Below are 439,546 nucleotides of genomic sequence, written 5' to 3'. Positions count from 1 at the left end.
CTCAACATGCCGACAGCCTTGTTCCCCTCCACGACCGGCATATGGCGTATGTTGTGCTCGATCATCTTCTGGGCGGCCATCAAGATAGGCTCGTTGGGAGCCGCCTTGATGAGCTCCTTCTGAGCCAGCTTGGCCAACGGGGTGTCTAAGCTGATGCCCTCGGCCACCACCCTTACGAGATCCCTTTCGGTGAATATCCCCACAGGGGTCCCCACGTCGTCAACGACGAGCACAGCGCCGATGTTGTAGGCGTACATTTTCGAGACGGCGCACCTCACGGTGTCCCTCGTGGTGCAGAACACAACGCGGTCGTTCATGACGTTCTTGACCTCCATAGAGGAGCGTATAATTCCCCATAATAAGTTTTATCATTATTGTTGAGTATACCGAAAAGGATAGAAAATTCTACTTTACGTAAACTCATGCGCGTCGCCTTTGTGGACCTCGAGAGGAAGTCTGTGGAGTTGAGGGAGGTCGAGGCCCAAGGCCCCGTGAGCCTCGGCGTTAAGGTCCACGAGGAGGTCGAGAGCTGGCGCCTCGAGCCGCTCTCGCCCCAATCGCCTTTGGTAATAGGCATGGGGAGGTTCGTCGGAGGCCGCCTCATCGGCGTTCATAGAATAGTAGCGGTTTTCAGAAGCCCGATGACCAGAGGCCTACACTCCAGCGCGTTGGGGGGAGCCGCCTACAAGATGATGGGGGCCGGCATAGACGCCTATGTCATCACCGGAAAAGCCCCCGAGCCGGTCGCGATACTGGCGTCGCAAAAAGGCGTCGAGATAGAGCCCGTGAAGCTCGTCTACGAGTACCAAGGCCTAAAGGGCGTCTACGCGTTTACCAAATACCTCTACGACCTCTACAAGGATTTCTTCGTCGAGAACAACGCGCGGGCCGTCGTGGTGGGGCCCGCGGCTTGGCGCACCTATAACGGAGCTCTGGCATCTATCGACGTAACGCCTAAGGGCGAGTTTGCCAAAGGCGCCGAGGACTTCGCGGCGAGGGGCGGGCCGGGCACCGCCGCCGCCCAAGGCCACAACTTAGCTGCAATAATAGCCGGCGGCAAGGCCAAAGCTAGATACAAGGAGGTGATGGATATACATAGAATAGATGAAATAGCAAAGGTCAAGCTAAAGAAAGGTTATCTTGACGCGCTCCAGGAAAAGACCGTCAAGTATAGGTTCGACCCGAGCCTCGGCACCGGCGGCACTTTCGGCGTGAACTACGTCCACTATAGGGACTTAGTCCCCCTCTTCGGTTATAAATCGATATATATGGACAGAGAGGAGAGGATCAGGCACGTGGATGCGTTGTTAAGGCTCTTCTGGAAGCCCTTCAACGAGCTCGTCTTCGAGAAGGCCAGATCTTGGTACAACTGCGGCGAGCCATGCCCCGTGACTTGTAAGAAGGTCTGGCAAGGCAAAAAGGTCGACTACGAGCCGTTCCACGCCATGGGCCCCTTCATAGGCGTGTACACCTTCGAGGACTCGGTCAAGCTAGTGGACGAGATAGACGCCTACGGCCTAGACGCTATAGAGGCCGGGCACGTGACGGCTTGGCTCTTCGACGCAGTCCATCATGGCTTGTTGACGCCGAGCGAGGTCGGCATAAGCGAGGTCCCGGCCTTCGACCCCTTGAAGTTCCAGCCAGAGGCGGACTCGAAGAGGAACGCAAAGCTGGCCCACGAGCTTCTGAAGGCCTACGCGGAGGGCGGCGGCGAGGCCGTAGAGCTGGTGTCTAAACTAGGCATTAGAAAAGCGGCCAAGGTCCTCGAGGAGAAATACGCTGATCGCGTGGCCAAGGTCGGAGTAAGGTTCAGAGACCTCGTGGTCTTCGTGGCCTACGGCGAGGAGGGCTACATGACCCCCAACTTCTACTGGGCGCCCGGCATGGTGGCCCCCATGTACGTCCAGGGGAAGTATTGGACTAACTACAACCCGACGTTCATGCCGCCTGAGGAGTTCGCCAAGACCGCCTACGATAGGGCGGTGATGGAGGCCTTGGTGGAGGACGCCGGCATCTGTAGATTCCATAGAGGGTGGGCCGAGCCGATACTAGAGGAGCTCTTCAAGTTGACCGGCTCCGTCTTGGACAAGGGCGTGTACAAGAAATTCGCCGAGTATTCCATAAAGGCGGGCGCCGATCCTAGGCCTTGGGAGAGCAAAAGAGCTATGGACATGGTGTCGACCATGGCGAGGGAGCTGGGCGCTAAGGATTGGCGGTTCGACTCCTACGACGCTTACTTGGAGTGGTGGCGCCGTTATAAAGAGGCGTTAGATAAACTAATAAATATCACCACATACTGAGCTATACCTAAGTGGTATTAGGAACATTTATAAAAAATCAGTTGTATTATCCCCATGAAGTACGTATACTCGAACTACACCTCGTCGGGCGTCGCGTTGGGCGGAATAGGGGCGGGCTCCGTCGAGATCAGGGCCGATGGGCTCCTCCACGACTGGCTTGTATTCAACAACGGCGTCTGGACCACCTTAGAGCGGTACCGTAACTACTACCCGCTAGACGAGAAGGGCTTTCTTTTAGCCGTCAGAGTGAAAGACGGCGAGCGGGTGCTAGTGCGCCAGCTCCAATCGGCCGGCTACATGCTGGGGGGCGATCCCTACAAGGCGCCGTGGTTGAAGCCGGTTAAACAGATAGAGTTCCGCGGAGAGCCTCCCCTCGCTAGGCTGAAGTACATAGACGATATGCCGGTGGAGGTCGAGGCCGAGTTCTTGTCGCCTTTCATCCCCGGGGACCTCAAGAACTCCTCATTGCCGGCTATCGTGATAAGGATAAGAGTAAGGAACAAAACGGACAGAGCGCTCGAGGCGTCGGTCTGGGCCTCGCTCCGATCGCCCTTCGAGAAGGCGGCGGTGAAGGCCGCCGGAAATGTTGCTGTTATCAAGGGAGTTGGGATCGCGCCGGATAGCCCGTTATACAAAGGCTCCATGGCCTTGGCCTTTGTGGGCAATGGAGCGCGCGCCGTGGTGGTCAAGGCGCCCAGCTACGCCGAATATGGATTCCAGAGGTACGACGGCGCTGTGGATATGCTGAACGCTTGGATACAGTTCAGGAGGGAGGGAAGGATCGAGGGCTCGGCCGCCGCCGAGGGGCCCGGGCTTTGGGTCGTGGCCACTGCGCCCATGACGTTGAGGCCCGGCGAGGCGAAAGAGGCGATCTTCGTGTTGGCTTGGCATTTCCCGAACCACTTGGACCAGTTCGGGGAGAGGCTCGGCCACTACTACGAGAACTTCTTCGACGACGCGGAGGCCGTGGCCCAATACGTCTTAAAGAACCTCGACTACCTATACGGCGAGACTGTGAAGTTCCACGACGCCATATACGGCGTCGAGGGGCTAGAGGAGTGGATCGCCGACCTAGTCGCGTCTCAGCTGACCACGTTGATCAAGGCATCTTGGCTGACAAAGGACGGCAGGTTCGCCCTATGGGAGGGGCTCGGCGATAAGTACTACGGAGGGCCGGAGAGGAACGCCTTCAACACGACCGACGTAATCGCATACGCTATGCCTATGCTGATATCGCTCTTCCCTGAGCTCGCGGCGAAGTACTTAATACAACACGCCGCGTTCGCCTTGAGGAGGGGCTCTCCGGATTGGGCGTTATACGCGCTGGCGATACCCGAGAATAGGCAAGAGTTCGAGAAGGCCTTGGCCCGCGACCCCTCGTTGTCCTTGGACTGGCCTAGGCTAATCGCCAAGGTGGCCGAAATAGTTGATAAAACCGGGAAGGACCCGGCGGGCCGGATAGCCCACTTCATGGACAAATCCATCAAGGGCGTAGACGCGTACCACATGGTCGACTTAATGCCCAAATACGTCTTGATGGCCTACACGGCGGCTAAATGGACGGGCAACAAGGCGTTGCTCCAGAACTTGTGGGAAGTCATGGAGGGCGCCGTAGAGAGCGTCGTGAGGACCCAGAGCGTAGACGGCTTGCCCTACCACAACACTCCGGCCGGCTTTGAGTGGATGAGGGCGGCCAAGGCGCTCTTCGAGGGGGCCTCCGGCCAAGCAGCAAGCGTCGCATTACAGCTGATAAGCCAAAGGCCTCTCCCCACCGGATTCCAGACGTTCGACACCTGGGCCTTCTACGGCGTCTCCTCGTACGTCGCCTTCTTGTGGGCCGCCGCCTTGAAAGCGATGGCCGAAGGCGCCGCCAGGCTGGGCGTAGATAGAGGGAAGTACGAGTCGCTCCTGAGAAGGGCCTCGGAGGGGCTGGAGAGGCTCTGGAACGGCGAGTATTTCGACTTGTGGTGGGATCCTATCACGGACGAGAGAGATAGGGCATCGATGGCGGCTCAGTTGTTCGGGCAACTGCTAGCCCACGTGGCCGGCCTGGGCTACTTAGTCGATAGGTCGAGGGTGGTCTCTGCGCTAAGGGCCGTGGCCAAGTACAACTTAGCGCCAGACGAGGGGCTCATCAACGGCGTATATCCCGACGGCGGGAGGCCCTCCTTCGTCGGCCCGACGACTTATAAGAACTTCACAAAGGGCCCCTATCTGCCGACCTGGCAGATGGACACTCCCTGGACCGGCGTGGAGTTCGCGGTGGCCGGCCACATGTTGTACGAAGGGCTCGTCGAGGAGGCCATCGCCGTGTTGAGATCTATCCACGAGCGCTACGAGCGCGTCGGGCATTACTGGAACCACGTGGAGTGGGGCGCGCACTACATGCGCCCGCTCTCTTCGTGGTTGATAGTGATGGGGGCCTTAGGCTTAAGATACGATGGTTTCGACAAGAGGCTAACGCTGAAGCCTGCGGTGACGCCGCTTAAATGGATATTCGCCGTCAACGGCAACTGGGGCGTTCTCGAGTGGAGCAACGGGAGGATGGCCGTCAAGATACTACACGGCTCCCTCGAGCTGAAGGCGCTGGAGCTACCGATGAGGCCCAAGGCGGTGAGGATTAACGGAACCGCCTTGCAGTTCTCCGGCGATACGTTAGTCGAGCTGGAGCGGGCTATCTCGCTTAGCGTAGGGGACGTCCTAGAAGTCGAATTCTAATACTGTCGATTTTAATTTCGCTATATGATATATTCGTAAAGGATAGTTAAATATTTATTACGATGACATCGTGATGACGTGATCGAGATAAGGTTCCACGGCCGCGGCGGCCAGGGCATGGTGACCGCCTCTCAAGTCCTGGCGACCGCCGCGATAATAGAGGGCAAATACGCGCAAGCGTTTCCGGAGTTCGGGCCTGAGAGGAGAGGCGCTCCCGTCAAGGCGTATTTGCGCATAGATGACAAGCCGATATACAAACGCGAGCCGATTCTAGAGCCCGACGTAGTAGTCGTGGGGGATCAGTCCCTTTTCCTCTCCGAGAATCCGCTAGATGGGCTTAAGCCGGGAGGCGTCTTGGTGGTCAACGGCGTGTACAAGGCGCCGGTCAAGACCTATTACGTCGACGCGACGTCGTTGGCCTTAAAGGTGTTGGGCAAGGCGATAGTCAACACTGCCATGATCGGGGCCGTGGTCAAGGCTACGGGAGTAGTCAGCTTGGAGTCAGCGTTGGCCGCCTTGGGCAAATACTTTACGGGAAAGGTCTACGAGCTAAACGCGCAGTTAGTTAAAATAGCGTTCGACCAGACGAGGGAGCTATGAGCTTGCCGAGAGTTCACGAGATACCGATAGGCGGCATCATAATAGAGCCCGGCTCGTCCCGTAAGAACCAGACGGGGGGTTGGCGTAGCCTTAAGCCGGTGCTCCACGACGATAGGTGTATTAGGTGCAGGATATGTTGGATGTATTGCCCTGAGGGTACTATAAAGGAGATAAAAGGCGAATTCTTAGTGAAAGGAAGAAGATATCAATATAAATATGAGATAGATTACACGTATTGTAAAGGCTGCGGCATCTGTGCCCACGAATGTCCCACCAAGGCTATCGAGATGGTGCCGGAGGCATGACGGTCGCAGTGCAGAGGCGCAAAACGGTGTTGGCCCTCACGAGCAATTACGCAGCGGCGTACGCCGTTAAGGCGGCCGATGTCGACGTCGTCGCGGTGTACCCCATCACGCCGCAGACCACCATAGTGGAGAAAATCGCCGAGTTCGTAGACGACGGGGAGCTCAACGCGGAGTTGATACACGCTGAGTCGGAGCATTCGGCCATGTCGGCCGTCGTCGGCGCGGCCGCCGCGGGGGCTAGAGTGTTCACCGCCACGTCGAGCCAAGGGCTGGAGCTGATGCACGAGGTGTTGCACATAGCCTCGGGCCTCAGGTTGCCCGTCGTAATGGCCGTGCCGGCGCGCGCCCTCTCAGCCCCCATAAGCATTCACGGCGATTATAGCGACGTGATGAACACCAGGGATACAGGATGGATAACCTATATAGCGTCCTCCGCCCAAGAAGTATACGACACCATAATACAAGCGTATAAAGTCGCCGAGACTGTCCTGTTGCCCGTCATGGTGGCCTACGACGGCTTCCTCATGAGCCACACAACGGAGCCTGTGGAGCTCAACGACGAGGAGGAGGTGAGGAAGTTCTTGCCCAGAAAGGACAGGCCCAACGTGCTTAGGCCGGAGAAGCCCATCACCATGGGCGCCTTCGCCATGCCCGATTACTATTACGAGATAAAGTACCAGGTACAAGAGGCCCTTTTGGAGTCACTCAAGGTTATAGAGGAAGTGGATCGGGAATACGGCAAGACTTTCGGCAGAAGCTACGGCGTGTTGCAGACGTATAAAACCGACGACGCGGACTACGTCATAGTGGGCTACGGAGGCGCCGCGTTCGGCAACGCGCGCGAGGCCGTGGACGCGGCCAGGGAGAAGGGCATAAAAGCCGGCGCCGTGAGGCTGAGGGTGTTCAGGCCGTTCCCTGCCGATTTGATAGCCAAGGTGTTAGCCGGCGTGAAGGCCTTCGCCGTTGTCGACAGGGCCATAACCTTCGGGGGACCTGCCGGAGGGCCCGTCTTCACCGAAGTGGCCGCGGCCTTGTGGATGAGGGGGATCGACACGCCGGGCCTCTCCGTCGTGCACGGCATTGGCCAACGCTCGATGTACGTGGAGGATTTCGTGAAGATATTCGAAATGCTCGCGAACGGGGAAAAGAATAAAGTAGTGTACATGGGATTGAGGCTATGAAGGTGTTCTTCAAGGCCGTCTGGGATCTGCCAACTGAGGAGCTCTTCGCCTCGGGCCACCGCGCGTGCGCCGGCTGCGGCCCGGCGATAGCCATGCGTTGGCTGACCAAAGTAGCGGGCCCGAACACAATAGTGGTCAACGCGACCGGCTGCATGGAGGTCACCACGACGCAGTACCCCGAGACCGCGTGGATGGTGCCGTATTTACACGTGGCTTTCGAGAACGCGGCAGCGGCGGCCTCCGGGATAGAAGCCGCTATAAAGATCCTGGAGAGGAAGGGCTTGCGGAAATCGGGGAGGACCAACGTCATGGTGATCGCTGGCGACGGCGGGACGTACGATATAGGCCTCCAAGCCCTCAGCGGGATGCTCGAGAGGGGACACCACGTCACTTACGTCCTCTACGACAACGAGGCCTACATGAATACTGGGATTCAGCGCTCAGGCTCCACGCCGAAATACGCTTGGACGACCACTACGCCGGTCGGCAAGGCTATCAGAGGTAAGATCCAGCGCAAGAAGGACATCATGGGCATCGTCGTGGCGCATCGCCCGCCGTACGCCGCGACTGCGTCTATCTCGAACATAATGGACCTCTCCAACAAGCTGAAGACCGCACTTGAATACTCCGAGGAGGGCCCGACGTTTCTGCACGTCCTCGCCCCTTGTCCGCCTGGATGGCGCTATCCAGAGGAGAGGACCGTCGAGGTGGCCAGGCTGGCCGTGGAGACCGGCTATTTCCCGTTATGGGAGTACGATCACGAGAAGGTAAGGCTCAACCCGCCGACGTCCACTATAGCGGCCGACCCCAAGCGGAGGAAACCGCTCAAGGAGTTCTTGAAGTTGCAAGGCCGTTTCGCGCACTTGACCGACGCCGAGATAGAGGAATTGGAAAGGGACGTCGTGGCGAACCTCGAGTACTTGGCCAAGCTGGCCTCCTTATAATGCGCAATTAGTATTTTAACCACATCTTTCATGGGTTGGACTTTTGAGAAGCTCAACGAGTGCATAGAAAGGCGATACGTGTCGGGGGAGCGGCTGACCTTGGCCCAGTTCAAGATAAAGGCGGGCTGCACGGTGCCCGTGCACAGCCACGAGAACGAACAAATCAGCCTTATCCTAGAGGGCAAGGCGTTGTTCACAATAGGGGGCGTTCAACGCGAGATCTCGGCGGGCGAGGTCGTCCACATACCGCCCGGCGTGCCCCACGAGGTCAAGGCCTTGACCGATATAGTCGTCGTGGACGTCTTCGCGCCTAGGCGGGAGGACTGGGAACGCGGCAAGGATCACTATCTCCGGGGATAAAAAGGTTTTATTCAGAAAAAATATCACTAGGCTAATATATAGGTTGTACTGGTAGAAGGTGTACATAGGTCTTATTAAATTAAGGCATCGGGGTTCTATGCGCTTAAAATTCCTGCCCATAGCGTTGATCGGCTTGGCGGCGCTCGCCCTAGCGGCTCCAATAAACGTAGTCTTCCCCTACAACGCACAAGTACAGTACTTGGCCTACAAGACCGTAGTCCTCACCGTGCAGCTAGGCCCCGGCGGTACTTACACCATATCGCCGCCTGCCGTAACCCCCGGCTCGGGCTTCGTCTACAGCGGCATGGCGTTAAAGTTCATGGGAGTTTATCCAAGTATACAAGTAGCCGCCAACGGCTTCTTCAGCAAATCCTATAACGCCGAGGGCTTCCTCCAGGCCGTGTACGTGGGCCCCGACGCCAGCAAGGTCTTGTTAATAAACACGGCGAATACCAACGTCCAAGTCCAAGTCGAGGTCACTTACCAATTCGTCCAGGACCAATACGTGCCGCTAGCTAACGGGACGGTCTTGACCGTCAAACTCCCCAACGCCAACTTGCCCCAAGGCTTCAGCGAGAGCGCCACGGTTAGGCTAGACCCCTACGCGCCCTACGTGATAGCCTCCGTGGAGCTGCCCGACGGCTCCCCCGCCTCTGCCTATAGGGTCGAGCCGAAGGTAGTGGAGCTGACGCAACCCGGCGTCTACAAGGTGGTAATCGCGAGGGGCCAACCGCTACCGCCTGCGTTGTTGGTCAAGAGCTTGTCCCAGCAGACGGCCACCGTGGCCCCCAACTCGCAGTTGACTGTGACCGGGTCCCAAATAGGCGTGCCCCAGGGCTGGCAGCTATTGGGCTATATCGTGTTCGCCTACACCGGCGACGTGGTCTTGACAGGCCAGCCGTCGCAAGGCCAGATAAGCATATCGGGCGGCTTAGTGGATATCGTCGACAACAACACGTTGAGCTTCATAATACGCTCCGTGAGCTACCTAATACCGCCTTTGTGGCAAGCCAAGCTCAGCTACACCATAGCCATAGTATACGGCGATAGCTTCACGATAAGCTCGACCATGAACTCGCCGGTCAACGTGATCTACATACCCGTGGTGTATAAGCCTGCGCAAGTCACTTGGCTACCCGACCGCGCCCTAGTCAACGTGACGCAAGCGGACTTACAAGACGGCGTGTGGACCGCCATAGTGCTCCAGCTCCCGTCTTTGGCTAAGGTGGTCTCCATAAGGACGCCCAGCAACGCGGTGATAACCAACGCAACCGACGTCCAGCTGGTGTGGGGCGGCGGCGTCAGGATGGCGTCTATAAGCCCCGACGGCCACGAGGCCTACATAGTAGTGCAGGAGGGCAACACCGCCGAGCCAGGCGTATATACCTTCATGATAGACTGGAGGCCTTTGTCTATAACCGTGGTTAACAAATTCGGCGGGACTGTCAGCGATATAAGCGCCGTCGCTGTACAAGGCTACAACGTGGCCGTCGCCGGCGGCGTCGTGAACGTGTACGTGTACAAGCCGGAGCCCGTTGAGGTCCAGATCTCCTACAAGGGCGTTCCTGCGGCCGACGTCGTCGTACAATCGTTGGACTCCGGCCAACACGTCGTGCAGCTGGGCATATATAACGTCAGGGTGTTCGTGGTCGGCGCGTTGAACCAGCCCATAGCCAACGCGGAGGTGACCATAAACGGGTTCCCCGCCAGCGGTATTACCGATAACAGCGGCTCGGTGTTATTCGCAGGAGTGCTCGAGGGCAACTACACAGTCGCCGTCAACGTAGGTAGCCGTGTCCACGTGACGACGAGCCTTACCGTGTCAGGCCCCAGCCAGACCGTGACGTTGGTCGTCAAGACGCCCATAGTGGCAGTGATAAACGGCGTTCCGATAACCGTGACGGACGCCGCTGCCGCCGCCGGAGGAGTCTCCGCGGCGGGCCTCGCGCTCGCGTTGAGGAGGATGCTAGGAAAATCAAGCGAAGATGAGGCCATAGCAGAAGTAGAACACGTCTAGATTTTTTAGATAAAACTTCTTAATTTTAATATAGTTTTTAATACAGTTCCACAGGCGTGCCCGGCACTATGGGTTTGTCGTCTACGATAGGGTATGGAGGCAGTACGTATTCGGCTAAGCCCACAAGCCCCGGCCGCGAGAACACGACCACTTCGCAGTCGAGCGGATCCAACTCCACCTCGACGCTTCCGGACGTCCTGCCGCCCTCTTTGGCGAAGACCTCGTAGTAGACGTCCACGGGGGCGCGGAAAGGCAGGACGTGAGGCGTTATGCTATCGGCCATGGTCCTATCCGATATGTTGCAGAGCGCCACCACGGCTTTGCCCCTGACGGTCGAGGCGAGCTTCAGAAGCTTGCGGCCTTTATATGGACTCTCGAAGAGCGTATCGCGGGTCGGAACGGCGGGGAAGTCCACCTTCACGACCTCGCCGTTGGGCAACACGGCCATCTTCAAGAGGTCTACGTTCGCCCTCTCGGGATCCCTATCCGTTATGTAGAGCGGCCCTCCGCTGAAGACCCTCAATACGAGATGGAGCTTGGCGTAGGGGTCATAGCTGGAGAACATGTCGAAGTCGGGCCACGCGAGCTCGGAGAAGAAGAGGGAGTTGTAGGCGTTCGAGAGGGCGTGGAGCCTCGCCCCCTCTCTCCAATAGGGCAAATAGTCGTTCGAGGTCCTCATGATGTTGCTCGAGAAGTAGTTGCTGTAGTTCTCCGGGTTCATGGACATGCAGTTCATTACGTCAAGCCCTGCCTCCTCGGCGGCTAGCTGTAGCGCGGTCTGCAAAACGCTGGCGGCCCTCCCCGCCTTCTCGCCGGCATAGCGGGCCACTAGCCGGGAAGAGCATTGGTTATCCACCTTGACGAAGTCGAAGCCCTTGAGCGCGTTGTAGAGCCCTCTGTAGAGGTGTAAAGCATCAGGGAAGGCCGGCGGCGGGGCCTTGGCGGACCCGTAAGGGATGCCCAGACGGCCTAGCTCCTCGTCCACAAAGTCGTCGAAGCCGCCCCAGTGGACGTTGAGCGTATGCCACAGCCCGATCCACTTAACCCCGAGGGATCTCAACGCGTCGACGACTTCTCTAAAACCTCCCGGGAACTTCGCCTCGTCGGGCGATAACGATGTGATGACTCTGTCCATGCAACACGGCTGTCGAACGCGTCGCTCCTTCTGCCATCCGTCGTCTATCAAGACCCAAGATATCGGGAGGCCCCTCTCCTTGAGCCTCTTCACGACGCCCAGAACCCCTTTAGCCGAGACCTCTGCCAGAAATGCGTTCCAGCTACACCAGCCCAAGTAGTCGAGGAACCGGGGCCTCTTCTTATCCCGCCTCAGCTTCAAGTTCGCGCGCGAGGCGAGAGCGGACCAAGCTCTTCTGAGCGCCTCATAGGGATCGGCGGAGAGGCCGTAGGCCATCACCCAAGAGCGCGATATCCTCCTCGACTCGATCCCCATATAGGCCTTAAGCGTCCAGCCCTCCCACAAATAACCGCTGAGGTCTTGGGAGGAGGCGGACAGAAGGGCCAAATAATCGCCGTTTTTTAACTCGGCTAATAACGCTATCGTGAACGGGAGGAGCTCGGGAAAATCATCGCCGAAATACGGCGTAGCCCAAGGTTGTATCCACCACTCAGCCACGTCGAGGCTCGCCGACGGCCTCCTCGGATAATTCGAGGGGAGCCCGGCGCAGTCCTCCGGCTTGCCCTTGCCTATGTACGCCTCGTTGCAAGACCAAGCTGCGTCGTATATCGGGGCGTTGGTGACCGCCACGAAGGCGGTCGGCTGCACGTCCAGCAATATCTCGACGGGCCACTCGGCGAACTCCACGTCGGCGCGTCCCTCGATCCCGACGACGCCAGACGAGGCGTCCCCTTCGACGAGCACTTTGAGGACGCCCTTGCCGCAGAGGTCGTGCTCGCCGCCTGTCCCCGACGGAGCACACGCCCCCTCCTTTAGGTAGACCCGTAGGCCGCCTAACACTAAAGGACGAAATAATTTGGTAATATCGGTTATCTCATGCTGCCGAGGGAGAAAAGCGTTTTGGGGATACTCACCTTCGCGTTGGCCTTGGCGATGGCGGGGGCCGCCCCGGCGATAGAGCCCGTAGGCGCCGCGCTCGCCGTGATGGCGTACGCGTTGCACATAACCACTTTCGACGCGATATTCAACTCCATTATGAGGCCTAGGCCTAGGACGTGGGGGCTCATCGCCGCGAACTTGCTTCCCTATTTTGGAGCGATCGCCCTAGGTCTCTGGAACCCAATAGCCTTCGCCATAGCCGCTACGATGTTCTTGACGTACACGGCACTTGCCCTAAGAGGGCTCGCGAGATCTGTGCCGGGCGTGGTCGCGGGCACCGCTATGTTGTCCTCCATATTCCTGTTGGCCAAGGCCATGGCGAGTTCTTCTATCTCGCCCTACGACTACGCCGTTTACGCCCTCTTCGTGGGCTACCACGTCGCGACGGCCTACTACGTCGAGTCGAGGTTGGCGTTTCGGAAGACGTCGCCCTTGACCCCCTTCATACCGTGGACCCCAGCCGTGGCCATCGCCGTGTTCGTAAGGCCTCTGCTCGCCGTAGCCGCGGTGGAGCCGACTGTTAAGTTCGCCGTAAACGTCGTTAAGAACGTGAAGTACAAGACGGCGCGGGAGATATCCAAGATGGGCTGGCGCGAGCTGGCCAGATCGGCCCTTCTGACCGCCATACTCATCGCGCTCTACTACATCTAGGCGTAGCAGCGATGCGAGCAACGTGGCGAAAACCGCGAGGCACGGCGGGCAATACATTTAAATATAGCACGATACTTCGACAAGCCGCCGTAGTCTAGCGGCCAGGATGGCGGGCTGTCTGCGGGCCAGGCCCATTGGCCCCGTTGACCCGGGAGGGCTGAAGCCCTCGGGACTTCACGGCGCGGCCGGCCCAAAAATCCCGGCGGCGGCCCCATTCTGACATCGTAAACCCCCTCGCCGGGAGTTCCGGAGAGGTGGGGATCGTCGAGAGCCGGCGTTGCGGCTCCCTAAATTTTATTAATTCCTCACATCTAGGCCCCTATGAAGTACCGGCTGATGGACGTCTTGGCGTGCCCATACGATAAGACCTTCCCCCTTCGGCTAATAGTCATAAAGAGGACCGAGCATCCCGAAAGGCAGTACACTTGGCCCCGGAAGCCCTTCTGCGAGGAGTATTGTTCGTACCGAGACTTGAAGATAAAGGAACACCCCAAGCCCGACGCATTGCCGTGCGAGGAGTGCCATCGCTGGGAGATAGAGACGGGCGTCATTTACTGCCCCTCTTGCGGCAGATGGTACCCCATTATGGAGGAGATACCGCGCATGTTGCCCGACGAGCTCAGAAACGAGAAAAACGACGTGGAGTTCCTCAAATCGATAAAAGACGATCTCGAGAGGACGGCTCCAGATTTGGCGAAGAAGATACTCTACGAGGGAAAGCCCTTTAAGCTAAAAACCTAGACTTGACGCCATCTGGCTACCTTGGCCAGAAGCGCGAAGGCCCCTATCGTGTAGAGGGCCAACGACGCCCAGGCGGCGGCCAGCACGTCGTAGCCGTAGTTCACTATTCCGAGCGCTGACTGGCCGATTATGCCAGCGGCACCCGTGGGGAGGATCGCTCCTAGGTACTGGCTGGGCAACACAGTGGCGGGCCAATAGACCGGCGCCATGGCCGAGAGGACCGCGGTGAGGATCGTCGGCACGGCCCAAGCGTATCTCATTTGGCTTATCAACGTCGAGGCCGCGAAGCCTATCCCCGCCATGGATATCCACAACATTAATAGGGCAATCGCCAACGCGATGGCGCCCCGAGCCGTGAAGGCCCCGAGCACGGCCAAATAAGCCACGTAGAAGACCAAGGCGGGCGCGGCGAATATGAACGAGCTCAAGGCCAGCCCGAGCGCGTAGGCCACCGGGCTGACGGGCGCCGCCACCAGCATTTGTTGGAACTTGATCTCGAGCCGGTAGAACGCCGCATCGCCTATGAGGGATATCCCGTTGGAGGCTATGGTCCAGATCAGCCCGCCCAGGAGCCCCCAGGTGAGGCCCCTCTGCCCTGCATATATCGCCAGCACTATGAGGAAGCTCAGCGGAGTGACGGAGTTGGCCACGAGCCATACCCAGCTGCGCACCAACGGGACCCAGCCGTTGAGCCAGCCTATGACCAAGATGTCCCTCAAGAGCTTCTTCATGTCTCCGATATAGCCCCTATCTTGAACAACACGTAGTCCTCGAGGGACTTCTGCCTCACGCTCACCTTGGCGCCGGCCCTTATCAAAGAGCCGGCGAGCTCTTCGGGCTTGTCGACGAAGTATATAGCCCTCTCGCCGATAATCATGTGGGGCTTCTCGACGTCAGTTACGCCGTATGCCTCGACCACATACTTGCCCGGGACTTTGTCCATCAAGGCCTCGGGCGGTCCCACGTCTACTACTTTGCCTCTGTTTATCAAGACCACGTAATCGCTGAGCATTTGCGCCTCCTCGACGTAATGCGTCGTGAGGAGCACCGTCACTCCTCTCCTCCTCATGGACGTTATTGTATTCCAGACTATCCTCCTAGATATCACATCTAGACCCGTCGTGGGCTCGTCGAGGAAGACCACGTCGACGTCGGCCGCCAATACGGCGGCGAGTAGTACTCGCCTCTTGGTCCCGCCCGACAACGTCTGTATCTCCTTGTCCCTCACCTCGACGAGTTGGAGCTCCCTCAACGCCTCTTCGGCCTTTCGCCGAGCCTCCCGCCGCGGATAGCCCCTCAAGAGCAAGTAGGCGTAGACGAACTCGTACGGCGTCAGGAACCCTATCGGGGCCCCCTCTTGGGGGACGGCGGCTATCCTCCTCCTTATTTTCTCCGGCTCCTTAACCACGTCGTGTCCCGCCACGTAGGCCTTCCCCTTCGTGGGCAAAAGCTCGGTTATCAATATCCGCACCAACGTAGTCTTGCCGGCGCCGTTGGGGCCCAAAACCGAGACAACGCGCCCGGACTCCACGGCGAAGGTTACGTCGTTTAGTGCCCAAAACTCCCCGAACCTCTTGCCGAGGTCCTCCACGACGATCATGCGAGGCGTCTCGTCACGGCTCTAAATGTATATCGCCGGCTGGCCCCCCAGCTCCGCGACGACCTCTACCTCCACGCCTCTATAGGCCGATTTGGCGACGACCTTTACATATATAGGCGCCACGGCCGCCCTTATCTTCTCGGCTATATCCACGGCGATTTCCTCGTGGAGGATCTCAACGCCTTTGTAGCTCGTCAAGATCTTCTCGAACTCCTCTATCAAGAGCGCTTGTTCTCTAGGGACGTACTCCACCTCCACGACATACTCGTCGACTGTCTTGCTGATGGGGCATACGGCCTCGGCCCTGCCTCTCAACTTGATCCTGGCAGGCCTCTTAGAGAGCTTGACGGGCACGGAGCAAGTTCACCGCCTCCTCATAAAGCTTCTTGAAGGCTTGGGAGCGAGGCGGCGATCTGCTCTTGGCCACCACCCACGCGTTCACCAGAGCTCTGTACTCGAAGCTTGCCTTGAGGCGTTTCAAGAAATCGGGAAAGCCGTGAATGGCGGGGAACCCGGAGGCCTTCAAGAAATCGTAGAGCTCTGCGAGCTCCTCGTCCTTGGCCTTCCTCTTGCCGAACGCGATGTCGCGGTCGGTCACGTGCCTTTCGCCTCCGCCCGGCAATAACACCTTCCCGTACGCCGCCTTGAGGCGCCACGTGGCGCTGTCCGTCGAATCAACGCCGAGGGCCTCCAGGGCGGCCGACACCGAGGGGCTGCCCAGGCCCAGCGCATGTATCCTGCCGCCGAACTCACGCCTGGCGAGCGCTATCAGCTTGAGCGCAATGTAGCGGGACTTCTTGGGCGCCCCTCTGGTTATTAAAATATACGGCACGGCCCCGCCTATAGCCAGCTCCTCGACCCCGTCGTACCGCCTTAGCCATTTCAAGAAGAGCTCCTCGTCGGGATAGACGTGGACTACCGGCACAACTCTAAGGCCTGGCAACTCCGACTTCAAGCGAAGCCAGTTCTTGTAGGTCGCCTCGGCTTTCTTGTCCGCCACATCGGGCGAGTCCGTAGGGCTCGGCGGCACGTCCAACGAGAGGCAGACGTCGCATCCTATCTCCTTATAGCGCTTGGCGAGTGCGTTGATCGGCACAGAGATGCCCCGCTTCAATATCTGGTAGCCGCCCGAGTCGACCCATAGTTCTCCCTCGAACGCGAGTAGCTCCCTGGCCCTCCCGTCTGCTTCCAGCGCATTGACCATGACCGCCTCGACTGGAAAATATAGCCAGGGCTTAGGCTCCGTCCTGACCGGCGTCCCCAAGACGATCTTCACGGCTAAATTAACTGTAGGGTTTTTATAGTAGAGTTTTCTAAAAGTTTTAGTCAACTTAGCCTTGAGCCGGCGATGGGGGATGCCTCTAGGCTGCGTACACGGCCTCCTCCACGACGTATTTCCTCTGGGCCAAGTCCATGAGCCTCGTGGTGAAAAACACGGCGAATAAGACCACGATTATGCCGAACAAGAAAGAGGCCCAAGCGGCTAAAGCCACGTCGCCTTGCGCCGTCGCCGTGGTTATGAGCCTCATCAAGCCCGTATTGACCTCCAGATCTCGTCCGTCGAAGATACCTGGCCAATACTCGCCGATGGCGAGTCCGCCCCACGCGCTGTTCACGGTCGAGGATATGCCGGCTATGAGGTAGGGCAGAGTGCCGGGGATCATTATCGATTTCAGCCTATCCCAATAAGATAAGTTCAAGTTGTCCACAAGCTCCCATACCTCATGGGGCATGGCCTTGAGGCCCATCCAGAAGCTATAGAAGACGTAATAGAAAGTCGATATGAAGCCGAGGACGATTACGTAGACCTCGTTGGCGTAGTAGCCCAAGGCGCCGTACATGGCTGTATACGTAGCGGCGAACACTAGCGGGAAGTAGATCGGCGCGGGGTACGCCGCGAAGATCTGTATTAAAGGCACCGCCACGCGCTCCGCCCTTCTGTGCGTGACGAGGTAATAGCCCAGCGACACGGCCAAGGCGAGGGAGAGGGCCGTTATTGTGAACACTCTGGCGTAATCGACGACTAGGCCTATCAACACTGAGGGCGTATTCGAGAACAAGTACGCCCACGTCGTAAACGGCGTGGACGCAATCGTCTCGGCCACGCCGTAGGCCAACCCGCCCAACACTGCGATGCCCGCCGCGATGCCCACTGCCTTGAATAATCTGTCGTGCTTCTTCTCCTCCTCGTACCAGACTATTGGGCGCGTTGTTCTTCTCTGTAAAACCGCGGTCATCCTGGCTATTCTGGCGAGAGGGCCTCCCACGCCCCTCGCTAGGGGCATGAACCTAATGCGTCTAGCCGGCAACGGGCTGTCTATGGCGTATTTGCCCGCCACATAATCAGCGAATTCCCTGAAGCCGTATATCGCCGCGCCTACGGCCAGCCCTAGGATTGCTAACGCGAACGTGTATTTGTAGAAGAACTCGGGGTTGTTCCATTGGGCTTGCTCCGTGAGCTCCGCTATTATTGAGCCTATGCCGAAGACGTGGTAGTTCGAAGACCCCACCGAGAAGACCTCGCTAACCGTTATGTAGAAGAACCCGTCGGAAAAACTCGGCATGAGGTTGGCGGCAATTCGCGGCAACGAATACGGTATGTAAAGGTGCCTCATCTTGCCGAGGAAGCCCAGCCTGACGTTCTCGGCCACCTCGAGCATCTCCCTTGGGACTGTCCTAAACGCTTGATATATGCCGATCCAGATGTTCCACACAACCGCCGTGAAGACTAGGAAGTCCGCCGCCAGCTCGACGCCCAGAGGGCCGCCTATCCTCGAGATGAAGATTATCAAGACCGCCGGGAAGAAGCTGAAGACCGGGACCGACTCGAAGACGCTTATGAGCGATGTGTAGATGTTCTCGAAGGCCTTGCTCTTGATCGCGATGTATCCTAAAATCCAGCCTGAGAGAATAGACAGACCGATGAGCGCGAGGACCCTAGCCGTGGAGACCGCCGTCGCTAAAACGATCTCGGCGTAGCCTATCATGCCTCCTCGGGGCTCTTCGTCAAGCTCGCGTACAGGATATCCACGTACTTAGTCACGGCTGGGTCCTTTAAGCTCCTCGGGCGTTTTAAGTCTATCTCGACCACGTCGACGACACGGGCCGGCCGCCCGTTGAGGACGTAGACGACGTCGGACAGCTCGACGACTTCGTAGAGGTTGTGGGATACCAACACGACCCCCTTGAGGGTCGTGGACTCGTTGAAGAGCACGTTGTAGAGCTCGCGCCGCAAGTTCTCGGCGGTCAGCTCGTCCAGATGGCTGAAGGGCTCGTCCATGAGCAACACGGAGGGCCTCGCTGCGAGGGCCCTAGCTATCGCCACCCTCTGCCTCATGCCCCCCGACATCTCCTTGGGGTAGAAGCTCTCGAAGCCCTTAAGGCCCACCAGCTCCAAGTACCTCTTAGCCTCCTCCTCTGCCTCCTTCCGGTCCAGCTTCATGTATTGTAGGCCCAACATCACGTTCTCGAGCGCCGTCATCCAAGGGAAGGTGACTATGGATTGGTGGATCAGCATTATCTGGGGAGTCGGCCGCAAGACGGGCTTGCCGAACAAAAGCACGACGCCCGTCTGCGGCTTTAAGAAGCCGCCTAAAATCCTGAGGAGGGTGGACTTCCCGATACCAGAGGGGCCGACCACGGCGACTATCTGCTCCTCGTCGACCACTACGTTTATGCCCTCGAATACTTTGGAGTTGCCGTAGCCGTAGCTGAGGTCTCGGCCCTCAAGCACTTTCCCCTCGCATGGCGCCGCCTTCCTTATTGTATAAATAACTTCCTCGTCTGGCCCCCTCGTCGCGGAACAATTTTTATAAACTCCGTGCTTCGCGGGGCCATGGCTCAAGAGGTCAAGTTTTCGCCATATGAAGACGCCGTGGCGGCCATAGTCGTCCAGATATTGGGCAGGACGGGAGTCGCCGGCGAGGTTACGCAAGTTAAGGTGAGGATACTGGAGGGCAGAGACAAGGGCAGAGTGTTGACCCGCAACGTCAAGGGCCCTGTGAGGCTCGGCGATATAGTAATGCTCAGAGAGACCGAGAGAGAAGCCCGCAGAATTGCGGCGAGATGAGGACCTACAAGTGCGCCTTCTGCGGGGCCACTATATTGCCCGGCTACGGCATAACATACGTCAAGGCTGACGGGACGGTGCTACGCTATTGTAGCCACAAGTGTTTCGTGAGCGCAGTGAAATACAAGAGGGATCCCAGAAGGCTGGCTTGGGTCAGGAAAGCCAAGCGAAAAGCCCAATAACTCCTTGGGCGTAGATAACGACTTATTTCCTCGCAGGGGCTATAGGGCCTAGGCCGTATTTGCTTCTGATCTCGTTTATCTTCGCTACGAGGCCCTCCAGCTCGGCCGCCGCTTGGCCTGGATCTATCACGACGGCGGCCGCGGCCGACACGTTTATCCCGGCCGCCTTGCCGAGCTTCTCCTTCGAGGGGACGTAGATGTACGGCACTTTCTTCTCCTCGCAGAGTATCGGCAGATGCGCCACGACTTCGGGCGGATCCACGTCTTCGGCTATCAGCACCAGCTTCGCCAAGCCTCTCTCGACCGCCTTGGTCACCTCGTTAGTGCCCTTCTTGATCTTGCCGGTCTGCCGCGCCGTGTTCAATATATCGTAGGCCTTCTCGGCGAGCTCGGCGGGCACCTCGAATCTGACGTAGAACGGCTTACCCTGCACCGAGTTCGCGTAAAAGGTCTTGGGGTCCACGGTAGTTGCCATGCCCCCACGCATCCAGATGGTATATAAATTTTGGCGCCACCGGGCGCCGAGAAAGGTTATTAATAACGGCTCAAGCCAGCGAGTGGACCCCTTGGAGCCTGCGCTCAATGAGTTCGAGGGTCTGTTGAGGAGGCTTTCGTCGTCTTTGGGACTTCCCGGAATGCCCGAGGTGGACTTCCCGTCCAGATTCGCCTTCGTGTCCGCGCGTTTGCACAAGTTCAAGGTGGAGCCGACGAGGGTGTCCGAGCTGTTGAGGGGGGAGTATAAGTATTTGCGCAACGTGAGGCTCGAGGGGCTCTACGTAAACGCCGACGTGGACCCAGCGCTTTTGGCCGAGGAGCTCTTCAAGGCCGTGGCCGCCATGGGCGATAGGTACGGCTACTCGAGCCGTTGCGCGGGCGGGAGATACCTCGTCGAGCACACATCGGCGAATCCCTTGCACCCGCTACATGTGGGGCACGGCAGAAACGCCGTGTTGGGCGACGCCTTGGTGAGGCTCTTGCGCTTCTGCGGAGGCGAGGTCGAGGCGCACTTCTACGTGGACGACTGCGGTTCCCAGGTCATGTACGCGGCCTTGGGGTATGAGGCAGCCCGCGGCGAGGTGGATGGGCTAATCAAGAGGGGCGTCAAGCCTGATCTGGCCGTGGGTTACGTCTACTCGGTCACCAACGCCGTGGCGGAGATAAACAGATTAAAGAGGCTCTCCGAGGGGCAACCCGACGATAAGAAAAGGGAGATCTTGGCCGAGATCGACGAATGGCTCGGCGTTATTAAACGCCACATGGACCTAGAGCCCGATCTAGTCAAGGCCTTGGTCGAGAGGCTAGGACAACGGGACTTAGCCGCCGAGGCCGCAGAGCTTAACAGACTCTACGAAAAAGGCGATGAGGGCGCTAAGCGCAAGGTCAGAGAAGTCGTCGAGCTCGTCTTGAGGGGGCAGAGAGAGACTTTAGCGCGGCTGGGCATAACCATCGACAGTTGGGATTACGAGAGCGAGCTCGCCGTGTGGAACAACGCGGCGGTCCAACTAGTCGAGGAGCTCAAGAGGAGATGGCCCGCGTACGTGGAATATAAGGAGGGCGCCGTCGTTTTCAGAGCAGATAAGTTCGTGGAGGACTTCAAGCTAAGAGAGGAGCTGGACCTCCCCAAGTTCGTGCCTCCAGTGACCCTCACGCGCTCCGACGGCACTACCCTCTACGTCACCAGGGACGTGGCCTACGCCTTGTGGCAAGCCCGTAGAGGCGTAGACAAGGTGATCAGAGTGGTCTCCTCGGAGCAGACCCACGAGCAAGCCCACGTCAAGATAATACTCTACGCGCTCGGCTTCCGCGAGGAGGCCAAGAGGGTAGTTCACTACAGCTACGAGATGGTGAACATGCCCGGCACGAAGATGTCGGCCAGAAGAGGCCAATACGTGGCCCTCGACGAGATCTTGGACGAAGCGGCCGAGAGGTCGACGGAGATGGTCAAGGAGAAGGACAGAGAGGTGGCGTCGGCTATAGGCGAGAGGGTCGGCGTAGGCGCCGTCAGGTTCTTCTACCTCTCGGCCTCTCCGCGTAAGCCCATCGACTTCAAGTGGGACGTCGTGCTCAACATGAGGAGCAACTCAGGTCCCTTTTTGCAATACACCTACGTCAGGGCCCACTCGATACTGGAGAGGGCGGGGTCGGCCCCTGCAGTGCCGGCGAGGATCCCCGACGTCGTGCAACCGGAGGAGGGCGAGTTAATAGTCAAGCTGGCCATGTGGCCATGGACCGTGGCCTCGGCCGCGCGCGATCTCAGACCAGACTATATATCCGAGTACTTGAACTCGTTGGCGATCCTCTTCAACAGCTATTACGAGAAGTACCCAGTGGTGAAGTCCGAGGAGCCTGTGCGGAGCTTCAGGCTCGCCCTCGTCAACGCGGTCAAGGCGGTCATGAAAAACGGGCTGGGTATTCTGGGCGTCCCGGTATTACAGAGGATGTGAGCGCAATAATTGGGCGATTTTCTCCACACACACGGCGAGATCTCTGGCCAAGAACTCCCTCCCGGCCTCGGTCAACGTGCTATATATCTCGTCGTTAGATAGGGCGTACGCCGAGGCGAGGAACTTCAATATTACATATTCCTTGGATGCCTCGGCCAGCTTAGACGCTTTGTCCCAAGCGTCCCCCCAGCTGGACGCGCTCAGCACCTTGAGGCAGAACTCGGCTAGTCCCTTATAATCGCCCCTCTCCGCCAACCTAAAAGCCTCCTCGTGCATTAAACTTCTTTTACTTCTTCATCAATTAGTATATTCTCTTCTTTAAAGCCCATATCTATTAACATTTTCTTTATTTTCTGTCTATGATCACCTTGTATTTCTATCCAGCTGTCTCTAATAGTCCCGCCCGCCGCTAGCTTCTTCTTGAGCTCCCTCGCGAGGTCCTTTATGCCCAACTGCTTAGCGTCGTCGGAGTTTCCGAAGTCCACTATGGTGACCAAATGGCTCTTTCTTCTCTCGAGCCTTATCCTTATGAGGGCTTTCTCCTTAGTTATTGACTGGATAATTTCGTTCTCCTCGCCGCCGCCTAATAATTGGCTGACGATATCCTCGGCGTCTTTCTGGGAGAACTCTACGCCCATCCCATATGCTTTTGGGCTATCCCCTTTTAAAGATTTCGGCCGGCTATCTGCAACTCGACGTTGTCGACCTCGACTTTCAAGGTCGAGAGGACGTTCAGAGTAGACGGGAGCACCGCCAAGGCCTTCACCTCGACGGTCTTGTCCACGCAGGAGATGACGTCGGAGTCCGAGAGCGTGAGCTCGACTGGCTTGATTCTCATGTGTTGAGGCAACTTCACGCCGTAAGGCGTCGAGTACGGGCGCCTTATACAACCGAACATCCGCCTCCTCTGCGCCAACACGTAGCCGAAGCCCGCCTCCCAGTCTGTCAAGACCACGTAGACCTCGCCCAGCCCCGACCAACTCGCCTTGACGCCCTTGAGCGTATAGGCCGTTCCCGCCATCAGAGTCGCCGAGAAGGGACGCCAGATCGCCCAGGGGGCGTTCTGGAGGGGCACCTCGTATACGTTGCCCTTCTTGATCGCGCCGTACCTCTTGACGAGCTCGTTCGGCGTTGCGGCGAGGAGCTCGGCGATATCCACGCATCTTAAAGCCGTTTATAAAAATAAGCGCGCGAAATTTAATAACGGCCGCGTTCTTGCCGACATGAAGGTCGTGAAGTTGACGTCGGCGCCGACATCGCCTAAGGACTTAGGCTTCGAGGAGCCCCCTTCCATAGCCGTGATCGGAGGAAGCGGCTTATACGACCCCGGCATTTTCGAGTCGCCGGTGGAAGTGCAGATACACACGCCGTACGGCCTACCCAGCGATAACGTAATAGTGGGCCGCGTCTCGGGGCGCGTCGTGGCGTTTCTGCCGAGGCACGGGAGGGGGCACAAATATCCTCCCCACAAGATACCCTACCGCGCCAACATCTACGCGCTCCACATGCTCGGCGTAAGGCACGTTATAGCAGTAAGCGCCGTGGGCTCGTTGAGGCAGGACTATGCGCCGGGCGATTTCGTCGTGCCGGACCAGTTCGTGGACATGACCAAGGGCAGGGAGTACACGTTCTACGATGGGCCGAGGACTTGCCACGTCCAAATAGGGCTGGAGCCCTTCACAGAAGAGCTACGCAGAGCGCTCATAGACGTCGCGTCCAAGTACAACAAGACGCACCCGGCCGGTTGTTATGTGTGCATAGAGGGGCCCAGGTTCAGCACAAAGGCGGAGTCCCGCATTTGGCGCGACGTCTACGGATGCGACATAATAGGCATGACGTTAGTCCCCGAGGTCAACTTGGCCAGAGAGCTCGGCATGTGCTACGCCTTGTTAGCCCTCGTGACGGATTACGACATATGGGTCCCGCACCAGCCCGTCACCGCCGAGGCCGTCGAGAAGATGATGACCGAGAAGATGGAGCTTGTTCGCAAGGTGGTGGCCGAGGTCGTGCCTAAAATACCCTCTGAGATACCCAAGTGTAGCGAGTTGTTGAAACAAGCTTGTATATAGCCGGCAAGCCGCCGTTTATTTCTACCCTCGTGCGCCTCATGTTGGCCCCCGCGATCTGGATCAGCCCAGCTCTCGGCGTTGAGGACGACGTGGATGGAGGGATGCGCTTTGGGCTCCTAGAACAGCCTTCTGAACTTCTGTAAGTTGTTCGGCAACAACATCTCGGCCATCTCCTTCGGGGCCTTCCTTATCAACATCATGAGCGCTGCGTCCACTAGCTCGGGGCTCACCCTCACGTAGCGGTCCACCTCGTCCAGTATCTGTGGATAGCCCGTGATCGTCGAGGAGGTCGCGGCCAAGAACGAGATAGTCTCCTCGACGCTTGGCCCTTTATCCAACACCTCAACCCTCACCGCGATCCGCGCGCCTTGCGGCATATAATATGCTATGGTCACGTCGCCGAGGAGCCTCAGATGGGGGTACTTATCCGAGGACAACACCGCGGAGAAGTTCCTGCCGAATTCCCTTATCCTCTCGCACAGCCTCGCCGCCTTGGCGACGCTCGGCGCGCGTCCCCCCTTGGCGCATTCGAGGACCTCGTCCTTTAGACGGCCGCCTTCACATTCGGCGTAGTGTATCTCGGCCCAGCGCGGGAGCACGTCCTTTAGCTTGCCGAGGACTGCGTACTCGCCCGGCTTGAGCGCCAAGGACGCGGCGGCTCTGTCGTTGACGGGCAGACAGCCCTCGTACAACACCGAGAGGTAGCGGGACCTCACCCTCTTGGCGAGCCCCACTAGGGTAACGCCGGCGGCCTCCGCGGCCGCCAGCATCGAGTCGACGACCTTGTTGACCTCTTCGTACTTGCCGCCGAAGGCCGCCAAGTTGTACGGCAAGGGGTGCACGGCCAATTCGCCGTCCAGGACCAACACGTCGAAGTCCTTCTCGCCCTTTGCCTTCTTCCTCAAGAGCCGAGCCGCCAGCCGTCGTTCCAACAAGGCGGCGAAGCGCGAGACGTCTTGCTCGTCCTTGTCCTCGAAATACAAGGCGCCGGCTAGGTGCTTGTCTACGCCTTGCCTAGATCTGCCCACGTAGCCGTAGGCCACTACCGTGAAGACGCCTCCTATAAGCTCCAGAGGAGGGCTTCCGTATGAGGAGTCGATCGCGTAAACGTAGTGCTCCTCCTCGGGCCTCCGCAAGGGCCTCACGTCGGCCCTCTCCCTAATCGCGGCTATCCTCTTCGCGAGCTCGCTGAGCCGGGCGAGCCTCTCTGCGTTCTTCTCCACGTCGAACTTCACAGCGTTGAGGAGGTCCGGCTCCAGCCAATACTCTATGTCCTCCACGCAGGTCGCGTTGCCTGAATAAATAACGATCTCTGGCCTCGTTCCTTAATGTTTAAATATGGGATAATTCTCCCTACTATGAGCTCGAAAGTCTGGATGACCGTAATAGTGGTCGTGGCCATAATAGCGGGGCTAGCCGGGTATTACGCCAGAGGGCCGGCGCAACCCTATACGGCGACCTCGACCGTGTTGTTGACCACTACCGTCACGCAGATAGCCACGCAGACGACCACCCAGACTGTGACCGTCACGACGACTACTTCTTACTACCCCATCGCTGTCAAGGACGCCTTGAACAAGACGATAACCTTCGCGAGCGAGCCGGCCACTATCGTGTCGCTGGCGCCGAGCATAACTCAGATGTTGATCGCCCTAGGCCTCTGTAATAGGATCGTGGGCTTGGACCAGTACAGCTATCGGCTACTACAAGAGCTGAACTTGACGTCGTGTCTGCCCGCCAACGCCCAAGTGGTCAAGATTAACGTAATGAACCCCACGGGCTTCAACGGCGATGCAATAATCTTGTTACGGCCCGACCTAGTGTTGGCCGACAGTGGCTTCGAGGCGTTGTGGGCTAACAACATCCAGAGGCTCGGCGTAACCGTCTTTTTCCTAAACGGCACTCGCGCCACGACGTACGCCGATATAGAAAGAGACGTGATAGCCCTCGGGAGGATTTTCGATAGAGTCCAGAAGGCGCAACAAGTGGTGGGCTGGGCGGAGCAAGAACTGAGGAAGTACGGAGCGCTTGTCAACGCCACAGTCACCTACATAGTCTGGGTGAACCCCGACGGCTCCTTCTACGCGGCGGGCAACAACACCTTCATAGCGGCTGAGATAAGGGCGGCGGGTGGGGCTAACGCGATAAACAAAGGCGGGTGGGGGCCCTTCGAGCCCTCCCTCCTCATAGCCTCGAGTCCCGACGTGATCGTGCTAAACGATATGGGCGTTAACTGCACATACGCCTTGCAGATCTTGAATAACATACCCGGCATAACTAGCGTAGCAGCGTATAAGAACAACAGAATCTACGTGGTCACGGGCCTAGCCGCCGACGCCGTGGAGCAACCGTCATTGTTGGCCGTCTACGGCGCCGCCGTGTTCCACATGGCCATGACCGGGAGCGCGCCTAAGTGCATAGACACCGGGTGGTTCGTGAAACAATTCGGGCCGAGGCCTATAGGATGAGGCCCAAGACCCTAATCCTCATATCGTTTTTGTCCACGCCGCCTCTGATAGTCCTCTTCTTGTCGACTGGGGCGGTCTTCGTCGCCCCTGATAAGTTCCTAGCCGGTGGGCCCTACTCGATCATAGTCTGGGAGATCAGGATGCCGGCCGCGGCGGCCGCAGCGTTAATAGGCTCCGTATTGGCGGTGTCGGGCGCCGTGATGCAAATCTTGTACAGAAACCCCCTCCTCGACCCCTATATAGCAGGCACTGCCTCGGGCGCCGCCTTCGGCGCCTTGTTGGCCTATCTGCTCGCGGTGGCGGACGCGGGGAGGGCCTACTTGCTCCTCTACCAAGTCCCCTTGGCGTTTCTCTTCGCCGTGGTGGCCAGCGTCGTCACCTTGGCGGTGGGCCGAGGCAATATATACGCAACAGTGATAGCTGGGGTAGCCATCTCGTATCTATTCTCGGCCGCGACCACTATAGGGCTGTCCTACCTCTCGTCTAGGGCGCCGCAAGTGCCGCCGCTTGTCTTTTGGCTTTTCGGCTACATAGACTACGTCCCCTATTACGTCGACGTCGTGTTGGCCGCCGCGGCCGCCGCGTTGACGGCCGCCGCGATCAAGGAGGCGAGGCGGATGGACCTAATAGCCATAAGCGACGAGATGGCCAAGGCCAGGAGGATACGGCCCGACGGCTATAGGCTGGCGTGGATCTCCGCGATATCGCTGTCGACGGCCTTGGTGGTATCCCAAGTCGGCGTGATAGGCTTCGTGGGCCTCATGGTGCCCCACGTGGCCAGGCTCGCGTTGAGGAACGGGTCTGCCACAGTCGTGGTCCCGGCCAGCGCAGCGCTGGGGGCCCCTGTTCTGTTAGCCTCCGACGCAGTAGCGCGCGGCCTCCTGGGCTTCTCGACGCCGGTCACCGCCATCACGTCGATATTCTCGGTGCCGGTGATAATACTAGTCTTGAGACATGCAAGTAAGGGGATTGAGCGTTAAGCTGGGCGGCTCTTACGTGTTGAGGGGTGTCTCGTTCGATATAGTCGAAGGGCTGAACTTGGTCTTGGGCCCCAACGGCGCCGGCAAGACCACCTTGTTGAGGGCGATCGCTGGGATATACAAACCGGCTGAGGGGCGCGTGGACGTCAAGGGCGATGTGGGCTATATGCCGGCCGAGTTCGCAGACGTGTACATGCCCGTGATCGACGTGTTGTTGGCGGGCGGCGGCAGATCTATTGGGAGATACCTCGCGTGGCTCAAGGCGGTGGGCCTAGAGGGTTTCGAGGAGAGGATATTCTCCGAGCTCAGCACGGGCCAGAAGCGGCTGGTCCTATTGGCAAAGGCGTTAGCCGAGGGCGAGGTCGTTTTGCTCGACGAGCCCACGGCCAACTTGGACCCGGCCCACAAGGCCTTGATCATGGGCGTCTTGCGGAGGGCTAAGAAGATCAAAACCCTCGTGGTGGCAACGCACGATCTAGACCTAGTCAACATAGCCGACAACCTGATATTGTTGAAGGACAAATCGGCGATCCAGATGAGGCCCGACGAGCTGAACGAGGAGGTCTTGTCCGCGGTCTACGGCGTTCCCATACTTGCGGTCGAGGCGGATGGGCGCAAGCTGTTCTTGCCGAGGTACGACGTTGACGGGCTGGCGGCGCGGCGGTCGTGGATCTCAAGCCGCGAGGACGCCTCTGGCGTTGCGCCGACTCGACGGGGCCGGCCCGTTGCCGAATAAAAATATTAACCTAAAGGTATGCACATGAACCGCTTGTTCGTCATAGGGCTGGCGTTGGTGTTCGCGGGGTTCTTCATAATGGCCGTCGTCCCGTTGCTCCAAGTACAAAACGCCCAGGTGGCGACGGCTGGGTGCGTGTTCCTGTTCTTCGTGCCTATCTGTTTCGGCGTCGGCCAGCCCCAGCTGATGGGGGTTGCTGTGTTGGCAACCGCCGTGATACTCGCCGTGTTGTTCTTGTTAGCGGTGTTGTTGTTCTTGCGGAGGCCTATGCAAATTTAACTAGGAGGAACGGCATGAGGAACAACAGCACCGCCAAGATTGTCAAGGCCAAGGCCAAGATCAAGACGACCTTCGCGACGCGTTGACTCGTGCCGAAGACTATGGGCACTGGGCCTATTATGACGACGCCGCCCGCCTCGGCCTTCCCGCGCTCCTCCTCCCTTGAGGCCTTGCTCGCCTCGAGTAAGATCGCCAAGAACATGAGGAACACGCCGAGCAGGAAAAGGGCCATCCCCGCCGCGAGCCACTCGATCATGTGGGGCGTCGGCTCCACTCAATAAAAACCTTTTCGCCGCGTGGGGCCATGGCGTGGGCCGGGGACTTGAGAGGGCTCGTCGAGGCGATAAACAAGAGGATCTCGGAGATAGGGATACTCTCCTTCATCGGCTATAGGCTCGTGGAGCTCGGCGAGGGGTACGCCAGAGCAGTTTTCGAACACGACAAAAGGCTCGAGAGGACGGGCGGCATCGTGCACGGAGGTGTCATAATGACCGCGCTCGACACGACCATGGGCTTCGCGGCCATGGCTGCTGCTAGAGGCGAGAACAACGTGACGCTCGAGCTGAAGGTGAACTTCTTAGAGCCCCTGGACGGCGGTATGTACGAGGTCTCGGCCAAAGTCTTGAGGAGGGGTTTACACACAGTGGTGGTGGACGGCGAGTTGAGGAAGAGGGGGAACGTCTTGGCGGCGAAGGCGCTCGGCACGTACTTCATCCTCAGGACTTGAGTTTACACGAACATTACGTGTGCCCTTTTAGTTATGCTTCTAAATAAGTCTATATTCTTACTTTATATCGATATTCATATTTTTATATTTTTAAAAATTAAGTTATTTTTATTAAATTTGTTAATATATTCTAATAGAAAATTTTTAATCCCATATATTCATCTGACCATGAGCCAAGGGGGCTTAGCATCGCTCATATCGCCTAAATCTGTTGCGTTGGTCGGCGCGTCGCCGAAACAAGCATCAGTCGGCTATGTCTTGTTCGAGAACCTCGCCACTAGGTTCAAGGGCACGGCCTACTTCGTGAACCCCAAGTACGACGTCGTGGAAGCGTGGGGCAAACAGTTCAAGTTCTACAAGTCCTTGTCTGAGATCCCAGACCAGATAGACGCAGTCGTCATAGCTGTGCCGGCGCAGGTCGTGCCGCAAGTGCTCGAAGAGGCCGGCAAAAAGGGCGTGAAGGCCGCCGTGATCATAAGTAGCGGCTTCGCCGAGGTAGGCAACGTGGAGCTGGAGAACGAGATAAGGGCGATAAGCAAGATGTACGGCATACGGGTGCTCGGCCCGAACTGCCTCGGCGTCTACAACGCCTTCGACGGGTTCGACACCGTGTTCTTGCCTGCGGAGAGGGCCGGCAGGCCTCCTGCAGGTCCCTTGGCCTTGATAAGCCAAAGCGGAGCCGTCGCGGCGTCTATAATGGACTGGGCCGCGAGGAGGAACATAGGCCTTTCTATAATGGTCAATTACGGTAACAAGGCCGACGTGGACGACGTGGAGCTCCTAAAGTATTTCGAGCAAGACGAGAGGATAAAGGTCATAACGATATACATAGAGGGGTTCAAATACCCCGGCGAGGCCAAGAGGTTCCTCGAGGCGGCCAGAGAGGTGGTCAAGAAAAAGCCGATAATAGCCTATAAGGCGGGCAGATCAGCCGCGGCGCAGAGGGCGGTTAAGTCCCACACAGCGGCGTTGGCGGGGAGCTACGAGATGTACAAGGGACTGTTCCGACAAGCCGGTATTATCGAGGCTGCCAACTTAAGGGACATGTTCGATATGGCGAAGGCGCTCGCCACGCAGCCGCTTCCCAAGGGCAAGCGAGTCTTAGTGCTCACGGACTCTGGCGGCATGGGCATACAAGCCGTGGACTCTCTCGAGGCCTTGGGGTTGGAGGTGCCCGAGATACCCGAGTCCATCAGGCGCGAGTTGAGGAAAGAGCTACTGCCCTATGCGGCGGTCAACAACCCCGTCGACGTCACCGGGTCAGCCACAGACCAGCACTACAAGGTCGCATTGGAGGCCTTGTTGCCCACTGCCTTCTTCGACATGGCGTTGGTGGTCACGCTAATGCAAGTGCCCGGCTTGACCCAAAACTTGGCCGAGTACGTGATCGACGCCAAGCGGTTCGGCAAGCCCATCGTCGTGGTGAATTTCGGCGGAAGCGAAATAGTCCAGGAGTTCACGAGGACTCTCGAAGACGCCGAGATCCCGACCTACTCCACGCCTGATAGGGCGGCGAAGGCCCTCTGGGCGCTCTATGAATACGCAAAAATACGCAGAATTGTGAGGACATGAACGTAATCGAAAGAGCGAGGTCCGAGGGCAGGAACAAGCTGTACGAGCACGAGGCGTTTGAGCTCTTGGCGCGTTACTCCATCCCGGTTCCCGACTACGGCATAGCCAAAGACGAGGACGAGGCGGTCTCCTTGGCCGAGAAGATCGGCTATCCAGTGGCCGTCAAGGTAGTATCGAGAGAGATAGTGCACAAGACGGACGTGGGCGGCGTCGTCTTGGGCGTGTCGAACAAGGAGGCATTGCTCGAGGCGTGTAGGAAGATCAAGGCGAACGTGAAGGCGAGGGCGCCCTACGCCGAAGTGGAGGGGTGTCTGATACAGAAGATGGTGCCGCCGGGCGTGGAGCTCATAATAGGCGCCGTGTACGACGAGATATTCGGACACGTAGTGGCTTTCGGCCTAGGCGGCGTGTTGACCGAATTATACAGGGACATCTCCATGAGGCTCGTGCCCGTAGAAGAGGAGGACGCTTGGGAGATGATAAAAGAGGTCAAGGCCTATAGGTTGCTCACGGGCTATCGCGGCATGCCGCCCAGGGATCTACACGCCATAGTGGATATCGTAGTCAAGTTCTCGCGGCTCCTCGCCGAGAACCCTGCCATAAAGGAGGCGGACCTAAACCCTGTGATAGCTCTGGAGGAGGGGAGGGGCGCGTACGTCGTCGACGCGAGGTTCTTGTTGGACAACAAGGCACTTTAAATTTTTATAACCATACCGATATATCGGGACCATGAAGCGCGGCGTCGCCTTCTCGATAATACTGCTCTCGAGCTTGATGGTGGCGATAGACTCCACCATAGTCGTGTTGGCGTTGCCGACTATAATGGCCGACCTTAAAGCGCCTTTGGACCTAGTCGTCTGGTCCATAATATCGTATATACTGGTCGTCACCGTGTTGTCGACGCAGATGGGCAGACTGGGCGATCTGAGGGGAAAGCCCTTGGTGTTCAACATGGGCATGTTGATATTCGGCATAGGCAGCGCCTTGGTGGGCGCCTCTGTCAACGTCGCCGAGCTCATAGCGTTCAGGATCGTGCAGGCGGCCGGCGGCGCCATGATGATGGCCACGTCCATGGCCCTCGTATCGGACTACTTCCCGCCGGAGCGTAGGGGCTGGGCCTTCGGCTGGACCTCGGCGGTGTGGAACCTAGGCGCTGTGGCGGGCATATTAGCCGGCGGCCTTATAACTACGTATTTGGGGTGGCGTTGGAATTTCTACATCAACGTCCCCATAGCCGCCGTCGGGTTCGCCCTTGGGCGCCGGTACTTGGAGGACTTAGGCGAGAGAACGCCGAGAGGCTTCGACGTTATCGGATCTCTTTTGTTGGGCGCATCGCTGGCGCTCTACTCGTTGGCGGGTCTGGACTTCGCGGCCTCGGGCCTCACAAATTCGATATTTGTCGAGGCCATCGCGGCGACTCTACTGCTCGCGATATTCGCGTTCATAGAGGCCAAGGCCGACGAGCCGATAATCCCGCCGGGGCTCGTGAAGACTAAGATGTTCACGCTCTCGGCTCTGTCGTTGATGTTGCAGACCACGGCCAACTACGCCACGTTGTTCCTCCTAACCATGTACCTTCAAGGCGTCCGGGGCCTCGACCCGTTCTCGGCCTCCCTATGGCTCATACCCGGCTACCTCCTGGGCAGCCTGATGGCGTCCATAGGCGGAAGGCTCGCCGATAAGAGCGATCCCAGGGCAATCGCCTCCGTAGGTCTCAGCACACAGATAGCGGCGTATCTCTTATTCAGATCCATCCTGGGCGTGAACACGCCCCTTTATTTAGTAACCGCTGTGGCAGCCCTTAACGGCATCGGCGCGGCGCTCTTCTTCTCCTCAAACGGCAAGCTGATTATGTGGGACGTGCCGAGGCGTTGGTACGGCGCCGCGTCGGGCACCGCTAGGACGCTTGGCAATATAGGCATGGTGCTGAGCTTCTCCATAGCCATAGCCGCGTCCTCGGCGGCGATCCCGCGCTACGTGGCCTTCCAGATCTTCGCCGGTCTGACCTCGTTGGACCCCCAGTACATGGAGCCGTTCGTGGCCAGCCTGCGCGCCGCGTTCACGGCGTCGGCCCTTATCATGGCCGCCGCGGCCGCGTTGTCATGGTCTCGTCTGAGACACCGATCGTAAGGACCGGAAGAGGGTATCTGGACATCGCCTTGAGGATCTTGGCTGAAAGCTACGGGAGAGGCTTGGAGTACGCCAGAGCTGTGGTCGAGGACGGCCTAGGCGACGTGGCCGTGGCGTTCATCGGCGACGCGCCCGCCGGCGCCGAGGTTTTCTATTCGGTTAAACTCGCCGCCAAGTTATGCGTCCACTACTACGTGGGCGTCCTCGAGCAGTACAGGAAGAGGGGCCTAGGAAAGGCCCTCGTCAGTGCTGTCGAGGGCTTTTGCCGCGCAGAGGCGTATGCGGCCACGACGACTGAGGACAACAACGCGGCTAGGGCCTTGTTCTCCTCGTTGGGTTATAAGGAGTACAAGTGGGAGGAGTTGGACAGAAGAACCAGGGACTTGTTGTTGAAGGCCACGTGCGGCTACGACGACGATATAGTGTTCGTGAAGGGGCTTCCGCCGAGGGAGCTCGCGAGGGCTCCTGGCGATGCGGAGCGGTTCGGCCGCAAGGAGTGCTATTTAGTCTGGCTACGCTTGAGGCGAGGTTTTTAATAGCGCCATATTATAGGCCATGGCCGAGGACAAAACCGCCTTGGCCGCACTCGTGCTAGCCGCCGTGGCGGTCGCCGCGGTGTTGATTATAATAGCTATGCAACAACGCCCCGTCGCTCCGCCCTTCCCGGCGCCGCAGAAGAAGTACATAGTTATAATACCCATGACTAGCCCGCTCACAAATTGTTGGGTGGAGCCCTTGCTCCCCAAGATCTTGGGCCTCAACTCGAGCGATGTCGCGGGCGTGATACTCTACGTGGACTCGCCGGGAGGCACCCTAGACGCCACCGAGGCCCTCTACGGCGCTCTCAAGAGGCTCGGCAAGCCCATATACGCTGTCGTGACTGGGCTTGACGCCTCGGGCGCTTTCTACGTCTCGATGGCCGCCAACGAGATCTACGCCTCGCCGGGATCGTTGGTCGGCAACATAGGCGCGTGGACCGTAATAGACCCGCGCGTCTTCTGGACCCCGATACCTCTAGAGGTCTTCCCATCGGGCTACGATAAGCTGTTCGGCATGTCCCTCTTCGGGTACTATAGGGCGATAGACCAAGCCGCGGCCAGCTTCCTCTCAGTGGTGCTCGAGAGCAGACGGGGCAAGCTAAAGGCTCCGGCCGATCTGCTCGCGACGGGCAGGTTGTTCACGGCCGAGGAGGCCCTTGAGCTGGGCTTAATAGACAAAATAGGAGGCCTCTCGGAGGCCGTGGCGGATATGGCCAGGTCGTTGGGCTTGACCTCGTACTCCGTGGTTTCTATATACTCTTACTACGGCATATCCCCGCCCAACTGTAGCGGTATCGCCGTGGCTCAAGCCAAGGTGCCGTTGAGCGTATTGCTGAACTCTACCCTTAACCCCATATTCTATATATATCCCGGCGCTGTTCAGATAGACATAAACGCTAGTGTAAATAAATATAAAGTGCCTCAGGTGAAGCCGACGGGCAGATACGTCGTCATGGACTTAAGCCACGGCAACTTGATCCCCGGCGTCTTCGTGCAAGACCTCGCGTCGAGGTTGGCGTTGAGGAACTGCAGCATAGCCTTCGCGACCACCAGCGACGAGCTCAAAACGCTTCTGCACAACGCGACGGGATTAATCATAGCGGAGCCCGCGGAGCCCTATTCCTCTTCTTCCGTCGACGCTATTAAGTCGTTCTTGTCCTCGGGCGGTCGGCTGCTTGTCTTCTACGACCCGAGGATCGCCAACTCCATATTCATCACATCGACGCCGCCATCGCCTATATATTTAGACGGCTTGTTGACAGCCTTCGGCATGTCGATCATGAACGGCTACCTCTACAACGCAAGCTCGGGCCTCGCCTCCACGACGAGCAACTGGCAATTTGTGACGTCCGCCTACGCCAACTCGACGGAGCTCGGCGATGGGAGATACGTCTTCTTCACGCCGGCGGCTATATCCGGATCCGGCGTCGGTATCTACGTAGACGTCGAGCTCCTCGGCTACGGCTCCGGCAGATACGCGGTGGTGCTCCAGAGGGGGAACGTGACCGTCGTCGGGACCATCACGTCGTTTCTGCCGTACTTCGTCGAGCTCGGCGACAACAAGGCCCTATTAGGTGACCTCGTCAAGTGGGTATGCCCGTAGGCTTTTTAGCGTATATAGTTCGATAATACGCCCCCGCCTTGACGATAAAGTTTATATAGGCCGGTATTCGTCCGGGTATGCCTTCGGGGACAATAAAGCCGTCTTGAGGTGCGTCGTCTGCGGGGCCGTCTACAGCCCCGACTATAAGCTCTTCAGATGCCCCAAATGCGGAGGCCTTCTCGATGTCGTCGTCGAGGACAAGTACTGGGCGCCGAAGGGCTCGGGCATTTGGCGTTACGCGACGATGTTGCCTCTCAAATCCGGCGTGACTATAGGCGAGGGCAGAACTCCTCTTATCGAGTCGAGGCTCAAGAAAGGCCTTTTCGTCAAGTTCGATGGGGCTAACCCCACGGGGAGCTTCAAGGACAGAGGCATGGCCTTGGGCGTGACCGTGGCCAAAGAGGCCAACGCCGACAAGGTCGTCGTGGCCTCCACCGGGAACACCGCGGCCTCGGCCGCCGCCTATGCGGCTCGCGCAGGGCTGAAGGCCTACGTGGTGTTGCCCAAGGGCTATGTGGCTAGGGGGAAGCTGGTACAAGCCGCGCTCCACGGCGCAATCATAATCGCCGTTGACGGCTACTTCGACAAGGCCCTCGAGCTAGTGTTAGAGCACGGGACCAAACACGCCTATCCTCTCAACAGCTTCAATCCCTGGCGCCTCGAGGGCCAGAAGACAGTCGCCTTCGAGATATACGAAGAGCTAGGATGTCCCGACAACGTGGTGGTCCCCGTGGGGAACGCCGGGAATATATACGCCATTTGGAAGGGGTTCAAGGAGCTGGGCGAGTTGGGCTTATGCCCCAAGTTGCCGAGGATGATAGGCGTACAGGCCGCAGGCGCTGCTCCCCTAGCCCGGGCTTGGCGCGAGGGGCTCAACTCGCCGCTCTTCGTGGACGCGCCCAACACCATAGCGTCAGCTATAAGGATAGGCCGGCCCGTCAACTGGGTTAAGGCTTTTATAGCCGTAAGGGAGTCTGGCGGGATGTTCGTGGAGGTCGACGACGGGGAGATCTTGCGGGCGCAAACCGCCTTGGCCAGAGCCGATGGGCTGGGGGCGGAGCCTGCGGGGGCCGCGTCGGTGGCCGGCGCCTTGGCCTTGGACCTCCCGGGCATCACCGTGGCCGTCGTGACGGGCCATGCGCTCAAGGACCCCGACATCGTCGAGGTGAAGACGATCTCCATCTCTTCACAAGAAGAGCTCGTCGCTCTATTAGGGCGATGAGGGCCGTCGTAAAGATAGGGGGTTCCCTCCTCAGAGGCGCCCAGCACTTCGTCGAGGCCGCTAAGTTCTTGTCCACTTTCGAGTCCCCCGTGGTCGTCGTGTCTGCAGTGAAGGGGGTCACTGATATGTTGATAGAGCTCTACAAGACGAGGAGCGAGGGCCTCTACGAGACCATAAAGGACATACACGTCGAGATAGCTAAGAGGCTCGGGGTCTCGGGCGTAGACCCGCTCTTGAAGGAGCTCAAGGCGGCCTTGGACTTGCCGGAGGGCCCCGACGTCTTGGACTACTTCATGTCGTTCGGCGAGCGCCTCTCGGCCACTATAATGAACGGGCTACTTAGGAGAATGGGGCTGGACAGCAAGCTGTTCGTGGCGCCGATAATAACCGACGATAATTTCGGCAACGCCAACCCGCTCGACGACAAGAGCTTGGCGGCCGAGATAGATTACCACGAGGGGATAGCCGTGGTGACGGGCTTCATAGGGCGGACTAAGGACGGCAGGTTCACCACGGTGGGCAGAGGCGGCAGCGACTACACCGCGACATTCCTCGCGAGGCTCCTCGGCTACCGCCGGGTCGTCCTAGTCACCGACGCGCCGGGCGTCATGACCGCCGACCCTCAAGAGGTGCCCGAGGCCAAGATCTTGCCTATGATGTCAGTCGAGGAGGCCATGGAGGCGGCGAGGCTGGGCGCCAAGAGGATGCACCCGCGCACCTTCGAGCCGGTGACCGGCGGCATGTACGTCGAGGTCCGCAACTACTGGAGCCGCGGCACGGTCATAGGCAACTTCTACGCCCCGCCGCCGTATAAGGTAGTCTTGAAATATGGCGAGGGCTCTTGCGTGGTCGGGCTCGAGGCTGAGGAGATCGTGAAGCTAGGCGGGGAATATGTGGGCAGATTCTCGGCGTTTGTCCCCATGCCCCCCAAGTGGGCCCACGACCTCTTCGTGAAGCCCTACTTCGAGAAGTTGTTATGGACAAACTAAAGGTATACGTAATAGGCGCCACGGGCCTCGTCGGGCAGCGCTACGTGCAGCTGTTGGCGGAGCATCCGTGGTTCGACCTAGTGGGCGTGGCGGCCTCCGAGAGGAGCGCCGGAAAGAAATATGGCGAGATAGGCTGGGTGTTAGAAGCGCCGATGCCGGAGAAGGTCGCGGAGCTCAAGATCGATAAGCTGGACGTGGACGCGGTGCCCAAGGTCGATCTGGTCTTCTCGGCGCTTCCGTCAGAGGTCGCCGCGAGGGTTGAGCCCGAGCTAGCTAAAAGGGGCTACGTAGTCGTGAGCAATTCGAGCAACATGAGGCTCGAGCCTGACGTGCCCCTCCTCATACCCGAGGTGAACCCGGAGGACCTCTCGTTAATAAAGGAGCAGAGGATTAAGCGCGGTTGGAGCGGCGCTGTGTTGAAAAAGCCCAACTGCAGCACCACAATCCTCGACCTCCCGCTCAAGCCCGTCTTGGACGAGTTCGGGATATCGAGAATCCACGTGGTGACGATGCAGGCGGTGACGGGCGCCGGCTATTCGGGAGTGCCCTCTGTGGCGATAATAGATAACTTGATACCATATATCAAGGGAGAGGAGGAGAAGATAATAAACGAGACCAAGAAGATATTCAAAAAAGATTTAGAGGTCTACGCCACGACTACCAGAGTGCCCGTGCTCGACGGACATACGGAGGTCGTGTACGTGGACACCGTCAAGGACTTCGACGTGGAGGCCGTGGTGGAGTTGATGGCCAAATTCAAAGGCTTGCCGCAAGAGCTAGGGCTCCCCACGGCGCCGCCTCAACCGATCGTGCCGAGAGCTGGGCCCGAGAGGCCGCAGCCGAGGCTCGACAGAATGGCGGGGAGGGGGATGTCGGTGGTGGTCGGGCGCGTGAGGAGGCTGGGGCCCAAGAAGTTGGCCTTCGTGGTGCTGGGCCACAACACCATCAGGGGCGCGGCCGGCAACGCGATATTAGCAGCCGAGTTGTTAGTGAAGATGGGTTATTGACGCTCTAGCCACCTATACGACCTCGAGAAGGCCGCCGATCCTATTATCGTAGTTAATAAAGCCATGAGCACCAACGCCGTAAACTGCTCTACGTCTAGTATGCCCATGTTGAGCCCAAGAGCCGCTATGGCTAACCCGGTCTCCCCCCTCGGCGTCATTCCCACGGATATAGCCAAAGCAGCCCTAATGTCTTTGACGTAGAGATACGCGAAGGGGAAGACGCCGGCGATCTTGAAGAAAAAGGCTATAGCGGTGAGGACGAGGCCCATGATGAACCCGCCAACGCCTGCGCCGAAGACATCGCTCTTAGCGCCCACCACGACGAAGAACACAGGCCCGAACACCTCTAGAAGCGCGTCGGTCAACCTCTTTATATTCTCTCTGCTCATGCCCTCGGCCACGGCCACGCCGGCGATGAAGGCGGCTATTATGGGCGAGAAGCCCAGCGTTATCATAACCGTCGTGAGGCCGAAGATCACCAATAGGGAGAACTCGTAGGAGTACTCGTCCTTAACCCTCTTGCCCACCAGCTTCAACGAGGCCAAGGACGTGGCGAAGACGGCTGCCCAAGCCGCCGTGTAGATCGCCGCCATCCCGATCGCCTCCGACGTAGATATATGGCCCGTCGCCACGACGACGTTGATTATAGACAACATCACGAAGGTGATCACGTCGTCTATAGCAGCGGCCACGGAGAGGTAGCCGGCGCCCCTCCCCTTCACTCCCACCTCGAGCAGTATAGCCGAGGCGGCGGCTAAGCTAGTAGCGGCTAAGCCGGCTCCTATATAGAGAGCGCTGTCGCGGCCTAACGCGGCGCTATACGCGAAATACCCTGCTAGAAAGGGCAATAGAGCCCCTAGGGCGGCGCCCGCAAAGCCCAACAAGCCGGCCGACTTGAGCGGCGCGAGCCCCTCCTCCAAGCCCGCGGCGAAGATTATCAAGATCACCGAGAACTCGGCCAAGAACTCCATATAGTCGTTTATCTGAAATATCGGGACGTGCAAAATCCCGTTCAACAAACCGCCTAGGGATGTCGGCGATAGGATCACCCCCGCCAAGATGTCGCCCACCAGCCCGGGCATTTTGGCCTTCCTCAGAAGATATCTGAGAACCGCCGCGAGGAACAACAACAAGGAGAGGTACAACAGCGTCGAGTATATCGCGTTCATTTACGTGTACGAAGGGCCTTCATGACGTCGTTGAGCAAAGCCAAGCTAGTCTCGAGCCTGCCCGCGCCCTTGCCGTAGACTCTGACTTGGTTGACCTCCGTAGTTATCTCAACTGCGTTGGTCGTATAACGGGCCAACAAGAGGGGGTCGTCGGGCTCTAGCCTAATCGGGGCGACGCGGGCAGTCAATCCCGGCTCGAACTCGGCCACGTATCTAGTGAACGGGCCGAGGTAGCGCAGGGGCTCCCGCCTCACTTGGCCTAAGGCCAGCTTGGCCCCCAACGTGTTGGCCAATATGACCAGCTTCGCCGCGGCGTCGACGCCCTCTAGGTCTATAGCCGGGTCGGGCTCGACGTAGCCCTTGGCCTTGGCCTCCTCGAGTGCTTCCTCGAGCCTCAGCCCGTCCACGTCAACCCTCGTCAATATGTAGTTAGTGGTGCCGTTCAGGACGCCGCGTATGCGGAGCAGCCTCTGGCCTCTGAGGCCCTGGGCTAGGTCCACCACGGGCGTCCCGGCCATGACGGTCGCCTTATAGAAGACCGGCTTCCCCTCGAACTCGGGGAAGTACAAGGCCAACGGAGCCTTATTTGCGGTGACCACCGACAAGCCCGATTTGAGGGCTAGGCGATACGCCGAGGCGGCTGGCTCGCCGTTGGAGTAGTTGGGGGGGCTCACGTCGACTAACACCTCGGCGCATCTGAAGGCCTCCTCCAGCGAGGCCCGGACGCCCACATTGGACGCGGAAACGCCTCCTCTGGGAGTCCTCAAAAGCGCCTCGATCTCGTCCCTCTCGAAGCCGCCGCACTTCATGACGCCGCCTTTGCTGTCGAAAACAGCCGATATCCTCAAGTCGGTCCTGGAGTATAAGACTTCGGCGAAGGTCCTCCCGACTCCGCCGAAGCCGTAAAGCGCCAGCACAAGCCGTCGCTCATCCCTCTTTTAAGCTTTGATCTTGCCCGCGCGCACTAGGGACAGAGCCGTCGCGGCTAACGAAACTGCTGAGAATAACTCCATCGAGGACCTCACGACCGAGAGGACGTCGTGGGCGGACATCTGGATATACGCGGTCGCGGCCATGCTCAAGGACTGGCCCACTAGCCTCGCCACTGCTACTATGGCCGAGGCCATGCCGTGGTGTCTGGGCTCCACCGAGTTTAATATAATGTTGGTATTAGGCGATATGAAGAGGGCGAAGCCGAGCCCTAAAAGAGCCAGCTCCAACTCCAGCGTAGGCAAGGGCGTATTGGCCCCTATGGACCTCATCAGAAGTAGGGCGGCGGCCACAAGGCCCATCCCTATCGACGAGATTACGCCCGGCTCCACGAAGTCTGACAGAAAGCCCGATAAGGGCGCGAAGATCGCCATAAACACCGGTTGCGGGAGCAACAAAAGGCCGGTGTAGGCCGGAGTGATGGCCCTCAGTTGTTGGAGATATAGGCTGAGCACATAGACCACGGCGAAGGTGGCCATGTAGCTGAGCGCGGCCGCCGCGACCGCTGTCGTGAATCGAGCTCTTCTAAATACCGAGAGGTCGAGGAGGGCGGCATCCGCTTTGCGCTCGTAAAGGGCAAATAGAGCCAACAAGACAACGCCTATCGCCGCGGCGTACGGGCTATACGTGATCCCCCACACAAACAACACGAGCGATGACGTGAGCAACAACGCTCCCAAGACATCGTATTTGCCCTCGCCGATTTTGCCCGCCTTTATGTCCCTCGAGAGCGCGAGCGATATGGAGCCCAGCAAGATGTTGACCAAGAATATGTACCGCCAATTGAGTTGCGCCAAGGCCCCGCCTATGACAGGGCCGCTGGAGAGGCCTGCGTACACGGCCAAGACGTTGAGACCCACGGCCTTGCCGCGCTCGCCCGGCTTGTACATAGACGCAAGTATGGCGTAGTTCGTGCCGAATATCATAGAGGCGCCCACTCCCATGGCCACGGCGGAGGCCATGAGCAACGCGGGCGTCCACGAGGCGAGGGCAACGGCTGAGGAGACTGTTATTACTAATAAGCCCAGTTTATACACGCGCGAACGCCCCAAGAGGTCGCCGATTCTCCCCATGGGTATTGCGAGGGCGCCGGCCGAAAGAGCCAACGCCATTTGGAGGAGGGCCACGAAGCCCTTCCCGGCCCCCATGGACGCGTATATAGCCGGGGCGACCACGTTTATGGCGTTGCCTATATACGGCATCACGAAGCTGCTCACCGCTATAGAGGCGAGGCCGGCGGCGCGGCTCATAAGAATTAGCAAATTTATTATAGTTTATGAAATCGCTTTGGCTCAAAATGGCCGTAGCCGGCGCATTGGCCGTGCTGGCCGAGTTCGCGGTCGTCTACTTCTTGTTTTCATTGTTCTCGTTGCCCCTATGGATACTCGCCGTGGGCCTCCCGCTCTTTTGGTTGTTCCAATGGCTCCTAGCGCCGACGCTGATAGGCAGGGGGGCGCGCGAGGTCACTAACGACCCGGCCTATTCTTGGTTGAGCGATATAGTCCGCGAAATAGCGGAGAGATCCGGCGTCAGGCCGCCCAAGGTCTACATCACAGAGGATCCGTTCCCCAACGCGTTCGCCTTCGGCAACCTCGTGCAAGGGAGGGGCGTGGCCGTGACGAGGCCGTTGTTGGAGATACTGAACGAGAAGGAGCTATACGCGGTCTTGGCCCACGAGGTGGGGCACGTGAAGCACTTCGACATGGAGGTCGTCCTAGCGCTGGGGCTGATACCGTCGGCGTTGGGCTCTATAGGCGGGTTCTTGATGTACTCCGGACAAGCCTTGTTGTTCGCCGCGCTGGATGAGGCCGTGTTGCTCGGCTTGATCATGCTCGCGATAGGCTTCCTTCTCGTGGCCGCCACATTCTTCATACAGATTTTCGTCCTCTGGTTCAACAGGCTGAGGGAGACATACGCCGACCTGCACGCCGCGCGCCTCCTAGGCCCCGCCGCGGCGGACTTAGCTAGGGCTTTGGCGAAAATACAGATCTACATGAGCAACGTGAGGGTGGACCCCTTTAGGGGGATCGTCTTGACGGTGCCTCCTATGAGGATTAGGGAGAGCGATCCGGACGAGCTCTTGCAGAAGTGGTCGAGGGAGGGGGCTTCCGCGCTGGCGGACCTCTTGTCGACACATCCGCATCCCGCCAAGAGGGTGAGGAACATCTTGGCGTGGTCTAGCGCCGGGCCGCGCTGATATTAACCGAAGCTGATTTATGTTGATGTAAACCCTCCCTCGTGGAGATGAGGGTGAACCTCCTCGCCGCTCTGGGGCCCGATATAGGCCTCCTCGGCGAGATCGCCGCCATGCGCGTCCTGCCGGGCTCGGCCAGAGGCGAGGCCGTCGCCATGCTCCTCGAGGGGCTTTTGACCTATGACAAGTTGCCCGATATCGAGATGAGGAACTTAGGGCGTATGTGGAGGGGCTACGTGTCGGCCTTCATCGAGGGGAGGTGGCCCCTTCATAAGGGCTGGTTCGTCCCGTCCATAGGCCCCGACGGCTATAGGCTCTTCTTGGACCCGCCAAAAGGCCTCGTCAAATACGTGGGCAAAGACGACGGCCGTTTCCTCGCCGTGTTGAGGACAGGCCTCGGCGAGTTGGCCAGCTACGTCAAACACGGAGTAAAGCCGGAGCACGTGGTCGGAGCCGACTTCGCCGAGGAGGAGCGCCGAGCAGCGCTCAAGCTCTACGAGCGGGCCAAGGATCTGCCCGAGGAGGAGCAAATAGAGGTCGTCGAGACGTTAAAACGCGTCGATTTGATCTACGAAAAGGGCGGGGAGTTATACCACGTGGAGGTCAAGACGGGGTTCAAGTTCAAGCCCTCTAAGATCAGGAGGAAACAGATGGTGTTGGAGGCTAGACAAAAAGTGCTCGGGGCGTTGGGCTTAAAGCCGGCGCTGGTGTATGTGACCCCGGGCGATAACTGGGAGGTCGAGGTGAGGCTACTTATTTAATCATTTACTCTTGAATTTCTTCAAACGCAAGTTCTTGCTCCCGCAACGTCTACACTTAACGGCCTCGGGCGGGTTCCTCGCGCCGCAGTTCCTGCAGATCTTGTAGTTGAACCTGTGCTCGAGGACTATCCTCAGCTTCTCGGGATCTAGAGTGACGGGCATGCCCTCTGCCCGGCACCGGTTTTTAAGCTTTACAAGGCCGTTGGCGGCTCTACAACGGCGCGGCGAGGCTCGAGGCGCTCGCCTAGGCGATCTAGACGGCCGCCTCTCAAGACGGCTCCACGTCTATGGCCTTGACGGGACAAGTCGTCATGCCGCGGATCGCCTCGGGCACGAGCTCGTCGGGCACCTCCCCCACGTAAGGGGAGCCTTTCCGGTACTTGGGGTCGAGCTCGGCTTTCCCCTCGGCCCCCTCGACGAAAACGCGGGGGGCCAACACGTAGCAGAGCCCGCAAGAGAAACACTCCTCGGCCTTGATCGCGACCTTCGCCGTCATCTCCTTACGTAGAACTTAGGCGGATCTATCCTCTCGCTACGGCACCTCGGGCACTTAGACGGCTTCTTGAGCTTCTCCCTATCTCTGAACTCGTAGCCGCAGTCTCTGCAACGCGCCGGCGTCATCTCGAGCCTTAGCCCCTGCCTCTTGAGGGTCTTCGCCACATGCTCTAACTCGTCGTAGATCTCGGAGGGCTTGAGGTCCAAGCCGGCCAAATCCCTTATCTGGTACACGTCCAAAGGCCTCTCGGCGGATAGGAGAACTCTTATTATCCGCTCTCTGTCGGTCAGGAACTCGCTCATTTAGTTGCGACGGCGCTCTGGAGCCAGAGGAGCTTGTACTTGCCGGCGCTTTTCAACACGGCGAACGTGAAGATGTGCTTATCGGCGCTTCCGCCGTAGCTGGCCTCCACCCTCAAGAAACGCGCCTTGTCGGGCGACTCGGCGGGGTCCACGTTGGCGTCTAGGTACAACACGTCCTTGGCCTCGAAGCCCGCGGCCGCTAGCCTGTTCTTGGCGCACTCGGCGAGCTGGTCGGGGGCGTCAACCACGCACGGGTTTTTGTCGAACTCCTCCTTGGCCCTCCCGTGAAGGAGGGAGATCTCGGCGGACATGTCGAGATCTACTGTGCGGTATTTAAATAATGACGATCTTGCGATCTAAGTGATGTCGCTTGCAAGGGCTGACGCGTGAGGAGACCGGGCTCTCTGAGCTTTTATAAATGGGCGCGTTAAGGGACATGTGTCTTAGCTTGACCATACCCAGCGGCGGCCTGAACACAGCGGCCGTGGCGTTGATCTTAAACGGGAGGAAGTTCCTAGTGGTCAAGAGGGCGGAGAGGCCGGGGGATCCTTGGTCGGGACAAGTGGGCTTCCCGGGCGGCCATTGGGAGGCGGGCGAGGACCTAATGGGCACGGTCAAGAGGGAGGTGAGGGAGGAGGTGGGGCTAGAGCTCGATGCGGCGAGTTTCAGAGGAGTGATGGATCCCGACTCGCCGATGAACGCGCCGAGCCTTCGCGTCTACCCCTTCGTCTTCGACGTACCGCAGATCGCCGAGTTGAGGCTGAGCGATGAGCTGGCGGGGTACAAGTGGATCTCCAAGGACGATTTAATCGAGGTCGAGTGGCGAGGGAGGCCGGCCTTCAAAGTCGACGATTGGATCATCTGGGGTCTGACCTACCGTTTTATAAAACGCGCTATTTCTTGCGGTATTATATATTAACCGCGCGGTTCTCCTCGTGGAGGCCATAACCTCGACGGAGATGTACGTAGCGGACAGAAACGCCGAGTGGCTAGGGGTGACCCGGCTCGTGCTCATGGAGAACGCGGGAGCCTCCGTGGCCAGAGCCGCGTTGTCCAAATTCCCCGAGGCCAAACGCATTTTGGTGGTGGCCGGCACCGGCGATAATGGCGGCGACGGCATGGTGGCGGCTAGACACCTCCACGGCGCTGGGAAGGAGGTGAGGGTGATCGTCTTGGGCGAGCCGAGGGAGGAGTTGGCGAGGGTGAACCTCGAGGCGTTGCGGAGGACCATGGTGGAGATAGCCGTGGCGAACACGCCTGAGGAGCTCCTTGCATTGCAGGGCTGGTTCACGTGGGCCGATTTGATAATCGACGCGGTTCTGGGGACCGGCATAAGGGGAAAGCTGAGGGAGCCCCATTCGACTGCGATAGACCTCATGAACTTGTCGCCGGCTCCCAAGATAGCAGTGGACGTGCCCTCGGGCCTCGACCCCGACACCGGCGAGGTGAGGGACAAGGCGGTGAGGGCCGCGGTGACCGTGACGTTCCACAAAGCCAAGGTCGGCCTCTTGGCCGAACAAGCGAGGATATACGTGGGGGAGCTAATCGTCGAGAAGATCGGCATACCGCCCGAGGCCGAGCTGTACGTGGGGCCTGGGGACTTCCGCCTTTTGAGATTCGCGAGGAGGGCCGACTCGAAAAAGGGCGATCACGGACGCGTGCTCGTGGTGGGCGGATCCGCCGAGTATTCGGGAGCGCCCATATACGTGGCGCTGGCGGCTTTGAGGGTCGGCGTAGACTTAGTGGTGCTCGCGGAGCCCGAGCCCGCGGCCGCCGCCGCCAAGGCCTATTCCCCCGATCTGATCGCGGTGCCGCTCCCCGGCGATAGGCTCAAGCCGATTCACGTAGACAAGGTGCTCTCGTTAGCCCAGAAAGCCGACGTAGTCGCCATAGGGCCGGGGCTAGGGACAGAGCAAGAGACCCAAGAGGCCGTCAAGGAGATCTTCCGCAAGCTGTCGGGCAAGCCCTTAATCGTCGACGCAGACGCCATCAAGGCGTTGCCCGGCGCCAGAGCCTCAGGCTCCGTGGTCTTCACGCCCCACGCCGGCGAGTTCAAGGCGTTGACGGGCCTCGATCCCCCGCGGGATCTCAAAGAGCGCATCCGCGCCGTAAGGGAACAAGCCGGCAAGTTGGGCGCCGTGGTGCTCCTCAAGGGGCGATTCGACGTCATAAGCGACGGCAAGAGGGTCAAGGTGAACATCACGGGCACTCCCGCAATGACTGTCGGCGGGACCGGCGACGTCTTGACGGGGCTCGTGGCTGGGCTCGCCACTAAGACCAACGACATGTTCGTCGCGGCGTCCGTGGCGGCGTTCGTCAACGGCCTCGCGGGGGAGGAGGCCGCCAAGGAGCTCGGCTTCCACATAGCCGCTTCTGATTTAATAAAGTATATACCAGTTATAATTAAAAGGTTTGCTGATGAAATCATCAAAGGCTAATCAAGGTTAATTTTTTATAGAGCATCGATCTCAACGCCATGCGTTTTTCTAAGGCTCTCGCCGAGGCGCGGCCATGAGGCCCAAGGAGGAGAGGCTCGACAACGGGGTAGTGTTGGTGGTGGACCCCTATCCGTCAGCGCTGGCCTCAGTGGTCGTGGGAATAGGCGTTGGCTCTCTCTTCGAGCCCGAGGATGAAGCCGGTTATTCCCACTTGTTGGAACACATGCTCTTCTATGTGCCCGGCCTCGACGTCGATAAGGCCGTGGAGCTCCTAGGAGGTGAATCCAACGCGTTCACCCACCGCTCGATGGTGGTCCTCACGTTTCAGTCCTTGGCCGAGGGGGCGCGCGGCTTAGTGGAAATAGCGGCTAAGATCGTCGCCAACGACGAGTACGAGGAGGCGCGTTTCGAGAAGGAGAAGGGAGTGGTGTTGTCTGAGATTAGGATGAGCGAGGAGAACCCCAGCGAGAGGATCGGCGATTTGGGCATGTCCTCATTGTTCGGCGACAGCGCTTGGGGTAGACCCATAAGCGGCTCGCCTGAGGTCATCTCCGCGGCTACGTTGAAGGAATTGATGGAATTTAAGGAGACGTGGGTGGCCCCCGATAATTTAGTAGTGGCGCTGGCGGGAGGCGTCGGCGAGGATGCCGTGAAGAAGGCCGAGGAGGAGTTCTCGCGCCTCGAGGGCTCTGCGCCCCGTAAGGCGGTGCCAGAGATGGGGCGCGGGCCGCTTCTGCTCAAGGAGGCCAGGAAGGAGATAGACGGAGTCTACTACAGCTACGCGGTGAGGGTAAGGCTCGACGACGCCTACTTCCGACTGAACGCCGCGGCCTTCCACTTGGCCTCTGGCACCAAGTCCTTGTTGTTCGAGGAGCTACGCAACAGAGGACTGGCGTACTCCTACTACGTCGATTTCGACTGCGCTGGCCGCGACGGCTTCCTCCAAGTAGTGGTCGAGTCGGCGCACGATCTAGAGGCCGCGCGGGCCGTGGTGAGGGACCTCTTGAGGAAGCCTTGGACTCCGCCTCCTCATAGGCTCAAGTACTTCTCCTATGAGTGGAGGAAGGGGATGGAGGCGCCGCTTAATAGGGCGTACGCATACGTGGAGGCGTTGATGAGGGGGCTAGATCCCTCCTCTATAAAGGACAAGATGGAGGCGGCAGTCGCCGAGGGCCTATCGGCCTTGGCCAACGCCGTGGAGTACGACGCGGAGGCCTACTTGACGCCTGAGTGACGACGCCTCGAGCTTATATATAGACACAACGTATTGGTCGTGTCCTGCGAGGAGGAGCCCATTGGCGCGCATCACTCGCTGATAGGCCCTAGGCTGGTCATAAAGGCCAGCACGGCGAGGAGGCTCATCGAGGCCCACTACGGCGTGTACGGCCACGCCACGGTGGAGCTGTGTAAATGGACCAAGGACGCCTTGGAGGGGAGCGGCTCTTGCTACAAGGTCAAGTTCTACAACGCGCCCGCCGGCGGGTCCCACAGATGCGTTGAGATGAGCCCCGTGGGGATGATCTGCAGCAACCGTTGCGTCTACTGTTGGCGCCCGACACAGGAGTACGACTCGATCGCGGTTGAGGAGTGGTGGACTATGGAACCGGAGGAGATCGTCAAGGGAGTATTGGAGGAGAGGAGGAGGCTCCTCTCGGGCTATTGGGGGCACGAAGGCGCCAAGGAGAGGGTCAAGGAGGCCTTGGCGCCCACGCATTGGGCCATATCGCTATCGGGCGAGCCCACTTTGTACCCCAAACTGCCCCAGTTAATTAAGTTGATAAAATCCCTGCCGCACACAAAGTCGGTCTTCTTGGTGACCAACGGCCAACATCCCGAGATGTTGGAGAGGCTGATCAAGGAGGACGCGTTGCCCACCCAGCTCTACTTGTCCATGAACGCGCCCAACAAGGAGTTGTACTACCTCATAAACGTCCCCGTGATGAACAAGGAGGACGCTTGGGAGAGGTGGTTGAGGAGCCTCGACCTCCTCGCCTCTATGCCCACGAGGACCGTCGTCCGCATAACCCTCATAAGGAGCATGAACTACGACGAGAGGTATATACCGCTGTTCGCCCAGCTAGTCAAGAGGGGCAATCCCCACTTCGTTGAGGTCAAGAGCTATATGCACTTGGGCTATTCGACCCGCCGTTTGAGGAGGGAGGACATGTTGACGCATCAAGAAGTCGTGGGATGGGCAAAGAAGCTCGAGGAGGAGCTCGACCGCATCGGCGCCAAGTTCGCTTACATGGACGACGACGAGAGGAGCAGGATAGCCGTGTTGCAGAACATGGACAGATACGTGGACCGTTGGATCGTGCCGCCGGGGAGCGCCTAGCTGTTAGCGGATTTCAAGTATTTGGCGATGCCCCTGGCGGCCAAGACGCCGGTCGCCGCAGCGACGTTTATACCCCTCGAGAGCCCGGCGCCGTCGCCCGCCACGAAGAGGCCCGGCACAGTGGTCATCAAGTTCTCGTCCACGGCAGGCCTCGCCGAGTAGAACTTTATCTCGGGCGCGTATATCAACGTCTGGGGGCTCGCCACGCCGGGCGCCAGCTCATCCAGCTTCTTGAGCCCTTCTATTATGTCCTCGACCACGCGGTGGGGCAACGCCAAGGATATATCGCCCGGCGTGACGTCCTTGAGCGTGGGCGAAATGCTGGATCTCCTGATGCGCTCCCACGTCGACCTCTGCCCCCTCTCGAGGTCGTAGAGGCGTTGGATCAGAGGCTTGCCGCCCCCCAGCTTTGTGGCCAAACGGGCTATGGACTTGCCGTACTCGATGGCGTCCTCCATGGGGTTCGTGAGGCGCAACGTCACGAGGAACGCGAAGTTGGTGTTCTCGCTCTTCTTCTCGAGATACGTCTCCCCGTTAACCCCTATAGTCCCGTCGGAGTAGACCTCCTTGACCACGAACCCGCGCGGATTCGTGCAGAAGGTCCTCACCTTATCGTCGTATTTCGACGTGTAGAAGATCACCTTCGGGTCGTGCACTGCGTCGGTCAAGGGCTTCATGACTTGATAGGGCACCTCGACCCTCACGCCTATATCTATCGGCCCGAACTCCAGCCTCGCGCCGAGCCTCCTCAACGTCGAGACCAACCACTCGGCTCCTCCCCTGCCGGGCGCTAAGAGGACTGCAGGGGCCTCGAAGACGCCTCTGTTGGTCTTGACCACAAAGCCCTTGGAGCTCCTCTCCACAGAGAGCGCCCAAGTCGACGTGTAGAGCCTCACGCCGCGCTCTTCCAAGTACTGGGCCATGGCCTCCACCACTTTGCGGGAGCCGTCGGTGCCCATGTGCCTTTGCCTTATGGGGATTATCCTGGCGTTCACTCTAGCGGCTAGGGCCGAGAGCTTGTTTATGGCATCCATGTTGGGCTCGTAAATGTTATCGGGCGCTCCGAATTTGACAAATATAGAGTCAACGTAGTTTATCAGCTCCGTCGCCTTATCCCAATCGCCGAGCAGCTCGTGTAGGTCCCCGCCCACGTCCGGCCTGAGGTTTATGAGCCCAGAGCTGAGAGTTCCGGCGCCGCCGACGCCGTACATGATATGGCACGGGATGCAGAATGTGCATTTCTCCATGGGGGTCTGGAGGGGGCAAATCCTCTGGGACGCCCGTAACCCGCCGTCGATGAGAGCGATGCGGAAGCCGCCCATCTCGGCCAGCTCGTAAGCGGCGAACATGCCCGCGGGCCCCGCGCCCACTATAACGACGTCGAACTCGCCGACGTGGGCGTCCAAGGCCTTGAGCCGAGAGAGGTACTGCCCTATCACCGATCCCTCCATGATGTTTTTTAAAAATTTGCCGCAGTAAGTCGTCCAAGACAGCCGGCGCCCCAGAGTACCGAGGACGGAGCGCTCGGCGCGCGGATAAGTTTTTAAACATATGCTTAAATTTTAATGCAGATGGCTGTTAGAAGTTCTGCATTTGTTTAAACAAGCGCGGAGATCGAGGGACGACGAGGTCGGCCCTGCTAGAGGATATATAAGCCGAGCTTCTCGATCCTTCCGGTCCTCGGATCCACCACGTAGCCTAATCTCTCGAGCGCTTGGATGCCTATCAACACGTCGAGGGGGAGGCCCTCTAGTATCTCCACGAAGGCCTCCGTCTCCTCGCCGTTTATCTTAACCACAGCCACGGCGACTTCGACCTTGACAGTTCTGCCGTCAGCTAACGTCCTCTCCTTGATCCTAAAGGGCTTCAGACCCGCCTCGGCCGCAACTGACTTGTTGACGACTATCTCCCCGTTGAAGCCCGTGTCCACGAGCCCCTTATATTTCCTCCCTCCTATCTCCACCTCAACGAACGTGAAGCCCATGTATAGTCAGCTGTTATATTTCTTTGAAGCGCGCGGCCCACGCCGTAGTAGGGGTGGCGGCCGGCAATAAGCTTAAAAATTATGAAATATGGCTGAAACAGCCGGGGTGGCCGAGCGGCCCAAGGCGCGGGACTCGAGGCCTAGAGGCAGGACATCCCGTCCCCGCGAGGGGGCGTGGGTTCAAATCCCACCCCCGGCGTCTATTCTTCTAGTTGTGGCCATGCGATGACATAATTTAATAAGGACGGTGTAGCGATATGGTCCTCGCGTATCTCGTCGCGGCCGGCATGTCCAAGATAGGAAGGCGCGAGGAGACGTCGCGGGAGCTAGTCGTCGAGGCCTTCAAGGAGGTCCTAGACGTCGTCAGCCCCGACGTGATCGAGGCCGTGTACGTGGGGGTCCAGTCCGAGGTCTACGAACACCAGATAATGTACGGCGCGCTCGTGGCCGAGGCCCTAGGTCTGCTGCCTAGAGAGGCCTACAGAGTGGAGGCGTGCGCCGCCGCGGGGGCGTTGGCCCTCCACAACGCCGTGATGGCAGTGAAGTCGGGCCTCGTGGACGTGGCCTTGGCCGTGGGCGTCGAGAAAATGACCGCGAAGTCCACCGAGGAGGTGACAGACGCCTTGATGTCCGCTAGCGATCTCGTGGACCAGCTCAGCGGCGTGACCATCCCGGCCCACTACGCCATGGTGGCCAGGCGCTATATGTACCAATACGGCGCGACCGAGGAGGACCTCTGCGAGGTGGCCGTCAAAAACCACAGACACGCCTTGGAGAACCCGAAGGCCCATTTCAGGAAGGCGATAACTGTGGAGGAGTGCCTCAAGAGCAAGCCTGTAGCGACTCCTCTTAAGCTCTACGACTCGGCCCCCATCAGCGACGGCGCCGCCGTCGCCGTGGTCGCCTCAGAGAGGGCCGCGCGGAGGCTCGTCGACGCGCCGGTCAAGATATTAGCCTCCGCCGTAGCCACCGACACGTTAAGCGTATCGCAGAGGGACGACATGACGTGGCCTGCGGCCGTCTGGGAGGCGGCCCAGAAGGCCTATAAGCAAGCCGGCGTGGAGCCCTCGCGAATCCAAGTTGCCGAGGTGCACGACGCGTTCACCATAAACGAGATCCTCATGTACGAGGCGTTGGGCTTCGCCAAAAGGGGGGAGGGGTATAAACTCATAAGGGAGGGCCAGACCTACTTAGGGGGGAAGATACCGGTGAACCCCTCGGGCGGCTTAAAGGCGCGGGGCCACCCGATAGGCGCCACGGGGCTCGCCCAGATATACGAGCTCTATCTACAACTCACGGGGAGGGCGGGCAGGAGGGGGACCAACGCCGAGGTCGGAATAGCGGTAAACGAAGGCGGCGTCAACTCGACAGTCGTCGTGCACGTATTGGCGGTATGACCGTTGCCTTGTTCAAGGCCCTATCGGAGGGGAGGCTGGTGGGCTCCCGCTGCCCGCGTTGCGGGCTCCACTACTTCCCGCCTCTGCCCATGTGCCCGAAGTGCAAAGGCGATGTCGAGATCGTCGAAGTGCCCAAGAGGGGCGTCGTCTTGACCTACAGCGAGGTCCACGTCTCCAACGGCCTATACGAGCCGCCCTACTACGTCGCCGTAGCGCAATTCGGCAACTTCCGCGTGCCCGGACGCGTCGAGGGGAGAGTCGACGTGGGGGACGAAGTGGAGTGGGAGATAGCGGAGATAAAAAGGCCGCCGGGCCGGTGGTATGTATTCAAGAAGGCCTTACAGTAGCCTAATCTTTATTAGACATCGTAATCTATAGCCTATGGAGTTCTCAATATCTGGCGAGGACAAGATGTTCTTGGAGTCCGTGAAGGCCTTCGCCGAGAGGGAGATAGCGCCTAGGTGGGTGGACATAGACGAGAGGAGGTGGCCCATTGAGGAAGTCGCGGCTAAGCTCGGCGAGGCGGGCTTGCTCGGCATACCCCTAAGCGCTAAGTACGGGGGCCAAGAGGGGACTTTCCTACAAGCAGCACTGGCCGTGGAGGAGCTGGCCTACGCGGACCCCTCCTTGGCGACGCCCGTGTATGTGCTCTTGGAGACGGCGTGGCCTTTCGTGGTCCAGAGGTACGCCAAGGACGAGGCGAAGGAGGAGGTCCTCCCCGAGGTGGCCAAGGGGAGGGCCTTTATCGGCATAGGCTCCACGGAGCCGCAGGGCGGCAGCGACGTGGCGTCGTTCCAGACCAAGGCTGTCAGAGAGGGCTCGGTGTGGAGGCTATACGGCGAGAAGAACATGGTGACGGGCGTCACCACCGCGTTGGGCTTGCCCTACGGGGGCGGCGTCGTGGCCATAACGAGGACCGGCCGCCTGGAGGACAAACACAAGGGCATAACGGTGTTCCTCGCTCTCTTGAAGCGCAAGGGCAAGCGGATCGAGGGCTTCGAGCATAAGGACTGGGAGGAGATCGGCCGGCACGGCCTCCCCACGGGCTATTTGAGGTTCGAGGGCCTCCCGGTGGAGGACGCGTTCATGTTGGGCGAGTTGAACGGCGGCTTCAAGATAGCCATGGAGGGCTTCGACTTGGCCCGTACCGTGATAGGCGCGGCCTCAGTGGGGGCGACCAGGTGGTTGCTCGATAAGGGGCTCGAGTGGATAAGGCAGAGGTCCGTCTTCGGCAAGCCCATCGCGTCCTATCAAGCCGTGTCGTTCAAGTTCGCGGAGCTCTACGCCCGCCTCGAGGCGGCTAGACTCGCCGTGTACAAGGCCGCTTGGATCGCCGATAGGTTCTATAAGGGCGATGTCGCGTTCACCATCCGCGACGTGGCCACGGCGGGGGCCATCGCCAAGTACTTAGCCGTTAGTCTAGCCGTGGAGACCGCGCTCGAGGTCATGAAGTGGTTCGGAGGGGCCTCGTACTTCAAGGAGACCAACGTGGCGAGGGTACTCCTCGGCGCTCTCTCCTATTACGTGGGGGCCGAGGGGGCCGAGAACATAATGAAGTTGATAATTGCGAGAAACGTGGTGGGGAAAGAATATGTCTAACTATCCCCAGCTCTCCGAGGAGCACGCGCTCGTGAGGAAGACCGCTAGGGAGTTCGCCGAGAGGAGAGTCGCCCCAGTTGCCAGGAGAATAGACGAGGGCGAGTACCCCCGCGAGTTGTTGCGGGAGATGGGGGATCTGGGGCTCCTCGCCCCGCACATCCCGCAGGAATTCGGTGGCGCGGGGCTCGATTTCAGGAGCCTCGTGGTGGCGGTCGAGGAGATCGCCAAGGTCAGCCCGGCCTTGGCCACCATAGCCGAGGTGCAGGGGTCCATGATAGCTTGGAACCTCTACCACTACGCCACTGAACAGATCAGGGATAAGTGGCTGGAGGACGTGGCCAGGGGGAGGAAGATCGTGGCCTTTGCCTTATCTGAGCCTTGTTGCGGCTCGGACGCGGCGGCCATCCAGACTAAGGCCGAGCGGGTGGGGGGAGAGTGGGCCATCAACGGCGTTAAGTTGTGGATAACCTCGGGCCTATACGCAGACGCCTACTTGGTGGCCGCCAGGACGGGGCCGCCCGAGCTGAGGCATAAATCCATAAGCCTCTTCCTCGTGGAGAGGTCTTCGTGTATAGAAACATCGCCCGTCAAGGTGATGGGCGTGCACGGGACGGGCACGGCCGAGGTCAAGCTCAACAATTGCAGAGTCGGCGATGAGGCCCTCGTCGGCAAGCTCAACGAGGGCTTCCAAGTGGTCTTGGACGACCTAAACAACGGGAGGACTTGTGTGGGCGCCATAGGGCTCGGCATCGCCGAGGCCGCCTTCGAGGAGGCCTATTTCTACACCAAGAAGAGGACCGCGTTCGGGAGGCCTCTCGCGGACTTCCAGATAGTACAACACTATCTAGCAGACATATACGCCCGGGCCGAGGCCGTGAAACACGTCGTCTACACCGCCGCGCTCTACAGAGACTTGAAGGATTCGGCATTCCCCATGTACGCGCAACTGGCCAAGGTGTTGGCGTCTCGCTTAGCCGTCGACGCCACGAGGACCGCGATGCAGGTCATGGGGGGTTTCGGCTACTCCACCGACTCGAGAGTGGAGATGCTCTACCGCGACGCGAAGGCCACTGAGATATATGAGGGCGCCAACGAGGTCATAATGAACACGATATACAAGTTCTTGGAGAAGTTCCTTTAAATCGCCGTCTCTTTGTTTACATGTCTAAAAAAAGAGAGGACTGGCTAGACGCCCTCGAGATCGGCCCGTCCACTAGGAGGAAGCTCGAGGAGCTCGGCGTCATATCGCCGGAGCATCTGCTCGAGTTCACAGTCGACGAGCTCGTGGACGCAGGGATCGAGCCGTCGACTGCCGAAAGGATACTGGCCAAAGCCAGGGAGCTCCTCGGCAGAAGGCCCAAGGCGGTCAAGGCCTCTGAGCTCCTCAAAGCGCAGTACAAGGTCGTCAAGACCGGGGTTGCCGAGTTCGACGAGAAGACCCCTTGGGGCGGCTTGCGGGAGGCTTTCATCTACGAATTCGCGGGGGAGTTCGGCGCCGGAAAGTCCATGTTCGCCCACCAAGTGTCCGTGAAGTCCATCGTCGAGGGGTTCGGCGACGCGGTTTATATAGACACTGAAGGCACCTTCAACGCCGGCTTGGTCGAGAGGATCGCCAGGAGGTTCGGCGGCGATCCAGCGCACGTCCTAGACCGAGTGTCCGTCTACGTGCCCGACAACGTCTCGGCCCTAGAGGCCTTTGTTAAGTACGAGTTGCCAAAACACTTGAAAGAAGGAGCTAGGACTATTGTCGTCGACACAATAACGGCCCTTTATAGGGCCGAGTTCGTCGGCAGGGAGAGCTTGGCGGAGAGGCAACAACGCCTCCATTATCTGATCGATTGGTTCAGGCGCCATGCCAGGGTCTTCAACGCGCTTGTCCTCTTCACGAACCAAGTGATGGACGTGCCCGAGGCGTTCCTCTCCGGCTTGAAGAGGCCGGCGGGCGGCAACGTGTTAGCCCACGCGGTTAACGCCAGGTTCATGATGACGAGGCCCTCGAAACAGAAGGAGGAAGGCCATATGTGGCCCCTCGATGTGCCGGGCATGGCGCCCGACGTGAGGATACAGTATAGACTGTCAGACGACGGCGTGTATTAGAGGCGCGTCGCCGATGAGGGGGGGCACGCGTTTTCCCCCTCCTCGCGCCCGGCGTCGGCCGTTTCGCTTCGCCGTCGGCTTTCATGGAGCGGCAGTAGTCGTCGAGTGGGGAGCTCGCGTACGAGACAGAGCGCCGGGCCTCGTCGATGGGCGAGAGCACGGCGGACATCGCCGTCGTGGAGCCCTATGTCGAGACCGGAGTCGACTCGCTCCGCGTGGCTTTCGGCATGGCCCATGTTGCGTGTTGCCGGCGTGATGAAAAACTTTTATGTCGGCCGCCCGCCGAGGCCATGAACTGGGCGTTGTACGGCATCGTGCTGGGCCTCGTGCAAGGCGTGAGCGAGTGGTTGCCCATAAGCAGCAAGACGCAGATAATGTTCGTCTCGACCTACCTCTTCGGCCTCACCTTCGGCGCGGCCTACGCCTTCGGCTTATTCCTCGAGTTCGCCACTCTGGCCGCTGCAGTGATATATTTCAGAAGGGAGGTGTGGGGCGTATTGAAGGCCCTCGCGTTAAAGGGGACTGAGGAGGATAGGCTGTTGCTCAAGTTTTTGTTGGTGGTGACACTCGTCACCGCGATCGTGGCAGTTCCCATATACCTCTACTTCAGCTCGATATCAGGCCCCGTCGTGGGCGTCCCCATGATCGCGCTGGGCCTCGTCCTCGTGGCGGACGGCCTCTTGATAAAGGCGGCGAGGGGGAAATACGCGCCTCATAAGGATCTCTCATCGCTCAGCTTAAGGGATTTGGTAATAATAGGGATCGCGCAAGGCCTCGCCGCGCTGCCCGGCGTGAGCAGATCGGGGATCACGGTATCGGCTATGTTGTTGTTGGGCGTGAGGCCTAAGGACGCCTTTAGGCTGTCGTTCCTCGCCTTGATACCCGCGGCGTTGGGGGCGTCTGCGCTTTCGTTGCTCGCCTCGCGCCATGAGATCGAGGCGGCGCTCTCGCTACTATCGGCGAGCGGCATAGCAGCCGCGGTCGTCGTCGCGACCGTCGTGAGTCTGTTCACGATAAACGCCTTATTGAGGCTGGCCTCCGGCAAGGCCGTCGTGCCCTTGGTGGTGGGCCTAGGGGCCTTGGCCGTGTTGGGCGGAATCGTCGGGGTCTTGACTGGCTACGGCTGAATCGCCCTTACGGCGAGGACCGCCCTCAAGTACTCGGCGTGGCTCCAGGCGAGCGGTTGCACCGATAGGGGGCTGCCGTCGAACGGGTTTATCTGCTCGGGCAGTAAATACGTGGGGCCGGCCCTCTCCTCGGCCCATTTGATCAACTCCTCGGCCCGCGAAGTTTGGCCCAACGCGGCGTAGTATTCGGCCAGCCACATAGTGGTGATAATCCAGGGGTTGCCCGGTATCCCCGAATAATCGCCGGAGACCCTCTGATAATAATCGCTCTCATACCTGGCAAGTCCCCCTACGCCTTTAACCCAGAGTTTCTCCTCGACGCTCCTAACCGTGGACACAACGCGCGGGTCGTCGGGCTCGAACACGCCGAACAGAGGCAAGGCCAAGAGGCTCGCGTCGACAGTCTCGTCCACCTCGACCACCTTCCCGTCGTCTATCCTAACCGTCCTCACGAAACGGCCAAGCCGTTCGTCGAACATGTGCTCGGCCACAGCCTTCTTGACCTCTTGAGCCGCCGCCCTCCAACGAGCGGCGTCTTCCTCCTCGCCGAGGGTCTCCGCGAAGCGCGCCGCGGCGTTCAGCCCGGCGTATACCGCGGCGGCAGTGAACGCGTGGACTCCGAGCCTCTCCTCCCAGAGGTCGAAGCTCTCGAGCGGCAAGCCGAGCTTCTCGTCCCTGAAGTTGGCCATGAAGTTGGCCATTCGCCTGACGGCGGGATAGGCCTTTTTCAACAAGTCGTAATCCTTAGCCAGCTCCACGTGGCGCCATAGGGCATACACGAAGAGCGCGGTCTCGTCCTCTTGTATGTTCAAGGATTTCCTGCTCCTCGCGGTCCAGGGATGCCACGTAGAGCCCAGAGTTCCGTCCGGATGGTACTTCTGGAAGAAACAACAACCTTCGTCGAGCAACGACAAGGCGAACTCGTAGAACTTCTTGGTGAACGAGGCGTAGCCGTATTCGTCCAACGCCATGGCCACATATGCCGCGTCCCTAGGCCAGACGTATGCGTACGTGTCTAGGTTGAACTTGAGTATATCTGTGTCCAACGAGGCCACCACGGCGCCGTTATCGCCCATATGGGCCATGAGGACCGCTATGGACTGCCCCACAAGCTTCGGATACCGGCCGACGAGGGCCTTCCAGTAGCCCGCGTTCCTCCTCTCGTAATACCCCGGCCTAGCCTTAAGCTCCGCGTGGATCCGCGCCAGCTCCCTCTCGTTCTTGCCCGCGATTATCCAGTAGTAAAAGCTCGGATACGCCACTGATATGGCAGAGTCCACGGAGCCTTGCGCTATGGGGTTCTTCCCCAAGACGCCGTCTTCGCAATCCTTCAGCACCACGCCCATGTCCCTCCTCCCTATGTTGTACTCGTAGAGCTGATGGCTCGCGCCCGCGAGGAACCAGAACCTCTCCTTGTAGTGTATCACAGCGTCTAGATCGGGGTTGTAGTACGCGGTATCCCCTTGCGGCGCTTCCATTATCCTGAAGTCTTGATAGAAGATGACCCTCACGAGGCCCGGCCCTCTTACGTCCACCTTGATCACGTACGCGTCGTGGTGGAACTCCACGAAGCTGGACATCTGTATCTCGAGGCCGTCCCATTTAGCCCACAACCTCGCCGTGAGTCCGTCCATCTCTATCCGCTTCTCCATGGACTCGAGCCAAGCGAACTTCCCGTCGCGCCAAACGCCGATCTTGAACCTCCCCCCGAAGCCGTGGTTGTAGCGGCCTACGTAGGGGTAGTAGAGGTCGGCCACGTAGAAGTTGTTGTCCAGCGTGACGGCCAATCTGCCGTTGCTCAAGACAGCGCTCCTCATAACGAGGACAAGAGCCTCTCTGCGTCCCGCACGTCGGGTATAGCCTCGTTGTCGCCCCTCACCGTCACCACTAACGCGGCCGCCGCCGTCGCTAAGTCCAAGGCGCGCCTCGGCTCGACGCCTGAGAGGTAGAGGGCGACGAAGACGCCGGCCATGGCGTCCCCGGCGCCTGTTGTGTCCTCAACGGGGACGGGGTAAGAGGGCTTGAAATACTTCTCGCCGTCGTGGAAGACGTAAGCCCCCTTTGCCCCCTCCTTGTACAAGAGGACCTCCACGCCCAGCTCTCTGTATTTCTTGTACGCCTCGTCGGGGTCGACGACGCCGAGCACGATGCGCGTGTCGTCCGGGTCCGTGATCAACACCCTCACGCCCATGCGCAAAGCCCTCAGCACGGCCTCTCTGGCATCCTCGAGCCGCCGCCATAGAGCCGGCCGTATGTTAGTATCGAGGGTCCTGGCCTTGGCCAACTCGAACGCCCTATAAACCGCAGCCCTAGCCGATTCGCTTATCGCGAGCGTTATCCCCGTCGAGTGGACCGCGTCGGCGGTCTTCACGTACTCCTCGTCCACGTCGTCTGGGGAGAGCTTGCTCCCGGCGCTGCCCTTTCGATAATACACGAGCACGGACCTCCCCGGCACGGGGTAATGCCTCTGGACGAAGTAAACGCCAGTGGGCGCCTCCTTATCGACCCTTACGCGTGATACGTCTACTCCTCTGCCCCTCAAGTACTCCAAGATGTTCCTCCCGAATTCGTCGTCCCCGACCCTAGCTATTAGGCCGCAATAGGCCCCCGCCATGATCGCCGCTATGCAGAAATTAGCCTCGGAGCCAGCTACGTGTTTCTCGAAATAATTAACGTACCTAAGAGGGCCAGGCGTAACGGCGTTGAGCTGTATTAAAGGCTCGCCCAATGCAACAAGGCGGGTCATAGCCTAAGCGCCTCCCTTATCCTCGACACGGCGGCGGCGAGCTTGGCCTTGTCCTCGCCCTCGAGCGGGTATATGGGCGGCCTCGGCTCGCCCACGTCGTAGCCCTGGAACGCCTTGATTAGCTCGTACACCGCAGAGGAATAGCCCAGAGGCCTCGCCGCGTCCAAGATCTCGTTTATGGCGAACTGGAGGCGTTTGGCCCTCTCTAGATCCCCGGCCCTCACGGCCTCTCTGATCCCGACGAGGACCTCCGGCACGTAGTTGGCCGATGAGGCCACGACTCCGTCGAGCCCCACCGCGAAGGAGGCCAACACCAATGAGTCGGAACCGTTGTAGGCCTTGATGTCCGGCATAAAGCGCTTGTAGGCCAAGGTGTGGGCTATGTCCTCGTTGGTGTCCTTGACGCCTTTGAGACAGCCTATCTCCTTGGCCATCCTCGCGTCGACGTCTCTGCCGGTCGCGGCCGGGTAGTTGTAGAGATATACTGGGAGGCTCGTCGCGGAGCATATGTCCTTGAAGTACTTCGCGATCTGCCGCTCTGACAGCCGCGGGAAGTAATAGGGCGGGACCGAGGCCACGGCCTCAACGTCGAACCTCTCGGCGTGTTTGACGAGGGCCAACACGTCGTCTAGGTTGAGAGCCCCTACTTGGAATATGATCCTCTTAGCCGCCGAGGCGGCTGCCTCCAACAAGGCCCTGCGCTCCTCGACGCTCAAAGCGGGCCCGAGCCCTGTGGTCCCCGCCACGAACACGGCGTCGACGCCCTTCTTGGCGATGTTCCTTATGTGAGCTACGAAGGCCTCTAGATCGAGCTTGCCGGATTTGAATGGGGTCACTACCGGCGCTATTATGTCCACGTAGTGTTGGTGGCGATTTTTAAAAACATTTTCAGTACTCAACATGGCGAAGATAGCTGAGATAGAGCCCATAGTCCTCTACGAGGGGGAGGCGGACGCGCGCTGGTCCTCTTACTCGATACTCGTGAGGGTGGTCACGTCGGACGGCAGAGTGGCCTATGGGGAGGCCGTCCCCACGTTGAGGGTCCTCCCCGTGGTCTCGGCGGTGAGGCAAGTGGCGAAGGCCTTCGTGGGGAGGGACGCGCACGAGATAACCGCCGCTTTCTACGAGTGGTACAGACAAGACTTCTTCCTCTCGCGCTCCTTCGAGGGCGCCACGGCCCTCAGCGCTATAGACATGGCGCTCTGGGACCTAAAGGCCAGAGAGTTCGGCGCCCCCCTCCACGAGCTACTGGGAGGCGCCTTAAGGGGCCGAGTCCCCGTCTACGCCAACGGCTGGTACGGCGGATGTAAGGACCCGTCGTGTTTCGCCGAGAGGGCCAAAGAAGTGGTCAAGAGGGGCTACTCGGCGCTTAAGTTCGACCCGTTCGGAGACGCCTTCAACTACATAACGGCTAGGGGGCTGAAAAAGGCGGAGGATATAGTGAGGGCCGTCCGCGAGGCCGTCGGAGATGAGGTGGATATACTCATCGAGCACCACGGGCGTTTCGACGCCAACGCGGCCATAGAGATAGCCAAGAGGCTCGAGCCCTACAGCCCCTACTTCATGGAGGAGCCTGTACACCACGAGGACTTGGAGGCGTATAGGAAGTACAAGGCGTCTACCTCTTTGAGGGTCGCCATGGGCGAGAGGCTCATAAGCGCCAAGGAGGCGCTCCAGTACTTGGCGGAGGGGTTAGTGGACGTGATACAGCCCGATGCTTGTAACATAGGCGGCGTCACGGGAAGCCTCAAGGTCGCGACGCTCGCCGAGGCGTTCAGCGTCGAGGTCTCGTACCACAACGCGTACGGCCCCGTCCAGTTCGCGCTCGAGGTACAGCTATCCGCCGTGACGCCCACGCTTTATAGGCTAGAGTCCTTCTACGACTACTGGCCCCAGTGGAAGAGGGACCTCATAGGGGATCCCTTCGAGGTCGTCGACAGCGCCGTGGAGGTCCCCAAAAGGCCCGGCATCGGCGTAGAGGTGAACGAGAAGATGGTGGAGAGATACAAGGCGGAGCCCGCCGAGATACAGCCCACAGAGGAGCCCGTGTGGGTGGTCAAGGGGACTTGGTGAGTCAGCCTGGTTTAGGACGCGTCACCAGTCGGCGCCGCTTCTTTCATCACGTCCTTATAAAAGGTTTTATAGAATGGATATAGTGGTTTCGATGGTTAAGTACCTCAAAGGCGAGCTCATCACCGTGATCGAGGCCTACGATAGGGCGGGTCAACAAGTGGGCGTGATGTTGATAGGGGCCGAGGAGTGGGGGGATAGGGCCCTTCCTATAATAATAGGTAGCTCCGAGATGATCTCGATAAAGAAAGGGCTCGGCGAGATAGACTTCCCCCGCCCCCTCAGCCACGACTTGTTCATGGAGATACTGGAGTCCTTGGGCGCGGCGGTGGACAGGATAACCATCGACGCTATGATAAACGGGACGTACACCGCCACTGTGTACATCAAGGACAGCTCAGGCAAAATACACTCCTTCGACGCCCGCCCCAGCGACGCCGTCGCGCTAGCCGTTAGGGCCGGAGCCCCCATATACGTCGCCGAGACGTTATCGACTTACGCAGAGGATGTATCGCAGTATATACGCCCGCCCAGCGGCAAGATAGAGGATTGATACTTAATAATCCGCGAATTCTCTGAATCGTGGACGATATAGACAAGAAATTATTGGAATTGCTCCAGATAGACGGCAAGAAGACGTTACAAGAACTCGCCGAAGCCGTGAACCGCCCTAAGACCACCATCGCCTCGAGGATAAAGAGGCTCGAGGACAAGGGCTATATAATGGGCTACAAGGCCGTCGTGAACCCCTTCTTGCTCGGCTATCAAGTGTTGGCTTTCGTCATGGCCAGCGTGAGGAGGGGCGAGACGAGGGGCGAGAAGCCGCTCCAGGAGCAGTTAGCCGAGAAGATCTTGGCGGACTGCTCTGGCAAGAGCGATTTGCCCTTCGTGGAAGAAGCTTACATCATCACGGGGCCCTATGACCTCCTCCTGAAAGTCTGGGCCCGCGATATAAAACAGCTCTCTACCTTCTTGGTGTCGTATTTGGCCTCGATCCCCGACATACAACGCACCGAGACGTTGATGGTGCTCGAGATAGTCGACGATTGGCGCCGCCGCTATATGCCGGTTATCGCCACTTCTTGACGGGAAAATTTATAACGGGTCCCGAACCCCCTCTCGTGTCAAGGCGGAGGAAGATGTACTATTACGAGGAGACCCCTCTAGCCGCGATGGGCCGAACGCCCGCCGAGGCTAGAGTTTATAGTTACGTGGAGTGCTCGACGGTCGAGAAATCGCCGACCGCCCTCACCGTCATGTGCAAGCCAAACACGCTCATTAAGGTCTACAAACAAGAGGGCGAGGGCGTCGAGTACATCGTCGAGTTCACGGATACCGATACGGGCCTCACGGAGAAGTACAGAGTCGACCTCTCGACCGCCGTCGTTATAAGGAGGTATCTCGAGTCCCGTTCAAAGTAATGTATATAAACTATTGACAGATATATTGATATGGAGGCATTAGTATTCATAACAGTAGACGTAGGCGCCGAGGATACAGTCATGGAGCAACTAGCCAAAGTGCCCGAGGTATCGGCTGTGTTCTTCGTCTACGGCCCCTACGACTTAGTGGTCAAGCTAACCGCAGAGGACGCGGAGAGGCTGAGGGCGATAATAAGGGATAAGATAAGGAAGATATCGGGCGTCCGCTCGACCACTACGCTGATAGTGGCCAAGACCCTTCAACGGGCGGGTCCGCCCTATTAATGTGTAGATTTTATATATATTCAGGAGTTCCCAAGGCAGACCTCTACAGGGCCTTAAGGCTGGCAGCTGAGAGAGATCCCTATGCGCCTCGGGGTTTCCGGCACGGGGACGGTTGGGGATACGCCGTTTATTTAATGAACGGATCCGTGGCCTACTACAGATCTGGGTCTGCCATATGGAGAGACCCGCACGTGCCTCCGCTGGGCGTCGCCGGCCTCTCCCACGCCCGCGCCGCTTCCCCGGGCGAGCCGGTAGGCGTCCTCTACTCGCACCCCTTTCAAGCATATACCCTCGACGGGAGGATCTTGTACGTGGCCCATAACGGATCGGTGGACAAGCACAAGATAGGGCGCCTGCTCGGCGTGGACCCATCCCGTTTTTCGGACAGCTGGGTCTTGGCGATGTTCCTCGCCTCGCGTTGGGACGATCCGGAGGGCGCGTTGGCGGAGGCCGTCCAGTACGTCAAGACGGCGTTGAACTTGGCCGTGATGGAGTTGCCGGGGCCGAGGCTATACGCCTATAACTACTTCAAGCTGTCGGAAGAAATGAGGGGGCGCGAGGAGTACTATAAGCTGTACAGAGTAGCGGGCGAGGGCTGGGAGGCCGTGGTCTCCTCGTCGCTCGTTAGGCATCTGGAAGGGCGTGTAGAGCCTCTGGAGCCGGGGAGGCTATACGCCTTGCCTGCCCACGGCCTCTAACGCCTTGGCCGATTCGAGCTCGTCCTCTAAATACCACTCGAGCACTGCGTCTTTCCTCTCCGCTATTTTCATCGCAACGGCGAAGGCCTTATCCCATTTTTTGTACTCGCCCAAGAGCGTCCAACCTTGGGCGAGGAGCGCGAGGTCCTCCTCCCTCTTAGTTATCAGAATCCTCTTCCCGTCGCTTAAGAGGCGGAACATGTATACGTGCATCTACTTCTTTATAAGGCGGAGAATTACGCAAGAGAGTTTAACTCTAAGTACGCAGAAAGTTTTTAGGAAGTCAGTGATGAGGCGCGTGAGGCGGCGTGGATGGCCGGGACTCGATCGCTGACCTACAGAAGATGGCCGAGAGAAAGGCCACCTTGGCGGCGTCCGCCAAGAACGGGATAATCCATAAGCCGACCAATATCAAGGGGATCGTGTAAGCGAAAACAGCCGCCGACGCCAGAAACAACGCAGATAAGGCCGGCGCCTCCTCCCTCAGCTTCCTGTACACGAAATAGCCCATGACGGGCTCGCCCAAATACGATACGGAGATCGCGATGGCGCCGACGAATAGGCGGAGCGCGAGCGCGACGACGCCCGCCGCGGCGAGGCCTATCACGGGCGGCCCGAGCAACTTGAAGGCCTTACTCCCTAACGCCTTGTCGAAATTACGATATACGTAAATAGCTATTAACACCAACACGGCCATTACGGCCAAGTTGACAGGGGCGAAGAGGCCGAGGTAATACGCGGAAGGGACCACGACGAGTATCAAGACGCCTGCGACTATGCTGCCTACCACGCCCCTTTTGATATATTCATCCATGCCATGCCCGTGTTGGGTATTAATAACTCGAGAAAGGCGCACAACATAGAGGCCCAGCCCAGGCGTCGGAAACGCGTCGGCCGCGTTGACCGACGTCGCTGTATAGGCCACGAGCCCTACGACCGAACAAGCGCAGACCAATGCTCATCCCGGCTTGCGCCCTAGCGATGCCGAGCTGCGGCGGCTCGCCGCACGTCTGCCGTCGGGCTAGCCGCTGGGCCGTGACGGGGACGTTATGGTGCAGAATTAGCACTATTCGCCACTTGGAAAAAACTAAGCCCCTACATCGTTGTGGAGGCTATAGAGGTCCCCGGCTGTCCGAACGGCGGCTTGTTCGTTGCCTCCTATTTAATGGAGAAGAGGCCCAAGTCGGCGAAGTTCCTAGTCCCCGACGCCGAGTGCGTCGCTGTTTTGAGGCTGATACTCCCCCATCTAGGCTATGCCAGCAAGGCGGCTAGATCGGACAAAGGCTGGATCGTGGAGGTGAATATGGTCTAGGCTTTTCTCCGCGCACCTCTCGCAACTCTTGCCTTCAGTGGAGGGCGCCGGGCTGCGGCGTAAGAGCCCGTCGGGAGTTAGAACTCGGCCACGACCTCGCCCGTATCGGGCAACTTCTTATAGCCGGGCGGCAGATCGCCCGCCGCCTTCAACGCGTCTATCAGCGGCCTCGCCCTCTCTAACGCCTCTTTTCTGATCAGGAGGTCGTAGACCTCCCAGCCGACCGATATGAAGTCGAGCCCGTACAGCTCGGCGGCGTATCTTATCGCGAGGCCCACGTCCGCTCTGCCCTGGGCCACAGCCGCCGCGACGGCCGTGTGGGTCCTCACCTCGTAGGTATATCCTCTTATGGACTTGACAAGCTCCTCGAGCGGCACGCCCTTGGCTTGGGCTATTCCGCTCAGCTGTATGTCGAGGAGAGTCCTCGTGCCGGTCCCCTTGGGCCTATTAACCATGACCACGTCTCGCCTCAAGAGGTCCTCGAACCCCTTTATCCCCTTGGGGTTTCCCTTTGCCACTACGAGTCCTTGCTCCCTCGCAAAGCCTCTGACCAACACGGCGCCCTTCACGCCCAGTTTTCTAATGACGGGGACGTTGTATTCGCCTGTCTCGGCGTCCAACATATGGGTCCCGGCCAGATCGGCCTCCCCCCTCTTGACAGCCAATATGCCGCCCATGGAGCCGACGTAGACCGCCTTGACGTCGAACTGCGCAAGTATCCTGTCGAGGAGTATGTCGTTGCTGCCTATGAAGTACAAGGAGGCGGGGCGGTACCGCTCGAAGAGCCTCACCTCCACCTCCTCCCCCTCGTCGAGGTACTCGACGTCTTCGGGTATCACGATATAGCCGTCGGCCCTTGCGAGGACCGATATAGCCCCCGACTCCGCATTTAGAGGATATGCCGCGAGGCCCTTGCCGGTGTTTATCAACACCACTGGGTAAAGGGAGCGGCGCCCCTTCGCGCCCTCGGTCCTTATGGACAACCTAGCCTTGTAGGTCACGGGCGGCTCAGGCCTCAGACATTGCATGGCCAATATAGCCGGCCTAACAACTGCGTGGAATATCATCAAGGCGCTCGAGGGATAGCCGGGGAGCCCCACGACGAGCTTCCCACCTACATCTGCGGCGACAGTCGGCTTGCCGGGCCTGACCTTTATCCCGTGGAAAAGCGTGGTCCCCAGCTCGCCCAGTACTCTGTACGTCAAGTCGGCCATGCCGGCGGACGTGCCGCCCGATATGAGGACCAAGTCCGCCTTCGCGAGCGCCTCCTCCAAGGCCCTCCTATACGCCGAGAGATCGTCCGGCACTCTGCCGAGTATCAACGGGATCCCGCCCGCCTCCATCACGGCGGCCGCTATGGAGAAGGTGTTCACGTCGTACAGCTTGCCGGGCCTCAACGGCGCGCCGGGCTCCTCGAGCTCGTTGCCCGTGGATATGATGGCCACCTTCGGCTTCTTGTAGACCTTGACCCTTCTGAGGCCGGCTGCCGCCAAGACGCCTATCTCCCTCTGCGTTAGCCTCGTGCACCGCCTCAACAAGAGCTCGCCGGCCGAGAAGTCGGAGCCCGCCGGCATTATGTTCTCGCCTGGGTATGCGGATCTGTAAATAGTCACAACGCCGTCCTTCTCAGAGGTGTACTCGACCATCACGACCGAGTCTGCCCCTCGAGGCACCGGGGCGCCCGTGGCCACCTCAGCGGCCTCCCCCCTCGAGAGCTCGAAGCCAGGGAAATCGCCCGCCTCTACTCTGCCCCTTAAACGGAGCGAGACCGGCGCCAGCTCGTTGGCTCCGGCCACGTCGGCCGACAAGACCGCATAGCCGTCGACGGTGCTCCTGTCAAACGGCGGGACGTCCACGGGCGAATATACGTCCTCGGCGAGGACTCGGCCGTACGCCTCCTCCAAGGACGCCTCCTCGACGCCCAGAGGCCTCGCCCTTCGTAGAAGCTCCTCGACGGCCTCGTCAAGGGTTATGAGCTCGTGGAATATGACCCGCTTCTCCACGGCGTTTTCCAATCCCATATTTTAGGCTAACTCGGAAGGCGCGGGGTTGGCTAAAAATTTAAAATATATATTCTTGTCATGGGACAACTCGAAAGGAGGGCCAGAAAGCCGTTTGTGTTCAAATCGGCTTATTACATCTCGCTGTACACCAAGAAAAGGGCGCGCAACTTGAAGGAACTAGTCCAAGGAATAAAGGAGGCGGATCCAGGCGCGTTGTTCCACCACGTCTTCCACACGGTCTTCGCCAAGCACCTCATGCGCCCCTACTTCTCCAACGACTTCGCCGTGTGGGTCGCCGAGGAGCTAAACGACGAGGACTTGGCCATAGAGCTTTCGAGCATATCGGGCGCCGAGCCCGCCACGATAGAGGATATAAGGAGGGAATTGCTCTCCATACTGGAGCCCAGAGCCGACGAGAGGCCAGCGAGAAGGGAGTTCGTGTTCGTCAGCATGGTCCCCGTGCCCTACGACGTTGGCCTCAAGGCGGAGACCCTAGCGGAGTTCCTCGACGCCGTGGGCGCCGCCCCCGCCGACTCGGTGGCCTACCACTTCGTGACCAGGAGGGTCCTCGACGGAATCGGCAGAAACGAGTTCTCTAAATGGCTGGAGGAGGAGTTCGGCCTAATCGAGGCGGCGGAGGCCCTCTCGAGGATAGACCCGTTGGTATTCAATAACGAGCACGAGTTAAAGGCCGAGATAGTAAGAGTGCTCGAGGAAGAGTTGCTATGATAGAGCGCTACGTGGAGTTCGTAGGGGAGCACGAGCTGAACGCCGTATTCAAATACGCCGAGAAGCTCAAGGACTTGTCTATACTGCACGTGAACTCCACGGCCGCGGGGGGCGGCGTGGCGGAGATCCTCCACAGGCTCGTCCCGCTCATGAGGGAGTTGGGCCTCAACGCGGAGTGGAAGGTGATAAGGGGGGACACGGAGTTCTTCACTGTCACGAAGACGTTCCACAACGCGCTCCAGACGGGCAAGGGCGAGGTGCCCGACGAGTACTTCAGGATATACGAGAAGTGGCAAGAGATCAACGCGGGGGAGGTGCCCTTGGATTACGACGTGGTGTTCATACACGACCCGCAGCCGGCCGGTCTCATAAAGTACAAGAAGAGGGGCACGTGGATATGGCGTTGTCATATAGACATCAGCAATCCGCATCCCAAGGTCTGGGGCTTTTTGAAGCGCTACGTGTCGCAATACGATGGCATGATAGTATCGATACCGGAATTCGCCAGGGACGACCTAGACATGCCGCAGATGGCCATACCGCCGTCGATCGACCCGCTCAGCCCCAAGAACATCCCATTGCCCGAGACCACGGTGCATAGGATCGTGACCCGCTTCGGGGTGGATCTAGACAGGCCCATTGTCCTACAAGTCTCCAGATTCGATAGGGCGAAGGACCCCGTAGGCGTCATAGAGGCGTATCGCTTGGCTAAACGCCACGTGCCGAGCCTCCAGTTGGTCTACTTGGGGAGCCCCGCGACGGACGACCCCGAGGGCGAGGTCGTCTACCAAGAAACAGTGAAGGCGGCCGGAGACGACAAGGACATACACTTGCTCATGCTCCCGCCGAATAGCCACGTGGAGGTCAACGCCTTCCAGAGGGCCGCCACTGTGGTGATGCAGAAATCCATAAAAGAGGGCTTCGGCCTCACGGTGAGCGAGGCGCTCTGGAAGAGGAGGCCCGTCATAGGAGGGAACACAGGCGGTATAAGGATACAGGTGATCAACGGCGTCACGGGCTTCTTGGTGGACAGCCCCAAGGCCGCGGCCCACTACTTGGTCTACTTGTTGAGGAACAAGAAGGCCAGGGAGGAGATGGGCGAGGCCGGCCGCGAGCACGTGAGGCGCAACTTCCTCATAATCCAAGAGCTGAGGCGCTACCTCATGGCTATTCTATTCTTGACGAAGCGCTATGCCAGTTAGCCGCGTTTAAGCGCTCCCTGGCCTCTTTCGTGAAGACCTCTTGCGCTGCGGCGATGGGGATTAAGGCCAAGAGGAACATGGCGGTCGCTATGTCGAAGTTTATCGAATAGGCCGTGGAGGAGGGCACCGTGAAGAACGCAGTGTAGGCTCCGATAGAGTATAACGCAGTTGTGGAGAACGTGGTCAACACGGTCCCCGCAACCGCGGGAGCTATGGCCGATCCTAAGTTCCTGAAGACCGTGTTCAAGCCGGCCGCCGCGCCTAGCCTATACCTGGGCACTGAGAACATTAACAGGTTTATGAGCGATACGTTGAGGAGCGCTAAGCCCAAGAAGCCCATGGACATGTAGCCTATGAGCCTCCAAACGCCGGAGTAGGCGTAGGCCGACGCCAGCTGGAACGCCAGCACGGCCAACACCGCGCCTACTACTGACATCTTCTTCGCGCCGACTCTCCACAAAAGCCTGCCCGCGATGGGGGCCCCGATCACTTGGACTATCGCAGTGGGGGTTATGTAGAGGCCCGACTCCAATATGGAGAGCCCGTAGCCGTAGGGGGGCGGCATCTCGAAGAGGTAGGAGAGGTTCTGGCTGCTCATCTGGAAGGCGTAGGCCACCATGAGGATGGCGACTGTAGCCGCTACGACGTTCTTGTTCAAGATATCCCTGGGTATGAACGGCTCGCTCGTCGTGATTTCCTGCACTGTAAAGGCGAAGGCGGAGGCCGCGGCCAACGCGAAGAGCGCGAGGGTTTGGCCCGACGTCCAGCCCCAGTTTGGGGCCTCCGAGATCCCGATGAGGAACGAGGACGTGGCGAGGGCGAAAAGGCCTATTCCTAAGTAGTCGACGCGCCTCGGCGTCCTGTATCTGCTTTCCCTTATGAAAACAGCTATGAGGACAGTCAACATGACTGCGAGGGGGGTCACGGTGTGGTACGTGGTACGCCAGCCGAAGTACTGGCTGATGTACGCGCCGAGAGGCATCGCAACGATGATGCCGACGCCGAACATGGCGCTGACTAGGCCTTGAGCTGTAGGGACCATCTCCGGCGGGAACTCCTCCCTTATCAGCGAGAACGCGAGGGGGAACATGGCCATGCCGAGGCCTTGGAGGGCTCGGGCCAACAAGAGCAATGGAAAAGTCGGCGCATATCCGGTGAACGTGACCGCGATGGAATAAATGGAAAGCACTAACACCAAAATCTTCTTCTTGCCGTACATATCGCCAAGGCTCCCGAAGAGCGCTGCGCTGATAGTGCCCACTATTAGGTATATCGTGAGGATCCAAGAGGCCTCGGCCGGCGTGATGTTGAACTCCTCTTGTATTTTCGGCAACGACGGCATGAGCATGGCCTCTGTGTACATCACCACTAACGCGACTGAGCCGAGCAGGGGGGCGGCCCTCCACGCGTACCTGATGTCGTACGCCTCGGATCTACTCGATATATCGAAAGCCATGAAGCCCGAAATAAGTCCACGTAATAAAGCTTCCGCCGCGTCTGCACTTATATATAGAGAGTCTAGAAAATATCATGGACCCGGAGATCGCGAAGATCTTGGCTGGTGTTGGCTCCATACTCGCCGCAGCGGGGCCCTTAATGCATGGCGTAGTCGGCATCGTCGGCGTTGTGTTACTCTTGGTAGGCCTTATATCGCTCGCCGATTATTACGGCGACCAGTCCATGAGGAACGACGCCGTTTATTGGTTCATATATGCCGTAATAGCAGTTATCGTATTGGCTATCGGCGCCTCTGTTGGGGTGTTTTCGCTAGGCGTGCTCATGTCCGGGCACCTCTTGGCGAGCTTGTTGACGTTGGCTGGCGTTATTGTCGTCGTAGTAATAGCGTGGATATTCTACCTCTTATCGGCTAAGAGGTTCAGAGGCGCCATGTCGGCAATGGCCAAGAAGAGCAACGAGGGCCTCTTCGAAACTGCCGGCACGCTTTACTATTGGGGCGCTGTATTGACAATAATCATCGTTGGGCTAGTCTTGCTGTTCATAGCCTATATCCTCGCCGGCGTTGCCTTCCTTATCATGAAGACGCCAACAAAGGCCTAATGAAAATAGAACAAGTTTTATAATAAACTACTTAATTTTGATTAATTATATATCAATTTTCCTAATACAACAGTTATTTTATTTAGGTATATGTAAAGTGGCATAACGAATAAATAATTCATTAAAAATAAAATTTCCATGGCTCGCGGGATATCGCGTACAACTACAATAACGATCGCCGTTGTCGTGGTGGTGATCGTCGCCATCCTCGTCGCGTATTACGCCTCGCGGCCGCCCGCCCCCGCTCCGCCGACCACCTCCTCGCAAACGCCCTCGGCAACCTCCTCGGCTACTTCCGCTACGACGGCTCCGACCACGACCTCCACGACCACGGCTCAACAAGTACTCGTGGTCTACGGCCCTTGGGGCACTAACACGCCGGAGGGGAAGATATTCCAGCAGTTGATCTCCAAGTTCGAAACAGAGTACAACGTGAAGATACAATACGTCGGCACCACGGACTACACCACCATCGCGCAACAAATAACCAGCGGCACCCCTCCGTTTGACGTAGTGATATTCGCGCCGGTAGGCTTGGCCAGACAACTCGCCGAGGGAGGCTACCTCACCGACTTAACGCCCTATCTACAACAGAGCGGCCTCCTAAACCAGCTCATACCGTACTATCTCCAGCCCGTCAACGTCAGCGGCCACATATACGGAGTTCCCGTCGACGCTTGGAGCAAGCCCGGCATATATGCATACGTGCCCACTATGCAGAAATACGGCATACCTATGCCCACCGAGGTGAGCCAGAGGTGGGACTGGGGCCAGTTCTTGAGCTATATAGATAAGCTCAAGAACAGTGGCGTTGTGCCCATCGGCACTGGGGCTGCCGACCAGTGGCCTCTGGTAATAATATTCGAGCCCATTGTCTTCTCGCTGGGAGGCAAAGACTTGTACTACGCCATCATGTGCCACAAGATCAGCTACACGTCGCCCATAGTACAGCAAGCCTTTGAGTTCTACTTATCCCTAGTGGCGTCGGGCGCCTTCGGGCCCACGTCCTTCGCGGCCAGCCAGCACTTCGTCGATGTGTACGCGTTGATGAAGAACGGGACCGTGGCCATGTACTTCATGGGCGATTGGACTCCGTTCTTCAACAACAACTACACTGCGTTTATGCCCATCATGGCGCCGTCCATCAACCCGCAGTTGGCTAATCAGTACTTCGTGGTGACCGGCGGCGACTGGGCCCTAGTGCCCAAGAACGTGCCTCACAACAAGGACTTGGCGATACAGTTCGCCTTGTGGCTAGCCTCTAAGGAGTTCCAAGAGGAGGTCCTAAAATCCGGCTGGAGGGCCGCGTCGCCCAATAAGGCCGCCATGGAGGACGCCCTTTCCGGCAAGATATCGGTGCCGCCGGCCAGCAAGGTCGTCATGTCTTGGCTAGTCCAGTTCAGCGAGAACTTGTTGCCTGACATAGCCGACAACATGCCGCCTCAGTTCGAGCAACAAGTATTCTGGCCGACCCTCGCCAAGATGCTGTCAGACCCCAAGAACTGGCTGACCTACTTGGAGCAGATGGAGGAGTTGGCCAATAGGCTATATAACCAGACTAATTGGGACGCCACATATCCCTTATGCCAAGGCGTGACGTACACAGGTTCCTCCGTCTACACAGGCCCAATGTACAACATCACCTCGATATTGACGGCCGCCGGCATACCCATCCCCGAGTGGCAGAAATAGCGATGGCCAATAGGTTTCTGTACTTCCTCGTTTTTTCTCTCGCCGGCCTCATCTTCCTTTCAGTCTACATAATATATCCCCTGATTCTCGACGTAGTGTCGAGCTTCACCAACTGGGGCCCCGTCGCGAATTGGTTTACGCAATCGTTTAAGTTCGTCGGCCTTCAGAACTACGCCTATTTGTTCACCGATCCCCTCTTCCTCGAGTCCTTTTACACCAACCTCATTTGGCTCGCAATCAACGTCCCCGTCTCCATGTTCCTCGGAATGCTCTTTGCCTTGTTAATGACCAACGAGCACACAAGGGGCGCGCGCGCTTTCAGGACTTTGATCTTCGCCGCGATGGCGATACCTCCAACGGTGGCCGCGTTCATGTTCGGCTATATGTTGTTCGCGGCCAACACGGGCTTCATAAACGCCGTATTCTTCGACAATAGGCTAAATGTCTTCGGCCTCTATTGGCCCGGCCTCCTTATGATGATTCTGGTAACTATTTGGAGCTCAACGCCTTTGGCCACGATAATTTACATGGCCGGCATTTCGACAATACCGAGGAGCATCCTCGAGGCGGCTTGGATAGACGGGGCGCCGCTCCTCACTAGGTTCACGAAGATATACTTGCCGTTGTTAAGGCCAGCGCATGTGGTCTCCTTTGTCTTGTTGTCGATACTAACCCTAAAGGTATTCGACGTAGTGTACACGCTTAGGGCTCCCGGCGGGAGCTCGGTTATGTTGTACTACATGTACCAGAACTATTCCTACGGCGCTTGGGGCTACGCAAACTCGGTAATAGCGGTTATATCGGCTATAGTAATCGCCATGGCGATACCCATCGTGTTGATGATGTTCAGGAGGAGATGAAGGTCCAGACGGTGATATATACGCTACTCGCCGCGCTGGTGGCCATAGCGTGGATCTTCCCGTTGATAGCTACGATATTCGCCTCGGTAACCCCCTACGAGACGGCCGTGCTCTACGGCTGGTGGGGATTTAGGGCGTTCACCGACAAAAATTACATCGAGCTCATCGAGGGGCACATATACCGCTACGTGTTGAACAGCTTAGCCATAGCGGCCTCGGCGACAGCCCTCCCGATAGTCTTAGGCATGGCGCTCGCCTTCTCCATCAGAAGGCGCCACATACCCGGCGGCGATATATGGGCTCCGATATTGTACCTCCTCCAGATCTTGCCCCAACAAGCCGTGACGACTCCCATCTTAGGCCTCTACAACATGGCCCAGTGGATAATGCAGTCGTACTTGGGCGTCGTGTTGGTCCACACAGCCTTCGCGCTGCCTTGGGTGACCTTCTTCTTCTATAACTTCCTCGCCTCTTTGCCCAAGGAGCTCGTCGAAGCAGCCGAGATAGACGGGGCCTCCGATTTCAGGCTCTTTGCAAACGTCGTGTTGCCGGTGATGACCACCGCCATTATCAGCGTCGCCGCGATACAATTCGTCTTCGTCTACAACGACTTGTACTTCGGGCTTGTCTTCATAAGGAATCAGTCGTTCTTTCCCGTCACGGTGTTCATAGCCAACTCGGTCTCCGCATATTTCGTCAACGTCTCCTTGATGGCCGCCGCGGCCGCCGTCGCCGTGTTGCCCCCAATTATAATATTCTTGGCGTTGCAGAAGTACTACGTGACGGGGATATTGGGCGGCTTCATGAAGGGCTGACGAGCGTTACCTATCGGCCTCGGGCGGGAAGTATCCAAACGACATATAGATAGCGGGCAAGTCCGCCAGCCTGTAGCCCTTCATGGCCTCCACCATGGGCTTCAGATTACGCCAACTGGGCGTCACGAACCTTACGCGTCTGAGATACGGCGAGCTCGTCGCCGAGATGAAGACGTAGGAGGCCCCCCTCGTCATCTCTACTAGTCCGTGGTATTCGCCGGGCTCCGGCCTCAACTGGGTCAAAACGCCGAAAATCCCGGCCACGTCGCCTCTCCTGAAATGGGGCGAGAGCGCCACCAACGCCTCGTCGATTATGTCGCCGTCGGGCAAGGCCTTGAGCGCCTCCTCGATGTACTCTAAGGAGGCCCATATCTCCGCCAACCTCACCGAGGCGCGCGCAGCGGCGTCGCCCGCCTTCTCGACGATGATTCTCGGCTTGATCGCCTCGTAGTAGTCGTAGGGCGAGGCCGTCCTCACGTCATAGTCTATGCCGGAGGCCCTGGCCGGCGGCCCCACGGCGCCTAGCTCCGTGGCCTTCTTCGCGTCCAACACGCCCACGCCCTCCAGCCTCATCTTGACCAAGGAGTTCTTGAGGAAAAGGGCCTCGAAGTCCTTGAGAGACGACTTGAGCTTCGCCAACAGCCTTTCAATTGCCTGCCTCCCGTCCGTCGTGAGATCCCGCCTTACTCCTCCGGGAATCGGGTAAGCCGACGTTGTCCTCGCGCCCGTTATCTTGGCTTGGACTTCGGCTATCATGTCGCCCATGCCGAAGCCCCACATAAAGGCAGTTGAATGGCCTATGAATATGCCGTGTAGCGCCAGGTCATATAAGTGGGTCCTTATTCTGCCCAGCTCGGCCATTATGGACCTCAACGCCTTGGCCCTAGGCGGAGGCTGAAGGCCTAACGCCTTCTCCACGGCGTGTATATACGCCAACATGGCATGCGTGCTGTCCATTATGGCGACTTTTTCCAGTAGGGGCGGGACCGTCCAGAAGGGCCTCCGCTCGGCCAACTTTTCAACTCCTCTGTGGACAAAGCCGGGGTCCGGCCTCACGTCCACTATTATATCCCCGTCGAGAACTACGAAGAGCCTCATATGGCCCGACCCTGGATGTTGGGGCCCCACGACGAGCACTAGCCCTTTCTCCCCAGGCGCTAGCTCCTCCTCCCTCTCCACGAAGAACGTGAAGCCGGGCCTCTTGTCAAATGGCCACTCCTTCGTCATAGTTTCTCTATCTTCCTCTGGGCCTCCTCTATCGCCTTGAGCAACGCCTCGGGCGTCGGCGGGCAGCCCGAGATATAAACATCGACTGGGACCACGTTGGCCGCCGGGACCATGTGGTAAGAGCCGTAGAAGACGCCTCCCTTTATGGCGCAGGCGCCCATGGCTATTACGAATTTAGGCTCGGGCATCTGATCGTAGACCCATTTCACGAACTTCGCCATCTTCATGGTTATAGTCCCCTCTATTATGAGGATATTGCTGTGCCTCGCTGACGGCATAGGCAATACGCCCCAACGCTCTGCGTCGTAGGCTGGGCCGAATACGTGACCCACCTCGACGCCGCAACAAGCCGTCACGAGGTGCGGCGGCCATAAGCTCCACTTAGTGCCCCACCTAGCGGCGAGCCTTATTAGGTCTTTGACGATCCTAACGACCATAGCCCTTGGCAGCTACGTAGGCCGTCGCGGTCGTAGCCGCAATCGCTATCAACGCCGCCAACAACACGCCTGCGTCCATGAGGTAGTACGCTATGGACATCCCGACTATGGACTCGGCCGCTACGGCCAAGTAGACGTAGTTTATGTACTGCATGGCCATCCTCCTCCTCGTCCTTCCGTACGGGGGGTTGCCGGCCTCGAACCTCACCTCCTTGGCCTCCGTCCGCCTCCTAGGCGCCAACAACATAGGCGCTATCAACAAAGCCGCCAGCGCGGCTGTCAAGACCAGGAGGTATATCAGCCAAGCCATATCCTCCACGCCGCCGACACGGCCACCGATGCGGCCGACGTGACCAAGAGGCTCCCCCAGCCGATGCCCAACGCTTGGTCTATGCGCAATCTCGGATAGATAGCTCTAAGGATCAGCCAAGCCGCGGTGAGCAACATGGCCTTCGCCAACATCGCCGCAACGCCGAGGATCCCCCCATCGAAGGGCGACCATCCGCCTAGGAACAACAAAGCGCCTAGCAGCGAGAGAGAGTAGAGCTCGACGTAGTTGGCGCCGAAAGACGCGAGGAGCAACGTGGAGCCGTACTCGGTATACGGCCCGAAGACTATCTCGGTGTCGGCGTCGGGTATCTCGAAGGGGAACCTGCTAGTGGCCATAGCCGCCGAGATGAAGTAGGCGAAGAAGGCCAACGGGTTGGCCAAGATGCCCGGGATCTTCTGCGCCTCTACTGCTTGTACCGGGTCGGGGCCGTAGAGCACCATCATGGCCAAAATCGAGAGCGCCAACGGCACCTCGTAGGCGGCCTCTATCAATATCTCCCTAAGAGCGCCTATGTACGTGAACTTGTCCGCCTCGACCCACGCCATGGCCACTATGACCGGCGTGGCCAACAGGATGATGACCAAGATATAGGCCAAGCCGTAGTGGCTTCTGTAGATCACGAGGTCCGGGGCGCCTGGTATGAACATCACGGGCAAGGCGGCTACAAAGAAAGCCGCTAAGGGCAACGCCGCGAATAACACCTTGTTCGTATACGACGGGATCACCAACTCGCTGAAGACCAGCTTCAAAGCGTCGGCGACGACTTGGAGCAAGCCGCCCAGCCTTCTGGATACGAAGAGCGGCCCGTAGCGCCACTGCACCTTCGCAGCCAGCTTCCTCTCGAGCCAAACCGCCACTAGCAAGTACGCGAACAAGGCAGTTATGCCGGGATATAGGAGGGCCGCGACCGGCTCGTTCATAACAACGACTTCTTGGGCCTTCCGTCTACGGCGACGAGGTCGCCCTCGGCGTATTTGGCGAAGGTGTTTAGGTCGCTCCAGATGACCTCGTGATGATGCGTGTGCCTCAAGCTGCCCGTCGGGCAGGCGTCCACGCAATATCCGCAGAAAATACATCGGCCGTAGTCTATGCCGGGATAGCGCTTCCCGTCAGGGCCCACGCTGAATTTAATGGCTTTGGCCGGACAGACTGCCTCGCAGAGGCCGCAACTAATGCACTTCTCCTTGTCGTTGACTATATAGCCGCGGAGCTTATCGCCGTAGTCTCTGGCCTCTCTCGGGTAGTCGACTGTTATGGGCCCCTTCAACGCGTTCTTGATCGCCACCGCGAAGTAGCGCACGTGCTCGATCAACATTTCGCCTCGGGGTCGAGAGGCCCTATGAACTCCCCTCCGGCCATTTCGTTGAGCCTCTTCACGTCTTCGTCTATTACTTTTTGCAGAAACGCTATCTCCTCCTTGCCGAGATGCCTAAATCTTCCTTGTAGCTTCAAGAAGCACTCCACGGGCTTCCTCTTGGGGACGGGCACGGTTATTCTGAACTTCCCGTCCTCGATCTCGTAGTTGACCCAGTAGCCGGTCTCCGTGGCCAGCTCCAGCACCTTTATTGCGTATTTGGTCTCGAAACGCCAGCCCGGCTGGCACGACTGGAGCACGTGCAAAAACGCGGGGCCGTCCACCTCGGCCGCCTTCTTGAACTTTTCGACCATGTCGGGCAAATACGCGGGATTCGCCGTGGCGGCGTAGGGTATCCCGTGCGCCGCCGCTATTAGGACCATGGGCTTTTTGTGGGTAAGATTGCCCGGTATCTTCCTCCCGGCCGGCGACGTGGTGGTCGACGAGAAGAGGGGCGTTGTGCCGGAGCGCTGAATGCCCGTGTTCATGTAGCCCTCGTTGTCGTACATGACGTAGATCGCCTTGTGCCTCCTCTCGAGCATCCCGCTGAGGGCTTGGAAGCCGATGTCGGCAGTGCCGCCGTCCCCGGCGAAGACCACGACGTTTATTTTCCTGTTCGGGTCGATGACGCCCCTCCTCTTGAGCACCTTTATGGCGGCCTCTATCCCGGAGGCCACGGAGCCGCCGTTCCCGAAAGCGACGTGTATCCAGGGGACAGCCCAGTTGGTGCGAGGGTAAGTCACGGTGGACACCTCGGCGCAACCCGTCGGGTTCACCACTATGGTGTCGGGCCCGAGCACCTTGAGCATATGCCTAGCTATAACGCCTATGGTGCAGCTGGCGCATAGGCCGTGTCCCGGCAAAAAGAGCTCTTGTTCGGGCAGATCGAAGTCGGCGTACTCGTAAGCCGCCTCGACCGCGGCGCCGGGCCTCGCGCCCGGCAGCTGTAGCCCTCTGACCTCAACCTTGACCTTCATGGCCCCCTCAGCCCTATGTTGAACGGCCTCATGGGCTCCACCTCGCCCTTGGCCACGCGCTCGGCCGCCTTCTTCAAGGCTGCTGAGTCCGTCGCCCTCATGCCTATGGTGGCGTAGGCGCTGTAGACTGGGCGCACTAGCGTCGCGGCCAGCTCCGTGGCCACGGGACCCGCCGGGCCGCCGTGGTTGAAGGCCCTGTCTATCACGAGCACTTTGTCAACGCCGTCTAGGTGCTTCTTCAAGAAGTCGGCCGGCCAAGGCCTCAACAACCTCACCTTCAACGCGCCGGCCCTCACGCCCTCGGCCCTGAGGGCGTCGACGGCCTTCTTGGCTAGGCCGTACACGGAGCCGTACGTGACTATGGCCACGTCCGCGTCCTCTAACCTATAGGCGGACCCGAGGCCGTAGCTCCTCCCGAATATCTTGCCGTACTGGGCGTCCGCCTCCAGGATTACCTTGACGGAGTCCTCGAGCGCCTTATATGCGGCATACCTTATCTCGAAGTACCACTCCGGAGTCCCCACGGCGCCTAGCGACGCGGGGTTGTCCACGTCGAGCTTCCTCCAGCTCCTAGTTATGGGGGCATATCGGATAACCTCCTCCTCGTCCTCGGGGACTTCCAGAGGCTGTAGCACATGGCTTATCCAGAAGCCGTCGTAGGCCACCGCGACTGGGAGGTGGACCGAGGGGTCCTCCCCCACTCTGAACGCTTGTATAGTTGTGTCGAAGGCCTCCTGCACGTTGGAGACCATGAAGATTATCCAGCCCAGCTCCCTCATGGACATCACATCGCTGTAATCGCCCCACACGTTGATCGGGGCCGAGTAGGCCCTAGTCGCGATGCCCATGACCACGGGCAGGCGGAGGCCCACGGCTATCGGGAGTATCTCGTACATGAAACCGAGGCCTTGGCTGCTGGTGGCCGTGAAGACCCTGGCGCCCATGGCTGAGGCCCCGACTACTGCCGAAAGGGCCGAGTGCTCGCCCTCCACGGGGATATACTCGGCGTCGAGCTCGCCGTTGTTGACGAACTCCGCCAACTTCTCGACGGCGGGAGTCTGCGGCGTTATTGGGTAGGCGGCAATGACTTCGACGCGCGCCATCTTGGCCGCTAGGGCTACTGCGTGGTTGCCGGTCAGCGCGATCCTCTTCTGCTTGGCCTTGCCGAGCTCCAGCTGGAGCGTCATAGCTCCCTCACCATCTGGATCGCTCCTGTGGGGCATACTTGGGCGCACACACCACACCCTTTACAGTATTCGTAGCTGAAGTCTATCGCCTTAACTTTGACCGTCCTCCCGCCCGGGCCCTTGGCCTCCCTCCAGACCTCCAGCACGGCGTCGTCGGGGCAGAAGAGCCAACAGCGACGGCACATGATGCACTTGGAGTGGTCTATGACGGGCTTCTCGACGCGCCACGAGCCCGTCCTGTACCTAAGACTGCTGCCCGGGTAGACCACTCCGCCCTCGGGTATCTGGTCCCACCCCACCAGCTCGTAATCCCCCGTGAGGAACGCCGAGGTGGTGGGTATCTCCGCCGAGACCTTGGCGCTGCCCATCTCGGAGGCCGGCAACACGACCGCCGTCTTGTAGGCCTCCACTGCCGCGGCGAAGTTCTGCTCCACTGCCTTGCCCAGCTGAGACGCTATGGCCTCTTTTATGGACTCGAGCCTAGGTATCCCCACGACCTTGGCGAACACCCCAACCATCGGCCCGTTGGGGACCGCCAAGCCCACGTGTTTTAAGGCGATGCCTATCCCGTCCACCACCGCTATGTTCACGTCCCTTCGGCCGATGGCCGCGGCCACGTCCTCCGGGCTCCTCCCGGAGCTGACTATCACGTAGCCTCCTGGCTTCACCGCGTCCACGACGATCCTCATGGCGTCTATCAGCTTGTCGTCGAGGAAGACGACCACGTCGGGGTTCTTTATCGGCTCAAGGGAGTCCTCGAAATAATCGGTGATAGTCAAGAAGGCCTTCACGGGCGCCCCTCTGCGCTCCGCCCCGAACTCGGGGTTCGCGAGCGCGTAGAAGCCGTCGGCTATCGACGCGTGGGCTACTATGTAGACGGCCGTGACTATCCCTTGACCGCCACGGCCTATCCACACCGACTCGATTCTCATAGCTAACCTCTTGATGTAACTAAAAAATCTTTTCTATTTATTAAGGAAGAACTTTACTATATTCTACGTTGAAAAAAGCAATTATAATGATTTTTAATGTAACGAAATAAATGGCATTAGCTGGAGCAACCACAAAGGCGCCGAGGCGCCGAAAGCCGCCGCGACTAACGCGGACGCTGGCGGTCGCGCGGCGCCGCCTGCCGCGACGGTCGCGGCCAAGCGCACGTAGTACACTATCGACCAAGCCACGTTGGCCAACAAATAGAGAGCTACTGCAGGCCCCAACGCTTGCGCGGTCAAGACGAAGAGGACGAGCTTGGGCCAAAAGCCCAGAAGCGGCGGCACTCCCACTTGGTTGAGGGCCAATACGTAGGCAGACCAACGAGGCCCCGGCGACGAGAGCTGGGAGAACAAGCCCATGGCGCCCACGGCGTCTGCGAACATCAAGAAGGGCGCGAGCGGCTTGTAGACCGCGAACGCCAGCACGGCCATCCCGGCGTGGAAGACCGAGGCGAAGCCCAAGAGCCTCCTGGGGTCCTTGCTCGTCGTCGCGCCCAAGTTGCCGGCCAACATCGTGGCGGCCGCGATGGGCACTGAAGCCTGTACTGGTATGTCCAAGGGGAGCAACATGAGGGCGAAGGCGGCGCCCAGCTTCGACAACCCCGATATCAACACGAGGCCCTCGGGCGCCGACCTCCCGAAGACGTCGGGCACCCAGTAGAAGGCGGGGAAGGCGCCAAGCTCTAGGACGACTCCCGAGAAGGCCAAGGCCGATCCTAACGGGCCGCCTATCGACAAACCGGCCACCACTAGGCTGCTGGCTATTGTCGAAATCACGAAGTACCTGAACAAGGCCTCGACGCTCCCGATATCTAAAGACGCCGCTATCAACGCCCCCGGCGCCGCGGCGGCTATGGCGAAGCCCAACGCCTGCATGTACGGCTGCGTGGATGCCATGAGCAATACGCCGTATATGGACAACGCGGACGCTAGGCCCGAGTAGTCCCTGAGATCCCCCTTGGGCACTAGGAAGGGCGCTAGGAGGTAGGGCGCGAGGAGCAAGGCCAAGAGCGGCTTGCCGGAGGAGGCCAACAAATACGCGGCGTAGGCGAAAGCGGCCGCGTCCACTAAATACGCCGCTATGCCCCTCTCCGTGATCCTCCGCGCAGCTACGTAGAGGGGGAGTTGCCACATCATAACAACATCAAGGCGACGAAGAGGGCCAAGGCCGAGGCGCCGGCCGCGTACGCGTAGACCTGCACGTCCAGCGAGGCTAAACGCGCCGAGAATCTCTTAACCGCCTCGACGAGGTCTACGTGGAACGCGTCGTCAATTACCTTGTCCAAGCCCGCAACGCCCTTGCTGAGCTTGAGCCACTCATATGGGGCCCGCAGGAGCGCTGCGTCGAGCCCGAGGTCGGCGTGGCCGACGGCGATTGCCAGCGCCGCCAGCGCCTTGCCGGCCGCCGCGAACAGCTCCGGCAAATAGAGCCGCCTCTCGAGCGCCTTCAGCCGCGGGGGTCTATACAAGGCGAGGCCCACCAACGCGGCCGACCAGAGAGGGTCCAACGTAGGGAACGGCTCGGCGAACGCCAAGGCCGCGGCGACTAGCGCAATGGCCGAGAGCGGGGTGGGGCCTCCCGTCGTCTTGCTCCCGAGGACGAGCTTGCCCACATAGCCCGCCGTCAGGGCGGAGAACACAAGCTCCCACTCCGGCAGAAGGCCCTTCGCGGCCGCGCCGGCCGGGGCGAAGCCCAAGAGCGTCGCCAACGAGAGGACCATGGCGGCCTTAGCCAACGGGGAATAGCCCTCGGGGAACCTCGTCTCCGCCTCGTGTATGGCCTCGCCGACTGCCATGAACAACGCGGCCTTAGCGAGGCCGTGCGCGACTAATAGCGACACAGCCGCCGTCGGATTGGAGATCGAGAACGCCGTGGCGAGGCCCAAATAGGAGGCCGTGGATGCGGCCAACAAGACCTTGGGCTCTCTCTGCCATAAGGCCACGACGCCTCCGTAGACGGCCGTGGTGAGGCCCATGACGAGCGCGTAAGCCCAGTAGGGGGCCAGCGCTTGGTGCAACTTGGCGAGGAGTATGGGGCCGGCCGCCACCATGGTGGCGCTGTGCAATAAGGCCGACACCGGCGTCGGCGCCGACATCGCGGTCATGAGCCAATCCGTGAACGGCGCTTGGGCCGACTTGACGAAGGCGGCTAATAATATCAAGAGGGCGGCCGCCGGCTGTAGCGCACGCCACGAGGACACGTCGGGCCCGTACTGGGCCGCCGCGATGGCCATGCCGACGGCCAAGGCCGCCGTCCCCAGCTCCACAGTCGCTATGGCCCTCAACGCAGAGTCCGAGGGCCTCCACAGCCATTTAGCGAACCTCCCCGCGCTGCCGTCGCCCACGGCGCCCAGCTCGTAGTCGTCCCTATAGGTCAATATCAAGGCCCAGCTGGCCGCGTCTAGGCCGCCCCATCCGGCCAAGATCCAGAGCCAATTATTCGACGTGAGGAATATCAACATGGAGCCGTAGAAAACGTCGAGCCACGCCCAGTACCAGCCGGCCCTCTCGGCGCCTTTCATGTACCACAAGGAGTATATCGCGGTTAAGAGGAAGACGAAGTTCAAGAGATCCAGCAGTCTGTCGCCGAATCCCGCCAAGGCCATGACGGCCAACGCCGACGCTATGGCGCCTACGCCTCTCTTGCTCCACGCGTCGACAGCAGCGGCGGCGAAGGGCAAGAAGGGCGCTAGATCCATGGCGCGAACAACAAGACGTACGGCGCGATCGAGGTCAATATCATGGGGAGGGCCATGGCGAGCGGAGGCGCGGAGTCGGCCTTGCCGGTCCTATAGAGCTTGTCGAATAGCCAGAAGTTGTAAACCGCCGTCGCGAAGAGCGCTAAGTACAGGAGCGGGGCCAGCCAAGGCGGAGAGGACAAGGCCAGATAGGCCTTACCCAACAACGTTATGCCGAAGACGCCCGCGAGGGCCACCAGCCCCAGCGCCGAGCCGACGAAGGACCACGGGTCCAGCCTCAAGAGGCCGAGCCTTCTCTCGTTCTGGGTCGTTATCCCTATCCCGGACACCATGAACATAGCGGCCTTGGCCAAGGCGTGGCCCACGAACAAGAGCGCGACGGCCTCTTTGTCGCCCAACGCGGCAGCCGCCGCGAGGAGGCCCATGTTGGCTATAGTGGAATCGGCCAACGCCCTCTTCACGTCCAACTCCCTGAAGACGAGCAGAGAGCCGTACACGGCCGTGACGGCCCCGTATACTGCGAGGTAGTTCGCAGGAAGCGGCGTGTGGGGCAGAAGCTCCAGCAACCAATACGACATAAGGCCGACGTGTACGGGCGACAACAAGGCCGAGAGAGGAGTCGGCGCCTCGGCGTGGGCGTACGGCAACCAGTAGTGCACGCCCGCTGTGCCCATCTTGACCAAGAGGCCGAATATCGCCAACGCGGCGGGGAGGAGGGGCAAGTAATACGGCGGCACGTACTTCCCGGAGAGGGCTACGCCGATTAGGAATGCTATGGAGCCTATTTGACTCCACACGAAATACATAACCCCTATCCTCGCCCTATCGCCGTAGCCGAAATAGTATATGAGCAAGAAGCTCGTTATAACGGCGAGCTCCATGGCGATGAAGACGTAGATCAAGTTGTCGAAAGCCGGTATCAGCTCCAACGATATCACGTAGAGGGCCATGGCGCCGTAGAACCACCTCCCCAGGCCTCTGTGCTCCGCGTAGTCCTTGGAGTAGACCAAAACGGCGAGGCCCAACAACGCGGTCGTGGCGATGAAGATGCCGGCGTAGCCCCCGAAATCGAGCGCGGCGGGCCCCACGTAGGGCAGAGGGCCGAGCTCTAGGCGTCTGCCCAATAGGAACAACGTCAATGCGATCGACGCGAGCGACGGGGCTAGCCCCAGCCTCAATCCGAGGACCGCCAAGAACACGGACGCGGCCAGAACGATGGCCTCAATCATGGCTCAACTTGAAGGCCGCAGCCACTAGAAGCAAAGTATCCGCAACGCCAACGGCCGAGGCGACGGCCACCATGTTGGGATCGCCCGAGGCAATCGCGGCCGCTATGGCGCCCAACACGGCCAGCTCCGCGCCTATTATAACCCTGATCCTATCCCTGGACGCCAACACCACGGACAAGCCGGCGATGAGCAGAGCGAGGAAGAAGAGGGCGGTCATGGCCTCCCCAACCTCAACGCAACTAGGAGTGAGAACAACACAAACGCTGTTATAGGCAACAATATGCCGGGGTCGACTTGTCTCGGCTGCGGCGCGCCGCCTGGCAGAAAGCCGAGCGCGGCTAGGACTAGGGGGAGGACGGCGTAGGGCCTTAGGGCCGTCCTCGCGCCGTTTTCCGAGATAGCCGCGGCGGCCACTATCACGAGAACTAGCGCCGAAGCGATATAGGCGAGCGCCACCAGCACGAAGAGGGCCGGATACCCCACGGCGGCCGCGTATCCTGCAGTCAAGAGGCCTATCGCTAATAGCGTAAAGGCCGCGAGCACGTTGTCCTTTGTAACGAGTATGGCAAAAACTCCTAGCGAGGCGAGTATTATGAACAAGAGATCCATGATCCCTCTGTTCAGCGCCTCTTTTAAACTTTTTCAATTATATATGTAAATTTCTTTAATACCTCGTAAAGAAAATTATATTTATCTAAAATGAGTATTTTTACTGCCCTCGCCTCACGGCATGGACTCTCAATATGCCGGGGGCCGTCGCCACTTCCTTGACCTCATAGCCGAGCTCTTGGAGGAGGCACTTAACGGCAGCCGCCGTCGCCTCGACGCTCTCTATGCTGTAGCCTACGCCGATTGCGTCCATGCGGAATTCGCCCCCTTCGGCCTTCACGTCGAACCTCCTAGCGGGGATTGCCCTCGTGACATACGAGGCGAGGTTCACGGCCTTCTCGAGCCCGCCGAATACGGCCTTGATATAGCCGGCTATCATCTTGCCGCCCTCACACCACGCCTTCTCGACCGCCTCGGGGCTCACCTTGTGCATCTCCACTATCATCCTATCCAGCACTCTGCCCGGTATTGGTACAATCTCGAGCTCTGTCAGCACCTTGTAGAACTGGGCTATCTCCCTGATCTGGGATACGCTGTAGCCTTGCTTGAACAGCTCGAGGCCTGTGCTCAATATTTGGTTTGCTAACGCAAACTGGGTCATGCCGGACTGTTCGGCTATATCGGCCAACATCTCAGCGACCTCCTTAGATACAGCTATATTGATTCTTTCCCTCTTTTTGTCCACAAACGATATTAGAGGAGTATATAAATACACATCGCGTAGAGTATTACACATACTATCGGCCGATCCCGCCGTAGCTATATAGCATGCCTCATTGCAATAAAATTTATATAGAAGTCCATTCGTGGGGTCATGTCGGGGATCGTGTCGAGGTCTTGGACACGACTCTGAGAGATGGGGCGCAAGGCGCCAACGTCTCGTTCACGCTCGAGGACAAGATCAAGCTCGCCTTAAAGCTCGACGAGCTCGGCGTTGATTACATAGAGGGCGGCTGGCCTTATTCCAACCCCAAGGACTACGAGTTCTTCAAGGCCATGAGAGAGTACCCACTGTCTAAGGCCAAGCTGGCCGCCTTCGGCAGCACTCGCAAGAAGGGCACGCGGCCGGAGAGGGACGAGTCGCTTAACTCCCTCATCAAGGCGGACGTCCCTGTGGCAGTCATATTCGGCAAGAGCTGGACGCTCCACGTGGAGAAGGTGTTGGAGACTACGTGGGAGGAGAACTTGTCCATGATCGCGGAGAGTGTGGAGTATCTTAGACAACACGGCCTAGAGGTGATATACGACGCAGAGCACTTCTACCAGGGCTACCAGGAGGACCCGGAAAGGGCTCTGCAGTCTATCGAGACTGCGTGGAAGGCGGGCGCCAAGACGGTGGTGCTGGCGGACACCAACGGGGGGACTCCGCCCCACGAGGTGTACAGGATCACGCAAGATGTGAAGAGGGGGTTTCCGGCCATGCCCCTCGGCGCCCATATGCACAACGACATCGGCTGCGCCGTGGCGAACACCTTAATGGCCGTGGCGGCGGGGGCGAGGCACGTCCAGGGGACGATAAACGGCGTGGGGGAGAGGACGGGCAACGCCGACTTAACGGCCGTGTTGCCCACCCTGGAGCTGAAGATGGGGCTGAGAGTGTTGAGAGACGAGCCGCCCCAGGTCAAGTTTTCTAAGCTGAGGGAGGTGTCGCGGTTTGTGTACGAGGCGCTGGGGCTTCAGCCAAACCCCTACCAGCCGTACGTGGGGGAGTTTGCCTTTGCCCACAAAGGCGGCGTCCACGCAGACGCCGTCATGAAAGTGCCCAGGGCGTATGAACACATAGACCCCAGCCTCGTGGGCAATAAGAGGGTAATTGTCGTGTCGGAGGTGGCTGGGTCCGCCAGCTTGGTGTTGAAAGCGGCGGAGGAGCTCGGGCTCTCGTTGGATAAAAGGCGCGAGGAAGTGAGAAGGGCCTTGGAGGAGATAAAGGCGCTGGAGAGGGCCGGCTACTCCTTCGACTCGGCCCCAGCCTCGGCTTTGTTGGTGCTCCTCAAACACCTCGGCCTATATAGGGATAAGTTCAAGTTGTTGGAGTGGCGAGTCGTGACCGGCCCCACATCGGCCGCCTTCGCCGTGGTTAAAGTGCTGGTGGGCGGAAGGGAGTTGTTAGAGGCCGGCGAGGGCGTCGGGCCTGTCCACGCGGTCGATGTGGCGTTGCGGCGCGCGCTCACCTCGGCCTTCCCGGAGCTACAACGAGTTTATCTAACCGACTATAGAGTCGTGCTCCCAACTATTGTCAAGAGCACTGAAAGCATCGTGCGAGTCACCGTCGAGTTCACCGACGGCGAGAGGCTATGGCGCACCGTCGGCGTGTCTAGCAACGTCGTCGAGGCGTCGATAAGGGCCATAGTCGATGCGTACGACTTCGCGCTACAGACGTGGCCGACCCTTCGGGCCCCCGGCGCGGCCAAAACTTAATATCCAACGCGCGCCTTTCCTTGTGGCATCGACGAATAGCAATTTGTTGTTAGTGACGCTCTGGGCTAAGCCAGAGGCCGTGCTGGCCTCGCTCCCCGAGGACGTCAAGAAGATGGTAGCCGCGGCGACTCCGCTCTACAGCAAAGACGGCGTTAACTACCTCTTGGCCTCGTTGGCCGAGCGGCTGCTTTCTATAGACACCGTGATAATATACGGCCCAGACCTCACGGGGTCTGGACAAGCGTTAGTGGACGCGTTGAGCGGCAAATGCGGGGAGTGGGCCAGAATCCCGTGCGAGAGGGCGGCTGAGTTGTCCCTCAAGGTAATCGACCTCAGAGGGCGCTACGGCGATCCGAGAGCCCTCGCCGAGGCGATTAGATCTAGCTATAAGCCCAGGCCTCCCCGCGCCGCCGTGCCTCTGCCCATAGCCCCGCCTAAGGAGATGCCGGGGCATCCGCGGCCGATCGGCTGGGGAATCCTCTACGACACATCGCCGTATTACCTCTGGGTTAAAATCGTCGATTATCTGTTGACGTACGGACACAAACGCAAGGGCGACTTGAGGGCCTCCGTCATCGCGCAACTGGGCCTCTGGGGCCAGAGGTCGGCGGACGTCGTCGGCGCTCCCAAGACGTGTTCGGCCGAGGCCATAAGATCGGCCTTGAGGGGAGGACGCGGCGCGGGCCACGGCCCTTGCGTCGTGTTGCAAGCGATCGAGGACGACGGCTGGGCCTACGCCGATTTGCTCGTACGCGATTGCGAGGTCATGAGAGGCCTCCGAGAGGAGCTTGCCAGCACCGCGCTTGTGTTCGCTAAGGAGGCCGAGGCGGCGGGCCTTAGGCCGGGCCTCATCTCGTATATATTGCTCGACTCCCGTCTGCCCTTGGACCTCCTCGAGGAGGCCAAGGCGCTCGTCGAAAGGGAGTGGAGGACCGCGTACGGGAGAGAGGTCTACGATCCCAGGGGGAGCTTCGTGCTCGCCGAAGGCGCCGTTTTGCACTACGCCGCGGACGGAGTCCTCCTCAGGCGTTTTGGAGCCGATAGGCGTCTCCTGCTCCGGGAGGCCGCCAAGCTGCTCCCCGACCACGCCTTCTATCTCGGCGAGGAGGCGGCGGCTATGAGGCTACTCGGCGATCGCTATAAGCAAGAGGAATGGAGAGGTTGACGGCGCACGCCCCGAGACGCGCCCTTGTGGAGGAAGCCCACGAGCGCGGGCACATAACAAGGGCCACAAGTGTCTCCGCGCAGGGAAAGTGCTAAGCGAAGAGTTAACGCCGCACTATATCGTCCATACCCCCGAGTCTCTAGGAGGTGGGGGCAATCCCCGCGGAGGGATGGGGGTAATGGACCGGAGCCCTGTCTGTGGTATACCGCTGGGCGAGGTGGGCGTGCGCGTCCATCAGCGATGAGGTCGTGAGAGTGAGGGCGCCGCGCAACGAGCCAGTAAACCGCCCGGAGGGAGCCCTTGCCCTTTAGGGCGGATGAAGTCAGAGCGGCTGGAGGTTTTTATATCCGCCGCATTCAGCCTCGTGAAGTTGAGCACAGGCACCAAGTGGGGTGCCGTGACCGGCGTCGTCTCCGGCGCCGTCTCGGATGCGTTTATATACTTGAACAAGGATTATATAGCCGAGGTCTTGAGGCAAACGCTCGCGAATTCCGGCGCCCCCTTAACGCCCAGCCAGGTAGAGCAAGTCGTTCAATTGTCCATCTCGATCTCATACGTGGCCGCGATCGTCGGCGGGGTTGTTGTTTACGTAATTATGGGCTTGATAATGGCCGTCGTTTGGGATAAGCTCAAGATGCCTTGGTTCTCCATCGGCGCTATTTTCGGACTAGCGTTGGCCGCGATATCGGCGATCTCCAGAGCCGCGGCCGTAGTCCCCGCCCCAGGAGTCGACTACGCCGCCTTTGGGATAATCGCTGAGTTCGCGTTGTCTTTGCTTTTGGCATACTTCATGGAGCGTTTCGGGAGCCAATCTCCGCGGCTTCAGACGGGCTGAGGCGCTAAGACGCTTTTAATTTGGGAATCGGCTTTTCCATGAGGACGATATCCGTCAAGTTGGCGTCTAGGTCCTATGCCGATGAGGGGATGGTCCAAATGCTGATGGCAATCCCCGGAATATACAACGCCTACATCGACGGCGATAACGTCGTGTTGGAGATAGACGAGGCGGCGATCCAGCCCGCCGAGGCTGTGAGGAGGGTCATGGACTTGGGCTACGAGCTCGTCTTGCCCCACTACGTCTTCGAGTTAGGACGCGGCGATCCTTGGAAGCTCAAGGACCTCGTCGAGGGCGACCTACCGCCGTATGTGGCGGCCGCGTCCTTCGACGTGGACGCGCGGTTGGCGTATATAGTAGTGCTCCCCGGCGTCGGCCCAGAGGAGGCCTCGGCGTATTTGAGGGAGAGAGGCCTTAAGCCGGAGTTGATAGACGCATATCTAAAACCTATTAGACTCAGCTTTGGGTAACGAAAAGCTTTATTATCGTTTAATTAAAAACATGTGGATGAGGTCAAGACCAGCATTCTGGACCTCCTCCGTAAAGAGGGCCCCCAACCCGTCCACAAGATCGCGAAGAGCCTCGGCTTGAGCTACGGAGCGGCCCAATGGCATATCTTTTACCTAGAAAGACAGGGGCTCGTCAAGACCTACAAGATCGGCAACAGGAGATACGCCGCTATAAACCTCGACGCCGACGTGCTCAACATCATAAAGGTCGAGGATATCCTCGAGGACTTAGTGTTGACCCTCATGGCGTACGGCATAAAGCCCAACATGACGGTAGCCGAGGCCGTCGAGAGGTTGGCCAAGAGGGCTCCGCATCTGGCCGAGCTCGTCAAGGAGATCGCGGAGGAGCGCTATAAGGAGAGGGAACAAAAAGACGCAAAGATTTAAACTGGGCCCGTTGCGGAGGTCGTGGAGATATCGGTCGTGGTCCACCACACCTGCGCCTCCAGCTGGAAGCTCTACAAGGACGTCAAGGCGAGGGGGCTCCCCGTCAAGTTCGTCCCGGCCTCCCTCGCCGATTTGAGGCGAGCTGTCTTGGGAATCCCCGCCGTGTTCGTCGACGGGAGGTTAGTCCTATACGATCCCGTGACCGCGGACGACCTCGAGGCATTATTGAGCGGTTCGGCCAAGGCCGAGCTGTCGGTCGAGGAGGCCGTGGAGAACTTCGTCACGGGCGTCTTGTACAACCAAGCCCTTTTATCCCTCGTCGTGTTGCACAAGTCCTTCAAGCCCATATTGGCCGATCGAGAGGTCGTCGAGGTACTCACGAGGGCTCGGGCTCGCGGATCGCCGAAGATCGCCGAGGCGGCGGCCGAGGAGATATCGAGGCGCGACGCGCGGCTCTTCGAGGAGAACAAGGAGAGGATGCTGAAGGCCTTGGCCTACGGGCTGGTCAGAGAGCTTTATTGGCTCGGCCTAAACCCGGCGTCCGTGGACGCCGAACGGGCGTCCTTATGGCTACTCGCCAAGGCCACGGTGGGGAGGTTGGGCCTCCAATACCCGAGGCCCCACGTGGACAAGGACATCGCCAACGCCCTAGCGGCTTTATTGAAGGAGCGGGGCGAGCACTACTTGGCCAAAATAGCCGAGGAGCAATCGGCGATATCCTCCGATAGCGAGTTCCTTTCGTTATTCGGCTAAACATACGCTGTTATAAAGCGGCTGTAGTTAGACGTGTTGCGTACATAATACTTAAAAGATAATTATGTATACAGCACATGCGCACGAGTCTACTTATAGGCATAATCGTAGTTATTGTGGTAATAGCCGTGGTGGCCGCTATTTTGGCCATGAGGCCTTCGGCGCCGCCTACTCCCGTCACAGTAACCTCGGTGGTTACGTCAGTCACGACAGTGAGCGGATCCGCCACAACTGTGGTCCAGACAGTCACAGTGACTGCGCCCTCGACGACCACTACGACGACTGGGCCGCTCACTATAACCTTCTACACTTGGTGGGCTGGCCTTGAGAGGTTCGCCATAGACGCTGTCATAGGGAACTTCACTAAGATCTACGGGATAAAGGTCGAAAAGACGGCGGTGCCCGGCGGCGCCGGCGTTAATGCCAAGATAGCCATACTCACGCTTATACAAGCGGGCAAACCGCCTGCCGCGTTCCAAGTCCACTGCGGCCCCGAGATGATAAGCTATATCTACGCGGCGCCTAACGGCGCTAACTCCTTTACCAACATGACGTCCGTGGCGCAACAGATAGGCTTGATCCAGCAGGCGCCAGGCGTAGCGTGGGCTTGTTCCCTCAACGGCGGCATGTACTCACTGCCCGTGGACGTCCATAGGGCGAATCTGATCATGTACAATAAACACCTCCTAGACAAGATAGGTGCCTCTGTGCCCACCACGGTGCAAGATCTCTTGGCGGTGTGCCAGAAGGCGGCGGCCGCGGGCATACCTTGCCTCGTCTTGGGAGGCGCCGACCAGTTCACCTTGTTGCAGACTTGGGAGAACTTGTTCTTGGCCGTGGGCGGGCCTTATAAGTTCATGCAGTTCTTGTATGGGACATTGCCGGCCAACGACCCGTCCATTATACAAGCCACACAACTGTACCTCAACTTGACTAAGTATCTATCGCCTGATTGGGCCGGCGTTGATTGGACCGGCGCCGTGGCCGACGTGGTGCAAGGCAAGGCCTTGGCCCACGTGGACGGCGATTGGGCCGTCGGCTTGATACATAATGTGTACCCCAACGTGACGATGTGCACTGTGGACAACATCACGCCTAATTGCGATATTATATTCGCTCCGTTCCCCGGCACGCAAGGCGTCTATAGCCTAGTGATCGACTCGGTCGCCGTGCCCGTCGGCCCCGAGCAATCTTACGGAATACTCTTCGCCAAGTTCTTCGCAGGACCGCAAGGCCAGATGATATTCAACCCCATCAAGGGCTCCATAGCCACATATAAGAACATAAGCGCGTCGATATACCCAACCGTGGTCCAACAATGGGAGGCCCAGCAATATCGCAACGCGAGATTCTACGTCTTCTCGTTGACGCACGGCGGCTTGTTCTCCGACGTGTGGCAGAACTTGCTCCAGCAGATCGTCGTATTGACTCAGACCGGTAATGTGAACTTGTGGTACTCCAGCGTGGCCAAGGCGCTTAGCACGGAGAAGCAAGAATGGAGCGGCTGGTACATGGGCTTCCCCAACAATAAGTTCTGGGGCAACGCCACCGCTACGTCCTAGGCCTCATGAAAACCTCCCTTCTTTTTTTCCTCATCCCAGCGTTACTCTTTGCCGGTATTTTGTACTACTTCGTGTTGTGGAACTTCTACATAGCGCTGACTAATTACTCAATACTACACCCAAGGCCTCAGTTCGTCGGCTTGGCGACGTTCGCCTCCCTCTTCTCGGATCCTGATTTCATCTCATCCCTCGAGAGGACCTTGTTGTGGGTAGTGATACTGGTAGCCGCCGGCAATTTATTAGCTATATTAATAGCCTCTGCTATTTACAACATAAATAGCCCGAGAATTAGGAACATCGCAACTGCGTTTTTCATATATCCATTATCGGTCTCGTTGGTGGCGTCCGGCATCATATGGCGTTGGCTCTTCGACGTGGACCGCGGCATAGACGCCGTGTTGGGGACCAAGATCTTGTGGCTACAAGGCCCCAACGCCTTCTGGAGCGCCGCGTTGGTGTCTGTTTGGGTGTACACGGGCTTGGGCGTTTTATTCTACCTCGCCATGTTCTACAACGTGGACAAGTCGCAGATAGAGAGCGCGTACGTCGACGGAGCCAATACGATCAACGTGATGTTGAGAGTAGTGATACCGCAGTCGAGACAAGCCTTGATAATAGCCACGGTCTTCTACACGTTATTCTCAATCCAGATGTTCGATCTGCCCTACACGATGCTTTTCTTGAACCCCTTCACGATGACCTTAGTGATCTATACGTACTTCAAATTCGTCACGCTTTATTTCGCCACGGCGAGCGCCACGGCCATAGTCGTATTGGCCTTGTCGGCGGCTATAGTGATACCATACTCCTTATACGGGTTCAGGAGGTGGCTCAAGCTATGAGCACCCGCGCGCTCTTCGCATACCTCATCATAATCGTCGTAGGTGTGGTCTGGGCCATCCCGCTGTACGCCATGTTGGTGGGCTCGCTCAAGAATCTCTCCGAAGTCATGTCCACGTCCGTCCTCACCCCGCCGACTGTTGTCGACACAAGCAGCTTGACCTCAGCTGCAGGGTATCTCGCCGTGCCCTTGTTCAACACGGCGATGGTGGTCATCCCCGTGGCGTTGACGGCGGCCTTCGTGGGCTCCATGGGCGCCTATGCCCTATTACGGCTAGTGGGCAGATTGAGGGACGGCCTCGTCACGACTATAGCCATAGCCACGTATCTGCCATATCAAGTCGCTCTGGTGCCGCTGGTGGATTTCATTAAATCGTTGGGGTTGTATAACACACTTCTGGGCTTAGCGCTGGCCTTCTTGGTCTTCTACATACCATTCGCTACGTTGATGATGTACATATTCATGACGGCTCTCCCCAGACAAGTCGTGGAGGCCGCGGAGATAGACGGCGCGTCTGAGTTCATTTTATTCAGACGCGTGGTGTTGCCCCTGATGGGACCCGGCTTCGTCTCCACGGCCATATTCTTGACAATACAAGGGTGGAATAACCTCTTCATACCGTTAGTGTTGACCAGGGGCTACACCAAGCACGTGATGCTCACCCTCTTCAGCTTCACGGGCCAGACGGGAAACGTCTACAACCAGATGTACGCCGCAGCGCTCATAGCGTCACTCCCGCCTCTCTTGGTCTTCGTAGCGCTCGGCAGATACTTCATAAGGGGGCTCCTCGCGCTGGGCACCGGCGGCAAAGCCTAACGCGCCTTCGGTTGGGCAGAAAATAGGCGTCGATTCGGCCGACTAGATCCCTCAACGTCTTGTTAAAGGCCTCGCCAACTCCAAGATCTTGGCGTAGTGGTCCTTAGCCTTAACCGCAGCGCTGGCCAACAACACGCCGCTTGTGCCGAGCCTCAAGGCGGCCTCGACGTCCTCGCCGGATTCTATACCAGCCCCCGTTATCACGGCGACGTCCGGGAAATGTCGTTTGACCAACTCGACGGTCTCCACGACGGCCTCAGGCTTGTACTTGGAGACCGCTCTGCCCGTCCCTATCAACTCGGGCGGCTCGACTGCCACGGCGTGAGGCCCTAGGGCGGCCGCCGCTAAGCTCGTCCTCGGGTCCGGCGCGCAGACCACTACGTCTAGGCCGATGGCCTTGGCCTTGGCCACAAGCTTGGCCAACTCGTTGAGCTTAAGAGGCGCTTCGCTGTGGTTGAGTATTAAGCCCGAGGCGCCGGCCTCCTTCACGTTGTCCACCGCCACGTGGGCCGTGTGGGCGCCCGGCGCCTCTGCGTCTGCGCCTTGAGCGTATACCGGGATTTCCACTGATTGCGCCACTAGGGCCAGCTCGAGGTGGTTCGGCGCAACTGCTATGTTGACGCCGAGCTCTTTAGCAACCCGCTCAGCAGCCTTGGCTATGTCCACCGCCTTTCGCCCAGCCGCTTCCCCATATGCCTTAAAATTTATTATTAGTATAGGCAACTTCATAGCCCTAGCCGCCATAACTAGTTTTAAACTTACTCCTTCTGGCGTACACTCAACAAGACCTCGTGCGTCCACTTATGAAAAACGCCTCGGAAGCCTAGTTAACATACTAAGTTTGTCGAGTAGTGTTACTTAGAGAAAATTTTTTAAAATAGTTCTTATAGCAAATATGGTCAAGGTCATAAAGAGGGACGGCAGAGAGGAGGAGTTCATCCCCGAGAAGATCGTGGTGAGCGTGTTGAAGACGGGTGCCCCCATCGACATCGCCAGGAAAATAGCTAGGAAAATAGAATGCGCTGTCTCAGACAGCGAGGCCGTCACCGCGAAGGACTTGGCCAAGATGATCTTGGCCGAGCTCAAGAAGGCCAACGAGGAGTGGTACCGCAGCTGGATAGTCTTTGACAGGGCCGTCAAACGGAGGCAGACCGATAAGGAGCTCCAAGTCTAGCTTTTTTCACTTCTGCAACAGCTTCTTCAAGACGTAGGGCAATATCCCGCCGTGTTTTATGTATTCCACCTCGGCCCACGTATAGACGGCGGCCTTGGCCTTTATTTCGTCGATCCTCCCGTCCTTCCTATGTATCCTCACCACGACCTCTTTGCCGGGGGCCAAATCGGCGAGGCCCACCACGTCTATGGTCTCAGAGCCGTCCAGCCCTAGGCTATCGACGGTAATGCCGGGGGGCAGTTGAATTGGGATTATGCCGACCATGGTCAAGTTCGAGCGGTGTATCCTCTCGAAGCTCTCGGCTATCACCGCCTTTATGCCGAGCAGCTTGGGGCCCTTGGCGGCCCAGTCTCTGCTGGAGCCGGCGCCGTAGGTCTTGCCGGCTAATATAACCAGCGGCACTCCTTCTTGTTTGTACTTCTCGGCGGCCTCGAACACCGTCATCTTCACGCCCTCCGGGTACTTTATGGTGTACCCGCCCTCGAGCCCTCCGCCCATCTTGTTCGTGTAGCCCTTGCTCCAGAAAGTCCCCCTGACCATGACCATCCAGTTGCCCCTCCTGGCGCCGAACGTGTTGAAGTCCTTGGGCTGGACGCCCATGGACTCCAAGAACTTCCCCGCTGGGCTGTCCTTTGGGATAGAGCCCGCCGGCGATATATGGTCCGTAGTTATGCTGTCCCCCAAGATAAGCAGAGGCCTGGCGTTTATTATATCGCCGGTGGTCGGCTTCCCCTCGAAGAGCGGCGAGGGCTGTATATAGGTGTCGTCGGGCCTCCACGGGTATAGGTCGCCTGAAGGCGCCCTCAGCTCGTTCCACTCCGGCACAAGCTCGCCTATCTTCGAGTACTTCTCGGCATATATCCTGGGCTCCATGGCCCTCGACACGACCTCGTTCACCTCCTCGGGGCTGGGCCAGATATCCCTCAAGTACACAGGCTTTCCGCCTCTCCCGTAACCGACGGGGTCCTTGGACAAGTCCTTCATGACCGAGCCGGCGAGGGCGTACGCCACCACGAGCGGCGGCGACGCGAGGTAGGCCGCCCTTATGTCGGGATGTACTCTGCCCTCGAAGTTCCTGTTGCCCGACAAGACCGCGGCCGCCATTATGTCCCCCTCCCTTATGGCCTTGGCGATGGGCTCGGGCAGAGGCCCCGAGTTGCCTATACACGTAGTGCAGCCGTAGGCCACTACGTGGAAGCCGAGCTTCTCGAGGTACTGGAGCAGCCCAGCTCTCCTCAAGATCTCCTCCACGGCGCGGGAGCCCGGGGCGAAGCTGGTCTTGACGTAGGGCGGGACCTCCAGGCCCGCCTCGACGGCCTTCTTGGCAACCAGGCCCGCCGCGACTAAGAGGTATGGATTAGAGGTGTTGGTGCAACTGGTTATCGCCGCTATTGCGACGTCGCCGTCGCCGAACTCGACTTTCCTTCCGCCGATCTCTATCTCCACGACCTTCCTCTTATCGCGCTTCTTTCTCTGCGCCAAGAACTCGACAAAGCTCTTCGGCACGTCGGAGAGCCCCCTCCTCTGCCACGGCAGAGTGGGGCCGGCCGTGGACGGCTCTACCGAGGATAGGTCGAAGTCCACCACTTGGCTGTACTCCGCGCCCTCGACACCGCCGAAGACCCCTTGCTCTTCGTAGTACTTCTTGACGAGGGCGACTAACTCCTCTGGCCTTCCAGTGGCGGCGAGGTACTCAAGCGTATTGCCGTCGACGGGGAAGAGGCCTATCGTGGACCCGTACTCGGGCGCCATGTTGGCTATCGTGGCCCTGTCGGGGACGGACAACTTGCGCACGCCCTCGCCGAAGAACTCCACGAAAGCGTCGACGACGTTTACCTTCCTCAACGCCTCGGTTATCGACAAGACTATGTCCGTGGCCGTCACGCCGGGCCTCGGCTCGCCGTAAAGCCTCACACCGACGACCCTCGGCACCTTGATAGTTATAGGCTCCCCCAACATCGCCGCCTCGGCCTCCACGCCGCCGACGCCCCAGCCCACCACGCCGAGGCCGTTTATCATAGTTGTGTGGCTGTCCATTCCTACTAGCGTCTCGAAGAAGGCCGCGTCGCCCTCAGTCCAGACCACCTTGGCCAAGTGTTCGAGGTTTACTTGGTGTATTATGCCCGTGCCGGGCGGGAATACTCTGAAGTTCTTGAAGGCGTTCTGCGCCCACTTGAGGAACACATACCTCTCCTTGTTCCTCTCGATCTCTAGGCGTATGTTCATGGAGAGAGCTTGCGGCGATGCCCAGTAGTCCACCTGCACAGAGTGGTCTATGATCAAATCAACGGGCACCCTCGGGTTTATCACCTTGGGATCCGCGCCCGACCGAGCCGCTATATCCCTCATGGTGGCCAAGTCCACTACGGCGGGCACGCCCGTGTAGTCCTGCATCACCACTCTAGTGATCTTCAACGCGACCTCGCCCTCGGGGTTCTTTGGGTTCCAACGGGCCAGCGCCTCTAGATGCTCCTCGTTTATGTCCCTACCGTCGAAGTTCCTGAGCACGTTCTCGAGGAGGACCCTTATGCTGTAGGGCAACCTCTCCACGTCGTATCCCTCGGCTTCGAGCGCTTTCAGTTTGTATATCCTATACGCGCGCGTCCCGACGACTAGCTTGGCCTCGGCCTTCGAGTACGGCATAGTCCCTACGTGCGCTCTATATTTAATTATTCTTCATGGCATTAAGCGTGGTTGGTTTAGCCATAAGCGCTTCTCGCGTCGGCAAATAGCGCCCCCTAGATTTTTAATAAACAACTAGCTACCTAGCGTCCAGCTCCTTGAGGAGCTCCTCGGGGAGCCGCCAACCGTAGGCGCCAGCGAACTCCAACACCCTCTCGGGCCTGCCGGTCCTCGGTATCGGCACAACGTTCGGCTTCTCCATGAGCCATCGCAAGGCGACTTGTGACGGCGTCTTGCCCAGTCTTTCCGCAACTCGGCGAAGCTTGTAGTTCTCGACGACGAGCCCCCTGGCGAGGGGGCTGGCCGCCACGTACAGGAGCCCCTCTTTTTGGGCGTACGGCAAGGCTTCGTATTCATCTAATCTGTTGATGTAGTTGTACACGTTCTCCACAGCGACCACGTCGTATTTCTTAGCGCACTCTCTGGCCTCTTTTATCTTCGACGCTGTGACGTTGCTCAAGCCCCAGAATCTTATAACCCCTTCATCTATCAACATCTCGAAATATCTCACCGATTTACATATATCTGGAAGAGGTCCATGGGGCATATAGATATCTATGTACGTGCCGAGCCTCCTCGCCGAGGCCCTCGCCGCGGTTATTATCCTGTCCACTTCATCAGGCCAGAACTTAGTGATCACGATTATCCTCTCTCTATCCATTTTGGCGAACGTGGACAGAGCTTTGCCCACTAGCTCCTCGGCGTGGCCCCCTCCGTAGACCTCTGAGGTGTCGATGACCCATAAGCCGTTGGCGAGCGCGTTGGCCAAGACGGCTAAATGCTGTTCGTCCTTGGACGTATCGGCCCTCCACAAATCGCCTCCCAGCCCCGACGTGCCTATCCCCAGCGCCGAGACGCAGCCGATGTTCTTGAAACACTTCTGCTCCATGGAGCTCCTATCTCGCCTATTTAAATAAACGCTTTTAAACTATATCCAGGATATCTACGATGGACTTCAGCGACCTCGTGGAGAGGATCTCGCCGTCCGTGGTCGGAGTCGTCACAAGGCAGGTGGACTTCTACACTGGCGATTTGGGCTTCGGCACCGCCTTCTCCATAGGAAACGGGATCTACGCCACGGCTCACCACGTCATAGCCTCGGCCGAGGAGATCGTCTTGGCGACTCCGGAAGGCGACAAGGCAGACGCCGTCGTGATAGCTACCGATCCTGCTGATGACTTAGCCTTGTTGTACTCCGAGCTGAGGACCCCCTCAATACCCCTCGGGAGCGCGTTGAGACTCAAGGTGGGCCAGCCTGTGTTGGCCATAGGCTACCCCTTGGCCTTGTTGGACAAGCCCACCGCGACTCTGGGGATAGTCAGCGCTGTGGGGAGGTCGCTCCGCGTAGGCGATAGGGTTTTCGAGTTCTTGATACAGACCGACGCGGCCATAAACCCCGGCAACTCGGGCGGACCCCTCGTGAACTCGTCAGGAGAGGCCGTCGGCGTCAACTCGGCCATAATAGCGGGAGCCCAAGGGATCGGCTTCGCGGTGCCCATAGATTTCGTGAGGGTAATGTTGGAGATATACCGCAAATACGGCCGCTATGCGAGGCCTACTCTGGGCGTCTATGTCGCTGCTATAAACAAAGCCATGGCCTCGTTCTACGGCCTCCCGGTTAATAAAGGCCTCTTGGTGGCCGCCGTCCAGCCCGGCTCCTACGCGGAGGAGGCGGGGGTCCGCAGAGGCGATATCATAGTCGCCGTGGACGGGAAGCCCGTCGAGAACGTGTTCCAGCTCAGGCTGGCCTTGGCCGAGGCGGTCGTGGAGGGGCGGGCGCCCAAGCTGAGGGTGATCAGGGGAGGTAGGACGTTGGAGCTGTGATCAGTACATATGCACTGAGCCGTCCTTCAACATCTTGCGGAACGCGTATTCGGTCAAGGCGAATCCCACGGCCAAATAGGCCGAGGCGACTACAGCGAGGCGCCAGAGGTCGGGCCATATGGCGCCTAGCCCGGCGCCTTGCAACAAGGCCATCCTCAAGCCGTCGAGCGCCCAAGTGAGGGATAGGCCGTAGCTCGCGTACCTCAGCCATTGCGGCAACACCGAGACGGGGAAGACGACGCCTCCGAGGAGGTTCGAGGCGACAGAGGTGAACAACGCCACGGGGTTGCCCTGTTTGACTATCAAGACTACGGCCCCCGCGATTAGGTTCAAGCCTATTATCGACGCTAGGTAGAGGCCCAGCACCACGGCCGCCGAGATCGGATCGACCGAGTACCTAACGCCGAGGCCTAGGCCTATTAACAACACAGAGATAGCGCTCAGCGAGTTTATGGCCAATCCCCACGCAGTGTTGTAGAGCATGAGGGACATCGGGCTGAGCGGGGACGCTACGAGGTACTCCAACGTGCCGATCAACTCCTCATTCCTCAACCTGCCGGCGAGCGTCACGACGGAGGCCGAGAAGTACCCCTGAAACGCCGTGCCCACGACCACGAAGGCGGTGTAGTCGTTGACCAACGCGCCTCTGCCCAATGTCAAGCCCACGAAGAAGTATATGAAGACCGGGATGGCCCAGTTCGCAACCGTCAAGGCGACTTGGGTCCTGTAGCTGGCCCATATCTTGAAGCCCCTGATTACCAAGAAGACGTAGAGCTTGTCCAGAACGCCCATCAGTCCCCCCACCTCCTCCCGAGCCTCTCGGACCTCCTCGCGTTGTCCTCGGCCACGGCCGTCAACACCTCTACGTCGAGTATCCGCGCGCCGCCCAGCTTGGCGACGTATTCGCCCAACTGCCGAACGTCTAATGTCACTAAATATCTGCCCTTGTCTATTTCGACCACCGATGCGCCGTCGCGGGGGGCGGGCCCTTCTATCAACAGCCTCACCAGCTTCAAGCTGGGCGATTCGCCGATTATCCTCTTGTTGAGGTACACTACGGAGTCCGCCAACGCTATCTCCTGGGGATCGTGCGACGCTATTAAGATAGTCTTGTCTCCCTTGAGCTTCTTGAGGTAATTCAAGGCGATCCTCTTGGCGTCGACATCCATGCCGCTGGTCGGCTCGTCCAAGAGCAAAACGTCGGGGTCGTGTATCAAGGCCCTCGCGAGCTCGAGCCTCCTCATCATGCCCGTGCTGTAGCCGGCGACTAGGTCGTGGGCCCGCTCCCTCAGCCCGAGCTCGTCTAGGAGCTGGAGGGCCCTCCTCCTCGCCTCTCTCACGGAGAGGCCGTAAAGCGCTCCGAAGAACACCAAGTTGTCCACAGCGGTGAGCCTCCAGTAGACGCCTCTGTCCATGGGCGTGGCGAAGCCGACCGACCTCTTGGCCTTCGGCGTTCGCGCCGGACTGCCGTGGACGTAGACCTCGCCCTTATCGGGCGCCAGGATCCCGGCGGCTAGCTTGAGTAGAGTGGTCTTGCCGGCTCCATTGGGGCCGACCAAGGCGATTGCCCGGCCCTCGGCCACGCGCAACGTGACGTCCTCGACGGCGACGACGCGGCCGAACCTCTTGGAGACGTCGTCGAAAAACACGGCGTCCACGTAGAAATCGATATATCGCATATTTAAATCTTAAGAGATATTAACACAAGCCCTCTGCCTCATATGGACTTCAAAGAGGCCATGCGCACGCTCTACAAGGGCTATCTCTACCAGCTAATAGTCTTGTTGGCCGTACTGGCCCTATCTTTGGGGCTGGCGATAGCGATTTTTCTATCCACGATCCCCGCGTTGCCGACGCGCCTCCCGCGTCCAGCCATCTCGGGCGCCTCAGCTCCGATGATCTTCGCCGTTGCGGGCCTCGCCTTAATCGGCTTCTTGTTGGCGGCGCTTATCCTAGTGTTCTTCCTATACATATTTAGAGGCTATCGCGCCTTGCATAGGCTCGGGGTGAAATGGGCTTGGTGGCTGGCTTGGGGGCCCATAGCGATGGCCGCGCTCGTGGCTATCTTTGCCGCCGCGTTGGCTCTGTACCGCCCGGCGCTCTTAGCGCGCATCGAGGCGTATCCAATGCGCGCGTATGAGGCGATCTTGGAAGAGCCGATGCTCCTCGGCATATTTATCGTAGTCGAGGCCATGTACTTGTTGTTAGTCGTCGCCAAGGCGTTGACCCTCAACGACCTCCGCAAACGCGCCGGAGTCGGCCTCTTCGCCGTCGCGTTGGTACTGCTAATAATCGGCTTTCTATTATCGTATTTGCCGTCGGTTTATTATGTAGGCGGCTTAGTCCTCTTCGCGGAGTATATCGCCGAGATGTTGGCTTATAGAGAGGCGGCGCGTTAGCTAGTGGCCACGGCCTCTTCGTGAAAGACTATTGAAGCAGGTGTGTTCAATAAGGCGACGTATCCGCCGAATGCTTGGACCAACGTCTTGCTCTCTTCGACGCCCCTGGGCACCACCTCGACCTTGACGCCCTTGGAGTCACCCCGCATGATGAGGTCGAGCACCTCGTCCTCGCCTAGCTCCTCGGCTACCACCACCACGTCGGCTACGCCCATCTCCATGGCCTTTACGACCTTCTCCTTGCCGTAGACCATATAGTCGCTCTTCTTCACGGCGTAATACATCACCTTGTCCATCAGCTCCTTGGCCTTGACGTATTCGCTCTCCTTGAGCTGCTCCTCGGCGTTTCTTATAGCCTCTATAACGCCGTATTCGTTGGCGCAACAAGCCGATACAACCGCGAGCACTTTGTCCTTGAGTCGGTAGTCGAGGCCGCCCTCCTCGAGGAAGTCCTCCTTGGTAGGGCCTGGCCCCGCCACGATCAAGCCCTTGAGGCCCGGCATGGAGAGGAACACCTTATTCGCCTCCTCCGCCACAAGCTTGTAAAAAGTCTCGGCCAAATGTTCGGTCTGTCGCTTGTAGCGGTTGGCCGACTGGCCGCCAGCGCTGTGCTTCCCGGGGACGAAGAACTGCACGGTCTTTATGATCTCCCATTGGCCTCCCCTCAACACGGCCAACACGGCCTCGCCCCTCTCGACGACCACTATGCCGTAGGCCGTGCTCGATTTGATCTGCTCCTCCAGTATCTCCGTGTGGAACGTCGTATCGCATATGTACTTGAAGGTGTAGATGGGCTGCGGCGGCACCACCACGTAGTAGACCCACTCGTAGTTGCCGGGGTTTATCATGTGGAACCCCGCGAAGACGGCCATGCCGTTCTCGGGCGCTTTGGCCTCGCCCTTTAAATTGTTCACGATTCGCTCTAAGGTGTCCTGGACGTGGGTACGCGTGGTCTTGTCCTTTATGTTAGACGCCGTGGACCACTCGCTGCGGAGCAAGGACAATACGTCGGGCATGGGCCTCTCACTGTTGATGTAGAGCGTGATCAACGTCGTCGCGTATCCTCTGAACTTCTTGAGTAAGTTGATAAAGGCCCTGAGCTCCACGGCCGTCTTGGCGACATAAACGCCGTTAGGAGGACGATTTATCATGGCGGTTCTACGCAAAATCCCTATAAATACTTGACGCACATAGGCTTTCTGCTACCCTGGCGGAGTTCAGAGGTCTATCCTCTTGTCGGCTACCTCCTCGAACTCGCCTAAATGGGAGGTCACCAGAATCGTCTTCACGTCCCTCGAAAGGTCTCTGACCAGCTCCACGATCCTCCGGCGGTGGATCTCGTCCAGGTGTTCGGTGGGTTCGTCCAGGATCAAAAACGGAGGCCTCCCCAAGAGGGCCTTCGCGAGCGCCACCCGCAACGCCAACGCGACTAGGTTGGCCTCCCCGATCGAGAGCGCCGTGTGTAGGAAGCGTTGGCCGTCGTCTCTGGACACAACGACGTAGTAACGCCCCTCGACTTGCGCCAGCTCGGCAGAACGGAAGGCTTCCTTGTGCCTCAGCCTTAAGAACGTCGCGTTGAGCTCGGCGTTGACGGCCTCTATTAGAATCCTCCTGGCGATGGGCTTTATCTCCTTCAGCGCTCCCCTCACGGCCTTCCCCTTCTCCTCCGCCTTTGCGTGCACCTCGAAGTCCCTCCGCGCGGCCTCCAGCTCTTCGCCGACCCTCTCGGCCTCGGCCCTAATTGCCGATAACTGCCTCGCCAACTCCTCGGCTCTAGAAGCGGCCTTCAGATAGGCCTCGGCCTTCGCCTTTAGCTCCTCGTAGGTCTTGCCCAGCTCCTCCAGCTTAGGCCTTAGGGAGGCCAACTGGGCTTCGACCTCCTTGAGCCGCGATCTGGTCTCGGAGAGCTCCCTCTCGGCCTCGGCCCTCTTGGCCTCCAACGCCTTGAGCTCCGCCTCGATCCTCCTCCGCGCGGCCGTCCGCGCCGCGAGCTCCGCCCTCCTTCTCTCGAGCGATTTCTGCTCCTCGTAAAGCCTTTTCAACTCCTCGAGCCTCCTCCTCAGCTCGTCCACGTCGAGGGATAAGTAGTCCTTGACCTTCAAGTACTCCTCCCTAGCTCTCTCGAGCCTCCTCACAGACGACTCGACCTCGAGGAGCTTGGCCTCCAGCCTTCTGAGCTCCTCCTCGAGCCTCTTGGCCTCCTCCTCGTGCTTCTTGATCGTCTGAGGGTTCAAGGGGCCTCCGCATACTGGGCACCTCCCGCCGGCAGCCCTCCCGGCTAACTTGGCCACCTCCTTGGCCAGCCCGAGCCTCGCCAAGACCTCGGCCCTCTTGGTCCTCAACTCCTCCCTCTCCTTATACGCCGCCTCCAACTCCTCCGGCTTGAAGGACTTGGCCATCTGCAGATCCGCCGAGGCCAAAATATCGGCGATTCTCTTCGCCTCGTAATAGCGCGACTCCACGGACGGGTCCGGTTGGGGGAGCGAGGCCAGCTCGGCCTCCAGCTTCTCCAGCTCCTTGAGCTCCTCGACCTTCCTCTCTATCTCTAAGTCCAGCTCGACCAACTCCTCCTCCAACTTGTCGACGAGAGTTCTAAGCGATTTGGCCTCTTGCTCCAACGCGGCGACTTTCTCCCTCAACGACGCCAGCTCCCTCTCGGCCTCCTCGTATCGACGAAAATACGGCTTGAGGGCCTCGGCGTTTCTCGACGCCTCGGCCAACTGGGTCTCCACCTCGCGCGCCCGCTTAGCTAGATCCTCCGATCTCTTGCGAAGCTCCTCCGCGCGGCCGGCCGCCCTCTCCTTGCGCCTCGACACGTCGGCTAGGAGCTCCCTCATTATCTCGTCCAAGTCGTCGAATTCGTCCAGCCTAAATAGCCTATCTATGTACTCGGGCTCTGCTAAAATGCGCCGTAGCTCTCCTTGTCTTATATAGGCGAGGTTCGCGAACTCGTCGACGCCCAGCCCCAACGCCTTCACGACAAGCGCCGTGACGTCTTGATCGCCTCTGGCCACCATCTTGCCGTCGGCCATCAAGTACGTGCCGGACGTCGACGTGCCCGAGGAGCTGAAGCGCCTGGCCACTACGTACTCGACCCCGTCGATCCCCACGAAGGACAGCTGCACGGACCCCTCGACGGCCCCCCTCCTCACTAGGTCGGCCCATCTGCTCTTAGTCTTCTGGAGCCACCTCGACCCGTATAAGGCGATCGCGATGGCCTCGAGGAGGCTGCTCTTCCCGGCGCCGTTAGGCCCATAGACGAAGTTGACCCCCTCCACGAAGTCCGCGGAGAGCTCCTCGTGTATTTTGAAGTTCCTAAGCTCTATCCGCTTCAGCATAGAGCCACTCCCTCAAAATCTTCTCGGCCATGGCCTTATCCCCATCTCTGACGTAGGCGAGGGCCTTGGCGACGGCGTCGGCGCCAGCGCCGAGCTTCTCCCTCAACAGCCTCTCCACGGCCTCGTAGGCCGAGCCGGTCCTGACGACAACTCCTCTGGGCTTCTTGGTTCTGTCCACGACGTCTACGTAAAGCGCCTTGGAGAAGAAGGCGGCGTATCTCGACGGCCTTATATCCCCCTCCGCCTCGCCGTACAGCTCCACCTTCACCACGGCCCCAGCCTCATCGAATCTCCTGGCCGCTTCATCGAACACCGCCTCGATATCCTTGAAGTCCTCGAGGAATAGTCTGAGCCTCAACATCCTCCGCCTCGGCCTCAAGAGGACCTCCTTGACCGAGGCGGCCTTGCCGGCGACGTCGACGAGGTAGATCCCCTTGGGCGCGGCCTCTTGCCTCATCTCCCACTTCCCGCCCGCTCGGTCCCAAGTCTCGAACTCCCCCGAGTCCCACAGCTCGAGCGAGCCGGCCCAAAGCGCTTGGACGGACCCGTTTGCGCCCGGAACGGCCGCTGATGCTCCGTGGTCGTGGACGTGGCCGGCCGCTATGTGCACGGCCTTGATGCCCGAGAGGGCCCTCAAGGGCATTGTGAACTCGTCGACGGCCGAGGGGTACCTCGCCTTGACCCCCTCTACTGCCTGGTGCATCGCCAAAACGGAGCCGGGCCTCGCCGAGAGCACTCTTTGTCTGAACTCATCGGCCCTGGAGCGGGGGGTGGCGCATGCGCCGTATATCCAAACGCCGCCTAGGTCGGCCTCGTCGAAGCACAAAAGCCTTATGGCCCTCACTCTGTCCAAGATGCGGAGCGGCGTTTCCTCGGGCCTCAAATAGCTGTAGTCGTGGTTGCCGCCTATTGCGTACACGGGCAATCCCGCCTCGGCCAAGACGTCGAGCGCCCTCAATAGGACCCGCGTAGAGGGCCTCCTGGTGTCCAACAAGTCGCCCGTGATCGCCACGGCGTCAGCCGATTTGGCCGACCTCAACGCATCGGCGAGTGCTTGGAAGTAGTCCTCCTCCCTCTCCTTCAAGTGGTATTGTTGCCTGCCCAAATGCGCATCCGATAAGTGGGCTATCCTCATGCGGCCCTCCTCACCTTCACCACCTCGGAGAGGGCTCTGTAGACGTGGTGGCAGCCCGCGGACCCGCACTTGCTGCACTTGGCGTAGCCCTTCTCTATAGACAATTCGACCTCGGCGCCGTCTGATAGAAGGACCCTCCACGAGCCGCCGTCCGACGTTATGGACTTAGCCGAGAGGCTCGAGGACGCCAAGGCCGTCGAGGGGGGCGGAGGGGCCTTGAAGAGCCTCCTCCAAATAGTCGTTATGTCGGCGTCGGCCTTGCGCCACGCCGCGGCGAGGGATATATCGGCGCCGCCGTATTCCAACACCCTATCCCTGAGCCTTATGACCGCCGGAAGGCGGACCACGGGGCCCAAGACCACGGCCTCGCCTTTGTCGAGGCCGGGCAAGTTCTCGAGGTATTCTTGCGCCAACTGCTCGCTGCTATCCCTCACGGCCTCTTGGTCCTTGGGGTTTACGATCCTCATTATGATCTGCGACTGCATTTGGCTCATGACGTCGGGGTCGACCCTCGAGGGGCGCTGGGAGATCACGACGAGGTAAACGCCGAACTTCCTGCCCTCCGCCGCTATGCGGGAGATGGCCTCGTAGGCCCTCGTCCTCCTGACCGATTTAGGCGGGGCGAACCTGTGCGCCTCCTCGACCACTACGACGACGGGCCTCTCCAGCTTGACGCCGGGGAGGCCCCTCACTTGTCTGACCCTGGCCTTGAAGATCCTCGACAAGATGTGCCAAGCCACGTAGTCTTGTATCTCGTCGCCGACTCCGGCCAGATTGACCACGGTCAAATCGGCCATTATTTTGGCCAAAGGCGTGGTCTTGGCCGAGAACACGCCCAGGCGGGCCAGCCTTCTCAAATACGCCGTCGCGCTGAATATCGAGTGTTTATCCCTTTTCGCGAGCTCCGCCAACTCGCCGATTTTCTCTTCGTCCTCCACGCCCCAGCCCTTCAAGAGCTTCCTCAGTTGTTGTTCCCCCCTAAGGGCGGACGCCAGTATTTCGGCCAAGCCCTTGGGCCCCACCCGCCTAGCGCCGGCCTTCTCCGCAGATTTCGCCAAGGCGTGGGCTAAGTATATCGAATAGCGAATCTTGGTGGCCTTCGGCGGCACGCCGGCCGCGTCGGCGAGGGCGTCGGGGTCCATGTCCAACACGCCTATTTTGTACATAACATCGCCTGCGTGGCGCCTCGACACCTTGACCGTCAACGCGTTCACGCCCCCCAGCCTATTGGCCGTGTCCCTGACCGCCACGTACTCCCCATGCGGGTCGAGCACGACGACTAGGGCCCCCTTCTTGAGGAGCTCCTCTATGAGCACCACGCTGAACCAAGTCTTGCCAGATCCGGTAGCCGCTATGACGGCCATATGCCTTTTTATCCCCTCAACGTCTAGGCAGAGGTCCAGAGGCCTGGCCGAGAGCCTCCCGACGCAGAGATCCCCTGAGCCGTAGAGCTCCGCGACTTCATTATCGGAGGCCAAATACACCGGCGCGCCTATCCTCGGGGGGAGCTTCGGCATGCGTATCTCGCCGTTCCAGAGATAGCCCAGTATCTTGACCTTAGCTATCTGCACCTCCAGCAAGTCGTGGGACACGCTCTCGACGACGTTGTATAGGGGGAGATCCCTCTTGAGCTGATAGGGATCCCTTATCACCTTGACTATCTGGCCCAACAACCTCACCTGCACCGCCTCCTCCTCGTCGGGAGGGACCTCGACGCTGTCCACGGCGACGTACTCGTACAGCCTCACTGGCTTTTCAGGATCCAGCGTGGCCAAGAACTCCGTGGGCGTCGCGCTGGCTATGACGTATCCTATCTTCATGGAGCGCCGGCGGCAGATTTTTGTCTAAAAACGACGATCACGTCATAATATCCATAGGGCTTAAATAGGCTCAGCTCACGCAGGAGGAGGGGGGTAGATAATAAGTTTTTGCCTACAAGCCCATGGCCATCTTGATCCTCCTCGCCATGGATACCCCGGCGCCCTTCAGCATTTGTTTTATATACACGGCGTATTCGGCGAGCTGGCTCCTCTTGAAGGAGGCCACCTCGTGGGCGTACCAGAGCCAGTAGTTGTAATGGGCCTCGTCCTTGTACTGCGCCAACAACAAGGATACCGCGTCGTCGACCGACGCTTGAGGGTAGAAGGCCTTAACTGACGCCCCGTCGAACATCCTGCTGCGGGCCAACGGCGTCTCCACGAGGAGCGGCTCTGAGGACTCTGAGGGTTTTAGATAGAACAAGATCACTTTGGGCACGGAGGAGAGGGCCTCGTGCGCCATCCTCAAATAATCCGACGTCGAGCTCTCCCCTCTAAAGGCCATTGCGTCCTCGACTCTGTCCTCGACGGCGTCCATGAGCTTGCTCACCGACGTTAGACCCTTGTAGCTCATATAAGCGTCGCATGCGCCGAGCAACATCGGGGTCGTATAGGCGCGCGCCTTCATGCCGGCGAGCACCACCGCGTCGGTCACGGACTGCTTAAACAAGGCGTCCAACGCGGGCGCCGCCTCGGGGTCGCCCTTGAGCCTCTGATATGCCGAAAAGATCGCGCGTCTGAACCTCCTCAACCACATCACCGAGTACCAGCTCAGCCCCTTATCGACTATGAAGTCGTCTATCTTGCCCCTCAAGGCCTCAAAGGCGACGTATTCCTTCAGGATCTTGAACCTCGAGTCTTTAGACACGAAGACTACTCGGACCCCCGCCTCCTCGGCCTTCTTGAGGAGCTCCGTCAACGAGAAGAGAGCCATTATCATCTCCGGGACGTAGAATATGGACTGGAACTCCCTCGTCAATATGAGATTATGTATTAACATAATGGCCTTTGCGTAGAGAGAGCCGTCCATGAGCAAGTAGTCGAAACCGCCTTCCTCTAACGCCGCAACGCCCGCTAGCGACTCGGCCAGGATGAGGTAGGCCCACGACGCGGCCGCCGAGTCCACTGTCAAGACGTCGGCTATGAACTCCCTCTTCAGAAGCCCCCCTCCGACAGCCGCGGCGCGCGCGAGGAGTATTTTGTGGCCGTTGTCGAGCTCCACTACGCCTATCCCGCCGTCCACGGCAGCGGTCGGCGCGTCCGTAGAGGCCTCGGGGGCCTCCTCGATCGGTATCATGGATAGAAGAAAACTGAAAGAGCGGCCCGACCTCTGATACTCGACGTACTTATCGATCTTCCTCCTCGCCTCCCTTATGAACAGATCGAAGAAGTGATCCACATAATAACTAAGCCGTATAAATAGGGCTTATTGCTACGCCTCGAGGAGGGCTCATAAAAAGTTTTAATCCAGCCTCCGGAATCGCGCAGAGCGCCGTATAGGGCAAAGTAAAATACGGGTGGTTGAGGGCTAATGTGGCCGAGGTGTTGGAGGCAAGGTTCCAGAGGGCCGTCTTCAAGGGATCGGAGGACGTCCTAGTAGCCGACTTCGAGGCCAGGTACGGCTCCCGCTGGGTCCAACTAATGGAGGCCTCGGAGGGGGCCGGCGAGGAGGACGTGAAGAGGGCCGAGGCCAGCTCGGGGGAGTTGGCCGCGCTTGTGTCCTCCAGGATCGACGACGAGCGGCTGGCCGCGCTGTACGCCAGATATGCGAGGAGTTTAACCGTTGAGGGGCAACTGGTGTTGGGGCTTGAGCTGTTAGGGCTCACCGACGCGTACGAGAAGCTGATAAGGTGGGGCCTCGCGATGCACTTCTCCGACGACGTGGTGGCCTCGCCGCCCTACTTGGCCGGGCTCTTAAGCCGCTATATGGCTGTCCCCGCATCGGTGGAGCTGAACGTGGCCGAGGAGCTCCGCTCTCTCGACGACCCGCGTCTGCTCGCCTTGGTGGAAGGCGAGGCGGCTGGCGATGCCGATTGGGGCCTATACGAGGAAGTCTACGGCCCGAGGCCCTCCTCGAGGCTCAAGATAGGCTCCCTCGCTATATTCGACCCCGAGCTCGGCCTAGTCGTGAACCCGGCCACCTACCCCGACTTGGTGCTCGAGGAGCTCTTGGCCTTGAAGGAGATGAGGGCCAGGAGGATGGCGTCTGCGCTGGGCCTACACGGCGAGTACGAGTTCGACTCGAGGTCCAGGTGCGGGCTGGCCTATTTGTCCATCGACGGGACGGCCGACGGGAGCGCGGAGATCTACGTGTGCCCTTGGCTGGCAGTACCCGCCTCAGTCTCGAGGAGGAGGTTCAACAAGGTCTTCGTCGTCTGGGGCCCTCCGCCCCAACAATTGAAGCGACGGCGCGATATGTTCGTCTTTCTGTACGAAGAAGGCGCTAAGGTCTTCTACCCGGATAAACAGAAGCCCGTCCACGAACACCTAGTGGACCTCCTTTACAGATCAGGCCTGGCCGTGGTCGAGGAGTGAGCGCCTCCCGCGAGGTATATCTCGAGTTGCCCTTACGATGGGCGTCGAAGCGGATCTCGTACACGCTTTTCGATCGCGGCGATTACGCAGCGCTCGACGTTTGATGAAAATTCTGCACGGCAAAGATTAAACCGGCTTCTCTTCTTCTCCACGTGCTTAAGCTCTTGCTCTTATCGGCCTTGAGCGCGACGGGTGTTGTGTACGCCATATTCTTTAAGCCGAAGGGGATTTGCCGAAGGGCGCGCCTCATGGGTTGCGAAGTAGTCCTCGTCTCGCCTTACGCGAGGCCTTTTGGAGTCCCTCTGGAGTATATAGGCGCCTTGTGGTTCGCCGGGACGGTCCCGGCGTATCTCATAGGCGCAGGCGCCGCGTGGGCGCTCTTGGGGATTATAGGAGTCGCCGTGTTGGCGGCGCTGGAGGCTAAGTTGCGGGCGTTTTGTCTATACTGTACGGTGGCCCACGCAATCGGCTTGGCCATCTCCTTTATTTTATTGTTATGAGCGCATTAAGACGTCTGCCTGTACACCGCCCAGCACGCTCGACTTGAGCGCGTCCGCTAGCCAATCAGAGCTGGGGCGTGCCCCTCCCCGGCAAGCCGCAAACGCCCCGAGGGTGAGGCCGTTGGCCGACAAAAATGAGAGGCGAAGGGGGCACTAGGGGGCCCAGACCCCCGCTTCTCTAAGCACGTCTATGAACTCCTCCAGGGTTGCGCCGGAGATCTTCTGGGCTAACCTCAAGTCGCCGGTTTCTATGAACAACAACACAGCGGCCTTCAAACTTAGGCGGAAGGGATTCTATGAATTTCCAGTCGGCCTCCTCTCTCCTAATACGCCTAGCCTCCTCCTCCCTCTCCACAAGCTCTTGTATATCCACGATAACTTAGAGGATCCGAAATAAAACTACTCGGTGGTGTGTATAGAAGCGTCCATCGCCTGCTCTATCTAGCGAGCTTCCGCCTCTGCTGATCCCCATCACGTCGAAGGGCTAGACCGCCCACGCGCCCCTCGCCCCACATCCCGATCAGCCAACGGCCTCACCTTCGGGGCATACGCGGCTTGCCGAGCTCTGCCCAGCCCCGCGCGGCGGGCGGGCGCCTTTTGGGCCCTCTCGAGCTCCTCTATTTAGCCGCGGGAGGGCTGGACAGGGCGGATCTAGATGGTTATGATGACCTTGCCCAGTCTGTCCGAGTCCTCGAGGGCTTTGAGGGCCTCCGGCGCCTCTTCCAGCCGGTATTGGCGATATATGGGGGTCTTGACGAGGCCCCTTTCTACAAGGGAAGTCAGTAGTTCGAGGTCCACGCGCCTTCCCCCGGTGCTGCCCAGCACCGAGAGCTGGGAGCCGTAGAGCTTGCGGAGGTCTAGCCTCGCCTCGCTCCCCGTCAACGCGCCGGCCGTTACATACCTCCCTCCCCTCGCCAAGATGGACAAGCTTAGCTCCCAAGTAGCGGCGCCGACGGGGTCTATCACCACGTCGAAAGGAGGCGCCCTCCTTGCCTCCTCGGGCGTCAACACCTCGTCTGCGCCCAGCTCCCTCAACTGCGTGGCGAATTTATCCGCCCTCCTCGTCACCGCGACTACGTAAGCGCCTGCGAGCTTGGCCAGCTGGACTGCGTAGACGCCCACGTTTCCCGTGGCGCCGATCACGGCCACTCTTTCGCCGAGGGCCACGCCGGCGCGTCTCACCATGTTAAAAGCAGTGAGGCCCCCCACGGGGAGGCCCACCGCTTGTTCGGGAGGGGCGGAGGTCTTCACCAAATTACGGGCTGGCACGGACGCCAGCTCGGCCCAGCCGCCGTGTGCGACCACGCCGATGATGCCGCCCGCCTCGCACAACTGGGTCTCTCCTCTTAGGCACTGCCTACACCCCCCGCAGAAGATCCTGTTGTACACCACCACGCGGTCGCCCCTCTTGAACTCGCTAGTCCCGGGGTCTAGCACCTCGCCCACGAACTCCGCGCCGGGGATGTGGGGCATGGGGGACGCTCGTACAGCCCCGCTAACGACCATTCTGTCTATGGGATTGACGCCGGCTTGGAGGACCTTTATCAAGACCTCCCCGTGCCTCCTCTCGGGGTCCGGGAACTCTCCAACTTTCAGCTCTCCAGGCGTCTCGAAATAGGCGGCCCTCATTCCTCCACGACGTAGTTCCTCAGCCTGCCCACCCTCTCCACCTCGGCCTCCACCACGTCCCCGCCCTTCAAGAACTTGCCCTTGGGGAAGCCCACGCCGGGCGGCGTGCCCGTGAAGATCAAGTCGCCTGGCTTTAGGGTTATCCCTTGCGAAGCCCAGTGTATTAGCTGTTGTACGTTGAATATCAGCTCCGACGTGTTGCCCTCTTGCTCCAACACTCCGTTCACCCAAAGCCTGAGGCTCAGCTTGTTGGGGTCCTCCACCTCGTCCCTAGTGACTATCCAAGGCCCCACCGGAGCCGCCGTGTCCATGGACTTGCCCCATATCCAGTTCTGGCCGTAGGGGTTCAACTGCTGAGGCCAGCCGGGCGGAAATTGCCAATCCCTGACCGAGATGTCGTTGCCCACTGCGTAGCCGAAGACGTAATCGAGCGCCTCCTCCGGGGAGATGTACTTGCCTGCGCGCCCCATCACGACCACTAGCTCCACCTCCCAGTCCACTTTCTGCGCCACCTTGTGCTTTATCACCTTGCCCTCGTGCCCCACCAAGGCGTTGGGAAACTTGGGGAAGAAATAGGGCCTCTCGGGCGGCTTGACGCCCGTCTCTTGGCCGTGCGCCTTGTAGTTCACGGCCACGGCGAATATCTTCTCGGGGTCCGGCACGGGAGGCTCCCAGATGAACTCGCCCGGCGCGTAGAAAGGCCCCTTGGCCTTGGCCTCCAGCCTCTTCACGATCTCTAGGCCGGGCTCCCCCACCGCAATGAGCTTGCGCATACTGTAGAGGAAGTCCGGCGCCTCGGCGGCTCCGAAAGTTCGCCTATACGCCTCCGGCAAATCGAGGATTCTCCCCTCCTTCCAGAGGCCCACCTTCACCACGCCGTCTTTCCTAAACGTGAGCAACTTCATGAAGCGGTCATAACGGCTCTTTAAATCAATAACGACGATGGTCGCGTCGTGCGTGATATGAGTCGACGAAGTTCTCCACGGCTTTAGGCAACTCGCAAGCCATGTGGCCGTACCTTCTAGAAAATTCCGATCTCTAGAACTGGGCGCCGTTGGCCGGCGGCCGCGCGTCTTCTCGAGCCATGAAAATTGTGCACTCCCCGAAGTCTTTATGTTTCGTAAACGGGATCCGTGCTGTGGAGCTCGCCAAGAGGAGGGTGTTGGATCTCCGAGGCTACGTCTGCCCGTATCCGCAACTCGCTACGCTTAAGGCTTTGAGGTCCATGGAGCCCGGCGAGGAGCTCGAGGTCGTGACGGACAATCCGCCGTCGGTGCAGAACGTGCCTGCCATAGCCAAGAAGGAGGGCCACGAGGTGGTCGGCGTGTACCAAATCGGCGAGGGCCTCTGGAAGATAGTTATCAGGAAGAGATGAACCCCACAGAGAAGTTCAAGGAGAGGGTGAGGATATATAGAGAGGCGGGCATCGCGCTCGAGTCGCTCTCGTTGGGCTGTTCCGTCAAGGTGGACCTCTACGACGTCTTGTACCCCGCCATAGAGTTGTTGAGGGACGAGATATCGCGCTTGAACTTAATCATAGCGCCCAGGGAGGACGCCGCAATAGTCAAAGGCGCTGAGGCGGAGCTGAGGCGCCTCTTCTTGGACCCAGAGGATCCCAGAGTGGACCCCGCCTTCCTCGAGTCCTATGCCCCCGATTTGGCCATAGTGTTGGTCCAGCTCTATATGGCCAAGGCCGCCACGCCGGACAAGTTCGCCGAGTACGCGGCCAAGCTCTACAAGGCCTTGGGCTCCTCAAGGCATAGGGTTTGGCTGGGCAAGGGCCACTCCATAGTCAGCACGAAGAAAGGCGCCGAGTTCTTCATGGTGGACTTCTTGAAGGTCAAGGGGGACGAGGGCTACATCTTAGCCAACAACGACACGATACAAGTGATAGACCCGTCGGAGGACTTGGACTCGCCCTTGCAAGTGGCCGTGGCCTTAAACAACGCGTTGAACGACCTATACGTCAAGGGGGTCCACAAGGATATCGCGATAGCGCCTGTCTACGACGCGCCGGAGCAGTACTTCGGCAGAATCGAGGCAACAGTCAAGGAGCACGCCTCGTCGCTCGGGAAGCTCGTCGAGGCGCCCTTGCCGCGAAGGGGGTATCTGCTCCTGGGCGCCACCGCCTACGGCCCGCTCGACAAGGAGCCCCCGACGTTCTACAACCACATAAACGAGGACTTCGTGGTGATCGTCACGAGGCCTTTCGGGGAGCTCGCGTACTTCACCACGTACGTGGCGATCCATACAGACGAGGAGCTCCTCAAGGCCTTCGAGAAGTCCGTCAAGCCCTTGGAGGAGTTCGAGAAGGAGAAGAGGGCCGTGTTGGAGCTAATGGCGCGCCCCAACGTCGAGGTCGCCCGCGTCGTATACGAACATCTGCCGGAGCTAGGCGGGAGGTTCGACCCGGAGTCCCACATAGCCGCGACGATCGACGTGTCGGGACCAGGCGTGTTCGTCTTCAAGGAAGTGGCCGAGCGCGCCGGCGTGGACGTGGAGCTCCACGACGTGCCCCTCTTGGGTCCGGCCGTCTCTAAATTCGCGGCCGAGAACTTCATCATGCCCGACGCCACGGCCGGCACCAACGGGGCCATAGCCATATTCGTCCACAAGAAGCTGGCCGACGTCTTGTTGGACGAGCTCGAGAAGGTGCCGTGGCTGAGGCCCTCGGTGATAGGGAGGGTGTTGGGCAAGGGCGAGGGACGGCTGATAGTGCCCAACTGGGCGCTTGGGTATATATCCAGCGAGAAGCTGAGGGAAAAGCTCGTAGGGTCGACGCAAGTGCTTGGCGCTCTCGCGGTCAAGAAGGCGGCCAGGGCCAGGGCTCTTATCGAGGGCGAGGTGCAAGGAGTCGGCTTTAGGCCCACGGCGAGGGCCAAGGCGAGGGCCCTCGGCCTCACGGGCTATGCGGCCAACTTGCCCGACGGGAGAGTCGAAGTCGTCGTCGAGGGCGACCGCGACAGGATAGAGAAGTTTCTACAAGAGCTGTGCGCACGCTTCAGCTGCAAGATAGCCGAGCTGACGTGGGAGGCGGCCGAGGGCGCCTTCAAGGACTTCGAGGCGAAGTAGACGCCGGCTTCTACCCTGAACCTCCCCGCGGCTCCTGAAAGACGCTTGTGTAGAGTAGCCCTCTGGCGAAACCGATTGGTGCGGGGGGTGGGATTCGAACCCACGCAGGCCTACGCCACAGGGTCTTGTGGGCCGGCTGCGCCGAAAGCCCTGCCCCTTTGACCTGGCTCGGGCACCCCCGCTCGTTTTTCCTTACTGCTGAAATTTTAAGCTTTTTCGCAACTCGAAGACGCGAGAATAGGCTACGCATAGCTCTGCCTAGAGCGTGTCACTTGAGTTATCACTAAAGCCGAGGCAGTTGAGCGAGGACGGGCGAGACAGCTATTTTAAACTCCTGCGCATTAGGGCTCAAGTATTGCGAAAGGCGCCCGCCCGCCGCGCGAGGCTGGGCGGAGCTCGGCAAGTCGCGTATGCCCCGAAGGTGAGGCCGTTGGCTGATCGGGATGTGGGGCGAGGGGGGCAACAGTGACGCACTATACCACTGTGACTGTCACAACGACGGCAAATGCGCCTACCGTAACTGTGACTAAAACCGTAACGTCGACGGCCACTACCTACACCACATACACGGCGACGACTTGGACGACGACTGCATCTACAGCGACGACAACTACCACAGCGGTGGCAGGCACCACTACCGTTACAACGACAACGACGGTCTGGTACACAGAAGTATTTCACACCACTGTGACCTTAACAGCGACGAGTTGGTCAATAGTATCTACAGTTTGCACAGTTATAACCGGCACGTGTGGCGCTTCGTATGCCAGCCCGCCGGGCGTCGGCATTTCTAAGCCAGTTGTGAAATTTGCCGCCGTCGGCGTATCTAAGCCAAGCGTTGTAGACAACGTCGTCGGCGTTTCTAAGCCAGTCTCCAAGGCCGTTGGAGGCGTTGCAGGATACGGCGTTTCTAAGCCGTCGCGTGTGGGCAAGTTGAGCTTCGCCGCCGCGCCTGCCTCCGGCGTCTGCACGGTGACTACTACTACGACGGTTACTACGCCGACCACAACTACGTCGACTGCATACACCTGGATAACTGTCACAGTCACCGGAACTGTGACGACGACAGTCACCTACGCCCCCGGCGCCACTACGGTTACAACAACTACTACGACCTGGACGACGACAATACCAACCACGACGACGGTTACTGAGACGACTGCTGTCTATACCACAGCTACCCAGACACTTTATACAACAAGTACTGTCACATCGACGGTGACAGTGACAAGTAACACTTACACCGTAATTACATATACCACTACAACTACAGTGACGAGCACAACTGTAGTCTGCACAGCAATAATAAATACATGTGGTACTACTAGTACTACTAGTTGTGCATCATGTACAACTACAACTATATGTCCAGTACCTACAACGACGTCGTCGTCAGCGGGTGCAAGTTTTGTTTCTGCAAAGCGCGGCGTCGGCGAGGTGGCGCCTGTCTTGTTGGCCGCCCCTATCATGGCGGCGGCTGTGATGCGCAGGCGTTAATACATGAGCACTTTTTAAATCGGCACAACTTTTTTCCCATGTTCGACTTGTTGGACAAGAAGGAGAAGGCCGTCCTCGTCGCGTTGATAGCCGTCGCGCTCGTCGCCGGCCTCATCGGAGGCATGTTGGCCAAGCCGACGACTACTGTCACCAAGACGGTGATCGCCACAAATACGACGACTGTGACCACGCCTAGAGGCCAGGTGTTGTGGGCCGACTTCAAGTACAACGGCACCCACTGCGTGATCACGGTGCATCTGCCCTACGCCTTGCCCTTGAAGTACGAAGTCGAAGGAGGCTGGTACGTGTACTTCGGCATTTGGTACAGCAACGGCTCGTTTAACCACCCGCCCATACTGGGCAGGACCAACGGCACTGAAATACCCTTCACATTCCGGTGCGCCCGTGAGGGGAAGTACTGGCGCCTCTACTCCATCTACGTGTATAGGCACTTCGGCAACAGGACGTACTACGAGGTGGGACTATTCGACCGGCCCCTCAACGACGTCCCCGTGGAGAAGCCGCTGAACATAACCGTATCTGTGATATACGTAATAACTACAGCCACCGGCGCGGACTTCCGCGACGCCATGAGCCGCTTAGGCTTTTCCCCTAGCCAAATAGGCGGCGTCCCGATACTAGTCTGGCCGACTCCGTAACCCCATTTTTCCCCGTTCCTTATCCCCCCATTTTTTGGGTCTCTATGCGTATGAAGTGGTGGTTCCCTGCCTTAGCAGTGGCGCTGGCCGTAGTGGCCATAACCGCCGCCGTTTTGCTGTCTCTGCCGAGGCCGAACGCCTACCTCTGCCTGGGCAACACGCCGGCCGTCTTAGACGCCGTGAGGCTGGCCGAGAGGGGCGCGTTCCAGGTCTTTCTCTACTACAAGGGGTGGGTCGTGTGTATAGCAGTCCACGTCCGGGAAGATGTCGTGATGCAGTCCGCCTACACAGTGGGCTCCCCCGGCGCGAGGGTTGTCGTGGTGTACTTCACAGACCCCACTTGTCCCTACTGCGCGCTGTTTCACGTAGACTACGGCGAGGCGCTGCGGCAATACGTGCAGAACGGCACCGTCTTGCTGGCGGTTAGGTACTTCCCCGCCCACACGGCGTCTCTCTCCGGCGAGCTTTTCAACGCCAGCGTGGCGACGTGGCTGGCGCTTAGATGCGTATACGAGAGGGAGGGCGGAGAGGCCTTCTACCGCGCCCTCGACGAAGTGTTTAAAATAGCGGCCTCCCACATTAGAGCCGGCAACGACACATACCCCTTGGCCCAGTGGGAATACGCCAAGACTCTCTGCCCAGTCAACGCCACAGACTACGTCCAAGTCGTAGCGGCGGCCCAGGAAGAGGTCTTCAAAACCGCAGAGGAGTTGGGAATACCCAGAGATGCGATAGGCACCCCCATGTTCATAATATTCCGCCGCCCATGGCCCCCAGACGTCGCCTGAAAGCAAACCATCCTGACTTTTCCTATCTTCGGCGTCTTTTCGACAATTCCTGAATTTTCAAATCCGCTGGGTTTTGCGCCATGTAGGAATTCCTGAATATCCTACCGGCGTAAATTTCGACAAGTCAGGAGAGGTCAGGAGCCGCCGAAAAAACGGCGAGGACAGGAAAGTTCAGGAGGGCGTTGAGTCCATGGCGGCTTGTGCTATCGCGGCGTGGGTCTTCGCCCCTCTCAGCTTCACCTCTCTCCCGTCGCATATCACTTCTATCTCCTCTTGCGAGGAGACGGCGTATATCTTAACCTTGGCGGGCTTGGCCCAGTCGGCTAGGGTCACAAGAATGATCAATTTAAACCCACACAATTCTAGACGCATGAGATGCGAAAGAGGCCCGCTCGCCGCGCGGGGCTGGGCAACGCCCCCCGCCCGGCAAGCCGTGAACCGCCCCGAAGGTGAGGCCGTTGGCCGATAGGAGATGTAGGGTGAGGGAGCGCGAAGACGCGGATTGCCTCAGCCGATCAATGTTTTTATAAATTCGCGCACAGCCGCACGTGGCCGTCCCCAGGGTCAGGACGTATGTGCCGGGCCTCGACGAGATACTCTACGGCGGAGTGCCCGAAAGGAGCGTCGTGCTGCTCAGCGGGGGACCCGGTACGGGGAAATCCATCTTGGGCAAACAATTCCTCTTCAACGGCCTCAAGAGGGGCGAGGCCGGCGTCTTCGTAGCCTTGGAGGAACACCCAGTGGCCGTACGCCGTAGTTTTCGCCACTTCGGCTGGGACGTCTCCCAGTACGAGCGCGAGGGCAAATTCGCCGTAGTAGACGCGTTCACCGGCGGCGTCGGGTCCGCCGCGCAGAGGGAGAAGTACGTGGTGAAGCAAGTAGACGACGTTCACGAGCTCAGCGACGTGTTGCGGCAAGCGATAAGGGATCTGGGCGCCAAGAGGGTCGTCGTGGACTCGGTCTCGACCTTATACTTAACTAAGCCCGCGATGGCCAGAGGCACGATAATGACGTTGAAGAGGGTGATAGCCGGGTTGGGATGCACGGCGTTTTTCGTCTCCCAGGTGTCCGTAGGGGAAAGGGGCTTTGGAGGCCCCGGCGTGGAACACGCCGTCGATGGGATAATAAGGCTGGACCTAGACGAAGTGGACGGGAAGCTCTACCGCTCCATAATAGTGTGGAAGATGCGCGACACGAAGCACTCCATGGTCAGACACCCCATGGAGATAAAGGACACGGGGGTCGAGATCTATTGGGACAAATACATAAGGCTGACGGGGACCTCCGTGAGGATAGACGGCTTGCCCAAGGAGGATGTCGAGGCCATGAGGAGGGCGGTCGAGGAGGCCGAAAAACAACCGAGGAGGATAGAGGTGGAGGGGGAGGAGTGATGTCGATTCCCCTAAAGCCCGTAGGCAGAGAGGAAATACGCAAGCTCGAGTCGGCCTTGCTCGTGATGTCTTTGTTGGACAAAGAGGCCTTGGAGGCCATGAGGGATCCGGCCGCCCGCTTGACCTGGGTCGACTCGCTCTACACGGCGGCCGCCGCGCTCGCTAGGGAGAGAGCCGGCGTCACCGCGTCGAGGATAGCGGAAGAGCTCGGCGTCACCGAGGCCACCGTGAGGCGCCATCTTAGAGGCGAGACCAAGGCCGGGCAACTGGTGGCCAAGGCGTATGAGAGATTGGCCAAGGAGGGCTTCAAAATCGAGCTACCGCCGGAGCTGGGAGGGCGCGACTGCTCGCAAATAGAGGAGCTGAGGGCAAAGCTGGAGAACGTCAAGAGGGCTTTAGCCGAGATATTGAGCCTGCTCCCCCGGGGCTCCGCCTAGCCGCGGGATCGGAGAGGCTACTGAAAGGGCCGTGAGGAGTCGTTGCGCTCATATATTTAGGCCATGTTTCGCACATGGATTTCGCCTCTGCGATGAGGCGTATAGAGGAGGCGCGGCCTCGCCACAGGTTGGACATAGGCGATCCCGACGTCCCTCCTCCTCCCGAGCTGGTCGAGGCGTTGAGGAGAGTCGACGACTTGCACTACGGCCCGCCCGAGGGCCTCCCCGAGTTCAGAGAAGCAATCGCCGAGATCTTCGGCGTAGAGCCCGACGAGGTGGTGGCCGTGGCGGGAGGACGCCACGGGCTCGCCGCGCTTATGTGGCATTTCCGCAAGAGGAGGCTCCTCACGCCATCGCCTTTCTATCCCGGCTATTTCGAGATAGCGAGGGTTTTCGACATAGGGCTCGAGCTGGTCGAGGCCGACGACGGCTGGTTGCCGAGCTTCTCGGAGCGGGGGGTCTACGTGGTCAACTACCCCAATAACCCCACCGGCGTCGTGTTGCCCAAGGAGAAGGTGAGGGAGCTCGTCGACGTGGCGGAGTTCGTAGTAAGCGACGAGATCTACAGGGACATAGTCTTCGGGGAGTTCACTTCGCCCTTGGAGTTATCCCCAGACGTCGCCGTCGTTTACTCTTTCTCTAAAGTCTTCTCGGCGCCGGGGTTGAGGATAGGCGCCGTGATCGCGCCGAGGGATGTGGTCAGAGAAGTGGCGCGATTCAACAAGGCCACTATAAATGTGCCGCCCACCCACGTCCAAAAGGCCGTGGCCTCGGCGATCGGCGCGCTCCCGCGCCGCAGGCGCGAGGTCTCCGAGGTGTACGGCAAGAGGGCCGAGCTAGCCGCCGGGACCTTAAGGCTTCCTTTCGTCAAGCCCTCGGGGGCCTTCTACGTGTTCCCCCGCGCGAGCCCGGACTGCTTCGAGAGGGCGTTGGCGGCCGGCGTCTCAGTCCTGCCGGGCGATCTTTACGGAAGGCCCGGACACGTGAGGATAGCCTTAGTCGAGCCCGAGGAGGAGTTGACGGAGGCCCTGGCGTTATTGAACGACGTCTGTAACAAATAAAGAGGCGGCCAATAGGCTTCATGGACCCGCGAGATCTGGCCAAGCTGGTCTTGGTCTCGAATCCGGCCTTAGCGGGGGACAAAGGCTATTTCGTGGCGACGAGGATAAACCTCAAGAGGGATAGATACGAGTCGTCCATATGGGAGATCGACGTCTCGAGCCGCGAGGCGAGGGTATTGTTGCCCGGGCCTACCGACATCGCGCCGCTCCCCAAGGGCTCTAGAATTGCGTTTCTGTCGAGGAGGGGGCTCGGCAAAAAGTCGAGGGGGATGGGCCTTTGGGTCCTCGAGAGGGGAGGCGCTCCGAGGAGGCTCGCGTACTTCCCGCTGGGCGTTCTCGACTTCGGCTGGTCCCCCGACGGGTCGAGGCTAGTCGTCGTGGCGTATAGGGGAAAGCCCGAGCCAGACGTGAAACACGTCGAGGGCCTCCCCTTGTGGGTTAACGACTTCGGGTACGCCTACAACGTGGAGTCGCACTTGTACTTGGTCGACGCCCAGAGCGGCCTCAAGGTGCAGATCACCGAGGGCTGGGCTAGGGTGAAGCACGCCTCGTGGAGTCCCGACGGGAGGTACGTGGCATATACGGTGGCCAAGGATCAGCTGAGGCCTTACCTGGTCGACTTAGTGGTCTACGACGTGAGGACCAAGGAGCACAAGACGTTGGCCAAGGGGCTCGTGTCCGACCACCACATAGCTTGGAGCCCTAAATCGGACGCTATCGCCGTGTTGGGCCACAAGATGCAACGGGGCTTCTCATCGCATAACAGAGTCTACGTCTACTGGCTAGACGGGACAGAGCGCTGTCTCACGTGCGGGTTCGACAGAAACGCTGTGAACACCCTCAACAGCGACGTAAGAGGGCCCAGCTACTCGCAAGTCGTCCAGTGGAGCGGCGATTTCATATATTTCATGGCCACGGTGGGAGGCTCCGCTGAGCTCTACAGAGTGAGCCTCGGCGGCGAGTTGGAGAGGCTAATAGGCGGCGAGGGGGTCGTCGACGAGTTCTCGGCGGAGGGGGAGAGGGTGCTCTACACATACATGACGGCCGACTCGCCGAAGGAGCTCTACATATACGAAGGCGGCAAGTCCGAGAAGTTGACGAGCTTCAATGACGCGGTCAAGGAGGCCCTAGGCTTCGCGAGGCCTGAGCGCTTCTCCTTCAAGGCCAGCGATGGCGTCGAGATAGAGGGCTGGGTCTTAAGGCCCAGGGGCCAGGGCAAGACGCCTTGGGTCCTCTACATACACGGAGGCCCCAAGACGGCCTACGGCTGGAGCTTCATGTTCGAGTTCCAGCTGCTCGCGTCTAGGGGCTACGCCGTGGTCTACACCAACCCGAGGGGGTCCGACGGGTACTCGGAAGAGTTCGCTGATATAAGGTGCAAATACGGCGAGAGGGACTACTTGGATCTCATGGAGGCCGTGGACTACGCCTTGAGCCGTTTCGACTTCCTCGACGAGAAGAGAGCCGCTGTCGCCGGCGGGTCCTACGGCGGTTTTATGACCAACTGGATAATAACCCACACGGACCGCTTCGCGGCAGCGATAACCCAGAGATCCATCTGCGATTGGATCTCCATGTTCGGCACCACGGACATAGGATGGTATTTCGTCGAGGACCAGATCTGCTGTACGCCTTGGAGGGACAGAGAGAAGTGCTTCGAGAAGAGCCCGTTGTTCTATGCTAAAAACGCCAAGACGCCGACCCTAGTGGTGCACTCCATAGAGGACTACAGGACTTGGCTAGATCAAGGCGTCGCCTTCTACACGGCTCTGAAGCTCAACGGAGTCGACGCGAGGCTTGTGTTGTTCCCCGGGGAGTCGCACGAGCTCACTAGGAAGGGCAAGCCGAGGCATAGGGTCGAGGACTTAAGGCAGAAGCTGTATTGGCTCGAGAAACACTTGGGAGGAGGCGCTAAAGCTTAAATCCAGCGCGCCACCTGGCTATATGGGGTACTAATCTGCGCCACGGTCCTAGTGGAGAGGGCCAAGGACTTGGAGAGAGCCTTGAGAGCTCCCGTGAGGTGTATTGAGGCTCGGCTGGACCCATATAGGGAGGAGCCGAGGGCTTTAGTCGAACTGCTCGGGGAGGCGACTAAGGGGAAGACGTTGATAGTGACGGTCAGGTCGGCCGCGGAGGGGGGCTTCTTCAAGGGCTCTGAGGAGGAGCGGTTGTCCCTCTACTTGAAGGCCCTCGACGCGAGCCCCCATTACGTGGACGTCGAGATGTCCTCGAGCATAGCCGAGGAGGTGTTGAAGGCCAAGGGCAAGGCCAAGGCGATCTTGAGCAGACACGACTTCGAGAAGACGCCGGAGGTCGAGACGTTGAGGGCTTGGGCCCGCGAGGCGGTCTCGAGGGGGGCCGACGTGATGAAGATAGCCACTATGGCCAAGGCTTGGGAGGACAACTTCAAGGTGCTATCGCTCTTATCGCCCGAGAGGCCCGTCGTCGCGTTCGCCATGGGCCCCCTCGGCCTTATGTCGAGGATCTTCGCCCCGTTGATGGGAGCGCCGTTTACGTACGCCGCGCTCGACGCGCCGGCCGCGCCCGGCCAGTTGAGCTATGGCGCCATGGAGGCTATATATTCTGCGCTTGGAGTATATAGCAATTTCTCGTCGCTTAGGGATATGAGGACGGCGCTGGACGCCATAGATTCCGCGCTTATGCATCTGCTCAAGCTTAGGCTCGAGGTCTGTAGAGATATCGGGAGGGTGAAGAGGTCGTTGGGGCTTTCGATCTACGACGACAGCAGGGAGGAGGAGGTCCTAAAACGCGCAGGCGATTTCAAACAGCTCTTCGACTTGATAGTCCAGATGTGCAAAGCTGTGCAGATAGTGGCCGTTTCCCCCTAGGCGGTCGTCCCATATCGCGCCTAGGGAGTCCCGCCTCGTCCACGGCCGTGGGGTCGTGGATAGCAGTCGAGCTCGACATCACGGGTCTCCCATCTAGGGAGACGCCAGGGCTCGGAGCAACGTCCCCATCGCCTTGGCGGGCTCTTATGGGTTCCAGACGGCAACAACATCGCGGTGCCGTAACACCTACTCTGTTGCGCCTCCCGACTTGAGCATTGTGGGTTATTGGGTTTTTATGCGCTGGGCGCATTTAATGCGCTCCCAGGGTTTACGTAGACCGCCAACACGCCGTATTCTTTTGCCTTATACTCAACTGCCCTCTGAACGCTGGGTTAAGTATTGGATTTGTCTCTCAAGAGGCCTCCAAGGCGTTCGCCCGTGTCCCCGGCGGCGTCACTTAAGCAACTCCTTTAACATTTCTATAAGCCTCAGCGCTCCTTCTCTATGCTTGTCGAAAGACTCTCTTCTAAGAAAGCCGTGGTAGAAATTTGCGTAGAGTTTCTCGGCTAGGCTAAACAACGTGGAGTACTCGGGGTTTCTCGTCTCCTCGACCAAGGCCTCTACGACTTCCCAAAAGTCTCTGTGCGTGTAGTGCGGTAGGCCTCTCCTCTCGGCAACGGCGCTTAACAAAATCGGCATAATCGACCCCTAGCTGACGCCCAAGAACCTCAAGACCGCCTCGCGCATCACGCCTTTGTCCGGACTCACGCCCAGCCATATCTCCTCAGCCGCAGCCCCTTGCTCCACCAATATATCAACGCCGTCGACGACCCTCACGCCCAGCTCCTCCGCCAGCTTCACCATGGCTGTCCTCGGCGGGTTGTACACGAACTCCACGTAGGCCTTGGCCTCGTCGAGCGGCGCCAAGACTGCGTCGTGTATCGGCGTGGCGTTGATCACTACGTCGGCCCTCGGGACTTCGTTGAGCCCAACGCCCGCGGCCTTCGCCCCGAACTTCGTCGAGAACTCGGAGGCGAGCGCGGCGGCCTTCTCCTTGGTCCTATTGGCTATCGTTATCTCGGCGGCCTCGGCCTTAACTGCGGCGTAAACGGCGGCCCGCGCGGCGCCGCCTGCGCCGAGGACTAACACCCTGGCGCCCTTCATGAACCTCCCCGCCAGCCTGTAGACCGCCAAGTAATCCGTGTTGTAACCCACTAACAAGTTCCGCTCCACCTTGACTGTATTAACGGCGCCTACGGCCCGGGCGTCCATAACCACGCCGTCTAGGTACTTCGTTATCTCCTCCTTGTGGGGTATAGTCACGTTGAATCCTCTGAGGTTGAACCGGGCCAGCTGGGCGAAGCAGCCGAGCTCCCCCCTCGGCACGTCGATAGCTATATATACCGCGTCGACGCCCAACGCCTTGAACGAGGCGTTGTGCATCGCCGGCGAGGCCGACTTATCCCTCACGCGTTCGCCTATCACCGCGAAGAGCTCCACGGAGTTTTCCGGAAATCTAAAATTAATAATCCCTTAACATAGCCCGTGTCCTTCTTCGGCAGAGAGCTCCGCATAGCCACGTTCGGCGAATCGCACGGTAGGGCTATAGGCGTGGTGGTGGACGGAGTGCCCGCGGGCCTCCCCCTCACCGAGGAGGACATCAGGAAGGAGCTCGATCGGCGCATGTTCTGCAATATCCCTGTGTTGAACCCGCGGTGCGAGCCCGAGGAGTTCGAGATCCTCTCGGGCATCAAAGACGGGAGAACCCAGGGGACTCCCATAGCCATAGTGATCTGGAACAAAAAGGTCATCTCGAGCTACTACGACGAGCTCTGGAAGAGGCCTAGGCCCGGCCACGCCGATCTCGCATACTACCTCAAATACGGCGATAACTACGACCACAGAGGCGGGGGCAGAGCCTCGGGCCGCACCACGGCGGCTCTCGTAGCGGCCGGGGCCGTGGCGAAGAAGCTGTTGTCTATCCTCGGCGTCGAGGTGGCCGGCCATATCGTGGAGCTCGGCGGCGTGCAAATATCCAAGGAGTACAGCTTCGAGGACATCAAGGCCTCTTGGACTAAGCCCATCCCCGTCGTGGACGACGAGGCCCTTAAGGCGATGCTCGACGAGATAGTGAAGGCCGTTAAGGAGGGCGACTCCATCGGCGGAGCGGCGGAGGTATGGGCAGTCAACGTCCCGCCGGGGCTCGGCGAGCCCGTCTTCGACAAGATAAAGGCCGATTTGGCGAAGGCCGCTATGTCCATACCGAGCTCAGTCGCCTTCGAGATAGGCGCCGGGATTAAGCTGTCGAGGATGAGGGGAAGCCAAGCGAACGACCCGATAGTGTTGAAGGGGGGTAGAGTGGGCCTCGCGACGAACAAGGCGGGAGGCCTCCTCGGCGGCATAACCGTCGGCGAGCCCGTGTGGTTCAGGACCTGGTTCAAGCCGACGCCGTCTGTGAGGAAGCCCCAGAGCACAGTGGACCTCTCCAAGATGGAGCCCTACAGCTTGGAGTTCAAGGGGAGATACGACGTGACCACTGTGCCCAAGGCGCTCGTGGCGCTGGAGGCCATGACCGCGTTGGTCTTGGCGGACCACGCCCTGAGGGCGGGGCTAATAAGGCGCGATAGGCCGCTTTCTTGATGCGTTGCGCCGAGGCTTGCGCTTGGGGAGGCGGAAGCGTGATAAACGCCATAGCGTTGGGCATAGGCGCCTCCTTCCCGATCTCGCTTAAGGTAATCGCGAAGGTCTGCGAGAGCGACGAGGATCGCGTATCCTCATACGCCGACGTGGATCTCTCCCCGATGTACAAGGCGTTGGCGTTGTTGAGGGAGAGGTTCAAGTTCGGCGAAGTGCGCGTCGAGTTCGCTGGCGATCTCCCCGCGGCCGGCGGCTTGAAGTCGAGCAGCGCGGCCATGAACTCCTTGATACTCGCGTTGAACGAGCTCTTCGGGCTTGGGCTGAGCCGTCTAGAGGCGGCTAGGTTGAACGCGCGGGTAAGCAAAGCCGTGGGCATCAGCGTCACCGGCGCCTTCGACGACGCGGTGGCCTCAGCGTTGGGCGAGTCCTGGCTCACGGACAACTCGGAGAACGCGCTCTTGAGGAGGCTGGACGTGCGGGGCCGCGCAGTCGTGTTGATACCGCGTTGGGGAAAGGGCAGAGGGAGGCTGGAGGAGATGAAGCTCGTGGCGCCAGCCGTGAGGGCCGCCGTGTTGTACGCCCTCAGAGGGGATTGGAGGACGGCCATGGCTATCAACGCGGTGGCCTACGGCTTCGCCTTGGGCTACGACCCCACGCCCACTTTAGAGGCGGCGAGGCTGGGCGCCGTCGGCGGCGTCTCTGGGACGGGGCCGTCGCACGTCTTCGTGACCGACGAGCCCGAGAGGCTGGAGGCCGCGTTGGCCCGTTTCGGCGACGTCATAAAGGCCGAAATACCCAGAGGCCCTTGCCGCGTCACCTAAGCGTTATCCTCCTCGCAACGCCTCCTATCTCGACGCGGGTCCCCAAGGCGTCTCTGGCCGCGGTCCTTCTAAGCCCGTCCACCTCCGCCTCAGAGTACTGAGCTCCGAGGACTATCAGCTCCTCCAACTCCACGAGATCCCCGGACAGCTCCACGAGGTTCCCGGCCGACCTCACCTCGAGCGCCAGAGGCCTTTCCCCTTCGCCGTGGTATATACGCCAGGAGCCCTCGCCGTACACCATGAGGAAGCCGTCGCCTAAAATCGCGGAGCCTCTTCTAATGTACATGGGCAACCCGTCGGACGATTCGATCCAAGACGGGCCGAGCTGGACCACGCCTGACCAGTAGTCCATCCACACGCCGCTGGGCAGATAGACAGACCTCTTGGGGCTAGGCGATAGGTGGGGCGCGACCAAGATATAGGGCCCCACCATGTACTCGTCGTCTATCTTGAACGCGTCCTCGTCGTCGGGGAACTCCAAAGCGAGCGGCCTCAGTATGGGACGCCCCGTGAGGTGCGATTCCCAGGCCAAGTGCCATAGATACGGCAAGAACTTGTACCTAAGCCTTATGGCCCTCACCACGGCCTCCCTATGTCTGGCCGGAAGCGCGAAGAGGTCCGTGTCGTTCCCCTCCCTCCCCTTATGCGCCCTGAAGAACGGGAAGAACGCCGATGCTTGATACCAGCGCACCACTAGCTCCGGGTCGCTGTGGCCGGCGAAGCCGCCTATATCGGCGCCGACCATGTGCACGCCGGACGCGGAGAGGCCGAGGACCGCCATGAGCGCCGCTCTGAGGCCCTCCCACGACGCCACGACGTCGCCTGTCCAGACGGCTGCGTATCGCTGTATTCCAGCATAGCCGGCGCGGGTCAAGACGAAGGGCCTCTTCCCGGCCCTCGCGATCCCCTCGTACGTCGCCATGGCCTCGAAATAGGCGTACGCGTTGTGGACTTTCTCGTGCCTAACGGCGCGGCCGTCGTCAAGCTTGTGGACGGCTCCGGCCGCCGTCCTCTTGAGCAGCTCCTCCTTCCGCAAGGGCCCGGGCTTTAGGCCGAGCGCCGCGGCCTTTCTTAGCTCGGCCCAGCCGCTCGCGAAGAGGATATCGCCGTCCATATTAGTGGGCTCGTTCATGTCGATCCAGAGGCCGTCCACGTCGTATTCCCTCACGTACTCCTCGACTAGTTTAGCCCACCACTCCCTGGCCTTCTTGTTGAGGAAGTCGGGGAGGGCGGAGAGGCCCGGCCACCCCCTCACTAGGTAGAGCTCTTTGTTCTCGGTAGTCAAGAAATAGCGAAGGCCCTCCTCGAAGACTCTGTAGCCGGGCTCGGCCTTGACGTATGGGTCCAGTATCGTGATCACCCTCACGCCCTTCTCGTGCAACTCAGCGATGAGCTCGTGGGGGTTCGGGAACTTGCGCCTATCCCACGTGAAGATCCTCCCCCCGTCCGTGTGGTCTATGTCCAAGTACACGGCCTCAAGAGGCGCCTCCTCGGCCACCTTGTCGACGACCTCCAACACTGCGTTTTGAGGCTCGTAGGAGAACCTCGATATCTGGTAGCCGAGGGCCCACTTCGGGGGCAAGAAGGGCCTCCCGGTTATCTCCGCGTAGGTCTCGAGCACCTCCATGGGCGTGGGCCCGAATATCACGTAGATCTCCGGCTTGTCCTCGACCTCTATGTTCACGGCCGAGTACTCCTTAACGCCTATGTCGAACACCGAATAGGCCGGGGAGTTGACCAAGAGGCCGAAGGCCTTGCCCCTCCTCACGAACACAGCCAACGGCACAGAGACGTAGAGCGGGTCCATGAAGGGGAGGTGCGCGTACGCGTCGAAGTTGAACATTACGGCGATCGTCCTCCTCCTGTCGACGGGCATCGCCCTCTCGCCTAGCCCCAACACGTGCTCGTCTAGAGCCAAGGGCTTCCAGATAAGGGTCTTCTCCCCCTCCACCGAGATCTTGAACACGACGTCTATTCCGCAACAACTGGCCTTGACGACATCCCCCGCCGTCTCGACTTGGGGGACGGGCTCGCCTTTCGGGAGGTCGAACTCTACGACGGGCCTTTCGTCGAGGCGTATCCTCAACGTCTTTTTGCCCAACTCGTACTGCATGCGATAAAAATAGGGCGTATTTATAGGGCATGTCCTGTCGCGTGCTACGCTGGGTCGCCGACGGCTATTTCGGCGCGGCGGCCGAGGTAGAGGTCTGCGCGGAGGCAGGCGCCGAGTACCTCGTATCGCCTCTAGGCGGAGGGCTCCCGGGCGCGTTCCCCCTCGAGCCCCGCGGCGGCGTCTCGTGCGCCACGTTGAGGCTGCCGCCTGGGCGCTACGAGCTCGGCGCATCGGCCACCGAGTGCGTCGTGGAGCCGCCCTCGGCGTTGTTCCACGCCCCTTCGCCGTATTACGTGGGAGTTTTCGGCGACGAGGTCGAGGTCAGGGCCTACGCGGCCGAGCCGCCCGAGGTGTGCGGCCGCTCGTACTGCGCGCGGGGCGAGGAGTTGATCTCGATAGGGAGGCGCGCGTTGTACAGAGCCATCGTCGACGGGCCTCCCTACGCGATCGAGTGTTGCGGCTTGAGGATCGAGGTGGACGAGGTGAGGCCCTTTAGGAGGCCTAAATGGGCGCCGCTCGTTATGTACGAGGTAATGCCCGATAGGGTCAAGAAGAGGCTCGACTGCAGAGATCTGAGGAGGGACCTCTGCGGGGGGACCCTCGATGACCTATCCGATCTGTTGGACTACGCGGCGCAGTTAGCCGACGCCATCTACCTCCATCCCATATACAGAGCGATGAGCTATCACAGATACGACGTCTTGGACCACATGTCGGTGGACGAGCTCTTGGGAGGGCTCGAGGCTTACGAGAGGCTCAGAGGACGCGCCCGCGGGAAGGGGCTGGGCGTGGTGTTAGACGTGGTGTTGCACCACGTCGGCTTGAAGTCCAAGCTGTTCAAGGAGAGGAGGGATTTATTCCGCGTGAAGGACGAGGAGGCCGCCGAGCTCGCGTTGAGAATCGCCGAGACGTTGCCGAGATCGTTCTGGCCCTTGTTCCTCAAAGGGGATCCGCCCTACGAGACCTTCATGAAGGTCTGGGCCATGCCCAAGCTCGACTACAGGAAGCGCGAGGTCCTCGAATACGCCGAATCGGTCTTGGCCTTTTGGTCTGGCAAGGCGGACGGCTTCCGGTTCGACGTAGCCCACGGCGTACCTCCAGAGGTCTGGGCCCGCCTCCTGGGCCCGTACGCTGAGACGCACTACTTGCTCGCGGAGCACACCGGCGATCCCGCGGCTTATTTGGGCGCGTTCCACGGCTTCACGGCCTACGAGCTCTACAACGCCTTGTTGGACTTCTTAGCCTTGGACAAGATAGACGCGGCCCAGTTCGCGGCACGCGTCAAGAGGTACCTCGCCAGAGTCGGCCCCAACCAGTTGAGGTATATGTACACCTTCGTCGAGAACCACGACACGGACAGGTTCTGCTCGCTCGCGGGCAAGAGGAGGGCCGTCCTCGCCTACGCGTTCATATACTCCATGCCGGGCGTCCCGGCGGTATACGCGGGGGGCGAGGCTTGCGCCAAGGGCCTCGCGGCCGACCACACCAACAGAACGCCTCTCGACGAGCTGAGGCCCGACCCGGAGCTCCTCGCGGCCCTCGAGGTCTTGTACCGATTGAGGAGGCGTTATCCCGAAATCGCCGAGGGGCCCGTGCGGGAGGTGTTCGGGGAGGGCGATAGGCTGTTGTTGAGGAACGCCTCGATAACGCTGAGGTTGGACAGGCGCGCGGAAAAAGCCGAGGTGAAGGCGCCGGATGGGTACTACTCGCTCTAGGCGCCGACCCGCTCCACTAGCTTGTTGGTGAGCCTGGCCGCGAAGCCCTCGAGGCTTTTCCTGAGCTCGAGCGCCAGCTTCTTGACCTCCTCGTCCTCTATTAAGTCCTCCACGTTCTTCACCTTGACTATCCCCTCGTTGGCGAACACCACAAGCTCGAGGAGGGCCGCGTCCGTGTTGTTCTTGTAGAGCTTGGGCCCCACGGATTTCTGGAAACAGCTCAAGTGGACTGCGCCCTTGTTGGTGAACGTGAACAACTGACCCTCCACTACGTCCTTCCCGCAGACGTAGCACGTCCAGCGCTTCATGGCGTATTCGCGTTATGCGTTTAAAAGTGAGGATCGCGACGGGCGCCTCCTCTTCTACCCTCGAGCCGCCCCGATTCGAAACCGGCCTCGCCGCTCCGGCGGCTGTTCGCCGAAAGTTCCAGCGCTCTCCGGTGGGGGGAAAATAAGCGTTGGCGATAAATTGGCTCTGCGGAGCTTCTCCATGCCCACTATCGTCATCATAGGCAGGGAGTCCCCCGCCGCCCGCCACGCGGAGGCCTTGAGGAGGGCCGGCGTCAAGGTGGCCTTGGTCCCGGGCTCCGACGTTATCGTCTACACGTACGACGAGAGGAGAGGGGGGTCGATAGAGGTGGTGGGGGAGGAGGCACTGGAGTATCTGGAGTCCTACCGCCTCAAGGCCTTGAGCTCCTCCTCGTAGGACTCGAGATTGGCCACTAAGCGGTCCAGATCGCGCTCGACTACGCCCAACGACGGGTCGAACGGCGACTCCATGCCCGGCTCCCAATCCTCCTTGGGCCAATATATGAAAACCCTCTTGTGGGCCGTGTTGAGGGCGTAATTTATCTCGGCGAACATCCCCCTGCTCAAGGACTTGCCCATGAACGGCCTATACGCAGCCACTGCGTCCGATTGTTGTATATAGCGGAAGTCCTTGTAGCGTATCATGTTGTCGAGATCGCGCAGGACCTCCTCTACTTGATCTCTAGGTATCCTTATGGGGTAGAGATCCTCCTCGTCCCTACACGCGGGCTCCACGCCGGCCGGCACGTTCCACACGTCCTCGGCTCTGACCTCCACTGCGTCGCCCTTGGAGTTGGCCAACGCTGTCCTCAAGGCCCTCTCGTCCACCATGAGGGGGTCGAAGGCCACGAAACGCCAGTGCATGCGCCTTCTGAACTCGTCTATCTCGGCCCTGGCCTCCCTCTTGTCCCTCACGGCGGTTATGGGGAAGGAGAGGTAGACTCTGAGAACCCCCCTCTCGAAGATGAGCTTGTAGAACGTCGATGCCGGGTGTTTCACGGCCACTACGTAGTTGTCCACGCCGAGCTCCCGCGATATTATGTCGGCTAGGAGTATAGTCGTGTTCCGCCAAGCCACTATGTCCTTGAGCCTGAAGTCGGCCCCGGTGCGCCTCCCTCTCTCCTCCCGCATTTGGACCCTGCGCCACATCACGTGCTCCTCCTCTATGAGGGTTATCACGATATCGGGCTTCAACTCTCTGAAGTGGGAGAGGTCGAAGGCCGGGAAGAAGCGGCTTCTGTTGAAGAAGGGCAAGTTCATGCCCACCAGCGCGTTCTCGGGGCCTTCGTCCGAGAGGCGCTTGAGCATCCTGACGAAGGCGGATCGCCACTCCTCCTCTTGCCATCTATAATCGTCGCTAGACAGAAAAGCCACCCAGTCCACCTTGGACTTCAAGAAGTCTTCCAAGAAGTACACCGCCAGGGCCCGCCTCGCCTCCCTATCCTCCGGATCCTCGGGGAGGCCCCTCGCGCGGTAGAAGTACTTGGCCACTGCCGCGATGGCCTCCCTCATGTTGACGCCCGTGGGCCCCAAGAACAAGGCCCTCACGTCGTATTGAAAACTCCGTAATATAAGTTACAGGCGCGACCGTCGGCGGGCGCGCGGCGGTTGGGCTATCTCCAGTCGGCTCGCGCACAACCGGAGCTCTACAGCGCTCTAAAATTTTTAAAACCGTATATACTTTGCCGCGGGGCCCGTAGCTCAGCCTGGTAGAGCGGCGGAGGCGAGGCCGCCGCGGCTCTTAACCCGTAGGTCGTGGGTTCGAATCCCACCGGGCCCGCCTTGTCTCCGCGCGTTGAACCCTCTCTTGCTGGGCTGCTCCACGTCCTCGTATCGGCCCTAGACACTACGAGGCCGCGTAGACCTCTCGGCGCTAGCGTCTATGTAGCCCAGAGCGTGCTTTTGCCGACGGGTATATAACAGCGGGCAACACGTCGTCGACGCGTTCGCGGAGCTCCCTAAGAGGCAACAAGGCCAACACGTCCTTGTACCTAACCCCCCTTAGCCCCCTCCCTCCCACTAGGTAGGCCTCCACCTCGGCGAAGGCGCCCCTCGCCTCCTCGAACGTCGAGGGGTTCAAGGAGTCGTCGTAGCCGTCGGTTATCACCACGAGCTTGTACTTCTTACGCAGACGCGCGGCCTCCTCCACGGCCGCCGCGACGGCCTTGGATATGCTCGTCCCGCCCGAGGGCGTCACCTTTAACAAGAGCTCTATCACGTCCTCCGACTCGGGCTTGTGGACCTCGACGTCGAATAGGCGGAGCAAAGAGCCCTTGAACTTACGCCACAGAGCTATGGCCAAGGCCGCCGCAATCGATATCCGCCTCATCCCCAGCTCCGGGACCACGTCGTACATGGAGCCGGATTTGTCGAGCAGTATGTAGAGGGGAGGCCTCTTGTTCGCTGAGTAGAGCTTGACCGCGAGCGTGGAAGTGGCCAGCTTGTAGGCGAATAGAGGGCGTGCGGCGGAGTAGAGGGCCTTGGTGGCGTTGGTGGCCCTCCTCAACGCGGAGATCGAGCCGTGCCTCACCCCTTCGATCGAAATATCGCCGACGCCGCCGCCCTCCTCCGGCTCCTCGACGCCTATTTTGGAGACTAGCTCCGCCACGTCGGCGATTACGTCAGCCAGCTTCGCCCTGGCGGGGTCGGCCGCTATGGATATGGCCAAGGAGGCCGGATCCCCCGATCTGCCGGTCCCCAACACCTCGGCCAGCCTCTTGAGCGAGGCGTACAGCTTGTCCGCGTCCGCCGGATCCCCCATGAAGCGCCGTATGTTCCTCAAAGCCTCCGACCACCTAAGCCAAAGCCCTCTCCCCAGCCAGAACCTCCCGCGCCCCGCCTCGAGGGAGTCCAGAAACGCTTGGTACGCCCTTAAGAGCCGCACTGCGGCCTCTCGGGAGGCCCTCGGGTTCAAGCGACACATGGGCCCGAGCGTCTTGTAGTAGCTCGACTCGGCGTAGGTCCTAACGAAGCGGGCCCAGACCTCGCTCGAGGCCCTTCCGCCGAAAATGGGCTTCCTGTAGTGCAAGTAGAAGGCGTCGATGGCCTCCTCCTCGCCGACGTATCTAGCCGAGGGGAGGCGCCTCAGCACATCCCTGGCCCTTAGCTTGGCGAGCGGGTCCTCGTAGTCGACGTTTAGCAGAAGGCCCACGTTAAAAAAGTGGCGCCCATTAAACGTAGTGCTCGGCAGATCCAGATATCTGTTAATAGGGTTCGTGGTCATGTGTTTCAACTCCCTATATCAGTATACTTGGAATATACTGGCCCCGCTCCTCGGCGCCGAGCTGGGCGTGGGCGCAGTGCTCGCGGCCGCTGGCTTCTCGATCTACGTAGTGGCGTCCACTTTGGCACAGCCGTTCGGAGGGGGGCTAGCCGACGTTAAGGGGCCGAGGGCCGTGGGCGTGGCCGCCGCCCTCTTGTCGGCGTTGGGCTTCTTGGGGGCCGCGCTGTCGCCTAATCTGCCCGTCCTCTACGCCTTCTGGGCCTTGGGCAGCGCGGGCGAGGGGGTCCTCTACGGGATAGCCTTCAACTTGGCCGTCAAATGGTACAGGGACAACATGGGGCTGGCCACGGGGCTCGTGTCCTTGGGCTTCGGCCTCGGCTCGGCCGTGGCCAACCCCATCATAGCGGCTGTCGGGAGCTTTAAAGCCGCCGCGTTGGCGATAGGCCTCGTCGAGGCGGCCGTCTTGCCGACGCTCATGGCCATCGTCGACTACCCCGCAGGGCTCACGGGGAGGACGCCGTTGCAGATGGCCAGAGACGCGAGGTTTTGGCTGCTCTACGCCTCCTACGCCCTCGGCTCTGTCCCCCTCTTGACGTTGGCTTCGTCTTTGTATTTATTGAGCTCGGGGCGGGAGCTCGTCGTCTTGGCCTCCGTATATCCGCTGGTAGTGGGCTTGGCGCGGCCCGCCCTGGGCGGCTTGGCCGACCGGTGGGGCGTCTTCAAGGCGCTATACGTCGCGCTAGCCGCCTCGACCCTAGGCGCCGCGCTCTTCGCTGTAGGCGCGCCGACGGCGGGCACCGTGTTGATAGGCCTTTTCGGCGGCTCGCTCATACTCCTCTACTTGAACGCCTCCAGCAAGATATTCGGCGCGAGGTACGCGACGGTCAACAACGGGATCCTCTACACGGCCAAGGCCGTGGGCGGCGTGTTGGGCAGCTTGGCGTTCAGCTACATATACGCGACGGCGGGAGGCTCGGCGGCGGTCCTCTTCGTGTTGGCCTCGTCCGCCGCCGCCATGGCGATGCTCGCCGCGGTGAGCCGCGGCCGTTAAGGGCTTGGTCGGCTCGGCGGCCTTGCGATATTATTCTTGTATAATTCTCGCACTTTTAATTCCCGCGTAATGGAAATCACATGAGCGCAGAAACGGCCAAAAAAGCGGGATCTGCGATAGCCAAGACCGTCGTCTACATAATCATCTACGTGATAGTGTCTGCGGCTGTCCATTACCTCATGAGCACGCTCTTGCCGCAATACAACATACACGCTCAAGGCTACGAGTCCTACGCGCAGATACTGTTGGCGCTGGCGTTCGGCTTCCTCATCGTGTCGGGGATAGCCGAGTTCTTCTATTGGACCTTGAGGGCCAAATACGACCACCCAACGGCGGCCTCGATAAGGAACGTCGTTAGGATACTCGGCATCGGCGCGTTGGCCGCCTCGATAGCCGGAGGAGCCGCCGGCGGCGCAGCGGGGGTGGCCCTCGGCGGCTTTATAGGCATCGTCATAGGCTTCGCGACGCAACAAGTATTGAGCCAAGCGGTGGCCGGCCTATTCCTCTTGATAATTAGGCCTTTCAAGATCGGCGATTTGGTCAACATAGCGGGCGAGGACGGCGTGGTGGAGGACGTGGCCACTTTGTTCACCACGGTGCTCAAAAACGACGGCACGAGGGTCTTGATACCGAACAGCGTTATTATAGGCAATAAGGTCTACATAAAGCCGAAGCAGTCTAGCTGATAACAGCCGCTGTCCTTGTCTGAGGACCCCCCTTTTTAGCCTCTCAGTTATAGAGCCTTATTGCAGTCGTGAGGGTGTCAGCGAGACCTTCCAGTACCACGCGCCTCTTGCCGTTACGTCCATAAGCCGGCCGTACGCTTTAGCGGCACTCGTGCAAGACGATGGGGGCTCCAGTGAGGGCGGCTCGCCTTGTCGCATACAGGCGCTTCTGGAGCGAGAACAGGATCTGCGGGACGCGAGGTCTGGGAGCACATTTTGCCCTAGACCTAACGCGCTGCTTCGGGCGCCTTACGGTTAGGGGTTTGTGTATGGCATATATAAATACTCTTCTGATTGCGGGAACGTGGAGAGCGCAATTAGGGAGGAGTTAAATACTTTTATAATAGAACCGCAGGACAGCCCTCGTCGGGGATCAGCCCCTCGTACCCCCTCAGCTGTTAAAAACCATGAGGGCCTTGGCGACGACGGCTAGCCGCCCAGCTGGTAGCAGACGTAGCCGCCGCAGTCCACTTGTCGGATGACCCCTCCTTTTTTCAGCCTCTCCAAGGCCTCTCTGAAGTACAAGAACCTCTCCTCGAGCAGCTCGTTGCCGTACCACTCGACGAACTTCTCGACGATTTTGTCGAGAGTCCAGAGCTCTTGTTTCTCCTCGCGCATCATCCGCACTATGAAGCTCGACATATCCTCCAGCGCGGTCCACGGGTATTGGTACCAGTACCAGTCCTTGATCTCGACGGCGTAGAAGTCAGGCACGTACTTCGTGGTGCTTGTTATGACTTGGAGGGCGGCCGTCTTCACGGACTTGGGCCTACAACACCTCTCCACGACCTCCTTGGCTAAAATGACGCTGTCGCCCGTGTCCACTATGTCGTCCATCACCAACACCTCCTTGCCCGATAGGTCCACGGAGAGGCCGTACTTGACGTAGGCCTTCTCGGTCACTTGCGCCGCGCTGGGCCAATGGACTACTTGGACGCTGAGCAAGTCCTGGACCCCCAGGAAATCGCAGAGGAGCCTCGCCGGCACGTACCCCCCTCTGGCCACTGCGACGACCACGTCGGGCGTCCAGCCGCTGGCCCTTATAACGTCGGCGAGTTTCCTCGACCACGCCACTACCTCCTCCCACTTGACCACCTTGACGGGCACCTTGGGCACTTATCGACCAGATATCCGGCCCTTTTATGTATTGCTCCGCATTATTTACACGGCCTCATCGCTATGAAGGAGTACAAGTCCGAGCATATCGGCTTGCCTCTGTATTCGAAATCCCACGTCCTCACGACGGCGCAGTCCAAGTCCGGGCACGAGTTGAAGTAGAGGTCCCCCACGACGCATTTAACCCCCTCGCAGAAGGCGTAATCGCCTCTTATCCTGCCGCCCGAGGCCATCACGTTGAGGTTAGCCGCCGTGAAGGGCCTACCTCCCGACGAGAAGAGGACCGCGTATCTGCCCATTATCCTCACGACTAAATACGGCAGAGCCCTCAAGACGCCGTTGTCGAGCGCCACGCCGCCCGGCATGGCGAAGGGGTCTAAGGCCGAGTAGAGGCCTAGGAGGAGGAGCCATGAGTCGCGGCTCTGGGGCAGATCCCACCTAAGCGCCGAGTAGATGCCGTACCTCATGGCCACTACGAAGCCCCTCCAGCTCCTCTCGACGAGGCCTAGGACTTCGCCGAAACGGAGAAGGCCCAACGCGGCCTTGGTCCAGACGTCCAGCTCCGAGAAGCGCGCGGGGTCGTGGGGAGCCCTCTCCCTTAAACCGCGCGATATGAAGTACTCGTCCACGAAGCTACAAGGGCCCTCGGGCCTCTCAGGCTCCTTCCTGAGATATATGCTCCAAAGAGTCCTGCTCCCCTTGATCAGCGAATAGAGGTAGTAGGCCAGACAATCGCCTTTGTTGAGCGCGTCAGTCGCGAGGAGCTCCGCGATCCTTAAAGAGTCCGAGAGCCCCGGCGCGTGCGCGGCCTTGTATACGAACCGGGGCCTCCTCCTCGCGTCCCCGCACAGCTCAACGCCGCCGACTCTCGCAGGGCATTTGACCGCGTATGACAGCTCCAACGGCCTGCCGCCGACTAGGATCTCGCCGCCCTTCACGGACACCTCGCCGGGGACGAAGGACGAGCCCAGCTTAACGCCGTCGCGTCTGAGCTCCAGCACGAGGCCGTTGCCGAGATCCGCGGAGAGCTCGTCGACGAGCACCCCAACGCCGCGGCTTAAATTAAAAGGAATATCAGCGTTCAAATCCCTCAGCATCGCTCAGCCCTCGCCTCTCTTCACCGAGCTATTTTACTAGCGGATTTTTTAGCTTAGCGGGTTGGGCTCAACGGCGCTTCTAGGAAGCTCACTCCCTACTGATTTCCTCAACTCCTCTAGGAACCTCTCGGCCTCCTCCTCCGTCATATACGCGACTCCTAGGCGCTCCGCCAAATCCCTATCGCCGACGACCACGACTATTTTCCCCTCTATTGGGGGGATCTTATCGACGGTGGCCGCCTCGACGCCGGGGATGTCGATCTCCCTAGGCCTTCTAAAAATCATCAATAACATGATAAGATTAATAGGTTTTTTAATATCTTTCGCCTCGGCCGACGGGGCGCCAGTCGGGCGCGCCTCCGCCCTAGGGGCGAAATGCTTAAAAATAAACGACAACAACTTAAAGACTGGAGAGTAGAGCGGCGGTAGTCTAGCCTGGTTTAGGATGGCGGCCTCCCAAGCCGCTGATCCCGTCAGGCCCCCGAAAGGGGGCTGGGATAGGGTTCGAATCCCGGCCGCCGCACCACCGGCTTCTTGCCGTCTAGCGCTACTGCCGATGCGAGCAATTGCGCCGCGGCCTCCGGCCTGACTCGTCCTCCCATAAAGGTGGCGGGCCCGGCGGGATTTGAACTCGCGGGCTTAGCCCTCCCGCGACCTACGGCTTAGAAGGCTCGGCGGCTTCGCCTCCGCCGCTCTATCCTGGCTGAGCTACGGGCCCTTGGTTTAAGGATTGCGAGACTTTAAAAAATTTCGGGAGAGGCCTCAAGGCGAGGGGCGGCCGACGCCGGAAACCGGCTTATAGACGGCCGCCAGCTCTTCTGCCCCGCCCTACGCTTTACGCCCTAGCCGCCGACGGCCCACGGTCGGGCGCTGTCTGCGATATGCGTTAGAGGTCCCGGGAGCCCCCTGCGCCTTCAAGTCGACCGGGCCCTTCTCGGCTTCTGGCAAATCGGCAGAGGCCCACGATCTGCGTCGAGTCGGAGGGGACGAGGGGGCGCTCCACTTGGGGAGCGGGCGCACCGAAGCGGACAACGACCCCGCCGCGCGGCGACGCCGAGGGCTCCAAGCCGTTGGACGACTTAGGGGCGGACAAAGCGGCCCTCCCGCTGAGCATTTGCTCGCGTTGGCCGAGATAGAGGAGTAGGAAGGCGATATATAAGACGGCGTATGTGGATTGCGGCAATTGCGTCAGCTCTCCGCGATCAGTCTAGAAACACGTCGTCACGCGTCTAGTCACGGCCGTTTCATCACGCGGACAGAACACGCAATGGTTTTAAAAAATAGGCGATGGTAACACGCAACGACGGCTGAGGAGTACGAGTGCTGGTACAAGCAGTTTATGGACGTCTACCGCGAAGTCTAGGGGCGGGCTTGTGGAGATTCGTCGACGTTAAATGTTAGTTCACTGCAGTGCTACGCGGCCGTGGATGGGCGTGTTATCGGGGAGCCCCCCGGCCCTTAAAGTAGGTAATAGGCGTCCAGCGTTTGCGAATACGAGCTCATCAGCAGTACGCGGGCACGTATTGCGAATACGAGGTTATCCCCGTTATGAACGGGTCGCTCGTCGTCTGCGGGACGAAGGTTCTATAGGTAGGCGTTTGTCCTGGATTGTAGTAGAGGACCCAGTAAATATCGGCGTATATGTACTCGTGGTCGAAGACGTCGAGGCGCCGATAGTGTCGAGCGCTTGTTATCAAATCAACGCCGATCTCGTTCCCCAACACTGCGATGTTCTCGTCATTAGCGCCTTGGGTTAACATCCAGTAGGAGTCGTCCGCGTAGGCCGCGCCGTGTGTTCGACCGGCGTTGGGGGCTTCCTGAGAGGGTGAGGGTCCGCGTATTGTTAACAATACGGGCTGGGTTCCTCCCCGTGTTCTTGCAATCTATGACAGTTAACGGAGACGCCGTGTACGTTATTATGAAGAGTTGCGGGATCCAGAAGGTCGCGTTGAAGGACGAGGCGCCTCCCGACGTGCTCCCCGGGCTGTAGTAGCCGGCGTAGTCTATGTGCGAGTTGGTTATGCCGGCCTTGTACGCATAGGCTTCTCAGCTGCTGCGGACGGAGGTGGCTAAAGGCGTGTGGCGTACACTGCCCCCTCGCCCTGCCCGACACTTGTCGCTCCCCGCCACGTATATCTTCTCCCCGTCGAAGGAGGGGCGGCCTCTGTAGTCGAGGGAGCCTACTTCACTCAGTGTATACTCGCCGAGGGGATTTAAGTCCCGGTCGAAGATCCACATAGTGGACTTGTTGTGTCTGCCGCCGAAGATGTACACCTTGTCTAGGCATAGGACCTTGGCGACGTGTCTCGGCCTCGCCGTCTGTGACTTGTGTTTGAGAGCTTATGCGGGGGCGGGTCAAGTAATGTGTGTCTTCGTATGGACAGTTACGCGTGCAATACCTATCCGCCGAGGGGTCGTCTTATTTAGTGGTGAGGCTTGACGATTTTAACGGGAGGCCTATAGTTATTGGGAATGACCTGTTCGTGGCGTTGGGCATATCACGCGCTTTTTCGGGTAGTATATGGAAAGTGGAGGGAGTAAAGATTATGGGGAAGGATGTCCAGACTTTTTAGTTGAATTTTCAGTAGATGAGTCAGTATTTCGTACAGTTAAAGATACAGAGACTTTATATAAGTACTTCTCAATGGCTATTGTGCTTAAGCTCCTCGAATTTGACCCCGCTAGTATAGGCGCCGAGGTCACTCTGTCGAGCGATGGCGTGGAGGCCAATAGCCAGTGGTGCAAGGCTCTGTCTATAAAACTCAAGTCTTCTAATCTAAGGACTGACCTCCTCGGCATTAAATCTGAAGATACTTTAGTGTTGGGAGAAGTGAAAAATGTGGAATACGTGCGAGATCCTACCGATTTAAAGCTGTGGAGGGTCGCTGATTACGCCCAGGCGCTGGATGGTATGCTGGAGAAAGATCCCGGGTATGTGTCGGCTCTTGTGGCGGTTTTTAACGGCGCTGGATCTGAGGGCGGGGGGTAAGCTCGGCGTTTTACGCCGCGCCGGCTCTTATCGTCCCCAAAAAGGGTGTGAGCGTTAAATTTGTCCTAGTCCTCGCTGAAAGATATAAAGATAGTCCCAACAAGGGCAAGGCAACTATATTCATAATTGATACAAATCTTAAGGAGTTGCAAAATATTAACTATGAAGACCTTGCCGATGAAGTTTACGCGCTGTACCGCTCTATTGAGGGCTACAGCCGTAGCTTCTACGGCGGTGTTTACGAGGTGGTTAACGAGGTGATGGATAAATACGCGAAGTATAGCCCGGTTGTGGGATGGATAAGGTAGTTGCATATCGGAGGGTCTGGGGGGTTTGTTGTTCCGAGCCTTGTTGTCAGCTGAGGCGTTGTGACGGGTATTCCCTAGCTGAAATTCGCGGCGCAGAGGTCTACGTCGGGCGGCATAAAGTGGGCTATGTGGCGGGCTACGTGGCGGACGCGCCTTACCCCCCGTTTAGAAACCCCGGCGGGGGTTGGAGCAGGCTTTTGACAGCAGGCCATGCCCAAACCTATCTGCTACACCCCGAAGTCGCAGGCCCCATCTCAATCCCCAAGGCCCTCCCCCCGCCGAGGTTGCTCGCCCTCTTCTACAAGCTGGACCCCGCCCTCTACGCCTCTCCTCATTGGAACAAGGTATCGATCAAGTCCACAGAGCGCCTCCCCGGCCAGGGCCGCCTAGTAGGCGAAGAGTTCCGCATAGTGGAGGTCGACAACGACTACCTCCGCCTTGTGGGTAGGGGTGGGGATGAGTACTTGGCGTGGGATTTCGTATTGGGGACTCTGGACTCTGGGGAGTGGGTGTTGTTAGGCGAAGATGGGCTTTATGTCGCGAGGAGGGAAGGCGAGAGAGTAGTGGTGAGAGAGCCGTACAGAGGCGAGATCTACTACGTTAGGGGTCCTCCCTACGCCCCCTTCTACCCAGTTGTGCCGGTTAAGTGGGTGAGGGAGAGGCTGGGGGAGGTGTGGCGCCGCGCTGGGAGGCACGAGGCGAAGGTTTATAGGCCTCCAGTAGACCTTGTGTATTTGTTGAAGTGGCCTCTTGTGGCGTATAAGTGGGAGTTTAAAATAGTTGTAAACCTACGCGAGGAGGTGTACCCAGTGTATGTACAACTATGAGATGTATACGTTTTGAATTCAGGACGGAGTCGATCTTCCTCGAGTACCCCGTGGTGGCTGTGAGGAGAGGCGTCACGAACTTCCGCCTCTTCGAGATTAGGCCTTACAAACTTTTTGGCTACATAGGCCCGCCGCGCGAGGTAGTTTTCGTGTTTGTAGATACAGAGCGGGGAATCGACGTGTTGGAGCAGGGAGTATTGTGGATTAAGTACGGCTATGTAGATGGCTACGTAGCCGACTTGCCAGCCCCGCCGCTACCCGGCGCAACAGAAGACGGAGAGGTGGTGTGGAGCAGGCTAGTGGCGAGGGGTTATCACAGAAGCGGCATTCCCTACAGCATAGTCCTCGCCCAATCTCCAGCTCTATGCGAAGAATGTTGGTCTAGGTTAGAGGAGGACTACGACCTCTCCTACCTCCGGGCGTTTATAGCTCTCCGATTTATGCAACTCCCTAGGCTTAAGGTCATCGACGCGTTCAAATTACTATCGCTCGACTCGCCGCCTCCTCCCGCCTCCTTCCCCGGCCGGGGAAGCCTCGTCGGCGAGGAGTTCCGCATAGTGGAGGTCGACAACGACTACCTCCGCCTTGTGGGCAGAGGCGGGGACGAGTACTTGGCTTGGGATTTTGTCCTCGGCACTCTCGACTCGAGCGAGTGGGTGTTGTTAGGCGAAGATGGCTTGTATACAGCTATTAGAGTGGGAGACAGGGTAGTGGTGAGAGAGCCTTACCGAGGCGAGATCTACGACGTGAGAGGACCGCCCTATGCGCCATTTTATCCAATTGTGCCAGTGAGGTGGGTGAGGGAGCGTCTTGAGGGGGTGTATGAGTGGGCGAGGCGTAGGGGGTTTGATGATGTGTTTGTAAATGAGTTCTCATTTGTAGATCCGCGCTACTTCTTGAAGTGGCCTCTTGTGCAATTTCCCTGGGAGTACGAATTCGTCTGCAATTTCGACTTCTACCCCTTCATATCAGCGAGGTTTGTAGACTGCGGCCACGTGTGTAGGTATTTGTTTGAAGATGAGTGCGAGAGGTTGTGCGGGAAAGGGGGGAAGTGCGAGTTATGCGGGAAGGGGGCGAAGTGCGGCGAGATCTACGAGAAAATCTTCTGTAGGTAGGCCTTGTACCCAGCCGCCTCTATGTAGGACTCTATTAGCTTGGCTAGGCAGTAGTTGTGCGCCTCTCTCGCCACTTCTAGTGGGGTCTTCCCCTCCTTGTTCTTGACGCCCGGGTCGGCTCCGTATTTGAGCAGGAGGAGCGCGACGCTGTGACATCCGCCACGGGCGGCGTAGTGGAGAGGCGTATTTCCATCTTCGTCTAACGCGTTTGGATCTGCTCCGCGTTTGAGTAAAGCCTCTGCGGCCTCCTCCTCGCAGAACTCTGCCGCACGGTATAGCGTCGTCTTGTAGTCTTCGTCTATTAAGTTGGGGTCTGCACCGCGTTTGGGCGGGGGTTCCACTAACCTCGCCCCGTATCTTAACAAGACTTCGGCAGTCCTCACGTCCCTAGCCCTGTGGAGGGGGGTCTCGCCACTGTCGTCCATTACGTTCGGATCGGCGCCGTGTCTGAGCAACAGCTCCGCCACGTCGGCGTGGCCTTTAATAGCGGCGTGGTGGAGGGCCGTCCGGCCGCGTCTATCTCTCGCGTTTACATCGGCGCCGTGTTTGAGCAGTAGCTCGACTATGTTGGCAAAGCCATGCCTAGCGGCTACGTGTAGCGGTGTCCAGCCGTCTCCATCTCTTAAATTGGGGTCAGCTCCGTATTTGAGTAAAAGCTCCACTACATATAGGTGGCCGCCCCCCGCCGCCAAGTGGAGCGGGGTCTTGCCTTCGCCGTCTTTTACGTTTGGATCTGCGCCATGTTTAAGTAAAAGCTCCGCCACGTTGGCGTAGCCTTTACTAGCGGCGTGGTGTAGCGGCGTATTTCCTTCGCCATCTTTTACGTTCGGATCGGCGCCGTGTTTGAGCAATACCTCGACTACTTCGAGGCAGTCGTCCCCTGCCACAAAGAATTCAATACAATAACTCCCCGCCACAGAGAGGAGGGCCGTCCTGCCTTCGCCGTCTTTTACATTTGGGTCAACTCCGTGTTTGAGCAGTAGCTCTACTACGCCGGCGTGGCCTTCATCAGCGGCGTAGTGCAGAGGCGTGTAACCACTCTTATCCTCCGCGTTCGGATCGGCGCCATGTTTGAGCAACAGCTCCGCCACGTCGGCGTGACCCTCTCTAGCGGCTATGTGCAGCGGCGTCCAGCCGTCTCTGTCTTTTACATTTGGATCTGCTCCGTATTTGAGTAAAAGCTCCACTACATCTAAGTAGCCGTTCTTCGCAACCAAGTGGAGGGGGGTCTCGCCGTGTTCGTTTCTAATATTTGGGTCGCATCCCCCTTTAAGAAGCCTCTCCACTGCCTCGACGTCGCGATTTCCAAACAAAGCCCCACAGCCCTCAGCCACGCATTAGACGGGCACAGACTTAAAAATATCGTATCGTCGACTTTGCAACAACGCGGAGCTTCCCACCGCTTGGCGCCCATACGGGAGCCGCACCTACACGAGCCCCCGTCGTGTGTCCAGCTTAACGAGGCTTCAACCTCCTCTACTCACAGCCGGCCCAGGGCGCCTATAAGGCCCCGCCTGCCAGCTCCGCGTTTGAGAATCCCTCCCAACTCCAGACGGCTGGCGGTCGACGGACTGTTTCGGCAGATTTTTAGATCTGCGCGTCGAGACGAGCGTGAAACCCCATGGTGGAGTGGGTCCAGTACATAGAACTTGCCGAGAGAGAAAGCGCGGTTAGTAGCGAGGCATTTGGTACGCGTATACGCAAAAACAAGCTTGGAACAATCGCCGAGCGCAACCTCATTGTAAGCGGCTTCATCGCCCTCCCAGACAGGGGCGGCAAAGTGTTGAGGATAAGGAAGTTGAAAAACTGGGTCCACGACTGCCTCTCATTAGGCGATTACGCCTTCGGCGCCGATTACTACAGCTACATGTACGATACCAGCGCAGGCGCCTACATCTTCGACGAGAGGCTAAACGTTGTAAAGAGGGTAGAGGGCCGAGCCTCCCTCGTATATCGCAAAGACTATCTATACTCGGCCATTGACCATGAAAAAACTTGTTAGTGAAAAACTAAGACTAGACCTAGTAAAAGAGGGGGGCTGAGCCTACGCGACTTGTTTATAAGCCCATCAGCCGACTATGACCACGCCGACGTTTACCACGTAGCCGTAAACCCCGCCACTGGGCAGATCTGGATAACAGGCCACGTCTATCAAATCTTCGAAGAGGAGTTATGGCCCCACCAACACCTCTTCTTCGTAATGCTAGACGAAGAATTAAACTTAGTAAAAACCATAAAACACGAGGGCGAGCCCTGCCCCTCGCAGTTCTGCTTCGACGAAGAGGGCAACGCCTATGTAACGTACCGCGCAGACCTGACATACAGCGGAGTCGCCAAATTCGACAAAGAAGGCCATTGGCTAAAATGGACAAAAAAAGTGGGATACGCCACCCAAATCCTATGCCTAGAGGAGATATACGTACTCGGCGTCAAACACCACAAGCACACCATGTGGGTCTTAGACCGGGACTTAAACCCCCTCGGCGAATACACGCTAAGCCTCACAGACTTCAGTTACGGATCTGAGGCGGGGATAGGCGGCGCGGGTGCGTCTACAGGCCACTTAGAAACTCCACACCTCGCCACTTCAAAATAGCCGCGGAATGCGTAGGCCGCACCCCCCTCAAAGACGGCTACTACAACCCCGCCTAGACGTCTATAGGCCAATAGAGTTAGGCGATCTGAAAGACAGAGACGATATTCGACAAAATCAAACACGTCGTCCATCACCCCATCGCCTTAGACAGATAAGCCTCGGCTATGTTTTGCAAGTCTTCGACAACACCCGCTTTTTGGACAACGCCGAAGGAGTTTACAAAACCGTCAAAGAGCTCGCCTAGACGCGTAGCATCTGTCAACTCGCCTAGAGTGAACTCCGCGCTGTAAATCACCAAACGCCCCCCGCGGAAGAACGCCGACACGAAGACCACAGGCGTACGCTCTACTACGCCTGACACCTCAGGAAACTTATAAACCGGCGGCATCATATAGGCCATCCTCCCGGGCCGAGCCATATAAGAAGATCTCCCTCGCCGAGCGAGGCCCGAGCTCAACTTCGAAAACGCCAACCTTAGCGCCGTGAGCACCTCCAGTAGCCAAAGACTTGTCAGAAACACGTAACTCCGCACTCCACTTAACAGCGACGTTACTGGGGTTATAAAACACGAACCTCCCAGCGTTAGGCCACTGTATATCGAAGACTAGAGGAACGTCAGACCTAGTGTCAAAGACGACGGAAGAGGAGTCAATATACAAGAACTTCCCCCAGGGGGTTAGAGTAGGGACGCGTGCCAATGTCGCAATGTATAAACTCCCCCAAAACACGTTGTAGCCCAGCGCCAGGGGAACCACTATAAGGAGGAACAACAAAAACCCGGGTCCCCATATACAGGGAAAAAGAACACGATTTAAACATTACGATGTCAATACACGAACCCCACGCCGCCGAGCCCTTTCGCCCGCCGTCCGCACGCTCGGGCGATTGGGAGGGGCCGGCTCCCCCCTCGGGGAGACCCTCGGGGGTTACACCGCCCCCCCATCAACCCCGTCTTCTACGGGAGCCCTCGTGCCCCGGGGTTGCCCCCAGGGCAACGGCCGCCTCGTCTCGGGGAGGGCTTCCCGCTTAGATGCTTTCAGCGGTTATCCCCTACGGCGTGGCTGCCCGGCGCTGCCCTGCCGGACAACCGGTAGACTAGAGGCCGCGGCGCCCCGTTCCTCTCGTACTGAGGGCACCTTCCCCTCAGGCGGCCAACGCCCCCGACAGGTAGAGACCGACCTGTCTCGCGACGGTCTGAACCCATCTCACGTTCCCCTTTAATGGGCGGGCAGCCCCACCCTTGGCGGCTGCTGCACCGCCAGGATGGGAAGAGACGACGTCTGGGTACCAAGCCGCGGGGTCGATGGGGACTCTCACCCGCGACGAGCCGGTTATTCCTGGGGTAACTTTTCTGTCATGCCCGGCCCCCACTGGTGGGGGCACGAGCGTTCTCTAGGCCCGGGTTTCCCCCCTGCGCCCCTTGCGTTCAAGGGCGCAGTCAGCCCGGCTTTTGCCCTTACACTCTACGGCGGAGTTCTGACCCGCCTGAGCCGAGCTTTGGGCACCCCCGATATCTTTTCAGGGGTGTGCCGCCCCAGCCGAACTGCCCGCCTGCCGCTGTCCCCGCCTTGCGGCGGGTTAGCGGAGGGGCGGGAGATGGGCAGTGTTCCAGGACCGCATCCACGGGGCCCGGAGACCCCGTTTCATTGCTCCTGCCTACGCTCTGCATCCCCCGCCCCTCCGCAACGACAGGCTGCAGTGAAGCTCCACAGGGACTTCTCGCCCCGTCGGGGGTCCCAGGACTGTGCACCTGGAGGTGGGTTCGCCGGGCCCCAGGCCGGGACAGTGGGGACCTCGTTGATCCATTCATGCACGCCGGAACTTACCCGGCAAGGCATTTGGCTACCTTAAGAGGGTCAGAGTTACCCCCGGCCTTCAGCGGCGCTTCGCCCGGTTGTACCCGGGGTTCACGTACCGCCAGTGGCCAGGATTCAGCCCCCGTACACACCCTTACGGGCTAGCGGGGACCTATGTTTTTGTTAAACAGTCAGGTCCCCCTTGTCACTGCGACCTGCGGTCCCGGGGGTGTACCCCAAGACCGCAGGCACCCCTTCTCCCGAAGTTACGGGGCCAATTTGCCGAGTTCCCTGGCCTGGGGTAGACCCGAGCCGCCTTGGGCTTCTCACCCAGGAGCACCTGCGTCGGTTCTCGGTACGGGCGCGGGGGCTCGTTCCCCGTCTCCTTTTCATGGGCCCCAGGAGTCGGGCGGACCGGGGAAACCCCCGGCTATTCCCGCCTTCGGCCGGTTCTCGCCATTACGGCACTCCCCGGCCTTCAGCGGTTAAGCGGGACGGCGGTCCCGCCCGCCCTATCCCGAGGCGTCGGAGACGGGGCCTGCGTTGCCGCAGAACCTACCCCCGCGGCACGGGAATATTAACCCGTTTCCCTTTCGGCGGGCGCCAATTAGGCCCCGCCTTAGGACCGGCTTACTCCCGGCCTATTGTAGTTGCCGGGAAAACCTGGTCCTTTCCGGCGGAGGGGCTTCTCACCCCTCTTCGCTGCTACTACCGCCGGGATCTTCGTCGGCCGCGGGTCCACCGGACCTCTCGGCCCGGCTTCTGCCCCACGGCCGCGCCCCCCTACCGCACTCCGGCCAACGGCCGGAGGCCCGGGGTCTCGGCGGCGGGCTTGAGTCCCTCTACATCTACAGGGCCCCCCGCCTCGGCGGGTCCGCTGTTACGCGTTGCTTAGCCGATGGCTGCTGTTAGGCCCACGGCCCCGCTGTCTTGGGCGGGGGACGCCCTTTCCCGTTGACACTTAGCCCGCACTTGGGGGCCTTAACCCCGGTCCCGGTTGTTCCCGTCTCGGGCCAGAGGCTTACCCCACTGGCCCCGCCTCCCCCCTTCTACGGCGCCAGCGGGTTCGGAGTTTGACCGGGGACCGGACCCTTTCGGGCCCTGCGTCCCCGATCAGTGCTCTACCCCGCCGGCTACCTCCGGGGAGGCCGGGCTGCGACCCGCTTCGGGGGGAACCAGCTATCACCGGGCTTGATTGGTCTTTTGCCCCTAGCCCCAGGTCATGGGAACGATTTGCACGTCAGAACCCTTTCGGGCCTCCACGGGGCTTTCGCCCCGCTTCGCCCTGCCCAGGGCTAGATCGCCCGGTTTCTGGTCTCACGGCCGTGGCTACGGGCCCTTTCGGACCCCGCCCCTCGCCGGCGCGTGCCGGCTACGGGCTGTCGGTTTCCCTGCGCCTACGGGGTTGAACCCCTTAGACTCGCCACGGCCGTGAACTCCCCGGCCCGTGTTTCTAGACGTAAGGGCGGACCCTGGACCCTCGCCCTCGTACTCCCCCGTCACCGGGGTTTCCTTCGGGCGAGGGCATCCTTCGAGGCCCGCCCCACTGTAGCCGCCCGGTTTCAGGCTCTTTTCACCCCCCTTCCGGGGCTCTTTTCAGCTTTCCCTCACGGTACTAGTTCGCTATCGGACTCGGGACGTGCTTAGCCTTGGCGGCCAGTGGCCGCCAGCTTCCCCCGCCAAAACCAAGGCGGGGTACTCCGGGATCCCGGGACTCCGCCACGGGCGGTTTCGCCTACGGGGCTATCACCCTCTACGGCGGGGCTTTCCAGCCCACTTCGGCTACCGCCCGCCGGCGGTACCCAGGCCCACAACACCACATCTCCCCGCGGTCGTCCCGCGGGGATTTGGTTTGGGCTCTCCCCCTTTCGGTCGCCCCTACTCAGGGGTTCCCTGTTGGTTTCTCTTCCTGCGGGTACTAAGATGTTTCCGTTCCCCGCGTTCCCGCCCCTTACGGGGCGCCGGGGCTTATTCGGCCCCGGCAGGAAGCCCCATTCGGGGATCCCGGGTTCAACGCCTGCCTGCGGCTACCCCGGGCTTATCGCAGCTTGCCACGCCCTTCCTCGGCGCCCGAGCCGAGCCATCCACCGGGCGGCTTGGCCGTGCGGACGGCGGATTGCGGGGCCGCGCGCGGAGCCCTCTAGGTTCCCGCCCCGAGGGTTAGGAGGTGATCCAGCCGCAGGTTCCCCTACGGCTACCTTGTTACGACTTCACCCCCCTCGGGGGTTCTCTGCTCGTCCCCCCACCCGGGTTGCCCCAGGCGAGGGGCCTCGCAGAGAACCCCCTCGGGTGGTGCGACGGGCGGTGTGTGCAAGGGGCAGGGACGTATTCACCGCGCGTTGGTGACACGCGGTTACTAGGGATTCCACGTTCACGAGGGCGAGTTGCAGCCCTCGATCCCTACTGGGGCGGGGTTTACGGGATTGCCTCCCCCTTTCGGGGTCGGATCCCGCTGTCCCCGCCATTGCAGCTCGCGTGCAGCCCCGGGGTTTCGGGGCATACTGACCTGCCGTGGCCCCCTCCTTCCTCCGGCTTACGCCGGCAGTCCCCCTAGTGTGCCCCCCGCCCCGAAGAGCGGGGTAGCAACTAGGGGTGGGGGTCTCGCTCGTTGCCGGACTTAACCGGACACCTCACGGCACGAGCTGACGACGGCCATGCACCTCCTCTCAGCTCGTCCGGCAAGGTCGTTAGCCTGGCCTTCATCCTGCTGTCGCCCCGGGTAAGGTTTCCGGCGTTGACTCCAATTAAGCCGCAAGCTTCACCCCTTGTGGTGCCCCCCCGCCAATTCCTTTAAGTTTCAGCCTTGCGGCCGTACTCCCCAGGCGGCGGGCTTAACGGTTTCCCTACGCCACCGGCCGGGCCCTAAGCCCGGCCGACAGCTAGCCCGCATCGTTTACGGCCGGGACTACAGGGGTATCTAATCCCCTTTGCTCCCCCGGCTTTCGCCCCTCACCGTCGGGCGCGTTCTGGCCGCCCGCTTTCGCCACTGGTGGTCCTCCGGGGATTATAGGATTTCGCCCCTACCCCCGGAGTACCGGCGGCCTCTCCCGCCCCCTAGCCCGGCAGTATCGCCCCCGGCCCCCGGGTTGAGCCCGGGGATTTCAGGAGCGACTTGCCGGGCCGGCTACGGGCGCTTTAAGCCCAGTAATCACCCTGACCACTCGCGGGGCTGGTATTACCGCGGCGGCTGACACCAGACTTACCCCCCGCTTATTCGCCCGGCTCCTTACACCGGGCAAAAGCCGGGCTCTTCGCCCGGCACTCGGGGTGGCCCCGTCGCGGTTTCCCGCATTGCGGAGTATTCGCGCCTGCTGCACCCCGTAGGGCCTGGGCCCTTGTCTCAGTGCCCATCTCGGGGCTCACGGCTCTCACCGCCCCTACCCGTCTTCGGCTTGGCGGGCCGTTACCCCGCCAACTACCTGATGGGCCGTGCCCCCACCCTCGGGCGGACCCCGGGAGATCGCCCGGGATCCCTTTGGGGGAAGGGGCCTTCCAGCGCCCTTCCCCTATGGGGGATCAGCCCCAGTTTCCCGGGGTTGTCCCCCTCCCGAGGTTAGGTTGGGCACGTGTTACTGAGCCGTGCGCCGCGCCCGGCGCCCCGGGCGCGCGACTCGCATGGCTTAGCCCCACCCCGATAGCGGTCAGGTCCGGCAGGATCAACCGGTTTCGAGAGCGGCCGCAAGGCCGCCCTCGGGGGCGGGACCACCCCGGACTCCGCGCGCGTTTCGGCGGCGTGGGGTTTTCTCCCTCGCGCCCCCGCCCGGGCTACCCCCAGGAGGGGACATCGAGGGAACATCAAGATGATTCGGCCGAGGCCCCGCCTCGGCCTCACGGATTAAGGCGCGTCCCTTATAGAATTCGTGTGAATAAAAACTTTTCGCCAGCTCTATCGGCGTCGGCCTCTTTTATACCCCGCGTCGAGTAGGTCCGTGTGTTTCGCGGTCGAGGGCAAGGCGTATGCGGGAGGCTCTATTAAATACGTAACGATACTGGTCGAGGACGGCGTTATTAAGTCCCTCAAGGACAACAAGGGCTGTCGCGTAGTTCAATTCTCTCGGAAGCACTTGATCTTGCCCGGCTTCGTGGACATACACGTCCATTTCAGGGACTGGGGCCTCTCCTACAAGGAGACCCTCAAAGGCGGCTCGGCCGCTGCCTTGGCCGGAGGAGTCGTGGGCGTCTTGGACATGCCCAACACGAGGCCCCATATAAGAACCGCCGAGCTCTACGCCAAGAGGCTGGCCGAGGGCTCCTCCTTGCCCATACACTACGGCCTCCACATGGGCGTCCCGGAGGACCTCTCGGAGCTGGACAAGGCCAAGCCCCGCTCCGTCAAGATATACCCCGAGGACGTAGCCCAGTTCGGCTGGGCCCACGTGGAGGCCCTCCTCGAGCGCTGCGCGGCCTTGGGCTGCGTCGCGGTCTTCCACTGCGAGGACCCCGCCTATATCTCGAGCTCCCGGCCGCCCGAGGCGGAGGCCCGTTGCGCCGATAGGATAGCCCTCTACGCCAAGAGGGGATTCAGAATACACGTGACCCACGTCTCGTTGCCCTACACCGTCGAGGTCTTGAGGGGCTTGGCCACGCTCGACGCGACCCCGCACCACCTCTTGCTCAGCTCGGACCGCTGCTCGGGGCCTCTCTGCAAGGTCAACCCGCCGCTACGCGGCGAGGACCAGAGGAGGCGCCTCTTGGCCCTCTTCTTGGCGGGAGCCGTCGATATATACGCCACGGACCACGCGCCCCACACCATGGAGGACAAACTGGCGGGCGCGCCGGGGATATGTAGCCTAGAGGTCGCCGCCTCGCTCCTCTTGAGGTTCTGGAAGGACGGCCTCCTCGGACTCGACGACATCTTGCGCTTGTACTCCTTCAGGCCGGCCCGCTTCGCGGGGCTCGAGGTCTCCCTGAGGCCGGGCGCCCCTGCGTCCTTCTCCGTGTTTAGGCTCGAGGAGTTCGCGATCTCCGAGCGCGACTTCAAGGGCTCTTGTCGTTTCTCCCCGCTCGAGGGCCTCAGAGCTTTCGGCAAGGCCGTCGCCGTCGCCTCCAAGGGCCGTCTACACTTGCTCGAGACCGGCGAGGTTTTGTAGGCCCGACCACTCGGCGGCTGTGGGCAGGCGGCCGAGGCCTCTCGATCCGGCGGCCGTCGCTCGTAGATTATGGAGGTCGGCCGTCGTCGGGCGCTCGCCTCCGTCCATCCGCGAAGCCCTCCCGTCGACTCTAGTAATAGGCCACCACTCTATAGAGGTTGTCCCTCTCCGCCGGCCTAAAGCCGGCGCCGCGGATCACCTCCGCCACGTCGGTTTTCCTATCTATAGGCGCCTCGGCCCTCACCCAGTCCAACACCTTCTCCTCGTAGAGAGTGCCGCCGAAGTCGTCGGCGCCGAAGTATAACGCCAATTGGGCCGTCTCGGGGCCTGTCGTGAGCCAGCCGGCTTGTATATGGGGTATCAAGCCGTCGAACACGATCCTGGCGACGGCCACCATCCTCAACAAAGTGGCGGACGTCTTGGGATAGGGTATCTTCCTCCCCAGCTCGCTCGTCCCCGGCTCGAAGTTCCACGCTATGAACGCCATGAAGCCGCCCGTCCTCGCCTGGAGCTCCGCCACCTTCCGCATGTGCTCCGCTATATCGCCGAGCGTCTCCACGTGGCCGTACATCATAGTCGCGGAGGACGGTATGCCCGCCTTGTGGGCCTCCTCCATTATTCTGAGCCAAGTATCGCTGTCTATTTTCCTCGGCGCTATCGCCCTCCTCACCTCGTCCACTAGGATCTCCCCGCCTCCTCCGGGCATGGACTCCATGCCGGCCGCCTTGAGCCTCTCCAACACCTCTCTATAGCTCATCCTCTCCCTCTTGGCCAAGTACTCCACCTCCAACGGCGACAGCGCGTGTATGGCTACGTGCGGCGCCTTGGCCTTTATGGCGCGGAACAACTCCTCGAAGTACTCGATCCCGATCTCGGGGTTCACTCCGCCTTGTATCAACACTTGCCTAATCCCGTATTTGGCGTCCACGGCGAGCACCCGCCTCACGGCCTCCTCGACCGAGTACGCGTAAGCCTCGGGGTGTCGAGGAGGGCGGTAGAAGGCGCAGAAGGAACAACCGACGACGCAGACGTTGGTGTAGTTCAACACCATGTTGGGTATGAACGTGGCCACGTCGCCGTGTAGCCTCCTCCTTATCTCGTAGGCCCTCCTCCCCAGCTCCCAGAGGTCGGCCCTCAACAACTCCTCTATCTCTCCTCTGCTGGGCACGGCCGCCTCCACGACCTCAAAGCGCCTTCTCTATTAAAATTCATATAGCTAGGCCCAAGCGCCCGCATGGAGCTGGTCTTGGCGCACTCCCCCGACGCCGACGACGCGTATATGTTCTACGGCATAGCCTCCGGCGCCGTCAAGAGCCGTTTCGTCTTCAAGGAGTTCTTGGCAGATATAGAGACCCTAAACAAGCTGGCCGTCGGCGGCGCCTCGTTGGACCTCACGGCGTTGAGCGCGGCGGCGCTCGGCTTCACCGATAGGTACTACGTCTTGAGGGTCGGCGCGTCTATGGGCGAGGGGTACGGGCCAGTCGTGGTGACCGCGCGTAGATCGGACGACGTCAAGCTCGCGGCGGTCCCCGGCAGGTACACGACGGCCTCCCTCCTCTTGAAGTTGGCGATGCCGGACGTCAAGACCGTCGAGGTGCCCTTCGATAAGATAATCGATGCGGTGTCGGCCGGCGTGGTGGACGCGGGCGTCCTCATACACGAGGGGCAGATAACCTACGGGCGCCTCGGCTTGAGGAAGGTGTTGGACTTGGGCGAGTGGTGGCTCCGCGAGAAGGGCTTGCCGGCGCCTCTCGGCGTCGACGCCGTGAGGAAGGCCTTGGGGCTGGACGTCGCCGAGGAGCTCAAGAGTTTGTTGTCCGAGTCCATAAAATACGCGGAGGCCCACAGAGAGGAGGCGTTGAGGTACGCCTCGAGGTTCTCCAGAGGGCTCCCCGTCGACGAGGTCGCGCGGTTCGTCGACATGTACGTGAACGAGTACACCAAGGACATGGGGAGGAGAGGCGAGGAGGCGATTAGGGAGTTGCTCTCCGAGGCCAAGAGGCGGGGGCTGGTCGAGCTGGGCGAGGCCGAGTTCGTCTAACGCTTGACTCAGGAAATTTTTAAAGCTACCTGTTTCAAAGGGCTATGCTGGAGCTACTCGCCGAGGCCCTCGCCGCGTTCGGCCTCACGGCGGTTATGTATAGGGCCTTGTTGAGGCTAGTGAGGGTGGACCCCACAGTGCTCGCCGTCGCCTTCTACATGGTCCTCTTGACGATTTCGCAATACGCCGCCTCGAAGATAACCGACTATCTGGGCTTCCTAGTGCCCGCCGGCACTATGACCTACGTGGCCACTATCGCCATGCTGGACATCGTAGTGCTCCGCGAGGGCTTCCACTACGCCAGGAACGTGGTCTTGGCGGGCTTCCTCTCGCAGTGGCTAATCACAGCGGTGAACTACATAGTGGTCTACCTCCCCTCGCCCGTCGCGCCCAACTCCATATACGAGGCCGTGTTCTCGACCTCGGCGAGAGTGGCCTTCGCCTCGCCCATAGCGTATCTAGCCGCCGAGACTTTAGACGCGTACATCATGTCGAGAATAGGCGGCGCGATCTGGAAGAGAGTATTCTACTCGGACCCCGCGGCCATGGCCGTCGACACCTTCGTCTTCATGCCCATAGCCTTCTGGGGCGTGTTGCCGCCGCCCGATTTCTGGAACTCAACGCTCGGGCTTTTGATAACCAAGATCTCTATGGCGCCCGTGGTCGTCGGCGTGGTGTACCTCAACAGGAAGTACTTGTTGAGGCCCGCCTACGAGCGATCATATATTCGACCTTGAGGACGCCTCTACACCTCCTGATAGACGCTATGAGTTTTTTGAGCTCCGAGGGGCCGGAGACGTCGGCCCTCGCCACGACCACGTCCGAGGACGTTGTATAAACCTCGCTGATCCCCGGCGCCTTGCTTATATATATCGGCAACTCGTCCGTACACCCCAAGTGCGATATGAGTATCAGCACTTCCATGAATTAACCATGGTATAAATATTTCACTATTCAAAAAAGTTTTTCATTTAAAAATATATATTAGTTAGAATTGATTTGTCCGTTAATCGATAGAAGCGCCTTGTATAAGCCGTAGGCGTTCGGCTGGCCCACGCCCGTGACGGGGCTCCATTTCTCCATGACGACGGTGTACAGCCCGTTCTGGCCTCCGAGAGTTGGGAAGAAGGCGCCTCGCAAGCCCTCGACGAAGGCCTCTAGCGGGAACTCCACGCCCTCTACGTACGCCTCGTTCCGGCTATAGACCCAATAAAGCGACGGCGCGAGGAGCCCTATCTTGTAGGGCAGCCCGCTCTGTATCGATGCTGTCATGCCGGCCACTAGCGGGGACGCCAAGCTCGTGCCCCCTATTAGCCCGAGGAGCCTTCCGTTTATCGCTATCAAGACGCCGGTATACGGGTCCGCGTCGGCGGATATATCGGGAACTCCTCTGTGCCCGGCCGGGTAGAAGAAGTACTTATAGCCGTAGAGCGCGCTCAAGGCGGGCTCGTAGATGACTTTACGTTGATATAATATATTGGCCATCCTCTGGCCGGGCGTCTCCTCGAACACGAAGGAATAACCGCCGCCTGTGCCCCACATATACTCGGCGTTCCAGTTCCAGGCGTGTTCTATCCTCGCGACGCCTCCGTCCGATATATACACACGGAGCGACGTGCCGCCCACGGCCGTCACCCACGGATCGCTGGCCGGGTAGACGACGCTCGGCTCTATCGGCAAGCCGTAGTACTGCCAGAACACGTTAAAGGCGCCCCAATCGCCCGACGACGCGAATACTCCTATGCCTTGCGCCGCAGCTTGCATGAACACCTCGTCGTATGCGTACAAGAGCTGGGGCGCAGGGGGCGGCGCCAAGTAGAAGTCCTCGGGGGCGCCCCAGCTCAAGCTGATGAAATCGACCATGCTGTTGTTCACTAGATACTCCACCGCTACGAAGAGGTCGTCCCCCGCGTCGGGCGCCACGGCCAACACGATCCTAGCGCCGGGGGCCATCGCGTGGGCGTATTCTATATCCAACGCCGTCTCGAAGGACCAGCCCAAGGCGTCGCCTAGGTTGTACGGCGTTATCACGGGGACGCCCACGGGATATACTACTTTCAGCTCAGCAGGCGGGAGGCCGAATCTCGCGCTGAACAAGGCCAGATCGTAGGCGGACACGTCCTGGTACTGGTATTGACGCGCCTTGGTGAAGTTCACGTCGCCGAAGGCGTCGACTATGCCTATAGTGACGCCCCTTCCGTCGAAGCCGAGGCGGAGGAGCGGCAACTCATCGTATATGAACTGAAGGCCGCGGGGCAACCATATCTCGAAGTTCTTGTACTTGATCTGCAGAGGCAGATCGCCGACGTACGTGACGTTGTCGAGAGCCGCCGTTAAGTTGTCGAGTGGGGTATAGGTATAGGCGGGCTTATAAGCAGGCGCTCGGCCTTTAAGCGCGAAGTACCCTATGGGGATACACTCACCCGCTATGATCCACTCGGCGATGTCGGCGGGGGCTTGTTGGAGGGCCGCCACGGCCTTGTCCACAGCCGACGCGTTGCCCTCGGCCACCACTACCATGGGGTATACGCCGATTACGCCCAAGCCAGCCGACGTGGCGGCCCGCTTGACGTAGTCGAATACATAAGGCGGCGGGCTGTACCATTGGGCGAACTGTTGCGGCGTTATGAACTTGTGGAACAAGGGGCTAGACGCGTTGTAGTACTGCTGATAGAGCAAATACTGCAAGCCGTTGGGCGTAGTCGTGTTGGCCAGCCAAAGCCACACAACTAAGTGAGCTGGCGAATTGGGGGGCACGCCGGGCACGGCGCTGGAGCAGTTGAAGAACAAGGGCTGGGCTGCGGCCGCAACGGCCAACAACACGACTAACGCTATCTTGTTCATACCCACATGATTAATAGTATTTTTAAATATTTCGTATTAACAATATCGATATCAACTATAATATCTCATTTAATTAAAATTAATTTTAATTAATAAGAATATTATTAATTTTTCACTATAGATTATACAAGCCATTAAACCTTAAAAAAACGACAGGTCTTCCTTAGTATGAAAAAGACAATAATCGTCGCCGCGTTGGCGGCGGCCGTGATGGTCGGATTAATGCTCTCCGCGCAGAAGGCGCCGCCCGCGTTCCCGCCGGTGAGGCCGCCTTCAGTCCACATGCAGGTGGTCCTGCCGCCGACCTGGTATTCCGGAAGCCAAGCCCCCGTCGGCGTGGCCGACTATGGCGCTTACTATTCAGGCTCCGACGAGGTCCCCTATGAGTACTCCACGACCGAGTTCGTGAGTAATTTCACCATATATTCGGCGAGCTTTACTTCGAACAGCAAGTTCTACCCCTACAGCTTTTCCATACAGCTCAACGTTGTCCTCAACTACACTAAGCCCAACGGCCAACACGCCTATTTATGGGTCCAAGACGTGGCGGTCATAAACACGGCGACTAGCCAGATGAACATAGTGGACAATATATGGAACTTGACGTCCACCAAATCGACTTTGAAGTCGTTAAGCGGCAACGGCAAGGTGTATACATATCAAGGCCAGAACTACTACGCCTACCAGTACCCGTACACTATCTCGTTCACCTACCCGCTACAAGTGTCGTTGTTCGTGACGGTCTCGGTCAACTCGCAAGGATATCCTGTTATCGACTTCTACTTCGCCTACGGCGGACGCGTCGTGAAGTACGACAGCGTAGTGGTCAAGGTGCCGGTCAAATCGGCCTCCTTCTATGTGCAGGGGTACTCCGCGTTGCCGAGCGGCCTCTACGAGGACGCCGAGTTGGTGACCGGCGGGCCGGGCGGCGGGTCCAACGCCTCGCCCATAGCTTATAACGCCTACTACACGTTGCAATACCTCAGCGGGGGCAAGCTCGTGTCGGTCCCCCACGCCTTCGACTACGGCGCCGATACCGCCGAGACTGTGACTAACATGGCGGACAACGCCTCGGGCTACGCGGCCGTCCTAGGCCCCGGCGCCGAGAGCTGGCATCCTCTCTGGTGATCAAGCGAGCAGAGCGCTCGCGAACTCGGCTATTTTCTCCCTCGTCTCTTTGTCCTCTATCTGGAGAGCAGCGGCGAGGAGTATCTGGGCCAAGAGCGCTCTCCTGTTCTCCGGCGCCACTCCGTTGACCAGCTGCGCCGTGAGGCTGCCGGCGAGCGCCACGGCCTCGTCGACCCGCAACTCCAAGCCCTCCAACATGTCCGAGACCTTGTCCTCAGTCTTGTAGAGCACGTACATGGTGGAGAGCACCAAGAAGTCCCTCTCCGCTATCTTGTTCCTCTCGGCCCACTCGGCCACCCTCCTCTCATCGCCCTCGGCCATCGCGTCTGCGAATTCGGCGAGCTCCTCTCTGGGCAGCCCGAAGAGCTTCGCCGCGTCGTCGAGAAATCTATCCCTCCACGACACGGCTAACTTTATTACCATATATTAAAGTGGTGAAGCCGCAGAGGGCCGGCGCTTCGTGGCTAATAGGCGAGGTCTCCGTGGATCTCTCCGAGGCCATCGACGTGAGGTACGTCCTCTTAACGCACCACCACCTGGGCCACGCGGCTGGCCTCTTGAAGTCGTCGCCTAAGGCCGTGGTCGCTAACCCTTTCGAGGTCGGCATGTTGGCCGACGCTGTCAGGTTCGAAAGGTACGCCTCGACCGTGTTGAGGAGGGCCAGCGCGCCCGCGCATCGCGCGCGGGCTCTGAGGATAAACGCCAGGTTCGCTAGGATGACGGCCGGTTGGGTCGATCTGGACGAGTTCTCCGCCCAAGTGCTGCCTTGCGGGTCCCACACGTGGGGGCATACTTGTTACAGAACCGAGGAGGGGATCTTCGTGGGGGATCTCGGCGGCTGGATCGTCAGCGTCGACTCGCTCCGGCGCGCTTTAGCCCTCTTGAGGTCTCTCGGGAGCACGACCGCCTACCCCGCCCACGAGCCCCCCGCGCCGGCTCGCGAGTACGCGGAGAGGCTGGAGGGCAAGCTCAAGGCGTTGCTCAAGGCGTACGTGGAGTGCGCCTCGGAGAAGACGCCCTACGGGATGGCCGCATGCGCCAGGGGCGACGGCGACGTCTTAAGGCTGGCCGAAGAGGGCATCGCCTTCGCGAAGTACTTAGCCGAAATGGGCCTCGCCAAGCTGGTCGTGAAGTCCGGCAGATATTACGTCAAGGAGGTGAAGTAGCGAGGGCGTCTTGAACAAGTGAGACGGCGCGCTCTTGTCGTCGGAGGAGCCAAAACCCGCGATGTAGCCGACGCGGGCGGCCAGCCTGGCCGCCAACTCCGCCTCCCCCAAGCGCGTAACGAAGACGAGGAGGGCCTCGCAAGGCAGGAAGTCGACGTGCCAATGCCTCCTCGAGGGCCTCCTCAAGTGCCTCAAGATCCTCTTGTGACACGAAACGCCGCAAGACCCCACGTAGGCGTATAGCCCCTCTTCTAGGCGGAAGGCGCGCGCCTTAGTCTCGACCAACGCATTGGGGCATTTAAAGACCACTAAGTAGGACATGGACCCTCCTCGCCAGCTCCGGCAAGACCTCGGCGGCTCTTCCCCTTATCTTGAAGTCCGCGATGTCGTCGAACGCCGTCCTGTCGGGGTCCACCACCGCCACGAGGGCCCCGCCCCTCTTGGCCATCGCGGGCAGAAGCGCGGCAGGATATACGGCCCCGGACGTCCCCACCACCAAAACGAAGTCGGCCGAGGAGGCCAAGGCCAAGGCCTCCTCCCAAGGCCCGCGGGGGAGCGGCTCTCCGAACCAAACGACGTCGGGCCTCATAAGCCCGCCGCACCGCGGACATCTAGGCGGTATTTCCTCCACGGGCTTCTCCACGACGACCTCGCGGCCGCACTCCACGCACCGCAAACGCCAGATATTGCCGTGTAGCTCCACGACTCGCCTAGAGCCCGCCTTTGCGTGTAGCCCGTCGACGTTCTGGGTCACCACAGCCTTGATCACGCCGAGGCGTTCGAGCTCGGCCAAGGCGTAATGGGCGGGATTCGGACGCGCCGAGTATATCAGCTCTTGCCTCCATTTATACCAGCGCCAGACCAACGCCGGGTCCTTGAGGAACGCTTCCCGCGTCGCCAGCTCCTCCGGCCTATACCGCTCCCAGAGGCCGCCGGGGCCTCTGAACGTAGGAACGCCCGAGTCCGCGGAGATCCCCGCCCCCGTGAACGCTATGGCGTTTTTGCTCTTCGCGAGAGCCCTCGCGACCTCCTCCATATAAAGACCTGCGTCCGCCTTTATTAGTGATGAGCCAGGCTTAGGTGAGAAATGAGCGCCCGGACCTACGCTGAGCCTCACGCCAGGTGGGCAAGGTTTTTAACCAAGAGATGCCGTGCCGATATGGACAAAAGGGCCGCGTCGGCCGTGGTGGCCATAACGGCCTTAGCCGCTCTCGCGCTCGCCTTAGCCTTGACGCCGTTGAAGCCGGGGCAGACCGTGCACGTGTTAGGGACGGTCCGCATAAACGCCCTGGCCGTGAGCTCCGGCGGAGGCGGCGCAGTCGTGCCCATAGAGGTCACCTTACTGACGCCGGGCAACGGGAGGGCGTACGTGGCGGGGGTGCCCGAGGCGGGCGAGGGCTTCGGGCCCTCCGCTCAAGTGGCGCTCTACGTGGCGGCCCGGCTAGCGGGGGTCCCAGTTACTAACTACACGGCGTTGGTGAGGGTGGTCGGGCTGGAGGCCAGCGTGGGCGGGCCCTCTGCCAGCGGCTACATAACCGCTGCTATGTTCGCGTTGATGAGGGGGTTGCCTCTGCGCAACGACACGGCGATGACGGGCATAATATTGCCCGACGGGACCATCGGCTGGGTCGGCGGAGTTAGCGACAAGGTAGCCGCCGCCGCTCAAAGCGGCATAAAGCGCGTGTTAGTGCCCCTCGGCGAACAAGGCGAGGCCAGCGGCGTGAAAGGCGTACAGGTGATACCCGTGGCCACGATACAAGAGGCGATTTACTACCTCACGGGATATAATATCACATCGCCCTACGGCCCCTCATATCTGAACGCCACGGTGTTCAACGAGACCGCTAAGTATCTCTACCGGCAAGTTCTATCGATATACAAGAACGCCACGGGCTCCTCGGCTAATACGTACGCCAACATGAGCCTTATATCGTCCCTCGCGAATAACGGCGAGTTCTACACCGCGGCGTCCCTCATATACGCCGCATTGTACGGCTACTACTCGGCCCAGCTATCTAGCGGCGCGTTGAGCGGAAGGACCTTGTACAACAAGGCGCTTCAGCTGGCCAAGAACTATGAGGCCGTGGTCGAGAGGATGCCCATAACGTCGAATAACTTGGGGGTAATAATAGGCATATACGAAAGGATATATCAGATATACCAGGAGGCCAACTCGACTAGCCCAGACGTGGCGCTCATGTACGCCCGCGCCATCACGTTACCGCCGTGGATAAACGCGGCTAACATGTTGGCCTACGGCCGCGCGATAAACGAGACGTCGCTACAAGACATGGCCGAGACGTATCTGGAATACGCCTATGTGATGTACTCATATGTAATTACTACATATCAAGGACAATTGCCGACTAATCTAATCAACAGTTTGCAAAACAGCTTTCAATTGGCCCAAGCGCTTTATAGAAGCGGCCACTACTTGGCGTCCTTAGCCGCTTCTCTGGACACTATATCGCTGGCCGAGAACGCCTTGGCGTCTCCAGGCGCGTCGAGCTTAACCCCCGTCGAGAGGCAAGTGGCGCTTCAGAACATGTACAGAGCTGCCGCTTGCGGATCGCCTAATATACTACCGCTGAGTTATTTACAGCTAGGCGATTACTACGCCAAGACCGGCGACGCGATCACTGCGTTGTACATGTACGAGGAGGCCTCCATGTACGCCGCGGCGATCGGGGATATACTATGTTCCGCCAACGTCACATACACGATAATACCCCCCTCGAACTCCTCGAGCGTCCTCGCGCCGCCTCCGCCCGTGACGGCGACCGCGCAGCCGACGACTTATGCCGTAAATTATGCTATAACTATAATAATTATAGTATTTGTATTATCTGTAATAATAGTTTCATTAAAAAAGAAATAATTATTACCAATATTCTATTTTTGTCGATTTAGCGACCCCAGCCCTTTTCCGACGCCTAGGCGGCGGCAGAAGCGCCAAGGCGAACGCGGCTATGGGCACGACGTACTCCCAGTATGGTGCATAGGCCAAGAGTGCTGTCGTTATCCTCTCCAATAAACCGCCGTTGACGAACATAGCCGGTATCGCTATCAAGAAGAAGCCTATTACGCCGAGCGCCGCCAACGCGCCGTCCCGCACCCTCCTCAGAGCCAGCCCCAACAACACTGCGACTGTCGTGAGGGCTAGGAGGGGTATTAACATCAAGCCGTTCTATTCTTTACTCTAAATATATATCGGTTAATTTAAGGCGAGTCAATAAATAACGTTTATAACCCCCTCGCCGATCCGGGGCCATGTGGTTGCTCCCGTTGTCCAAGGCCGACGCTGAGAGGATAATACGTAGATCCTACAACTTGGCATCTGAACACGCCAAGAAGGTGGGGGCCAAGGTGGAGCCCCTCTCGCCCAGACACCTATACGGCAACGACGCGGACAAATACGGCTACAGCTTGGCTTTGGGCAAGATAAGCCCGCCCCTCACAGAGGCCTCCGTCGTCGTGATATGGGGTATCTACAGTAGCGACGAGTACTTCGACTATATTAGATTCGTCGAGGGGGGACGAGTAGTCGAGTGGTTCGTGGAGCCTGTGGCGTACTACCCCGAGAAAACCGCCGTGTGGGCCGACGAGCCCTTAGTTCTCCACAGCGGCTTCTCCATAGAGGTCCACACCACGGCGAGCGAGCAGAGGGATAGAGTCTACGGCTGGCCGCTCGGCTACGTCGCCGCGCCTAAACAAGCGCCGGCGCCCGTGAAGCCTGCGAGGAGGCGGAAGAGGCAAGAGTCCGGAGAGGGTCAGAAGTAGTCCAACAAGCTCTTGGCGCCTCCCTTGCCCAACAGATCCCCTTCCCTGACCCCTACGACTTCGGCTATCCTCAAGGCGGCGGGCACTATCTGCTTCTCCACGTAGTAGTCCACATCTATCTCCTTCGGGTCCTCCACGAGGATATACGGCTTCGCTCTGAGGCTCAGCTTATCGCCGCCCTTGACGACTACGTAGCCTATCGCCATGCCCTTGCGGATCTTAAAGCCATGTTTTTCCAACATCTTAGCCGCGTGTACGTGAGGCGGCGTGACTTTATACTCGCTTAATTCTTTATCTAGAGTTTTCCATATTATTAAATCATCAATATTAAACTCATAATTTTTAATTTTATTAATAATTAATTTAATATAATTTATTATTTTGTTCTTCGCCTCGACGACGTTCTGAGACTTGAGCACGTGCTCTATTACGTTGAGCTGAACCTCTTTAGCGAGCTCGCACCAATCCCCTCTGACGACCTCGAAGCCCACTATGTCGATGCGCCCGTCGTCCAGAAGCCCGGCATAGCGTTTCTTTGACTCCGTGAATAATACTTTTTTATAAATTTTCTCTAACTTAATTTCTATATCAAATTTATTTTCTACATATTTTATTATTTTATCTATATCTGGAGTATATTTAACAAATAGACTATCCGTATCGCCGTATATAACCGAGGCACCTATGCTTTTAGCAAATCCTATCACATCGGTGAGTATGCTCCGCGCAAACGCCGTCACGGACTCGGCGACCTCGCGCTTGTACCACCTGGCCCCTACCCAGCCCATGTAGCCGTACATGGCGTTGGCCATCACCTTGAGGGCCTTCTGCCTCTCGTCCAATAACTTGTACCGGACATCTCTGGGGTCCAGACCCGACATGGCGTTTCTGACCTCCCTCCTCAGCTTGACCAAGGAGGATAAGACTTGCGGTATGAAGCCTGGCGGCGATTTCTTGAACCTGTGGCCGACCTCGGGCGCCTTGTAGACGCCCTCGGGCGGATCGGGCTCGCCGGGCTCTAGATAAGTATCCGGCGATAAGTTGTACTTCATCATCACGCTGGGGTACATGCTGGTGAAGTCGAGGACCGCCACGTCTTGGTATATGCCGGGCCTCGGCTCAAGCACTATAGCCCCCTTGTAGGTCTCGTAGGGCCTCTCCTCCCTGTTGGGCGCGACCTCGCCCATGCGGTACGCGTATCTCAACAGAAGCCACTCGACCCTGGCGCCTACAGACGCCGCGGCGACTTGGTCTAGCGGTATGCCCGTGACGGAGGACAGCTGTATCAGATAGGGCAGGAGCTTCTCGCCCAGCCCGAAAGTAGATACTGCGTCCTCTACGGCGTATTTTATCAACACAGGCCTCTTGGAGGGGTCGTCCCAATACTCGTATATCCTGTGGCCCGGTATCAAGGTCCTCTCGTCGCGCCTCATCACGCCGAAGTACTCCGCGGCTCTGTCCAAGGTCTTGACCTTTATCTCTTGCACCTCGTCTATTACGTTGAACAAATCGACGTTGGCCCTCCCGACCACCGACCAGTGGCCGTACACGCTCTGTTGGGGGACCCCGCCTAGCCTGTCCACGGCAAGAGATACGCCGATTCTCTTGGCCCTCTCCACTAGGTAGGGCCAGTCGAAGCCGTTCGAGTTATAGCCCAACAATACGTCCGGGTCAAAGTCGTCCACGTACTCGACGAATTGGCGGATCGCCCTTCTGTCGTCCTTGTCGTCCGCCGTTATGGCCTCGGACCTCCCCGCCGAGTCCTTAAGCGATATCACCACGACGGGATCCCTTGCGGGATCGGCGTCTCCCCGCGCGTTGTAGACCTCTATGTCGAAGGCCAACACCCTCAAGTCGGGCAACGCGCTCCTTTCGGGCAGAGGCGTCGGGCGCTTCTTGGCGACGTATCTCCTTATCTTGCCCAAACGCCCCTCCTCTTGTACCTCGACTACATGCCAAGTGGACGGCGTGACTCCTGTGTCTATCATATACCTCATGTAAAACCTTATGTCCGCCTCGAAGACCCCCCTCGCGCGCGCGAGGGCGATCTCCCTCAACTTCCTCACGTCCTCGGGCGACCTAGCGACGACTTTGAGCAACTTAATCGGCTTGCCGAAATACTTCTTCTCCACCTCCTCGAAGCCCTCCACGGGCGCCGCCTTGGCCAAGGCTTGCCTCAACTGTGGCGAGTCGCCGTCTACGTAGAAATAGGGCTTGAAGTCCCTGTCCACCACGACGACACGCTCGCCGTCCTTCGTTATCCCGAACATCCTAATCTCGGGCGCGCCGCCGACGATCGAGTACGTGATGTCTAGGAGCCAAAACTCGAGCTCCATGATTTTAACTGCGCGTTTTTATCTATGGCTTCCACCAAGTGCTTGGAGGAATTCGCCAAGTTGTTCCCCCCCGGCTCCCTAGCCCGCGGGATATTGGAGTGGCAAATCGAGGAGGGCCGAGCTGTCGACGAAAGGAGGGATAAACGTTAAATATCTGAGACATGGCGGACGCCATGTCGAGCGATACGTCTAAATGCCTCGCCACGCTTGGCGCGACGCTCCAGGACTCCATAGGCAAGCGAGTGTTGGTGAAGCTCAGAGACGGCTACGAGATAAGAGGCATCCTCAAATCGTTTGACCAACACGTCAACTTGTTGCTCGAAGACGCCGAGGAGGTCATAGACAACGTGGTGTTGAAGAGGGGCACTATGGTCGTGCGCGGCGAGAACGTCCTCTTCGTGTCGCCGACATGAAGGGCACTCCGTCGATGGGCAAACACAGCAAGGGCAAAACGCATATACGATGTCCTAGGTGCGGGCGTCATTCGTATAACGTGGCCAAGGGCTACTGCGCCCACTGCGGATGGGGGCGTTCGAGGCGGCTCCGTAGCTATAACTGGGCGAAATAGGCTAAACGGCTCTGATCCTTTCGCCGACCCTCGGTATTATCGTGGTGATCTTGTACTTCAACTCTATCGACGTGGCCAAGCTCACGATCTTCGAGGGCTCGCCGTGTATCAACACCACCTTGCGCGGCCTCGGCTCTAGAGTTTCTACGTACTTCATGAGCTCCCTCCTGTCGCTGTGGCCGGAGAAGCCCGGTATAGAGACTACGCCCATCCTCATCGATACCTTGGTCTCCCCCATGGATATGCTGCGCACTACGAAGTCCCTCTCGCCGTTGAGTATACGCCTACCCAAGGTGTTCTCGGCTTGATAGGACACGAAGACCAGCTTGTTTGCGGGATCCGGCGCCAAGTGCACAAAGTAATCGAGGATAGGCCCTCCGTTCAACATGCCGTGGGGGGCTATGATGACGCCGGGCCTCTCGTCTTGAGTTATACGCGCTATTTGGTTTATCCTATCCTCCACTCTCTTGGCCCTCTCTATTACCTCTATGCTCCCGGAGGAGGCGAACGGGTTGATCCCCTCGTATATCTCCTCGGCGACTTCTCTATTGAGGAAATGGGGGTACATCAGATATACGTTCAACGTCTCGACTATCATGCCGTCGACGTATATGGGAACTCCCTTGAGGCTGCCCTCGTTTATTTTCTTGTTCAAAATATACAAAATCTCCTGGGCCCTCCCGGTGCTGAAGGCGGGTATGAGGACTTTACCTCTATTCTCCACGGTCTCCGAGATCACCTTAACCAAAGTGTTCTCCGCCTCGATCCTCGGCGGTTGCACGTCGTCGCGTCCTCCGTAAGTGGACTCCATTATCAACATCTCAACTCTCCTGAACTTGTTCACGGCCTTGTTCAATAAGTTGGTCCTCCCGAACTTGAAATCGCCTGTGTAGAGTATATTATAACGCCCGTTGCCTATGTGTAGGTGCACCAACGCGGAGCCTATCTCGTGACCTGCGTCGTATAAGGTCAACTTCACGTCAGGCGCTATGTCGGTGACCTCCTCGTAGTCCAGCGTTATTATGCGGTACATCAACGACTCTATGTCGCCCTCGGTGTAAGGCGGGATACGCCCCTCCCTTTCCTTGAGCTCTACGTAATCCGTCAAGAGTATATATGTCAAATACTTCGTGGGATCGGTCATGTAGACAGGTCCCTTGTATCCGTACTTGTACAGATAGGGGAGGCACCCCACGTGGTCCATGTGGGCGTGGGATATGACGACGGCGTCGAGCGAATCCACGTCTATTTGTTCCAACAACGGGAACTCCTCCTCGTACTGGGAGGGCTTCAAGCCGCAGTCGAGCAAGATCTTGCTCTCGGTCGTGTCCACCAGTATGGCGCTCCGCCCCACCTCCATGGACGCGCCGAGGAACGCGATAGTTATAGGCCCCTCCTTGATGACGGGCTCGTGGTGTATCCTAGCGCCTATCTCCTTCATCATAGAGATCCTTTTGTCGGACGCCTTGTGGTACAACTCCCTTATATCTACTATGTACTTCGAGGGCAACTTCATCATGCTGGGAACGCCCATCTCCACCACGGCGCGCCAGCCGGTCGATGCGAAGATCTCCTTGGCGAGCTTCTTGAAGTCCTTTTCGGGCACAGCCTTGGAGAGGTAGACGTACACATCGCCGACGTCCTCGAAATACACCTTCTCGACGAGATCTGAGGTAAGCGATAATATCATCTTTTCGGCCTCTTTCTTGGACAACCTAACGGACGGATCGCCCCTCACTATTATCCTTTTCTTAAGCGTCTTGGCCAACTCGGCCACCTCCTCGCTGCTTAAATTAGCGGGATTTTTGACATATACACAAATAGACGGGCCTTCGACCTCCACCTTGGACACCTCGACGCTCGATAGAATCTCCCTGATCTTCGGTTCTAGAGAATACGCCACGTGCTCTGGTTGTCTAGGCCTTATATCTTATTCGGCCACGACAACCCTCTGCCTAGCCGAGAACACCCGCTTGAACCCCTCCTTAGTTATCACCACGATGTCTACGCCCTCGCCGGAGCCTGGGTCATTGCGCATGGCGGCCTTGACGGCGTTTTCGGCCAACTTGACGGCCTCGTCGACGCTCAAATCATCGCGATACCCCACCTCCAGAACGCCCATGGCATAGGGGGATCCGCTCCCCGTCGACACGTATCGCTCCTCGCTGAAGCTGCCGAGCCAGTCCAACATGAAGAGCTGGGGGCCCTCGTCGTCGAAACCGCCGAATATCGAATGCACTATGTATATCATAGGCCTTGAATAAAACAACAACAACGAGGCGTAGTTGACCAACGTCTTGACCGGGATAGGCCTTTTATGCTCCATCTTGTAATCCCTCGCTAATATCGTCAACACGTTCAATAGGCCTTGCAGATCGGCGACGCCCCCGCTCATCGTCGCGGCTACGTGTTCGTCTATTTTCCAGATCTTCTCGCCGCGTTTATGGGCTATGTAGTAGCCGGCCGTGACCCTCTTATCGGTGGCCAAGACCACTCCGTCGCGCGCTTTTATGCCCACTGTAGTGGTCATGGACCAGCCGGATGCCCTCTTTTTATCTCTTGAGCTCCACCTCCTCGGAAAAACTCACCCTCTTCAACCCCTCGAATCTGCTACCTAGATCCGATGCTATTTGCAGAAGTATATTGCCTACTTTCTCGTACAACAAAACCTCGGCGGGGAGCTTCACGTGTATCTCGGATCCGTCTTGGGCCAAGGACACGGAGATCTTGTCGAGGGGGATGCGCGGCATATACTGCTTTATGATATACGCTATCTTCTCCTCGTTCGTAGCCAGCTTCTTCACGATCCTCCCCCTCACTATCAAGGTCTTGCCGGCCAACGGGTGGTTGAAGTCCAGGGTGACCCTGCCGCCGGATATCGAGATGACCCTGGCCCGGTTGCCCTCGATCTCCACGACGTCGTCTACGCGGGGGATGACGCCGTGTCTGTGGAACTCCCTTATCGAAATGACCCGTATCTTGTTGGGATCCCTTTGGCCGTAGGCCTTCTCCGGCGGTATCTCGACCTCGACGTCCTTGCCCTCGTCGGCGTTAAGCAAAGCGGCCTCCAGTGGCTCCCAGAGCTTAGTCTCGCCGAGTATTATCAATCGAGGCTCGTAGATCTCCTCAGGCCTATACACGCCGGCCTCCTTGGCCGTGGCCTCGTTCGTCGTCTCGACGACCTTGTTGTCGTCCTTGACTATGACAGTGTAGTCGAATAGTATGTAATCCCCTTTGTTCAACGTCATGGCGACGCCACGCCGATTTCTTGCCCTTGCTGCTGGCCCGCCCTCTTGGCCTTCACGAGCCTCGTTATGTAGCCTGCCACCTTGTTCCTGACGGCCTTGCTCTGTAAATCGGCTAGCTCCGCCACGGCCCTCTTATTTTCCTCGAAGCTCTCGGTGAACCTATCGGGGTACATCTCCAACAACTTGACCGCTAGTGACTTTATGTAACGCGGCTTCACTCGACCCATTGGGGGCCACAAAATCGTGTTTTAAAAACACTTACGCCGAGATCGGCTCTTGTAGATCGCGCGGGCGGATCGCCGAGTGGGGAAAAGTTTTTATATACGCGAAATTCGTAAACGCATGAGCTCGCAAACAGCGTACTTGACACAGATAGGAGGAGTCCCTGTATTGATATTCAAGGAGGGGACCCAACGCGCTTTCGGAAAGGAGGCTATGAGGCTGAACATAATGATCGCGAGGGCTGTCGCCGAGGTGCTCCGCACGACGCTTGGCCCTAAGGGCATGGACAAAATGTTGATAGATTCGCTAGGCGATATAACGATCACCAACGACGGCGCGACTATATTAGACGAAATGGACGTCCAACACCCCATAGCCAAGCTGTTGGTGGAGATATCTAAGTCCCAAGAGGAGGAGGCCGGCGACGGCACCACGACCGCCGTGGTCTTGGCCGGCGCGTTGCTCGACGAGGCCGAGAAGCTACTCGAGAAGAACATCCACCCGACAGTGGTGGTCTCCGGCTTCAAGAAAGCGCTGGACGTGGCCGTCGAGCACTTGAGGAAGATAGCCGTGCCAGTTAACCGCACAGATGCCGATACGCTGAAGAAAATCGCGATGACGGCCATGGGCGGCAAGATCTCGGAGACCGTCAAGGACTACTTCGCGGATCTCGCAGTGAAGGCCATACTCCAGATAGCCGAACAGAGAGGCGATAGGTGGGTCGCCGATCTCGACAACGTGCAGCTCGTCAAGAAACACGGCGGCTCTCTGCTGGACACCCAGCTGGTGTACGGCATCGTGGTCGACAAGGAGGTCGTCCACCCGGCTATGCCCAAGCGCGTGGTCAATGCTAAGATAGCGTTGCTCGACGCGCCTCTGGAGGTGGAGAAGCCCGAGATAGACGCCGAAATCCGCATCAACGACCCGACGCAGATGAGGGCATTCCTTGAGGAGGAGGAGACCATACTGAAGGGCTACGTGGACAAGCTCAAGGCCGCCGGCGTCAACGTCCTCTTCACCACTAAGGGCATCGACGACATAGCCCAGTACTACTTAGCCAAGGCCGGAATACTCGCCGTGAGGCGCGTCAAGCGCTCGGACATCGAGAAGCTGGTCAGGGCCACCGGCGCTAGGCTGGTCACCAGCATCGAGGACTTAACCGAGGCCGACCTCGGCTTCGCCGGACTGGTGGAGGAGAGGCGTGTGGGCGACGAGAAGATGGTGTTCGTGGAGCAGTGTAAGAACCCGAGGGCCGTGTCGATACTGATCAGAGGCGGCTTCGAGAGGCTAGTGGACGAGGCCGAGAGGAACCTCGACGATGCGCTCTCGGTAGTCGCCGACGTCGTGGAGGAGCCGTTCATACTACCCGCTGGAGGCGCGCCTGAGATCGAGGCCGCTAGGGCCGTCAGGGCGTTCGCCACCAAGGTGGGAGGCAGGGAGCAATACGCCATAGAGGCCTTCGCCGACGCGCTGGAGGCCATACCCAAGGCCTTGGCCGAAAACGCCGGCCTCGACGCCGTCGACGTGCTCACCGAGCTGAGGCACAAACACGAGCTAGCCGACGGCTGGAAGTACGGCCTCGACGTGTACCAAGGCAAGGTAGTCGACATGGTGGCGCTCGGCTTAATAGAGCCGCTCTCGGTGAAGGTCAACGCCTTCAAGGTGGCCGTCGAGGCCGCCTCGATGATCTTGCGCATAGACGAGATCATAGCGGCCTCTAAGCTCGAGAAAGAGAAGGAGGGCAAGGGCGAGAAAAAGGAGGAGGAAGAGGGCAAGGGCGAAACTAAGTTCGATTAAATTACCTTTTTATAGGGATATCCTAATATAATAAATTATTATTACAATAAGAATCAGGTAAATAATTTTTATTATTAGATTAATTGGTACTATGAACAACATAACGGCCCCTGACGCCAACCCGGCTATCGACGAAGTCAAGATGCGCGCCTTAATGGCGCTTAACTCGTTCTTGTATAGGCCCCGCGACGCGTCGACCCTCTTACGCTCTGAGTGTTCTATATCTGACAATACCTCGGCCCTCTCCTCCAATAGTTTAATATAACCGAGGTCTTCGGGCAAGTATTCGTCAATATTCCTGGAGAGGTACTCTCTGAACTCCTTCAAACGCGACGCGTTGCTCAACAAGTTCTTAGTCTTCCTACTAAGTCTAGAAATATTTATTTTGAATAAATATAAGTATATTATATGAATTATCAAAGCAATATATATTAAATTATTTGAAAAAATAAAGGAAAGTCCTAGGAGCAATAAGCCCAGCAATAACAACGCCCCGTTGACGAGAACGAATCTTCCGTACTCTTTTTCCAATATTTTTTTAATTTTTATATTTATTAATTCATCTAACATATATATTTTCGACTTTTCTAATTATTTTATTTTTATATATTTTCTTTATTTGCACTATTACTATGTCCTCTAAAACTATCCCGAACTGCTCGAGCCTGCGCAACGCCTTCTCTGCGCTCGAGGCGTGCATGGTGGCCAGGCTCTGCAAGCCTATGCTCCTCGCCGCTGCATACGCCTGAAAGTGTTCCGGATACTGGAGCTCTCCTATTATAAATATATCTATATTTCTATTCATTGACGTAAAAATTTCTTTTAATTTATTTGTACTATTAATTTTTATTTGAGTGTAATATGGAATATCCGGAAATTCATCCGCCTCGTCTATGTAGACCCTCAAGAGTTGCGGCGGGATTTCGAGGTCCACCGCTTGCAACAACGTCGTCTTCCCGCTGCCTGGCGGGCCCGCGACTACTAGGTCCCTCCGCCCCTCGACCACTTCTCTGCGCAAGGCCTCGGCCTTTTCAGCGTCTATGAACCCCTCAGCCACCAGCTTATCCAACGTCGCAACGCCTCTGTGAATTCTTAAGTAGATATGCGGCGTAGGGACCGCGGGCGGCAGATCCACCGAGACTCTAATCTTGAGGGGGCCTAGCCGTAGCCCGTATCTGAACGACGGGTTGGAGGTCGATAACGTACGCCCCTTAGCTCTAGCTATTTGCAAAAAACGGTTGACCAGCCTCGACGAGGCCGGCGTCTTCGTTATAAATTTACCATTTTTAGTATTAATATAAATAAATTTTCCAGGTATTAATATAATATCTTCAATATTTTTATTTATTAGAAAATTATATAATTCTGAAATGTCCAGCGAATCGAGCAGATGGAAAAACGCCCTATCGTCGTCCCCGAACAAACGACGATAAAGCTCGTACCTAAGCTCTATCGTGCTCTCGACGTCCCTCGAATAGACCCTCCCGATCAACTTCGCTATTTCGTCCTTGTGTTCGTGGAGCAGATCCGCCTCGTCTATATGCCCCAGTTCGAGCAACCTTACTAGCCCGTTCAACGCAACTCCTTGCATAGCTTCCTGAGGTAGGTGGCCGTGTCCCTTATGCTCAATTTACTGACGCCCAACCTTTTAGCTATGAGATCCTTGTCGTAGGACAGCCCGTGTTTGTTCGCGACTAGGTAGAATATCGTGGCGGCGAGGACTCTCGGGTTCTTGCCCTGGATCCTCCTCTTGTTTATAAGGTCGAGGACCATGACGGCCTCCGCGAGGACGTAACTGGGCGCCTCGAGGTCTCTGTGGAGCTCTTCGATATATCCTCTTATCTTTTCTTTTAGATTTATTTTAACTTTAACGTTATTAATAGTCTCATTATTCAATTTATATAACAGTATTTTTAGAGAAGCCTTTTTTATTCGATCGTCTAACCGTATCTTCTGAAGCGGCGCGTAGAGCACGGGGCCTATCACGCTGCCGCACTCGGCGCAGACGTACTCACCGGCCGAGACAGTTATCCTGGACGAACCACAATAAGGACACTCCATGAGCTGGGTCTAGGAATAAGGAATAAACTTGCTATGTAGCTCTTTAGTAATGGACGGAGGGGGCGCCTAGGAAGTAACCTTAATGCCGATATATAGTTTATCTCCAATATTAAATGGTAAATCAATATATATTTTAAATATTAAGCCGCCAATAGATATATATGTTAAATTATTATTTTTATTATAAAGTAATCCCCACATGTATATATCATATTTATCTTTATAATCATTTTCTTTATTTCTATCTATATTAATAATTAATTTATTATTTTTGTTTAAATTTATATTTAAAAGCGTCAAGGGGAGTTCGATCTCGGCCTTTACGTCGCCCTCTAGCGTTATCCTCTTCAACGGCTCCTCGAGGTCGGCCACATCGACGACTACTTCCCTGAACAACATAAGCGGTCGAATTGCTGAAAATATAAATTTTAAATGTCTTTTATCTATTATATTTTTATTAAAATTACAATTAATATAATTAATTTTAAAATAGATATTTAATGAGATATTAAGTTAGTTATATGAATAAAAGCTTTAAAAACTAAGGATTTATAGGAGCCGTGTCGGTCCTAGCGGAGGCCAACAAGCGGTTCGTTGCCGAGATAAACAACTTAATAGGAAAGGAGGTGTTCGTTGGCCTCAGCAATGGCGACGAGTACAGAGGGGTGCTCCACGCGGTTGATAGCCAATTAAATATAATTCTTCTTAATGTAATTACAAAATCTGGTAATAAATTCTCGAAATCAATACTTTTCTCTCGATATATTATATATATAAATTCTGTCGAGAAGGGGTTCGACCTCAGGGGGTTCGCTAAATACGCCGAGAAGTACTTCCCCGGAATGGTGAAGTACGTCGAGGAGTCCAACATCGTGCTCATAGGCGATAAGGTCAGAGTCAGCGAGATAGGCATAGAGGGGTCGGGGCCGTTGGCCGAGAGGGTTAGGCAGATATACGAGGAGTTCGCGAAGAGGCAACGCGTTGAATGAGCTTCGAGATAGCCGCCAAGGACCTCCTCGGCAGAGTCGGGAGGCTGTACACTAAGTCCGGCGTTTTGGAAACCCCTACTATATTCCCAGTAGTGGATCCTAAAAAACAAGAATTATCTTTATCTATAATCTCAAATTATTTTAAAAATATTATAACAAATTCATTCTTTATTTATAGTATGTATAAAAGGCCTATCAACATCAAGGACGTATTGGGGTGGAGCGGCGTGCTCATGACCGACTCTGGAGCATACCAGCTCATGCGATACGGCGTAATAGACGTAGAGCCCGAGGAGATACTCAGATACCAGGCCCTAATAGGCAGCGATATAGGCGTAATGTTGGACCTCCCCATAGATTCCGAGGAGTCCTACTTCTCGGCGTCTTTGAAAGTCGAGGAGACCTTGAGGAGGGCGTTAGTGGCCGTCAAGATGCGCGAGGAGCTGGGCGGCATGCTCCTCGTGGGGCCCATCCAAGGCGGAACGCATAAGGACTTGTTGATCCGCTCGGCGAGGCGGATGTCGTCTATGCCCTTCGACATATTCGCCGTGGGTAGCCCCACAACTTTGTTGGAGGAGTACAGATTCGACGAGATCTTGGAGATGGTGCTCACGGTCAAGCTACACGTGAATAGGGAGGCCCCGTTGCACCTATTCGGCGCCGGCCACCCCTTGATTTTGCCCTTCGCGGTCGCAGCGGGCGTCGATCTCTTCGACAGCGCCTCTTATATCCTGTACGCCAGAGACGATAGGATAATGTTGAGGGATAGGACGATTAGATTGGACGAGGTGAAGACGGACTACTTGCCTTGTAGCACAAAGCTCTGCAACACGCCGGTTGAGGAGATAAGGGAGATGTCCAAGATGGAGAGGACTAGCCTAATCGCGGAGCACAACTTGGCGATGCTCAGAGAGGAGTTGTTGGAGATAAAACAGAGGATTTACGAGGGGACGTTGTGGGAATACTTAGAGGAGAAGGCCAGAGCTCACAGATCGCTTTATAACGCGCTACAGCTCATGAGGAGATACGTGAAACTCTTGGAGGAGTACGACCCCGTGACGCATCCGGAGCCCAGCGGCTTGTTATTCTTCGGCGATACGTCGAGTTCGAGGCCGGAGCCCTATAGGCATAGGGCGAGGCTCAAGCATTTTTATAGACCTCCCGAGAGGCCTATAGCTATTTTACTAAAAGTTGATTTTAAACCCTATAATAAATCTTGGGAATATATCTATTTAAATAAATTATTAAAAAATAATAGAAAATATGTACATATATATTTCATTGACGACATATTCGGCGTAGTGCCGGAGGAAGTGGCCGAGGTGTATCCCCTGTCCCAACACGAATCGTGGGGCGGCCTCGAGGCGGTATACGACGACGTGGCTTTTCTTCAAAAAAATTATAAATTTATTATTAGTTATAAATTTTATATGAATAGCAAAAATATTATTAATGTTAATAAATTAGAAGATATAGAGAGAATTGTAAATTATATTATATATAATAATGGGACTCCTCCCTCCTAGCTTGTTCTAATTGGCGTCTAACTTCGGCGTATTCCCTCTCGAGCGCCTCGGCGAGTTGTCTGAGGTCGGAGGTGTCCACGCGCACGCCGAAGAGCTTCCCGAAGTGTTCGAGAGCTACGCTCGCGGCTTGGGGATCCGCCGGCCTATCGGCATATGGCAGTATTACCAACGCGGGGAAGCCGCTCATCTCGAAATGGGACAAAAGGAGCCCGAGCGGGCCCACTATTTGTAGGCCTTGCTCCAGCCTCTTCCCCTCTAGCGGATATCCCAGTTTTCGATACGACGATGTGTAGGCCACTCTTAGAAGATCGCCGGGCTCTCGCCTGAATCTGCCGTCCAACCCTCCGAACAACACGGCCAACTTGAAGCCGCTCCTCACCACCCAGTTAGACAAGGCCTCGACGAAGTCGTAGACGACCTCGTCCACTAGGCCGTAGTTGTTGACGACGCCCGCCACTTTTCCGCACGAGAATATCTCCGATTGTAGCGCTAGCCTATCGCCCTCGTAAGCCACAATCGGCGGCATTTTCTTGTACTTGACATACCCCACGATCTCGCAGTATCTCGACAAGTGCTTGACCGCTATGTGGCCCACTAGCCCTACGCCGTGGAACCCCGCCACGAAGATCTCCTTAGGGAATGGCTTAATTACATTAAATATTACTTTCATATCTCTCTAGTTTTTCTATTACTTTAGTTATCTTATTTATTTCATCTATATTATTTATATAAATAAGTTGAACTTTACATATAGGACATACGCCGTTGTACGCCAGCTCCTCGTCCAACGAGTAACGCCTATAGCAGTTAGGGCAGACGTAGTAGGTGCCCTCTGTCAAGGCCCTGATTAGAAACCCCAGCTTGTTCGAGACCAGCTCTATCCTCTTCTTTATCGCGTTGGCTATCACGGCGTCGTCGACGTACCAAGAATACTCGGTGCGGTAGTCGGGCGTCGTCGACTTAATGACCCCTATCATGTTGTTCCTAGAGAGGAATTGAAGTATCCTCCTAGCCTCGGCCGTGGAGAGGTTCAACATAATGGCGATCCTGTCATCGGAGAGCTGCTCCTTTCTGGAGTACAACAGCTCAACTATCTTTTTAGCGAGCTTGCCGTACTCGGGGCTGTTGAACTCGAAGGAGACGCTCCGCTCGACCATTACGAGATACGCGTTTAGCCTCTCCTCGCTCACAAGACCCTCCTCAGCTCAGTATATAAATCAAAAGCCGCGGCCTCGAATCTCCCCACTTCGCTTATCTTCACGGGCAGATACGACTTGCCGTCCAGCACTAGCCCGCCCGCAGGCGGCCTCGCCTCGTAGATGGCGTATCCCGGAGTCTTCCAGAACAAGAGCAATTTCAACGTGTCGATCCCGAACCCCGTGACCGCCGACACGGGGACGAACAAGTCGAAATGCCTCCTAATTACGAGGGCCTTGCGCGCCACCTCTAGCATGGACACCTTGTCTACTTTGCTCAAGACGGGGAGCACGCGCTCTTTGTAGACGCCGAGCGTGGAGAGCACTTCCAGAGACGTCCGGAGCTCTCTGTCGAATTCGTCTAGCTCGTCGGACGCGTCGACGAGCAGGAGTATCAAGTCGGCGTCTGCGACTTCTTGAAGCGTCGAGTAGAACGACTCTATCAACACGGGCGGCAGATCCTCTATGAAGCCTATCGTGTCCGTCAACACCATCTCCTTGCCCCACAAGCTTATCCGCCTGGTGTACGTGTCGAGGGTCGCGAAGGGCTTGCCGTCGACGTATTTGCGCTCGGCCGTCAGCTTGTTGAACAAAGTAGTTTTGCCCACGCTCGTGTAGCCTGTCAACACCACCTCGGGGATTCCGAGGTCCTTCCGTTTCCTCATGAGCGCGGCTCTGTTCTCTCTTAGTTTGTCCAACCTCCTCTTTATCTGTGATATCCGGTTCATCATATGCCTATAGTACGCGTCCACGGCGTATTCGCCGGCTCCCATATAGCCTATCTGCTCCCCCATCTTAGCCCTCCTCAGATACTCCTTAACAGTGGGTAATCTGTACTTGAGCGAGGCCAGTTCTATCTGGAGCTTCGACTCCAAGCTGCCGGCCCTCCTCTCGAATATCCTCAAGATCAGAAGGACTCTGTCCATCACCTCGACGTTCAGCCTTCTCCTCAAGTTGTAGAACTGCAGAGGCGTCAGGCTGTGGTACGCTATAAAGACGTCGAAATCCATCTTCGTTATCTCCTCGAGCTTACCCTTTCCTAGATAAAAGCGGGAGTCCTGGTCGCTGAACTGCGTCACAAAGCCGACGGGCTCGTAGCCGGCCACCTCGGCCAACGCTTCGAACTCGGCGAGCCTCTTGCCCAACCGCTTGTCCTTAGGGCCGACATAGGCCAATAAGGCTTTATTACTCATCTCTGACCTCGGCCACGTCGCCGAGCGTGAGCTCCTTCCTGGGAGGCGCGCTCCCCGCCGCCTCGCCTTGTTGTGCGGGGACCAACAACTTCACGCCGAGGGCCCTCTCCAGCTTCCTGGCCAGTTGCACGTCCGGCACTAGCTGGCCGCTCTCCACACGCCTCAATACGCTCTCCTTGACCCCTATGTAGGACGCAAGGGCCTCTCTGCTGATGCCTAAGGACTCCCTGGCCCTTCTTATCACCTCGGCGTACTCCTCTATTACCTCATATCTATCCGCCTGCGTCCTTTGGGGCCTCTGCGCTACAGGCCGCCTAGGCGGCTCCGCCCTCCTCTGCGGTTGTTGCGACGCGGGAGCGGCCCCGTACGACGTCGCGCAGCGCTTACATACATGTAGGACGGCGTTGTCCAGCTTTATCACGTACGGTTGCCCCTCTATGGGGGCTCCGCAGATATCGCAATATTGCATTAATACCAGTTAAATACGCCATTAAAAGCATGACGCCCGAAGAGCACGCCTATGGCTTATTGACATATATTTATGGATATAAAAATATTAATATAAATAAAAATGAAATAATAGTAAAATATAATAAAGCTAATAGAATAAAATATATTTATTATAAAGGGAAAGCCATATTCGCCTTCAGGAACACGGACGGATATCTGCTGCCTCTGGCCGAGGCAGCGCATTTCTTGCGAGCCCCCTACGTAGTGGTCGACGGCGAGGCCGCCAAGTTCGCGGCCCAAGGACGCAGCGTGCCGGCTAAGTTCATCAAGGCGTGTTCCAGCGACGCGAGGGCCTACTCGGAGGTCCTCGTGGTGGACGAGGAAGGCAGACCTGTGGCGATTGGGAGGCTGGTGTATAGCCCCAGGGAGTTCACGTTGGGCAGAGGCTATGCCGTGAAGCCCAGGGCGGCGGTTCGATCGATCGACGAGGCGCAAAAGACGGCGTAATGCCACGAGGTCCGTTGCTCGAGGGCGTTCGGCCTATACCGACACCTCGTAGCCGCCGTCCCGCTACCGACCGCTATGATGACGTCCACGATGCCGCCTTTAGAACGATCAAGTGGAGCCCCGGCCGGGATTCGAACCTCCCCCGGCCTAGCGCCGACCGGGACCTCCCGCTTTATTGGGCCTTGCCCTACAAGGCGGGCGCTCTACCGGGCTAAGCCACCGGGGCTACGAGAGCCCGAACAAACGCTTTTTAATTTTACGCCGTCGGCCGCCTCAGCCCTTCACTTCGTCGAAAGATATGATGTTCATGTCCTCAGGCGCTTTGGTTATCGGACCGATCCTGGCCGCTATTATGTACTTGACGCCCCTCCTAGCGGCTAGGTCGACTATCCGCTGGGTCGCTATGCCGTCCATCAATATAGCGTGTATATTGCCCTCAGTAGACGTCAAGAAGTCGGGCAACTCCCTCACCGCGAGCCTCTTAATGGGGCTCCACTTTTCGTCGTATAGTTCCGCCTCCAAGGTGCCCAACATCTCGTCTATTTTGCCCTTGAGGAAATCGGGCAGCGCTTGAGTCGATTTCGGCACTTCAGCTTTCTGCTCCGCCTGCTGGGGTTGTTGCTGTTCCTGAGCCTTCTGTTGGGCCAAGTACTCCTCCACGGAGAGCTTGTTCCTCAACGCCCTGGCTATCTCCTTCGCGGTCAACTGCTCCACTTCTTTGCCCGGAGGGGCCCGCGCCACGTAATCGACGTGCGCTACCTTCAGCAAGTCCCTCAAGACGAGCTCGCCGCCCTTATCGCCGTCCACGAACGCCGTCACGGTCTTCTTCTTGCTGAGCTCCACTATGGTCTGCGGGATGCCTTGGCTTATGCCCTCTATAGCTATCACGTTGCGGTAACCGTGTTTGACGAGGTTGACAACGTCGGCGCGGCCCTCCACGATGATTATGTGGTCCGATTTATCCACGTCGGGCCCTGCCGGTAGTTTCTCGGGCCCGTACTCGATTATCTCTGCCTTGGCCACGTCCTCCTTCAGCTTCTCCAGGATCTCCTTCGTGTCTGGCAAGACCTCCTCCTCGAGCATTTTTATGAGCTCCTTGGCCCTCTCCACGATCCTATTGCGTTTCTCCTCTCTGAGATCCCTTATCTCCACTATTTTAACGCTCGCGGGATATGGGCCTACTCTCTCCACGCTCTCTATGAGCGCGGCGACTAACGCAGTCTCGTATCTGTCCAAGTTCGAGGGGATATTGATGCGCGCCTTTGTGCGGCCGTCTTTTTCCAATATGTCTATCTCGATCCTGCCTATACGGCCCATTATCTGCAACTCTCTGAGGTCCATGTCCTTGCCCAACAGCCCCTCGGTCTGCGAGAACAAAGCGCCTATGATATCCGATTTGTCCACAGCTCCATTCACCTCTATCTGTGCCACTATTAGGTACTTGGAGACTATGGTTAAGGCTCCCATGTGAGCCCTTAGCACGAATCCTTTAAATTGTTTGTGTTCCTATATCTAAAACCTCAATGTTTCTTTTAATTATAAATAAAAATTATAGTAATAATAATAAAAATAATTAATTTAGATTTAATATTATGGAATAAAATCTTATATATGTTCATCGGAGGACGTCTACCATGAGAGAGCTCATAGAGGCCGGCGAGGTCGTCCACAAGGCGCTAAAGCGCGCCTTGGATATAATACATCCCGATATGCCCGTCCTGGAGCTATGCGAGGAGATAGAGGGCTTTATAACTTCTCAAGGAGCAAATCCCGCCTTTCCGGTCAACATAGGCATTAACAACGTGGCGGCGCACTACACGGCTAGAAAAGGCGATGAGTTGAGAATCCCCAAGAACGCCATAGTCAAGATAGACGTAGGGGCCCACAAGGACGGATATATAGTAGACGCCGCAGTTACGGTCTCGCTGGGGAGCAACGCCTACGACGGACTAGTGAAGGCCTCCTACAACGCCCTTAAGAGGGCCTACGAGGTCGCGAGGCCCGGCATCAAGGCTTGGCAGATCGGGGAGGCAATAGAGGGGGCTATAAGGGCCTTTGGATACAGGCCTATATATAACCTGACCGGACACAGAATAGAGCGCTATAACCTACACGCAGGCGACGTGATCCCCAACTACCCGGACAAATCGGCATCGCAAGCCCTTAAGGTCGGGGACGTGTATGCGGTGGAGCCCTTCGCGACCAACGGAAGGGGCTACGTCGTAGATGGCGGGAGCATCACGATATATAGGCTGTTAAGAGCTAAGTCGAAGAGGCACCAGAAGTACGTAGAGATTATATATCGACGTTCGGGAAATCTGCCGTTCGCCCCGAGGTGGTTCCCCGAGGTGCCCGACTCGTTCTACAAGGAGGCAATGGCCGAGGGCGTCTTGTACGGCTACGAGGTGTTGGTGGAAGAGGGGGGCGGCCTTGTATCCCAGTTCGAGGACACGTTCGTGGTGGAAGAGGGGGGCGTCCGCCCTCTGGCGAAGACTCTCGAGTTGTTGTGACTATTTCTTCAAGGTCAGCCTTATCACGGAGTTCCCCAGCCTCACCGTGGCCTCCTCCCCGGCCCTCGCGACGTTTATCCTCCTCCCCTCGGGCAATAGATACGTCCCGTTGGTGCTGCCCAAATCCTCGAGGACTAGGCCCTCCGACGATACCACGACCCTCAAGTGCCTGCGGGAGACCGACGGGTCCGGGATCACGAAGTGGTTGTCGAGCGCTCGTCCGATAGTGATCACGCCCCTCGCCACGGTCAAGTCTATGGTCTTGGTCGACCCCACTAGGCCCTTCACGGAGGACTCGAGGACCTCTATGGTGATGCTTCTGTAATACGTCGGGATGGCGGGACGGCTCTCCGATATGCTAACCGTTGCGGCCGTAGGCCTATACGCTCCGCATATCCTGCAGACGTCTACGTCGTCGGTGTTCTCGGTGTTGCAGACAGGGCACCTCCACGGCATTCGCCTAGAGGGCCTCCTCGGCTATATATCTTTCGAACGTCTGCAACACGTAATCGATGGAGGGTCTGGCCTCGGGCTTCGGGGAGAGCATGGACATTATCAAGCCGGACAACCAAGCGGGGATATCGGGCCTATACCTGTCGGGAGGGGGCACCTCGTAGCCGTTGAGCACGAAGGCTTGAGGGTTGATCCCCGTTAAGCTCTCGTACATCACGCAGCCCAATGCGTAGATGTCCGAGGCCTTGGAGGCACTCTGTTCGTACAGAGTCTCCGGCGCGGCGTATGCTGGCGATAGATACGACGTAGCGACGGCCTTGCCCACCGCCAACTTCGCTATCCCGAGATCCCCTATCTTGACTATGTTTCTCCCCATATCTTTAAACATTATATTTTCTGGTTTTATATCTAAATGTATAAGATTATTTTTATGAATATCGTATATTCCTTTTATTATCTGTATAAAAATTCTATAGAATTCATTTAGTGATAGAGTCTTCTTCTCGACCAAGTACTCCCTCAAGGAGCCGCCCTCCATGTACTCCAGTATCATATACGGCGGACGTCTCATGTAATCACTTAGTGATCTGTACTCGGCCGACGGTATGGAGACCTCGTAGGCGCGCACTACGTGCTCGGACTGGATTTCCAGATATCTGTTCATCTCTTGTCCAAATATCTTTATAACATCCCAGCTGGAGGCGAGGGGGTTCCCCCTATCGTCAGCGTACCTGAGCACCTTGGCTGCGAACCTCTGTTTGCCTGAGGATACCCTCAACACGTAGCTGAATCCGCCCACCCCCACGATGTCCTCGACGTAGTACTTGCCTCCGAGCCATGAATTGAGCCAGCCCACGGGCGGTGTCGGCGATCTGAAGGCTATTCGTCTGTTGAATAAAAGAAATGTAATAAGAAATAAAAATAAATTTATAAAAATAAAAATAAAATTATAATTAATATTAAAGATTTTATTCAATATAAAATAATTAAATATATATGATAAAAATACAAGAGGTCCGTATACCTGCGCTGAAAGGTCAAATACGGCGAACATGAAGCCTTGTAGTATAGGCAATGTGAAGAGATAGGGGCCTTGGACGGCCATAGATATAAGCCCAGGCACTGCTATATCTTTAACCTTATCAATTTTATAATATCCATATTCATATAATTCAAATATAATTATACTTATAAATATAATTATCGAATCTATTAAAATATTAATTATTGTATATTTTTCAAGTATAAAAAGATCTACGTCAAAGACCATCTTAACCACTATCGCTGCGTAAAGGGATATCCGGAACAGCATGACATATCTCCCTATGATAATTCTCGTTAATATTATTGATAAAATTAATGTATAAAAAATATCATCAATAATACTATTTAGAAGATATGATTGTACGAATATTATCGATAGCAGAGCCAAGGCGGGGACGGTAAGCTTAGACGCAATTTTCCTGACTTGATAGGCCAAGGCCAACGACGATAGGAGCATTTGGCGTTTTCTTCTCCAAGGTCTTTAAAGTATACGTGTACTACACGTTTACATAAAAACTCGTATCGTCAATGTCCCTTGGTGTTAGTCGACAGATATGGAAGGCCCTTCCTGAAGCTCAGGGCGGTAGTTAACGACGTATGTAACTTCTCGTGTATTTTTTGCCATTTTGAGGGACAAGCTAGGGGCATCGGGCGTTTGTTGGACGCCTCCGATTACGGCTTCCTAGTCGACGTGTTGTCTAAGATAGGCGTAAGGGACTATAAGATAACAGGCGGCGAGCCGCTCCTCAGAAGCGATATAGTCGATATCGTGAGGAGTATGAACAGACACGACGTGGAGATCTCCATGACCACTAACGGCTTCAGGTTGGCCGAATTGGCCAAGGAGCTAGCCGACGCGGGCCTTAAGCGCGTCAACGTGTCGTTGCACTCGGCCGATCCCGAGAAGTTCTCCAAGATCACAGGAGTCCCGAGGGAGTGGTTCAAGAAGGTGATACGCGGCGCGGCGGCTGCTGTAGATGCCGGCATGAAGGTCAAGCTCAACGCGGTCCTACTAAGGGGGATAAACGACGATAGGGACTCCTTGAAGTCGTTGGTCAAGTTGGCCGCATCTCTTGGAACATCTATACAATTAATAGAGCTGATGCCCGTCGGCGCGGGGAGCAGAGCATTCAAGGATCTATACGCGCCCGCGGACGACGTCGTGTCGATCTTAGAAGCGCTGGGCGCCAAGCCGGCGTATACCAGAAAGGACCTCCACAACAGGCCCGTGTTGAGGCTGGCCGGCGTCGACGTAGAGGTGGTCAAGAACTGGAATAACCCATATTTCTGCGCCGGCTGTACTACTATGAGGTTGACCAGCGATGGGAAGCTCAAGCCTTGTCTATACAAGGAGCCTGCGGCCGATCTCTACGACGTAATCAAAAAACGCGACGCCGAGGGCGTCTACGACGCGGTGTCCCGAGTGGTCCGCATAAGAGAACCCACCTTTAAGCTCTCCTACTCCTCGCTGTAGAAGGGCAATTCTCCCTCGCCCTCCTCTTCGCTTTCGGCGGTCTTGTATTTATCCAGCGAGTTTATCACCTCTTGGAATTTGCTCTCCCAAGAGGGGATGAGCCTGTTTATCTCTGCGTTTATCTCCTCGTAATATTTCAACAAGAGCTGTCCAACCTCGGTCAACTCGGTCATGCCCCTCTCCCGCCCGCCCCTTCTAGATTGGACCAAAGGCACTTGCAATATATCTTCTAATTTCTTGAGATAGGTCCATATAAATTTATAGGAAAAACCCAATTTCCTAGCCGCAGAGGCTATCGAGCCGGTTTCGTTAATTGCTTTCAATATGTCGTATATGCCCGGCCCGATTATCTGGTTGCCGTTCCACTCGACCCAGATCCTGTATTTCACCTTGACGTCATTAGGCACAGACTAAATCGGCCATCGTTATTTAGTTTATGTGCTAATGCTTTTCTATTAGAGGCGGACAGAACACTGTGATGGTCGACATATCCGCCAAGGAGGACGTGTGGAGATACGCGGTGGCGTCTGCCGAAGCCCAAGTCGAGGACTCCAAGAGCTGTGCGGCCGCGGCCGCGATCGCCGTCAAGCGCGCGTACCAATATATACCGTTACTACACCCAGTGCCCTTATCCGCGTCGGCCTCGTGCGGAGGCTCTAGAGTCGAGGCGAGGGCCTCGACCGTGTGGAAGACGGGGGTGGAGATGGACGCGCTGTTCGGCGCATTGGTCGGGTCGATAGCCGCCGGAGCCACGTCTTTGAAGAGGTTGCGCGTTGATCTAAAGCTCAAGGGCGAAGGCCGCGAACTGGAGGAGCCCCGGGGGGCCGTCAAGGTGTCTAGACCCGATCTGGGCTACATAGTTAGATCGGTGGGCTACATACATTTACGCTCGACGGAGCCCATAAAATCAGGCCGTGTCGAAAAGGGGGATCCCATATGCGCTGCGCGCGTCGTGGCCCCCCTCAACGCTAAGAGGCTCTGCGAGTTGTTGCCCACAGAGTGCGTGAAGCTAGAGTACGTTAACAGCAACGTGGAAATCGGCGGCGACTCGGTCGGCGTGGAGGTGGTCTTGAAGGCTAGGGACATCTCGCCGAGCTTGGAGGCGTTGTTCGCGGCCGGCTCGGCGTTGTTAACCATATGGGATATGGTAAAGAAGTACGAGAAGGACGAAAAGGGGCAATACCCCTATACGTATATAGAGTTAGGGCTTTAGCACATCGCCTCTGAAAGGCGAGGGCAGAAGATCCTTCAAGTTGGCTGTGACGACCTTCCTGCCGTCGGCGGTCGCCATTATTATAACGGCGTTTGGGTTGAACTCGGCTATGACTTGCCTACAAGCTCCGCACGGCGCGATGGGCTCTTCCGACTCCGCCACGATTGCCACTGCTTGTATATCCCTATCGCCCTCGGATACCGCCTTGAAAACGGCCACCCTCTCTGCGCAAATGGTCAAGCCGAAGCTCGCGTTCTCGACGTTGGCGCCCGTGTAAATCTTGCCGTCTCTCGTCAGAACGGCGGCCCCCACGCGGAACTTGGAGTAGGGAGCATAGGCGTTTTTCAAGGCCTCCCGAGCCGCCTCGATGAGCCTCTCCATAAAAATTTAAGGGAAAAGAAGCTTTCAGTGGCCGAAGCGGTGAGGGAGGCCGTAGTGAGGACCGGATTGAGCGTAGAGGACAGAGTGCTCGCCACTATGCCCAAGGGCTTAAAGTATACGGCGGTCCAGATAAGGTCGATAATAGAGGCCTATAAGAACTCAGATATTTCAACTATTATAAATAATTTATCAAATATAAAAGATATTAATGAAATTATTAAATATATAACTATATTAGCATATTTAGTAGGATATGGAGGTGCGAGGACCGAGGAGATCCTCGAGGCGTTTTCGCGCGAATACGAAGGACTCGGCGAGATCTCGGCGGGTAGGTTGCGATCGCTTATTGAAAAAATATTTGATAAAAAACTAGATAATATAGGTAATTTTGTAAATAATATAATTAGGATACTAAATTATTTAGAATATAAAAAAGGTATATATGTATGGATAGTGAAGCAGAAAAGACTGGAGGAGTTCGAAGAAGAGGTCAGGAAATACGTGTTCCAAAATAGCGGCGGCAATTCCGTCGATCGGGGGGTGAAGCTCTTTCTACGATTATTTATAGATAAAAATAATATACCTTTAGCATATAAAATAGCTTATAATAAACAAGAAATTAAAAAATATAAAATTCATGGTGATTTTTATACAACACTAGTGACCTTACGTAGCGGCGCCTTCGAGGACGTGAAATCGCCTACTGTGGATAAACTAAAGCAGAGAATAGCCAAGACGTTGATCTGCGCCAGTCGCGGCGGACGTTGCGGGGATGTAAGAGTGCGCATAAGATCCGTCCGCGGCTTAGTCAGATCCGTTGCGCATTTGAGCGGGGACCCCATAGCTTATGAAAGAGGGGCTTACTACATAGGCAAGAACTACTGCGCGAAGCTCAAGTGCGAGGAGTGTCCTATCAGAGAGGTCTGCAAGAAATATATTTTCATAGAAGTTAAATGAATATGTTGAAGGGAAAGACAGCAATAGTCACAGCGGCCAGCAGAGGTATAGGCAAGGGCGTGGCCAAAGTTCTGGCGAGAGAGGGGGCCAATTTGGTCATAGCCTCGAGGGATTTCGAAAGGCTTTCTAAGACCGCCCTAGAAATAAAGTCTGAGACAGGCGCGGAGGTGGTGCCGGTCCAAGCAGATTTGACCAAGAGGGCCGACGTCGCCAAGATAGTGGAGACGGCCGTCAAGTCCTTCGGCAATATAGACGTGTTGGTGTACAACACAGGACCGCCGAAGCCTGGCACGTTTTTGGAACTCACCGAGGACGATTGGGACTACGCGGTTAAGTTGTTGTTAATGAGCGCCGTCTGGCTCACCAAGGACGCGTTACCCTACATGATCGCCAAGAGGAGCGGTCGTATAATCTATATAACGTCGCTTACGCTCAAGAGGCCGCTCCCGAACTTGACTTTGTCCAACGTAATACGTCTATCCATAGCGGGTCTGGTCAAGACGCTGGCGTATCAACTAGCCCCGTACAATATCCTGGTCAACGCGGTCCTTCAAGGATATGTGGAGACCGAGAGAGTGTTGGAGGTGGCGAGGGATAGGGCGATCCGCGAGGGGAAGCCGTTGGAGGACGTGCTCAAGGCCATGGCCGGCGAGATACCGCTCGGCCGTATGGCTAAGCCGGAGGAGATCGGCGAGCTAGTGGCCTTCTTGGCCTCGGATAAAGCTAGTTACATAACCGGCTCGTTGATAGGCATAGACGGCGGCTACGTCCAGTGCCTCTAGAGCCGAATGCCGAGGCCCCCTAGTAGTTTTTGCGCGAGTTCTCTGTCAGCCGTGTAGCCGTAGCGGACCTCCAAGAACTGGCTCCTGAACTCCACGACTTTCCTACGCACGTGCTCCGGCTCGTGGCCGTCCAACAACAACTCCTTGAAGAAGCCGGCTATCTCGACCATGTCGTCCTCGCGCATGCCCCATCTAGTCGCCTCTTGGACCCCTAGCCTTATACCGCTGGGCTTCACCGCGCTTTTGTCCCAGGGCAACATGTTCTTGTTGACTATAATATTAGCCCTCTCCAGCAGCTCGGAGACCCGCTCGCCCCCTCCTAGCTTCGACACGTCTACGGCCACTTGGTGCGTCCTAGTGAACCCCAAATGCTCCGCCACCACCTCGAAGCCATTGGCGTGTAGCGCCTCGGCGAGCGCCTTGGCGTTCCTGACGATCTGCTCCGCGTACTGGGCCCCGAAATGCTTCATTTCGACCAACGTCACATACGTCGAGGCATATCTATGCATGTGGTAATTCGACGTGAACACGGGGAAAACCCCTCTGGATATGGACTCGTTGACCTCGCCCTCGAGCGACGACGCTATGAGCCCTCCTTGCGGCCCCGGGAAGGTCTTGTGCGTGGACGAGGTGGTCACGTCGGCGCCCTCGTTCAAGGGGTTCGGGAACTTGCCCCCGATTATTAGGCCCAAGACGTGCGCCGAGTCGTGTACCAGATAAGAGCCCACCGAGTGCGCCACCTCGGACATCTCCTTGATCGGATGGGGGAAAAGATAAAGCGAAGCGCCCAAGACTATGATATTCGGCTTGTTCTCCTCGACTATCCTACGTGCCTTGTCCACGTCGATGTTGAAGGCGTCGGGGTCCCAAGGTAATTCCAACACCTTGAACTTAAGCGCTCTGGGGCCGCCGACTTGGTTATGGCTTATGTGGCCGCCCGCCCTAGTGGGCAACGAGGCTATGACGCCGCCCTCGGGCGCAAGGCCGTAGAACGCGGCTAAGTTCGCTATGGTGCCCGAGATGGGCCTGACGTCTACGTACTTAGCGTTAAGCACCTCGGCGAAGCCCCTGGAGAGGACCTCCTCCAGCAAGTCCACGTATTTCGTGCCTCTGTAATACCTACGGCCCACGGTCCCCTCGGCGTATCGCCCCATTATGTCGTTGAGGTACAACAGCTCCGCCAAGGGCGACATAACGTTCTCCGCTGCTATTAAGTTCACCGAGAGCCTACGCCTCCACTCGTTGTGTTCCAGGAGCAGATCGATGACTCTTGCGAGATCCTCAGGGTACTGGGCCATATGGCTAAAGTCCCACTATTTTAAGATGTTGCGCGCTACTGCTCCTCCTCGTCCTCGCCGGGCAACTTCATGAGGGAGATCCTCTTGGGCTTCTCCTCGCGCACCTCTTGTTTGAGCTTCTCGGCGTATTTGGAGGCCAAGGCGTCTACTATCGACATGATGTGCTTGCTGGTGTTGCTCTCGGCAGACAAGAACTCGTGCAACCTCCCCTCGTCTAGATGTTTAGAAAGCGCCGGGTCCATGGGTATCTGGCCGAGGAACGGCACGCCGGCCTTTTCGGCTATCCTCCTCCCGGCGCCCTCGCCGAATATGTAATACGTTTTGCCGTTATCGGGGCAGACGAAACAACACATATTCTCCACGATGCCGGCAACGGGTATCTGGACCTTGCGCGAGAAGTCTATCGCCTTGATGACTATTCTGCGCGAGATCTCGGAGGGTATCGTGACTACTATACTGCCGTCTATGCCTCCTTGAAGGCTCTGGGCTATGGTCAACGGCGCGTCGCCAGTGCCGGGCGGCAAGTCCACCATCAAGAGGTCGAGTTGCCCCCAATCGACTTGGGATATGAAGTCCCTCAAGGCTTGATTGATCAGAGGCGCCCTCCAGATGACGGCGGTGTCGTCGCCCGGCAACATGAAATCTATCGAGACGACTTTAACCCCGAAAGGCCCCGACACAGGGATTATCTTACCGGTCTTAGAGTCCACGTAAAGCGATTGGCCTGTGACGCCTAACAGCTTGGGTATAGTCGGCCCGTATATATCGCCGTCTAAGATGCCTACTTTATAGCCGCGTAGGGCGAAGCCTAAGGCAACTGCAGCGGTGACCAACGATTTGCCGACGCCGCCTTTTCCCGATATAGTGACCAGCTTCACCTTCACGCTCTTTAAATAGTCGGCGAGCGAGCCAGGAGCGGCCGCGCCGCCTCGTATATTGACCTTTATACTCATACGACACCTCTATCGAGTGTAAGTTATATCTTATCCCTCTATAACACACGACGAGCTATTTTCTCGAATTCGCGGACGATGTCGCCGCCGAAACGCGCCCATTTGTTCAAGAGGCCGCAAGCGATCACGAAGAGAGGGATCTTGTCGTATAGGCCATCGCACTCGACGTCAACGGTCAAGGCAACGTTCCCGTCGAGGCACAACGCCCTCAGCCCTAGCTCCCTCGCCAGAGGCAAATCGGCTGTTACCGGCCCGACCTCCGACTTAGCGAAATCGCCCAAGGCCGCCCTATCGTCTCCGGCTCGGCAAGGTATCGGGACGCTACAATAAGCCGCGGCACGGTCGCCCAGCCCGTAGAGGGCCACGCCGACGGGTATCCCGCCCGTTATTGGCGAGCTCTTGTCGAAATGTAGGCCGGCTACGACGAGTCCGTCCAGCGACGCAGCATAGGGGCGGTACAGCCCCAGAGGCGCCGAATAGTTCTGGTAGAGCCATTCGACTAGCTGAGCCAGCTCCTCGCACACGTATTTATTATACGCTTTTTATTTAACGCGGTGAGGTAGGCCCGTCATCGCGGAGCGATGAAGAGAAATCTGGGTTCTGAGGAAAATATAAAAAGAGGCCTATCTGCCGCTTTGATGAGCGAGGGCGGAGAGAGCTACGAATACTTAGTCCCGTTGGAGAGGTACTTGTCCTCAGGCATTAGGCTCGGCACTAAGATGTCGAATAAATACCTAGAGAGATTGGGGTTCATCTACGCCGTGAGGCCCGACGGCTTGAGGATATTCGACATAAGGAAAATCGACGAGAGGTTGAGGATAGCGGCCAGGTTCATAGCTAGGTACAGCCCGGAGAAGGTGTTGGTCCACACCACGAGGCCGTACGGCTTCAAGCCGATAGAGATGTTCTGTAAATACGTCGGCTGTAAGCACATAGCGGGGAGGTTCACGCCGGGTATATTGACGAACCCCTATCTCCCCGAGTACATGGAGATCGACCTTTTGATGGTAGTGGACCCCAAGCTGGACTCTCAAGCCGTGAGGGAGGCGGCTATAATGGGCATACCCGTCGTCGCTTTAGTCGACACAGACACGCCGCATCAGTTCATAGACCTCATGATCCCCTGCAACAACAAGGGGAGGAGGAGCCTCGCGCTCATATTCTGGATATTGGCGAGGCAAGTGCTCAGGGAGAGAGGGGAGCTGAAGCCCGATCAAGACCTCCCAGTGCCGCCCGAGGAGTTCGAGACGAAGCTCGTGGAGACTAGGTCGTAGCCGCTCCGCCTAGGCTCGCGCCGGTGAGCCCTCCTATATGTCGAGAACGTTTAAAAATAAGATAGACTACTCCAGCGGTGTTAAACGCGAAGAAAAAGCTCGAGGGGAGGCAGAGCGCGTCCTTTGAGGCGCATTTACGGGCCTCGAAAAAGGCGAATGGGGAGATATGGCGCGCGTGAGGAAGCCCGCAGTTGCCGGCCTCTTTTACGCGTCGAGCCGCGAGGAGCTCTTACGGCAGATCGAGTGGTCAATAGGCCATGAGCTCGGCCCTAAGGCCGAATCGCTAAGCCCCGAGGGGTCCCGAACGCTGGGCGCGGTGGCGCCCCACGCGGGCTACGTGTACTCCGGCCCCGTGGCTGCGTGGGCCTACGCGGCGCTTAAGGGCTACGGCAAGCCCGACACCGTGGTTATCGTGGGGCCGAACCATTACGGCATAGGAGCGCCCGTCGCCACGGTGAAGTCGGGGGTCTGGGAGACGCCGCTGGGGTCTCTCGAGATAGACGAGGAGCTTTCGGAGTTCTTGCTCTCCCAATACAAATCCTTGGAGGACGACTTCTACGCGTTCCACAAGGAGCACTCCATCGAGGTCCACTTGCCGTTTATACAGTACTTCTTCGGCGATGTCAAGATAGTGCCAATAGCCTTATGGCGCCAGACGCCGTCGACGGCCAAGGAGCTGGGGGCCGCGTTGGCGAAGGCGGTGTCCTCTTTCGAGAAGAGGATCGTGATAATAGCCAGTAGCGATTTGAACCACTACGAGCACCACGAGGTGACGACTAAGAAGGACGAAATAGCCATATCGGAGATAATAAAGGGCGATGTGGATAAGTTCTTCGAAGTCGTGTCCAAGTACGATATATCCGCGTGCGGCATAGGGCCTATAGGGGCCTTGATGAAGGCCGCGTCCGACTTGGGCTTTAGGGCTAAGTTGTTAAAACACGCGACGTCTGGAGACACTAGCGGCTATAGGGAGGAGACCGTGGGCTACGCCAGTATTCTGTTCTACTCATGATCGATAAACGGAAGAACGACCACATATTCCTCGCCTCATCGCCGGAGTCGCAAGTAGGCGATAACTGGCTGGACGAGGTAGTCTTGATCCACAAGGCGTTGCCCGAGCTGGACCTAGACGACGTGGAGACGAGGGCTGTCTTCCTCGGGCACGAGGTCTCGATGCCGTTTATAATCGGCGCCATGACGGGCGGAACCGAGCTGGCGGAGAAGATAAACGCGAGGCTCGCCAAAGCCGCCGAGGAGTTGAGAGTGCCTATGTATGTGGGCTCGCAACGCATAGGCATCGTCAAGCCCGAGGCCAGGCGTAGCTTCGAGGTGGTCAAGATAAACGCGCCCTCGGTGCCCAAGATAGCCAATCTGGGGGCCCCCCAGATATCCAGACTGCCCGACGAGCAGCTATTGCGCTGGGCCGAGGAGGCCGTGGCGATGATAGACGCGGCCGCGTTGGCCGTGCATTTGAACCCGGCGCAGGAGGTGTTCCAGCCGGAGGGCGAGCCCTATTTCAGAAACGTCTTAGCCAAGCTGAGGCTCTTGAGGAAGGAGCTTAAGGTCCCCCTTATAGTCAAGGAGGTGGGGAACGGCATATCCATGGAGGTCGCCGGGCTTTTAAACGGCGTTGCAGATATAGTCGACGTGGCCGGCGTCGGCGGCACGTCGTTTGTCGCCATAGAGGGGCTGAGGGCCAAGGAGGAGAGGCCGGAGCTGTACGAGCTCTCGGACGAGTTCAAGACATGGGGCATCCCGACAGCCGCGGCCATATGCGAGGCGAAAAGCGCCTTTAAGGGCCCCATCATAGCGTCGGGCGGTATACGAAGCGGCCTCGACGGGGCTAAGGCGTTGAGCCTAGGCGCCGATTATTTCTCGGCGTCTCAGCCGCTCTTGAAAGCAGCGTTGGAGGACAAAGCGGCGCAAGCCTTGTCGAGAATACGCCAAGAGCTGAGGATAGCCATGTTCCTAGTCGGCGCTGCGAACATCGATGGGCTCAAGAAAGCCCCGAGAGTGCTCGGGCCTAGGCTGGAGTCCTGGCTGAGACAACGCGGTATAACATGTTAGCCTTAAAAAACTTCCGCGAAGACTTCGGCATGAGTTGCCCTAAATGCGGTAGCCGGGTCATCAGGATAACTCCGGCGGGAGGGTATGTGTGTACGTCTTGCGGCTATTCTTGGCCCATACCCATGGCGGAGCTCGGCTGGGCCTATAGGATATTCCTCGTCGAGAAGCTCTACGAGCAGTTCAAGGACGTGAAGCCTCTCGATTGCGCGAAGCTGAAGGAGGAGTTGACTAAAAGAGGCGCTAGCGCCCAGGAGGCGAGCAGAATAGCCAGGAGAATAGCGAGGAGAAACATGAGGTTGACAAACGACAAGAGGGAGAAAGACGTTATCGAAAGGGCGTTGGAGAATTGCTAGATCTTCTGTTGGGCGCGAGCCCTTCTGCAACCGCGTCCAGTGCACCTAGACGCTATGAAGCCGACCTTTTGGCCGGGCGGAGCAGTCCTGGGAACAGGGGTTCCTCCCTTCGGGTGGCTGCCTCCGCCGTGCGGGTGCGCATACGGCGACATGGCCTTGCCTCTGACCATCGGCCATTTCCACGCCTTAGCCCTAGATCTGTAGTACTTGGCCCCGGCCTTCAAGAGAGGCTTCTCTATTCTGCCCCCTCCAGCGACTATCCCCACGGTCGCTCTGGCGTCCGAGCTGACGTCAACGACTCGGCCGCTGGGTAATCTTATCGAGGTCTTCCCCTCCTCGACTTTATGAGCTAACACCACGGCGTATGTGCCGCCCGATCTGGCATATTTGCCGCCGTCGCCGTACATCTTCTCGACGTTGAACACCATGGTGCCCTCGGGTATCTTGCGCAAGGGGAGCACGTTGCCGGGCTTAATTGACGCGTTCTCGCCTATCTCGATCCTCTGCCCCACGTACATGCCCTCGGCGGCGAAGTTGAAGAACTCAGTCCCGTCCGAGAGCCTTATCCTCGCAATGGGGGCGTTCAGCCCCGGCTCGTGCAACAGCTCGACGACGTAGCCGTAGCCCGAGATGCCTCGCGGATACCTCACGGCGCCGTCCCTCTTCCAGCTCGGGGATCTGAACTGGCTCCCTCCTCTGCCCCTCCTCTGCACCAGTATCCGTTTGCCCACGGCGTGCGAAGCCCCAAGTTATATAAACATTACTGGAACACCCGACGTGAACGTGCTCGAGGAACAAGTGATCAACGACCTCAAGGCGAGGGGGTTCAAGATAATCGAGAGGATAGATGAAGGGCTCTTCGTGGCCGAGAAGAACGAGCGATATCTGTTCTACGTAATGGTGGAAGGAGTGGAGAGGCCCTTGAGGCAGTTGTATAAAGTCCTAAACATGGGCGAGAGCATGTCCATGCCGGTCGTTTTAGCTCTAGTGAGCAACGACGGCGTGGTCACGTATTACTTCGCGCATAAGTTGAGATTGCCCAAGAATATCCATGCTCAAATTACTTGAAAAACTTATATCTATATCTAGAGAAAAAGGCATTAAAATAGAAATTTTATTCGATAAATGTAGAGGAAGATTGTTAATAGATAAAGAAGTAAAAGCGCTCGACGAGTACGGAAACATAGCGCCTTGGGGACGCGTTTTCCCGGGAATAGCGCTCCAGAACGTGTTGGACCAATGCCGCGTTAAGAAGGTGATCGTGTACAAGGGCTCCGAGAGGGTATTAGAAGGCGGGAACCTCGAGGCTATACTCCGTGAGCTCTCGTCACACAATAGGTATACTTAAATACTTAAAATTGATGACGGATAAGTCTTTATGTACACCAAGGTAGTGGTCACGTTAGGGCCTTCGACCGATAGGCTAGCCGACATAGCCCCGCTGTTGGGGGTCGCCGATGGCGTCAGGATAAACATGTCCCACGCGACGGAACAAGAGCTCAAGGCAAGGCTGAGAGCCGTCAGAGCCTTCGAGGGCAAGACCGGGAGGCCCATAGCAGTGATAGCGGATCTGAGAGGGCCGAGCGTGAGGACCGGCGCCATGCAGCCCTTACAGATAAACGCCGGCGATAAAGTCGTGTTTAAGCTGGCGGAGCGAGGCGACGGGTTCATACCGATACCACGTCGCGAGTTCTTCGAGGTCGTGGAGAAGGGCGACGAGGTGCTCATGCTAGACGGCAAGCTGGTGCTCAGGGTCGTCGAGGCCGCCGGGCATTCCGCCACAGCCATCGCTACGTCGTCAGGCGTTGTGACGAGCAATAAAGCCGTCGTGATCAAGGGGAAGGACTTCGACATAGCCTTGCCCGTCGAGGAGGACCTCGCCGCCTTAAAGACGCTCTCCAAATACGGGGATGACGTGGACTACGTGGCGCTCAGCTTGGTCAAGAACGGCGCAGAGGTCTCCTTGATGAGAAAGGTAATGGAGGAACACGGCCTTAGATCAGACGTGATGGTCAAAGTGGAGACCAAGGGCGCGGTGGATCGCATAGACGAGATAATGGACGCGGCGGACTACGTGGTCGTGGCGCGGGGCGACTTGGCCTTGCACTACGGCTTGGAGAACATACCGAGAGTGCAGAGGGCTCTGGTGGAGAAAGCGTTAGCCAAGGGCAAGCCCGTGGCCGTGGCTACCCAGTTGTTGGACTCCATGCAGACGAGCCCGACCCCTACCAGGGCAGAGGTTAACGACGTGTACAACGCTGCGTCGCTCGGCGTGGACTCCTTATGGCTCACTAACGAAACCGCCAGCGGTAATTACCCGATAGAAGCCGCCGTGTGGCTGAGGAGGATAATATCGCTCGCGGACCTCCAGCCCCCTCGGAGGCCCGCTCCGGCTAATGCCAGGGACAGATTCGCCGTAGCGGTCGCCGATATGGCGAAGGATTTGGGGGCCGAAATAGCCGTGTACTCTATGACGGGGACGCTCGCCAAGAGGGTGGCCAAGTTCAGGCCGCCCGTGAGGATATACGCTGGCGTCAAGGAGCCCTCGATAGCCAGAAAGTTGGCCCTCATATGGGGGATCGAGCCTTTGTTGATCCCGGCCAACGACTACGAAGAGGGGCTGGATAAGCTCGTGTCGCGTTTTCTCGACAAGATGTTAGTGGCCACCTACGGCCTCAAGGGCGGGATACATACAATAAAGGTCCGCATCGGAGAATAACCGTGGGGAAATGCACCTGAGCTGATAGGTGAGGAGCTCACGGTACGCCGACGTTTTAGCGCGGGAGGACGGCTACCTCCTCCTGTAGGTGTAGTAGGTCCTCTGCCCGAAGTCGTGTAGGTCGACGCCTATGGACGCCAACACGTTCCTGATATAATCGGCGAGCTGGTACTGCCTCTCCGCTCTGAGCCTCGACCTGGCCTCAACCAACGCCTTCACGGCCTCTTGTAGCTCCTTCGGGACATCTCGCCTCTCCAGAACTCCTATCACGTCGGCCATCTCGACATATTTGGATAATATGCCCAACGCGGTCTCTCTGGATATCTTGTCTATTTTATGCAGAACTGTTGATATTATGTAACGCGCCGCGTCGTAGAGCCTCTGGGCGGCCTCGTTGGTCGAGAAATCGTCGTTGAGGGCGTTGTAGAACTCGTCCACGTATTTTCGGAACGCCTCAGCGACAGGCTCAGAGTCCTTATCGCCGGCGTCGGACACGGCTTGGCTCAGCTCGTCGTAAGCCGTATAGAGCGTCTTCACCATGTCCTCGGCCCTGTCCAGCAACTCGAAGCTGAACTCCATGGGCTTACGGTAGTGGCTCATGGCGTAGGCGAACCTCAAGGCCTCGCCGCTGTGCTTGGAGAGCACTTCCTTGAGCGTGATGATATTGCCCAAGGATTTCGACATCTTCTCCCCCCTTATGGTCAAGTACCCTACATGTATCCAGTATTTGGCGAAGTAGTCCACGCCGAACATGGCGCGCGCTATGGCTATCTCGTTCTCGTGGTGGGGGAATATCAAGTCGGCGCCTCCGCCGTGGAAGTCGAAGGGGACTCCCAAGTGCTTGGTGGACATGACCACGCATTCGAGATGCCAACCGGGCCTGCCGGGGCACCAAGGGGAGTCCCACCAAGGCTCGCCGGGCGACCAGCTCTTCCAGAGGGCGAAGTCCAAGGGGCTCCTTTTGCCCGGCTCAGGCTCCACTCTGGCGCCTGCGATAAGCTCCTCTATCCTCTGGCCGGAGAACTCCCCGTAACGGGGGATCTTCCCCACCTCGAAGTAGACCGAGCCGTCGGGCGCCACGTAGGCGTAGCCCTTCTCGACTAACGCCTTGATCCACTCCAACATGTCTTGCACGTTCTCGGTCACTCTGGGGTTCGCGTAGGCGGGCTTGACGAAGAGCTTCCGCATCATCTCGTTGTACTCGGCTATATAGCGCTCCGGGACCTCGCGCCAGCGCCTCAAGGCCTCCGCGCCGAACTCCTCCTTTGCTCTGTTTATTATCTTGTCGTCTATATCGGTATAGTTTACCACCAGCTTGACTTGAAGGCCGAGCTTCTCCAGATATCGGCGGAACATGTCGAAGAAGACGTAGACTCTTCCGTGCCCCACGTGTACAGAATCGTACGGGGTAATGCCGCATACATAGCCAGTGGCCACTCCCGGCGTGCGGACGACGAATTGTTCCACCCTCTTGGTCGCGGTGTTGTAGATCCTCAACGGAGTGGACACCCCGACATGAGGAGCCGGTGGAGGGGTCCTAATAAATTTAAGTGGGCGACGTCTTGAAGGCATGGTCGACACAACGATAGAGGAATTGGCCGCGAGGAGGGTGTTGACGGGGAGGGGGGATCTGACAGTGGAGGTCGAGGTATATACGGCGGACGGCTTCGGGAGGGCCGCAGCGCCGGCCGGGGCGTCGAAGGGCAAACACGAGGTGGCCTTCTTGCCGGAGGGCGGCATCGACGAGGCCCTCGCTGCTTTCGAGAGGCTCGTGGCGCCCGAGCTGGTCGGCCTCGACGCGTCGGAGCAATACGCAGTTGATGGCAAATTGGAGGAGGTCGACGGGACGAGGCGTTTCGAGAGAATAGGCGGGGCGGTCGCCGTGGCCACGTCCATGGCCGCCGCGAGGGCCGCCGCCAACACTTTGGGGATACCGCTTTTCAGACATCTAGGAGGCGCGACGGCTAGGACCTTGCCGTTGCCGTTGGGCAACGCGATAGGCGGGGGGAAGCACAGCAGAGGGCTAGGCCCTGATCTTCAAGAGTTCCTCGTCATACCGCTAAACCCGCCCAACGCGGCGACGGCTGTCCTCGCGAACCTCGAGGTCCACAAGAGGGCTTTGAAGTACATAGTCAAGGTGGACCCCCACTTCACCGGCGGCAAAAACGACGAGGGGGCTTGGACTCCCAGGATATCGGCGGAGACCGCGTTGAGGATATTAAAGGAGGCGGCCCAAGAGGTGTCGAGGGAGATGGGCGTCGAGATAGGCCTAGGGGTGGACGCGGCCGCCTCGAGCCTTTGGAACGGGTCCAAGTACGTATACCAGAACGAGGGCAAGGAGAGGACGCCTAGAGAGCAGCTAGAGTACATGGCGAGGCTCTTGGACGAGTTCGGGCTAGTCTACTTGGAGGACCCGTTCCAGGAGGAGGACTTCAACAGCTTCGCGGAGCTGACGGACAGATACAAGGATAGGCTAATAGTGGGGGACGACCTCTACGTGACGAACGCCGAGAGGATAGAACAAGGCGGAAAGCTGAAGGCCACGACTGCCGTCTTAGTAAAGCCGGACCAGACCGGCACCCTCACGAGGGCCGCCGAGGCTGTGAGGACCGCGAGGAAGTACGGGATGAAGGTCGTGGCGTCCCACCGCTCAGGCGATACGGAGTACGACACGTTGGCCCACGTGGCGGTGGCATTCGGCGCCGAGGTCATCAAGACGGGCATAGTGGGAGGCGAGAGGACGGCGAAGTTGAACGAGCTGGTGAGGATAAGCGAATATCTGGGCAAGTGGGGGAGAATGGCGTCGATCTAAGCGATGAGGCCCTACTTGGTCGCGGCAGCCGTAATGGCCTTGGTGCTTTATTCTCTGGCTCCGTATATATCTAAACAGTTGGTCCCCGCGGCGAGCCAACAAACGGCCAGCGCCGCCTCGACCGCGACGATCGGCAACGCGACGACGGGCGTTATAACTCAGCAGAGCTCCACGACTATCGCGACCGCGACGAGCGCCGCGAGCAATACCGAACAAACGAGCACGACCGCGACGATCGGCACCACGACCGTCGAGCAGACCAGTCGGCCTAGGCCCGACATAGTGGTGGAGTTGGCCACGGCGATCGTGAACGCGACAAGGCTGCCGACCAACGCCACGTTGACGTTCGTCGTGATCAATAAGGGCGACGCCGAAGGCTTAGTGTATGTGAATAATACAAGGATATTCTTAAAGCCTAACGAGGAGGCGCGGCTGAACCTCACGATCATTGTTGCGCGCGCGGGGGTCAACCAAGTTTTGCTGTACATAAACGGGACGCCGAAGTTGTACCAGTTCGAGGCGCTCTATTTTACCCCATTGCTCGTAGCCGAGCCTGTGGTGGTGCGGACGTATGAACTGCCGGCCGAGATAGCCGTAAACGTCGTTATAAGGAACCTGGGGAACTACACGGGATACGTCGGAGGGGTCGAGATACCGCCGGGCGGCAACGCCACTCTCGCCGTGGTGTTGAATATAACAGCTGCTGGACAGTACGAGGTCGATGCATACGGCGTGCCCGTAGAGGTCTACGTGCAGTACTTGGCGACGGGGTACTCGGTGCGTGCGTACTCGCCCGAGGCCGAGATCGTGCCCGGCGAAGCCGTGCCGGTCGCGTTCTATTTGAAGAACACGGAGAACGCCACCGAGACGCTGGTGGTGAACGGGACGGCCTTGAGGCTCGCGCCCGGGGAGGGCGTTTGGCTCAACTACACCGTGTCGGCCTACGGCAAGAGGTCCGTGGCGCTGATAATCAACGGGACTACTTGGAGGTGGGCCCTCAACGTCAGCGTGGTGGCCCTTAAGGTGTTGCTGGAGATAGGCGGAGGGGTCTACAACCCAGCCCTCACGCGGCAGATCGTCATAGAGTCCAACACGAGCGCCGTGCCCTACACGTGGCTCATATCGACCAACGCGACCGGCCGCACCGTCGTCGTGGTCGTCGGGGGCGCCGCCTACGCCGTTCCGCCAGGAGGGGTCGTGCGAGTGAACGGCACGTTGCAAGCTAAGCTGAACGACTGGAACGCCGTGTCGGCGCAGATCAACGGGACGACCTACTCGGTACAAGTATATGTGCAACTCGAGCCTCCGACGTTGTACGTGGCCGGGATAACGGGCATGTCCTTCACAGACTCGAGGGAGTACACGCAACAAGCCAGCTGTAGCGGCACGCCCATCGGGACCATTACGTTCACGGCCATGGTCTACAGCATGAGCGGAGTCGTGAGCTACTCGGGCGGGACCATAACCTTCTCAGGCTCGATCAGCGTCTACATAGACAAGCTGGGCCAGACCGTGACGGCGAGCTATAACGGGAGCTCGACAAACGGCGTAGGGCAAGTGACAGCTTGGGTGGGCTTGCACGTCATAGTGGTCAAGTTCTCGGGCGGCGTGGTCACGTCGGTCGTAGTAGACGGCCAAGAGGTGAGTTGCGCCGCCTCGATCATACCGATACCGGCTTTCATGTACCAGAAGCCGCCCGCCGGCACTATCGACGCCGTGACTTTCGCGGAAAGGATAGCGGATTTGTTCGCCAAGGGCGCCGGCGAGTATATAACAAACGCCTATTACGACGGGCAACGCGTAGTGCTCATAGACGGCGAGGGGCACTCCATGATCTACGCCGGCAACTCGATAAACGGGCCTCTACAAGTCGTCATATACGGGCAGATATCCCGAGTATCATAATTTACAACGCGAAAAGTTTAAATATACCCTCCATCGCACGGTTATGCATAACTCCAAAACAACACTCCTACTGCTCACAATAGGCCTAATACTGGTCGGCATAGCGCACGGCCAAGCCGGAGGCGGCCCGTGGATTCCGGGCGCCACCATACCCTACAACATCACGATACAGATAAACACGGAATGCCCGCTCTGCTCACACGTCTGGAAGTACACCAACCCGCACTCCTGGGCCGCTGGGAAGCAGTTCACGTTGGTTATACGCGATCTCAACCAAACCACCAGCTTGACTAATGTTATACTGAACCAAACGGCCAACTCCACGGGCTTCGTCAAGTTCGTCGTCAAGGCCCCGGCCTCCGAGGTTAACATCTACACCACTTGGGACGTGGCGCTCCTCGTCAACTGGCACGGCTACTACTTCCTGCTATACGAGGTGCCCAACTTCAACGGCACATTCGCCGACTTGATAGGCAACCTCACCGGCCACTACTACACGATATTGGCTACCGGCAGCTATGTCAGCAACTACGCCTATCCGGGCCCGAGCGGCGGAAACGTCCAGTCCTACGTCCTCAACACCACATACGCCAACATAACTCATCTAAACGGCGCGGCAAGCTTCGCCAACTTGACCGTGCGCGTATTGCACCAGTTCTTCCTCGGCGTGGGCGAGGCCGGCCAGCCCTATAACTTGACCTTGAGGGAGCAGCTCCTCATAGGCGGCACGCCCGTCTATACGTGGACGTACAAGCCGAATTATACAATACCCAGCGGCGTTGCGTTCGGCCCCATCACGTATCTGGGCACCTACGTCACGTCCCTCGGCACAGTTAATCAGACAGTCGGCAGATACCTATCGCCGGGCAACGTCTCCTACACGTTCAATGTTATAATCTCCATCTACGATCCCAATACTAAGACATATGTGCAACAAACACTTATATCCAGCACTAATAAGATTTATGCTAAGGGTAATTACTCGATAGTAACAGTTAATTACACAAGCTACGACCCAACCACCGGCGTATACGGGTCCCCGACCTCCGTCAACGCCACGTGCCAGAGGTTGGTGATATGGCAACTGCCTCTCAGCACGTTGACCGTTGATATGCTCTTCGACATCAAGGGCAACCCAATACTCAGCCCCGAGTACTTCACGTTCAAAGTGCAGGAGAACATCGGCGGATATCCGTTGACCATATCGCAACAACAAGGCGGTTGGCAGACAGACATAACTGATTTGAGGTTCGGCTTCCTCCACACGCTCTGTGGAGGGGCCGTATCGAGCTTCTCCGACATAGTCAACTGTTTCAACACTCTGACGCGCGCTAAGTTGATAAGCGCAGTTCGTTCTATCTACGAGCACCCGACCCTGGCTTGGATAAGCGGCACCTTGACGTTGACCGATAGCAAGTACTCCATATCCTCCGCCAATCTGAGCCCCAGGCTAATCGTCGAGTACTCGTATCAAGCCACGCAGTATACGGCGCAGCCGCAGCCCACCAGCGGCTACGTGCAAGCTGTCGTGTTGCAAGCGCCTCTCAACGCCACAGCTCCTGTGAACTTTAAGGCTGACTTGACCGTCTCGATACTGCCCGTCCAAGTGCCGCTTTGGTGGCGCAACAACGTCACTCTGCCCAACGGCCAGCCGTTCAATAACCTGGCCTTGGCGCAAGGCCTCACCTTCGTGCTCAGCGGCACTACTGCGAGTTTGACCGAGACGGGCCAATACGCGGTAGTGGCTGATCCGTGGAGCAGCGGCATGGCAGGGACCAACCAGCTGAACACGTTGTATCTGTGGGCCCTCCCGCCGTTCGAGTACGTTCCCATAACGCCCGGCGTATACACAGATTTGTTGGCGCTCTTCAACGCCAGCGGCTATCTGCCTCTGCCCACCCTCAACGCGATACTGGTCTACGCAAACGGTAACTACGGCCTCAAGTACCTCAACTGGGGCCAAGCCGTAGCTTTGAGTAGTCTCTTCAGCCAGTACGGCCTCTCGGTCGGCACGCAACAGTACACCTATAGCTTCAGGGTCTATGCCGGCTCCATACTAGTGGGCACCGCCAACGTCGTGGCCGCATATCCGTTAGTCCAGCCCAACGGCACCATGGTCGAGACCACCAGAAACGTTGCCAGCACATTACAAGCCAAGTACGGCCCCAAGGCGTATCCCGACGCCTACACGGTACAAGCCGTGTACTACAACGCCACCGCCGGCGTGTACGGGCTACAAGCGCAGAAGCTAGGGTTCTACAACTTAGAACACGCAATTAACATAGCGATTAACCTCAAGACGATGAACTTCCTATTCCGCGACTTCTGCGGCAACGTACCTTCGGTGGTCAACGGCACTCTAAGCATCACGATATCTTACGCCGGCCAGAACATAACTCTATCTCAGCTACCCGTCGCTGCCGAGGTGCCCGTCACGATACCGGCAGCGGTCGACCAATGGGGCGCTCCGTTGACCAGCACCGCCACGGCCTACGTCACGCTCAACTACTTCGGCTATAAGCTGTACGGCACTACCAGCAATACCGCGATACCGACAAGCCCTGTGCCCATAAGCTTCGCCTTGGCCAACGCCCCCTACTTCAAGCCCGTGGTGTATTTGCCCATAGCGCCGCAGACATTCAGAGTCATGGCCGCCGTCTGGACCGAGGAGGACCCCGCCGGCGCTCCGGCCAAGGAGATATACCTAGGCCAGCAGTACCCGTTAGCCGGCTTCGTGTTGGTGCCCACGAGCCTCGCCCCCGGCTACGTGGGCGTTAGGATGGGCCAGTCCATAAGCAACGAGTCCGGTTACGCCTACTTCGACGAGTTGCCGCTCGGCGTGAACTTCAAGATGACTGTGCGCACTATCATACCGCAAGTTGATATGGAGTGGCAGTACACGGCTGCTCAAAACTACTACAACAACTCCTACGCCGCCTACGACGCCCGGTGGCTCGGCCTTAAGCCTTCCGACTACGTCTACACGTTGGGCACTAGGGGCGAGATAGACGCCGGCCTCGTGGCCAACAGCACCAACATGACCCTCACCACTTGGTGCGCCGGCCCGCAAGTCTTTGAGGCGCAAGTGTACAACCCGGTGTTCAGGGTGTTCGACAAGACCGGGAAATACTTGTTGAGCAGCCAGTACGTAGTGCCCGGCCCGTACCCCGGCGCGGCTAAGCCCATATTGGCCAACGTGACGTTGGTGATAGCCGACGAGAATAGCCCGTACCTCTACGCCTCGAGGTGGCAGAACTTCACCGATGGGGACTATCTAGTGCTCACAGACTTCAGACTAGTGGGCATGTCGGCCATGCAGTCCATCTGGACGAACATAGCGAGCAAGTATTTAACTATGGCGCAACGCTACGCCAAATGTACTGCTCAGCCCACCGGCAACGTCTCGGATGTGGCCAACGCGTTGGCGTACGCCGCTATGGCCAGCTGGTTGGCCAACTCGTCCAGCAATACCTACTCGGCCGTGTTCACGTTGTATTCGGCCCAGCCCAAGACCAACAAGGTATCGGTGTGCGACTTAACGCCCGCCACCGTGGGTGCCTTCGACATAGCCCATCTGTTCATCCCCGGCATGAGGCTACACGTGAGGGTCTGGTACATGGGCTACTTGGTGTACGACGGCTACGTAATGCTCAACAAGCCGACTGTCGATATCTTGACGAACGTAGTGCCCGTCAACGTCACGGCGTTCACCAAGGATCTGAGGCTGCCCGTCGACTCCTACATAGGCTTCACGCTGGCCAACGGCTACTTCGGCTTCGCCTTCAATAGCCCGTATGCGCCGAAATACTTCAACGACATCGACTACCTAGCCGGTCTGGCGAAGCCCTTCGGCTTCGGCCAGATGCCACTCGTATACATGTTGACCAACTTGACCGCGTACAACAACACTGCGCTCTACGACGACAAGGTGCGTTACAACTACACGAACAGATACGCCTACTACGGCAGCTATAAGCCGATCACGGCCGGCGCTGAGTTCATATATTTGCCGAACTTGTTCATATCCAGGAACTTCACAAAGCCGGTGTACCTCTACACAGTCGACGGCACCGGCTACGAGCACGCGGCTAGCTTCGACAGGTGGGTCTCGTCGAAGTATCCGCGACTTATAACTAGGACCTTCAACGTATTCGAGAGGAACACCTTCATACAGTTGTTGATGGACGGCATTACGTTGGGCGTGCCCGCGTTCAAGCTTGTGTCTTCAAGCCCCGTGTACGTCTACAACACCACGTTCGTGATGTCCATGTACAACAACACGGGCCGCGATCTGTTGAACTTGAGGACGTTGAGGCTGTACTTGCCGTGGGGCAACGGCACTAACGCCACTGTGATGGTCAGGGCCGTCAACGCCAGCAACCACGCCATCTACAGCGTCAACTTCACATTGTCGAGCTACGTCAACTTAACGCAGAACTTGCTCGCCTACGACATCAACTTGCGCAACATAGCCCTCAAGCTGGCGCGCGGCGACGCCAACGTGACGATCATATTCGTAGTGACGATCAACTACACCAACGGCCCCACTACTCAGCAATACTCAACGCCGTGGGGAGTCCTCACCAGCGGCCTCTACGTCAACGCCACCTACGCCAACGTTACTGTGGGCACCGCCGGCACTAACGCCACCTATGAGTTCGTCAACTTGACCTTCGCTAAATCACAGTATATGCAGTGGGGCGGCTTCGGCATGCCCGTGACCTACATAGTGCCCTCCGGCCAAGTGGCCCTATTGCCGCCCTACGCTGAGGGCACCTCGGCCTCCGGCTCGTACGTGGCGAGGATATGGGTCATAGCCGCCGGTAGCACCGAGGCGCTCTGCACCAACGCCCCCGCCGTCCTAGGCCCGTTGACCGACAACAAGGGCGCCAAAGTCACCGGCTACGACTTCTACGGTAAGAGGTACTTGGTGGTGAACTACTTGCCGCCGACTACTAAGCCCGTCATCCCCGTCTGGAACAGCACCTACCTCGATGAGTTCATTGACGGCAAAGGCAAGGTCGCAGGGCTCGGCTTCCCGATAGGCGGCACTAGCTCCTTCGCAGTGTACAACGCCACCGGTATCCCCGTTTGGAACGCCACTGCTTGGTACGCCGCTAATGGAGGAGTCTTGAAGCTCCCGACCACTGCGTTGGACTACTTGACCATCTACAACGACGCCTCGTTCCCGATACTGGTATCCGGCTTGGTCATCAAGTGCGGTAGCTCGAGCTACACGATACCCGTTTCGAGCGCTTCGTATGTGCCGATGTATAGCCAGTCCACTATACCGCTCAACGGCTACGGCTTCGGCAGATCCTACGCGATCAACGCCTCGGGCGTCTTGTCGCTCGTCGTCTACGCCCCGGCTTATAGCTACACGGTGACCGCCTACTACGGCGGCGTGGTCGACATGTTGAAGCACTTCCTGAACGACATACTCGTACAAGCTAATAGGACTCAGTCCGACATCGCCAAGGCTGAGCTGATGAAAGCCTACCAGTTGGCGCAGAAGGCGCTCAACAATTACACCTTGCTGGCCAGCTTGTTCAACTTGCAGTCGTTGTCGCCCAAGTTCTATCCCGAGAACGTGCTATACGCCAGCCACGCCGAGCGGAACGCCACCGGCTGGACCTACAAGTTCAACGTAACAAACAACACCTTCAAGAAGGTGCCCGTCGTCGAGAGCACCGCCGGGACTTGGGGCAAGTTGACGGTCAACTCGAGCGATTACGACTTCAAGTACAACTTCACCTTCCCCGAGCTGCCTCTGAAGTACGTACTTGACTGGAACGCCAGGCCGCTCGCCAACCAGACCGTCGTGTTGCTCGACAGAGCAACCCACAACGTATACGCCGTGATATTCACCGACAACAGCGGCCAGCTGTTCTACGATCTGCCCGATCTAGCCAAGCTCAATAAGAGCGACGCCGTGTACGTGAGCTGGTTCGACGGCTATCCGTTGATGGTGTTAACTAGAGATCCGGCGTATCTGATATGGGTGTACCAGCAAGACGTCGGCAACGACGTGTACCAGCTAGGCAACGCGACTACCACTACGCAGATAAGGACCTACGTCTACCCGGCCACCTTGACCGTCAACGGACCCAACGGACCGCTCGCCAACGTGCTGGTCCAGGTCTTCGACGATGCCACCAAGGGCGCTATGTTCTACTTCAACGGCACGACCAGTAGCGCCGGATCGGTGACCGTCTACGACAAGCTGGTGTCCTCGTATCCGGCAGGCTTCTTGTCCCAGCTGCCGTCCACCAACTTCGACTACAACGTCTACTACCCGTTCAGCAGTAGCACCGCCGCCGCTCCCGCCGATGGTAGCGTCGTCTGGGTGCCCGTGGCCACCGGCACGTTCTCAATACAGCGTGGCGCCACCGTGCCCAGTAGCGGCTACTCCATAACCTCCACCGTGACCTTCGCCAGCCAGTTCCAGATATCCCAGCCCGTCGGAGTCTCGGGTGCTTTCTATATGCAGACACCCAGCGGCACCGTCATCATACCCTTCAAGACCGTTACTATATCGGGCGCTAACTACATAGTTGCGTCGCAGCCCATACCCACCAGCATCAGCTATCCGCTCACGATGGAGGTTGATACAGTCTACATCAATGGAGTCCCGGTGAAGTTGACCATGCCGTTTAAGGCCAGCTTCACCACCACGACGTTGCCTAGCACTATCGACCTAGCCTCGTTGGGCCTCCTAGCGCCGGTGACCGTGCAAGCGCAAGACGGTTTCGGCAAGCTTAGGACCGACTGGCCCGTCACGATCACCTACAACAACGCCACCACAGCCTCTGGCAACGGCGTGGCGACCGCCTACTTGCCGCTCAGCAACTACGCCGGCCAGTACACCGTCACCGTGGCGACCACCGTGAAGTCGCCTAGCGGAGCCACAGTCGTCAACACCACCACGCTCTCGGTCAGCGGACCCGTCACCTACGTCATCAGCGTGCCTTCCGGCGTCATATCGGCTAGCGTTGTCGACGCCTTCGGCACGGCCTTGAGCAGCTCGTCCATACAGATCGCCAACGTGGCCACCGGCACAGGCTCCGTCACCGCCGAGGTGCTCGCCGGCACTTACTCCGTATCGGCGCAAGCCTTCGGCTATACGTGGAGCAAGACCGTCTCCGTCGCCCGCGGCCAGACCGCGTCGGTGCAGATAGTCGTGCCCACGGCCAAGATATCCGCCTCCGTGGTCGACCAAGCCAAGGGCACCACCGGCGCTTGGCCTATATCCATAATCGGGCCTAACGGCGCCGTCGTCGCCTCCGGCACCGGCACTGTCGAGGCCGTGGTGTTGGCCCAAGACAACGCGGGCAACTCGCTCCAGTACAACGTCGTGGCCAATACGCCCTACGGCGCCTACTCCACCGGCGCCTTCACGCTGACGCCGGGCCAGACCGCCGTCAAGCCCATAACGGTGCCCACCGCCATATTGCAGATCTCGGCCGTCGACGACAGCGGATATCCGATCAATAACTTAGTGTCGCAAGTGGACGTCTACTACGCCAACGGCACGTTGTACAGGAGCTTCTCATCCGCGCCTGTCGAGGTGGAAGTCCTCGGCGGACAGCAGTACACGATCAAGGTGACCGCCCAGCAGAACCACGTGGGCACCGCCACCATAACGCCCGCTGCCGGCCAGACCGTCGCCGTTAGGGTCACTGTGCCCGGCACCGCCGGCGTAACCATAGGCGGTGTCAGGATACCGATACCCGAGCTGGTGTTGTGGATAGTGTTGGTGATAGTGATAGTGATAATCGTCGCGATATTGTTGATGGAGTACAGCAACTGGAGGAGAAGGCGCTTGATGCAGATATTGGCCCCGCCGAAGTAATACAACGGCTCTTTTTAAACCCCACTCCTTTTTTCTCCATGCTTTCTCTAGAAGAGGGGACCCGCCTTATATCCCACATCCGCTCCTCAATGCAACGTAAGATAAAAGGCCTTCCCTTGAACGCCTCCGACGAGGTCCTCTCGAAGCGCAAGGTCGGGGTCTTCGTGACTGTGGAGTTCTTGGTGCGATCCAACGGATGGGAGAGGAGAGAGGTCAGAGGTTCGCTCGGCGTCGTCCAGCCCGTCAAGGACTTGGCCCACGACTCCGCCAAGATAGCCGCTAAGCTGGTCTTGAAAATACCCAGATTCTCGGAGATGGAGCTAAGGCGCTCCGTCGTCGAGGCGACCTTGGTGACCGAGCTGAGGGAGGCCTCGCTCGACTCCCTCTCCTCGCTCAAATGGGGCGTCGAGGGCGTATACGTCCCGCCGAACTTCGTGGTGCTCCCCCAGACTATGATAGAGAGGAGGCTCTTGGGCGAGGCGCTCAAGAGATATGTCATGAGCAACGCGGGCGTGCCCGAGAGGCTCTACGTCTTCTCGACGCAAGTGTTCTACGAGCTGAGGCCCGAGGGGCAAGTGATAGAGAGGGAGCTATGGCGCTCCAGGGTGATAGCCCAAGTGTTGGGCCGCGGCTGATGTTGTCGATTATGCTTAAATAGAGGCGAATAGTTGAAAACGTGTACGTGGAATTGTTCGTGATATCGGGCAAGAGCCAAGAGCTCGAGGAGTCCTTGAAGAAGGCGGTGGAGGAGATACGCTCCAAGGTCGAGCGGAGGGATAGGGTGAGGCTGGCCACCGTCAAGATAAGGCAAGACGCCGCGGAGCAAGTGGTCAAGATGCTCGACATGCCGGCGGAGAAGGTGCCGCCCCATTTCAGGTCGCTGGTGTCGATACTCAAGAGGTATAACGTAACGGCCTTCCCCGCTGTGGTCATAGACGGCCAGAAGGTCCTGGAGGGGTCGGAGGACGTGGCCAAGGCCTTGGAGGCCGTTTACCGGAGGGCCAACGAGGAGTTCGGCATAAGCCTAGGTCCCCTGGCTGCCGTCCCCACGCAACCGGTCCAACAACCTCCGATCCGACAGCCAGTCGCCCCTCCGCCGCCTCCGCCGGCCCGGCCGGAGGTCAAGCCGTTGGCCGAGGCCTTGAAGCCCGCCGAGCAGCCGCCCCCCGTCCAGCCGCCTCAGCCGCTCCCTCCGCCGCCTCCGCAACCCCCCGCGGTCCAGCCCTCGGCCTTGACGCCCCCGCCGGCGCCGCCCGTCGTCGTCCCGCCGACGCCGAGGCCTCCGGCCAAGGTCTCGGTGCGCATAGTGGTCGGCCGCCCCGACGACTGCCGCGAATGCGCCTATTTCGGCGAGACGACCTCGCGGTGTTATCTGTTCGGGCTAGCCGTCGCCAATTCGGCGAGGCCGCCTTGCAAGAATGTTGGAGGTTGAGCAGAAGTATAGAGCCGATATAGACAAGGTCAGGGACGAGCTCGTGAAGCTAGGCGCCGTCTTCGTAGAGAGGAAGGAGGAAGTGGACGTGTACTACCAACACCCTTGTCGCGACTTCGCCGAGACCGACGAGGCGTTGCGGGTCAGACGCTCGGGCTCAAGCGTCGAGGTGTCCTATAAGGGACCGCGCATGCCCTCCAGCGCGAAGACCAGGCTGGAGTTAACGGCGTTCGCCGAGGGCAACGTGGAGCCCATGCTCGAGGCTTTGGGCTTCAAGAAAGTCGCCGTCATAAAGAAGAACAGGGAGTACTACGCGTACAGCTCCTTGACCATCTCCGTGGACCGCGTCGAGGGCCTCGGGGACTTCGTGGAGATAGAGGCGGTCGCCTCCTCGGAGGCCTCGGTCAAGGAGGCCGAGGCCGAGATCGCCGCCTTGGCGGAGAGGCTGGGGCTTAGGGATAAGGTGGACGAGACCTACTTGGAGCTCTTCCTGAAGAGGTAAAGGTTTTATATTTACGCGGCCGAGACAACGTGGAGTTCTCGGAGTTGGCCAAGGCCTTGTCGGCGATAGAGTCCACGACGCAGAGGACGGCCATGGTGAGGCTCCTAGTCGGCTTGTTCAAGAAGATAGAGCCCTCTGAGATAGACAAGGCCGTCTACATAATCCTCGGCGATATAAGACCTCCGTGGGAGGGGCTAGAGCTGGGCGTCGGCGAGAAGCTATGCCTCAGAGCGATCGCGAGGGCCTCGGGCGCTAGGGCGGACGAGCTGGAGGAGTTGTACAAGAAGACGGGCGACATGGGTGAGGTCGCGAGGAGGGCCTTGTCTAGGAGACAAGCCCAGACCCTTTTGGCCTTCGCGGGGGGCAAGAGGACCGGCCTATCGATCTCGCAAGTGTACGACGCGTTGCTCAAGGTGGCCAAGGCCTCGGGGGAAGGCTCGCAGGACCTCAAGGTGTCCCTCCTCTCCTCGTTGTTCTCCCAGCTGTCCCCCGACGAGGCCAAATACGTTGCCCGTTTCGTCGTGGGGAGGCTCAGGCTGGGGGTGGCCGACATGACCATCATAGACGCGTTGGCCGAGGCCTTCGACGTGCCGGAGGACGCGTTGGAGAGGGCCTATAACATAAGGCCGGATCTAGGCGAGTTGGCGCGGCTGGTGGCCGAGAAGGGGAGGGCGGGGCTGGCCGAGGTCAAGATAACCCCGGGCGTCCCGGTGATGCCCATGTTGGCCCAACGCCTCAGCACGTCGCGGGAGATACTCGCCAAGCTCGGCGGCGCCGCGATATGCGAGTACAAATACGACGGGGAGAGGGCGCAGATACACATATCCGGGCGCAACGTGGCCATATACAGCAGAAGGCTCGAGAACATAACCCACGCCTATCCCGACGTGGTCGAGGCTGTGAGGAGGTCCGTCTCGGCCAAGGAGGCCATACTGGAGGGGGAGATCGTGGCCGTGGACCCCGAGACCGGCGATTTGTTGCCCTTCCAAGAGCTCATGCACAGGAAGAGGAAACACGACGTGGAGGCCGCGTTGAGGGAGTACCCGGTCAAGCTGAACCTCTTCGACCTCCTCTATCTGGACGGAGAGGACCTCACGGACAAGCCCTTGGTGTACAGACGCCTCAAGCTCTCCGAGATAGTCAAGGAGGACGAAGACGTCATGATAGCCAAGTGGGCGCTCTTCGACGACGAGGAGAGCGTGGACGTCTTCTTCCATGAGGCCATCTCCATGGGCATGGAGGGCCTCGTGTGCAAAAACCCCGCGTCTGTCTACGAGATGGGGGCCAGGGGCTGGAACTGGATAAAATACAAGAGGGATTACAGGAGCGAAATGACGGACACCGTGGACTTAGTCGTCGTGGGGGCGTTCTACGGCAGAGGCAAGAGGGCGGGCCTCTACGGCGCGTTCCTCACAGCGGCTTACGACCCCAAGACCGACACCTTCTACACGGTCTGCAAGGTGGGCAGCGGCTTCACCGACGCCGACCTCAAGAAGATGTACCAGACGTTGGAGCCGTACAGGATAGACCACAAACACCCCAGAGTCTCCTCGAGGATGGAGCCCGACGTGTGGTTCACCCCCGGCGTCGTGATCGAGATCATAGGCGCCGAGATAACGCTCTCACCGCTCCACACCTGTTGCCTAGGCGCCGTGAGGCCCGACGTGGGCTTGGCCATACGCTTCCCCAGATTCACCGGCCGTTATAGGACCGACAAATCGCCCGAGGAGGCGACCACTGTGGACGAGCTCTTGGAGATGTACAAGAACCAGAAGAAGATAAAGGTGGAGCAGAGCCCGGAGGCGGCCGGCGCCTAGGTCTTGAGGGCCCTCTCGAGAGTCCAGCGGAAGGCCCTTATTATGTCCCTGCGCCTGTTCTCGTCCCCGTAGTTCTTGACAACGATGGCCTTCACCACGCCCTCCTCCTCCTGGACTTCGTAGTCCAGCGCCGCGCTCTTCTTGCCTTGCCTCACGGCGTCTTGGTCCTCCTCTTTGTACCTCTCCAGCAACTTCTCTATGAAGAACCTCCTCAACAGCCCCTCGAGCCTTACTTGGACCTTGGGCTTGAGCACCACCTCGTCCTCGTAAATCTCGGCGGCGCCTAGCTCCTCCCCGTCCTTGGACTTGAGCGACTGGACCTCCAGAGGCCTCCTGGCGGACTCGCGCCTCTCCCTCTCCTCGGCAGCGGTCGTGAAGGACCTCTTGCCTATTACTTCGTCCAACACGGCCAAGATCCTCTTGTAGAGCTCTAGCTCTTTCTCAAGCTCGGCTATCTTCTCCTCGACGGATTTCCTCAACTGTAGGAGCTCCTCGACCACGGAAATTATAGAGGGGATAAAAATTAATAGCGGTTGCAGAACGGGCGAGCCAGCCCTGGCGCCGCCAGCGCCAGAGGCCGTCAATCGGGGCGAAAAATTAATAAGAATTAGATAGGCCTACGATAGGCCCCGGTAGCTCAGCCCGGTCGGAGCGCCCAGGGGCGTAGCCCCGCGTGCGCCTCGTAAGCGGGAGGTCCCGGGAGGGTTAAGCCCCGGGAGTTCGAATCCCGGCCGGGGCTCCACGTCCGCTCGCCCTTATCCTCTGCCCTCGGCGGAGTCGGCCCTCGCGATCGCGACGGCTGGGCCTAACAGGCCGGCGCCTCCGGGCAGGCTAATGTTCAATTGCCGGAGTCCTCGAAAATTTGTCGGAAAACTCGCTTGCGGAGTCGTCAATGTTCTGAGCGAATGGATTTATCCTCGGCTAGTTCTCCATGCGATGTATATGCCGAGCCTTATGTGCACGCAACACCCCGATTCGACTATCAAGATAACCGCCGAGGAGGAGGTGGAGGAGGCCGTGGCCGCCTTCGCCATATACGGCTGCGACGAGGTCATGTCCGACTTCGAGGGGAAGGGGACCCCCTATATACAGCCGAGGGATATCGTCGTGCGCGCGCTCAAGGCAGGGCTTCCCCTCGGCGAGAGGTTCTTCGTGACGCCGAGAATACCCAATCCCCTCCTCGAGGACTTCGAGAGGAGCATGTTGGCCATGGAGGCCGCCGTGTTGGCGGATTTGAGGGCGTTGAGGGAGGCCGGCGCACACGGAGTCCGCTGGGTCGTCCTCCCCATGTCGGAAAGCCCCGAGGACGTCCGGCAGATAGCGGATCTGCTGACGCGGAAGACTTCGGCGTATTCAAGCAAGGCGGAAATACAGCTAGTCCCCTTGGTAGAGGACGCCTTCAAGCACTTGCGGATCGATGAATTCGTCAAGGCCGTCGTGGGCGAATACCTCAGGAGGGGGATCTTCCTCGAAGAGGTCAGAGTCTTTCTCGGCAAATCCGACTCGGCTGCGGCCAACGGCCATATAGCCTCGGCCCTCGCCATAAGGGCGGCGTTGGCGATAATAGGCCGCCTCAACTCGGAGCTCGACCACAAGGTGGTCCCCATATTGGGCATGGGCTCGCCGCCGTTCAGAGGCGGGCTCAACAACCCCCTCTTGGCCTCCTCGGAGGCGGCGCAGTATTCGGGCTTCCGCACGGCGACTATCCAGTCGGCGGTGCGCTACGACGTGCCCTACCAACAGTACCTCTCAGTGAGGGAGGCCCTCCTCGCCTCGGCGGGGCGGCCCCCCGACACGTCGTTGGACCTCACCTGGGCGTCCTCGACAATTAGGGAAGCCGCTGAGTCCTACAAACGCCTTGCGTCTAAATACGCCGAGAGGATAACCGAAATAGCGGCGTTAATACCGTCGACTAGGGACAGGATTTCTTGGCGCGTTTACGGCAGGACCATAACGGCGAGCGGCGGAGCCGTCGTGAACGTGCCCAGAGCTATCGTCTACACGGCCGCTTGGTACGCAGTCGGCATCCCCCCGACGCTCCTCGATGCGCCGTTCTTGTTATCGCTTAGCGCCAGGGACGAGTTGGACAAATTCCTCAAGGCACTCCCGGCCTATCTGAGGGAGCTGGAGTTCGACGCGAGGTTCTACGACAAGAAGAGGGCCGAGGGCTTGCTCGGGCGCGCCCTCGTGGACGTAATCGACGAGGCCCTAGACGTCTTGGGGATCAAGGCCGAGCGCATCGAGGAGATCCCGCCGTTTATCCCATCGCCCTCCTACATATTAGCCGAGGCGCGCGCCAGGGGGTTCTTGGGCTGAACATCCTCGAACGACACGACGGCGACTCCGGCCAATATGAGAGCCATTCCGGCGATAGCGGAGGGCGAGGGCACTTGCCCGAAGACGGGCACCGCCAAGAGCGTCGCGCCCACGGGCTCGCCGAGCGCTCCCACCGCCACGGTTATGGCCCTGTACTTCCCGAGGAGGTAGTTGAATACGGAATGCCCCAACAACATCGGCACCATGGCTATCGCGGCGAAGAGCAGATATACCTTGGGGGAATAGCCGAAGAGCTCCGCCCTAGCCCCCAGCGCTGCGGCCAAGGAGAACAAGGCCGCGAAGCCGTAAGCGATGGTCGTATAGCTAAGCGTATCGGCCCTAGCTCTGACCAGCCTTCCGACAGCTAAATAGCCGGCGAAGGCGAGGGCCCCCGCGAGGGCCAACGCAGCGCCCAACAAGTTAGTCCCGCCGAGATTGGCTGCGGCGGATAACATCAAGGCGCTCCCCGCCACGGAGGACAAGACGCCGGCTATCGTCCTCTTGGAGACCTCCTCCGAGAGCCCATATCTGCTTATCGCGAGCATGAACAAGGGGTGGACGTTCACCAACGTCGTGCTGATAGCTATAGTGGTGTAGAACAAAGAGCTTATCCAAGTTATGAAATGCGCAGACAAGAAGGCGCCCGCCAAAGCGGCGGCGGGCCACCAGCCGCCAGCCCTTATCCCCTTGCCCGAGGCCATAGCGACAATGGCCGTTATGGCAGTGGCTATGGCGAGCCTCCAGAACGTTATCGCCAAGGAGTCGACCCCGGCGAGCCTTATCAAAATCGAGGCGCTGGATATGGCGGTTATCGCCACGGGCAACAGCAAGAGATCCCAGCGCCTAGCTGCGATGGCTCCGTGCATAAGGGCTAGGCCAATCGGCGAGTTCCCGACACTCTATATCTCACATACACAGCTGGCAGACCTCGGGGGCGGCCGATCGGGCGAGGGCTATCGGCGACGATTGCGTCGAACGGCGGCGCCATGATATATACTTTTTGGGCGGTATTTATACGATGAGGATAGTCATGCCGAGTGATCCGTGATCGATCCAGGGGTAGCCGAGGCCCTCAATTAATCAAATGATTAAAACATATAGGCGAATTTTCCGATTATCCTGAGATAAGTTTAAATAGATGATTATAGTCGACGCCATGAGCTTAGAGGGGTTCTTCCAGATAAGAGAACGCGGCTCCACCACTAGGAGGGAGATCGTAGCGGGCTTGACGACCTTCTTGGCCATGGCCTATATACTATTCGTAAACCCAGCTATATTGACCGGGGGGTTCAAGTTGGCGCTGAGCCACGCCACGGGCCTCTCCGTATCGCAGCTGGAGGCCTCGCCGACCTATGGGCCGTTAATAGAAAGCGTTAGGCTCGGCTTCACGATAGCCACAGCGTTGGCCGCGGGCTTCGCGACGTTGGTCATGGCGCTTTACGCCAAGTTGCCGTTCGGCCTAGCGCCGGGCATGGGCGAAAACGCCTTCATAGGTTACACGGTAATACCGGCGTTCACATCAGCCGTGCTCTCGAAACAGTTGGCCCCGATCTCCGATGCCCCTCTTCTGGCCATATACTTAGCCCTCATCTCGGTGCTCTTCAACGGGATTCTCTTCTTGATATTCTCAGTGGGCGGCATAAGGGAGTTCATAATAAACTCGGTGCCGGAGTCGATCAAGCTCGGCATCTCGATAGGCATAGGCCTATTCATATCGCTCATCGGCATGGCCGACATGGGCCTAGTCACGGCGGGTACGGGAACGCCCATTACCATAAACTGGTCCGCCTTCTCGACGCTGGGCTTGTACTTGGGCCTAGCCAGCGCCTTGATAGCGGGCGCGTTCCTCTCAAGAGGGATTCCCGGGGCGTTCCTCATAGCGATAATAGCCGCGACTGCGGCGGGCGCCGCCCTAGGCCTCGTGAGCCCGCCGCCGTCTTGGGTTCTGACAACGCCGTCGCTCACCACGTCTATACTCAACGATCTGCCCCGCTCCTTCTACGCCTATTTCGCCCTCTTCGGCTTGGGCTTCCCCATAGCCTTCTCCCTATTTCTAGTGGATTTCTTCGACGGGCTGGGCACGATAACAGGCCTCGCCATGAGGGCCGGGCTGGTCAAGGACGGCAAAATAGTGAACATAAACAAAGCCCTCATCACCGACTCGTTGGCGTCTATAATAGCGCCGTTCTTCGGCACATCCACGACAGTCATATACGTCGAGAGCGCGACTGGGATAGAACAAGGCGGCCACACTGGGCTGACCGCGTTGGTGGTGTCCTTGCTGTTCCTAGCCTCGGCGTCGCTCGCGCCCGTCTTCACGGTAGTGCCCGGCTTCGCCACGGGCGGAGTGTTGGTGTTGGTGGGCCTCTTGTTCTTGAGCTTGGCGGGTAGACTGGCGGTGATGGACGACTATACCGAGACGATACCGGCGTTCCTCACTATAATAGGAATACCGTTCACGTTTAGCATCACTGCTGGGATAGGCCTAGGCTTTATATTCTACTTGCTCATAAAACTGGCGACTGGGAGGTTCGCCGACTTGAAGCCCGGCGTGATAGCAATAGCCGCGTTGTTCGCGATATTCTTTGCCTTGTCGGCTATCGGATTTTAAAAAGGCCCCCTTTTTCGGTGATGTGGGGTGCGCGAGATAACGGGCATAATACTCGCCGGCGGCAAGGGCTCCCGGTTCCGCGACCCCAACAAATGCCTTAGGCCCGTCTGCGGCGTGCCGATGATCTTGAGGGTGGCAGCTGCACTACAGCCGTACGCGAAGAGGCTCGTAGTGGCCACTACTAGGCTCCACGCCCCCACGGCGTGGTTGGCCGAGCTCTGGGGGCTAGAAGTGGCGTACACGGACGGCCTCGGCTACGAGCACGACATAGCGCAGCTCTTGGACTACTTCCCAGCCGTAATAGCCGCTTGCGATATCCCCTTCTTGGCGCCCGAACACGTGGCCGAGCTCTTGTCCAAACAGACGATGACCAGCGTCGTCGGCGCCGGCGGCTATGTGGGACTTACTTGGCTCCCGGGGCGCGACACGTCGTCTTGGGCCGATTTGACGATGCCGGGACTTCGAGACGTGGACTCGAGGGAGGACTGGTTACTCCTCTCTGATTGCGACGAGCCGACCTATCCTCTGATAGTCGATCCGGCTACTCTTAGACCGCACGAAGACGTCGAGTCGGAGCTGGGGCTGGGCCCCAGGGTGAGGCCCCTCGTGGTCGACGCGTGGACTTGCACGGTCTTGGACGGACATCATAGACTCAAGGCGCTGTTGGATCGCGGCGTGCCGGCGCCCGTGGTGCCCATGGACTACTCCCGGATAGACGTCACGGACGGAGCGGGGCGAGAGGTCTCAAAGCTGGAGGTCCTCGCAGCCGCCGCGCGAGGCGTCAAGCTGGGCGTGAGGGCCACGCGGCATTACTATCGCGGCGTGCACGTATCGGCGCTTAGACACATGGAGGTCGACGCAAGCCTCCTCAGCCGCGTCAAGCCCTTGAGGTGCAATCCGCTATAGCTTATATGCGGAATTCGCGGCGTCCACATGCTGTTGGTATATACCGGTGACGGCAAAGGCAAGACGACTGCCGCCCTCGGCCTCTTGTTGCGCGCTTGGGGGCACGACATGAAGGTCCTGGCCGCCTTCTTGATGAAGACGCCGAGATACATGGGCGATCTAACTGGCGAGTACAAGGCGTTGAGAAAGCTCGGCGTAGACGCCCTCTACCTCGAGGACCACAAGACGCCTAGAGATCTCCTTGACGAGGCGTTGTCGAGAGCCCCCGACTACGACCTAGTGATTCTCGACGAGTTCAACTACGCGGTGAGGCAAGGCCCTCTGAAGCCCAGCGATTTCAAGCGCTTAATTGGGCTTAAGGCGAACGTTGTAGTTACGGGCAATTATTATTTCGACGAGATGGCGTTGGCCGATCTAATCTCCGAGGTGAAATCCGTTAAGCACTATTACTCCAAGGGCATCGTGGGCGTTAAGGGGCTCGACTGGTGACAAATGACGCTCTTAGTCCTAGATCTGAGGTCCGAGATGTCGGCCTTCGGCAACGTGGTGGCTGGTGGCGACTTCGAGAGGATAAGGTATGTAGTCTTCAAGCAGGTGGATCGATACGTGGAGGACTTCGACTCCTACGCCTTGGAGCTCTTGGATGCACTGGGGCTTCTGGGCAAAGCGGCTGTCTTCTTCACAGCGGTCGACGTGTTCTCGATCAAGCGCGCCTCGGGGAGGACGGCGGACGTCTACGCCACGATCGGGCTCTCGAATCCTGCATGCATAGGCGCGGAGAAACGCGCCGAAGGCCGCACGATAAACATACTCGTCGTATCTAAAAAGCCTTTGTCCAAGAGAGGGCTCGTGGACCTCTATAGAACTGTCGCCGAGGCGAAAGCGGCCGCGTTGACGGCCAAAGGGCTTTGCGGCAAAAGGCCCGCTCTAGGCACTACCTCGGACGCTATCCTAGTCGTCGCGCCGCCGGGGTCGGAGAACTATGCCGGCATGGCGACCGATTTGGGGTCAGAAATTTCATATTTAATTTATAATTTATTTACTTTAAATGATTAATAATCTATATATAAAAATTTATTCAATTATTTTTAATGAATAAATTTTTATAAAATAATAGGGCTAAAATTTAAAAACTCAAATCGAAATCGGTTCTATGAAACGAGTGGTGATAGTCGGCGGCGGCATCGCAGGCATGGCGGCGGCCAAGACGTTAACAGACGGCAAGATAAACGCCGAGATAATAGTGATATCCCAAAACCCACATTACATCTCGGGGCCGAGTAGGCCGTTGTTGCTCACCAACGAGCAATCCCTGGACAGAATAATCAGAGGCTACGAGGAGGCCATTAGAAGGGGCGTCAAGGTCGTTGTAGGCACCGTGTACTCGGTAGATCCGGCGAACAGGAAGGTCAAATACATAGGAGGATACACTTCCAACGGAGGCCTAGGCGAGTTGACCTACGACTATTTGTTGCTTGCGCCAGGCGTCGTGTTGGATGGCTCTAGCATAACGGGCTACGATAAATATAGACATAACGTCTTGAACGTATACGACCAAGGACGTGTACATCTGTTGAAGAACAAGGTATGGAGCGCCGAGAGGGGGACCGTGGTGGTCTACGCGCCCAAGGCGCTCTATCGATGCGCGCCGGCCCCCGCCGAGACCGCATTGTTAATAGATTCAGTATTGCGCCACAGAGGAGTGCGCGATAAGTTCAAGGTGGTCCACATCGACGCCAACGATAAAACGCAGCCGCCCGTCATCGCAGACGCCGTCTCCCAGATCTACGCCAAGCAAGGGATAGAGCTCGTGACGAATCAGGAGATAGCCGAGATCGGCGAAGGCGAGGTGGTCACGAAGTCCGGCGAGAGGTACAAGTACGACATATTGGCCATGCTGGAGCCCAACAGAGCGCCTAAGTTCGTAGAGGAGGCAGGTCTAGGAAAGGCGTGGATAGACGTGCGGAGCCCGCAAGATCTCAGACACCCCAAGTATGACGACGTGCTAGCCGCTGGAGATGCGGCGGGCCTTCCGTTTCCCAAGAACCAAGAGATCGCGTTTGAAAGCGCCTTGTTCGCCGCCAATAAGATACTGGAGATGGAGGGCTCCTCCTATAGGGCCTCGGTGCAGTACGCGTTCGTCGGCTGGGCCTACGTGGGCAACCCAGAGGGGAGGCTGGAAAGCCTATCGGTGAGGTTCGGCCTAGACTTCACTAGCCAACCGCCCAAGCCCAGCAAGGACCCGGAGCCCAAGAGGGACTACACGTTGGCAAAGGACAATTGGGAACAGAACTACTTAGCGACTCTGTTCGGCTATAGGTAGTCTATTTTTCGACCTTGGAGATCTTCCCCTCTATCGTCAACTCCTCGTCCATACGCCTATCTATTTTTATGATGAAGTCCACCCTCTTGACGCCCATGGCGGTTAGCCTCTCCTCTATTCTCTTGAGCATCTCGGCGAGCTTGGCGTAATCGTCGAGCTCTATATCCGTGAACCCGGCGCCCGTCCTGTACTTCACGCCGAGCTCCTTCAAGACCTCGGTGGCCGCTCTCACGTACGAGGATAAGTGAGTTGACCCAGTTCCTAGAGGAGTCACCGATAGGCTGACCACCATCTTAGCCATGTACTAGATAGACTAGGTATTTTAATCTTCAAAAAACTAGTCTACATGAGCTGGAGGCCTGTCGAGAACGTGGAGAGGGATATGGAGAAGGCCGAGGAGCTATCTGCGCTTTACGGAGGCGTTTCGGTCAAGGGCGGGAACTTAGTCGAGATAAGGACCGGGGTCATCATAGCGGCTAGATACGCGGATAAGCTCCGCAGAGCGGCCTTCGCTGCGTTTAAGAACGTGTTGAAACAAGAGGAGATACTCAGAGCGGTATCCGAGCTAAACAAATCCCTCTACGACAAGCTGATAGAGATGGGGGTGGAGAAGCTGGACATCATCAGGATAACAGTCGAGGCGAGGGTTCAAGACGGCAAGTTAATATTCGGCGAGCCTCTCATAGAGCGCTTCGTGCCCGCCGAGAGGATGGCGGAGTTGGAGGCCCGGCTTAACGAGTGCAGGAACAGACTACAAGAGCTCGGCCGCAAGATCGAGGACATCTTGAAGGCAATTCAGTGACATTTTTTAACAGCCTCCTTAAAATCCCTCGCCAAGCTCGGGCCCCTCATGAGGGCAGTGCCGATCAACACGCCCCTAGCTCCTTTCCTACACGCGGCGACGACTTGTTCCGGCTTGTTCACGCCGCTTTCTATTATGAACTCGGCCTTGCCCGCTACCGCGTCGGCTATCCTTAACGCCTTCTCGAAGGAGACCTCGAGCGTGTTGAGGTCGCGCGAGTTCACGCCTATGAGGTAGTCCCCGGATTCGGCCACCTCCACGGCGCCCTCTAGATCGCCTACCTCTATCAGAGGGGTCAGCCCCATCCTCTCGGCATACTCGGCGAGCTCCAACGTCCCGCCTCCGGCGAACTCGCGGATTATGAGCACGGCATCGGCGCCGTAGCCGAACAACGCATCTATCTGTTCCTTGTATAGGACGAAGTCCTTGGCCAACACTGGCCTATACCTCTTGGCCAGAGGTATAAAGCGCGGGTCCCCGAGGAACCAGAACGGCTCTGTCAAGACGGAGAAGGCCTCGACGTATTGTGAGAGCTCCTCGAAGTACCTCCACGGGGGCAGATCCACTCTGATGAGACCGCTGGGCGAGCTGCGTTTATACTCTGCTATTATGCCGAAGTCCCCGAGCGCGTCTCTGAAGTCGACTAGGGGGACCTCTCTAGGAGGCGCCTTCTCGATCCTATACCTCAAGGCTGCCTCTATCTCCTTCAAGAAGCTCATAGCTTATCCAAGAAGTTCTTGAGTATCCTCTTCCCCAACTCGGTCCCTATAGATTCGGGGTGGAACTGCACCCCGAACACGGCATACTCGACGTGGCGTACGCCCATGATCTCGCCGTCGTCGAGCGAAATCGCCTCGACTATTAGCGACGATGGGACCTCGTCGATTACTAGGCTGTGATACCTCATAGCCTTGAACACCTCGGGCACGCCGGAGTAGAGAGGGCCTCCCATGTGCCTTATATAGCTCGTCTTTCCGTGTTTTATCGTCTTGGCGTGCCTCACCTTAGCGCCGAAGACGGACCCGATTATTTGGTGGCCCAGACATATGCCCAATATGGGGACCTTGGGCGCCATGCGCTTGACTACCTCTCTCGATACGCCCACGTCGCGGGGGTTCTCGGGATGTCCCGGCCCCGGCGATACTATTATTCTATCGGGCCTTATCCTCTCGATGGCTGCCGGCGTTATCTCGTCGTTTCTCACTACTAGAGGCCTCGAGCCTAGCTCGCCGACGTATTGGGCTATGTTGTATGTGAACGAGTCGTAGTTGTCTATAATAAGTGTCAAGTCCATAGCGCCTTGAGATGGGCCAACTTGTACTCGGTCTCCTTATACTCCCTCTCCGGCGTCGAGTCGTACACGACGCCGGCCCCTGCTTGTATCCTCGCCTCCTCGCCCCTCACGATCAAGGTCCTGATAATTATGGCCAACTCCCCGCCCCTGGGGCTCAAGAAGCCGAAACCGCCGGCGTAGGGTCCCCTGGGCAGATCCTCCAACTTGCCTATTATTTCCATAGCCCTGACCTTCGGCGCGCCTGACACCGTGCCGGCCGGGTGCAACGCCCATATGGCGTCTATCACATTGTATCTGGGATCCAGCACGCCCACGACCCTCGACACTATGTGTTGTACGTGGCTATATTTCTCGACGGCCATGAGGTCTTGAACCCTGACGGTCCCGAAACGGCTCACCTTGCCCACGTCGTTTCGCGCCAGGTCCACCAACATCATGTGCTCCGCCAGCTCTTTCTCGTCCGAGAGCATATCGTCCTCGAGCCTTAAGTCCTCTCGCCCATCGGCGCCCCTCGGCCGAGTGCCGGCTATTGGGTGCGTCTCCACTATCTCCCCGTCGACCTTCACGAGCAACTCAGGCGACGTGCCCACGAGCGCCACGTCGTCGTATTTGAAGAAGAACATATACGGCGATGGGTTTATGGAGACTAGCCTCTCGTACAGCTCGAACAAATCGCCGCGCAGCTCGAAGACCTCGCGCCTAGACAAGACCACTTGGAATATCTCCCCGTCCCTTATTCGCCTCAAGGCCTCCGACACTATAGACTTGAAGAAATCGCCGTCGGTCTTGTAGAGGACTTTGCCCAACTCGGGCCGCCTAGTTGGGCCGACATGGGCTATTCTGGGGACTTCCCCGAACACGTAAGCTCTTCCGAGCAGATTATCGTATATCACGACGTTCTCGGGCACGACGAAGAGCGCTCTGGGGAAATCCTCGCTCTTCATGTATTTAGAGAGCGTCGGCTCTATCTCGAGCACTACGTCGTAGCTTATGAGGCCTATGGCCATCTCCCCGCCGAAGGGGCCGCCGAAGGGCTCAAGGCTTTTATGTAGTCCTAATAGCTCATCGTAAGTGTTAGCGGCGACCTTCACTAGCCTTTTCACGCCCCACGCCACCGCGGTGTATCTGGATCTATCGGGAAAACCAGCCCCCGATTCCAACAACGCGATGAAGTCCTCGCCGGATCTATAGAGGCCGGCGGCCAATGCTCTAGGACTCGGCAGCTCCGAGATGGGGATCTTTACCACCCCGAAGTCATTACCTACAAAAAATCGCCCCTTAATTACTTTTATGCCTGTGATATACGCCACGACCGCCGGAGGGAAAGAGGTAATTGCGGCCAGGGACCTCTGCGATTGTCTCTACGGCCAAGGCGATACGTCGGCCGAGTGCAAGCCGTTAGCTCCGGGGGCCTTCATGGCGCAGTTCGCGGACGGCTCGGTTTTGGAGAAATGCCTCTCGATGAAGTACTTCAAGTCATTAATAAAGAGAGTCGAGATATACGACTACGTGCTAAGCGGGCCGCCACCTCAAGGACGTTATTCTAAGATCAAGAAGATAGGCGAATATATATTTATAAAATTATAGGTTTATATATATATAGATTTTCAAGCCATTGTCCTTAAATATCAACTGCATATCGGGCACCTCCCAGTAGTAGGACACCACGACCGCATCTCTCCTGAGCTCTTTATTGAACTTCCTCGCGAGCTTTCTATTGACCGAGGGATATTGGAATATATATACTACGTCAGCGTCGTTGAGCGGGATCTTGAACATATCCCCCAACACAACGCGGCACTTAGGGCATCTGAGCTTACATATCAAAGCCCTTATCGGGTCTATCTCGACGCCCACCGCACGCGCCCCCATCTTATATGCGAGGGCCAGCACTGAGCCGTAGCCGCAGCCCAGCTCGTAGAACGTCTTGCCCTCTAGGCCCAACGCCTCGAACGCCCGCTTAGCGGCCCTAAGGCTGGAGGTGCCGTAGCCTGCACCTTTGCCTATTATATGAGGCCATAACAAGTGCAAGGATACTACGAACGCCGCTATTAGGGCCACTAGGTAGAACATTTCTTGACCACCAAGAGACCGTCTCTGTAGTTCACCACCAGGACCTCGTCGCCGACCTCGGCCTCGCAGCCATCGCAAAGGACTCTCCAATATACTCCTCCCAGTTTCACGAGCCCCGTGGGCGCCAACTTCTCCACAACCACCGCCCTCTCGCCTATAGGTGTCGGTTGTCTGGGCTCCGGCGGCTTGAACCTAGCCCCCGAGTACAAGACGTAGGCGTAGACGCCTATGAGGAAGACGGCTGGCGGGACGCCCAGAGCCGAGGGGACCACGCCGGCTAACGTCAGTGCGAGCGACAACGCGGCTAAGGCCAAGAGGAAGGCCGAGGCGATGTGCATCATGTTAGTCTGCTCAAGGAGTATTTAGTTATGAGCCAAGGATCATAATCGCCCTCAGGATAGAAGGGCTTGCCTCCGGGCAGTCGGCCCAGCTCCTCAAGGACCTCGTCCCTAGCCCCATATACGGCCACTACGGCCTCCTTGAGCCCCACGGGAGAGGTCGCCTTGATCGCGTTGTTTATGTTATCGCTCCTGGTCAAGTACATCAACGCGGATATGCGCTCGTCCCGGGCAGGCCCCTTGAGCGCATGGGCATACGCCATAGCTTGGAGTAAATACCGCCAGTCTTTAACCGCGTCGGGCCTCACGGCTATTACCATGGCGCGACGCCTTAATAGCGTCAAGGCCTCCTTGTCTAAAGGCCTCTCGAACCCGACGAGAAGAGCGGCGAAGCAGAAATCGCCTCCGCACTTCATATCACGCCCTCAGCTCCTGCTTAAAAGGATAGAGTGAATCTAAAGTTTCAGTTTAGTAGTTCTATAAAGCGTAGTAGTTGTCTGAAATTTTTATTAACCCCGGCGCTTTGAGTTATTGATGAAGATTATAATCAGAAGCGAGGCCTTTAGCCCCGACTTCATACCGCCGTCGTTGCCTCACAGGGACGAGCAATTGAGACAACTAACTGCCTACATGCGCGGCTTCATCGATGCACCAGGCAGCTTCTACCCCCGCTCGATTCTCATCGGCAGGCAAGGCTCCGGCAAGACCGTGACGCTTAGGGCGTTCGGAAGCTCCGTCAAGCCCCCTATAAGATTCGCCTATGTCAGCTGTTTTATAAACCGCACGTTCACGGCTATAGTAAACAGCCTCGCGCAACAACTCAGAATAGCGGTGCCCAAACGCGGCTTGTCCAGGGACGAGCTGGTGAACGTGTTCTTGGAGCAAATGCGCGAGAAGGACATCTACGCGATAATAGCTCTAGACGACGTGTTCAACCTAACGCCAGACGCCGTATCGGTCTTTATCAGGATGGGGCTGGAGACCGACAAGCTGGGAGCCCACCGTATCGGATTGGTGTTAGTGAGCCACACGGCGGATTTCATAGACGCCTTGGATCCTTCAACGCGCGGCATCTTGGGAAAGCCCATAATCCGCTTCCCGCCCTACTCCCGGGACCAGATACTCGACATATTAAAGCAGAGGGCGGAGATAGCCCTGGCGCCTGGCTCATACGACGAGGACGTCCTCTCGATGATAGCGGATATAACGGGCGCAGACGGCGAGGCGGCCAACCGCGGCGATGCCCGCGTGGCTTTGGACATACTTTACAGAGCCGCGAATAACGCCGAGAGCGATGGGGCGAGCAGGATCACGCCTGAACACGTCCGCCGAGCTAGCAAGGAAGTCCTGGTGGGGATCTCCTCGGATATATTAAGAGGACTTCCACTACACGCGAAACTCCTCCTATTGGCCATAATAAGGTCTTTAAAATCGGGTGGATCCTACGTGACCTTCGGCGAAGTCGAGGATATGTACGAGATAATATGTGAGGAATACGGGCAAAAGCCGAGGACCCACAGCCAGCTCTGGGCGTATTTGGGGGAGCTGAAGAACAAGGGAATTATAGAGACTCGCCTCAACAAGAAAGGGGAAGGCCTTCGCGGAAGGACCACGCTCATATCGATAGCCACAGAGCCTCTGGAGACCTTAGAAAAGGCCGTCATGTCGATGGCCGTCGAGGAGCTGAGGTGATGGATATAGACTTCGTGCTCGGCGCTAAGGCGCGCGTGAGGATAATAAGGGAGTTGTATAAGGTATCCGAGATAAACACGACGGATCTAGCGCGTCGGTTGGGTATAAACTACGGGCTACTCGAGGAACACATAAGGGTCTTGAAGGAGGCGGGAATCGTGGAGGAGCACAGGATAGGCAGAATAAGGCTCGTCTCGTTGAGGAAGGAGCCGAGGATTCTAGAATTGGCGAGGATCCTCTCGGAGCTGGCTGCTAGATAACGCTCTTTATATCGGCAGGCGAGATGGACAGATATCTGCCCAGCTTCTCCAGAATTCTCTCGTCCCTCTTGGCGAGGAAGGACAACACGTGGAGCAACTCTGAGGATATGTAACTGCTAGACGCGTGGAGCTCTTGAGATAAATATTGTACAATCAACTCCCTCCTCTTTCTGGACTCCCGCGAACGAGCCAATAGGAGTATGCGTTGCGGGAATTGATATTTGAAGAACCTAGGAAGACGGGGCTTTCCGGGCACTAGCGCTATGCCGGCCAACAACATCTCGGTCATATAGGGCATGAGCTCCCATTCGCCGGATTTCTTGATCCTGGAGAGTATGATATCGGCCTTGCTCAGCCTATCTAAGGCCGCGGCCGCTACTGAGGGGTCCTTGTAAACGCGCGGGACGTTCTCCGAGGCCCACGCAAAGAATTGCTCCCAGTCGAAGGACGGCGTAAAGGATATCGATCTGGCCTCGTCGAACCAACTAGCTCTAAACACCCTGTCTAGTATTTCGAACATGGATAGCTGGGGATTACGCTCGCCGACCCTCTTTATGTCGTCGATCGTCAAAACATTCTTACCCCCCGCGAACAGCTGGAGATCGTTTATGGTGGCCCTTAAATCGCCCTCAGACGCCCGGGCCAATGCCCGCAGTGCGTCCTCCTCGCATTTGATCCTCTCCGCGTTGCATATCCTCCTGAGCACCTCAACTACGTCCTCCTCGTTCAGCCTCCTCAGATTGACGACCAAGCTTATGTCCCTCAGCGGACGAAGCCTCTGATCCCACGGGTTATTCGCGGTCATGACTATCGGCACTCTGGCGGCCTCTATGAGGTCCACGATAGAGTCGAGTCCTCCTAAGTCCTCCTTCGGATTCAAGCCGTCCACTTCGTCGAATAGGACCAATCTACCCGCGTAACCGAACAAGGAGCCCTCCCTAAGTCCCTTGCCTATGACCTCCTTTATTCTCTCCGACGTCCTCACATCGCTTGCGTTTAGCTCTATGAGCTCGTAGTTTATCTCGTTGGCCAATGCGTGGACTAAAGTCGTCTTCCCGACGCCCGGAGGGCCCGCCAACAAGACGGCCTTAGCCTCGGAAATTTGTTTGTCCTTGCTCTTGGCCCATGTCCTACAGAACTGCTCGGGCGCGCGGAACCGGGCGCAGATCCACGAGGCCAGCGCGTACTTAGCCTCCTCTTGGTTTACGACCTCCTTGAACGATCGTGGTCTGTACTTCTCGACCCAAGGTAGCATTACTTCCTCTTGGCGGAGGCCTTGCTCCTAGACCCTATCGCGGCGAGCTTGACGAGCATATAGGTCAATTGGAGCTCCTCGTCGGCCCCCTCCGCTAACCTGTAATCGACATCGGATAACAACTCGGCCACTGTGACCTTGGTCTCGTCGTCAAGCTGAAGCCGCGGGAGTTCCCTCTGGAGGGCTTTCAAGAAATCCACGCCCGCTATGCCCTTTATGAACATGAGATCCCTCAGCTTATCCCTGGCCTTCTCCACGTCGCCGGAAAGCGCCGTGTTGAACACCTCCAGGACCTCGCTCGGCCGCGCAGCGGAGGCCACAGCTGCCACGCCCTCCCTATCGACTCTACGCGTCGCGGTAGCGGCCATCTGGAGTAGATTTATAGCCCTCCTCATATCGCCTTGCGAGATCTCGTATATCGCATCTATCCCGTCCTCGGTCAACTCAATGCCCTCCCTCTTGGCTATGTACGTGAGTCTACTCGCCACGAGCCCCTTCGGCATAGGCGGAAATCTAAAGACCGCACACCTCGAGAGTATGGGATCGATTATCCTGGAAACGTAGTTCGCCAACAGTATAAACCTCGTGGTGCCCGCGTACATCTCCATTATCCTCCTCAAGGCTTGTTGCGCATCGCTGGTCATGTTGTCGGCCTCGTCCAGTATGACCAGCTTGAACGGCGCCTTGCCCACGGGCGCCGTCCTCGCGAACTCCTTCACCCTCTCCCTTATCACCCCTATGCCCCTCTCGTCCGAGGCGTTGAGCTCCAAGGTGTTCTCGCGCCAAGAATCGCCGTAGAGCTCCCTGGCGAGGACCAAGGCCATGGTGGTCTTGCCCGTGCCGGGAGGGCCGTAGAAGAGCAGATGGGGCATATTGCCGGCCTTGGCGAACTCCTTGAGCCTGGCCTTGACCTCCTCCAAGTCCACCACCTCGTCGAAGGAGCGAGGCCTGTACTTCTCGAACCAGAAGAGCTCCCCGATAGCCATGGAGGTTAATATAGCTCGTTAATAAATCGAGAGACTCGGCGTACTGTATTACCTAGAAGCGGCGGCTATACGCTCCAGCTCGTCCTTGCGTCTGATCGCGTAGCTCCTCGGGTCGCTGGAGGCGGCGGCTATTATCTCATCGGCCAAACACTCCTCGATAGGCCTCGGGTTATTGAAGGAGCACGCGCGCGCCCCCTCGGCCATCCAGTGTATTGCCAAATCCAGCCTACGTTGCGGTGATACGTCAACAGAGACCGAGTAGGCTATACCGCCCATGATAATACGCGTTATCTCCTCGCGAGGGGCCGCATTTATTATAGCATCCACATAAACCTGGAGCGGGTTCTTGCCCGTTTTGTAGTATATGATTTCGAAAGCCCTCTTAACTATATTATAGGCTTTATGCTTCTTCCCTGCATTGCGGCCGGGCCTCATCATGAGGTTTATGAGCCTCTCTACGATGGGGATCTGGGTTTTGCCGAAGCGGCGATTCTGGAACCTCCCCTCGGTGTGCGGAAGATATACGGGTTTGAGGCATATATACCGCCTAAGCCCAAGGTCGCGGACCACCACGTCCTCGTAAGACCACTTGCCGAAGAGCAGTATCGAGTTTTCGTTGTAAGTTCTTATCGCTCGAGGACACTCCTCGATTATTGGAACGTCTTCGACATATTCCACCCTCGCGCCTTTTGGCAACTGCTCGCCGAACACGGACGGCGAAGACATAGGGGCAGTGGTGAGACCACAATATAAATGTTTAAGGGGGAAGGAAAAAGGGAGTTGGATATCCCTTATTTCTTCTTGCCGATCAGCCTCCAGACCTTTATGCCGGTATACGGCGAGGTGGCCACGGCGAATATCATGGGGCCGCGGGCGGTGTTCTTCTCGACGGTCTCGTACTTGTCCGTCTCGAACGCTTGTTTGGCCTTTATGTCGTAGAACTTCAGTTTCTGCGGCATGATGTTACAAAATTAGATATTTATAAGCTTTTCGTGAAAAATAGAATGCTGGATATAATTTACCATGAATATTAGATATATTATAAAAAGAATAACCTCTGATTTTTCTTTAAATAATTCATATAAATATATCGAGGAATTACAGAAAAGCGAAAATTTCAATAAATTTTTGGATAGGCCTTATATCTACTTATTATATTCTCGCGATATCTCGGCCACCACCTAGGCGCCTCGCCCTCAGCCACGTATTCGATCATCTCAAGTTCGCCCTAATCTCTTCGATTTTTGCACCCCTCCGACGTTCAACGCGCAATCTGTCCCGCCGTGATGTACACATCCTCTGCGAACTCCACTCCCTCGAGCATCCCTTGTCTTAACGCTAACTCCACTCCGACGATCTTAACAACGTCGAGCCGGCTTTCCGCCCCCATTACTCCCTTCACCCCTCTGCTATTTTGACGCCACTCCTAAACTCTGACGTTGCGCCTAAGGCGTTTAGCATCGCCGCGTTTCGAGAAAGTTGAAACCTCGTGGAGCGCAAGGGTATAGCCGCGCGGTTGTAGGTCGTTGTTAGGCTCGAGGAAGGCAATAAGGCCATGGGATCGAGGAAAGCCGCTACGCCGAATTCGAAGACGCAGAGGGAAGAGGCCGAGACGCAGGCGTAAACTTCCTCCGCCTCGCGATACGGTTAGGATTGCCGCCGATGAAGTGGGCGGTCCCAAGTGTCGTCGCAAACCCCCTCTAGGCACGACTTGAAACTCCATATCTGGCTGAAAGTGCTACGTACGAAGCCAACTTGCGGTATATATTCAGCATTTCATCGGAGACCTCTAGCCGAATCGGCCGTTGTTAAACATACAAGTCCCTGGGGACAACTCCAGTCAAGGGATACTGGACTGTCTTGGGTGTTGCAGCGGGCTCGGCCAGCTTCTTGGTTTCGTGCAACGCCTTAAACCGTGAAGCGAGCCCTCAGAAAACGCCGCTTCGGCCGTAGGTAGGTGAGGGGAGGGCGCCCATCGCATAGCTCCTGGCTCCGAGCCCCAAGAGTTGGCGGCCTTGCAAGGCTAAAAACGGGCTTCGCCCCTCGCTATGTGCTCCCTTAAAGCGCTTGCGAGCAACTTGGCGACTCTGAGGGGCTCCGGCTTTTTGCCGTATTTTCTCGTAAGCAGCGCAGCCTTGAAGGCATCTTTGGGGGAAAGCCCCCATGCCCTTACGTACACACGTCCGCCGTCCGGATAGACGAATTCAATAGGCTTGCCCAACTTCGAGATATATTCCCATCTATTTCGCCAGTCCGGAAATAACTTACTTATAGCAGCCTTGACGTCGCCCTCGGGCCTTTCGAATATATAACACGCGGTGGGCAACCCGGCGTTTATCCATATGCTCTCTCCATCTATCCAGTTATAGTATGAAACTATACAGCCGTCTAACATAACCATGTGAACGTCAGGCCTCTTGAGCTTTCTGATAATAGACAAGGTCGCATCTGTGCCGTCCGTGCCGCCGAGAGTGGCGTTGCCGTAGGCCACGGCCTCCATGTATCCGTCGCGCCGCATGAGCACGCCCGCGTAGACGGAGCGCCCATCGGCCAACTTAAAGCTTTCTGCTATTCCCACGACTCTGAAGTTCTTCTGCAGCCAGCTCATCTCAGATATACTCTAAACACGTCGTCAACTCTCCTTATAGCTCTCCTCGTGCACATGAGGGCGCATGCCCCACAACCGACGCATGAGCTAAGCAAGACTGGGACTCCGTCCCTCCCAAGCACCAGCGAATCGCAGCCGGTTATGAAACAATCGCCGCATTTATCGCAGAGATCCGGCTCCACGACATATTGCCCCATAAACAACGATTTGCTGTACCCGACGTATTTCTTAGTTAGTAGCTCACAAGGATCGCCCTCTGAGCTTAGGTCGATTAGATGTCCACCCATATCGATTAAGGACTTATCGGCTTTTTTGGATATGACTATGACGGGACCCGCCTTATAGCCGCCTTTTAGGATGCCCTTGGCTATAGCAGTCGACGGTATCGGGTGAGTAGCCACTGAGATCACGTCGGTCAATATCCTGGGCATTGCGTAGGTGGGGAGCACCTGGAAATCGCGGGCCTCTTGGGTCGGGGCTGTCGGGCATATGTCGGATACGATAATGGGCGTATCCATACGCAACTTGAACATATTGTACAAACAAGCGAAAAGAGGGAGGTACGCCTTGTCGGGGGAAAACTCCATACAATTTATCCAACGATTCGGCTTGAGGTAGTTCTTGTTGAAAGTGGAGACTCTGAAGGGCCTAGCTGGGGGCACCTCGCCCTCGTAGCCCACGGGCATCTGCGCGCTCTCGGATAGATCTATTGCGGCCTCCACGTCGTCCAGACAAGGCAATCCTTCAGGGCACGGCGATAGGAGCAAAGCCCCCCATACGCCTATCCTCTTCACCGCATATATCCATTCCCTATCGAAATCGCCTATGGCCAACGCCCTCCTAAACGTTATAGAGAGCCCATAGGCAATGCCCAACGCCTCTAAATCGCCGAACTCCTCTCCCCTTATTATGAACTCTATCACGGCCTAATCAGCCTAAGCCGAAGCGCCACTTTCTTAAGCGCCTCTTTCTCTCTGGGAAAATCGTCGAGGGGCCTCGGCCCATTCTCCTTGACCCATAGACAGTTTTCCGAGAGGTAAATATTACTGCTCTTTAAATCAAGCACTAAGGGAAACATCTTACACGCAAGGGGCTTCTTATCGTGGATAGTACATTTCCTGCTCTTTTTATCAAAAAAAGGACACCATCCTCTCAACACCCATCTATATATCCTTACGCCGTTGAACTCGCCCAACTCGCGGAACTCGAGCGCAAGGCCCCTCCTCGAGGCCTCCTCCCTCAGCTTGATCAATTCGTCGTAGAACACGGTCGGGTTTTGATCCTCGGATTCGAAATAACAACAATCCGCCGGACACCCCACTGGGCACTCGAAGGACACTTGCGGACGCTCGTGATCGGTTTAAAACTAATTCCTGCATCCAAAAGCTCGGGCGAGAAAGGAGCTACGCCATTCACTCCTCGATAGAACATAGATATAAGTAAAATAAAATATCTATATAAGTAAATAAGCTTATATCAAGGCTCTATCATATAGGCAAGGATTTTTTCTACATTCTTGGAGTGATATAATTAATTTTTAAGTTTTGTAATCTCTCATTACCAAGAGAAAAATAACTTTCTAATTATTTGGAGAAAACTTTAAATCTAAGAAAAAACACGTAAGACATGTCGAAGAAGAAAGAGGAGAAGAAGAAAGAAGAGAAGAAGTAACACGGCGCCTCGCGTAAATTACAAGTCTTCTTTTCCTCCACCGCCAATTTTTATAAATGGGCCTCCATCCCTCACACATGCCCAAGGTCATCGACATCGGCAGAATAGTGGTCAAGGTCCTGGGCAGAGAAGCGGGCAGAAAAGCCGTCGTGATAGACATCGTCGACGACAATTACGTGGTCATAACCGGCCCGAAGAGCCTCACAGGGGTTAGGAGGAGGAGGGTCAACGTGAACCACATAGAGCCGACCGACAAGAAAATAGACGTCAAGCGCGGGGCCGGCGATGATGAGGTCCTCAAGGCCATAGAGGCCGCCGGCTTGAGCCAGTACATGAAGGAGAGGGTGAAACCAAAATTCGAGGGGGTTCTATCGGAGCTTTGATGTGTCTGTTTGTAGCAGAGATATTTACGTAAAAGTTCCGAACGAGACGACGAATCCCGAATGGGGCCGCTCGCCGCATGAGAGGCCGGTCGAGGAGCACATAAGGTATTCCTTCGTGGTTTTGGATAAGCCCAGAGGCCCCTCCAGCCACGAAGTTGTGGCTTGGCTCAAGAGAATACTAGGCGTTGAGGTGGCAGGGCACTCGGGCACGCTGGACCCCAACGTCTCGGGGGTCTTGCCCGTGGCGGTGGCCGAGGGCACCAAGGCGCTTATGGCCTTGTCCAGGGCCGATAAGGTATACATAGCAGTGGCTAAATTCCACGGCGACGTGGACGAGGAGAGGCTTAGGTCCGTGCTGGCGCAGTTCACTGGCGAGATATACCAGAGACCCCCCTTGAGATCCGCCGTTAAGAGGCAACTGCGCACGAGGCGCGTGTACTCCCTGGAGCTACTGGAGCTAGACGGAAGATACGCCGTTTTGAAAATGCACGTCGAGGCCGGCACCTACGCCAGGAAGTTAATACACGATATAGGCGAAGTGTTGGGAGTGAGCGCCAATATGAGGGAGCTCAGGAGGATCGCTGTTGCGTGTTTCGATGAGAGGGAGGCAGTCACTCTACAGGACGTAGCCGATGCTGTATATATATGGAGAAAATACGGAGACGACACGACGTTGAGGCAAGTAATGAGGCCCATAGAGGAGATAGCCAGGGGGATTGTGAAGATATGGATCAAGGACGGGGCGGTCGACGCGATATGTCACGGAGCCCCGCTCGCGGCTCCCGGCGTCGTCAAGTTCGAGACTCCGTTTAACAAGGGCGATATAATAGCCTACTTCACGCTGAAGAACGAGCTAGTGGCTCTCGGCAAGGCCTTGGTGTCCAGCGATGAGCTGAGGGACATGAACAAGGGCCTAGTGGCCCGGACGGACAGAGTCTTGATGAAGTCGGGCACATATCCCGCTGCCTGGAAAGAGAAAAAACGTTTAAACAAGAAGAGTGACGAAGAACGTGGACATACCGGTTAGACGTTTAGTTATAGATGCTGCTATACCGACCAAGGACATCTCCATAGTCGACGTGGCTAGATCCCTCTATGGAGTGCAAGGAGTCAAGGCCGTCAGAGTAACCGTCGACGACGTAGACGTGGACGTGCTTGGCTTGATGATAGTCGTGGAGGGCGAGGGCATTGACGTAGATGAAATACAAGAGGCCATAGAGAAAGTAGGAGGCGTTATCCACTCGCTCGACGAGGTAGTTGTAGGCGACTACATCCCCTGTATGCAAGAGGGCGCAGAATGAGATACCTGGTCCTAGGACTCCTCGACGGCATAATCACAGCCGTAGGCCTCACTTCTGGCATAATGCTGAAAGGAGGCGAGATAAGCCTATACGACGCGGCGTCTATAGCCGTGGTGGTGGCCGGGATAAACGCGCTTACTAGCTTCGTCGCTGAGTATTCGCACCAAAGGGCCTCCCTTAGGGATCTGGAGTACAAGATATCTCTGAGATCCACGGGCAGGATCCTCAAGACGTTGGTCCATAAAAGGGCCTTGATTAGCTCGTTGCGCTCATCGTTTATAATGTTCATCTCGTCCTTAATCGGCGCCTTCTCGATTCTAATTCCGACGTCTATAAAAGCCGTGTTTGGGCTATACGCTTTGGCTGCAGTTGTCTTGGCAACGTCCTTTGCGCTATCTAAAACGCCGGTTGACTTCGGCGAATGGCTCCTCATGATCGGTCTATCGGCCTTATTAGGACTCGCCGTAGGCTTGTTGTTCCCGCTCGGCGTGTAGTATTTTAAACAAACAAGGGGGTTTGGCCATGTCGACGCTACCGATCGAGTACGTTAGAATGAGCCGCATGTTCCGGGAGGTCATCGAGGACAAGGAGATAATATCTTTCGAGGTCCCCATGCATAAGTTCTTCGCGAGGAACGAGTTATTGTACCTCTCCGCAGTGCTCGAGTACGATATCAGAAAACTCGAGAACATGGTCTCCGATATGAAGTACGGAAGAGTTGCCGTCGAGAAGATGTGGGCCATACGCCTAGACGCGGACATGTTCAGGGAGTCCAAAAAGGTCCTGCTCCCCGATTTGTCGTCCAACCAGATAGACGGAAACGTGGAGGAGGTGGAGGGCGGCCATATAGTGAACATCCACGTGAATGGGCTGAAGGACTTGGTCCGTGTAGCCGTCTTCAATAAACAGAGCTACAAGGACATCGTGATAGTGAGGCGAAGCCCGTTGCCCGCCCTGGTCAGATACGCAGCGTTTATATGACTACCAACTCTACCTCTACGCTTCTGCCTACAGAGATAAGGCCGAGCGGCAGCTTGAGCCTCCCCGCGCCCCCCTCTTCGGTCCTTATGACTATGCCCTCTCCGAGTATATGTTCGACAGCCTCACGAAACTCGGCACGCACGGCCACGGCCCTGATACGCGTCCTCGCCTCGTCGAGTAGTCTTGAATAAATTCTGGGATATTGGGCCAAGAGCTCCCCATCGTCGAGTATCGCAAAGTCGTAGTCCCGACGCGCGGGGTGGCCGACTAGTTCGGAGTGTTTTTCTCCATATCTATCAACATACTCCTCGACGCCCCAGTTGTACTTCACCCATTCCAGCTTGATGTAGAGCGGGTTCAAGCCGGCCCTATATAACGATAAGGCCAGCGCCCTTAACAAGGGCGTTTTGCCCCGCCCGCCTAGAACGTATACCAATCTACCCGCCAATACGTTGGACATGGCCAGCGCGAGCTCGGGCGAGCTCAAGGGGAGGCTCTCTATTGGCAACTCCTCGCCGAGCATATGACAAGGCGACCTTTAGCTAATTAGGGCTTTAAACGAAATTATCCAATTCGTCTAAGTATACTTCTCTCTTTCTTTTTATTGAAATTTCAGCAGCATCGGAGAGCTTTATAGAATATATTATATCTTCGCTGGGGACTATGTAGCCGCCCTTGCCCGCGACTGCCTTGAGGAACTCCCTGTCTTGAACAAAAAGCGGCTCCTCGCCCGTCAGCCTCGGGCTCCATACAGCGTCGCGCCCGAAAAACGTAAGCGAGTCGGTCGAGAAGTCCACGTGGGCCATGCCGTCAGTGCCGACGACCTCGAACCTCCTGAACTTATAAGAGGGGGTCCAACTAGATTCATAAAACGAGGAGAATTTATCGCCTCTCGTGAATATCTGGGCGTGCGCCACGTAGCCGCCCTCCAATAGACCATAGGCGGAGACCGAGAAGGCCTTATTGCCGGTGACGTAGAGGGTTAGATCGAAGTCATGTAAGGCCAAGTCCTTGATCACGCCGACGTCCCCCACGCGCTGGGGCCTCGGCGACGTGCGCCGGCTATACACGGATACCACGTCGCCTAGTTTATGCAAGCCCTCCTTGAGGTATCTAACTGCTGGGTGGAAACGGAGCACGTAGCCAGTGGTAACGACGACTCCGCGCGATTTATCGAGGAGCTCTATGGTCTGTACATAGTTCTCCGCGAACGGCTTTTCCACCAACAACGAGATTCCGGCGGATAGCAAGAGCGAGGCGTGTTCGTAGTGCATCTTAGTGGGAGTGGCGATCACGGCTGCATCGACGTTGGCCTTGATGACGTCCTCGATGGACCTCAACGGCTTTGCGCCGTATACCTTCTCGGCCCATTTGAGCCTCCCCTCATCTATATCGACAGCGTAGAGCTCATCGACGAGGCCCTCCGTCGATAAAAGCTTGAAGACCCTTACGTGGTTCTTCCCCCACCCTCCGATGCCTACAACGGCTACTCTCAACATCGCATACGCCTTTATCCAATTATTTATAGATCTTGGCTTGGGGGAAGCGGCGGGGTATCTCCTCGGCTAAATACGAGTAAAGCCTCTGCACAAGCCCCCGGGCCTCATCGCAAGTCTCGGCGCTGCCGTAGATGTGTATCTCCTCCAAGGGAGCTCCCGTCTCATGGCCTTTGGGGTGGCTCTTGACGTAGGCTCTCTCGTCTATCCTCATGGCCTCCTTTATTAACGGCGATAAGTCGGCCTCCGGCACGCCCAACACGTAGAATGAATCCTCGGCGAAGCATAGGCGAGGCCCCCTTTCCCTCAATAATGGCTCCACTTGCTCCTCGAAGATGGCCTCCATCTCTCTGGGAACACCGGGAAGAATTACCACTATTTTGCTATTATACTCGAACCATATGCCAGGAGCTACGCCGACTGAATTATACAACGGCCTAGCGCCTTTGGGTATATACGCCATTTTGAGGCGTTCGGGAGTCGCCGAGTAGCCCCTCTGTCTGTACTTCTCGAGCACCCACTCCCTCGCGGTCTCGTCCAACACGGCCTCGACGCCTAATGCCTTGGCGACGGCGAAGTTCGTTATGTCGTCGGGCGTTGGGCCGAGACCTCCCGTGGAGATCACCAAGTCGGCCCTCGATAAGGCCTCCTTGAAGGCGGCCACGATACAGTCCTCCTCGTCGGGCACAACCAAGATCCTCCTCACTAGATACCCCAGATAGGTCAGCTTACGGGCTAGCCATGCTGCGTTCGTGTTAACGACTCTCCCTATCAACAACTCGTTGCCTATGGATACTATCCAGGCTATATGCACTATCCTAGACTTCGGCCTATTTTTAAAGTGAATACGAGATGACATGGAGTTCCCGGACGTGGAGCTGGAAGCCCACACGGGGGAGCGCATAAGCCCAAGCCGTTACGAGAGAGCGATCGTTTACTTCTTCCCAAAGGCGTTTACCTCCGGTTGCACTAGAGAGGCCATTAGGTTCAACGAGCTCTACGACGAATTCAAGGCACTGGGGTTTGAGATCTTCGGCGTGTCCGTCGACGGCGTCGAGACGCTCAAGAAATTCGCCGAGAAGTACGGGCTCAAGTTCAAGCTGCTTAGCGATAAGGGTGGAGGATTAGCCAAAAGGCTCGGCATATTGAGGCCCTCGGGGACCGCGGAGAGGGTCACGTATGTCCTTAGATCCGGCTCCGTAGTCGAGCTGATAAGAGGCCTCAAGAGCGCGGACCAACACGCCGATAAAGCTTTAGAGGCGGCGAGGAGGCTCTAGGAGATGATGTTACCACGCAGGCCCGAGATCGGTGATCTATGACCTGCCGGCTGAGAACAACTCGAAGAACTTATCTCGTATATACGGCGTATCCAACGTCAAGGAGCCCATAACCACTAGGTGATCCGTTCTGGGGACGACCTCGCCGATCACGGCCGCCTCTATGCCGGCCCTCTCCAGACGCCGTAGGGCCCCCTCCAGCCCCTCCTTAGGCACGGCGGCTAACAAGACGCCGGAGCTCAAGGTCGATAGGGGATCTAGCCCGACCGCTGAGCACAACGCGGCGGCTTCGCGGCTTACTTTCACCGAGCCGGGGTAAACTCTTATAGTGACGCCGGATGCGTACGCCATCTCGGCCAAGCCGGCCAACACGCCGCCCTCCGTGGGGTCGTGCATGGCGTTGGCTATGTCGGATAGGAGGAGTGCCTCTTTGACCACCGACACTTGCCTTATAAAGCCCGCGGCCTTCTCCAATATCTCGTCGGGTATCCCCGAGGCCCTGAGCCTATCTCTAAAATCCGTGGCCAATATGGCGGCGGCCTCAAGCGCTGCGCTCTTGGTCATCACCACCGCGTCCCCGGCCTTGGCCCCTCCCGTTGTCACGTATCTATCGCCCTCGCCGATAGCGGCCATGACGACTAACGGCCTCTCCACGGCCGTCGTCACTTCGGTGTGGCCTCCCACGATGGCCGCGCCTAGTTCCCTCGCCGCGGCGTCCATTTGGCTCGTGATCTCGTCCAAGACCTCCTCGTCAGCATCGGGGGATAGGAATATAGTGGGCAACAACCACCTGGGCCTCATGCCTCTCGTGGCTATATCGTTGGATACCACGTGCACTGCAAGCCATCCCAAGAGCTTCACAGATCCCGATACGGGGTCCACGTGTACGGCCATGTAGGGCTTTCCCGTTCTGATAATCGCCGCGTCTTCGCCTAAGCTTGGGCCTAGGAGGACTGCGGGGTCATAGGAGCCGGTCCTAGGCCAGACGTAACGCCTTATTACCTCCAATGGGGGTTTGCCGATCTTCATCTGCCCTCGAGCACCCTCGACAACCCCTCAGCTATCTTGGCCAAGGTCCTCTTGCCCTCGTCGTCTAGCTTATCCAAGTTCTCTACTAGGAAGTTATATAAGTTCTCAAACGCCAACACGGCCTCCTTGACGTAGTCGGAGCTTATGCCCAACAACCTCTTGCCCTCCTCGGTCAACTCGTAGTACTTTCTCGGGCCCTCGATTTTAGCCACGCGGATAAGCCCCTCTGCCTCCAACTGGGCGAGGGCTGGATATATGGAGCCGGGCGATGGGCGCCAGAAGCCCCACGTCATGCGCTCTACCTCCTCCGCTATCTGCGAGCCCGTCAACGGGCTACGCGATGCGAGTATCCTAAGTATCACGTACCTCAACCCCCTCCTCTTGATAAACATAGGAGGCCCCTCAGCCCACCAATGCCTTCTGCGCCACTCCATTTCGAAATCGTTATCGGAAATTTTAAACGTTTCGAAAACCAAGCCTAGCGAGCACTTCGGCGAGCGCCATATCCCGGTTTTCCCTAGATAGCACAATTACGTCGATGCCCCATCTTTTGACCACGTCTATGTACCTCAAGTGGACCACAGCCAGCGCCTTAGGCGCTCTAAGCAGCGCCGACTTCGCGTCGTCTAGAAACGAAGGACACTTGGCCTCCATAGGGCCTATTTCGTCCACTATTAGGAGATCCACGCCGCTGGCGTCTAGAAGCGATTTCATAAAACCGCAAGCGTTTAGGTCCACGGCGTATTTGCCGACTCTAGGCATCCCCTCGCCTACTCTGGCCAGCGGCATTTTACGCCTGTCTCTAAAGCTGACGACATCGAACCCAACTCTGGCACCTCCCTCCCTTACCTCGAGCGTCACGAAACCGCCTATAACCGCTCCGTTAGCCCTCACGATATCGGCAACCTTGAAGGCAAGCGTGGTCTTGCCCACGCCCGGAGGTCCCGAAATACCCACCCTCACGAGGACATCTTGGTGTCGATTAAAAGAAATCAGCCCTTTCACGCATCGTCATCGATCGGCTTCGTCCAGCCTCTTCATATATGAGGTGAAATTATACGATGATGAGCACAACCTAAAAGCGATGATTGCTGGAGTGGCCAGGGCTGATTACTTCTGCGACTGTCTCCCTAACATCTTGAGCAACTCGAAGACGACGCCGAGCCCCCTCTGCACGTCGGGATCGCTCAACATACCGAGGAGGCCCCAGATCCCTTTCACCGGCTTGGGGTTAGCCACGGCGTCCGGCCTAGCGTTCTTGCCGAGCCTCACTATCAGTTCTTGCATCACGGCCTTCGTGTTGATTATATCGGACGCCTCCAGCTTCGACATGGCGCCGAGCGTTCCGTCCACCCCTATAGACAAGAGGCGGAACACGGCGGGGTCTTGGAATAAATAGTGGATGAGCTCCTCGAACCGGTTGACCACTAACATTAAGGCATCGATTACGCCGCTCCTCTTGAGCTCTATCAGCTGGTCCACGAGGCCCTTGAGCTCGTCCGCGTGCTCGGCCAGAGTCTTCAACAACTCCGCCAGTTTCTCCTCGGTTTGAGGCGTCGTCTGGGCGCTCATATTGTCGTCGCTAGCCATGTCTTGTAGAACAAGTCCTTTATTAGCTTGCCCAGCGGCGACTTCAGTATACTGTAGCAGCTGCCCATCCAAGCGGCTTTGTTGTTAGCCAAGTCGAGTTTCATATCGCAGTTGAACATCATGCCGAACTCGCCGTAATCCAAGGCGCAAGTCATGGCGTTTATCTGCACCGGATCCACAGGCTCTCCCAGTATCTCCCCTGCGATCACGTTGGCGCTAGCCATGGCCGTGAAGTGCACGGGCACCCCAGCCGTGGGGAGCCCTATCGCCGGCATGGAGTGCTCGCCGGGTAGGTACACGTCGTCGTACTTAACGCTCCTGCCTGTGAGCACGTCGATAGGCGTCCAGACGCCGTTGGGGAGCTTAGCGGCCAGCGGCGTGTCCTCGAAGGGCTTGGGCAGCCTAGAGGGGGGCACTACTATGAGCAGATCGTACTTAATCTTCTCGCTGCCCACTGTCACCGTCTTGCCCTTCTCGTCCACGGGCCCTGGCTGGGTAACGCCGCCTATGTATTTTATGTTCTTAGCGGCTAAGGCCTCCTCAGTTATCTTGACCGCCTCCGGGCCTAGGGGCTCAATGGGACGCTTGAACGGATGTATTAAGGTTATATCAATCTTATCCCTTATGTTCCTCTTTCTGAATATAGCGTCGAGTTGTCCCGCGATCTCAAATGGGTAAACTCCACATCTATAGACGGGCTCCGGCGTGTACACGACTACGCTACCGCCTTTGAAATTCATCAACGCCTCCTTGAGCTTCAAGGCGCCGTCTAGGGTGTAGTTGTGGTTCCCCACGCCTAGGTTGTAGGAATTGAAATCGAAGCTAGTCCCAAGGCTGGCCAATAAGTAGTCGTACTGGAACTTGCCTTGATCCGTCTCGACGACTCTATTATCGGGATCCACCTTCTTTACGACGGCCTTAACCGTCTTAACGCCTCTATACACAAACCTGGACAAAGGTAACATGGCTTGTTGGGGCGAGATATCGCCAAGCGCTATGTTGACCAATAACGGCGGTAGCAGGTAATAATCGGTATCGCTTACAAGCGTTACCTCCACATCGGCGCGGCCTCGGACCCTCTCCGCGATCCTCTTAGCGGCGACAACGCCGCCGACGCCGCCGCCGAGGACCAACACTCTTTTAGGCATGAAACTTAAGTGAAACCATTTACATTAAAAAGTTCTCCTGAATCTATTTCCAATTTCCCGAAAAGGATTACGCTTCTACTTTGATCTTCTTGCTGAGAACATCCACAATTTTGCTCTTGATTTCTTCGAAGTGCTTCGGGAGATCCTCGGGGGCGAGCCCGCGTTGTAAATACCTCGAGAATCTCCTCTTGTACTCCTCCTCGTTGTTAGACCTCAGCTCCTTGGCGTATTCGGCTATATGGACGCCCGAGATCCTCTCCTCCTCGGGCAATACCTCCTCGTCGTGGGGTACCTCCAACCCCGCGTCCACAGCGCCTTTGAGCACGGCGAACACTCTGGATTGAGGCGTCGGTCTGTGTAGGCCTATGTCCAATATAGCCTTTCTCACGCCCTCGGCCAAGGCCTTGTACCCTACGACGAGGCCCAACAAGTAGGCTGTTGCCGTGTTGTTCTCATCGCCCTTCCAGCCGAACTTGACGAGGTATCTGGTATCAAGGCCTATAACCGTCTCATCGCCTTGAGGCTTGGCCACGACTATTTGGGCTATGATGTATTTGTTAGTCTTCCTGACAACGAGCCTCGGTAGTCTACTCTTTATCATTTTTCTGCGCTTGCGGTAATTAGTTACGCCCATTCGGCGCCTTCCGAACGGGACCTTGTATCTGCCGGATCTCGCCATGGCTTTACCTCAGCTTTTCTCTAGTCAAGTTGTGCTCGTTTATATACGTCTTCAAGTGTCTGAGGTCGCGGAAATAGTTGCCCTTGACCATCCTGTAGAGCATGCGCCAAGTAGCCGGTTCGATGAGCCCCTTCCGCTTAAGGGTATTGAGAAACCTCCTTAGCGATCTCACTTTGTTCTTCCAAGCCTCCTCCTCATCGAGCCTAGGCCCCTTTCTGCTCCCGCGGCCTCTCCTACGCCCGGCCTTCTTCTTCGAATGCCTCTCTCTCCACCGCCCTCTGCTCACTCCCTTCTTGTGTTCAGCCCATATGAGACCCTCGTCTATTAACGCCTTCACGTCCTCCCTCGCGATGACGTCCGCTATCCTGTCTTGGGCCTCAAGCGATATCCGGACTCGGCTCTCGCCAACGCCGAGGACGTCCGCGGCGAGCCTCTTTACGTCGACCATGGCCCGCTACTGCGTAGTCGATTTATCTTTTTCCTCGGTCTGCGTCTGGGGGGTTTTGCTCTCGCGCTCCAAGATCTCAAGAACCCTCTTGCCCGGGTTCAATACGTAGAACCCCCGTTCAGCGGCCTTCTTCACGATCTCCACCCTCTTCCTCAAGCCGACGCTTGCGGCTATCCTCACGGCGTATACCTTGGGATCGAGACCGTCGAGGTCCTCCGGCCTATAGACCAAGGCCTCGGCAAAACCGCTCGGGTGTAGCCCCCTCGCCAACGCCGGCTTTCTGTAGCCCGTCTTGACTTTAGGGGGATAGCCTTTGCGTTGTTGTCTGATCTTGCTATCTAAACTCCTCGGCTTCCTCCACCCTGAGTCCTCTATACGCACGTAGCGCCACTGGTCTATCCTGACGAATTCGGGCATCCTCCTCTTCATCTCCAGTCTGAGCCTCAGAGCAACCTCGAGCTCAGTCGACAACTCTCTTCTTGGGCGTGACACGCCCTCTCGCTATGTGGGGTTTTTTAAATTTCTTATACGTTAAAAAACCTCGAATTATGTGCCATATGGACGTCGAGATAGGCGGAGTCAAGGTGAGGTTTGTCTCGTGGCCCGAGGCGATCGAGATGTCCGAGGCCCTTGGGAGGAGGATACTAGAAAGCGGGTTTAAGCCGGAGGTAATCCTAGCTATATCGCGGGGCGGGCTCGTGCCCGCGAGGATAATCAGCGACGTCCTCGATGTAGATAACATAGTGACCGTCGCGGTCAAGTACTGGGCCGTCGCGGAGAGGAGGGCCGAGAGACCTATACTATACCACGGAGTCGAGCCGAGCGTGATAGGAGGCAGGAAAGTGCTCGTCGTGGACGAGGTGGCCGACACGGGGGCCACTTTGAAGTTAATAGCGGACCTCCTCAACGTTATGGGCGTAGCGGAGGCCAAGACGGCCGTGCTGCACGTGAAGTCCACGAGCGGATTTACGCCCGACTTCTACGCAGAGAGAGTGGCCGAATGGGTGTGGATATCTTATCCGTGGAGCCGATGGGAGGACTTCAGAGAGTTCAAGAAGAGGGGCCACGATATCTCCAAATACGTAGAGAAAATCTGCGTCTGAATAACGCGGATAGCAGAGCACGATCTCCGCCTAAGCCGAGGGGCGGCTCGGCGCACAGGTCGAGGCCGCTAAAGGCCGTAGACCTCGGCGCGCCGATTTACGCGCAAGGCAGATCACGACTTCTCGACCGCTTCCTCGTAGCCGCAGTTGGGGCAGTAAAGCCTCTCGACTACTTTATAGACGCCGTCTTGTATCCTCGCCGACCTCTCGACGACCTTGAGCCTCGAAAAGCAACGAGGGCAGGTGTGCTCCGTAGGCCTATAGACGCCCGCCGATGCCAAGACCCGCCTCACCTCATAGGTGGAGAGGCCGAAGGTCTTCCCGATATCTCTAAGGGAGGCGCCGTTCTCCCTCATCTCCACTATTTTGTAAACGACGTTGGACGGCAACCTCTCCGCCACGTTGGTGATCTTCCCGGCCCTCTTGGCCCTCTCTAGCGCTGCTTTAGTCCGCTGTCTAATGAACTCGCGCTCCATCGCCGCCACGAAGGCCAAGACCGCTCTCAGAAACTGGCGATACATGCCGTCCACGGTCTGTAGCGCTTGTTCCCTCTCCGATGCGGAGACGATCACTAGCCCCAAGCCGTTCTCCACCACGTCCAGCAGGCGGAAGAGCTCTTGGAAAGACCTGACGAGCCTGGACACCTCGTAGACTAGGAGGACTTTGGGATGAGGCTCGATTTTGCCCACCTCTTCCATGAGCTGTTTAAACGCAGGCCTCTCCCAAGGCTCAATGGCGCCCGAAACTCCCACGTCTACGTAGTGGCGAAGGATAGTAATGCCGTGGGAGGAGGCCCATTTCTCCAAGTATTCGCGTTGGTTCTCGGGGTCTTGGTCCTCGGTCGAGACGCGGATATACGTCACCGCGGGGATCACTGAGGGCGAGGCGACATGGTTTTTAGGAATTACGCGGTATCACCAGTGCGGGTGGCCGGCGTAGATCTCGCCGTGGTACGCCCCAGCGCAATAGCGGTTATGGACGACTGCGAGCTCCTGGCCTATTTATCGGCGATGGAGCTCGAGGAGATAGTGGAGTCGTTAAGGCCGTATAGGCCTCTCGTCGTCGCCATAGATGCCCCGCTGACGAGGCCCGATGGATGGCTCAGGGATGTCGAGAGGGAGCTCCGCAAGATGGGCTACAAGCTGCTCCCGCCCTTATTGGGGCCTATGGCGAAGCTGACAGAGAGAGGCATTAAGCTGGCCCAGATGCTCGGGAACGCCATCGAGGTGCACCCGAGGACGTCCATGAGGGCTATGGGGCTCGATCCGCGGAGTTTAAGGGATAAGTACAAGCCTCCCACTAGGGATCACCTAGACGCCGTGGTGGCCGCGCTCACGGCGCTGGCCTACTTACGCGGCCTCTACAAGGCCATAGGACCCTTTGTATTGCCCCTCGAGGACCCCTGCAAGGGCTAAACTACAGGGACAGAGGAGTTCTAGTACGCGTACGCCAAGAGGACCCCGCCGGTTCTCCTCTCCTTCGCCTCCACGTGGGACATGACGCCGTGTGGCGTCGAGATGACCAACACGCCTATTTGCCTCGCGGGCAAGAACTTCTGTTCCCAAAGCGTTATCTCCCTCCACTTCACCGAATAACGCGGCTTGATCGGGCCTATGTCGTTGATCTTGCCCAAGAGCTTGACTATGTACTTACCCCCTCTGCCGTCGTCGATATATTCTATCTCTCCTATGTACCCGCTCCTCTGGAGGACTCTGAGAGTGTAATAGACTAGTTTGCTCACGGGCCAGATGACCACTTGCCCCTTGCCTACTATCTCGGCGTTTTTTATCGCTATGAGCGCATTCGAGAGCACGTCCAAGAGCATGACGACATCGCTAAGGTCGTGTTTTTAAATTTAATAGTAGCGGCGAAATCCGAGCTCTTCGGCGACTTCCCTAAAACAACGTCTGCACAATATTAGGCCGTATTTACGTATAATAGCCTCCCTTGTGCCGCATCGTTGACAACGAATAGCGCCTCTTCCGAAGCGCCTCTCCTTCGGAGGCCTAACTTTGCCCATCGCTCGCTGTTGTGGGGGCACTATTAAAGTTTTCCGGGATCAGCGCCCGCCATTGCGTGGCAAGGCCTCGTCACGTATAGGCGTGGGTTCAACACATCACTACTCGGAACCAAAACATCAGTACTTAAAGGATTCTTCATCGATCTAGGGGTGAAGCCACATCACCCAGAAACATTACGGCATGGGGTTAATAAATTCCCCCCGTGAAAGGCGTTAAAAATCGCCGCATGCTGGCCGTTTGCGCATTGAAAGATCTCTCGACAATGCCGGCGCATATACGACGCGGCCGGTTAGTTGTCCGCAACGTTTTTATTTTCAGCAAACGCATTCTGAGTGCCGAAATTGGTGTTCGTGACGGGAGGCGTGATGTCGAGCGTCGGGAAGGGCGTGATCACGGCCAGCATGGGCCGTATTCTGAGGGCCAGAGGCCTCGCCGTTAATGCGGTCAAGATAGATCCCTACCTCAACGTGGACGCCGGCACGATGAATCCCTATCAACACGGGGAGGTGTTCGTCACGTACGACGGCGGGGAGATCGACCTAGACTTAGGCCATTACGAGCGGTTCCTGGACGTGGAGCTCTCTAAGAGGAACAATATCACCTCGGGCCAGATATACCTCTCCGTCATCGAGAAGGAGAGGAGGGGCGAATACCTAGGCCAGACCGTCCAGCTGATACCGCACGTTACCGACGAGATAAAGAAGCGGATCCTAGAGGCGGCGAAGGGCTTCGACGTAACGCTGGTGGAAATAGGGGGCACAGTCGGCGATTATGAGCAATTGCCGTTTCTCGAAGCCGCGAGGCAGTTGAGGCTCGAGCTCGGCGAAGACGTGTTGTTCATACACGTGGCCTGGGTCCCCCTCTTGCCTACGACCGAGGAGTTCAAGACTAAGCCGCTACAACACAGCGTGGCGGAGCTCAGACGTTACGGAATACAGCCCGACGCAGTTGTGGCGCGTTCTCAGAAGCCTCTCGATAAGTCCACGGTCAAGAAGATCTCGTTATACGCCAACGTGCCCGTCTCAGCTGTATTCAACTCCTATGACGTGGACACCGTCTACAGAGTTCCTTTGATATTGGAGGAACAAGGCATGGGCGAGTTCCTCGTGGGCAAGCTCGGCCTCAAGGGCTCTAGGCCCGACTTCAGCGAGTGGAGGTCCTTCGTGGAGGCCTTGGTGAACCCGACGTACACGATTAGGGTCGGCATGTGCGGCAAATACGTGGAGCTGAAGGATTCCTACATAAGCATAGTCGAGGCGTTGAGACATGCCGGCGCGGCCATGAGAGTCGGCGTAAAGCCCGTGTGGATAAACTCGGACGAGGTGGAGAGGAGGCCGGAGCTGTTGGATCGCCTAGATGTAGAGGCCATGGTCGTCCTACCCGGTTTCGGCAAGAGAGGCACCGAGGGGATGATAGAATGTATAAGACACGCGCGCGTGAACAAGGTCCCCCTCTTGGGCATATGTTTCGGCATGCAGCTCGCTGTAGTCGAACTGGCCAGAAACGCCCTGGGACTTAGAGGCGCTAATTCGACAGAGCTGGACCCGGAAACCCCGCATCCGGTGGTACACCTCGCGCCCGAGCAGTCAGGCGTAGATAAACTGGGAGGTACTATGATACTGGGCGACAGAGAGGTCGAGATAGTGCCTAGCACTTTGGCCCATAGGCTATACGGGGCAGGGCGCACAGTAGAACGGCATAGGCATCGCTACGAGGTAAACCTCGACTACCTCGCCAGACTCCAGGAGGCCGGCCTCGTCGTATCTGGTTGGCGCACCGACATGAAGAGGGTAGAGATAATCGAGCTGAGGGACCATCCCTTCTTCGTAGCTACCCAGTTCCACCCCGAGTTCAAGAGCAGGCCCACGAGGCCTAGGCCCGTGTTCCTCGGCTTAATACAAGCCGCCGCGTTATCTGTAGGCAGAGGCCAGAAGGGCGGCGGCGGTGATCAAGACATAGGCGGCCAACATGGCGGCGCCCGGTCTCTCGCCCAGTAACAAATAGCCCCAGAGCGCTGCGAGCACGGGCTCCAACGTGGCGATCACCGAGGCTTTGGCGGCTCCGATGATCCTCACGCCTGACGAGAAGAGCCTATAGGGTATAACCGTGCAGAAGACGCCTAGATACGCCCCGAAGGCCAACGGCCTCAACACATCGCCGAGTCCGTGGAGCGCCGTATATGTAGCAAATGCCGGGGCCGTGACCGCCAACGTGTACGGCATAGCTCCCAGCGATACGTCTACATCTTCGCCTCTTTTCGAGAAGAACCGGGCTACGGCAATATATGAACCGTAAGATATGCCGGAGGACAGCCCCGCGATGAGCCCAAACGCGCCCAGAGCCCCCTGCGACGTCTCGAAGAACATCAAGGCTATGGCGGTTGAGACCAGCGCCACGGCGGCGAGATCGCCTTTGCTGGGCCTTTCGCCGAGAGCTGTCGAGATAGAGGTAGTCCATAAGGGCGCTGTGTATAACAGATACGCGGCGGGGCCGAGGCCCACCAGCGCTGCGGCCAACGGGTAGACTGCGAAGAGGACGCCCAGCAAAATACCGGAGACGACCGCGGCTTTCCCCCAGCGTCTTGTAAACATCAAGGCCACGGACGAGGCCACTAGGGATCTGAAAAAAGCCAAGACGACGTAGTTCCCGCTATACACGCTGGCCAGGCCTATAGTAGACCAGAGCGATGCCGCGGCCAATATCTCCGCAACGGCCTTTAATCTAGTATCCACCTCCTAATATCTCTGCTGTGAACGTAGGCGTATAGCGACGCCAGTGCTAACAACACGACGATTATAACTAAATATAGGGCCGATTCCACAGATGTAGGGCTCAAGGCGAAGTACACCAACGGCACCGCTATTAGGGGCTCCAACGTCACCAACATTAAAACGTAGCCGAAATACTGCATGGCCAGCCGCGATTTGGCCTCACCTTGAGGCGGATTGCCGGCCTCGTACCTCCTCCTCTTGACCTCAGTCGGCGCTTGAGGCGCAATTAGGTATATAGCGTAGACCGCTAGGAACAAAAGACCTAGGATCAACAAAAAGACTATTGTGAAGGCCACTAGATCGCTCATGTCCGCAACACCCTCGGTCTTTTTATGCATTGAGGTCCCGAGGATATTTATAAACTTGGAGATACGACGCATCATGGCTGACGTGGTGCCGATCAAGGTGTTCGGCTCTTCTACAATCGGCGTGTACATCGTGGCCAACAACAAGATAGCTTTAGTGCCCCCCGACGTCCCGGAGAAAATAGACGATGAGGTCAAAAACGTGTTGGGGAATGCCGTGATGAGGACCACCATAGCGAAGTCGCCATTGTTGGGGATCTTCATCGTCATGAACGACAACGGAATCCTAGTCCCTAACATAGCCTTAGAGGACGAGGTCAACTTGCTCAAGGGACTGGGCCTAAACCTAGGCGTGCTCCACACTAAGTATACGGCAATAGCCAACCTCATAGTGGCCAACAACAAGGCGGCCTTGATCTCGCCCATACTCGAGCCGGAAAATAGAAAGATCGTCGCGGACGTCTTGGGCGTCGAGGTCTTTGTGGACTCGATAGCTAACTCGCCGTTAGTCGGCTCCGTCGTGATTGCGAACTCCCGAGGAGCTTTGGTCGCGCCCGACGCGACCGATAACGACCTCAAGAAGCTGGAGAGATACCTAGGAGTCCATGCGGACGTGGGCACAGTCAACAGAGGTCGCTCCTTCCTGAGAGGCGGCATGGTGGCCAACGACAGAGGCGCCCTCGTGGGCTGGGAGACCACGGGCGCCGAGATAATGCGCATACTGTCTACTTTATTTAAATCGTAAGGCGCACCGGCCCTCTAAGGCAAAAACTTAATACCAACCCCCTTCTTGCGACCGTGGCCAAGGTGTACTTGGTGTCGGGCAAGGCGAAGTTGCAGAGCGGAGTCATGAAGTTCAAGCTATACGTGTCGGCAGTTAAGCCGAGGGATGCAATAGAGAAGGCCTATGAGCTAATAGGCAGCCGCCACAAGGCCAAGAGGTTCCAGGTAATCCTCGAGAAGGTGGAGGAGGTGCCGCTTGAGAAGGCCCCCGATAATCTAAAGCTACTCAGTTATATAAACCAGATCGTTGTATACTGATGTCGACGACCACGTTGACTAGGGAGGACGTGGCGAGGCTTGTAGACGAGTACCAGCTCTTGTCGGAGCTAATCGCAAGCCTACAGGCGCAGCTATCCCTCGTCAACGACTCCATAGAGGAGATCAAAACGGCCTTGGACGGCCTTAAGTCGTTAGAAGCCGAGGTCGAGCGGTACGTACACATAGGCGCTGGCGTATATCTCAAGGCCTCCGTGGAGAAGGCCGAGATTTTGACCCCCCTCGGCGCGAGTTATTACGCTTTTCTGGATAAACAGAACGCCGAGCGGATATTGAACGAGAGGCTTCAGGAGCTCAATAACGTGAAATCGAGCCTCGAATCTAACTTAGCAAAGCTAGGCGAGAGGGCCGCCCAGATCAGAGACGTCTTGGAACGGCTAGGAATACTCGGCTGATGTTCGAGAAGCTGAAGAGGACGTTTTCCAAGTTCGCGGAAACCGTAGTATCGACCGTAAAGGAGGACGCTCTGGGCGAAAAGGAGGTGTCACGGCTAGTGGACGACCTCTATTTGGAGTTAATAGAAAGCGATGTCGCCGTCGAGGTCGCCGACGCCGTGAGCTCTGCGCTGAGGTCGAAGCTCGTGGGCGTCAAGGTGCCCAGATTCGGCGATAGGGAATCCGCCGTGAAGCGCGCGATATATGAGGTGCTTCTCTCGATCCTAAACGACGTGCCCGACGCGGACCTCGAGGCCGAGGTGTTCGCCGCTTTGAAGAGCAACAAGCCGGTCGTCCTCATGTTCTTGGGCCCGAACGGATACGGCAAGACCACGACGTTGGCGAAGCTGGCGTATCTCTTCAAATCCAGAGGCCTTCAGAGCGTTTTAGCCGCAGCGGATACCTTCAGGGCCGGCGCCAAGGAGCAGTTGGAGGAGCACGGCCGAAGGCTGGACCTAAGGGTTATAGGAGGTAAGTACGGGTCGGATCCCGCGTCCGTGGCCTACGACGCAGTCCAACACGCGAGGGCCAGGGATATACCCTTAGTCCTCATAGATACGGCGGGCCGCATGCACACCGATAAGAACCTCATGGATGAGCTGTCGAAGATACAGAGAGTCGTAGAGCCCCACCTCTCCGTGTTCGTGTTCGACTCACAGCTAGGTAACGAGGCCCTCGAAATAGCTAAGCACTACAGCAAGTATGTCAGAATAGACGGGATGATAGCCACTAAGGTGGATTCTTACCCAAAGGGCGGCTCGATCCTCACGTTCCTATACGCCCTCAAGAAGCCCATCTACTACCTCGGCACGGGGCAACAATACAGCGATTTGGTCAAGTTCAAGAAGGAGGACTATGTGACCCAACTCATAGGCTATACGCCGAGTTAAGGGCCTCCAATGGCGGGAGAGTTTTTTAATACTCCGGCTGGCCGTGGCGTGGCGATCGAGGAAAAGATAAAGGAGTTCATAAGGGATATTAAATGGGTCATCTCGATAGCCGAGAAGCCGAGCTCTAAGGAGTTCAACATGGTCGTCAAGTTCCTGTTATTCCTAGCTTTTGTAGCCGGCGTAATACAATTCGTATTTTATATAGCCAATGTTTACATGACCGAATACTTAAGCGGGTCGACCGTCGCCGCCTATACGCTATCGCCGACCCAAGAAGCGGTCGCCGTGGTGTCGAGCCTTATTGTTATATTCGCAGCATTGATATACGTAACGCTCAAGCTAGGGTGATGTCGTCCCAACAATGCCCCATATATTCCGTAAGCGTGGTGGGAAGGCAAGAGTACAACGTGACCATGGTCCTCAAACTGCGTAGCGAGTCGAGCAAGCAACCGGTGTACTCAATATTAGTGCCCAAGGAGCCCTTTGGCGTTATATTCATGGAGGCCGAGTCGCTCGCGGTGGTCTACAGAGTTGTCTACGACGTGAAGCACGTGAAGGGAGTTCTCAAGGGCAAGGCGAACATAGATGAAATAGTGAAATACGTCGAGCCGAAGAAGCCGGCGATAGAAATCGACGTAAACGACGAGGTCGAGATACTAGCCGATGTGTTGAAGGGCAGCAGAGGCCGGGTGATCTCGGTGGATAAGGAGAAGGGCTTAGTGAGAGTCGAGCTTCTGGACTCGCCGTTTCCTATGCCGCTTGACTTGAAGGCGAATGAGGTCAAGGTTGTGAGGAAGGCCGGCAGGTGACGACAAAAAATAAATAGCTGCCTTAAGACCGGCGCGTGGCCAAGCGCGTGATAAATGTGCCGCTTCAAGGGGGCAAGTTTGCGCCCAATCCACAATTCCAAGAGGTGATTAAAGGAGCGGGGCTCGATCCCAATGCGGTGTCCCAGAGGGTGCAAGAGGCTCTTGAGAAATACGCGGGGCTCCCCGTATCGAAGGTGGAGCTGGAGGTAGACGAGCTCACTAAGGAGTTCTCTGTGTTGGTGAAATTACCGCCCATAGGCGACCTCTTGTTGAAGCTATTGGGCAAGGACACGGGCGCTCACGACGCCTCGAAGGAGACCATAGGCGATATGTCGATAGACACGGCGGTCCGAATAGCCGTGGCCAAATACCCCGAACTTAAGTCGAGGAGCTTGAAATCGGCCGTCAAACAAGTGTTGAGCACTTGTAAGGCCATGGGGATTACCGTAAACGGCAAGCCGGCCGCCGAGGTCATCAAGGAGGTAGACGCCGGAGTTTACGACAATATTATTAAAAAAGCCGAGGAGCACCTGGCGCCATGAGCGTAGCCGCTCTAATAAAACAAGACGCGTTGCTCAACGCCACTAAGGAGGCTTTAAGCAAAGGGAGGAGGCATAAGTTCATCGAGAGCGTCGACTTGATAGTAGTATTGAAAGACGTAGATCTCAACAAGCCGGAGAATCGCATAAACATGAACGTGCCCTTGCCCCATCCGCCGAAGCCTAACAAAGTAGCGGCCTTCGTCGCGGGCGCCTTCGAGGTTGCTGCTAAGAACGCAGGGGTCGATGCAGTGATCGGCAGAGACCAAATAGAGGCGTTGGCGGGCAAGAAGAGGGAGATCAGGAAATTGGCGAAGAGATACGACTACTTCATCGCGCCGCCCGACCTCATGCCCTTGATAGGCCGCGTGTTAGGTGCGATATTTGGGCCCAGGGGCAAGATGCCCGAAGTCGTCCCGCCCAACGTCGACGTCAAGTCGGTCGTCGATAGGCTCAAGAGGAGCGTGAGGCTCAAGATCAGGAACGAGCCCGTGGTGAAGCTCAGAGTGGGCTCCGAGGCCCAAAAGCCCGAGGAGATAGCGGCAAACATATTAGCGGTTTTGGAGGAGTTAAACGCTAAGTTCCCGTTGAGGCAACATGTGGCTAAGGTGTACGTTAAGAAGACCATGGGGCCGCCCGTCGCGCTAAGAGAGGAGCTCTTCGCGACGAGATAAGCTTTAAAAGGGCTCCCGAGAGGTGACGCGATGACGATACAGCTCGGCAGGCGTCTTTACGTCCGCGAGAGGGCGTATCCTGAGAGGAAGGCCAAGATCGTGTCCGAGCTCGAGGAGTTGGCTAAACGCTATAACTATATATTCGTCTTCGACGCCCACGAGCTTTCGGCCAGGATACTCCATGAATACCGCTTCAGGCTCAGGGGCATCGGCGTGGTTAAGGTGGCGAAACACAATTTGATGAGGATAGCGTTGAGGAAGGTATACGGCGAGATCCCGCAAGACGTGGATAAGGAACTATTCGGCGAGAGGGCGTATATATTCACCAACGAGAACCCGGCGTTGTTCGTGAAGGTCGTCGAGGCCAAGGCAGTCAGAAGGAAGGCCAAGGCGGGCGACGTAGCGCCTTATGATATAATCGCCCCTGCGGGTCCCACTAACCTCTCGCCGGGCCCGATACTAAGCAAGTTCGGCAAGCTCAAGATACCCACCAGAGTCCAAGAGGGCAAGATCTGGATCGCCAAGGATAGCACCGTCGTCAAGGCGGGCCAACAGATAACGGAGGAGATAGCCGATATATTGAGAGCGCTCGGCGTGGAGCCCGTCTACGAGAAGCTTAAGCTCATCGGTGTGATATGGAGGGGTCGTAGGTTCGTCCCGGTAGACGAGATCTCTGTGGAGCCCAAGAAGTACTTCGAGATGTTCCAACAAGCGGCATCCGCCGCGAAGAATTTGGCCATCAACGTGGTCTACCCGACGCCTGAGGTGTTGGCCGTTGTTATACCCAACGCCTACGCCAGAGCGTTGGCCTTAGCGGTCCATCTCGGCGTAATAACCAAGGACACCTTGCCCGCGTTGTTGGCCAGAGCCGTTTCCGAGGCCTCGGCCCTCGCAGCGTTAATAGCACCGAAGGCCCCACAACTTGGCTTTCAAGTGCAACAGACGCCTCAACAAACGGAGCAGGCGCCCGCGGCTGAGCAAGGCGAGGAGAAACGCGCCGAGGAGGGCGAGAAGGGGCCGAGCGAAGAGGATATCGCCAGCGGCCTGGCCTCTTTGTTCTAGAAGTGCTCCGAGTCTTCGCGCCTGGAGTCGTGAAGCTATTCGGAGAACACGCTGTTGTGTACGGGAAGCCGGCTATAGCGGCCGCGGTCGATAAGGGGGTGGAGGTGCGTTGCGAGAAAAACAATAGGACGGTGATTAGGACGGGCAAGGCCTATGTGGACTTGGAGTATCTGCACGAGGCCGGGGTTGCGAGCGCGCGAGGCCACGAGCAGTTCCTCTCTTACACGATCTCCGCGTTGAGGATCGCGGAGGGGTCCCTCGGCCCTTTGAAGGCCTTGTTCGAGATAAGGAGCGATTTCCCTCCGAGCATAGGCGCGGCCACATCGGCATCGGTGTCAGTGGGCTTGCTCAAGGCATACGCCGAGTGTTTAGGCGTGCGATTGAAGCCGGAGGAGCTGGCCAAGATGGCGCATAGGGTGGAGCTGGAAGTCCAAGGCGCAGCCTCGCCCATGGACACCGCCACGTCGGCCATAGGGGGCACGTTGAGGATAGAGACCAACCCGTTCAAGTACCGCCGGATTGAATCGTCGGTGGCAGAGTTCGTCTTGGCCTTGTTCCCGCGTAGAGGCCTCACCAAGGATATAGTGGCCGAGGTCAAGGCTCTGAAATCGCGAAGGAGGTCCGTCGACGCCGTCATGGACGCAATAGGACGTATAGTAGACGAGGCCGAGAGCTGTCTGGCCTCGGGCGATTTACTCTGCATAGGGGAATTAATGGAGATGAACAATTGGCTGCTCGGCGCTTTGGGCATCGTGGGGTACGACATAATCACGACGCTTAGGTACTTGAAACCGTACATATACGGCGGGAAGATAAGCGGGGCCGGACGCGGGGGCGTTGTCGTCTTATTGCCCAAAAGAAAAGAGGAGTTGAAGGAGGCTCTTTCCGCAATTGAGGTGCCCTTCATCGAGGTTAGAGTGGATCCTGTTGGCGCGAGGGTTATATGATGGAGTTAATCGGAGTGATAGGCCTTCTCCTAATCGCCGGGGGCTGGGCGCTTACGATAATCAGGAGGTCCCCTCCCCCTCCTCTAGACTTGACTATTGTTTACTTCACGGGCAGCGTCGTCTTGACCGTGTACGCAATCTGGGAAAGGGATCCCATCTTCACCGCGCTCAACGCGGCGTCCTCGGCCCTTTCGCTCGTAAACATCTTCAGAGCGCTACATCACAACGTTAAAGACCAGAGCTAAGTGATGACATGAGCTCGGCTAAAAGACCCATCGTGGGCGGGAGGCCTTATCACATAATGGTGGAGCCCGGCTCCATACCTCGCTACGTCCTTCTGCCGGGCGATCCGGGTAGAGTTCCTAGAATAGCGGCGAGCTGGGATGAAGGACGCGAGGTCGCGCGCAATAGGGAGTTCGTGACGTATGTGGGCAAGTACAAGGGGGTGCCCATAGCGGCCACCTCGACGGGTATAGGCTCCGGCTCCACCGCAATAGCCGTAGAGGAGCTTTTGGCCGTAGGCGCCGATACGTTTATCAGAGTGGGCACGACTGGGGCGCTTAAGCGGGAGGTCAAGATAGGCGATTTGATCATAGCGCACGCAGCGGTTAGGTGGGACGGCGCTAGTAAGTGGTACGCCCCGCCCGAATATCCAGCTGTTTCCCACTGGGAGGTCTTGAGGGCGCTTCTAGACGCCGCGGAGGCCCTCGGCGTTAGGCATCACGTGGGGATAGTCGCCTCCACAGACTCGTTCTACGTGGGGCAGGAGAGGCCGGGATATAGGGGGTTCATACCGCCGTGGACCAAGGGGCTTATAGAGACGTTGAGATCCTTAGGCGTGCTTAGCTTCGAGATGGAGACGGCGACTATCTTCACTCTAGCGTCCATATACGGCGCCAGGGCGGGCGGAGTGTACGCCGTGATAGCCAATAGGGAGGCCGACGAGTTCGCCGCGGAGGCTGGCGTCGATGAAGCGATAAGAGTCGCCAACGAGGCCGCGAGGATTCTGGCCGAAAGGGATTCTCGATGTTGATAATACGATTAATCTATATCAAAGACGTGGCCGTATTAGATGCGAGGGATCTAGTCCCATGTGGCGACGTCTTCTCGATGCGGCTCGAGGACAGGTACCTCTCTGTTTGTGGAAAGGTGTATGAGCTATCGGAGGATGTGCCTAAGTTCCGGAAGGCCGTTCTGAGAACTGCCGCAGGGGTTTACTTGGTAGACTGCGACGAGTCCATGAACTGCGTGGCGTCAAGAAGCCGCTAGCGTTAAATATCAAGTCTTAAGGAAGGCGCCGTGGACATAACAGTGGCCGTGTACAACATCTCGAGCCTCCCCAGACTTATGGAGTTCGCCAGAGTGACGTACGGCTTCGGCGTCAAGCGCTTGGCCGCCGTGAGGGTTTTCGGCTCGGCCGCGCAACAGATAGGCGATTTGTTCAAATACGCCTTCAAGATGGGAGGCGAAGTCCTAGTGCTCAACGATTTGAGGGACTTGGAGGAGGTCTTAAGGCCCGATACGATAATAGCGTTGACAAGGGCCGATAAGGGCGTGGAGCCTTTAGACAAGCCGCCTGAGGGGCGCGTCGTGATCGTGGTGAGCGGATCGGATCTGCCATTGACTCAACGCGAGCTCCCCCAAGGGGCGAGGCTAACATACGCAGTCGAGGAGGATATAGGCTCGGTGGGCCAATTGGCCGTAGCGTTATATAGACTGAGAAAAGGGCGTTAGTCGATTTTTAACTGGATCTCCTGCGGCTTCGTCTTCTTGGCCGTTATGGTCAAAACGCCGTTTTTATACGAGGCCTTGGTCGAGGACGGCTCTATCTTGAACGGCAGATATACTTTCCTGGAGTACTTGCGCTCGCCCCTGGCGCCCTCTGCCCTCAAGTAGTCGCCGTCTCTGGAGACGTAGATGGATATGTCGTTGGGCTCAAGCCCCGGCATGTCGATCTCGATCACGACATCGTCGCCCTGCTCCTTTATGTTGATCCCCTGTTCCACCGTCACCTTCCTAACTGTGCTAGTGGTAGCCTTAACCACGTCCTCGACAGTCTTCTGAAGCGCCTTCGACAACTCGTCGAACGTCTTCTTGATTTCGCTCAGAACGTCCTCGCCCATATGGACATAAGTGGAGGTCTTATAAAAGCTTAGCCGCACAGAGGAGGGAGGCGAGCGCCGTTTCGGGACGCTTCGCGATTATTTCAGAACACGATGAGGGGAACCGTGCCGTGACTAGTGCGCGCGGCCAGATACAAGCAATTTAAACCCTAAGGAGGAGGGATGGGGTATGGGCTTCGTATACCCTGACGGTATAATATCCACGGCAGGACACGTCGACGCCGGCAAGACCAGCGTGGTGTACGCCCTCTCTGGGATCTGGGTCGCCCGACATAGCGAGGAGGTGAAAAAGGCGATGACGATAAAGCTCGGCTATACGCAAATAGCCATATACGATTGCCCCGGCTCTGAGTACCCGTTATCCGACGGGCTCTTGAATAACGGGAAGTGTCCGGACGGATCGGAGCCTAAGTTGCTCCGCAAGATCTCGATAGTCGACGTGCCGGGCCACGAGGTCTTGATATCTACCATGGTCTCGGGCGCCGCCGCCGTCGACGCCGCCCTCATGGTAGTGGACGCCACGATGCCGGTGCCGCAGCCCCAAACCGCCGAGCATTTCGCGGTGCTCGACATAATAGGCGTGAGGAACATGGTGGTGGCGCAGAACAAGATCGACTTAGTGCCCAAGGAGAAGGCCTTGGAGAACTATAGGCAGATAAGGAAATTCTTGGCGGGCACTTGGGCGGAGGGCTCTCCCGTGATTCCGCTTTCCGCGTTACATAAAATAAACGTGGACGTCCTGGCGAGCTACGTGGCCAAGATAACGCCTAAGAGGGAGCCAGATCTCTCGAAGCCGGCGCGTATGGTCGTCCTCAGGAGCTTTAACGTAAACCCGCCCGGGACGCCCGCCGAGAAGCTGAAAGGCGGAGTGCTCGGCGGAACTCTCCTACAAGGCGCCATAAGGCTGGGCGACGAGGTTGAGATCAGGCCAGGGCTGAAGCTGGACAGACCGGGCGCCAAGTCGCCGTATCAGCCGCTTCTGACTAGGGTCGTCGGGATAGAGTACGGCGGCGAGAAGGCCGAGGAGGCCAGGCCAGGGGGTCTCGTCGGGATAATGACCGCTTTGGACCCGGCTTTAGCCAAGGCCGACGCGCTCGCCGGCTCCGTGGTGGGGAAGCCGGGCACTCTCCCGCCCGTTTGGTCCTCCTTGGAGCTCGAGGTGAGGGAGTTGCCAAGATCGGGCGAGAGGGCGGAGCCCATGAAGCCCAACGAGGTCGTGTTGGTCTCCGTAGGCGCGGCCACGGTGTTCGGCGTCGTCCAATCGGCTAAGAAGGATGTCGTGACCATAGCTCTAAGGAAGGCCGTCTCGGCCGAGCAAGGCGCTAAGGTGGTCATAACTAGGCAGATAAAGAACCGTTGGATAGTCAGCAATTACGGCGTTCTGAAGAGCGGACACGTGGCGTTGGAATAGTCGGCGAGATTCCACATTTCGACGAAAAGGCCTTAAACCTAATAAACGCCTCTCGGTCAACGCTGTGGAGGAGGTCATATATAAGGGCAAGAAGTTCGTCCTCGTTAGAAGGACTAGGAACGTAGGCGGTAGGGCCGCTTGGGGCGAATACTTAATACATCCCGGAGCCGTAGCCGTGCTGGCGCTTATCGACGGCAAGGCGATCCTCGTTAAGCAATATAGGCCGGCCCTGGGCGCTTGGACTCTGGAAATACCGGCAGGCACGCTGGAGCCTGGCGAGAGCCCCGAGGAGGCGGCAATTAGGGAGATGGTCGAGGAGACCGGCTATAAGCCCACGTCGTTGACCCCGTTGATAGAGTTCTACCCTACGCCGGGCGTGAGCAACGAGTACATAAGGGTTTACTTAGCCAAGGGTTTGGAGCACGTAGGCGTGAGCGATAGGGATCTCGAGGAGGAGGACATGGAGGTGCTCAAGATACCGGTACGGGAGGTCCTTAAGATGATAGAAACTGGCGAGGTGAAAGACGGCAAGACCATCATAGCGTTCTTGACGGCGCTTAGCAGAGGGCTTATATGACGTCATAAGCGCTAAGGGGCTCCTCACCGTTCGGCAAACCCCGCCATCTTCACGAATCTGCAAGGTTAAAAATTCGGACGTGCCTAAAAGCTTGGTGAGGAGGCCCAGGGCTCCGATGAACGTGAGGGCGGTTTCTGGTAGCCGATAGCTTCACGAGAATAAAGGCACCCTTGCCGCTCTAGGCGGTTTCGGCACGAGCGCGGTGAGGGCGGCCGACGCAAGAGCCACGACGGCCATGATGTACACGCCGCTTAGACCCATGTAGGTCATCAGAAGACCCATGACGAGCGGCCCCAGGGCGCCGCCGCCCGTATTGCCTAAGCCCCAGACCAACGAAGTCGCCATGCCCGTCGACGATCTAGGTACCAAGTTGCTCGCGAGCGATAAGGTCAGCGGGAATGCGCTGAAGGTGAAGAGCCCGAAGATAGGAAGCCAGTAGAGATCCCTCGTAGCGACCAGAGCTACGACGGATAGGGCCGCGCCCGCGGTCGTCATCGCCAACGAGAGCCTCCTGCCGATTGTGTCGCTGAGGTAACCGAAGAGCGGCTGGCCGATTATGGCCGGCAGGAGGAAGAAGGTTATCTCGTTCCCGAGCCCTTGGCCGAAGGAGTAGCCGAAGAACTTGACCAGTATAACGCCTATATACTGCGATACGCCCTGTAGCGCGAACCCCCTCATGAACACAAGCGCGGTGAGGATCACCACTACCCTCATGTTAGGCCTTTCCGACTCCTCAGCTCTGCTACGTCTAGTCCGCACCTCGACGTCCTTGCCCATGAACATAGGGAGGGCCGTCGCGAACGACATCGCGGCCAACGCCAAGAGCGCGTAGAAGTATTTAGAGCCCAGGACGACGAAGAGCGCGGTGCTCAGCGCGGGGTATATAGCTCTGCCCAAGCTGCCCATAGCTCCGTTGACCCCCATGGCGTATCCGCTACTTCCGCCATAAGTCAAGGCGAGCACGGCTGAGCCTAATGGATGATAAAACGCTGACGCGAGCCCAGCTATTACAGCCCCGGCCAACGCCAAGGCTATGTTGTAGTATTCAACAGCGTATCCGAACACGGCGAGGCCTAGGGCCCACAGTGCCATGCCTAAGCCTATGAGCCTCAAGGGCGCCCCGCGTTTGTCCATTAGCCAGCCCACCAAGGGCGACGCGAGCGCGCCCAGTCCTGAGAACGTCAAGGCTATCACCCCTGCTATGTACACCGGCATGTTGTGCGCCTCGGCCATATAGGCGTATGCCACAGGCAACAACCACGTGTTGCCGTCGTTCACGAAGTGCGCAACGCTCGTCAACGCGAGGACTCCACTACGGCGGGCCATGATCAAGCCGATTTAACTATTTTTGTAATCCTCTCGGAGGCTTTCCTAAGCGTACGGCTAACCTCCTTTTTGACGTCTGCGCCCTCCTCGCGCACTTCCTCGGGCAACGGGTTGACGAGGCCGTCGGCGCCAGCGAGTAGCGCCCTCAGCGCGTTGACCGTTTTATCCCCTACGCAGTCCAGGACGACATATCCGCCGTCTTTCACGAGCGCCCCTACCGCGTTATAGGAGTAGGTCGTGGCGAAGAAGTGGCCTAGAGGATCTAAATAGTAGAGATCTAGGCCGACCTCCAAGACCAAGGGGATATCGCCGATGGCCTCGATAAGCCCCAGCGCGCGCTTTATCGATAAATCCGAGGCCCCGGGCGGCAACGGCACGGCGACTACTTTCTCGCTCTTGCGAGCCAACCTGCCCGGCGGCGGGCCCTCAGCGCCGCTGTACATGGCCAAGAATGGAAACCCTAGCCTCAAGTGGAGATCCCAAGTGCCCCAGGGAAAGTGCAAGTCGAACGACACGACAACAGCGTTGAGCTCGCGGGCCAAATAAGCCGCGGCGTTTAGGTAGCCCCCGCGGCCCGAGTCGTAGCCTACCTGTCTAGGGGGATAGGCCATCACGACGGCCTTCCTCCTCTTGACGGCCTCATCCAGCATCCCGGCCACAGACAACACCTCCTCCTCGCGCCTCTTTGCCAAGTTAGCGAGCGCTCCGCCGTGTACTGCCGAGTACTTCTCCCAGCTCCCTCTCGCTGACACAAGCTCAAGGAGCTCTCGGGGCAAAGCCTTCATCCTCTCGTCTGTGTAGCCCTCTGCGATTAGCACCTTCACGGGCCGACCGACGTCGGTTTTTTAATCGTTTTCGAAAACTCCGCCTTTTATCACGGTTAATAGTATCGAAAGCTATATATTGTTCCCAGCATAGGGGCCGCGTGGATGAGCTGTACGCCGCCAAGTCATCGATAGTAGCAACGGTCTCCGTTATGCTTCTGTATCTCTTTACCTGGATCCTCACAAGCTCTGTCGCTGCGCTCTCGGAGCTAGCCCATACTTTCGTCGACGCCGTCGGCGTGACCACGACTTATTTCGCCGTGAGAGCCAGCAAGAAGCCGCCCGATCTCGACCATCCCTACGGCCACTACAAGGCGGATACTCTAGGAGGGCTCCTGGGCTCTGTTGTGGTCTTGATAGCGGCTGCGCTGGTCGCATACGAAGGCGTCGAGAAGCTCGTCAAATGGGAGGCCTACGTGCCTGACGTCTTCGCGATATTCGCAGTCGTCGCGGCCATAGCCATAGACGTGAGCAGGGTGAGAATGCTCAAGCGTTTTCCCAACAGCAAAGCGCTCAGCGCCGACGCCCTCCACTTCTCCACGGACATATTCGCGTCTAGCGGCGTTTTGGCGTTGTTCGCATTGGGCGCCGCGCTCGATCGGCTAGCGCCATCGCTGTTTACGTTGCTGGCGCCGGCTATGGACGTCGGCATCGCCGCGGCCATCGCCGCCGTATTCGCCACGTTGAGCCTCAAGCTATTGCGCTCAGCTGCGCTGGAGTTGCTCGACTACTCCCCTCCACGCCTCAGAGAGGAGGTCAAGGCGCTCGCAAATAGCGTAGAGGGCGTAGTCGCCGTGAGGGACGTGAAGCTCCGGAAGGCGGGCCCTGTCTATCACGGCGAGGCGATCATCGAGGTCAGACGCGGCATATCGGTGGAGGAGGCCCACGAGATCGCGGACGAGGTGGAGCGTCGGCTCAAGTCCAAGCTGGGCGGCTACGTCGTTGTTCACGTCGAGCCGGTCCCCTTGCCAAAACCGCTTGACTGTTGCGACGTGGTCGTAATAGGCCCTAATAGGGTACGCGCCTATGTCTACTCCAACGAATGCCTTGCTCGTTTTCCCGGATATGAGGTAGAGAAAGTATATAGGATTAAGTAGGCATATATTGGGGTATACTACTTCTACCAAAAGCCTTTTAATCACACATCTAGCGCGAACACATGGCGAGGGCAAATGAAAGCGGAAGAGCTCTCTGGGACTTGGACAAAAAATCTATTGAAAACCTAAGAAGAAGTGCCAAGAGAATAGATTTTTTTGAATCAATAATAAGATAATGAATATATCATAAAGCTTATAGTATCGTTACATCGTGGAGCGGCCAAGGTCGACGAGGCCTTATCCAGCCCAAGACGTCGAGGAACCCCGTAACCGAGCTAAAGGCATTTGTAGTAATCGGCCTCTCGGCGGCTGTATTTTCAGGTAAAATTGGTATAATGCTAGAAATCCTTTTAAATAGACTCGTTATATCATAAATGGGCCGTATAACGCGGTTTTTTAGGAAGGTATATGCCATGTTTATATTGTTCCTACTAGGTTTATTGTTTCTATACTTCAAATCGAAAGCAGGCGCGCTGGATCACATGAGGGCTATGCTTTTCTTGTCATTGATAGTCCCGTTGCTTTTCTCCATAGCCCTAGAAGACGCCGTGAGGAAGACGCGGCAAGCTTTATAGCTCAAGCGTCAGAGCTCTCGTGTCTACTGACAGAGAGATGACGATATGGGAACACTTGATGGAATTAGCGACTAGGCTGAGGCGCGTCCTCGTCGTATCAGTAATAGTGTTCCTCTTCACCTTAATGCCCACGCCTCAACACCTCTCGAACCCGGCGCAGTTCCTCGCCGGCTTTTTCGTCACGGGCAACTTCACGACTCTGTCCTATGAGGTCTTCTATAATTACATAATAAAACCGGCGTTGCATATAACGAACGTCAACCTCATGTTGATCTCGGGCGACGTCTTTGCGCCATTCAACGCTCTGTTGTACGTATCGCTATACTTCACGTTGTTGGCTATCGTGCCTTATTTGGTCTACGAGATATGGGCTTACGTCAAGCCGGCGCTCTACCCCCACGAGATAAGAGCTGTGGGGAAGTACTTGGTCTTCGGCGTTTTGTTGTTCTACTTGGGGAACCTCTACGGCTTAGGTCTAATCTCGCGCTACTTCCTCAGATTCTTAATCGACATCTCAAGCGTCTTGCCTGGGGTAACGCCAGTCTTCAACATAGCCTCGGTCGTCGACGTGGTGATCCAGACGGCCCTCTGGTCCGGCGCGTTCTTCGAAGCGCCGGTCGTCGTGGCTATTCTTTCGGAGCTGTGTATTCTAAATCCTTGGAGCCTCGCGAGCTATAGGCCGGTCATCTATGCAACATCATTGATAATAATAGCGATCTTTACGCCCGACGCCACGTTAATTTCAGTCTTCCTCACGTTTTTGCCCTTCGTGGTCCTCTTAGAGGCGGGAATTGCGTATTCCAAGAAAATAGTCAAGAAATGTCCCGACTACTCCTACATGGCCAAAGGCCCCTCGGGAAGGCGGTACTAGGCGAAAATTAAATTAAGGCGAACTTAGCGAAGGCATGGACTTTCGCCAAATAGAGGAGAAATGGCAGAGGCGTTGGGCTGAAGCGCGCGTCTTCGAGCCGATCCCCGAGCCGGGAAGGCCCAAGTTCTTCATCACGGCGGCTTATCCATACCCCAACGGCGCCATCCACATAGGCCATGGCAGAACGTATCTAATCGCCGACATAATGGCCCGTTATTATCGGCACAAGGGCTACAACGTCCTCTATCCGATGGGCTTCCATTACACGGGAACCCCTATACTGACCGTGGCCGAGTCCATTGCCGCAGGCGACGTCCACGCCATGGAGGACTTCAAGGCAATCTACGACGTGCCCGACGAGGAGCTGAGGAAGATGGGCGATGCGTTGTACCTAGCCAACTACTTCAAGGAGCTCTCGAAACAGTACATGAAGAAGTTCGGCCTCTCCATAGATTGGACCCGCGAGTTCACGACCATAGATCCAGAATACCAACAGTTCATCAGATGGCAGTTCAAGAAGCTCCACGATAAGGGCCTCTTGGTGAGGGGGAAACACCCAGTGGGCTGGTGCCCAAAACACGGAATGCCCGTAGGCGCCCACGACACCAAGGACGACAAGGAGCCCGATATAGGCGAGTGGACTTTGATATACTTCGAAGGAGAGGACGGGCTGATATACCCCACGGCCACCTTAAGGCCGGAGACCGTGCTGGGCGTGACTAACCTCTGGATAAACCCCGACGAGGATTACGCAATAGCTGAGGTGGACGGGCGGAGGATGGTGATCAGCCTAGACGCGGCTTTTAGGCTCTCGTTCCAAGCCAAGGTAAAGACGTTGGATAGGGCCAAGGGCTCGGCCTTTGCGGGCCGCAAAGCGCGCAACCCCGTCACGGGCGAGCTCGTGCCGATTTACCCAGCCTCGTTCGTGGACGTCAAGACGGGCACAGGCGTCGTCATGTCAGTGCCGGCGCATGCGCCGTACGATTACGCGGCGCTCCGCGACCTAGGCGAGGTGAGGCTTACACCCCTCATATCGGTGGAGGGCTACGGCGAATATCCCGCCAAGGACGTGGTGGAGAGGATGGGGATAAGGGACCAGAGAGATCCGAGACTAGAAGAGGCCACCAAGGAGGTCTACATGGCCGAGTTCAACAAGGGCTACATGAGGCAGGATATAGTGGAGAGGGTGGGCTTGCACTTGCAAGAGCCGGCCCGCTCGCAAGTCCGCGGGTTCTTCTCGTCGTTCATAGCTGGAAGGCCCGTGAGGGAGGCCAGAGATAGGATAAAGGCTTGGATGGAGGCCTCGGGCATAGCCGGGAGGATGTACGAGATAATGAACAAGCCCGTGTATTGCAGATGCGGCACCGAGATCGTAGTGAAGGTGCTGGAGGATCAGTGGTTCTTGAACTACGGAGATCCCAGTTGGAAGAACCTCGCGAAGGAGCTCTTGGCCTCCATGAGGCTGATCCCGCCAGAGGCCCGCGCCCAGTTCCTCGCGACTATAGACTGGCTGGACAAGAGAGCTTGCGCTAGGACTAGGGGCCTAGGAACGCCGCTTCCTTGGGATCCGACATGGATAATAGAAAGCCTAAGCGACTCGACGATATATATGGCGTATTATACAGCGATCAGACGGATAAGGGAATTTGGCTTGAGGCCGGAGCGGTTGAACGAGGATTTCTGGGACTATATATTCCTCGGCAAAGGCCAACCGGCCGAAGTGGCCAAGGCCGTGGGGGCTAGCGTCGAGGCGATCGAGACGATAAGGCGGGAGTTCCTGTATTGGTATCCGCTAGACTGGCGCAATTCGGGCAAAGACCTCATACCCAACCACTTGACCTTCTTCATATTCAACCACGTGGCGATATTCCCGAAAGAGCTCTGGCCCAAGGGTGTTGTCGCGAACGGATGGGTGCTAGTAGAGGGAGAGAAGATGTCCAAGTCCAAGAGGAACGTATTGGCGTTAGGGAAGGCCGTGGATCAGTTCGGCGCAGATCCCTTGAGGGCGACTTTGGCCATCTCGGCCGAGGTGGACCAAGACTTGGACTTCAGATCCAACGCGGCCAAGTCCGTTGCCAAGCACCTAGAGGAGATATACAACTTAATCGTAGCCACCGCAGAGAGAGTCAAGAGGGAAGACGAGGGCTTGCCCGAGAGGTGGCTGAGGTCGGAGGCGGCCATGTTGCTAGAGAAGGCCGCCAAGGCGCTAGAGGACGTATTGATAAGGCAGGCCGCAGTGCACGTCCTCTACGATATGCGCAAAGTCGTCGAGAGGTATTTGGAGATGGTGGAGGCGCCCAGCCGCGCCGTGTTGGAGGTCCTCAAGGCTTGGGTCGTGGCCATGGAGCCCTTCGTGCCCCATCTAGCCGAGGAGTTGTGGGAACGGTTGGGCGAGAAGCCGTTCGCGGCCAAAGCCCCGTGGCCGAGACTCGCCGTGGACAAGAGGACCTTGTTGGCGGTGCGCTACGCCGATCGCCTCATAGAGGACATCTCGAAGCTCAAGGAGCTGAGAAAAGACGCAAAGAGAGTAGTAATATATGCCAATAACAACTTCGCCTGGGCCAAGGCCGCTTTAAAGGCTAAAGACGTGAGAGAGTTGATGGCGTTCGGCGTTCCCGGAGAGCTCGCGAAACGGCTCCTCGACGCCGTTAAGCAACTCGACGACGATTTCAAGGCGCTGGTTGCTGATGTGGAGAGCTTCGACGAATACGAGGCGTTGGCCGAGCTCAAGACGTTCTTGTCCAGAGAACTGGGCCTCGAGGTCGCGGTTTACAGAGCTGACGACATCAACGCGCCGGATTTAGGCGGGAAGAAGCGCGCGGCCCTTCCGCTGAGGGCGGGCTTATATCTGGAATGACATAAATAACCAGGCGCGGAGTTCTTCGGGCCTCCGGCGTGAGACCCCGAGAGGCGGGCGCCGCCTCTGTGAACGGGCCTCCTCCAGGGGGCCCACAACGATTCCGTAGAACGTCGTGCGAAGGCCTTAGCCTCAGCGGCCTATCGCCGCGGGCCTCCTCTAAGGCCTCTGCCACCCCGCCGCAGAGCGACGGCGCTCCTTAACGCCATAGCGACTGCCGACTTGATCCCGCCTGTTTTATACGCATCGAGCACGGAGGCCCAGTCGAGGCGCAGGGCTACGACTGTCGACGCGAAGGTTAGAGCCGATATGAAGGCCATATAGGCCCAGAAGGCCGCGTCGCCAGCTATGAACTCGACGGCCCTATACGTCGCGAGGGCGTATACTACGTGTACCAACGCCCATACGAGCTTAGCCGGCAAAAGCAAAAACAACAACCTCTTAGCGCTGTAATCGCCGGCTCTCAGCAACAAGTACACTTCGTCATCGGGTAAGGGGGAAACTGCTACCACGAATACGGCGAGGTCCAGTTTATCCTCGGGCACCATTTCAAGCAATTCCTTAAAGGCCTCTCTACTCCGCCTAGGCATAAGCCTCTTCAGAAGATCTCCGAACTTCAACACCACGAGCTTCCCCAACACAGCGCCGAGGGCGGACAGAAGCACGGCCGAGGTAAGGCCTAGGGGTTCCTTCGCGTTTTTTACAACATATAAGGCTATGGGCAGATAGTTGGGAATTGGATTAAAGGGTATGCTCTGTATCGCAAAGGTGGCGAGGAAAAGCCAGTGAGGCGTATGCCACGACCTCAGAACGGCCTCAACGCCGAGGAACAACGAGGTCATAATCTTAAAGAACACGGTAGTTTATGAGGCTTCAAGGGAAGATAGCGGCAGTGACGGGCGGCGCTAGGGGCATTGGCGCCGCCATAGCCTACAAGCTAGGAGTAGAAGGCGCTAAAGTCGCCATATTCGACATCAATAAGAAGGGCGGCGAATATAGGGAGAGATGGCTCAAGGAGAGGGGAATAGACGCGCTCTTCGTCCACGGAGATGTGTCCGAGGAGGCGGACGTCGCGCAGTTCTTCGACATGGTGGAGAGGAAATACGGCGGCGTCGACATATTGGTAAACAACGCAGGCATAGGCAACTTCAAGGACTTCTTCGAGGAGTCGCTCGAGGATTGGTATAGGGTGATAGATACGAACTTAACAGGCCCTTACTTGTGCTCCAAGTACGCCGCAAAAATCATGGCCAAGAGAGGAGGCGGCGTAATAGTGAACATAGCGTCCACCCGCGCCTTCCAGTCGGAGCCCAACACTGTGCCGTATTCGGCATCTAAAGGCGGCCTTATAGCGCTAACGCACTCGCTCGCAATAACCTTGGCCAAGTACAAGATCAGAATCGTTTCCGTATCGCCAGGATGGATAGACACGAGCTCGTGGCAGATCCCGCCTAGGGAATCCCGCTTAACGGAGCTCGACCACGGCCAACACCCAGCCGGCAGAGTCGGCGATCCAATGGACGCGGCGAACCTCGTGGCGTTCCTCGCGTCGGATGAGGCCTCCTGGATAACCGGCGTTAATTTCACCATAGACGGCGGCATGACCGTCAAGATGATATACCTAGATTCGGCGGTCTTGTCCGAGGCCATTGCAATGTTGACCGACGGTGAGTTCGCGGCCGATATTAAGGCCATACTAGAACACTGGGAGGATCTAGGGCCGAGGGCGAAGAAGGCGTTCGCTGATATTACGCGACGAAGATCAGCCTAGCCACGGGCGCCTTTCGCACCTCATGAGTCCCCTCGCAACGACGGCTTAAACTGATCAACTCGCTTCCTCCCTCCGCGCTAGTTTGTGGGATCTGCACAAGAACGACGTATTTGCGTTTTACATATCCTAATTCAGAAACTAACAAAATTAGAGAAATAGGTAGGTTAATAAATTTAAACCTCCGCTACACTAGGGCTTATGAAGTGCGAAAGGCGTCCCGCTCGCCGCGCGGGGCTGGGCCTCGCTCCCCGCCCGGCAAGCCGTGAATGCCCCGAGGATGAGGCCGTTGGCCGACTAAGATGAGGGGTGGGGGGCAAAGCATATGGCTCCCGTCGCAATATGTGCCCGGCGTGTTGAGCTCGAAGAACTCCTCGCGGCATATATCGAACTGTAGCCCTCTGGCCTCCGCCATCTTTTTCACGAGCTCTAGAACGCGCCTCCTGTACTCGGCCGGGGCGTACCGTTGGCCGTGGATGAACGCGCCGCGGATCCAGTAGAGCTCCTTCAGCCTTTCGGCCACTTCAGGAAAGGCCCTCGCCAGCCTGGCGAAATTATCCGGCTTGGCCTTATAGGTGCTGGCGACCAACTGCCTCGCGCCCGCGTCGGCCGCTGCATTCACGACGGCTGAAAGCGATTCGGCCGAATCGTTAACGTACGGCACAATTGGGTCTAGCCTAACGCCGACGGGGATGCCTGCGTCGGCCAATTTCTTAACAGCGGCGATTCTGGCGGACGGCCTAGGCGCCCTCGGCTCTAGCCTCTCGACCACCGCGTCGTCCAGCGTGGTTACCGTGATCTGGACGACCGCCTTGCCGGGATGTTTGGCCAAAATATCGAGGTCTCTCAACACTAAGGGCGATTTAGTCACGATTAAGACCCTATAACCCGCCTCGAGCAACAAGGAGAGGGCCTTCCTGGTCAAGCCCAGCTCCGCCTCGGGCGGCGTGTAGGGGTCGGACGAATTGGACAACGAGATGACGAGGCCCTTCGGGATCCTCCTCAAATCCCTCTTTATCCGCTCTAGGAGATCCTCCTTAGGCCTCGGCGAGAAGGCCTTGGCGATATAGCCCGTGATGTAGCAGTAGGTGCATTGATGGCCGCATCCGGTATAGGGGTTGAGGCCGTATTTGGGCGGACAAGGACAAAGCGGATTGCGCCAAGGATCGAACGGTCGTATGACTGACACGGAGGCTGATTGCGATTAATGTATTTAACGGCTACGGCCTATACGCCATGAAGACCGGCATAGGCCCTATAGACGAGCAACTTCCGCCGGATGGCTTGCCGCCGGGGTACTTGGTGCTCATAGAGGGGCCTTTGGGGGTCGGGAAGACCTTCTTGGCCTATTGCCTCGTGGTCTCGGCGATGAGATCCAAGGCGCCGGCGGCCGTGATGGCCATCGACGCGCTTCCGGAAGACGTTGCGGAGACGTTGAGGCGGAGAGGCGTCGATCCCTCCTCTGCTATAATAATCGACGGCTTCTACGCGCCGACGGATAAGCTCAACAAGATGAAGGGCTGGGGCAAGGCCAAGCTAGACGTGCTCGACACGAGGGCCGTCCTCGACAAGTTGGCCGAACTCGTCGACGACTTAAGGGGAGGAGTCCTAGTAGTGGATTCCCTCAACGAGATCATCTTGAGGTCCTCAAACGTCTTCGAGCTCTTCAGAGGCTTGAAGATATTCGCGAAATACACGGGGTCTGTGGTGGCGGGAGTCGTCCACACAGACGTCGAGGACGTCAAGAATACCTTGGCCCTCGCCGAGCATTTGGCGGATTTCATAATCCAAGCTGAGGTAGATCCCGATTTGGAACAGATGGGCCTCTTCATCAGAAGAATTAGGATCGCGAGAGCTAAGGGGCTCCGCGTGTCCCACGACTGGATGCATATAGATATAGTGGACGTCAAGATCGTGGAGATCGACGTGAAGTCGCTGTTGCGCGACTTGAACAAAAAGGCGGCAGAGCTGGGGATACGGCTCGGCGCTTAATCCTTTTTTTAAGTGCTCAGATGTCGCAGTGCTCACCTACAGCTTGAGGTGCGATCCGGAGAAGGCCAAGGAGGCCATAGGAGGCGACTACGCGGTGGTCGATCTAGGAGGCCCCGTGAAGGTGCTCGAATCCATTGTGACCTTATATTCGAACGAAATCCCTCTTTGTATGTATAAATCGTGGCGGTTGACGTATACAGATATTTCTCAGCTGGGCTTGACCAAGGCCGAGGTGTACGTGAAAGGGGATAGGGCCATAGTGAGACTCGTTAGGAGCGACGAGAAGTTGGGCTTGAAGGAGCTAGTAGAGGGAAAGCCCCTCATAATATACGCCATGGACGTAAACGAGGGCGGGATCGTCTACAGAGTCTTCAGACTCGGCGGATATACTGAGTTGTTGGCCAAAGGCGTGGCCTCCAGCTTGGGAGAGGTCTTCGTGCCGAAAAGAGGAGTCAACATAGCCATAGTCGATATACCCATGATGCCGCAGTACGAGAAGACTTTGAGGGAGCTTTTGGCGCTGAGCAAGGAGCACTTCGTAGAGCTGCACACCACTATGCTCTCAGACGTCTGCCCTGTGTGCGGCGACAGGATGGTCAAGAGAGGCCGCTTGGTGTATTGTCCCAGGTGCAAAGTCCAGCTGAACAGAGACGTCAACGCGGCGTGGACTCTCGCGAGGAATATCATCAGGAGGCTGGGGAGGATGGAACAACTGGCGGAGCTCAGAGAGGTCTTCACGCTCTCCTACCCCGACGTCTGAACCGCTTCGGCTAGCCCCGGCGAACGCGGCGGCGTTTCAAGATATCTCTGGCCTCTAGGATGCCCCGAAGCGGATCAACTCCGGCGCAGTTCTGTGCGGCGATCCTCAACGCCACGCCGCCTATTGGATCGGGCTCTGCGTCCGCCTTGGCGAAGAAGTAAAGTCCTTTCATCTTAACAACAGCTACGTCGCCCTTCAACGATATCCTTCCGAAACCTCTCACCGTCGGCGTCTTGACGACCGAATAGCCCTCTACGCGACCAATAGGTGCCATGGGCTCTAGACATATTGATATCTTGTTAAAAGGAGCGTCCAAGAGCTTATCCAGCGCCTTCAAGGGATATGATATAGGAAAACAGATGGAGAGATCGGCGAGTAGCGTTCCGCCGAACCAGTCGATCGCCAACACCACCAAACTGGGGAGCTCTGCGTCGCATATCGAGGCCCTCCACTCGACGGCTATGGACCTCGCGAAGCGCGACGCGCGCTCGACGAGTTCTCTAAGCGTCGCTGGCTTGTTATATACAAGTGTATAACGGACTCTCCGTTGCGCAACGCCCTCTATATAGGCCTTTTTGAGTGCGATAGGCGCATCCAACTGGCTAGATAGAGCGCATCTTTATATACCCCTCCACAGCCAGACCTATGCCGCGAGAGGAGGAGTGGGAGGAGGAAGAGGAGCTTTGGGAGGAATTCGAGGAGGAGTGGGAAGAGGAGGAGGAGTGGTAAAAGCGCAAATTTTTCTCGCTCATTTTTTAGCGAGATCTACACGCGGCGCTCCGCAAGCCCTAATCCTCAAGGCGGCTGTTACTCCCGGATCTCAAGAACGAGCTCAACGCCTTGGCGAGCGCGATGGGCGCCCGAGGCGTCGTCAATAAGGCAACGGTCAAGGTCTTCACGTGGTCGTCGTAGTCTACGGCTAAGAACTCGGACTTGTCGAGGATCTTCAAGGCCTCGTGGACAAAGCCCTTCTCGTACATGAGCTTATACGCCAGACGGGCCGCCGCGAGCTTGAGCAGAACTCCGCGCATCCTCTCATCGTAGAGAGACGGCCGCCCTAGCCTTAGGGCATCGCCGAGCTCCACGCCGCTCTTCAAGGCGAATATTATGCCGCCTCCGCTTAAAGGCTTGGTGAGACCCGCTGCGTCTCCTACTAACGCTATACGCCCATGCACTAGCCTCCTCACGGGCGGACCTGCGAGGACACCTCCGCCGAAGGGCTTACCTATAGGCTCGCCGCGGACGAGCTTGACCAGCTTCCTCAGCCTCTCCACGACGCAACAAGTATCCGCGAGCCCTACTCTGTAGATGCCTTTGTCTAGCTCTACGATCCAAGAGAAGTACGACCTCGATAACTTCTTGTTATACACAACAGTTATACCCTCTAATCCTATATCGCCCCTCATGTCGATTTGAAGGCCGGGCAGCCTAACGATGTGTCCGTACGTCCTCGAGAACTTCCTGACAGCGCCCTCGGCCAACACTATCACGTCATAGGGCCCGCGGGCGCCTGCCGATGTGAGAAGGAACCGGCCTCTTATTGCCTCGACCCTTTCCCCCAATCTAAGCGAGGGGACCCGCTCTGCTAGCCTCTGCTCTAGGCCAGGTCTATCGAGCAGATACACGCCGCCCTTCACGCGGAAGTATACGTAGTGCCCCTCTAGGTCCGTGGCGACCAGCCAGTCGTATTTGTTCAACACGACCCCTCTCGGCACTCCGAGATTCTCGGCGGACTTCCCGCTGACGAGGCTAGTGCAGTGCCTCGGCAAGCCGACCTCCCAATGTTCCTCGAACACCTCGGCGTCTATTCTCGATGCCAGCGCCAGCCCGGCAGGCCCCGCCCCCACAACGGCTATTCGCACGCCTCATTGATCGAGGTTTATTAAATAAACGCCGTGGTCCGCTGAGCTTTGCCAACAGTAGTTTTTTATGACGGAGTTCAACGCTTTACCTCAGTGCAATACAAGAAGGCGGTCAGAGACCCCGTCCACGGCTTTATAAAATTGACCGAGGAGGAGGTGAGGCTCATAGACGGCGAGCCCCTCGTCCAGAGGCTCAGATACGTCAAACAGCTGGGCTTTGTATATTTGGTGTACCCCACGGCCACCCACACGCGTTTCGACCACAGCCTCGGCGTCATGCATATCGCCACCCTCATCGGAGAGCGCGTCATGCAACAGCTGGGCGAAATCGATGAGCAGCTCTTAAAACACCTAAGGGTCGCCGCCCTGCTCCACGACTTGGGCCATATGCCCTTCTCCCACTCGTTCGAGCCGCTCTTGAGGGAGTTGATACACATGGCCTTGAGGAGGAAATGCCTCGACGTGGATCTATCCCTCTTCGATAGGGGGAAGCCCCACGAGGTGACGACTAGACTGTTGATAGATAGGCTGTCGTTAAAATTATCGGAGCTGGGCTACGGCCCCGGCGTCATTAAATCGCTTCTTTTCGAGAGGGACGGGAAGCTTAAGTTGTTCAGCAACATCCTCTCGGGCTCCTTCGATGCGGATAGGCTTGATTACGTCATGCGCGACATGTTCTTCACGGGGGCGGCCGTCGGCACAAACCTCACGCACGTGGACCTCGAGCGCATTGTGGAGAACTTAGAGATCGTCGAGGGGAAGTTCCAGTTCAACGAGAAGGCTAGGGTGAACTTGGAGGGCTACCTCATAACGCGTTACAACCTCTACAGACATGTATACCTGCACCATAAGACCGTGTTATTCACCGAGATAGCGCGGAGGATACTCGCCGACAACATCTCGAAATGCGCCGAGGGCTTAGGCGACGGAATAATCTGCGAATACCTGTGCGAATTAGCTAAATTCGCGGCGGGGCAAGCGGACGAGCACAACGTGTGGAAGGCCACCGACGACTACTTCGTGTCGGTAATGGCGAGGGACGAAAGGTTCCGGGATCTGCTGTCCCGGAAGCCACCGGATTACGTAACTTTATGGAAGAGGGAAAAGGACTTCATCGAGGTGTTCAAGGACCCGGCTCGCGTCAACGAGATGGTGGACAAGCTCGGGCCCCTGCACTGGGCCGTCATGGACGAGCTGAAGAAGAGGTTAGTAGAGCGCCTAAACGTGGAGCTCGCCGAGGTCGCCGAGTGTAGACTATCGCCCGACGACTTGATACTCTCCTATGTCAGCTTCGATCCCTACGCGGAGGACCTGTACATTTCCACGTCCATGGGCCCGTTGCCCCTCTCCAGGATATCCCCGTTAGCGGAGGCCGTCAACGAGGCCTGGAGGAGGGCACCCCATATATTTATATACGTGAGGAAAAGCGTGGTGGAAAAATGCGGCGAACGCACGGTGATGGGCCTTAAATCTGTATTGGAGCCGCTTATGGACTTAGCCGTGAGGAGGATATCAGCTTAGGGACACGCCCAGAGTCCTCCTCACGTAGTCCACGACGATGTCCTTGGTCTTCTCGAGAAGCCATCTGCCCTCGGCCGTCAGCTCGGCCACGCCGTCCTTGATCGCGACCTCGCGCTTCACCAGCTCCGGCCAGATCCTCCAGTCGTATCTAACGCCTGCCCTTTCGACGGCCTCCTTGGCTAGCTCGTTCAGTTCCTCGACCTTGGCGGGCCCTTCAGCGAGCCGTTGCAACACGACTAGCCTGATGTACTCCCCCACGGGGCTATAGCGGACCGACTGGGCGTACATGTGGATAATGAGCAGTTCTATATATAACGTCCTTAGGTAAAAAAGCCGAGTGGAGAGAGGGCGTCTCGAAAGTAAGCAGTTCGCGGCGGTGCCCGTGTTGTCGCGTTGGCAGATAGAAGATCTGCTTCGCGGCGAGCCCAAGGTCTCCTTTGACTTGGAGATCAGCAGATCCGATGTCGCGTATTCCGGGCGCACGGCCCGGTTTAAATACGGCCCCGAGATCTACGAGATAGTCTTGGACGAGCTTCCCGAAATCTATAGGGATAGTTGCGAGGTCTACGCCTTTGTCGACGGCGCTTGGAGGGAGCTGTCGATAGCGATGTCCCGCTTCTACAAGTTGTGCGTGTTCGAGAGGGGTTGGGCGCCCACTTTGATGATAGACGGCATAACCATGCACAGAGTTTTGGAGGATCCGTTGGCCGTGACTAGGCGCAAGGTGCGGAGCGCGAGGGGGAGGGTGTTGGATTGTTGCACGGGCTTGGGATATACGGCTATAGAGGCCGTGAACAAGGGGGCTCGCCACGTGGTCACGGTGGAGGTCGACCCCAACGTGTTGGCGTTGGCGTCTTATAACCCCTACAGCAGAGGCCTCTTCAGCGAGAGAATAGACATCGTGATCGACGACATAACGCGCTTCGTCCAGTCGTTGAGGACTACGTCGTTTGACTACATCTTACACGATCCGCCTAGGCTCAGCTATGCGACGCAAGCGCTATATTCCGAGTCGCTGTATAGGGAATACGCCAGAGTCTTGAGAAGAGGAGGGGGCTTGTTTCATTATACCGGCGCTACGGGCTCCAAGTACAGAGGATTGTCTGTCGGGCGCGGCGTAGCGGAGAGGTTGAGGGCCTCCGGCTTTATCGTCAAGAGGGTCGAGAAGGGATTCGGCGTATATGCCGTGAGGCGCTAGGGCAAATAGGGCAGTCTGTTCAACACGACAGGGCCCGACGAGGAGACGTAGACCATGTTCTCTATGCGGACTCCGCCCACGCGGGGTATATACACGCCGGGCTCTATGGTTATCACCATGCCCTCCCTCAATACGTCCTCCGAGGTCGCGGACACTCTCGGAGGCTCGTGGACCTCTACGCCGACGCCGTGGCCTGTCGAGTGTATGAAGTAGTTGCCGTATCCGTACTCCTCGAGCGTCCTCCTCGCGGCGAGGTCCACCTCCTTAGCGGGGACCCCGGCCTTGACCGCCTTCTCGGCCGCCTTGACCGCCTCGTACACCGCATATACGGCGTCTTTGAGACGTTGAGGTATCTCGCCGATGGAGAAAGTCCTCGTCATATCGGCGCAGTAGAGCTTGTACTTGGCGCCTACGTCTACCACCACGACGTCGCCGTATGTTATACGCCTATCTCCGTAGGTATAGTGCGGCCAAGCGGAATGGGGGCCGGACCCCACTATGGGCTCAAACGCCACGCCGTCTGAGCCCAGCTGGATCATGAGCTTGTATATCTCGGACGCAACCTCGCGTTCGGTGCGGCCCTCCAAGCGGCCGAGCGACGGCAATGCCCCCTCGGTTATCTCCAAGGCTCTCCGCATCTTTTCGACCTCCTCCTCCGCCTTGACGGCTCTTACCTCCAGTATTTTGTTGGACACGTCCTCTCCGAGCTCCTTATTGTCCGAGGCGATACGGCCTCTGAGCGCTTCCTTGAGCTTCTCCGATAAGCTCTTGGCCACCACGAGCGCCTCGTCGGGACTCCTCGGCGGGATCTCCGCAGTGGCGAAGCCGATTACCTTATCGGCTTGGGCTACGGCGATGGCCCTCTTGTAATCCAAACGCGAGACGTAGAGCTCAGTCGCCCCGGTTTTTATATCAACGACGAGCGCTAAGCCGTCGGGAAAGCCAGCCGCGTAGGCCAGATTACCGGGCTTAGTCAACACGAGGTAGTCGTATTCCTTGAAGGCCTCAACGAGACGCCTCATGTACTTTTGATCGCGTTTATAGATATAGGCCTCTCGTAACGTCTAACTAACGAGAACCTTATCACGGAGACCACGTCGTCGAGGCCTATCTTGGGGTATATCGTCTTGAGCTCGGCAAGGGCTTCGTCTAAGTCCTTGAAGCCCTCCTCCTCCAACACGTCCTTGCCCAAGTCCTTCAGCCTCACGTATTCTATCTTGGTTATCACGGCCTCCCCGTACAACATGCCGCAACATGCTATATAGACCAGCTGGAAGCGAGGTCTCAAGATCCCCAGCCTTATCGTCACCCGTTTCCTCCCCTCCAGCACTTTTCCGAGGTACTTCTCCTTGAAGCTTATCGTGAGGCCCAAGCTGCCCCTCACAATAATGCGATAAAACCTTTATATTTATCGATACGCCGCGCGTTGTGTGTACGATATATAGAGACGGCGACGCGTTGATCTTCGAGGCGCCCGAGCTGGAGAGGGCCATCGCCTATCTATCCCTCAGAGGTCTGGCAGAACGCATCGAGGAGGGCGGAGGGCGCATTAGGGCCACTCCCTATATAGAGGGGGTCGAGGACTCCTTGAAATCTCTGTGCTCCGCCATGCCGAGCGACTTGAGGATAGATCTGCTAGAGGCCCTCCTCGGAGACGGCTGGATAGCCGACAGATCGCTCTCTAAAATGCGCAAGATAGTCACTCTGCGCGACCACGTGATGGTCTTGGAGTGCGATTGCGCGCGCGGCCTATTGAGGGTGTTCTCCACGGCGGATTGCGGCGACTTGTTGAGGCGGTACGGCGTGGAGGCCCGCTCGTTTAAGATAGGCGTTGAGGGGGAGGGGCGGATCAAGGGCTTGGTAGACGCGTTGATCTTGGCGGACTCGTTGGCTCAAGAGGCCGGCTCATGCTAGGCTATCTGCTCCTCTTGCTCGAGATCGCCGTATTGGCCCTATCGGCGTATGCGGGGCGTAGACGGATATTGAGGGCGTTGAGGGACTCGGCGCGCGGCGGCTTCGACGAGGCCTACGACGTGGACTCGCAAGTACTCCAATACCTCAGAGGCCGCGGCGGCGTGGCCTATCAAGGCGATATAGTGAGAGATCTGGAGCTGCCCAAGAGCACCGTCCATAAGGCCCTCAGAAGGCTGGCCGAGAGGGGCCTCGTCGAGATAAAGCGGCAGGGCAAGGCCAATATCGTGACCCTCAAGGAGGCGTCTCCCTCTTAGCCTTCGGCATAAACACGTCGAGGAATAACGAGGGCGACGACGCGATCAACTTGCCCATATAAGCCCAGTGTATGCCGCGCGCCTCCTCGAACACGTCCATGACTATACGCCTAAAGATATCGCTTTTAGGGGTTGAGGCCGCTACCTCTATCACGGCGCTGGATCTGCCCTTGTTCTCTATATATAGGGCCAATCCAGGGGCGTAGTATACCCCGTTCTTGCGCGCGAGTCCAGCCGCGAACTTCTCGGCATCAAGGAGGCCCGCGAGGGCCAAGGACGCGAGGCATCCGAACACGCAGCTCGAGATATAGCCTCTGACGTAGTTCTCGAAGGCCTTCTCGACCGGCTTATACTCGCCGACCTTCACGAATCCAGCGAATAGATCTATTTCGTGTAGGCGGCGTAGGGAGGCCTTGTTGTCCCTCACAACCACCCTATACCGCTTTAAGCTGAAGCCGTCCACCATATAGAACTCGAACACCTCGGAGCCGTCCAGCTTATAGGGACTAGCCGGTTTATCCGCGCGGCGAACTCCCATATAGGGCTCCACGACCAAGTAGCTCGGTTCCTCCCGACAGACTCGCCTGACGAGGGGCCCACCTCTGGCGTACTCGACGCAGAGATCCCTCTCGATTGGAAGTATGGGGAACACATCGGTTATTAAATAAGACGGCAACACTTATTCGAACTGTCCCCTTAATTTAATGCCTATAGTTACTTCAAAGGCCTCAACAGTTTGACCTCGCCGTATTTCCTCAACTCGTCGAGCAACAGAGGTAGAGGGTGTTCCTCGAGGGAGGAGAAACCAGCTATCTTGACATCCTCGACAAGCCTTATGAACCCTTTCCCCACCCTTATTGTGGCCTCCCTTGGCCCGAAAACCACCTTGAAGTCTATCTTGTTCTCAGCAAGCCTCTTCGCCAGCTCCCCGGCCATCTCGAGCTGTTTTTTCGTGGGCCCTCCGCGCGGCCTCCTCTTTTTGAGATCGGAGAGCTCCTCAGGGGGGATATCGCCCTTCACGACGCCTTTGACTTTATCCACGAGGGCGTGCTCGCCCTCATAGCCGCTGACCTCTAAACTCTCGCCGGCCTTAACCCTCTCGATTAACGCCGATATGGTGATCTTCTCCATGGTCTCCTTAAATCGGCTTTATTAAAAGCTCAAACCTTTTAAAAGGCCGGATGAATGGTGCTGTGGCTATCGACTTGGACTACCTCTTGGTGTGCCCCTCTTGCGGAAGGCCTATGAGCGAGGACAACAAGATTATGCGCGTGGAGCACTTGACTGGGAATAGGATTCTGGAAAGGCTATTGGTATGCCCTCATTGTAAGGTCAAGATACGCGAGGTGATCTACTTGTCGAGATGAGCAGGGCCCGCACGCTGAAGGAGATAGAGGAGAGGAGAACGCAGTACGGCAAGTACATATGGAGCGCCGTGCTTCTGTCCATGATAGCGCCGATAGCGGGCATCGCCGTATATATAACACTGGGGCTTCCCAGCTATTTCCTGGCGGATCAGGTGCTAAACGGAATGCTCATATCGTCGTTCATACTGTCCATAATCTCGGCCATAGCTGGATACCTCTCAAAGTCCGGGGTCTTCCGGGGCGAGTACGGCTCCGCCGTTAAGTTGCTCATAGCCGCGATAGCGCTTTCGGTAATCTCGATAGCGTTTGCGGCCTCGGCCTTCACGCCCTTAGCCGATAGAGTAGTAGAGAACATGTGCGAAGCGAGCGTAGTCGCTACGTCGGCTCTCCCCTCTTGTATAAACAGCCTCAAGCTCAGTATGTACATCGCTTTCGGGGCATACGAGCTCATGGTCATAGGCGCCGTTGTTGCGTACTTATTAGCGAGGAGGACTTTGGGGCTTTTGTTGGCGTACTACGCGCCGCGTCGGGCTAGGAGAGGTTGAAATACCTAGAGGGGTCCATCGTGCCTTCTATCAACGATAGGCTGATCACCGAGGCCAATAGATTAGATAAGGGAGCCTCTAGGCCTTTGCACTTGAACTCCGCGCAGAACCACTTGAACTCCTCATAGAAATCGTCCGCGAACACGTACGGCGTCCTCGCCAATTTAGCCACTACGTCCCGCCGCAATATCGTGGATACCCACGCGGGGAACGCCTTCTGCGGCCCGACTCTCTCTAAGGCCTTGACTAAGCCCATTAACAGCTTCATGAACGTTATCGCTATGTCGACTCTGCCGTACTTCTCGACCTTGCCTACTACTCTTTTCGAAACATCGATGAACACATCGAGCCGGGGCTCAAGCGATTTGATGAACCTCAACCCCTCCAGGGCCACATCACACTTGGCCCTTTCGGGACAAGCGTTGCACGCATCGCCCAGCGCCTTGCGCGCGCACTCCACGCACGTGTTTGTCAATCTACATATGTCTAATCCAGGCATCGTGAATCCGCAAGAGGGGCAGGAAGTGATCCCGCTCGACGCGCTCAACCTCACTTAACTAACGACGTCTATCCTTATATAAACTGAAATGCGAACCCCCGTGGAGGTCGTCGTGGTCGCCGAATCGCCGATTCCGGACGAGCCAACCCGCGACGTCATTTTAGAGTTGAGGAAAAAGGGTTTGAGGCATCGGTATATCCCAATACAGAGGCTCTCGGTTAGGCTCGGCCAAGACGGCGTCTTCGTGGAGACGCGAAGGGGTCCGTTAAGGCCCGACGTAGTGGTGATAAGAGGCATAGGCTTTCTCCTAGACGCCAATACCTTGATCAAGCGCGTTTCGACGCTCGAAATCTTAGAGGAAGAGGGCGCCACGGCGATAAACCCAATCCGCGGCTTGATGACGTCCCGGGATAAGTTGAAGAGTCTATACGTATTGAAAAAGGCCAAGATACCGGTGCCGATTACCGTCGCCACCGAGGATCTATTCTACGCGTACAACGCAGCGAAGGTCCTCGAGACCATCGTCGTGAAGCCGATACAAGGCAGCAGGGGGTTCGGCGCTATGCTCTTCTCGGACCCCGACCTCGCGTTCCAAGTCATGAGGACCCTCTTGATATCCCATAACCCCCTCTACGTGCAGAAATACGTCGAGAAGCCCAACAGGGATATCCGCGTGATAGTAGTCGACGGCAAGGCCATTGGATGTATGTATAGGATCTCGAATACGTGGAAGACCAATATAGCTCAAGGAGCTAGAGCCGAGCCGTGTTCGCTAAACTCGGAGCTGGAGGAGATAGCCGTGAGGGCCACCGAGGCGCTCAGCTTGGTCTATTCGGGCGTAGATATAGGCGAGGGCAAGGACGGCTACGTCGTCTTCGAGGTGAACGCGTCGCCCGATTGGCGCGGGTTCAAGTCCAGCACAAGTATAAACCCGGCGCAATATATAGTGGAGTACATAGAAAGGCTCAAGAAATGACCAAGTGGTTGCTCCGTTGTACAGTCTGTGGCAACGAGCGCGTTCTAGACGTCGGGTTTAACCTCACGGTGTTTGGGGGAAGGCTCTATATATATTGCAGGAAGTGTAGAGCCAATAGGGAGCACCAGATCTTGGGCTACTACGACGAGGACGGACGTCTAGCGCCTCCCAGCGAGTTCTCCGGCGTCGATATAGCGGACTAGCAGACGAGCCTTAGTTGCAAGAGGAGCGTGTTCAACATCTGCTCTATAGACAACACGCTGGTCTTAAGGGCAGTCAACCCCATCAAGGCCTCCTCCTCGTTTTTATCCAACTTGTCGAGAAGCCTCTTGGCCTCCAAGGCCTCCCTCTTCCTTTCTACGTCGTTGAGGAGCCTCTTCAAGTCATCGTTTATTTTTATGAAGCTCCTCTCGGCCTCAGCGCAAGAGGCGACGAGCCTCTTCTCCTTCTCGGAGATCCTCCTCTTGGACTCCTCGTATATCTGCATACTTATAGTGCCCTTTATGAGGGCCTCCTCGAGCTTGCGATATGCCTCCTCTATGCTCTCCCTTTCCTTGCCCAAGTTCTCCACTATGGAGTTCAATTCCCTCATCTTTATTTCGAAGAACTTGGGCACCGCCGAGACGTCCAGGTCCACGCTCTCCTTGCTTATTTTCACCCTCACATCGCTGGTGTCCAGCCTGTATAGCCCAGCGCCATCCCTTATGTAGATAGCGACTAGCTTATGTCTACGCACGTCGAATTCGCCCTTTTCGGCGGTGCCCAACAACAACACGCCTCCAATGTACACGGGCTTCCCCCCCACTCTGGGCAGATCCCTCTGCTTCTGTTGAGAGAACAAACGCCAGATCACCACATGACGATATTGCGCGTCGATAAAAAGGGTAGTAGTTAAGCCGATGTATTCTCACATAACGTCATAAAATCAAGTCCAGACGGCTTTTAGTGGATCAAACAAGGCTCAACGAGATAGCCGAGAGGATTCGGAAATGCGCTAAGTGTAGACTTCACACAACGCGGCACCTCGCCGTACCAGGAGAGGGGAGGGCCGAGAAGGGCATCATGATCGTGGGGGAGGCGCCTGGGGAGAAGGAGGATCTGGAGGGGAGGCCCTTCGTGGGGCCGGCGGGGAAGCTCTTGACCCAAATATTGACGAAAAGCGGAATTGATAGACTCCGTGACGTCTTCATAACGAACGTAGTTAAATGCAGGCCCCCGGGCAATAGAGAGCCGCTCGACGACGAGATAACGGCTTGTCTCCCGTACTTAATCGACCAGATAAACGCTGTGAGGCCTAGACTGATAATAGCGCTGGGCGCCCACAGCGCCAGGACCTTGTTGGGCCTCACGGGGCGTGAGGTCTCTAAGGTCTCCGAGGTCAGGGGGAGGTGCTTCAAGGCCAAGCTGGGCGACCTCGATGCGACCATCTGTGTGACGTATCACCCAGCCGCTGCTCTGTACAACCCTAAACTGATGGCTGCGCTCGAGGAGGACATCTCAAGATTTATTGGCCGCACAGGAGGGAATCTCTTGAGATATCTATGACCTCGACGTGATGAGTTATCCCCGGCTGGATCCGTGAAGAGCGCTCGATTGTCTGAAAATTTTTTAGGAACTCTTGGACCCCGTGGATCTGCTCTGCGTTGAGAGGCTTAACTGCACGGCGGCCGATCACAGAGCCGAGGCCGAGGAGGCGAATAGGCGTTATCCCCTCGATTTGTTGAAGGAGAAGATAGTGGACTTATCCAGCGACGTCATGAGCGCCCTGGGCCGATTGAGGAACAACGCCGTGAAGAACCGCGTATATGCCTTCCTCTCGGGGAGCTTGGTAGTCCAATGCGAAGACGGCGGCGGGATCTGCCAAGCCCTCTCCTATATGGCCAGGGCCGGAATCGCCGAGAACTTAGGCGGGCTCTTCTACGTCCCCTATACTGCCCTAAGCGATCAGCTACTGGAATACTTGCCCGTAGAGGAAGAGCCCTCGCCCATTAGGGGACCTTACGTGGCGAGCATCTCGGGGTTAGGGGGCGGCGAGATCGTCGAGACCTTATCGGCGTATTTGAACGAGGCGGAATTCTTTCTTGGCGGCTCAATTGAGAAAATCATGTATAAAATTTCATTTATTCCACAATTAATAAATAAATATAATACAAAAATAGATATATTGGTTAAATATAAGAATAAATATATATTAGGAATAAAGTATATGGATATACGGAGGACTGTGCACATGGGCTTTTCCGCCATCGACGACTATCTCAAATACGGTCTCGACTACGCAGTTCTGTTGCATCCATACGTGGACCACAAGACGCACCGCCACGTAGCTAATAGGATAAACGAGCTCGATATATCTACATCAGGATATGTTGTACTCGACACTTTAAATGAAATATTATACATATATAAATTTCCAAAATATAATATATATTTAAGTAAATATATATCGACACATTCACAAGCCATGGCTATACGTTCATATATAGAGAGCTTATGAGGCGGACATTTGAAGAGGCTTATAATAGTATATTCAGCGAAGCCCCGAATATATTTTCATATATATTATTTCTTATAATACTTATATCAAGCTTTATAAAAAATACTAAAATTTATCTTATAGAATTTATTATATTTTGTTTATTCTTCTTTATAGTAGGGAGAAGGCTTTGGTCTAAGCTGGGAGTATTCAAGGTGACCTCCTTCTCGGTGGGCATCGGCGCTTTGTTCGACCTAATCGCCGGCAAGCCGCCGTTGCACTACTTGGTCCTCTCCTCGTTGGCAACGTCCTCTATGGCCATGGCGTTGAGGTGCAACAGTAAGTTGTACCTATTGCCCATCGCGGCCACCCCGCTGTTTTACCTTTACGCGCACGATTACGCGCTCGCCGCCGCCAGCGCGGTGCTCGCGATCTCGACGCCGCCAGTGAGGAGATACCTGGCGGAGAGGGTCCACAGAGGCGACGCCCTCTGTATGTTAAGCAGCTTTCTGTACTCCTCGGTGTCGGCCGAGGGCATGTTCGACTACGCCTTTAAGCCCCTAGGGGTCGAGGAGAAGGGCAAAGTGCGCCTCTACTTGATAGAAAACGGCGGAAGGTTCCTGTTCGTCGTGTCGGACTTCCACCCAGGCCCGTTCAGAAACGTAGGAGGGGGCATCTTGGTAGAGAAACTAGTGACTAGAGGGCTGAGGGGCGGCTACGACGTTGTTTTCCTACACGGCGTGGGCGGCCACGAGAGGGACCCTGTCTCGTCGGAGGACGTCGAGAGGATAGTCGACGAGGTGTTCAGAGCAGCGTCGTCGCTCAGCACGAAGGACGTCGACGAAGGTGTAATCCACGGGAAGCTCGAGGTCGGCGACGTTAGGGTCGTCGCATATTCGTTAGGCGTGGGACCTCCGTTGGCCATAGTGTCGAGGATAAACTCGGCGGCAGACGACATCCCTCTAGACGTCGCGAGGCGGATAGACGACAAGGGCCTAGTGTTGGTCGACGCGCAGAATAAATTCGACGGTACGTTGCGCTGGACTGAGGAGGATGTGGCCTCCCTCCAGAGGGCCCTAGAAGCGTTGTCGAAGCTCGAACGTTGTAAGGGTTTCAGAATAGGTGTAGGGAAGGCCGATGCCTCCTTTGTGGATCCCTTAAGGCTGGAGCTGGGCGCGGGCGGGATAGCAGCTGTGGTGGCTCAGTGCGGGAACCGCAAGGCCCTCCTCTTGGTGTTTGACGGGAACAACATGGATGCTGCTTTTTACAAGAAGCTGGTCGAAAAGTTCAAAGGCGCCTATGACCTAGTCGAGGCGATAACGACGGACACACACGCATCCACTGGCATGGGCGTCGGGAACGGCGGATATAGGACCGTAGGCTCCGGGATAAGGCACGAGGAGTTGCTCAAGCTCGCGGAGAGGGCCGTGGCCGTTGCTGAGCGCTCGCTCGGCACCCCTAAGCGCGGCGCTTACGGGGAGATCGAGATAGCCGTCAAGGTGTTCGGCCCCAACTTCGCCCAAATACGCAGCGTCGTGGAGAGTTATAAGAAGTTGGGAATCTTGATGTTGGCCTATCTCGTCCTCGTGCCGTTGTTGTTGGCAACGCTGTTGTGAGCTCGGCGAGGACATAACTTTATTAATATCGGACGGTACAGTATACATGTCGGACGTACCGGCCTCAGAGCCTATAATGGACTACCTCGAGAGCATGATGGAGCGCTTGGAGCAGTGGGTGAAGGAGCAACAACGTATAGTCAACGACCTCGAAGCGCACGGCAAAGTCATGGAGACCGCGGACAGATTGACGCTTCTCTATTCGGCGCAAGCTATGTTGGGCTACATAGGGCGCGTGTTAAAGGACTTCGAGTCCTGGCTCAATAACCCGCTTGTCACAGCGATAATGCCGCTGGACATGTTGAGGAGGCTGGAGAACATGTTGCGCGAAGTAGCGGTTAAGTTCATCCAGGTAGACATAGACCACACCACGGAATACCGTGATCTGCTCGCCAAGTATGCCAAGGAGGGCAAAGTGCCCGAGGTCATAACGCTATATATAATGCAGAGGGGAGCACAAGGCCAAGGAGAGGGAGGAGGTAGAAGGAGGGGAGGTCAAGAGACGCCTAGGTTCTTCTGACCTGCACGTCAATTCTGATTTTATAGACGTGGGGGGCGTAATCCCTCACCACCTTCCTATTCAACACTAGGCACTTAGGGCACAGCACAGCTATGAGGCCCTCGGCCTCGCCGAACGGGTCTTTCTCGGGCCCTGTGTGGTAGAAGTGGATAAGGCCGCCGTCCTCCACGCATCTAAGCGCGGCGTTGAGGTACTCATGGGCGCCTAGCGGGAGCGTCATGAGCACTCTGTCGGCCTTGGCCGCGAACGCCTCGCAGAAGTCCGCGACATCCGCCCTAACGGGTATTACGACGTTTAGTTTGTTCAATTTCACGTTCTCGACCATGTACTTGAACCCCCAAGGGTTCAACTCCACTGAGTATATCCAACGCACCCTTCTGCGTTTAGCTATCGCGACGGCGTAGGGCCCAACGCCGGCGAAGAGGTACAACACGCGCTCTCCATCCCTTACAGCCTCCGCTATCTCGGCCCTATCGGTCTGATCGCGCGGGGAGAAGTAGACCTTGGTGGGATCCACCTTTATTAGATACCCGCGCTCCTTGTGCACGACCTCGGTGGGCCCCTCTATCAACACCTCGTAGTCATAAAGCCTATAGGGGCCGGACCTGCCCCCCTTGCGTCTAATCACGGCACCTATGTTCCTGTTCAACTGCTTTACGGCTTTTGCTATTTCGCCCTTGTAGGGCTCCAGCTCGTCCGGGATCTCTATCATGGCGACGGCGCCTTGCCGCGAGCCCACTATGTCGAAAGAAGACGGCACTAACGGCAGTAGGTCGTCGGGGACGATGCCCTTCAAGAGCCTCCTCAAAGCCACGTCTCAAGAGAGCCGGTATATATTGTCAGTCCCTGACCCCGGCCTCATCTATCGGAGCCAGCAGGTTCTCCATTCGACAAAACCGCCTAGCCGGTTTAAAAACATTCGCTGTCCGCAGTTACAATAAGTTTAAATTCACTAGGCGCACTTTTTCAATGTGCCAAGGCCGAGGAAGAAGGAGGAGACCGGAGCGGCTGAGGTCGAAGTGGTCGAGCAGCCTGCGGCCAAACAGGCCGAGATGGACGTAGAGGAGCTGGAGGGGGTGGGCAAGGTGACTGGCCAGAAGCTTAAAGAGAAAGGCTATTACACCGTGAGGGATTTGGCCTTTGCATCGGTCAAGGAAATAGCGGATATAATAGGCAATGAGGAGAGGGCTGTCCAGATAATAGAAGCGGCCAGGAGCATATTAGGCCTCTCCAGCTTCATCTCGGCGTTGGAGGTCTACAAGAAGCGCGTCAACATAAAGCGTATATCCACCGGCGTGAGATCCCTCGACGAGCTGCTAAACGGCGGCGTAGAGACTGGCGCTGTGACCGAAGTAGCCGGCGAGTTCGGCGCCGGCAAGACCCAGTTCTGCCATCAACTAGCTGTGATGGTGCAGTTGCCCGAGGAGAGGGGCGGGCTCAGCGCTAAGGCCATCTATATAGATACCGAGAACACGTTCCGCCCAGAGCGCATAGCACAAATCGCTAAGGCCAGAGGCCTCGACCCGGACCAAGCGCTTAAGAACATATACTACGCGAGGGCCTACTCGTCGGATCACCAGATTATATTAGTCGAACAAGCGAGGCGCATCGTCAAGCAGGAGAACGTGAAGCTGCTCGTGGTCGACTCAATAGTAGCCCACTTCAGGGCCGAGTTCCCCGGCAGGGAGAACTTGGCGGAGAGGCAACAGAAGCTCAATAAACACATAGCCGATTTGCTGAAACTCGCCGACGCCTACGAAGTGGCCGTCGTGGTGACTAACCAAGTCATGGCCCAGCCGGACGTGTTCTTCGGCAACCCGCTAAGGCCGGCGGGTGGCAACGTGTTGGCCCACGGGGCTACTTACCGTATATGGTTGAGAAAGTCCAAGGAGAATATAAGAATAGCGAAGATATTCGATTCGCCGTATCACCCCGAGCGCGAGGCTACGTTTAAGATAACCGAGGAAGGCCTTACTGATTAAGCAAAAAGTAAATAATTATATATATATTCAAATCTAAAGTTATTAATAACAAAATTTCTAAACTTAGTGTATAGATCGTAGATGACCGACCTCTTGGCGCGCAGATAGAGCTCCTCCGCTAAGGAGCTGAAGCCCGCAACTGCGATGCTCACAGTGGCGTCTAGGCCGAGGGTGTACACGAGAGATCTCCTCGAGTCGTCCAGTTCAACAGGTATATCCTGGGGATTGAAAGATCCGGCCAACAACTGGACGTCCTTACGCGCTATATATAGGTCTATCATACGCCTATATAACGCGAGGGACAAGAGCTCCGCCAGCTCGCCCGTTATGTGCTCGGGGCGGGCCCACACCGAGATTGCGTCGACGTCCACGAGGGCTCTTATAGCCGCCAACTCGCGCCAGACCGAGAGCTTATCGGGCTCTGCTATCAACAACACGAATCGGCCGTCTCCCTCGAGAGCCCTCGCCTTCTCTACATCAACGCCGAATAGCTCCTTGGCGCTCTTCCTATCCACAAACGCCAACGTGAACTGGACGGGGGGCTCGCCGAAGTCCTCTATCAAGGCCAAGACCTCCTCTACCTCTCGCTCGTCGACCGGCCTGAACTCGAGCACGTCCACCACCGCAAAACGGCGATAATGCTTTAAATTATCACATCGAGCTGTGCTATGGGTTTTGACGTCATCCTCACGACGGACAGAGGCATGATGTCCAACTACCACGGCAAGGAGTTCTTAGGCTTTGGCACCACGGGGCCCGTCTTCGTCGAGTTGCCCTTCGGCTTTTCCGAGAGGTTCCACGCCTTTTTATTCGCGCCTAAGATGAAGACAGATAAGCTGGGGCGGCCAGTACAAGCGCCATACGGCATGAGGAAGATAGAGGCCAAGCTGCTCGACGCGGGCATAAACGCGGCTATAATAGACCCGGACTACGTCCCCAGATATCTAAAGGAGGCTAAGGTGCTCATGTTGAGCCACCATGATTATTTCGGCGTTAATCCCCCCTCTAGCACATGGGGCGTATTGTTGGGGAAGGAGACGCTCAACGCGTATCTTTTCAAGAAGTTCATGGAGAGCGTAGAGGACAAAATGCGAGAAGCCAAGAGGGCCAACGGCTTGAAGGTGATGGTGGGAGGCCCGGCGGCTTGGCAATGGCTATACTACCCCGACCTCGTGGAGAGGTGGGGAATAGACACCATTTTCGACGGCGAGGGCGAGAGGCTGGTGGTGGAGGTAGTCAAGGCGGCTCTCGACGGGAAGACGCCGCCCAGATATATCTACGTCGGCGCGTCCGAGGCGCCGAGCGTCGACGAGATCTCCACGATCAAGGGAGCGAGCATCAACGGCCTAGTGGAAATAGGCAGAGGCTGCCCGAGAGGATGCGCGTTCTGCTCGGTCACCCTTAGGCCCCTCCGTTGGTATCCATTAAGCAAGATAGAGGAGGAGCTCAAAGTGAATGCACGCGCCGGCGTCGTGGACGGGATACTCCACTCGGACGAGGTGCCGCTGTACGGCTCACAAGGCGTTGAGCTGAACCCCACCGCCTTGATAGAGCTACACAAGCTCGCCAAGCGGTATTATAGGAAAGTCGGCTGGAGCCACACGACGTTCATCGCCGTCGTCCTCGCCGAGAGGAAATACGGCAAATTGATGACGAAAATAGCCGATATAATCAAAGACGAGCACCAGGACTGGTGGGGGGCCGAGGTCGGTCTGGAGACGGGGTCCATAAGAGTCGCCAAGCAGATAATGCCGGGCAAGGCGGCTCCGTACAAAATAGAGCAGTGGCACGAGGTGGTGGAGGAGTCCATGGCCATAATGCACGAGTTGCAGTTGATACCTGCCGTCACTCTGATAGTCGGCCTGCCCGGGGAACAACCCGACGACGTGATCCAGACCATAGAGTTGATCGAGAGGCTCAAGCCCTATAGATCCCTCATAGTGCCGCTCTTCTATGTGCCCATGAGCCACGTTAAGGCCGAGAAGTCCGGGTGGCTCGACAAGGTGAATTTATACCCGGAGCACGTGGATCTCCTCAAGGTCGTGGCGAGACACTCGATATACTGGGCCCGCGATATAGTGAACAAGTTCTACTTCAAGGGCTTGAGGTATGCCCCCATAAGGCTTCTGACGAACTACTTCATAGACTACGTAGAGAAAAGACTCGACGAGGCCGAGGAGGACATAGAACGCTTCAAGGAGATGTTGAGGAGCAAATGGAGGGAGAAACGGCTAGAGGTCCTGAGATACGCTTAACGCGTCCTCCAGCGCCTTCACTAAGTCGAAGACTATGCCTCTTTTGGCGAATGCCTCGAACTTAGCCAGTTCGCAGAGCCCGCCGCAGTCGCGGGCGCAACAAGACAGCTTGGCTTCTCCGTCACATTCGGCGCTATCCACGCCGCTGCATATAATTTTAGATAAATAGTACCAAGCCTTTTCGAACAAGGCATCTCTGTTCACCCCGAGGCGAAGAGCCCTCGCGTTGACTACGCCGTATATATCAGTTAGATAAACCCTCGACTCGTATCGATAATTCTTCAACAACAGATCAATACACGAGAGCTTATACCTCGGGAGCTCGGCTGGGTTTAACGTCGAGACGCCACAAGAGCGCATGACGTGCCAGATGGCCTCCTCGACTCTCTCGTCGGTTTTCACGACCGCTATCGTTCCGCTCCTCCAATCAGGCATGGCGATCCCGAACACTACTCAACGTGAAAACTTAATAAAAAAGCCTCACCTACGCCGCATGGCCGGCGAGGTGTGCCTGGTTTGCCAAAACAAAGGGGAAGGTTACGTCGTTCCATCCGTCCAATACAAGTGTACTATATGCGGCGCGGCCGTGACTTGGCGCGATGCCGTTGCGCATTACATGAAGCACATGAAGATATCGGGCAACGATGCCGTGTGCGGGGTGTGTAACGCCAAGGTGAAGAGGGCAGAGATCAGAAAACACCTTCGAGGGCATTTCGCCGTTGGGGAGGGAGGCAGATATTTCTGCGGCGTGTGCGGGAGGGAGTTCGTGGACCGCGAGAGTTTACTCGTGCACATCATGCGGAGCCACGAATGAACGCCTTGGAACTCATAGCGTACTCCTTGATCTTGATATGGCCGCCCTACGTGGCCAACGGCCTTGCGGTCCTTGCCTCTAAACTGCCCGCGAGACATCCAATAGATTTTGGCAAAAGCTGGCACGGGGTTAGGATATTCGGCGATGGGAAAACCCTCGAGGGCTTCGCCATAGGGGTCGTTCTGGGCTCCACTATCGGCTGGTTCCCCAACTTGCTCTACGGGGCTTTGAGCATTAGCGACGCCGCTGTGCTCTCGACATCTGCGCTCGTCGGCGATTTGTTGGGGGCCTTCATAAAGAGGAGGATGTGTCTGCCGCGCGGCTATCCGGCCTTCCCGCTCGACCAATTGGACTTCTTGCTTATGTCCCTACTCGTGTTCTCGCTCTATAGGGACGTACCCATCTACGTCGTGTTGATCTCAGTGGCGATAACGCCTTTAATTCACAGAGCCACGAACATAGCCGCCTATAAGCTCAAGCTAAAGAAAGAGCCATGGTAATCCTTTTAAATATGGGACAAAGGGTTTTACATGTCTATAGTTCTTGGCGATAGGTACACGGTCGATCTCTTCAAACTCATGGGCTTCAGCGGCAGGGCTTTCAACGACGCCAAGGATTTATATGAATTTATCGTTAAGAATTTAAACATATATAACGTTTTCTTTATTTCTTCAAACTTTGCAAAACAAATAAGGAAAGAGCTTGATGAGCTAAGGTTCAGGAACCCCAACAAGATGTTAGTTGAAGTTCCCAGCGTATTGGAGAACATGGAAAGGGAGGTGAACTACTTACAGCTAGTGCGTCAGATACTGGGCGGGTAGCAATATTTTAAATCTAAGGACTTTAGCGTATACATGAGTCTTTTCGAGGATCTCATAAATCAACATATCAAGGAGCTTGAGGAATTGAAGAAAAAGCTTCACGATCAAGTTCAAGCAAAAATCAAACAAAGATCATATGAATTACTATCTAAGTATTCAGAGGAGATAAGCAATGCGCAAAGCCAAGCGATCCTGGAGAGGGAGAGGATATTATATGAAGCTCTCGTCGAAAGCAGGAGGATCGTAGCAGAGGCGTACGAGGAGATCCTAAACGCGATGAGGAGGGCGCTCTTCGACTACATAGACAAGAACAGGACCGACGAGAGGTATATAAAGTTTCTAGAAGGTGCGCTGTTGAAGGCCAGGGAGCTAATAGGCAATGATGTCGTGATCCAAGCCTCCCCGAGGGACAAGAACGCCATAATTGTGCTCATGGGGAAGCTGGGGATGAGAGGCGACCTCATGGAGAAGGATATTGCCGGCGGCATCATCGCGTCCTCGCGCGACAGCTCGGTGGTCATGGATGCGACGATAGATACGCTGCTCGAGACCAACGTAAACGAAATTAAGAAGGTCATAGCGGCGAGTCTATGAGCGGCCGTATTGAGTATATATCGGGGCCTGTAGTCAAGGCCGATCTCCCCGGGGCTAGGCTCTACGAGTTGGTCTTCGTCGGAGAGCTCAAACTATTTGGGGAAGTGGTCAGAATACAAGGCGATAAGGCGTTCATACAAGTTTACGAAGACACAACAGGCATAAAACCCGGCGAGCCCGTGGTCAGAAGCGGAGAGCCCCTCAGCGCTTGGCTGGGGCCCGGCTTGTTGGGCAGGATATACGATGGAGTTCAAAGACCTCTTAAGGTCATCTTCGAGTCCGCGAACAAGCCCTTCGTGGCTAGGGGCATAGGCTACGACCAAGCGCCGCCCCTCGACCTCAAGGCCGAGTTCGAGTTCAAACCAGCCGTCAAGGCCGGGGAGGAGGTCCATCCAGGAGACGTCTTGGGCTCCGTCCAGGAGACCTCGTTAATAGAACACAAGATCATGTACCCGCCGCTTCCCGGCAACACGCCGGGCATCGTGGAGTGGATCGCCGAGGGGAAGTACAAGGTGGACGACGTCATAGCGAGGATAAGGACCAAGTCGGGAGTTGTCGAGGTGAGGATGTGGCATAAATGGCCCGTGCGTAGGCCGAGGCCCTTCAGGGAGAAGCTACCGCCGGTCGAGCCCCTCATAACAGGCGTCAGGACGATAGACACAATGTTCCCCATAGCCAAAGGCGGCGCGGCGGCGATTCCAGGCCCGTTCGGCTCCGGCAAGACCGTGACGATCAGAACTCTTTTCCTCTACGCGCAGGCGAAGGTCATAGTCCCGGTCCTATGCGGCGAGCGCGGCAACGAGGCGGCTGATGCTCTACAAGGTCTGCTCAAGCTCAAAGACCCCAACACGGGCAAGTCCTTGCTGGAGAGGACCACCATAATCGTGAACACCTCCAATATGCCAGTGGCCGCGCGCGAGGCCTCGATCTACACGGGCGCCGCCATAGGCGAATACTTCCGCGATATGGGCTACGACGTGTTGGTCTCCGCGGACTCCACCAGCAGATGGGCGGAGGCCATGAGAGAGGTGGCCCTCCGTATAGGAGAAATGCCCTCTGAGGAGGGATACCCAGCCTATTTGCCGACGCGTCTAGCCGAGTTCTACGAGCGCGCGGGACGCGTGGTCCTGTTGGGCAAAGGCGAACGCGTCGGCTCCTTGACGATAGCCGCGTCAGTCTCGCCGCCTGGAGGGGACTTCACGGAGCCCGTCACGTCGAATACGTTGCGCTTCATCGGTGCATTCTGGCCGCTGTCGCCTAGACTTGCCTACTCGCGCCACTATCCCGCAATCGATTGGCTGATGGGCTTCTCGCGTTATGTGGACACGGTCCAAGAGTGGTGGACCAAGGTGGACCCCGATTGGAGGAGGATCAGAGATCTCTTCCAGTCTCTGCTCAGCAAAGAGGCCGAGTTGCTCGAAGTAGTCCGTATATTGGGCACGGAGGCGCTAAGCGAGGAGGAGAAGCACATACTGAACACGGCGTTCTTGATAAGGGAGGGGTTCCTCAAACAAGATGCCTTCAACCCAGTGGACACGCCGTCAATGCCCAAGAAGCAAGTGCTCTTGATGAGGGCCATCCGCATGTACTACGAGGAGGGCTTGAAGGCCATAGGGGCTGGGGTTCCTGCCTCAGCTCTGAGGGAGCTCAACTCAGTCAAGCGCTTGCCGAGGTTGCGCATGGAGGTCAAGAGCGAAGACGTGGAGGTCGCGTTGTCCAAGTTCATAGAGGAGATGAAATCCGAGATATACGTATTGGTGACCAAGAGGGGCTGAGCGCGAAAGTTTTTAATTTCGGCCGAACACTGACGCGTGAGCAAGAAGGTACTAGAACATGTCTTCGGTCCTCTGGAGGTTTCTATACTCCCGAAGGAGGAGGCGAGGGCCTTGTTGCGAAAGCTCCACGTCAGGCCGTGGCAGATACCCTGGATTAAAGCGAGTGATCCTTTAGTCAAAGCAGTCGGCGCAAAGCCAGGCGACGTGTTGCGGATAGTCAGGCGTTCCGAGACTGCAGGTGAATCAGTTATATACAAGCTCGTTGTGCCCGGCTAATGGTCGACTTCGTCCCCTTACCCATAAAGTACAGGTCGGAGGACGGGGGATTCCCCACCTCCGACGATCGTTGGGCCTTAGTCAAGGCCTTCGTCAGGGATCGCGGTATTGTAGATCACCAGATAAGGGCATTTAACGACTTCATCGACAAAAGGCTCCCCAAGATAATAGAGGAAATGGGCGTCGTGGAGACTGACATAAAGGGGCTCAAAGTCGTTATAGAGAGGGTCGAGATAGGCTGGCCCAGAGTTAAGGAGCCCGACGGCTCCGAGGCGGTGATATACCCCATGGAGGCCAGGCTCCGCAACGCCACGTATAGCGCCCCCATGTACCTCACGATGACGCTCTACGTCGACGACGAGCCCTACGCGACTGAGACCATATACGCCGGCGAGCTCCCCATAATGGTCAAATCCAAGAAATGCAACTTGACTAGGCTCAAGCCAGATGAATATGCCAAGAAGTTCGAGGACCCCGAGGATCCCGGCGGTTATTTCATAATAAACGGGAGCGAGCGAGTCGTCATAAGCCAAGAGGACCTCGTCACCGACCGTCCCATATACGACGTTGGCGATAAGCCTACGGTGAGGTATTTAGCCAAGGTCATATCCACGGGCCCCGGCTACCGCGCCACGATGACTGTGGAATACCACAAAGACGGCGTGATATACGTCACCCTCTCCGCCATACCCGTCAGGATACCGTTCCCGGTCTACATGCGCGCCATGGGCCTCGAGAGCGATCAAGACATAGTGCTGGCGGTCTCGGACGATCCTGACATACAGAAGGAGCTCCTCCCGTCCTTGTTGGCGGGCCAAGAGATAGCGACGACGAAGGACGACGCGTTGGACTTCATAGGGGGTAAAATAGCCGTGGGCCAACCGAGGCCTATAAGGATCGAGAGGGCGTTGCAGATCCTAGATAAGTACTTCTTGCCCAACTTAAACCCGCAGAAGCCCGACGAAAAGGCCCTCGAGGAGGCCAGGATAAAGAAGGCGTTGATGTTGGGCCAAGTAGTCAAGGGGCTTGTAGAGATGCAACTGGGCAGGAGGAAGGCGGACGATAAGGACCACGTAGCCAACAAACGAGTAAGGCTCGTGAACGACCTACTGGCGCAGTTGTTCAGGACTGTGATGAAGCAGTTCCTCCAAGAGCTCAAGAGCCAGCTCGAGAAGTATTACGCGAGGGGGAAGATACCGCATCTCCAGACCATAGTGAGGCCCGATATAATAACCGAACGCGTTAAACAAGCCCTGGCGACGGGCAACTGGGTTGGTGGAAAGACGGGGGTCTCGCAGATATTGGACAGGACGAACTACCTCTCCACTTTGAGCTATTTAAGACGGGTCGTGTCGTCCCTCAGCAGGACGCAACCGCATTTTGAGGCCCGCGATCTACACCCGACTCAGTGGGGCCGTCTATGTGCTGTCGAGACCCCGGAGGGGCAGAACGTGGGCCTCGTGAAGAACTTGGCCCTACTCGCCGAGATAACCATAGGCGTCGACGAAGCCTCCGTCGAGAAGATGCTCAACGAGCTGGGCGTCGTCCCGGTGTTGGAGGCTAGGAGGGGAGGAGTACAAGGGGCCGAGGTCTACTTGAACGGGAGGTTGATAGGAATACACCAAGACCCCGAGGAGCTCGTTAAGACTATACGCAAGTTGAGGAGACAAGGCAGGATACCGGACGAGATCAACGTGGCCCATCTGGGCAACGCCGTATACGTGAACTGCGACGGCGGCCGCATAAGGAGGCCACTGCTGGTCGTAGAGGGCGGCAAGCTGAAGTTCACGAAGGAACACATCCAGAAGTTGGCATCAAGCGAGCTCACTTGGAACGACTTAATGAAGATGGGGATCGTGGAGTACCTAGACGCCGATGAGGAGGAGAACGCCTATATAGCAGTCGACCCCCACGGCGATTTGTCGCAGTACACCCACGTCGAGATAATCCCCACGTCCATCCTCGGCGCAATAGCGTCGATCATACCGTACTTAGAGCACAACCAATCGCCGCGCAACCAATACGAGGCGGCCATGGCAAAACAATCCCTAGGTTTGCCGCAAGCGAACTTCATGTACAAGCTCGACTCGCGCGGCCATATGTTGTACTACCCCGAGAGGCCTATTGTGACCACCAGAGGGCTTGAGCTCATAGGCTACTCCAGGAAGCCGGCGGGCCAAAACGCCGTGGTGGCGCTTCTGACGTACACGGGCTATAACATAGAGGACGCGGTTATAATGAACAAGTCGTCAGTCGAAAGAGGCTTCTTCCGCACCAACTTCTACCGCACTTACGAGACCGAGGAGCAGAAGTACCCCGGCGGCGAGGAGGACCGGATAGAGGTGCCCGACCCTTCGGCGAGAGGTTATAGAGGGCCTGAGGCCTATAGCCACCTCGACGAGGACGGCATAGCGCCTCCTGAGGTCTACGTCACGGGCGGGGAGGTGATAATCGGGAAGACGGCGCCGCCGCGCTTCTACATGACCTTGGAGACCGAAAAAATCTTGAAAGAACGGCGCGATGCCTCGATACCCGTCAGAAGGGGCGAGCGCGGCATCGTGGATAGAGTAGTCATAACGGAATCCCCCGAGGGCAACAAGCTAGTTAAGGTCAGACTGAGGGAGCTCCGTATTCCGGAGCTCGGCGATAAGTTCGCATCGCGTCACGGACAGAAGGGCGTCGTGGGCATGTTGTTGAGGCAAGAGGATATGCCGTTCACTGAGGACGGGATAGTTCCCGATATAATAATCAATCCACACGCGATGCCGTCGCGTATGACGGTGGGCCAGCTCCTCGAGTCCATAGCGGGTAAGGCCGGCGCGCTTACAAGCCAGCTCATCGACGCGACGCCGTTCGAGGGCATCACGGAGAAGGAGTTGAGGGAGCTCCTCTTGAAGCTCGGCTACAGATGGGACGGGAAGGAGGTCATGTACAGCGGGATAACGGGCGAGAAACTCGTGGCGGATATATTCATCGGGATAACTTACTATCAGAAGTTGCACCACATGGTCGCCGATAAGATCCACGCGCGCTCTAGGGGTCCGGTCCAGATACTCACTAGGCAACCTACCGAGGGCAGATCGCGCGAGGGAGGCCTTAGGCTTGGGGAGATGGAAAGGGACGTCCTCATAGCGCATGGAGCCTCCGCGTTGCTCTACGAGAGGATGGTGGAATCGAGCGATAAGTATGTTATGTACGTCTGCGAGCTCTGCGGCCTCCCCGCCTATCTAGACGCGAAGACTAACAGGCCTAAATGCCCTGTGCACGGCGAACAAGGACAATTCGCCAAAGTGGTAGTCCCCTACGCGTTTAAGCTCTTATTGCAAGAACTAATAGCGCTCGGCATATACCCAAAGATTGAGCTCGCCGAGATACTCGAGTAGTGATATTCGGCGTGGACCCGGTATATTCCTGATATCAAGACTCTATTTACGGCCGTTCATAGCGCTTGAGGCCTCAATGCTCCAAGCGCTTATTGGGCTTTGTAAGGCGATTAAATTTATATAATAGACCTCATCGGTTTCGCCGTGGCTGTTCAACAACAAGCCGATCTTATTCCTACTAAAGTTATAAAGGGCATAAAGTTCGGCATTCTAAGCCCCGACTTGATAAGACGATATTCAGTTCTCGAGATAACCACGTCGGAAATCTACGACGAGGGGGGATTGCCCGTACGAGGCGGCTTGATGGACAGAAGGCTGGGGGTCGCGGAGCCAGGCGCTCGTTGCGAGACATGCGGCCAGTCTTATGATGTCTGCCCAGGGCATTTCGGACATATAGAACTAGCCAAGCCCGTGGTACACGTCGAATTCGCTAGGTTTATATACGACGTATTGAGGGCCACGTGCCCGAACTGCGGCAGGATAATGCTCAAGGATGAAGAGATTAAAAGATATAGCGAGAGGTTACAGAGACTCAAAGGCCGGTGGAAGCTCTTAGTCGCAAATCTGCACGAGAAGATCCTCAGAAAGGCCGCCGAGAGGACTACGTGTCCCCACTGTGGCTTTAAGCGTAACAAGATCAGGTTCGAGCGCCCATATAACTTCTACGAGGAGACTGAGACAGGCGCCCTCATAAAGCTCGACCCGGAGACTATCTTGGAGCGGCTAGTCAAGGTGCCCAACAACGATTTGGAGCTACTCGGCGTCGACCCGACCGTCGCGCGGCCCGAGTGGGGCGTATTGAGAGTATTGCCCGTGCCCCCGCCCCACGTCAGGCCCTCGATACAGCTGGAGACCGGCATAAGGAGCGAGGACGATCTAACGCACAAGCTCGTGGACGTCATGAGGATGAACGAGAAGCTGAAAATCGCGTTAGAAACAGGCGCGCCGACAAACGTGATAGACAACCTCTGGGATCTGCTCCAGTACCACATAGCCACCTACTTCGACAACGAGCTGCCGGGAATACCGTTGGCTAAGCACAGAGGCGGGAGGCCTCTGAAGGGCATAGCGCAGAGGCTCAAGGGCAAGGAGGGCAGATTCAGAGGCAGTTTGTCGGGCAAGCGCGTGAACTTCTCGGCCCGCACTGTGATAAGCCCGGATCCCAACATAAGCATAAACGAGGTGGGCGTGCCGGTGGACATCGCTAAGATATTGACAGTCCCCGAGAGGGTCACTGAGTGGAACTTGGAGGAGTTGAGGCAAGCCGTAATGAGGGGGCCGGAGGCTTGGCCAGGCGCCAACTACGTCGTTACGCCCGAGGGCAGGCGTATAGATTTAAGGTATGTCAAGGATAGGAAACAGTTGGCCGAGAAGCTGGCGCCTGGCTGGATCGTCGAGCGCCATATCAGAGACGGCGATATAGCCCTCTTCAATAGACAGCCGTCGCTTCACAGAGTGTCCATGATGGGGCATATCGTCAAGGTGCTGCCCGGCAGAACTTTCAGAATACACCTGGCCGTTTGCCCCCCCTACAACGCGGACTTCGACGGGGATGAGATGAACTTGCATATACCGCAGACAGAGGAGGCCAGGGCGGAGGCCCGGACTTTGATGTTAGTACAAGAGCACATAGTTACTCCTCGCTACGGCGGCGCGATCATAGGCGCTAGGCAAGATTACATAATAGGCGCATATCTACTATCCCGCAAGACCACTTTGTTAACCAAGAAAGAGGTGGCCTATCTGGCAGGCGCTATGAAATACGAGGGAGATCTCCCCGAGCCTGCTATCATGCATCCCGTGGAGTTGTGGACGGGCAAGCAAATAATCAGCATGACTCTGCCCAAGGACCTCAACTGGGTCCAGCCCGCCGCGTTTAAGTCCACGTGTAAGGACCCGTATACTTGCGAAAACGACGAATGGGTAATCGTAATCAACGGCAACATGGTTACCGGAGTTCTAGACAAGAAGTCCATAGGCGCCGAGCAGGTGGATTCTTTGTGGCACCGCATAGCCAGGGATTACCCATCCGACGTAGCCAGACGCTGGCTCGACTCATCGCTCAGGACTTTCTTGAGGTTCCTCGACCTGAAGGGCTTCACGATAGGCTTGGACTCGCTGTACATATCCGAGGAGGCCATGGCCGAGGTCAACAAGATAATCGAGAACGGCATCAAGGAGGCTATGGAACTCATAGAGGTCTACAAGAGGGGCGAGCTTGAGGCCATGCCGGGCTATACGGTACAGGAGACTCTCGAGAACAAACTAGCCGAGATTCTCTCCAAGGTGCGCAGCGATGCCGAGGGCGTCGTGGAGAAACACATAGACAAGAACTCCGAGGCTTATTTGATGGCCAAGACGGGTGCGCGTGGTAGCTTGACAAATATAGTCCAAATGGTCGCCACGCTGGGACAGCAGACCATAAGAGGTGAGAGGATAAAGAGGGGTTATAGGACAAGGACATTGCCGCACTTCCCCGCGGGAGATATAGGACCTTTCTCGGGCGGATTCGTCTCTTCGTCGTTTATAAATGGGCTTACCCCGACGGAGTACTTCTTCCACGCAGCCGGCGGCAGAGACGGCTTAATTGATACGGCCGTCCGCACGGCCCAGAGCGGTTATATGCAACGCCGTATTATAAATGCATTACAAGACGCCTATGTGGCCTACGACGGAACGGTGAGGTACGGATCGGGGCTATTGCTCCAGCCCCTATACGGCGATGACGGAACCGATGTGTCCAAATCCGACCACGGCAAGCCCGTGAACGTAAATATAATGAAGTTGTACGTGAGGTGATGTCGGTCGCCAAGCTTTTGGAGGACCTCTCTTCGGTGATCCCGAAGAGCCTTTATGAGGATCTGAAGAAGTCCGTCGAGGGCCTCGACGAGGAGACCGCCTTGAGGTTCATATATAGAGCTCTGAGGCTTTACGTATTATCGCTCATAGACGCCGGCGAAGCCATAGGGATAGTGACAGCCCAATCTATAGGCGAGCCGTCGACCCAGATGATCTTGAGATCTTTCCACTTCGCGGGCCTCAGGGAGTTCTCCATGGCGCGCGGCTTGCCGAGGATGATAGAGATAGTGGACGCCAGAAGGAAGCCGTCCACACCGCTCATGTACGTTTACCTAAAGCCGCCCTATAACAAATCCAAGGAGGCCGCCACTGAGGTGGCCAAGAAAATCCAGTTGACGACTATAGAGAGCATCGCCAAGTTGGTTGATATAGATTACATAACTTATACCATCACCATAGAGCTGGACCCGGAGCAGATGAAGTATAGAGGCGTAAGCGCCAAGGACGTGGAGAAGGTGCTCTCGAGGATGAAGGGGAAGGGGGTCTCCATAGAGATGGGGGGAAACGTGGTGAGCGTCAGCCTAAGCACTCCCGACATGTTGAAGCTGAGGAAGCTGAGGGAGAAGATCCTACAGACCAAGATAGGCGGAATAAAGGGCATAAGGAAAGTGTTGGTGGATCAAGACAGGAACACGGGGGAGTGGTATATCATAACGGAGGGTAGCAACTTGGAGGGCGTGCTACAGCTCGAGGAGGTAGATCACACTAGGACTTATAGCAACGACTTACATGAAGTCGCCGAGGTCTTAGGCATAGAAGTCGCCAGAACCTTGATAGCGCAAGAGATAAAGAAAGTGCTTGCCGAACAAGGACTTGACGTAGATAGTAGACATATGTACATGGTCGCCGACGCCATGACTTGGCTTGGAAAGGTCAGGCCAATAGGCAGACACGGAGTTGTGGGCTCCAAGGAGTCGCCTTTGGCGAAAGCGGCGTTCGAGGTGACCGTGAAGACCTTGGTGGAGGCCTCCGTCAGAGGCGACGTGGAGCAGTTCAAGGGCGTCTTCGAGAACATAATAGCGGGTAGGCACATACCCATAGGGACCGGGATGGTGAGGTTATTGATGCGGTTCTGAACTGAAAATTTATATATGGAGTCTGCTCTCGAGGGAGCGTGAGCACGTCTATAGACATAACGAGAGAGCTCCAAGTCGCCATATCGACCGGCAAGGTCGCTATCGGCTACAAAAGCGTTAAAGACGCCGTATTAGGCGGCCGCGCCAAGATGATAATACTGGCGGCCAACGCCCCGCCCAGAATAAAAAACGATTTGGAGTACTACGCGAAAATAGCGGGTGCTCCTATCTTTACTTTCCCTGGCTCGAGCCTCGAGCTAGGCGCGGCGGCGCGAAAGCCGTTTAAGATCTCGTCCATAGCAGTAATAGACCCGGGCCAGAGCGAGATACTAAAACTGGTTGGCTATGCCTGATATAAGGCTCACCGACGAGGAGATCAGATACGCCACGCTTTTTGAGTCCATGACGGGCGTCACCCCTCTTGATGTGATTATAGATAGCGATTTTAACAGAATAATATTTGTAGTGAGCAAGAACCAAGCCGCCTTAGCGGTAGGCAAGGGCGGTAATAACGTCAGGATGTTGAGGCAAATAATAGGCAAAGAGGTTGAGGTAGTCGAATACGCCGAGACGCCCGAGGAGCTAATAAAGAACAGCCTATATCCCGCAAGGGTCATAGCGGTGAAGGTGACCAAATCCCCTTCGGGCAACCTAGTCGCTATAACTACGGTCGTGCCCGAGGACAAGGGGATAGCCATAGGCAAAAACGGCAAGAACATCGCTAAGGCTAAGCTGTTGGCTAAGCGATATTACGATGTCGACAGAGTTGTGTTGGCCTAAGGAGCGTTAAATTTTATATACGGAGGTAAACGAGGGGCCGTGCCGGGCAAGAAGTCTCCTTCGGGCTTGTTCGCCGCCAGGAAGCTGGGGGAGAAGAGGCGGAAGTTCAGGTGGAGCGATGTGACCTACAAGAGGAGGGTTCTGAGGATTGCAGAGCGTTTCGATCCGCTCGAGGGGGCCCCAATGGCTAGGGGCATAGTTCTGGAGAAGGTAGGCGTCGAGGCGCGAAAGCCGAACGCAGCTGTCAGGAAATGCGTCAGGGTTCAGCTCGTGAAGAACGGAAAGGTCGTCACCGCGTTCGTGCCATACGACGGCGGACTCAACATCATAAACGAGCACGACGAGGTGATAATCGAGCGTATAGGCGGTCCCGAAGGCCGCTCGCTCGGGGATATTCCCGGAATAAGGTTCAAGGTGGTCAAGGTCAACGGCGTTTCCCTTCTCGCAATACTCCGGGGCAAAAAGCAGAAGCCTACCCGCTGATGCCTACAGCTAAGGTCTTGGAGCGGGATTCCCTTGTCCTCAAGGCCTACATAGAGGGGGTAAAGCCGTCTCTGATAAACTCAATCCGCCGCGTAGTCATCTCCGAGGTGCCCGTCTTCGCGATAGATCAAGTGATAATAATTAACAACACGTCGTCGATGTACGACGAGATGTTGGCCCATAGGCTCGGCTTAATACCCCTTAAGACTCCGCTCGACTTATTCCCCAAAATAGAGGAGTGCGAGTCAGGCTTAGTCGACCCCGCCGAGTGTACAGTTAGGTTGACCCTCCAGATAACCGCCGAGGAGCCCAAGGTTGTATATTCCGGGGATCTCGTCTCCGACCATCCCGAGGTGACCCCTGTCTACCCCGATATACCGATAGTCAAATTGGCGAAGGACCAATCGATATCTCTGGAGGCCTATGCGAGGCTTGGTCGGGCCAAGGAACACGCTAAGTGGCAAGCAGGCCTCGCCGCGTACTACTATTTCCCTAAGCTCGTGGTGAACAAAGACGGGCCTCAGTGTTTGTCCTACTGCAAGTCGATATGCCCGAGCGCGTTCGGGGATAGTCTAAGGGACTTCGACCCGTATAAGTGCACCTTCGGCAAGCTTAAGACTTGTGAAAAGCTGTGCAACGGCGCTATAACGGCGGAATGGGATCGCTACAAGTACATCATGACGTTCGAGTCCTACGGCAACATGGCCGTCGACAAGATGATACAAGAGGCGTTCAGAGTGCTCAAGGCTAAGTTCTCCGCGTTCCTCGAGGCTGTTGAGAAAGAGGCGAACAGACTGCTCGAGGGAGCCCCCAAGGCCGAGAACGTTTAAATATTGCCCAGAGGGAGGCGGCGTGCCGCCTAATCCCACTGGTCCCACTAACGTCAAGTTGAGGATGTTAGTTAGATTTCTCAGAAGAGCCGCCAAGTCCTACGACGCGCCCATATGGGCCTACGTGGCCGATCTGATATCGAGGTCGCGGAGGCAGAGAGTCGTCGTGAATTTATCGAAACTTAACAGGGTGGCGAACGACGGAGATGTCGTCGTGGTGCCGGGCAAACTGCTAGGAGGCGGCGAGTTCAAGAAAAAGATAACGATAGCAGCGGTCTCGGCTTCTCGAGGCGCTGCCGAGGCCGTGCTCGAGTCGGGCGCCCAACTGATGCCGATAGCCGAGCTGGTCAAGAAAAACCCCAAAGGCACAAGCGTCAAGATAGTGGTATGAGCAAGCCTCTGCCCGCCAACTTGGATAAAGGGATCGTCGTGATAGACGCGACTAGCCACGTCGTGGGGAGGCTCGCGTCAGTGATCGCGAAGCTGCTCCGCTCCAATAAGGAGGTTAACGTCATCGTCGTTAATGTAGACAAGGCGGTAATAGTGGGGGATAGGAAGATGGTGATCGGCTGGTATATGAAGAAGGTGTCCGAGTGGAGGACCCACTACAACCCCGAGAAGGTCGGCCCTAAGATCCCCAGAAGGCCCGATAGAATTTTCAAGAGGATAGTGCGCGATATGTTGCCCTACAAAAGCGCCGAGGGGAGGCGCGCCTTGAAAAGGCTGAAGGTCTATATGTCGGTTCCCCCGAACATTAGCGGGGAGCTATACTACGTCCCAGAGGCCTTGATGAGACAAAGGCCTTTGTACAAGTTCTTGACGCTCGAAGAGCTCTGGAAGCACATAGACCCGAGGGCGTGGAGCAAGTGGAAGGAGGCCCAATCCTTGTTGGAAAAGATAAAAGCTACGGATAAACGATAGGCCATGTCGGAGGCCGCAGTCAAGGCGCCAGGCGCCTACGTTGTGCAGGAGTCGCCCAGAGTGGTCTTGGCCGTGGGCAAGAAGAAAACGGCGGTGGCCAAGGCAGTGATAAAGCCGGGGATAGGCCGCGTCAGAATAAACGGCTATCCGCTCGAGCTCTGGCCCATCGAGCTTGCGCGTCAGAAAATGGCCGAGCCGTTATTGCTAGCGGGCGACCTAGTGAATAAGGTTGACATAGAGGTGGAGGTCCATGGAGGCGGTTATATGGGGCAAGCCACGGCCGTCAGAATGGCTATAGCCAGAGGGCTCGTCAAGTTCTTCGAGGATCAGAAATTAAGGGAATTATACCTCCAGTACGACCCGTATATGTTGAAGGGAGATCCCAGGAGGACCGAGCCGAAGAAGCCCGGCATAAAACACGCGCGTTCTAAGAGGCAGAAGGCGTATCGTTAAGACCATGATGGCGCCTATTAGGTGCTTCACATGCGGTAGGCCGCTGGGCCATCTATGGGAGCCCTTTAGACGGAGGGTCTTAGCCGGCGAGAACCCGAGCGATGTGCTCGACGACTTGGGCGTGACCAGATACTGTTGCAGGCGCACGCTTATGGCCCACGTGGATTGGATAGACGACGTCCTCCAGTTCGAGGTTCGCTGAAGATCCCGCGTAAAATTTTATTAACTGACGTTAAGGGTCTCGCAATGTCGAACAAAGCCCAGCAATTGAAACTACCATCGCCGTTGAAGACGCTCTCCAAAATGGTGAACAAAATCGTCGTGGCTAGGCTTAAGGGCGATGTAGTCGTCAAGGGCGTTTTGAGCATATACGACTCTTGTATGAACTTAGTCCTCGACGACGCAGAAGAGCTCGACAAGAACGGGACGACGAAGATGAAATACGGAAGAATCCTCATAAGAGGGAGCCAGATAATTTATATCTCCAGCGAGGAGGCGGCGGCATGATCACGGTAACTAAAGCCAATAGGTTGCCCGTAGCGGAGCAAAGCGTAGAGATAGTAGAACGCAAGGGGCAAGGCCATCCGGACTATATAGCTGACGGCATCTCGGAGTATGTCAGCTTGTACCTATCGCGATATTACTTGCAAAAATACGGCGTTATACTCCACCACAACGTAGACAAGACTCTTGTCGTTGGAGGCCAGGCGCGGCCTGTGTTCGGAGGCGGCGAGGTGATCCAGCCAATATACATACTCGTGTCTGGTAGAGCCACCGTGGAGGTGAGGAGGGGAGGAGATGTCGAGAGGATACCCGTGGGGCCTATCATATTAGAGGCGGCAAGGAGGTGGATAAAAGAGAACTTCAGATTCTTGGACCCGGATAGGCACGTGGTCATAGACTATAGAATAGGGCAAGGCTCTGCGGATTTGACAGGAGTTTACGAGCTCGGCGTGAAGTCAGTTCCGTTGGCCAACGACACATCAATAGGCGTTGGCTACGCTCCGTTTTCGCCTCTCGAGAACTTAGTGTACCGAGTTGAGAGGACGCTTAATTCGGCCGAGTTCAAGTCGAGGTTGCCGGAAGTCGGAGAGGACGTCAAAGTGATGGGGATAAGAGTCGACAAGGACATAAGGCTCACCATAGCGGCCGCGATGATAAGCCAGCTCGTCAAAGATAAAGACCACTATTTGTCCGTGAAGGAGGAGGTCAAAAAACGCATCGAGGACCTCGCTGCCAAGATAGCGCCGGGCTATAACGTATCGGTAGACGTCAACACGGCGGATAAGCCCGAATACAACATATTCTATCTGACGGTCACGGGCACCAGCGCTGAGCACGGAGACGACGGCATGACCGGGAGGGGCAACAGGGCGAACGGGCTCATAACGCCCATGAGAGTGATGTCGATGGAGGCGGCGGCCGGCAAGAACCCGGTATCCCACGTGGGCAAAATATACAACGTCTTGGCCCAGAAGATAGCCGATAGGATCTACGCCGAGGTGAAAGGCGTTAAGGAGGTGTCGGTCGAGATAGTCAGCCAGATAGGCAAGCCTATAACGGAGCCGAAGATGCTCAACGTGGAAGTAATACCTGAGGGCGGCGACCTCACGAACGAGATCAAGAGGGAGGCTGAGGCCATAGCGTCCGAGGAGCTGGGCAAGGCCACTTCCATCACCCAGTTGATACTAGAGGGCAAGGTCAGACTGTTCTAGCCCGGCAAGCGTTTCCTGTACTCTTCGAGGATTTTCCGTAAATCCACCTTCCTCTCCGCTAGCGCAGCCCTTATCCTCTCGGCTATCTCCCTCCTTTTGTTCTCGTCGACGATGTAATAGCCCCTCACTTTGTACTTAGCCACGAGCTTAAGGGGAACGCCCAATATGCCGTTGCTCACGGCCTCCTCTATTGTCGAAATGTCGCTGCAGAGAACGCCCCCGTTCTTCTTGCATTCGGAGATCTCGTCCTCTCTATAGAGCTTATACCTCCCGTCGACGATGCCCAACATTACGTCCAATAGCTCTTCTGCCAGCTTCTCTTTGGACTCCTCGCAGCTCTTCAAGGATCGCGCAAGGTCCTCTATACGCCTCTGTAATTCATTATACTTGGCATCTCTCCAGAGCGAGTCGTTGAGCGCTCGGCTCAACGACGCCACCCTCGACCTCAACTCCTCTACCTCCTTCTCGAGCTGGCTCTTCTCGTATTCAAGCGCGGCTATTCTCATCTTGCTCTGCTCGTCGAGGTCCTTGCAAGGCCTCTCGACGGGTACGTAGATTATCCTCGTGTAGCTGGCATCTCTGCCTCCTCTGAGGATCTCGGCGACTGCTTGCGCTATTGATTTCCCCCTCGCCACTAGAGCCTTGGCCTCCTCCAGCTGCCGCCCCGTTAATATAGTCCCGAAATCCCTCTCGAGCCTCTCGAACTTGGCCTTGTACTCCACGTAGGCCTTATAGGCCGCCGCCAAGGCGTCCCTCTCGTGGGTGGTCTTCACGGGGTAGCCCAATTTATCGATTATCGAGTTCTTCTCGACAACTGCGAGATCCCTCTCGGGCTTGAACAAGGTGGCCCCGCACATAGCGGCGAGTTTTTTGACGTAATCGGGTACATCGGCGACGTCGGTGGCTATTATCACGGGGATGCCCCATTGATATATCCGCCTCAAGGACTCGCCCCTTGAAAGGTTCCTCCTGGCCTCCGTGTGCAACACCCTGCCGTTGAGGTCCATTATGGCTATGCCGGTCACTATGCCGGGATCTACGCCCACGATCAAGTAGGCGTTGCCGCCCCTTTCGGACTCGTAGGACTTGACGGGCTCCGAGAATATCCTCACCACCACGTCGGGGCTCTTCAAGGGCTTCACGTACCTCCTAACTATGTCCCTCCTAGCGTACACCACGAACTTCGCTGAAGTTATATCGCCTGACTCCTCCTTGAAGAACAAATCGTAGTCGAGCCCGACCTCGTTGAGGCGTCTGGATATACGGTCGGTCAAATCCCTGATCCTATGCTTCACGTTACGCATATACCTATTACGGCTCATCCCGCCCGGGCTCGTCGAGGACACGCGCTTAATGAGGATCACAGTCTCCTCCTCGTACAGCTTAATCCTGGCCCCTATACCCCTCTCTGCCAACACGGCCGCAAAGTAGGAGGTCTCGAGGGGGTCCAGCCTCCCTCTGGAAATGCCAAGGTGCCTCTCGACGAGCACCTCCATGGGCACGCTCGTATTCTCGGACCTAGTCACCTCGACTACGTCTATGTTGAAGGGTAATCTCCCCAACGCTTTGATAACTAATTTGCCGTGTTCCATGAGCTCCGATATGCTATCCACGGCCAGGACCTCGGGCCTATGCCTCTTGACGGCTTTCAGCAAGTCGACTACCGACGCGATTCCCTGCTCTATCAAGGCGCCCTTCTCCACCACGGAGTAGGCGAACTTATCCCTAGCGACTATATCTAAGCCTAGAATCTTCATATTTTAAAAGATTTTAATACATTATTTATAATTTCATTTATATTTATATTTTTATATTTTTTACTTCTTAATTTATTTAATATTGATTCTTTATCTATATGGATATCGTATCGGGAAAAGTACTTGTCCAGATAGGAGAGGTCCCTGGACAGTATCTCCTCGGCGTTGGGGTGGGAGGCCGGCACCCATTGCGGCCAGTCTATCACATACGCTTTATCGCCCACTATTATGTTATACGGCGTCAAATCGCCGTGTATTATGCCGTTGTCCAACGCTATCTCGACGGTCTCTACTACGTGTTTAGCCGCCGATCTCGCATCGACCAGCTCCGCCCTATAGGCCTCTACGCCGTCTATGTACTTCATGACCACCACATGCCTATTCACTGCTATGGGCTCCGGCACATGGCCGCCCGCGTCGAAGACCACGGCGAGGGCCGCGAACTCGGCATGGGCGGAGAGCCTAGCCTCGTAGAGCTTCGTCAGATGCCTCCTCTTGCCCAAAAAACTCCTCACTCTCTTGACTTTAGTAAATGAAGATGTACCTGTGCGGTGGAGCTTTAAAACTACCTTCGTGCCGCTCGGAGCCTCGCCAGAGTATACTACCGACTCCTTCCCTACGCCTATCGGCGTCGGCGATATGCTCACGACTTTGCCGGCCTTCCTCAACGAATGTAGGGCCAACACGTCGTAAGCGTTGAAGGTCAGCCTGAAGCCCTCATAAGGCCCTTTCTCCCTTTGTATTAACTTTAGCTTATTCAACTTGGAGAGCGACGCGCCGACTTTTCCCTCGTCTGCCCTGGCCCAACGCACTATGAGCCTATAAGGCACGTACTGATGCCTCACGTGGGCTATTTCGATGAGCCTGAGAACTCTGAGGTCGAGCTTATCCAAGGCGTTATAAGCCTCTATCAAAGACCTAACGGACACCGAAAATATTTACTCCAATAAAATTTATGTGGGAAGGATCGTCGTCACGTTAGTATCCAAGGAGCAAGCCGAGGCGGGACATAGATTCAGAGTTGTGAAAATCCCTGAGGAGTGTAGCAGTTGTAAGCTATATCACGTGTGTATGGGCAGACTCAAGCCGAGGCGCACGTATAGGATAATCGAGGTGAGGCCCTCGCTCGGCCAGAGGTGTAAGATAACAGGAGGGGAAATGACGCCGGTAGTCGTGGAGGAGCTCCCCGTCAAGCTCTTATTGCCTAGAAGGAAGGCGCAGGAGGGAGTCGTGGTGACCTATGAGGGCGAGTGCCGCGGCTGCGACGGATGTCCCGACGAGGACACGCTAAGGCCGGGCGAAAAGGTGCTCGTGTTGAAAGTATTGGACAAGGTCTCTTGTAGTGGACGCGAATTCTTCGTCGTCGAGGTCAGCCCGATATAAGGCGTTCTACTTTTCTGAACAGACCTATTAGGCCCTTGTAGAGCCCCCTCTCGGCGGCTTTCTTCCTCAACTCCCTATACAGCTTTTTGGCCTCGTCCCTCTTCCCTTGTCTGGCCAACTCCTCGGCTCGCCTCAACTCGACTACTAAGGATCTGGCGAGCTCTTGTAGCTCCTCCGCCATGCCCGCCATACTCTAGCGATTTTTAAAATTTGACCAAAGCTTTTAATACGAGGAAAGCCCACCGATCGTGGATAGGGCTGAGATCTACGTCAGGAACTTGGAACACGCCATGAGCACTCTTAAACTCGCCGACAATAGGGCCAGGGATATAGTGGAGCTCGCCGGCGCCTACCTCAGAGACGCTAAGTACTACCTCTCCAAAGGCGACGTCATAACGTCGATTGCGGCCTCCTCATACGCCGAGGGGTTGTTGGACGCGCTGAGGATGTTGGGGTATGTCGACTTCGCTTGGAATAGGCCGAGCGAGATCGAGAAGAACTACCGGAAAGTGCTTATAGCGGGCACCTTCGAGCTCTTGCACCCGGGACACGTGAGCTATATGGAACAAGCGTGGAGGCTCGGGCGCGTCGTGGCCGTGGTATCCCGCGATGTAAACGCTGCGAGGATCAAGAGGAGGAGTATAGTGATACCGGCCGAGAACAGACTCAAGTTGGTCTCGAGCATATACTATGTCCACAAGGCCAGGCTCGGCTACGAGGACGATATGCTGAGGGTCGTGGAGGAGGAGAGGCCCGACGTGATACTACTGGGCGCCAATCAAAATTTCGACGATAAATCGCTCGCAGAGAAGCTCAGACGGAGGGGCATTGAGGCCCAAGTCCTCCGCGCCGATCTGTACGACTGCGATCTGTGCTCTACTTCGAAAATAATCAACAAAGTGCTCGAGACGTTCTGTGAGGGAGCCAGAAGGATTTAGGCTAGACCTGGCGAGAAGGGTACAGTCGGAGCTCTCGAAGAGGGTCATGGAGGAGCCGCTAGGCGATGTGGATATCGTGGTCGGCCTAGACGTGGCGTATAGAGGCGATGTCGGAATCGCCGTGGCGGCCGCCTATTCCATGAAGAGAAGCGAAGTAGTCGGCTACGGTTGCTCTGCGAACAAAGTGGTGTTCCCATACGTGCCGACTCTTTTATCCTTCAGAGAGCTCATGCCTATGGTGAGGGCGTTAAGAAGGCTTAACGTGGGCTACGATTTGTTGATAGTGGACGGGCAAGGCGTAGCGCATCCCTACAAGCTAGGCATAGCCGCGCATCTGGGAGTCGTGTTGGGCGCACGCTCGATAGGAGTCGCCAAATCTAAGCTATACGGCGAAGTGGTCGGCGATAGGCTCGTCGATCCTCGCGACGGCGCGGTGATAGGGGCCGTGGTGAGGTGCAAGAAGCCGCTTTACGTATCATTAGGCAATAGGGTGACCCTCGACGACGCAGTGCGTATTGTGAAGGAGCTGTGCGCGGGGGGATCGGTGTTGCCCGTATTGTTGGCCCACAACAAGGCCAACGAAGTCAAGCGCAAGATCGGCGTTCCTCTGTTCGACAAATGGGGGGAGGCCCCTTGTTAGGAGATGACTGTGCTCACTTTTACCTCCTCCTCCTTGGCGCCGTTCGCGGTTATTATCGCTATGTCTATCCCGCCGCCCGATACGGGATCCCTCTCTAACGCGGCCTTTATGGCGTTTATGGCGAGCTTCTTGGCCTCCGCGACGTCTATGTCCTTTCTGTAGTTCATGTCGAGAACACTTATGGCCATCTTAGCGCCTGTGCCCAGCGCCGCGTAATCGTCCTCTATCAAGCTACCTATTGGGTCCAACACGAATATGTGCGGACCATCCTCGTCGACTCCCCCGACTAGGACCTCGGCTATGAACGGCATTATCCTTCTGTTGAACATTATAACCGAGAGCAACTTGGCCATCGCGGCTACGCTCGGCTTCCTCCTGGCGTCCAGCTCGTACATCTTGGAGTTGACCTTTAAGATCTTGGCCAAGGTCTGCATATCGGCTATGACGCCGGCAGAGGCTATGGCCAACCTATCGTTGACCACGTACACCTTCTTACCCGACGAGCTCAAGGAGTAGAACCCGTACGTGATCCTTTTCTCCGCGGCGAGGACCACGCCATCCTTAGCCTTGATGCCGACCGCCGTCGCGCCGATGCCGTACTCCTCCGACATGCCTCTCTCACACGCCCCGTTATTTAAGTCTTGTCGGGAGCCGGGGCTTCAGCCCTCTTGATATACCTAGCCATTATATGTATGGGCACATAGGCGAAGCGGCTATCTAACTTCCACGTCGGCAAGATCTTCCCCTTTATGTTTATTTTTGCACCACAGAACTTACAACGGTATTCTCCTCCTTTTTCGATTAAATTAACTTCAAGTATATCGAAGCCCCTCCTCTTTATTACGACGCGGCCGCACTCGGGGCAATAGGTATGCTCGTAGCGATGGCCGGGCACGTTCCCGATATACACGTACTTCATCCCCTCCGACTTGGCGAGCTCCACGTGTCTCTCCAAGGTCTCCACAGGTGTAGGGGGCAGATCCAACATCTTATAGTCGGGGTGGAACCGCAAGAAGTGCATAGGCGTCTCCGGGCCTAATATATCCATTATCCTCTTTACGAGCTTCCTCGCGTCTTCGAGATCGTCGCCGTATTCGGGAACTACTAAATCGGTGATCTCGACCCAGATCCCCGCCCTCTTCATCTCCTCCAATGCTTGGAATATGGGCTCGACGTCTGGGACCATGGAGAAACGGGCCAAGAATTTCTTGTTGCCGTTGCCCTTGAAATCCACCGTCGCGGCGTCCAGGAAATCGGAGGCGTATTTAACCGCCTCGGGAGTCATATAGCCGTTCGTGACGAAGGTGTTGAAGAGGCCTTTCCTGCGGGCCAACACGCCGACATCATGGGCGTATTCGATGAATATAGTGGGCTCATTGTAGGTATAGGTTATCCCGTGCGCGCCATATGCCTCGGCCAACTCCACCACCTTCTCGGGGGGCACCTCGAACCCCTCGACCCTCCTCCTCTGGCTCAGATCGAAGTTCTGGCAATACTGGCAAGCCCAATTGCAGCCGAAGGTCGATAGGGAGAGCACCATGGCTCCTGGGTAGAAGTGGGACAACGGCTTTTTCTCTATGGGATCCACCGCTATCGCCGATAACAAGCCGTAGACTGATAGGTACAGCTTTCCGCCCACGTTGGCCCTCACGCCGCAGAAACCCCAGTAGCCCTCTGGTATCTTGCAGTATCTAGCACACGCAGTACACACGACCCGGCCCCCTCCGAGGGGCTTGTACAATACGGCCTCCTTCACGGACAAAACACCGTCACGTATATACAAGCTTATCGCAACGCCGCAATTAAGCCGACGTTATTGTGCCCAAAGCATTTTTAATCGATGTATCGAGGAGTTGTGTGAGTATCTTGAAGCGCTGGTTCACGTCGGGTTGGGACATTGTGGTAAACCAGCTCAATGCCCATTTGAGCTACTCGTTGCAAGCTCTCGACCAGATACAACAAGTGATCTCTAAGAGCGATCTCACCGAGGATTACCTAGACGAGGTCGTCAGGAAGATAGCGGCGATGGAGAGGGAGGGCGACGAGATAATCAGACGCCTTGACGACAACATATCGAAGGGCGCGCTTGTGCCCAGCGTTATGGGCAATGCGGAACTCTTGCTCGATAGAATAGATAATATTTTAGATAATATTTATTATATATCAAAAGAAATTAGACGAGGTTATAGAGTATGGAAAAATGAAAGTATAAAGAAAATAATAGTTGGTAGATTTAAGGAAGTACTCGACTTGGACAGGACTATTATAGAGTACATGAACTTGATGTTGAGCAAGAGCAGGGATCTTGAATTCTGTAGCAGATACGCGAGAATGGTCAGCACGCTTGAGGAGGAAGTCGATGAAGTTAAGGAGTACATACTCGACGAGGTCTACAAGCTGGACCTCACTGCTGTGGAGTTCAACCACATAATCTCGTTGATATATAGCGCCGATCGCATCGCCGATAATGCGCAAGACGCCGTTCAATTACTCATATCCATAATGTCTACGCTCTAGCGCCGAGGGCCTCCTTTAAGGCTCGGCATATCGTGTCGGGAGGGACTCCGTCCTTGAGCATTTGGATCACCAAGAGGCCAAGCACAGTAGGGTAGTCCGACTTGAGGCCCGACGCGACGTACTCCTTCCCCATTACCACCGCCCTGACCTTCACAAAGCCGCCTGCGCTTTCTAGCGAGATCATATCACGCATGCGCGGCTCGTTTATATACACTTGCGCACCTCAACTCGTTCACCCACTTTGTGCCCCAGCCTCTCTGCCGCGTTTCCTCTATTTATAGCTATCTCCAAAAATCCCTCGCTATTTATCAAAAGCAACATCTCGCCAGGCTCCGCGTAGCCATAGGATTGGAGGAACCTCGCCTTGTAGGACCTCCCGGCTATATCCACGCACAGCTCATCGCCGAAATTTGCTATTTCTTTTATTAATTTCTCGTTTATCGATGTATATATATTTCCAAATCTATCTATATATATCAAGTTGCCTCTAAGCGTATCGCCCTCTTTGACCGCCTCGGGCCTCTTCAACTTCACGTAGTCGGCGACCCTAACGCCTAGGTATTCCGGCCGTACGCCTCTGGAGAGCAACGCGGCGGCGTAGGCGAAGACGTCGCGGCCGTGGAAGGTGGACGAGGTCTGCGGCAACCGCGCGGTTATCCTATACGCCTCCTCGACTCCGTCCTCCTCGGCCGCAATGCTCAATAGCCCGTTGTCTGGCCCTATGAAGAAGTAGTTCTTGGTCTTGAGCAGAAGCGGGGCGCGCTGAGTCCCCACGCCGGGGTCCACCACGGCCACGAAAATAGTCCCCTTGGGGAACCACTTGTAGGAGGTCCAGAGAACAAAGGCGCCGCTGTTCACGTCTTGAGGCGGCACGTCGTGTGTTATGTCCACTATGACCTCGTTGGGATTTATTGACAGTATCAAGGCCTTCATCTCGGCCACGAAGTAGTCCTTTAAGCCGAAATCGGTGAGTAGTGCGATCATGGACGCGCACTTCTACGGGATTTTTGTCTTATCTCGGCATAGCGATACAACGCCCATAAGGCCCGCGCCGCCCTTTTAGGCGAGCTGTACACCGGGACTAACCCTCTCAAACGCATCTCCAGCTTCTTGACGGCGGGGGAGCTGCCTATGCTCACCACGACTATAGGCTTGCCCCTCCTCGCAACCTCGATTATGTAATCCGCAAGGCCCTCGTCGAGGCCGGGGGGATGTATGAGCGCGGCCACTAGCGCCATGTCGTAGTGCTCTACCCCGAGTTCTAACGCCTTGGCGAAGTCCTCGTTGGTGGCCCCTCCTGTGAGGTCCACGGGATTGGCTGGGGATGCGAGGGGCGGTAGATACCGCATCAGCTCCTTCTCCAAGTCTGGAGGCGTCTTGGGGACCTCGAGCCCGTGCTGGAGCAAGAAGTCGGTGGCTTGGACGCCTATGCCCCCAGACGACGTCACTACCAAGACCCTCGGCCCTTTAGGCAACGGCGCTAGTGCAAGCGCTTGGGCCAAGTCGAAGAGGTCGAGCAAGTCCTCCGCCTCTATAGCGCCGACTTGTTTGAACAAAGCTCGGTAGTACTCGTAGTTGCCGGCCAGAGCGGCTGTGTGGGACATGGCGGCCCTGGCAGAGTCTGCGCTACGCCCTGCCTTGTACACGACCAACGGCTTATCCGCCGTGAATTCCTTAGCCGCCCTGAAGAACGACACGACATCGGAGCGCCTTCTGAAGCCCTCGAGGTACAACGCAGCTACCTTAACGTAATCAGCGCTCCTCAGCTCCTCTAGTATTTCCCCCTCTCCCACATCGGCTCTGTTGCCGACATTCACGGCGAGGCCTATGCCTATTCCCTCCTCGGCGGCCCAGTCGAGCACCGCCGTCATCACCGCCCCGCTTTGTGATATAAACGCTATGGGACCTCCCGGCGGCCTCGATGCCTTCTCCTCCGGCAAGAACATGGTGTCTAGGCCGACGTGTGCGTTGTAGACCCCTACGCAATTGGGCCCCAGTATGCGCACCCCGTACTTCTTGCCCACGTCTACGAGCCTCTTCTCCAACTCGACGTCGCCTACCTCCGCGAACCCGCCGCTGACTATTATAGCCGCCTTGACCCCCTTACGGCCCGCCTCCTCCAAAACGGCGGGCACTAGACGGGCAGGCACCGCTATTACGGCTAGATCTACTTTATCTTCAATTTCAAGTATTGATTTATAAAATTTAATAGAAATACCATTTATAATACCTTCATTATAATTTGGATTAACTAGATATATTTTTCCATGAAATCTCTTAATAAGCTGGGAGGCGATCGTGTACCCGATAGTTCTGGGCCTCGGCGATGCGCCTATGACGGCCACCGAGTCGGGCGAGAACAAATATTTCAAGGACACCGTATTGTCGACAAGCTTTATTTTAACGTCTTAAGCCGACGCGTGCAACCAGTCGCCATAGACGGCGCGTACGGGGAGGGAGGGGGACAAATCTTGAGGACGTCGTTGGCCTTGTCTGGCCTATTGTTAAAGCCCGTGGAGATCTATAATATCAGAGCTAAGAGGAGGAACCCCGGGCTACAACATCAGCACTTGACCGCCGTCAAGGCAGCCGCCGCGATAACAAACGCCGAGGTCGAGGGGGCCGAGCTGGGCTCCACTAGGCTGGTGTTCGCGCCCCGCGGTCTGAGGTGCGGGGAGTTCTCCTTCGACGTGGGCACCGCCGGAAGCGTCGGCTTGGTCATACAGACGATATTGCCCATATTAGCGTTCGCCGGGTGTAAATCCAAGACCACGATAAGGGGCGGCACCGACGTCCCCATGGCCCCTCCCGTGGATTATCTGAACAACGTCTTTCTGAAACTCCTGAGGCGTCTAGGCGTCGAGGCGTCGATAAGGCTGATCAAACGAGGACATTACCCCAGAGGAGGGGGCGTGGTCGAGTTAGTCGTAGAGCCCGCGGGCAAGCTGAGGCCGGCCGTGTGGAGGGAGCGGGGGGCTATAACTAAGATATACGGTATCTCGCACGCAGTCAACTTGCCGAGGCACGTAGCGGAAAGACAAGCGAGAGCCGCCGAAGACGTCTTGAGGAACCTCGGCGTTCCTGTGGAGATAACGATAGAACACAGACAAGACGGGCTGGGGCCTGGCTCGGGCATAGTGCTTTGGGCCGAGACCGACGTCGGGCTGGCGCTCGGAGCAGATGCCCTAGGCGAGAAGGGAAAACCTGCCGAATCGGTGGGCAGGGAGGCCGCTGAGAGGCTACTCAAGGAGATCTCCTCTGGGGCCTCGCTCGACGCCCATATGGGCGATATGATCATGTTATATATAGCGCTGGCGGACGGCGCCAGCGAGATCACAGTATCGGAGCTGACGCTACACGCCAAGACCAACGCGTACATAATCGAGCGCTTCCTCCCCGTTAAGTTCGAGCTGAGGGATGCCAGGCCGGCGGTCATCTCAGTAAACGGAGTGGGCTTCGCGCCGCGGCGGTAGTACATACGTAATACTGAGAAAAACTTTTACGCACGTCGAGTTCTACGCGCGTGAGGATGTACACCACGGAGGAAGTGGCCAGGATGTTCAACGTAACGCCTGCCGCCGTTAGGTATTGGGCGAGGAAGGGGAGGATAAAGGCCGTCAGAGAGGGGGATAGGTGGCTGATACCAGAGGAAGAGGTGGAGAAGCTCAAGAAAGAATTCGACGGAGAAAAAGAGGAAGGAAAAAGGGGTGGGGCTACATGCCTAGATCCCGATGTGGCGAAAGCCTTTGCGAAAGCCCTTCTCGAGGCGGTCGCGGACTTCATAAGGGAAAACCCTTGGGTGCTCGAGGCGCTGGGCTTAAGGCCCAGCGAGGAGGAGAAGAGGCTCGCCGCAATGGTGTTGGAGGCCGCGAGGAGCTATCAGCCGAGGAAAAACGAACTCGCGGAGATTTTCTGGACAACGTTGGCCGAAAAACTGGCAGAAAGGGCTGCTAAATAGCGCCTTTTGTTAGCCCGCCCCAACTAACACTTGAATTTAAGTAAAGCGTATTATCTATTTTTGTATATATCCTTGGCTCGCCACGAGAGAGTTTTATTAGTTTAGTGCTAATTTATAGTTTTAATTAATAATATTATAGTTTTTAATAATTTATCTTATTATAAGAAAATTATTTTTATTAATTAATATAGCGAATTTCCTCGACAAGGATCATGGATTTAAAGGACTTGTATACAACAAGGCGTGAAGGCCGGGGCTATAGCCAAAAAGCCTGTCATCACCGTCGAATCGGGTACCACGATAGAGCAAGCGGCTAAGATCATGGCCGAACGGCGGATAGGCTTCCTTCCCGTGGTCTCCTCAGGGCGGCTGATAGGAGTCGTCTCCGAGAGAGATATCGTGAGGGCCATCGCGTCGGGGATTCCGCCGACGGCGCCCGTCGACGAGATCATGAAACGCAAGGTCGTGACCGTGAACTTCAATGACGATATCGAGGCCGTCTGGAGCCTCATGAAAGAGCTCGGGATAAGGCATATCGTGGTGGTCAAGGGCGAGGAAATATACGGCGTGATATCCATAAGGGATCTCCTCGCAGAGAGGATAGCCCTAGAGAAGTTGGCTGAAACGCGTTGATGGTGGGGCCGCCGGGATTTCTGGGCGGCTGGGCCTGAACCCGGGTCCTCGCGGGCTAACTCGCGGCTCGTTGGAGCCGCGCCAAGCCGCGCGTCCTGCCAGGCTAGACTACGGCCCCTTCGCCATTTCGCCCTCGTCTTAAAAATATTAATCACGCGCTGGTCCCTACAACTATTTGCGCGAGGAGTCCATTGTATCAGCGCTTAGATCCCTCGTCACCGTTAGGCTAGCCTGTTCTCATCACAATAAATATATCCCGGGTAGTTAAAGGCGTGCCCACCCCAATGGAAATAGCGATCGAGGCCATCGCGGAGGGCTATGCCAACGCCTTGGCTAGGCTGTGCGAGTGCGTTAAGCTCAGGAGAACATACGCCGAGGACCTCGAGTTGGCGTCTGTGGCCGACGCCGTGATGAAAGCCATCGCCGACGAGAAGTCTATAGAGGCGGGGCCCGTGAAGGTCGAGGTCAAGAAGAAGCTCTTGGGCAAGTCGCTCAGAGTGCTTTTAAGAGGACGGGAAATAGACCCCGATGAGCTCTTGACAAAAATATCGCAAGCCAGGTCCAGAGCCGCTTGGCTCCAGTCGGACTGCTCGGACCAAGCAGTGTTGGAGCCCATATACGCCACCAACGACAGAGACGCGATAGAGTACGCAGTCCGCCACATGGAGGAGCTCGCCAAGGTCTGCCAAGGCGTTGCGCCTAGTCTTGAGGGGATAGAAATCCCGCAATACGTCAAGGAGGGCATAAGGAGGGGCGTGGATAAATTCCTCAACAGATGATCGTCGTAAAGCTCACCGGCAGGATCTTCGACGATAGGTCGTTGGTGAAGGAATACGCCTCTATATTGAGATCCCTCGAGGAGGGGGCCGTCGTCGTGACGGGAGGCGGCTCCATCGCAAGGGCCTACATAGAGGCGGCGAGGGAGCTAGGCGCGGGGAACTACCTCTTAGACGTAATAGGCATAGAGGCCAGTAGGCTCAACGCTTGGCTGATCATAGCCGGCATGGGGGACGAGGTCTACCCCAAGCCCGCGGAGTCCTTAAGCGAGCTCTTGACGGCGCTAGGGCGCAGGAAGAAGGTGGTCATGGGGGGCCTCCAGCCGGGCCAGTCCACGGCCACTGTCGCCGTGCTGGCCGCCGAGGCCGTGAGAGCGAGAGCGTTGATAAACTGCGCGAACGTGGACGCTATATACGACGACGACCCAAAGAGGAATCCCAACGCGAGGAGGATCCCCGTCATTAAGGCATCGGAGCTAATGGCCCTCCTCAAGTCCAACGCGTTGCCCGGCACCTACGAGCTCGCGGACCTCTGGAGCTTGGAGATCTTGAAGAGGAGTAAAATTCCGATGTATATAATAGACGGCAAGAGGCCGAGCCTCTTATTGGAGGCCCTCAAGGGGGCCAACCCAGGCTCCTTAGTGTTGCCGGAATAAGCTTTATTAAGTCACTATACGTAATAACGCTGGAGCCGGAGGCGGCCCGCCCGGGCCTCGATGATAGGCGCTCCAACCGCGGGATCGCATATTACCCGCCCACCTTTAATAACGCCTTCAATCCAATGGCCGTGAAGCTCACAGCAACCGAGCAACGAGTGGTGGAGCTCTACGCCAGCGGGCTTCGGCCCAGGGAGATAGCCAACAAGTTGGGCATCTCGGTCAACACGGTGTACAAAGCGCTTTCAAAACACAGGAGGTTGGCCGAGGCCGAGCCTCAGGCGGAGTCTTCTGCGAACGATCAAACGATTCGGCAAGTCCACTACTACGCCGTGGTGTTGCCCATATCCAGCACGCCGGTCCTCTACAACTTCGCCGCTCCTCAAGCCCCTCAAGTGGACTTACTTCCGTTGATCAAAAGGCTCGAGGACGCCCTCTCTCGGCTCGAGAAACTCCTGGAGGGGAAGCTGGTAGTGGAGAGGCCGGCCGTGGTCGCGGAGGGGGCGCCGGGCGGCGAGCTGCCCGATTTTCTTAAGAAAAACGCTTGGGTCAAGCTCCTGCGCGGGAGGTCTAGCGCGTAATAATCTTCAGGATCAACCCATCTCTGACCTTGTTCTCCGCGCCGAGTCTTTTGCCGGTGGTGGCCTCTATCGCCGCGACGAACCTCTCGCCTATCTCTGTATGTATCATATAGGCCACGTCCCTCGCAGTGGCGTCCTCCGGCACCAAGAGGGCGTCCGGGAGGACGTTGCCGTTCTTGTCCGACAGCTTGCGCTCGTCCTCGACGGGGAACACCACGACGTATTTCAACGCGTCGAAGACGGCGGCGTTTATGGCTGCCTCGACCCCGGTCCCCCCGAATTTCCTCATGAGCTCCCTGATCCTCTCCAACGCTCCTAGTTGTTGTTGCGATAGCTGGCCGACGATCTCGAAGTCGGGATCGCCGGGCTTATACCTTATTAGCCCCTTGTTAGCCGCCCTCCGCAAGGCCAGCTCGGCCTCAGCGCTCATAGGTATTATTATCCTATTGGGGAACGCCCTCTTGAGGGCCTTATAGCCCTCCTCGCCCTCTGGCAGATCAACCTTGTTAGCCGCTATGACCATGGGCTTCCTCAACCTCCGTACTAGGGCTAGGAAGTCGTCGTCGGTCCATTTGCTAGGCGGTTTCTTCGACAAGCCGAGCGCCTCGAGCGCGTCCTCTACTTGCGACCTCTTATAGCCCAAGCCTCCGAGCTTCTCCATGAGGAGATCGACGAGAGGCTTCTTGCCGTATTCCGAGAGCCTGATTACTTTGTCCCAGTCCCTCCTTATTATTGAGACGACCCACATGTCCACCTCTTTGTCGAGGAACTCAACGTCGTCGACGGGGTTCCTCGTGCCGGGCTTGACCAACCTCCCCTCTTCGTCGGTGGAGCCGGACGCGTCGACGACGTGGATCAGCACAGGCGCCCTCCTGATATGGTCGAGGAATTGATTTCCGAGCCCCCTCCCCTGCCAAGCGCCCGGCACGAGCCCCGCTACGTCTACCAGTTCCACGGGTATATAGCAAACTCCGTCTATCACGACGTAGCTTACCGGGTTACACTTCAACTCTCTGCAAGGACACTCCTTCCTCGCATAGCCTATGCCCACGTTGGGCTCGACTGTGGTGAACGGTATCGGCCCTATCTTGACGTCCTTCATTGTCGCGGCGGCGAAGAACGTGGATTTCCCCGCGTTCGGCTTGCCCACTATGCCTATCTGCACCCTGGATTGGATCACCACAAGCCCATATATAGCCGTGAAATTTAACTATGTGCGCATTAAGCGCTTGTTGTTGATTTCCTTGTTTATACTTGTATTATTTATATTATTTCATAATGTCTATATAATATTTTGTATAATTTTCCTAATTTTATTTTATAATAAAATTAAAATATATGGCAAATTATACAAAATATACAGCTCCATCGAGAGAGAGGTCGTCGCGATCGTCGTGGCGTTATTCGTAGCTATTTTGTTCTTGAAGACGTCCCTAGCCGTAAAGGCCGTCGCATTGGCGTTAGGCATCATCTCGGTCCTAATCGCTCCTTTCTACCCCTCTGCGGCCCTTTCCGCGGCTGCCTTAGGCCTAATGGCCGAGGCGCCCCTCAGAGGCCCGGCCAGAGCGGCTTTTTTAGCACTGGCGGCCGCCTCTGGCTATCTTGCCGGCGTTAGGCTGAGCCGAAGTGGGTTAATCGAAATACGCCTACGCGAACTTGAGCCCAAACTCGAAAGGCTACAATACGACGTAATAGTTAAGGGCTCTCGCGCCTTCTATGCGTTAGGCCGCGGCGGCGATTTCGTCGAGGACGACTTGATGTTCTTCGCCAAGAGGGAATCCCTCCTCTATAAGTGCAAAAAGCCGCGTTGCCTCCCCCTATCGATCAAGTCGGGCCGCGAGGCGTCGACGGAGTTTATATCAATATTTAATGAATACTTATATCTCTTGTTCCCTCCATTAGATAGTATAGAAAAATCAATAATAATATATACAAATAAAGAAAATTTCAATATAATAATAAATAAACTAGAAAAAGCGTATGTACTATCGCCGCGCGGCGCGCCTAACGCAACCGCCGACATCCGTGACGTCCCCTTAGACAAGGCGCTGAAGGCCGTCGATGTAGCCCTCAGAGCGGCCGGAATCTGGAGCCGCGAGCTGTTCCAAGAAGCCTATCTTTTATTGACTAAGGGAGGGCCCGTTGATTTACAAGTCCCCGGCATAGCCTTTTTGAGAGATCTCATAAGGGGCCTCGACGCTTGGCCCGACGCCGTCGGCGTCTTAGAGCTGGGGGAGGACCCGAGGTCTTTGCTGATAGCGTACTTGCTCCAGGCCAAGTTCGGGGGCTATATCGTCACGTTCTCGGAGGATCTGTTCGAGCTCTTGAGGAAGGCCGGGGCGACCGGGCTCGTGTTGATAACAGATAGGCCTGTCCAAGCCAAGGGCGATTATCTAATAGTCGGGCCGTACGCCTGCCGTCAGCCCCTACCCCTGAGCAGATACGCGGAGAAGCTCAGGGACGGCGAGTACGTGGGCCTAGTGGGCGGGGTACCGGTCCACGGATTCCTCTGGGACAAGAACTAAATAATAGTGCCCTATTTCTATCATGGAAAGAGTTGAGGTCAAGGTAGAGGAGGCAAAGGCGCCGGCTCCTAGATTCGTCAAGGATATCCTCGAGGTCCCCGCAGTTAGGCTCGTCCCGACGCACACTCTGAGGGCCGCGTGGCGTTACTTCAAGGAGTTCCCCCACGACGTGTTGCCGGTCTTCAAAAACGCCTTCGTGGACGACGTCGAGGGGGTCCTGTACCCCCACTCGATCCTCCTTCTCAAGGACAGATCCGACGACAAGAAGGTGGGAGAAGTAGAGAGCAACGCGGTCTTCGTGCGGGCCGACGCGATCTTGGAGGAGCTCTACAAGGCCCTAAAGGAGAGGAGGTCTCCCGGGGCTGTCGTCGTCGACAAGGACGGCAAATATTTAGGCATAGCGACTCTTCGCGGGCTCCTTGAGGCCGTGAAGCATATGGTCCCGAGGGCTAAATCCGTCAACGCGGTATATAGCAAGCCGGGCGAGTCGGTGGAGGTGATTGAAGAGGGGGAACAGATCCACGGGCTGATGAAGAGGCTAGCCGGAGGCGAGGTTGAGGGCGCCGTGATGGTGAACTTCAAGGGCGTGGTGTCCGGCGTGTTGACCGTCTGGGACTTTATCAAATCATCTGCGTGGCTGAGGCCCAAGAGGGAGCCGCGCCCGCTCTTCGGCAAAGGCGCGAGCAGGGGGTCTTCGGACGACGCGGTCCAAGTCAAGGCTAGGGCTCTACAATCTAGCGGAGTGCCGGCGGCCACTCCCAAAACCCCTGTGGAGGACGTGGCGAGGGCCATGGCCTCTTTAGGAGTCTACGTCTTGCCCGTCGTGGACAAAGACGGCAAACCCATCGGCGCGGTCACGGCTTGGGACGTTCTACGCGCCTATTTCGAGGGGCCTAAAGAGGGGAGAGAGGACGTAGAGCCCGAGCGGGCCTTGACGGGCGCCGTGGAGGCTAAGCCTCGGGAGGCCGTGAAGCCGGCTAAGTTCGCCATGGGCATCAGGGCTAAAGAGCTGGTCAGAACCGACGTGCCCACAGTGGGTTTATTAGATAGCGTGTCCCACGTGAGGAAGGTCATGGTCAAGACCGGCGCTCCCGTCGTGGCGGTGGTGAACGAGGAGGGCAACGTCGTGGGGTTCATCTCTAGGCGCGATCTCTTATTATATTTAGCCGAGAAGTCCCTGGGATATTGGAAGGTGCAGAAGGGCAAGAGGCTCGTCTTGAGGGAGAACGTAATGCCGGGAGAACAAGCCAAAATCTTGAGGGAGGACGGCACAGCGTCGGAGGTGATGAAGGTAGACGTGCCCAAGCTCTCGGCAGAGGCCACGGCGGAGGAAATAGCCTATGCGATGCTCTCCGCCGGCCTCGACTACGTGCTAGTGCTCGACGAGAGGGGGAATCCCATGGGCGTGGTGACCAGAGACGACTTAGTCAAGGCCTACGCAGATAGGGGCAGAGACGACGCGACGGTGGCCGAGCTCATGACGCCGGCGGATCTAGCTGTCGTCAACCCGATGCATAGTCTATCGCATGTGGTCGAGGTCATGAGAAAGTACGAGCTAGACGGCGTGTTAGTCGCCGAGGGCAACGACGTAATTGGGTCCATAGTAGACAACAAGCTCTCGCTGGTTCCCATAGAGGAGAGCCTCAGAGGGGAGAGGGTATTCGTCTTGACTAAGAGCGGGGGGCGCAAAGAGGGTGCTGGCCGCTTGAGGTACCCGAAGGCAGGCACCCTCATTGCCTCCGATATCTCTGACGATCCGCCGCCTGCGGTTCCGCCGAACATGAACGCCAAGGAGGCGGCCAGACGCGTATTACAACACGGCATATTAGCCGTCGTGGACCAACGCGGGAGGCTGGTCGGAGCCTTGACGGGCTTTGACATAGTTCGCGATTTGGCCCGCGTATACGTCGCGTTTAAGAGCGAGGCGGCGAAGAGGGTGGAGGCCTAATGGACGCAAGAACCGCAACGGAGCTGAACACTTGGGCGACTCCGGAGGGCGTCTACTTAAGGCTTGTCGTAGTCAGGGGCTGTCCAGACGGCGAGGAGAGGCTAGTAGTCGAGGGCGCTGACCTCGTCCTCTATTCCTGCGAGGAAGTGCCCTTGAGGGACGTCTCATCGGCCTACAGGCTATTCGAGAGGTTGGGGCTAAACGCCGAGTTGATATATGGCGAGGCGTCCAGGGTGAAGCTTTTCAGAATACGCGCCGATTACGAGAAAGTCGTGGAGGCGTTGGCGTCAACAGCTACCGTGTCGGAGGCGCCCACTTGGGCCTGGTCTTGAGCAAAGTATATTAACGGGGATCAAAACCCCCTTTTGTGTCCACAAGCGACGTGCAGGGAGCTAAGCCTCAGAAATTGAGATGGGGGATAGCTTGGATATACTCCAGCAGCAACAACACGATCATCACGATAACGGACCTCACAGGCGCGGAGACAGTGGCCAGAGCCAGCGGGGGGCAAGTGGTCAAGGCCGATAAGGACAAGCCCTCTCCTTGGGCCGCCATGCAGGCCGCATACAAGGCAGCTCAGCTAGCTCTGGCTAGGGGCATAAACGCGGTGCACATCAAGGTGAGGGGTCCGGGCGGCTATGGGATGAAGGTGCCGGGTCCGGGCGCCTCCGCCGCGATCAGAGCTCTCGCTAGGGCAGGACTCGTCATAGGCAGGATCGAGGACGTCACGCCTATTCCGCACGACACAATTAGGCCTCCGCATGGCCGCAAGGGCAGGAGGGTCTAAGGCCGATTGCCTAGTGCTGGAGATCGACTACTCTAAGGATCGCCCGAGCGATTGGACCAAGCAAGCTCTGAGGTACGCCAGGATACGTGCGCGAAAGCTCGTGTTGTTAGTTAAGAACGGCTCCCTCGAATCCATCTTGGCAGATCTGCGCGCCCTCTCGGGCGATAATATGGATTTCCCCGTCCGGCTCTATAACGATGCGGATCTCAACTACGTGGTCGATGTCGAGAAGTGCTCCACGTACGAGGTCAAGACGTTGGACAGCGTTATAAACTTGGAGGCAAGGACCTGGACGTGATGAATAGGCATTTGGGGCTCTGTATGGCCGAAGCCGGAACAACTGATTTTTATCCAAAATTAAGACAAAGCGGTGATGTGGCTGAGCTACGCCGATTTATGAAGAGCGGATAGAGCTGATTTATAAACAGCCGATATCATCCATGCGTTTCAACACGCCGTATATATACTCAGCCGAGGAGCTCAAGAGCCTCTTCTTCGGCGTCTATAAATCGGTAGAGGCTAAGAGCCCCTCAGTGGAGCCCGGCATAGAGAGGCTGAGGCGCCTCGAGGCCGTTAGGATAAAGAAGTCGTCGCGTTACCTCGCGGAGACTCTCAGAGATATGGCCATCGCCATGCCCTTCGTCGCCGACTTGCACCCGTTCTACAAGGAGTTATTGGACCTCGGCATAGGCGTTGATAAGTACAAACACGCGTTGGGGAGGATAGGCAACGCCCCCTCTGCCGTGAGGGCCATCGCCAAGGAGGCCCTCTTGGCCTTGAAAACGGCGTTAAGCGAGGGGCAAGTGTACAAGGTGAGGAAGTCGTACGTGGCCAGAATTGTCGACATAATAGAGGACCTAGCGCCAGAGCTGGACGTGGCTAGGTCGGCCGCCTCGTTTCTCAGGAGGTTGCCCGATATCGATCCAGAGCTCTTCACAGTAGTGATAGCGGGGGCCCCTAATGTGGGGAAGAGCAGCTTAGTGAGGTGCATCTCCACCGCTAAGCCGAAAGTTGCCGAGTACCCCTTCACCACGAAGCAGATACACGTCGGCCATATCTTCGTGAGGGGCGACAAGATACAAGTCGTGGATACGCCAGGTCTTCTGGATAGACCCCTTGAGGAGATGAACAAGATAGAGCTCCAAGCTGTTCTGGCCTTGAGATATCTCGCCAAGGTCGTCTTGTTCTTGATAGACCCAACACCTCACAGCGGTTATGATCAACGCATGCAGTTGAGTATTCTCGCCGGTATAAGGAGCCGTTTCAATGCGCCTATAGTTGTTGTCTTGAATAAGATTGACTTGGCCGACGAGGAGGACGTGAAGAGGGTCGAGGCGGCGTTGGGCTTCAGCCCTCCGCGTATATCTGCGGCGTCGTGTAGTGGGGTCGAGGAGCTGAAATCCATGATATTAGAGAAGTACTACGTTCCGTATATGCTGGATAGGCTTAGAGCCCATAGACGAGGCCCTGCCTCGAACACGAGCTAGTCGTAGAGTTTCCCCACAAATATGCTCTTATCGCATTCATGATTTAGCCGGCTGAACGCGGCTCGACTATTGTCGTTGTAGCGTTTAGCGCGTTGCGGACGCGAAAGGCCGATAGATATTATTAAACGGGGTGACGCCCAGACGTGGACGCGATAGTGATAGCCCTAGCTCTTGGAGTCTCGACGGTCTCCTACGTAGTAGCGAGGCTGGGATTTGCAAAGCTCTCGGAAAGCTTGGAGATAGAGGCGCCTGTCCTATTCAACGGTATAGCCGTGCTTCTAGCCGTAGTTATATTCCTCGGAGTAATGACGTTGAGCTTCAACGTGTATGCCATCTTCATACTCATGGTGATGTTCCTCGCCTTCGCTCTAGCGGGCGTGTTGATCGCGTTGAGGCACGTGATCGAGGAGTACTTTGCGGGTATTTTTATATCTAGAATACACGGCATACGCATAGGCGACTTCTTGCAGAGCGGCAAAGTGGCGGGCTATGTGGTGGCCATGAGGCCCACGGCCCTCGTTATAAGGGACATAAGGCGTAACCTAGTACACGTGCCCTACACGATATTGATACATGAGCCTTTCAACCTAATTAAGGTAGAGGAGGGCCATGAAATAAGGGTTTACCTATATATACCGCACGGCGTTGACTTGAGCAAGCTGAGGGCGGCGCTGGGCGCCGTGGCCTCTGAATTCGGCGTGGAGAACTTCCGCATAGATGTAGAGGATATCAAGTACAAGGGCATCGTGTTAGTAGCTCGCGGAATATTGAGGGATCCGCGCAGGGAGGAGGAGTTGAGATATGCCCTACTTGATAGGGCTTATGCTTTTCTTGCCTCTAAGGAGTAAGAACGCCCCGGCAAGGGCCCACAAGCCGATAACCCACACCTCCCGATACCTTACAATAGTGGATAGGGCTACGCCCAACGCCGTGAGCGCAACTCCGAAAACGCCCACGAGCGAGATGCCCCTCACGGTAGGGGATTTCAAGGCTCCGTATAAATCGCCGCGGCGCACCACCACGAGCAACGAAAACGACACCATCAAGTAGTTTATGAGAGACGATGTGCCGTAGACGTCAACTATCACATAGATCTCGCCAGGCAACAGAAACGCTGTTGCTACGGCCATGGACAACGCTAATGAAAGATGGGGCGTTCTATATCTGGGGTGTATTTTGGAAAGGGTTGGCGGCAACAGCCTTTCCTCGGCTAATATGTACATAAGCCTCGAGAAGGCCACGAAGCCGGCGAGGGCGGCCATGATCTGGATCATGACTATCGTGATCCCGACAGGGAGCACTAGTAGACGGCCATAAGGCAAGGAGGCCGCTATATCGACCAAGGCCGTCGCGGGGCTAGAGGCTATTGCGTTATAGTCAACGCTGTTCATGAGCAACGCGGTGAGGCCAAGGCCATACGCCGCGCCGATCCCGGCGGCCAGAAGAGTTGCCCTGGGCACTTGCACTAGCGGCATTTCGGCCTCGCCGGCCAGTTGTCCTATAGCGTCCATGCCGGTATATCCTCTGGAGGCGTAAGAGAGGGCGGCCCACGTGTCCTGTACTTGCACGTCGCGCCATGAGAAGTAGGGAGGCCGAGTCCTCACCTCTAAGATTAATCCCATGAGAACCGTCAACACGCCCACCAATAAGATGTCTAGTATCGCCACAGTGGCAGCGGCTCTGGCCGACTCCTTTATGCCTATTAACGTGAGCATGAAGAGCGCGAAGGCCACTAGGAAAGAGAGGGCGCGGGCTAACATATAGGGAATGTTTATTCCATAATAGGACAACATACTAGCTAGGTACAAGATGCCATCGAGGGAGCCGTAGGCCACCATTATCGCTTGATCGAGAGCGAGCAACCAAGCTGAGAAGAACGCCGCAGTCTTGCCGAGAGCCGTTTTTACATATAAATAAGAGCCGCCCGTTTCGGGAAACCGCGATCCCATCTCGCCGTAGGCCAACGCTATGGCGATCATCAACGCCGTGCCGTATAACACTACTAAAAACGTGAGCTTCCCCGCGGCCGCGGCTATAACGCCTAAGGCGAAGTAGAAAGTCGACTGGGAATCCGCGTGGACCAGTGAGTATATATCGAAGACTCCGAGCTTACGCCGTAGCCAATCTTTGCTCATGACGAGAGGTCCTTCAATATCTCGGCGGGGCCTAAAGCTACGAGCTGATCGCCCTCTTGCACAACCTCGTCGGGCGAAGTTATGATGTCGTCGCCTCTCATCAATACAGCCTTGACTCCGTAAGATTCCTCTATCTCCATTAGGCTCTTGCCCAGGGCCTTGGAATCCGCTGTGACGTACATCTCCAGGATAGCTAAATCGCCTCTGAGCGGCGTGATTTTTGTGTATTTCAAGTTAAGCACTCTGTACAATCTACCGAAGACGCACTGCGATGCGCTCACGGTTATGATGCCGTATTCGTCCGCCTCCTCTACATAGTTCTGGTTCCTCACTACGGCTACTACGCGGGGAACCCCCTTGGACCTACAGAGCTTGCCTAGGGACAAGTTCAACGAGTCGTTGGGGGAGATCAACAACGCAACCTCCACGTCCTCTAGCCCTATCTTATCGAGCAATTCCTCATATGTCTCGGATCTTATCGTATGTATATAAACTGGATATTTGACGAACTCCTTTCCTCTGTGTTCGCTCGAGATCAAGTGAACCACATAGCCGTTGTCGGCCAACGCGTCTATCACCAGCTTGGCGAGATCGTCGCCGCTGTCTATCACAAGCGCCTTTCTGACCACGTCGTGGTGCAACTACCGGAATATAAGCTTAAGCGCTTTTATTCGGAGTATGTTAAGTTGCGCAATGCTTAAAAGACGCACTTCCTGGGCCTATATGCATAGAGATAAGGCAGTCGGCGCGTTCCTTATGGTAATATCGATATTAGTAATAGCAGTATACGCGTGGCTGGTGTTCCTCACTAAATACGATTTGCTCGTCCTAAAGATAACTGCCTTCGCCGCCATCGCGGCCGTCTTCGGCATATTAGGCTGGGTCGGCTATGCCCTCGCCACGACGCCGCCTCCTAAGCCCATAGAGGAGATAGAGAGGGAGGTGGAACAAGCCTTGAAGGAGTTAGAGGAGCGGATGCGGGAACAAGGCGAGCCGGGCGGGCAAGCCAAAACGGCCTAAACATTGCAGATATTCAGGCCATACGTAGATTGGGCAAAATCGGCGCGCGTCCTCGACAATAGAAGGCTAGGAAAACAACGAGTAGAGGCCAAACAAGTGATCTTGGCCATACTGAGAAAGGCCGGCGCTATCAAAGACGGCAAAAAGGGTTGGCTCAATCACCCAATAGTGCTCATGTATTATAACGAGGGGATGCCGTATTTGGAGGACCTCGTCGGCTATTTCAAGGCAGTAGTCGACGAATGGGCCTCGCGCGGTTTTAAGAACAACATATCCTTGGCCGACATTGAGGGATTCATCAAATCGCTACGCGTAGCACACGGTACCCCCATAACACACGTGCACGAGGTCGAGTACAGGAGGATCCTCTTGCTCAAGGACCCGTGTTATTACCTGGACAAATTCGGCGAGGAGGAGATAAGAGAGGTGTTGGAGACCGAACCTGTACCCATAAAGGGAATTAACCTCTGGATATTCGACGTATATGAGGAATACAAGAAATTCGTGGCGGAGTTGAAATCGGGCAGAAAGGTCTGCACTCCTATTTTCCCGAGACGGCCCTCTTGAGCTTCGCGAAGCACTTGTCGCAGAACCCCGGCCCCTTCTCGTCCGTATCCTTGATAGTGTTGCTGAAGTACATGACGCATTTTGGATCTTCGCAGTGGCCTAGCCCTAGAGTGTGCCCTAGCTCGTGCGTTATCTCCTTCGCCAACCTGATCTCGAAGAGTTGCTCGACGGATTTGAGCCTCTCCGTGAACACAACGGCCCTATCGCCGTAGGCTACTCCGAAGACGAAGTTAAGGCCGGGCACATAGCCGTCCCCATCCACCACGTACACGTATTTATGCCACCCATCGGCCGGCCTTAACAAGTCCAATAGTAGATCGGCCCTTATCTGTCCCCTGGATTTGTCGTACGCCTTGGCCTTGACGTCTTTTAGGTCTACTGTCATTACGTCTAGCCTCAACAAGCCCCGAAAAGAAGACTCCACGATATCCACCACTCGTCTGCTTACAGCTAGCTCGGTCAATAGGAGGGCTCTGACCACTATTTTAACTGGACGGGTTTATTTTTTCATGCACAAGGTGTTAGAGGCGTTATCCAGAGGCGCCGTTATAGGCCACAGGGGCTATCCGCTGAGGAGTCCCGAGAACACAGTGGCCTCGTTCATAGCCGCTATGGAGGCTGGGGCGGACATAGTGGAGATGGACGTCTGGAAAACCGCCGATGACGTAGTCGTCGTGATACACGACGACGTGGTGAAGACGCCGGGCGGCGTCTTAAAGGTCAAGGAGGCGCGGTGGCGCGACCTATCGGCGGTTAGGATAGGCGGCGAGCCGATCCCCACGCTGGAGGAGGCGCTACGCGTTGTGGCTGGAAGGGCTGGGGTCTTCGTGGAGATAAAGGATCCCGATGCCGCCGAGCTTGTCGGCGATGTGGTGAGGCAGGTAGGCGCGATTTCATGGACCGCGGCCATCAGCTTTATGGAGAGCGCGTTGAGCCCCCTCAAGGGGCTGGTCCCCCTTGGGTTGATCTACGCAAAGCCGCCCGGCAGAATCTCCGACGCGAAGCGCTTGGGCTTTGACCTAGTGCTACCTCACTATAGGCTTGCTACGGCGAAGGCCATAGGCTTTGCCCACAAGCTGGGGCTCAAGGTCGTGGCTTGGACTGTCAACGACGAGCGGGTCATGGAGGAGCTGTGGTCTCGCGGAGTGGACGGCATAGCTAGCGACGACGTCGAGGTCGCCGTGCGCGCGAGAAATAGATTTAACAAAGGCCCCGCGCCGGCATGATGCAGAGCGCCGAGTACTGGAGCCTAGTGCTGGCGGGCTCAATCGCCGGATTTGTGTGGGGGGCAAATCAGATAGTTCTCTCTATATACTTATATAACATAGGCCTGAGCCCGGTCCAGATAGGCGTTGTGCAAGGGCTATCCACGGCGTTCATAACCGCGGGCTCCTTGACGTGGGGGTACTTGGCTGATCTAGTCGACAGGAAGAAGTTGTTTTACGCATTGTCGGGAGCCTCTGCGGCGTTAATGGCGTCCATGGCGTCGGCTAACCCCCTCGCCGTCGCCGCCGCATACGCCGCTGCGAGTTTTTTGAATAGAGGCGTTGTGTATAACGCCATATTAGGGGACTATGCGCGGGCCCGCGGCATATCCAACGAGGCCTTCGCCGCGTCCTCATCGCTCTCGTCCCTATTCGCCGCGCTCGGCTCTTTGTCGACCTCGATTACGTCCCTCGGGCTACCTGGCTTCAAGGCGCTTTTCTTTCTGGAGGGCCTCGCCATATCGTTGTCGGCCGCCTTCATGACACTTGCAGGGCCTGTGCCGAGGGCTGAGCGTAGCTCCTTCTCGCTCGACGTGAGGAGGCTGAAGTCTTATTGGCTTCTCAAAAGGCTAGTGCCGGAGACCTTGGTGGGCCTTGGGGCCGGCGTAATAATACCTCTGTTCTCGCTCTGGTTTTACCTCAAGTTCAATGCGTCCATGACGAGCCTCTCGGTAACTTACGCCATCTCAGACTTAACCTTAGCGTTAGGCGCTATGTCAGCGCCGTTTATCGCCAAGACCTTCAGGAGCAGGGTCGACGCTGTGGTGGCGTTACAAGCTACCGCCACCGCGCTCCTCTCGCTTATGCCTTTCGTCGGCTCGGCAGAGGCGGCCTTCGCGTTATTTATAGTGAGGACGGCCTTGATGAACATGGCGAATCCCCTCATCTCGGCTCTCATCAATGACTTAACTCCACAAGAGGAGCGGGGCAGGGTGTTCGGGTTATGGAACACGCTGAGTAGCGTGCCCAGAGCCGTGGGGCCCGCCGTCGGCGGCTATCTGATGAGCGCAGGCATGGTGGACGCTCCGTTGTTCATAACAGCTGGGCTCTATGCCGTCGCCGTAGTCTTGTTTAAGTTATTGTTAGGACAAGTAGAGGCTAGCGCCGGGCGGGGCTAAGCCGCTCACCTCTCCAAGTCTCTTAGATCTCTGTACATCAACATGAGGACCTTATCGCCCCTCTTGGCGCCGCCAGGCGGTATGAGCAACACGCCGGAGGCCTCCGGATCTGTGAACGAGTGGTGTTTAGTCTTAAGGGGAGTCGCCACGATCTCGCCGTTTTTATACTCGGCTTTGGCCCTCACAAGCTGGGCCAACTCCCCCACCACATCGACGGCGAGTGTCGCATACACCCAAGCCCCCGCGGGGCCCGATACGACGTTCGCCATCTTCCTCATCACGGGCTCCACTATGCGTATGACGCCGTGGAGGGCGCTTATGGGATAGCCCGATAGGCCGAACACTATTTTGTTGCCCACAATGGCTACAGACGTAGGGCGGCCGGGCTTCATCCTGAAACCCCTAATTCCCGGAAGACCCAGCTTATAAAAATGGTCTATTTCGCTTGGTCCCGCGCCGCCCGTGATCAAGACGGCGTCCACCTTGGGCAAGACCTCATCGATCGCTCTCCTAAGCGCCTCGTTGTCGTCGCCCATGACTCTCTTCTCCGATATCTCGACGTACGGCATGAAGTTCTTTACGTACCACTCGACGAGAGAGCCCGTCGACTCTATCACTTTGCCCCTCAACACGAGCTCGGCCGCTTCGTCTGGATCTATGGGGGGCTTTATCAGCTCATCGCCCGTGGAGAATATGGCCATTCTAGGCCTTCTAAAGACCTTGACCTTCGTGATCCCCACGTCCAGAAGCCCCACTACGTCGAACGCCGTCAACACTTGCCCCCTCTTGGCCAAGAGCGCCCCCTTAGGCGCGTACGAGCCGGGCGGATCCACGTTGTCGTATTTGTTGTACTTGCGCGGGATCAAGATCTTATCGCCGTTCTTAACCGCCGCCTCCTCGGGGACCACGGCGTCGGCGCCCTCTGGGAGGAAGGCCCCCACGGTCACGTAGTACGTCTCGCCGGGTCCCGCCTTCACTTCCCTGTACTGGCCCACTAGTATCGACCCCACCAGCTTAAACTCGCCGGGCGTTTCGGCCGAATTAACTGCATAGCCGTCGTAGGCAGCTCTAGGCCTCGGCGGATAGTCGTGAGGCACTATCACGTCCTTGGCCAACACGAAACCGACGGCGTCCCACGTAGGCAACGTTAAGACGTCCTCGATGGGCTTTATCTGAGACGCCAACTCGGAGATTTTGGATATAGGTGAAAGTTCCTTCAAATACCGCATATTTTCGTCGACTACTTAAATTAAAACAATTGTGTCGATGAAGGCACAATCGGCGGGCCTTTACGCCGGGACAGCCCCTAGACCCGTTTAGCCACCACCATCGCGTGGGCTACGTCGTAGGGCTCTAGATGGATTACGTCCAAGATCTCGTAGCCGCGCTCCTTCAAGGTGTTGATCTCCTGTTTGAAAGTCTCGGAGGGCTCCTTAGTGACGTCTATGCTCATGGCCTTGATCACCAACATGACGTAGCCGCCTTTTCTCAAGAAGTAATCGGCGTTGTCGGCCAAGATCTTGGCTTGAGTGGGCTGGGCTATGTCGATATAGGTCACGTCGACGCCTTTCACGTAGTGGGCGTACTGATACGGAAAGCGGGCATCGCCGAGTATCGGCACCACGTTCTTCCTGCCTTGATCGACCAGCTTCTCCATGAACTCTCTGAAGACCCTCGGCGAGAACTCCACCGAGTAGACGAGGCCTTTTTCGCCGACTATGTCGCTCACGTGGCTGGGGGTAGTCCCCGAGGCTGCGCCGAGGTAGAGCACGTGGGAGCCCTCCCTAATGGGCATTTCCTTCAGCCCGTTAAGTATGGCGGCTGCCAACTTAGAGCGATACGGGTTCCACTCCCTGTACTCGACGTCGTGGAACTTTATGAGCCTTTCCCCGTAAACGCGGCGGCCCGGCGTGAGGTTCCTCGTGGCGAGCCTCTCGGAGCCGTCCTCGAACCTCGCTACGAATACGCCGGGGAACTTGTCGTGGGGTCTGACGTCCACTACCTCTATGGACATGGCCCTAATCGGGGACGGTGTTTTTATCCCTTTCTGCTCGGCTTTTTCGTGGACGGCTTCTTGGGCGGCGGTCCTTGGCGCCCTTCGGGGGCTCTGGAGGGCTTAACTGCGGGAGCTCTAGGCGGAGGCTTAGCGTAAAGCGTCTTCACCTCTTGTATCCTGGCCAGCAGATCCTCCTTCAGTTTCGGTGCAATGAAGTTCCCCGTGAAGGCGTCTGCCTTCGCCGCTATCGCCAACTTGGCGGCTAGGGCGCGGGCTATCTTACCCCTCTGCCATCTAGGCGCGCGGAAGATCTCCGGGAACTGGAAAATAACGCCGTGTTTCGGCGGTTTGCCGCCAGTGCGTAACGCCCTGAAGAGGGCCTTCTCAGCGCCTAGTACTTGTATCGTGGAGGCGGGAAGCATCGCTAACCTCGACAAACCTCCCGCGAGTTTTATGAGCCTAGCGCCCAGGAGCGAGCCCACGAGCTCCCTGATGTTAGGCGCCACGTCCTTCATGGCCTCATCTATGTAATCCGATAACTTGCTTCTATATTCGTCAAGCCTTAGGTATATATCGGCATATGCTCTTATCTGGTCGAGGTCCCACTCCGACATGTCGGCGCCTATGCTCTTCTTAGCGGCCTCGACTATTCTCCTCACCCTCTCCTCTGGGGCTCCTTTCAAGACCTCTTTTACCACCTCTAGGGCGTATTTCGATCTATGTCCAACGTTTTTGACAAGCAACACGTACTCCTTGTTGTCCCTCACGAGCTCCTCGAGCTCAGGGAAATGAATACCATACCACTCCCTTATTCGAGACGCTATGAGGTTCAACGTTTTGTCTATATCATCAACGGCGCTTATGGATTGCGCTATGAAGAGGTCGCGCTTCTCGACGGCTTGTCTCAACTTCCTCCTGGTTATGAGGTCCGATACCTCGGTCAATAAGGCGTTATACTCCTCCTTAGTTATGCCCAGACTGGGCAGATAGGCCTCCCAGAACCTTCTTCTGAACTCCACAGCCACAGGATCGGGCGACTCGCTGACGACTTCCACGCCTTGCAGAATAGCGGAGAGCCTCCTGGCGAGCTCCGGGTCCTCGAGCACTACCTTGTCTTTCTGCCTTTTGACGAGCTCCACGAGCTCGGGTATCGGAGAGGACTTCTCGAGTTCTATGAGCTTATCGGCTATGACCTCGGCCTTCCGCTCGAACAATGCCTTATCGACTATATTACCCTGATCGTCGAGGGCTATTAGGCCGAGCATGTCCGCCACAATGTGTATCGCCATCGCCGATCTACTGCTCCAGGCTTATAAACATTAGCTCGTCAAGCGACGCGTTGGCGACGCGATGACGCTTGCAAGGGCTCTCCGTCGCAGGGGCGGACGTAAAGCTTAAAAAGATTTACGTAACCACATCCCGGCCCTCCGAGCCGGCCATAGGCGCCGGTGATACGCCCGGACTCTTCAGAACCCGGAAGCTAAGGCCGGCGCCGCGCGCCCGAGTACTGGCCTCCGCAAGGGGCCGGGAAAGGGGCGTGCTGGCAGGAGGGCCTTCTATAACGCCGCTATAAGCCTTCTGAGGCTCTCGTCGAGCTTCCTCACAGACTCCACGACCTCTCCCAACTTGGCGCTCAACGCCTCGGCTGATGCGCGCTGGCCTTCGCCCAACGTCTCTGCGGCTTTCCCGACTATCTGCGCAAGCGCCTTCAACGCCTCGAGTTCCCTCTCGGCCAGCTCCTTGAGCGCCGCGATGTCTGAGGCGCTGTTCCGACAAGCATCGGCCAACGCCTTCACTGCGGAGTTCTGTTCCCTTATCTCGGCGGCCAGCCCCTCTAACGCTTGTACAAGCCTCTGGAGAGTCTGCGCCAGCTCCGCCACCCCTAGTTTGGCCCTAGCGATATCCCTAAACTCTGCGTCCTCCTCGAGGAGCCTGATGAGCTCCCTCTTCAGCATGAAAATATATCATCTATTTTATTTCTATGATAACGCTCAGGGCGGGAAGGGCCGAGGCGGTATTGCACGCCAGAGGCGCGTACCTCTCCGCGCTTAGATACAGCGGCAAGGACGTGATATTGCCGGGGTCTGTGGAGAGGCAGACCGAGGGGGGCATGGCGTTGCTCATACCCTTCGCTAACAGAATCAAGGGCGGCGTCTATGAGTTCGACGGCGTTGTGTACGAATTGCCTAAAAACGCCGAGGGCCATGCGATACACGGGCTAGTCATGGACGTAGACTGGTCCCTTGTAGAACAGGGAGAGGACTACGCCGAGCTAAGGATAGAGTTGGCGCACCCAGGCTACCCCTCAACGCTATCCTGCTCGGCGCGTTACGAGCTCTTCGATGATTCGTTGAGGGTGATTTTACGCGTAGTCAACCGCGGCGCTAGGAGGGCGCCTTTAGTCGTGGGGGCGCACCCCTATTTCGTGGCGGCGCGCCCTTGGCGCATATTCGCCGAGAGCCCGCTGAGGTGCGTCTCGGTGGACAAGATACCCACGGGCGAGCTTGTGCCGCATTCCTTCGGCGTCGACGGCTATTACGACGATTGTTTCCTAGTGGAGGAGGATCCAGTAGTGCTCGAGTCGCCTCATTCGACCGTGGAGCTCTGGAGGTTCGGCATGCCGTATATACAAGTATACACCGGCATCGAGGGGGCAGTGGCCGTGGAGCCCATGTCGGGAGCGCCCGACGCTTATCATAACAAGATGGGGCTGAGGACGTTGAGCCCAGGCGAGGCCGTCGCGTTTTCCTTCGAGGTGAGGTTCCGGTGATCAGCTGGGTAGGGGTCCGCTCAGAAGTCGCCCTAGGACCACGTCATCATATTTATACTCGGTCATGCTAATCGACGTGATGACGATCACCGCTTCTTATAGATGATGATGGTATGCAGCGCTGATCATTTTACGTCTATCTTGCTCAACTTCTCGTATATCTCCAATAACATCGAGAGGGCCCTCAGCCTATCGTACAACTCCTCGCCGTTGAGGCTCCCTATCTCCTTGCCTAATGCAAGTATCTTGTTGAACACTGCTTGTCTCACCTCCTTGAGGCTGTACACCTCGGCGACTCTCTGGGCTTCCTCCTCAGACTTTACCACCACTACCGTCCTCTCGCAGTTAGCGCAATAATACTCGCCGGTCTTCAGCCTCACGAGTACCGTGCCGCATACGGGACAAGTGTAGGATGTCAAAGCCGCGCCCGCTCTTACTAGCTCGGCGATTTTCTTCACCACTAGGTCCCTTTTGCTCATATAGGTACGTGTAATGTGTATATATGAACTTGAAGACGGCCTTAGCCCTATCCATAGGAGGCGACTTAGGCCATTTGTCAGAGGTAGCCCGCCAGCTGACGTGGTTAGGCCTGGAGGTGGAACTAGGCGGCGATTTGACGTGGGGACCAGTCAAGATGCTCGGTAAGGGGACTAACAGCGTTGTGGTGGCTTGTAGATCGAGATACGGCGATATCTACGCCTGTAAGATCCGGCGCGGCGACGCCCAAAGGCCGAACTTGCTCGACGAGGCGCGCTACTTGAGGTTGGCCAATAGCGTCGGGGTGGGCCCAAGGCTATATGCCTATACTAAAGACGTCTTAGTCATGGAGTTGGTCAAAGGCGCGTCCGTGGTCAAGTGGTGGAGCGTCGCGAGTCCGAGCTCTAGGAGGGCCTTCGTCGAGGACCTCCTCAGACAAGCCAGAGCCCTAGACTCAATAGGCCTAACCCACGGCGAATTGTCGAGACCGGGCGACCACATCTTGGCGTCCGAGAACGGCGATGCCGTCATACTCGACTTCGAGTCCGCGCGTCTCGGCAGGCCTCAGAACGTTACCCAGGTCTCCAACATGCTCAGGTCGTTGGGCCTCCGACCGCCCTTACAAGCGCTTAGGAGATACGACGAAAGGAAAGACGACGAGTCCTTCGAGGAAGTACTACGCTCGTTCCTTAGCCAACTCGAGTGACAGCTTCCATATCTTGTCGCCTAGATAATGCGCGTTGTATATCGCTTTGCCGCGTTCCATGGACTCCAGCTCGTTCCTGGAGTAAAGCGCGATGCCGACCGCCACGACTCTTCTCTTCTCGTCAGAAACTAGGACCGGATCGCCTTTGTTGAAGTCGCCCTCTATGCTCCTTATGCCGGGCCTCATGACGTCGGCGCCGTTGAGTATATGCTTGACGGCGCCTGCGTCCACGATCACTAACGGATAGAGCGATACAGCCTTCTGTCCCAGCTGGGTCTTATGGATTAAGTATAGGGATGGTATCACGGCCTCTCCCAAGCCGGCGATTTGGACCTTCAACAAAGCCGGTTGGGAGTCTACCATGTACAAGGCACGCCCGCCCTCTATCTCCGCCACGTCCACGACGTCGGCGTCTTTTAAGAGCTCGCCGGCCTTGCCTAAGCCCCTTATAAGCTCCTTGATCTCCTTGTTGCTCAGCCTCACGCGCTTCACATATGCCGAAAGGTCTCGAGATAAAAGGTTTCTCGGCTCATGAATGGGTCATCAAATATCAGGCTTGCCGGGTATTCCTCATTACCTCTATAATACGCCGTTAAGCCTTTTATATTTTTGAACTAAATATCGTCGGTGGAGAAGTTGCTCAACGCCACTCTCAACGTAGTCCGACAACACGGAACCGATCTATTCATAGACCTCTCTAGGCCTTATGCCTATACCATGGTCGTAGAGCACGAGAAGAAGAAGATGTTCCTGAAAATAGCCCTAGACGCCGACGATGTGCCGACTAGCGCTCTCCGCGACGTCAAGTTGCTCTCGGAGCTCCTCGACGTGCCCGCCCTGGGGGTTGTCTCGACCGCCGGCGGCGAGGTGTTGAGGGAAGGCGTCGTCTATAGGCGCGAGAACGTCAACTTCGTCTCGTTGGCCACTTTAGCCAAGGCGTTCAGAGGCGAGATGCCTATTTTAGTCCAGACCAGGGGCAAGCGCTATGCCTTCGTGGACGGCAAGGCGTTGAGGGAGCAGAGGGAGAGGGCCGGCTTGAGCTTAAGCGCGTTGTCCGAGATATTGTCGGTGTCGCGGGAGACCGTTTATCGCTATGAGAGGGAGGAGCTACGCGTGTCCGAGAGGACAGCTGTCGTTTTGGCCAGTTATTTCGACGTGAGCGTGTTCAAGAGGATAAATATATTCACGTCGATAAAGGCAGATCGAATAGACAAGGCCAGCAGAGCCATAGGCGAGAGCGCATATAAGCTGGAGGAGTCGCATCCTAATGGAATAGCCTACGACGAACGGCCTATTTTCCTAGTCAACAACGAGGAGAAGCGCGAGAAGACGGAGATCCTCGCCGATATATTCGGCGCCGAGGTGGTGAGGGGGTGAGCTTCGTCTTGCTGGAGGAGGGCAAGGCGCGTTTCTGGGCCCCCGACCCCTCTAAATACCCCGATCCGGCCAACGCCCCTGTGTTTTACAATAGACATATGGCCAGGAATAGATCCATCTCAGTCGAGGTGCTCAGTCTCTTTTCGGAGATAAAGGGAAAAAAGCTCGACGTGTGCGAGCCCTTAAGCGCCACGGGCGTGCGCGGCATAAGGTACGCCCTCGAGACGAACGCGGTCGGCAGGCTGGTGTTAAACGACATATCGAAACAAGCGGTGGAGCTTATAAGGAGGAACTTAGACTTGAACGGAGTCATCGCCGAGGTTTACAACGAGGACGCCTCTATTCTGCTCAGAAGACTGAGGGGCGAGTGCGACGTAGTGGACCTAGACCCCTTCGGCTCGCCGGCTCCGTTCGCGGAATCCGCCTTTCAAGCATTAAGAGATGGGGGACTCCTATGCGTCACGGCCACTGACACGGCCGTATTAGTGGGCAATTACAGGGAAAAAGCCCTTAGAAGATACGGTGTTAAGCTCATCAAGACTCCGTTCTACGTCGAGGTGGGCCTTAGAGCTCTGCTGAGCTTCTTGGTCAGAGTAGCGGCAGCGAACGACTTCGCGCTGGAGCCGCTAATAGCCTATTGGGAGAGGCATTATTTCAGGGCGTGTTGCGAGGTCGTCAGAGGCGCCAAGGAGGCCTCTGACTCTTTGCGGAATATCGCGTATTTAGAGCTACGCGGAAAACACAGAGGGGTCTCGAGGAATAGCAACGACCGCTCTATCGGGCCTCTCTGGGTCGGTCCCTTGGGCGATCCTGCCTTCGCGTTTGCGTTGGCCGAGAGGGCAAGGGAGCCCGACGTCAAGAAACTCGCCGAGAAGTTAGCCTTGGAGTACACCGTATCGAAGCCATGGTATTACCTGGTCCACGAGTTCGGCGACCTCAAGATGAGCGTAGCGGAGCTCGTCGAGAGGCTGAGGGAGAGCGGCGTTTACGCAACATTGACTCATATGACCCCTCAGGGCTTCAAGGCGGAGGCGGAATACGGGGAACTTTTAATACAAACTCAGAGGTTGAGGCGGTGAAGGTGGTGGGTATCGCCGGTCCTCCTGGTAGCGGGAAGACGTTGATAGCCACGCTTTTCGTCAAACGCGGTTTCAAGCTATACACCATGGGCGACGTGATAAGGAAATACGCTGAAGAGAGGAGAATAACGCCCGATGAGGCCGCCGTTTTGATCAGATTAGAGAGGGGCATGCGGGCGGTCGTTAAGGGGCTGAGCCTAATCCCCGGCGATAGGATAGTGATAGACGGCTTGAGGAGCCCCGAGGAGGCCGATGCGTTGGAGGAGGCGCTGGGGAGGCTCTTCTTAGTCTACGTGGTAGCCTCGAGGGAGACGAGGCTCAAACGTCTGGCCTCTAGAGGACGGCTTGACGATCCAGCCTCGTATGTGCAATTCGCCATGCGCGATTACCGCGAGGCCAAGCTGGGAGTCGCCAACTTGTTGCTCAGAGCGGACGCAGTCATAGTAAACGAGGACAAGAGCGTCGAGGAGCTTGAGGCAGAGGTCGACGCGATAGTGAAGAGGCTATGAGGGTGGAAGTTGTCGCCGAGATAAGGCCTACTGAGGATCCCGAGAAAGTAAAGAGGGCGCTCCTCAACGTCTTCGAGCCGGAGGAGATCGAGGTGAGAGCTGAGGGCGATGGCGCGTTGCTGGTGGCAAGAGCCACTAGTTATAAGTCGCTACTTAGGCTGAAGGAGGCTATATGGCGCCAGGGCATTCAAGATGCCGCTCGCTCCGTGCTCTCGAGGTCCGTGGCCGGCGAGGGTCGCTTAATCTTCAGCTTGAACAAACAAGCGGCGTATGTGGGCGTTGTGTCGTTCGTGACGGAGCCCAACGAATCGCCGCTAGGCCCCATAACCTTTAATGTGGAGACGTCCGATGTCCGGCGTTTTTTAGACTGGATAGCCCCGCGCACGTATAGGGGCCGCGTTTTCTACGAGGGCCCGCCGCCGGACTGAGACATAACGATTACTCTATAAAGTCCCCCGTGCACGTACATGGCACAACTGCGGAAGTAAGGCAGATCGAAATACGCCGGGATCGCGATCACTACGCGCGCGGCTACTGCGAGAAGCTCCTCCACGACCGCCCTGATGAACTCCTCAACGTCCCCCTCTATTTGCGACATACGGCCGTAGGGGGCATCGCCGACTGCGGCGTCGAACGCCCTCCTGAAAGGGGGCATCCTCGAATCAGCTTGGATTAAGTCCGACGAGGTGTTGCGGGCCGCCATCCGCAACATATTTAAGTCCACATCTACGCCCACGACGTACGCGCCGCGTTTCTCCGCCTCGATCGCTATAGCGCCAGTTCCCACGAAGGGCTCGAGCACTTTGGCCAACGGTCTCGCCAACGCTAGATTGGCCAATAGCCTTGAGGTGAGCCAGTCCATAGTCACCGTGCTCCTCTGGGACAGCTCCGTGGGCCCCTCCCTCCCGGTTTCCGGCTTGGCGATGGCAGCCCTCTTGAGCGGAGCGCAGTTGCTACACTCAAGAAGGAAAACATCTCCCTCTTCGCGTATATCGCATCCGTAGATATTCGCTATCGCCGACGCTTCCTCTTTGGATAAACAGGGATATCTTTTATTTAATAACAGACGGCAAAGCACGCGAAATCGCGAGCGCGAAGACCATGCCCAGAAGCACTGTTATGGAGAAGGAGAGAGCTCCTTTGAATATCGCCGTAACGTCGGGGGAGCCTACAATGGCGTTTAGTATAGGCGGTATCACGAAGTAGAAGAAGGAGAACACCAAGATGGCCACCACGACGACGCTCTTCGATAAGCGCCGGCTTCTCAGGAAGCTCTCCACTGCGTAGCTGGCTATGGGCGCCACGAGCACTAACGCAGGCACCAGGGGTTCGTACTGCACAGATAGTGGAATCCTCAAGCCTATATACGCCGATAGGGCTAACGCGTAGTACAACACAGCCGCGAAGAGAGACAACACAGATACCGTGAAAGTCGCCTCGTATCTCCTCAATATGTTCTTCAAGAAGTCGTATACCCCAAATCCATACATAATTAATAAAAATAATATAAACAAAACTCCAAGATTCAATATATATGAAACAATTTGTATGTTTATAAAAATAGATAAGGCATATAAAAATAGAAGGAAAGAGGGCACGCCGACCGTGTACCTTCTATACTCGGGCTCCTTCACGGCCTTGGATAAGTAATATCTTATGAGAGACACGGTCTCCTCGACTGATCTGGATTGTTTCACCACGACCCTCTCGACCGCTATCACGGGCCTACGCGTCTGCACGGCCATTACGGCGGCCTCGTCTGAGGGACCGTCCGATACGAAATATATAGCATCGGCGTCGAAGACTGAGAGGACTTGGGCCAGCTCGTCTAAGACGACTATGTTAGCCATATGCTCATCGGGCGATCCGCACACGACGGCGACCTCGACATTGCCTCTGCCGAGCTTCCCCTCGAGCTCGTCGTATATTTTCACTGCGGCGAATATTGCATTCGCGTCCGAATCGTCGGGGTTTCTAAGTATGTACTGGATGCCTAAGCGCAACACGTTATCCCTCCCTACTACGGGGGTGTTGATGCCGGCTCGCCTCAAATCCGCGTCTCTGTCAACATAAAGCACCAGTATCCTCACTACTCCTCGGACAGATAGCCAGCCTCGGCTAATATCTTCATCTCCTCGTGCGTCAAGCGCTCCCCGTTCAGCAACTTCTGGTAGATCTCCTCGGCCCTGGCCCTTAGGCTCTCCCGCTTGTTATTCTGGGCCTCGACGACGTTCTTATACCTCTCGGACAAGTCCACGGCCTTTAGCAATATCGTGTATTTGTCCAACTCGTCCTTGAGCTGCGCCAGCCGAGCTCTAAGCTCCTTCCTCTTAGCGGCCAAGTCGATTATAGTTCTCTTTATCTCATCCCTATCCCTCTTCAGCCCATCTCTTTTCCCCTTGAGCTCGACTAGCTGTTTGTAGACATCCTCCCTCTCCTTTTTAAGTTTATTTATTTCTTCTTTTATTGTATTTAAAGAATTTATTAAATCAGCAAGATTCCTCTTAATCTCTTCTTTCTTTTTCTTGGCCTCCTCCATCTTATTTCTTATATCCTGTATATGTCCTTTCAGGGTCTCCAACGAGCTTGCCAGATTAAGCTCCTCCTCTATGGCCGAGATGGTCCTTATAAACTGGCGCTCCCACTCAGGGTCGGTGGGCGTCGTCTCGAAGTAGTACTCGAGCCTCTCCGCCAACATCTTTATCTTCTCCTTGTCCAAGGGACGGCCTCCGATGTATTCGTTTATCGCGTTAAGCGCTTTTCTATACGCATCGAGTTTCTCCCTATATTTCTGAAGCTCGACGTTCAGCTCCAGTATCTGCGACTTGGCCTTGCGGATGGCGTCGACGATTTCTTGGCGTTTAGCTCTCAGTTTGTTTAAATCCTCTTTGATCTTCTGGAGCTTGGCCCTTACGTTGTCTATCTGAGATCGCGTCTCCGCCAAATTCCTCCTTATCTCGTCCAACGAGTTCTTCTTTTCGTCTATCTCCTTGGTTATAGCCGCTATTTGTCCCTCTATTTGGTCGATAGATGAGCTGATCTCGCGTATCTTGCTCAACAGCTCGTCTCTGTTGATCACGTGGGGGGAGAATCAACGATATTTAGCTTTTCCTACCTAAGGCCGACCAACCTTCCGTTTACAAAAAGGAAAAATTATATTCTCACGTATCTCCTCTCTTTATGAGTCAACCGTATAAGGATGTCGCCATGTATATAGCTGGGGATATTATAATGTCGGACAACCCTGGCGAGGCGATAAAGAGGTGGCGCCTTGTCTTTGGATTGACCCAAACCGCTCTGGCGGTTAAGCTCAATACATCCCCCAGCGTTATCAGCGATTACGAATCGGGCCGCAGGAAATTCCCTGGCGCTAGGTTCGTCAAGAGGCTTGTCCAAGCCCTTATAGAGGCCGACTTAGAGCGCGGGAGCCCCATCGTGAACTTGTTGATGAGGCAAATACTCAAGGAGAGGTATTGGGTAGCCGTGTTGGACATGAGGGATTTCACCTCGCCGGTTCCTATGAGGGAGTTTTTAAACGCCATAGAAGCCCAAGTGCTGGTAGAGCCTCCTCCCGTTGATATCTACGGGTACACGCTCGTGGACAGTATAAAGCTGGTGTTAGAGGTGCCCTCTAACGAATACCTGCGCCTCTACGGCACCACGTCGCAAAGGGCCGCTATCTTCACCAAGGTCTCCACCGGCAGATCGCCTGTGATTGCGGTTAAGGCCATGTCCGCAGTCGTCAACCTAAAGCCAGCGATCATGGTGCTCCACGGCGTCAAGGAGGTCGATAGCTTAGCTATAGAGATATGTAAAAGAGAGTACATACCGTTAGCTGTGACAAATATAGATATAGAAACATTAATTAACACTCTTCGTAGATTTAAATAAAATTTATTTCTTGTTTATTATTCTCGAAATTCTCAACAAATTGCCCAATCCTTTAGTGGCCTCGTGGCGCCTCCTCAAAGCCCTTTCCTTCGCCTTCTTCTTCCACTTTCTCGCATGCGTCTCCTTGTACTTAACGCCCAACAAGCCCCTTGCCCTTCTGCCGGCTGACGTGAGGCCTCTGAAAGCGCGCCCTCTCTTCCTCTTTACGAGCACCTCGACGGGGATTTTGGGCTCAGGAGGCGTCGCTTGTCCCTCCAAGACCTTGATCAGCCATTCTCTTAAGGCCTTCACGTTGACCTCGTGTACTGACTCCCGCCTCTCGTCTACGTATATGCCCAAGAGCCTCGCCTGCTCTACCGTCAGCCCCACTTGCTGTATCTCGCCGATAGAGAACCCTCTCCCAACTCTCCACTTGACCACGCCGCCGCTACTTATGGCGGCGGGCTCCTTAACTAAAGCCCTAGGCGGTGCGACAACGTCGCCCATAAGGCCTTCGTTGAGGCCGATTTATAAAGTTTGAAATAAATACCCTACTTAGGTGGTGACGTGCAGAGGCTGTTGGCGTTTCTGGCCATGTACAAGTTCGCCGTGCTTCTCTCGATATACTTCGCCATGTCCGTATTGGACCCTGTGGCTGTAGTTAGCATAATAGTTACGGCAATAGCATCGCTCGTCTCCTCCATATCGAGGGAGCCAGAGGTCTTTGTTATAATCATACCGCTGATAATGCTAGTCGACGTCGTCGGGCTTATTTTAGCTATATCATCTCTGGCCGGAATAACTGGCGCCGCGCCGGGGGACGTCGTGCCCTTCCTGGCCTTCTATCTGGTAGCTATAGCGTGGGATTCCGAGGTCCTCAGATTGTCGAGGGCAATATCAGCCTAGCGTTTCAACTATCTTCTCGACGGAGTATTCGTCGAAGTTGCCGTAGGCCACTATCTTGAACACCACTTTGCCGTCGGATCTAGCCCTCACTTTATATATGCCTTCGCCTAGCCTCTCAACCTCGGCGGATCCCTGTACGGCGTACTCGATGTCGTAGCCTTTGATTAGAGCCGACAGGTTGGAGAAATCGACTAAGCCCTCCCCTCTTATCTTGGACACGACGGGATAGCTCTTCAAGATCCTTACCAATTTAATATCATATTCTAATTTATGTACTATATATAAACCAAATCCTAAAATGAATATAAAAAATACTAAGTCTATAGTGAGATTCATTTATATGATTCAAAAATCATCTGAGGCGTTTGGGGGCTCGTCTTTAGGCCATAAAAGGCGTTGAAGCTGATATCGCCACACCAGCGAGGCCAGAGCTCTATCCTATCATCCCAGAGCGCTACGTTGTAGGCCTCGGGCCTATACGCCCTCTTCATCTTGGATATGAGTGCCTTCAAGCTCCTGGCCACCTCCACAAGCTCCTCCTCGGCTAGATCGCCTGCGTTGCGGCGTAAGCGGATTACCACGTGGCCGCTATTAAAGGGGACGTCGGCCGGCTGGACGGTTATTAGCCCATTCTGTTCTATTATCATTTGATTGGGATTTTTATATCGAGGGCTTTGGCGAGCTCCTTGTATCTATTCCTGACGGTTACTTCGGTCACGCCGGCCGCTATGGCGAAGTCTTTCTGAGTTCTATTATCGCCGTGGAGCAAGGACGCTATATAGACCGCCGCTGCTGCGAGGCCCGCTGGGTCCTTGCCGGCGGTGAGGCCGGCCTTCTTGGCCCTATTTATTATCTCGATCGCGGTTTTCACGACATCGCCGGTTAATTTAAGCTGCTCAGCCACTCTGGAGATATACAGCGTCGGGTCGCTTATGGGCACTTTGACATTGAGTTCGCGTAACAAAAGCCTGTAACATCTCGCGACTTCTCTACGCGAGGCCTTCGTGAACCTTATGAGCTCGTCGAGAGGCCTCGGCGTCTTGAGCATTCTACAAGCCATATACAAGGCGGCGGCCGCCATGGCCTCCACGGATCGGCCTCTGACGAGCTCCTTTTCCAGCGCTTGTCTGTAGATCTCCAGGGCTTGCTCAACGCAAGGCCTCGGCACGCCCATAGCGCTCTTGAGCCTCTCCAGCTCCTGCGCTGCTTGGACGAAGTTGCGCTCATATGACGTCTGGACGCGCGACCTGGTCTGCCACTTCCTGAGCCTGATGACCTCTAGCTTTCGCTTGAGGTCGAGCTCCTTGCCCGAGACGTCTTTGTCCCTCCAGTCGATGACCGTAGTGAGGGCCTCGGAGACTAGGCGAGTTATGGGCGCGCCAGTACGGGCCCTTTGGCCCTTCTCCTCGTTGGTGAAGGCCCTCCACTCGGGGCCTAGATCGACTAAGTTCTCAGATATGACGGTCCCGCACACGACACATACGATCTCGCCGCGCTCGTAGTTGTAGACGAACTTGTCGTTTCCGCATACGGGGCATACGTACGGCTCTCCAGTCTCTGTGATCAAGTTTAAATATCCGTCAGTACTCTTTGCGACCCGGAGCTTATGAGGAATTCCCTGGTTCGGCTGGGAGGACATCCCTTATAAATATTTTATACCTATATAAATCTTTCGGTTAGGTTCTTTATAAATATTTTGTATCTATATAAATTCAATCCTTTCTTGATTGAATAACAATTTTCCTGATTTTAGATAATAAACCATATATTTGTAGTAAACCATTCGCCCCCCTCAATATGGCGTAGTGAGCTTTGCCGACCTCGAAGGCCAAATCTGGCTTCAGATATTCCGGCAGATCCAGCCTCAACACTTCCCTGTGTATTTGTTTCACCAACTCCAGCTCGCCCACCCCTCCATCGGACACTATGCCGTATATCTGCGATATGGCCTTGCTGAAGCTTCCGTTTATGGCCTCGGCTATTATCTGGCGCAACATAGTCGGGCTCACGTAGCCGAGAGCCTTCGCAACGGCCTCTTCGTCGATTACCTTGGTCGTAGAGCTGGCTATTTGTAACGCCGTAATCGCCCTCCTCATATCCCCTTGCGTGAAGTCGAATATGGCCTCCAGAGCTTCCTGAGTCGCCTTCACCCCCTCTTGTTCCGCTATGAACTTCAACCTGGCCACCACAGCCTCCTTTGGCAACGGCGTGAATCTAAATATAGCGCAACGGGACTGGATCGGCTCGATTATGCCCGACAAGTAGTTCGCCAACAGTATAAACCTCGTGGTGCCCGCGTACATCTCCATTATCCTCCTCAAGGCTTGTTGCGCATCGCTGGTCATGTTGTCGGCCTCGTCCAGTATCACTAGCTTGAACGGCGCCTTGCCCACGGGCGCAGTCCTCGCGAACTCCTTAACCCTCTCCCTTATCACGCCTATGCCCCTCTCGTCCGAGGCGTTGAGCTCCAAGGTGTTCTCGCGCCAAGAATCGCCGTAGAGCTCCCTTGCCAAGACCAAGGCCATGGTGGTCTTGCCCGTGCCCGGAGGGCCGTAGAAGAGCAGATGGGGCATGTTGCCGGCCTTGGCGAACTCCTTGAGCTTCGCCTTGACCTCCTCCAAGTCCACGACCTCGTCGAAGGAGCGAGGCCTGTACTTCTCGAACCAGAAGAGCTCGCTCATAGCTTGAACTCCTCGGCCAGCGGGGTGGCCACGTACTTGTTGTCCTTCTTTATGACGTAGCCGAGTCTGTTCAAGACCTCCAAGAGCTGGTATTCTCTCTCCTCTAGGCGTTGGGCCTCCTCCACATCTAGAGGAAGTCTGTCCAATAAATCGGACACTATTTTCTTAGTGGTCACGATCTCTCTATTAGTCCCCTCATCTCTGAGCAATACAACTACTCCCTCGTCCAAGAGCTTGCGCAAGGCGCTCTTCGAGCGCACCTCCTTGGCGTCGAGGAACTTGTTCTCCTCTATGGCCCTCAATAGAGGGTGGGCCACTCCCTCGCGCTTCTTAGAGGCCCCGCTTTTTTGTTCCAACAAAGACCTTATATCCCTCAATTCTTCAAGGGCTAAGTTCACTAGGCCCTCCAACGCCTCAAGTCTTTCCTCGATGTCTTTCAGCCTCTTAGCGCATTCGTCCTCACGCATGTATCTCGACTACGTCGCCGTCTTTAAGCCTATACTCGAGGCCCACTCTCTTGGGCCATTTCGGGTATAATTCGCGGCTCCACACCACGGCGTACTTGAAGTTTTCATAAAGGGAGCTGTGTATGAGCTTGGCCACGTCTCCCACTGTGCTGTTCTCCTTAACGACTAACGGCTTCGGCGTATATTGATAACTATGTATTTGTTTCGTAAATACTCTAATCAACTTCAACGTTCTTAGTATTAATATTAAAAGTGATGATCTATCTATTCTACAGCTAGCTAGATCTACATTCAAAAACGGAATGCCCATATCGTCGAGAGTCCTCTCGGTCTCCTCGTCGCGACCTGATAGGATCGCTATGGTGGGCTTATACATACGCTCCGAGAACACAGCGTCCTCTATGTCGTCCAACGAGGCCTCGCCCTCTATGTACACGATAGCGTGATGTATGCCGTATTCCGATAACAACCTCTTCACGTCCTCGGGAGCGGCTCCCCTCAAGTTGCCCACTATCTGCACGCCGCCGATGCTTCTTCGTTCTATTCTGACTACTGATTTAGGCTTATATATAGATATACCGGCTTCGTCGAGGAGTCTGACTATGGATTTCAACGTCTTCTGAGGCTCCATATCGGCCCTTAGGACGAGCAATAGGCCGTCAGCGTTTCTCGCCAAGGCGAACGTTATGGCGTTTATATCACTGGACGGATCGTCTAGCACTAAACTCGGCGCCTTGATCAATTGTACATAGACGTTATCCTCTACGAACATCGCAGGTACGGGTTCCACGGTGCTGAAGGGGATGTGATCTGGCTCCAACGAAGTCGACGTAATGCACTTCAACAGAGTAGTTTTCCCCCCGTTCGGCGGGCCCAAGACTACTAGTTGTACGTCGCCGTCTTTCTTGACGTAAAGCCCGCCTCTGCCGCGCGCACCGCGCTCCTTGGCCTTGCGCTCCTCGAGCTCTCGTCTTAGCTCAGCTATTCTCCTCCTTACGAACTTTATCAACTTCTCAGTCCCTTTATGCTTAGGAACCGCCGAGAGGAATTCCTCCATGGCCTTTATCTTCTCCTCAGGCGTCTTGGCCTCCATCACTTTTAGCCATTTCGCCTTCGCCTCAGCCGGCAGATTGGCGGGCACGTACCAAATTTCAGAGTTGATATATTAGCGCTTCTCCAAGAAGGACCTTATCAAGGCGATGGTCTCAGGCATATCCGCCAAGGAGGCCAACTGCGCGAGCACGCCGCGGGCCTCCTTCAAGGCGTCCCTCACGAGCTCTCTGTGAGCTCTTGCGAGACGGCTAGTATGGGCGGGGATGCGGAATAACCGCTTAAGCGCGCTGTCCATATCGCCGATCTCGTGCACGAGGCCCAGAGATTTGGCCTCCTCCGCAGTTATAGGCCTAGCCAACAACAGCCGCACTATCGCGTAGCCGAGGACGTGGGATAACAAGCGGGTATACGGCGGGAAGACGCCCAGCCTCACGCCTTGTAGAGATAGCGTTATGTCGGGCCTTGCCGAGATCACGTAGTCCATGAAATACGTGAACTCGACACCGAAGCCGTATGCGTCGCCCGCTAGATAGGCCACCGTGGTCGCTTCGCAGTCGATTAGTTTGTTAACCATATCGTTTAAGGCCTCGAGATAGGACAACGCCTCGCTGGAGCCCTTAAGGAATACGTTTAAGTCCAGCCCTGAGGAGAACACAGATCCCTTATTTGTAAATATTATTATATATTGGTTATTACAATCTAGAGAATAAATATCTCTTATTAATTCTATTGTAAAAGCATTTCTTGTTGCTTGATTATCTATATAGACAGTAAGTGTCTTATCTTGTCGTTTAATCTCGATCACACTGAACGAAAGTTAATGATTTAAAAGAGCGGATCAGCTTCTATCATGTTAGATCTGGAGAAGGTAAAGTCGCAAATACCCAATATACAGACGTATTCTGGCAAATACGCCGAGCCGATAGATGGGTATTACGTCACATACACGGGGCCTGGGCAGTTGAAAGTACCGGATAAGGTCGTGATAGGATATATAGAGGGCGATGGCACGGGGCCGGAGGTCGCCTACGCTGCTATAAAAGTCGCCAACGCAGCTGTCGAGAAGGCCTATGGCAGAGCCCGTAAAGTTCTCTGGTACGAGGTGCTGGTAGGCTCTAAGGCCGAGAAGCTGTTAGGCAGTAGATTGCCGGAACAGAGTATTGAGGTCTTGAAGAAAATCAGAGTCTTCCTAAAGGCCCCTTTGGAGACCCCCGTCGGGGGCGGGTTCCGTAGCTTAAACGTTACTCTGAGGCAGTTGTTCGACCTCTACGCGAACATAAGGCCTGTGAAGTACTTCCCCGGCTTGCCGTCGCCTCTAAAACATCCCGAGAAGGTCGACTTGGTCATATTCAGGGAAAACACAGAGGACGTATACATGGGCATAGAGTGGCCTTGGAGCTCGCCAGAGGCGGCGAAGCTCCGCGAGTTCTTGAAGAGGGAGTTTAACATAAACTTAAGGGACGACGCAGGGATAGGCATTAAACCCATAAGCAAGTTCGGAACTCAGAGGATTGCTAGGCTAGCCTTGAAATTCGCCATAGAGAACAAGAGGAGATCCGTTACTATAATGCACAAGGGCAATATACAGAAGTACACGGAAGGCGCTTTCAGAGATTGGGCCTACGAAGTCGCTAAGACCGAGTTCAGAGATTACGTGGTCTTCGAGGACGAGCTCCAACAATACGGCGGAAAGGTGCCGCCCGGCAAAGTGCTAGTCAATGATAGGATTGCCGATAACATGCTCCAGCAGTTGCTCACCCGCACGGGCGAATACGACGTGATATTAGCGCCCAACCTCAACGGCGATTACGTGAGCGATGAGGCGGCCGGCCTCGTCGGAGGCCTCGGGGTAGCGCCAGGCATAGACGTCGGCGATTGGGGGATGATGGCCGAGCCCGTTCACGGGACGGCGCCTAAGTATACCGGCAAGAACTACGTGAACCCTACGGCTACGATATTAGCGCTCGAGTTGCTCTTCAGGTTCATGGGCTGGAGGGAGGCGGCGGATCTCATACTCAGAGGGGTCAGCAAGGCGTATGAACAAGGCTACTTCACGGGCGATTTAGTTAGACAGATGACCGACGAGGAGAGGAAGGCCGTCAAGGAGGTGTTGGGCACGCAGGAATTCGCCGACAAAGTCTCAGAAATTATCAAATCTGAACTTTAAAAATTATACTTCTTTTGCATAAATAGATTCAATAGGTCTAAAATTCATCTTTTTATAAAATTCTATAGCTATTTCATTGAGAGCAGGGAAATCCGCCATGATCATCTGCGCTCCTTTCTTCCTCAACGCTTCTATGATCTCGTTCAACATCCGTTTGCCTAAGCCCTTGCGCCTATATTCGGGGAGTATATAGAATTCCTTTATGACGCCGGCTATCCGGGGCTCGTAAAATAGGCGATCCTCGAGATCCCCTATCACGACGCCCACTACTTTGCCGTCTATTTCGGCAACTAGTACTACGGAATTGGATGACGATATTTTAGATCTTACGTACTCCTTCGATACAGAGATGAGGTTATCGGCCGGCTTGAGCAACGGGTCGAACTCGCCGTTTAATCTCTTTAATCGAGCAACTAAATCGGCCAACGCGTCGACATCGCCATCGAGGGCGGCCCTTATTACTAAACTCGGATACATAGAACGACCGGCGGATGGGGTTTTAAAACAACGCTACGTCTAAACAGGAATCAAGTAATGCCTATCGCCTATCTCCACGTAGTAGGCTACTCCCTCACGTCCGCCCTCTACGCCGATCCTCACGGAGCCTTCGGCGTCGGTGAACACGCCGTTTTTGACCTCGCCCTTAACACCACGGCCCACCTTCTCCGTTCTCTCCTCAGTGAATCTATGAAGAGGTATCCTCGACCTACGCCCTCCGTCTAGGTCGACTACGTAAATCCCGCTCTTTCCGACGTCTAGAACCAAGTAATAGCTAGGTCCTCTTTTAATTACATCGCCCTCGTCCACTGTTATCACGTATACTGTGGCCGTGTAGTGGTACACCTCCTTATCCCCCCTTCCGCGTATCTTCTTGTAGCTCTCCACGTAATCGCTCGGGAAGATCTCGTGTATTTTACTGGCTATATGCCTGGCCAACTTGGGCTCAGTCGTGGATATCTCCAGCGATCTGCCCGACTTCTCGACCGATATGATAGACCCCCAATTCTTCCCCCTCACCTCAAAGACTATGTGCTCGAGCACGGCCTCTATTTTGGCCAAGTCGGTGTCCCTTAGCTCCTCGGGAAATCCCTTTATCCTCACAAAACCGCGCTCGGACCCCCATATGTTCCTTCTACAGTCCAGACATACATCGAGGATAACCCCAGCGACGTATTGTGTGGAGAACTTACGCGGTTCTATGAGCTCATGCGGTGTGCCGAGGCCGGAGATCCTGTAGACGACGCTGTCGCCGCCCGCCTCGACCTCTATAGAGTCGATTCTGCCTTTGATTCTTATATTATCCCTCATCAGCCTCTCCAACAACGCCTTCTCTTCCCCCTTGCCGGGCCTAATCCAGCGCCCTCTTACGTACAAAGCCCCGCAGTACTTGCATTTAAGCACGTTGAACTTCTTTATCTCGACGACGGGGTGTCTCTCTAAGTAGCACTCCTCGCACATGCCCTCGATTAGCCTCTCGGCTGGCTTGCCGCAGATAGGGCAGATTATCGTAGGCACAGCCTCTCAACATCACTTATATATTTTCTTGAGGTATTCGGCGATCGCCTTGGCCAAAGGCGGCGGTACTGCCTCGCCGATTTGGTTGAATTGAGAGTCCTTCGGTCCGAAGAACACGTGGTAGTCGGGGAATCCCATTAGTCTAGCCTGCTCCCTGACGGTCAAAAGCCTGTCCTCCTCTGGGTGTATGAACCTCCTGCTGCCCATGACAGTCGGCGCTATTTCGTCCCACCTCAATCTAATAAAGTTGCCGTAAATGCCTGAAGCTCCTCTGAACTTCATCAAGGCCTCGCCAGGTTTGACCTTCGCTATTCTCTCGGCCTTGGACTTGCTCAACGTCACAGTCTCGTGGTTTGGAAAGCCGGAGTCCACGGGGGGCAGACCCCCCAACGCTTGTCTGACGGTGAGCGGCCTGCTCGGCTCGGGCGCTATCCTCACGTTAGACACGAACACTCTCTTCCTACGGCTAGGCGTGCCGTAGCGCTCGGCTAGGAGCACGTTGAAGTATATCTCATCGAACCCTATCCTCTTGAACTCCCTCTTGAGCGCCTCTCTCAGCGGGCCTTGCGCGATGCCGGGCACGTTCTCTAAAACGAAGACCTTGGGCTGGAGCTCGCCCACGAGCCTTATGAAGTGGAGGGTCAACTGGCCCAAGGGGTCCACGTATAGCCTATCCAGAGGGTCCTCTAATCGCCTCGGGTTCGTCGCGGTGAACGGCTCGCAGGGAGAGCCTCCTATCACGACGTCAACGCCTCCCACATGCCTCTCGATCTCGCGGTAACTCACGGCGGCGACGTCCTCTTGTAGGACCACGGCTCTTGGGAAGTTATAGCTGTACGTCCTCGCCGCGTTGGCGTCTATTTCAACTCCCAATGCGATCTCGTAACCGGCCTCCGCAAACCCCCTCGAGAAGCCTCCTCCTCCTGCGAAGAGGTCGACTACGCGCACGATATCCCACCATAACCTTTTTATATTAATATCCGAATCGGAGTATGTCTTTGCGTAGATTGAGGCTGAGGCTCAGCGATGCCTTGGGGCTACCCAAGCCGGACGAGCTGAGCTCCAAGTACGGTAGAGCCTTTGAGCGAGCGGTTTTGATCCTGCTCAAGGCGAAAGACGCCGTAGCGGCCTTGAGGACTTTCATAGAACACTACGGCGAGCCCCACTCAGGCGCTTTTAATAAAATCAGAATGCTTGCGCCGTGGGCTAAGAGGGTCAAGGAGGTCTCGGAGGCGCCGCCCGTGATAACTAAGATAGGCAACGCCTTGCTCACAGCGCAAGCCGACTTCTTGATATCCTACGAGGATGGGAGGAAGGAAATAGTGGAGTTGAAGAGCCATATAATAAAAAAAGATGAGTGGAAGATCAAGGCCGAGTGGTCCTTCGCGGCCAAGGTCATGAGGATGCTTTACAGACGCGCCGGGTATGACTACCCGGTGAGGTTGATTTACTTCGCCGAGGATAAGGAGGGCGTCAGAGTCGAGCAAGAAGTTTACTTATACCCCAACGACGAGAAGGACGATGAACATATCATAAAGGCGCTTGAGGAGCGCATAAATAAGCTCGCGGCCAGCTCTGGGCAATAAATATATCTACATAACGAATAGACGTCCATGTCCGCCGATTATGATGTCATAGTAGTGGGCGGAGGGATAGCTGGATTCTCCGCAGCGTTATACGCGGCTAGGCAGAGGCTCAAGACGTTGGTCATAGCCAAGGATATAGGGGGACAGCTCAACATGACCACCGCCGTGGAGAACTATCCGGCCATCATGAGGATCTCGGGGCCTGAGTTAGTGGCGAGGGTTCATCAACAAGCCGAGCGTTTTGGCGCCGAGGTTGTATTCGACGAGGTTGTCGACGTCCAAAAGGACGGTAATATTTTCAAGGTAAAGACGTACGGAGGAGACGAGTACACCTCATTGGCGGTTATATTGGCCTTCGGGAAGACGCCCAAGGAGCTGGGAGTTCCGGGCGAGGCCAAGCTCAAGAACAAAGGCGTCTCCTACTGCACCATATGCGATGCGCCGTTCTTCAAGGGCCAAGACGTGGCTCTAGTGAGCTGGGGCGACTTAGCGAGAGAGCCCGTGACGATACTCTCCTCAGTCGCTAATAAGTTCTACTGGATCTTCCCCGGCGATAAGCCGATATACGACGAAGAGTTCTTGTCTACCGCGTTGGGCGCCGGCAAGGCTGTCTTGGTTCCGAACAGCGAGGTGGTGGAGATAAAAGGCGCTAATAAGGTGGAGTCCATCGTGGTTAAGAATAAGAGGACGGGCGAGGTCCAGGAGTTCAAGGTGGCCGCGGTCTTTGTAGAAATAGGCTATGTGACTAAGACCGATTTCGTCAAGCATTTGGTAGACCTAAACGAGAGAGGCGAGATAATAGCCGATTGGCTGGGCAGGACCAAAACGCCAGGCCTCTTCGCGGCCGGCGACGTGATACAGTATCCGTACAAGCAAGCGGTCATAGCCGCTGCGCAAGGCGTGGCGGCAGCTCTATCGGCCACGGCGTACGTCATGGAGCTCAAGGGCAAAAAGGTGGTGTCGTTGACGGATTGGCGGGCCGAGAAGGCCTAGAGGGCTAGTATATCGTGTAGCTCCGACATGTTTCTATCCTCCAGGCGCCACACGAAGTCTACGACCTCCCTCTGCATCGCCTCAGGCATCACACGCCTTGTGTTAACTAGGAACTTCTCCTCTAGCTCTTTGTCGCTCATTGGATTTTTGGGGTGGCCCTTCGCGTAGTCCACTTGTTCGGTATACCTCGACCCGCCCTTAGTTATCACCGTAATCCTATTAGGATGCGCCTTGGGGTACATCTTGTCCAGCTCTGGATCCACCTTGACCTCAATCCTCTTAATAAGGGAGAGCACTTGTGAATCCCTGATCCTCTCGTAGTGGTCTATGGTGATGGGCCCCCAGAGCAAGGCAGCCGCCGTGATCCACATTATGGAGTGATCGGCGGTCTCCCTGGTGTGTGGATCCCACTTCTCGGGGTCCTTGGGCCCAATTATGTCGTAGGCGGCTTGGAACGTCTCTATAATCACTTTTTCGATCTCCTCAAGCCTCACCTTATCCCTGAGCTTTAAGGCCGCCTCCACGGCGGTTTGGGCGTGGTATTCGACAGGGTATGGTTTTATATAAGTATCAAGTATTCTACGAGGTGGCATCAGCCTCTCTATGTCCCCCAGCGGGCCGTAATCGAACTCGCCGCCAAGCAACTGTCTGATAAAGCCCATTTCGCCCTCGAAGGGCTTAGACGGGCCTGTGAAGCCCTCGGAGGCCAACAAGGCCGCGAAGACGGCGTTTCTCGTGGCGTTGGCCGCGGCTGCGCCTTTCCACATGCTCAACTCGCCGACTCTGGTCTGCCTCATGGCGGCATGGGGCACTGCGTATATAGAGAGGGCGTGTTGGATCCTCTCTGCGTCGAGGCCTAACAGTTTAGCGGCCGCCAACGCGCTCCCGATGCCTAGGTAGTTCACGTGGTCCCATCCGCGTCTCCTCAAGCTCGCCGCGTCGCATAGAGCGATAGCCGCCTCGTAGCCCACAGCTATGGAGGTTATAACCGACTTGCCGTCGGAGCCGAGCAGATCGCCTAGCGAGAAGGCCGCGGCTATCATATCGCTCGGATGCAACGGCTCCTTGGACAAATAAGTGTCGTTGAAGTCGTGGTATCTGATCATGACACCGTCCACGAAGGCCGCCCAGTCCGGCGTCGTCCTATACCTAGTTCCTAGAATCCTCGAGCCCCATATAGTTTGGGCCCTTGAGAGGGCCCTACGCGCTAGGATCACAGGCTCGCTGTTGTACGCCGCGAACGCTACGGCCAACGAGTCGAGGATCCTCCTCTTGACCTCGTGGGCTACGTCGCTGGGTATCTTGTTGAAATTAATCGACTCGGCGTATTGGGCCAACGCCTTGGCTACTCTGTCCATGTGCCCTACTCAGCCCTTAATTTTAACAGCCGTCCTCTTGTCGACCTCCTCCGAGATCCTCTTGTCGAACTCCTCGTATTCGTAATATCCTATCAACTCATAGAGCTCCTTACGTGTCAACATCCTCTGCACTAACGGCTCTTGAGTCCCCAGCTCAGCTATAGTCCTCAAAGCCTCCCTCATGGCGCCTAATGCTACTCTGAGCAGAGTGACGGGGTATATGACAAATTTATAACCGTATTCCTCGAGCCTCTTAGCCGGAATAAGCGGCGATTTGCCGAACTCCGTCATATTCGCCAACAACGGAGCCTTGACCCTTCTCGCGAACTCGGCGAACTCTTGTTCGCTCTCTAAGGCCTCCGGGAATATCACGTCGGCCCCCATTTCTAGATATAATTTTGCCCTCTCCACGGCGTCGTCGAAGCCGGTGACCCCCCTCGCGTCGGTCCTGGCCACTATAACGAAGTCGGGGTTTCGCCTCGCCTCAACAGCCGCCTTTATCTTCTTGGCCATCTCATCGGCCGGCACTACTTGTTTACCGGATAAGTGACCGCACTTCTTGGGCAATACCTGGTCCTCCAGCTGGACCCCAGCGGCGCCAGCCCTCTCGAACTCTACGACTGCTCTGACCACGTTCAAGGCCTCGCCATATCCTGTATCTATGTCCACTATTAGCGGTATGTCGACAGACGACGCTATATAGCGCACTACTCTGACCATTTCGTCCATTGTGATGAGGCCCAAGTCGGGAAGCCCCAGCGACGCGGTCACCGCAGCGCCGGAGACGTAGGCGGCCTTGAAGCCCATGGACTGGACTAGGAGAGCGCTGATCACGTCGTATACGCCCGGGACCATCACTATGCCGGGTCTCTTCAGTTCGGCTCTGAGCTCGGCTACGACGTCTCTTCTCTCCTTCTTCAAAATAGGCGCCTTCATAACTAGGCCGTGAGCCCCTATTTATTACCTCGCCTCCCGATCTTGTTATTTATGGAAAACGAAATATCCGTGGACAAGATAGATGTCGACTTGTTGATGAAGGTCCAATACGACTTTCCTTTAGTCGATAGGCCGTTTCTGGAAATAGGCAGAGAGCTGGGGCTGAGCGAGGACGAGGTCATAAGAAGGCTTAGGGCGCATGTGGAGTCGGGAGTATTGAAGAGGATAGGGGCTGTTACGAACTACAGAGCGCGAGGGCTTGAAGCCGCCTTGGTCGGGTTCGCCGTGCCCGAGGAGCTTATCGACAAAGTCGCTGCTGACATAAACAAGGACCCGATGGTGACCCACAACTTCTTGAGGGACTACAAGCCCTATAATGTCTGGTTCGTCACCAAGGCCAAGACCGCGGAGGAGCTCGAGGCTAAGGTCGAAGCTCTGGCTGAGAAGTGGGGCGTGGACTATGTAGTCCTCTATTCGCTTAGGACGTACAAGCTGGACGTGCGCTTCGACCTATACGAGGGCATCTCTAGGTCGAAATCCGGCATCCTCCCGGAGAGCCCTCCCACAATCGACGAAATCGGAATACCGAGGGAGTTCTACTCGAAGATACGGTCCATACCCCTCGTGCCTGAGCCGTTCCGCGACGTGGCCCGAGCGTTGGGCAAGAGCGTGGGGGAGGCCCTGGACGTAGTGGAGGACTTGGTCAAGAGGGGCGTTTTGAGGGAGCTCCACGGGACCTTAGACGGCGAGAAACTTGGGTTTCTCGAAAACGCCATGGTGGTCTTGAGGAGGCCCGACTGCGAAATGGCGGCGAGCTTGACCGAGTCGACACACGTGGTATTGAGGAACACGGTGCCAGGCAAGTGGGAATACCCTTGTTATTTCATGGTCCACGCGAGGTCCAAGGATCTGATAAGGAGGAGGGTGGCGGCGCGTATCGAGGGAGACTACGCCATGTTATTCAGCGTTAGGGACTTATTGGGAGGCGGAGTCATGGGCAAAAGAATTGAATCAGTGAGCGACTAGGATTGCGCCTCGCCTTGATAGCACCAAATACCGCGCTCCCTCTGCACAAAGCCTTTGCGCCTCAACATAACGCTATTGAGGTTTTTGCCATAATACTTCCTCACCTCAGAAAAGGTCAAACACCTATCAGGTCTTTTTAGGGCTTGGTTTATCACCGCCTCCCAGCCGCCCTCGTAGCCCTCTGGCATGAGCTCGGGCCTTAGCTCGCGCAAGATCTCTGGCATTTGCTCAGCTAAAGCCTCCTTGACGGATCTCTTGAGCAAGTCGTAGAGCCTCTTGTCGTTAATAAGCTCGTTGAGTGCCTCTCTGGCCACATCTATCAATCGTATCTTACAAGGTTGTTCTAGGAGGAGGCGTATTGCGTCATCGTATGGGGCGTCAGGCCTAGGGAGGAGCCGACGGAGCCTTTCTACGAGTGAGGGGTCCCTGATCTCTACGTGCATGGCAGTCGGGAAGACTTAATGATATATAACTTTTATATCGACGAGGCCCTATTTGAAAACCTTGAGTTTTATCCTCTTCGGCACAACCTCCTTTGGCAATTCGGCGCCCACGACTTCCACGTTTACCGTCTGCTCGTTCCAGGGAGTCGAGCGGCCGAAGGCCCTCGGCATATAGTTCCTTATGATTATGCCCTTGTGAGCTACCACGTGGACTATGACGACCCTCTCCACGTCTAGGCCCTTGAAGCGCGCGTTGTTCTCCAGATTCCTCAGCACCTTTAGGTAATTCTCGGCTACTTTAACCGGCCACTTAGCCACGGGCCAGCCGACCCACGGCGTGGCGTGGTGGGCTTGTTTTTTGGTGAACCTCCTTATGGGCACCGGCCTCTTCATCTCGACGGTGTCCTCGAGCCACTGTTCCGCTTGTTTTAGTGTCATGAACTTTATGAAACGCCCGACCTCCACCGCCTTTTTCCACGACATTCTGAACTCGTTGCCGTAGGCCCGCGCGATTTGATCTGCGGTGATCTTAACCCCGTATTTCCGGAACACTAGCTCTATCACGTCCTCGTCGGTGACGCTATAGTGTAGCCTCGCCACGGTGGCGGATAGGGGAGCCTTTATAAGTCTTAGCTCTCGAGGCGGCGTGCGTCAATATTGGAGGCTTATAAGGGGAGAACACGGCGTGTTGGCCGCCATCTCCAGCATCGCCTCGTATCTTATAGCGGGTGGGGACAGCGCGTCAGCCGTGGCTCTGATCGGCGCCAGCACCTTCTTGGCTGAGGCCGGCATGTTCGCGCATAACGATGTAGCTAATTTGCCCGAGGATAAAATAAATCGACCTAATGCCCCCCTGGTCACAGGCGCCGTGAGCTTAAAGGCCGCCGTCGCCGTGGCCGTGAGCTCTTACTTGCTCGGGCTCGTGCTAGCCGCCTTTCTGCCTCCATACGCTATTGCCGTGTACGTATCGGCCGCCGTGTTGGGCGCTTTCTACAACGAGCGCGGCAAAAGGATTCCGTTTCTAGGCAACTTCTTGGTATCGTTCTTGACATCCGCGGTGTATCTCTACGGCATGGCTGCCGCGGGCCGCGTCGACGTATACCTATTGCTGTTATTCGCAGCATCTTTGTTGGCCAATATGGGCCGCGAGCTCGTCAAGACGGCTATCGATTACCGCGGCGATATGGCGGTAGGGTTGAGGACCGCGGCGGTGGTCTTGGGCCCTGAGAGGGCCGCGAAGCTAGGCGCCGCGCTCACGTTGATCTCATCCGCGGTGGGGGCGTATTTAGCCTATCTCCTCGCCGTTGGCGGCCTCTACGCGTTCATGTTAGGCGTCGCGACTACGTCGTTGGCGCTTTTGATCCTCTCGATGATCTGCATGAGGGGCGGATGGCAACTGTTCAGGAAGGGCTCGCTCGCGGCGTTCGGGATAACGCTAGTAGCTCTTCTCGTTCAGGGGCTTGTTCTCTTTTTTATGTAGAAAACGCAGACCGTGAGCATCGCCCTAGTGGATCTAGACGGTACCCTTATACCGCTCGAGGCCTGGGACCCTGTGTTCTACGAGATCTCCTCGATCGTAGCGAGCAGGATAGGCATAGAGCCCAGCGAGTTCTGGAGCTTGGTCAAGGCGCTTCATTATAATCTAATGAGACGTTTCAGCGTCAAGGCCTTTGACTGGCAGTACTTGATAGAGTCCGTGGCGTCCAGCTTCGGCGTCTACGAGGTGCCGAAAATAGAAGACGTCTTGGCCAAATACGTCGGGGGGTTCCCGGTCAACGACGGCGCATACGAGCTCTTGTCAGGGCTCAGAGAGCTAGGGCTTGTGCCCATCATAGCCACCAACGGGCTCCGTAGATACCAGTCCATAGTGGTAGAGGCGCTGGGTTTCTCCAAATACATCCAAGGCATTAGGACCTCCGACGATTTCGGATGCGTCAAGAATTGCAAGGAGTTCTTCGACGGAGCCTACGTAATGATAGGAGATAACCCAGTTTTCGACGTGTACTTCCCGCAGAAATTCGGCATAAGGACAGTCTTCGTCGGCGACTGGCCCAAGGCCGTTTTAAAGTACGGCGAACTGCTCGGCATAAATTTATCCAACATAAAGCCAGACCGCGTCAGCGAGAACTTGACCTCGGCGCTTCGGGCTGTGTCCGAGCTGATGGGAGATTTATAAAAGGCGGGGATATTGCCGTGATCCTATTGAACTTGACATTACCGCCCTTATTATACATATATCTAGGACCTGCGATATTCTCGAACATATCATTGCCGGCCTCGCCCATGTCGTCAGTCGCGGCGTTTTGGAATAACGGCACGCCTATACCTTGTTGGGTGTTGCAAGATAGGCTTTATGTCTTGCAAGATGGGCTTCCCTCCTATGTTGTGTACGTTCCCTACTTCATCAATAAATCGGGCGTGTACGTTCTGTCTATCAACGCGTCAGGGGGCGTTGTCGTCGTGATACCGCCCGGCGTCGTGGCCGAGGTGAGCTCTCGGTACGCCCTCCTGGGGATAAATAAAACGGGGATATATATCTACGTCAATGCGAGCAATACGACCATATCATTCGCGCCGGCCATGTTGACGTTCAGGAACTCCTCGACTGCGAGAATTGCCTATAGCTCGTTGGGAGTCGCTACGGCGTCCGTCGCGGCCATCGCAGCCATCGCCGCGGCAATACTGATAAAACGCCGTAGGGGGCGTTGCGAGGGCTTGGGAGCTACCGATATGCTTATATTAAAGGCGATCGAGGAAAGAGGGGGCATCGCCGCGAGGAGCGAGCTCGCCCGCGAGCTAGGGCTCTCGGCCTCGACGCTACACAAACACTTACATAAATTAGCTAGATACGGCTACGTCAAGCTCGTGACAGAGGGCGGCTCGCAGAGAGTGGAGTTGTTAAGGAGGTGTTCAGGCGGCTGAAAACCGGTCATCTATCTCCGCTCAGCGGTCTCATCATTAGCCTCTCAAGCGCCTCGACCTATATCCTATATGCGGAAGCGTCCTCATGACCTCGAATGCCAAGTTGGACAGCTGGTTCAAGAGCCGTGCGGCGTCCTTCTCGCCTAACGATACGGCCCTCCTCTCCGCCCATCTTATCCACACCCTCGCCTCGTCCACCGCAGAGCACTCGGACGAGGCGCAGGCGATCCAGGTGTGGAGGGGCTCCTCCGGCGCAATTACGTACGCCAGCTTGAGGGCCCGGCGGTAAAGCTCCAGCGCGTTGTCTAGATGCTCGGCGCGGCTCGTCGCCAGGTAGAAGCCCAGCTCCATGAGGGAAAAACCGACGAGTCGCATAATACGCGCTTGGGGGCGCTGGAGCGAGTTGGCCGCTTTGTGAGCGTACGTAATCGCGGTATCCAGTGCTCCGTAGAACTTTATAAGCGGCGAGTCCTTGCCGACTCTCTCGGCCTTTCCCTTGTACAAGACTGCCGTGTCGCCGCCATCGCCGGGACAGGCGAATACCAAGAGGCAAGGTTTTACTAACACGGGTAAGCTCCGTGAGGTGCGGTTATTAACATCAGTTAAAATAAAATGCGGCCGGGGTAACCCACCACTCTCATTCAGACCCCTCTCGGGGCAGTCTGTGTGGCGTATAGTACTATGCCTTTCTTTAAAAGCTTTTCAGTACTCAACTATCTTCTTCCCCTTCTCCTTAAGCTCGCCCAATATGGCGTCGGCTTTCTCGGGAGGCAACTTTATGGTGTAGAGATAGCCCGACAACCTCGCCTTTATCTTGACGACGCCTCTCTCGGGCACCCGCTTCACTCGGATCTCCTCCGCGCTCTCGGCGTATTTCCTCCACACCTCGACCAAGAAGATTTCCTTGGGCATATCTGCCGCCATGCGGCTGTTTATATATATTATCCCGCCTACGCATATTGTTGCGGTATTGTGGCTCAAGCGCATGGCCAGGGCTAAGGCTTCCGGCTCTTCCGGATGTACGGGACCTCCCTGAGGTACCACTCCAGCAGTTTTTGCCCAATTCCACCCTCGTCATCTTCAACAAAGAGCCGGCGTAGAGGATTACCGTTTTGCCCGTCCTCACGTCCTTCGAGAATTTGCCATCGCCCGTCAACACGGCCGGCGCAACAGCACAAACAGTTGCCATGACGGGGTCGTTGCTCAACTTCACCCCGGCGTATACTGTGCCTCTGTACATTCCCCAAGCGGTGTGAACTCGTCTTTTCTCCCGTTCGTCCCCAGCTCCACGTGCGCGACGGGCCGCCCGTGGTGTACAGCCGCCCTGGCGAATACGTCGTGTACGAGCTGGAGGACGCCGCGCCTAGAGGATAAAGGCGCCGTCGTCGTGCGCATCGCGGCCGCGCGCGTTGTCGACATGCGCCATCTCGATGCCGATTTACGACGGGAGAACTCGACATCGACTCAATTGAGGGCGTTCGCTTGCCCCGGCGATATAACTGCAAGGGAGGGGCCGGCGAGGACCCGCCGATTATAGAGTTCTACGGAGTGTTGAACCGGCCATAGTCTACGCCGCGTAAATGTTTTTAAACGGACTAAGTTGCGGTTCCCATGGAATACGTCTACGCGGCCTTACTGCTACACTACGCAAAGCAGGAGATAAACGAGGACAACCTATCTAAGGTGTTACAAGCCGCGGGGCTTCAGCCCGATGAGGTAAGAGTGAAGACCCTAGTGGCTGCACTCAAGGAGGTGAACATAGACGAGGCCATAAAGACGGCGGCCTTCGCGCCTGTGGCCGCGCCAGTAGCGGCGGCCCCGGCTGCCGCCCAGCAAGCTACAGGAGGGGCCCAGCCAGCCAAGGAGGAGAAGAAAGAGGAGGAGAAGAAGGGGCCAAGCGAGGAGGAGGTCGCGAGCTCTCTCGCAGCTTTGTTCTAACGGTCGATCGCTACGATTTCCCGCTTTTATTTTGCACGACTATCATCTTCGATAGAATTTCATGAATCTTCTCAATATCTTTATAGTATATCCTATAGAGTTGATTACCTATTTTAAATTCGACAAACTTCCTATCAGGCCGATATCTGTAGTCTTGTACTATTATAGGGGCCTTGAGCCCTGTGTTCTTGTTTATCACCACGCCGGTGTCGTACACCTTAACGTCAGTCGCTATCACGGGGAACTGGATTGGCCTAAAAGTGAAGTAGTAAAGCGGCGAGAATATGGCCGTGAGCGTGGCGAATAAGGCCACATAGCCTATATAGGACGCCAAGAAGCCTCCTAGGCTTGGCTCAAGCCTAGAGCTAATCGCCGGGACTATCGTCGCTTGGAGCGATGGGAAGAAGAACATGGATACGAGCATTATCGGAAATGCCATGAAGTAGACCATGAACATTCTATTGAGCCTCTTCATCTCTTGCATAAGTTCTTTGTCTTTCTCCAACGCCTTATTAACCTCTTTTTCCCCAATCTCGATGAGTAGCTTGCCTCTAACTATCTCCTTGGCTTGCCGGGAGCTCCGGCGATATGCCCTGATCCCAATGGCGGTGGTGATGGCAAATACAGACGCTATGTAGAGGAGGCCCACTAGCCACAAGTAGCTCGCGCCTAGCACCGTCATCACGGCCGCGTATCCTAGAATGGTCCCTAAAGTTATTGAAATTCTCAACGCGGTTTGGTTCATGCCGGTAAGTATTTAGGGCGCTAAAAGCTTTATCTATTGAGAGGAGATAGAGGCGTGAAGCTCTGGGCCGTATGTAGCGACGTAGAGGGCCCGCTTCCCCCGTCTCACGGATTTGGGGTGTTGCTGGAGACCGGGCTGCTCTTCGACTCTTGCGATAGGGACTCCGCCGATAGGTTCTCAAGGATCTCGCCCTTGCGCCCTGTCCTCGGCGTATCCGCCGTGGATAATCCCCACCACTTCGGCGGCTTCGACGTCTTCAAGGTGCCGGTCGTGAAGTGGAGGGAGGGGCTCTTAAGCCTAAAGCTAGGAGGCGTAGTCCACAAGCTCATCGGCTTTAATAGAGAGGCCGTCCTCCTAGTAGGAAGGACCTTGATATCAGCTTGTGGGATCTACACAATGCCTTTCGGCAAATTGTCCGCATTGCACTTAAAGGCGGATTGCTTCGTCGGTGGCTTGGGCGGATCCGCCGCGAGCCCCTACAGCCTCTCGAGAATAATCGGCGAGCTTAAGGCCTTAGGCGTCAGGTGCGTTGTCCCTTTACATACTCCTCAAGGCATAATCAAGGAGCTTGAAAGACGCTTCAACGTATATGTCCTACACGCGGGCTCAAGCGTGGAAATACCTATATAAAAGCTAGTCGATACTGCCACATGAGCCTATTGACGTCGCTTGCTATATATATATTAGCTTGGTTAATTATTATAATAATATTATATAGAATACGTAAGGATATTGTCAAAGGCTTCGTCCTAATTATGTGGAGTTCTGAAAAGGCGGCACGGTTCATAGAGAGGCTTGCACGGAGGCTCTCGTTCATACCCTTGAAGGTGTACCTCGTCGTCGTGCTCGTCTTGTTTGTAATCTCGGCATATTCGCCGTACTTCCCCATACCTGCGGGGTCCAGCATAGCCTATATGCCTGGCTTCATCTTCTTGCTCGTGAGGTCCACCCTCCAAGCCTTAATGGGGCTGGCGGGCGGGGCCTCGATTCAAGAGGTAGCCATAGTAGGCGGCCAGGCGGGCGCAGTCCCTCTACTGCCCGGGATAACGATACCTTGGGACCAACTGCCCTACATAGCCCTGGCCGTGATAATCGGCGTGGCGTTACACGAGTTCCTGCACGGCTATGCGGCTGTTAGGTACGGAATAAGGCTCAAGTCGGCCGGCGTCTTCTCCGCCTTTTTCATATTCAGCGGCGCTTTCGTGGAGCCTGACGAGGGGCAACTCAACGCTAGCCCGTTGAGCGCGAGATTGGCGGTCCTCGCCAGCGGCGTGGCCGCCAACGTAGTGCTCGCTTTACTGGCCCTCATGGTGTATTTAGCCGGCGTGTACGCAGGCCTCGGCGGTGCGGTGGTCGTTGGCGTTAACCAAGCCACTGCTCAGATAGGCCTTAAGCCCGGCGATGTCGTTAAGGCTGTCGAGGGATGCGGCGTTTCATATAACATAGTAGTGCCCGATCAGCTGTTGGCCGCGCTCAACGCCATGGCAGGGAACCCGGCGGGGACCTCCCTATGCGTCCCTAACCAAACGATAGTCCTCGTGGTGGACAGAGGCGGTGAGCGCGTTAGTGTGGAATTCCCGGCCGAGAAGCTGCTCATAGGAGCGCCCGTCCTGAGCTTGATATATGACGGGCCTCTTTACAACGCCGGCATAAGGCCCGGCGATGTGATCACGGCTCTTTACGGATGCGGCGGAGTTTATCATATATATTCAAGCGGCCAGTTTATCTTAACGATAAGGAATATCGTGGAGAGGGACCTATGTAGGCCCGGCGATAAGGTAGTCGTCACCGTGACCAGAAACGGCACAGCCATGAACTACACGGTCACGTTGGGCCATAACCCCGATAACGCCAGCAAGCCCTTCTTCGGCATATACACGAACGGGCTGGGACAAATAGGGTTTAATACTGATATATTTAATTATTCTTTATTGTCAAATACTTTATTCATTAAATTTATTATGTGGTTCTTCTTAATAAATTTAGGTTTAGCTCTAATTAATGCATTACCAATATATCCTTTGGACGGGGGGTTGTTATTAGCGGCCTTGCTCGAGAGGTTTCTCGGCAAAAAAGCCGCCGTCTACGCCAGCTATTCGCTAACGGCTATCTTAGTCGCGTTCCTCGTATTCGACTCGGCGTTGGGCTTCGTTGGCGGTGTATATAAGGAGGTGTTCTCGCTCCTCAGATGACAAAGCAAGAGGTGCGCGGGCTTATCTTGGGCATCGCGTCGATCATAGCATCGCTCTTAATCGCGCTGATGCCTATAGGCCCTTTCGTGTCCGACGAGCCTCTACCAACAGCCCCCAACTTGGTCGTGGCCAACGGCGTTGTGGTACCTGGCGGATCTTCGTGGTATTACCTCTGGAAAGTGACGATCATTCTCTTCGTCTTATTCTTCGCCGCACTTATAGCGTCATTCTTCGTCGAGAGCCGCAGAGGCTTGCGCGTATTTTTCGCTGTATTGTCGTTAGCGATAGCTGTCTTTCATTACGCGAACGTCCTCGCGATGACTAATTCGATATCGATTTATCCTCTCTTATATGTTATACACTTAAATATAAATGGTACTATTATTAATCAATATTATTTAGATATAGGTCAATTATTTCTAATTTACGGAATTTATAATATTTATTTACTATTTAAGAAATAGCTCCTCGTATTGTTTCACGTACTCCACGGACTCCTTTAGCGATGCGAATAAGCTCCTTGCGTACTCCACGTCGTTGCGCGAGACCGCATCTCTCCCTTGATCCCTCGCCCGGATGTACGCGGGCACTAACAGCTGTATTGCATAACGTAATGACTCCTCGACGCCTATCTTAGTCAACAAGTCGAGCGCGTCCTCATTAAGCCGTATTCCTTCCTCGTTGGCCTTTATCTTGACGATCTCCCTCACTTCCTCCTCCCCGTAGGGCTTAGTCCTTATTATGACCAGCCTATCCAGCATATCTCTGGGAATGCCGTGGGGGGACTCTATATCGGTGCCTCTTATCTTGGCGATGCCCCTATTGGTGGCTAATATTATTATTGGCGCCATCTCGCTCTCCATCGCCCTGGACAAGAAAGCGAACGACTCAATGTCTAGGAGGTGTGCGTCATCTATGAACAAGATACCGGGCACTAAATCGCCTTTTCCCTCGTCTATCACCTTCTTCACGAAGTTGTCGGCCTCGCGCCTGACCTCATCAGGTATCTCCCTGGTCTCCTCGACGAATCCGAAAAGGGCCGCGGTCAGAAGCCCCCTCTGCCTCGCGAAAGCTATATCCACGTCGTTGAGCGTGAAGAACCTCGTGATCTCCTTCTCCTTATAGACGGGGCCTTTAGGCAATTCCACTTTCCTCCTCACGCTTATGTCGTACTGCTCCCCGGACTCGCCTCTGCCCTCGATAGTGACTCTCCCCGTCTCCTCGTCTATCATTATAATGTCGCCTTCCTCGACGCCTAGCTCTATCAACTGAACGGCTATCTCGGCGGGCACCCTCAACGTCTTTTCTTCGTCCTTAGTCCTAAGCCTTATGGTGGCTCCTCTGGGCACTTGTACATAGGGGTTGTACGGATGTCTATCGTACCTTATGTCGAGAGACCTCACCTCGCCTTCGTAGACCTTGCGCCATTCCCTTATCCTCACGCCTATGGCCCTCCTCAAGGCCCTCATGAGGAACTCGGTCTTCTTCAGCTCGGCCGAGTATATCTCGCCTGCCGAGAGCGCCACAAAGGGGGTATCCTCGCTCAACTCCTTGGCTATTCCTATCGCCAAAGCCGTCTTGCCGGTGCCCGGAGGCCCCACGATCAACACGCCCTTTCCCGCGAACTTCCCCGCCTTTATCATCTTAACGACCATGTAGGCGGCCTCTCTAGCCTCTATTTGTCCCACGAATCCGTCCGCCGAGAACTCCACTTTCCCGTTCCTTATGCCGAGGCCCTTTATGTGGGTATGAGCTGCGAACCGCTCGAACTTCGCCTTGACCTCCTCTATTTTGATTGAAGACATGTCCGCCTCGAGTCCAAGGGAATATATGCTTTAAACGACGTCCCGAAAAGCGCCTAGGAAGCTAAGTTCTGGAGTCCAGCGGGATGAACTGTTGGTCGTGGGGGCCCACATAACAAGCCCTCGGCCTAAACAGCCTGTTGTTCTCCCAGTACTCCAATACGTGGGCTGTCCAACCCGTTACTCTCGACATGGCGAACAACGGAGTGAAGTAGTCGTAGGGTATGCCCATGTAGTAGAACACTATGCCTGACCAGAAGTCCACGTTGGGATACAGCTTCCTTTGCTGGAAGTACGGATGGGCCAGGACTGCCTGTTCTATGTTACTCGCTATTGCGTAGAGCTTCTGCGGGTCGCCGAATTTAGCTGTGTAGTCCTCCACCAGCTTCTTGAAGATCTTTGCGCGAGGATCGTAGGCCTTGTAAACGCGGTGGCCCACGCCCATGAGCCTCGGGCCTCCGGGCTTAGTAGCCGCCTCAACGATGTCCTTGGCCTTGGCGGGGTCGCCTATCTCTAAATAGGACTTAACGGCGGCCTCGTTGGCGCCGCCGTGTAGCGGTCCCTTCAATGCGCCTATAGCGCCGGCCACTACGGAGTACAGATCGCTCAGAGTTGCCCCTATAACTAACGCCGTGAACGTAGACGCAGGTATCTCGTGATCGGCGTGTAGTATCAAATAGAGGTCTATGGCGCGCGTCGCCAGAGGGTCTGGCTGCTTGCCGAAGAACATGTACAGGAAGTTAGCTGAATGCGATAAGTCGGGCCTAGGCCTCACGAGCTCGAGCCCCCTGGAGAGGCGGTAGTGGTAGGCGACTATGGTGGGCAACTTAGCCACCAGCTTCTCGGCTATCTTAAGCGCGAGGTCCTTCTCCTCCTGCTTATAGCGGCCGGCCCTCAACGCCTCCGCGAGCTTTAGGTTATCCTCGTCGTATGCGCCCTCGGCGGCCACCGCGGCCTCGAGCGCGAACATGGGATGCGCCTTCGCCAACGAGCGTATAACCTCAACGGTGGCCGGGTTCAAGTCTCTGTTAGCCGCGAGCCTACTCTTAAGCTCCTCGAGCTCCCGCCTATTGGGCAATTTGCCGTATAACAACAAGAAAACGACCTCCTCGTAGGCGGCGTTCTCGGCCAAGTCCTCTATCCTATAACCCCTATACCATAACCTCCCGGTGTGGCCGTCTATGTCGCTTATGGTAGTTATTTTAACCAACACGTCCTCAAGGCCGTGGATTATAGGACCGCAAGGGGATTGAACTATCTTTCCCGTGGTCTTGATCGAAACAGTCTGTTCGCTCATATGAGATCTTGACGATATCTACTAAAAGCATTATCTTAGCCTTTTTATGTAGATCTATATTGATAATTGCTGTCAGATAGGATGCCGAACTTCACCCATCAGTCCGGGTCACGTCATCACGCAGAACAAGTCCAACGGCGCTAGGGCCTCGCCGAAGTTGTCCCCGCAAGCTATCACTAAAGTATCTCCTTCTTTTAATAATTTCTTCAACGCGGACGCGAGCTCCGCGTCTAAGTCCTCCAACCGCATATCGGCTAAGGGTATATATATCGAGCCCTCCTTTAAGCTAGCGACTACGGCGCCGCAGCCGCCCCTCCTAACCACTTCGTCTCTGAACTTAACTACATTCCTCACAGGCGCGCCCAAGGCGAGCGCGACGCATATCTGGCCGCAGAGCTTCTCGGCGAATTTGTTCGTATAAGCCAATGGCCTCAGCCCACATGCCGACAAGACATCGGCTAAGTATTTAATGCCCTCTTCGGTGATCTTGACGCCGGCTCTGTTCACCGAGATGTGGTTAAGCCTCCTGCCGGCCTCGAGGAGCCTCCTGACGACTCCCTCCCCTAGTCCCAGTTTATTGGACAAATAGCGCCTGCCTGCGAGGGATCTAGTCATAGCCAAGAACAACAGGATCTTCAAATAGCGTAAATCCATAACTCTCCCTTCGGCTCTCTATAAATAACTTGCGTAGAGGGGCTTCCTACTCCCTTACTGAGGATTAAGTTATTACATAATTTATCTTTAAAGTATATCTCTTTGTTTTTCCAGTTATATCTAAATATGATGTATAGCCCTCATTTCTCAATTTAATAATAAAAGGAGGCCCGGAGTCCTTCAATAACCCTTTCAGCTTGCCGAGAACCGCGTTCGGCATCTTAAACTCCCTGGCTAATGTTTCCAGTATCGAGCTGATTAAGTCGTCGACTTCCTCCTCGAGCGCCTCGTCTTCATAACCTCTGTCGTATTCTATCCTGACGATCTTGCCCTCCTCTTTTCTCCACAAGATGACCAAATCGCCGAGGTCGACCTCGGCGATGACCGACATCTACTTCGGTATAATCCCTGCGGTCATTAACACTTCTAGGGTCTTGACGCTTTTCCCTATGATCTCTTGCGCTATGTTCAACTCCTCTTTATAGCTCAACGGACGGCGTGCGAGCCCCAGCTCCGACGCCTTGGCCGCAACGGCGGCGGCCTCGCGCGGGTAGACCTCCCATTCTGTCATCTTGGGTATTATGTAATCCTCGCTCAGCCTATTCTCGGCGAATTTGGCGAGCTCCTCAGCCGCCGCTATCAACATCTCGTCGACTACGGTCCTAGCTCTAACGTCCAAAAGGCCTCTGAACACCGCGGGAAACACCAACGAGTTGTTGACTTGGTTGGGCAGATCGCTCCTCCCAGTCGCTACTATCTTAGCCCCGGCCTCTTTCGCCTCCCAAGGCCATATCTCGGGCGTTGGGTTTGCCAGCGCGAAGACTATCGGGTCCTTGTTCATCAAAGAGATCCACTCCTTTTTAATTATCCCAGGCCCGGGCCGGGAGGCGGCCACAACTATGTCGGCGCCTTTCATGGCCTCGGGTATCCCTCCTCTGCGGCGCTCTGCGTTGGTCTTCAACGCCATCTCGTACTTCCACGGGTTCTCGACCATCAGCCTATCCATGTCCTCCCTCTCGGGGTGTAGTATACCGCGCGTATCCACGAGGATCATGTTGCCGGGCTTTACGCCATAGGACATCAAGAGCTTGGCCGTATATATGTTCGAGGCGCCGGCCCCTATAAGCGCTATGGTCGAGCTCTTCAAATCCCTCCCTGTCAGCTTAGCGGCGTTTATCAAGCCGGCTAGAGTCGCAGTCGCGGTGCCTTGCTGGTCGTCGTGCCATACCGGTATCTTGAGCTCGTTGGATAGTCTCTCCAATAGTCTGAAACACTTAGGCGATTCTATATCCTCTAAGTTTATACCGCCGAAGGCCGGCTCCAGCGCCTTCACTACTTCTATAAACTTATCTGCATCCCTCGCTCTAATCGGCAACGGCACGGCGTCTACGCCACCTAGGTACTTGAATATAAGCGCCTTGCCCTCCATCACGGCGTAGGCGGCCTCTGGCCCCACGTCGCCTAAGCCGAGCACCCTGGTCCCGTCCGAGATCACCGCTATCACATTCCAGCGCGATGTGAGCTCGAAGGACAGATCGGGGTCCTCCGCTATCCTTCTGGACACCTCGGCCACGCCCGGGCTGTAGTACACGGCGAAATCGTCCATTGACGTTATGGGAACCTTGGGCACGACCGCGAACTTGCCGCCGTATCGGCGGTGGACCTCCACCGAAAGCCTGTACCACTTATCTACCATCAAGGTCTTTACGTTTTTAAGGTATAAATGTATTGTCGCGTCATGATATCGTCAATTGGCGAATACAAGAGCGTTATTATCTGGAACACTGGATATATAGAGGTTTTGAGAGGAAATAGTGTTGTTTATGTAGATCGGCCGAGGGATGTGCCGCGTTGTATATACCGTATACTCAACTCGCTACAAGAGGCTAGGCTGGGATCCGTCGGAATAAGGCTATTAGTTAGGGAGCAAGAGGATTGGGCCGTGCGCGTGGATCCCAGCATAACCGGCGCTGGGTGGCTGGCCGACTACAAACTTAGGGCGGTGATAGGCGCTAGGTGTTTGGATGGGCTATGTATACTAGCTCGGAGGCACGTAAGCGATGAGGTATCGTATGTGGATAGTAGGTCTTACATAGGCGAGTTGGTGGCGGCCGCGTTGGGCTATCGGTTTATCGATTTTTAAAAGTAGGGCATATCCCGCTCGGTGATGTAAAGGTTTCCGGGAGGATCCGTGAACGGGCCGCAGATGCTGATTATACCAAGCCCGTGGCCTCCAGCGCGTTTTCGGCCGCGTCTTTGCTAAGGCCGGACTCGCCCAGTATAGTGTATCTATCGGGCCTCAGCCTATGCGCCGTAGTTAACGCCTTCACGGCGATATCCATATCTATGCCCGCCTCTTTCAGCTTAGTGGGCAAACCAGCTTTCTCCGCGACTTGCTTTAACTTACGCCAGTTCATACCGTGGAGATACGCCATTATTATAGAGCCCAACGCCACGAGCTCTCCGTGTACTACTTTAAGGCCGTTCTCCTCGGCGTATAGCTCCACGGCATGAGCGAAAAGGTGTTCCGAGCCGCTACAGGGCCTAGACGAGCCGGCTATGCCCATGGCGACGCCGCACCCTATCAACGCTTTGACCAAGGTCCTTACATCCTCCTCGCGCCTAAATCCGCTTATCTTCGCCGCGTTCTTGGCTACTATATTATAACTGGCCTTGGCCAATATGGCCGCATATTCGCTGAACTCCTCGCCCTTAACTCTGTGGGCTAAGGCCCAATCCCTTATGGATACCGCCTTGCCGAGGAGGTCGCCGATGCCGGCCTTCAACAACCTAGGCGGCGCGCTCATTATTATCTTCGTATCCGCCAATATGGCCAACGGCGAGACGACTATTTTTCCGTGCTCCTTGAGCTTCCTATTAAGCACATAGGAGATGTAAGGCGACGCTATGCCGTCGTGGCTAGCCGATGTGGGTATAACTATCAAGGGCTTCTTGCTCACATAGGCCACGACCTTCGCTAGATCCAACGGCCTCCCTCCGCCGATGCCGACTACTACGTCTTGGTCAACTTGTGTCTTGGCCGCCTCGTCCGTCGACATAACGAGGAAGTCGACGCCATCTATCTGCGAAAGGATTGCCTCGGCGATGCGCCTCGACGCCGTCGGACCGGTTACTATAACTGCCCTCTTCGCCCCTATCTTGGCCAAAATATCGCCGAGCCTCAAGGCTGCGCCGGGACCGAACAGCACGTACCTAGGGACCTCAAAACTCTCAAGCTCCTTCACGTAGCGTTTCTATTAATTCTTTATTGGAAATCTTTTTTATATCTTTTATAGTTATTATATTTTTATCTTTAATTATTGGTTTATTTTCATAGATTGCATTATTATTCTTTAATATATTAATCAGATCAGTAGTTGGATATACCGTGGCCCTCAGACCTGCGAGAGATCCCAACAGCGCTAGATACGCGGGAACTGCTAGGGGGGCCACTACGGTTGAGCCCATTTTTATGAAGCCCTTGGTTAGCTCCGCGAGTTGGTTCACGTCTATTGCCAACTCCATTTTCTTAGTCGGAGGTTTTTTATTTGTAACAAAATAATACATTTTATATCCGCCTATTAATATAAATATATCATAATCTTTTATTAGATTATCTATATTTGTTATATTCTTTAAATCTATATCGTAGTTCACATTGACATCCCTAGCCCCGACTGCGGTGGAGAGCTCGTAGCCCTTAGACGCCAGGTAGGATTTAAGCGTAGCGTACTCCCCCCCGGCATCGTCAATCACGTAGACTAAGCCCTTGGCCATCATGCGGCGTTTGGCAACGTATTAAAAATCTACCTCAGCCTCCTCGCCGAGAGGAGCAAGTTGACTATGTAATCCGCTGCTATTTCGGCGTGTTCGAACGGCCTAGATTGAGGCCTCCCTCTGAAGTTTATTATGTGCACCGTGCACTCGGCCGCGTTGGCTGCCGCGAACGCGTAGTACCGATTAGCTATTTGGTGCAATTCCACCTCCTCCTCAGTCTCGACGTCTCTGAACCTCGTGGGATCTCCGCGACGTCTCTCGATGATGTCCTTGGGATCGTATTCGACGAGCACTATAGCGTCGGGCTTCAGCCTAGACGCCACGCGATCTGGTAAACCTGGATAATAGCCTCCGAACATCTTAATAGAGGCATGTGTATCAACTATCACGTCGCCGGACAACGAGGCTATATAATCTGCGGCCTCCTCTTGTACTTTTCTGTACTCGTCAACCGGTATCTTCTTGCGCATTTCATCTCTGTTCTCAATGCCGTATTTCTTCTTGGCTATCTCGAGCATCACGTCGCCGTAATTCACTATCTGGACGTCGGGGAGCTTCTTCCTCACGTAGTTCATTATAGTGGTCTTGCCGCTTCCCGGAACGGCGACTAAGACTATCCTCATGGCTCGAAGTATAGCACTCTATTTTAAGTATTCCTTAGTAATTATAGATTTCAACAAACGGAAAGTCTCGCTCGGCGAAGTCGATGACGTGATAGCCCTTCCTATTATCGCTACGTCTATGCCCGTATTCGCTATCTTCTCGAGCTCTCTCTGGCCGATACCCCCAGCCACAGCCACGGGGAGCCCCAGCTCCTTAACCTTGAGGGCCTCTGCTATGAGCTGGTCTAAGGTCACCCCCCTCCTCTTCTGGACGTCTATGCCTATGTGTACCACGACCAAGTCCGGCCTCGCCTTGTCGAGAATCTCTTTGACTCTGTCGTAGGGCCTCAAGACGCCTATTGTGTCCAAGACAGCCTTTAGGCCCAGCTCTCTGGCCTTGTTGATGAATTCTTCTATTGTCTCCAAGTTCGTGGCGGCCATGACCGTCGCGGAATCGGCCCCTGCCGTCTTGGCCAACTCCGCCTCGAGCGCCCCTACATCTGCCGTCTTTAAATCGGCGACTACCTCAGCCGAGGGGCATGCGGACTTGATAAGGCCCACCGCGCCAATGCCGAAGGCCTTTATAAGCGGCGTGCCCGCCTCCAGGAGGTCCGCGCCGGCGTTGCATAAGGACCTCGCCATATTGACGGCCTTCAGCAAGTCCGTCAAATCGAGCGCTACTTGTATCCTCATATCTAGATTAAAACTCGTTGAATTTAACGAACATGGCTTGCGATAAGCCGGCGGATTACGCGTACGGAGAACATACGGCTGATATATTAGTAAAGGCCTATGGCTGTACCTTAGAGGAGGCGTTTAAGAACGCGGCTATAGGAACGGCGGAGATAACCTACTACAGCGATCGCGTCGAGCCGCTCCACGAGAAGGTCGTAGAAGTGGGGGCCGAGGACTTAGAGGGATTGCTCTTCGCTTGGATAAGCGAAGTGCTGTATCTGCTAGATGGCGAGAAGTTCGCCATTAGCAAGCATATGTCGGTGGAGATATCGGGCGCGGGGCCCTACGTGTTGAGGGCGGCCGTAAGGGGGGAGAAATACGACGTGGAGAAACACGGCTTCAAGGGCGTTATCGTCAAGGCAATGACGTATAATATGATGGAGATAAAACATAATGGATATTGGTATGTCCAATTCGTAGTAGATATATGAGCTTCTATGATTTTCTATGGAGTTCTGTCAGAAGTCCTAAGCTGATGGCTGAATATGCCAAGAGGGCTGGCCTAGACGTCGAGGTGGACGAGGCCACCGACTTCTACGAGCGGCTTAGACAAATAGCTATTTTGTCGGTGATGGTCTTCACCAGAGAGACAGCCCAGCTCGACACAGAGGTGCCCCAAGCTAAGGAGAGGTGTCGCGAAATAGCTCGCTTCGTGTTGGAGGCGTTGCAAGACCTCCGAGAGGCCGGGAGGAGCACAGAGGGGATAGAGGTGCCCAAATGCTAGATTATCTCGAGCTCTTCCTCCCTCAGCGCTTCGGCGAGCTTCCTCCTCTCGTCTTCCCGGGGGAATAAGCGCAATAGCAACACCCAGAAGTTCAACTTCATTGACGATTTCCTCCAATAAGATATAAGGCCAGAGGACGACTATCGGGATTAGATATTTTGGCCGTGGCCGATTTAAAAGGATCCTCGGCGGATCTTCGTGGAGGCCCTCGAGACGAGGTCCGCAATAGTCTTCAAGACGACATATAGATGTCCTAGGTGTGGATCTAGGCTGGTCTTCATAGAAGACGCCGACAACGTATGGCTAGGTTGCGATCGTTGCGCCCAATACGTCAAGCTGAACAAGAGGGAGGTCAGACGTTATTGGAACTACGCCTCCCGCGTAATGTCTTGGCGTGATCTACTTCAAGATCTCTATAAGAGCTACGAAGAGAGCGCCTAGTCCTCGCCTATTTTATACTCGCGGCCATGTCTAACTATGCGGAGCCGCGTCTTAAGCGGCACCACGAAGCCGGCGTTGGCCAAGATCCTATACAGCTCGTAGTCCCAGAGCTCGTTTATTATGCCCTGTTTGTGGAGGTCCACTATCTTTCTGAGGAGCGGCATTAACGAATCGCCGTATATCTCGAGCGCGTTGTTGAGAATCTCCTCGGCCCTGTCGCCCTTAAGCAGACTCCTTACAATGCTCAACACCTCGTCCTTTGATAGGGGGCGCTCTTCGGGCTTCCTTGATCGGATCTGTCTAGCCGCTATCTCCAAGGCCTTTTTCCTAATTATTGTATCTATCTCATCAGCCATGCCTTATCGCCGAATCCGAATTAATAAGCGTTTTGAGGCTATCCGATGACGAGTTCGCCCAGAACAACTGGCGTGAAAACGCCCAGCTTGACCAATAGCTCTGGCGATGCCTCGCCCACATATCCTCTAAACGGGCCTTCCACTCTGGCACATCTCCCCTCGATGCACCAAGGCGCATTGTCGTTGACGACCTCGCACCTAACGCCGAGGTGTTCGCACAACGAGTTGAGCACCATTATGCCGTCGGTTATAGTGAGGCCCTCGCCGCCCATGGCGAACGCCACCGCCCTAGACGTGCGGCCGTTCACCACGACGTCGCCTACCTCGAAGAGCTTGGGCTTGGGCCTTCTCAATGTCGACACGACGTAAAGTAGCCCGGGCAACAACGAGCTCCTCACCGCGTCTAGCCGTTCCGACACGGGGTTGACCACTATCGGGTAGGCGAGCTTGAAGTCGTTGAGGAACGCGGAATATGTCAATACGCCGTTCATGACCTCTTGAAAGCCCAACAACAGGAGGGATCTACGGACGTCCTCAGAGGCGACCTCGACCCTATGCCTTCTGCCCAAAGTCAAAACGGGGGGCGGCTCTCTGGGCATGTTATTATACCCCTTCATTATGGCGACGTCCTCCGCTATGTCAACCCAACTTATTACATTGATCCTATAGGGGGCTACTAACACCCACGAATCCTCGACGTCGTGTCGGGCCTTGCGTATTAGCGATGCATACTCGGCCTCGTCTAGGCTAAGCCCGAGCAGCTCGTTCACGGCCTGCCTATCGACGCGTATTCTGCGCGGCTCTAGCCTTGTTACGTAGCTCCCGTTTATCTTGACCAACTCGACTCTCTTGCTCTTGCTCCTCTCTAGTAGGCCGTAAATTAGTATGGGTAATATCTTCAACAACACATCGAGCTGGGGGCCCGTCACGTCTATAAGCACGTCCTTGGTCGAGGGCGTTACCTTACAACACTCGCCGCCAAGCACGGGTATAACCACCATTATCTTACCATCGGAGTCCACCAACGCCGGCGGTCTTTCCCTTTTAATTAAATGGGCGAACCGCTTGCCCTTCTCCGTGATCTCGTACATCTCCTTTATTTTAACCGGCTTGTCCAGGCCCAAGGGCACGTATTCGTCCTCTTGTGAAACTCTTTTGTAATAAATAGGTGGTTTTATCTTTGATAAGTCATAAAATCCTATTGCTACTTTTTTCCTATTTCTTCCATAAGTATCATGCAACTTTTCTTGTAATTGTATCATTTGGACTATCGCCTCGTCGTCGAGCGAGACGTCTTTCACTATCGCCATTACCGCGTACGGCCTCTCGTCTATGTACTCCTCATATCTCAGCTCAACCCCTCCGGGCTCCACGATCGCCTTGGGCAAGCCCTCCTCCACCCCCAAGATGCCCTTTAAAGACCTAGCTAAGCCCTCCGCCGAGAAGTGATCGGGCCTATCGTGAGTCACCTCTATCCTCAGCCTATCGCCGACGCGCTCCTCAACCTCGCCCTTTATGTGCTCTAAGCCCTTCAAGATCTCGTGCTCTGGCGCGCCCACTAGCCTTTCGAGGTCCCATAAAGATACGTCGATAACGGGCACGTGGTAAAGATAGAATCTTTATAAAACATATGCACGACGTGGGCCATGGGGAGGGAGCGCGTCGAGGAGTATTTCAAGAAGCTCTCGGAAGTTCTTGGCAAGAAATCCAGGACGTTGACCGTCGAGTGGCGCCGCGATGAGGCCTTCGGCCAAGTACAACTCGATGAGGACTTCTACGTCTTCATTGTGGTCTCTTGGTCTGATGACGAGTACTACATAGAGTACATGATAGGCGACGAGAACGCGGTCATACAAGCGAGGCACATGAAAGCCCTCGACGAGGCCGTCTCGGTGCTCAAAGAGGCCCACGAGTTGGCAGTCAAGATGGGCCTCGCGTCCTAAGCCTCGCTAGCTGGCCGATAAAGGATATAAACACCTCAGTATCCGCCATCGATGTCCGCAACCGCGCAGGAATCCGCTGAACGCGGAAAGACGGGATGGCCACAGCCTGCCGTAATCGCCCAAGAGGAATGGGGCGCTTTCAGATACAGAGGCAAGACGCTCGACGATATACTCTCCATGTCCATGGACGATTTCATAAAGCTATTACCTGCCAGGCAGAGGAGAAGTCTGAGGAGGGGCCTAAAGCCAGAGCACAGAAAGCTGCTGGAGAAGGTCCGAAAGGCCCGCGCCTTGGCGGCCCGAGGCAAGAAAGTGACTATTAAAACCCACAGCAGAGACATGATAATACTCCCCGAGATGGTCGGGTTGACGATACAGGTCTACAACGGCATAACTTGGATACCCGTGTACATATCGCCTTGGCACATAGGCCATTATTTGGGCGAATTCGCCATCACTTGTAAGCCGGTACAACACGGCGAGCCGGGCCTAAAGGCCACGAAGTCCTCATTGCACATAGCCGCTAAATAACGCCATGGCCACTATCAAGCTCCCGTCAAGGCCTCACATCGGCGACGTGATAACATTCCCTAACGGCGTCAAGGTCAGAGTTGCCAATATCGGCATTCCCTGGATCCGGCCTCCAGCCGCTGCGTGCGACGATCCCGAATGCCCTTGGCACGGCCACTTGAAAATACGGCCGAAGCTACTCGAGGTCGAGGTGGAGAGCGTTAGGATGCACAAATCCGCTGTAGTGGTACACGAGTGGATCCACTATGTGCCTAAGTATAAGCGCTACGAGAGGAGGCGGAGGAAAATACATGTCAGAGTTCCCGAGTGCATAGAAATTAAGCCAGGCGATAAGGTCATCATAGCCGAGACGAGGCCGTTGGCCAAGACCATCTCTTGGGTCGTAATAGGTAAAAAAGAAGACGTGATCGAGTGGACGGCCAAACGCGAGGCGTTAGCCACTTGAACCAAGTCATAGCAGATTCCAGAGAATACAGATCCGACGTTATTAAGTATATCAAGGAGGCTGGGTGTCAAGTTGTTCAAAAACAACTAGATGTAGGCGACTACATAGCCGGTCGTTTCATATTCGAGAGAAAAAGCTCGCATGATTTCGTTACATCAATAGCCGATGGCAGGTTGTTCGAGCAAGCATCTAGGCTCCTCTCGAGCGGTCTGAGGCCTATCATTATCATCGAAGGCGATTTGTGGAGAGCGGTGGATTCGCGCGATGTACATCAGAACGCAGTGTTGGGGGCGGAGCTCGCCGTTATAGGGATGGGCGTTAACATAATCTACACGCGCTCTCCTGAACAGACGGGCCACGCCATATGTCTGGCGGCAAAGCAGGCCGGCAAAGGCGGCGGGCTCAGGATCCCGCACGTCAAGAGCTCCGACGTTAAGAGGTTGCAGATAGAGCTATTGACGGCGTTGCCCGGCATAGGCGCTAAGACCGCCGAAGAGCTCCTCAGGAAGTACGGAAGCCCTCTCAAAGCCCTCCAGAACTACAAGTCTTGGCCCATATCGGAAAAAACGCTCGCCAAGATCAAGAGGGTCCTCGAAGGGGAACAGGGGGGAAGAAGAGAAGACCTCTCGGCGTTTTTCTGACGTTGGCGGCCGCGTCACGTCCTCTCTAGCGCGACCCTCCATTCGAGCCCCAAGTCATCGGGCACAACGCCGCACTCCTCGGGGGGTCTCTCCAAAACCCTCCGCATAACTAAGGCGAGCCTTGTAGGCCTTCTGCGCTCGTCCAACAAAGCGAAGAACGGCCTATAGCCGAGCCCCCACTCGTAGCCGTGTAGAAAAGACCACCATATCGCCGCTATGGGGTTCATTTTCTTGAACACTTTGGCCATCCTACATAGATATGCAAGCCTGATGTCCTCGTTTCGAGTCGCTATTCCGTATTCTGTCACCGCCACTCTACGGTCCTTCAGTCTTAAGAGGGCCTCGGGCTCCAACACGTTTTTGAAGTCCCCCAGCGATACTTCCGTGACCACATAGAAGTTCACGGCCATCACGTCCATCTGTTCGGCGAGCTCGAGCGTAGACGGGGCGATCCTTACTAGGAGTCGACCGAGCAACGGGAGCTTGGCCCTATAGACTCTGTAGGGGTGTGTGAAAGTCGCGGAGATGCCGTAGCTTTTAGCTAAATCCCGCGCGCTAATGATAGCCTCCTTGATGTTCTTAAAAGCCCTTTCGGCGTGTTTATAAGCCAGGAAACCATGCGGCGGTAGATCACCTTTCAGATAAGCCAGATAAATATATATTTCTGGTTCATTAAATATTAAAAGATAATCTATATATTTTCCAAAAAATCTTAAAATATAATCTATATAATCTAAAAAATATTTTATTATATTTTTAGACTCCCATCCCCCCTCTTTCCAAACCCACTTAGGATTAGTGAAGTGATGCGCCGTGAGCCAGAGCTCCAATCCTCTCTCCTTGATATAAGACAAATACCTTTCGAAAAGAGCCGTCCAAGAACTGCTGTGCTTCCCCCTCTCCGGCTCCAACAATGCCCACTCGACGCCCGTCCTGAAGGCATCGAGGCCTATCCTCCTCGCCGCATCTATGTCCATCTCGAAGAACTGTATATGCCTAGCCCCCACCTCGTCGGGGAGGTCGCAGTTACAAATACCGAAGTGTTGATAGGGGGAGATCGCGGCTCCTATCCTCATCTCAAGATGAGGACGCTAGAGGGAGCCGACAAGGCTATGGCAACCGACAATGAATTATACAACAACGCCTCCACGCCGGTATAGCCCCTCGACTCTACTATCACGAGATCGTATAGACCTCTCCTTATCTCCTCTAATATGACGGAGGCCACGGTCTCCCTCTCCCTCACTTTCTCGATCTTGAGCTCGTACTTGATGCCCTCGGCGTATTTGGAGAGCAACTCCCTCACCTCTGAGCTCTTGTCCGCGCCGTCGATAACGTATATGAAAACTATCGACGAGCCGTACCTTAAGTAGAAGTCCTTGGCCACCTCTATGGCGCCCAGCGCCTTCTCGTCGGGCGTTATGGGGATCAACACTTTCCTGAACCTGTACGCCAGCTTGTAGGCCGGTTCGTCAACCATATACTTTTCCATGCGAGATTAAGCCAAGCGATTTATCAGTTTTCCGAATCGACTCCCACTTGCCCGCGAGCCCTCCAACGGCCCTTATCGCATCTACGTTCTCCGGCACCACCACCGATTCTTGATGAACGCCGTACATTAAGTATAGCTCGTTGCCCCTCACAGTCACTGAGTCTCTGAAGACGGCCACCTCGGGGAAGTCCCCTCTGGGCCTCCCAAGATCTCTAGCGTATTCTATGATCTGGGCGAGGCTCTGGAAGCCGGCCCCCACATCTGCGAGGAACAACCTAGGCGTCTTGGCGAAGGCCTCCAACACGGCGTCACGCGAATGGGCGCCGTCTAGCTCCAAGTAGGCCATGTGCATATGCATTATCGTCACGGGAACGGCGATGGCCATCGTGACTATGTCCACGTTCTTCAATACAGTCTGAACGTCTGGGCCGTGGTGGCTCGGCACAGCGGCCGGGTTGGGCACCACGTCGTTTATTGGGCCTTTCTTGTGCTCTTTTGGATCGGCGCCGCGCCTCGTTATGAATACCCTGGCCTTCTTGATCCCGATGCCGTTCAATAGCAGAGACGTCAATACCCTCGTGATGCCGGTCGTATTGCAACTGACAACTCTCACGTAACGCCTTCCCCTAGCCTCGTCGTAGTTGGCCAAGGCGTTGAAGCTGACCTCGGCCACGTCGGCGTCCTCGCCCCCTTGGAATATCACCGGTTTATCGAACTTGGAGTAGTACTTCGCCTTGTTCTCGGCCCCCACGTCGTCCGGCGAGGCGTCCACGATTATGTCGGAGGCTCTGATCAAGTCCTCTATCGTGCCGGCGGGCTTTATGCCGGCCTTCTCGAACTTATCGATCTTGTCGGGGAGCGTGTACACCTTCAAGCCCTTGGCGAGCGCCACATAGGCCTCGTAGTCGGGCGTTACTTTCAAGACGCCGACGACTTGCATATCGTCTTGCGCCGCTACGGCATCTGCTATACGTTTTCCTATAGTGCCGTAGCCGACAATGCCTACCCTCATCGCCAGAACTTCTCGGCAGATTTTATAAGAGCATTGACGGCGGGTAGCTCCTCCGTCAACGCCATGAGGAACGCCCTCCCGCCCGTCGATATGTGGAACATCTTCTCGGCCACGCCGGCCTTCTCAGCAGCTAATATCGTGTGGCCGCCCCCTATAATCCCTCTGCGTCTGCTCGCGGCCTCGAGGACTCGGCGCGTGCCCTCGAAGAACTCCGGGTCCTCTATCTTGCCCATGGGCCCCGTCACGACCACGTATTCGTAGTCCTTCATGATCTCAGCAAACTTCTCAGCCGTGGCGTCGCCTATATCCCCCGGCAACTCTCTCAAGTCAGTCGAGGCCATATCCCCTGCCTTGGTCTTGAAGTCCTCGGGCAACACGATAAAGTCCCCGTAGTTCTCGAGGACGGCCTTGGCCTTTTCCACCTCAGAGATAAGCCCCGCGTCCTCGAGGAAGGCCCTAACCGGCGGGCTAGGCCGCGTTTTGGCAGCCAAGAGGACTAGGGCTATGAGCCCTCCTACTAAGACGCGGTCCGCGAGCCCTTTGTCGAGGACTTCCTTAATGGCCCTCAAGGACTCGGGCACCTTGGCCCCTCCCACTACCACGAGCGTGCGCTTCCTATTACGCCATATCTCTGAAAGAGCCGATAGCTCCCGCTCCATGACATGGCCCATACACGACGGCATGACCATTGGAAAGCCCACGACGCTCGGCTGCGATCTGTGGGCCACCGCAAACCCGTCGAACACGAAGTAGTCAGCACGCGGCGCCAGCTTTTTGACAAGCCAAGTATTGGCCTGTTTCTCGGGCGGACCCTCTACTAGCTCCTCTGATAAAATCCTCACGTTCTCCAGGAGGAGGATCTCGCCAGGCCTTAACTCGTCCACGGCCTTCAAGGCAGCGGGCCCTATCACGTCCTCGATGAACGCCACCGGTCTCCCCGAATATTTCTCCAACAACTCCCTATGTACCGCAAGCGAGGTGAAATCGTCTTGGCCCGGCCTCCCCTGATGGGCCAACACCACAGTCCTAGTCCCGTGGTCCGATAAGATTGCCAATGTCTTTGCGTGAGCTCTTAATCTATAATCATCAAGTATTTTATTATTTTTTATTGGAGAATTTATATCTATCCTAAGTATTATTTTTTTATTTTGTATAAGGCATTTCGACATATCTGGTATAATCGATAATGCCTGTTCTAACATAATTTATCGGGAAAATACGTTATTAAAAACTTTACCATAACACTCATTATATAGTCTATATATGGCAACTTTAAAAGATTGGACCCTCTTGAGCGCATGGATCGATATAGGAAATACCGAGAGGGGCTCGTCCAAGTGGCAAGGGCTCTTAGTGATTATGAAATTGACTTCGCCCTAGTGGGGTCCGCCGTATTGCCCCTTGTCTATAACATAGATTATGACCCTCTAGATATTGATTTATTTATTATAAATAAATCTACAATACTTGATTATGAAATATTTGAAAAAATAGCACAAGAAAGAGAATGGGATATAGGCACCACGGATCACGGCACAATATACTTCGAGTTGCTGGTAGCCGGCGAGTTGTTGAAGGTCGATCTTCTAGAAAACATCTTGGATATATATATTCCTTCTCAGATTATTGATAATACTATAACTATTTCTATAGACAACATTAAAATAAAAAGCATTAGAATAGAGGATCTCCTCGTCTTGAAGGCAAAGATGGCGACTAAGGATTCCGAGGAGTTCATCTCGATGGTCGCGCGTATATTGGCCGATCCTAAAACTAATATTACTATTAATAAAAATTATATTAAGCAAATAATTGATTTATTTCAACAAGAAAAAGAAAATATTATTGATAGATTAAATAAAAACGGTATTTATATAGATTAACTGCCAAAAATGAACTGCCTAACTGCGTTCACTAGTTGATCTAAGAGCGCGTTGGTCTCGTTTCTGAACCCCAGAATGCCGCTCAGCGCCCCCTTTATCATGCCGGTCACGGTGAGCGCGAACGCCACGAATATGCCTATGGCTAAGAACAGCAACAAGGTCTCCTCCACGAACAGAGAGCCTTTGTGCTTCATGCCATGTACGCCGCTCTTTAAGCAACTTGCCTATAGTTGCTTATAGGAGGGCCTCTGCGAGAGCAGCCTCGGCATATAGAGAGGCCTCTTGGGATATCCGGCCGTCTCCTTTTGCAGGAGGTCAGCCAACTCGTCCTTAGTCATCTGGACTTGTCCCTTGCCGCGAACCCTCACGGTGAGGGTGCCCGAGGACGCCTCCTTCTGCCCGACGACTACTATATACGGTATCCACTCCCTTTCCGCATCTCGTATCCTCTTCGACAAGGTCTCCTCCCTGTCGTCCACGTCGACTCTCACTTGTCTGTTCTCCAAAAATTCCGCCAAGCTCACGGCGAAGTCTAGATATTCCTTGTTTACTGGTATTATTCTTACTTGGACTGGGGATATCCAAGTGGGTAATCTGGGCGCCTCGCCGCGTTTCTCCATCAACGCCGCCGTGTCGAACAACGCGAACAAATAACGCTCAACGCTACCAAGGATGGCGGTGTGTATTATGACAGGATATCTCACCTTGTTCTCCTCGTCGACATACTTTATACCGAACCTCATCGCGTTACCCACGTCTATCTGGAAGGTGGCTATCTCGCGGGGCCTGCCGAGCTCGTCCACTATGTGGAACTCGACGTTGAGGACCCAATAGTATTTCTGCTCGGGCAATATCCTTAATAGAATGGGCTTGCCCTCCCTCTTCGCGAGCTCGACGAGGTATTCCTTATGCCCCTCGTAGAACTCCTTGGTCACGTTATATAGCGATACGTAATCTCTTCCTATTTTCCTAATTTCCTCAAATATTTTCTGATGTAATTTATATGTAACTTGTATAGCTTCATTTAAATCCTTAGTGAATATATGGAGATCAGGCATATAGAATCTCCTTAACCTGAACAACAACACTGTCTCGCCCGGTTGCTCGTATCTATAAGAATCGGCTATCTCCAACATGCCGAAGGGCAGATTCTTGTAGCTTATCACCCAGTCCTTGGCCATGGCGAACTGCTGGAAGCACGCCGCGTAGCGCAGTATCGAGTCCACGTCGGTCTCCACAATGTAGAGCCTCTCGCCGAATAACTTGGCATGGGCTTCTATGGCCTTCTCACTGAGCTTGAACATGTTCGTGCCCCTTATCTTGAAGACCGGAATCCCGAGCGACTTGGCCGCTTGGAACGCGTAGTCCTCTACGAGCTCCATCATTATCGTGGCGTCCGGCCCGTACCTCATATGCCCTACATCGGACATGGGCTCCCACTCGAACGTGAACCTCCTTACATATTCTATATACTTCGGCGTCCCGCCCGGCAACTCCTTTCTGAAGACCTCCTTGTCCACAAGCGCTTTGAGGTCGGGGTACTTCTCGAGCGGATATTCGCCGGGCTTATACTCAGCGCCTTCGGGAGTTAATATAATATAGACGTCCTCATGCGGCTTGGGCTGGGCTTGCGTCGGCGCTAAGTGCTCGGGCGTATAAGACCGGCTTAGCTCGGATAGAGGATGTCCTAAACACTTCAATTCGAACTGTTTATAATATCCAAATGGTGCTTTAAGAACTTTGATATTTTCTTTATTATTTAATAGTATTTCATATAATTTATTTAGAATTTCCTTAGAGATATAGGGACGGGCTAATCTAGACGATAAGTGGGCGTAGGGATATACGACTATATGTTCGGCGCCTACTCTCCTAGCGACGTCCAGGATATCGTCCGAGATTTTCTTGAGATACGCCTCGTCTAAGACATCGCCCTCCTCGACCGTTATGAAGGCCACTAGGGCGTTTTTAGCCTCGCCGGACACTGGGTCGTCCCTTATCTCCCCCGCGGCCTCTCTGGGCTCCCATCTGAAGGACTCCGCGTGGATCAACAACACGCGCATAGCGCTGGTCTGCGCCCTTGTTATTAAGAATACTCCTTCGTATTACTGCTCAAGGCACTCTTACGGGAACATTAGGCTTATATACTGGTGCCATTCGCGCAGTCAGCGATGCAGACAATGCAAGCAATACAGGGAAGCGTTCCGATCGTCGGAAAACACTATTACGGCGAGGCGTATGGTGTCGATCAAGAGATCCTCTCTGATGAGGACGAATTGCGAAATATAGTGATAAAGGCCGCCGAAGTGGCCAATATGCACTTGGTCGAGGTGAATAGCTGGAGGTTCAAGGGAGGAGATAAGGAGGGGGTTTCGGTCATCGCGTTAGTATTAGAGAGCCACATAGCAGTCCATACTTGGCCCGCGTACGGATACGCCACTATCGACGTCTACACGTGCGGCGAGCAGTCAGATCCCCTTTCTGCATTTAGATATATAATAAATCGACTTAAACCAAAACGCTATACTATAAACTATTCAGATCGATCATATAGATATATTAAATAATCTTTCTCTTTTTATTTCTTCTAGGCACGAGTTCGATGATAAAGGACTCCAAGAGGGGTACTTTATCCCTTTCTACGATCCAAGTTCCCTTTTTCCATTTATATACTAATTTCTTGTTTTCAAGTAATGACATATATCTATATATATACCAAGAGCATCTTCTATTAACACCGCATATTTTTTCTATTTTAATCGCAATTGCCGTCCCCCTCATCGCCATAGCTTCGTTGATATACCTCAATAGCTCGTTGACATATTCGCTCACGTTTTTTATCTCTATTTTTATTCGGCTGAACTTTACTTATATCATTTTCTACATTTATAAATAATTTATTTTTTTCTATATATATTAATATAAATTTAACTTTTAAATAATGAAATTATTATTATATTAATAGAGGCTTTAGGAAAAGTATTTAAATCGTGGTCGAACTTCCCGTTATGCTGATGCCGTTCATATGGTTCGATCCCGTATATTGGGTCACAATGGCTGTGGGCTATATCGTCATGTTGTTGCTCGCGTCCACCATAGCGCCTAAAGTAGCGCGTAAGTTCAGCGGTAGGTTCTCGTTATACGTCTCCATGGCTTTACTGGCCATCGTGCTCGTCTCGATAACGGCCGCCGCAATATGGGCTGTGCTATATGTCGGAGGTTATGTTTCTATATATTCTATTCCATATATAGTTATATTTGTATTAATAATAAATTTAATAACTTATATGTTATCACCAATATTAATAAATTTAACATATAATGCTAAAACAGACCAAGAACTACAAAGCATAGTCGATAGCGTGGCCGGGCGGCTCGGCATGAACAAGGTCAAGGCCGTATTGGTCGATGGGCCTCCGAACGCATTTTCGTACGGCAATTTCTTGACCGGGAGATACGTCGCTGTGAGCCGCTCCCTATATCGAATGTTGAGCCGCGACGAGCTCGAGGCTGTCGTCGGGCACGAGCTCGGCCACCACCTCCACAAGGATAACCTAGTTATGTTGTTCTTCGGCTTGTTCCCCTCAGTAGTCTATTACCTGGGCTACAGCCTCATGTGGCAAGGACTTTTAGGAGGGAGGAATGAAAGAGGAGGGTCCGGCGGCTTGGCCGCGCTCGTCGGGCTCGCGCTAGTAGTGCTCTCTTTCATCGAGCAGTTGTTGGTCTTAGCTTTCAGCAGATTACGGGAATATTACGCCGATTATGTCGGCGCCCGCGCGGCGGGCAGGTGGGCTATGCAGAAGGCCTTGGCGAAGCTACATCTATATTACGAGGACGGGGGGATGAAGGAGCAGATCAGCGAGAGTAAGCTGAAGGCGCTGTTCATCTACGCGTTTGCCGCGGCCTACGCCAGCCCCTTCGTCGACGTGACGCCAGATGTAGTCGAGAGGATAAAGAAGATCGAAGTGAGCGGCATTCAAGAGATTTTATCGGACCACCCGCCTACGCCGAAGCGGCTCAGATTCCTCGACAGCGTTGAGCTCTAGCCGACGTCTAGGAAGTTCAATAACCTTTTCATCTCGTTTATAGCTATCCGATAAGACCTCAGGCCCTCCTCGCTGACCACGTAGACTTTTCTGCCCGCCTCCTCCCTCTCGGCTAGAACCCCGTCGACGACCATCCTCTTCAACAAGACGTAACCGTACACGTTGCTTATGTCGAACCCCAGAGACCTCAGCCGAGATATTATCCCGTATCCGTGCAACGGCCCCTCCTTCAAGAGTATCGCAACGACGTAAAGCCATAGATTCCCCTTGCCTATACAGTTGCGGAATCGAAGGTAAGCTCTCGTGGGCACTCTATTTCCGGCAACGCCGGTTTAAATACTTATGCTTACAGAATAGTTTATTAACAGATCTGTTTAGATAGCTATGCCCATCAGAGTAGGCATAGCAGGAGTCGGCAACTGCGCATCTGCCTTAGTGCAAGGCGTTGAGATGTACAAGAAATACCCGGAGCTCGAGCCGCTGGTCGCCTTTAAGAAAATCGGGACCTACACCGTGCAGGACATAGCTTTCACCTCGGCCTTTGATATCGATGCGAGGAAGGTCGACAAGGACTTAGCAGAGGCTATATTCTCGCCCCCCAACAATGCCACGAGGGTGTTTCAACCAGACAAACTCGGCGTAGTGGTTAGGGCCGGACCGGCGCTAGACGGCAAGCCCGAGGGCGGTCTCGTCGAGAAGATCGTCGAGGGTACTATCGAGGACGTGGTGAGGGAGCTCGAGTCGACCAACACGGAGGTATTGGTCAACTATTTGCCCACAGGGGCTAGAAGGGCCGCCGAGGCGTATGCCGAGGCCGCCTTGAGGGCGAGGGCGGCGTTCATAAACGCCATGCCAGCGCCCATTGCGACGAACGTGGCGTGGCAGAAGAAATTCGCCGAGAGGGGCGTCCCGTTGCTGGGCGATGATACGCAGAACCAAATAGGCGCCACCGTGTTGCACAAGACGTTGGTACATCTGCTCTCGCTTAGGGGCGTCAACATAGTGGATACCTACCAGATAAACGTCGGCGGAACTCCCGACTTCGCCAACCTCATGTACAGAAAAGGCGATAAGGAGAAGACCAAGACCTTGGCGGTGAAGAGGATGGCCGAGGGGCAGGACTTCAACGCGTACATAGCGCCTGTGGCCTACATACCGTTTCTCGGCGATAGGAAGATCGCGCATATGCTAATAGAGGGTCGTATATTCGGCGGAGTTCCCATCAGCATAAGGGTGGAGTTGGAAGTACACGACGCGTGGAACAGCGCAGCCGTAGTCGTGGATGCGATAAGGCTCGCCAAATTGGCTTTAGACAGAAACATCGGGGGGCCTATATACAGCGCATCGGCTTGGGGCTTCAAGAATCCGCCTATACACATGCCGCCCGAGGAGGCGTATAAGGCCGTCGTTGAATTCATAAACGGGGAGCGGACGAACTAGCCGTCAATAATTGCTTCCTCTCGGTCCTGATCCAGCCGTATTCCCGGCCCAACAAGCCCAACAAAGTTCCCCACATGTGCACAAACGCCGTGATGAACTCGAGGAGGGGCACGAGTGGGTCGAACCTAACCGGCGTGTGATGCTTCGTTTCCACGTAGATATCTATAGTTAAACCAATTATTAACATATATAATAATATAATTATTTCAATAATAGAGAATGAAATTCCAAATAATAATTTATATATTAAAAATAATATTATAGAGACATAAATGAACCCACTGGCGAACACAGTCCCTTGGAAGAAGAAATCGATTTTCCTCAACAACGGCATATCGCTCCTTGCAACGAGCCAGACGTATTTCAGAAACACCCTGATAGTGCCAGACGCCCATCGTAGTTGTTGTCTAAAATAGGACTTGATGGTCTTAGGCGGGCGGCCCCATGTGTAGAACCTCCACGTGGCGGCTATTGTGTACCCGTTCAACCACATGCGAACTGACAGATCTAGGTCCTCGGTGACGGTGTCCTCGGAGAACCAGAGCTTGGTCAATGGCTCGAGCTTAACTATAGCGGTGGATCCCGTGAATATAGGCATGGCGTTTAGGCGCGTTCTGCCCACCAACATAGTCCCCGATATGTCGTGAGATACGGAGACCAAGGCGTCCAGAGAAGACCCCAAGTACAAATGCCGTTGTACTCCCTGCACTAAGTCGGCGCCTAGCTCCTTTATGGCCGTCACGGCTCTTTTTATGAAGTCGTAGTCGGGGGGCTCGTGATCGCTGTCCGCGAAGATCACATATCTGGGGCTCTTGATGGGCTTCAACAAGAGCAATCCCCTTATTGCGTCGTTCAAGGCGCCTCCCTTGAGCCCGAATCTGCCCTCCCTCATGAAGAGGATCAGCCTCTCGCCAGAGTACACCTTCATGGGCCTCGGCGTTTTTAGCGTGCCTGAGTACTTGAGCTGAAACGGATCTACTATACTGCGATCTCCGCAATCCTCGACCACAACTACTTTATAGTTCTTGTACTTCTGCGATAGCCATTTGGGAAGCGTCTCCAACAAGTTCTCGTCTCTACAAGACGGTATCACGACGTAGACTCCATCGGCATCGTCTAAGGGCGAGCTCCTCAGAGGCTTCTCCGAGGAGGACAACGTGGCGATTAGGTGCCAAGTGGATACAAGAGAGCCCAATAGCAACAACAAGAGGAAAACCATATCATGGAGTAGCCCTCTATTTATTTAGGTTTTCAAGAACGACCTCTGCTATGTCCTTGACGACCGCCTTGGCCTCCTTAGTCCTCACCGCGTCGGAAAGCATGGCGTTGCAGAAGGGACAAAGAGTCACTATCGTGGAGGCCTTGGTCTCCGTAAGCTGCTCCAGCCTTATGTGGCTGATGCGTTTCTCCTCCTTAACGTCGTACCAATAATTAGCGCCGCCGGCGCCGCAACAGAACGTCTTCTCTCCGTGTAGCTCAGCCTCTCTGAGCTCGCCGAGCCTAATCGCTATCTTTCTCTGTGGTTCTACGACCTTGTTGTAGCGGGCGAGATAACAAGGATCGTGTATTGTGAGGACCTCTTGGCCTTTCTTGACCTCGATAATGCCCTCTTCGACGAGCTTCGCTATGAACTCGCTGTGGTGCCAAACCTCCAGCTCAACCCCGAAACGCCTATATTCGTTTTTAAATGTATTATAACCATGTGGACATATAGTTATAATTTTCTTTATATTATATTTATTGAATAAATTCTTATTATTTAAGACAATTTCCTGGAATCTACTCTCTTCGCCGAGCCTCCTGGCGGGATCGCCGCAACAAGTCTCCTCATCGCCTAATATCGCTATTTTGTCCAAGAGGTTCGCCCTCTTTAATATCGAGACAAACGCCTTGATTATTTCACGAGCTCTGTTGTCGAAACTGCCCATACAGCCGACCCACAACAAGTACTCGAAATTTGGGTTCTCGTCTACGGTCTTAACTCCTAACTCCTTCAGCCAGTTGTGCCTTCCGTAATTGCTCTGCATTAGGGTATTTCCATATTGGTTCAACGACATCAATAAATCTGTCTTCTTTTGATCTATTCTTGATTCAAATACAAGGTTTCTTCTAATATCTACTATATAATCTATATGTCTTATATATACAGGACATGACGTCATACACGCGCCGCACGTCGTGCAAGACCACACCTCGTCCTCGAGCACGCCGGACTCGAACAAGGTCTGGTCGAGGCTCGCCGCAGATATCTTATTCACGAGAACTCTCGGGCTCAGCGGACGCCCGGCCCTGGTGGCTGGACACACATCCTCACATCTATTACATCTAGTACACGCGTCAACCATAATCTTGTGGAGGCCGTCTAGGTCGGCCTTGGACTTAACACCGACTTTTACCTCGGTTTGGCCCGACTCGATAACTTTCTCTAGGTCGAAGGGCGTGGAGAGCTCGCCGTAGTTTCTATCTACGCCTATATAATTTATAAATGATAAAATCATATGTTTTAACATAGTTAATGGTATTATTGAAATTAATAGAAATACTATTGATATATGTATAAAATATGAAATTATATATGTATTGAGAGTGGGCATCGGGACCGCATAGGAGAGGGGGGACCAATAAGTCGGACCACCGAAATACGCCTCTATTCTAAACCTCTGTAAAATAATTCCTGTAATTGAAATCAAAATAAATCCTACTAATATTAATATATATTCTTTATAATTATTATATCTATATTTATTTTTAATTATTCTAATAATCGCCAAAAAAGGCCCGACCAACAACAACAAGGCAGCAATATCTAACAAGAACCTAAAAACCAGGAAGAGATACCCGTCGTATGTTATCCTCGCGTAATGAGTTATAGCGACTATTATCGTGGCAATAAGGGATATGCCTAGCCCTATGACAAGGAAATAATGCGCAACTCCTCCGATGGTCTCATACGCCAAGAATCTCTCATGACTCAAAAATTCTTTTAAGAATTTATATGACTTTTTCTTAAATATTGCATTTATAATAAAATATAGTCCTCCTACTTCTTTTAATAGTTTATTTGTAAAATACAGTAATGATGTTGCAGAGGCGAGGGCTAGCGAATAAACGATATACGGCGTGTACCACGGCATATCCAAATACTCGATATACGCCGGAGTCATATCCAACATAAAAATTCAATCTTTTTATAGATTCCTTTTTGCTTCAATATTAATCAATAGTTTTGTTTCTATTATTAAAGTGTATGCTTTATTTATTTTTTAAGAATATAGCATTATTTAGAATATATATTACATATAAATCTAAATGGACAGCTCTTACAAGAATCTCCTTTAATAGGCGGCGGTGTTTGGCTCTCTAAAACGCTCCTTATATCCTCGAGAATACTCACGGCGTTTTCTCTATACTCCACCCTCTCTACCTTGTTCCTATAGACGAGGTAGCCGAAGCTCGACCTCAATAACTCTATGTATATCTGCAGTTGTTTCACGTGCGATTCGCGCGAGATCATCCCGCTCTTTATCTCGACGGGTATCAACGAGCGACCGCGTTTGAAGACCAAATCGACGACGCCAACCATGTCGTCGACCTCTATCTTGTACTCCGTTATGACGTCCTCTTTAATCGATAAGGCCCTCTCGTACCTCTCGTGTAGAAGGCGGCCCTTTACCAAGGCCACCAACGATCTCCTCGTCAACAGCTTCTTCCCGAGCTTGGCTTGTAGCCAAAGCAGACGGGGGCAATACTCGTAGTCGTTTATCATGGACGGGGTTATCCTCTTGAAGTCGTACCTCACTGCGAATATATTAGGCCTCAAGACCTCCACCTCGTCGGTTCTCTCGAGCTCCCTAAGCGCTTCGTCAAAAGTCAAATACTCCAAGTCGTCGCACTTTACGGCCCTACAAAGCGGCGGAGGTATAAGCACCGCCTTCAGTTTCTGCCCTATTTAATAAGTTGGCTTATCTTGCCTAATATCCTCGTGGGGCCGTTCCTGAAGATGAACCTCTCGCCGTAGGGCACGGCCCAGGGCCGCGATAGGCTGAGCACCACCTCGCCCATATCGCCCATCATGAGGACGCCCTTGTCTATCCAGGTTATCGTGGCGGGGGCCCTTATGGACTTCACGTGCAGGACGCCAGTGAAGCCGGGCCTTATCGCCGTGGGGTGCCTCAACACTATCACGTCTGCTTTTATCTTGACTGCGGACTTAAGGGGCTCTGCGGCGAGCGCCATGCCCTTGCGGACGTCGTCGAACCCCTCTATGGCCACGGTTATGTATTGACCTGCGCTGGCCGAGCCGACGGGTACTCTGTTTATTTGTATCGATTTAACTCTGACGGGCCTCCAACTGCCGTCATCGAGGGGGCCTATAAGCGCTTTTTGGCCCACGGCGAGCCTGCCCCTCTCGAGCAACCCTCCTACGACAGTGCCGACCCCCTTCACCTTGTATATCTCCGATATATAGAGGAGCGGGTTGCCATCGTTCGGCCAACGTAATCTCTTCGGCAATAGCGAGAGGAACAACTTCAGCTTATCGAGGCCTTCGCCGGTGACGTTGGAGACTAAGAATATAGGCGCTATACGGCCGACCGGCATGCTCTTAGCCGCCACGACCACGTCGCCATCGCTTTTTACGATATACGGGACTTTGCTGATGCCTGGAGTTTTGAGCAAGTTCAATACGTCGTCTAGCGTCCTCTCGAGGACCTCCTTGGGGGTTATGTCGATCCTCGTGATGGCTACGAACACCGGTATGTTCATGGCGATGGCCACGGCTAAATGCTCCTTCGTCATCTTCTGCACCCCGGAATTAGCGGCGACTACAAGCATGCCGTAATCGGGCGCGTTGCCCAAGATCCCCCTTAGGGACGTACGGAGATAGCCCTCGTGTCCCCCCACGTCGATGAACAAAATGGCCTTATCCGAGTTGAGATAAACAGCGGCCTCGTCGAGGGGATCGGGCAGATCCACGTTGACGATCTCGTACCCCTTGAAGCCCAAGAGGCGCGTGGACACAGACGACGTCCTGCCTGTTAGCACCTCGTGTTTAAAACGCGCTGCGTAGGCCCTCGCGCTCCCTCTGCCGTCGTCGAGACGGCCGGTCACGAGGACTCCCACTAGAGTGGACTTACCGGCGTCGACGTTGCCCAAGGCCACGACGTGTATTACGGGAGGCGGCTTGTCCTCGCCGGCCTTATTCCTTATTAGGACCTCGGCCACCTTGCCCCTTACGCCGTCCCCCAGCCTCACCAGGTACGCCACTGCGTTTATCCTCTCCGCGGCCTTCCTTATAGCGGCCAGTGCCTCCTTGAGCTCCTCCTCGTTGAGGCCGAGCGGTCTACCGTCGTCGGATACGCCGATTATGTAGAGCGCCTCGCCTCCTCCCTCCACGAGCCTCCTCTTCATCTGACCCGCTAGATGGTCTATATCGACATCTTTAATTAGCAATTTGTATTCTATATTCCCTTCCTCGCTCTCTGGAGGATACATTACACCGAATTTAAAGGGAAAAAGGCCTTTTTTAGTCTTTCCCTTAAGCTCAAAACGGAAAGAGGCCCGTCAACACTATGCCCGTGTATGCGTTAACTAACACTATGGCGAACGCGAAGACCACCGACAACGTGTTGAGCACCTTTATCAGCGGGTTCAGACTAGGCCCTGATGTGTCCTTAAACGGATCGCCGACCGTATCCCCCACGACCGCCGCCTTGTGTTGCTCGGTCTTCTTAAGGCCTTGTAGCTCTATGTACTTCTTGGCGTTGTCCCACGCACCGCCGGCATTGGCCATCAACAACGCGCGCGGCACGCCCGACACCACCGCGCCCATGATCAAGCCCGCTAGGGCTTGCCAACCAACGAGCAGGCCTGTGATCAACGGCACAACGATTACTACAAGGCCAGGCAACAAGAACTCGCCGAGCGCCCTCCTTGTGGCTATGTCGACTACCTTGGCGTAGTCGGGCTGTTCTTTCCACTCCAATATCCCTGGCCTCTCCCTGAACTGGCGGCGTATCTCCTCCACTATCTCCATGGCCGTCCTGCCGACTGCCCCCAAAGTCCTGCTGGTGAAGAAATACACTATCATAACCCCTATAAATGCGCCGATCAGCACATTGGGGTTTATAATGGATATCTTGGATATGGACTCCGTGAGCAACGTCGTGATAGATGTCCCGAGTATTTGCGCCATCGACTTCATTATCTCGAACATAAGCGCTATGAAGAGCACTAAGGCCGCCAGCGCGGCGCTCGCTATCGCGTATCCCTTAGTGGTCGCCTTTGTCGTATTGCCGATGGAGTCCAACACGTCGGTGACTTCCCTAACGCTGTCGGGAAGCCCCGCCATCTCGACGACCCCGTTTGCGTTATCGCTGACGGGGCCGTAGGAGTCCGCTGTGATTATTATCCCGGCTATTACCAACAAGCCCACGGACGCCAGCGCCGTGCCGAAAATACCGGCTAGATAGGGGCCGTATCCGCCGAAGCCGTTGACATGGAAGGCGAAGAAGCCGATTGCATAAGACACGCCTAGCACTGCTATGATAACCAACAAAACGGGGACCGCACTAACGAGACCGACGGAGTATCCAGTTATTATCACAGTAGCCGGGCTTATCTTCGCTTGCTCGGCTATCTGCCTGACCGGTCCGTAGTTGTACGAAGTGAAATAGTCGGTTATCTTAACCACGAGCGGCGCCACGATGGCTCCCAGAGACACCGCGATGGCCATGGCCAACGCCTCGTAGGGGCTCAAGCCGAGCGAGAACGAGCCTACGAAGAACAAGACGACCGAGAGGCCTATCGTGGCGTAGATGGCGAGGCTTATCGAGCTCATGGGGTTTCTGACGTTCTTAGTCTTGAGCAGATTAACGCCGACGAAGGTCGCTATCAAGGCCAAGGCTGCCATTAGGATTATGCCGTGTATCAGCGTTGTGGATAAGCCCAAGATATAGGCGAGGAATATAGCGGCCGTCACTGTCACTATATAGGACTCGTAAACGTCGGCGGCCATGCCGGCCACGTCGCCTACGTTGTCGCCGACGTTGTCCGCGATGACCCCGGGGTTTCTCGGATCGTCTTCGGGTATCCCCGCCTCTATCTTGCCGACTAAGTCAGCCCCTAGATCTGCGGCTTTGGTGTATATGCCGCCGCCCACCCTCATGAAGAGCGTCACTAAACTCGCGCCGAAGCCGAGCGCCACCAGCGGCGTGGCCCACTCTTGAGGGGCTATCCGGCTGAAAAGCATATAGAACCCGGATATGAGGAGCAAGGCGACGCTGGCGAGGGAGAGGCCCATCACGGCCCCTGCGCGCCAAGACACTTGTAAGGCCTTGCCCATCCCCCCTGTGGCCGCCGCCTGCGCCACGCGCGAGGCCGATCTAGTGGTCACGTACATCCCCAAGTAGCCCGCCAACATCGAGCCGAGTGCCCCGACGACGAACCCTATGGCCGTTAGCCCAGGCAACCCCCTCGTCCTGTCGATTGCGAAATATATGGCAACGGCCAAGACGACCAAGAGCGCCGCCAACGTCCTATACTGCCTAACGAGATAGGCCCTCGCCCCCGTCGCTATGGCGTTAGATATAAACACCATCTTCTCCGTGCCGGGGTCTTGCCGAAGAACCCACCGCGCCAAATAAATCGCGTACAAAATCCCGAGCGCGCCGGTAAGTAAGCCTATAATCGGTATTATCGTCATATAGCCTATTATCATCAACCTCTTTAAATATTTTATTAACGGATAGATCTGGTTGAACTTAGAAATTATGTTTATTTATATAAAACTATTATATTTTATTAAATTATTTATAAAAATAAATAATTCTATTTTATTTAAAACTTTTAATTATACGGTGGAGATGTCATGAAGGGGCATAACTTAAAATACCCAGCGTTCCCCCTCCAGTGCCTCTTGAACGTATAGTCGAGTTCAGGATAGCGGCCCCCGTGGACGTCCTCCCAGACCTTATCTTGTTTATCGGAAAGGCGGGGGTAGCTATGTTCGAAGAGAGGCCTCAAAGGCTCGCGAGGCCTAGGGACCCGGTTATATTACACGGTATAAAGAAACTTGACGAAATATTATCGTTTATCTTACAGTATTATCAACCAAAAATCATATCATTACCAAAACAATCCTTATCTAGTTTACTTGAAAATATTTTAAAAGACCTTAGTCCTTTGCTTGAAGACGTCGTCAAGCTCTCCGCTGAGCTACAGGAGCTGAGGCAGAGGTATCAATTGGCCGTCGCTCTGCGTCAATTGAAGGGCTTAAAGATCCCCGAGATGGAGGCTCTAGAGGCCTTAATAGTGGTGCCCGGCAAACGCTCGGCCGAAGTGCTCAACTTATGTAGAGATATAGGGGCTGTTGCCATAACGGTCGGCGATGCCATTATAGTATCCATCCCGAAAAATAAGGTTATACTTCTGACGACAAGCCTTTCTAAATTAGACGTAGCCGTGTTGAGGCCTAGGGAGCTAGACTCCTTGGAGGAGCCCGACGTCGTAGCGTCTAAGATCAATAATATACAGAATCGCATAAAAGAAAATATATATAAATATGCAAAAATTATTGATTTAGCATATACTTTAAGATATACATTTTCTTTAGTAATTGATACATTTAATAAATCTGCGTTGTCCGAGGGGGAAGAGACCGGCCACCTCTTCGCGTCGTTAGGCGCTGAGATAGAGAGGTTGAAGTCCGAGGTACGCGAGCTCTCCGCCATACGCGACGTGCTCGCCAACTTGAAGACCAGCGGCGTGAACAACGCCCGCCTACCAGACGGCTTCGCTCTATACGCAGTGCTCGAGGAGCCGTCGTCGGCCTCCGAGGTCAAGATAGGCAACATAACTGCGTATATTGCCAGAGATGGCCTAAGGGGCGTCAAGGTGCCGGCGCAATATCTGGAAGACGTGGGGTCGTCTCTTAAAGTCGTCGAGGAGACCTTGAATTCGATAAGGAGGTCCCTCAATAACCGCGAAAAAGAGCTCGAGGGCTTGGAGAGAATATACAAGGAATATTCCGTTTATGGAGATAAGAATTGGACTTTACATAAAGATATAGGATCTATTATATTTTATGTAAGAGAAATAGACGTAGCAAAAATAGATGATGTTCTTACAGATTTCGTTAAGACGATGTCGGTAAAACTTGATGTAATAAGGAATATACGCTATAAGTATTTCCACGACGTGCCTGCCGAGAGGAGGCCCACGTTGGAGAAGTTCCCCTCGCCCATAAAACAAATAGCGAACAAGATCGTGTATATGTACGGCATTCCCGGCGCGACCGAGATCAGCCCGTCGATACTAGTCGCCGCGCTCTTCCCGATATTCTTCGGCTGGATGTTCGGCGATCTGGGCCACGGTCTTTTGCTATTTCTATTTGGGCTATGGCTGTACACGAGCCTTTTCGGCGGCAAGTACAAGGACTGGGGCGTCATATGGATTGTCGCTGGCGCGTCCTCGATGTTTTTCGGCGGCGTGGTCTACGGAGAGCTTTTCGGCTTCCCGTTGTCGTATTTGGGATTACACTGGGATGGCCTAGTGCACATGTTCCAGCCCGTGGTGGGCCCCCAGATGGGGACCGCCGTGGAGGGCGAGGGCATATTCGCCAACCTCTTCCTAGCGCTTTTATTCGGATATTTGATAATGGCCGGCTCGTTCTTGCTTAAAATAGCCAACTTCGTGGCGAGGGGCGAGGGGGATATGGCTCTCGGAATCGGCGTCCCTATACTGCTGATATACATATCGGCTGGCATGATAGTATTCGGGCTGCTCAAGTCCGTGTTGCCCATGCCGGCCCCCTTGGCGAGCGCTGTGAGCCTCCCGTGGATCTACGTGCTCGTGGCGGCCATAGTGTTGTTGATAATAGGAGCTATGGCGCTTATGGTCAAATACAAGAACTACGAGGAGTCGCCGCCGATAGGGCTCGAGATGGCCGTAGGGCTGATTGAGGGCGTCTTCGGCGGTCTCGCCAACGTGCCTAGCTTCGCCCGTCTCATGATATTGATACTCATGCACGGCATATTCACTAAGCTCTCCATGGGATGGGCGCTCGCGGTGGCCGCCTCGGGCAACTTAGCCGGCGCCGTGGCCATAGCTGTTGTATTCAATATACTCATAGCCGTCGGCGAGGGCTTTATGTCCTTAGTGCAATCGCTACGCCTCACGTTCTACGAGACCTTGAGCAAGTTCTACGAAGGCAGAGGTAGGTTGTTCGTCCCTCTCGTTCTGCCCTAAATGAGGATCATAGCCGAGCTGCCTCCATCGCTCTCTAGAGAGATATTAACATATAGAATTCGCGCTATTTCTCAGTACACCGAATATGTGGACGTACCGGACTCGCCCATGGGCAAGCCATCAGCCCACGCCATGGCCATCGGCGTTCTCGCAAAGGAGAGCGGGCTCACGCCGATTGTGCATATGCGGATCCGGGACTTGAACCTTTTGGCGTACCGCTCCCTACTTGGGGCCATGAAGCTCTTGCGGCTGGAACACGTGGTTTTATTGACCGGGGACCCGCCGTCTGTGGGGCTACCAGTCGACCACATCTCGACGGAGTCGGCTGTACCTATAGCCAAGGAGTACAGGCTCAGAGTGGGCGTCTTGTTGAGCATGAGGAGGAACTACGCCGAGCGGTTGAGAATAGGGGCGGACTTCTTCTTGGTTCTGAACTTAGAGGCGCCCTCGTCCCTCAAGGGGTTGGAGTCGTTCGAAATATATCCCTACCTCCTTGTAAGAACTGAGAGGAACTCCGAATTGTTGAGAAAACTGGGCCAGCCCTCTGTGAGGCTGGAGGCGTTAAGGGGCTTCGTAGACGAGCTAGGGCCTTACGCCAAGGGCGTCATAATCTCGGCGCCTGGCGACTTCGAGGCCGAGCTAGCCGCGCTTTCCTTGACGACTAGGAAATAGGCATTTCTCGCTCAGCAACCTCACATCTCTGTAACCCAATAAGTAAGCGCCTTTGACGAGCTTGAGTTCGTCTAGGTCCAAGAAATAGCACGGAGCCTTCGGCACCACGGCCACGCGCCCCTCCTTGAGGATATAAATAGCATTTCTGCTCTCGCCTACGACTAAGCCCTCGGTCTTATGCCCGCAGTTGACGACTCTTACCCTCCTCCCGAGGAGGTCTACGCAACTCACTTGGCGGACTCCTCGCGCTCTATGGTCAATATCCTCGCTATGGCCCTCCTTATATACCTGATCCTGCCGGGGTTCTCCACTATTCCTCTGGACCTCTGGGTCTGTAATTTCACGTATTCCGCGCGCAGTTGTTCCAGGAGCTTGAGTCTATCCTCTCTGCTTAGTTGTCTGAGAGATTTGGCGTTCAACTTCTTTGGAGTAGACGACATGTCGGCATTTCCAAGGGCTATTTTAAAACATTTACTGGCTCTGGGCCTCCGGCCTCGTGGGCGGCTTGAGCTTAAACTCGTCGGCGAATCTGGCGCTCGCGGGCGCTATGGAGACCCTTATCCCGTAGATGCCGGGCTTCAGAAGCACGTGTATCGTCGCGTATCTCATAGTCCTCATGGAGTCGTAGCCGGTCTTGTAGACCTTCCCCACCTTGTATTTCTCGAACTTAGCCCTCTCGGTCGAGAGCTTGCCGCTTATGACCAACTCGAAGCCCTTGGCGCCGGCCTCTACGACTTGCCTCACGGCGACGAAGGCGACTCTGCGGAATCTCACGCCCTTGGCCATCGCGTTCGCTATCCTGTAAGCCATGACCTTGGGGAACATCTCGGGCACATCTACTTTGGATATATCTATGACGTCTATCTGCGGGTTCTCAACGCCGAGTTTGGACCCGAGTATTTGGCTCAGCTCCTTCACAACGGCGCCCTTCTTCCCTATTATTCTGCTGGGCCTCTCCGCGTATATCACTATTCTAGTGCCCAAAGGCGTTTTGAGTATCTCTGAGCTGACGTAGCCGAGCCTTGACAGCTTGTACTCGAGGAACTCCTTTATCATCCACTTCTTCACGTTGTCTTGCAGTATCTTCTTATACACGGCGAGCCTTCTCCCTTGCTGGGACACGGCCTCTTCGAAAAGCCCCCATATTAAAGTTCTCTCCTCCACGCGACCTCGTAGGCTTTTAAGCTCCCAATTCGGCTGGCTTGTGATGACGACTCCAAATAGGCGGAGATTGCCGCATCACCCCTTGCTGATGCGCGAGCGGGCCCTTATCTTAGACGTAGGCCGAGGCTTAATCGCATTACTGGCGTCGAGCCGTATACCGTCGGGCTGAGGGGCAAGCGGCTGTGCGGCCCGCCGCCAAACTGTTCGCCTCGTCGCGTAAGGCTAAAAAGGCACTCCCTCCTTTAGCCACCTAGCGGCATCGATAGCGTAATAAGTTATTATCAGATCGGCCCCGGCCCTCTTTGCGCCGAATAACACCTCCAGCGCCACCAAGCGCTCGTCGAGATATCCCGCAGATGCCGCCGCCTTTATCATGGAGTACTCCCCCGATACGCTGTAGGCGGCTAGGGGCGCCCAGGGGAATGTCTCCTTAATCAGCCTTATGACGTCGAGATACGCTAAAGCCGGCTTAACCATGACGATGTCCGCGCCTTCTTCGAGATCCAACATCACTTCCTTAATAGCCTCCTTGGCGTTGCGAGGGTCCATTTGGTAAGTCCTCCTGTCTCCGAACTTAGGCGCTGAGGATGCGGCGACTCTGAACGGGCCGTAAAACGCCGAGGCGTATTTAGCAGAATACGCCATTATGCCTACGTCCTCGTAACCGGCTGCGTCTAGAGCTTGGCGTATTGCCTTAACTTGGCCGTCCATCATGCCCGAGGGCGCTACGAAGTCGACGCCTGCTTCTGCGTAAACGACGGCCTCCTTGGCGTATATCGAAATAGTCTTGTCGTTGTCCACTTGCCAACCCTTTTCGTCCCTCGCCACAACGCCGCAATGGCCGTGGTCGGTGTATTCGCACAAACACACGTCGGCGAAGAGCAAAACCTTGTCGCCGAACGTCTCCTTGAGCAGCCTTATCGCGCGCGGCACCACGCCTTGAGGATCGTAAGACGCCTTGCCCTCCGGATCCTTTAACTCGTCCGGGAGGACTCCGAAAAGTATGAACTTATTTACGCCTAAGCTCAAGGCCTCCTCCACGTGGTCCACCAAGGAGCGATCCACCGGCCATCTGAAATAGCCCGGCATCGAGGTTATACGCTCCCTCTCAGCGCCTTCCTTGACAAATATAGGCATAATGAAATCGCCGGGATCTAGCGACGTCTCGGCCACGGCATCTCTAATAATCCTATTCGCCCTCAATCTCCTGGGCCTAATGGTGGGATAGGACAACTGTATCTGCATGTCTTAAATGAATCTAGTTAATATTTCACGCGCCCTTCTGAGCGCTCCCTCCGCATCGCCGCTCTTGACGAGTTCCATGAACTCGTCATCGTCCACGAGTTCTTGGTAAAATTTCAATCTATTCTTAATATCATTAATAGATATTTTTGCTTCTTTCTTAATAATGGAATAAACTTTAAAAAAGATGGGTATCCAGCTATTCCTTATACACGTCTCTATCACGTCCAAGGCCATACGCGCAGGCGCGCCGGCGGCGCCCTCGCTGGTCGTCGCTATCTTCAAACCTTCGACCTCCTTAAAATAAGGCACGACCACGTGAGTCCTCGAGGCGTCCGTGGCGTCGTTCACGAGCTTACCCATGGAGCTAGCTATTTCGAAGAGCTTTTCCGCAAGACGTTCGTCGTTGACCGCTATAACCACCAAATCGGCCCATTTTATATCCTCTACGGGATTGTATAAATTAAGGTCTACGCGCTTGATCTCGATGCCCGAGGACTCGAGCTCCTCGCTTACCTCCTTAGCCAGGACTCTGACCCTAGCACCAGCCGACGAGAAGAACTTGGCGCGCCTCGTCCCCACCGACCCTCCGCCGAACACCACCACCTTGAGCCTCGAGGCCTCTACCCATAAAGGGATCCTCATGACAAGATCGTGGATTTATCGTTTAAACCGCTCTAACTCCTCCAGGGCTGTTCTATAAGCGCTTTCCATAGTGGCCTCGGGGGCGGTTAAATGGGGAATCCCCAATTGAGCCAATTTGCTGGACGTCACGGGGCCTATGGCCACGACTACTTTCCCCCTCAAGTCGGCGTTCCTTGCGATCTCCTCGGCTACCATGGAGCTCGTGAGCACCACGGCTTGGGATCTCTGAACCGCCTCAACGGCCTTCGTTAACTTAAAGCGGTCGATCCTTATCTCGTAGACGGGCACCTCTACCACATCGGGGAGGAGGCTCCTCAACACGTCGTTTCCTCTGTTAGATCTCAACACGACCACCTTCCCCGGGGCCAACTCCCTTATCAGACGCGCTACGCCGTAACTGCTGTACTCGCGCGGGATCACGCAATCCCCAACGGCTGCTGCGGTCGAGGGCCCAACGCAGATCACGCATTTGAACTTGCGTTTAATCTCGCCGAGGTTTATCGCTTGTGCGACTATCGGGCTCATCACGACCAAGTAATCGCCTTCGGGCACGAGGACGTCTTCGCGCATGATTATAGAGCCTATCGCCACGCACATAGCGCCTCGGGGACAAGGACCCTCCTTTAGCCTCACTATAGTCACCGACATAGCGCCCCCCTAGCCCTCAGCCCTCTTTCCACTACCTTTCCCACAACTATTATAGCCGGATTACGCACTGGGCCCAAGGCCCCAAGCGTAGTGGCCTTGAAGTTCTCGTCGTCGAAATAAGCCGATTCTATGACGGCTACGGGGGTATCCGGCGGCAGCCCTCCGGCCATGAGCTCCTCGGCTATCTCCCTCGCCGAGGCGGCGCCCATATAAATTATAATCGTGTCCACGCTGGTTGCTAGCTTCTTGAAATCCACTTGTCTTTTGCCCTTAGAGGGGTCCTCCTTACCTGTGACGAGGGCCACGGAGCTAGCCGTGCCCCTCACCACCGGCGGTATGTAGTACTTAGCGGGAGCAGCGATGCCGCTGGTGATGCCGGGAACGAGCTCGCAAGCTATCCTCCTCGATAACAAGTACTCGCATTCCTCAAAGCCGCGGCCGAAGATTAGGGGGTCTCCTCCATGTAGCCTCACAACTGCATCGAATTTCGTCGCGAAGTCGTACAACATGAAATTTATCTCAGATTGGCTCGGTTTATCGGGGCCGGGCCTCTTACCTACGTCTATAAGTAGGGCTTGCGGCTTGGCGCGCGACAAAAGGCTCTTGGGGATGAGCCTATCATATAATATGACATCGGCGGTCTCTATAAGCCTCAGCCCCTTGACTGTGATAAGTTCGGGATCGCCCGGGCCGGCGCCTACTATATAAACCTTGCCCACGAGAATCCGTCGACGTATATTTTTGAACATTGGGTCAATTGCCGATAAGCGCCGTGGTCCTGCCAAGGGGCGGTCTTGTATCGAGCATACAACGGTTCTACGAGGGCGTAATTATTATTATACTGAGGAATTAAACTGTGGCTTTAGTGGCATCCATAGGGAACTTGAATTATGATATATATATCAAAACGCCGGAGCTCCCTGGTTTAGACCAATCCGTAGACGCCATAGATATATATACTGGGGGCGGCGGATCGGCCGCTAACTTCGCTGTGGCTATAACCAAGATGGGCCATAAGGCCAGATTCTTGGGATCTATCGGCGATGATGTCATAGGCGACATGATCCTGAAGGAGCTGGCCGCGGCAGGAGTCGATGTTTCTTTTGTCAAAAGGGTGAGCGGGGCTAGATCGGGAGTTGTCGTGGTGATAGTCCATCCAGACGGGGGTAAGCGCATGATAGCCTACAGAGGCGCTAATATGGGCCTCTCCCCCGACGATATAAACGAGGCCTCCTTGGCGGGGGTAGAACACGTGCACGTGGCGAGCGGCAGGGTGGAGCTCATACTCAAGGCCAAGGAGGTCGCCAAGAAGCTCGGGAAGACGATATCGGTGGACGGAGGCACTGCGTTGGCTAGGAAGGGCCTCGACGTGGTCTCGAGGGCCCTCTCAGGGGTCGATGTGGTCTTCATGAATCAAGCGGAGGCCAAGTTGTTGGCCAGCTCGTCGGATCATAGAGCTGCTATAGACGTCATAGCCAAGAACTTGGCCGTCAAGGAGATCGTGGTGACGTTGGGGGACAAGGGGGCGATGGCGGTAAGCGATGGTGAATTCATCTACGTAGACGCCTTCCGCCTCCAACCCATCGACACCACGGGGGCCGGGGATACGTTCGCCGCGGCGTATGTGGCTGCCAGGCTGGCCGGGCTCTCGCTCTACGAGAGGTTGCTCTTCGCCAACGCGGCCGCGTCTATCAAGGTCTCAAGACCCGGCGCGCGCTCCTCGCCGAAATTCGCCGAGGTTGTCGAGTTCTTGAAGTCCTTGGGCTATAGAATTATGGATTAAACTTTAATAGAAACAAGAGCTCTAGATCGTGTCGGCCGCCAGAGAGCCGTGTCTAGGGCCTAGATGCGTCTACGGCCCAAACGGCTCCTCTCTCTTCAAGTGCGGGAAGAAGGCGTTGAAGCCGATGATAAGGGGGAACAAGATAGTGTTCTGGTGCACGTGGCTAAACGACGAATGTATCGGCGCTAAGTGCCAGTACGCGTATTGCGAGGCGCGCGCCTTGACGCCGGACGGCTTCTGCACTATCAAGGCTAAAGGAGGCGAGGAGAGGCGCATCGATATAGTGGTCGAGGCTAAGAAGATGGAGAGCGAGGTGAAGAAGATAGAACACCACTTGAAGAAGTACGGCTTAAAGGACTACCTTTGAGGGCGTTTCTATTAGCCGCGGGGCTCGGCACGAGGCTGAGGCCGCTGACCTATTTTGTCCCGAAGCCCTTGGTGGTCGTAGGGGGCAAGCCCATAATAGACCACGTCATAGCTTGGCTCAAGGCGAACGGAATAGGCGAGATATACGTGGTCGGGCACTACATGCAGGACTTGCTGAGATCGTACCTCAAGGAGCGGCACCCGGACGTGGTCTTCGTCCCCTCCAAGAAGTTGTTGGGGACTGCGGGGCAACTCTACTACGCCAAGGAGTACTTCGACGATGGGCCCATGCTAGTGGCGCCTAGCGACGTGTTGACCAACCTAGACGTTGGGGAGGTCTTGAGGTTCCACGAGGGGGCGCCTGCGTTGCTCACTATAGTGGGACAAGAGGTTGAGGCGTCGTTGAGGTTCGGCGTGTTAGATGTTAAGGATGGGAGATTAGCGGCTTGGAGGGAGAAGCCCAAGTTCAAGCACGTGGTGTCCACTGGCATATATCTAGTGGAGGGGCTGGTTTTGCAAAGTCTAGAGGAGAGGTACTTGGACTTTAACGACTTCGCGCAGTCCCTCGCGCCTTACGTGGCCGTTTACGTATCTAAGGCCAAGTTCTACGACGTGGGCGCTCTGGAGGACCTCGCCAAAGTCCGCCAGCTAGGCGTAATAAATATATAACTCTACACAGTAGGCGCTATGAGCATATGCCCTGCTCTTAGGAGAGTCGAGGGCGGCTTTGTCTGTGGCTACACGGGGAAGCCCGTGAACCCCTTTGATTGGTACTGCATAGGCAACTACGCCGAATGTCCCGTCTACGTGAGGTACAAATCCCAACAACCGACAGCCGCTCAGACGACTCGCCAAGAACAGCCGCAGGTAGTACAATTAGCCCAAGTAACGCAAGCCGAGAGAGCCGAGGCAGATTTCGACAAGGCCATAAAACCCGTCGTGGACAACGTGGTTATGAAATACGACGAAGTGTTGAGGAAACTAGACGAGGCTTGGCAAGGCTACGAGTCGTCTGTGCTCAGCTATAAGAGGCAGTGGGAGGTGGAGAAGTTAGTGGTGAAGAGGTCCATAGATCTGCTCGCCTCGACGATAGCCAATTACGAGAGGGCCTTGAAGGAGCTGGAGCTCAAGAGGGGTCTGATACCCGAGGAGCAGTACGACAGAGTCAGACGGGAGATAGAGGAGAAGCTCGAGGGGCTTAAGGCTCTTCTCAATGATGTGGAACAAAGGTATAGCTCTATCGAGGAAGTCCTCGATAAGCACTTCAAGAGGGTCCTCACGACTTCGACGAACGCCGAGGTCATAAACCTCAGAGTGTCCTTGAGCAAGCTCGACGAGTTGTTGAAGGAGGGCAAGATCTCTAGAGAGGCATATGAGAGGCTCAAGAAGGAGCTCGAGGATATATTAGTATGAGCGTCGACGTAGCATACGTGGCCGTAGGGGAACTGGATAGGCTTTTGTCCCAATACGAGGAGAAGCTCAAGGGGGTCGAGGACACTTGGAGGGCGTTTGTCGAGGCGTCACAAGCGCTTAAGGGCTCTTGGGACAGCGATCTGGCAAGGGCCAAGATAAGGCTAGAGCAGATACAAGGCGTCGTGGCCGAGCTGGCGCGAGAGTTAGAGGTATTGTCTGCCAAACGCGAGCTCGGCTTGATATCTGAGGAGGACTACGCGAAGCTGGCCGATGAGTCCAGGAAGAAGATGGCCGAGCTGGAGGAGAGGGCGAAGGCTCTCAGGGACAGAATAGCCCAGATAGACGCCAGAATTAGATATGCTTGGGCCCGCTCGTTGACCAAGGAGAAGCTGGCCGGGCTGGACCTAGTGGCGTTGGAGAAGAGGGTAGAGGACGCCTATTCGGCCGGCGCGATAGATCAAGAGACGTACGCCAAGTTCAAGCTAGAGATAGCTGTCATGAAAGCGGTCTGGGAGATGTTGAACGTCCTCGAGCCTACTCAATAAATATCGGCGAGCCCGAGTACTTGGCCTCCTTGATCCTCTGAAGCCTCTTGGCCATCTTCACGGCAGCTTCCACGGCCCTTCTGGCGTATTCCTCCACCCTCTCGAGCGCTTGGATTCTGTTGGCGCCGGGCCCGATGACCCCAAGTGCAACGGGTTTGCCGCTCTCGACAGAGATGTCGAGGATCTTGCGGGCTGCTTGGTTGGCCACGAGCTCGTCGTGTTTAGTAGCGCCTTGGATGACGGCTCCGAGCACGGCCACGGCGTCTACGTCGTCCTTCTTGACCACCTCTGCTAAAAGCGTCGGCACGTCGAAAACGCCGGGCGCCTTCACTACGTAGGTGACCTCTGCCCCTAAGAACTTCGCGTGATCAAGCGCTTTTTGTAACATGAGCTGGGTTACGTCGTAGTTAAACTCGGCCACGACCAACGCTAACTTGACCATATCACCGAGAGCTACTTCGCTATTTATGCGTTGGCCTCCGCCAATTGTGCGAAGATATAGCCCCCAATGAGTGCTGGTTAAAATCCGCCACAGAAAAATATAAAAATAAGTGGTAGGGTATGAATATGCCGGAGGGCGTGAAGAATAAGATATATCAATTCCTGGCGCAGAACCCCGGAAAGGAGTTCACGGCCGAGGAGATAGCTAAGGCCGTCGGGGTAGACCGCGTCGCAGTAGTAAAGGCGCAACTGACCAGACTCAAGAAGGAGGGCAAAGTGGAGGAGACCGTCGACCATAGGTACAAAGCGAAATAATAAAAAGGCAAACCTTTTTTCCTTACGTGGAGGTCCCCTCCGAGGTTTTAGAGGCCCTAAACAGAGTCAAGGACAGTATAAGCCGCGTGGGCGAATCTGTGGAGAACCCTCAATTAAGGGCGGCCATAAGGTACTATATAGAGACTCCCGGAAAAATGATAAGGCCATTGATGCTCCTCTTGTTCACGTACGCGTTGGACCCCCAGAAGCTCAAGGACGATAGAATAATAAACGCGGCGTCCGTGCTGGAGATACTCCACATAGTGTCCTTGCTCCAAGACGATGTGGCTGACCGACATGACACAAGGAGGGGCGTGAAGACGCCGCGCGTTATATACGGGGACGGTATGTCCGTAGTTGCCAGCGATTGGCTCATAGCGGAGGCCGTGGAGAGGGCGGTCGAGATAGGCTTCGACATCGTTAAGTACCTAGCCGATATAGCCAAGAGGCTCGCCGAGGGGCAAGCGCTCGACTTGATAGGGAGGGAGGCCGCCGAGCTCAAGACGGCGCCGCTGATCGAGGCGGCCTTCGTGATGCCCTCCATGATACTCAAGAGGAGGGATCTCCTAAAGCCTGCGGCCGCGCTGGGTAGACTACTCGGCGTATTGTACCAGTACTCGGACGATATGGCGGACGAGGGGATGAGGAGGGATATGAGCCCTATCGTAGAGGACATCAAGAATGTCGTGAAGACGCTGAGGAGAACGCTCGGGGAGAGGATATCGCCGCTCGAGAAGTTCATAGAGGCCATCTTGGCGAGGGCTCTGGAGGGGACCTTGACTACTATGAAGTTATAGCTCCCTCGTCGTCTGCGTCCAGCCCCCGCCAAGCGAGGGGCCTTATGCGATCTGCCGAGGGCGACGGCCGCTGGATTGACGGCCGGTCATGGACGAGGGCGTAAGTGGCGGGCCCGGCGGGATTTCTGGGCGGCGATGCCTGAACCCGCGACCTACGGCTCCGCAGGCCGCCGCTCTATCCTGGCTGAGCTACGGGCCCTGGGCCTTGGGCGCGTCGGTATTTAAAAGCGTTTCCGCCTAGTCCTTCTTGGCGAGATTTTCGGCGCTCGTGACCTGTGGGTCCATCGCGTGAAATTTTTAAGCACCCATAAACTAGTTCACGGGGCCGTAGTCTAGCCTGGTAGGACGCACGGCTCGGTGCGGCCCCAACCCAGCCGCGAGCTAGCCCGTGTGATCCCGGGTTCAGGCATCGCCGCCCAGAAATCCCGGCGGCCCCACCAATTTTCATTTTTCTCGGATGAGCTCGCGTCCTTGGGCCTCTGTCGCTGGGGACGGACCGTGTGTCATTGGCTTGGATAATAGGAGGATTGATCGAGCGGGCCCGGTGGGATTCGAACCCACGACCTACGGCTTAGGAGGCTCGGCGGACGCGGGGTCCACCGCCGCTCTATCCTGGCTGAGCTACGGGCCCAGCGACTAAGTATGCGAGATTTTAAAAGCTTTGAAGCGCAGATCTGCAGTGCATCCTGGGGCTCATCGCCTCTTTTGTTTACGTAAACTCGCCTCTTCCTAATCCTAGGCTATATAAGAACGGTTAATCCGGATATCGTGCAAGAGGTCTATTATCAAATAAACAAAGCAAGACGTATCGTGAGAAGACTAATCGCCGAGATGGCCTACATGGGCCTAGTAGGCACTCTAGCGGTGCCTCCCTTCGGCATTTTGAGGCGCCCCCTAGTCGCCGTGTTGACGCCCGAGATGATGTCGGCCCTCGCGCTCGGCATATCCGGCGATGAGCCCGACGTGGCCTTGAACTCCATGTTGGGAATTAGGCTCGGCGGCATGCCAGCTTGCGGCATATTGAAGTACTACGAGCTGGAGGCCCTCTGCCGTCTGTTCAAGGAGCGCAGAGAAAGCCCTCTCTACTCTATAGTAGACGTTTTAGCGCCTCATTTAGGAGTCCTTCTATCTAGCTTGGGCTTGCCTGAGGGCGATCTGCTCATAGCCGCATATCGAGTCCTAGAGGGCGAGGCCAATCAAGCCGAGCAAGCGCGTTTGTTCAAACAGTACGATGAATGGGGGCTCTACGCCTACGTCAACGTTCGACATAGCGGGCCGAGGCCCTAATGCGGGCGACCATTCCGCGTACCTCCTCGGCGAGATCTCCCAACACTTCCGAATAGCCCTCCCAGAACGACTCCTTGTACTCCTCGGCTTTATCTCCGTACGTGTCCAGTATCCTCAAAAGCACGTTGACGTCCCTGGCGTACTCCAACGCGGCTCTCCTCCCCCCTCCCTCGACGAAGTACCCCAAGCCCATGTCTATTAAGTAGGGCCTCACGCCGTTGCGGTAGATGATATTTGTCAAGGCTAAATCGCCGTGGATTATCCCGGCCGCGTGGAGCCTCCCCGCTAAGGTCCCCACCTCCCGCATCACATCTCTGCCGCCCTCTAGCATCTGCTTAGCCGTCGGCCCCTCTATATACTCCATGACTATCAAGGCTTTCTCCGCGTCGAAGAAATATATCGCGGGGACTGCGATGTCCGAGTCGTGGGCTCTCGCCATGAGCCTCACCTCGTTGAGCGTCCTTCGATATCTGATGAGCTTGTCCAGCTCGGGGTCTCTATAAGGCTTGGGCTTTCTGTGCTTCACGACGGCCTTTAACCCGAACCAGTCGACTACGTAGAGATCCGCCTCAGCCCCCCTCGCGATCAACATCACGAGGCGGCTTGGAGTGATCCATATATTTCTCCACGACGATCGGTTTATATCATTCCACGTATAGCAACGCGTGGCTTGGGTCCTCTATAGGCCAGACGCCGTGGCCGTGTGGAGGGACCCGATCGTGAGGGAGAGGCTCAGCTGGTATTACGCGGTCATGCGCAACTTAGCGCCGGCCAAGTTCCACATAGCGGCTAGGCTCGAGGCCCCCAGCGATTACGCATCGATGGAGGACGAGGGGCTGTGGAGAATACACGACGAGCTGGGCCGCGCCTTCGACGAGGAATGGGCCCGGCAGAGGGATAGGCCAGATATATCGCTTACTCGCGGCGATATGCCTCGGGCCTCCCTCCTCGACGTAAAGATAGAGCTGGCGAAGAGGCAACTGAGGCGTTGTGCGCTATGCGAGCGACGTTGTGGCGTGGATAGGACCGCCAAGAGGGGCGCTTGTCTCCTAGACGCTAGACCTCGCGTTGCCAGTTTCTTCCACCACTTGGGCGAGGAGGCGCCGTTGGTCCCCTCGGGTACTGTGTTCTTCGCCGGTTGCAACTTCCGTTGTGTCTATTGCCAGAACTGGGACATATCGCAGAGGCCCGAAAACGGCGTTGAGACCACGCCGAGCGCTTTGGCAGCGATACAGATCAAGCTGAGGGAGGAGGGGGCGCGCAACATAAACTGGGTCGGCGGCGAGCCTACGCCCAATATCCCTTTCATCTTGGAGTCGTTGAGGGTCCTCGCCAAACGCGGAGTCAACGTCGCTCAGTTATGGAACTCCAACATGTACCTAACGCCTGAGGCCTTGAACTTAATGCTGCACGTCATCGACATATGGCTTCCCGACTTCAAATACGGCAACAATGTCTGCGCCTTGAGGTACTCGATAGCCCCTAGATATTGGGAGGTGACCACGAGGAATCTCTCCGTGATATGTAGGAGGGGGGAGGATATCATCATACGCCATCTAGTGCTTCCAGGCCACGTCGATTGTTGCACAAGGCCGGTTCTCAAGTGGATAGCGGAGAACTGCCCAAGGGCTCTCGTCAACGTCATGGACCAATATCATCCCGATTATTTAGTCCCCAAGCTGGCCAAATACGCCGAGATAAATAGAGTCGTCTCAGAGGAGGAAATTAGGAACGCATATAAGTACGCAGACGAGCTCGGGCTAGTTTGGAGGCCCGTAAGCTGAGCGCATCGCGCCGGAAAGCTTAAATTGAGATTGTATAGGCAGATAAGGGCCCGTAGCTCAGCCAGGTAGAGCGGCGGTGGCGTAGCCGTCGAGGCTTTTAACCCGTAGGTCGTGGGTTCGAATCCCACCGGGCCCGCCTGCCTCAGAGTCCTTTCAGTATTTGCGCCAATAGATAAAGCAACACAGCCCCAACGAGTAAGCTACGGCCAGTATATCTGCTGAGCCTGGAGAAGTATAGAAACGCTCCTACCATGGCCATTATAACCGCGACGACTTCAGATATTTTCGTTATGTAATACTTCAACGTGTATTCGAGGTTCGCCAGAAAATATGTTCCGTAGCCTAGCCATTTGTTTATTACATTGTTCACGCTATCGAGTACGCCGATTGGCGTCGTGGAGTTAGTGGCGTTGAGCGTCGCTGCGTGGATCGCCACGGCCAGTAGCAATATCGGCACGAGCGACTTCACGAATACCCCAGCTCTTTAAAAACACCTACTCCACCTCGAGAAACCTCCCTCCGAGGCGTATCTTGACCTTGATGTTCTTAGCCGATCGGCTCTTGGGATGTACTCCCTCCTCGGCGTAGACGATTGAGCCGTCGTCCTCTACGTACTCGTGGGGAGACGCCGTCGTCAAGGCCTCCCGAAAGACCCTGGCCCCTATCTGGAACAAATCCTTGGACTTGCTTCTGCACACATGCACGGGAACTCCCTCTATCATGTCCATGAGCCTTCTCGCGGATTCTATGCTGCCGAGGACGAAGCCGTCGCCTATCCTATAGCCCAAAGCGCTCAACGCCTCTATGTTGCTCTCGGAGACGTCCAGCTCGTTTACGTTGACGAAGTCTATTAAGCCCAGATGCGCTAACGCGTTTATGGCCTCGGCCATCTTCGCCTCCAAACCCGGCACAGCCGGCACCTCGACCCCAACTGAAATACCGGCGTATTTCAAGGCGGCTATGTAGGGCAGTTTTCCTTTCGCCTCGCCCCAGCTTATTAAGTGTAGCCTCACTTCGTCCAAGCCCGAGTTCAAGAGGGCGTTCGCCGTTGTTTTGTTCAAGCTAGTCGCTCTAGTGTATAAGTGTATGTGGAACTCGCGGCCAAACGCACTCTTAAGCGCTCGGGATATCTGGACGACCCTTTCGGGCACCTCGAGGGGGTCGCCGCCAGTTATGGCGGCTCCCGCGGCGCCCGATCTGGCCACCTCCTCCACTACCTCATCCACCGAGCGCACCGCGACGTCGTTGACGTACATGACGTCCTTGCCGAACCTCTCCCTGCTTACTGGACAATAGAAACACCTATATCTGCACAGTCCGGTCACGAACACGACGGCCTTTGCGCCCACTAGGCAGAGGTCGCATCCCTCCGCTAGCCGGCCCTTGTGTATGTTATAATACACGGGCACGCCCCGATTCGATATTAAAAATCCTTAATATATATCCCATGGGCGAGGAGGTAAGGGAGGAGAGAGGCGAGGTGCGGTCGGAGCTCATAACGAGAGAGGGAAGGAGGTTCGTCCTCATAAGGTGGAACACTGGCAAGACCTCGGCGGGTAGGCTCTTCGGGCGCTTCGGCCCAGGCGGACGCCCCGAGTTCTTCAAGTTGCTCTTCGGCGCCGTGGCGGGCTCGCTTAGGGAGCAGTTCGGCCCCGACGGCGAGAACATCTTCGCCAGGATCAGGGATTCCGATAAGTTCAGGGAGAGCTCCAAGGAGCTCTTCGACGAGCTGAAAAAGTGGTTCTTCGAGGAGGCCGTGCCCAAGTACAAGCTAGAGCGCGGCGATATCTTCATGCTCACCACTGAGCTCCTTCTCGATCCGGAGACCGGCGAGTTGACTTGGAATAAGGACAAGACCGAGCTGGTCTATTGGGTGCGTAGCGATAGGTGCGGCCAAGCCGTTGCGCCGGATATCGAGGCGTTGAGGAGGGAGAGGGACGAGTTGGCCAAGGAGGTGGAAAAATTAAGGGCTGAGAACGAGAAATTACGGAGAGAGCTCGATGAAGTTAGGGAGAGGCTCAGACAGATAACCAATCTGCTGAGATAGTTTAACTAATTCCTTTTTTAAAGCACATCTCCGCGTTTTCATGGAACGGGTGGCTATACCCCTTAAGTCTTCTGAATATAAATTACTTAAAGAAATATGTAAAAAACATGAACTTAATCTCGATGATTGTATAAATTTAGCTATAGCTAATCTTTTATATATTTATAAAGGATTATAATAAATCTCTATATTTATTTGAGACGTCCAAAAGCCTCGGGAGCATCATCTTCACCGTCTTCAACAAATCCCGCGATATCTTGGCGTATTTATGCGCTAACCTCAACTTTATCGGATATCCGTGTTTGAAGAAGGACGCTATTACCTCCTCGGGCACGTATTCGGGGAACTCAACATAGAATACGGAATCGCCCTTCACGTAAGTCGCCAGAAAGCCCTTGAACTTGACAGGCTTAAGCATGGAGCCGGGCGGCTCGCCTCTGAGCAATAGCTCGGCCGCGTATAGCTCCGACGCGTAGCCCGAAATCTCCCTCATCCACTCGCCGACATCGCTATCTGCGCCTTTCCAGTATCTGGGCATCACGGGATCCTTAGATACGCCGATGACGAGTCCCCTGGGCTCGTTCAAGTAAGGCGTTAAGGGACCGTCGAGGAGGACGTAGCCGTCTAGGCCCAAAGCCCGCGTTATCTCTTGTATTCTTATATATTTATTTATATTTATTTTTTCATTTTTTCTAAAATATAATAAAATAGATTCATTATTAATATTATTATTTATAACTACTATATCTATTATTATAATATTCATGTTTCTATATTGCACAACGGCGTAGCCGGAGTCCACAGCCGCGTAGTTGGGCACGTCGCCGACTGGCGGCCTTAAGATTAAGTCCTTAAACGCCTCGGCCTTACGCGCAAGCTCCGCGATTTTGTCCCTATACTTCGGCACCTCGATCTCGGCGAGGCGCAGTATCTCGGATAAGAGGTCCTTCATCAATAAATCTCGCTGTATAGTACCTCCAACGCCTTGGCGATAGTGCCTTTGTCTATAACGCCGATTATATCGGCTAAGTAGCTCGGCAACGGCGCTTCTCCCTCAACGAATTTCTGTAAAGCCAGTAAAGACGACGACTTCTTATACCTTCTCCGCTCCTCCAGGACCAGCCTCTTTAGCTTCTCGGCTAACCTCCTCGCGTCCTCCTCGCCCGCGGCCCTCGACAATAGCTCCTTCTCGAGATACCCCATTTCTTGGTAAAGCGTAAGCGGGACGGCCCTTAGGTACAAGACGCCGTTTACCATAACGGCGACAGGCTTGCCCGTGAGCTTTCCCCATCCCACCACGGCATCTCCTTTGGCTTCGCCCACTGCGACTACCGATCTCAACTCCCTTCCTCCGAGGACCACCACGTCGTAGAACTCGTAGGGAGGCCTTGCATCTACGACTATCTCGGCGTCGAGCTTGAGCTCGCCCTCCCTTATCACTAGGACTTTAGGAGACATACCTCTTAGCTATAAGGCCGTTCTCGGCCATTAGGTCCAAGTATTTCATCACCGATTTGACGTCAAGAGACGCCTCGGCGGCTAGTGAGCTCGGGTCCAGCTCGCGTCCAGGCCCCTTGGAGGCCACTGCGTAGAGGAGCTGATATGGTACATTCAGCTCTGCGGCTTTCCTCTTGAGGGTAACCTCTGCGTCTTCCGCGGCGCCTAGCCTCGCCTTGACCCATTCGGCCACATTCCTCCTCAGCTCAACGGCCCTTCTATGCGCCTCGTACTCCTCCCTGACTTTGACCGAGTAGAGCTTGAGCGTTACTAGGTAGTCGTCCAGCCAAGGCTCGGGCAAGTTGAGGAGCACGCCGAGATCGGCCTCCACCGAAACGCCCTTGCCGAGCTCGAGGGCTAAAGGCCGTATGGAGCTCCACACCTCTCTTATCTCCTCCACGCTCCTCAACACGGAACTCTCCCTTTCGACGACCCTCTCGTCCAACGCCATGAACTTTATCCTCTGCGGTAGCCTCTCCGCTATCGCCTCCAGCTTGTCCACCAACTCTTTCTTAGCCCTGAGCTCCCGTTCCAGCTCCGCCCTCGCCTCCTCAGCGCGTTGTTGGAGGTCCAACGCGGCCTCCTTGAGGCGCAACAAAGATAGCGCGTACCCCCTCGCGTCCGAGAACTCCAGCTGTAGATCTCCTACCTCGAGCCTCTTGGACATTCTGATCTCCCCGAATATCTTGCTCTTCAGGCTGACCGACGCCTCCGCGCGCTTTAAGACGTCCTTGTACAGCTCTCCGAGATATCTACGCGCGTCCTCTGTGTTGAATTTAACGTATATTTTATCGCCTTTGGGGACTAGATGGCTTGTGTAGACCATGAGGGCTATTAAGTCGTCCTCGCGTAGATCCCTCCACAAGTTGACGGGGAATAGGCGGGCTATCATGGATTTGAGCTCCCTCTCGTGAATCTCGCCTTCTATCCTCCTTAGCAGAATATCGACTATTCGAGGGAAGGCCGTCATCCCATCCGGAGCCTGGCCGGAGATCAACTGCTCGGCGGCCTTTAATAGGGCGATCTCCTTCCTCTCCTTGCCCCTCTTGAGGGCGAGGGTGTACTTGAGCACATTCTCCCTAGCCCTCTCCCTGTTCAGCCTTAAACTCTCGGCGAGTTCCAGAGGCTCCACTTCTTTGCCTAATACCTTATTTACTTGATATTTAATTATTTTCATTTTTAATTTATCAAGTTTATCTGCACCATAAATATTTAAAAATAAATATTTTTCTGAAAGATCTATATATGAATTCTTCCAACTTATTTTGAACAAGGGAGACAACGCGTCTTCTATCTCCTCGGTCAATAGCGTGTTCGAGAAGATATATCCTATAACATAATCTATTGGATAACTTTCTATAGATCCATCTATTATAATTTTATTGATAATATTTTTAATATTAATTAAATCATTTTCTCTTTCTAGATATATTAATAATATCAGTTCTCTGAAGCCCAAGTTGTTATACCATATAGCTTTCCCGCAACACAGCCTAGTCCTTATGCCGTTGAGCTCAAGTATTCTTTCGATCTCGTTCGTGAACGAGTTGGGATCTTGTAATTTATCTAATAACTCCTTGTTTAATCTAACTATGTCATCCCTTTCCGTCTCCTTCGCGATGATATCTTCAATTATATACGCCTCTCCCGCCGAATACTCCTCCAACTCCTTTATCCTATCGCCGCTGGCCAAATATATCCACAATTCGCCGTTCTCCACCATCGTGTAGTATAGATTGGGCTCGTATGACGCGTTTTTCTCGTCGAGCGGGTCTATCTCCTTACCTCTTAATCTTAAGTAATTATTCAAAATATTTATTGCTTCTTTATCTTTAAATGGAATTTTATATAAATATATTTTTTTAAATATATTTAGATACTTTTCGTCTATTTCCTTCACCGGAATGCCCGAGAGGGCGTACTCGACCAGCTCCTTGTCTTGAACCTCCACGCCCTCCTCGGCGGCTAGATCGCCTAGGCCTCCGCCTCTGTTTTTAAGCTCGAATAGCCTTGCGGCTAACTTCAACAGATATCTAGGGCTGACCTCGCCTTTCTTCAAGGCTATGTTGTAAAGCGCTGCCAGCTCGTGTAACGTGAACGGCCAGAACTTGTCCCTCCTCTCGGTCTTCACATAGGCGTCTAGCCTAGACGCCACGACCTCCAAGAACAGCCAGAACGGGAATCTGGTGTCCAGGACTATCTCCCTATACACTCTGCCCGTAGTTATGTCGAAGACGTCGGGGACTATGTTCTTCAGTATAGTGTAGTACACCTGCGGCGTCAACGCGGTGATGACCAAGATCTTGTCGTATCTATCGGGCTCCTTCAATATATGCGGATAATTTCTGGGCTCCAACAAGGCCCTCACAACAGATGCCAGATCCATGACGGCTTGTCTGAACTCGTCGCTGGAGAGAGCGCCGAGCTTGTGCATGGCGGCGAGCCTTGACAGCTCGTCGGCCTCGTCCACGAGCACTACCAAGGGAGCTCCCCGTTGCTTTAACTCCAAGCTTTTCAAGAGCTCTCCCTTAAAGCTATGGGACAAGGCGACTCTCACCGTCGTCAAGCCTCTGGATCTCGCCTCTAGCTGGACCTCGTCGAGGAACTCGCTCTTGCCGTACCCATAAGGCGCCACTACTACGGCCAATATGTTGTTCCTAGTCCTGGCCAGCAACTCGAAGAGCTCGACTACTTGTCTCAGCTCCTTCTCGAAGCCTAGCGCCCTATGTAGTCTATGAACGTGGGTGACTCCCGATGGATTAAACGGCGAGTCCAGCAAGTCTAACACGCATAGCGATGCTCTTGCTAATATATTAACTACAGATAAAAACTAAAAACGGCCGTTTGGAGCGGACCAATGCCAGTGGAGCATTGCGATTTACAGAGGCTTCATGAAATATATGAGGTAGAGCTTGATTCTTTTAAAAAAGAAGATATATATAGTATTGATTTACTTAAATTCCTCTGTTCGTTTTGTTACAATACATCATATATATACACGGAGGGCGGGAGGGTGCTAGGGTATATTATCACTTGCATTGAGGACGCCTCAGCCCACGTGATCTCCATAGCAGTGAAGCGCGAGGCCAGGAGAAGGGGCATAGGATCGGCCTTGTTGTGCACAGCCTTAAGCCTTCTGGGAAGCGTAAAAAAAGTATATTTAGAAGTTCGTATAAGTAATAAAGAAGCTATAAGTTTATATGAAAAGGCTGGTTTTAAGATAACAGAAGTTCTCAAAAATTACTATTCTGATGGAGAAGATGGATATAGGATGGAGCTCGTTGATAGGAAACTCGCCGAAGCGTTTTGTCATAAATAATTTATTTTCTTCTTAAAATATATTAATAAAACTTTAATATATCTAGAAAATATAGTTTTATTATAAAGTAGATCTACAAGTTCTTCAAATGAAATATCACCAGCCAAGTATAGGTTCTCTAACAAGTCCACGCCTATCTTTCATTGAAAAGCACCGTAGCTTTTAAGCGCATATCACTCTGTGAACATATGCGTCGTCTCTGGCTCTAGAGGAGGGACTGGAAAGACTACTTTTAGTTTTATATTAGCACATGTTCTAGAATATATATTTAATAATAATATAACTATAGTAAATTTATCAAAAATTCCTTATAAGATAAAAACAAGCCTTAAGATCTCAGACGACGTAGTGGAGGACGAGTTGGCAGTCTTGGACTTCCCCGCATTTAGGCTCGACGATCGCAATATGCTCTCGTATTTCCTGCGTTGCAAAAACGTAGTGTTCGTGGCCGATGAGGATCCGCATACATTGGCCTCTGCTAAGTTCTATTTAAAATTAACAAAAACTCAAATACTTGGGATTATTATTAATATGGTAATAAAAAAACCAAGAATAAATTATTTATTTTCATATAGGAAATTAGGTAGTGTATATGTAGTTCCTTTCGACGAGTCGTTGCGCATATATAGAGCTAGCGGCGTCGACCCTATTAAGATCAGAAGCCCTGCCGTGGTCCGCATGATAAAGGCCGCCGTGGACGTCGCGAGGAAGGTTTAATATGAGAAGCGGCGAGATAGGGCGTGAAGGGGATCGTTGTGAAGGCCGACGGCGAGAATGTGCTGTTAGTGGCTGATACTCACGTGGGGTACGAGGCTGAGCTCAGACTCAGGGGAATATATGCCGTGAGCCAGACCGATAGGCTGTTAAACGATCTGAGGTCGTGGGGCGAAGAAGTCGGCGCTAGCACCTTGGCCATACTCGGCGATATAAAACACGAGTTGCCGGTGCCCAGAGAGACGGCGGCCGAGGTCAGACAGTTCCTGAAAGAGCTCGCAAAGTCCTTCGAGCGGGTGATCTTAATACCGGGCAACCACGATGGGCTAATCGAGGAGATATCGCAAGGAATAGAAGGCGTCTACTTGGCCGACAGCAGGGGCGTGTTGCTCGAGGGCTCCAAGACCCTATTGTTATTACACGGCCACGCGAAGCCGCGGCTTGAGGACTTAATCAAGGCGGAGTTCGTCGTGATGGGGCATACCCATCCGGCCGTATCGATTGTCGATGAAATTGGTTATGTTGCTAAAGAGCATGTTATACTTAAAATAATACAAAATAAAAGTATATTAATAAAAAATATATATAATACATCAATTGATCTAGATGATAAAATTAAAATAATCGTGTTGCCCGCATCCCATCCGCTAATAACGGGCTTCGACGTATCGGATTTACCCGAGCTCGCCGGAAGCGATAGGACGTTGTTGAAGTACGTGGAGCTGAAGCCCGAGCTAGTCGAGGTCTATCTGACGGACTTCACGTATCTGGGAACGTTGGACTTATTCCTCAAGGAGAGGGGGCGAATCGAGGACGACGTTCGGCTTGAGATGGTGTCGTCATAGATCAGGTGCTGCCCGCTCACCTCATCGCAACGTCTTGTGAGGGGATATTTAAATCGTATTTGAGGAGGTGCGATACCCTCTCGGACTCCTCGAAGTTCTCGTTCAAGCGTATATAGCCTATTCTTATACATGATGCTTTATGTAAAGATTTCTCGGTCCTTGAAGATGTGTATATAATAGCCTTCTTCCTATCGTAGTATATCTTCTTGAACACGCCGAGGCCTATCAAGAAGCCGTCTCCGTCCTCTATGCCTGCCAAAAGCCCTTTCTCGAACCCCTCCGGCAACCCGAGCACCTTGAAGGCGTTGAGCCTCCTCGCTAGCCATTGGTCGGTGATCACGTAGAGCGTGCGGCCGACTTGATTCGCGTAGAACACCTTGGCGTTGATGCTCCGCGATATCATGAACTTGATTTCGTTGTTTACGTCTACGCCTTTGAACAAGTCTATATTACATAGGGGGATTTTCTCTAGATCGACTGATATCTCCCTCAGAGGGAAGATATAGCGGGCATAGCTCATCTCGCGGTGGATCTTCCTGTCTTCTCTGCTTCTGGAGCCTACGGCGGGCGGCGGCCTCGTAGAGACGACGCGAGGAAGCCCGTTTAATATTCCGTCGAGCTCGTTGGCGATTTTGATCGCCAATATGTTGCTCGGCCCCACCGCGGCCAACAACGCCCTCTTATAACGGATCGCCTCCTCGTCGGAGACCCAGCCGTCCGTGTTTACTATGATAGATTCGGCGGACCAGGCGCTTCTCGCATATGCTATGAGCTTCCTTATGGCCTCTACGGCGCGGGGCCATATCCGCTCGAGGCTCGTGGACTGCATGAACACGGACTTCTCCGCTTGTACTTGCCGCAAGCTCGTTATGGGCCTAGTCACTCTACCCGCCGATATGGTCGTGGGGGGCCCTATATCGTTCTGCCCCACATCGGCATCTATAACGGCCACCTTCAAGCCGCGCGAAAGCGCCTTGTTGGCTAAGACTGCTGTCATGGTGGACTTGCCGACGTCTATAGCCCCCACGACGACGGTGATCCCCCTTAGGTCCATGCCGGAGGCCGCGGCCTCCCACTCGTCAATGACCTCCTCATCGGGCTTCGCTCTCTCCAGAACAGCGTTCGGCCCTAATATAACGCTGACCTTGGCCCTTTCAATGGCCTTAAACGCCAGCTTCCTGGCCCTCAACACGGTGAAGTACTGGCCGCTGGAGTAGAGGGCGCCCACGGCGTAGACCACTCCCTCCACTACGTCGATTCTTGCCGGGCCCTCGACTCTGAAAATCTCCCCTGGCTCCATTAGATAAGTCTTCACGTCCTGTTCACAAAACCAGCCTTTTTAGCCTTGAGGGGCTTCCGCCGCGACGCGAGACGTCGCAACCTTAGCGGGCCTGCGCGGTTTCTACTCGCAACGTTGTAGAACCTCAGTTTTTTATTTAGCCGTAGGTCTATACCCGTGTCTTGTCGCGCCACGTTGCAGGAGCTCGCTTGTCTCTTCCCCTACTTGGATAAGTCGGGAGATTACCTATACGCTAGGGGCATCACCCTCGAGAGCGCGTTGCAGTCTGAGGCGATAGTCGAGAGGGCTATACAGATAGTCGAGAGATCCTTGAGCAGATATAAGCCGGCTCTCTGCGTCGAGGACCAAGAACTAGAGGCCGCGGCCGCTAGGCTGGCCCTCTACATAGTGGCGGCCTCCTCTAACGCCTACGCGTTGCGGAGGTACGCCGATGCGCAGAGCAAGGCCTTTACGTATAGGCTTAGGAGTACGCCGGGCATACAATCCTATGAGTGCAAAGCCGAGATAGCCTCCGATTTAGGCGTGGAGGTGGTCTTAACGAGAGACGTCGTGAAGGGCTCTGTGTTGGCCGTGACTAATCCTGTTGCCGTCAAGTGGACACATTACGTCAAATATGCCCCACAAGATCCCGATTGGTCCATGATAAATAGGCCAGTGGTAAAGGGCTGGGTGTTGTTGAAAATAGACGAATTGGAGAGGGTTTTGGAGGAGGCCTACGAGGAGAAGATCTTGAAGCTCGCGTCCAGGGACGACGTGGGGTATATAGCGAGCCTTCTGGGCAAAGTCGAGAGGGTGAACTCGCTTCTGGCGAGGCTGAGATCTTATAGACCGGTCACGGTTAGACCTAGCGCTTCTGGCGAGATGCCGCCTTGTATGGCTACAATAATAGAAACGCTTAAACGAGGGGAGAACCTACCCCACGTGGCCCGCTTCGCCATAGCGACTTATCTATTGAAGAGCGGATGGGATGTAGACCGCGTAGTTGATTTGTTTAGATCGTCCCCGGATTTCAACGAGAAGATAACGCGTTATCAAGTCATGCACATAGCCGGACAAGTCGGCGGTAGGAAGGAGTACTCCGTCCCCAACTGCGAGACCATGAACTCGTGGGGGCTCTGCCCCACTAATTTAGGATGCGGTATCAAGAACCCGTTGCAGTATGGACGTCGAAGAGATAGCGTCGCTGTTAAGGAGAATAGGGCTTGAGAGGATATTGGCGTTAGAGAAGGGGGATCCGCAGTACTCATCAGTATGCGCTGTGTGTAAAAACAGGGGGGAGAGGGAGGCTGCCAAGCTGGTCATGATGAACGCTTTGATCAGCTATAGATTGAGCGGCAAGGGCGAGGAACACTGGGAGTACTTCTCGAAGTACTTCTCTCGGAAAAGACGTGGTGATCTCTGCGCGGAGTTCCTCGATTATATAAAAAGCAGCCCATACTTAGCGTTGGGGAGGAGCGCCCGCGTCAAACGCGCTTTGAGCGTGTGCGGATACGAGCCCGATCTAGATAATCTACTCAAGACGTGGAAACACTTAATAATTATACTAAATACTAATTATGATGCAAAGACTATTGTTTTTACTATTAAAATGTTAAATTATGTTTATGTTTGTTGTAGAGGTGTCGACAGAGCACTTCCGAGCGAAATACCCATACCTGTGGACTACAGAGTGGCCAAGCTCACGTCTTGCTTGAAGCTAGTGGATTTATCTCCTGAGGAGGCTTTGAGGAGACACAAGGAGGTACAAAGAGTCTGGGATGAGGTGTCTCGAATCAGCGGCATACCCCCTCTCCATATAGATACGTTGCTCTGGCTGGCCGGGCGAGTTGTGTTGTACGGCGATAGGGCCTATGAGGTCCCCGAGGAGTTCCTAGAGCTTGTGAAGAGATTTTGCGGCGGCCAAAGATAGTTTTTCTATCTCCTTCAAGCTCCTTCTAGCCGGCACGTCCTTGACAAGGATCACTACGTCTTTATCTATTTTTACATACCCGGCGTCTGCCAAGCGTTTTAATAAATCCCGCGCCGTCTCTTCCCCAGCCCAGAACTGTAGCGCTCTATATGAGCGAAGGTATTTCGCCTTAGACCTACCGCCTCTGGCCGCCAGCTCTTCGAGCACGTACAACGCTATTTCGGACAAGAGCCTCCTCCTATCAGCAACGCTCATAGTAGCCCGAGGATAGATCTAACTCGATACAATCCTCGACAACTTCGCCTTGGAACAACGGCACGCCGGCAAGCACCGCGGCGGTTATTAACATGAGATCCACCGACTTGGACACCACGGCCGCGGGCGCATTGCCCTTAATGGCCGCATGCCAGAGGACATAAGGGCCGACCGTCGAGCCTCTCACGTAGGGCACAGCGAGTATCTTGCCGGATACCTTGACGCCGGAGATCTCCCCTGTCTCCGGGTTTAAATCGCCGAGAAAGGAAATAGGGCCTAGCCTCACTACGTCGGCGCGCACGCGCCCAGTTCCGCCTACCACCGGTCTAAGCGTAGGCATAGTCTATACACTTCATGGTCTCGCAGGGAATAGCCTTCACTCCGTGCAGTCTCGGTATATAGTACACCGACTTCATCGAGTCCGTGGCTATTACCCTATACTTCCTAGTATGCGGGGACACCACTAGGCACGAGCCGGCGAATACATAAACGTTATACTCCCTCAACCTATCTACTAACTCCTTGAGGAGGCCGTAGACGCCCGGCGATGTCGATATATATACGGGCCTTCTAGCTGGTCCTCTTTCCAATACAATTTTCGCTATTCTTAATAATGAATCTATATCTATATGAGGACAACCTATATATATTATATCAGGATTATCCATATCTTTTAGATAGCGAGAGAGGTCGCCCTCAGCTACGACGAGCTTGTCCTTGAACTCGGCCATGGCTAAGTAACGTTTCCAGTTAGGCGTAATCCCCTCCACGACTGCGGCCACGATAGAGGAATACGTAGAGAGTGCCGCTGCGAACTCCCTCTTGGCCTCCTCCTCGGGCAACTCCAACCCTGAGAAGAACGGAATGCCGGAGCCCAGAGTCTCGCCAACAAGAGCGCCCAACAAGCCGGCCTTAAGAGGATCGGCCTTGATCTTGACCGACACCAACGCCGTGGGCCTCCTGCCCTCGAGCGTGTACATCTCGGTCCTAGGCGCGAAGCCCGCTATGGCTGATAGTAGGGCCAAAGGGCCGGGGTTTTTGTCGGACCAAGCATCTCTGAAGGTGTTTATGTAGGTTATCGCGTTGGACTCAGCCCATGCGTGCATGGTGCCGGGCCTGACCCTCAAGAACTCGTACGGGGCGCAGGTGGATATGGGCGAAATGCCCATCCTCACGAACGCGTCTATGACTCTACGTTGCCCCGCCGCGAACTCGCGCGGGACCTCCAACACCGAGGATATATCCACGCCTGCTGGGTTTGACGTCGTGAAGACCTTGACCCTAGCGCCTGACGACGCCAGCGATTCTATGAACCTCACGCCGTATTCCCCCAACGTGAGATAGGACACGCCCGATATGTGGGCCGTCTCCACCTCGACCACCTCGCCGCCGGATACGGCGTCGGCGATCTTGCGGACCGCCTCGACGGCGTCTATCATGGTATCTTAGCCTTCTCGAACATACGGGGGTCTCTGTCCAAAGGCCTTGTGGCGTCAACGCCGACTTTATACGTGAGCCCCTCCTCGTTAAGCGCCATCGGGTCTAAGGTAGAGCCGCGGGCGTAGGGTATCACGAAGAGCCCCCTATCCGCCCTGAATCTAGTGGCTATAGCCCACTCCACGTCGCGCGGGTCGTCGGGGTCTATATCGTCGTCGACCACCACCACGTGCTTCAGGCTGGGATGTGCGGCGAACGCGGCAAGCGCGGCGTTCTTGGCATCCCCCTCGACGTTTTTCCTTATCGATATGACCGCGTGTAGCCAACCGAAACCGCCGGCCGTCAGCCTCACCTTGACCACCTTGGGCACCACGGACGAGACCGCGCGCCATATTTTGGCCTCCCTTTCGAACCCCATCAACAGCTGGTGCTCCCGACCAGCTGGAAGCAGGTAGTGGACTACTGGGCTATTCCTCAAGACGTATATGCGGCTTATCTCGACCACAGGTTGCTTCCTGACCAAATCGTACGTCCCCACGACGTCGACGTAGGGCCCCTCCTCTGCCAGTTGGTCCGTTATACACCCCTCCATGATAACTGAGGCGAGATAGGGCGCGGGGACTCCGTTCTCCAACTCCACGACCTTCAAACCGCCCATGAGCCTCGCCGCCACCTCCAGCTCGAAGACCCCGTAAGGCGGAGAGGACGCAGCGGCGAGCAACACCGCGGGGTGGACGCCCCACGCTATCGACACCGGCGTGCATCTGCCCAGTTCCCGCCACTTATTGTATATACTGTAGAGGTGGCGGGGCACTACCCTTATGACGGCCTTCCTATCGCCTATCGGAGTGAACCTGTGTATGGACGCGTTGTATACCCCCTCCGGCGACCTCGCCGCGATCACGGCCGACGTTATATAAGGCGCGGCCTCCTTCTCGTAATATTTAATTAAGGGCAACTCGCGGAGCGAGCCCAGAGGCCTATAGTCGTCGGTCCAGGAGCCGACGGGCTCTAGCTTGCCGGGGTTCTCCTCGGCGCCCAGAAGCGCCCTGTAGGCTTCCTCATCGCTCTTGGCCCCCAATAGGGCCAAGAGCTTTGGCCTATCATCGAGCAAGTTGCCGACGCCGTCTATGCCAGGCCCTACTTGTGCGAAGTACGGCGTATGTCTTCCCTCAGTCTCCTTGAGTATCCGCGCTATCCTGAAGCCTTCATAGGGCGGGTCGTAGCGTTTGAGGTCCGCTAGGCCTCCAACGTAATCAGCTAGGGACACTGGTTGTAAGACTCACTTATTAAAAGCCGTCGTCCGATAACCTTTAATAGTGATCCTTAAAGGAGGGGCATGTCGGAGGGAGAGGAGTGGAACTTCCCAGAGGATTGGGAGTATGCGGGAGGCGTGCCTGAGCGGACTCTAAAGGTGAAGGCCAAATGCCCTAAGTGCGGCCACACGTTCGAGGTCGATATAGGGGAGAGTTGGTACAACATGGGGTTCAGCATAGCGTGTCCCAAATGCGGCTATCAATTCCCGATAAACATGTACGGACAAATAGTGGGCGAGGTGAAGCCGCAAAGGAAGAAATAATACAGGTATAGTTTTCCAATATCTCAAAACCGCTAAAAGTGGTGATTTAGTATGTTCAGCTTAAGGATTCATGGAGCCTATAAAGAAGATCGAAGAGGGCTTGAAGGAGCTCTACGCCGCCAACGCGGGCAAGATAGAGCGCGAGCCCGACGTGGACATCTACGAGCAAGGCGAGAATTTGCTCATATTGGTGGATCTACCGGGCTTTAGAAAGGACTCGATAAAGGTGAAGCTCTTCGAGCACGCCGTGGAGATAACTGCTTTGCCCAATGCCGACATGCCCGGCCGCGCCGTGTTGAGGGAGAGGGCCTCCAACTTCCCGATACAAAGGCGCATAGAGTTGCCCTTCAGGTTGAGGGTGGACACAGCCAGGGCGATATACAAAGACGGCGTGCTCCAAATATCGGCCGCCAAGGCCGGAGAAGTCGGCACGGCCGAGCTCAAGATAGATTAGAGCTTGGCCCACCTAAACCCTATTAGGACGACTTCGTTGCTCGGTTTTAGCACAGTGGCTAAGGTGAACGTCTTTTTCACAGAGTGGGACAACCTGCCCCCTCTCGCTATATCTATAGCGCTTATGCCCCTGTCGGGCTCCAAGAACACGACCACCATCGGCGCGTGGTCTATGCCGGGCCCCTTCTCGTAGACCGAGAACAAGGCGCCAAATTTCAAGCCGGATTTAACGATATATCCCAGTTCTCTAAAATACTTATATATAGAATATATTTCATTGAAATTTTTAAGGTTCTCAGTACCTATTTTTTTGAGATCCTCCGCGTCGAGCTTCCGCGATTCGTCGTACACCTCTAACACGCCCTTTTCGACTAAGTAAAGCGCCTCGTATAAGGAGAGCACCAGAGGCGATTCTATTTTGTCCACCTCCTCTAGTTTGACCTTGTCCTTGAGCAAGAACTTGCCGTAGAAGCCGCTCTTGTAGAGCCTCCGCGCCTCCTCTACGTCCTGGACTAATACGGCCAGCCCTCTTAGAACGCCCTTCATTTAGCTTTTCTTCTGACGGTGACCACCGTGCCCTCCGCTATCCCCATGGACCTTAAGTCCTCGGGATTCGCCCAGATCTCGTTTTGGGGGACCTTCTCGTCCGGGACCACTCTGAACGTCCTCCTCTTCTCGCTCTCGGCCACCTCGGCCTCCTCCGATCCGAGCTCCTCGGCGATTGATTTGTTGATCTTCACAGTGTCCTTCTCGACGTCTTCGACGCCCTTTATGCGAAGTCTTCTTTCCCCTCTGCCGGATTTCTTCTCCTCCTTTTGTGGTTTCAAGAACGGGGGCACTAAGACTTTACGGCCCCTCTCCACCTCGCCCATGTCGTCACTGACTCGTGTTAATTTAAGGGTTTCTGAAAGGAACGCCGCCGAGCTCGGCCGAGATTTCGTCGAACGGCCTCCCCGTCCTCACCTCCCTCGCGAAATCCACGACCTTAGCCGCCTCGATCCTCACCTGCTTCCGCGAATCCCTATCCCTCACGGTCACCGTCCCGTCGATAGGCGTTTTCTCGTCTATGGTCACCGCTATGGGCGTCCCGATCTCGTCGCATCGAGCGTATCTGCTACCTATGGTCCCCTCGTCGTCGTATACGGCCGTGATGGCGGCTCGCCAGAGCCTTCTCGCCAAGTCCATGCCTATTTCCACGTATTCGCTACGTTTCACAATTGGGAGGACGCACGCCGTAATGGGCGCCACGTCGGGCGGCAATTTCAAGTACCTCCTATCGCCGTCGATCACCGCTGAGCTCTCGAGGACTACGTACAGTATTCTGTCCAGGCCGAACGAGGGCTCCACCACGTGCGGTATGAACTTCTCGACGTCAGTCTTTCTGACCTCGCGTTTTATGAAGACCATCTCGCGGGTTATCTCGAAGCCGTCGACCTCGACTCTTCCAACGCCCTTGGAAAACGCCTCCGCGACAACTTGTGAGTTCCTCTGTATTGCCTTGACGACATCGCCGATCTTATCGCCGTATTTTTCCCTGATCGCGCCGGGGTTCGGATACACCCTGACCTCCTCGACCTCCTTGGCCTCCTTAAGCCTCCTCTCCAGATACATCTCGTGACCGCTGTATTCCCCGTGTCTGGAGAGATCGTAATCGGTCCTGTATGCGTGGCCCGATACTTCGACCCAGCCGAACCTCTCCGTCAAGACCATCTGGTCGTACGACTTGGCCGAGTAGTGGGCTCTCTCGTGGGGGAGCTTGCCGAGGAACTTCTGCCTCTCCAGAGGGACTCCCAACTCCTTCATGAACTTAGCCG

At 56.4% G+C, this 439,546-nt stretch carries 502 protein-coding genes, 13 tRNA genes, 3 rRNA genes and 1 pseudogene (2 of these 519 cut by a window edge); 274 read left to right on the top strand and 245 right to left on the bottom strand.

What is annotated here, in order from left to right:
• Positions 1–335: the 5' portion of a CBS domain-containing protein gene (locus tag ACZ5PA_RS06135; protein WP_464929460.1), read on the bottom strand. It extends 52 nt beyond the left edge of the window; the window shows 335 of its 387 coding nt (coding positions 1–335); it begins with the start codon at positions 333–335; the stop codon falls past the left edge of the window.
• Positions 336–422: 87 nt separating this feature from the next.
• Here ACZ5PA_RS06135 and ACZ5PA_RS06130 point away from each other — a divergent pair, with 87 nt between their 5' ends.
• The 8 genes from ACZ5PA_RS06130 to ACZ5PA_RS06095 all read left to right on the top strand — a co-directional run bounded on the left by ACZ5PA_RS06130 (position 423) and on the right by ACZ5PA_RS06095 (position 10,425).
• The gene (locus ACZ5PA_RS06130; RefSeq protein ID WP_464929459.1) at positions 423–2,300 is read left to right on the top strand and encodes an aldehyde ferredoxin oxidoreductase N-terminal domain-containing protein; all 1,878 of its coding nucleotides are present in this window, start codon (positions 423–425) and stop codon (positions 2,298–2,300) included.
• A 54-nt stretch (positions 2,301–2,354) separates the two neighbouring features.
• Positions 2,355–5,018, top strand: a complete 2,664-nt coding sequence (locus tag ACZ5PA_RS06125; RefSeq protein ID WP_464929458.1) for a GH116 family glycosyl hydrolase — start codon at positions 2,355–2,357, stop codon at positions 5,016–5,018.
• Between the two features lie 78 nt (positions 5,019–5,096).
• Positions 5,097–5,618: a 2-oxoacid:acceptor oxidoreductase family protein gene (locus ACZ5PA_RS06120; protein WP_464929457.1), complete on the top strand. Its 522-nt coding sequence runs from the start codon at positions 5,097–5,099 to the stop codon at positions 5,616–5,618.
• A complete protein-coding gene (locus ACZ5PA_RS06115; RefSeq protein ID WP_464929456.1) occupies positions 5,615–5,923 on the top strand; it encodes a 4Fe-4S binding protein in 309 nt (102 codons plus the stop codon). Before ACZ5PA_RS06120 ends, ACZ5PA_RS06115 begins: the two co-directional genes overlap by 4 nt.
• Positions 5,920–7,104: a transketolase C-terminal domain-containing protein gene (locus ACZ5PA_RS06110; protein ID WP_464929455.1), complete on the top strand. Its 1,185-nt coding sequence runs from the start codon at positions 5,920–5,922 to the stop codon at positions 7,102–7,104. The genes ACZ5PA_RS06115 and ACZ5PA_RS06110 overlap by 4 nt, the downstream gene beginning before the upstream one ends.
• The gene (locus ACZ5PA_RS06105; protein WP_464929454.1) at positions 7,101–8,048 is read left to right on the top strand and encodes a thiamine pyrophosphate-dependent enzyme; all 948 of its coding nucleotides are present in this window, start codon (positions 7,101–7,103) and stop codon (positions 8,046–8,048) included. The genes ACZ5PA_RS06110 and ACZ5PA_RS06105 overlap by 4 nt, the downstream gene beginning before the upstream one ends.
• A gap of 30 nt (positions 8,049–8,078) precedes the next feature.
• Positions 8,079–8,408 (top strand): cupin domain-containing protein, encoded by a 330-nt coding sequence (locus ACZ5PA_RS06100; RefSeq protein WP_464929453.1) that lies wholly within the window; start codon positions 8,079–8,081, stop codon positions 8,406–8,408.
• Positions 8,409–8,505: 97 nt separating this feature from the next.
• A complete protein-coding gene (locus ACZ5PA_RS06095) occupies positions 8,506–10,425 on the top strand; it encodes a carboxypeptidase-like regulatory domain-containing protein (RefSeq protein ID WP_464929452.1) in 1,920 nt (639 codons plus the stop codon).
• Between the two features lie 37 nt (positions 10,426–10,462).
• Here ACZ5PA_RS06095 and ACZ5PA_RS06090 read toward each other — a convergent pair whose 3' ends face one another.
• Complete coding sequence (locus ACZ5PA_RS06090) at positions 10,463–12,400, bottom strand: Sip1-related alpha-galactosidase (protein ID WP_464929451.1); 1,938 nt, start codon at positions 12,398–12,400, stop codon at positions 10,463–10,465.
• 36 nt (positions 12,401–12,436) lie between these two features.
• Between ACZ5PA_RS06090 and ACZ5PA_RS06085 the strand changes: the two genes are divergently transcribed.
• From ACZ5PA_RS06085 to ACZ5PA_RS06075, 3 genes are all read left to right on the top strand, one after another.
• Positions 12,437–13,150, top strand: a complete 714-nt coding sequence (locus ACZ5PA_RS06085; protein WP_464929450.1) for a hypothetical protein — start codon at positions 12,437–12,439, stop codon at positions 13,148–13,150.
• An 83-nt stretch (positions 13,151–13,233) separates the two neighbouring features.
• Positions 13,234–13,364, top strand: a tRNA-His gene (locus ACZ5PA_RS06080).
• Positions 13,365–13,471: 107 nt separating this feature from the next.
• Positions 13,472–13,891 (top strand): Trm112 family protein, encoded by a 420-nt coding sequence (locus tag ACZ5PA_RS06075; RefSeq protein WP_464929449.1) that lies wholly within the window; start codon positions 13,472–13,474, stop codon positions 13,889–13,891.
• On the opposite strand, the gene ACZ5PA_RS06070 is transcribed toward ACZ5PA_RS06075, so the two are convergent.
• The 6 genes from ACZ5PA_RS06070 to ACZ5PA_RS06045 form a co-directional block, all read right to left on the bottom strand.
• Positions 13,888–14,622, bottom strand: coding sequence for an ABC transporter permease (locus ACZ5PA_RS06070; protein WP_464929448.1), 735 nt, complete (start codon positions 14,620–14,622; stop codon positions 13,888–13,890). The genes ACZ5PA_RS06075 and ACZ5PA_RS06070 overlap by 4 nt on opposite strands.
• Complete coding sequence (locus ACZ5PA_RS06065) at positions 14,619–15,491, bottom strand: ABC transporter ATP-binding protein (protein WP_464929447.1); 873 nt, start codon at positions 15,489–15,491, stop codon at positions 14,619–14,621. The genes ACZ5PA_RS06070 and ACZ5PA_RS06065 overlap by 4 nt, the downstream gene beginning before the upstream one ends.
• Before the next feature lie 21 nt (positions 15,492–15,512).
• Positions 15,513–15,845, bottom strand: a complete 333-nt coding sequence (locus ACZ5PA_RS06060; RefSeq protein ID WP_464929446.1) for a tunnelling fold family protein — start codon at positions 15,843–15,845, stop codon at positions 15,513–15,515.
• Positions 15,826–16,767 (bottom strand): tRNA guanosine transglycosylase family protein, encoded by a 942-nt coding sequence (locus ACZ5PA_RS06055; RefSeq protein ID WP_464929445.1) that lies wholly within the window; start codon positions 16,765–16,767, stop codon positions 15,826–15,828. The genes ACZ5PA_RS06060 and ACZ5PA_RS06055 overlap by 20 nt, the downstream gene beginning before the upstream one ends.
• 85 nt (positions 16,768–16,852) lie before the next feature.
• Positions 16,853–18,478 (bottom strand): ABC transporter permease subunit, encoded by a 1,626-nt coding sequence (locus ACZ5PA_RS06050; protein WP_464929444.1) that lies wholly within the window; start codon positions 18,476–18,478, stop codon positions 16,853–16,855.
• A complete protein-coding gene (locus tag ACZ5PA_RS06045) occupies positions 18,475–19,224 on the bottom strand; it encodes an ABC transporter ATP-binding protein (protein ID WP_464929443.1) in 750 nt (249 codons plus the stop codon). Before ACZ5PA_RS06045 ends, ACZ5PA_RS06050 begins: the two co-directional genes overlap by 4 nt.
• Positions 19,225–19,326: 102 nt before the next feature.
• Here ACZ5PA_RS06045 and ACZ5PA_RS06040 point away from each other — a divergent pair, with 102 nt between their 5' ends.
• Positions 19,327–19,560, top strand: a complete 234-nt coding sequence (locus ACZ5PA_RS06040) for a 30S ribosomal protein S28e (RefSeq protein ID WP_464929442.1) — start codon at positions 19,327–19,329, stop codon at positions 19,558–19,560.
• Complete coding sequence (locus ACZ5PA_RS06035; RefSeq protein WP_464929441.1) at positions 19,557–19,742, top strand: 50S ribosomal protein L24e; 186 nt, start codon at positions 19,557–19,559, stop codon at positions 19,740–19,742. Before ACZ5PA_RS06040 ends, ACZ5PA_RS06035 begins: the two co-directional genes overlap by 4 nt.
• A gap of 22 nt (positions 19,743–19,764) precedes the next feature.
• Here ACZ5PA_RS06035 and rpl7ae read toward each other — a convergent pair whose 3' ends face one another.
• Positions 19,765–20,217: a 50S ribosomal protein L7Ae gene (gene rpl7ae / locus ACZ5PA_RS06030; RefSeq protein WP_464929440.1), complete on the bottom strand. Its 453-nt coding sequence runs from the start codon at positions 20,215–20,217 to the stop codon at positions 19,765–19,767.
• An 82-nt stretch (positions 20,218–20,299) separates the two neighbouring features.
• Between rpl7ae and ACZ5PA_RS06025 the strand changes: the two genes are divergently transcribed.
• On the top strand, positions 20,300–22,186 hold the full coding sequence (locus ACZ5PA_RS06025) for an arginine--tRNA ligase (RefSeq protein WP_464929439.1): 1,887 nt from the start codon (positions 20,300–20,302) through the stop codon (positions 22,184–22,186).
• Here ACZ5PA_RS06025 and ACZ5PA_RS06020 read toward each other — a convergent pair.
• Genes ACZ5PA_RS06020 through ACZ5PA_RS06010 form a run of 3 tightly spaced genes read right to left on the bottom strand, consistent with a single transcriptional unit; the run spans position 22,172 to position 23,345 of the window.
• The gene (locus ACZ5PA_RS06020; protein WP_464929438.1) at positions 22,172–22,462 is read right to left on the bottom strand and encodes a hypothetical protein; all 291 of its coding nucleotides are present in this window, start codon (positions 22,460–22,462) and stop codon (positions 22,172–22,174) included. The two genes, ACZ5PA_RS06025 and ACZ5PA_RS06020, sit on opposite strands and share 15 nt — an antisense overlap.
• On the bottom strand, positions 22,462–22,824 hold the full coding sequence (locus ACZ5PA_RS06015) for an SUI1 family translation initiation factor (RefSeq protein WP_464929437.1): 363 nt from the start codon (positions 22,822–22,824) through the stop codon (positions 22,462–22,464). The genes ACZ5PA_RS06020 and ACZ5PA_RS06015 overlap by 1 nt, the downstream gene beginning before the upstream one ends.
• Before the next feature lie 26 nt (positions 22,825–22,850).
• The gene (locus tag ACZ5PA_RS06010) at positions 22,851–23,345 is read right to left on the bottom strand and encodes a hypothetical protein (RefSeq protein WP_464929436.1); all 495 of its coding nucleotides are present in this window, start codon (positions 23,343–23,345) and stop codon (positions 22,851–22,853) included.
• Positions 23,346–23,409: 64 nt separating this feature from the next.
• Here ACZ5PA_RS06010 and ACZ5PA_RS06005 point away from each other — a divergent pair, with 64 nt between their 5' ends.
• A complete protein-coding gene (locus tag ACZ5PA_RS06005) occupies positions 23,410–24,255 on the top strand; it encodes an S-methyl-5'-thioadenosine phosphorylase (protein ID WP_464929435.1) in 846 nt (281 codons plus the stop codon).
• 116 nt (positions 24,256–24,371) lie between these two features.
• On the opposite strand, the gene ACZ5PA_RS06000 is transcribed toward ACZ5PA_RS06005, so the two are convergent.
• The gene (locus ACZ5PA_RS06000; protein ID WP_464929434.1) at positions 24,372–25,535 is read right to left on the bottom strand and encodes a DNA double-strand break repair nuclease NurA; all 1,164 of its coding nucleotides are present in this window, start codon (positions 25,533–25,535) and stop codon (positions 24,372–24,374) included.
• A gap of 78 nt (positions 25,536–25,613) precedes the next feature.
• On the opposite strand from ACZ5PA_RS06000, the gene ACZ5PA_RS05995 reads away from it, so the two are divergent.
• Genes ACZ5PA_RS05995 through ACZ5PA_RS05980 form a run of 4 tightly spaced genes read left to right on the top strand, consistent with a single transcriptional unit; the run spans position 25,614 to position 28,718 of the window.
• Positions 25,614–26,723, top strand: a complete 1,110-nt coding sequence (locus ACZ5PA_RS05995; protein WP_464929433.1) for an ABC transporter substrate-binding protein — start codon at positions 25,614–25,616, stop codon at positions 26,721–26,723.
• Positions 26,720–27,703 carry a FecCD family ABC transporter permease gene (locus ACZ5PA_RS05990; protein WP_464929432.1) on the top strand — a complete coding sequence of 328 codons (984 nt, stop codon included), beginning with the start codon at positions 26,720–26,722 and terminating at the stop codon, positions 27,701–27,703. The genes ACZ5PA_RS05995 and ACZ5PA_RS05990 overlap by 4 nt, the downstream gene beginning before the upstream one ends.
• Positions 27,678–28,439: an ABC transporter ATP-binding protein gene (locus ACZ5PA_RS05985; RefSeq protein WP_464929431.1), complete on the top strand. Its 762-nt coding sequence runs from the start codon at positions 27,678–27,680 to the stop codon at positions 28,437–28,439. The genes ACZ5PA_RS05990 and ACZ5PA_RS05985 overlap by 26 nt, the downstream gene beginning before the upstream one ends.
• Positions 28,440–28,463: 24 nt before the next feature.
• Complete coding sequence (locus tag ACZ5PA_RS05980; RefSeq protein WP_464929430.1) at positions 28,464–28,718, top strand: hypothetical protein; 255 nt, start codon at positions 28,464–28,466, stop codon at positions 28,716–28,718.
• Here the strand turns inward: ACZ5PA_RS05980 and ACZ5PA_RS05975 are convergent.
• A complete protein-coding gene (locus tag ACZ5PA_RS05975) occupies positions 28,705–28,974 on the bottom strand; it encodes a TIGR00304 family membrane protein (RefSeq protein WP_464929429.1) in 270 nt (89 codons plus the stop codon). The two genes, ACZ5PA_RS05980 and ACZ5PA_RS05975, sit on opposite strands and share 14 nt — an antisense overlap.
• Before the next feature lie 48 nt (positions 28,975–29,022).
• Between ACZ5PA_RS05975 and ACZ5PA_RS05970 the strand changes: the two genes are divergently transcribed.
• The 9 genes from ACZ5PA_RS05970 (at position 29,023) to asd (ending at position 38,507) form a co-directional block, all read left to right on the top strand.
• On the top strand, positions 29,023–29,445 hold the full coding sequence (locus tag ACZ5PA_RS05970; RefSeq protein ID WP_464929428.1) for a PaaI family thioesterase: 423 nt from the start codon (positions 29,023–29,025) through the stop codon (positions 29,443–29,445).
• A 168-nt stretch (positions 29,446–29,613) separates the two neighbouring features.
• Complete coding sequence (locus tag ACZ5PA_RS05965; RefSeq protein WP_464929427.1) at positions 29,614–31,017, top strand: acetate--CoA ligase family protein; 1,404 nt, start codon at positions 29,614–29,616, stop codon at positions 31,015–31,017.
• Complete coding sequence (locus ACZ5PA_RS05960) at positions 31,014–31,715, top strand: acetate--CoA ligase family protein (protein WP_464929426.1); 702 nt, start codon at positions 31,014–31,016, stop codon at positions 31,713–31,715. The genes ACZ5PA_RS05965 and ACZ5PA_RS05960 overlap by 4 nt, the downstream gene beginning before the upstream one ends.
• Before the next feature lie 31 nt (positions 31,716–31,746).
• Entirely contained in the window at positions 31,747–33,147 is a 1,401-nt protein-coding gene (locus tag ACZ5PA_RS05955) for an MFS transporter (RefSeq protein ID WP_464929425.1), read from the top strand.
• Complete coding sequence (locus ACZ5PA_RS05950) at positions 33,120–33,683, top strand: GNAT family N-acetyltransferase (protein WP_464929424.1); 564 nt, start codon at positions 33,120–33,122, stop codon at positions 33,681–33,683. The genes ACZ5PA_RS05955 and ACZ5PA_RS05950 overlap by 28 nt, the downstream gene beginning before the upstream one ends.
• Positions 33,684–33,702: 19 nt before the next feature.
• Complete coding sequence (locus tag ACZ5PA_RS05945; RefSeq protein ID WP_464929423.1) at positions 33,703–35,289, top strand: S49 family peptidase; 1,587 nt, start codon at positions 33,703–33,705, stop codon at positions 35,287–35,289.
• 103 nt (positions 35,290–35,392) lie between these two features.
• On the top strand, positions 35,393–36,511 hold the full coding sequence (gene thrC / locus ACZ5PA_RS05940) for a threonine synthase (protein WP_464929422.1): 1,119 nt from the start codon (positions 35,393–35,395) through the stop codon (positions 36,509–36,511).
• Positions 36,508–37,500 (top strand): aspartate kinase, encoded by a 993-nt coding sequence (locus ACZ5PA_RS05935; protein ID WP_464929421.1) that lies wholly within the window; start codon positions 36,508–36,510, stop codon positions 37,498–37,500. The genes thrC and ACZ5PA_RS05935 overlap by 4 nt, the downstream gene beginning before the upstream one ends.
• Positions 37,488–38,507 carry an aspartate-semialdehyde dehydrogenase gene (asd, locus tag ACZ5PA_RS05930; protein WP_464929420.1) on the top strand — a complete coding sequence of 340 codons (1,020 nt, stop codon included), beginning with the start codon at positions 37,488–37,490 and terminating at the stop codon, positions 38,505–38,507. Before ACZ5PA_RS05935 ends, asd begins: the two co-directional genes overlap by 13 nt.
• Here asd and ACZ5PA_RS05925 read toward each other — a convergent pair.
• Genes ACZ5PA_RS05925 through ACZ5PA_RS05915 form a run of 3 tightly spaced genes read right to left on the bottom strand, consistent with a single transcriptional unit; the run spans position 38,501 to position 41,916 of the window.
• Positions 38,501–39,676: a cation:proton antiporter gene (locus ACZ5PA_RS05925; RefSeq protein ID WP_464929419.1), complete on the bottom strand. Its 1,176-nt coding sequence runs from the start codon at positions 39,674–39,676 to the stop codon at positions 38,501–38,503. The genes asd and ACZ5PA_RS05925 overlap by 7 nt on opposite strands.
• The gene (locus ACZ5PA_RS05920) at positions 39,673–40,593 is read right to left on the bottom strand and encodes a homoserine dehydrogenase (protein ID WP_464929418.1); all 921 of its coding nucleotides are present in this window, start codon (positions 40,591–40,593) and stop codon (positions 39,673–39,675) included. The genes ACZ5PA_RS05925 and ACZ5PA_RS05920 overlap by 4 nt, the downstream gene beginning before the upstream one ends.
• A 21-nt stretch (positions 40,594–40,614) precedes the next feature.
• Positions 40,615–41,916 carry an MFS transporter gene (locus ACZ5PA_RS05915; protein ID WP_464929417.1) on the bottom strand — a complete coding sequence of 434 codons (1,302 nt, stop codon included), beginning with the start codon at positions 41,914–41,916 and terminating at the stop codon, positions 40,615–40,617.
• 26 nt (positions 41,917–41,942) lie between these two features.
• Between ACZ5PA_RS05915 and ACZ5PA_RS05910 the strand changes: the two genes are divergently transcribed.
• Entirely contained in the window at positions 41,943–42,863 is a 921-nt protein-coding gene (locus tag ACZ5PA_RS05910) for a zinc metalloprotease HtpX (protein ID WP_464929416.1), read from the top strand.
• Between the two features lie 47 nt (positions 42,864–42,910).
• The gene (locus ACZ5PA_RS05905) at positions 42,911–43,621 is read left to right on the top strand and encodes a hypothetical protein (protein WP_464931229.1); all 711 of its coding nucleotides are present in this window, start codon (positions 42,911–42,913) and stop codon (positions 43,619–43,621) included.
• On the opposite strand, the gene ACZ5PA_RS05900 is transcribed toward ACZ5PA_RS05905, so the two are convergent.
• The 4 genes from ACZ5PA_RS05900 to ACZ5PA_RS05885 all read right to left on the bottom strand — a co-directional run bounded on the left by ACZ5PA_RS05900 (position 43,622) and on the right by ACZ5PA_RS05885 (position 44,730).
• The gene (locus ACZ5PA_RS05900; protein ID WP_464929415.1) at positions 43,622–43,783 is read right to left on the bottom strand and encodes a 50S ribosomal protein L40e; all 162 of its coding nucleotides are present in this window, start codon (positions 43,781–43,783) and stop codon (positions 43,622–43,624) included. It lies immediately after the preceding gene.
• 106 nt (positions 43,784–43,889) lie between these two features.
• The gene (locus tag ACZ5PA_RS05895; protein ID WP_464929414.1) at positions 43,890–44,117 is read right to left on the bottom strand and encodes a ferredoxin; all 228 of its coding nucleotides are present in this window, start codon (positions 44,115–44,117) and stop codon (positions 43,890–43,892) included.
• A complete protein-coding gene (locus ACZ5PA_RS05890; protein ID WP_464929413.1) occupies positions 44,114–44,419 on the bottom strand; it encodes a transcriptional regulator in 306 nt (101 codons plus the stop codon). The genes ACZ5PA_RS05895 and ACZ5PA_RS05890 overlap by 4 nt, the downstream gene beginning before the upstream one ends.
• Positions 44,416–44,730 (bottom strand): hypothetical protein, encoded by a 315-nt coding sequence (locus tag ACZ5PA_RS05885; protein WP_464929412.1) that lies wholly within the window; start codon positions 44,728–44,730, stop codon positions 44,416–44,418. Before ACZ5PA_RS05885 ends, ACZ5PA_RS05890 begins: the two co-directional genes overlap by 4 nt.
• A 125-nt stretch (positions 44,731–44,855) precedes the next feature.
• On the opposite strand from ACZ5PA_RS05885, the gene ACZ5PA_RS05880 reads away from it, so the two are divergent.
• From ACZ5PA_RS05880 to twy1, 4 genes are all read left to right on the top strand, one after another.
• Positions 44,856–45,338, top strand: a complete 483-nt coding sequence (locus ACZ5PA_RS05880; protein WP_464929411.1) for an NUDIX hydrolase — start codon at positions 44,856–44,858, stop codon at positions 45,336–45,338.
• Positions 45,339–45,354: 16 nt separating this feature from the next.
• Positions 45,355–46,857: an NAD(P)H-hydrate dehydratase gene (locus ACZ5PA_RS05875; RefSeq protein WP_464929410.1), complete on the top strand. Its 1,503-nt coding sequence runs from the start codon at positions 45,355–45,357 to the stop codon at positions 46,855–46,857.
• A gap of 73 nt (positions 46,858–46,930) precedes the next feature.
• Entirely contained in the window at positions 46,931–48,091 is a 1,161-nt protein-coding gene (locus ACZ5PA_RS05870; protein ID WP_464929409.1) for a M16 family metallopeptidase, read from the top strand.
• Between the two features lie 39 nt (positions 48,092–48,130).
• Positions 48,131–49,192, top strand: a complete 1,062-nt coding sequence (gene twy1, locus ACZ5PA_RS05865) for a 4-demethylwyosine synthase TYW1 (protein WP_464929408.1) — start codon at positions 48,131–48,133, stop codon at positions 49,190–49,192.
• Here the strand turns inward: twy1 and ACZ5PA_RS05860 are convergent.
• Entirely contained in the window at positions 49,189–50,643 is a 1,455-nt protein-coding gene (locus ACZ5PA_RS05860) for an NAD(P)/FAD-dependent oxidoreductase (RefSeq protein WP_464929407.1), read from the bottom strand. The two genes, twy1 and ACZ5PA_RS05860, sit on opposite strands and share 4 nt — an antisense overlap.
• A gap of 188 nt (positions 50,644–50,831) precedes the next feature.
• Complete coding sequence (locus tag ACZ5PA_RS05855) at positions 50,832–51,176, bottom strand: clan AA aspartic protease (RefSeq protein ID WP_464929406.1); 345 nt, start codon at positions 51,174–51,176, stop codon at positions 50,832–50,834.
• A 100-nt stretch (positions 51,177–51,276) separates the two neighbouring features.
• Here ACZ5PA_RS05855 and ACZ5PA_RS05850 point away from each other — a divergent pair.
• The 7 genes from ACZ5PA_RS05850 to ACZ5PA_RS05820 all read left to right on the top strand — a co-directional run bounded on the left by ACZ5PA_RS05850 (position 51,277) and on the right by ACZ5PA_RS05820 (position 57,396).
• A tRNA-Ser gene (locus ACZ5PA_RS05850) sits at positions 51,277–51,375 on the top strand.
• Positions 51,376–51,433: 58 nt separating this feature from the next.
• Positions 51,434–52,573, top strand: a complete 1,140-nt coding sequence (locus ACZ5PA_RS05845) for a thiolase domain-containing protein (protein ID WP_464929405.1) — start codon at positions 51,434–51,436, stop codon at positions 52,571–52,573.
• Positions 52,570–52,920 (top strand): Zn-ribbon domain-containing OB-fold protein, encoded by a 351-nt coding sequence (locus ACZ5PA_RS05840; protein WP_464929404.1) that lies wholly within the window; start codon positions 52,570–52,572, stop codon positions 52,918–52,920. The genes ACZ5PA_RS05845 and ACZ5PA_RS05840 overlap by 4 nt, the downstream gene beginning before the upstream one ends.
• 34 nt (positions 52,921–52,954) lie before the next feature.
• Positions 52,955–54,172, top strand: a complete 1,218-nt coding sequence (locus ACZ5PA_RS05835) for an acyl-CoA dehydrogenase family protein (RefSeq protein WP_464929403.1) — start codon at positions 52,955–52,957, stop codon at positions 54,170–54,172.
• Positions 54,165–55,313 carry an acyl-CoA dehydrogenase family protein gene (locus ACZ5PA_RS05830; RefSeq protein ID WP_464929402.1) on the top strand — a complete coding sequence of 383 codons (1,149 nt, stop codon included), beginning with the start codon at positions 54,165–54,167 and terminating at the stop codon, positions 55,311–55,313. The genes ACZ5PA_RS05835 and ACZ5PA_RS05830 overlap by 8 nt, the downstream gene beginning before the upstream one ends.
• A gap of 20 nt (positions 55,314–55,333) precedes the next feature.
• Positions 55,334–56,269 carry an ATPase domain-containing protein gene (locus tag ACZ5PA_RS05825; RefSeq protein ID WP_464929401.1) on the top strand — a complete coding sequence of 312 codons (936 nt, stop codon included), beginning with the start codon at positions 55,334–55,336 and terminating at the stop codon, positions 56,267–56,269.
• A gap of 290 nt (positions 56,270–56,559) precedes the next feature.
• Positions 56,560–57,396 carry an undecaprenyl-diphosphate phosphatase gene (locus ACZ5PA_RS05820; RefSeq protein WP_464929400.1) on the top strand — a complete coding sequence of 279 codons (837 nt, stop codon included), beginning with the start codon at positions 56,560–56,562 and terminating at the stop codon, positions 57,394–57,396.
• Here the strand turns inward: ACZ5PA_RS05820 and ACZ5PA_RS05815 are convergent.
• The 3 genes from ACZ5PA_RS05815 to ACZ5PA_RS05805 are packed head-to-tail and all read right to left on the bottom strand — an operon-like array spanning position 57,387 to position 60,999.
• The gene (locus tag ACZ5PA_RS05815) at positions 57,387–59,213 is read right to left on the bottom strand and encodes a glycoside hydrolase family 15 protein (RefSeq protein ID WP_464929399.1); all 1,827 of its coding nucleotides are present in this window, start codon (positions 59,211–59,213) and stop codon (positions 57,387–57,389) included. The genes ACZ5PA_RS05820 and ACZ5PA_RS05815 overlap by 10 nt on opposite strands.
• Positions 59,210–60,142, bottom strand: coding sequence for a bifunctional 2-dehydro-3-deoxygluconokinase/2-dehydro-3-deoxygalactonokinase (kdgK, locus tag ACZ5PA_RS05810; protein WP_464929398.1), 933 nt, complete (start codon positions 60,140–60,142; stop codon positions 59,210–59,212). Before kdgK ends, ACZ5PA_RS05815 begins: the two co-directional genes overlap by 4 nt.
• A complete protein-coding gene (locus tag ACZ5PA_RS05805; protein WP_464929397.1) occupies positions 60,139–60,999 on the bottom strand; it encodes a bifunctional 2-dehydro-3-deoxy-phosphogluconate/2-dehydro-3-deoxy-6-phosphogalactonate aldolase in 861 nt (286 codons plus the stop codon). Before ACZ5PA_RS05805 ends, kdgK begins: the two co-directional genes overlap by 4 nt.
• Before the next feature lie 43 nt (positions 61,000–61,042).
• On the opposite strand from ACZ5PA_RS05805, the gene ACZ5PA_RS05800 reads away from it, so the two are divergent.
• From ACZ5PA_RS05800 to ACZ5PA_RS05775, 6 genes are all read left to right on the top strand, one after another.
• Complete coding sequence (locus tag ACZ5PA_RS05800) at positions 61,043–62,215, top strand: enolase C-terminal domain-like protein (RefSeq protein ID WP_464929396.1); 1,173 nt, start codon at positions 61,043–61,045, stop codon at positions 62,213–62,215.
• 91 nt (positions 62,216–62,306) lie between these two features.
• Positions 62,307–62,765 carry a bifunctional nuclease family protein gene (locus ACZ5PA_RS05795; protein WP_464929395.1) on the top strand — a complete coding sequence of 153 codons (459 nt, stop codon included), beginning with the start codon at positions 62,307–62,309 and terminating at the stop codon, positions 62,763–62,765.
• 29 nt (positions 62,766–62,794) lie between these two features.
• A complete protein-coding gene (locus ACZ5PA_RS05790) occupies positions 62,795–63,298 on the top strand; it encodes an Lrp/AsnC family transcriptional regulator (RefSeq protein ID WP_464929394.1) in 504 nt (167 codons plus the stop codon).
• Between the two features lie 35 nt (positions 63,299–63,333).
• Positions 63,334–63,633, top strand: a complete 300-nt coding sequence (locus ACZ5PA_RS05785; RefSeq protein ID WP_464929393.1) for a hypothetical protein — start codon at positions 63,334–63,336, stop codon at positions 63,631–63,633.
• Positions 63,634–63,663: 30 nt separating this feature from the next.
• Positions 63,664–63,918: an Lrp/AsnC family transcriptional regulator gene (locus ACZ5PA_RS05780; protein WP_464929392.1), complete on the top strand. Its 255-nt coding sequence runs from the start codon at positions 63,664–63,666 to the stop codon at positions 63,916–63,918.
• Between the two features lie 134 nt (positions 63,919–64,052).
• Positions 64,053–64,616 (top strand): class II glutamine amidotransferase, encoded by a 564-nt coding sequence (locus ACZ5PA_RS05775; RefSeq protein ID WP_464929391.1) that lies wholly within the window; start codon positions 64,053–64,055, stop codon positions 64,614–64,616.
• Here ACZ5PA_RS05775 and ACZ5PA_RS05770 read toward each other — a convergent pair.
• Positions 64,587–64,817: a hypothetical protein gene (locus ACZ5PA_RS05770; RefSeq protein ID WP_464929390.1), complete on the bottom strand. Its 231-nt coding sequence runs from the start codon at positions 64,815–64,817 to the stop codon at positions 64,587–64,589. The genes ACZ5PA_RS05775 and ACZ5PA_RS05770 overlap by 30 nt on opposite strands.
• Positions 64,818–64,899: 82 nt before the next feature.
• On the bottom strand, positions 64,900–65,430 hold the full coding sequence (locus ACZ5PA_RS05765; RefSeq protein WP_464929389.1) for a hypothetical protein: 531 nt from the start codon (positions 65,428–65,430) through the stop codon (positions 64,900–64,902).
• A gap of 291 nt (positions 65,431–65,721) precedes the next feature.
• Here ACZ5PA_RS05765 and ACZ5PA_RS05760 point away from each other — a divergent pair, with 291 nt between their 5' ends.
• Positions 65,722–65,928: a hypothetical protein gene (locus ACZ5PA_RS05760; protein WP_464929388.1), complete on the top strand. Its 207-nt coding sequence runs from the start codon at positions 65,722–65,724 to the stop codon at positions 65,926–65,928.
• Between the two features lie 77 nt (positions 65,929–66,005).
• Here the strand turns inward: ACZ5PA_RS05760 and ACZ5PA_RS05755 are convergent, their stop codons facing one another.
• A complete protein-coding gene (locus ACZ5PA_RS05755) occupies positions 66,006–67,931 on the bottom strand; it encodes a molybdopterin biosynthesis protein (RefSeq protein WP_464929387.1) in 1,926 nt (641 codons plus the stop codon).
• Between the two features lie 78 nt (positions 67,932–68,009).
• Between ACZ5PA_RS05755 and ACZ5PA_RS05750 the strand changes: the two genes are divergently transcribed.
• Both ACZ5PA_RS05750 and ACZ5PA_RS05745 read left to right on the top strand, forming a co-directional pair.
• Positions 68,010–68,660 (top strand): DUF5752 family protein, encoded by a 651-nt coding sequence (locus ACZ5PA_RS05750; protein ID WP_464929386.1) that lies wholly within the window; start codon positions 68,010–68,012, stop codon positions 68,658–68,660.
• Entirely contained in the window at positions 68,657–69,862 is a 1,206-nt protein-coding gene (locus ACZ5PA_RS05745; protein ID WP_464929385.1) for a glycosyltransferase, read from the top strand. Before ACZ5PA_RS05750 ends, ACZ5PA_RS05745 begins: the two co-directional genes overlap by 4 nt.
• Here the strand turns inward: ACZ5PA_RS05745 and ACZ5PA_RS05740 are convergent.
• On the bottom strand, positions 69,828–71,318 hold the full coding sequence (locus ACZ5PA_RS05740) for an MFS transporter (protein ID WP_464929384.1): 1,491 nt from the start codon (positions 71,316–71,318) through the stop codon (positions 69,828–69,830). The genes ACZ5PA_RS05745 and ACZ5PA_RS05740 overlap by 35 nt on opposite strands.
• 74 nt (positions 71,319–71,392) lie before the next feature.
• On the opposite strand from ACZ5PA_RS05740, the gene ACZ5PA_RS05735 reads away from it, so the two are divergent.
• The 4 genes from ACZ5PA_RS05735 to ACZ5PA_RS05720 all read left to right on the top strand — a co-directional run bounded on the left by ACZ5PA_RS05735 (position 71,393) and on the right by ACZ5PA_RS05720 (position 75,287).
• Entirely contained in the window at positions 71,393–71,920 is a 528-nt protein-coding gene (locus ACZ5PA_RS05735) for a DUF996 domain-containing protein (RefSeq protein ID WP_464929383.1), read from the top strand.
• Between the two features lie 138 nt (positions 71,921–72,058).
• Positions 72,059–73,612, top strand: a complete 1,554-nt coding sequence (locus ACZ5PA_RS05730; protein ID WP_464929382.1) for an ABC transporter substrate-binding protein — start codon at positions 72,059–72,061, stop codon at positions 73,610–73,612.
• A 2-nt stretch (positions 73,613–73,614) separates the two neighbouring features.
• The gene (locus ACZ5PA_RS05725) at positions 73,615–74,472 is read left to right on the top strand and encodes a carbohydrate ABC transporter permease (protein ID WP_464929381.1); all 858 of its coding nucleotides are present in this window, start codon (positions 73,615–73,617) and stop codon (positions 74,470–74,472) included.
• Positions 74,469–75,287: a carbohydrate ABC transporter permease gene (locus ACZ5PA_RS05720; RefSeq protein ID WP_464929380.1), complete on the top strand. Its 819-nt coding sequence runs from the start codon at positions 74,469–74,471 to the stop codon at positions 75,285–75,287. The genes ACZ5PA_RS05725 and ACZ5PA_RS05720 overlap by 4 nt, the downstream gene beginning before the upstream one ends.
• A 6-nt stretch (positions 75,288–75,293) precedes the next feature.
• Here ACZ5PA_RS05720 and ACZ5PA_RS05715 read toward each other — a convergent pair whose 3' ends face one another.
• From ACZ5PA_RS05715 to ACZ5PA_RS05650, 14 genes are all read right to left on the bottom strand, one after another.
• Positions 75,294–76,514, bottom strand: a complete 1,221-nt coding sequence (locus tag ACZ5PA_RS05715; RefSeq protein WP_464929379.1) for an NADH-quinone oxidoreductase subunit D — start codon at positions 76,512–76,514, stop codon at positions 75,294–75,296.
• A complete protein-coding gene (locus ACZ5PA_RS05710; RefSeq protein ID WP_464929378.1) occupies positions 76,511–76,951 on the bottom strand; it encodes an NADH-quinone oxidoreductase subunit B in 441 nt (146 codons plus the stop codon). Before ACZ5PA_RS05710 ends, ACZ5PA_RS05715 begins: the two co-directional genes overlap by 4 nt.
• Positions 76,941–77,261: an NADH-quinone oxidoreductase subunit A gene (gene ndhC, locus ACZ5PA_RS05705; RefSeq protein WP_464929377.1), complete on the bottom strand. Its 321-nt coding sequence runs from the start codon at positions 77,259–77,261 to the stop codon at positions 76,941–76,943. The genes ACZ5PA_RS05710 and ndhC (ACZ5PA_RS05705) overlap by 11 nt, the downstream gene beginning before the upstream one ends.
• Positions 77,249–78,202 (bottom strand): NADH-quinone oxidoreductase subunit H, encoded by a 954-nt coding sequence (locus ACZ5PA_RS05700; protein WP_464929376.1) that lies wholly within the window; start codon positions 78,200–78,202, stop codon positions 77,249–77,251. The genes ndhC (ACZ5PA_RS05705) and ACZ5PA_RS05700 overlap by 13 nt, the downstream gene beginning before the upstream one ends.
• Positions 78,199–78,597, bottom strand: a complete 399-nt coding sequence (locus ACZ5PA_RS05695; RefSeq protein WP_464929375.1) for a NuoI/complex I 23 kDa subunit family protein — start codon at positions 78,595–78,597, stop codon at positions 78,199–78,201. Before ACZ5PA_RS05695 ends, ACZ5PA_RS05700 begins: the two co-directional genes overlap by 4 nt.
• Positions 78,591–79,613 carry a thiamine pyrophosphate-dependent enzyme gene (locus ACZ5PA_RS05690; protein WP_464929374.1) on the bottom strand — a complete coding sequence of 341 codons (1,023 nt, stop codon included), beginning with the start codon at positions 79,611–79,613 and terminating at the stop codon, positions 78,591–78,593. The genes ACZ5PA_RS05695 and ACZ5PA_RS05690 overlap by 7 nt, the downstream gene beginning before the upstream one ends.
• Positions 79,610–80,800 carry a transketolase C-terminal domain-containing protein gene (locus tag ACZ5PA_RS05685; protein WP_464929373.1) on the bottom strand — a complete coding sequence of 397 codons (1,191 nt, stop codon included), beginning with the start codon at positions 80,798–80,800 and terminating at the stop codon, positions 79,610–79,612. The genes ACZ5PA_RS05690 and ACZ5PA_RS05685 overlap by 4 nt, the downstream gene beginning before the upstream one ends.
• Entirely contained in the window at positions 80,797–81,732 is a 936-nt protein-coding gene (locus tag ACZ5PA_RS05680; RefSeq protein ID WP_464929372.1) for a 2-oxoacid:acceptor oxidoreductase family protein, read from the bottom strand. The genes ACZ5PA_RS05685 and ACZ5PA_RS05680 overlap by 4 nt, the downstream gene beginning before the upstream one ends.
• A gap of 93 nt (positions 81,733–81,825) precedes the next feature.
• Positions 81,826–82,929 (bottom strand): proton-conducting transporter transmembrane domain-containing protein, encoded by a 1,104-nt coding sequence (locus ACZ5PA_RS05675; protein ID WP_464929371.1) that lies wholly within the window; start codon positions 82,927–82,929, stop codon positions 81,826–81,828.
• Positions 82,926–84,491 carry a proton-conducting transporter transmembrane domain-containing protein gene (locus ACZ5PA_RS05670; protein WP_464929370.1) on the bottom strand — a complete coding sequence of 522 codons (1,566 nt, stop codon included), beginning with the start codon at positions 84,489–84,491 and terminating at the stop codon, positions 82,926–82,928. The genes ACZ5PA_RS05675 and ACZ5PA_RS05670 overlap by 4 nt, the downstream gene beginning before the upstream one ends.
• Positions 84,482–85,720: a complex I subunit 5 family protein gene (locus ACZ5PA_RS05665; RefSeq protein WP_464929369.1), complete on the bottom strand. Its 1,239-nt coding sequence runs from the start codon at positions 85,718–85,720 to the stop codon at positions 84,482–84,484. Before ACZ5PA_RS05665 ends, ACZ5PA_RS05670 begins: the two co-directional genes overlap by 10 nt.
• Positions 85,713–85,937 (bottom strand): ferredoxin:quinone oxidoreductase, encoded by a 225-nt coding sequence (locus ACZ5PA_RS05660; protein ID WP_464929368.1) that lies wholly within the window; start codon positions 85,935–85,937, stop codon positions 85,713–85,715. The genes ACZ5PA_RS05665 and ACZ5PA_RS05660 overlap by 8 nt, the downstream gene beginning before the upstream one ends.
• A complete protein-coding gene (locus ACZ5PA_RS05655) occupies positions 85,934–86,329 on the bottom strand; it encodes an NADH-quinone oxidoreductase (protein WP_464929367.1) in 396 nt (131 codons plus the stop codon). The genes ACZ5PA_RS05660 and ACZ5PA_RS05655 overlap by 4 nt, the downstream gene beginning before the upstream one ends.
• Before the next feature lie 100 nt (positions 86,330–86,429).
• Positions 86,430–86,960 (bottom strand): hypothetical protein, encoded by a 531-nt coding sequence (locus ACZ5PA_RS05650; protein ID WP_464931228.1) that lies wholly within the window; start codon positions 86,958–86,960, stop codon positions 86,430–86,432.
• A 137-nt stretch (positions 86,961–87,097) separates the two neighbouring features.
• Here ACZ5PA_RS05650 and cimA point away from each other — a divergent pair, with 137 nt between their 5' ends.
• The 9 genes from cimA to ACZ5PA_RS05605 all read left to right on the top strand — a co-directional run bounded on the left by cimA (position 87,098) and on the right by ACZ5PA_RS05605 (position 95,615).
• Complete coding sequence (gene cimA / locus ACZ5PA_RS05645) at positions 87,098–88,747, top strand: citramalate synthase (RefSeq protein ID WP_464929366.1); 1,650 nt, start codon at positions 87,098–87,100, stop codon at positions 88,745–88,747.
• 22 nt (positions 88,748–88,769) lie between these two features.
• The gene (locus ACZ5PA_RS05640) at positions 88,770–89,912 is read left to right on the top strand and encodes a hypothetical protein (RefSeq protein WP_464929365.1); all 1,143 of its coding nucleotides are present in this window, start codon (positions 88,770–88,772) and stop codon (positions 89,910–89,912) included.
• Positions 89,913–90,276: 364 nt separating this feature from the next.
• Positions 90,277–90,747 (top strand): hypothetical protein, encoded by a 471-nt coding sequence (locus ACZ5PA_RS05635; RefSeq protein WP_464929364.1) that lies wholly within the window; start codon positions 90,277–90,279, stop codon positions 90,745–90,747.
• A 38-nt stretch (positions 90,748–90,785) separates the two neighbouring features.
• The gene (locus ACZ5PA_RS05630; RefSeq protein ID WP_464929363.1) at positions 90,786–91,217 is read left to right on the top strand and encodes a hypothetical protein; all 432 of its coding nucleotides are present in this window, start codon (positions 90,786–90,788) and stop codon (positions 91,215–91,217) included.
• A 33-nt stretch (positions 91,218–91,250) separates the two neighbouring features.
• Complete coding sequence (locus tag ACZ5PA_RS05625; protein WP_464929362.1) at positions 91,251–91,643, top strand: winged helix-turn-helix domain-containing protein; 393 nt, start codon at positions 91,251–91,253, stop codon at positions 91,641–91,643.
• A 21-nt stretch (positions 91,644–91,664) separates the two neighbouring features.
• Positions 91,665–92,396 carry a thioredoxin gene (locus tag ACZ5PA_RS05620; protein ID WP_464929361.1) on the top strand — a complete coding sequence of 244 codons (732 nt, stop codon included), beginning with the start codon at positions 91,665–91,667 and terminating at the stop codon, positions 92,394–92,396.
• A 77-nt stretch (positions 92,397–92,473) separates the two neighbouring features.
• Positions 92,474–93,958: an extracellular solute-binding protein gene (locus ACZ5PA_RS05615; protein ID WP_464929360.1), complete on the top strand. Its 1,485-nt coding sequence runs from the start codon at positions 92,474–92,476 to the stop codon at positions 93,956–93,958.
• A gap of 59 nt (positions 93,959–94,017) precedes the next feature.
• On the top strand, positions 94,018–94,800 hold the full coding sequence (locus ACZ5PA_RS05610; protein WP_464929359.1) for an ABC transporter permease subunit: 783 nt from the start codon (positions 94,018–94,020) through the stop codon (positions 94,798–94,800).
• On the top strand, positions 94,797–95,615 hold the full coding sequence (locus ACZ5PA_RS05605; protein WP_464929358.1) for an ABC transporter permease subunit: 819 nt from the start codon (positions 94,797–94,799) through the stop codon (positions 95,613–95,615). Before ACZ5PA_RS05610 ends, ACZ5PA_RS05605 begins: the two co-directional genes overlap by 4 nt.
• 51 nt (positions 95,616–95,666) lie before the next feature.
• On the opposite strand, the gene tpiA is transcribed toward ACZ5PA_RS05605, so the two are convergent.
• The gene (gene tpiA / locus ACZ5PA_RS05600) at positions 95,667–96,344 is read right to left on the bottom strand and encodes a triose-phosphate isomerase (protein ID WP_464929357.1); all 678 of its coding nucleotides are present in this window, start codon (positions 96,342–96,344) and stop codon (positions 95,667–95,669) included.
• Between the two features lie 166 nt (positions 96,345–96,510).
• Between tpiA and ACZ5PA_RS05595 the strand changes: the two genes are divergently transcribed.
• Positions 96,511–96,789: an ATP cone domain-containing protein gene (locus ACZ5PA_RS05595; RefSeq protein ID WP_464929356.1), complete on the top strand. Its 279-nt coding sequence runs from the start codon at positions 96,511–96,513 to the stop codon at positions 96,787–96,789.
• A gap of 6 nt (positions 96,790–96,795) precedes the next feature.
• Here ACZ5PA_RS05595 and acnA read toward each other — a convergent pair whose 3' ends face one another.
• Positions 96,796–99,432, bottom strand: coding sequence for an aconitate hydratase AcnA (acnA, locus tag ACZ5PA_RS05590; protein WP_464929355.1), 2,637 nt, complete (start codon positions 99,430–99,432; stop codon positions 96,796–96,798).
• Positions 99,433–99,550: 118 nt separating this feature from the next.
• A complete protein-coding gene (locus tag ACZ5PA_RS05585) occupies positions 99,551–100,360 on the bottom strand; it encodes an aldo/keto reductase (RefSeq protein WP_464929354.1) in 810 nt (269 codons plus the stop codon).
• A gap of 59 nt (positions 100,361–100,419) precedes the next feature.
• On the opposite strand from ACZ5PA_RS05585, the gene ACZ5PA_RS05580 reads away from it, so the two are divergent.
• Positions 100,420–101,295, top strand: a complete 876-nt coding sequence (locus tag ACZ5PA_RS05580) for a S1C family serine protease (protein ID WP_464929353.1) — start codon at positions 100,420–100,422, stop codon at positions 101,293–101,295.
• Here ACZ5PA_RS05580 and ACZ5PA_RS05575 read toward each other — a convergent pair whose 3' ends face one another.
• On the bottom strand, positions 101,296–102,087 hold the full coding sequence (locus tag ACZ5PA_RS05575; RefSeq protein ID WP_464929352.1) for an ABC transporter permease: 792 nt from the start codon (positions 102,085–102,087) through the stop codon (positions 101,296–101,298).
• Positions 102,087–102,953, bottom strand: coding sequence for an ABC transporter ATP-binding protein (locus ACZ5PA_RS05570; RefSeq protein ID WP_464929351.1), 867 nt, complete (start codon positions 102,951–102,953; stop codon positions 102,087–102,089). Before ACZ5PA_RS05570 ends, ACZ5PA_RS05575 begins: the two co-directional genes overlap by 1 nt.
• A gap of 63 nt (positions 102,954–103,016) precedes the next feature.
• On the opposite strand from ACZ5PA_RS05570, the gene ACZ5PA_RS05565 reads away from it, so the two are divergent.
• A complete protein-coding gene (locus ACZ5PA_RS05565; protein WP_464929350.1) occupies positions 103,017–103,694 on the top strand; it encodes a hypothetical protein in 678 nt (225 codons plus the stop codon).
• Here the strand turns inward: ACZ5PA_RS05565 and prf1 are convergent.
• From prf1 to ACZ5PA_RS05540, 5 genes are all read right to left on the bottom strand, one after another.
• On the bottom strand, positions 103,691–104,845 hold the full coding sequence (gene prf1, locus ACZ5PA_RS05560) for a peptide chain release factor aRF-1 (RefSeq protein ID WP_464929349.1): 1,155 nt from the start codon (positions 104,843–104,845) through the stop codon (positions 103,691–103,693). The two genes, ACZ5PA_RS05565 and prf1, sit on opposite strands and share 4 nt — an antisense overlap.
• Before the next feature lie 66 nt (positions 104,846–104,911).
• Positions 104,912–107,032: an AAA family ATPase gene (locus tag ACZ5PA_RS05555; protein WP_464929348.1), complete on the bottom strand. Its 2,121-nt coding sequence runs from the start codon at positions 107,030–107,032 to the stop codon at positions 104,912–104,914.
• On the bottom strand, positions 107,010–108,167 hold the full coding sequence (locus ACZ5PA_RS05550) for a DNA repair exonuclease (protein WP_464929347.1): 1,158 nt from the start codon (positions 108,165–108,167) through the stop codon (positions 107,010–107,012). The genes ACZ5PA_RS05555 and ACZ5PA_RS05550 overlap by 23 nt, the downstream gene beginning before the upstream one ends.
• The gene (locus ACZ5PA_RS05545) at positions 108,164–109,987 is read right to left on the bottom strand and encodes a helicase HerA domain-containing protein (RefSeq protein WP_464929346.1); all 1,824 of its coding nucleotides are present in this window, start codon (positions 109,985–109,987) and stop codon (positions 108,164–108,166) included. The genes ACZ5PA_RS05550 and ACZ5PA_RS05545 overlap by 4 nt, the downstream gene beginning before the upstream one ends.
• 112 nt (positions 109,988–110,099) lie before the next feature.
• Positions 110,100–111,383, bottom strand: a complete 1,284-nt coding sequence (locus ACZ5PA_RS05540) for a DNA double-strand break repair nuclease NurA (RefSeq protein WP_464929345.1) — start codon at positions 111,381–111,383, stop codon at positions 110,100–110,102.
• Positions 111,384–111,517: 134 nt separating this feature from the next.
• On the opposite strand from ACZ5PA_RS05540, the gene ACZ5PA_RS05535 reads away from it, so the two are divergent.
• Both ACZ5PA_RS05535 and ACZ5PA_RS05530 read left to right on the top strand, forming a co-directional pair.
• Complete coding sequence (locus ACZ5PA_RS05535) at positions 111,518–112,519, top strand: hypothetical protein (protein ID WP_464929344.1); 1,002 nt, start codon at positions 111,518–111,520, stop codon at positions 112,517–112,519.
• Positions 112,520–112,671: 152 nt separating this feature from the next.
• Positions 112,672–113,019, top strand: a complete 348-nt coding sequence (locus ACZ5PA_RS05530) for a vitamin K epoxide reductase family protein (RefSeq protein ID WP_464929343.1) — start codon at positions 112,672–112,674, stop codon at positions 113,017–113,019.
• Positions 113,020–113,172: 153 nt separating this feature from the next.
• On the opposite strand, the pseudogene ACZ5PA_RS05525 reads toward ACZ5PA_RS05530, so the two are convergent.
• From ACZ5PA_RS05525 to ACZ5PA_RS05515, 3 genes and pseudogenes are all read right to left on the bottom strand, one after another.
• Positions 113,173–113,374, bottom strand: a pseudogene (locus ACZ5PA_RS05525) (hypothetical protein).
• 296 nt (positions 113,375–113,670) lie between these two features.
• The gene (locus ACZ5PA_RS05520; RefSeq protein WP_464929342.1) at positions 113,671–114,648 is read right to left on the bottom strand and encodes an alcohol dehydrogenase catalytic domain-containing protein; all 978 of its coding nucleotides are present in this window, start codon (positions 114,646–114,648) and stop codon (positions 113,671–113,673) included.
• Positions 114,645–115,553, bottom strand: a complete 909-nt coding sequence (locus tag ACZ5PA_RS05515; RefSeq protein ID WP_464929341.1) for a fumarylacetoacetate hydrolase family protein — start codon at positions 115,551–115,553, stop codon at positions 114,645–114,647. Before ACZ5PA_RS05515 ends, ACZ5PA_RS05520 begins: the two co-directional genes overlap by 4 nt.
• Before the next feature lie 233 nt (positions 115,554–115,786).
• Here ACZ5PA_RS05515 and ACZ5PA_RS05510 point away from each other — a divergent pair, with 233 nt between their 5' ends.
• Together ACZ5PA_RS05510 and ACZ5PA_RS05505 are read left to right on the top strand one after the other, a co-directional pair.
• On the top strand, positions 115,787–116,023 hold the full coding sequence (locus ACZ5PA_RS05510) for a sulfurtransferase TusA family protein (protein WP_464929340.1): 237 nt from the start codon (positions 115,787–115,789) through the stop codon (positions 116,021–116,023).
• Entirely contained in the window at positions 116,020–117,720 is a 1,701-nt protein-coding gene (locus ACZ5PA_RS05505; RefSeq protein WP_464929339.1) for a SelD-related putative sulfur metabolism protein, read from the top strand. The genes ACZ5PA_RS05510 and ACZ5PA_RS05505 overlap by 4 nt, the downstream gene beginning before the upstream one ends.
• A gap of 76 nt (positions 117,721–117,796) precedes the next feature.
• On the opposite strand, the gene ACZ5PA_RS05500 is transcribed toward ACZ5PA_RS05505, so the two are convergent.
• The 3 genes from ACZ5PA_RS05500 to ACZ5PA_RS05490 form a co-directional block, all read right to left on the bottom strand.
• Positions 117,797–117,902, bottom strand: a tRNA-Leu gene (locus ACZ5PA_RS05500).
• A gap of 495 nt (positions 117,903–118,397) precedes the next feature.
• Entirely contained in the window at positions 118,398–118,763 is a 366-nt protein-coding gene (locus ACZ5PA_RS05495) for a hypothetical protein (protein ID WP_464929338.1), read from the bottom strand.
• Positions 118,764–118,958: 195 nt separating this feature from the next.
• Complete coding sequence (locus ACZ5PA_RS05490) at positions 118,959–119,189, bottom strand: hypothetical protein (RefSeq protein ID WP_464929337.1); 231 nt, start codon at positions 119,187–119,189, stop codon at positions 118,959–118,961.
• 66 nt (positions 119,190–119,255) lie between these two features.
• Here ACZ5PA_RS05490 and ACZ5PA_RS05485 point away from each other — a divergent pair, with 66 nt between their 5' ends.
• Together ACZ5PA_RS05485 and ACZ5PA_RS05480 are read left to right on the top strand one after the other, a co-directional pair.
• On the top strand, positions 119,256–119,876 hold the full coding sequence (locus ACZ5PA_RS05485) for a hypothetical protein (RefSeq protein ID WP_464929336.1): 621 nt from the start codon (positions 119,256–119,258) through the stop codon (positions 119,874–119,876).
• Between the two features lie 50 nt (positions 119,877–119,926).
• Positions 119,927–120,664 (top strand): thioredoxin domain-containing protein, encoded by a 738-nt coding sequence (locus ACZ5PA_RS05480; RefSeq protein WP_464929335.1) that lies wholly within the window; start codon positions 119,927–119,929, stop codon positions 120,662–120,664.
• 171 nt (positions 120,665–120,835) lie between these two features.
• Here the strand turns inward: ACZ5PA_RS05480 and ACZ5PA_RS05475 are convergent, their stop codons facing one another.
• Entirely contained in the window at positions 120,836–121,036 is a 201-nt protein-coding gene (locus tag ACZ5PA_RS05475) for a hypothetical protein (protein WP_464929334.1), read from the bottom strand.
• Positions 121,037–121,212: 176 nt separating this feature from the next.
• On the opposite strand from ACZ5PA_RS05475, the gene ACZ5PA_RS05470 reads away from it, so the two are divergent.
• From ACZ5PA_RS05470 to aroD, 5 genes are all read left to right on the top strand, one after another.
• Positions 121,213–122,055, top strand: a complete 843-nt coding sequence (locus tag ACZ5PA_RS05470) for a KaiC domain-containing protein (RefSeq protein WP_464929333.1) — start codon at positions 121,213–121,215, stop codon at positions 122,053–122,055.
• On the top strand, positions 122,052–122,492 hold the full coding sequence (locus ACZ5PA_RS05465; RefSeq protein ID WP_464929332.1) for a regulator: 441 nt from the start codon (positions 122,052–122,054) through the stop codon (positions 122,490–122,492). The genes ACZ5PA_RS05470 and ACZ5PA_RS05465 overlap by 4 nt, the downstream gene beginning before the upstream one ends.
• Positions 122,493–122,566: 74 nt before the next feature.
• Entirely contained in the window at positions 122,567–123,553 is a 987-nt protein-coding gene (locus tag ACZ5PA_RS05460) for a pyridoxal phosphate-dependent aminotransferase (protein ID WP_464929331.1), read from the top strand.
• A gap of 20 nt (positions 123,554–123,573) precedes the next feature.
• On the top strand, positions 123,574–125,475 hold the full coding sequence (locus ACZ5PA_RS05455) for a S9 family peptidase (protein WP_464929330.1): 1,902 nt from the start codon (positions 123,574–123,576) through the stop codon (positions 125,473–125,475).
• A gap of 51 nt (positions 125,476–125,526) precedes the next feature.
• Positions 125,527–126,402, top strand: coding sequence for a type I 3-dehydroquinate dehydratase (aroD, locus tag ACZ5PA_RS05450; RefSeq protein WP_464929329.1), 876 nt, complete (start codon positions 125,527–125,529; stop codon positions 126,400–126,402).
• Between the two features lie 393 nt (positions 126,403–126,795).
• Here aroD and ACZ5PA_RS05445 read toward each other — a convergent pair whose 3' ends face one another.
• Together ACZ5PA_RS05445 and ACZ5PA_RS05440 are read right to left on the bottom strand one after the other, a co-directional pair.
• Positions 126,796–127,041: a PaREP1 family protein gene (locus tag ACZ5PA_RS05445; protein WP_464929328.1), complete on the bottom strand. Its 246-nt coding sequence runs from the start codon at positions 127,039–127,041 to the stop codon at positions 126,796–126,798.
• A gap of 9 nt (positions 127,042–127,050) precedes the next feature.
• Positions 127,051–127,785 carry a shikimate dehydrogenase family protein gene (locus ACZ5PA_RS05440; RefSeq protein WP_464931227.1) on the bottom strand — a complete coding sequence of 245 codons (735 nt, stop codon included), beginning with the start codon at positions 127,783–127,785 and terminating at the stop codon, positions 127,051–127,053.
• Positions 127,786–127,887: 102 nt separating this feature from the next.
• Between ACZ5PA_RS05440 and aroC the strand changes: the two genes are divergently transcribed.
• Entirely contained in the window at positions 127,888–128,982 is a 1,095-nt protein-coding gene (gene aroC / locus ACZ5PA_RS05435; protein WP_464929327.1) for a chorismate synthase, read from the top strand.
• Complete coding sequence (locus tag ACZ5PA_RS05430; RefSeq protein WP_464929326.1) at positions 128,982–129,800, top strand: shikimate kinase; 819 nt, start codon at positions 128,982–128,984, stop codon at positions 129,798–129,800. The genes aroC and ACZ5PA_RS05430 overlap by 1 nt, the downstream gene beginning before the upstream one ends.
• Here the strand turns inward: ACZ5PA_RS05430 and malA are convergent.
• Positions 129,793–131,913: an alpha-glucosidase MalA gene (gene malA / locus ACZ5PA_RS05425; RefSeq protein WP_464929325.1), complete on the bottom strand. Its 2,121-nt coding sequence runs from the start codon at positions 131,911–131,913 to the stop codon at positions 129,793–129,795. The two genes, ACZ5PA_RS05430 and malA, sit on opposite strands and share 8 nt — an antisense overlap.
• Before the next feature lie 29 nt (positions 131,914–131,942).
• Here malA and ACZ5PA_RS05420 point away from each other — a divergent pair, with 29 nt between their 5' ends.
• Positions 131,943–133,628, top strand: coding sequence for an alpha-amylase family glycosyl hydrolase (locus ACZ5PA_RS05420; RefSeq protein ID WP_464929324.1), 1,686 nt, complete (start codon positions 131,943–131,945; stop codon positions 133,626–133,628).
• On the opposite strand, the gene ACZ5PA_RS05415 is transcribed toward ACZ5PA_RS05420, so the two are convergent.
• Positions 133,625–133,936, bottom strand: a complete 312-nt coding sequence (locus ACZ5PA_RS05415; protein WP_464929323.1) for a DUF2175 domain-containing protein — start codon at positions 133,934–133,936, stop codon at positions 133,625–133,627. The genes ACZ5PA_RS05420 and ACZ5PA_RS05415 overlap by 4 nt on opposite strands.
• Positions 133,937–134,117: 181 nt before the next feature.
• Between ACZ5PA_RS05415 and ACZ5PA_RS05410 the strand changes: the two genes are divergently transcribed.
• Positions 134,118–134,333 carry a hypothetical protein gene (locus ACZ5PA_RS05410; protein WP_464929322.1) on the top strand — a complete coding sequence of 72 codons (216 nt, stop codon included), beginning with the start codon at positions 134,118–134,120 and terminating at the stop codon, positions 134,331–134,333.
• Here the strand turns inward: ACZ5PA_RS05410 and ACZ5PA_RS05405 are convergent.
• Entirely contained in the window at positions 134,300–135,484 is a 1,185-nt protein-coding gene (locus ACZ5PA_RS05405; RefSeq protein WP_464929321.1) for a hypothetical protein, read from the bottom strand. The genes ACZ5PA_RS05410 and ACZ5PA_RS05405 overlap by 34 nt on opposite strands.
• A gap of 142 nt (positions 135,485–135,626) precedes the next feature.
• Between ACZ5PA_RS05405 and ACZ5PA_RS05400 the strand changes: the two genes are divergently transcribed.
• A tRNA-Lys gene (locus ACZ5PA_RS05400) sits at positions 135,627–135,716 on the top strand.
• 93 nt (positions 135,717–135,809) lie between these two features.
• On the opposite strand, the gene ACZ5PA_RS05395 is transcribed toward ACZ5PA_RS05400, so the two are convergent.
• The gene (locus ACZ5PA_RS05395) at positions 135,810–137,087 is read right to left on the bottom strand and encodes a vWA domain-containing protein (RefSeq protein ID WP_464929320.1); all 1,278 of its coding nucleotides are present in this window, start codon (positions 137,085–137,087) and stop codon (positions 135,810–135,812) included.
• Between the two features lie 28 nt (positions 137,088–137,115).
• Between ACZ5PA_RS05395 and ACZ5PA_RS05390 the strand changes: the two genes are divergently transcribed.
• Positions 137,116–138,210, top strand: coding sequence for an MFS transporter (locus ACZ5PA_RS05390; RefSeq protein WP_464929319.1), 1,095 nt, complete (start codon positions 137,116–137,118; stop codon positions 138,208–138,210).
• Between the two features lie 80 nt (positions 138,211–138,290).
• Entirely contained in the window at positions 138,291–138,896 is a 606-nt protein-coding gene (locus ACZ5PA_RS05385) for a mechanosensitive ion channel domain-containing protein (protein ID WP_464929318.1), read from the top strand.
• A gap of 468 nt (positions 138,897–139,364) precedes the next feature.
• Here ACZ5PA_RS05385 and ACZ5PA_RS05380 read toward each other — a convergent pair whose 3' ends face one another.
• From ACZ5PA_RS05380 to ACZ5PA_RS05370, 3 genes are read right to left on the bottom strand one after another with little or no spacing between them, the layout of a single operon-like run.
• Positions 139,365–140,051 carry a phosphoribosyltransferase gene (locus tag ACZ5PA_RS05380; RefSeq protein WP_464929317.1) on the bottom strand — a complete coding sequence of 229 codons (687 nt, stop codon included), beginning with the start codon at positions 140,049–140,051 and terminating at the stop codon, positions 139,365–139,367.
• 41 nt (positions 140,052–140,092) lie between these two features.
• The gene (locus ACZ5PA_RS05375; RefSeq protein ID WP_464929316.1) at positions 140,093–141,148 is read right to left on the bottom strand and encodes a hypothetical protein; all 1,056 of its coding nucleotides are present in this window, start codon (positions 141,146–141,148) and stop codon (positions 140,093–140,095) included.
• A gap of 48 nt (positions 141,149–141,196) precedes the next feature.
• A complete protein-coding gene (locus ACZ5PA_RS05370; protein WP_464929315.1) occupies positions 141,197–141,442 on the bottom strand; it encodes a hypothetical protein in 246 nt (81 codons plus the stop codon).
• A 125-nt stretch (positions 141,443–141,567) separates the two neighbouring features.
• On the opposite strand from ACZ5PA_RS05370, the gene ACZ5PA_RS05365 reads away from it, so the two are divergent.
• A tRNA-Gly gene (locus ACZ5PA_RS05365) sits at positions 141,568–141,674 on the top strand.
• An 81-nt stretch (positions 141,675–141,755) separates the two neighbouring features.
• Here ACZ5PA_RS05365 and ACZ5PA_RS05360 read toward each other — a convergent pair.
• Together ACZ5PA_RS05360 and ACZ5PA_RS05355 are read right to left on the bottom strand one after the other, a co-directional pair.
• A tRNA-Arg gene (locus ACZ5PA_RS05360) sits at positions 141,756–141,866 on the bottom strand.
• 784 nt (positions 141,867–142,650) lie between these two features.
• The gene (locus ACZ5PA_RS05355) at positions 142,651–142,908 is read right to left on the bottom strand and encodes a hypothetical protein (protein ID WP_464929314.1); all 258 of its coding nucleotides are present in this window, start codon (positions 142,906–142,908) and stop codon (positions 142,651–142,653) included.
• Between the two features lie 65 nt (positions 142,909–142,973).
• Here ACZ5PA_RS05355 and ACZ5PA_RS05350 point away from each other — a divergent pair, with 65 nt between their 5' ends.
• The 5 genes from ACZ5PA_RS05350 (at position 142,974) to ACZ5PA_RS05330 (ending at position 146,387) form a co-directional block, all read left to right on the top strand.
• The gene (locus tag ACZ5PA_RS05350) at positions 142,974–143,138 is read left to right on the top strand and encodes a hypothetical protein (protein WP_464929313.1); all 165 of its coding nucleotides are present in this window, start codon (positions 142,974–142,976) and stop codon (positions 143,136–143,138) included.
• Between the two features lie 663 nt (positions 143,139–143,801).
• The gene (locus ACZ5PA_RS05345) at positions 143,802–144,137 is read left to right on the top strand and encodes a hypothetical protein (RefSeq protein WP_464929312.1); all 336 of its coding nucleotides are present in this window, start codon (positions 143,802–143,804) and stop codon (positions 144,135–144,137) included.
• Between the two features lie 47 nt (positions 144,138–144,184).
• Positions 144,185–144,445, top strand: coding sequence for a hypothetical protein (locus tag ACZ5PA_RS05340; RefSeq protein WP_464929311.1), 261 nt, complete (start codon positions 144,185–144,187; stop codon positions 144,443–144,445).
• Positions 144,433–145,272 carry a hypothetical protein gene (locus ACZ5PA_RS05335; protein WP_464929310.1) on the top strand — a complete coding sequence of 280 codons (840 nt, stop codon included), beginning with the start codon at positions 144,433–144,435 and terminating at the stop codon, positions 145,270–145,272. The genes ACZ5PA_RS05340 and ACZ5PA_RS05335 overlap by 13 nt, the downstream gene beginning before the upstream one ends.
• Positions 145,269–146,387 (top strand): hypothetical protein, encoded by a 1,119-nt coding sequence (locus ACZ5PA_RS05330; protein WP_464929309.1) that lies wholly within the window; start codon positions 145,269–145,271, stop codon positions 146,385–146,387. The genes ACZ5PA_RS05335 and ACZ5PA_RS05330 overlap by 4 nt, the downstream gene beginning before the upstream one ends.
• Here ACZ5PA_RS05330 and ACZ5PA_RS05325 read toward each other — a convergent pair.
• Positions 146,363–147,721: an ankyrin repeat domain-containing protein gene (locus tag ACZ5PA_RS05325; protein ID WP_464929308.1), complete on the bottom strand. Its 1,359-nt coding sequence runs from the start codon at positions 147,719–147,721 to the stop codon at positions 146,363–146,365. The genes ACZ5PA_RS05330 and ACZ5PA_RS05325 overlap by 25 nt on opposite strands.
• Before the next feature lie 287 nt (positions 147,722–148,008).
• On the opposite strand from ACZ5PA_RS05325, the gene ACZ5PA_RS05320 reads away from it, so the two are divergent.
• Positions 148,009–148,389 carry a hypothetical protein gene (locus ACZ5PA_RS05320; protein ID WP_464929307.1) on the top strand — a complete coding sequence of 127 codons (381 nt, stop codon included), beginning with the start codon at positions 148,009–148,011 and terminating at the stop codon, positions 148,387–148,389.
• Positions 148,390–148,440: 51 nt separating this feature from the next.
• The gene (locus ACZ5PA_RS05315; protein ID WP_464929306.1) at positions 148,441–148,983 is read left to right on the top strand and encodes a hypothetical protein; all 543 of its coding nucleotides are present in this window, start codon (positions 148,441–148,443) and stop codon (positions 148,981–148,983) included.
• A 130-nt stretch (positions 148,984–149,113) separates the two neighbouring features.
• Here the strand turns inward: ACZ5PA_RS05315 and ACZ5PA_RS05310 are convergent, their stop codons facing one another.
• The 3 genes from ACZ5PA_RS05310 to ACZ5PA_RS05300 form a co-directional block, all read right to left on the bottom strand.
• Positions 149,114–149,401 carry a hypothetical protein gene (locus tag ACZ5PA_RS05310; RefSeq protein ID WP_464929305.1) on the bottom strand — a complete coding sequence of 96 codons (288 nt, stop codon included), beginning with the start codon at positions 149,399–149,401 and terminating at the stop codon, positions 149,114–149,116.
• 447 nt (positions 149,402–149,848) lie between these two features.
• A 23S ribosomal RNA gene (locus ACZ5PA_RS05305) occupies positions 149,849–152,891 on the bottom strand.
• Between the two features lie 50 nt (positions 152,892–152,941).
• Positions 152,942–154,446: ribosomal RNA gene (locus ACZ5PA_RS05300) — 16S ribosomal RNA — on the bottom strand.
• Between the two features lie 262 nt (positions 154,447–154,708).
• On the opposite strand from ACZ5PA_RS05300, the gene ACZ5PA_RS05295 reads away from it, so the two are divergent.
• Positions 154,709–155,869: an amidohydrolase family protein gene (locus ACZ5PA_RS05295; RefSeq protein WP_464929304.1), complete on the top strand. Its 1,161-nt coding sequence runs from the start codon at positions 154,709–154,711 to the stop codon at positions 155,867–155,869.
• Positions 155,870–155,999: 130 nt separating this feature from the next.
• Here the strand turns inward: ACZ5PA_RS05295 and mqnC are convergent, their stop codons facing one another.
• On the bottom strand, positions 156,000–157,049 hold the full coding sequence (gene mqnC / locus ACZ5PA_RS05290) for a cyclic dehypoxanthinyl futalosine synthase (protein ID WP_464929303.1): 1,050 nt from the start codon (positions 157,047–157,049) through the stop codon (positions 156,000–156,002).
• A gap of 54 nt (positions 157,050–157,103) precedes the next feature.
• Between mqnC and ACZ5PA_RS05285 the strand changes: the two genes are divergently transcribed.
• Both ACZ5PA_RS05285 and ACZ5PA_RS05280 read left to right on the top strand, forming a co-directional pair.
• Positions 157,104–157,910, top strand: a complete 807-nt coding sequence (locus ACZ5PA_RS05285) for a menaquinone biosynthesis family protein (RefSeq protein ID WP_464929302.1) — start codon at positions 157,104–157,106, stop codon at positions 157,908–157,910.
• 44 nt (positions 157,911–157,954) lie between these two features.
• Complete coding sequence (locus ACZ5PA_RS05280; protein WP_464929301.1) at positions 157,955–158,647, top strand: queuosine precursor transporter; 693 nt, start codon at positions 157,955–157,957, stop codon at positions 158,645–158,647.
• On the opposite strand, the gene ACZ5PA_RS05275 is transcribed toward ACZ5PA_RS05280, so the two are convergent.
• A complete protein-coding gene (locus ACZ5PA_RS05275; protein ID WP_464929300.1) occupies positions 158,592–158,834 on the bottom strand; it encodes a hypothetical protein in 243 nt (80 codons plus the stop codon). The two genes, ACZ5PA_RS05280 and ACZ5PA_RS05275, sit on opposite strands and share 56 nt — an antisense overlap.
• 60 nt (positions 158,835–158,894) lie before the next feature.
• Positions 158,895–160,754: a S53 family peptidase gene (locus tag ACZ5PA_RS05270; RefSeq protein ID WP_464929299.1), complete on the bottom strand. Its 1,860-nt coding sequence runs from the start codon at positions 160,752–160,754 to the stop codon at positions 158,895–158,897.
• Positions 160,755–160,922: 168 nt separating this feature from the next.
• Between ACZ5PA_RS05270 and ACZ5PA_RS05265 the strand changes: the two genes are divergently transcribed.
• Positions 160,923–161,882, top strand: coding sequence for a thermopsin (locus tag ACZ5PA_RS05265; protein WP_464929298.1), 960 nt, complete (start codon positions 160,923–160,925; stop codon positions 161,880–161,882).
• On the opposite strand, the gene ACZ5PA_RS05260 is transcribed toward ACZ5PA_RS05265, so the two are convergent.
• On the bottom strand, positions 161,883–162,287 hold the full coding sequence (locus ACZ5PA_RS05260; RefSeq protein WP_464929297.1) for a hypothetical protein: 405 nt from the start codon (positions 162,285–162,287) through the stop codon (positions 161,883–161,885).
• A 29-nt stretch (positions 162,288–162,316) separates the two neighbouring features.
• Here ACZ5PA_RS05260 and ACZ5PA_RS05255 point away from each other — a divergent pair, with 29 nt between their 5' ends.
• Complete coding sequence (locus tag ACZ5PA_RS05255; RefSeq protein WP_464929296.1) at positions 162,317–163,048, top strand: MBL fold metallo-hydrolase; 732 nt, start codon at positions 162,317–162,319, stop codon at positions 163,046–163,048.
• On the opposite strand, the gene ACZ5PA_RS05250 is transcribed toward ACZ5PA_RS05255, so the two are convergent.
• Entirely contained in the window at positions 162,980–163,369 is a 390-nt protein-coding gene (locus ACZ5PA_RS05250; RefSeq protein WP_464929295.1) for a DUF123 domain-containing protein, read from the bottom strand. The two genes, ACZ5PA_RS05255 and ACZ5PA_RS05250, sit on opposite strands and share 69 nt — an antisense overlap.
• Complete coding sequence (cobB, locus tag ACZ5PA_RS05245) at positions 163,347–164,084, bottom strand: NAD-dependent protein deacetylase (protein WP_464929294.1); 738 nt, start codon at positions 164,082–164,084, stop codon at positions 163,347–163,349. Before cobB ends, ACZ5PA_RS05250 begins: the two co-directional genes overlap by 23 nt.
• 123 nt (positions 164,085–164,207) lie before the next feature.
• On the opposite strand from cobB, the gene ACZ5PA_RS05240 reads away from it, so the two are divergent.
• On the top strand, positions 164,208–165,926 hold the full coding sequence (locus ACZ5PA_RS05240; RefSeq protein ID WP_464931218.1) for a S16 family serine protease: 1,719 nt from the start codon (positions 164,208–164,210) through the stop codon (positions 165,924–165,926).
• A 3-nt stretch (positions 165,927–165,929) separates the two neighbouring features.
• On the opposite strand, the gene ACZ5PA_RS05235 is transcribed toward ACZ5PA_RS05240, so the two are convergent.
• Positions 165,930–166,226, bottom strand: coding sequence for a hypothetical protein (locus ACZ5PA_RS05235; protein WP_464931226.1), 297 nt, complete (start codon positions 166,224–166,226; stop codon positions 165,930–165,932).
• 92 nt (positions 166,227–166,318) lie between these two features.
• Between ACZ5PA_RS05235 and ACZ5PA_RS05230 the strand changes: the two genes are divergently transcribed.
• Positions 166,319–166,828 (top strand): hypothetical protein, encoded by a 510-nt coding sequence (locus tag ACZ5PA_RS05230; RefSeq protein ID WP_464931217.1) that lies wholly within the window; start codon positions 166,319–166,321, stop codon positions 166,826–166,828.
• Here ACZ5PA_RS05230 and ACZ5PA_RS05225 read toward each other — a convergent pair.
• Positions 166,819–169,164 (bottom strand): DNA-directed DNA polymerase, encoded by a 2,346-nt coding sequence (locus tag ACZ5PA_RS05225; RefSeq protein WP_464931216.1) that lies wholly within the window; start codon positions 169,162–169,164, stop codon positions 166,819–166,821. The genes ACZ5PA_RS05230 and ACZ5PA_RS05225 overlap by 10 nt on opposite strands.
• A 24-nt stretch (positions 169,165–169,188) precedes the next feature.
• Between ACZ5PA_RS05225 and ACZ5PA_RS05220 the strand changes: the two genes are divergently transcribed.
• The 3 genes from ACZ5PA_RS05220 to ACZ5PA_RS05210 are packed head-to-tail and all read left to right on the top strand — an operon-like array spanning position 169,189 to position 169,732.
• Positions 169,189–169,314 (top strand): hypothetical protein, encoded by a 126-nt coding sequence (locus tag ACZ5PA_RS05220; protein ID WP_464931215.1) that lies wholly within the window; start codon positions 169,189–169,191, stop codon positions 169,312–169,314.
• Positions 169,315–169,337: 23 nt separating this feature from the next.
• Positions 169,338–169,577: an LSm family protein gene (locus tag ACZ5PA_RS05215; protein WP_464931214.1), complete on the top strand. Its 240-nt coding sequence runs from the start codon at positions 169,338–169,340 to the stop codon at positions 169,575–169,577.
• Positions 169,574–169,732, top strand: a complete 159-nt coding sequence (locus ACZ5PA_RS05210; RefSeq protein WP_464931213.1) for a 50S ribosomal protein L37e — start codon at positions 169,574–169,576, stop codon at positions 169,730–169,732. The genes ACZ5PA_RS05215 and ACZ5PA_RS05210 overlap by 4 nt, the downstream gene beginning before the upstream one ends.
• Position 169,733: 1 nt before the next feature.
• Here the strand turns inward: ACZ5PA_RS05210 and ACZ5PA_RS05205 are convergent, their stop codons facing one another.
• The 4 genes from ACZ5PA_RS05205 to ACZ5PA_RS05190 are packed head-to-tail and all read right to left on the bottom strand — an operon-like array spanning position 169,734 to position 173,207.
• Entirely contained in the window at positions 169,734–171,635 is a 1,902-nt protein-coding gene (locus ACZ5PA_RS05205) for a beta-CASP ribonuclease aCPSF1 (RefSeq protein ID WP_464931212.1), read from the bottom strand.
• Positions 171,636–171,662: 27 nt separating this feature from the next.
• Positions 171,663–172,262, bottom strand: coding sequence for an archaeal proteasome endopeptidase complex subunit beta (locus ACZ5PA_RS05200; RefSeq protein ID WP_464931211.1), 600 nt, complete (start codon positions 172,260–172,262; stop codon positions 171,663–171,665).
• A gap of 22 nt (positions 172,263–172,284) precedes the next feature.
• On the bottom strand, positions 172,285–172,980 hold the full coding sequence (locus tag ACZ5PA_RS05195; protein ID WP_464931210.1) for an FKBP-type peptidyl-prolyl cis-trans isomerase: 696 nt from the start codon (positions 172,978–172,980) through the stop codon (positions 172,285–172,287).
• On the bottom strand, positions 172,977–173,207 hold the full coding sequence (locus ACZ5PA_RS05190; protein WP_464931209.1) for a 30S ribosomal protein S17e: 231 nt from the start codon (positions 173,205–173,207) through the stop codon (positions 172,977–172,979). The genes ACZ5PA_RS05195 and ACZ5PA_RS05190 overlap by 4 nt, the downstream gene beginning before the upstream one ends.
• Before the next feature lie 115 nt (positions 173,208–173,322).
• On the opposite strand from ACZ5PA_RS05190, the gene thsB reads away from it, so the two are divergent.
• A complete protein-coding gene (thsB, locus tag ACZ5PA_RS05185) occupies positions 173,323–174,999 on the top strand; it encodes a thermosome subunit beta (RefSeq protein ID WP_464931208.1) in 1,677 nt (558 codons plus the stop codon).
• A gap of 9 nt (positions 175,000–175,008) precedes the next feature.
• Here thsB and ACZ5PA_RS05180 read toward each other — a convergent pair whose 3' ends face one another.
• From ACZ5PA_RS05180 to ACZ5PA_RS05165, 4 genes are all read right to left on the bottom strand, one after another.
• Entirely contained in the window at positions 175,009–175,347 is a 339-nt protein-coding gene (locus ACZ5PA_RS05180) for a hypothetical protein (protein ID WP_464931207.1), read from the bottom strand.
• Positions 175,348–175,558: 211 nt separating this feature from the next.
• Complete coding sequence (locus ACZ5PA_RS05175) at positions 175,559–176,590, bottom strand: ATPase, T2SS/T4P/T4SS family (RefSeq protein WP_464931206.1); 1,032 nt, start codon at positions 176,588–176,590, stop codon at positions 175,559–175,561.
• A complete protein-coding gene (locus ACZ5PA_RS05170; protein ID WP_464931205.1) occupies positions 176,572–177,060 on the bottom strand; it encodes a TFIIB-type zinc ribbon-containing protein in 489 nt (162 codons plus the stop codon). Before ACZ5PA_RS05170 ends, ACZ5PA_RS05175 begins: the two co-directional genes overlap by 19 nt.
• A gap of 66 nt (positions 177,061–177,126) precedes the next feature.
• Positions 177,127–177,459 (bottom strand): DNA-directed RNA polymerase, encoded by a 333-nt coding sequence (locus tag ACZ5PA_RS05165; RefSeq protein WP_464931204.1) that lies wholly within the window; start codon positions 177,457–177,459, stop codon positions 177,127–177,129.
• Between the two features lie 161 nt (positions 177,460–177,620).
• On the opposite strand from ACZ5PA_RS05165, the gene ACZ5PA_RS05160 reads away from it, so the two are divergent.
• Both ACZ5PA_RS05160 and tgtA read left to right on the top strand, forming a co-directional pair.
• Positions 177,621–178,049 (top strand): Lsm family RNA-binding protein, encoded by a 429-nt coding sequence (locus tag ACZ5PA_RS05160; RefSeq protein ID WP_464931203.1) that lies wholly within the window; start codon positions 177,621–177,623, stop codon positions 178,047–178,049.
• Positions 178,046–179,575, top strand: a complete 1,530-nt coding sequence (tgtA, locus tag ACZ5PA_RS05155; RefSeq protein ID WP_464931202.1) for a tRNA guanosine(15) transglycosylase TgtA — start codon at positions 178,046–178,048, stop codon at positions 179,573–179,575. The genes ACZ5PA_RS05160 and tgtA overlap by 4 nt, the downstream gene beginning before the upstream one ends.
• Here tgtA and ACZ5PA_RS05150 read toward each other — a convergent pair.
• From ACZ5PA_RS05150 to ACZ5PA_RS05135, 4 genes are read right to left on the bottom strand one after another with little or no spacing between them, the layout of a single operon-like run.
• Positions 179,544–180,245, bottom strand: coding sequence for a proteasome assembly chaperone family protein (locus ACZ5PA_RS05150; RefSeq protein WP_464931201.1), 702 nt, complete (start codon positions 180,243–180,245; stop codon positions 179,544–179,546). The two genes, tgtA and ACZ5PA_RS05150, sit on opposite strands and share 32 nt — an antisense overlap.
• On the bottom strand, positions 180,229–180,732 hold the full coding sequence (locus ACZ5PA_RS05145) for a transcription factor (protein WP_464931225.1): 504 nt from the start codon (positions 180,730–180,732) through the stop codon (positions 180,229–180,231). Before ACZ5PA_RS05145 ends, ACZ5PA_RS05150 begins: the two co-directional genes overlap by 17 nt.
• A gap of 29 nt (positions 180,733–180,761) precedes the next feature.
• The gene (gene hflX, locus ACZ5PA_RS05140) at positions 180,762–181,964 is read right to left on the bottom strand and encodes a GTPase HflX (RefSeq protein WP_464931200.1); all 1,203 of its coding nucleotides are present in this window, start codon (positions 181,962–181,964) and stop codon (positions 180,762–180,764) included.
• Positions 181,957–182,433: a multiprotein bridging factor aMBF1 gene (locus ACZ5PA_RS05135; protein ID WP_464931199.1), complete on the bottom strand. Its 477-nt coding sequence runs from the start codon at positions 182,431–182,433 to the stop codon at positions 181,957–181,959. The genes hflX and ACZ5PA_RS05135 overlap by 8 nt, the downstream gene beginning before the upstream one ends.
• A gap of 29 nt (positions 182,434–182,462) precedes the next feature.
• Between ACZ5PA_RS05135 and ACZ5PA_RS05130 the strand changes: the two genes are divergently transcribed.
• Positions 182,463–182,921, top strand: a complete 459-nt coding sequence (locus ACZ5PA_RS05130) for a PUA domain-containing protein (protein ID WP_464931198.1) — start codon at positions 182,463–182,465, stop codon at positions 182,919–182,921.
• Between the two features lie 113 nt (positions 182,922–183,034).
• On the opposite strand, the gene ACZ5PA_RS05125 is transcribed toward ACZ5PA_RS05130, so the two are convergent.
• Positions 183,035–183,147 (bottom strand) — tRNA-Thr (locus ACZ5PA_RS05125).
• Between the two features lie 47 nt (positions 183,148–183,194).
• Positions 183,195–184,388 carry a DNA primase DnaG gene (gene dnaG / locus ACZ5PA_RS05120; RefSeq protein ID WP_464931197.1) on the bottom strand — a complete coding sequence of 398 codons (1,194 nt, stop codon included), beginning with the start codon at positions 184,386–184,388 and terminating at the stop codon, positions 183,195–183,197.
• Between the two features lie 167 nt (positions 184,389–184,555).
• On the opposite strand from dnaG, the gene map reads away from it, so the two are divergent.
• A complete protein-coding gene (gene map / locus ACZ5PA_RS05115) occupies positions 184,556–185,431 on the top strand; it encodes a type II methionyl aminopeptidase (protein WP_464931196.1) in 876 nt (291 codons plus the stop codon).
• On the opposite strand, the gene ACZ5PA_RS05110 is transcribed toward map, so the two are convergent.
• A complete protein-coding gene (locus tag ACZ5PA_RS05110; RefSeq protein WP_464931195.1) occupies positions 185,432–185,887 on the bottom strand; it encodes an FHA domain-containing protein in 456 nt (151 codons plus the stop codon).
• Between the two features lie 4 nt (positions 185,888–185,891).
• Positions 185,892–186,740, bottom strand: a complete 849-nt coding sequence (locus tag ACZ5PA_RS05105) for a serine/threonine-protein kinase (RefSeq protein ID WP_464931194.1) — start codon at positions 186,738–186,740, stop codon at positions 185,892–185,894.
• Between the two features lie 726 nt (positions 186,741–187,466).
• Here ACZ5PA_RS05105 and moaA point away from each other — a divergent pair.
• The gene (gene moaA, locus ACZ5PA_RS05100) at positions 187,467–188,402 is read left to right on the top strand and encodes a GTP 3',8-cyclase MoaA (RefSeq protein ID WP_464931224.1); all 936 of its coding nucleotides are present in this window, start codon (positions 187,467–187,469) and stop codon (positions 188,400–188,402) included.
• On the opposite strand, the gene ACZ5PA_RS05095 is transcribed toward moaA, so the two are convergent.
• Entirely contained in the window at positions 188,387–188,809 is a 423-nt protein-coding gene (locus tag ACZ5PA_RS05095) for a winged helix-turn-helix domain-containing protein (protein WP_464931193.1), read from the bottom strand. The genes moaA and ACZ5PA_RS05095 overlap by 16 nt on opposite strands.
• Before the next feature lie 71 nt (positions 188,810–188,880).
• On the opposite strand from ACZ5PA_RS05095, the gene ACZ5PA_RS05090 reads away from it, so the two are divergent.
• The gene (locus tag ACZ5PA_RS05090; RefSeq protein ID WP_464931223.1) at positions 188,881–189,615 is read left to right on the top strand and encodes a cyclic pyranopterin monophosphate synthase MoaC; all 735 of its coding nucleotides are present in this window, start codon (positions 188,881–188,883) and stop codon (positions 189,613–189,615) included.
• Here the strand turns inward: ACZ5PA_RS05090 and cdd are convergent.
• Positions 189,604–189,996, bottom strand: coding sequence for a cytidine deaminase (cdd, locus tag ACZ5PA_RS05085; RefSeq protein WP_464931192.1), 393 nt, complete (start codon positions 189,994–189,996; stop codon positions 189,604–189,606). The genes ACZ5PA_RS05090 and cdd overlap by 12 nt on opposite strands.
• Before the next feature lie 39 nt (positions 189,997–190,035).
• On the opposite strand from cdd, the gene ACZ5PA_RS05080 reads away from it, so the two are divergent.
• Positions 190,036–190,953 carry a hypothetical protein gene (locus ACZ5PA_RS05080; RefSeq protein WP_464931191.1) on the top strand — a complete coding sequence of 306 codons (918 nt, stop codon included), beginning with the start codon at positions 190,036–190,038 and terminating at the stop codon, positions 190,951–190,953.
• 2 nt (positions 190,954–190,955) lie between these two features.
• The gene (locus ACZ5PA_RS05075; protein WP_464931190.1) at positions 190,956–191,735 is read left to right on the top strand and encodes an SDR family oxidoreductase; all 780 of its coding nucleotides are present in this window, start codon (positions 190,956–190,958) and stop codon (positions 191,733–191,735) included.
• Here ACZ5PA_RS05075 and glyA read toward each other — a convergent pair.
• From glyA to ACZ5PA_RS05060, 3 genes are read right to left on the bottom strand one after another with little or no spacing between them, the layout of a single operon-like run.
• Positions 191,732–193,033 (bottom strand): serine hydroxymethyltransferase, encoded by a 1,302-nt coding sequence (gene glyA / locus ACZ5PA_RS05070; protein WP_464931189.1) that lies wholly within the window; start codon positions 193,031–193,033, stop codon positions 191,732–191,734. The genes ACZ5PA_RS05075 and glyA overlap by 4 nt on opposite strands.
• Before the next feature lie 35 nt (positions 193,034–193,068).
• Positions 193,069–193,986 (bottom strand): Mrp/NBP35 family ATP-binding protein, encoded by a 918-nt coding sequence (locus ACZ5PA_RS05065; protein WP_464931188.1) that lies wholly within the window; start codon positions 193,984–193,986, stop codon positions 193,069–193,071.
• 38 nt (positions 193,987–194,024) lie between these two features.
• Positions 194,025–194,510, bottom strand: a complete 486-nt coding sequence (locus ACZ5PA_RS05060) for a hypothetical protein (protein ID WP_464931187.1) — start codon at positions 194,508–194,510, stop codon at positions 194,025–194,027.
• A 114-nt stretch (positions 194,511–194,624) separates the two neighbouring features.
• Here ACZ5PA_RS05060 and rpsB point away from each other — a divergent pair, with 114 nt between their 5' ends.
• The 4 genes from rpsB to ACZ5PA_RS05040 all read left to right on the top strand — a co-directional run bounded on the left by rpsB (position 194,625) and on the right by ACZ5PA_RS05040 (position 197,680).
• Complete coding sequence (gene rpsB / locus ACZ5PA_RS05055; protein ID WP_464931186.1) at positions 194,625–195,260, top strand: 30S ribosomal protein S2; 636 nt, start codon at positions 194,625–194,627, stop codon at positions 195,258–195,260.
• 166 nt (positions 195,261–195,426) lie between these two features.
• A complete protein-coding gene (amrB, locus tag ACZ5PA_RS05050) occupies positions 195,427–196,272 on the top strand; it encodes an AmmeMemoRadiSam system protein B (RefSeq protein ID WP_464931185.1) in 846 nt (281 codons plus the stop codon).
• Positions 196,269–197,327, top strand: a complete 1,059-nt coding sequence (fni, locus tag ACZ5PA_RS05045; RefSeq protein WP_464931184.1) for a type 2 isopentenyl-diphosphate Delta-isomerase — start codon at positions 196,269–196,271, stop codon at positions 197,325–197,327. The genes amrB and fni overlap by 4 nt, the downstream gene beginning before the upstream one ends.
• Before the next feature lie 29 nt (positions 197,328–197,356).
• Positions 197,357–197,680 (top strand): hypothetical protein, encoded by a 324-nt coding sequence (locus ACZ5PA_RS05040; RefSeq protein ID WP_464931183.1) that lies wholly within the window; start codon positions 197,357–197,359, stop codon positions 197,678–197,680.
• Here ACZ5PA_RS05040 and ACZ5PA_RS05035 read toward each other — a convergent pair.
• A complete protein-coding gene (locus ACZ5PA_RS05035) occupies positions 197,677–198,411 on the bottom strand; it encodes a 50S ribosomal protein L2 (RefSeq protein WP_464931182.1) in 735 nt (244 codons plus the stop codon). The genes ACZ5PA_RS05040 and ACZ5PA_RS05035 overlap by 4 nt on opposite strands.
• A gap of 46 nt (positions 198,412–198,457) precedes the next feature.
• On the opposite strand from ACZ5PA_RS05035, the gene ACZ5PA_RS05030 reads away from it, so the two are divergent.
• From ACZ5PA_RS05030 to pyk, 3 genes are all read left to right on the top strand, one after another.
• Positions 198,458–198,748, top strand: coding sequence for a ribonuclease BN (locus ACZ5PA_RS05030; protein ID WP_464931181.1), 291 nt, complete (start codon positions 198,458–198,460; stop codon positions 198,746–198,748).
• 70 nt (positions 198,749–198,818) lie between these two features.
• Positions 198,819–199,028, top strand: coding sequence for a hypothetical protein (locus ACZ5PA_RS05025; RefSeq protein ID WP_464931180.1), 210 nt, complete (start codon positions 198,819–198,821; stop codon positions 199,026–199,028).
• Between the two features lie 30 nt (positions 199,029–199,058).
• Positions 199,059–200,399: a pyruvate kinase gene (gene pyk, locus ACZ5PA_RS05020; protein ID WP_464931179.1), complete on the top strand. Its 1,341-nt coding sequence runs from the start codon at positions 199,059–199,061 to the stop codon at positions 200,397–200,399.
• A gap of 72 nt (positions 200,400–200,471) precedes the next feature.
• Here pyk and cysS read toward each other — a convergent pair whose 3' ends face one another.
• Positions 200,472–201,896: a cysteine--tRNA ligase gene (gene cysS, locus ACZ5PA_RS05015; RefSeq protein ID WP_464931222.1), complete on the bottom strand. Its 1,425-nt coding sequence runs from the start codon at positions 201,894–201,896 to the stop codon at positions 200,472–200,474.
• A gap of 73 nt (positions 201,897–201,969) precedes the next feature.
• On the opposite strand from cysS, the gene eno reads away from it, so the two are divergent.
• From eno to ACZ5PA_RS04980, 7 genes are read left to right on the top strand one after another with little or no spacing between them, the layout of a single operon-like run.
• Positions 201,970–203,211 (top strand): phosphopyruvate hydratase, encoded by a 1,242-nt coding sequence (gene eno / locus ACZ5PA_RS05010; RefSeq protein ID WP_464931178.1) that lies wholly within the window; start codon positions 201,970–201,972, stop codon positions 203,209–203,211.
• Between the two features lie 3 nt (positions 203,212–203,214).
• On the top strand, positions 203,215–205,116 hold the full coding sequence (locus ACZ5PA_RS05005) for a hypothetical protein (RefSeq protein WP_464931177.1): 1,902 nt from the start codon (positions 203,215–203,217) through the stop codon (positions 205,114–205,116).
• Positions 205,117–205,159: 43 nt separating this feature from the next.
• Positions 205,160–212,968 carry a hypothetical protein gene (locus tag ACZ5PA_RS05000; protein WP_464931176.1) on the top strand — a complete coding sequence of 2,603 codons (7,809 nt, stop codon included), beginning with the start codon at positions 205,160–205,162 and terminating at the stop codon, positions 212,966–212,968.
• Positions 212,969–213,006: 38 nt separating this feature from the next.
• Positions 213,007–213,603 carry an AMMECR1 domain-containing protein gene (locus ACZ5PA_RS04995; RefSeq protein ID WP_464931175.1) on the top strand — a complete coding sequence of 199 codons (597 nt, stop codon included), beginning with the start codon at positions 213,007–213,009 and terminating at the stop codon, positions 213,601–213,603.
• Positions 213,604–213,644: 41 nt separating this feature from the next.
• A complete protein-coding gene (locus ACZ5PA_RS04990) occupies positions 213,645–214,400 on the top strand; it encodes a hypothetical protein (RefSeq protein ID WP_464931174.1) in 756 nt (251 codons plus the stop codon).
• The gene (cyaB, locus tag ACZ5PA_RS04985; RefSeq protein ID WP_464931173.1) at positions 214,387–214,902 is read left to right on the top strand and encodes a class IV adenylate cyclase; all 516 of its coding nucleotides are present in this window, start codon (positions 214,387–214,389) and stop codon (positions 214,900–214,902) included. The genes ACZ5PA_RS04990 and cyaB overlap by 14 nt, the downstream gene beginning before the upstream one ends.
• A 29-nt stretch (positions 214,903–214,931) precedes the next feature.
• Positions 214,932–216,719: an ATP-dependent DNA ligase gene (locus ACZ5PA_RS04980; RefSeq protein WP_464931172.1), complete on the top strand. Its 1,788-nt coding sequence runs from the start codon at positions 214,932–214,934 to the stop codon at positions 216,717–216,719.
• On the opposite strand, the gene ACZ5PA_RS04975 is transcribed toward ACZ5PA_RS04980, so the two are convergent.
• Positions 216,716–217,219 carry a hypothetical protein gene (locus ACZ5PA_RS04975; protein WP_464931171.1) on the bottom strand — a complete coding sequence of 168 codons (504 nt, stop codon included), beginning with the start codon at positions 217,217–217,219 and terminating at the stop codon, positions 216,716–216,718. The genes ACZ5PA_RS04980 and ACZ5PA_RS04975 overlap by 4 nt on opposite strands.
• Before the next feature lie 126 nt (positions 217,220–217,345).
• Here ACZ5PA_RS04975 and ACZ5PA_RS04970 point away from each other — a divergent pair.
• Positions 217,346–217,461: transfer RNA gene (locus tag ACZ5PA_RS04970), tRNA-Thr, on the top strand.
• Positions 217,462–217,661: 200 nt separating this feature from the next.
• Positions 217,662–219,035: a phosphoenolpyruvate carboxylase gene (gene ppcA, locus ACZ5PA_RS04965; RefSeq protein ID WP_464931170.1), complete on the top strand. Its 1,374-nt coding sequence runs from the start codon at positions 217,662–217,664 to the stop codon at positions 219,033–219,035.
• On the opposite strand, the gene ACZ5PA_RS04960 is transcribed toward ppcA, so the two are convergent.
• Complete coding sequence (locus ACZ5PA_RS04960; protein WP_464931169.1) at positions 218,993–219,901, bottom strand: DMT family transporter; 909 nt, start codon at positions 219,899–219,901, stop codon at positions 218,993–218,995. The genes ppcA and ACZ5PA_RS04960 overlap by 43 nt on opposite strands.
• A gap of 290 nt (positions 219,902–220,191) precedes the next feature.
• On the opposite strand from ACZ5PA_RS04960, the gene ACZ5PA_RS04955 reads away from it, so the two are divergent.
• The 5 genes from ACZ5PA_RS04955 (at position 220,192) to ACZ5PA_RS04935 (ending at position 224,875) form a co-directional block, all read left to right on the top strand.
• On the top strand, positions 220,192–221,646 hold the full coding sequence (locus tag ACZ5PA_RS04955; RefSeq protein ID WP_464931168.1) for an NCS2 family permease: 1,455 nt from the start codon (positions 220,192–220,194) through the stop codon (positions 221,644–221,646).
• A gap of 27 nt (positions 221,647–221,673) precedes the next feature.
• Complete coding sequence (locus tag ACZ5PA_RS04950; protein ID WP_464931167.1) at positions 221,674–222,552, top strand: NTP transferase domain-containing protein; 879 nt, start codon at positions 221,674–221,676, stop codon at positions 222,550–222,552.
• A gap of 27 nt (positions 222,553–222,579) precedes the next feature.
• Positions 222,580–223,041 (top strand): cob(I)yrinic acid a,c-diamide adenosyltransferase, encoded by a 462-nt coding sequence (locus ACZ5PA_RS04945; protein WP_464931166.1) that lies wholly within the window; start codon positions 222,580–222,582, stop codon positions 223,039–223,041.
• 3 nt (positions 223,042–223,044) lie between these two features.
• Entirely contained in the window at positions 223,045–223,608 is a 564-nt protein-coding gene (locus tag ACZ5PA_RS04940; RefSeq protein WP_464931165.1) for an adenosylcobinamide amidohydrolase, read from the top strand.
• Positions 223,609–223,705: 97 nt separating this feature from the next.
• Positions 223,706–224,875: an FAD-dependent oxidoreductase gene (locus ACZ5PA_RS04935; protein ID WP_464931164.1), complete on the top strand. Its 1,170-nt coding sequence runs from the start codon at positions 223,706–223,708 to the stop codon at positions 224,873–224,875.
• A gap of 1 nt (position 224,876) precedes the next feature.
• Here ACZ5PA_RS04935 and ACZ5PA_RS04930 read toward each other — a convergent pair whose 3' ends face one another.
• Complete coding sequence (locus ACZ5PA_RS04930) at positions 224,877–225,176, bottom strand: MTH1187 family thiamine-binding protein (protein ID WP_464931163.1); 300 nt, start codon at positions 225,174–225,176, stop codon at positions 224,877–224,879.
• 45 nt (positions 225,177–225,221) lie between these two features.
• On the opposite strand from ACZ5PA_RS04930, the gene ACZ5PA_RS04925 reads away from it, so the two are divergent.
• A complete protein-coding gene (locus tag ACZ5PA_RS04925) occupies positions 225,222–225,677 on the top strand; it encodes a single- stranded DNA-binding family protein (RefSeq protein ID WP_464931162.1) in 456 nt (151 codons plus the stop codon).
• Here ACZ5PA_RS04925 and ACZ5PA_RS04920 read toward each other — a convergent pair.
• The 3 genes from ACZ5PA_RS04920 to ACZ5PA_RS04910 are packed head-to-tail and all read right to left on the bottom strand — an operon-like array spanning position 225,671 to position 228,218.
• Complete coding sequence (locus tag ACZ5PA_RS04920; protein ID WP_464931161.1) at positions 225,671–226,396, bottom strand: indole-3-glycerol-phosphate synthase; 726 nt, start codon at positions 226,394–226,396, stop codon at positions 225,671–225,673. The two genes, ACZ5PA_RS04925 and ACZ5PA_RS04920, sit on opposite strands and share 7 nt — an antisense overlap.
• Complete coding sequence (locus ACZ5PA_RS04915; RefSeq protein ID WP_464931160.1) at positions 226,393–226,971, bottom strand: anthranilate synthase component II; 579 nt, start codon at positions 226,969–226,971, stop codon at positions 226,393–226,395. Before ACZ5PA_RS04915 ends, ACZ5PA_RS04920 begins: the two co-directional genes overlap by 4 nt.
• Positions 226,962–228,218 carry a chorismate-binding protein gene (locus ACZ5PA_RS04910; protein ID WP_464931159.1) on the bottom strand — a complete coding sequence of 419 codons (1,257 nt, stop codon included), beginning with the start codon at positions 228,216–228,218 and terminating at the stop codon, positions 226,962–226,964. The genes ACZ5PA_RS04915 and ACZ5PA_RS04910 overlap by 10 nt, the downstream gene beginning before the upstream one ends.
• Before the next feature lie 43 nt (positions 228,219–228,261).
• On the opposite strand from ACZ5PA_RS04910, the gene ACZ5PA_RS04905 reads away from it, so the two are divergent.
• Positions 228,262–228,558, top strand: coding sequence for a DUF3195 domain-containing protein (locus ACZ5PA_RS04905; protein ID WP_464931158.1), 297 nt, complete (start codon positions 228,262–228,264; stop codon positions 228,556–228,558).
• Here the strand turns inward: ACZ5PA_RS04905 and ACZ5PA_RS04900 are convergent.
• The 3 genes from ACZ5PA_RS04900 to ACZ5PA_RS04890 are packed head-to-tail and all read right to left on the bottom strand — an operon-like array spanning position 228,553 to position 229,798.
• Entirely contained in the window at positions 228,553–229,044 is a 492-nt protein-coding gene (locus ACZ5PA_RS04900) for a methyltransferase domain-containing protein (RefSeq protein WP_464931157.1), read from the bottom strand. The genes ACZ5PA_RS04905 and ACZ5PA_RS04900 overlap by 6 nt on opposite strands.
• Positions 229,032–229,385 (bottom strand): NfeD family protein, encoded by a 354-nt coding sequence (locus ACZ5PA_RS04895; protein ID WP_464931156.1) that lies wholly within the window; start codon positions 229,383–229,385, stop codon positions 229,032–229,034. Before ACZ5PA_RS04895 ends, ACZ5PA_RS04900 begins: the two co-directional genes overlap by 13 nt.
• Complete coding sequence (locus ACZ5PA_RS04890; RefSeq protein WP_464931155.1) at positions 229,382–229,798, bottom strand: hypothetical protein; 417 nt, start codon at positions 229,796–229,798, stop codon at positions 229,382–229,384. The genes ACZ5PA_RS04895 and ACZ5PA_RS04890 overlap by 4 nt, the downstream gene beginning before the upstream one ends.
• Positions 229,799–229,916: 118 nt before the next feature.
• Between ACZ5PA_RS04890 and ACZ5PA_RS04885 the strand changes: the two genes are divergently transcribed.
• Together ACZ5PA_RS04885 and ACZ5PA_RS04880 are read left to right on the top strand one after the other, a co-directional pair.
• The gene (locus tag ACZ5PA_RS04885) at positions 229,917–231,074 is read left to right on the top strand and encodes an ORC1-type DNA replication protein (RefSeq protein WP_464931154.1); all 1,158 of its coding nucleotides are present in this window, start codon (positions 229,917–229,919) and stop codon (positions 231,072–231,074) included.
• Complete coding sequence (locus ACZ5PA_RS04880; protein WP_464931153.1) at positions 231,074–231,334, top strand: ArsR/SmtB family transcription factor; 261 nt, start codon at positions 231,074–231,076, stop codon at positions 231,332–231,334. The genes ACZ5PA_RS04885 and ACZ5PA_RS04880 overlap by 1 nt, the downstream gene beginning before the upstream one ends.
• Here the strand turns inward: ACZ5PA_RS04880 and ACZ5PA_RS04875 are convergent.
• The 8 genes from ACZ5PA_RS04875 to ACZ5PA_RS04840 form a co-directional block, all read right to left on the bottom strand.
• Positions 231,327–232,589 carry a replication factor C large subunit gene (locus ACZ5PA_RS04875; protein WP_464931152.1) on the bottom strand — a complete coding sequence of 421 codons (1,263 nt, stop codon included), beginning with the start codon at positions 232,587–232,589 and terminating at the stop codon, positions 231,327–231,329. The genes ACZ5PA_RS04880 and ACZ5PA_RS04875 overlap by 8 nt on opposite strands.
• A complete protein-coding gene (locus ACZ5PA_RS04870) occupies positions 232,589–233,569 on the bottom strand; it encodes a replication factor C small subunit (protein ID WP_464931221.1) in 981 nt (326 codons plus the stop codon). Before ACZ5PA_RS04870 ends, ACZ5PA_RS04875 begins: the two co-directional genes overlap by 1 nt.
• Positions 233,570–233,623: 54 nt before the next feature.
• Positions 233,624–234,301 carry a 30S ribosomal protein S7 gene (locus ACZ5PA_RS04865; protein WP_464931151.1) on the bottom strand — a complete coding sequence of 226 codons (678 nt, stop codon included), beginning with the start codon at positions 234,299–234,301 and terminating at the stop codon, positions 233,624–233,626.
• A 65-nt stretch (positions 234,302–234,366) separates the two neighbouring features.
• Entirely contained in the window at positions 234,367–234,534 is a 168-nt protein-coding gene (gene cc1 / locus ACZ5PA_RS04860; protein ID WP_013680911.1) for a DNA-binding protein CC1, read from the bottom strand.
• Between the two features lie 302 nt (positions 234,535–234,836).
• Complete coding sequence (locus tag ACZ5PA_RS04855) at positions 234,837–234,965, bottom strand: hypothetical protein (protein WP_464931150.1); 129 nt, start codon at positions 234,963–234,965, stop codon at positions 234,837–234,839.
• 633 nt (positions 234,966–235,598) lie between these two features.
• Complete coding sequence (locus ACZ5PA_RS04850; protein ID WP_464931149.1) at positions 235,599–236,183, bottom strand: endonuclease dU; 585 nt, start codon at positions 236,181–236,183, stop codon at positions 235,599–235,601.
• Complete coding sequence (locus tag ACZ5PA_RS04845; RefSeq protein WP_464931148.1) at positions 236,180–237,106, bottom strand: 4Fe-4S ferredoxin; 927 nt, start codon at positions 237,104–237,106, stop codon at positions 236,180–236,182. Before ACZ5PA_RS04845 ends, ACZ5PA_RS04850 begins: the two co-directional genes overlap by 4 nt.
• The gene (locus ACZ5PA_RS04840; protein ID WP_464931147.1) at positions 237,103–237,522 is read right to left on the bottom strand and encodes a YkgJ family cysteine cluster protein; all 420 of its coding nucleotides are present in this window, start codon (positions 237,520–237,522) and stop codon (positions 237,103–237,105) included. Before ACZ5PA_RS04840 ends, ACZ5PA_RS04845 begins: the two co-directional genes overlap by 4 nt.
• 409 nt (positions 237,523–237,931) lie before the next feature.
• Here ACZ5PA_RS04840 and ACZ5PA_RS04835 point away from each other — a divergent pair, with 409 nt between their 5' ends.
• From ACZ5PA_RS04835 to ACZ5PA_RS04815, 5 genes are read left to right on the top strand one after another with little or no spacing between them, the layout of a single operon-like run.
• Positions 237,932–238,237 carry a 50S ribosomal protein L14e gene (locus tag ACZ5PA_RS04835; protein WP_464931146.1) on the top strand — a complete coding sequence of 102 codons (306 nt, stop codon included), beginning with the start codon at positions 237,932–237,934 and terminating at the stop codon, positions 238,235–238,237.
• Between the two features lies 1 nt (position 238,238).
• A complete protein-coding gene (locus ACZ5PA_RS04830) occupies positions 238,239–239,264 on the top strand; it encodes an RNA-guided pseudouridylation complex pseudouridine synthase subunit Cbf5 (RefSeq protein WP_464931145.1) in 1,026 nt (341 codons plus the stop codon).
• On the top strand, positions 239,248–239,538 hold the full coding sequence (locus tag ACZ5PA_RS04825; protein ID WP_464931144.1) for a DUF211 domain-containing protein: 291 nt from the start codon (positions 239,248–239,250) through the stop codon (positions 239,536–239,538). The genes ACZ5PA_RS04830 and ACZ5PA_RS04825 overlap by 17 nt, the downstream gene beginning before the upstream one ends.
• Positions 239,535–240,032, top strand: a complete 498-nt coding sequence (locus ACZ5PA_RS04820; RefSeq protein ID WP_464931143.1) for a hypothetical protein — start codon at positions 239,535–239,537, stop codon at positions 240,030–240,032. Before ACZ5PA_RS04825 ends, ACZ5PA_RS04820 begins: the two co-directional genes overlap by 4 nt.
• Before the next feature lie 28 nt (positions 240,033–240,060).
• Positions 240,061–240,519: a hypothetical protein gene (locus ACZ5PA_RS04815; RefSeq protein ID WP_464931142.1), complete on the top strand. Its 459-nt coding sequence runs from the start codon at positions 240,061–240,063 to the stop codon at positions 240,517–240,519.
• On the opposite strand, the gene ACZ5PA_RS04810 is transcribed toward ACZ5PA_RS04815, so the two are convergent.
• From ACZ5PA_RS04810 to ACZ5PA_RS04800, 3 genes are read right to left on the bottom strand one after another with little or no spacing between them, the layout of a single operon-like run.
• Positions 240,512–241,042, bottom strand: coding sequence for an AAA family ATPase (locus ACZ5PA_RS04810; RefSeq protein ID WP_464931141.1), 531 nt, complete (start codon positions 241,040–241,042; stop codon positions 240,512–240,514). The genes ACZ5PA_RS04815 and ACZ5PA_RS04810 overlap by 8 nt on opposite strands.
• Positions 241,043–241,073: 31 nt before the next feature.
• Entirely contained in the window at positions 241,074–242,018 is a 945-nt protein-coding gene (locus tag ACZ5PA_RS04805; protein WP_464931140.1) for a Gfo/Idh/MocA family protein, read from the bottom strand.
• A gap of 19 nt (positions 242,019–242,037) precedes the next feature.
• On the bottom strand, positions 242,038–242,874 hold the full coding sequence (locus tag ACZ5PA_RS04800; RefSeq protein ID WP_464931139.1) for a nicotinamide mononucleotide deamidase-related protein: 837 nt from the start codon (positions 242,872–242,874) through the stop codon (positions 242,038–242,040).
• On the opposite strand from ACZ5PA_RS04800, the gene ACZ5PA_RS04795 reads away from it, so the two are divergent.
• Positions 242,873–243,292, top strand: a complete 420-nt coding sequence (locus tag ACZ5PA_RS04795; RefSeq protein WP_464931138.1) for a peroxiredoxin — start codon at positions 242,873–242,875, stop codon at positions 243,290–243,292. The genes ACZ5PA_RS04800 and ACZ5PA_RS04795 overlap by 2 nt on opposite strands.
• Before the next feature lie 36 nt (positions 243,293–243,328).
• Here ACZ5PA_RS04795 and ACZ5PA_RS04790 read toward each other — a convergent pair whose 3' ends face one another.
• The 8 genes from ACZ5PA_RS04790 to ACZ5PA_RS04755 form a co-directional block, all read right to left on the bottom strand.
• Positions 243,329–244,321, bottom strand: coding sequence for an AIR synthase family protein (locus ACZ5PA_RS04790; RefSeq protein WP_464931137.1), 993 nt, complete (start codon positions 244,319–244,321; stop codon positions 243,329–243,331).
• Positions 244,318–244,755, bottom strand: a complete 438-nt coding sequence (locus ACZ5PA_RS04785; protein WP_464931136.1) for a helix-turn-helix transcriptional regulator — start codon at positions 244,753–244,755, stop codon at positions 244,318–244,320. The genes ACZ5PA_RS04790 and ACZ5PA_RS04785 overlap by 4 nt, the downstream gene beginning before the upstream one ends.
• Positions 244,756–244,777: 22 nt before the next feature.
• A complete protein-coding gene (locus tag ACZ5PA_RS04780) occupies positions 244,778–245,284 on the bottom strand; it encodes a nucleoside-triphosphatase (protein WP_464931135.1) in 507 nt (168 codons plus the stop codon).
• A 147-nt stretch (positions 245,285–245,431) separates the two neighbouring features.
• Positions 245,432–245,893, bottom strand: a complete 462-nt coding sequence (locus ACZ5PA_RS04775) for a helical membrane plugin domain-containing protein (protein ID WP_464931134.1) — start codon at positions 245,891–245,893, stop codon at positions 245,432–245,434.
• On the bottom strand, positions 245,890–247,059 hold the full coding sequence (locus ACZ5PA_RS04770; protein WP_464931133.1) for an FAD-dependent oxidoreductase: 1,170 nt from the start codon (positions 247,057–247,059) through the stop codon (positions 245,890–245,892). Before ACZ5PA_RS04770 ends, ACZ5PA_RS04775 begins: the two co-directional genes overlap by 4 nt.
• Positions 247,060–247,126: 67 nt before the next feature.
• Complete coding sequence (locus ACZ5PA_RS04765) at positions 247,127–247,738, bottom strand: 50S ribosomal protein L18 (protein ID WP_464931132.1); 612 nt, start codon at positions 247,736–247,738, stop codon at positions 247,127–247,129.
• 4 nt (positions 247,739–247,742) lie between these two features.
• On the bottom strand, positions 247,743–248,186 hold the full coding sequence (locus ACZ5PA_RS04760; RefSeq protein ID WP_464931131.1) for a 50S ribosomal protein L19e: 444 nt from the start codon (positions 248,184–248,186) through the stop codon (positions 247,743–247,745).
• A 6-nt stretch (positions 248,187–248,192) separates the two neighbouring features.
• A complete protein-coding gene (locus ACZ5PA_RS04755) occupies positions 248,193–248,678 on the bottom strand; it encodes a 50S ribosomal protein L32e (protein WP_464931130.1) in 486 nt (161 codons plus the stop codon).
• Between the two features lie 65 nt (positions 248,679–248,743).
• On the opposite strand from ACZ5PA_RS04755, the gene ACZ5PA_RS04750 reads away from it, so the two are divergent.
• Positions 248,744–249,289, top strand: a complete 546-nt coding sequence (locus ACZ5PA_RS04750; RefSeq protein ID WP_464931129.1) for a phosphoribosyltransferase — start codon at positions 248,744–248,746, stop codon at positions 249,287–249,289.
• A gap of 113 nt (positions 249,290–249,402) precedes the next feature.
• Here ACZ5PA_RS04750 and ACZ5PA_RS04745 read toward each other — a convergent pair whose 3' ends face one another.
• Positions 249,403–250,164 (bottom strand): recombinase family protein, encoded by a 762-nt coding sequence (locus ACZ5PA_RS04745; protein ID WP_464931128.1) that lies wholly within the window; start codon positions 250,162–250,164, stop codon positions 249,403–249,405.
• Between the two features lie 15 nt (positions 250,165–250,179).
• Between ACZ5PA_RS04745 and ACZ5PA_RS04740 the strand changes: the two genes are divergently transcribed.
• Positions 250,180–250,704: a DUF429 domain-containing protein gene (locus ACZ5PA_RS04740; RefSeq protein ID WP_464931127.1), complete on the top strand. Its 525-nt coding sequence runs from the start codon at positions 250,180–250,182 to the stop codon at positions 250,702–250,704.
• 20 nt (positions 250,705–250,724) lie between these two features.
• Here the strand turns inward: ACZ5PA_RS04740 and ACZ5PA_RS04735 are convergent, their stop codons facing one another.
• Together ACZ5PA_RS04735 and ACZ5PA_RS04730 are read right to left on the bottom strand one after the other, a co-directional pair.
• A complete protein-coding gene (locus tag ACZ5PA_RS04735) occupies positions 250,725–251,114 on the bottom strand; it encodes a 30S ribosomal protein S8 (protein ID WP_464931126.1) in 390 nt (129 codons plus the stop codon).
• A gap of 30 nt (positions 251,115–251,144) precedes the next feature.
• On the bottom strand, positions 251,145–251,309 hold the full coding sequence (locus ACZ5PA_RS04730; protein WP_464931125.1) for a 30S ribosomal protein S14: 165 nt from the start codon (positions 251,307–251,309) through the stop codon (positions 251,145–251,147).
• Positions 251,310–251,642: 333 nt separating this feature from the next.
• Between ACZ5PA_RS04730 and ACZ5PA_RS04725 the strand changes: the two genes are divergently transcribed.
• The gene (locus ACZ5PA_RS04725; RefSeq protein ID WP_464931124.1) at positions 251,643–253,307 is read left to right on the top strand and encodes a CTP synthase; all 1,665 of its coding nucleotides are present in this window, start codon (positions 251,643–251,645) and stop codon (positions 253,305–253,307) included.
• Here ACZ5PA_RS04725 and ACZ5PA_RS04720 read toward each other — a convergent pair.
• Positions 253,221–254,042: a DMT family transporter gene (locus ACZ5PA_RS04720; RefSeq protein WP_464931123.1), complete on the bottom strand. Its 822-nt coding sequence runs from the start codon at positions 254,040–254,042 to the stop codon at positions 253,221–253,223. The genes ACZ5PA_RS04725 and ACZ5PA_RS04720 overlap by 87 nt on opposite strands.
• On the bottom strand, positions 254,027–254,389 hold the full coding sequence (gene ndhC / locus ACZ5PA_RS04715) for an NADH-quinone oxidoreductase subunit A (protein WP_464931122.1): 363 nt from the start codon (positions 254,387–254,389) through the stop codon (positions 254,027–254,029). Before ndhC (ACZ5PA_RS04715) ends, ACZ5PA_RS04720 begins: the two co-directional genes overlap by 16 nt.
• 73 nt (positions 254,390–254,462) lie before the next feature.
• Between ndhC (ACZ5PA_RS04715) and ACZ5PA_RS04710 the strand changes: the two genes are divergently transcribed.
• From ACZ5PA_RS04710 to ACZ5PA_RS04645, 14 genes are read left to right on the top strand one after another with little or no spacing between them, the layout of a single operon-like run.
• Positions 254,463–255,131 carry a translation initiation factor IF-6 gene (locus ACZ5PA_RS04710; RefSeq protein WP_464931121.1) on the top strand — a complete coding sequence of 223 codons (669 nt, stop codon included), beginning with the start codon at positions 254,463–254,465 and terminating at the stop codon, positions 255,129–255,131.
• Between the two features lie 53 nt (positions 255,132–255,184).
• Positions 255,185–255,427 carry a 50S ribosomal protein L18Ae gene (rpl18a, locus tag ACZ5PA_RS04705; RefSeq protein ID WP_464931120.1) on the top strand — a complete coding sequence of 81 codons (243 nt, stop codon included), beginning with the start codon at positions 255,185–255,187 and terminating at the stop codon, positions 255,425–255,427.
• Entirely contained in the window at positions 255,427–255,840 is a 414-nt protein-coding gene (pfdA, locus tag ACZ5PA_RS04700) for a prefoldin subunit alpha (protein WP_464931119.1), read from the top strand. The genes rpl18a and pfdA overlap by 1 nt, the downstream gene beginning before the upstream one ends.
• The gene (ftsY, locus tag ACZ5PA_RS04695; RefSeq protein ID WP_464931118.1) at positions 255,840–256,769 is read left to right on the top strand and encodes a signal recognition particle-docking protein FtsY; all 930 of its coding nucleotides are present in this window, start codon (positions 255,840–255,842) and stop codon (positions 256,767–256,769) included. Before pfdA ends, ftsY begins: the two co-directional genes overlap by 1 nt.
• A 48-nt stretch (positions 256,770–256,817) precedes the next feature.
• A complete protein-coding gene (locus ACZ5PA_RS04690) occupies positions 256,818–257,117 on the top strand; it encodes a protein translocase SEC61 complex subunit gamma (protein ID WP_464931117.1) in 300 nt (99 codons plus the stop codon).
• Entirely contained in the window at positions 257,117–257,578 is a 462-nt protein-coding gene (locus ACZ5PA_RS04685) for a transcription elongation factor Spt5 (RefSeq protein WP_464931116.1), read from the top strand. Before ACZ5PA_RS04690 ends, ACZ5PA_RS04685 begins: the two co-directional genes overlap by 1 nt.
• A gap of 35 nt (positions 257,579–257,613) precedes the next feature.
• On the top strand, positions 257,614–258,120 hold the full coding sequence (locus ACZ5PA_RS04680) for a 50S ribosomal protein L11 (protein WP_464931115.1): 507 nt from the start codon (positions 257,614–257,616) through the stop codon (positions 258,118–258,120).
• A complete protein-coding gene (locus ACZ5PA_RS04675; protein ID WP_464931114.1) occupies positions 258,117–258,791 on the top strand; it encodes a 50S ribosomal protein L1 in 675 nt (224 codons plus the stop codon). Before ACZ5PA_RS04680 ends, ACZ5PA_RS04675 begins: the two co-directional genes overlap by 4 nt.
• A 30-nt stretch (positions 258,792–258,821) precedes the next feature.
• Positions 258,822–259,853 carry a 50S ribosomal protein L10 gene (locus ACZ5PA_RS04670; RefSeq protein ID WP_464931113.1) on the top strand — a complete coding sequence of 344 codons (1,032 nt, stop codon included), beginning with the start codon at positions 258,822–258,824 and terminating at the stop codon, positions 259,851–259,853.
• Between the two features lie 29 nt (positions 259,854–259,882).
• Positions 259,883–260,800 (top strand): mevalonate kinase, encoded by a 918-nt coding sequence (gene mvk, locus ACZ5PA_RS04665; protein ID WP_464931112.1) that lies wholly within the window; start codon positions 259,883–259,885, stop codon positions 260,798–260,800.
• Positions 260,797–261,045, top strand: coding sequence for a hypothetical protein (locus ACZ5PA_RS04660; protein WP_464931111.1), 249 nt, complete (start codon positions 260,797–260,799; stop codon positions 261,043–261,045). Before mvk ends, ACZ5PA_RS04660 begins: the two co-directional genes overlap by 4 nt.
• Positions 261,046–261,053: 8 nt before the next feature.
• Positions 261,054–261,833, top strand: coding sequence for a uridine phosphorylase (gene udp, locus ACZ5PA_RS04655; RefSeq protein ID WP_464931110.1), 780 nt, complete (start codon positions 261,054–261,056; stop codon positions 261,831–261,833).
• Positions 261,834–261,859: 26 nt separating this feature from the next.
• Entirely contained in the window at positions 261,860–262,069 is a 210-nt protein-coding gene (locus ACZ5PA_RS04650) for a hypothetical protein (protein ID WP_464931109.1), read from the top strand.
• Between the two features lie 30 nt (positions 262,070–262,099).
• Positions 262,100–262,534 (top strand): RecB-family nuclease, encoded by a 435-nt coding sequence (locus ACZ5PA_RS04645; RefSeq protein WP_464931108.1) that lies wholly within the window; start codon positions 262,100–262,102, stop codon positions 262,532–262,534.
• On the opposite strand, the gene ACZ5PA_RS04640 is transcribed toward ACZ5PA_RS04645, so the two are convergent.
• Positions 262,531–262,923 (bottom strand): Hsp20/alpha crystallin family protein, encoded by a 393-nt coding sequence (locus tag ACZ5PA_RS04640; protein ID WP_464931107.1) that lies wholly within the window; start codon positions 262,921–262,923, stop codon positions 262,531–262,533. The two genes, ACZ5PA_RS04645 and ACZ5PA_RS04640, sit on opposite strands and share 4 nt — an antisense overlap.
• A gap of 169 nt (positions 262,924–263,092) precedes the next feature.
• Between ACZ5PA_RS04640 and ACZ5PA_RS04635 the strand changes: the two genes are divergently transcribed.
• Positions 263,093–264,334 carry a translation initiation factor IF-2 subunit gamma gene (locus ACZ5PA_RS04635; protein WP_464931106.1) on the top strand — a complete coding sequence of 414 codons (1,242 nt, stop codon included), beginning with the start codon at positions 263,093–263,095 and terminating at the stop codon, positions 264,332–264,334.
• Between the two features lie 64 nt (positions 264,335–264,398).
• On the top strand, positions 264,399–264,911 hold the full coding sequence (locus tag ACZ5PA_RS04630) for an NUDIX hydrolase (RefSeq protein ID WP_464931105.1): 513 nt from the start codon (positions 264,399–264,401) through the stop codon (positions 264,909–264,911).
• A gap of 150 nt (positions 264,912–265,061) precedes the next feature.
• On the opposite strand, the gene ACZ5PA_RS04625 is transcribed toward ACZ5PA_RS04630, so the two are convergent.
• Positions 265,062–266,237: an MFS transporter gene (locus ACZ5PA_RS04625; RefSeq protein ID WP_464931104.1), complete on the bottom strand. Its 1,176-nt coding sequence runs from the start codon at positions 266,235–266,237 to the stop codon at positions 265,062–265,064.
• A gap of 2 nt (positions 266,238–266,239) precedes the next feature.
• The gene (locus ACZ5PA_RS04620; protein ID WP_464931103.1) at positions 266,240–267,061 is read right to left on the bottom strand and encodes an arginase family protein; all 822 of its coding nucleotides are present in this window, start codon (positions 267,059–267,061) and stop codon (positions 266,240–266,242) included.
• A 101-nt stretch (positions 267,062–267,162) separates the two neighbouring features.
• Here ACZ5PA_RS04620 and ACZ5PA_RS04615 point away from each other — a divergent pair, with 101 nt between their 5' ends.
• The 4 genes from ACZ5PA_RS04615 (at position 267,163) to leuS (ending at position 272,461) form a co-directional block, all read left to right on the top strand.
• Positions 267,163–268,158, top strand: a complete 996-nt coding sequence (locus ACZ5PA_RS04615; protein WP_464931102.1) for a cation diffusion facilitator family transporter — start codon at positions 267,163–267,165, stop codon at positions 268,156–268,158.
• A 374-nt stretch (positions 268,159–268,532) separates the two neighbouring features.
• The gene (locus ACZ5PA_RS04610; protein WP_464931101.1) at positions 268,533–268,733 is read left to right on the top strand and encodes a hypothetical protein; all 201 of its coding nucleotides are present in this window, start codon (positions 268,533–268,535) and stop codon (positions 268,731–268,733) included.
• Between the two features lie 19 nt (positions 268,734–268,752).
• Complete coding sequence (tatC, locus tag ACZ5PA_RS04605) at positions 268,753–269,604, top strand: twin-arginine translocase subunit TatC (protein WP_464931100.1); 852 nt, start codon at positions 268,753–268,755, stop codon at positions 269,602–269,604.
• A gap of 34 nt (positions 269,605–269,638) precedes the next feature.
• Positions 269,639–272,461, top strand: a complete 2,823-nt coding sequence (leuS, locus tag ACZ5PA_RS04600; RefSeq protein WP_464931099.1) for a leucine--tRNA ligase — start codon at positions 269,639–269,641, stop codon at positions 272,459–272,461.
• Between the two features lie 140 nt (positions 272,462–272,601).
• Here leuS and ACZ5PA_RS04595 read toward each other — a convergent pair whose 3' ends face one another.
• Positions 272,602–273,303 carry a hypothetical protein gene (locus ACZ5PA_RS04595; protein ID WP_464931098.1) on the bottom strand — a complete coding sequence of 234 codons (702 nt, stop codon included), beginning with the start codon at positions 273,301–273,303 and terminating at the stop codon, positions 272,602–272,604.
• A gap of 23 nt (positions 273,304–273,326) precedes the next feature.
• On the opposite strand from ACZ5PA_RS04595, the gene ACZ5PA_RS04590 reads away from it, so the two are divergent.
• Positions 273,327–274,232 carry an SDR family oxidoreductase gene (locus ACZ5PA_RS04590; protein ID WP_464931097.1) on the top strand — a complete coding sequence of 302 codons (906 nt, stop codon included), beginning with the start codon at positions 273,327–273,329 and terminating at the stop codon, positions 274,230–274,232.
• 196 nt (positions 274,233–274,428) lie between these two features.
• Here the strand turns inward: ACZ5PA_RS04590 and ACZ5PA_RS04585 are convergent, their stop codons facing one another.
• Positions 274,429–275,418 (bottom strand): SPL family radical SAM protein, encoded by a 990-nt coding sequence (locus ACZ5PA_RS04585; RefSeq protein WP_464931096.1) that lies wholly within the window; start codon positions 275,416–275,418, stop codon positions 274,429–274,431.
• A 47-nt stretch (positions 275,419–275,465) separates the two neighbouring features.
• On the opposite strand from ACZ5PA_RS04585, the gene ACZ5PA_RS04580 reads away from it, so the two are divergent.
• Both ACZ5PA_RS04580 and ACZ5PA_RS04575 read left to right on the top strand, forming a co-directional pair.
• On the top strand, positions 275,466–276,221 hold the full coding sequence (locus tag ACZ5PA_RS04580) for an RAD55 family ATPase (protein ID WP_464931095.1): 756 nt from the start codon (positions 275,466–275,468) through the stop codon (positions 276,219–276,221).
• A gap of 28 nt (positions 276,222–276,249) precedes the next feature.
• Positions 276,250–276,981, top strand: a complete 732-nt coding sequence (locus ACZ5PA_RS04575) for a zinc ribbon domain-containing protein (RefSeq protein ID WP_464931094.1) — start codon at positions 276,250–276,252, stop codon at positions 276,979–276,981.
• Positions 276,982–276,991: 10 nt separating this feature from the next.
• Here ACZ5PA_RS04575 and ACZ5PA_RS04570 read toward each other — a convergent pair whose 3' ends face one another.
• Both ACZ5PA_RS04570 and ACZ5PA_RS04565 read right to left on the bottom strand, forming a co-directional pair.
• Positions 276,992–277,579, bottom strand: coding sequence for a hypothetical protein (locus ACZ5PA_RS04570; RefSeq protein ID WP_464931093.1), 588 nt, complete (start codon positions 277,577–277,579; stop codon positions 276,992–276,994).
• Positions 277,580–277,769: 190 nt separating this feature from the next.
• Positions 277,770–278,843, bottom strand: a complete 1,074-nt coding sequence (locus ACZ5PA_RS04565) for a geranylgeranyl reductase family protein (RefSeq protein WP_464931092.1) — start codon at positions 278,841–278,843, stop codon at positions 277,770–277,772.
• Between the two features lie 93 nt (positions 278,844–278,936).
• On the opposite strand from ACZ5PA_RS04565, the gene ACZ5PA_RS04560 reads away from it, so the two are divergent.
• On the top strand, positions 278,937–280,364 hold the full coding sequence (locus ACZ5PA_RS04560; protein WP_464931091.1) for an HD domain-containing protein: 1,428 nt from the start codon (positions 278,937–278,939) through the stop codon (positions 280,362–280,364).
• Here ACZ5PA_RS04560 and ACZ5PA_RS04555 read toward each other — a convergent pair.
• Complete coding sequence (locus tag ACZ5PA_RS04555; RefSeq protein WP_464931090.1) at positions 280,356–280,652, bottom strand: hypothetical protein; 297 nt, start codon at positions 280,650–280,652, stop codon at positions 280,356–280,358. The two genes, ACZ5PA_RS04560 and ACZ5PA_RS04555, sit on opposite strands and share 9 nt — an antisense overlap.
• Positions 280,653–280,701: 49 nt before the next feature.
• Here ACZ5PA_RS04555 and ACZ5PA_RS04550 point away from each other — a divergent pair, with 49 nt between their 5' ends.
• Entirely contained in the window at positions 280,702–281,562 is an 861-nt protein-coding gene (locus tag ACZ5PA_RS04550) for a class I SAM-dependent methyltransferase (protein WP_464931089.1), read from the top strand.
• Here the strand turns inward: ACZ5PA_RS04550 and ACZ5PA_RS04545 are convergent.
• Positions 281,559–282,584 carry a M24 family metallopeptidase gene (locus ACZ5PA_RS04545; protein ID WP_464931088.1) on the bottom strand — a complete coding sequence of 342 codons (1,026 nt, stop codon included), beginning with the start codon at positions 282,582–282,584 and terminating at the stop codon, positions 281,559–281,561. The two genes, ACZ5PA_RS04550 and ACZ5PA_RS04545, sit on opposite strands and share 4 nt — an antisense overlap.
• Positions 282,581–282,946: an ASCH domain-containing protein gene (locus tag ACZ5PA_RS04540; RefSeq protein ID WP_464931087.1), complete on the bottom strand. Its 366-nt coding sequence runs from the start codon at positions 282,944–282,946 to the stop codon at positions 282,581–282,583. The genes ACZ5PA_RS04545 and ACZ5PA_RS04540 overlap by 4 nt, the downstream gene beginning before the upstream one ends.
• Before the next feature lie 44 nt (positions 282,947–282,990).
• Here ACZ5PA_RS04540 and ACZ5PA_RS04535 point away from each other — a divergent pair, with 44 nt between their 5' ends.
• The gene (locus ACZ5PA_RS04535; RefSeq protein WP_464931086.1) at positions 282,991–283,476 is read left to right on the top strand and encodes a hypothetical protein; all 486 of its coding nucleotides are present in this window, start codon (positions 282,991–282,993) and stop codon (positions 283,474–283,476) included.
• Positions 283,470–283,790: a helix-turn-helix transcriptional regulator gene (locus tag ACZ5PA_RS04530; RefSeq protein ID WP_464931085.1), complete on the top strand. Its 321-nt coding sequence runs from the start codon at positions 283,470–283,472 to the stop codon at positions 283,788–283,790. Before ACZ5PA_RS04535 ends, ACZ5PA_RS04530 begins: the two co-directional genes overlap by 7 nt.
• Here ACZ5PA_RS04530 and ACZ5PA_RS04525 read toward each other — a convergent pair.
• Positions 283,768–284,469 carry a hypothetical protein gene (locus ACZ5PA_RS04525; protein WP_464931084.1) on the bottom strand — a complete coding sequence of 234 codons (702 nt, stop codon included), beginning with the start codon at positions 284,467–284,469 and terminating at the stop codon, positions 283,768–283,770. The genes ACZ5PA_RS04530 and ACZ5PA_RS04525 overlap by 23 nt on opposite strands.
• 35 nt (positions 284,470–284,504) lie before the next feature.
• Complete coding sequence (locus tag ACZ5PA_RS04520) at positions 284,505–284,921, bottom strand: hypothetical protein (RefSeq protein WP_464931083.1); 417 nt, start codon at positions 284,919–284,921, stop codon at positions 284,505–284,507.
• 62 nt (positions 284,922–284,983) lie between these two features.
• Here ACZ5PA_RS04520 and ACZ5PA_RS04515 point away from each other — a divergent pair, with 62 nt between their 5' ends.
• The gene (locus tag ACZ5PA_RS04515; protein ID WP_464931082.1) at positions 284,984–285,157 is read left to right on the top strand and encodes a hypothetical protein; all 174 of its coding nucleotides are present in this window, start codon (positions 284,984–284,986) and stop codon (positions 285,155–285,157) included.
• Positions 285,154–285,702 (top strand): hypothetical protein, encoded by a 549-nt coding sequence (locus tag ACZ5PA_RS04510; protein ID WP_464931081.1) that lies wholly within the window; start codon positions 285,154–285,156, stop codon positions 285,700–285,702. Before ACZ5PA_RS04515 ends, ACZ5PA_RS04510 begins: the two co-directional genes overlap by 4 nt.
• Here the strand turns inward: ACZ5PA_RS04510 and ACZ5PA_RS04505 are convergent.
• On the bottom strand, positions 285,689–286,255 hold the full coding sequence (locus tag ACZ5PA_RS04505) for a hypothetical protein (RefSeq protein WP_464931080.1): 567 nt from the start codon (positions 286,253–286,255) through the stop codon (positions 285,689–285,691). The genes ACZ5PA_RS04510 and ACZ5PA_RS04505 overlap by 14 nt on opposite strands.
• Positions 286,256–286,301: 46 nt before the next feature.
• On the opposite strand from ACZ5PA_RS04505, the gene ACZ5PA_RS04500 reads away from it, so the two are divergent.
• The gene (locus ACZ5PA_RS04500; protein WP_464931079.1) at positions 286,302–287,177 is read left to right on the top strand and encodes a RimK family alpha-L-glutamate ligase; all 876 of its coding nucleotides are present in this window, start codon (positions 286,302–286,304) and stop codon (positions 287,175–287,177) included.
• Positions 287,174–287,380 carry a hypothetical protein gene (locus tag ACZ5PA_RS04495; RefSeq protein WP_464931078.1) on the top strand — a complete coding sequence of 69 codons (207 nt, stop codon included), beginning with the start codon at positions 287,174–287,176 and terminating at the stop codon, positions 287,378–287,380. The genes ACZ5PA_RS04500 and ACZ5PA_RS04495 overlap by 4 nt, the downstream gene beginning before the upstream one ends.
• On the opposite strand, the gene ACZ5PA_RS04490 is transcribed toward ACZ5PA_RS04495, so the two are convergent.
• Positions 287,377–288,033, bottom strand: coding sequence for a hypothetical protein (locus tag ACZ5PA_RS04490; RefSeq protein WP_464931077.1), 657 nt, complete (start codon positions 288,031–288,033; stop codon positions 287,377–287,379). The two genes, ACZ5PA_RS04495 and ACZ5PA_RS04490, sit on opposite strands and share 4 nt — an antisense overlap.
• Before the next feature lie 89 nt (positions 288,034–288,122).
• On the opposite strand from ACZ5PA_RS04490, the gene udg reads away from it, so the two are divergent.
• The 4 genes from udg (at position 288,123) to ACZ5PA_RS04470 (ending at position 291,789) form a co-directional block, all read left to right on the top strand.
• Positions 288,123–288,722 (top strand): type-4 uracil-DNA glycosylase, encoded by a 600-nt coding sequence (gene udg / locus ACZ5PA_RS04485; protein ID WP_464931076.1) that lies wholly within the window; start codon positions 288,123–288,125, stop codon positions 288,720–288,722.
• A gap of 82 nt (positions 288,723–288,804) precedes the next feature.
• Positions 288,805–289,674, top strand: coding sequence for a hypothetical protein (locus ACZ5PA_RS04480; protein WP_464931075.1), 870 nt, complete (start codon positions 288,805–288,807; stop codon positions 289,672–289,674).
• The gene (locus ACZ5PA_RS04475; RefSeq protein WP_464931074.1) at positions 289,671–291,269 is read left to right on the top strand and encodes a DUF2070 family protein; all 1,599 of its coding nucleotides are present in this window, start codon (positions 289,671–289,673) and stop codon (positions 291,267–291,269) included. Before ACZ5PA_RS04480 ends, ACZ5PA_RS04475 begins: the two co-directional genes overlap by 4 nt.
• Positions 291,270–291,315: 46 nt before the next feature.
• Complete coding sequence (locus tag ACZ5PA_RS04470) at positions 291,316–291,789, top strand: DUF2153 family protein (protein ID WP_464931073.1); 474 nt, start codon at positions 291,316–291,318, stop codon at positions 291,787–291,789.
• Here ACZ5PA_RS04470 and ACZ5PA_RS04465 read toward each other — a convergent pair.
• Complete coding sequence (locus ACZ5PA_RS04465) at positions 291,776–292,603, bottom strand: class I SAM-dependent methyltransferase (RefSeq protein ID WP_464931072.1); 828 nt, start codon at positions 292,601–292,603, stop codon at positions 291,776–291,778. The two genes, ACZ5PA_RS04470 and ACZ5PA_RS04465, sit on opposite strands and share 14 nt — an antisense overlap.
• 205 nt (positions 292,604–292,808) lie before the next feature.
• Here ACZ5PA_RS04465 and radA point away from each other — a divergent pair, with 205 nt between their 5' ends.
• Complete coding sequence (gene radA, locus ACZ5PA_RS04460; RefSeq protein ID WP_464931220.1) at positions 292,809–293,771, top strand: DNA repair and recombination protein RadA; 963 nt, start codon at positions 292,809–292,811, stop codon at positions 293,769–293,771.
• Here the strand turns inward: radA and ACZ5PA_RS04455 are convergent.
• Positions 293,768–294,391 carry a hypothetical protein gene (locus ACZ5PA_RS04455; RefSeq protein WP_464931071.1) on the bottom strand — a complete coding sequence of 208 codons (624 nt, stop codon included), beginning with the start codon at positions 294,389–294,391 and terminating at the stop codon, positions 293,768–293,770. The two genes, radA and ACZ5PA_RS04455, sit on opposite strands and share 4 nt — an antisense overlap.
• 48 nt (positions 294,392–294,439) lie before the next feature.
• Here ACZ5PA_RS04455 and ACZ5PA_RS04450 point away from each other — a divergent pair, with 48 nt between their 5' ends.
• Positions 294,440–296,026: a B12-binding domain-containing radical SAM protein gene (locus ACZ5PA_RS04450; protein WP_464931070.1), complete on the top strand. Its 1,587-nt coding sequence runs from the start codon at positions 294,440–294,442 to the stop codon at positions 296,024–296,026.
• On the opposite strand, the gene ACZ5PA_RS04445 is transcribed toward ACZ5PA_RS04450, so the two are convergent.
• Complete coding sequence (locus ACZ5PA_RS04445) at positions 296,003–296,476, bottom strand: hypothetical protein (RefSeq protein WP_464931069.1); 474 nt, start codon at positions 296,474–296,476, stop codon at positions 296,003–296,005. The genes ACZ5PA_RS04450 and ACZ5PA_RS04445 overlap by 24 nt on opposite strands.
• Positions 296,477–296,519: 43 nt before the next feature.
• Here ACZ5PA_RS04445 and ACZ5PA_RS04440 point away from each other — a divergent pair, with 43 nt between their 5' ends.
• The 19 genes from ACZ5PA_RS04440 to ACZ5PA_RS04350 all read left to right on the top strand — a co-directional run bounded on the left by ACZ5PA_RS04440 (position 296,520) and on the right by ACZ5PA_RS04350 (position 312,806).
• A complete protein-coding gene (locus ACZ5PA_RS04440) occupies positions 296,520–296,840 on the top strand; it encodes a C2H2-type zinc finger protein (protein ID WP_464931068.1) in 321 nt (106 codons plus the stop codon).
• Positions 296,837–297,340 (top strand): CDP-2,3-bis-(O-geranylgeranyl)-sn-glycerol synthase, encoded by a 504-nt coding sequence (locus tag ACZ5PA_RS04435; RefSeq protein WP_464931067.1) that lies wholly within the window; start codon positions 296,837–296,839, stop codon positions 297,338–297,340. Before ACZ5PA_RS04440 ends, ACZ5PA_RS04435 begins: the two co-directional genes overlap by 4 nt.
• A 30-nt stretch (positions 297,341–297,370) precedes the next feature.
• On the top strand, positions 297,371–297,661 hold the full coding sequence (locus tag ACZ5PA_RS04430) for a V-type ATP synthase subunit F (RefSeq protein ID WP_464931066.1): 291 nt from the start codon (positions 297,371–297,373) through the stop codon (positions 297,659–297,661).
• A 33-nt stretch (positions 297,662–297,694) separates the two neighbouring features.
• A complete protein-coding gene (locus tag ACZ5PA_RS04425) occupies positions 297,695–298,255 on the top strand; it encodes a V-type ATP synthase subunit E (protein ID WP_464931065.1) in 561 nt (186 codons plus the stop codon).
• Positions 298,252–300,030: a V-type ATP synthase subunit A gene (locus tag ACZ5PA_RS04420; RefSeq protein ID WP_464931064.1), complete on the top strand. Its 1,779-nt coding sequence runs from the start codon at positions 298,252–298,254 to the stop codon at positions 300,028–300,030. The genes ACZ5PA_RS04425 and ACZ5PA_RS04420 overlap by 4 nt, the downstream gene beginning before the upstream one ends.
• A gap of 36 nt (positions 300,031–300,066) precedes the next feature.
• Positions 300,067–300,306, top strand: a complete 240-nt coding sequence (locus ACZ5PA_RS04415; protein WP_464931063.1) for a DNA-directed RNA polymerase subunit H — start codon at positions 300,067–300,069, stop codon at positions 300,304–300,306.
• On the top strand, positions 300,306–303,689 hold the full coding sequence (locus ACZ5PA_RS04410; RefSeq protein ID WP_464931062.1) for a DNA-directed RNA polymerase subunit B: 3,384 nt from the start codon (positions 300,306–300,308) through the stop codon (positions 303,687–303,689). The genes ACZ5PA_RS04415 and ACZ5PA_RS04410 overlap by 1 nt, the downstream gene beginning before the upstream one ends.
• A gap of 144 nt (positions 303,690–303,833) precedes the next feature.
• Positions 303,834–306,488, top strand: a complete 2,655-nt coding sequence (gene rpoA1 / locus ACZ5PA_RS04405; protein ID WP_464931061.1) for a DNA-directed RNA polymerase subunit A' — start codon at positions 303,834–303,836, stop codon at positions 306,486–306,488.
• Positions 306,488–307,624: a DNA-directed RNA polymerase subunit A'' gene (gene rpoA2, locus ACZ5PA_RS04400; protein ID WP_464931060.1), complete on the top strand. Its 1,137-nt coding sequence runs from the start codon at positions 306,488–306,490 to the stop codon at positions 307,622–307,624. The genes rpoA1 and rpoA2 overlap by 1 nt, the downstream gene beginning before the upstream one ends.
• 38 nt (positions 307,625–307,662) lie before the next feature.
• Positions 307,663–307,977, top strand: coding sequence for a 50S ribosomal protein L30e (locus ACZ5PA_RS04395; protein WP_464931059.1), 315 nt, complete (start codon positions 307,663–307,665; stop codon positions 307,975–307,977).
• Positions 307,970–308,404 carry a NusA-like transcription termination signal-binding factor gene (locus ACZ5PA_RS04390; RefSeq protein WP_464931058.1) on the top strand — a complete coding sequence of 145 codons (435 nt, stop codon included), beginning with the start codon at positions 307,970–307,972 and terminating at the stop codon, positions 308,402–308,404. The genes ACZ5PA_RS04395 and ACZ5PA_RS04390 overlap by 8 nt, the downstream gene beginning before the upstream one ends.
• A gap of 39 nt (positions 308,405–308,443) precedes the next feature.
• Positions 308,444–308,887, top strand: a complete 444-nt coding sequence (locus ACZ5PA_RS04385) for a 30S ribosomal protein S12 (RefSeq protein WP_464931057.1) — start codon at positions 308,444–308,446, stop codon at positions 308,885–308,887.
• Positions 308,887–309,717 (top strand): DNA-directed RNA polymerase subunit D, encoded by an 831-nt coding sequence (locus ACZ5PA_RS04380; protein ID WP_464931056.1) that lies wholly within the window; start codon positions 308,887–308,889, stop codon positions 309,715–309,717. Before ACZ5PA_RS04385 ends, ACZ5PA_RS04380 begins: the two co-directional genes overlap by 1 nt.
• A gap of 22 nt (positions 309,718–309,739) precedes the next feature.
• Positions 309,740–310,108: a 50S ribosomal protein L18e gene (locus ACZ5PA_RS04375; RefSeq protein WP_464931055.1), complete on the top strand. Its 369-nt coding sequence runs from the start codon at positions 309,740–309,742 to the stop codon at positions 310,106–310,108.
• Positions 310,105–310,638 (top strand): 50S ribosomal protein L13, encoded by a 534-nt coding sequence (locus tag ACZ5PA_RS04370; protein ID WP_464931054.1) that lies wholly within the window; start codon positions 310,105–310,107, stop codon positions 310,636–310,638. Before ACZ5PA_RS04375 ends, ACZ5PA_RS04370 begins: the two co-directional genes overlap by 4 nt.
• Before the next feature lie 3 nt (positions 310,639–310,641).
• Complete coding sequence (locus ACZ5PA_RS04365; RefSeq protein ID WP_464931053.1) at positions 310,642–311,091, top strand: 30S ribosomal protein S9; 450 nt, start codon at positions 310,642–310,644, stop codon at positions 311,089–311,091.
• A gap of 4 nt (positions 311,092–311,095) precedes the next feature.
• The gene (locus ACZ5PA_RS04360) at positions 311,096–311,293 is read left to right on the top strand and encodes a DNA-directed RNA polymerase subunit N (protein ID WP_464931052.1); all 198 of its coding nucleotides are present in this window, start codon (positions 311,096–311,098) and stop codon (positions 311,291–311,293) included.
• A gap of 44 nt (positions 311,294–311,337) precedes the next feature.
• Positions 311,338–311,598 carry a U6 snRNA-associated Sm-like protein LSm6 gene (locus ACZ5PA_RS04355; RefSeq protein ID WP_464931051.1) on the top strand — a complete coding sequence of 87 codons (261 nt, stop codon included), beginning with the start codon at positions 311,338–311,340 and terminating at the stop codon, positions 311,596–311,598.
• A complete protein-coding gene (locus ACZ5PA_RS04350; RefSeq protein WP_464931050.1) occupies positions 311,595–312,806 on the top strand; it encodes a methionine adenosyltransferase in 1,212 nt (403 codons plus the stop codon). The genes ACZ5PA_RS04355 and ACZ5PA_RS04350 overlap by 4 nt, the downstream gene beginning before the upstream one ends.
• Here ACZ5PA_RS04350 and ACZ5PA_RS04345 read toward each other — a convergent pair.
• A complete protein-coding gene (locus ACZ5PA_RS04345) occupies positions 312,803–314,563 on the bottom strand; it encodes a DUF460 domain-containing protein (protein WP_464931049.1) in 1,761 nt (586 codons plus the stop codon). The two genes, ACZ5PA_RS04350 and ACZ5PA_RS04345, sit on opposite strands and share 4 nt — an antisense overlap.
• A complete protein-coding gene (locus ACZ5PA_RS04340; protein WP_464931048.1) occupies positions 314,560–315,492 on the bottom strand; it encodes an RIO1 family regulatory kinase/ATPase domain-containing protein in 933 nt (310 codons plus the stop codon). Before ACZ5PA_RS04340 ends, ACZ5PA_RS04345 begins: the two co-directional genes overlap by 4 nt.
• 28 nt (positions 315,493–315,520) lie before the next feature.
• Here ACZ5PA_RS04340 and ACZ5PA_RS04335 point away from each other — a divergent pair, with 28 nt between their 5' ends.
• Positions 315,521–315,946: a UPF0179 family protein gene (locus tag ACZ5PA_RS04335; protein WP_464931047.1), complete on the top strand. Its 426-nt coding sequence runs from the start codon at positions 315,521–315,523 to the stop codon at positions 315,944–315,946.
• On the opposite strand, the gene ACZ5PA_RS04330 is transcribed toward ACZ5PA_RS04335, so the two are convergent.
• Positions 315,933–316,127 (bottom strand): hypothetical protein, encoded by a 195-nt coding sequence (locus ACZ5PA_RS04330; RefSeq protein WP_464931046.1) that lies wholly within the window; start codon positions 316,125–316,127, stop codon positions 315,933–315,935. The two genes, ACZ5PA_RS04335 and ACZ5PA_RS04330, sit on opposite strands and share 14 nt — an antisense overlap.
• A gap of 67 nt (positions 316,128–316,194) precedes the next feature.
• On the opposite strand from ACZ5PA_RS04330, the gene ACZ5PA_RS04325 reads away from it, so the two are divergent.
• Together ACZ5PA_RS04325 and ACZ5PA_RS04320 are read left to right on the top strand one after the other, a co-directional pair.
• A complete protein-coding gene (locus ACZ5PA_RS04325; protein ID WP_464931045.1) occupies positions 316,195–316,884 on the top strand; it encodes a DUF357 domain-containing protein in 690 nt (229 codons plus the stop codon).
• Positions 316,862–317,524, top strand: coding sequence for an endonuclease V (locus tag ACZ5PA_RS04320; RefSeq protein ID WP_464931044.1), 663 nt, complete (start codon positions 316,862–316,864; stop codon positions 317,522–317,524). The genes ACZ5PA_RS04325 and ACZ5PA_RS04320 overlap by 23 nt, the downstream gene beginning before the upstream one ends.
• Here the strand turns inward: ACZ5PA_RS04320 and psmB are convergent.
• Complete coding sequence (gene psmB, locus ACZ5PA_RS04315; RefSeq protein WP_464931043.1) at positions 317,521–318,135, bottom strand: archaeal proteasome endopeptidase complex subunit beta; 615 nt, start codon at positions 318,133–318,135, stop codon at positions 317,521–317,523. The genes ACZ5PA_RS04320 and psmB overlap by 4 nt on opposite strands.
• A gap of 23 nt (positions 318,136–318,158) precedes the next feature.
• The gene (amrS, locus tag ACZ5PA_RS04310) at positions 318,159–319,280 is read right to left on the bottom strand and encodes an AmmeMemoRadiSam system radical SAM enzyme (RefSeq protein ID WP_464931042.1); all 1,122 of its coding nucleotides are present in this window, start codon (positions 319,278–319,280) and stop codon (positions 318,159–318,161) included.
• 101 nt (positions 319,281–319,381) lie between these two features.
• On the opposite strand from amrS, the gene ACZ5PA_RS04305 reads away from it, so the two are divergent.
• Positions 319,382–320,041: a DUF47 family protein gene (locus tag ACZ5PA_RS04305; protein ID WP_464931041.1), complete on the top strand. Its 660-nt coding sequence runs from the start codon at positions 319,382–319,384 to the stop codon at positions 320,039–320,041.
• Here ACZ5PA_RS04305 and ACZ5PA_RS04300 read toward each other — a convergent pair.
• From ACZ5PA_RS04300 to ACZ5PA_RS04290, 3 genes are read right to left on the bottom strand one after another with little or no spacing between them, the layout of a single operon-like run.
• Positions 320,031–320,225: a hypothetical protein gene (locus tag ACZ5PA_RS04300; protein WP_464931040.1), complete on the bottom strand. Its 195-nt coding sequence runs from the start codon at positions 320,223–320,225 to the stop codon at positions 320,031–320,033. The genes ACZ5PA_RS04305 and ACZ5PA_RS04300 overlap by 11 nt on opposite strands.
• A gap of 20 nt (positions 320,226–320,245) precedes the next feature.
• Positions 320,246–321,025, bottom strand: a complete 780-nt coding sequence (locus ACZ5PA_RS04295; RefSeq protein ID WP_464931039.1) for an SAM hydrolase/SAM-dependent halogenase family protein — start codon at positions 321,023–321,025, stop codon at positions 320,246–320,248.
• The gene (locus ACZ5PA_RS04290) at positions 321,022–322,419 is read right to left on the bottom strand and encodes an acetate--CoA ligase family protein (RefSeq protein WP_464931038.1); all 1,398 of its coding nucleotides are present in this window, start codon (positions 322,417–322,419) and stop codon (positions 321,022–321,024) included. Before ACZ5PA_RS04290 ends, ACZ5PA_RS04295 begins: the two co-directional genes overlap by 4 nt.
• A gap of 42 nt (positions 322,420–322,461) precedes the next feature.
• Here ACZ5PA_RS04290 and rtcA point away from each other — a divergent pair, with 42 nt between their 5' ends.
• From rtcA to ACZ5PA_RS04275, 3 genes are all read left to right on the top strand, one after another.
• Positions 322,462–323,514, top strand: a complete 1,053-nt coding sequence (gene rtcA, locus ACZ5PA_RS04285) for an RNA 3'-terminal phosphate cyclase (RefSeq protein WP_464931037.1) — start codon at positions 322,462–322,464, stop codon at positions 323,512–323,514.
• Between the two features lie 56 nt (positions 323,515–323,570).
• The gene (locus ACZ5PA_RS04280) at positions 323,571–323,999 is read left to right on the top strand and encodes a helix-turn-helix domain-containing protein (RefSeq protein WP_464931219.1); all 429 of its coding nucleotides are present in this window, start codon (positions 323,571–323,573) and stop codon (positions 323,997–323,999) included.
• Positions 324,000–324,242: 243 nt separating this feature from the next.
• Positions 324,243–324,632, top strand: coding sequence for a CBS domain-containing protein (locus ACZ5PA_RS04275; RefSeq protein WP_464931036.1), 390 nt, complete (start codon positions 324,243–324,245; stop codon positions 324,630–324,632).
• On the opposite strand, the gene ACZ5PA_RS04270 is transcribed toward ACZ5PA_RS04275, so the two are convergent.
• Positions 324,633–324,750: transfer RNA gene (locus ACZ5PA_RS04270), tRNA-Pro, on the bottom strand. It abuts the gene before it with no gap.
• A gap of 166 nt (positions 324,751–324,916) precedes the next feature.
• On the opposite strand from ACZ5PA_RS04270, the gene ACZ5PA_RS04265 reads away from it, so the two are divergent.
• The 3 genes from ACZ5PA_RS04265 (at position 324,917) to ACZ5PA_RS04255 (ending at position 326,645) form a co-directional block, all read left to right on the top strand.
• On the top strand, positions 324,917–325,411 hold the full coding sequence (locus ACZ5PA_RS04265; RefSeq protein WP_464931035.1) for a hypothetical protein: 495 nt from the start codon (positions 324,917–324,919) through the stop codon (positions 325,409–325,411).
• Positions 325,408–326,064, top strand: a complete 657-nt coding sequence (pyrH, locus tag ACZ5PA_RS04260) for a UMP kinase (protein ID WP_464931034.1) — start codon at positions 325,408–325,410, stop codon at positions 326,062–326,064. Before ACZ5PA_RS04265 ends, pyrH begins: the two co-directional genes overlap by 4 nt.
• Positions 326,065–326,195: 131 nt before the next feature.
• Positions 326,196–326,645: a sigma factor-like helix-turn-helix DNA-binding protein gene (locus tag ACZ5PA_RS04255; RefSeq protein WP_464931033.1), complete on the top strand. Its 450-nt coding sequence runs from the start codon at positions 326,196–326,198 to the stop codon at positions 326,643–326,645.
• Here ACZ5PA_RS04255 and ACZ5PA_RS04250 read toward each other — a convergent pair.
• The gene (locus ACZ5PA_RS04250) at positions 326,635–327,828 is read right to left on the bottom strand and encodes a redox-regulated ATPase YchF (protein WP_464931032.1); all 1,194 of its coding nucleotides are present in this window, start codon (positions 327,826–327,828) and stop codon (positions 326,635–326,637) included. The genes ACZ5PA_RS04255 and ACZ5PA_RS04250 overlap by 11 nt on opposite strands.
• A 211-nt stretch (positions 327,829–328,039) precedes the next feature.
• Here ACZ5PA_RS04250 and ACZ5PA_RS04245 point away from each other — a divergent pair, with 211 nt between their 5' ends.
• The 7 genes from ACZ5PA_RS04245 (at position 328,040) to ACZ5PA_RS04215 (ending at position 334,240) form a co-directional block, all read left to right on the top strand.
• A complete protein-coding gene (locus tag ACZ5PA_RS04245) occupies positions 328,040–329,170 on the top strand; it encodes a hypothetical protein (RefSeq protein WP_464931031.1) in 1,131 nt (376 codons plus the stop codon).
• Between the two features lie 22 nt (positions 329,171–329,192).
• Positions 329,193–331,118 (top strand): CBS domain-containing protein, encoded by a 1,926-nt coding sequence (locus tag ACZ5PA_RS04240; protein ID WP_464931030.1) that lies wholly within the window; start codon positions 329,193–329,195, stop codon positions 331,116–331,118.
• Positions 331,118–331,450 carry a hypothetical protein gene (locus tag ACZ5PA_RS04235; RefSeq protein WP_464931029.1) on the top strand — a complete coding sequence of 111 codons (333 nt, stop codon included), beginning with the start codon at positions 331,118–331,120 and terminating at the stop codon, positions 331,448–331,450. Before ACZ5PA_RS04240 ends, ACZ5PA_RS04235 begins: the two co-directional genes overlap by 1 nt.
• A gap of 35 nt (positions 331,451–331,485) precedes the next feature.
• The gene (locus ACZ5PA_RS04230) at positions 331,486–331,905 is read left to right on the top strand and encodes a 30S ribosomal protein S11 (RefSeq protein ID WP_464931028.1); all 420 of its coding nucleotides are present in this window, start codon (positions 331,486–331,488) and stop codon (positions 331,903–331,905) included.
• A complete protein-coding gene (locus tag ACZ5PA_RS04225; RefSeq protein WP_464931027.1) occupies positions 331,880–332,203 on the top strand; it encodes a hypothetical protein in 324 nt (107 codons plus the stop codon). The genes ACZ5PA_RS04230 and ACZ5PA_RS04225 overlap by 26 nt, the downstream gene beginning before the upstream one ends.
• Positions 332,204–332,345: 142 nt before the next feature.
• On the top strand, positions 332,346–333,392 hold the full coding sequence (locus tag ACZ5PA_RS04220; protein ID WP_464931026.1) for an NOG1 family protein: 1,047 nt from the start codon (positions 332,346–332,348) through the stop codon (positions 333,390–333,392).
• A 143-nt stretch (positions 333,393–333,535) separates the two neighbouring features.
• On the top strand, positions 333,536–334,240 hold the full coding sequence (locus tag ACZ5PA_RS04215) for a mechanosensitive ion channel domain-containing protein (RefSeq protein WP_464931025.1): 705 nt from the start codon (positions 333,536–333,538) through the stop codon (positions 334,238–334,240).
• On the opposite strand, the gene ACZ5PA_RS04210 is transcribed toward ACZ5PA_RS04215, so the two are convergent.
• Positions 334,199–335,527 (bottom strand): APC family permease, encoded by a 1,329-nt coding sequence (locus tag ACZ5PA_RS04210; protein WP_464931024.1) that lies wholly within the window; start codon positions 335,525–335,527, stop codon positions 334,199–334,201. The two genes, ACZ5PA_RS04215 and ACZ5PA_RS04210, sit on opposite strands and share 42 nt — an antisense overlap.
• Positions 335,524–336,156 carry a TrkA C-terminal domain-containing protein gene (locus ACZ5PA_RS04205; protein ID WP_464931023.1) on the bottom strand — a complete coding sequence of 211 codons (633 nt, stop codon included), beginning with the start codon at positions 336,154–336,156 and terminating at the stop codon, positions 335,524–335,526. The genes ACZ5PA_RS04210 and ACZ5PA_RS04205 overlap by 4 nt, the downstream gene beginning before the upstream one ends.
• Before the next feature lie 94 nt (positions 336,157–336,250).
• Here ACZ5PA_RS04205 and ACZ5PA_RS04200 point away from each other — a divergent pair, with 94 nt between their 5' ends.
• Both ACZ5PA_RS04200 and ACZ5PA_RS04195 read left to right on the top strand, forming a co-directional pair.
• Positions 336,251–336,547, top strand: coding sequence for a transcriptional regulator (locus tag ACZ5PA_RS04200; protein ID WP_464931022.1), 297 nt, complete (start codon positions 336,251–336,253; stop codon positions 336,545–336,547).
• A gap of 3 nt (positions 336,548–336,550) precedes the next feature.
• Positions 336,551–337,114, top strand: coding sequence for a pyrimidine dimer DNA glycosylase/endonuclease V (locus tag ACZ5PA_RS04195; protein ID WP_464931021.1), 564 nt, complete (start codon positions 336,551–336,553; stop codon positions 337,112–337,114).
• On the opposite strand, the gene ACZ5PA_RS04190 is transcribed toward ACZ5PA_RS04195, so the two are convergent.
• Positions 337,089–337,595 carry an archaemetzincin family Zn-dependent metalloprotease gene (locus tag ACZ5PA_RS04190; RefSeq protein ID WP_464931020.1) on the bottom strand — a complete coding sequence of 169 codons (507 nt, stop codon included), beginning with the start codon at positions 337,593–337,595 and terminating at the stop codon, positions 337,089–337,091. The genes ACZ5PA_RS04195 and ACZ5PA_RS04190 overlap by 26 nt on opposite strands.
• Before the next feature lie 28 nt (positions 337,596–337,623).
• Between ACZ5PA_RS04190 and ACZ5PA_RS04185 the strand changes: the two genes are divergently transcribed.
• Positions 337,624–338,340, top strand: a complete 717-nt coding sequence (locus ACZ5PA_RS04185) for a glycerophosphodiester phosphodiesterase (protein ID WP_464931019.1) — start codon at positions 337,624–337,626, stop codon at positions 338,338–338,340.
• A complete protein-coding gene (locus ACZ5PA_RS04180) occupies positions 338,337–339,497 on the top strand; it encodes an MFS transporter (protein ID WP_464931018.1) in 1,161 nt (386 codons plus the stop codon). The genes ACZ5PA_RS04185 and ACZ5PA_RS04180 overlap by 4 nt, the downstream gene beginning before the upstream one ends.
• A gap of 5 nt (positions 339,498–339,502) precedes the next feature.
• Here ACZ5PA_RS04180 and ACZ5PA_RS04175 read toward each other — a convergent pair whose 3' ends face one another.
• From ACZ5PA_RS04175 to ACZ5PA_RS04165, 3 genes are all read right to left on the bottom strand, one after another.
• Positions 339,503–340,726: a molybdopterin molybdotransferase MoeA gene (locus ACZ5PA_RS04175; protein WP_464931017.1), complete on the bottom strand. Its 1,224-nt coding sequence runs from the start codon at positions 340,724–340,726 to the stop codon at positions 339,503–339,505.
• 77 nt (positions 340,727–340,803) lie between these two features.
• Positions 340,804–341,511 (bottom strand): fibrillarin-like rRNA/tRNA 2'-O-methyltransferase, encoded by a 708-nt coding sequence (locus tag ACZ5PA_RS04170; RefSeq protein ID WP_464931016.1) that lies wholly within the window; start codon positions 341,509–341,511, stop codon positions 340,804–340,806.
• Between the two features lie 23 nt (positions 341,512–341,534).
• Entirely contained in the window at positions 341,535–342,782 is a 1,248-nt protein-coding gene (locus ACZ5PA_RS04165; RefSeq protein ID WP_464931015.1) for a C/D box methylation guide ribonucleoprotein complex aNOP56 subunit, read from the bottom strand.
• Positions 342,783–342,921: 139 nt separating this feature from the next.
• On the opposite strand from ACZ5PA_RS04165, the gene rrf reads away from it, so the two are divergent.
• Positions 342,922–343,042, top strand: a 5S ribosomal RNA gene (gene rrf, locus ACZ5PA_RS04160).
• Positions 343,043–343,049: 7 nt separating this feature from the next.
• Here rrf and ACZ5PA_RS04155 read toward each other — a convergent pair.
• On the bottom strand, positions 343,050–343,448 hold the full coding sequence (locus tag ACZ5PA_RS04155; protein WP_464931014.1) for a hypothetical protein: 399 nt from the start codon (positions 343,446–343,448) through the stop codon (positions 343,050–343,052).
• A gap of 29 nt (positions 343,449–343,477) precedes the next feature.
• Between ACZ5PA_RS04155 and ACZ5PA_RS04150 the strand changes: the two genes are divergently transcribed.
• Positions 343,478–344,263 (top strand): aldose epimerase family protein, encoded by a 786-nt coding sequence (locus ACZ5PA_RS04150; RefSeq protein WP_464931279.1) that lies wholly within the window; start codon positions 343,478–343,480, stop codon positions 344,261–344,263.
• A 125-nt stretch (positions 344,264–344,388) separates the two neighbouring features.
• Here the strand turns inward: ACZ5PA_RS04150 and ACZ5PA_RS04145 are convergent, their stop codons facing one another.
• The gene (locus ACZ5PA_RS04145; RefSeq protein ID WP_464931013.1) at positions 344,389–344,742 is read right to left on the bottom strand and encodes an Sjogren's syndrome/scleroderma autoantigen 1 family protein; all 354 of its coding nucleotides are present in this window, start codon (positions 344,740–344,742) and stop codon (positions 344,389–344,391) included.
• Positions 344,743–344,765: 23 nt separating this feature from the next.
• Between ACZ5PA_RS04145 and ACZ5PA_RS04140 the strand changes: the two genes are divergently transcribed.
• Entirely contained in the window at positions 344,766–345,446 is a 681-nt protein-coding gene (locus tag ACZ5PA_RS04140) for an RIO1 family regulatory kinase/ATPase domain-containing protein (protein WP_464931012.1), read from the top strand.
• On the opposite strand, the gene ACZ5PA_RS04135 is transcribed toward ACZ5PA_RS04140, so the two are convergent.
• Positions 345,417–345,938, bottom strand: coding sequence for a DUF1947 domain-containing protein (locus ACZ5PA_RS04135; protein WP_464931011.1), 522 nt, complete (start codon positions 345,936–345,938; stop codon positions 345,417–345,419). The genes ACZ5PA_RS04140 and ACZ5PA_RS04135 overlap by 30 nt on opposite strands.
• Before the next feature lie 135 nt (positions 345,939–346,073).
• On the opposite strand from ACZ5PA_RS04135, the gene ACZ5PA_RS04130 reads away from it, so the two are divergent.
• Genes ACZ5PA_RS04130 through ACZ5PA_RS04115 form a run of 4 tightly spaced genes read left to right on the top strand, consistent with a single transcriptional unit; the run spans position 346,074 to position 348,839 of the window.
• On the top strand, positions 346,074–346,823 hold the full coding sequence (locus ACZ5PA_RS04130; protein WP_464931010.1) for a helix-turn-helix domain-containing protein: 750 nt from the start codon (positions 346,074–346,076) through the stop codon (positions 346,821–346,823).
• Positions 346,820–347,902: a tRNA (guanine(26)-N(2))-dimethyltransferase gene (locus ACZ5PA_RS04125; RefSeq protein ID WP_464931009.1), complete on the top strand. Its 1,083-nt coding sequence runs from the start codon at positions 346,820–346,822 to the stop codon at positions 347,900–347,902. The genes ACZ5PA_RS04130 and ACZ5PA_RS04125 overlap by 4 nt, the downstream gene beginning before the upstream one ends.
• Positions 347,899–348,411, top strand: coding sequence for an AAA family ATPase (locus ACZ5PA_RS04120; protein ID WP_464931008.1), 513 nt, complete (start codon positions 347,899–347,901; stop codon positions 348,409–348,411). The genes ACZ5PA_RS04125 and ACZ5PA_RS04120 overlap by 4 nt, the downstream gene beginning before the upstream one ends.
• Positions 348,408–348,839 carry an RNA-binding domain-containing protein gene (locus tag ACZ5PA_RS04115; RefSeq protein WP_464931007.1) on the top strand — a complete coding sequence of 144 codons (432 nt, stop codon included), beginning with the start codon at positions 348,408–348,410 and terminating at the stop codon, positions 348,837–348,839. Before ACZ5PA_RS04120 ends, ACZ5PA_RS04115 begins: the two co-directional genes overlap by 4 nt.
• Here the strand turns inward: ACZ5PA_RS04115 and ACZ5PA_RS04110 are convergent.
• From ACZ5PA_RS04110 to ACZ5PA_RS04100, 3 genes are read right to left on the bottom strand one after another with little or no spacing between them, the layout of a single operon-like run.
• Positions 348,815–349,489 carry a TRM11 family SAM-dependent methyltransferase gene (locus ACZ5PA_RS04110; RefSeq protein ID WP_464931006.1) on the bottom strand — a complete coding sequence of 225 codons (675 nt, stop codon included), beginning with the start codon at positions 349,487–349,489 and terminating at the stop codon, positions 348,815–348,817. The genes ACZ5PA_RS04115 and ACZ5PA_RS04110 overlap by 25 nt on opposite strands.
• Positions 349,464–350,501: a DUF373 family protein gene (locus tag ACZ5PA_RS04105; RefSeq protein WP_464931005.1), complete on the bottom strand. Its 1,038-nt coding sequence runs from the start codon at positions 350,499–350,501 to the stop codon at positions 349,464–349,466. The genes ACZ5PA_RS04110 and ACZ5PA_RS04105 overlap by 26 nt, the downstream gene beginning before the upstream one ends.
• Positions 350,501–351,490, bottom strand: coding sequence for a coiled-coil protein (locus tag ACZ5PA_RS04100; RefSeq protein ID WP_464931004.1), 990 nt, complete (start codon positions 351,488–351,490; stop codon positions 350,501–350,503). Before ACZ5PA_RS04100 ends, ACZ5PA_RS04105 begins: the two co-directional genes overlap by 1 nt.
• Positions 351,491–351,591: 101 nt before the next feature.
• Between ACZ5PA_RS04100 and ACZ5PA_RS04095 the strand changes: the two genes are divergently transcribed.
• Positions 351,592–352,302, top strand: coding sequence for a helix-turn-helix domain-containing protein (locus ACZ5PA_RS04095; protein ID WP_464931003.1), 711 nt, complete (start codon positions 351,592–351,594; stop codon positions 352,300–352,302).
• Positions 352,303–352,305: 3 nt separating this feature from the next.
• Here ACZ5PA_RS04095 and ACZ5PA_RS04090 read toward each other — a convergent pair whose 3' ends face one another.
• Complete coding sequence (locus tag ACZ5PA_RS04090) at positions 352,306–352,788, bottom strand: ribosomal protein L13e (RefSeq protein WP_464931002.1); 483 nt, start codon at positions 352,786–352,788, stop codon at positions 352,306–352,308.
• 60 nt (positions 352,789–352,848) lie between these two features.
• Between ACZ5PA_RS04090 and ACZ5PA_RS04085 the strand changes: the two genes are divergently transcribed.
• The gene (locus ACZ5PA_RS04085) at positions 352,849–353,187 is read left to right on the top strand and encodes a hypothetical protein (protein ID WP_464931001.1); all 339 of its coding nucleotides are present in this window, start codon (positions 352,849–352,851) and stop codon (positions 353,185–353,187) included.
• Here ACZ5PA_RS04085 and ACZ5PA_RS04080 read toward each other — a convergent pair.
• The 7 genes from ACZ5PA_RS04080 to ACZ5PA_RS04050 form a co-directional block, all read right to left on the bottom strand.
• Entirely contained in the window at positions 353,179–353,436 is a 258-nt protein-coding gene (locus tag ACZ5PA_RS04080) for a hypothetical protein (protein WP_464931000.1), read from the bottom strand. The genes ACZ5PA_RS04085 and ACZ5PA_RS04080 overlap by 9 nt on opposite strands.
• A gap of 83 nt (positions 353,437–353,519) precedes the next feature.
• A complete protein-coding gene (locus ACZ5PA_RS04075; protein ID WP_464930999.1) occupies positions 353,520–353,768 on the bottom strand; it encodes a diadenosine tetraphosphate hydrolase in 249 nt (82 codons plus the stop codon).
• Between the two features lie 62 nt (positions 353,769–353,830).
• A complete protein-coding gene (locus ACZ5PA_RS04070; protein ID WP_464930998.1) occupies positions 353,831–354,826 on the bottom strand; it encodes a transcription initiation factor IIB in 996 nt (331 codons plus the stop codon).
• A gap of 73 nt (positions 354,827–354,899) precedes the next feature.
• A complete protein-coding gene (locus ACZ5PA_RS04065; protein WP_464930997.1) occupies positions 354,900–355,868 on the bottom strand; it encodes a replication factor C small subunit in 969 nt (322 codons plus the stop codon).
• Positions 355,865–356,335, bottom strand: a complete 471-nt coding sequence (locus ACZ5PA_RS04060) for a hypothetical protein (protein WP_464930996.1) — start codon at positions 356,333–356,335, stop codon at positions 355,865–355,867. Before ACZ5PA_RS04060 ends, ACZ5PA_RS04065 begins: the two co-directional genes overlap by 4 nt.
• Positions 356,328–357,476, bottom strand: a complete 1,149-nt coding sequence (locus tag ACZ5PA_RS04055; RefSeq protein ID WP_464930995.1) for a TGS domain-containing protein — start codon at positions 357,474–357,476, stop codon at positions 356,328–356,330. Before ACZ5PA_RS04055 ends, ACZ5PA_RS04060 begins: the two co-directional genes overlap by 8 nt.
• 24 nt (positions 357,477–357,500) lie before the next feature.
• Positions 357,501–358,193 carry an enoyl-CoA hydratase/isomerase family protein gene (locus ACZ5PA_RS04050; protein WP_464930994.1) on the bottom strand — a complete coding sequence of 231 codons (693 nt, stop codon included), beginning with the start codon at positions 358,191–358,193 and terminating at the stop codon, positions 357,501–357,503.
• Positions 358,194–358,238: 45 nt separating this feature from the next.
• Here ACZ5PA_RS04050 and ACZ5PA_RS04045 point away from each other — a divergent pair, with 45 nt between their 5' ends.
• On the top strand, positions 358,239–359,555 hold the full coding sequence (locus ACZ5PA_RS04045) for an NADP-dependent isocitrate dehydrogenase (protein WP_464930993.1): 1,317 nt from the start codon (positions 358,239–358,241) through the stop codon (positions 359,553–359,555).
• A 3-nt stretch (positions 359,556–359,558) separates the two neighbouring features.
• Here the strand turns inward: ACZ5PA_RS04045 and ACZ5PA_RS04040 are convergent, their stop codons facing one another.
• From ACZ5PA_RS04040 to ACZ5PA_RS04030, 3 genes are read right to left on the bottom strand one after another with little or no spacing between them, the layout of a single operon-like run.
• Positions 359,559–360,032, bottom strand: a complete 474-nt coding sequence (locus ACZ5PA_RS04040; protein ID WP_464930992.1) for an N-acetyltransferase family protein — start codon at positions 360,030–360,032, stop codon at positions 359,559–359,561.
• Between the two features lie 39 nt (positions 360,033–360,071).
• Positions 360,072–361,070 (bottom strand): NMD3-related protein, encoded by a 999-nt coding sequence (locus ACZ5PA_RS04035; RefSeq protein WP_464930991.1) that lies wholly within the window; start codon positions 361,068–361,070, stop codon positions 360,072–360,074.
• A 12-nt stretch (positions 361,071–361,082) separates the two neighbouring features.
• Entirely contained in the window at positions 361,083–362,021 is a 939-nt protein-coding gene (locus tag ACZ5PA_RS04030; protein ID WP_464931278.1) for a DNA cytosine methyltransferase, read from the bottom strand.
• 41 nt (positions 362,022–362,062) lie between these two features.
• On the opposite strand from ACZ5PA_RS04030, the gene ACZ5PA_RS04025 reads away from it, so the two are divergent.
• Positions 362,063–362,656, top strand: a complete 594-nt coding sequence (locus ACZ5PA_RS04025) for a hypothetical protein (RefSeq protein WP_464930990.1) — start codon at positions 362,063–362,065, stop codon at positions 362,654–362,656.
• 27 nt (positions 362,657–362,683) lie between these two features.
• Positions 362,684–363,649, top strand: coding sequence for an NAD(P)/FAD-dependent oxidoreductase (locus ACZ5PA_RS04020; protein ID WP_464930989.1), 966 nt, complete (start codon positions 362,684–362,686; stop codon positions 363,647–363,649).
• Here the strand turns inward: ACZ5PA_RS04020 and ACZ5PA_RS04015 are convergent.
• Entirely contained in the window at positions 363,646–365,007 is a 1,362-nt protein-coding gene (locus tag ACZ5PA_RS04015; protein WP_464930988.1) for an MmgE/PrpD family protein, read from the bottom strand. The two genes, ACZ5PA_RS04020 and ACZ5PA_RS04015, sit on opposite strands and share 4 nt — an antisense overlap.
• Before the next feature lie 9 nt (positions 365,008–365,016).
• Positions 365,017–365,943: a methylisocitrate lyase gene (gene prpB / locus ACZ5PA_RS04010; RefSeq protein ID WP_464930987.1), complete on the bottom strand. Its 927-nt coding sequence runs from the start codon at positions 365,941–365,943 to the stop codon at positions 365,017–365,019.
• 69 nt (positions 365,944–366,012) lie between these two features.
• On the opposite strand from prpB, the gene ACZ5PA_RS04005 reads away from it, so the two are divergent.
• Positions 366,013–366,969 (top strand): AsnC family transcriptional regulator, encoded by a 957-nt coding sequence (locus ACZ5PA_RS04005; protein ID WP_464930986.1) that lies wholly within the window; start codon positions 366,013–366,015, stop codon positions 366,967–366,969.
• On the opposite strand, the gene ACZ5PA_RS04000 is transcribed toward ACZ5PA_RS04005, so the two are convergent.
• Positions 366,966–367,412 (bottom strand): hypothetical protein, encoded by a 447-nt coding sequence (locus ACZ5PA_RS04000; protein WP_464930985.1) that lies wholly within the window; start codon positions 367,410–367,412, stop codon positions 366,966–366,968. The two genes, ACZ5PA_RS04005 and ACZ5PA_RS04000, sit on opposite strands and share 4 nt — an antisense overlap.
• A 48-nt stretch (positions 367,413–367,460) precedes the next feature.
• Positions 367,461–368,012: a 50S ribosomal protein L22 gene (locus ACZ5PA_RS03995; RefSeq protein ID WP_464930984.1), complete on the bottom strand. Its 552-nt coding sequence runs from the start codon at positions 368,010–368,012 to the stop codon at positions 367,461–367,463.
• Between the two features lie 46 nt (positions 368,013–368,058).
• On the opposite strand from ACZ5PA_RS03995, the gene ACZ5PA_RS03990 reads away from it, so the two are divergent.
• From ACZ5PA_RS03990 to ACZ5PA_RS03980, 3 genes are read left to right on the top strand one after another with little or no spacing between them, the layout of a single operon-like run.
• Positions 368,059–368,892 (top strand): geranylgeranylglycerol-phosphate geranylgeranyltransferase, encoded by an 834-nt coding sequence (locus tag ACZ5PA_RS03990; RefSeq protein ID WP_464930983.1) that lies wholly within the window; start codon positions 368,059–368,061, stop codon positions 368,890–368,892.
• Positions 368,893–368,904: 12 nt separating this feature from the next.
• Positions 368,905–369,588 carry an HAD family hydrolase gene (locus ACZ5PA_RS03985; RefSeq protein ID WP_464930982.1) on the top strand — a complete coding sequence of 228 codons (684 nt, stop codon included), beginning with the start codon at positions 368,905–368,907 and terminating at the stop codon, positions 369,586–369,588.
• 17 nt (positions 369,589–369,605) lie between these two features.
• The gene (locus ACZ5PA_RS03980; RefSeq protein ID WP_464930981.1) at positions 369,606–370,334 is read left to right on the top strand and encodes a helix-turn-helix transcriptional regulator; all 729 of its coding nucleotides are present in this window, start codon (positions 369,606–369,608) and stop codon (positions 370,332–370,334) included.
• 36 nt (positions 370,335–370,370) lie between these two features.
• Here the strand turns inward: ACZ5PA_RS03980 and ACZ5PA_RS03975 are convergent, their stop codons facing one another.
• From ACZ5PA_RS03975 to ACZ5PA_RS03965, 3 genes are all read right to left on the bottom strand, one after another.
• On the bottom strand, positions 370,371–370,901 hold the full coding sequence (locus tag ACZ5PA_RS03975; RefSeq protein WP_464930980.1) for an ATP:cob(I)alamin adenosyltransferase: 531 nt from the start codon (positions 370,899–370,901) through the stop codon (positions 370,371–370,373).
• A 135-nt stretch (positions 370,902–371,036) separates the two neighbouring features.
• Positions 371,037–371,246 (bottom strand): 50S ribosomal protein L38e, encoded by a 210-nt coding sequence (locus ACZ5PA_RS03970; protein ID WP_464930979.1) that lies wholly within the window; start codon positions 371,244–371,246, stop codon positions 371,037–371,039.
• A 297-nt stretch (positions 371,247–371,543) separates the two neighbouring features.
• The gene (locus ACZ5PA_RS03965; RefSeq protein ID WP_464930978.1) at positions 371,544–371,753 is read right to left on the bottom strand and encodes a hypothetical protein; all 210 of its coding nucleotides are present in this window, start codon (positions 371,751–371,753) and stop codon (positions 371,544–371,546) included.
• Between the two features lie 192 nt (positions 371,754–371,945).
• Between ACZ5PA_RS03965 and rpl12p the strand changes: the two genes are divergently transcribed.
• Positions 371,946–372,272, top strand: a complete 327-nt coding sequence (gene rpl12p, locus ACZ5PA_RS03960; protein ID WP_464930977.1) for a 50S ribosomal protein P1 — start codon at positions 371,946–371,948, stop codon at positions 372,270–372,272.
• 10 nt (positions 372,273–372,282) lie between these two features.
• Here the strand turns inward: rpl12p and ACZ5PA_RS03955 are convergent, their stop codons facing one another.
• Positions 372,283–373,017 carry a DUF2208 domain-containing protein gene (locus ACZ5PA_RS03955; RefSeq protein WP_464930976.1) on the bottom strand — a complete coding sequence of 245 codons (735 nt, stop codon included), beginning with the start codon at positions 373,015–373,017 and terminating at the stop codon, positions 372,283–372,285.
• 54 nt (positions 373,018–373,071) lie between these two features.
• Here ACZ5PA_RS03955 and ACZ5PA_RS03950 point away from each other — a divergent pair, with 54 nt between their 5' ends.
• On the top strand, positions 373,072–373,647 hold the full coding sequence (locus ACZ5PA_RS03950) for a hypothetical protein (RefSeq protein ID WP_464930975.1): 576 nt from the start codon (positions 373,072–373,074) through the stop codon (positions 373,645–373,647).
• Between the two features lie 20 nt (positions 373,648–373,667).
• On the top strand, positions 373,668–375,209 hold the full coding sequence (locus tag ACZ5PA_RS03945; protein WP_464930974.1) for a site-2 protease family protein: 1,542 nt from the start codon (positions 373,668–373,670) through the stop codon (positions 375,207–375,209).
• A 449-nt stretch (positions 375,210–375,658) separates the two neighbouring features.
• Here ACZ5PA_RS03945 and ACZ5PA_RS03940 read toward each other — a convergent pair whose 3' ends face one another.
• The 5 genes from ACZ5PA_RS03940 to ACZ5PA_RS03920 all read right to left on the bottom strand — a co-directional run bounded on the left by ACZ5PA_RS03940 (position 375,659) and on the right by ACZ5PA_RS03920 (position 380,658).
• The gene (locus ACZ5PA_RS03940; RefSeq protein WP_464930973.1) at positions 375,659–377,014 is read right to left on the bottom strand and encodes a RuvB-like helicase; all 1,356 of its coding nucleotides are present in this window, start codon (positions 377,012–377,014) and stop codon (positions 375,659–375,661) included.
• 61 nt (positions 377,015–377,075) lie between these two features.
• Entirely contained in the window at positions 377,076–378,308 is a 1,233-nt protein-coding gene (locus tag ACZ5PA_RS03935) for a citrate/2-methylcitrate synthase (RefSeq protein WP_464930972.1), read from the bottom strand.
• A gap of 108 nt (positions 378,309–378,416) precedes the next feature.
• The gene (locus ACZ5PA_RS03930; protein ID WP_464930971.1) at positions 378,417–378,962 is read right to left on the bottom strand and encodes a DUF4443 domain-containing protein; all 546 of its coding nucleotides are present in this window, start codon (positions 378,960–378,962) and stop codon (positions 378,417–378,419) included.
• Positions 378,963–379,026: 64 nt separating this feature from the next.
• Positions 379,027–379,353: a hypothetical protein gene (locus ACZ5PA_RS03925; RefSeq protein ID WP_464930970.1), complete on the bottom strand. Its 327-nt coding sequence runs from the start codon at positions 379,351–379,353 to the stop codon at positions 379,027–379,029.
• Positions 379,354–380,658 carry an NAD(P)-dependent malic enzyme gene (locus ACZ5PA_RS03920; protein WP_464931277.1) on the bottom strand — a complete coding sequence of 435 codons (1,305 nt, stop codon included), beginning with the start codon at positions 380,656–380,658 and terminating at the stop codon, positions 379,354–379,356.
• A 42-nt stretch (positions 380,659–380,700) separates the two neighbouring features.
• Between ACZ5PA_RS03920 and ACZ5PA_RS03915 the strand changes: the two genes are divergently transcribed.
• A complete protein-coding gene (locus ACZ5PA_RS03915) occupies positions 380,701–381,105 on the top strand; it encodes a hypothetical protein (RefSeq protein WP_464930969.1) in 405 nt (134 codons plus the stop codon).
• 70 nt (positions 381,106–381,175) lie between these two features.
• On the opposite strand, the gene ACZ5PA_RS03910 is transcribed toward ACZ5PA_RS03915, so the two are convergent.
• From ACZ5PA_RS03910 to ACZ5PA_RS03895, 4 genes are read right to left on the bottom strand one after another with little or no spacing between them, the layout of a single operon-like run.
• Complete coding sequence (locus ACZ5PA_RS03910; RefSeq protein WP_464930968.1) at positions 381,176–382,207, bottom strand: sn-glycerol-1-phosphate dehydrogenase; 1,032 nt, start codon at positions 382,205–382,207, stop codon at positions 381,176–381,178.
• Complete coding sequence (locus ACZ5PA_RS03905) at positions 382,194–382,742, bottom strand: DJ-1/PfpI family protein (protein ID WP_464930967.1); 549 nt, start codon at positions 382,740–382,742, stop codon at positions 382,194–382,196. Before ACZ5PA_RS03905 ends, ACZ5PA_RS03910 begins: the two co-directional genes overlap by 14 nt.
• Before the next feature lie 26 nt (positions 382,743–382,768).
• Positions 382,769–383,362 (bottom strand): adenylate kinase, encoded by a 594-nt coding sequence (locus ACZ5PA_RS03900; RefSeq protein WP_464930966.1) that lies wholly within the window; start codon positions 383,360–383,362, stop codon positions 382,769–382,771.
• Between the two features lie 18 nt (positions 383,363–383,380).
• Positions 383,381–384,034, bottom strand: a complete 654-nt coding sequence (locus ACZ5PA_RS03895) for an orotidine 5'-phosphate decarboxylase / HUMPS family protein (RefSeq protein WP_464930965.1) — start codon at positions 384,032–384,034, stop codon at positions 383,381–383,383.
• Positions 384,035–384,066: 32 nt separating this feature from the next.
• Between ACZ5PA_RS03895 and ACZ5PA_RS03890 the strand changes: the two genes are divergently transcribed.
• From ACZ5PA_RS03890 to ACZ5PA_RS03880, 3 genes are all read left to right on the top strand, one after another.
• Positions 384,067–384,507, top strand: a complete 441-nt coding sequence (locus ACZ5PA_RS03890; RefSeq protein WP_464930964.1) for an archease — start codon at positions 384,067–384,069, stop codon at positions 384,505–384,507.
• Positions 384,504–384,800: a hypothetical protein gene (locus ACZ5PA_RS03885; protein WP_464930963.1), complete on the top strand. Its 297-nt coding sequence runs from the start codon at positions 384,504–384,506 to the stop codon at positions 384,798–384,800. The genes ACZ5PA_RS03890 and ACZ5PA_RS03885 overlap by 4 nt, the downstream gene beginning before the upstream one ends.
• A gap of 198 nt (positions 384,801–384,998) precedes the next feature.
• Positions 384,999–385,241 carry a hypothetical protein gene (locus ACZ5PA_RS03880; RefSeq protein ID WP_464930962.1) on the top strand — a complete coding sequence of 81 codons (243 nt, stop codon included), beginning with the start codon at positions 384,999–385,001 and terminating at the stop codon, positions 385,239–385,241.
• Here ACZ5PA_RS03880 and ACZ5PA_RS03875 read toward each other — a convergent pair.
• Positions 385,238–385,597, bottom strand: a complete 360-nt coding sequence (locus ACZ5PA_RS03875) for a DNA-binding protein (protein ID WP_464930961.1) — start codon at positions 385,595–385,597, stop codon at positions 385,238–385,240. The two genes, ACZ5PA_RS03880 and ACZ5PA_RS03875, sit on opposite strands and share 4 nt — an antisense overlap.
• Positions 385,598–385,635: 38 nt before the next feature.
• The gene (gene pheT / locus ACZ5PA_RS03870) at positions 385,636–387,198 is read right to left on the bottom strand and encodes a phenylalanine--tRNA ligase subunit beta (RefSeq protein ID WP_464930960.1); all 1,563 of its coding nucleotides are present in this window, start codon (positions 387,196–387,198) and stop codon (positions 385,636–385,638) included.
• Positions 387,199–387,243: 45 nt separating this feature from the next.
• On the opposite strand from pheT, the gene ACZ5PA_RS03865 reads away from it, so the two are divergent.
• The 4 genes from ACZ5PA_RS03865 to ACZ5PA_RS03850 are packed head-to-tail and all read left to right on the top strand — an operon-like array spanning position 387,244 to position 389,157.
• On the top strand, positions 387,244–387,540 hold the full coding sequence (locus ACZ5PA_RS03865) for a hypothetical protein (protein WP_464930959.1): 297 nt from the start codon (positions 387,244–387,246) through the stop codon (positions 387,538–387,540).
• A gap of 51 nt (positions 387,541–387,591) precedes the next feature.
• Positions 387,592–388,071: a 30S ribosomal protein S19 gene (locus tag ACZ5PA_RS03860; RefSeq protein ID WP_464930958.1), complete on the top strand. Its 480-nt coding sequence runs from the start codon at positions 387,592–387,594 to the stop codon at positions 388,069–388,071.
• Between the two features lie 4 nt (positions 388,072–388,075).
• Positions 388,076–388,516, top strand: coding sequence for a 30S ribosomal protein S17 (locus ACZ5PA_RS03855; protein WP_464930957.1), 441 nt, complete (start codon positions 388,076–388,078; stop codon positions 388,514–388,516).
• Positions 388,513–389,157 (top strand): ERCC4 domain-containing protein, encoded by a 645-nt coding sequence (locus tag ACZ5PA_RS03850; protein WP_464930956.1) that lies wholly within the window; start codon positions 388,513–388,515, stop codon positions 389,155–389,157. The genes ACZ5PA_RS03855 and ACZ5PA_RS03850 overlap by 4 nt, the downstream gene beginning before the upstream one ends.
• Before the next feature lie 14 nt (positions 389,158–389,171).
• On the opposite strand, the gene ACZ5PA_RS03845 is transcribed toward ACZ5PA_RS03850, so the two are convergent.
• The 4 genes from ACZ5PA_RS03845 to ACZ5PA_RS03830 are packed head-to-tail and all read right to left on the bottom strand — an operon-like array spanning position 389,172 to position 392,830.
• Positions 389,172–390,233 carry a family 1 glycosylhydrolase gene (locus ACZ5PA_RS03845; RefSeq protein WP_464930955.1) on the bottom strand — a complete coding sequence of 354 codons (1,062 nt, stop codon included), beginning with the start codon at positions 390,231–390,233 and terminating at the stop codon, positions 389,172–389,174.
• Positions 390,230–390,649: a universal stress protein gene (locus ACZ5PA_RS03840; protein WP_464930954.1), complete on the bottom strand. Its 420-nt coding sequence runs from the start codon at positions 390,647–390,649 to the stop codon at positions 390,230–390,232. Before ACZ5PA_RS03840 ends, ACZ5PA_RS03845 begins: the two co-directional genes overlap by 4 nt.
• Positions 390,630–391,661: a type II glyceraldehyde-3-phosphate dehydrogenase gene (locus ACZ5PA_RS03835; protein ID WP_464930953.1), complete on the bottom strand. Its 1,032-nt coding sequence runs from the start codon at positions 391,659–391,661 to the stop codon at positions 390,630–390,632. The genes ACZ5PA_RS03840 and ACZ5PA_RS03835 overlap by 20 nt, the downstream gene beginning before the upstream one ends.
• A complete protein-coding gene (locus tag ACZ5PA_RS03830) occupies positions 391,658–392,830 on the bottom strand; it encodes a phosphoglycerate kinase (protein WP_464931276.1) in 1,173 nt (390 codons plus the stop codon). Before ACZ5PA_RS03830 ends, ACZ5PA_RS03835 begins: the two co-directional genes overlap by 4 nt.
• 129 nt (positions 392,831–392,959) lie before the next feature.
• On the opposite strand from ACZ5PA_RS03830, the gene ACZ5PA_RS03825 reads away from it, so the two are divergent.
• Positions 392,960–393,544, top strand: coding sequence for a nucleotidyltransferase (locus ACZ5PA_RS03825; RefSeq protein WP_464930952.1), 585 nt, complete (start codon positions 392,960–392,962; stop codon positions 393,542–393,544).
• Here the strand turns inward: ACZ5PA_RS03825 and ACZ5PA_RS03820 are convergent.
• Positions 393,541–393,738: a hypothetical protein gene (locus tag ACZ5PA_RS03820; protein WP_464930951.1), complete on the bottom strand. Its 198-nt coding sequence runs from the start codon at positions 393,736–393,738 to the stop codon at positions 393,541–393,543. The genes ACZ5PA_RS03825 and ACZ5PA_RS03820 overlap by 4 nt on opposite strands.
• Positions 393,739–393,768: 30 nt before the next feature.
• Positions 393,769–395,607, bottom strand: a complete 1,839-nt coding sequence (locus ACZ5PA_RS03815; RefSeq protein WP_464930950.1) for a threonine--tRNA ligase — start codon at positions 395,605–395,607, stop codon at positions 393,769–393,771.
• A 117-nt stretch (positions 395,608–395,724) separates the two neighbouring features.
• Between ACZ5PA_RS03815 and speD the strand changes: the two genes are divergently transcribed.
• Together speD and ACZ5PA_RS03805 are read left to right on the top strand one after the other, a co-directional pair.
• Positions 395,725–396,111, top strand: coding sequence for an adenosylmethionine decarboxylase (speD, locus tag ACZ5PA_RS03810; protein WP_464931275.1), 387 nt, complete (start codon positions 395,725–395,727; stop codon positions 396,109–396,111).
• Between the two features lie 441 nt (positions 396,112–396,552).
• On the top strand, positions 396,553–397,590 hold the full coding sequence (locus ACZ5PA_RS03805) for a zinc metalloprotease HtpX (RefSeq protein WP_464930949.1): 1,038 nt from the start codon (positions 396,553–396,555) through the stop codon (positions 397,588–397,590).
• Here the strand turns inward: ACZ5PA_RS03805 and ACZ5PA_RS03800 are convergent.
• A complete protein-coding gene (locus tag ACZ5PA_RS03800; RefSeq protein ID WP_464930948.1) occupies positions 397,587–397,901 on the bottom strand; it encodes a PadR family transcriptional regulator in 315 nt (104 codons plus the stop codon). The two genes, ACZ5PA_RS03805 and ACZ5PA_RS03800, sit on opposite strands and share 4 nt — an antisense overlap.
• Positions 397,902–397,974: 73 nt before the next feature.
• Between ACZ5PA_RS03800 and ACZ5PA_RS03795 the strand changes: the two genes are divergently transcribed.
• Complete coding sequence (locus tag ACZ5PA_RS03795) at positions 397,975–399,030, top strand: inositol-3-phosphate synthase (RefSeq protein ID WP_464930947.1); 1,056 nt, start codon at positions 397,975–397,977, stop codon at positions 399,028–399,030.
• Here ACZ5PA_RS03795 and ACZ5PA_RS03790 read toward each other — a convergent pair.
• The 5 genes from ACZ5PA_RS03790 to ACZ5PA_RS03770 form a co-directional block, all read right to left on the bottom strand.
• Positions 399,005–400,249 (bottom strand): glycosyltransferase family 2 protein, encoded by a 1,245-nt coding sequence (locus ACZ5PA_RS03790; protein ID WP_464930946.1) that lies wholly within the window; start codon positions 400,247–400,249, stop codon positions 399,005–399,007. The two genes, ACZ5PA_RS03795 and ACZ5PA_RS03790, sit on opposite strands and share 26 nt — an antisense overlap.
• A gap of 16 nt (positions 400,250–400,265) precedes the next feature.
• Positions 400,266–402,194 (bottom strand): heterodisulfide reductase-related iron-sulfur binding cluster, encoded by a 1,929-nt coding sequence (locus ACZ5PA_RS03785; protein ID WP_464930945.1) that lies wholly within the window; start codon positions 402,192–402,194, stop codon positions 400,266–400,268.
• A 113-nt stretch (positions 402,195–402,307) separates the two neighbouring features.
• A complete protein-coding gene (cas4, locus tag ACZ5PA_RS03780) occupies positions 402,308–402,958 on the bottom strand; it encodes a CRISPR-associated protein Cas4 (protein WP_464930944.1) in 651 nt (216 codons plus the stop codon).
• A gap of 17 nt (positions 402,959–402,975) precedes the next feature.
• Positions 402,976–404,523, bottom strand: a complete 1,548-nt coding sequence (locus tag ACZ5PA_RS03775) for a GTP-binding protein (RefSeq protein WP_464930943.1) — start codon at positions 404,521–404,523, stop codon at positions 402,976–402,978.
• Positions 404,524–404,572: 49 nt separating this feature from the next.
• Positions 404,573–406,732, bottom strand: coding sequence for a sodium-translocating pyrophosphatase (locus ACZ5PA_RS03770; RefSeq protein ID WP_464931274.1), 2,160 nt, complete (start codon positions 406,730–406,732; stop codon positions 404,573–404,575).
• A gap of 479 nt (positions 406,733–407,211) precedes the next feature.
• On the opposite strand from ACZ5PA_RS03770, the gene ACZ5PA_RS03765 reads away from it, so the two are divergent.
• Together ACZ5PA_RS03765 and ACZ5PA_RS03760 are read left to right on the top strand one after the other, a co-directional pair.
• Positions 407,212–409,275 carry a V-type ATPase 116kDa subunit family protein gene (locus ACZ5PA_RS03765; RefSeq protein ID WP_464930942.1) on the top strand — a complete coding sequence of 688 codons (2,064 nt, stop codon included), beginning with the start codon at positions 407,212–407,214 and terminating at the stop codon, positions 409,273–409,275.
• Between the two features lie 87 nt (positions 409,276–409,362).
• On the top strand, positions 409,363–409,947 hold the full coding sequence (locus ACZ5PA_RS03760; RefSeq protein ID WP_464930941.1) for a 5,10-methylenetetrahydrofolate reductase: 585 nt from the start codon (positions 409,363–409,365) through the stop codon (positions 409,945–409,947).
• Here ACZ5PA_RS03760 and ACZ5PA_RS03755 read toward each other — a convergent pair.
• The 7 genes from ACZ5PA_RS03755 to cobA all read right to left on the bottom strand — a co-directional run bounded on the left by ACZ5PA_RS03755 (position 409,915) and on the right by cobA (position 414,365).
• The gene (locus ACZ5PA_RS03755; RefSeq protein ID WP_464930940.1) at positions 409,915–410,178 is read right to left on the bottom strand and encodes an RNase P/RNase MRP subunit p29; all 264 of its coding nucleotides are present in this window, start codon (positions 410,176–410,178) and stop codon (positions 409,915–409,917) included. The two genes, ACZ5PA_RS03760 and ACZ5PA_RS03755, sit on opposite strands and share 33 nt — an antisense overlap.
• Positions 410,175–410,387, bottom strand: a complete 213-nt coding sequence (gene rpmC, locus ACZ5PA_RS03750) for a 50S ribosomal protein L29 (protein ID WP_464930939.1) — start codon at positions 410,385–410,387, stop codon at positions 410,175–410,177. The genes ACZ5PA_RS03755 and rpmC overlap by 4 nt, the downstream gene beginning before the upstream one ends.
• Positions 410,388–410,418: 31 nt before the next feature.
• The gene (locus ACZ5PA_RS03745; protein WP_464931273.1) at positions 410,419–411,069 is read right to left on the bottom strand and encodes a 30S ribosomal protein S3; all 651 of its coding nucleotides are present in this window, start codon (positions 411,067–411,069) and stop codon (positions 410,419–410,421) included.
• A 264-nt stretch (positions 411,070–411,333) separates the two neighbouring features.
• Positions 411,334–412,356 carry a porphobilinogen synthase gene (hemB, locus tag ACZ5PA_RS03740; protein ID WP_464930938.1) on the bottom strand — a complete coding sequence of 341 codons (1,023 nt, stop codon included), beginning with the start codon at positions 412,354–412,356 and terminating at the stop codon, positions 411,334–411,336.
• A gap of 3 nt (positions 412,357–412,359) precedes the next feature.
• Complete coding sequence (locus ACZ5PA_RS03735) at positions 412,360–412,998, bottom strand: precorrin-2 dehydrogenase/sirohydrochlorin ferrochelatase family protein (RefSeq protein ID WP_464930937.1); 639 nt, start codon at positions 412,996–412,998, stop codon at positions 412,360–412,362.
• 15 nt (positions 412,999–413,013) lie between these two features.
• On the bottom strand, positions 413,014–413,646 hold the full coding sequence (locus tag ACZ5PA_RS03730; RefSeq protein WP_464930936.1) for a uroporphyrinogen-III synthase: 633 nt from the start codon (positions 413,644–413,646) through the stop codon (positions 413,014–413,016).
• Entirely contained in the window at positions 413,637–414,365 is a 729-nt protein-coding gene (gene cobA / locus ACZ5PA_RS03725; RefSeq protein WP_464930935.1) for a uroporphyrinogen-III C-methyltransferase, read from the bottom strand. The genes ACZ5PA_RS03730 and cobA overlap by 10 nt, the downstream gene beginning before the upstream one ends.
• A gap of 137 nt (positions 414,366–414,502) precedes the next feature.
• On the opposite strand from cobA, the gene ACZ5PA_RS03720 reads away from it, so the two are divergent.
• Genes ACZ5PA_RS03720 through ACZ5PA_RS03700 form a run of 5 tightly spaced genes read left to right on the top strand, consistent with a single transcriptional unit; the run spans position 414,503 to position 417,753 of the window.
• Entirely contained in the window at positions 414,503–415,429 is a 927-nt protein-coding gene (locus tag ACZ5PA_RS03720) for a carbohydrate kinase family protein (protein WP_464930934.1), read from the top strand.
• Between the two features lie 28 nt (positions 415,430–415,457).
• On the top strand, positions 415,458–415,796 hold the full coding sequence (locus tag ACZ5PA_RS03715; RefSeq protein WP_464930933.1) for a hypothetical protein: 339 nt from the start codon (positions 415,458–415,460) through the stop codon (positions 415,794–415,796).
• Positions 415,793–416,464, top strand: a complete 672-nt coding sequence (locus ACZ5PA_RS03710) for a nucleotidyltransferase family protein (RefSeq protein WP_464930932.1) — start codon at positions 415,793–415,795, stop codon at positions 416,462–416,464. The genes ACZ5PA_RS03715 and ACZ5PA_RS03710 overlap by 4 nt, the downstream gene beginning before the upstream one ends.
• Before the next feature lie 18 nt (positions 416,465–416,482).
• Entirely contained in the window at positions 416,483–417,208 is a 726-nt protein-coding gene (locus tag ACZ5PA_RS03705) for a hypothetical protein (protein ID WP_464930931.1), read from the top strand.
• Positions 417,205–417,753: a hypothetical protein gene (locus tag ACZ5PA_RS03700; RefSeq protein WP_464930930.1), complete on the top strand. Its 549-nt coding sequence runs from the start codon at positions 417,205–417,207 to the stop codon at positions 417,751–417,753. The genes ACZ5PA_RS03705 and ACZ5PA_RS03700 overlap by 4 nt, the downstream gene beginning before the upstream one ends.
• Here the strand turns inward: ACZ5PA_RS03700 and ribH are convergent.
• Entirely contained in the window at positions 417,743–418,195 is a 453-nt protein-coding gene (gene ribH, locus ACZ5PA_RS03695) for a 6,7-dimethyl-8-ribityllumazine synthase (RefSeq protein ID WP_464930929.1), read from the bottom strand. The genes ACZ5PA_RS03700 and ribH overlap by 11 nt on opposite strands.
• Positions 418,196–418,320: 125 nt before the next feature.
• On the opposite strand from ribH, the gene ACZ5PA_RS03690 reads away from it, so the two are divergent.
• Both ACZ5PA_RS03690 and ACZ5PA_RS03685 read left to right on the top strand, forming a co-directional pair.
• Positions 418,321–418,509 (top strand): HTH domain-containing protein, encoded by a 189-nt coding sequence (locus ACZ5PA_RS03690; RefSeq protein WP_464930928.1) that lies wholly within the window; start codon positions 418,321–418,323, stop codon positions 418,507–418,509.
• Positions 418,510–418,535: 26 nt separating this feature from the next.
• Positions 418,536–419,306, top strand: a complete 771-nt coding sequence (locus ACZ5PA_RS03685; RefSeq protein ID WP_464930927.1) for a polyprenyl synthetase family protein — start codon at positions 418,536–418,538, stop codon at positions 419,304–419,306.
• 105 nt (positions 419,307–419,411) lie between these two features.
• On the opposite strand, the gene ACZ5PA_RS03680 is transcribed toward ACZ5PA_RS03685, so the two are convergent.
• Positions 419,412–419,505, bottom strand: a tRNA-Arg gene (locus ACZ5PA_RS03680).
• 122 nt (positions 419,506–419,627) lie between these two features.
• Here ACZ5PA_RS03680 and ACZ5PA_RS03675 point away from each other — a divergent pair.
• A tRNA-Pro gene (locus ACZ5PA_RS03675) sits at positions 419,628–419,746 on the top strand.
• Positions 419,747–419,842: 96 nt separating this feature from the next.
• Here the strand turns inward: ACZ5PA_RS03675 and ACZ5PA_RS03670 are convergent.
• Positions 419,843–419,937: transfer RNA gene (locus ACZ5PA_RS03670), tRNA-Arg, on the bottom strand.
• A gap of 137 nt (positions 419,938–420,074) precedes the next feature.
• On the opposite strand from ACZ5PA_RS03670, the gene ACZ5PA_RS03665 reads away from it, so the two are divergent.
• Positions 420,075–420,593 carry a hypothetical protein gene (locus tag ACZ5PA_RS03665; RefSeq protein ID WP_464930926.1) on the top strand — a complete coding sequence of 173 codons (519 nt, stop codon included), beginning with the start codon at positions 420,075–420,077 and terminating at the stop codon, positions 420,591–420,593.
• On the opposite strand, the gene ACZ5PA_RS03660 is transcribed toward ACZ5PA_RS03665, so the two are convergent.
• Positions 420,562–421,185: a KEOPS complex kinase/ATPase Bud32 gene (locus ACZ5PA_RS03660; protein ID WP_464931272.1), complete on the bottom strand. Its 624-nt coding sequence runs from the start codon at positions 421,183–421,185 to the stop codon at positions 420,562–420,564. The two genes, ACZ5PA_RS03665 and ACZ5PA_RS03660, sit on opposite strands and share 32 nt — an antisense overlap.
• A 73-nt stretch (positions 421,186–421,258) precedes the next feature.
• Between ACZ5PA_RS03660 and ACZ5PA_RS03655 the strand changes: the two genes are divergently transcribed.
• Together ACZ5PA_RS03655 and ACZ5PA_RS03650 are read left to right on the top strand one after the other, a co-directional pair.
• Complete coding sequence (locus tag ACZ5PA_RS03655) at positions 421,259–422,377, top strand: radical SAM protein (RefSeq protein WP_464930925.1); 1,119 nt, start codon at positions 421,259–421,261, stop codon at positions 422,375–422,377.
• A gap of 46 nt (positions 422,378–422,423) precedes the next feature.
• Positions 422,424–422,513 (top strand) — tRNA-Lys (locus tag ACZ5PA_RS03650).
• 6 nt (positions 422,514–422,519) lie between these two features.
• Here the strand turns inward: ACZ5PA_RS03650 and ACZ5PA_RS03645 are convergent.
• Together ACZ5PA_RS03645 and ACZ5PA_RS03640 are read right to left on the bottom strand one after the other, a co-directional pair.
• Entirely contained in the window at positions 422,520–422,846 is a 327-nt protein-coding gene (locus ACZ5PA_RS03645) for a hypothetical protein (protein WP_464930924.1), read from the bottom strand.
• A gap of 25 nt (positions 422,847–422,871) precedes the next feature.
• The gene (locus ACZ5PA_RS03640; RefSeq protein WP_464930923.1) at positions 422,872–423,786 is read right to left on the bottom strand and encodes a radical SAM protein; all 915 of its coding nucleotides are present in this window, start codon (positions 423,784–423,786) and stop codon (positions 422,872–422,874) included.
• A 38-nt stretch (positions 423,787–423,824) separates the two neighbouring features.
• On the opposite strand from ACZ5PA_RS03640, the gene ACZ5PA_RS03635 reads away from it, so the two are divergent.
• Positions 423,825–424,424: a transcription factor gene (locus ACZ5PA_RS03635; protein ID WP_464930922.1), complete on the top strand. Its 600-nt coding sequence runs from the start codon at positions 423,825–423,827 to the stop codon at positions 424,422–424,424.
• 172 nt (positions 424,425–424,596) lie between these two features.
• Here the strand turns inward: ACZ5PA_RS03635 and ACZ5PA_RS03630 are convergent, their stop codons facing one another.
• From ACZ5PA_RS03630 to ACZ5PA_RS03620, 3 genes are read right to left on the bottom strand one after another with little or no spacing between them, the layout of a single operon-like run.
• The gene (locus ACZ5PA_RS03630; protein ID WP_464930921.1) at positions 424,597–425,376 is read right to left on the bottom strand and encodes a nuclease NurA; all 780 of its coding nucleotides are present in this window, start codon (positions 425,374–425,376) and stop codon (positions 424,597–424,599) included.
• Positions 425,376–425,882, bottom strand: coding sequence for a hypothetical protein (locus ACZ5PA_RS03625; protein WP_464930920.1), 507 nt, complete (start codon positions 425,880–425,882; stop codon positions 425,376–425,378). Before ACZ5PA_RS03625 ends, ACZ5PA_RS03630 begins: the two co-directional genes overlap by 1 nt.
• Positions 425,872–428,709, bottom strand: coding sequence for an ATPase (locus ACZ5PA_RS03620; RefSeq protein ID WP_464930919.1), 2,838 nt, complete (start codon positions 428,707–428,709; stop codon positions 425,872–425,874). Before ACZ5PA_RS03620 ends, ACZ5PA_RS03625 begins: the two co-directional genes overlap by 11 nt.
• 69 nt (positions 428,710–428,778) lie before the next feature.
• Between ACZ5PA_RS03620 and rimI the strand changes: the two genes are divergently transcribed.
• The 3 genes from rimI (at position 428,779) to ACZ5PA_RS03605 (ending at position 430,799) form a co-directional block, all read left to right on the top strand.
• Positions 428,779–429,240, top strand: coding sequence for a ribosomal protein S18-alanine N-acetyltransferase (gene rimI / locus ACZ5PA_RS03615; RefSeq protein WP_464930918.1), 462 nt, complete (start codon positions 428,779–428,781; stop codon positions 429,238–429,240).
• Positions 429,241–429,588: 348 nt separating this feature from the next.
• Positions 429,589–429,957: an ATPase gene (locus ACZ5PA_RS03610; RefSeq protein WP_464930917.1), complete on the top strand. Its 369-nt coding sequence runs from the start codon at positions 429,589–429,591 to the stop codon at positions 429,955–429,957.
• A 23-nt stretch (positions 429,958–429,980) separates the two neighbouring features.
• Positions 429,981–430,799 (top strand): metallophosphoesterase, encoded by an 819-nt coding sequence (locus tag ACZ5PA_RS03605; RefSeq protein WP_464930916.1) that lies wholly within the window; start codon positions 429,981–429,983, stop codon positions 430,797–430,799.
• A 16-nt stretch (positions 430,800–430,815) separates the two neighbouring features.
• Here the strand turns inward: ACZ5PA_RS03605 and ACZ5PA_RS03600 are convergent, their stop codons facing one another.
• A complete protein-coding gene (locus tag ACZ5PA_RS03600) occupies positions 430,816–432,114 on the bottom strand; it encodes a Clp1/GlmU family protein (RefSeq protein ID WP_464930915.1) in 1,299 nt (432 codons plus the stop codon).
• A gap of 141 nt (positions 432,115–432,255) precedes the next feature.
• Here ACZ5PA_RS03600 and ACZ5PA_RS03595 point away from each other — a divergent pair, with 141 nt between their 5' ends.
• A complete protein-coding gene (locus tag ACZ5PA_RS03595; protein WP_464930914.1) occupies positions 432,256–433,305 on the top strand; it encodes a DNA primase large subunit PriL in 1,050 nt (349 codons plus the stop codon).
• The gene (locus ACZ5PA_RS03590) at positions 433,259–434,008 is read left to right on the top strand and encodes an N-glycosylase/DNA lyase (RefSeq protein WP_464930913.1); all 750 of its coding nucleotides are present in this window, start codon (positions 433,259–433,261) and stop codon (positions 434,006–434,008) included. The genes ACZ5PA_RS03595 and ACZ5PA_RS03590 overlap by 47 nt, the downstream gene beginning before the upstream one ends.
• On the opposite strand, the gene ACZ5PA_RS03585 is transcribed toward ACZ5PA_RS03590, so the two are convergent.
• From ACZ5PA_RS03585 to ACZ5PA_RS03570, 4 genes are read right to left on the bottom strand one after another with little or no spacing between them, the layout of a single operon-like run.
• A complete protein-coding gene (locus ACZ5PA_RS03585) occupies positions 433,970–434,263 on the bottom strand; it encodes a hypothetical protein (RefSeq protein WP_464930912.1) in 294 nt (97 codons plus the stop codon). The two genes, ACZ5PA_RS03590 and ACZ5PA_RS03585, sit on opposite strands and share 39 nt — an antisense overlap.
• Positions 434,250–434,603, bottom strand: a complete 354-nt coding sequence (locus ACZ5PA_RS03580) for an aconitase X swivel domain-containing protein (RefSeq protein ID WP_464930911.1) — start codon at positions 434,601–434,603, stop codon at positions 434,250–434,252. The genes ACZ5PA_RS03585 and ACZ5PA_RS03580 overlap by 14 nt, the downstream gene beginning before the upstream one ends.
• The gene (locus tag ACZ5PA_RS03575) at positions 434,590–435,702 is read right to left on the bottom strand and encodes an aconitase X (RefSeq protein WP_464930910.1); all 1,113 of its coding nucleotides are present in this window, start codon (positions 435,700–435,702) and stop codon (positions 434,590–434,592) included. The genes ACZ5PA_RS03580 and ACZ5PA_RS03575 overlap by 14 nt, the downstream gene beginning before the upstream one ends.
• A complete protein-coding gene (locus ACZ5PA_RS03570) occupies positions 435,699–436,970 on the bottom strand; it encodes a UbiD family decarboxylase (RefSeq protein WP_464930909.1) in 1,272 nt (423 codons plus the stop codon). The genes ACZ5PA_RS03575 and ACZ5PA_RS03570 overlap by 4 nt, the downstream gene beginning before the upstream one ends.
• A gap of 69 nt (positions 436,971–437,039) precedes the next feature.
• Here ACZ5PA_RS03570 and ACZ5PA_RS03565 point away from each other — a divergent pair, with 69 nt between their 5' ends.
• Positions 437,040–437,279, top strand: a complete 240-nt coding sequence (locus ACZ5PA_RS03565) for a hypothetical protein (RefSeq protein ID WP_464930908.1) — start codon at positions 437,040–437,042, stop codon at positions 437,277–437,279.
• Positions 437,280–437,349: 70 nt separating this feature from the next.
• Positions 437,350–437,733 (top strand): Hsp20/alpha crystallin family protein, encoded by a 384-nt coding sequence (locus ACZ5PA_RS03560; RefSeq protein WP_464930907.1) that lies wholly within the window; start codon positions 437,350–437,352, stop codon positions 437,731–437,733.
• Here ACZ5PA_RS03560 and endA read toward each other — a convergent pair.
• The 3 genes in view from endA to glyS are tightly spaced (at most 22 nt apart) and all read right to left on the bottom strand, a layout consistent with a single transcriptional unit that may run on beyond the window.
• Positions 437,730–438,278, bottom strand: a complete 549-nt coding sequence (gene endA / locus ACZ5PA_RS03555) for a tRNA-intron lyase (protein ID WP_464930906.1) — start codon at positions 438,276–438,278, stop codon at positions 437,730–437,732. The two genes, ACZ5PA_RS03560 and endA, sit on opposite strands and share 4 nt — an antisense overlap.
• Positions 438,275–438,604, bottom strand: coding sequence for a hypothetical protein (locus ACZ5PA_RS03550; protein ID WP_464930905.1), 330 nt, complete (start codon positions 438,602–438,604; stop codon positions 438,275–438,277). The genes endA and ACZ5PA_RS03550 overlap by 4 nt, the downstream gene beginning before the upstream one ends.
• A gap of 22 nt (positions 438,605–438,626) precedes the next feature.
• On the bottom strand, positions 438,627–439,546 hold the 3' portion of the coding sequence (glyS, locus tag ACZ5PA_RS03545; protein ID WP_464930904.1) for a glycine--tRNA ligase. 847 nt of this gene lie beyond the right edge of the window; 920 of the gene's 1,767 nt are visible here — the last part of the coding sequence; the start codon falls outside the window, past its right edge; its stop codon occupies positions 438,627–438,629.

Source organism: Thermoproteus thermophilus (assembly GCF_055392855.1).
The sequence above is the reverse complement of the archived record's forward strand: the minus strand, read 5'-3'. Positions and strand labels throughout refer to the sequence as shown.

Bases quoted from the DNA above. Each gene is read 5' to 3' on its own strand.
- ACZ5PA_RS06130 (WP_464929459.1), top strand. From the start codon at position 423: ATGCGCGTCGCCTTTGTGGACCTCGAGAGGAAGTCTGTGGAGTTGAGG.
- ACZ5PA_RS06125 (WP_464929458.1), top strand. From the start codon at position 2,355: ATGAAGTACGTATACTCGAACTACACCTCGTCGGGCGTCGCGTTGGGC.
- ACZ5PA_RS06115 (WP_464929456.1), top strand. From the start codon at position 5,615: ATGAGCTTGCCGAGAGTTCACGAGATACCGATAGGCGGCATCATAATA.
- ACZ5PA_RS06110 (WP_464929455.1), top strand. From the start codon at position 5,920: ATGACGGTCGCAGTGCAGAGGCGCAAAACGGTGTTGGCCCTCACGAGC.
- ACZ5PA_RS06105 (WP_464929454.1), top strand. From the start codon at position 7,101: ATGAAGGTGTTCTTCAAGGCCGTCTGGGATCTGCCAACTGAGGAGCTC.
- ACZ5PA_RS06100 (WP_464929453.1), top strand. From the start codon at position 8,079: ATGGGTTGGACTTTTGAGAAGCTCAACGAGTGCATAGAAAGGCGATAC.
- ACZ5PA_RS06095 (WP_464929452.1), top strand. From the start codon at position 8,506: ATGCGCTTAAAATTCCTGCCCATAGCGTTGATCGGCTTGGCGGCGCTC.
- ACZ5PA_RS06085 (WP_464929450.1), top strand. From the start codon at position 12,437: ATGCTGCCGAGGGAGAAAAGCGTTTTGGGGATACTCACCTTCGCGTTG.
- ACZ5PA_RS06075 (WP_464929449.1), top strand. From the start codon at position 13,472: ATGAAGTACCGGCTGATGGACGTCTTGGCGTGCCCATACGATAAGACC.
- ACZ5PA_RS06070 (WP_464929448.1), bottom strand. From the start codon at position 14,622: ATGAAGAAGCTCTTGAGGGACATCTTGGTCATAGGCTGGCTCAACGGC.
- ACZ5PA_RS06065 (WP_464929447.1), bottom strand. From the start codon at position 15,491: ATGATCGTCGTGGAGGACCTCGGCAAGAGGTTCGGGGAGTTTTGGGCA.
- ACZ5PA_RS06050 (WP_464929444.1), bottom strand. From the start codon at position 18,478: ATGATAGGCTACGCCGAGATCGTTTTAGCGACGGCGGTCTCCACGGCT.
- ACZ5PA_RS06040 (WP_464929442.1), top strand. From the start codon at position 19,327: ATGGCTCAAGAGGTCAAGTTTTCGCCATATGAAGACGCCGTGGCGGCC.
- ACZ5PA_RS06035 (WP_464929441.1), top strand. From the start codon at position 19,557: ATGAGGACCTACAAGTGCGCCTTCTGCGGGGCCACTATATTGCCCGGC.
- rpl7ae (WP_464929440.1), bottom strand. From the start codon at position 20,217: ATGGCAACTACCGTGGACCCCAAGACCTTTTACGCGAACTCGGTGCAG.
- ACZ5PA_RS06020 (WP_464929438.1), bottom strand. From the start codon at position 22,462: ATGCACGAGGAGGCTTTTAGGTTGGCGGAGAGGGGCGATTATAAGGGA.
- ACZ5PA_RS06015 (WP_464929437.1), bottom strand. From the start codon at position 22,824: ATGGGCGTAGAGTTCTCCCAGAAAGACGCCGAGGATATCGTCAGCCAA.
- ACZ5PA_RS06005 (WP_464929435.1), top strand. From the start codon at position 23,410: ATGAAGGTCGTGAAGTTGACGTCGGCGCCGACATCGCCTAAGGACTTA.
- ACZ5PA_RS05995 (WP_464929433.1), top strand. From the start codon at position 25,614: ATGAGCTCGAAAGTCTGGATGACCGTAATAGTGGTCGTGGCCATAATA.
- ACZ5PA_RS05990 (WP_464929432.1), top strand. From the start codon at position 26,720: ATGAGGCCCAAGACCCTAATCCTCATATCGTTTTTGTCCACGCCGCCT.
- ACZ5PA_RS05985 (WP_464929431.1), top strand. From the start codon at position 27,678: ATGCAAGTAAGGGGATTGAGCGTTAAGCTGGGCGGCTCTTACGTGTTG.
- ACZ5PA_RS05980 (WP_464929430.1), top strand. From the start codon at position 28,464: ATGAACCGCTTGTTCGTCATAGGGCTGGCGTTGGTGTTCGCGGGGTTC.
- ACZ5PA_RS05975 (WP_464929429.1), bottom strand. From the start codon at position 28,974: ATGATCGAGTGGCTCGCGGCGGGGATGGCCCTTTTCCTGCTCGGCGTG.
- ACZ5PA_RS05970 (WP_464929428.1), top strand. From the start codon at position 29,023: ATGGCGTGGGCCGGGGACTTGAGAGGGCTCGTCGAGGCGATAAACAAG.
- ACZ5PA_RS05965 (WP_464929427.1), top strand. From the start codon at position 29,614: ATGAGCCAAGGGGGCTTAGCATCGCTCATATCGCCTAAATCTGTTGCG.
- ACZ5PA_RS05960 (WP_464929426.1), top strand. From the start codon at position 31,014: ATGAACGTAATCGAAAGAGCGAGGTCCGAGGGCAGGAACAAGCTGTAC.
- ACZ5PA_RS05955 (WP_464929425.1), top strand. From the start codon at position 31,747: ATGAAGCGCGGCGTCGCCTTCTCGATAATACTGCTCTCGAGCTTGATG.
- ACZ5PA_RS05950 (WP_464929424.1), top strand. From the start codon at position 33,120: ATGGTCTCGTCTGAGACACCGATCGTAAGGACCGGAAGAGGGTATCTG.
- ACZ5PA_RS05945 (WP_464929423.1), top strand. From the start codon at position 33,703: ATGGCCGAGGACAAAACCGCCTTGGCCGCACTCGTGCTAGCCGCCGTG.
- ACZ5PA_RS05935 (WP_464929421.1), top strand. From the start codon at position 36,508: ATGAGGGCCGTCGTAAAGATAGGGGGTTCCCTCCTCAGAGGCGCCCAG.
- asd (WP_464929420.1), top strand. From the start codon at position 37,488: ATGGACAAACTAAAGGTATACGTAATAGGCGCCACGGGCCTCGTCGGG.
- ACZ5PA_RS05925 (WP_464929419.1), bottom strand. From the start codon at position 39,676: ATGAACGCGATATACTCGACGCTGTTGTACCTCTCCTTGTTGTTGTTC.
- ACZ5PA_RS05915 (WP_464929417.1), bottom strand. From the start codon at position 41,916: ATGAGCCGCGCCGCCGGCCTCGCCTCTATAGCGGTGAGCAGCTTCGTG.
- ACZ5PA_RS05910 (WP_464929416.1), top strand. From the start codon at position 41,943: ATGAAATCGCTTTGGCTCAAAATGGCCGTAGCCGGCGCATTGGCCGTG.
- ACZ5PA_RS05905 (WP_464931229.1), top strand. From the start codon at position 42,911: ATGAGGGTGAACCTCCTCGCCGCTCTGGGGCCCGATATAGGCCTCCTC.
- ACZ5PA_RS05900 (WP_464929415.1), bottom strand. From the start codon at position 43,783: ATGCCCGTCACTCTAGATCCCGAGAAGCTGAGGATAGTCCTCGAGCAC.
- ACZ5PA_RS05895 (WP_464929414.1), bottom strand. From the start codon at position 44,117: ATGACGGCGAAGGTCGCGATCAAGGCCGAGGAGTGTTTCTCTTGCGGG.
- ACZ5PA_RS05890 (WP_464929413.1), bottom strand. From the start codon at position 44,419: ATGAGCGAGTTCCTGACCGACAGAGAGCGGATAATAAGAGTTCTCCTA.
- ACZ5PA_RS05885 (WP_464929412.1), bottom strand. From the start codon at position 44,730: ATGTCCGCCGAGATCTCCCTCCTTCACGGGAGGGCCAAGGAGGAGTTC.
- ACZ5PA_RS05880 (WP_464929411.1), top strand. From the start codon at position 44,856: ATGTGTCTTAGCTTGACCATACCCAGCGGCGGCCTGAACACAGCGGCC.
- ACZ5PA_RS05870 (WP_464929409.1), top strand. From the start codon at position 46,931: ATGAGGCCCAAGGAGGAGAGGCTCGACAACGGGGTAGTGTTGGTGGTG.
- ACZ5PA_RS05860 (WP_464929407.1), bottom strand. From the start codon at position 50,643: ATGGAGGGATCGGTGATAGGGCAGTACCTCTCTCGGCTCAAGGCCTTG.
- ACZ5PA_RS05855 (WP_464929406.1), bottom strand. From the start codon at position 51,176: ATGGGCTTCACGTTCGTTGAGGTGGAGATAGGAGGGAGGAAATATAAG.
- ACZ5PA_RS05845 (WP_464929405.1), top strand. From the start codon at position 51,434: ATGGTCCTCGCGTATCTCGTCGCGGCCGGCATGTCCAAGATAGGAAGG.
- ACZ5PA_RS05840 (WP_464929404.1), top strand. From the start codon at position 52,570: ATGACCGTTGCCTTGTTCAAGGCCCTATCGGAGGGGAGGCTGGTGGGC.
- ACZ5PA_RS05835 (WP_464929403.1), top strand. From the start codon at position 52,955: ATGGAGTTCTCAATATCTGGCGAGGACAAGATGTTCTTGGAGTCCGTG.
- ACZ5PA_RS05830 (WP_464929402.1), top strand. From the start codon at position 54,165: ATGTCTAACTATCCCCAGCTCTCCGAGGAGCACGCGCTCGTGAGGAAG.
- ACZ5PA_RS05825 (WP_464929401.1), top strand. From the start codon at position 55,334: ATGTCTAAAAAAAGAGAGGACTGGCTAGACGCCCTCGAGATCGGCCCG.
- ACZ5PA_RS05820 (WP_464929400.1), top strand. From the start codon at position 56,560: ATGAACTGGGCGTTGTACGGCATCGTGCTGGGCCTCGTGCAAGGCGTG.
- ACZ5PA_RS05815 (WP_464929399.1), bottom strand. From the start codon at position 59,213: ATGAGGAGCGCTGTCTTGAGCAACGGCAGATTGGCCGTCACGCTGGAC.
- kdgK (WP_464929398.1), bottom strand. From the start codon at position 60,142: ATGACCCGCCTTGTTGCATTGGGCGAGCCTTTAATACAGCTCAACGCC.
- ACZ5PA_RS05800 (WP_464929396.1), top strand. From the start codon at position 61,043: ATGGCGAAGATAGCTGAGATAGAGCCCATAGTCCTCTACGAGGGGGAG.
- ACZ5PA_RS05795 (WP_464929395.1), top strand. From the start codon at position 62,307: ATGGTTAAGTACCTCAAAGGCGAGCTCATCACCGTGATCGAGGCCTAC.
- ACZ5PA_RS05780 (WP_464929392.1), top strand. From the start codon at position 63,664: ATGGAGGCATTAGTATTCATAACAGTAGACGTAGGCGCCGAGGATACA.
- ACZ5PA_RS05775 (WP_464929391.1), top strand. From the start codon at position 64,053: ATGAACGGATCCGTGGCCTACTACAGATCTGGGTCTGCCATATGGAGA.
- ACZ5PA_RS05770 (WP_464929390.1), bottom strand. From the start codon at position 64,817: ATGTTCCGCCTCTTAAGCGACGGGAAGAGGATTCTGATAACTAAGAGG.
- ACZ5PA_RS05765 (WP_464929389.1), bottom strand. From the start codon at position 65,430: ATGGATGAATATATCAAAAGGGGCGTGGTAGGCAGCATAGTCGCAGGC.
- ACZ5PA_RS05750 (WP_464929386.1), top strand. From the start codon at position 68,010: ATGGGACAACTCGAAAGGAGGGCCAGAAAGCCGTTTGTGTTCAAATCG.
- ACZ5PA_RS05745 (WP_464929385.1), top strand. From the start codon at position 68,657: ATGATAGAGCGCTACGTGGAGTTCGTAGGGGAGCACGAGCTGAACGCC.
- ACZ5PA_RS05740 (WP_464929384.1), bottom strand. From the start codon at position 71,318: ATGGCTTTCGATATATCGAGTAGATCCGAGGCGTACGACATCAGGTAC.
- ACZ5PA_RS05735 (WP_464929383.1), top strand. From the start codon at position 71,393: ATGGACCCGGAGATCGCGAAGATCTTGGCTGGTGTTGGCTCCATACTC.
- ACZ5PA_RS05730 (WP_464929382.1), top strand. From the start codon at position 72,059: ATGGCTCGCGGGATATCGCGTACAACTACAATAACGATCGCCGTTGTC.
- ACZ5PA_RS05725 (WP_464929381.1), top strand. From the start codon at position 73,615: ATGGCCAATAGGTTTCTGTACTTCCTCGTTTTTTCTCTCGCCGGCCTC.
- ACZ5PA_RS05720 (WP_464929380.1), top strand. From the start codon at position 74,469: ATGAAGGTCCAGACGGTGATATATACGCTACTCGCCGCGCTGGTGGCC.
- ACZ5PA_RS05715 (WP_464929379.1), bottom strand. From the start codon at position 76,514: ATGACGAAGGAGTGGCCATTTGACAAGAGGCCCGGCTTCACGTTCTTC.
- ACZ5PA_RS05710 (WP_464929378.1), bottom strand. From the start codon at position 76,951: ATGGTCGTTAGGATCGTCAAAGACCTAATAAGGCTCGCCGCTAGGTGG.
- ndhC (WP_464929377.1), bottom strand. From the start codon at position 77,261: ATGGCTTGGCTGATATACCTCCTGGTCTTGACAGCCGCGCTGGCGGCT.
- ACZ5PA_RS05700 (WP_464929376.1), bottom strand. From the start codon at position 78,202: ATGAACGAGCCGGTCGCGGCCCTCCTATATCCCGGCATAACTGCCTTG.
- ACZ5PA_RS05695 (WP_464929375.1), bottom strand. From the start codon at position 78,597: ATGTTGATCGAGCACGTGCGCTACTTCGCGGTGGCGATCAAGAACGCG.
- ACZ5PA_RS05690 (WP_464929374.1), bottom strand. From the start codon at position 79,613: ATGAAGGTCAAGGTTGAGGTCAGAGGGCTACAGCTGCCGGGCGCGAGG.
- ACZ5PA_RS05685 (WP_464929373.1), bottom strand. From the start codon at position 80,800: ATGACGCTCCAGCTGGAGCTCGGCAAGGCCAAGCAGAAGAGGATCGCG.
- ACZ5PA_RS05680 (WP_464929372.1), bottom strand. From the start codon at position 81,732: ATGAGAATCGAGTCGGTGTGGATAGGCCGTGGCGGTCAAGGGATAGTC.
- ACZ5PA_RS05675 (WP_464929371.1), bottom strand. From the start codon at position 82,929: ATGATGTGGCAACTCCCCCTCTACGTAGCTGCGCGGAGGATCACGGAG.
- ACZ5PA_RS05670 (WP_464929370.1), bottom strand. From the start codon at position 84,491: ATGGATCTAGCGCCCTTCTTGCCCTTCGCCGCCGCTGCTGTCGACGCG.
- ACZ5PA_RS05665 (WP_464929369.1), bottom strand. From the start codon at position 85,720: ATGATTGAGGCCATCGTTCTGGCCGCGTCCGTGTTCTTGGCGGTCCTC.
- ACZ5PA_RS05660 (WP_464929368.1), bottom strand. From the start codon at position 85,937: ATGACCGCCCTCTTCTTCCTCGCTCTGCTCATCGCCGGCTTGTCCGTG.
- ACZ5PA_RS05655 (WP_464929367.1), bottom strand. From the start codon at position 86,329: ATGGATCTCTTGTTCATAATACTCGCCTCGCTAGGAGTTTTTGCCATA.
- ACZ5PA_RS05650 (WP_464931228.1), bottom strand. From the start codon at position 86,960: ATGTTGGCCGATATAGCCGAACAGTCCGGCATGACCCAGTTTGCGTTA.
- cimA (WP_464929366.1), top strand. From the start codon at position 87,098: ATGCCTCATTGCAATAAAATTTATATAGAAGTCCATTCGTGGGGTCAT.
- ACZ5PA_RS05630 (WP_464929363.1), top strand. From the start codon at position 90,786: ATGAGGACGATATCCGTCAAGTTGGCGTCTAGGTCCTATGCCGATGAG.
- ACZ5PA_RS05615 (WP_464929360.1), top strand. From the start codon at position 92,474: ATGCGCACGAGTCTACTTATAGGCATAATCGTAGTTATTGTGGTAATA.
- ACZ5PA_RS05605 (WP_464929358.1), top strand. From the start codon at position 94,797: ATGAGCACCCGCGCGCTCTTCGCATACCTCATCATAATCGTCGTAGGT.
- tpiA (WP_464929357.1), bottom strand. From the start codon at position 96,344: ATGAAGTTGCCTATACTAATAATAAATTTTAAGGCATATGGGGAAGCG.
- ACZ5PA_RS05595 (WP_464929356.1), top strand. From the start codon at position 96,511: ATGGTCAAGGTCATAAAGAGGGACGGCAGAGAGGAGGAGTTCATCCCC.
- acnA (WP_464929355.1), bottom strand. From the start codon at position 99,432: ATGCCGTACTCGAAGGCCGAGGCCAAGCTAGTCGTCGGGACGCGCGCG.
- ACZ5PA_RS05585 (WP_464929354.1), bottom strand. From the start codon at position 100,360: ATGGAGCAGAAGTGTTTCAAGAACATCGGCTGCGTCTCGGCGCTGGGG.
- ACZ5PA_RS05580 (WP_464929353.1), top strand. From the start codon at position 100,420: ATGGACTTCAGCGACCTCGTGGAGAGGATCTCGCCGTCCGTGGTCGGA.
- ACZ5PA_RS05575 (WP_464929352.1), bottom strand. From the start codon at position 102,087: ATGGGCGTTCTGGACAAGCTCTACGTCTTCTTGGTAATCAGGGGCTTC.
- ACZ5PA_RS05565 (WP_464929350.1), top strand. From the start codon at position 103,017: ATGGACTTCAAAGAGGCCATGCGCACGCTCTACAAGGGCTATCTCTAC.
- prf1 (WP_464929349.1), bottom strand. From the start codon at position 104,845: ATGATAAATCGTCCTCCTAACGGCGTTTATGTCGCCAAGACGGCCGTG.
- ACZ5PA_RS05555 (WP_464929348.1), bottom strand. From the start codon at position 107,032: ATGCTGAAGCGGATAGAGCTTAGGAACTTCAAAATACACGAGGAGCTC.
- ACZ5PA_RS05550 (WP_464929347.1), bottom strand. From the start codon at position 108,167: ATGAGGATAGCCCACTTATCGGATGCGCATTTGGGCAGGCAACAATAC.
- ACZ5PA_RS05545 (WP_464929346.1), bottom strand. From the start codon at position 109,987: ATGAAGATAGGATACGTCATAGCCAGCGCGACGCCCACGGAGTTCTTG.
- ACZ5PA_RS05520 (WP_464929342.1), bottom strand. From the start codon at position 114,648: ATGAGGGCCGCCTATTTCGAGACGCCTGGAGAGCTGAAAGTTGGAGAG.
- ACZ5PA_RS05515 (WP_464929341.1), bottom strand. From the start codon at position 115,553: ATGAAGTTGCTCACGTTTAGGAAAGACGGCGTGGTGAAGGTGGGCCTC.
- ACZ5PA_RS05505 (WP_464929339.1), top strand. From the start codon at position 116,020: ATGAACCCCACAGAGAAGTTCAAGGAGAGGGTGAGGATATATAGAGAG.
- ACZ5PA_RS05490 (WP_464929337.1), bottom strand. From the start codon at position 119,189: ATGATAGGGGCGGCCAACAAGACAGGCGCCACCTCGCCGACGCCGCGC.
- ACZ5PA_RS05485 (WP_464929336.1), top strand. From the start codon at position 119,256: ATGTTCGACTTGTTGGACAAGAAGGAGAAGGCCGTCCTCGTCGCGTTG.
- ACZ5PA_RS05480 (WP_464929335.1), top strand. From the start codon at position 119,927: ATGAAGTGGTGGTTCCCTGCCTTAGCAGTGGCGCTGGCCGTAGTGGCC.
- ACZ5PA_RS05475 (WP_464929334.1), bottom strand. From the start codon at position 121,036: ATGCGTCTAGAATTGTGTGGGTTTAAATTGATCATTCTTGTGACCCTA.
- ACZ5PA_RS05460 (WP_464929331.1), top strand. From the start codon at position 122,567: ATGGATTTCGCCTCTGCGATGAGGCGTATAGAGGAGGCGCGGCCTCGC.
- ACZ5PA_RS05455 (WP_464929330.1), top strand. From the start codon at position 123,574: ATGGACCCGCGAGATCTGGCCAAGCTGGTCTTGGTCTCGAATCCGGCC.
- ACZ5PA_RS05445 (WP_464929328.1), bottom strand. From the start codon at position 127,041: ATGCCGATTTTGTTAAGCGCCGTTGCCGAGAGGAGAGGCCTACCGCAC.
- ACZ5PA_RS05440 (WP_464931227.1), bottom strand. From the start codon at position 127,785: ATGCACAACGCCTCGTTCAAGGCGTTGGGCGTCGACGCGGTATATATA.
- ACZ5PA_RS05430 (WP_464929326.1), top strand. From the start codon at position 128,982: ATGCGTTGCGCCGAGGCTTGCGCTTGGGGAGGCGGAAGCGTGATAAAC.
- malA (WP_464929325.1), bottom strand. From the start codon at position 131,913: ATGCAGTACGAGTTGGGCAAAAAGACGTTGAGGATACGCCTCGACGAA.
- ACZ5PA_RS05420 (WP_464929324.1), top strand. From the start codon at position 131,943: ATGTCCTGTCGCGTGCTACGCTGGGTCGCCGACGGCTATTTCGGCGCG.
- ACZ5PA_RS05415 (WP_464929323.1), bottom strand. From the start codon at position 133,936: ATGAAGCGCTGGACGTGCTACGTCTGCGGGAAGGACGTAGTGGAGGGT.
- ACZ5PA_RS05410 (WP_464929322.1), top strand. From the start codon at position 134,118: ATGCCCACTATCGTCATCATAGGCAGGGAGTCCCCCGCCGCCCGCCAC.
- ACZ5PA_RS05385 (WP_464929318.1), top strand. From the start codon at position 138,291: ATGAGCGCAGAAACGGCCAAAAAAGCGGGATCTGCGATAGCCAAGACC.
- ACZ5PA_RS05375 (WP_464929316.1), bottom strand. From the start codon at position 141,148: ATGCTGAGGGATTTGAACGCTGATATTCCTTTTAATTTAAGCCGCGGC.
- ACZ5PA_RS05370 (WP_464929315.1), bottom strand. From the start codon at position 141,442: ATGTTATTGATGATTTTTAGAAGGCCTAGGGAGATCGACATCCCCGGC.
- ACZ5PA_RS05355 (WP_464929314.1), bottom strand. From the start codon at position 142,908: ATGTTAACCCAAGGCGCTAATGACGAGAACATCGCAGTGTTGGGGAAC.
- ACZ5PA_RS05335 (WP_464929310.1), top strand. From the start codon at position 144,433: ATGGATAAGGTAGTTGCATATCGGAGGGTCTGGGGGGTTTGTTGTTCC.
- ACZ5PA_RS05330 (WP_464929309.1), top strand. From the start codon at position 145,269: ATGAGATGTATACGTTTTGAATTCAGGACGGAGTCGATCTTCCTCGAG.
- ACZ5PA_RS05320 (WP_464929307.1), top strand. From the start codon at position 148,009: ATGGTGGAGTGGGTCCAGTACATAGAACTTGCCGAGAGAGAAAGCGCG.
- ACZ5PA_RS05310 (WP_464929305.1), bottom strand. From the start codon at position 149,401: ATGGCTCGGCCCGGGAGGATGGCCTATATGATGCCGCCGGTTTATAAG.
- ACZ5PA_RS05285 (WP_464929302.1), top strand. From the start codon at position 157,104: ATGGAGCTGGTCTTGGCGCACTCCCCCGACGCCGACGACGCGTATATG.
- ACZ5PA_RS05280 (WP_464929301.1), top strand. From the start codon at position 157,955: ATGCTGGAGCTACTCGCCGAGGCCCTCGCCGCGTTCGGCCTCACGGCG.
- ACZ5PA_RS05275 (WP_464929300.1), bottom strand. From the start codon at position 158,834: ATGGAAGTGCTGATACTCATATCGCACTTGGGGTGTACGGACGAGTTG.
- ACZ5PA_RS05270 (WP_464929299.1), bottom strand. From the start codon at position 160,754: ATGAACAAGATAGCGTTAGTCGTGTTGTTGGCCGTTGCGGCCGCAGCC.
- ACZ5PA_RS05265 (WP_464929298.1), top strand. From the start codon at position 160,923: ATGAAAAAGACAATAATCGTCGCCGCGTTGGCGGCGGCCGTGATGGTC.
- ACZ5PA_RS05250 (WP_464929295.1), bottom strand. From the start codon at position 163,369: ATGTCCTACTTAGTGGTCTTTAAATGCCCCAATGCGTTGGTCGAGACT.
- cobB (WP_464929294.1), bottom strand. From the start codon at position 164,084: ATGGAGGAGGTCGCGAGGGCTCTCGCGAAGAGCAAAAACGCCATAGCG.
- ACZ5PA_RS05240 (WP_464931218.1), top strand. From the start codon at position 164,208: ATGGACAAAAGGGCCGCGTCGGCCGTGGTGGCCATAACGGCCTTAGCC.
- ACZ5PA_RS05235 (WP_464931226.1), bottom strand. From the start codon at position 166,226: ATGTTAATACCCCTCCTAGCCCTCACGACAGTCGCAGTGTTGTTGGGG.
- ACZ5PA_RS05230 (WP_464931217.1), top strand. From the start codon at position 166,319: ATGTGGTTGCTCCCGTTGTCCAAGGCCGACGCTGAGAGGATAATACGT.
- ACZ5PA_RS05225 (WP_464931216.1), bottom strand. From the start codon at position 169,164: ATGGAGCTCGAGTTTTGGCTCCTAGACATCACGTACTCGATCGTCGGC.
- ACZ5PA_RS05220 (WP_464931215.1), top strand. From the start codon at position 169,189: ATGGCTTCCACCAAGTGCTTGGAGGAATTCGCCAAGTTGTTCCCCCCC.
- ACZ5PA_RS05215 (WP_464931214.1), top strand. From the start codon at position 169,338: ATGTCGAGCGATACGTCTAAATGCCTCGCCACGCTTGGCGCGACGCTC.
- ACZ5PA_RS05210 (WP_464931213.1), top strand. From the start codon at position 169,574: ATGAAGGGCACTCCGTCGATGGGCAAACACAGCAAGGGCAAAACGCAT.
- ACZ5PA_RS05200 (WP_464931211.1), bottom strand. From the start codon at position 172,262: ATGACCACTACAGTGGGCATAAAAGCGCGCGACGGAGTGGTCTTGGCC.
- ACZ5PA_RS05195 (WP_464931210.1), bottom strand. From the start codon at position 172,980: ATGACGTTGAACAAAGGGGATTACATACTATTCGACTACACTGTCATA.
- ACZ5PA_RS05190 (WP_464931209.1), bottom strand. From the start codon at position 173,207: ATGGGTCGAGTGAAGCCGCGTTACATAAAGTCACTAGCGGTCAAGTTG.
- thsB (WP_464931208.1), top strand. From the start codon at position 173,323: ATGAGCTCGCAAACAGCGTACTTGACACAGATAGGAGGAGTCCCTGTA.
- ACZ5PA_RS05175 (WP_464931206.1), bottom strand. From the start codon at position 176,590: ATGCAAGGAGTTGCGTTGAACGGGCTAGTAAGGTTGCTCGAACTGGGG.
- ACZ5PA_RS05170 (WP_464931205.1), bottom strand. From the start codon at position 177,060: ATGGAGTGTCCTTATTGTGGTTCGTCCAGGATAACTGTCTCGGCCGGT.
- ACZ5PA_RS05165 (WP_464931204.1), bottom strand. From the start codon at position 177,459: ATGTTGTTCAGGGAAGTAGTCGTCGATGTGGCCGACCTCGAGGAGCCG.
- tgtA (WP_464931202.1), top strand. From the start codon at position 178,046: ATGAGCTTCGAGATAGCCGCCAAGGACCTCCTCGGCAGAGTCGGGAGG.
- ACZ5PA_RS05150 (WP_464931201.1), bottom strand. From the start codon at position 180,245: ATGAAAGTAATATTTAATGTAATTAAGCCATTCCCTAAGGAGATCTTC.
- ACZ5PA_RS05145 (WP_464931225.1), bottom strand. From the start codon at position 180,732: ATGGTCGAGCGGAGCGTCTCCTTCGAGTTCAACAGCCCCGAGTACGGC.
- hflX (WP_464931200.1), bottom strand. From the start codon at position 181,964: ATGAGTAATAAAGCCTTATTGGCCTATGTCGGCCCTAAGGACAAGCGG.
- ACZ5PA_RS05135 (WP_464931199.1), bottom strand. From the start codon at position 182,433: ATGCAATATTGCGATATCTGCGGAGCCCCCATAGAGGGGCAACCGTAC.
- ACZ5PA_RS05130 (WP_464931198.1), top strand. From the start codon at position 182,463: ATGACGCCCGAAGAGCACGCCTATGGCTTATTGACATATATTTATGGA.
- dnaG (WP_464931197.1), bottom strand. From the start codon at position 184,388: ATGGGAGCCTTAACCATAGTCTCCAAGTACCTAATAGTGGCACAGATA.
- map (WP_464931196.1), top strand. From the start codon at position 184,556: ATGAGAGAGCTCATAGAGGCCGGCGAGGTCGTCCACAAGGCGCTAAAG.
- ACZ5PA_RS05110 (WP_464931195.1), bottom strand. From the start codon at position 185,887: ATGCCGTGGAGGTGCCCTGTCTGCAACACCGAGAACACCGACGACGTA.
- ACZ5PA_RS05090 (WP_464931223.1), top strand. From the start codon at position 188,881: ATGGTCGACATATCCGCCAAGGAGGACGTGTGGAGATACGCGGTGGCG.
- cdd (WP_464931192.1), bottom strand. From the start codon at position 189,996: ATGGAGAGGCTCATCGAGGCGGCTCGGGAGGCCTTGAAAAACGCCTAT.
- ACZ5PA_RS05075 (WP_464931190.1), top strand. From the start codon at position 190,956: ATGTTGAAGGGAAAGACAGCAATAGTCACAGCGGCCAGCAGAGGTATA.
- glyA (WP_464931189.1), bottom strand. From the start codon at position 193,033: ATGGCCCAGTACCCTGAGGATCTCGCAAGAGTCATCGATCTGCTCCTG.
- ACZ5PA_RS05065 (WP_464931188.1), bottom strand. From the start codon at position 193,986: ATGAGTATAAAGGTCAATATACGAGGCGGCGCGGCCGCTCCTGGCTCG.
- rpsB (WP_464931186.1), top strand. From the start codon at position 194,625: ATGAGCGAGGGCGGAGAGAGCTACGAATACTTAGTCCCGTTGGAGAGG.
- amrB (WP_464931185.1), top strand. From the start codon at position 195,427: ATGGCGCGCGTGAGGAAGCCCGCAGTTGCCGGCCTCTTTTACGCGTCG.
- fni (WP_464931184.1), top strand. From the start codon at position 196,269: ATGATCGATAAACGGAAGAACGACCACATATTCCTCGCCTCATCGCCG.
- ACZ5PA_RS05040 (WP_464931183.1), top strand. From the start codon at position 197,357: ATGAGTTGCCCTAAATGCGGTAGCCGGGTCATCAGGATAACTCCGGCG.
- pyk (WP_464931179.1), top strand. From the start codon at position 199,059: ATGTACACCAAGGTAGTGGTCACGTTAGGGCCTTCGACCGATAGGCTA.
- eno (WP_464931178.1), top strand. From the start codon at position 201,970: ATGGTCGACACAACGATAGAGGAATTGGCCGCGAGGAGGGTGTTGACG.
- ACZ5PA_RS05005 (WP_464931177.1), top strand. From the start codon at position 203,215: ATGAGGCCCTACTTGGTCGCGGCAGCCGTAATGGCCTTGGTGCTTTAT.
- ACZ5PA_RS05000 (WP_464931176.1), top strand. From the start codon at position 205,160: ATGCATAACTCCAAAACAACACTCCTACTGCTCACAATAGGCCTAATA.
- ACZ5PA_RS04995 (WP_464931175.1), top strand. From the start codon at position 213,007: ATGCTTTCTCTAGAAGAGGGGACCCGCCTTATATCCCACATCCGCTCC.
- cyaB (WP_464931173.1), top strand. From the start codon at position 214,387: ATGTTGGAGGTTGAGCAGAAGTATAGAGCCGATATAGACAAGGTCAGG.
- ppcA (WP_464931170.1), top strand. From the start codon at position 217,662: ATGCCGAGCCTTATGTGCACGCAACACCCCGATTCGACTATCAAGATA.
- ACZ5PA_RS04960 (WP_464931169.1), bottom strand. From the start codon at position 219,901: ATGCACGGAGCCATCGCAGCTAGGCGCTGGGATCTCTTGCTGTTGCCC.
- ACZ5PA_RS04955 (WP_464931168.1), top strand. From the start codon at position 220,192: ATGAGCTTAGAGGGGTTCTTCCAGATAAGAGAACGCGGCTCCACCACT.
- ACZ5PA_RS04945 (WP_464931166.1), top strand. From the start codon at position 222,580: ATGCTGTTGGTATATACCGGTGACGGCAAAGGCAAGACGACTGCCGCC.
- ACZ5PA_RS04940 (WP_464931165.1), top strand. From the start codon at position 223,045: ATGACGCTCTTAGTCCTAGATCTGAGGTCCGAGATGTCGGCCTTCGGC.
- ACZ5PA_RS04935 (WP_464931164.1), top strand. From the start codon at position 223,706: ATGAAACGAGTGGTGATAGTCGGCGGCGGCATCGCAGGCATGGCGGCG.
- ACZ5PA_RS04930 (WP_464931163.1), bottom strand. From the start codon at position 225,176: ATGGCTAAGATGGTGGTCAGCCTATCGGTGACTCCTCTAGGAACTGGG.
- ACZ5PA_RS04925 (WP_464931162.1), top strand. From the start codon at position 225,222: ATGAGCTGGAGGCCTGTCGAGAACGTGGAGAGGGATATGGAGAAGGCC.
- ACZ5PA_RS04920 (WP_464931161.1), bottom strand. From the start codon at position 226,396: ATGAGCTTCTTGAAGGAGATAGAGGCAGCCTTGAGGTATAGGATCGAG.
- ACZ5PA_RS04915 (WP_464931160.1), bottom strand. From the start codon at position 226,971: ATGGACTTGACACTTATTATAGACAACTACGACTCGTTCACATACAAC.
- ACZ5PA_RS04905 (WP_464931158.1), top strand. From the start codon at position 228,262: ATGCCTGTGATATACGCCACGACCGCCGGAGGGAAAGAGGTAATTGCG.
- ACZ5PA_RS04900 (WP_464931157.1), bottom strand. From the start codon at position 229,044: ATGTTCTACCTAGTGGCCCTAATAGCGGCGTTCGTAGTATCCTTGCAC.
- ACZ5PA_RS04895 (WP_464931156.1), bottom strand. From the start codon at position 229,385: ATGATGCACATCGCCTCGGCCTTCCTCTTGGCCTTAGCCGCGTTGTCG.
- ACZ5PA_RS04890 (WP_464931155.1), bottom strand. From the start codon at position 229,798: ATGAAGTGCGGAGGCGATTTCTGCTTCGCCGCTCTTCTCGTCGGGTTC.
- ACZ5PA_RS04885 (WP_464931154.1), top strand. From the start codon at position 229,917: ATGAAGATTATAATCAGAAGCGAGGCCTTTAGCCCCGACTTCATACCG.
- ACZ5PA_RS04880 (WP_464931153.1), top strand. From the start codon at position 231,074: ATGGATATAGACTTCGTGCTCGGCGCTAAGGCGCGCGTGAGGATAATA.
- ACZ5PA_RS04875 (WP_464931152.1), bottom strand. From the start codon at position 232,589: ATGCTACCTTGGGTCGAGAAGTACAGACCACGATCGTTCAAGGAGGTC.
- ACZ5PA_RS04865 (WP_464931151.1), bottom strand. From the start codon at position 234,301: ATGTCTTCGCCGTCCGTGTTCGGCGAGCAGTTGCCAAAAGGCGCGAGG.
- cc1 (WP_013680911.1), bottom strand. From the start codon at position 234,534: ATGCCGCAGAAACTGAAGTTCTACGACATAAAGGCCAAACAAGCGTTC.
- ACZ5PA_RS04855 (WP_464931150.1), bottom strand. From the start codon at position 234,965: ATGGGGGCGGAAAGCCGGCTCGACGTTGTTAAGATCGTCGGAGTGGAG.
- ACZ5PA_RS04850 (WP_464931149.1), bottom strand. From the start codon at position 236,183: ATGAGCTGGCTGCAGAAGAACTTCAGAGTCGTGGGAATAGCAGAAAGC.
- ACZ5PA_RS04835 (WP_464931146.1), top strand. From the start codon at position 237,932: ATGCCCAAGGTCATCGACATCGGCAGAATAGTGGTCAAGGTCCTGGGC.
- ACZ5PA_RS04820 (WP_464931143.1), top strand. From the start codon at position 239,535: ATGAGATACCTGGTCCTAGGACTCCTCGACGGCATAATCACAGCCGTA.
- ACZ5PA_RS04815 (WP_464931142.1), top strand. From the start codon at position 240,061: ATGTCGACGCTACCGATCGAGTACGTTAGAATGAGCCGCATGTTCCGG.
- ACZ5PA_RS04810 (WP_464931141.1), bottom strand. From the start codon at position 241,042: ATGCTCGGCGAGGAGTTGCCAATAGAGAGCCTCCCCTTGAGCTCGCCC.
- ACZ5PA_RS04805 (WP_464931140.1), bottom strand. From the start codon at position 242,018: ATGTTGAGAGTAGCCGTTGTAGGCATCGGAGGGTGGGGGAAGAACCAC.
- ACZ5PA_RS04795 (WP_464931138.1), top strand. From the start codon at position 242,873: ATGGAGTTCCCGGACGTGGAGCTGGAAGCCCACACGGGGGAGCGCATA.
- ACZ5PA_RS04800 (WP_464931139.1), bottom strand. From the start codon at position 242,874: ATGTCATCTCGTATTCACTTTAAAAATAGGCCGAAGTCTAGGATAGTG.
- ACZ5PA_RS04790 (WP_464931137.1), bottom strand. From the start codon at position 244,321: ATGAAGATCGGCAAACCCCCATTGGAGGTAATAAGGCGTTACGTCTGG.
- ACZ5PA_RS04785 (WP_464931136.1), bottom strand. From the start codon at position 244,755: ATGGAGTGGCGCAGAAGGCATTGGTGGGCTGAGGGGCCTCCTATGTTT.
- ACZ5PA_RS04775 (WP_464931134.1), bottom strand. From the start codon at position 245,893: ATGAGCGCCCAGACGACGCCTCAAACCGAGGAGAAACTGGCGGAGTTG.
- ACZ5PA_RS04770 (WP_464931133.1), bottom strand. From the start codon at position 247,059: ATGCCTAAAAGAGTGTTGGTCCTCGGCGGCGGCGTCGGCGGCGTTGTC.
- ACZ5PA_RS04765 (WP_464931132.1), bottom strand. From the start codon at position 247,738: ATGGCGAGATCCGGCAGATACAAGGTCCCGTTCGGAAGGCGCCGAATG.
- ACZ5PA_RS04760 (WP_464931131.1), bottom strand. From the start codon at position 248,186: ATGGTCGACGTAAAGAGGCTCGCCGCGGACGTCCTCGGCGTTGGCGAG.
- ACZ5PA_RS04750 (WP_464931129.1), top strand. From the start codon at position 248,744: ATGGACGTCGAGATAGGCGGAGTCAAGGTGAGGTTTGTCTCGTGGCCC.
- ACZ5PA_RS04740 (WP_464931127.1), top strand. From the start codon at position 250,180: ATGGTTTTTAGGAATTACGCGGTATCACCAGTGCGGGTGGCCGGCGTA.
- ACZ5PA_RS04735 (WP_464931126.1), bottom strand. From the start codon at position 251,114: ATGCTCTTGGACGTGCTCTCGAATGCGCTCATAGCGATAAAAAACGCC.
- ACZ5PA_RS04730 (WP_464931125.1), bottom strand. From the start codon at position 251,309: ATGGGCAAAGTTAGGCCTCCGAAGGAGAGGCGCTTCGGAAGAGGCGCT.
- ndhC (WP_464931122.1), bottom strand. From the start codon at position 254,389: ATGAGCGATCTAGTGGCCTTCACAATAGTCTTTTTGTTGATCCTAGGT.
- ACZ5PA_RS04710 (WP_464931121.1), top strand. From the start codon at position 254,463: ATGGCTGACGTGGTGCCGATCAAGGTGTTCGGCTCTTCTACAATCGGC.
- pfdA (WP_464931119.1), top strand. From the start codon at position 255,427: ATGTCGACGACCACGTTGACTAGGGAGGACGTGGCGAGGCTTGTAGAC.
- ftsY (WP_464931118.1), top strand. From the start codon at position 255,840: ATGTTCGAGAAGCTGAAGAGGACGTTTTCCAAGTTCGCGGAAACCGTA.
- ACZ5PA_RS04685 (WP_464931116.1), top strand. From the start codon at position 257,117: ATGTCGTCCCAACAATGCCCCATATATTCCGTAAGCGTGGTGGGAAGG.
- ACZ5PA_RS04675 (WP_464931114.1), top strand. From the start codon at position 258,117: ATGAGCGTAGCCGCTCTAATAAAACAAGACGCGTTGCTCAACGCCACT.
- ACZ5PA_RS04670 (WP_464931113.1), top strand. From the start codon at position 258,822: ATGACGATACAGCTCGGCAGGCGTCTTTACGTCCGCGAGAGGGCGTAT.
- ACZ5PA_RS04660 (WP_464931111.1), top strand. From the start codon at position 260,797: ATGATGGAGTTAATCGGAGTGATAGGCCTTCTCCTAATCGCCGGGGGC.
- udp (WP_464931110.1), top strand. From the start codon at position 261,054: ATGAGCTCGGCTAAAAGACCCATCGTGGGCGGGAGGCCTTATCACATA.
- ACZ5PA_RS04640 (WP_464931107.1), bottom strand. From the start codon at position 262,923: ATGGGCGAGGACGTTCTGAGCGAAATCAAGAAGACGTTCGACGAGTTG.
- ACZ5PA_RS04635 (WP_464931106.1), top strand. From the start codon at position 263,093: ATGGGCTTCGTATACCCTGACGGTATAATATCCACGGCAGGACACGTC.
- ACZ5PA_RS04625 (WP_464931104.1), bottom strand. From the start codon at position 266,237: ATGGCCCGCCGTAGTGGAGTCCTCGCGTTGACGAGCGTTGCGCACTTC.
- ACZ5PA_RS04610 (WP_464931101.1), top strand. From the start codon at position 268,533: ATGGGCCGTATAACGCGGTTTTTTAGGAAGGTATATGCCATGTTTATA.
- leuS (WP_464931099.1), top strand. From the start codon at position 269,639: ATGGACTTTCGCCAAATAGAGGAGAAATGGCAGAGGCGTTGGGCTGAA.
- ACZ5PA_RS04595 (WP_464931098.1), bottom strand. From the start codon at position 273,303: ATGACCTCGTTGTTCCTCGGCGTTGAGGCCGTTCTGAGGTCGTGGCAT.
- ACZ5PA_RS04590 (WP_464931097.1), top strand. From the start codon at position 273,327: ATGAGGCTTCAAGGGAAGATAGCGGCAGTGACGGGCGGCGCTAGGGGC.
- ACZ5PA_RS04580 (WP_464931095.1), top strand. From the start codon at position 275,466: ATGAAGACCGGCATAGGCCCTATAGACGAGCAACTTCCGCCGGATGGC.
- ACZ5PA_RS04555 (WP_464931090.1), bottom strand. From the start codon at position 280,652: ATGTACGCCCAGTCGGTCCGCTATAGCCCCGTGGGGGAGTACATCAGG.
- ACZ5PA_RS04545 (WP_464931088.1), bottom strand. From the start codon at position 282,584: ATGAGGCGTCTCGTTGAGGCCTTCAAGGAATACGACTACCTCGTGTTG.
- ACZ5PA_RS04530 (WP_464931085.1), top strand. From the start codon at position 283,470: ATGCTAGGCTATCTGCTCCTCTTGCTCGAGATCGCCGTATTGGCCCTA.
- ACZ5PA_RS04520 (WP_464931083.1), bottom strand. From the start codon at position 284,921: ATGGAGAAGATCACCATATCGGCGTTAATCGAGAGGGTTAAGGCCGGC.
- ACZ5PA_RS04510 (WP_464931081.1), top strand. From the start codon at position 285,154: ATGAGCAGGGCCCGCACGCTGAAGGAGATAGAGGAGAGGAGAACGCAG.
- ACZ5PA_RS04495 (WP_464931078.1), top strand. From the start codon at position 287,174: ATGACCAAGTGGTTGCTCCGTTGTACAGTCTGTGGCAACGAGCGCGTT.
- ACZ5PA_RS04475 (WP_464931074.1), top strand. From the start codon at position 289,671: ATGAGGCGGACATTTGAAGAGGCTTATAATAGTATATTCAGCGAAGCC.
- ACZ5PA_RS04470 (WP_464931073.1), top strand. From the start codon at position 291,316: ATGTCGGACGTACCGGCCTCAGAGCCTATAATGGACTACCTCGAGAGC.
- ACZ5PA_RS04450 (WP_464931070.1), top strand. From the start codon at position 294,440: ATGGGTTTTGACGTCATCCTCACGACGGACAGAGGCATGATGTCCAAC.
- ACZ5PA_RS04440 (WP_464931068.1), top strand. From the start codon at position 296,520: ATGGCCGGCGAGGTGTGCCTGGTTTGCCAAAACAAAGGGGAAGGTTAC.
- ACZ5PA_RS04435 (WP_464931067.1), top strand. From the start codon at position 296,837: ATGAACGCCTTGGAACTCATAGCGTACTCCTTGATCTTGATATGGCCG.
- ACZ5PA_RS04430 (WP_464931066.1), top strand. From the start codon at position 297,371: ATGTCTATAGTTCTTGGCGATAGGTACACGGTCGATCTCTTCAAACTC.
- ACZ5PA_RS04425 (WP_464931065.1), top strand. From the start codon at position 297,695: ATGAGTCTTTTCGAGGATCTCATAAATCAACATATCAAGGAGCTTGAG.
- ACZ5PA_RS04420 (WP_464931064.1), top strand. From the start codon at position 298,252: ATGAGCGGCCGTATTGAGTATATATCGGGGCCTGTAGTCAAGGCCGAT.
- ACZ5PA_RS04410 (WP_464931062.1), top strand. From the start codon at position 300,306: ATGGTCGACTTCGTCCCCTTACCCATAAAGTACAGGTCGGAGGACGGG.
- rpoA2 (WP_464931060.1), top strand. From the start codon at position 306,488: ATGTCGGTCGCCAAGCTTTTGGAGGACCTCTCTTCGGTGATCCCGAAG.
- ACZ5PA_RS04390 (WP_464931058.1), top strand. From the start codon at position 307,970: ATGCCTGATATAAGGCTCACCGACGAGGAGATCAGATACGCCACGCTT.
- ACZ5PA_RS04380 (WP_464931056.1), top strand. From the start codon at position 308,887: ATGCCTACAGCTAAGGTCTTGGAGCGGGATTCCCTTGTCCTCAAGGCC.
- ACZ5PA_RS04370 (WP_464931054.1), top strand. From the start codon at position 310,105: ATGAGCAAGCCTCTGCCCGCCAACTTGGATAAAGGGATCGTCGTGATA.
- ACZ5PA_RS04365 (WP_464931053.1), top strand. From the start codon at position 310,642: ATGTCGGAGGCCGCAGTCAAGGCGCCAGGCGCCTACGTTGTGCAGGAG.
- ACZ5PA_RS04360 (WP_464931052.1), top strand. From the start codon at position 311,096: ATGATGGCGCCTATTAGGTGCTTCACATGCGGTAGGCCGCTGGGCCAT.
- ACZ5PA_RS04355 (WP_464931051.1), top strand. From the start codon at position 311,338: ATGTCGAACAAAGCCCAGCAATTGAAACTACCATCGCCGTTGAAGACG.
- ACZ5PA_RS04350 (WP_464931050.1), top strand. From the start codon at position 311,595: ATGATCACGGTAACTAAAGCCAATAGGTTGCCCGTAGCGGAGCAAAGC.
- ACZ5PA_RS04345 (WP_464931049.1), bottom strand. From the start codon at position 314,563: ATGAAGATTCTAGGCTTAGATATAGTCGCTAGGGATAAGTTCGCCTAC.
- ACZ5PA_RS04330 (WP_464931046.1), bottom strand. From the start codon at position 316,127: ATGGCGGAGGAGCTACAAGAGCTCGCCAGATCCTTAGTAGTCGAGTTG.
- psmB (WP_464931043.1), bottom strand. From the start codon at position 318,135: ATGTCGGAGGAGTACGGCATCGGCGCGACGGCGGTCGGCATCAAGGCT.
- ACZ5PA_RS04300 (WP_464931040.1), bottom strand. From the start codon at position 320,225: ATGATCTCGCTAGAAAGCGCAGGCGGCTTTGTGAAGGTCAGGGCGGTG.
- ACZ5PA_RS04295 (WP_464931039.1), bottom strand. From the start codon at position 321,025: ATGATCGCACTACTCACCGATTTCGGCTTAAAGGACTACTTCGTGGCC.
- ACZ5PA_RS04280 (WP_464931219.1), top strand. From the start codon at position 323,571: ATGTACACCACGGAGGAAGTGGCCAGGATGTTCAACGTAACGCCTGCC.
- ACZ5PA_RS04265 (WP_464931035.1), top strand. From the start codon at position 324,917: ATGGAAATAGCGATCGAGGCCATCGCGGAGGGCTATGCCAACGCCTTG.
- pyrH (WP_464931034.1), top strand. From the start codon at position 325,408: ATGATCGTCGTAAAGCTCACCGGCAGGATCTTCGACGATAGGTCGTTG.
- ACZ5PA_RS04240 (WP_464931030.1), top strand. From the start codon at position 329,193: ATGGAAAGAGTTGAGGTCAAGGTAGAGGAGGCAAAGGCGCCGGCTCCT.
- ACZ5PA_RS04235 (WP_464931029.1), top strand. From the start codon at position 331,118: ATGGACGCAAGAACCGCAACGGAGCTGAACACTTGGGCGACTCCGGAG.
- ACZ5PA_RS04225 (WP_464931027.1), top strand. From the start codon at position 331,880: ATGGCCGCAAGGGCAGGAGGGTCTAAGGCCGATTGCCTAGTGCTGGAG.
- ACZ5PA_RS04220 (WP_464931026.1), top strand. From the start codon at position 332,346: ATGCGTTTCAACACGCCGTATATATACTCAGCCGAGGAGCTCAAGAGC.
- ACZ5PA_RS04210 (WP_464931024.1), bottom strand. From the start codon at position 335,527: ATGAGCAAAGATTGGCTACGGCGTAAGCTCGGAGTCTTCGATATATAC.
- ACZ5PA_RS04200 (WP_464931022.1), top strand. From the start codon at position 336,251: ATGCATAGAGATAAGGCAGTCGGCGCGTTCCTTATGGTAATATCGATA.
- ACZ5PA_RS04185 (WP_464931019.1), top strand. From the start codon at position 337,624: ATGCACAAGGTGTTAGAGGCGTTATCCAGAGGCGCCGTTATAGGCCAC.
- ACZ5PA_RS04180 (WP_464931018.1), top strand. From the start codon at position 338,337: ATGATGCAGAGCGCCGAGTACTGGAGCCTAGTGCTGGCGGGCTCAATC.
- ACZ5PA_RS04175 (WP_464931017.1), bottom strand. From the start codon at position 340,726: ATGCGGTATTTGAAGGAACTTTCACCTATATCCAAAATCTCCGAGTTG.
- ACZ5PA_RS04170 (WP_464931016.1), bottom strand. From the start codon at position 341,511: ATGTCCATAGAGGTAGTGGACGTCAGACCCCACGACAAGTTCCCCGGC.
- ACZ5PA_RS04165 (WP_464931015.1), bottom strand. From the start codon at position 342,782: ATGGCGATACACATTGTGGCGGACATGCTCGGCCTAATAGCCCTCGAC.
- ACZ5PA_RS04155 (WP_464931014.1), bottom strand. From the start codon at position 343,448: ATGCTGAAGAGGGAGCTCATCAGGCTCCTCGAGGAGGACGCAGAGTTT.
- ACZ5PA_RS04145 (WP_464931013.1), bottom strand. From the start codon at position 344,742: ATGAGCAAAAGGGACCTAGTGGTGAAGAAAATCGCCGAGCTAGTAAGA.
- ACZ5PA_RS04140 (WP_464931012.1), top strand. From the start codon at position 344,766: ATGAACTTGAAGACGGCCTTAGCCCTATCCATAGGAGGCGACTTAGGC.
- ACZ5PA_RS04115 (WP_464931007.1), top strand. From the start codon at position 348,408: ATGAGGGTGGAAGTTGTCGCCGAGATAAGGCCTACTGAGGATCCCGAG.
- ACZ5PA_RS04095 (WP_464931003.1), top strand. From the start codon at position 351,592: ATGAGTCAACCGTATAAGGATGTCGCCATGTATATAGCTGGGGATATT.
- ACZ5PA_RS04090 (WP_464931002.1), bottom strand. From the start codon at position 352,788: ATGGGCGACGTTGTCGCACCGCCTAGGGCTTTAGTTAAGGAGCCCGCC.
- ACZ5PA_RS04070 (WP_464930998.1), bottom strand. From the start codon at position 354,826: ATGTCCTCCCAGCCGAACCAGGGAATTCCTCATAAGCTCCGGGTCGCA.
- ACZ5PA_RS04065 (WP_464930997.1), bottom strand. From the start codon at position 355,868: ATGAGCGAGCTCTTCTGGTTCGAGAAGTACAGGCCTCGCTCCTTCGAC.
- ACZ5PA_RS04060 (WP_464930996.1), bottom strand. From the start codon at position 356,335: ATGCGTGAGGACGAATGCGCTAAGAGGCTGAAAGACATCGAGGAAAGA.
- ACZ5PA_RS04045 (WP_464930993.1), top strand. From the start codon at position 358,239: ATGTTAGATCTGGAGAAGGTAAAGTCGCAAATACCCAATATACAGACG.
- ACZ5PA_RS04040 (WP_464930992.1), bottom strand. From the start codon at position 360,032: ATGTATCCGAGTTTAGTAATAAGGGCCGCCCTCGATGGCGATGTCGAC.
- ACZ5PA_RS04025 (WP_464930990.1), top strand. From the start codon at position 362,063: ATGTCTTTGCGTAGATTGAGGCTGAGGCTCAGCGATGCCTTGGGGCTA.
- ACZ5PA_RS04020 (WP_464930989.1), top strand. From the start codon at position 362,684: ATGTCCGCCGATTATGATGTCATAGTAGTGGGCGGAGGGATAGCTGGA.
- ACZ5PA_RS04015 (WP_464930988.1), bottom strand. From the start codon at position 365,007: ATGGACAGAGTAGCCAAGGCGTTGGCCCAATACGCCGAGTCGATTAAT.
- prpB (WP_464930987.1), bottom strand. From the start codon at position 365,943: ATGAAGGCGCCTATTTTGAAGAAGGAGAGAAGAGACGTCGTAGCCGAG.
- ACZ5PA_RS04000 (WP_464930985.1), bottom strand. From the start codon at position 367,412: ATGCACGTAGAGATCAGGGACCCCTCACTCGTAGAAAGGCTCCGTCGG.
- ACZ5PA_RS03970 (WP_464930979.1), bottom strand. From the start codon at position 371,246: ATGCCCAAGGAAATCTTCTTGGTCGAGGTGTGGAGGAAATACGCCGAG.
- ACZ5PA_RS03965 (WP_464930978.1), bottom strand. From the start codon at position 371,753: ATGTCGACAACGCGCGCGGCCGCGATGCGCACGACGACGGCGCCTTTA.
- rpl12p (WP_464930977.1), top strand. From the start codon at position 371,946: ATGGAATACGTCTACGCGGCCTTACTGCTACACTACGCAAAGCAGGAG.
- ACZ5PA_RS03955 (WP_464930976.1), bottom strand. From the start codon at position 373,017: ATGAACCAAACCGCGTTGAGAATTTCAATAACTTTAGGGACCATTCTA.
- ACZ5PA_RS03945 (WP_464930974.1), top strand. From the start codon at position 373,668: ATGAGCCTATTGACGTCGCTTGCTATATATATATTAGCTTGGTTAATT.
- ACZ5PA_RS03940 (WP_464930973.1), bottom strand. From the start codon at position 377,014: ATGTCTTCAATCAAAATAGAGGAGGTCAAGGCGAAGTTCGAGCGGTTC.
- ACZ5PA_RS03935 (WP_464930972.1), bottom strand. From the start codon at position 378,308: ATGAGCGAACAGACTGTTTCGATCAAGACCACGGGAAAGATAGTTCAA.
- ACZ5PA_RS03930 (WP_464930971.1), bottom strand. From the start codon at position 378,962: ATGGATTTACGCTATTTGAAGATCCTGTTGTTCTTGGCTATGACTAGA.
- ACZ5PA_RS03925 (WP_464930970.1), bottom strand. From the start codon at position 379,353: ATGTCGGTCATCGCCGAGGTCGACCTCGGCGATTTGGTCATCTTGTGG.
- ACZ5PA_RS03920 (WP_464931277.1), bottom strand. From the start codon at position 380,658: ATGGTAGATAAGTGGTACAGGCTTTCGGTGGAGGTCCACCGCCGATAC.
- ACZ5PA_RS03915 (WP_464930969.1), top strand. From the start codon at position 380,701: ATGATATCGTCAATTGGCGAATACAAGAGCGTTATTATCTGGAACACT.
- ACZ5PA_RS03905 (WP_464930967.1), bottom strand. From the start codon at position 382,742: ATGATGGCCAAGGGCTTAGTCTACGTGATTGACGATGCCGGGGGGGAG.
- ACZ5PA_RS03900 (WP_464930966.1), bottom strand. From the start codon at position 383,362: ATGAGGATAGTCTTAGTCGCCGTTCCGGGAAGCGGCAAGACCACTATA.
- ACZ5PA_RS03895 (WP_464930965.1), bottom strand. From the start codon at position 384,034: ATGAGGATACAAGTAGCGCTCGATTTGACGGACTTGCTGAAGGCCGTC.
- ACZ5PA_RS03890 (WP_464930964.1), top strand. From the start codon at position 384,067: ATGGCTTGCGATAAGCCGGCGGATTACGCGTACGGAGAACATACGGCT.
- ACZ5PA_RS03885 (WP_464930963.1), top strand. From the start codon at position 384,504: ATGAGCTTCTATGATTTTCTATGGAGTTCTGTCAGAAGTCCTAAGCTG.
- ACZ5PA_RS03875 (WP_464930961.1), bottom strand. From the start codon at position 385,597: ATGGCTGATGAGATAGATACAATAATTAGGAAAAAGGCCTTGGAGATA.
- ACZ5PA_RS03865 (WP_464930959.1), top strand. From the start codon at position 387,244: ATGGGGAGGGAGCGCGTCGAGGAGTATTTCAAGAAGCTCTCGGAAGTT.
- ACZ5PA_RS03860 (WP_464930958.1), top strand. From the start codon at position 387,592: ATGTCCGCAACCGCGCAGGAATCCGCTGAACGCGGAAAGACGGGATGG.
- ACZ5PA_RS03855 (WP_464930957.1), top strand. From the start codon at position 388,076: ATGGCCACTATCAAGCTCCCGTCAAGGCCTCACATCGGCGACGTGATA.
- ACZ5PA_RS03845 (WP_464930955.1), bottom strand. From the start codon at position 390,233: ATGAGGATAGGAGCCGCGATCTCCCCCTATCAACACTTCGGTATTTGT.
- ACZ5PA_RS03840 (WP_464930954.1), bottom strand. From the start codon at position 390,649: ATGGAAAAGTATATGGTTGACGAACCGGCCTACAAGCTGGCGTACAGG.
- ACZ5PA_RS03835 (WP_464930953.1), bottom strand. From the start codon at position 391,661: ATGAGGGTAGGCATTGTCGGCTACGGCACTATAGGAAAACGTATAGCA.
- ACZ5PA_RS03830 (WP_464931276.1), bottom strand. From the start codon at position 392,830: ATGTCGAAATGCCTTATACAAAATAAAAAAATAATACTTAGGATAGAT.
- ACZ5PA_RS03825 (WP_464930952.1), top strand. From the start codon at position 392,960: ATGGATCGATATAGGAAATACCGAGAGGGGCTCGTCCAAGTGGCAAGG.
- ACZ5PA_RS03820 (WP_464930951.1), bottom strand. From the start codon at position 393,738: ATGAAGCACAAAGGCTCTCTGTTCGTGGAGGAGACCTTGTTGCTGTTC.
- ACZ5PA_RS03815 (WP_464930950.1), bottom strand. From the start codon at position 395,607: ATGCGCGTGTTGTTGATCCACGCGGAGTCCTTCAGATGGGAGCCCAGA.
- speD (WP_464931275.1), top strand. From the start codon at position 395,725: ATGCAAGCAATACAGGGAAGCGTTCCGATCGTCGGAAAACACTATTAC.
- ACZ5PA_RS03805 (WP_464930949.1), top strand. From the start codon at position 396,553: ATGCTGATGCCGTTCATATGGTTCGATCCCGTATATTGGGTCACAATG.
- ACZ5PA_RS03795 (WP_464930947.1), top strand. From the start codon at position 397,975: ATGCCCATCAGAGTAGGCATAGCAGGAGTCGGCAACTGCGCATCTGCC.
- ACZ5PA_RS03790 (WP_464930946.1), bottom strand. From the start codon at position 400,249: ATGGTTTTCCTCTTGTTGTTGCTATTGGGCTCTCTTGTATCCACTTGG.
- ACZ5PA_RS03785 (WP_464930945.1), bottom strand. From the start codon at position 402,194: ATGACTCCGGCGTATATCGAGTATTTGGATATGCCGTGGTACACGCCG.
- ACZ5PA_RS03775 (WP_464930943.1), bottom strand. From the start codon at position 404,523: ATGTATCCTCCAGAGAGCGAGGAAGGGAATATAGAATACAAATTGCTA.
- ACZ5PA_RS03770 (WP_464931274.1), bottom strand. From the start codon at position 406,732: ATGACGATAATACCGATTATAGGCTTACTTACCGGCGCGCTCGGGATT.
- rpmC (WP_464930939.1), bottom strand. From the start codon at position 410,387: ATGTCGTCTACTCCAAAGAAGTTGAACGCCAAATCTCTCAGACAACTA.
- hemB (WP_464930938.1), bottom strand. From the start codon at position 412,356: ATGCAGATACAGTTGTCCTATCCCACCATTAGGCCCAGGAGATTGAGG.
- ACZ5PA_RS03735 (WP_464930937.1), bottom strand. From the start codon at position 412,998: ATGAGGATCCCTTTATGGGTAGAGGCCTCGAGGCTCAAGGTGGTGGTG.
- ACZ5PA_RS03730 (WP_464930936.1), bottom strand. From the start codon at position 413,646: ATGTCGGTGACTATAGTGAGGCTAAAGGAGGGTCCTTGTCCCCGAGGC.
- ACZ5PA_RS03705 (WP_464930931.1), top strand. From the start codon at position 416,483: ATGAGCATATGCCCTGCTCTTAGGAGAGTCGAGGGCGGCTTTGTCTGT.
- ACZ5PA_RS03700 (WP_464930930.1), top strand. From the start codon at position 417,205: ATGAGCGTCGACGTAGCATACGTGGCCGTAGGGGAACTGGATAGGCTT.
- ribH (WP_464930929.1), bottom strand. From the start codon at position 418,195: ATGGTCAAGTTAGCGTTGGTCGTGGCCGAGTTTAACTACGACGTAACC.
- ACZ5PA_RS03690 (WP_464930928.1), top strand. From the start codon at position 418,321: ATGCCGGAGGGCGTGAAGAATAAGATATATCAATTCCTGGCGCAGAAC.
- ACZ5PA_RS03660 (WP_464931272.1), bottom strand. From the start codon at position 421,185: ATGTTGATCGCGAGGGGGGCTGAGGCGGATCTCTACGTAGTCGACTGG.
- ACZ5PA_RS03635 (WP_464930922.1), top strand. From the start codon at position 423,825: ATGGGCGAGGAGGTAAGGGAGGAGAGAGGCGAGGTGCGGTCGGAGCTC.
- ACZ5PA_RS03630 (WP_464930921.1), bottom strand. From the start codon at position 425,376: ATGAAGGACCTCTTATCCGAGATACTGCGCCTCGCCGAGATCGAGGTG.
- ACZ5PA_RS03625 (WP_464930920.1), bottom strand. From the start codon at position 425,882: ATGTCTCCTAAAGTCCTAGTGATAAGGGAGGGCGAGCTCAAGCTCGAC.
- rimI (WP_464930918.1), top strand. From the start codon at position 428,779: ATGCCAGTGGAGCATTGCGATTTACAGAGGCTTCATGAAATATATGAG.
- ACZ5PA_RS03590 (WP_464930913.1), top strand. From the start codon at position 433,259: ATGGACGTCGAAGAGATAGCGTCGCTGTTAAGGAGAATAGGGCTTGAG.
- ACZ5PA_RS03585 (WP_464930912.1), bottom strand. From the start codon at position 434,263: ATGAGCGTTGCTGATAGGAGGAGGCTCTTGTCCGAAATAGCGTTGTAC.
- ACZ5PA_RS03580 (WP_464930911.1), bottom strand. From the start codon at position 434,603: ATGCCTACGCTTAGACCGGTGGTAGGCGGAACTGGGCGCGTGCGCGCC.
- ACZ5PA_RS03575 (WP_464930910.1), bottom strand. From the start codon at position 435,702: ATGATAGACGCCGTCGAGGCGGTCCGCAAGATCGCCGACGCCGTATCC.
- ACZ5PA_RS03565 (WP_464930908.1), top strand. From the start codon at position 437,040: ATGTCGGAGGGAGAGGAGTGGAACTTCCCAGAGGATTGGGAGTATGCG.
- ACZ5PA_RS03560 (WP_464930907.1), top strand. From the start codon at position 437,350: ATGGAGCCTATAAAGAAGATCGAAGAGGGCTTGAAGGAGCTCTACGCC.
- endA (WP_464930906.1), bottom strand. From the start codon at position 438,278: ATGAAGGGCGTTCTAAGAGGGCTGGCCGTATTAGTCCAGGACGTAGAG.
- ACZ5PA_RS03550 (WP_464930905.1), bottom strand. From the start codon at position 438,604: ATGGGCGAGGTGGAGAGGGGCCGTAAAGTCTTAGTGCCCCCGTTCTTG.